We start from the raw sequence: 461,373 nt of genomic DNA on the forward strand, positions 1-461,373 counted from the left end.
GAGGTTTCGACAAGCTCTGCGAGCTTATCGACAACCTCTTGGCGTTCTTCTACAAACTTTTCAATGTCCTCGAAGCTTGTATTAGAAAGCCTAGCTAAAATTTGTTCGGTCAATCCGTCTAGTTCCCTAATTAAATCATCCATGCACGTTCTCATTTTGTGCATTTGGTAGCTTTGAAGCCTGCAGCCAGGTTTCACGAAGCTCTCCTAAATATCCTAGTGCTTCGTGTGCTTTTTCTGGGTTACGGTGAATGTTGGCTTCAATTAATAAATGGTTTGTATATTCATACAAAGAAAACAAACCTTTTGAAACCTCGTAGGAGTGATCCAAAGTACCCATAAGCTCACTAATAATTGACTGGGCTTTTCCGAAATTTAGATTAGATTTCTCATATTCCTGCTTAGACAGCCCGTCTAATGCCATTTTAACAAATCTAATTGCACCATCATAGAGCATAATTACTAGTTGCGCAGGTGTTGAAGTCTGTACTGATGATTGCCGGTATTTATCATATGGAGATGTAATCAAAGGTCTCCCCCCTTATATTAGGACATTCCAAAACTGGATAGAAGATTGGCCGATTGTGAATTCAACTTGTTCATAGCTGTTTCCATTGCACTGAACTGATTATAGTACCGGGTTTCTGCATTTTCCAAATAATCAAGCATAGTGCTGATTCGCTTATTGTACTCTTTAAGCTGCTTACCCATAACGCTTTCTTCTTTGAAGGAGCTGGTTAGCTCCCCGGAGAAGCGGTTTGTTCCCGCCCGGTCAGCAATGCTGCTGAGTGACTTAGAAATTGTATCCGCCAGCTTATCAAACAAACCGGTAGTGGCAGCACTTTGAGGTCCCTGAAGCAAATCAATTGCACCTTGAGGATTATCGGTAAGAGCCTGTTTTAGCTTAGCTTCATCTATATACAACTTTCCGTTTTCTGAATAGGATCCGGTAGTAATTCCCATGGCGCTTAGTGAACCAAGCTTCTCGGTAATTAGTGTACGCATAGATGATAAGGTCGATTTCAGGATATCATCGTTTTTCAGCAGACCACTCATCGCTTTTTCGGTCCAGGCTTCGATATCAGAATCCTTCATTTCTGCTTTCTGTTCATCAGTAAGTGGTGCAAAATCACGATATTTAGCTTCGCCGATTCGCTTGCTCAACGTTAAAATTAGTGCGTTGTAGTCTTCAACGAATCCCTTGATAGTCTCTATTGCTTTGGTCGGGTCTGTAGTTGTTGTAATAAACAATGGGTTATCCAAAACACCTGAATCAGTAGGTTTAACGTTTTCACCTACTGTACTTGTTGTTTCTTTTAACAGTGTTAATGTTACACCGTTAACACTGAATGTATTAGTATCTTTTTCAATTTTCACACCGTTCACATAAGCAAAGGCGTTAACTCCATCAGCGGTATTAAATACACTTTTATCCGCAGCCTTCTGGTTGAACAAACTCAACAATTCGGAATCCTTAGCATCTTCCCCAAGCTTCGCTTCACTATTTTTACCGCTTGATTTCGAGTTAATGATCAATTTTCCTGTTAACTCATCATATTTAGCCGTAACCTTAGCGTCTGTCTTTGAATTGATGGTTGCTACAACAGTTGCAATTGAGGTGTCACTAGTAAAGAGGGTTTTTTTATTGCTGTCTGTAAAACTAACCCCATTAATTGAAAAATTATACGTTTTATCCGCATATGCTTTTTTCTCGTCTTCGGTTAACTTACTGGGATCTTTTCCATCAATAATCATTTGCATCTCGGCCAAGGTCCGGCTGGCCGGCACCATTTTGCCACCACCAGCCGTTTCAACCTTTGCTTTAGTCGCTAGCTGAGTAACACTAACTGCCATATCGATTCCATTTGCAGTAGCTGACGCATCCGCTTGAACTGCAGTTGTATTTCCCGAGGTAACTGCCGTCTGCATGTTCATTGCAGATGACACACCATATTTGGACGTTAATTTATTAGTCCTAAAATCATACAGCTTGCTATTCATCTCACGGTAGCTTTCCCGTTTCCACTCAAGCAGTTGCTTGTCCTGATTCAGCTTATCAAGCGGAACCCGCTTGGCGGTCATCATACTCTTAACCATGCTATCGATATCCATACCGGAAAATCCGTTAATACGTGTAACCAAAACCGCACCTCCTATTGTTAGACTCGCTCATCTATCATGATGCCTGCAAGCTCCATCATCTTAGCTACAAGATCCAATGTTTTTTCTGGAGGTACTTCACGGATTAGCTCGCCAGTTTCCTTGTTCATAACCTTGACCATCAGCTTGTGTGTCTTCTCATGAATACTAATATCAAGCATAGTTTCAGGCCCTTGCAGGGATTTAAAAGCCTTCTCAATTGTCCTGATCAGATGCTCTTCCCCCGCTGATACAGAGACCCCTTGCCGTTCCTTAGCAACAAGCTCTTTAGTATCTCGAATCTGAGTGGCTTCACTAGATAGTGTCTGCATAGTTGCTGCTTCAGGTTTAAAGGGCTCTCCCATCGGTATATTCGTAGACAAGGAAATTTGAACGTTCATAATCCGACCTCCAAAAATAACAATCTCAATGTTACTTATATCGGTTTTCTGAATAAAACTTTTAATGTACTAGAGGGGAAAATAGGAAATTTAATTGTAACTCCCCTTTTATCCTTTGTAGATTAGCCATATCCATCAACAAAAGCTCAACTCTAGCTCTAGTTTAGTTATTTCATCGTTCAATAATCTCTAATATCCAACGATCTTTCGGTAAAGCTTAGCTGCGCCGTATACATCAGATACACCAAATTCAGATGCATCTAAAGCAAGTCCCCCGCCATTCCCATATTGGGGCTTGAAAGGATACAATTCAGGATTATCATAACCTTGGAAGCGCTCATTCTCCACAAACTCTTTCTCAAACCAACTCAATATCTTGGTATCTCCATAGGATCGCAAACAATCGTATAACTCTGCCCTTTTAGCAATAAAATTTTCGCCAGAATATAGCTGCCGTGTACATGCCTTATAGAAGTTTTCACGGTTGACCTCAAATGAATCTCCAAAATATCGTTGTGCAACAGAAGCTACTGATACAACAGCAGATTCTTCAACCGCAAAATAAGGCGCATGGACAGAGTGATATTCCTGGTTTTGACTTTTAACTTTCTTGATTTCAAAAGCTGCATTATCCTCATTCTTGTTTTTTGACGAGTAAACTGAGTTACCGACACTAATACCAACACTTGACTCTGATGATCCCCCCACAGCCATAGGCATATTAATATGAATGTATTTTTTCTGCAGATGAGCGAATACAACCCCTGTATACACATCGGGTGCTGAACACGTAAACAGCCTGCCGGCTACTTTTTTAGCCTCTTCGGCCAATTCCCGCTTTATGATTGAATTGTAGTAGAACATCGGGAGCACACTATATCTAGCCTCAAAATTCAATACAGCGCTTAAATATGATTCATCATAATACGTGCATTTAATAGAGCCTTTTTGTGTTGGATAAGGAATAAATAATCCATTTCGGATTCGGGGAATATCTACCTTAGGCCAACCATAAGCCGCCAAGTCCCAACTTAATGAGAGTGGGTAGTTCAGTTCTTTTATGACCTCAGACAACGTTTCAAGCGCATGTAATAACAAACCGTCATCTGAACCTAATATTATCAAGTACTCTCCGCTGGCTTGTTCATACGCATATTCATAGTTTTCATTCATAGCATAGTTACCGGAAGTCCGGTAATATTTAATTTTCGGACTATTTAATTCATCCACTACCTGCCGGGTATCCTCTATTCCCGGGGAGCTGTTATCACTTACAATAATTTCATAGTTTTCGTAATTTTGCTCGATGCAGGTTTTCAAAGCGTATTTAACTACAGCGGCAGAGTTACGCGTCGGAACTATGAGGCTAATGAACGGATTGCGTTTAGTACTAGCTGGTTCATTCCCCTTATCATCAGCTGTTTTATTTTCCTGTTCCATAGCGTCTAAAGGGGAGGATAGATAGATTGCAGCTGGAGAGTTCCGGATATATTCTTCTGATAATTCCCCTAAATGATCACGGGCAGTACTAGATTCATCATGCAGATAGTAAATTATGGATTCCAACAAAATCCGATCCATATTATTCCTAATCTCACTCTTACAAATCAAGGCTTTCTTATATTGTTTCAAAACATATAACATAAGCACCTTTATAACAAGGGCGTTTCCTTTACTCTGTTTGCTCTGAATGATTCGTCTTTCTAACTCCAATCTTAAGAATTCATCGGAGAAGTCACGGGTCTTTAAAACTTCAACAAAATCTTCCTTAGCATCATTTATAAATAACGCATATAAATATACTCTTGTAATAAATTTGATTGGAGATTGCCGATAGGCCGTTTCTGCCCTGCTCAAAAATTCATTCTTATCTTCCCAAACGTATGTCATTGCCTGTACAATTTTCAAATTAGAATGTTCGTACTGTTTTACTCCATTTTCGATCAGCTCTTTAATCGCTTCATTTCTCGAAGATTGAGCTTCTCGTTGTTCACCGTAAAATGCTTGGCAAATCAATGATGCTCTTAAGTTCCAAGAATTATCAATTAAGAAGCTGCTTTTTTCTTCATTTTCAATTTGATGACTTAAAGCTTTTTCAAGCGACTTCTTAAAGTCTTCCTTGGTATTCGCAAGATATGAATTGTTTTTACCGATAATGGCTTCTGGAAGAAATGTACTGACAACAGGCAAACCGCAGGCCAGATACTCGTATTGCTTAATAGGATCACAGTTCATAATAATATCCAGATCATCTTTAAATGGGATAATTCCTACTTGCATATGCTTTAAATACCGTTTTAATTCCTTATGTTTTTTAGCACCAAGCAAAAATAAATTCTCACATTTATCTGTTAATAGATCCTCTTGACCGAAGCCAATGACCACGAATGATTTATCCGGATTGTCCTTTACCACTGAATAAAACAACTCAACATCAAACCACTTAAAGATTGCGCCTGTGTATACTATTCTAGGCTCGGGAATACCCGCAAGATCTTCAGGCAGTTCATCAGACTCACCCAAGAAAAAATCCGCTTCATTTACTGCATTCCTGGATAAGTATATATTTTCCCGGTTTTCCACAACAGTTCGCTGCAAAAACAAAGATGTAGCTGTTGTAGTAATTATATCTGCCCGATCCATTAATTCCTGTTCCCATGCCGCATCATTTTTATGTCCCCAAAATGCATATTCCAAATCATTATGATCGTCTACACATTCATAGAGCAGTTTATAATCTCCTACTAAACTCTTAACGGTTTCAATATGATGAGGCAAATAAGTAATAACTACGGGCTCCAAATTATTTTGATTAGAATTCAGCAATGACTGGACGAGAGATGTGTAATTGTTAAATAACCTTTTCTTATTATGATGCGCAATTAGCGGCTGGTAGACCTCGACTCCATCAATTATGCGTTTTTCACTATGCACGTACTGTACTGTCGAGTCCAAACTAATACTGCCATCACTGACATCTGCGGAAAGGGACGGGCATACATATTGGACATGATTTCCAAGTTTAACCAGAGATCTTGAAATATGATGCATTCGCTGGAGAATATCCCCCCAGCCACAAGATGAGAGAATGATATAAGTACGTTTTTTATTTGTAGCAGCAACTGATTTTATCAATTCAAATGCCTGATTACTGGAAGTAATCGCATTGATTTCTGCTTTTACATCTTCATTATCCGTATGTTTTAAAGTTTTCCCATACATTAATGCCGACTCGCTGTACATCTCTAAAAGCTCGCAAACATAGGCAATGTTATAATATATATCTGAATTATCAGGCTCAAGCTCTAACGCTTGTTCTAAACAATTATATGCTGTCTGGTATAAACCTGCCTTTACACATAAGGAAGCCTTTAAGGTCCAAAAGGTTGCATCATTTCGATAGAATTCTTCATGCTCAATTACAAGCTCATATGCTCGCTCAATATTATCGTTCGTAATAAACTCGTTAATTTGATCAAGGATGTTCACTTCCATCGCTCCGTCCATTATTAGTATTGAATCTTTTAGAGTAAACATTCCAATACAATGTTAAGTTCAATGGAATGTGAAATTCTCAATTTTAATTTTGTACATAATAGTATGATTATCGGCCGTTTTAAGAAATTTAATGATATTTAGACAAAATCACTCACAATAATGAATTAATGATTTAAACATACTGATAAATTTAAAGGTTACATAGTTCTTTCATTCCGCTGTTACCATCTGGAAAAGCATATTGGCAATCCTACGTTATATCTCCTCATTTCAGCAAGCGAGCCACAAACCCGCTTACTGACCTCAGGATATATCTCATTTTAATTTCCGACTCAGCTGAAACTTATACTCGCTTTGTTTTTATGTGCCCTTCCGTCCAAGTGATGTATTCCTCAACTCGGTTATCATCTATACCTTTTAGCTTTGCTTGATCAAAGGCTTGGAGTGCATGAGTATATAGGCCTTCATTGTAGTAACATATTCCCCTTTGAAACCATGCTTCTCCATCCAGCGGTTGTTGGACACTATTAAAATAATGCAAGGCAAGCTTGTATCTCCGACGCTGTACAAGAATAGCCGCCATCTGCTGTGACAAATCAACTTCTATCATCTGTTCAATCATAAACACTGCCTGTAATTGCTCGTCACTGCATACTCTGGCAATTTCGGAAAATATCGCAATTAAACTGTGAGTATCTTCAGTGAAGAGCTGCTTCGATACACCTGCATACACACCCAATATACGTTGAAATGAGGGGGCTACTCTTCTAAGTGCCATAGCAATAATGTCTTCACTAAGACTCAGCATAGCGTTAACTACCATATAAACTTGAACAACGTCATCAGGAGCCGTGTCCATCGTAGACTTATCTAACATATGATATGCTTCTTCATATTTCCCATTAAGATAAAGAATATAATAGGGAATCTGACCTTCACTCTTATGCCGCTGGATCCATTCACTCCTCTTGGCATAGTATAGAAGCAACTGACCTTCACGAAGCTCGCAAAATCTGTTAATCAGGAAAGTCAGGTCTTCATCAGCATGCCCATAAATGCTATTAAGGAGTGCAATTAGCTCTTCTCTTGGATAAGGTTTAGTTATTGTAAAAAGTCCATCGAATGCATTGACTTCATATTTTTTGATTTTTAGTGACTTCACATAGTATTCCAGTGCAGTAAGATGATCGTGCATTAAAACATAAATTGCAGCAATATTATTATAGATCTCAGCTAACGAAAAGGTTATTCTTACAGACTCAGAACCGTCGTAATTATCCTTCAACTGATCAGCTTCTAATAAATAGCCCAGAGCAGTACTATACCGCTGCTCTCTTAGAAATTGCAACCCTTTTAGCCACACGAAGTCTGGATGTCCAGGAAAACGTTCAATAGCCCTTTCAATCCAGTCTATAATTAGCTCATGCTTTTTCCCCAGGCTTATCAGACAACGGATTACATTAGAGTATGGCTTAGCATTAAACCCATAGACTACTCTCCCTTTATCTATATAACGGATTCCATAATCTAAGGCCTTCTCCAGTTGACCTAAACCCATGTAGCTGTCCGATAGATATAATTGGGTCAATTCATCACCGGTACCATCTTGCTCATCCTTAAGCAGTAACTCTAGGTTTCGCTGTGCCTTATGCTTCATCCATTCCAACGTATATCCTGTATGATAGACAACAGCCTTACTATCAGTTGCATCAAGCAAATGAATCTTCCCAGTCTTTTTAGTTAGTGATTCATGAATAGGCCGCTCATATTCCAGCGTCGACTTCCGAAACGCACGAACAAGCCTGTTCGTCTCAACAACGACACCTCCCCTACCTTCATCTATGCTAATATGCCGCATCATAATGGCATCTGTTAGGTTTCTCTGTGCCCTTAGCCTTCCGATCATTTCAGCAATCAGTTTGGCATGTTCCGGCAGAAAATACTCATCAGCATCCAGAAATATAATCCAGTCATTTTTGGCCTGCTTCAACGCGTAATTTCGAGCATTAGCAAAATTATTGTCCCACTCGTAATAGTAGACCTTAGCACCCAGCTCTCTTGCCATTGCGACTGTATTATCAGTAGAACCTGTATCAACAACAATCATTTCATCAACGGCTTCTCTTACACCTTCAAGGCATCTGGTAATATTATGCTCCTCATTTTTACAAATTACACATAAAGATATAGTCATGGAGGCCCCCAATTCCGAAAAAAAAGACCAGAGGGTTCATCCTCTGGCCCTTCTTCCATCCTGATATTATCTCAGCAGTTGAAGTACGCCCTGCGGCTGCTGGTTAGCCTGAGCCAACATTGCTTGAGCAGCTTGTGCAAGAATATTGTTCTTCGTTTGTTCCATCATTTCCTTAGCCATGTCTACGTCACGAATACGGGATTCGGCCGCAGTCAGGTTCTCGGAAGTAGTACCCAAGTTGTTGATGGTGTGTTCCAGACGGTTTTGAACAGCACCTAGCTTAGCACGTTCGCTGGAAACCTTGCTTGTAGCTTCATCCAGAACTTTAATAGCATTAGCTGCACCTGTAGTGGTCGTAATGTCCAGTGCATTTTCGCTGGCAGTGTTGTTAGTGCCATTTGTTACGTTGGCTGTAGCGGAGAAGCCGTCTCCGCTACCGACGATACCCAAAGCAGAAGCTCTCATGTCACTCACAGCAAGGGACAAGGTCTGGGACTGGTTGGCACCGATTTGGAAGGATGCCGATTGATCCTTAACTACTCTTCCTTCAGTTACTGTTTTTGATTCTGATTTCACTTCTAACTTGAAATTCCCTGTAGTAAGGGCTGTAGCATCGGCTCCGATATCCAATGTGAATTTAATACCGTTGGCATCATAGTTAAGCTCTGATCCTGCAGTTGCGGAGAATGTAGAAGTGGAAATAGCTGTTCCATCCTTATCCAGCAAGGATACTGTTGCCACATTCGAATCCCAAGAAACACTTACATTAGTCACACCTTCTAACAGCTTACTACTTGTTCCATCAACAACGATATCCCCTGAGATTGAAACGGAAGTAGCTGTAGTGGACAGATCCTGAGTTGTAGACTTTGTCTGAATAGTCTTTCCTGCCAGATCTCCGTTAGCAGAAGTGGCTGTACCATCGATACCCGAAGCAACATCAAGATCAATCGTTACAGAAGCACTTGCAGTCCAGCTAGCAGCCTGTTCAGATGTGATAGTAAATTGGATACCATGGTTATCGTATGTGTAACTGCCATCTGTACCTTTAACAAGTTTATCTGCATCAACTGCCAGAGTATTCGTTGCGCCTGATGTTGCATTTGTCAGATCGACTTCGAAGCCAGTAGCTGTCTTAGTGATCTTCAACTCTTGGTTTGTAGTACTTGAAGCAAGAGTTGACCAGTCAAATCCGTTACCTACCGCAGCTGTGCCACCTGTGAATTTAATACCGATATCCACTACGTTGGCGCTAGCACTCCAGCTGATTGGGTTGGTACCTACAGATATTGTTTGGCTGGTAGCCTTAGTAATAGTAGTTGTGGTAGGAGTTCCTGCGTTAGTAACCTTGTTCTCAGACAGGTCACCGTTCAGCAGCTTCTTAGTATTGAATTCAGTAGCATTACCGATACGGTTGATTTCGTTAGTGAGCTGGTTAAGCTCTTTTTGCAGCTCTTCACGGTCTGTAAGAGTGTTAGTATCATTTGCGGATTGAACGGACAGTTCACGCATACGTTGCAGGATACTGTGAGTTTCGCTCAAAGCACCTTCAGCGGTTTGAATCAAGGAGATGCCATCCTGAGCATTGCGGGTTGCCTGATCCAAACCGCGGATCTGACCGCGCATTTTTTCGGAGATTGCCAGACCGGCAGCATCGTCACCTGCACGGTTGATGCGAAGACCGGAAGACAGCTTCTCAATATTTTTGTTAGTGTTAGTAGTGTTGGTAGCCAGTTGACGGTGAGTGTTCAATGCCGCCACGTTGTGATTAATAATCATTGGGTATTTCCTCCCTGAAATTAAGTTAGTTCCACATCCATGTGGTAAACGCCAAACCGTTAAGGTCGGCCGCCCTGCCGGATCAGCGTCTAAATAATATATCGACTGCTGGTCTCCAACTGTTTAGAGTATTTTTATATTTTTTCAAAATTACTTTTTCAAAAACATTAAAATCAACACTGTAGCTTGTCTTAAAAGCATTCCTGCTTAAATCTATAAAAAGTAAAAACCCAAGACTATACACAGCCCCGGGTTCGGTATCTCTTACACATATTCGGTTATTCATGACTCCCCGTTCCGCGCATCCGATGTAGTAGAGCATTCAAATCAGATTGCTGTGGAGCAGCTGACTCTCTGTTGGCTTCTTGAATTGAGAGGTATACCTCTTTACGAAAGATATCAACATGTTTAGGGGCAGAGATGCCTACTTTTACCGTATCCCCGTCCACACTAAGGATTGTAATTTCAATGTGGTCCTGAATGACAATAGTCTCACCTTTTTTACGGGAGAGTACGAGCACATCAACCACCGTCCTTTCCATCTATTTCAGGCTGTTCCTGAAGCAGAATATGTTTGGTATGATAAGGTCCGCTATGGATTACAATCTGCTTACCTGTTCGCTCATTGGGATTAAATACAAGAGGTGCTAACAAATTAATAGTAGATTGCTCAATTTCTCCCTTTAGCGTAATCATGCTGCGAATAATCACTTCTGATTGAATCTGGAGTTCTTCCGCCTCTTCATCCGGTAGTTCGAACTCATAGCCCGGATAGAAATTAAAAGGATCCGCCAACAGAAATGAAAGCTCCTGCTCCTTTAACGACTGCAGAACCCAAAAAGGAGTTTCCTCTAAGCCGATCAATGCAAAATCTGTTTCTTCTTCAAAGCCGGGAATCCCTTTGGGGAAATGATAAAGCTGTTCCTCATTCACTTCAAGTCTTCCCATAGACAATGTCTCTATAATCAAATTACTCAACTCCTACACATTTTATGAAAATTGAGCCGTATAGAAAAATGGCTATAGAGGCGCAATTGTGCACTTCTATAGCTCAAAATCCTATATTTGCATATTTATTTCTGGTGGAGTGAACTCCACAGAGGCATATTGTTGCATATAAATATCCAGCTTACCCCGGGTGTATTCGATCTCTGGCTCGTGTCTGTCAACCTGAATATTCACTTCAGCAGGCCGATAATTCAGCTGTGGTGCGCTTGTGTCAAAACGGATGTCCACATTATCATAGGATGCTGGCCCGCACGGGTTCGGAAATGAATTGGGTTCAGTGTCCGTACCATAGATTTCTGCAATCGTATTCCCTGGCTTAAAAAATTCGGCCATTCGTGTGCCTTGCTCCATTCTTCTCGCAATCCCCTGTAAATATAATTGCTGAATTCCCGAGTAAATGCGCTCATTCATTTCAAGCACAGTTCCTCCATTATAAGCTGCTCGTGCCTGTGATTGATCTATTGTGAGCTTCGGACGTGAAGATTCCACGTCTAATCTCCCTGGAGTAGTTGATATATTTACTTCGGCCTTAGGCTGGGATATTGAATATGTGCCGGGATCAGCATCAATATTAATAACTGCTGGTGTCTGTCGAATTTGCAGAATACCCTGCATCAACGAATATCACCTCCGTTATCTAATAAAGTCTACGAGTGTACTTGAGATGATCTTCGCTCCTACAGACAGCGAAGCATTATAAATATTCTCCTGAATCTTGGAATTCATAATCAACTCTTCATAATTCGCATCCTCAGTCTTTGCCTGCAGTTCTGTCAGGTTAAGATTAAGGTCACTCAGCCGGTCCTGCATCAGCTCAACACGATTTGTTTTGGCGCCGATCTCTGAGCGGGCTGTTAGCATTTTTTCTACACGGGCATCAATATTATCCAATTGATTTGATATTTTACTGACATCCCCTGCTGTCAATGCTGCCGAGATATTATTAATAATTGTGAAAATATTATCAGAATCCTGAAGATTATCCGGGTCAGGCGGATAGCCAAACACCTCATTACCGTTCTGATTAATGGTCATCTGTACACCTTCACCTACAGCATACTTAATCTGTCCATTGTCAGCAGGATCTGGATATATATCTGTGTTATAAGTACCATCAGGATTCTTAGGAAAATCAAACGGTGCCATATCATACTGCTCACCGTTAAAAATATATTTATCGTTAAGCTTACTATTAGAAATATCTATCAGCTGTTCTTTAAGCTGCTGTACTTCCTCATTAATGCTATCCAATGCAGACTGCGGATTACTGCCAGTAGAAGCTTGTACTGTAAGCTCACGCAACCGCTGAACAACATCTCCTGCTTGTCCAAGAATCGTATCATTGAAGTCCAGCCAGGACAATGCACTATCCACATTCTTCGTATACTGCTCATTAGAAGACAGTTCGGCACGATAACGCATGGAGTAAGTAATACCGACCGGATCATCAGAAGGCTTATTAATCTTGCGGCCGCTCGACAGCTGAAGCTGTGTCTCGTTCATAGTGCGCGCATTGCGGTTCAGGTTAAGCAACAGCTGTGAGTTCATCATATTGGAGGTTACCCTCAACATTGGCTATTCCTCCTTATCTGCCGACTGTGCCGGTAGAATTAATCAATTTATCAAGCATTTCGTCGTATGTTGTCATAAAACGCGCTGCTGCACTATACGCATGCTGGAATACCAGCATATTAGACATCTCCTCATCCAGTGAAACTCCACTGACGGATTGGCGTCTTGAATTAACTTGCTCTACCAGATAATCTGAATTGTCTGCTTGACGGGCGGCTTCCTGTGACTGAATCCCCAGTTGTCCAACCATGGAGCTTAAGTAAGAGCCGACTGTACCAGTCTTAGTTCCATCAGGTGAAGTAAAGGTGTTATTGTCCTTCATATTGCTGAACAGGAGAGCCATTGCATTGTTTCCTTTAATGGTTGTTACCTTGCCGTCACTATCTGTAGTAGCACGAAGAGAGGTTGCAAACAAAGTCGGGTCAGCAGCAATTTGAGGATTAAGCCGGAGATTAGCCGCCGTAATGGTCTCCCCCGCTATCGCAGGTGTAAAGAACGCACGGCCTGTGCTGCCATCCATTGCATAGCCAAGCTGGTGAAGTCCATTGAGACCTTGTACAGTAGTTTTTAGGTCACCTACCAGGGGAACCGGCACCTCAGAGCCTGCAAGCAGAGTAGTCGTACTTCCGTCAGAATTAATGATTGTCGAGTCTTTAAGGACCTTTGTTCCTGCAGGAAGAGTGGACCCTGAAGGAATCGTAACCTGAACCTCACCGTTAGCAATCGTATTTGCCATATCGTCAAGCTGCTTCTGATAATCTGTAACATACGTTTTACTGGAAAAAATCATACCGTAGGCTTCGCCTGCTTTGAGATCTCCGGAAGCATATGCATTATTTAAAAATGCACTATCTACTGTCGCAGCCACTGCTGCTCCCTGGACAAGCGGCTGTCCGCCAAGTGAGATCGTGTATCCTGCATCTGTATCCAACACTGTTACATTCATCAACTTAGAAAGCTTGTCCGTCAATAGGTCACGTTGATCACGCAGGTCATTAGCCTGATCACCCATACCTTCGATTTTATAGATGGATTGATTCAGATTAGCAATAGAGCTCAAATAGCTTTGGATCTCTTTCCCTTTAACATCAATATTGCTGTTAAGATCTCTGTCGAGATTGCTAAGTTGGGTACTCATGTAATTGATTGCATCTGTAAGTGACTGAGCAGTCTGCACTACAATCTTACGGGCTGTCGGATCTTCCGGATTCTTGCTCAGGTCAGACCAGGATTTCCAGAAGTTATCGAGTACTGTGCGGATACCTGTGTCTGAAGGCTCGTTTACAATCGCCTCCAGCTTATCCAAAGTATCAGATTGAATAGCCCAGTTGCCGCTTGCAGCATTCTCGCCGCGATACTGGTCATCCAGGAACATCTCCCGGATCCGGTCGATAGAACCAAACTCTACACCGGTTCCCATTTGACCAGGGAGTGTTGAATTATTAAGGCCGAAAGCCTCAATCGGAGTAGAAGCCCTCATATTCACACGCTGGCGCGTGTAGCCTTCTGTATTCGCATTTGCGATATTATGTCCGGTAGTACTGAGTGCAGCCGTCTGGGTGAACAGGCTCCGTCTTGCCGTCTCGATTGAATGAAATGTGGATGTCACTGCTTATTCCTCCCTATGATTGCTCCGGCACAACGGACTGCAGACTTGCTGCACCTATCCGCGTGCGTCAAAAAGACCTGGCCGATTGCTGCTGTATCCTTTATCGGCTGGATGATGATACGTAAAATCCTGGTTCGGTCTTCCGACAAGCAAATCCAGGGAATAGTCTATAAATGTAAGCGACTGCTCGATCAGCTTCTGATTCAATTCATTGGCTTTCTTTAAGCGGTGAAGTGTGTCAGAAAGCTTATGCTGGATCTGCTGCAGACGCGATTTGTCTTCGGGATCAAATACAAGCCGGGACAGCTCAGTCAGATTCAGGTTTAGGTTGGAGCGTATGCCCACCCCCTGCAAAAAAGCAAATGCTGCCTCTCCGCGCTGCTCTTCGAGCTGTCCTATCAGCTTCATCAGCTTGGACTCTCGGTTCATAATATCGATCAGACCTTCAACCTTGTTGTCCATAATCGTCTGTTTCTTGACAGCGGCCAGATCGAGCATCTGCAGATGCGTGTCGTCCAGCCGCTCAAGGAGTTCAAGTAAGTGTGTTAATGCCATGGATGGGTTCACCTAATTCCCGGAGGTTTGCTTGAAATAGGGGGCGAGTGTGTCTGCGAGTTTGGCTGCGTCAACCTGGTAGGTACCTGCGGATACTTGCTGTTTCAGGCTCTCAATCTTGCTGGCACGGTCAGTGTCAACTTTACCGCTGTTCTGTGCCTGCAAAAGCTTAATTGCTTCATCAGAAATGGAAACCTCATCCTTACGTGTGCCCTTCTTGACCTGTTCCTGGCGCTGTGCTTCGGCAGTACGCTGATATGGGTTAATGGGGTTGATTCGTCCGGTCTCGTTAATTTTCATAACTTCCACCTTCCTTTTAAAATAAAAAAGCCGATAATCTTTACTAAGTTTATCGGCCTTTATTGAATCAATCTTTATAGCTGAAAACGTTTTTTCCAAGTTTTTATTAATTCCGGAACTTATCGACGGCCCGGTAAGCGGATTTATTTCCACTTTTAGGCGTTTCATTAGCAGCAGCAGTTTCGGCTGCCGCCCTATTCAGGTCCTTGCTTAAACGGGACCGGCAGCTGTCACACATATGTCCTTCGCGGATCAGGGTTCCGCACACTTCACAAGGCAGCATCATATTAGGTGCATTCGCTATAGAGATCCGGCCTTCACGGATAAACCGGGTGATCTCTTTGATAGAAATTTCAGTAGCATCGGACAGCTCCTGAATATTGGTCCCCCGATTCTTGCGCAGATATTCTACACAGATCTCATACTGGTGCTCAAGCTCTTTAATACAGGGCTGGCAAAGCTCCATAAGATTTTTGACATATAAACGGCCGCATCTCGGACAATTGTCTACATTCATTTCACCCGCGGCTCCTTCCCTTACATTTTGTGCATTGCTTAATCAACTTATGCTAAGATTACATGATTGCAAACGCTTAGTCTATGATTAGTATCGGCGGGAGAAGTAATTTGATTATATTGTAAGATCAAAAAAGTGAAATCACTCTTAAGTGTTATACTATTTATCACATTATCGGATAAACAGAGCTTAAGAAGATTGATTATCATGAACGCGCCCAGGTCAGGCTGTATATATCAGCCTCTATTCCATAACCTGCACACAGAAGCCGCACCGCTCCGGCGCAGGCACGGATGGTACTGCCGGTAGTGTAAATATCATCGATAATGATAATCTGCAGAGGCCGGCCGGAAGCTTTTACTGTAGTCAACCGGCTGCTGAATTGTATGTTAACCTGCTCATCCGGGCTTACGGCAAAAGCATCCTTCATATCCGTAATACGCTCGGCCCTGCTTTTGAAGCTCTGTTTCGCAGTATGCTGGGTACGGATGAGCAGCGGAAGCTGCGGAATCCCTCTTAGCCTGCTCAATATATCTGCCAGACGCTCGGCCTGATTAAACCCCCGCTCTGTAAGACGCGAATCTGAGACAGGTACAGGGACCAGCAGATCAGCCTGCCACTGAATGATTGGATTGGCTGCCTTTCGCCGGAGAAAATGATATTTATTCAGCTTTTCCATTTGCACCTGCGGAGGGTACTGAAGATGTTCTATGTAAGCTTTCAGCTGCAGGTATGCGCTATCCAGCATCAGCCCCAGCAGGGGCGCAAGCCGTTCGTGGCCCCTATACTTATAACGGCCAAGCAATTCCCGCATAACCGGCGTATAGGCGACGGCGCTCCGGTTACAGACAATCGGGGTGGATTGTCCGCTCCGGCTGCAGTCTGGGCAGCCGACGTGCCGGCCGCATTTGTGGCAGCGGAGACGGCTGATCCACGGAATACCGGCTTCACAACCGGTGCAAATACCGGGCAGTCTGGCTGAAGGCCGGCTGTTTTTGCCGCAGATTAAACAATGGATGCCGGCCGGGGCTAACAAAGAGCGGATACCTGCTAACCAGCTGCTTAACGGAGTCACTGATGTCCTGCCCCCTTCAAATAGCCCTGTCTGCGGGCAATGGTATTCATTGTACGAATCTGGGCAATCGCTTTGCGCTGGGAGCGGGTCCATTGCGGGGACAGGAACATCACTGTACCCGCAGGATCCTCCTTGGAGCGGCCTGCACGGCCGGCCATTTGCACGAGTGAAGCCTCATCGAACAGACCGCTGTCGGCATCGAGAATATAAACATCGCTGCGCGGAACCGTCACTCCCCGTTCAAGAATGGTTGTCGTAACCAGTATTCTGATCTCCCGCTCACGGAAGGCTGCTACTTTGGCAGACCGGAACGGATCTTGAGAAGAGGTGCCTTCAATGCAGACTTCAGGAAAAACCTGGCGAAGCAGCACGAGCACCGGCTCAATGTGAGCAATACGCGCCGCAAACAGAAATATCTGCGCGCCCCGTGCCAGTGATCTGTGCAGCGCCTGCAGCAATGCTCCCGGCAGGCTTCCGCGTCTAATACATAAATGTACCGGATTCATAGCCAGGTGCTGCGGCACAGGCAGCGGATGTCCGTGAAAGCGCACCGGCACTCTGGCATGAGGCAGCCTGCCGAAGCTGGCCTGCCGCTGCAGCTTGCGCGGCGGCGTTGCTGACAGAAGGATAAACACTCCGTCCCGCTTGCAGACTTGTCCGGCCGCAAAAGCCAGCATTGGATCGTTGTGATACGGGAACGCATCAAGCTCATCGATAATAACCAGATCAAAGGCCTGGTAGAAGCGCAGCAGCTGGTGTGTTGTTGCAATGGTCAGCTGTCCCGGTATCCACCGGCCGGGACTGCCGCCGTAGAGCACGGCCTGGGCTGCTGCAGGGAAGGCCCGCGCCAGCCGCGGGGCCAGCTCCAGCACGACGTCGCGCCGCGGCGTCGCCACCAGTGCCCGCCCTCCGGCGGATAGCACTGCATCCAGGAGCGGGAAGGTGATCTCCGTCTTCCCCGCTCCCGTCACCGCCCAGAGCAGGAACCGCTCTGGGCCCCGCCCGGCTGCGCGCTTCGCCCGCGCAGCCAGAAATCCCAGCGCAGCCCCGGCGGCCCCCGCCTGGGCCGCACTTAGCCCCCACCGGCGTGCCGCTACGGTGGGGCTGGTCCCGGCCGCTGCGGCACGCACGGCCGGAGAAGCCGCGCTGCGGATCAGCAGCGCGCAAGCCCGGCTGCGCCCGAGTGCGAGGCAGGCCTCGCAATAGGCGCAGCAGGCAAGGCCGCACGCAGCGCAGGGCGTGCGGCCCGTGGGGGCGCTGCCGCAGCGCAGGCAGCGCATATCTGCGCGGCGGCGTGCAGCGCCGCGCCGGAGCAGCTGCGGCAGGCGAAGCGCTGCACGCACCACGCCCAAGCGGGCGCCCGCCCAGCCCTCAGTCCGGCTGCCTAAGCCGGATGCTAATGCCGCCTCAAGCATAAGCCTCCCCTGCAGATAGGCAAGCTGGGCAGCAGCCATCCATTGTTGCACTGTATCTGCCGCCTGTTCTTCCAACAGCGCTTCTACCTCATTCTGCAGGAGTGAACGGCCGGACAACATGGATACCAGAAGATCCGCTGCCCTGCTGAGATTTTCCATGTATACCGGGGTTCCGGCGTTTTCCCCGGTTAAATGCGTCCTCCCAGCCCTCCTTTCGCCGTCCTGCAGATCAGCAAATCCAGGCAGCTCGGCCACCTCCTTAAACCAATCCTCTATCAGCATACCTCCGGCGATCTCCTCTTCCCGCAGCTCCGGGTTAAGTACAGCCTTCATACAAGCATGCCAGCTTCTGGCTGTCCACTTCTCCATAGCAGAGTGACTTTCAACGTGCTCCCGCAGCTTTACAGCCCAGCCAAGCGGCAAAGATTCAGAGAGCATTACCATCCTTTCCGCCGGCATATGAGTCCGCCCGCCCTGAAAGCCTCCGCTCCACCATAAGCGGTCAACTTCCGGACACAGCGATAGGCACAGCTTCCAGCGGCCTCCTGCTTTTACTGTATAGACACCGACCCTCATGATAACGGCCCCTCTTCCCTTTAAATATAACAACACAAAAAAACACACTCCCCCATTGCCGGAGAGTGTGCTTCACCCGTTGCTTGCGTATTCAGTTAATATTCGTCTCGCGTTGATTGTGATCCCCCGCTTCCCTGTATCCGCAAATCGATAACAGTCTGCTGCTGAGGATCAGGACTATCCTGAAAATGATACAGCTGCAGCAGCGGCATGAATTCAATGACAGAGCCGCTCTGGGCTAGTCTGGCAGCTACAGCCACAGTGCCGTCCTGGGATTCATCATCCATCAGAGTCACCTTATACGTTCTGCCGGCCCAGAAAGCCTGCCAGGCAAGCATCCGGACATAACCTTCAATTACCGCCTCATGATTACGGGTAATGAGAATATAATGAAGCCGCTTGCTGAACCGTCCGGCAGGCCGTGTAAGCTCCCGGCGGTGCAGAATGTGAACGAGCGCTGCTGCCGATGCATACACAGCCGCAATCCATATTAACTGGGCTACCATGGAGATGCACCTCCTCTTATACCGACACTATATGCCGGCGCTGCGAGGTCGGTGAATGCCCAAGGCCTGCGGCCTGTAAAGCCCATTAATACTGTGATATCTGATAACAGGGTAGGGTCAGACAGCCTATGTCCGGGTAAATATATAAATCAGCGTTTTGCAAAATTCGAATATAACTGTACTGAAACAATACGCTGGCAGAACGGGTCAGGTGCCTGCCGTTATGTAATGTTGTTCCGGATCATTTGGATTCTCCAAAACGCTCAGTTAACGTTATCCCGTTATAGGGTGACCCAGCCGTATTTAATCGAGTTGATTACAGCCTGTGTACGGTCATCAACTTCCATTTTCTGCAGAATACTGCTGACATGGTTCTTGACGGTCTTTTCACTGATGAAAAGATATTCCCCGATGTTTTTGTTGCTTTTGCCCTCTGCCATCAGCCGCAGCACCTCTGCCTCACGGCGGGTCAACGGATTATTATCGCCTGCAACGAATTTCACACCGGCTTCCTTAACCGGAGTTTCGGCCATTGCGCCGGTCTCATTTAAGTAAGTCATACGGCGCAGCTGGTTAATCAGCTTGCCGGTAACCTTCGGGTGAATGAAGGCATGCCCTTCACAGACCGAACGGATTGCATTAATCAGCGACTCTGCCTCCATATCCTTCAGCAGATAACCGTTGGCACCCTTGCGCAGTGTTTCAAATACATAGCTCTCATCATCATGTATCGACAAAATAATGACCTTAACATCCGGGAACATCTCCCGTACCTTCTGTGTAGCTTCAACACCATTCTCAATAGGCATATTGATATCCATCAGAACAATATCCGGCTTGTTAACATTACAAAATTCAAGCACCTGGATACCGTCTCCGCATTCACCGATGACCTCTATGTCATCCTCCATATTTAAAATCCGTTTAAGTCCTTCGCGAAACAACTGATGATCATCGGCCAAAAGAACTTTTATCGGCAATTTACCTGAGCTTTGGTTCTCCATCACATTACTCCTTCCCCTTCTCCACATTCGTCGGAATGTGAATTACGATTGATGTTCCCTGATTCTCTGCTGACTCTATTTCCATTCTTCCTTCAAGCAATTCAACACGCTCCCGCATACCGACCAGCCCAAAGCTTTCCCGGCTGCCCTGCTCGCTTACCTTCTTTACATTGAAGCCCAGGCCGTTATCCTTCACAACAATTTTGATCAGCTGCGCCTGATAAGTAATTTCCACCAGAACATAGCTGGGATAAGCGTGCTTGGCGGCATTGGTCAGCCCTTCCTGCACAAGACGGTAAACGGCTGCTTCCATGGCGGAAGAAAGCCGGTGCTCCTTGCCTCTTGTTTCAAAGGTGGTACGGATCTTGGTCTTCTCTTCAAAGTCGTGGACATACTTGCGAAGTGTCGGAATCAGTCCAAGATCATCCAGCGCCATCGGCCGCAGATTAAAAATAACCTTGCGCATCTCTTCCAGACTGTAACGGACCTGTCCCTTTAAGTCTATTACTTCGTCCTGTACCAGCCCGAATTCCTGCTTTACCAGCATTCTTTCTACAATTTCCGTCCTTAGTACCAGATTTGCAAGCATCTGAGCAGGACCGTCATGAATTTCCCGGGCAATTCTTTTGCGTTCCTCTTCCTGGGCCAAAATAATCTTTAATCCGATCAGCTGCCTGTTCTTTGCTGTCTCGACAATCCGTGACACTTGTCCCATTTCTCCGGCCAGATAATCAATAACAACACTCATTTGTGAACCGATTGATTCCGCACGCTCGACCGAATTCTCAACACTGCGGACCCGCAGCTGCAGTTCATCCCGCCTGCTGCGCAGATAAATTTCCCGCTCCCTTGTCATCATAAGCTCAAGCTGCAGCTCGGTAGCCTTCTCATAAGCAATCCGGATATCCTTCTCCGAATAGCGGACAAAATCCCGGCTGACCTCGGTCAGCCGGATCCGTGAGCGGTGATATTGAAGCTCCAGCTTATCAACCTTTTGCAGTGTTTCATCCGTTTCTTCCATAACCCTCTGCAGTTCTTTGGTGAGTGCAGCAAGCTCGTCCCGGGCAACATGCATGATTTCAAATATTTGATACTTGCTGCTCTCCATCACGTCGATGGTATTCTTAATGACGCGATCTATCGCATCGGCCTGAAATTCCACGGATGCTTGCCCCATTTCTATCGAATCGTATTAAAGGCTTTCCTTTATACTAACATATCACGATTCGATGGTTACGGTCTTCGTTATCTGTTCCCATTTTACGGTCAGTCCAAGCTGCTCCGATACGAGCCGAAGCGGTACTAAAGTCCTGCCGTCTAGGATCAAAGGAGCTACTTCTGCACTTTGGCGCTTCCCGTTCAGTACATATTCCTTTTTACCTACAGTCAGATCAAGTGCCTTGGAGCCCCGCAATACCATAATTTTTTTTGTACTCTGATCCCAGGCTGCACTTCCGCCAAAGACATCCACTACATATTTAATCGGCACATAGGTGGTGCCATCCTTCACGATCGGAGCAACATCAATTGCTTTTTTGGCCCCGTTAACCGTCAGGGATTTTGAACCGATGATCATTGAGGCCGCTGCTTTCGGAAGTCCGGCTTCACTGGACAGCGATGGCATGACAAAGGAAATATTATCAAAGCCTACAGTACCGGTCTTGGCCCGCTCGTCCTGCCCTTCCTCCACATTGACTACATACACTCTCTTCAGAGACGCAGGGAATTTGATGCCTGAGCCGCTAAGATCAATATTCAGGCTCTTCCAGCCGTTCCAGTCAATCACCTTAGCCAGATCAATGTATGCTGTTGTTCCCGCATTGTCCACAACCTCAGCCCGCAGCCAGTTAAGGCTCATATCCCCCATAACATCAAGTGACATGGAGGTCGCCGCTGCCGGAATGTTTTTTCCGGTGGTTCCGTTGAACTGCGCGTAGGCGTACAATTTCCCGCTGCCGGCAGACATGTCATAGCTGAGTGACAGCACCTTGGAGCCTGTACGTTCCGCAGAGCCGGCTGCAACCGCCGCACTTCCTTTAACACCCGCTGCATTGGTCGTGAAGGCAATCGGATAGCTCACATTCTCAAAATCCTCCCAGGCTGTAGCAGCTGCCGTAGACAAAACGACTGCTGTGCTGAAGCCGTCATACCGGGCAATTGCATAGCCTGTCGTAACACCTGCATTGACCGAATTAACGGTAAGCTTTCCGTCCTGTACACTGCCGTTAAAGCCGACAAACTCCCATTTCAGCGCCGAAGCCGGCACAGTCAGGGTTGCCCCGCTTTTAGAGACTGCTGTTACTGGAACCGATACCGTAGCACCTGCTGTCAGAGGAGCTGTTGCAGTACTCGCAGACAGACTTGCGAGGTCGTCGCCCCCCAGGACCGTTATCTTTGTCGAGGCACTGGCCGTGCCGCTTGTGGCGGTCAATGTTGCTGTTCCTGGCTTGACTGCCGTGGCTGTACCTGCACTAACTGCCACACTGCCGTTGCTCGAGGTCCAGGCCGGGTTAGCCGAGGCCACGTCTATGGGATTATAATAGGTATCATAGCCTTTGAGAGAATAGTTAGCCTTCTGTCCGATCAGGATCACCGGGCTACCGCTGATCTTGATTCCCTTCACCTCGCCCTGCGGGGCTGATGTATACACGCCGAGACCATTGACAATACTGCGCTGTTCTGTGCCGTACTCTGTGTTAAAGGTCAGCTTCGTCGAGGTTTCGGCCAGCGGGCGGTCTACCATGGTCGTAGAGCCCCCTCCGTCCAGATTAAGCCCTTTCCAGACGCCGATGCCCGTCATAAAGGATTGCAGCTCGGTCAGTGACATGCCTGCACTGTTTGCGTTGTCCTCAACTGCAATCATGTAGATATAACGGCCGTCCTGCGAATACCCTACTGCTGTACGGGCCCGGTACCCGCCGATACTGGAAGTTGAACGCGAGAAGGTTGCTGCCTTTCCGCCATTGACCAGAATGGTATGTCCGCCAATCATCATCTGCAGACTGGCCGGATCAACAGATTGCTGGGTCGTCTTGGATTTCAGGGAGTATACGCTGCTAAACTTTTGGCCTACGGCAAGATGGGCTTTGACGAACTGTGCCGCCAAACCGTGTGTCCGCAAAATATAAGCACCCTCCGGTACAGCCATCGGAAGAGCCGCATCCAGGGAGATCTGTGTAATAGTATCATTCTGCACCAGCACCTCGGTCGGCGTTGTAGAGCTGTTCTTAGGCCGGTCCAGTGCCGTCCATGCATCTGTATAAATGTAGGCAGCGTTGGCATGACTGTAGGTGGAGCTGCCGCCCTCAGGACTGTAAGCCCCTTTATTGATGCCGGAGAGCGGGAATTGGGCACCGTCCTCCGCCGTAACTAAGCCTTCAAATGTATATTCATCAATGACAGGCTTACGGTCCTTAGTCACTGCAAAAGCATACATACCATCCAACTGCGATGGCGTAGATACCACTACCCCGCCCGAAACCTGACCGCCAATCGGAGCACCCTCACCGCCGGTATTAAAGTAATCTCCGTTAATAGCCGCTACTGCCCCGGTCTCAGCAGCCATACCACCGGTGCTCTGCCGGGTAGTCAGATTGCCGCCCTTACCAGTCATTACATCGATGGAAACGTAGGGATTATTCAAATCAACACGGATGACATCTGCCAGTCCGGTGGCACTTTTGCCTGAGCGCAGGGTGGTAAATTTATATTTCATCATCATAGCCCCGGACGTGATTACTTCCTCACTCAGCTTAGTAGCGCTAAAAGAACTGGCTGCTGCTTTAGCAACAGGCACGTTTCCTGTCCCCCATACCTGCAGTCCTTCACTTCCGATTACCGGCATAATCCAGAGCACACCGGCTAATGATGCGGCAACCCAGCGTTTGGTCTGCAGCATACCCGGCTTTTTGTCACTCTTCCCCATGAAATCTTTACTCATTTCAGCGTAACTCTCCCATCTCTTTTTTTATAATTGCACTGTCATATATTCGTTTGTTATGAAATCAAAAAAAGGCTCTGCTTCCCCTTTACTATTAAATAGACTGAAATTATTACGAAAAGTTGCGAATATTGCTAGATTCCTCCCTTTCTGTAACTGTTTAAATAACTTCCTTAATCACAAAAAAGCCCCGCATTTCGCGGGGCTTTCTTTTTTAAAACCAAATCATTCTAAAGGTATCCTGCTATATTCAGCATACGCTGCAGCATAACGGCAGCTTGTGCCCGGGTCGCATTACCCTGCGGCTGGAACTCCGTTGTAGTCATACCCAGAATAATTCCCTCCTGCACCGCTTTGGCAACAAACTCGGCGGCAGCATTCTGGATTTTATTCCGGTCCTTAAATGTACTTAGAGCATTAGCAGCGGTTCCCCTAAGGGTAATCGGATTCTTTGTGTACTCCATTGCACGGATAATCATAATCGCCAGCTGTTCACGGGTAATATTATCGTTAGGCCGGAATGTACCGTCTGTATTCCCGGTAATAATACCTGCCTTGGCTGCAGCACCGATATAATCACCGGTCTGAGTGGAAGCCTGCACATCTCTGAAACGCTGCGCTGTTTCCCGGTCACCCAGCAGTCCAAGCCCTCTGCTAAGCATAACTGCGAACTCAGCCCGTGTAATTTTTTGCTCCGGCTTAAAGGCAGTGCCGTAGCTGCTGTCGATAATATTTTTGGCAGTAAGCAGAGCTACAGTCGTATTCGCCCAATGCCTGCTTATGTCAGTAAAGCTTCGGGTGGACAGGAATGTACCGACAACATGATTGCCTTTTGTGCTTGCCCGGATAACGGTATAGCTTCCGGCTGAACTGATCTTGGTCGGCAGATAGGCAGCATCGTAATAGACAAGATCCAGTCTGGCTGCCGAGGTCTGATCACTGTTCAACGTTGCCGTCGTCCGTACAAAATACTCACCTGGGGCACTAATTACGGTACCGCTTGAGTAATTGCCGCTTACTACTGCACTCATTCGTATATCCATCAGGCTTGTTACCGTCTGAAGCCCCTGCGTTTTAAGCTTCTGCTCAAAAGGTGTATACGTGCCTGAAGGAACCTTTTCCAGACGGATGACAAGTGAGATTGTGCTGCTGTCTGCAATCAGGCTTGCAGCAAGACTGTTCATATTCACATCATCGAGCGCCAGGTTGTAGAGGTTATCCCCGTAGCGGATTCCAAACGCTGATTTGCTGTTGCGGTTAACAGCATCCAGGAGCGGCTTCAGCGGAACGGAGACATATGCAGCCTGCTCTGTCGCAGGCACCTCGAACACGAGGGACGGCGTGCCCAGCTTGTGTAAATATTCATAGCTTGCAGTCAGGCGGTCAGCAGTGAGCATATACCGTTTGGCAGGCTGGTTATAAATGGAGCGGTCATCTGATGCAGTTGCAGAATCCGTTTTGAGCAACGGGTACTCCTTGCCGAATTCACCGGCAGCGAGAATGCCCAGATAGGACGGCCGGCTTGCTGTTGACACAGCCGTTGTTCCCGTCATGTTCTGAACAGCAAGGGCTGTAAAGGACGCCAGTGCAGTTCCGCTAAGATCAAGTATGCTGCCTGCCCCTGTCATATAGGATAAATCAACGGTTTGACCTGCTTTGACAACGGTGGACAAAACCAGCCTGAGCGTTGAGCCTGATATGTTGAAAGTTTGCACGCCCACATTGCTGCCGTCCACCCGGACTGCGAATTGACCAGTATACAATGTTGAGCTGGCTTGCATGCTTTTACTAAATGTGACCGTCAGTTCATCTCCTGTAACCGTTGCGGAACTGATATTCGGTACTGTTGTTGAAGTACTGCTCCCGGAGACAGAAACCGGCTGAAGGTTGATATGAGCCGCCCTGTTCCCGTTCAGGTCTGTAATGCCTGCGGTTCCAGGTACATAAGAGACAGTAGTATAGCTGTTTGCAGATAGTGCATTCTCTACAGTAAGCGTTACTTGAGTTCCGCTGACCGACACATTAGTTACGTAGTTCGGCGTACTGCCTACCAGTACCGAATACTGGCTGACCATCGGCAGATTGCCGGAAGAGAGCCCCTCGTTATAATTAAGAATTATTTGTTTGCCTGATCCCGATGCACTCTGGTAGACAGGAGCTGTGGTATCACTGGTATTACGGATATAAAAATCACTAAAATTGGCTATATTCTGGCCATATGAATCCTGAAGCGGATAAGAGCCGGCAATATAGGTCACACGGACACTCTGCCCGCTGGATGCTACATTGTTTAAGCCCAGGGTAACTGAAGCTCCACTGGAGCTAACAGAGTTAACTCCCAGTGAGACACCGTCTGCATATACATAGAACTGGCTGTATCCAGCAGCAACAGCTGCCCTCAAGGAATCGTTAAAGTTCAATACAACCGTTTTTCCGGAAAGCATTCCATCCTTTGGTACTGGCAGTACAGACTGGACGGTATTCGTTACCAGCCTTGATGAAAACGTACTTGCTATGTTACCGCTTAAATCCTGAATGTTTCTGAACCCCGAGCTGTATGAGATTTTAATAATCTGTCCGACTGCTACTCCAGTACTGAGCGTAACATAGACACTGTCTCCCTGAATGTAGGCACTATCTATGTTACGTTTTTCATCATTGACCGTAACCGAGAAGCTGCTCAGCATCAAAGCCACTCCAGAATTGAGTGCTTCATCATACTTCAGACGGATAGTACGGTTATTTTCAAGTACTGCGGAAGAGAGTAGCGGAGCTGTTTTATCCAGAGCAACTGTTTTGAAACTCCAGGCATTGCGGCCATTAATCCCTTCAAATGGATTGTTATTGAAGTCCACAAATGCTCCTTTGGCGATATCAATGTAATACGTTGTATCGTTATCCAGTGCAGCAGAAGGAACAATAGTGAATTCTTTAGAATCCGTACTTCCGGTCACTGTAACTGCAAGCTTGGTTCCGTTGCTCTTATAGAGGGCTACCCCGCTTGCTGTTTCTAAAGTAGTCGGCTGAGTGAATACAATTTTGAATGGCTGAGTGATTCCTACAACCTCACTGCGGTCAGGAGGGCTAAGTGAGGCTACATCATATCCGGTCAGCGTAGTTGTAGTGAAGGTCCATGAATAAGGTCCGGATGCGGGAAATACGTTGCCGTCCTGATCATAAAAAGCGCCCTTCGGAATGGTAACAGTATACTGGGTATTGTTTAGTAGCGGACTCGCCGCTGAAGCTGCAGCCACATTAATAAACCGGGTTCCCCCGCCCGTAACAGCCCCTGAATTCACATTGAAATATCTGGCATCCGCCGTATTACCCGGAGATACCGTTATAACACCTGTGGCAGGCATCATAGGCTGGTCAAATGTGAGCTGGATGCCTGTCGTTACCGAAACCGCACCTGCCCCGTTTACCGGAGATACGGTTATCCCCGGTACAGCTGCTCCTTTTACTGAAAAGCTCCAGACATTCCCCGTAGAGATTCCGGCAAAGGATTTATTATCATCATCTTTGAGCGCATACGGATCAATCAGCACATAGTAGCTGCTGCCGGCTGTGAGCCTGTTCGATAAAGTCAGCGTTACTGTTGTAGTGGATGTAGAAGCATCATTTAGCAGATAGGCATACGGTTCGCCATCCCTGAGTTTAAACTCCTGCACTACTGAATTATCTGCTGAAGCCATCAGCCTGATCGACCCGCCGCCTTTTTGCAGCTTCTTGTTCAGCTTAATGCTCAGCTGCGAAAGGCTGCTATCAACCCGTGAGTAGTTGGCTGGAGCATAATCAGTTGCGGTAATCGATGTATTAATTGAAGGTGCAGTAGTGAATGTTGACACGGCCGCTTGTGATTCCAGCCCCAGGCTATCCTTGAACATTCCTTTGGGCACATTTACGGTATATGTCTTGTTATATTCAAGATCCTTGCCCAATTTGACCTGATACTCCATTGAACTGCTGATTAGACCTGCACTCCCCACAGGAATGGTAACATACGGCTCGCTCGTACCTTGAGCTGTTACCGTAATATTACCGCTTTGCGGACTTACCAGCCTGTCAAAGCTAAGCTTGATGCTAGAGCTGACATTTACATTCACTTCTCCCTGAGCCGGGGAGATTCCGACGTTAAATTCATTCGCGGCATATGCCGTCTGGCTGCCAATTCCGATGGACGGGTACCCGGTGCCAAGCAGCAGGCTGCCAGTCAGAATAAGTGCCGTCCAGATTGAAATTTTTCTTTTCATGCGGTAAATAACTCCTCTCAAGCCATACTTTCTCGTCTGCATACATATCCTTATATTTCGGCTTATACGCTTCCAAAGTTTAGAAGAGCCACTTTATTCCGGGTTCCGGATATTCACTTTATTTCAAAACAACGCAAAAAAGCCCGCAGACGGTAGCCTTCTACGAATAGAGGCACTGTCTGAGGGCTTGTCTGCTTTGTCAAAAAAGTCTAGATTCCGGCCTCTGCTTTGAGCATATCAGCCTTATCTACACGTTCCCAAGGAAGATCTACATCTGTACGTCCAAAATGTCCGTAAGCTGCAGTCTGTCTATAAATCGGCTTACGCAGATCCAGCATGGAAATAATGCCGGCAGGACGAAGATCGAAGTTGCTGCTGATCAGCTCAGCAAGCTTTTCTTCACTGATTTTACCTGTTCCGTATGTATCCACATTAATCGAGACAGGATTTGCTACGCCAATTGCATATGCTAATTGAATTTCACATTTGTCAGCCAATCCGGCAGCCACCAGGTTCTTGGCTACGTAGCGGGCAGCATAAGCAGCTGAACGGTCAACCTTAGTTGGATCTTTACCGGAGAATGCGCCTCCGCCATGACGGGCATAGCCGCCATATGTATCTACAATAATCTTGCGTCCGGTTAAGCCGGCATCCCCTTGAGGCCCGCCAATAACAAACCGTCCTGTCGGATTAATAAAGTACTTCGTATTCTCATCAAGCAGCTCAGCAGGAACAACCGGAAGAATAACATGCTCTTTAATATCTGCCTGAATCTGCTCAAGTGTAATTTCCTCAGCATGCTGAGTCGACACTACGATGGCATCAACACGGACTGGCTTTCCATCCTGATACTCGATGGTAACCTGAGTTTTGCCGTCCGGACGCAAATATTCCAAAGTGCCGTCTTTACGGACTTCCGATAAGCGGCGGGCAATCCGGTGAGACAAAGCGATCGGCAGCGGCATCAGCTCAGGAGTCTCATTGGTTGCAAAGCCGAACATTAATCCCTGGTCACCGGCGCCGATATTAGCAGTCTCCTCAGCAACCTGCGCAGGATCACGGTTCTCAAGTGCAGCATTAACACCCTGTGCGATATCCGCAGACTGCTCATTAAGCGAGCTCAGAACCGCGCAGGTATTATAGTCAAAGCCAAATTTAGCACGTGTATAACCGATTTCTTTGATAGTATTGCGGACAATAGATGGAATATCAACATATTCCGATTTTGTGCTGATCTCACCAATTACAAGCACAAGACCGGTGGCCACGGCTACTTCACAGGCTACACGGGCATTGGGATCATTGGCCAGGAAAGCATCCAAAACCGCGTCAGATATCTGATCACAGATTTTATCCGGATGTCCTTCCGTTACGGACTCAGAAGTAAACAAATGACGTCCTTTAATAGACATGCACATCAACCTCCCATATGATTAGAGTCTGACACTGTATAAGGGGGCTCCTCAGTAAATAACAGGTCAAATCATTATAAAAAATACATAAATAATAGCTGCCGATTCAAAAAATGAACCTTTTCCGAATGGAAAAGGTTTAGAGCTTTCCTCAAAAGTCATATTATCTTATTTGCCGGATGGTGTCAATTAAAGGCAAAATCCGCTGTAACAAGCAGAAACGGTTGCGCCCTACCGTATAAAATGAAACCAAACTTCTTATCTTTTTAGAAAAGAGACTGCTCAGCCTGCTTCACAAGCCTCTTTGTAATTTCTCCGCCTACAGACCCGTTATCTCTGGAGGTCAGATGACCCAGATACGGGGTCCGTCCAACTCCCCCGGAACCTCCGAGCGAACCTAGCTCAGATGCAAATTCAGTATCTGCCCCGCCCCCGTATGAAGCTCCATACAGCCCGAATTCTGCTGCAATTTCATATTGCATTTGTTTCAGCATTGCCCGGCTTTCAGGTACAACTGTGCGGTTAGTACGTGCCATGATACAGCACCTCCTGGATTTTTTTTGAGATTACAGGAAGTATTGTGCGCCCGTATCATAGCTTTAAGTCTGATCAATGATTGTCAGGTATGGGAAAGAGTTCTTGGAGGTATGAAATCGGTCATACCGGGAATCCTTATTATATATTTAGGTAGAACTTTAATTTGTTATTTCAGGGTATATGCTCCGCGTACCATTACAACCAGCCCCAGGGTTTGGCCCTCTTGAACAGTGATGCCTCGTCCGTCACGGGGGAAGGATAATAAATGATTGGAAGGTGCAGCTGTTCCATTTAGAAGATCAGCACCTGCCGTAAGATCTGCAACACCGTTGCTGTCCTGCGAGTAAATAACAGCTTTACCTGCACGTACAATAAATTCAGCTCCAGCCCCGGCGATTAAAGTCTGGCCCGGTTTGACATCCACGATCTCTACAGACTCTCCGCTCTGAACAGGCGCATTTGTCGCCACCGGTGCAGACGTAGCTGCAGGTGTCGCAGTTGCAACTGGTGCTTGAGTCGCTGCTGTACCACCGCCCTGAAGAGCCTTTTGGATCTGTTGGTCGACATAGCTTTTCGTAACGACCGGATCATCCGCGGTGCCCGGCTGTGACCCTACGCTGGCGCCGTCAGCAGTAACATTCAGTAAAGAACCGGCCCATAAGCTGGCTGCAAATACCCCTGTTGCCAAGGTGATTTTCCATACTGTTTTCATTAGGCGTCCTCCTTTTAGTATATAAAAAAAGAATAGCCTCCGAAGAGGCTATTCTATGCTTCGTTGGGGAAGCAGATTACTTAGCTACAGTTACAGTAACGCTGTTGTCGATAACATTGGAAGATCCGTCAGTGATGCCGGAGTTGTCAGCGATCTTAACAGTGATGTTACCAATGTAAGCTGCGCTCAGATCTACAGCGCCTGCGCTAGCAGATGTGTAAGCAAGGATTTCTCCAGCTTGAACGCCTGCAGTACCGTTAGTTTCGAAGTACAGTACATCAGCACCGTTGTAAGTGCCTTTCAGTGCGGAAATGTTCAGGAAGTATCTGCTTCCGGAACCGGAAGATACAGTTACAGCACCCTTCGCTTCAACACCGTTGATTGTTACTACGAAGTTAGCGCCAACTGGAGTGCTTACGTTCTCGGAGAAGTTAACAATCAGTCTCTTAGAATCGTCAACAGATACAGTAGCGGATGCCAGCTTAGGAGCAACGCCATCCACCAGTGCTACACCTTGAGTAAGCTTAGGTGTGATAGTGTTACCTACGGAGTCCTGAATACCAGTGATCAGGAAGTCATAACCCTTGGAATCAGTAATTCCGCTTGTAGGAACGTAAATCTTAACTACCAGGTTTGCACTAGCTGTGCCGCTGTAGTTAGTAGTTACATAAGAACCAGCTGGAAGAGCTTTTGCATCCAGAGTGTAGTTGTTGATGTTAGTTACTGTGCTAAGGTTCAAACCGTTAGCATCCTGAATTGTGTAAGTGATGATTTGGTCGTTAGGGTTTGTTGCTTCAGCAGCACCACGTGTTGGGTTGCTCACGAATACTGGTTGGCTGGAATCTGTAGAAGTTGTAGCAGTAATTGCTACAGCGTGTACAGAAGTAGCATTACCGTTCTTCTGTGCAGAAAGGTCTTTAACCAGTCCGGATGGCAGACGCAGTGTGTAGTTACCTGCGGCAAAACCAGTAACATTAGTGAATGTTACGGAACCGTCGCTGTTTTTGTAAGTAGCCGTAGATACAGTTACTGGAGTGGATACGCCAGTTGCATCATTGATCAGGGTAAAGCCAGTTCCTGTAACATCAACTTTTTCGGAGAACTTAACAACCAGACCAGTAGATCCATAAGTTACACTTGCTACAGTTGGAGCAATAGTGTCCTTAGTGAAAGTAACGGCTTGAGTTGAAGTTGCAGTTGTTACGTTACCCAGAAGGTCTCTGATACCAGCAGCTACAGTAACAGATCCGTTGAATACGCCGTTAGTCCATACTGGAGTAGTAGCTGTAGTCAAAGTAAATGTTTTGTTGTCACTTCCGGCAGTAGGAAGCAGAGCGCCTTGGTTTACACCACTAGCGTTCAACAGAGTGAATACACCATACAGGGAGTTGATGTCAACAGCTTTGCTGAATACAACGCTGACTGTGTTTTCACCAGAAACAGTGAAGCTGGAGATTGTAGGAAGTTCTACATCAGCTAGAACTGTTACTGTTGTTGCAGTTGGGTTAGGCGTGATGTAGTTACCAGCGAAGTCTCTAACGTTCAGGAAAGATACGTTATAAGTTTTGCCAGTAACCAGAGTTGTAGAAGTAGTCAGGATTACTTCACTCAGGGAAGAACCGGTAGTTGCAGGAGCAGCTACGCCGTCAACATAAGCGATAGTACCAGCTTGAACTGGCTCGCTGAACTTAACAACAACTTTGTTAGTAGTTGCTTTAGCTGTTGAAGTTACAGAAGTAATTGTAGGTGCAACAACATCAGCTACAGTGATCAGCTGGGTGTAAGGAGTCAATTCAGCACCAGTGCTAGTCTTTACAGACTTAGTTACTGTAACTGTATATTGGCCTTTGAAGAATTCGCTGCCTGCTGGAGTCAACGTCAACTCAGTTTTGTCAGAAGACAATACTGCGTTAGCACCGTTGATGTTAACTGTTTCAGCACCAGTCAGTGTTGTAACAGCGATATTGTTATCAACCAGAGTCTTGTCGGATGCGATAACGGTATCAGCATCGATAGCACGGTTGAACTTGATAACCAGCTGTTTAGCGTTAGGTGTAGTAACGGATACAACCTTAGGAGCTGCAAGAGTTACCTTAGCAGTGTAGTTGTGACCATTGTTAGCGAAGGTAATTGGAGTTTCAACACCTTCAACCAGAGCAGTAGTCAGCGTTACAGTTGTAGTTGTTTTGTCAGAGAAAGTCACGAATACGCTAGTTGGGCTCAGCGCTTCAGCGGATACTACAGTTGCAACTGCACTCAGGTTGTCAACTGCATAAGCTGCTTCTACTACCAAAGAGCGAGTAGCGTTAGCTTTGAAGTTGGTGCCTTGAGCAACCAGGCCAGCGTTGATAACTGCTTGAGCATAGCCCTTAGCCCATGCGGATGCGGAGTTATCAGTTGTAGTAGGCTGTTCCAGTTTCAGAGCGCGGAACAATACTGCCGCAACTTCTTCAACTGTTACTTTACCGTTGTAATCGAAGATACCTTTAACAGTATCTTTGCCTTGCATCAGGTTAGCTGCAGTAACAGCTTCGATGTAAGGAACTGCCCAGTTAGTAGCTGTGTAACCTTTGTCATTGTAAGACAGTTTACCAGTTACTTCTGTCAGGCCGAACAGTTTAGTAACGATCTTAGCGAACTCAGCGCGAGTAAGATCTTTTTCAAGGTGAGCTTGACCGTCTGGGTAGCCGTTCAGGATACCTTTAGCTGCCAAAGCGTCGAATTTAGCTTGTGGAGTTGTTGCAGTTTCACCAAATGCTACAGAGGCAAACATCGAGAATGCCATTGCTGTAGATAATGCTACGGATAAAATTTTCTTCATAACCTTTTTTTCTCCTCCTTGGACATTCATGAACTGAGATTTTTCTTTAGTTGGGTAGCTCATGTCACTCATTAGCCGATGCACCCCCTTTCCCGAGTTGAGCATATTAAGTATAAATAATGTCTGTGACGGGTATCACAGAAACTTGTAACCAGTTTTAAGGCAGACTAATACTAGATTCCTAATTCTACCTAAGTATTATACAATGTGCCTCTAGTCACGTAAAGCTAATTTTTCCATCTGGCACTGCCTGAACCTTTCAGCTCTTTACCGCAAATGCCCGGTGTAAGTGACTCTACATCTTAAACGCAGAAGTTTTTAAAAAGTTGCGCTTCGTTCAAAAGTTTTTTCTAAAAAATTATTGCTGTGCTCCCTGGATCAATAAAAGATACATTTGTATCTTCTACTAACTATTGTTAATCATGGGCGGCTACGGGAATTAGTATAGCATAGAGACTTTCGCAGCGTCATTAAGCAATATTTGTTAAGTAAATAAACATATTTCTCCTTTTTCAAACCAGTCTCACAGCTGCTCTGCCTAATAAAAATGCACAAAATGGAGAAGGTCCGCTAAAGCTAAACCAAATACATAAAGGTTGCCTAAATTGATAACAAAAAAAGCGCCGTTTCCGGCGCTTTCCTTCTATAAACATATCCTCTAACGGATTTTCATGGATAACTGGATCAATTCCTGACGTTTCTCAGGGCTGGAATTCACATTCTCGTACATCGCATCGATCGCCGCACGGTTTTCGCGGTAGCTCTTTTCATGCTTAATCGTTGTATGGGACCATTCAATCAAAGCATTCTCCGCAATGACAAGTTCATTGTAAGCATCATGGAATCCGGTTGCCTGCACAAGCTCTTCCATTACTTCCTGTGTAATTTCCTGCAGTGCGCGCTTAGCGGCAATTTCCTTTTCCAAAACTTTTGCTCTATTCTCAAACAAGTTCTTTGCTTTCGTGTAATCCAGCTGCGCTTTTGATAAAATCGGTTTCATCGATGGCTTTCACCTTTCAGAAAAAAATTATTTTCTAAGTTATTGTAACGTAAAACAGTGCAGATTACAAAGTTAATGTCGGTTATATGTAATTTCCTTCAAATAAACAGCCGCATATTCATAATCTAAAGTATATCCTTATCTGCACAAATTAACTCCTTATATTATGCAGAGAATAAAGATTTTTACGAATAAAAGAAGCCGGGCCGCGAACGGTTGTCGCAGCCCGGCGGTTCAAACCCTCTATTAGTTGAATGTTTTAGGGAAAATGCTGGTGCTCTTCTGAAGAAGGGCTACGGCAATCTTACCGGCTTCCGCTCTGGTTAGCTTACCCTTCGGATTGAAGTTGTATACCGGCTTGGACTGGCCCGTAACAGTAACTGCACTGCCTTCCATGATCTTCGCCTTGGACACTGCTTCAATAGCCGGGCGTGAGTAGTAATCCATGCTGCCTGAATCCACAAAGGATTTATTTAGAGTGGCTACCAGCTTGGCATCATTCGCTGACATTTTCAGCTTAAGTGCCCGGGCAATCATAACAGCGGCCTGCTCTCTGGTCAGAGCCTGGTCCGGACCAAAGAATCCGTCACTCAGTCCCGTGACAATCCCCGCTCTCGCAGCTGTCTCAATACTCTTGAAGTTCCAGGTCGTCGATACAGCCTCCGGCACGATATCGAAGAAGGTCTGCTTGTTCGTATCAAAATCCAGCGGAATATTAAGGCCGGTAACCAGCAGGGTTGCAAATTCCCCGCGGGTAGTTGTATCATCGGCGCCGAATGCGTCAGAACGCAGGTTGGTCATAATGCCTTTGGAATACAAGCCGTTTAGGATATTACGCGCCCACGGATGGTTTGTTATATCAGTAAAGCCGCGGCGCAGCTTCATAACCGTATAATAGCCGAATTCATCGAAAGGAACCGTGACGGTATGATTCTTGGTGTCCACTTCACCGCCGATGTTCTCCCACTTTCCTGAATCTGTATAACGGAATACAGTAACGGTCGAACCAACCTCATCCACCACGTTCGGACTGAAGCTGAGCTTCAATTCACCGCGCTGGGACGGAACGATTTTGCGTGTCTGGCTGATCTGTGTAAAATTACCCTCGATAGAGTATGGAGCAACTCCGTTTGTTGCAGGCACATAACTGCTGCTTCCCTTGGTGCCAACCTCTCCAAGACCGCCGCTCAGCCAGTAAATATCCGAGACTCTGGAGAAGTTACTGTTTGTCGCCGAAGAAGTGAACCGGAGCACCAGCTCCTGCAGAATAACGAGCTGCTTTTGAACTCCTACAAATCTTTCGTCGAACGGGCTGACGTTAATGATGTTGCCATAATCATTTTTGCGTTCTACAACCCCGTCAGTAGGATCTGCAATCCCGAACAACAGCTTGGTATCAGGATAATACTTCGCCGCACCGGTACTGGTATACCCCTTCATCAGTGTTCCTTTAGGGAAATTCAGCTCAAGCTGTTTATTAAACACGCTGTATTTGGTCGCAACCTTCTCGGCCATGTACTCCGTATCAATCTGAACTGCACTGGCGTAATATACGGTGACCGTATCGTTTAGGGTCGAATCCTCACGTACAATCTGAATTTTTATTGAGGTAGCTTTATCCGGCTTCAGGCCGACAAAATCGTAGGTGAAGCGGTTCGCCAGGTCCGAACGAGGTACAGCCTCGTACTTGTCGATCATAACCTTAGTTGCGCCTTCAGCTTCAATATCAAAACGTACAAAGTTCTTGTTCACTACAATCTGGTCACCCACTGTGGCTACAGGGGCCAAAATGCGGTAAGGCAATACTTCACGTACAATCTCAATTCTCTGTGTTGTTCTGGCTCCGGTCTTATTGATCAGCTCCAGCGTGTAGACATGACTGCCAGGTGCATCAAATTTCAGATCGCGGATCCGCAGCAGGAAATCTTTAGTGGTACCAACATAATCATAAATCAGTGAACCATAGGTGCCTGGTGAAGTATAGTTGTCTACGTTATTTTCTTTGAGCATATCGGTTATACCAACAGAGCTAAAGACCAGGTCAGAGCCCATATAAAGATTAAGAATCGTTGCTCCTCCGCCTTGCAGCACCAGATCATAGTTATCTCTGGTCGTTACATATTTGCCGTCAGTATAAGTGATCTCCGCCGGCAGGGTCAGAATGGCATTGCGTTTGGCATCATTAGAACGTGAATCCGTCTCAAAGACCGGACGGTTTGCGGTCAGGACCGGATGAAACTGCGACAGATTGGATACATTGGTATCAATGATGTAGATACGCAGCTCTTTGGTAATGACACGCTGGTTACCCGAAGAATCCATGGAAATCCCGGTGAACAGCAGGGTGTTTTCACCATATACCAGCGGTCCTGCCTGATCAATCTTTAAAGTGACCTTGAATTTCGGAGCAGTCATGCTGACATCAAACTGCTTGGGACCAGATGTATCGTACGAAGCGCTGTCTTTCCCGTTAATCTGAAATTGGGCGTTCGAGATATTTTCAAAACCAATATATTCGCCTTCTACCGTAATGCTTGTGGTCGTGTTGGAGTTATATTCGATAGTCTGACCATCCTGCAGGTTGCTGACGTAGATATAGTTCTTGGATACATATGAAATATCTACATTGTAGACTGAATTAGAGCTGCCGTATTTAAACTGTACCTTCTGCTGTCCATTAGAGAAGCCTGTGACTCTATAAACCTGCTCAGTACCGTCACTGGCAAGCCCTGTTGCGTTAACTTTTGTAAGCACCAGCCCCTTAGTGCTCAGAGGCAGATACATCCCCGCCAGATCGCCCCTTGGGATTACATTGGTCTTAAGCATAATGTAGAAATTATCTTTTTCCATCTGCTGTCCGTTCAGCGGAAGCTTGGACACATTTGCAATGCTTTTTCCCGTATCATAATCAGGAAGATAGTAGATATTATTAATTACTGTTTCACCAGGAACATAATAATAAGACTTTACAAGTGAAGCAGTAAAATTGCCGAATCTCACTGTAAGTGTAAAATCATTGCTCCCCGTAGCAATCGGAACATCCTCAGAGGTTGAGAATTTCACCAGCTTATATGCCGGTGTAATACCGTCTGGACCAGGGATTGTCATTTCCTGAGTGGTCGTTATTGTTCTAATCTTAACCTCACTCGTGGTACCGGCATTGATAACAAACTCCCCTGTACCTGTAGCTCCCCCGAAAGAGGAAGCATTGTAAGGAAGCAGAATTTCCCCGGACAAGCCGGCGGTAAATTTGTTTTCTACTGATAGTGTTGGTGTATTATCAATCAGCGAATACGGGCTATTGGCATGCATCAGATTTAATGAAGCATAGGGCTGGTCCGTATCAAAAAAGTACACATTACGGTCTATCGTTATTTTATCAGAGGCATTCTGCACAATAATCTGAAGCGAGCTCAATCCAGGCTTCAATGTTAAGGCCGGTGTGAAAAAGGTGCCATCCTCCAGCAATGAGGTCTGAAGGGCTGTACCGCCGTTAAGCGATACCGTAACTTTAGTAGCATTGGCTACTTTTCCCTGCAGTGTAATGGAGGATACCGGTACGACTACCTGTGTACCTTCATTTAAATTAAGCGCAGCCGGTCCGCCCAATACTTGAAGAGAAGTAATATAGGGCACTCTGTCATACAGGACGTAGAAGGACTCTGAACGGGTCAAATTCCCCTGCAGACCTGAAAACGTAATTTTGTTAAAGCCGGAGTAAAGCGTCACTCCGCTGGTTACAAAGCGGTTGCCGGGGCTGTTAGTGTCCGTTGTTACAGTCCCTGTTGTCACCCGGGTGGAATCTGTCACCCATTTACCTGTGCTGTCCTGCGACAGCTGCTCCACAACAACCTTCATTGTGGTGGATGTTACCTGTGAGTAAACACCGGTTATATTAAGCGTCTGATTACTCGTCAAAAAAACTCTATCACGCGTGATAGCATTAGCTGCGGTTCCAAGAGCACTCGGATCCAGCACTACAGTGGATCGCAATGTCTGATCATCCGGAGTAAAATAAGTTGTGACTGCATCGGCCGCGGCCGCCTGAGGCATATATTTGCCTGGGAACATAGAAACGATCAGAGCCGCAAGCAGCACCCAGACAAATGGTCTCTTAAAGCGTTGCATGTGTGTATCTCTCCTTTAAGTTAAAGTTCTCTTCGTGACCTTCACTTTTTTTTATATCGGTTACTTCCGGCTATCTTGTTAGGGAGAAAAGCAAAAACTCATCCTTAAAAAGGATGAGTTTTGTTAATTTAACATTATAAACCTGTATTATTGCGAAATTCTAAGATTTCGAGCTGCGCTGAGGCGCAAGCTTGAGGCGCATTCTCAAGAATAAGTCGATAAGCGGACGTTTGGTTTTGCTGATGACTCCTGTAATTTCCGCGCCGATCTGTAAGAAGAACAGCATGACGCATATGACTACAAAAGTAACCCAGTTCGCTTCATACAGCGATGCAGAGGTCTGAATGACAGCCAGTACACCAAAGAAAGCGGCGATGCCGTAAATGATCAGCACCGTCTGACGGTGGCTGAATCCAAGCTCACGCAGGCAGTGATGCAGATGCCCCTTGTCAGGTGCAAAAATCGGCTTCTTCTGCAGCTTGCGGCGTACGATTGCAAAAAATGTATCGGATAAGGGAACTCCGATAATCAGAAGCGGTGTGATAAAGGATACGACAGCGATCTGCTTGAATCCGAGCAGTGCCAGCAGTGCCAGACAGAACCCGAGAAACAGAGATCCGGTATCCCCCATAAAAATTTTGGCGGGATGAAAGTTAAAGAACAAAAATCCCAAGATACTGCCAAGCAGAAGCAGGCACAGGAGCGCAACCATTGTATTGCCCATCAGAAAGGCCATAACAGCGATAGTTGCAATTGCTATACCAGACACACCGGCAGCGAGCCCGTCCAGGCCGTCGATCAGGTTAACCGCATTGGTGACGCCGACAATCCAGAAAATCGTCAACGGTACGGCAATCCAGCTCTCCAGTGAGGAATACGTATTATTAAATGGAATATTTACGAAATCAACAGTAATGCCAAAACCGAAAACGACGATGCATGCTGCAGCAATCTGGCCCAGCAGCTTCACTTTGGCAGAAAGCTCGAACCGGTCATCAAGACCGCCGATCAGAACAATCAGTCCGCCGCCGCACAGCAGCGCTTTGATAAAATGCGTCTCCCGTGAAGTGAAATCGTACGGAATAATCGGCAACACGGCAAGCAGGCCTAACACAAACGCCAGGAAGATACCTAATCCGCCGAGGCGGGGCATAATTCTTGTATGCACTTTACGGGCATTAGGCACATCCGTGGCACCGATCTTAATAGCGAATTTCTTCACTAGCGGTGTCAAGAGAAGCGCAATTCCCATGCACACAATAAATCCGGCGATGTATACAATTAACATTTGAAAAGTCGACCCCCATTTCTCTACCGCATTGAATTATACGCTGAAAGAAAAACAAATTCCAATTCCGTTTTTGGGCTGTTGTTCGGATATTCCCGGTATATTTGCTCATTTTTCTAGGCTTTTGTCACTTTATCTTTCTCACGCAGCACTTTTACTGCAAATTTCGGCAGCGCAAGCATTCTTTTATAACGTGTAGGCTCTTTTAAAAGACGGTATAACCATTCTGCCCGCAGTTTCTGGAATGCAATCGGCGCCCTTTTGCTTTTGCCGGAGATTACATCAAAGCTGCCGCCCACTCCCATCATCACAGGAATATTCAGCTCGGATTTGAATTTGGCGATCCATGGCTCCTGGCTGTCTGCACCTCTGGCAACAAACAGCAGGTCCGGCCGGGTCTTCACGATATCGGCGACAACAGCCTCATCCGACTCCGGCCCGAAGAACCCGTCGCGGCAGCCGGCAATAACGATACGCGGATATTGAGATTGTAACCTGGAAACAGTCTCCCGAATCACCTCAGGCGTCGAACCCAGCAGGTAAACCCTCCAGCCATAGCTTTCGCCTTGACGCAGCAATTCATGTAAGAGATCAAAACCGGCTACACGTTCAGCCACAGGCTCCTTGCAATAATCTGCGGCCCACACAACACCTGTTCCGTCTGGAACAACCAGTTCTGCGGATTTCATAATCTCCATATAAGAGGGGTTCTCCAGTGCAGCCATAACCATAATGGGATTGGCAGTAATAACCTGATGCGGCTCCCGGTTACGTACTGCATCGGTCAGGTAGCTGACCGTAGCCTGCATATCGACCTTAGAGACGCGTATGCCAAAAATCGGTACAGTAGGTAAAATACTATCTGCTTTCACTTTTAATCATCCTTTACGGCATAAATATTCTACAATCCGGCGGGCCGGCGCCTCCGCTTCATCGACCAGGGCGGCAATAAGCGGTTCCCTCTCCTGCTTCCAGGCTTCCCCTTGCTCAAGCAGCAGCAGCAGCTCTGCAGCAACTTTGCCGCTATCCAGCGCAGCCGTCGACCCAACCGGCTTGCAGCGTATCCGCTCCAGGAAATGATCAATCTTGGGGTCATAAGAGACTCCCATTAGCGGGACGCGCCTGCCCGCGGCATAAATCAGGCTGTGAAGCCGCATGCCGATCAGGGCATCACACGCCGCAACCTCACGCAGCATGTGCTGCGGATGGAGCGCATCCTCACATAGGCTTACGCTCCCTCCCAGTGCAGCTACTTCCTTCTCCAGCTTCTGCATCATATAGCGTGAAGCCTCATTATCCAAGGGATGATGAAACGGCAGAAAGCTCAGATGGAGCGGTGTCTTGGAGCAGGCCTTCAGCAGACCTTCTGCGATGGCATTCAGCTCCTGCCGTGATTCTTCCCAGAAACGGACGGATATACCGACGGTTTTTAGAGAAGGGGCTGCTTCTGCAGCCGGACCTCCTGCGGCGCCCTTTTGCCCGCCTCCATCCGGAAGCTCCAGGCCCATTACAGGATCGGGAACGATTTGCACGTTTTCGCCCAGCCCCATGCTTTGGAGCAGCTGGCGTGACTGGGCATCACGAACGGATACATAGGCACATTTGCGGAATACCGATTTTATCAGCGGGTGGAACAGCTTCCGGTTAACCGGGCCGATGCCCTGGGCATAAATAAAAGTCGGCTTCCCCATCCATTGGGCCAGCTTTATAATCCCCAGGTAGTAGGGGATCGTCTTTGAACTCGTCACATCCTGCAGCAGGCTTCCGCCTCCGCTGATCAGACCGGCACTCTCCGAAATGGCTTGCCGGACTTCGCCCAGTTTCATCCGGTGGACTGCCTTGACCCCGTAGGCGGCAGTTGTCCATTCCGGATCTATCGATAAAACAACAGGCTCAATGGTTATGCCGGCAGCTTGAGACTGCCTGTGCAATGCATTCAGAATGGACTGCAGAACAGCCTCATCTCCGCTATTGCTGAAGCCGTAATATCCGGAAATTATAATTTTTTGAGCAGTGGTGACCATCGTTTCCAACACCCTTCCGCAATCTGCCAGACTCCTACGGCAATCAGGCCGATAATAAGCCCAAGACCCAGACCAAGAATTCCGCGGATTAATGAAATCAGCACCGGAGAATGGATATGGGCAAAGGTATCAACCATCGACAGCTGGCCGATAACCGCGATAATCATGATAAAGGCGGCATTGCGGTATTTGTAGGCCATAAATGCGCCCAAAATGAACAGTGGATGGGCAAGCAGGAATTCCTTGTTACGCGGCCGGACACCGACTGTATTCTCCAGGAAGGTCCGGAAGGTCATTTCAATTGAGCTGACACTGCCGCTGTTGCCGGTGCGGCTTAAATAATACATACCCAATATACCCAAAACTCCAGCCGCAACCACCATAGCTAATGTAATTGGTGTACGAAGCAGCTTACCGGTCTTATTAAAGGCAAACTCCCCGCGGTATAAAAGCACATAGAGCGCAGTCAGCCCTATCGGAGCCAGGTGCAGCAGGCTGACGCCGCGGAACTGGTCAAGAACGAGACTGTAGGTAATATTATTGAGCAATGCAATAACAAAAGGTACGGCACTAAGTGAGATAAGCGCCGTCTTAATATAGAGCACCAGACTATGCGCCAGCCGGCGTCCCGGGCTCATGACAGCATAAGTCAGTTTGTTGCTCCGCAGCGGCGGGCCCTGTTCATTAATCTTGCGGACCGCCAGCACCATGCCAACTGTCGGTGCACTGATGGCAACAGCAAGCGCCAGCGCCTGTTCAAACAGCTCCGGCTTCAGCAGCATCAGGCCCGCACTTCCGATCAGCCCGATAACCCAGGCTGCCAGAGTAAGCCAAGGAACGAAGTAAGACACCAGCAAAGCTACCATGGATACTGCGCCGATAACGGCCCCGAGCTTAAAGTAACGCTGGAAGGAAGAATCCACTACCTTAAATGCTTCAGCCTGTCCCAATGTAAAACCGTTATCTTCAATCTTCTTAACCGCCCCGTCCGGGCCGCTAAGGCTCGTTACCAGATTGTCCAGCGTATCGGTAATCTGTGCTTTAGTAGTATCCCTTGAAGGAATGGTATTAAGATACAGCATCCGGATGTTCCGGTCTTTTGTCGCCAGAGCGAACCGGTCTGAGATAACCTCCGGCGAAAGTCCTGAGTCGCCTTCACTCAGCGAATACAGGCGCGCAACGTTGTAATCAAGCAGGTAAGCCAGCTTGCTGAAGCCCTTTTGCTGGGCTTTAATATTCTCAATAGCAGCAATACCCATCCCGCGTTCCTTGAGGAGCTCTGCAAAAGCGGTCAGGCTGCCTGTGTCAGCATCATCCGAGAAGCCTTTAACGGACTCTCCTTCAAAGAGGATACGCTTTACGCCAAGCTCCTGGTAACGGTCAAGCAGGCCCGTAACGGCTTCCTGGTTGTACACGAGAGAGTCCAACAGACGGGGCACAATGCTGAAGCCCTTCTCATGCAGCAGCTCCAGATTGAACGGGTCCGGCTGAAGCGGCTTAAGAGTTGCATTTTCCAGCGGAGTCTTAATAATCAGGCCCTGCTGCCCGCGGAAGCTCCAGCTTTCAGTGGCGATATCCAAGGCGTTAAATGCCTCCTGAATCAGCGGCGCGAGCACCGAACTATTCTCCGCGCTCGTAAAGAGGACGTATGTATAGTTCTCATTCTCCGGAATCACCGTATCTGTAAGATTGGCAATATCCGTTGCCCCCCAGATCATCAGGCGGCGGGCTTTGCGGTAGTCCTCCAGATTGCTCTCGTAGATAGCCATGCTCTGTACACCGGCTTCCTTCAGCCGGTCAAGCTGCTCCGAAATATAATCCTTAGGATTAACACGGTAGCTGGCCACCTCAACGAGATCACGGTAATCAAATACAAATTCAACCGTCTTGGATGACTTCTCAGTCTGCAGACGGTCATAGACAACCGGGAGAGCGGACAGTACACCTACCACCACGAGTATCCATAACCATTTGCGCGAAGCTATATTCCAATGTTGCCATTTCTGCTGCACCAAAAGTACCTCCTCTTTCACTTCAAAGCCTTCATACCGCAAAATTGCTTTAACTCAAGCAGAAACGGATGGCTGTCCCGTCAGGAGCAGTATCCGTTTCTGTGAGAAAGCTTGATATCAGGCAAAAATAGTATTACCCGTCGACACGGGCCATAACCTGCTCTGTAAGCGCGGCTACCTTGTCTTTCGCATTCTGCAGCGATTCTCCGCGAACCGCAAAGTATACTTTAATTTTCGGCTCTGTACCGGATGGACGCAGGCAGAACCAGGAACCGTCGGACAGAAGATACTTCAGCACGTTTTCCTTCGGCAGTCCGCTGAGTCCAAGCGAATAATCGAGTACTTCAGTAACTGCTGCACCGGCAATTTCCTGCGGCGGGTTATTACGCCAGTCACTCATGATTCCCTGGATCTGCGCTACACCGTCCTTACCCTTAAGCGTACGTGATTCCAGGCTCTCCAGGAAGTAGCCGAACTGCTCATACAGCTCCTGAAGCACATCATACAGTGTCTTGCCCTGGGCCTTGTAATACGCGCCCGCTTCGGCAATCAGCATGGAGGCGAGCACGGCGTCTTTATCACGGGCATAGTTGCCTGCGAGATATCCGTAGCTTTCCTCGTATCCGAACAGGTAGGTATACTCACCGGACTGCTCGAACTGGGTCATTTTTTCACCGATATATTTAAATCCGGTCAGTGTATTGAACACAGTAGCGCCATAATGCGAGGCCACAGCTGCTCCCATCTCACTGGTAACAATCGTTTTGACAACTGCGCCGTTACTTGGCAGCTTGCCCTGCTCCTGCAGGCGGCTCAGGTAGTAATGAATCATCAGTGCACCTGACTGGTTGCCGGACAGGACAACGAATTTGCCTTCATTATCACGGACAACGGCTCCCATACGGTCTGCATCCGGGTCAGTACCAATCAGCAGGTCGGCACCCAGCTCCTCACCCAGTTTAATTGCCAGCGTGAACGCTTCACGTTCTTCGGGATTCGGGGATTTTACGGTAGAGAACTCGGAATCAGGCTGCTCCTGCTCCGGTACCACATGTACTTCAGTGAAGCCGATCTTGTTCAAGACACTGCGGACCGGCAGATTGCCTGTCCCGTGCAGCGGAGTATAGACAATCCGGAAGTCCTTACCGATCGCAGATGTAATTTCCTCGCGGGCAACGCTGACAGCTGCAACTGTATCCGTAAAGGCCTCATCCTCTTGCTCTCCCAGCCAGTGCAGCAAGCCCTGGCTCTCGGCTTCTTCACGGGAAAGACGTTTGACACCATTGAAGGAATCAACCTCCAATATGTATGAAATCACTTTCTCCGCCTCATCCGGTACAAGCTGTCCGCCTTCGGCATTGTACACCTTGTAGCCGTTATACTCGGGAGGGTTATGGCTTGCCGTAATAACTACGCCTCCTGAAGCTTTCAAATGGCGTACGCTGAAGCTCAGCTGCGGCGTAGAGCGCAGGGAAGAGAATAGATGTGCTTCGATTCCGTTGCCGGCCAGAACAAGCGCTGCTTCCAGCGTGAACTCCGGGGAAAACCGGCGTGAATCATGGGCGATTACAACCGAAGGCCTGCCCTCACCCTTATGCTGCTCAAGAATATAGTTAGCAAAGCCCTGGGTAGCTCTGCCCACAGTGTAACGGTTCATCCGGTTGCTGCCGGCGCCGATTACTCCGCGCAGACCGCCTGTACCGAATTCAAGGTCTCTGTAAAAGCGTTCCTCCAGCTCCTGCGGGTCATCTGCCAAAAGATTCAGCTCTTGCTTGGTGTTCTCATCAACAGAAGGGTCCTGCAGCCAGCGTCGGAGTGTTTCTGCGGCTTTCGGGCTTAATTGAGTCATAATGAATCTCTCCTTCTCCATCTTTAATTTAGGGTAATATAACTGGTGCTAGCTAAGTGCAAACATAATTTCGCCGGAAGCCACAACCTTACCGTCTACCTTAGCGGTAGCCTGGCCTTTTCCGATGCTGCCTTTGAGTCTGGTGATTTCTACCTCAAGGGTAAGCGTATCGCCCGGCACAACCTGACCGCGGAAACGGAAGCCGTCCAGCCCTGCCAGAAAACCGATCTTTCCCCGGTTTGCTTCAACCCCGAGAATGGCTACAGCACCAACCTGGGCCAATGCCTCTGTGATCAGTACACCCGGCATAACCGGAAATCCGGGAAAATGCCCCGCAAAAAACGGCTCATTCACGGTTACATTCTTGATGCCTACAGCCCGTTTGCCCATTTCGATTTCGATAATTTTGTCCACCAGCAGAAATGGGGGCCGGTGGGGTATTATTTCCTGGATTTCATTGATATTCAGCATTTAGGCAATACTCCTTTCGGATTAAACCGCATTGTCCGGCAATCTTCTCAGCAGGCTGCAGCTTTATTCTTTGCTGAAGCCTGCATAAAGTTGGACTGCTCCGGTAAAAACTATAATTATCCTTCACCACCTGCAGCAGTGGAGGTTAAGATAAGGGGCTTTCTCCGCCGCACGCGGCAGCACGGCGGAGAGGGCCCTTTTTGCTCGTGTCCGGAAGCCTTTGTCCGGGAGCTTTGATAAAGTTAAGGCTTAGCCTCTATAACGAGGTTCCGTTTGTCCGGCAATCCCCACTCATTATACATTTTCCAGTATAAAAAAGAAAACTCCCCTGTACAACAAGGGAGTTCCAAAAAACACATATATTAAGGTGCAAAGACGAGGTCATAGACATGCTTCCATGTACTCCACTGGAGCACATCGCTGAATTCCCTTTTGCCGATAACGACATATCCTGCAACTAATCCGCCGGCGAGCGCCGCGATCAGCAGGAGAGGAATCAGAAACCACTGGGTAACCGTCCATTTGGATATGCCCCTCCGTTTGACCGGCTTCTGCTTCTGCTTGTCCTCTTCCGGCTTTGGCTTGTTCTGAGCACTCATTCCTTCACCTACCCGCGCATATTATTGGCCAGCCCAAGCATCTGGTCACTGGAGGAAAGCGCACGGGCAGCCAGCTGGTATGTGCGCTGAAGCTGCATAAGCTCCGTCATTTCCTTGCTTAAATCCACATTGGACTGCTCCAGATATCCGGAACGCACGCCAAAAGCCGTCTCTTCACCAGCCTCACGCTGAACAAAAGCCTGCTCTTCCGTCACGCCCTCAGGCAGCACATAAAAGTTACCGTCTACAGCCTGTAAAGCCGTCTTGCTTAGCGGCTCCACAATCATAATGGTGCCCGCAAGCTGTACGGGTTCATTCTCGCCGGTTTTGGTTAGCACCCGGCCTTTCTCATCAATCGCCGCACTTACGTTTGCCGGCACCCTGAGCGGATTACCTTCTGTGTTCAGCACCGGATTATCCTTATTATCAACCAGTATCATCTGCTGTGCATCAGCCGGATCAGGCATGAAATGGAAATCACCCTGGCGTGTATAGGCAGTACTGCCGTTGACCTGTACCCCGAACAGCCCGTTGCCTTGCAGCGCCAGATCTGTCGGATTCCCGGTTTCCTGAAGCGGTCCCTCTTCCCAGTTGCTGGTTACCGAAGCTACACGGACCCCGAACCCCATGTTGAAGCCGAGCGGCATACTGCGGCCGGGCTGATCATAATCCTTGGACTGCTGCTGGACACGGGTCAGCACATCCTCAAAGGACCCTTCCTTGCTTTTGTAGCCGTTCGTATTCATGTTCGCAATATTATCAGCAATGATATCCAGACGCTGCTGCAGACTGGACATAGAGACGGCAGCACCGATCGTCGAATTGTTCAAAGGTTATTCCCTCCTAAAAAGCTTGTGTGCCTTGTTCCGGCTTAAATCCTGCCTATTTCGTTGACCGCCTTCTGCAGACTGCTGTCATAAAATTGGATAACCTTCTGATTGGCCTCGTAAGCCCGGTAAGCAGCATTCATATCGACTGTCACCTGGGTAGCATCCACATTAGAGCCTTCAATATATCCCTGACGCAGCTGCAGATTGTCGCCCGCATCCGCATAGCGGATCTGCGCTGCATTGGCATCATCTGCGTGAAACACACCGTTACCGTCACGGATGAGCTCCTGCGGTCTGGAAACGATGCTGATGCCCAGCTTCGTTCCGGAAGGGAGCCCTGTAGCCGGGTCCAGCAGGTTGCCCAGCCCGTCCACAGCAAGATCATCTGTCGGTTCTTCCAGCACAAGCGGGTTGCCTGCAGCATCAAGCACTCTAAATCCTCCGGAGCTGAGCACTTCGCCCGTTGCATTTACAGTAAAGCTTCCGTTTCTTGTATATAAATTGTTACCTTCATTATCCTGCACAGTAAAAAAAGCCTGCGGCTGGTAAGTAACCTCGCCGTCTTCACTTACATATTTGCCCGAACCGTCAAACAGGATATTCTCCCCGGTTGCCGGATCTCCAACCTGCAGATCACCTGACAGCGCAAAATCAAAGGTTTTGCCGCTTTCAATCAGATCACCCTGCAAATATTGGGAAACAGCCTGTTCAGCAAAAACCCCCGTATTGAGGCGGCCGACCTGCTTCGTTATGCCGCCGCTCATTGCCGAAATCAACACATCGGGAAAGGCATGGGTCACAGTGTTGACCTGCTTGTACCCCGTAGTATTTAAGTTGGCAATGTTCTGCGTCGCCGTATCATGTCTGCGCTGCTGCGTAACCATGCCGGCAGCGGCCGTATATAATCCTCTAATCATGAGGGCAATTCCCCTTCCTGAATCTGCTGTTATCCCTTATATCGGCATGCTAGAATTTTTTCTTAACGGCTTTGTCCAAATTATCCAGCAGTATTCCGGTTCCCTTAACCACACAGTGCATCGGGTCCTCGGCTACCCACACCGGAACATGCAGCTCTTCGGAGAGCAGCTCGTCCAGCCCGTTAAGGAGTGCACCGCCGCCGGTGAGAACAACGCCACGGTCAATAACATCTGCCGAGAGCTCCGGCGGTGTACGCTCCAGTACAGACTTGGCCGCCGCCACAATCATCGAAACCGGGTCCCACAGCGCTTCCTTTACCTCTCCGGACGAAATGGTTAACGTCTGGGGCAGTCCGCTGACCATATCCCGGCCTCTGATGTCCATCTCGGCTTTCATGCCGCCCGGACGGACCGAACCGATAGTAACCTTAATATCCTCGGCAGTACGCTCACCAATGAGCAGCTTGTACTTCTGTTTGATATATTTTAAAATGGCCTCGTCGAACTTGTCTCCGGCAACTTTAATAGAGGAGGCGGTAACGATGTCGTTCATAGACAGGACTGCTACATCCGTCGTTCCGCCGCCAATGTCGACGACCATATTTCCGCTTGGCTGATAAATATCCATGCCCGCCCCGATCGCTGCGGCTTTGGGCTCTTCCTCCAGATATACATCCTTTGCTCCGCTCCGCTCGGCAGCTTCCCGGATTGACTTCTGTTCAACAGAGGTAATATTAGTGGGGGCACAGATCAATATGCGGGGCTTGGAGTACCAGGTACGCCCGCCCACACGGTCAATGAAATATTTCAGCATCATTTCCGTAATGGCAAAATCGGCAATGACACCGTCTCTGAGCGGCCGGATTGTTGTAATATTGCCGGGAGTACGCCCGACCATCCGGCGTGCCTGCTCGCCTACCGCAAGGACCCGTTTCGTATCACTTTCAAGTGTGACCACGGAGGGTTCATCCAGAACGACTCCCCTCCCTTTTACATGAATGAGCACATTGGCAGTGCCGAGATCGATTCCGATATCCTTGCTAAGCATAATGAAAGAGCCCCCAAAGTGTTATTTTAAATGAGATATGGTCCGTTGTAGAACGTGAACTTAATAATGCAAAAAGTCATCATTATTAAGTTCATCTTGTGTAGTACCAAATTTAAAAATACCATACTTTAGGGGAAGTATACAATGCGGTAAAGCTGAATTATTGCTTAAAACCCTGAAAAGTTTATGGCTTTGAGGCTACGGCAACCTCACGTTTTTTGCCCGTCGTTTTTTTGTACTTGATCTTGGTAGCTTCTCCCCCCCGCAGATGCCGGATCGACTTATGATATTCGAGAATGTGCTTTACCTGATCCGCTAAATCCGGATTGATTTCCGGCAAGCGTTCGGTTAAATCCTTATGCACCGTGCTCTTTGAAACGCCAAATTCCTTGGCTATAGTCCGGACTGTATGCCTAGTTTCCACGATGCAGCGTCCGATTTTGATCGTCCGTTCCTTGATGTAATCGTGCACGCTCCCGCCTCCCAACTGTGGATAGTTTGGTACATTATATGAGGGGCGGGCCTATATATTCGCGCTTTCAGGGCGTGACAAGCCTGTGAGTGCCCATTTTATTTCCGGGACAGGCATTTGGGCTCCAGATTTGTAAAAACAGGACTAAAGTTGCGCTTGTGAAAATAAGCATTAAAAGTTGCAGCTCAGTAAACCTTAGGGAAAATAAATATTTTTCCGTAAAAAGAAGCAGGGAGCGCATGCCCCCTGCTTCTTTTTATATCTTTTAACGCTGGGCCAGCAGATCGGAAGGATTTACAACCTTGCCATCCTCATACACTTCAAAGTGTACATGATTGCCGAGATCCTTCTCGATTTCACTGCGTCCCGCTGTTGCCAGCGTGTCGCCCTGCTTCACTTCATCGCCCTGCTTTACTTTGACCTCGCCAAGGCTCTGGTAGACGGTCTTCAGATTGCCCGGATGGGTAATCTCGACCACTTTGCCAAATACGGCAACCTCTTCGACCCGGGTCACTTCACCGCTGAGTGCAGCCTTGACGTCAAAGGTCTGATTGTCCTCACGGGCAATATCAATACCGATATTCGGCACAAAGGTATCATTGTACTGCACCATGGCGGCCACATGATTCTCTTCGGTACCATTCTCATCATAGAACGGCTTAACAACCTGTACTTCGCTTGGACTGGCTACCGGCCAGGCCAGGCTTTCTGCCGATGCGACAACCTCGAGCGCTTCCGGATCAGCCGGGGTGCCGGTTTCATTGCCGGAACCGCTGACATTCTGGGAAACTACAGCGGCGGTGTCAGGATTCAGCGGCTTCTGGCCGGCATCCTGATAGAACCACACCAAGGTTAGGATAAGAGCCGCTGCCGCCGTGTAGACTGCCGGGAATACCCATCGTCTGGATAAAACTCTGTTCCATGAAGAAGGCTTAGCGCCTGAATCTCCCTGCTTGTTTTTGAGAGATTCATCATGGGTTTGCTTGTTTTTGTCTTGTTCATTCATAGTTTATCACCTCAGTAACCAGTGTTACCGGGCGGTTCGCTTTTATACGTATCTTTCAAGTTATTTTTTCAGAAGAGTTGAGACTTTGCTGAACTGGACTCCGCTGTAGTAGTGTTTGAGAATCCCGGTGGCGGTGCCGCCTTCCTTCGCCATCCCGTTTGCCCCCCACTGGCTCATGCCCACCCCGTGTCCGTTGCCGTAGGTCGTAATCAGCACTTCATCCCCCTGCCGCTTCCAGGTGAACTGGCTGGAGCGCAGCCCCAGCTTCTCGCGCACCTCCCGGCCGGTGAAAACCGTTCCGCCGATTGAGATTTCCTTGACACGGTGGCCGTCAGTCAGTGACAGCACTACCGCCGGCAGGGCTGAGGAAGTCGAAGATACAGGCGTCGCTTTGCCGGAAGCAGCAGGCAAGGCTGCGGAAGCGTGCAGCGCTGTGTTGTCCAGCCCCAGCCTGCTGAGCAGATCCTGGATGCTGAAGCTGACCGTAACTGCGAGATTGGGTGTAATCTCAAGCTCCCACGGGCTTGCGACGCTGCGCAGATAAGGAACGGCTACACTCCAGTAATCCTCCGAATTTTCGGTATAGCCTCCGCTGGAGGCGAAGAAGGACGCCGTAATCGGCTGTCCCTTATAGGTCATGATCACTCCGCGCGTCTCAAGGACCGCGCGGCGCAGCTTGGCCAGCTCGGCGCTCCTGCCGCCGAGCGCCCAGTCCCGTTCCAGCACCGCCTGCGAGACGTAAGCCTGATGGCTTACCGTATCGCTAACATCGGCCTCAGGAACGGGCACCCCGCTGTGGTCGCCGGCCAGCAGACGGCGGACGATAAAGGTCCGGGCGGCCACAGCCTGCGCTTTGAGCGCTTCGAGCTCAAAGTCCGCCGGCATCTCGGCCGCCAGCACGCCGCTGACGTAGTCCTCCAGCGGCAGGGTCTCTATTTGTCCGCTCCGCGACAAATAGACGGTCACTTCCGGCTGCGGCGCCTCCGCAGCAGCCGCTGCCGGCGGCGCCGGCGAGGCCGTGGCCTGCGGCACGGCCTCCTGGGCTGGCTCATGTCCCCCGCGCAGCGGGACAAGAGCCAGCGGCAGCAGCAGCCCCGCGAGCAGCGGGGCTGCCAGCCAGGCGGCGGGGGCGAGCCGCCTGATCCGGGGAGCGCGCGGCTGCGCGGCGCGGCGGAACTTCATTCTGCGTTTCAGGTAGCGGAACTCTCTCATCTCTTCTATGGCTCCTTCCGTAGGCACTGGTGATTCTTATAGATATGAATCTCCGGATGCTGCTAGAACGCTAGAGCTGATAATTCTGAGAGTAAGAGAATCCTAAATACCCCGTATAGCGTTTTTTTGAAATTGAGGCTGAATCAGGTGCTTTGCAGGGACACCGTAATCATACAAATTCGTATTTTATAAAAAAAGAAGACTGCCCGCACAAAGCGGAGCAGTCTTCTTTGATAAATAAACAATAATTAGACCCAGGTCGGCTGAACCTGGAAACGCGGCTTCAGCTCTTCACTTTTTGAAGCTTCCGGCTTTACCGTTTCTTCCTTAGCAGCCGGTGCAGCAGATTCCTGCATGGAGATCCGCCAAATGTCCGCACCGAGTCCTGACAGCTTCTCAGCCAGATTCACATAACCCCGGTCAATGTGATGGGTTCCGCTGACTTCTGTTGTGCCTTCGGCAACAAGACCCGCCAAAATGAGCGCAGCCCCTGCACGCAGGTCCGTCGCACATACCTTGGCGCCCACAAGCTGGGCATTGCCGGTTACGATCGCTGAACGGCCTTCAATCTTAATCTCGGCGTTCATGTTGTGGAATTCGTCCACGTGCATGAACCGGTTCTCAAACACAGTCTCGGTAACGACAGAGGTACCCTCCGAGCGGAGCAGCAGCGCCATCATCTGGGATTGCATATCTGTAGGGAAGCCCGGATACGGCAGTGTCTTCAGGTCAACAGCCTTCAGCGGCTTGTCGCTGATCACGCGGATGCCGTTCTCGTCAGGAAGAATGGTCACACCCATTTCCTCCATCTTAGCAATGACAGGACCAAGGTGATCGGCAATAGCGCCCTCGACATAGACATCGCCGCCGGTAATCGCCGCAGCCGCCATATAGGTGCCTGCTTCAATCCGGTCAGGAATGACATGATGTCTTACGCCATGCAGGCGCTCAACACCTTCAATACGGATAACGCCGGTTCCTGCACCGCGGACAATGCCGCCCATGCCGTTCAGATAATTAGCCAGATCGACAATCTCCGGCTCCTTCGCCGCATTCTCAATTACAGTAACACCTTCCGCAAGTGCTGCAGCCATCATTATATTTTCAGTTGCGCCTACGCTGGCCACATCCAAATAGACCTTGGCTCCGCGCAGACGGCCGTTTGATTTGGCTTCAATGTAGCCCTGACCCAGGCTGATTTCTGCTCCCAGAGCTTCGAAGCCTTTGAGATGCTGGTCTATCGGTCTTGTTCCGATCGCGCAGCCGCCGGGCAGTGAAATCCGGGTATGACCCATACGGGACAGCAGCGGGCCCATGACTAAGAAAGATGCACGCATTTTGCGCACCCATTCATAAGGCGCTTCGCAGGAAGCTATGCTTCTTGCATCCACCTCGATGATATCGTTCTGGTATGTAACACCCGCACCCAGAGATTCCAGCACTTTACTGATTGTCATTACATCGTCAAGCGGAGGAGCGTCGACAATAACGCTGACTCCTTCTTCTGCCAATAGAGAGGCGGCTATGATCGGTAGTACGGAATTTTTTGCGCCGCTAACTTTCACGCTCCCGGTCAATCTGTTGCCACCGCGGACGATAAATTTGCTCATTTCGGTTTCCCTCCGCGTCCATTATTTCTGAAATTAATTTTGAAGGTAAGATGCATCTGTTAAAATATCGGATATTCCGTCATTGCGCCCGATGTGCGGGCACGTTCCTTAAACATCAGTGTTGACATAATAAAACCTTATTATTCGACACCTTTTTTACCGCTTGGGTCTATGACAGATATAACCAAACCTCCTGTCATTAAAACATGTTGCGGATCTGCCCGCTCCAGCCCAGATAATCCAGCAGAAAGCCGGCCACGAAGTGACCAAGGACGATTGCCAGCAGCAAATGCAGCAGTCTGCCCTGCGGGCTCTTGGGATATCTTATGACCAAATCAAGCTTAAGGTTCTGAAGTGCCCACCAAGATAAGACTACACAGAGTAAAGAAACGATCATGGATACCAGACCGCTGGTACCGACCGCACTGGACAAATCTTCAACCAACAATTGTTCCATGGAAACCCTCCGTGTAAGTTACTTGGAAATCGACTCTTATATCATACTTGCGCAGGTCAAAAGAATCCAGTACTTTTACAAAGTTTTAAACATTACATGCCCAGATAGCCTGGATTGTTACGAGAATTTCATAATCAGCAGTAATTCTCAATAAAAAAAGCGGACAAGCCTTAGGCTTGACCGCTGATTCACTACTGTTGTCCTTTTCCGGTAGACACTTTAATCCGCGTAACTGCGCGCTGAAGCGCCAGCTCTGCACGGCGGTGATCAATCTCATCCTGTTTGCTGCGGGACTGAAGGCGGCGCTGGGCGCGTTCTTTGGACGCCTCGGCGCGTTCTACATCAATGTCCTTAGGCAGCTCGGCGCTTTCTGCCAGCACGGTCACTTTGTCTTTGTGCACTTCCACAAATCCGCCGTGAACAGCGATAGTGGTTGTAACGCCGTCCGCTTTGACAGTGAGCGGAGCAACCTGAAGCGGTGTCACCAGCGGAATATGTCCCGGCAAAATGCCCAGCTCCCCGTTGGCTCCGCGTACCGTCAGGCTATTCACCTGCTTGGAGAAAACAAGACGCTCCGGTGTGACAATTTCAAGCAGAAAGGTATTCACTTTCATTCCTCCTAAAAGCTTAACTTCGTTAAGCTCGCATCGAAAGCATAGGCTTAAGCTTTACGAAGTAAAGCCCGCTACCCGAAGCATGCTCTTGCCAGAATTACATGGATTTAGATTTTTCAACCGCTTCTTCAATCGTACCGACAAAGAGGAATGCTGCTTCCGGAAGATCATCATGCTTACCGTCCAGAATTTCTTTGAAGCTGCGTACAGTTTCCTTGATCGGCACGTATTTGCCCTTGAAGCCGGTGAATTGCTCAGCTACGTGGAAAGGCTGGGACAGGAAGCGTTCAACTTTACGGGCACGGGCCACGATAACCTTGTCTTCCTCGCTCAGCTCATCCATACCGAGAATTGCGATGATATCCTGAAGCTCAGTATAGCGCTGCAGCAGCTGCTTAACGCCCTGTGCCACGTTGTAATGCTCTTCGCCGACAATTTCCGGAGCAAGGATACGCGAGCTGGATGCCAGCGGATCTACCGCAGGGAAAATCCCCTTCTCGGAAATTTTACGCTCAAGGTTAGTTGTTGCATCCAAGTGGGCAAACGCAGTAGCCGGAGCCGGGTCAGTATAGTCATCCGCCGGTACATAGATCGCCTGGATCGAAGTAACGGAGCCCTTTTTGGTAGAAGTGATACGCTCCTGCAATTGGCCCATTTCTGTAGCCAGTGTAGGCTGGTAACCTACCGCGGAAGGCATACGGCCGAGCAGGGCGGATACTTCGGAACCCGCCTGGGTAAAGCGGAATATGTTATCGATAAAGAGCAGCGTATCGCGGCCTTCCACATCGCGGAAGTATTCCGCCATAGTCAGACCGGTCAGAGCTACACGAAGACGTGCGCCCGGCGGCTCATTCATTTGTCCGAAGACCATTGCCGTTTTCTTGATAACGCCGGAATCCGTCATTTCATGGTACAGGTCATTACCTTCACGGGTACGTTCACCAACACCTGCGAATACGGAGATACCGCCGTGCTCCTGCGCGATGTTGTTAATCAATTCCTGGATCGTTACGGTTTTACCAACGCCGGCACCGCCGAACAGTCCGATCTTACCGCCTTTGGCGTAAGGGGCCAGCAGGTCGATAACCTTGATGCCTGTTTCCAGAATTTCTGCCTGGGTTGACAATTCATCAAACGTCGGAGCCAGACGGTGAATCGGATTGCGCTCTGCAACCACATCAGCACCGTTATCAATAGGATTACCCAGTACGTTAAATACACGGCCAAGCGTGGCCGCGCCGACAGGTACGGAAATCGGTCCGCCGAGGTCAGTAACCTCAAGACCGCGTACCAGGCCGTCTGTGGATGACATAGCAATACAACGTACGAGATTGTCACCCAGGTGATTGGATACCTCTAGGGTCAAATCAATGCTGCGGCCGTTTGCCAAGCTGGTTTCAATCCTGATAGCGTTGAAAATCTCGGGCAGCTGGCCGCGTTCAAATTCAATATCGACAACCGGACCCATAATGCTTACAACGCGTCCTTTGTTCATCTTATTATTTCCCTCCTCGAAAGCTGTTGCATTGAGAAGAAACGGACTGCCTTCACCTGCGGCTTAGGCCCCCGTTTCCTGATCTTTAAGACTGCGCGTTCGCTCCGGCAACAATCTCGGTAATTTCCTGAGTAATTGCTGCCTGACGGGCACGGTTATACGTAAGCCTGAGTTCACCGATCATCTTCGACGCGTTCTTCGTCGCACTGCCCATGGCTGTCATTTTCGCACCCAGCTCACTGGCCTTACCATCCAGAACTGCACTGTAGATCAGTGTTTCTGCATATTTTGGAAGCAATACTTCGAGCACGCCTTCCGGCGAAGGCTCATATTCGTAGTTTGCACTCGGTCCCTGATGTTCCGCGCCGCCTACAGCATCCATAGGAAGCAGACGGTCAACTGTCGGCACCTGGCTGATTGCATTGACGAACTGGTTATAGCAGATGTACAGCTCGTCGTAGACACCTGTTTCAAACTGCTTAACCGCAGAATAGGCAATCGACTTGATGTCAGAGAACTTAGGCGAATCCGACATCTCGGTTACTTCCTCCACAATCGGATATTCACGGCGGCGCAAGAAGTCACGGCCTTTACGGCCAATTACGAACAGGGCGTACTCATCTTTGGATTTATGCTTTTCTGCCAGCAGCATTGTCAGCTTACGCAGAATATTGGCATTGTACCCGCCGGCGAGACCTCTGTCAGAGGTGACAATAAGATACGCTGTCTTTTTCACAGGACGGCTCACCAGCATCGGATGCGTCACATCCTGGGTGCTGGAAGCAATACTCGATACGACCTCTTTCAGCTTCTCCGAGTAAGGACGGGCAGCCTCAGCCTTCTCCTGCGCCTTGCGCAGCTTCGATGCAGCTACCATCTCCATTGCCTTGGTGATCTGTCTGGTGTTTTGAACGCTTTTAATCTGACGTTTAATATCACGCATGCTTCTTGCCATGATTTTCACCACCTTAAAGCTTTGACGAAGTCAAAGCTATCTTCGTAAGCATAAACCAGGCTTTGACGCAGTCAAAGCCATCTTCGTTAGCATAAGCCAAGCTCCGGCGTACACCGGAACCCGGTTCAGACTGTTATTCTATGTGTATTAACGATTAACTGGTCGCAAAGCCTCTTTTGAATTTCTCAATAGCTTCTTTAAGCGCAGCTTCGTTATCAGCAGTTAAATCTTTGGTATCCGTGATCGACTGAACAATCCCAGCCCCATTCGATTCAACGAAAGCCAGGAATTCCTTCTCAAAGCGTCTTACGTCTTTGACCGGAATATCATCGAGATGGCCCTTTACAGCTGTATACAGGCTGATAACCTGATGTTCAACAGACAGCGGCTGGTTAACGCCCTGCTTAAGAATCTCCATCATCCGGGCACCGCGGTTCAGACGGGCCAGCGTGGATTTATCAAGATCGGAGCCGAACTGGGAGAACGCCTGAAGCTCGCGGTATTGGGCAAGATCCAGACGGAGCGAGCCGGCAACCTTCTTCATCGCTTTAATCTGTGCAGATCCGCCTACACGAGATACGGAGATACCTACGTTAATGGCTGGACGCTGACCAGAGTTAAACAGGTCGGATTCAAGGAAGATTTGGCCGTCGGTAATCGAAATTACGTTCGTAGGAATGTAAGCCGATACGTCGGAAGCCTGTGTTTCGATGAATGGCAATGCGGTTAATGAACCGCCACCAAGCTCATCGCTAAGCTTAGCCGCACGTTCAAGCAGACGGGAATGCAGGTAGAATACGTCACCCGGGAAGGCTTCGCGGCCCGGTGGACGGCGGAGCAGCAGGGACAATTCGCGGTAAGCCGAAGCTTGCTTCGAAAGGTCATCATAGATTACGAGAACGTGCTCGCCCTTATACATGAAGTATTCGCCCATTGCACAGCCCGCATATGGAGCGATGTACAGCAGCGGAGACGGCTCGGAAGCAGATGCAGTTACAATGATTGTGTATTCCAGCGCGCCATGACGGCGGAGGGTTTCAACAACCTGTGCTACTGTAGATTGTTTCTGGCCGATGGCAACATAGATACATTTCATACCGTTGCCCTTTTGGTTAATAATTGCATCAATTGCGATCGCAGTTTTACCTGTCTGACGGTCACCGATAATAAGCTCGCGTTGTCCGCGGCCGATCGGCACCATCGCGTCGATGGCTTTAAGACCGGTCTGCATTGGTTCGTGTACCGATTTACGGTCGATAACGCCTGGAGCGTTATTTTCTACAGGACGGAATTCCGTTGTAGCAATCGGCCCCTTGCCGTCCAGCGGCTGGCCCAGTGCATTTACAACGCGGCCCAGCAGAGCTTCGCCTACAGGCACTTGCATAATTTGTCCCGTACGTTTTACTTGGTCGCCTTCACGAATCGCTGTGTACTCACCCAGAATAACAACACCGACGTTGCTTTCTTCCAGATTGAGCGCCATGCCCACTACTCCGTTGGAGAACTCCAGCAGCTCTCCTGCCATAGCGTTTTCCAGACCGTAGACACGGGCGATACCGTCGCCGACTTGAATGACGGTGCCGATTTCGGCCACTTCAATATCGGCTTTATATTGCTCAATTTGACTTTTGATCAAACTGCTGATCTCTTCAGGTCTAATGCTCAATATCCTCACCCCTATCTTCTATGCTTATCATTAAAAGATTTCTCGAGACGTTCAAGCTTGCCGGACAGGCTGCCGTCATACAGCGTATCGCCGATAACAACCTTTAGCCCGCCAAGAAGGCTTGGGTCAACGAGATTCGTAACCCGGATCTTGCGGTTTGTAAGCTCGCTGAACTCCTGCGCCACTTGATTCTGTTCTTCCTGGCTCAGCGCATATGTGGAGTATACCGTTGCATCACCGATCCCCAGAGCTTCACCTTCAATTCTGATGTAGGCTTCAAGCAAGTCGGCAAACATATCGGTTCTGCCCCGCTCCACCAGCAATTCAACTGTGTTGATCACCGTTTCGGAGAGCTTACCCTGAAGTGCGGTGCGCAGCACCTTCAGCTTATCGGACTGTGAAATCCGCGGCGCAAGAATGAACCGTTTGACCTCTTCATCAGAATGAAGCACCGTGACGAGTGTCTTAAGCTGCTCTTCGACTTCAAGCGTATTGCCCTTCTCCACCGCTGCACTGTACAGGGCTTTGGCGTAACGCTTGGCAACTACCGCACTGCCGCTCATGACCGGCCTCCTACCTCTTTGAGGTACTGGTTAACAAGCTGCTCCTGTTCACCGTCAGCCTTAACTTCTTTTTCAAGAAGCTTGGATGCGATGCGGACCGAAGCAGATCCGAGCTCGCTGCGCAGTGCTTCCACTGCCTTGTTCTTTTCGTTAGCAATGTCACGGACAGCCTCGTCTTTCAGACGGGCAGCCTCGCCCTTAGCCTGATCAATCAGCTTGTCAGCCTGGTTAAGGCTGGTAGCCTGCGATTGCTGGATAATCTGCTGAGCCTCTTCGCGCGCTTTTTGCAAAGCCTGCTTCTGCTCTTCTACATAAGCGACCGCCTGCTCCCTGGTCTTAGCTGCTTCATCCATCTGCTGCAGCACAAGCTCACGGCGTTTCTCCATGATTCCGAACAATTTGCTGAAAGCAAATTTGCTGAGCAGGAAATACAGGATTGCAAATGCGACAATTGAAAATACTATGTTGGTCCATACTATAGTCACTGTGGTCACTCCTTTCCGTTACCGCGGTGTGCGGATATATACAAAAGTAAGGCGCGGATGGCACAAGCCCTCCCCGCCAAACCGTAGGAACGGTTTATTATGAAAACATGATCAAGAATGCGATAACCGTTGCCGCCAAAGGAATAACTTCCACGATACCTACACCGATAAACATTGTAGTCTGCAGTGCGTTACGGGCTTCCGGCTGACGGGCGATGGATTCAACCGTTCTGCTGACGATCATACCGTTACCAAGACCTGCGCCGAGTGCGCCCAAACCAACCGCGATTGCTGCTGCCAAAAATTCCATTGAAAATATCCTCCTTTAATTTCGGTTCATTTTTTTGTGTTTTTTAATGATATAAAAATCTCCCGCAGATGCTGTCCGGCATCAGCCGTTCAGCCCGCGTTAGTTCATTAATGCGCTTCTTCTTCGTGAATCGTCATCTGTGCGATGTACACCATCGTCAGAATCGTAAAGATAAAGGCCTGGAGCGCCCCGACGAAAATACTAAAGCCCTGCCAGACTGCCAGGAACGGTATACTCAATATACCCAGCTTGAGAATTACAGTGATCAGAACCTCACCGGCAAAAATGTTTGCGAACAAACGAATCGCCAGAGCGACCGGCTTAGCCAGGTTCTCGATGATGTTCAGCGGCAGGAAAATCGGAAACGGCTCAATGTAGTGCTTGAAATAATGTTTGCCGTTCTGCTTAATGCCCAGATAGTTCATCAGTACGAAAACGATAATCGCGAGTCCGGCCGTAATGTTGATATCTGCTGTCGGTGACTTATACCAGAGCAGCTCAACATGTTCACCGTGCGAGAGATTTTTGGTCGCATCAATAACGTGTCCAAAAATGGTCACCGGCTCATGGGCCTCAGTGATAAAGGAAAAAGGCAGACCCAGGAGATTGGAGACAAAGATAAACAATATCAGCGTCAATCCCAGTGATATGTAAGGCTTGCCCTTCTTCAGGTCCATTGCACTGCTGATAACCCCTTGTACGAACTCGACTACCCACTCCATAAAGTTCTGGAGCCTTGACGGATTATCGACAGACAGGTTGCGGACCGACAGCATCACCAGTACAAAAACGATAACGGAACTGATTAGCAGTGTCAGTACAGCAGATAAATCAATTGGTATGCTGCCAAGATAGATTATTGGCATTTCATGCATGGTATCATCCCCCTTTCCCTTTAATCTTACATCTTGTTCCTTACACTTAAATATATCCCTACCGGAATAGAGAGAAGCTGGGGAATAAAGATTCCAGCAATAGTAGCCTCCAGCGAGAAATGCTCAATCTTGACCGAGAACATAGTAACCAGGATGGCAAAGCTGATCCGTGTGACAAACCCCAGACTGAAAGCCTTCCCCTCATTATTCGCAACCGATTCAGCCACCCGCCGCACCTTTACGGCCAGATAACGGAAATTCACTATACCCGCAACCAAACCGAGTGTCATCCCTAGTGTGACTGCACGGGTTTCATGATGAAGAGCATATCCCATCAGCAATCCTGCCATGAGTACAAATGTGACCCTTGTTACGGCATTGATCATGGGAGTCATATTATCCATTTTGCTCCCCCAGAAATTTTTTGATTAACAGGGCGACGTTGATAATTCCCAGAGCCATACCGGAAATCGCGCCGATCGCAACCCAGAATTCGGGTCCGTCAATCATGCGTTGAAGCCACCTTGCTGCAAATATACCTATAATAATGTAAGCGGCAAGCAAAGTGCCTGCACTTGCAATTACCAGAGCGGTTTTTCCCAGTCCGGCCTCGCGCTTCGGCTCTTTCATAGGCTACAATCCCAACTAATTTTACTGAATATCTCGACTCTTTGTCAATTCACTGAAAATTGCTCAAAATCGCATGAAAACATGAAAATAATCACAGCAAAATTATTCAAAACCATACAAACCGTACAGTTTCACTGTATGCTGAATTTTCATTTTCGTATATTAGTAATTTTAGCCTTTAAGCTCATTTGTGAACATTTTATGAAATTCTTCTGGACGATCGGCATTCACACCGAAATGGTGCTTAATCGCATTGACAATTCTTTCAGAAGCTTTGCCGTCTCCATACGGGTTGGCGGCCCGGCTCATCGACTGGTACAGCGTCTGATCAGTCAGCAGAGCATGTGTCCGTTGATACACCTTCTCCTCGTCCGTCCCCACTAGCTCCAAAGTTCCGGCCTCGATCCCTTCCGGGCGTTCGGTCGTATCACGCAGCACAAGTACAGGAACTCCAAAGGAAGGAGCTTCCTCCTGCAGGCCGCCGGAATCGGTCAAAATAAGGTGGGTATGCGGATAAAAATTATGCAGGTCAACAACATCCAGCGGATCAATCAGCTTGATTCTCGGGTGTCCGCCCAGGATCTCATGTGCCGGCTCCTTAACTGCAGGGCTCGGATGCACAGGATAAACAATGGCCACATCTTCGAACTCATCAGCGATTCTTTTGACTGCACGGAAAATATGACGGTGCGGTTCCCCTTGGGACTCCCTGCGGTGCGCCGTCATCAGAATAAGTCTTTTTCCCGCTGCAAAATCAAGCACAGGATGCCGGTAATCCGGCTGTACGGTATATTGAAACACATCGGTTACGGTGTTGCCTGTGATATAGATACTTGACTCCTTTTTGTTCTCGTGTCTCAAATTTCCTGCTGACCAGTCTGTAGGAGCAAAATGCAAATCAGCCAAAACACCTGTCAGCTGGCGGTTCATTTCCTCCGGATAAGGAGACAGCTTGTTCCATGTCCGAAGTCCCGCCTCCACATGTCCTACCTGTATCTGCTGCAGGAACGAAGCATAGCTGGCCAGGAAGGTCGTCAGTGTATCGCCGTGCACGAGCACCAGATCAGGCTTAGCTTCACGAAGCACCGGCTCAAGACCCTGCAGCACACGGATGGAGATTTCGTTAAGCGTCTGCCGGTCCTTCATAACGTCCAGATCATAATCAGGCACAATCTTGAATACATCCAGCACCTGATCCAACAGCTCACGGTGCTGCGCGGTTACGCAGACCACAGAGTCAATATGCTCAGGATGTTTATTCAGTTCCAGGACAAGCGGTGCCATCTTAATGGCTTCCGGACGTACACCGAAGATCGTCATCACCTTTATCTTTTTAGCCATTTCCCCACCCCTTTCTTCTATATAGATAGCTGTATGCACAGCTATTCCTTAATACTCCGCTGCTTCCTATTTGGTTCCGTATAGACGGTCTCCCGCATCTCCGAGTCCTGGTACAATATACCCGTGATCATTCAGGTGATCATCAAGCGCCGCGACATAGATGTCTACATCAGGATGGGCAGCCTGTACAGCTGCAACACCTTCAGGAGCTGCAATCAGGTTCATCATCTTGATCTGGGTGCAGCCGCGGTTCTTGAGCGAGGTAATCGCCGCAATTGCAGACCCGCCGGTAGCCAGCATCGGATCAATCACGATCAGCTCGCGTTCCTGCACATCTGTAGGCAGCTTAATGTAATATTCAACCGGCTGCAGGGTTTCCGGGTCACGGAACAGGCCTACATGCCCTACCTTTGCAGCAGGCAGCAGCTTGAGGACACCTTCAGTCATACCAAGACCGGCGCGGAGAATAGGGATCAGCCCGAGCATTCTGCCCGAAATGACCTTGCTCTCTGTCTCTGCAACAGGTGTCTGTACAGTGATTGTCTCCAGCGGGATATCCCGCGTAATTTCATAGGCCATAAGCGTAGCCACTTCATCTACATGCTCTCTGAATTCTTTCGTGTTGGTCCGCACATCGCGGATAAATGTCAGTTTGTGCTGAATCAAAGGATGATCGCAAATTACCAATTTTCCCATTTCTGTCCCTCCGGTAAATGTAAGTCTTATAGCCGCAGAAAGCGCTTTTGCCGCTCCGGTGGCTAAATCTTGTCTATTATATCATCACCGGAGGTGTATTTCACCTCCGAAGGGAAAGTAGCTGCGTAAAACTGCAGCACTCCGGTGAAGCACTCCAAGGGCAGCTTTCGTTGTTTCCTGCTCTTTTTTGGATATAAATCGAGCTTTAGTGTTTGCTAATTATCATTTTTAATACCATTCACATTTTTTTCACTGTTTTTATTGAAAATTCCATGAACTTTCATGGATATTTCATGGAATTTATCGACAATTTCTGCGCTATAATTGTGAACATTATGCAACGCCTATCCCCTGATACAGAAAAAGCCTCTGCACAGACCTTCATAAATCAGTCCCTGCAGAGGCTTGGTTCCGCTCCATAGTTATGAAGCAGACTGGATATTAATATTGCAAGTCAGGATAGATCGGGAACTTCTCTGTAAGCTCAGCTACCTCGCGGGCCGCTTCAGTGAGTACCGTTTCGTCCTTCGGATTCTTCAGAACCTTGGCGATAATGCGGCCGATGACGGTCATAGCCTGCTCGTCCATTCCGCGGGAAGTAACCGCAGGAGTACCGATCCGGATACCGCTTGTTACAAACGGGCTGGTCGGGTCAAACGGAATGGCGTTTTTGTTCACGGTAATGCCGATAGAATCAAGCACCTTCTCCGCATCCTTACCGGTAATGTTCAGGTTACGGGTATCGAGCAGCATCAGGTGGTTGTCCGTTCCGCCGGAAACGATGTTAATACCTTCTCCGACCAGTGTTTCTGCCAGCACCTTGGCATTCTTCACCACATTTTGGGCATATGTTTTGAAGGACGGCTGCAGCGCTTCGCCGAAGGATACGGCTTTTGAAGCAATGACATGCATCAGCGGTCCGCCCTGGGAGCCCGGGAATACTGCCTTATCAATTGCAGCAGCCCAAGGCTGTCTGCACAGAATCATCCCTCCGCGCGGTCCGCGAAGTGTTTTGTGGGTTGTAGTTGTAACGAAATGGGCATGCGGTACAGGGCTCGGATGCAGTCCGGCAGCAACCAGACCGGCAATATGAGCCATATCAACCATGAACAGCGCACCGACATCATTCGCAATCGAACCAAGCGCTTCAAAATCAATGGTCCGCGGATAAGCGCTCGCCCCAGCAACGATCAGCTTCGGACGGTGTTTGAATGCGGCTTTGCGCACTTCATCATAATCAATCAGGAATGTATCTTCTTGTACGCCATAGGCTACAAAATTATAGAGCAGGCCGGAGGCATTGACCGGACTTCCGTGCGTCAAATGTCCGCCATGCGCAAGATTCATGCCCAGTACGGTATCACCGGGATTCAGAGCAGCCAGATAAACCGCCATATTCGCTTGGGCACCGGAGTGCGGCTGAACATTGGCATGCTCTGCTCCGAACAGCTGCTTGGCACGGTCACGGGCAAGGTTCTCAACGATGTCAACGTCCTCACAGCCGCCATAGTAGCGCTTGCCCGGATAGCCTTCAGCGTATTTGTTCGTAAGCACAGAACCCATTGCTTCCATAACAGCTTCACTGACGATATTCTCTGAAGCGATAAGCTCAATGTTGGCACGCTGACGGCTCAGCTCCAGCCCCATTGCTTCCAGTACTGCCGGGTCACTCTTGCGCAATTGTTCCATGATTTCTTACTTCCTCCCTAACGCTCATAATTTATTGTGTTAATACAAAACCTCAGACTGACTACTATACGACACTGTAACTTCCATTCCGCCAAGCTCTAATCACACTGCGGCGAACCGCTTGTCTCCGGCGTGCGGTAAACCGCACGCTCTCCGCCGATCAGCGGCGGCCTGGTGAAGGCCGCATTTACTCGGGCTGAGCCGATATAGCGAAGGCTTGGCCGGAAAGGCACCGCCACCCGGCGCAAATGCATGCCGATCAGCGTCTCACCGATATCAATCCCTGCGTGGGCTTCTATCGTTTCCGCAAGCACCGGATCAGTCATCAGGCTGTAGGCTGCAGCGGCCATCGAACCGCCGGCCCCCGGGATTGGCACAGCTGAAACCTCCCTGAGTCCCAGAGCTTCAAGCAGGGACCGTTCCATCACCAGCGCGCGGTTCAAATGCTCACAGCACTGATACACAGCGCTAAAGCCCCGTTCGCCGGCAATCTGGCGTATTCCCTGCAAGAGCTGCTGTGCCACTTCCAGGGCACCGCCGGTACCGATCCGGACGCCTGCAACCTCACTGGTGCTCGCTCCGACTACAAGAATTTTGCCGGGTCCAAGCCTGCCGGCTTCGGCCAGCTCGCCCACTGCAGCAGCAGTTGCCGCCGCCAGGGAAAGCTCCGCACCCGCCGGAGCCTCCAACCGCCCTGATAAAGCACCTGCTGCGCGTTCTTCCGGGGAGCCCTGCTTCATGACCTCATCCATCGCTTACGCCTCCTCAAGCCTCATTCTTGCATTTTAAACAAAAAAGAGCAGTCCGCAGGTGGCTGCGGATGTGCTCTTTTGCCCAGGCGACCGGCCGTTTATTCCAGTGCTCCATCGTGGTTTCATCCACACTTGTCGCCAGTCACACCGGAACCGGGTAATATTTATTACATCTTAAAGGAAAGCGGGTGAAAAATCAACCTTCTTTACAAACGGCGTAAGGACTCCAGTTTGTCCAGCAGATTGTGGAGCGCAGTGCGGATCTCCGCAGCCGCAAGCTCATAATCTTCCCGTGATCCCCCGAACGGATCAGAGATATCAAAGCTCGGAATCCGCTGCCGGATTTCGATAATCCGCTGCAAATCCGCTGATTTCGGCTCACGGCCCAGTGCAATACTGAGCTCCGCCTCCGCATACAGGCTGTCCAGCTCACTGATATCTCCGTTCACGGAGTCTTCGTTATACACATATTCCTTGAGCGTATGTGTTTTGGATACAGCTTCCGGGAAATATTGCAGCAGATGCCGTTTATGGCCGCCGGTCAGCGTAAGCACCAGATCCGCCCAATTCACCGCCTCTGCGTTAAGCTGGGTAGAGCTCATACGGTCATTAATGCCTTCCTCCTGCAGAATCGCCGCGGCGTGTCTGGACACGGAAGTGCCGGAAATGGCTGAAACGCCTGCAGACCGCACTTCCAGCTCGATGCCCCGCTCTTTCGCGAGCTTCCGCAACAGCCCTTCAGCCATAGGACTGCGGCAGGTATTGCCGGTGCAGACGAATAAAATATGCAGCATGCTTTCCACCTCCATGAAGAAATAAAATAAATTTCTGATGCCGTTATTGTATCAAAAGATGAACAGCAAGCCAAACCCCAAAAGAATGGCTCCGCCCAGTGCCTCTCCGTAATCACCAAGCCCCCGGCTGACCCGTCTTCCCAGCAGCAGTCCGGCAATAGCCATGAAGCCTCCGCAGACTCCAAATGCCAATACAGTTAAGACTATGCTATTCACAAACATGCCAAGGGATACACCTACAGAGAAGGAATCAATACTCACGCTGAGCGAAATAAGCAGCATACCCCAGAACGTGCGGTGATCCATCGGCCGGCTGATCTTCTCCTCTGTCCGAAAAGAGTTCCAGACCATGTGCCCGCCCAGTAAAATAAGCAGCCCCCCGGCAGCATAAGTTGTTACTTGTCCCAGTAATTGGCCTACATAGCTGCCGGTGAATAAGCCCAGCAATGGCATCAGTACATGAAAAAAAGCGATCAGCAGGCTGAGCTGCAGCACATGCAGCAGACGGATTCCTTTCATCCCGATCCCTACACCGAGCGAAAAGGCATCCATTCCCAGTGCAATTGCCATAATGGCAACCGTTACAATCTGGCCCCAGCCAGCATAAACCACCGCCATGCCCATACCCCCAAAGTCTGAATGTCTTGTACAACAACAATATGCCGCAAGCAGGACAATCATGACTGGACAGACAGGGGATATGACGGCGGCCAGTCCGCCGGGTATCCTTCAACAGTAAGCCCGCACAAGTAGAAACGGCTATGCCGTCCTTCAGAGAAGGCGGTAACCGTTCCTGCGAGAAATATAAGGATTATTGATAGCGTAAAACATATAAATTCTTATATTTGCACAAAAACGGCCCCGAAAGCCGGAGCCGTATTCCTAAGAATAATTCGTTTAGCGGTTCGTGCAGCCCCGTTGTCCGTTACATGTCCCTTATGCCCACAGCCCGCTGATCCAGTCCCATAAATTCTGCAGCATATCCCAGAGGAAGAACCGTACTTCAGGAGCTTCCCCGTCTGTGCCGGCAGCATTTGTACCTGCTGTGTCTACGGCAGTAGAGACAGTCTGAGCCTTATCCGCTCCACCTGTTTGTACACTGTCCTCTGCTCCTGCCGCTGAAGCAACCGCTGCTCCCTTGGCGGCAGCGTCACCTGTTCCGGCATCAATAAAGCAGAGCGGCGGAAACAGCACACACCACCAGTTCTGTCCTTTACCCGCACCCAGCGTAACCCGCACTGCTTCATATTCCCCGGCCGGATATACTGTTCCCCCATACAGCTTAGTCGGAAACGGCACAACGCCAAGCTCAACCTTATAATCATAACCGATGCCCCGCTTTTCCAGCTCCGAAGCAACCAGCTCATTTAGTTCAGGCAGATGGCTTCTGATCAACGTGCGCGCCTGTTCAAGGCTTTGTGGGTCCTCAAGTCCGGATACCCACTGGTTCATCTGTTCCACAATCGCATCACGGATCTGGCGCTTGACCAGCTGGTCTGCCGTTCCATCAGAGTTAGCCAGTATGCGCAAACGGATCGATTGCTGCGGAATCGCAGATTCCGCCACAGCCGCATCGCTCTTCTGCCCTTCCCAAACCATCATAAGCACCATCAAAAATGAAAATAAAATAGCAGTATGCTTAAAAGTAACCCGCATGGCTTCCTGTCTCTCCGTCGTAAACCATTTCATATCCGGCAGCCCCTCTCCCTAAATCTCTTATACTCCCAGTATGTCCGGAAAAGAGAGGGGGCAAACCTATTAAACTAGTAAAAGTTTATCTTGCAACAGGCGGAGGAAACTAAGAGGCTTATTTTCAAAAATGCAGCGCAGGGACGGGCAGGTCTTCCTCCACATCCTGGCCATACAGATGCACACTCATGGCAATTCCCATACTCGCCATATTAATTAAAATGGAGGTGCCCCCGTAGCTGATGAACGGCAGGGTAATCCCCGTCAGCGGCATTAAGCCGATGTAAGCGCCGATATTCTCGAGAATCTGGTACAAAAGCATCGCTACTATACCAATAATCAGAAAAGGCCCGGCCCGGTCCTTACACTCCAGCGCAAACAGGATCATCCGGTGAATGAGGACAAAAAACAGCAGCAGCAGCACAGCAGCGCCGACAAAACCGAATTCCTCGGCAATTTGTGCAAAAATGGCATCCGAGTACAGCACCGGTATTTTATTCGACTGGACAGAATTGCCCTTCAGATAGCCCTCTCCGAGAAGACCGCCTGAGCCGATAGCGATTCTGGCATTACGCGTCTGGTAGCTGTCATCACTGCTGGCCCGCTCAGGTACCAGCCACGGATCAAAGCGTTTAATAAAATGCTCCCGGCCGACCGTGGCACTCAGAAAATTTGTGGTCTGCTCATGATAGTTAATATAGCTGTATACAAAGCCGCCCAGCAGACCGCCGGCAACCGCCAGCCCAATCAGCGCATGGGAAAGCTTAATCCGCCCAATCCATAACAGGCCGACCAGAATAACCATGAAGCTTAGGGCGTTACCCATATCATTCTGGACAATAACAATGCAAAACGGCAGGAGCGCGACCATACTAAGCGGCACAACCTCTCGCCAGAACCGCAGCTGGCTGCGGTTCAGCCGGACCAGCAGGGCAGCAAGCGCCAGGATCAGGATCAGCTTAAACAGCTCCGCCGGCTGAAAGCTGAAGCCGCCCACCTCCAGCCAGGCTCTGGCGCCATACTTAACGGTGCCGAACAGGCTGACCATTACCAGAACCCCGATTCCTGCAATGTAGATATAGACCGCATACCTGACCAGAAGCCTGTAATCGAATAAGGACAATCCAAAAAATACGATAAAGCCCGCTGCGTAATATTGAATCATCTGCATATGCATTCCCTGCTCTGCACGGCCGTGTGTGACACTGTATATCGCCAGAATGCTGACCGCCATCAGCATGAGCAGTACGATTACTATAACCCCGTCTATTTTTTTGATTCTCTGCAGCATCAGGCAAGCTCCTATCTGACACGGAATGAGCCGCTTCCATATATTCCACAAAAGAATATCTAAAGGAAGAAACTTCTAGTATCCATATTAGATCATGCTGCAGTATAAATTCAAATGTCCACGGATATACGGCAAAAATGAATACTCTCTTATTCATAAAAAAACTGCCGGAAGCCCCATCACATGAGGCCCGGCAGTCTGCTCGCCAGAATCAGTCTTTAGTTATCCCTGCTTCGCTGCAGCGGGATAGGCTGCAGGAGCCGGCAGGTCTTCTTCCACTTCCTGTCCATGCAGGCGGACGCTCATCGCAAGGCCGATGCTTGCCATGTTAATCATAAGCGAGGTACCCCCGAAGCTGATGAACGGCAGGGTGATCCCGGTGAGCGGCATAAGCCCGATGAAGGCTCCGATATTCTCAAAAATCTGGTACAGAATCATCGCCACAATCCCGACAATCAGGAACGGACCGCCGCGGTCCTTAGACTCCAGCGCTATCAGAATCATCCTGTGGATCAGGATGAAATACAGCAGCAGCAGCAGCGCAGAGCCGATAAATCCAAACTCTTCGGCAATCTGCACAAAAATGGAGTCGGAATACGTGTAAGGCACACGGTCGGTCTGCACCGAGCTGCCGTTCATATAGCCCTCCCCGCTCATACCGCCCGAGGCAATCGCCAGCTTGGCATTTTTGGTGTGGTAGCTGGCTTTGGCGGTCGCTTTTTCAGGAACCAGCCAAGGGTCAAACCGCTCTACCCAGTGCGAACGGCCGATATCCGTCATAAACGTCTTCAGCTGATCATGATAGTGGATATAGCTCATAATTCCTGCGACAGCTGCGCCAATTACAATTAGAACCGCTATCAGGGCATGTGAAAATTTGATGTTACCGATCCACAGCAGACCTGCCAGAATCACAATATAGGACAGGGCATTCCCGAGATCGTTCTGGCTGATGACAATGATGAACGGAAGCAGGGTGAGCAGGGTCAGCGGCACAATATCCTTCCAGAACATCAGCTTGTTCTTATTCTTGCGGACCAGCACTGCCGCCAGAAACAGAATCAGAATCAGCTTAAAGAGCTCCGCCGGCTGCAGGCTCAGCCCGCCGATGTTCAGCCAGCCCTGCGCACCGTTCTGCGTTTTGCCGACAAAGCTGACCAGCACCAGAATGCCGATCCCTGTTATATAAATATACAGCGCATATTTGATAATCAGCCGGTAGTCGAGAAAGGTCAGCCCTAAAAAGGCTATAAGGCCCAGCACATAAAACCGGATCATCTTCATATGCATCCCGTCCAGGCCGTCTCTTCCATGGGTCACACTATATATAGAGAAAATACTGATAACCATCAGCATTAATAGAACAACTACGATAACGCCGTCAATCTTCTTGATCTTCTGAAGCATATCCTGTCTCCTTACTCGTCACTTAAGCTTCCGGATTCCTGCTTACACGGCAGTCCGCTGATTATATTGTAAAGGAAGGAGCAGCAAAAATACAATTTCACCGACGGCTGTTCCTCTAACAGCGCGGCGGTGAAATGCATAGGCAGATGAGGGTGAGTCTTGCACGCAGCGGGATGAAGCTTAATGCGCGGTGCCGGGCTCACGTATGGTGACTGCGCTAGCGCGCGATGCCCCGTTTACGGCGGAATGACGCTCAGCTCTCACAGTGACCGGATCGCACACGGGGATGGCGTTAACGCGCGATGCCCAGCACGTGGCGGGGGATACCGGCGAGATCGTCAATAGTGACGATCTCGTTCCAGTGGCCCGCCGCGCGCAGCAGCGCGGCCACTTCGCCGGCCTGTCCCTGGCCGAGCTCAAAGCCGACCAGGCGCGGGGCTGCCGGCAGCAGCGGCAGCAGCTCCATCATGCGGCGGTACGGGTCGAGCCCGTCGCCGCCGCCGTCCAGAGCAGTGCGCGGCTCATGGTCGCGCACCTCGCGCTGCAGCCCGGCGATATCACCGCCGGGGATGTACGGCGGGTTGGAGACGAGGATATCCGTCTCCAGCCCCGCAAACGGCTCGAGCAGATCGCCGAGCCGCAGGTCCACAGCCGCGCCATGCCGCAGGGCATTGCGCGCGGCCACGGCCAGTGCGCCGGGCGAGATATCGCCGGCTGAGACCCGCCACGCCGGCGCTTCGGCCGCCAGCGTGACGGAGATGGCCCCGCTGCCGGCGCCGATGTCGACGGCGGCCAGCGGCCGCGGCTGGTACGCGCCAGCCGCTTCAGCCGACGCAGGTCCGCCCGCAGCGTGCATACCGGTCCGCGCCCCGCCGTCCGGCGCATGCACAAGCCCGTCCGGCCACAGCTCCGCGCCGTACTTTAGAATGGCCTCGACGAGCAGCTCCGTCTCCGGCCGCGGGATCAGCACGTCCGGTGTCACCTCGAACGCCCGGCCGTAAAATTCCTGCTCGCCGGTAATATATTGCACCGGCTCACCGGCCGCCCGCCGGCTGACCGCGGCTTCCCAGGCGTCCTTAAGCGCCGCCGGAAAAGGGTCAGCCAGCGCCATATAATAGGCGGCTCCGCTTGCGCCCAGCACATGCTCCAGCAGCAGCTGGCTGCTGCGCTGCGGCTCGTTGCACCCGCTTTTGTCCAAAAAAGAAGAAGCCTCCGCAAAGGCTTCCCGGATGCTTTGCACATGAGGCATGACATATAAGCCGTGTTTCAAAGCATTATTCTCCTTTTTCCATCAATTCTGCCTGCTCGGCAATCGACAGCGCTGAAATGATGTCTGTAATCTCCCCGTTCATTACCTGCTCCAGACGGTGCAGGGTCAGGCCGATGCGGTGATCCGTTACCCGGCTCTGCGGGAAATTGTAGGTGCGGATCCGCTCACTGCGGTCACCTGTACCCACTTTGCTCTTGCGTTCTCCGGCATACTTCGCTTCCTCTTCCTGACGCTTGAGGTCCGAGATACGCGCACGCAGTACCTGCAGCGCCTTCTCTTTGTTGGAGTTCTGCGATTTGCCGTCCTGACAGGTAGCTACGATACCGGTAGGCACGTGAGTTACGCGAACTGCAGATTTGGTTGTATTAACCGACTGTCCGCCCGCTCCGCTGGAGCAGAATGTATCTACGCGGATGTCTTTATCGTGAATCTCGATTTCGAATTCTTCCGCTTCCGGCATAACCGCTACTGTAGAAGTAGAGGTGTGAATCCGTCCGCCGGATTCGGTGGCCGGAATACGCTGTACGCGGTGTGCGCCGCTCTCGTATTTCATCTTGCTGTACGCACCGCGGCCGTTAATCAGGAAGATAACTTCCTTGAAGCCGCCCAGGTCATTCGTGTTCACATCCATCAGCTCCACACGCCAGCCTTGGGTATCGGCATAACGGGTGTACATCCGGTACAGGTCAGAGGCGAACAAAGCCGCTTCATCTCCGCCGGCTGCGCCGCGGATTTCGACGATTACGTTCTTGTCGTCATTCGGGTCCTTCGGCAGGAGCAGGATACGGATCTTCTCCTCCAGCTCAACCTGGCGCGAGGAAAGGTCATCAATCTCCATCTTGACCATTTCCTTCATTTCATCATCAAGCTTCTCGGCCTGCATCATCTTGGCAGCCTCAAGCTCTTCCATTACATTTTTATATTCAGCATATGCCTCAAAGGCAGGCTGCAGATCAGATTGTTCTTTGGAATAGTCCCTCAGTTTCTTACTGTCGTTTGCAACATCCGGGTCACAAAGCAGTTCACTGAGTTTCTCATAGCGGTCCGCCAATGATTGCAATCGGTCCAACAACAAGGGAATTCACCTCTCCTGGTTCAATATATTCGTCAAAATACTTTAAATTAGTGATTACAACAAGAATAGATATACGACTTTATATTATACCACCGTTTGTGCCAGTTGGCTACAGTTATGCATGCACAGCCAGGGTGCTTTTACAAATAAAATTCCGTCCGGATTCTATAAGTATACAGAATGGGCTGTCATACTATTCCGTCCCTGCTGACAAAAGAAGCCATCCGGCAGCGGATACCCGCCACAGAATGGCCTCTCTATCTCTATAATGTACAGCCGTACTGTTATACGTTGAAACGGAAATGCATAACATCGCCGTCCTGAACCAGATATTCCTTACCTTCCAGGCGGAGCTGTCCGCGTTCCTTGGCACCGTTCATGGAGCCTGCAGCCAGAAGGTCGCTATATGCCACAACCTCGGCACGGATAAAGCCGCGTTCGAAGTCGGTATGGATAACACCGGCAGCGCCAGGTGCCTTGGTGCCCTTACGGATCGTCCAGGCACGGACTTCCTGCACGCCTGCTGTGAAGTAAGTATACAGTCCAAGCAGCTTATAAGCCGCTTTGATCAGGCGGTTCAGACCGGATTCCTGCAGACCCAGCTCTTCGAGGAACATTTCTTTGTCTTCGCCTTCCAGCTCGGCAATTTCAGCCTCAACCTTGGCACTGATCGGCACGACTTCAGCATTCTCAGCAGCTGCAAATTCACGGACCTGCTTAACGTACGGATTCTCCTCAGCCGTTGCCACTTCATCTTCACCCACGTTAGCTGCGTACAGCACCGGCTTCAGGGTCAGCAGGTGCAGATCACGCACGATCAGCCGCTCGTCATCCGACAGCTCCAGGCTGCGCGCTGGTTTGTCTTCGTACAGGGCTTCCTTGACGCGCTCCAGTACTTCAACCTCCTGGGCGTATTTCTTGTCGCCGCCCTTGATGTTTTTGCGGGAACGCTCAATGCGCTTCTCCACGCTCTCAAGGTCAGCCAGAATCAGCTCCAGATTAATGGTCTGGATGTCGCTGATCGGATTAACTTTGCCGTCTACGTGGGTTACATTCTCATCCACAAAGCAGCGTACAACATGCACAATCGCATCCACTTCACGGATATGGGCGAGGAACTTGTTGCCCAGGCCTTCGCCTTTGCTCGCGCCGCGCACGAGTCCGGCAATATCAACGAATTCAAAGGCGGTCGGAACCGTCTTGTTCGGCTGCACCAGCTCAGTCAGCTTGTCGAGACGCTCATCCGGCACTTCCACAACACCAACATTCGGGTCAATGGTGCAAAACGGATAGTTGGCGGATTCCGCACCCGCTTGTGTGATTGCATTAAACAATGTGGATTTACCAACGTTTGGCAGTCCAACGATACCAGCTTTCAAAGCCATTTATATGACAACTCCTATTTTCGGTTGTATTGATCCATCGCATCATTACCGACCTGTGATCTAAACCATTATATATTAGAACAAAACTGCCAGCAACAGCGGATGTCCCGGCGGTGTGTCAGAAAAAAGGCAAGCTGCAGCTATTGAAGAGTACTTAAGAGCGATTCGGTCCGTTAGCACTGCCGGATCTCTGCTTCAGCCCCTGTGCAGCAAAAAAGACCCCGGCGGAGTCTTTCATACTGTTGTGGTATTTAATTTTACTACAGCTTCTTAGACATCGAAATATCGGTAATCCCGTATCCCATTTTTTGATACAGCTTGAGGGCCCGCTCATTATCACCGAACACATGCAGGCCAATCTGCGTGACGCCCATGGAACGTGCCTCGTCATCCAGCAGAGCCAGCGCGCCGCTGCCATACCCGTTGCGCTGATACGGCTCGAAGATGTAGAAATCATAAATAAAGGCTTCCTTACCCTGGCGGCCACGGTTTACATTGAACCAGATATAGCCGGCCTGGGTGCCTGTTTCTTCCTCAACGATGGAATACAGATAAGCCCCTTCCGTATAAAGGCCCTGCGGCAGAAAACGGGTCATTTCCTCCTGCGACAGCTTCATCGCCGTCTCCTGATCCCACGCGCCGATTCTTACTTTATCCTCCGCATAATCGCGGGTTGCCTGCTGCAAAAAAAATTGAAAGGCAGGCTCGTCCATCCGGACCAGCTTAATCATCATTCAGCACTTCCTTTATACTTCTGTTATTGTTGCCGCCGGAGCAGCCGGGAGGTGCCGCGCAGCGCAGACAGATCAGGCGCGCCGATGCCGAACATCGCGATCCGCAGCTCCAGCTCCGCCTGGGCCAGCGCCCGGTCGAGCGCTTCCTCGGATTCCACAGCCGGCCCTAGCAGATTACGGCCGAAGCCGGCGAGGTCGGCACCGAGTGCTATCGCCTTAGCCGCATCGACCCCGTGCCTGAGGCCGCCGCTGCCGATCAGCGCACCATGCGGCGCCGCCGCCCGTACCCCGCGGATGCATTCGGCCGTCGGAATGCCCCAGTCGGCGAAGGCTTCCGCCGCCGCCCGGCGCACCGGATCGGTGCTGCGGAATTTCTCCACCTGGCTCCAGGAGGTGCCGCCGGCACCAGCGACGTCGATAAAGGCAGCGCCGGCATTATACAGCCTGAGCGCCGTCCCCCCGTCAATCCCCCAGCCGACCTCCTTAATGCCCACCGGCACCGGCAGCGCCCGGCAGACCTTCTCGATCGCTGCAAGCAGAGAAGCGAAGCCGGTATTGCCTTCCGGCTGGAAGACCTCCTGCAGCCCGTTCAGATGCAGCACGAGCCAGTCCGCACCTGCGATGTCTACAGCACGCCGGCATTCCTCCACGCCGAAGCCGTAGGACAGCTGGACTGCGCCGATATTGGCGATGACGGGAATTCCCGGAGCCCGCTCCCGCACCCGGAAGGTCTCGGCCAGCTCCGCCCGCTCCACCGCCGCCCGTACCGAGCCGACACCAAGCGCCCAGCCGCGCCGCTCTGCAGCTTCAGCCAGCCGGTCATTAATCGCACCGGTCGCCTTGCTGCCGCCGGTCATCGAGCTGATAAGCAGCGGTGTCCGCAGCTCGCGTCCCAAAAAGGACGTCTGCAGTGAAATATCATCGAAATTCAGCTCAGGCAGCGCATTGTGAAGGAAGCGGTATTCTTCCAGGCCGGTAGTTATGCCGCTGCCTCCCACCGCCTCATTCAGACAGAGCCGCACATGCTCCAGCTTGCGCTCGCCTGTTGTGGAGGAAGGCAGCAGGGACTTCTCCCCTGCGCTGCCCGGCAGAAGCGGGTCCCCGTCCGCTTGAGCCGCTAAGGATGTTGTAGTGTGTATCGGCAATTGCTCCATGCTGTCTCCTCCTCTGCCTTCTCATTTTGTAAATCTGTAACCGCCAAATGCCGGAGCAGCCGGCATCTCTTGCCAAGCACGCTTCATTATAGCACCGCCGCCCCGCAAATAACAGAAAGGCCGGCCTCTCCTAGCTTCCGCCGGCAATATGCTCACCTACAAGCCTCCCCGACAGAGATACGACCGGTGTTCCTCCTCCGGGATGGGTGGTTCCGCCCACATACCATAACCCCTGAATATCCCTGGATCGGTTGGCCGGACGGGAGAAAGTCTGGCGGACGGAATTGGAGGATATACCGTAGATAGCCCCCCGGTGGGCGAGAGTATCATCAGCAAGATTCTGCGGGGTATAGCGCTGAAGCACCTCCGCCCGATCCAGCCCTGCGATTCCGAAGCTCTCCAGCGTGTCCGTCACCCGGCGCCCGTATGCCTCCGCCTCACTGTTCCAGTCGCAGACGCGGTCAAGATAAGGGGCATTGGCCAGAATGAACAGATTGCTGCCGTCCTCAGGAGCCATGCCCGGCTCTGAGCGTCCGGAGTGACAGACATATACTGCCGGATTTTGCGGCGGGCGTCTTTTGGCAAAAATGTCAGTGAACTCAGGCTCATACTGCTCCGGAAAAAACACCGTATGATGCAACAGCTGCTCATATTTCCGCCTCACACCGGCAAGTGTCACCAGACCCGACAATGACGGCTCATAGCGTGCAATTCTGCGGTCGCTCATTGCCCGGCGTGCGGATTCCGGCAGCAGCATGCGGCTGACGCTCAGCACATCTCCGCCGGCGATTACGGTTCTTGCAGGGTAAAAGCCTCGTGAAGTCTCTACTCCTTCCACTTTACCGCGGACAGCAGAGATGCCGGTAACCTCTGTATTGGTAACAATCTCTACGCCGAGCTGCCGGGCCAGCGCCGCCAGCCCTTCTACCAGCTTATATGTACCGCCCTTAACCCCATATACGCCAAGTCTGGCCTCCACATGCCCCAGCATGGCAAATATCGCCGGAGACTGGTAAGGGGACGAGCCGACATAAGTGGCATAACGGCCCAGCATAGCCAGTGTATTAGGATGCCTGAAATAACGCTGAAGCAGCGACTGCAGTGTAAGAAACGGCCTTACCCGCAGCAGATCGCGCACAAGCGGCAAAGACAGCTTATCCTTCCACGAGAGCAGCAGCCGGTTCAGAAACTGCTTTTCGCTTAACCGGTAGAGCAGCTCAGCTTCAGCCATAAATTCCGTATAGCGCCCGGCATCCTGTGACGAATAGGCGGCTATCTGCTCAAGCATAAACGGCGTATCCTTGGACAGATCAACCACATGGCCGTCTGCAAAAACATTCCTTGTCCTCGGCTCCAGCTCATACAGCTCGACATAGTCCTCCATCTCCGCCCCGGCAAGCTCATACAGCGAGCGGAATACATGCGGCATGGTTATCGTACTGGGCCCCCTGTCAAAGGTGTACCCCTGCTCTTTAACCCGCTGCAGCTTGCCGCCGGGCAAAGCCTGCCTTTCCAGTACAGTTATCTTCCAGCCCTTTGCAGCCAGTGTAACTGCACAGGACAGGCTGCCGAAGCCGGCTCCGATTATAACCGCCTGCTTATTCAACGGTAACGCCTCCCTTTCCATACATAACCCTGGCCGGATACACCTCCGCGCCACGAAGCAGCTGCAATAGCAATCAGGCTTACAATTGCCGCCGGCAGCAGCATGCAGTGCCAGAAGGGCTGCCGGCCGGCGGCATCGGCCGTTCTTTTCACAGCGGCTCCGGCCGCGATGGCCGCGGCCGCCCAGAGCAGCGCCGGCGTCAGCCCGGTAACTATAGCCCAAAGCGCAGCAATTACCGGAAAAACGTACAGCAGGCAATAGAACAGCAGGACCCCGAGCAGCAGCAGTGGCTTGCGTCCAAGGCCGGCATATATATTTTTGCGGTAGCCCCTCCAGACCTCTCCGGCATTGTGATACATCCGCATTTCTGTATGTTCTGTAATGTCTGCTAAGGTTACCGGCTCACCGGCAAGCTTGACTGCTCTTGCCAGCGCCATATCATCCACCAGCTGATTGCGGATACCGCTGTGCCCTCCGCAGCGCTGATAGCTGTCCCTGTGAATCAGCATGAATCCGCCGTGGGCGGCCACAAACCGCGGGTCCCTCGAACGGCGGACCAGCGGGACCGGCAGATGGCAGATAATCGTGAACATCATCAGCGGAACAGCGAGGCGCTCCAGCCAGGAGCCGGTCAGCTGCCTGGGAAATCCGGTAATTAGTCCCCTGCCCTGCAGCCCGGCTGCGGCTAATGCCGCGCTTAACGCCTGTGGCTGCAGCCGGATGTCTGCATCCAGGAACAGCAGCCACTCTCCGGCAGCGGCCTCCGCCAGCTGGGCGCAGGCATGGCATTTGCCTGCCCAGCCTTCCGGCAGAACAGCACCTGCAAGCACCTGTGTCCGTGCGCCTCCGGCGGCTGCGGCAAGTGCTGCAGTGCCGTCGGAAGAACGGTCATCCAGCACAATAATCTCGATCGGGCGTCCAGCCGTGCTGCAGGCAAGCACAGAGTTCAGGCAGGCGGTTATATTTGCCGCTTCATCTCGTGCCGGAATCAGTACGGATAAGGCGCGGGCCTGTGGAGCTGCGGACTCTGCGTGCTCCAGCCGGTATTTTGCATCCGCTGCATCTGCCGCTTCCTGCCTTTGCTGTTCACTCTCAGGCCCTGCCGGCTCCTCTCTGTACTGTGCCCCTAGCACCGGAAGCCGTGAAGCATTCCATACGGCAAAAGCCAGCTGCAGCAGGATCACTGCGGTTATGCCTTGCAGAACAGCAATCATCGGCCACCCCTCCGCCAGGCATCATATCTTTCATGAACCGAGCCGCCGGTCTTCATCAGCGGCTCGAAGCCGGCCGGCATATGCCCCTGGTGCTCAAGAATCAGCCGGCGGTGGCCATCCAGCTGCTCCCGCAGGCAGGAGGCCAGCAGCGCCGTAATGCTGTGTCTGTCCATAGCTTTCCATGGATGGATCTGAGGCGGGCCGGCCACAAGCGTCGCCTCCGGCTTGGGATGGAAAAACAGCCCGTGATACAGGGTTACCGGCACAACTGCAGCATCGGGACACAGGCGGAGTACAACGGCTGCCCCTTCCTTGAGCTCCAACGGACGGTGCTCAAGCGGCAGAAGCTCGCCTTCGGGATACATCCACACACTGCCTCCTTCACCCAGGAGCCCTGCGGTATAGCGCAGGGAGGCCCTGACATCGGCAGGCTCGCTGCGGTTGATTGAATAAGCGCCCAAGCGGCGGAAAAACTGAAATTTGCGCAGCTGGGCTTCCTCCATCATGAAATACTGCCGGCGCCGGGTAAGCACTTTCGCCGCATGGTATGCCAGCAATCCGTCCCACCAGGAGCTGTGGTTCATAATGTAGAGTACCGGCCTGTCTCCGGCTGACGCCGGCTGCAGATCACCTGATAATCCGATGGCACGGAAATGCCTGCGCAGCAGATACAAGGAATTGTAACGGTAGAACAGGGCATCAAAGCTTGACGATCTGGCCGCTTCGAGCATAGCGCAGACTCCCTTCCGCGAGTACAGCACCTATACCGGCAATTATTATACAAAGAGGCAATCCCTCACGCAGGCCGACAAGACCGAACATCATTAGAACAGCCTGATAGAGCCGGGTGCCGAGCCGCACAGCCTTAGGTGATAACCGGACTGCAGGCACGAAGAAGGACAGCAGCGAGCCCGCAATCAGCCAGCCGGCAAAATTGCTCCAGGGCACTCCGTAAAAGCCGCCCCCGTCCCCCCAGGTCCAGAACCCCCGTGCATGTGCCACGGGGTCAAGCACCAGATCCAGCAGGACGGTCCAGAAGCCGACCTGTGCCGCCCGCAGCAGCAGAAGCCGCCAGCCTGACTGCCCGAAGTCCCGGCTCAGCAGAACGGCATTGCCGACAACGGCGATCCAGGCAAATCCCAGCGTGACCGGCACACCGTACAGCAGCGGCCCGAGAATATCGGAATAACTGTAGCTGCCGAACAGCTGCCCGGTATGAACGCCGAGCCATTCTACCCCCATTCCGCAGGTCCAGATCAGTGCGGCGGATAGCAGAAGAGGGAGCGGCTTCAGCTGACGCGAAAAAATGACTGACTGGTCGGCCATATAGGTCTGCACCTGTCCCTTGATGATTAGTTCACCAGCATACACTGCATAAAAGACCAGAAATAGACCGTTTGAAAACTGCAGCCCCGGCGGAACACTGAAAAAAATCAGCAGCAGAGCGCCAATACTGTACCAGAGCCAGAATACAGTCCTGATCATCTACAGCACCGCAGCCTTACCGGTTCTGGCACCCAGTCTGGACGCATAACGCGCCGCTGTACGGCCCAGCATCCGCAGCTTGGCTTCATCGCTGACATACGCCCTGTTGCGGAAAACATCGTACCCGGCTTCAGCCACCGATTCAAGAATAGCCGCATAAAATGCTGCCGCCAGTTCAACTGCGAGGCCGCTCTCCGGCGGATAAGTCTCTATATGGGCAAGTCCCTTCTCGAACCAGCCCAGCGCTTCCCGGCGGAGGTCTTCGATGATATTCACGAAACGCTGGTCGACGAGACCCGACTCCAGCTCCTCCTGGCTATAACCGTATTTCTGCATAAGCTCAAGGGGCACATAACGCCTGCCCCGGCGCAGATCCTCTCCGACATCACGGATAATATTGACAATCTGCATACCGATGCCCAGCGCAATGCCGGCCGCCTGTACATCTTCATCTGAATCGTCGCGCAGAACCGGCAGCAGCATCTCACCGACAGTTCCGGCCACAAGGTAACAATAGTCTTCCAGCTCCGCCATCGTCTCATATTGAGTGAACGTCAGATCCCCCAGCTGTCCTTGCATCTGCAGCAGGAACGGTTCCCGCGTAAGGCCCGGGAAGCTGGCGAACAGCCAGCGGAGTGCCGGCCAGATAAAGTGGCCTTCCGCTTCCTCAAGCCGTTTGAAATGCCGGCGCAGCTCATGGATGGTATACGGCGACTTCTCCGGCTCATCCACACTGTCGTCAATAATCCGACAGAAGGCATAAATCACATGTACAGCTTCACGGCGCGGACTCGGCAGTCCGGCAAAAGCCTTATGAAAGGAGGTAGAGCCCTTCTTCATCAATTCCTCACACTCGCGCATAATGCTCTCGTTAATCATCAATTCATCTCCTTCATGAGTTCATGGACAGCCATCCGTGCACCCTGCATAACAATCGGCACACCTCCGCCGGGATGGACAGAGGCGCCTGCGGCATATAGGCCTTTGATCGGATACGGCTTAGGCTGAGGGCGGAAGACACCAAGCTGGCTCAGCACCGGGGCAATACCGAAGCTCCCGCCCCCGTAGAGTCCTTCCTTGTGCGCATCCGCCGGCGTACGGAGCTTTTTCCATACAAGACTGGACTTCAGGCCCGGAAACCCTCTCTGCTCCGCATCCTCCAATACACGTTCGGCCAGAGAACCGGCCAGGGTATCCCAATCCAGCTCCGGATCAGCCGGAACAGGAATCAGGAAGTACAGCACGCTTTCTCCGGGAGGTGCAGCACTGTCATCTACAGCTGCCGGATTAAACACATAATAGGAGGGCAGCTGTGAAATTCTGCCGCGGTCAAACAATTCACGCAGATTATCATTCAGGCTGTCCGGCAGGAAGAACTGATGGGTCTCTGCTTCCGGCCAGCGTCTGTCCGTCCCGGCATAGATCAGCACACAGCCTGAGGAGGGCTGATACCTGCCGCGCTTGAGCGTGCCCTTAACTCCGTTACGCTTCACAGGCGCAGCTCCGGCGAACAGCTCTGCCGGCAGCAGCTGCTCCAGCAGGGGAAATTCGCCATTGTACAGCACGGCATCATACGAATGCCGGACACCACCGGCAATGATACCGGTGCACCGCCCGTCTTCAACATGCAGGCCTTCTACCTCTGTACCGGTATGAATCTCAACTCCGCGGCTGAGCAGCTCACGGGAGAGGATCCGCGGCAGCTGTCCATACCCGCCCTTCAGCATCCAGATGCCGAAGGCGCTCTCCGCATACGGCAGCATCGTGTATATGCCCGGGGTGCGGAACGGGGCGCCGCCGATGTACAGGCTCTGCAGGGAAAAGGCGTCCCGCAGCTCCTCGCTGCGGAAATAGCTGCCGACCGCTGACCGGAGGCTCCGGTAGGCACGCAGGCGGCTCATCAGCCGCAGATTCGCCGGGCTGAAGAATTCACGCCGCCGGTGGAACGGCTGCTCCAGAAAAGAGGCTTTGCCCCGGGGGAACAGTCCGGCCATATCATCCATAAAGCGGCGGAAGCCGCTGCCTTCTCCGGGGAATTCACGTTCAATCTCCGCGGCCTGCTCTTCCAGGCCTGCTACCTTGGTCAGCACACGCCCGCTCCGGAAGTGAATCCGGCAGAGCGGATCGCAGCGCAGCAGCTCAAGGCTGCCGGGCGGGAGCCCGCCTTCCTCGAGAATGCCGTTCAGCATCTCCGGCAGCAGTACAATGGTCGGCCCCTGGTCAATCCGGTACGGCCCCTCCTCTTCAAAAGCGACCCGGCCGCCCACCCGGCCGGCACGCTCATAAATCACGACCTCCTGCCCCTGTCTGCTCAGCAGCAGCGCCGCAGTCAGCCCGCCGATGCCGCCGCCGACAATAGCTACGCGGCTCACAGCGGCACCCCGCTGCCCGCTGCGCCTGCTACGGCAACGGACCGGCTGCGGGCAGCGCGGTCATGCTCCTCAAGCAGGCGCGCACTGATCTTCGCCGACTCAAATATCGTCGGCAGCCCGCTGCCCGGATGCGTACCGCCGCCGACGAGCCAGATGCCGGACACCTCCTGGAACGTATTATGCGGACGGAGGTACATCATCTGGCCGAGATTATGGGCCAGATTAAAGGTCGCACCGTTATATACATCCAGGCTGTCCCGCCAGTCCAGCGGTGAGAAGAACTTACTCTCCTCCACCCGTCCGGACAATCCGGCTAGCTGCGGAATGCGCTCCAGCCGCTCCATCATCTGCTCCCTTACAGCCGGTCCCTCCTGCCGCCAGTCAATACCGGCCTGCAGATTGGGGACAGGCATCAGCACATACAGGGAGGATTTGCCGGCCGGAGCCAGAGTAGAGTCAATAACCGAAGGATTGTGTATATAAATGGACGGGTCAGCCGACAGGACTCCTTGCCGTGTAATTTCGTCTACGTTGCGGCGGTAGTCGCCCGAGAAATGAACGGAATGGTGCCCGAGATCCACTGCACCGTCCACTCCGAGATACAGCATCGCGGTTGAGCAGGAATAGCGCTTGCGGGCCATCTTGACCGGCGTATATTTTTTGAGCAGGCCCGGCTCGAACAGCTGGGTCACTGCCGTCCCGAAATCAGCACCGAGCACAACGTAATCCGCCTGCACCTTTTCCCCGTCCGCCAGCAGCAGACCGGAAGCATGATGGTTATTAACCAATATCCTCTTCACCGCACTTGAAGTATGAATACGGCCGCCGAGCTCACGGATCACATCTGCCATAGCCTGCAGCACCTTATTAATGCCGCCGATAGGATGATACAGGCCATAGCGGTGCTCCAGGTAAGACAGAATCGTAAACGTCCCGGGACATTCCCAGGGCGACATTCCCAGGTATTTGGCCTGAAAGGTAAACGCGTAACGCAGCCGTTCATCGTCAAAATATTTCGACAGCCGGTTATATACCGTATCAGTAGCATGCAGCTTGGGCAGCGCGTGCAGCACATCCCTTTTTAAATAATCTGCAGGTGACTGAAAGGGGCGCTGGAGCAGCGGCATCACTCTGGAGAACTTCTCGTCCTCCTCAGCCATAAACCGGCGGTAGCCGGCACCGTTGCCGGGGAACAGCCGCTCGATCTCCGCCGCCGTCTGCTCCTGATCCGTAGACGGCCGGAACACGGTCTCCCCGAAGTGCAGGGAATACAGCGGGTCCAGCTCCTTCATCGAAACATAACTGTGCAGGGAGCGTCCCGCCATCGTGAACAGCTCCTCCAGCAGATGCGGCATCATCAGAAAAGTAGCCCCGCGGTCAAAACGGTATTCACCCAGCCGCAGCTCTCCAGATCTTCCTCCGACCGTATCCTGCTTTTCATATATCTCAACCTCATAGCCCTTAGCAGCCAGGAGCATAGCAGCAGCAAGCCCTCCCGGACCTGCACCGACCACCGCAACCTTGGCGGCGCTTGTTCCAGCCATCCGTCCCACTCCCTACTCCACATGATTTTCATTTCAGCGCACACAGCATTGCCTGCGCAAACATTATACAAAAACTATACATTGATGATACAAATATCATACATACTTTATTTACCCCTGTAAACAGCTACCCCTAACCCGGTTTACCGGAAAAAACAGGATAAATAAAAATAGCGGTCCTGATTACACCAAAAAACCCTTCCGCTTCACCCGCAGGTGATTGAGAAGGGTTTTTGCAAGCTCTTTTTCAGCGCTGATTGCTTAGTCCGGTAAATGAAAAATCAAACCATTCCTGCCAGCGTCCGGGAGGACCCCATATCACTTCAGCAGCTTCGGGAACAGGCTCCCCCGCCTCTTCATAGGCTTTGCCTCCCAGTATAAACCGCATTTCCGCCCGTACTGCCTTCAAACGTGTAATCAGCTCTTCACAGTAGGGCCGCAGATCCTTATCCGTAACCGACAGGCAGACCGCCCCGATCCGGCTTTGCGTTTCCAGCATGGCTATAATCCCGGCCTCCGGCGTGTTGGCACCCAGATAGACCACCTCAACCCCGTTTTTGCGCAAAAAAAGCGAGAACAGCAGCAGGCCGACCTGATGATGCTCCCCTTCCGGACAAAAGGCCAGCACTTTCGGCAAATGGGCATAAACCGGGAACAGATGAAAGAACTGGTAAAAGCGGTTAGAGACCATATGCGTCATGTAATGCTCCTGCGCCACTGTAGCTGTGCCTTCCTCCCAGGCATCGCCAACCCTGACCAATACCGGTACAAGCACCTGGTGGAACATCGCCTCATACCCGTACATGGAAAAGCCGAAATCAATCAGCGCATTCGCCCGCTCGCCCTGAAATTCGAGCAGCGCTGTATAGATCTGCTGTCTCATCTTCGCAAAGGCTTCCCCGGATGTCCCATCGTTCCCTGCCGGGCCTTCTGCCGCCGGATTCTCCTTACGGGCCTTCAGCAGCCGGACCGCATGTGAAATACTGATCCCCTGCTTCTCTGTCTGCTCCTTCAGCCAGCGCAGGTCTTCAATATTGTCCTGGGTGTACAGCCTGTAGCCAGATTCAGTCCGCTCAGGTGTAACCGCCTGATACCTGTTCTCCCAGGCTCTCAATGTGACAGACGGTATGTCCAGCATTTCGACGACCTGTTTAATTGAGTACACCTTGCACCCCACTCTCTTTCCCATAACCTGGTACATAATATTTAAAAATTCAAACCTTATACAAAACATTTACACTCATTATACAGTCGTACCCGAATTATGTCATCAGATGCGGCTAACAGCCGGAGCTGTGAGCGGGAGCGAATAATCCTGCCATGTTCCGGAAAAAAATATACGTTCAGGCTTTTTGGGTACAGCTGCTTCACTTGTCCTTCCAGGGCGGTAATAGGTAGTTACAATACCCCGAGCAGACTCAGGAGGATCCTTCCATGAATTCAAGCAGACAACCCGGCACACCGGAACGGCTATATCAATTCAGTAATTCCATAAGCGGACCCTCCACTGCCTCCTCCAGGCCCAAATGGACGTTCCGCCGTAAATTATCCGTAGTGATCCTGCTGCTTATTTTATGGCTGGCCGGTATCACGCTCTACCAGACGCAAAAGCCTCTGCCCCCTGGCATTTCCTATGAAAGTCCCGTGTATAAGGTTACTGACGTTCAGTTCTGGCATGATCTTACTTATCAGGACGGCAGCGCAGACGGGGGACGGGAGGAGCAGATTCTGCCGAGAATTCTGCAGATTATCGAGGAATCCAGACAGTTTCTCGTTATTGATCTGTTCCTGTTCAATGATTACACCCACAAAGACCAGCAGTTCCCGGAGGTCAGCCGGGAGCTTACCGATAAGCTCATTGCCCACAAAGCTGCATACCCGGCAATGGACATTGCGTTTATTACCGATGAGGTAAACACCAACTATGGCTCCGCAACGAATCATCTGCTCGAGGAGATGAAAGCCGCCGGCATCCGGGTGGTAGTCACCGATGTGGACAAGCTCCGTGATTCTACTCCTGCCTACTCCGCAGTATGGCGGACCTTCATCCAGTGGTTCGGACAGTCCGGCAACGGCTGGATTCCCAACCTCATGGCCACGGGCGGGCCGGATATTACCGCCCGCTCCTATCTTAAGCTGCTGAATGTCAAAGCCAATCACCGCAAGGTGGTGGTCAGCGAGAACAGTGCGCTCATCTCCTCCGGCAATGTGCATGACCCAAGCGCTTATCACTCCAATATTGCGTTTGAGGTGCATGGTCCGGTTATTGCCGATATTGTGCGCACTGAGCAGGCGGCCGCCGATCTTTCCGGCGCCGGTCCGCTGCTGACACAGGCGCCGGAGCTTACACAGGCTGCAGAAGGTCCGCTGGGCATCCGTTATCTGACTGAAGGTAAAGTCTATAAATACACGCTGGAGGCTATCCGCAGCGCCGGGGCTGGCGATACCCTCTGGCTGGGGATGTTCTATCTGGCCGATGATGCCGTTATCAGCGGGCTGCTTACGGCAGCAGAGCGCGGTGCAGAGGTGCGGCTGCTCCTGGACCCGAATCAGAATGCCTTCGGCCGCGACAAAATCGGTATTCCCAACCGGCCGGTTGCGATGAACCTCAACCAGCGCTCCGGCGGGAAAATTGACATCCGCTGGTATAACACCGGCAAAGAGCAGTATCATTCCAAGCTGCTGTTCATTGCCAAAGCCTCCGGTCCTTCTATCGTGCTGGGCGGCTCAACAAACTTTACAACCCGCAATCTGGATGATTATAATCTGGAAAATAATCTGTGGGTGAGCGTACCTTCGGATCAGCCGCTGTATACGGAGATATCCGGTTACTTCAACCGGCTGTGGAATAACGAGGGGGCTGAGTACAGCCTGCCGCTTGAGGAATATCAGAGCGGGATGACCTGGCTGAAATACATCGTCTACCGGATGCAGACGCGATTGGGGTTTACTACCTTTTAAGCAGGCTCATACAGAGCAAAATAACCGCCGGGAAGCCTGAATCGCTTCTTCCGGCGGTTGCTGTATTTGCTTATTATTCTGGTGCAACAGAAGCCTGCCCGGCACTTAGAGCAGCGGTGACATCAGCCGGGCGGCTGATTCGAGCAGCCGCTCAAGCAGCCGCTTGTTCATGAAGGTCTCATGCACAATCTGGCGCGTTGACAGCAGATCACGCTCAAAATCAGCGACAATACGGGCTACGCTCTCGGTCTGGAGCAGCAGCGCATTGACCTCGAAATTCAGATGGAAGCTGCGCATATCCATATTCGCCGTGCCGATCGTGGCAATCTCCCCGTCGATGATGAGCAGCTTGGAGTGAATGAAGCCCTTTTCATACTCGTAAATCTTCACACCGGACTCCAGCATAGCCGGAAAATAGGAATGTGAGGCCAGAAACGGCAGCCATTTGTCCGGCTTGGCCGGGAACAGGAGGCGGACATCAAGCCCGGACATGGCGGCTACCCGCAGCGCAGTCAGAATATCCTCATCCGGAATAAAGTAGGGACTGGCGATCCACACCGATTTTTCCGCAGAAGTGATCATGGAGAAGAAGATATTCTTCAGTGCACGCCGCTCGTTGTCCGGTCCGCTGGCAATGATCTGCACAGCCCCGTCCCCGTTCGTAAACCGCAGCTGCGGCGAGAGGTAATCCTGCTCCAATATGGATTCCCCGGTTGTATGCATCCAGTCCTGCAGAAAAATGATCTGCATCGTCCGTACCGCCTCGCCCCGCAGCAGCATATGGGTATCGCGCCAGAAGCCGTACGTTTTGCTGCGGCTTAAGTATTCATCCCCGACATTAAGGCCGCCCATAAAGCCTACATCCCCGTCGATAACGACGATTTTGCGGTGATTGCGGTAGTTGACCCGGCTGGAAAAAAATGAAGTGGAATTACCGTATGCCGCAACCCTTACCCCTGCATCCGTTAACGCCTTCAGAAAAGCCTTGGAGAGCTGCATGCTGCCTACGGCATCGTACATGAATCTGACAGCTACACCCGCACGGGCCTTCTCAATCAGAATCTGCTGAATCCGCGTGCCGATATGATCCGCACGGAAAATATAATACTCCATATGGATATGATGCTGTGCCTGCCGCAGCTCCAGCAGCAGCGTGCCGAACGTTTCTTCCCCGTTGGTCAGAATCCGCGTCTCCGAGCTGAAGGATACCGGCGTCCGGGCCAGCCTCTGTGACAGCCCAAGCAGCTTTTGGCGGGCGGGATCAAAGATAGACCAGTCCTGGTATGTATGCAGGGCATCGTTCTCAATCCGCTCATAGGCCATCAGGTCACGCTGCGCTTTTTTGTCATACTTGCGCCGTTTAAATACGTTCTGGCCGAACAGAAAATAAAAGACCAGCCCGAGCCCGGGAATCAGCGCCAGCAGCAGAATCCAGGCCATCGTTGTTGACGGATTGCGGTTCTCCATAAAGATGCCCAGGCCGATCGAAATCACGGTCAGCGTAGAGAAAATACTGATAATCGTACCGGCGGTACTGCCAAAAATACCAAAGCCGAAATAATAAAATGCCAGCAAGGCAGTGATAATAACCAGTGCCTGCAATCCTCTTCTCATAGGCAGCCTACTCTCTTGTTCAACCTTACGAAGCTTGATTTCCCCATCTATATATTACCTGAATAATTGCGATTTGTAATGGTCCGGAATCTATACTATAATCTTTCTGACCAAAGAGTCAATAATAGAACCAACAAGTCAGAAAGGGGCTCATACTGCTTTTGGCTGATAAAAACACAAACAAACAGGAACTGATTATTAAGACCGCCATGCAGCTGTTCGCGGTAAAAGGCTCTTCCTCCACCTCCATGCAGGAAATTGCTGAGCTGTGCGGGATTTCCAAGGGCAGCCTCTACCTGGTATTTAAGTCTAAAGAGGAGCTGGAACGCAGCATCTATATGTATTGCTTCCGGATGATTCATGATCCGCTGCAGCGGGAAGAGCAGCAGAGCCGCAGCAGCCCGAGGGAAAAGCTGCGCAACCAGGTGGAAATTCTGCTCACTCATGTATACGAGCTGCGCGAGTTTTTGCAGCGGCAATTTCAGGAGGTTGCCGGAAGAAGCGGTGACGAGGTGCCGGAATGGATCCGCAAGGTTAATGCGCCGCTGCTGTTATGGTTCCAGAGCAAGCTGAATACCCTCTACGGTCCGGCAGTCCTGCCTTATACAGGCGATTTATTCCTGTTCGCGGACGGCATGATCCACGCCTATATCCGGCTGATCTTCGGCCAGGAATCGCAGGTAGCGATCTCCCACATGGCTGATCACCTCGTCGATCTGCTCGACATCGTTGCAGCCGGCCTGTCTGGCGGCCGGCTTGAGCCGCTTATTACCGAATCCGTGCTGGAGAGCTGGATGAGCGGCCAGGAGGACAGCCGCCGCCGCAGCCCGCTTCAGCTGATTAAAGAGATGCGGGCCACACTCAGCAGCGCTGCCCCTTCCGGTACCCCTGGAGCAGACGATGGTCTGGAATCACTCGCTATTCTGGAAAGTGAATTTTTGATGCCGGAGCCGCGCAAAGCCATGATCCGGGGGATGATTGCCAATCTGCAGGCTTATCCTGCTGTCCACGGGGAGCTTGAAGCATTGCAAAAGCTAGTTTCGCCTTACATTCCCAATCCATGCGGATTTCTACAAGAGAGAGGAGCAGATACGTAACTTATGAAAAGTCTGATAGAATTTTCACTTAAAAACAAATTTGCGGTTTGGCTCCTGACTATCATCATTGTATTCGCCGGCCTCTACAGCGGCCTGACGATGAAGCAGGAGACGCTGCCTAATATCAGTATCCCTTACCTAAGCGTGACCACCATTTATCCCGGTGCAGCGCCTGAGGGTGTAGTAAATGACGTAAGCAAGCCGCTGGAGCAGAAGCTCCGCAATGTGGACGGCGTCAAGACCATTACGTCCTCGTCGCTTGAGAATGCTTCCAGCATTCAGATTGAGTTCGATTATGGGACGAATCTGGATAACGCCACTGCCGCCGTACGGGAAGCCCTTAATGAAGTAACGTTGCCTGAGAACGCCCGGAAGCCGCAGATTTCCCGCTTCAGCCTGAGCTCGCTGCCGGTCATCTCCCTCAGTCTGGCCGGCAACGACTCAGCCGATCTTGAAGAGCTGACCCGTATTGCCGAGAATGACATCCGGCCGGCACTGGAGGATATCGAGGGTGTCGCCTCCGTGTCGATTGCAGGCCAGTATGTAAAGGAAGTCTCCCTCAAGTTTGACCAGGAGAAGCTGAAGCAATACGGCTTGACCGAAGATACTGTTAAAGGTATTGTCCAGGCCTCATCCCTGCGTGTTCCGCTCGGCCTGTTTGAAATGGAGCAGTCACAAAAAGCGGTTGTCGTAGACGGCAATATCAGCACGGTGGAGGATCTTGAGAATCTTGCGGTACCGCTGGTGCCATCCGCGGCGGCCGCAGGCCCAGCCGGGGCAGGTACTGGTGCTGCCGGTACTGGCTTGGCTGGCGCTGGTGCGACTGGTGCCGGTGCTGCCGCCGGGCTTCCGACAGTGAAGCTCGGAGAGCTTGCTTCGATTGAGGTTACCGGCAAGTCCGAGTCGATCTCCCGCACGAACGGCAAGGAATCCATCGGCATCCAGATTGTGAAGGCCAATGACGCCAATACGGTTGAGGTTGTAAACAGTGTAAAGGATAAGACAGAGGAGCTTAAGCAGCAGTACGGTTCACTCGACCTGACGGTATTGCTCGATCAAGGCAAGCCGATTGAGGATTCTGTGCATACGATGCTGTCCAAGGCTGTGTTCGGTGCCCTTTTCGCAGTCCTTATCATTCTGCTGTTCCTGCGGAATATCCGGTCAACTATTATTTCCATCATCTCAATTCCGCTGTCGCTGCTCATTGCAGTCCTCTGTCTGCGCCAGATGGATATCACGCTTAACATGATGACGCTGGGCGCAATGACCGTCGCAATCGGCCGGGTGGTCGATGACTCCATCGTCGTTATCGAGAACATCTACCGGCGTATGTCGCTGTCCGGGGAGAAGCTGCGCGGCAGGGAGCTGATCAGTGCAGCTACGAGCGAAATGTTCGTGCCGATTATGTCCTCGACAATCGTTACGATCGCAGTGTTCCTGCCGCTTGCTTTTGTCAGCGGGATGGTCGGCGAGCTGTTCCTGCCGTTTGCCCTGACCATGGTCTTCTCATTAATCGCTTCACTGGTTGTAGCAATCACCCTGGTGCCTGCACTGGCGCACTCGTTGTTCCGGGGCGGCCTCAAGAAGGGGAAGAAAGTCCACGAAGAGAAACCGGGCAGAATGGCTGCCGGCTACCAGAGAATTCTGGACTGGTGTCTCTCTCATAAATTGATTACGTTTGGAGCTGCAGTACTGCTGCTTGCAGGCAGTCTGTTCCTGATTAAACCGATTGGCGTCAGCTTCATGCCTTCCCAGGAGGACAAGAGTGTAATCATGACCTTCTCGCCGAAAGCCGGACAGACGGCTGAGGATGTGCAGGAGCAGGGACTGAAGGCCGAGAAATATATTCTCGCCCAGGAGCATGTGACGAACCTGCAATATTCCATCGGGGGCGGCGGTTTTATGGGAATGGGCTCCAACAACTCCGGCCTTTTCTATATCACCTATGACAGCGATACCCCTGAATTTGAGACGGTTAAAGAAGCATTGATTGATAACCTGGCGGTTGAAGTGCCGGATGGCGTGTGGGGCGATATGTCCGGCATGGCCGGCGGCGGGCTCGGCGGCAGCACACTGACCGTCAATATATTCGGCGATACGCTGGAGCAATTGAAGCCGGTCGCCGACGAAATTGCCGGTATCGTAAATGCCGACTCCCAAAACTTCAAAGACGGTGATACCAGCCTTTCTGAATCGTATGAGCAGTACACCATCGTTGCCGATCAGGCTAAGCTCAGCTCGCTGGGGCTGACCGCCGGACAGCTTGCCATGAAGCTTAGTCCGGTCAATACCCGGCCGGTGCTGACTGAGGTGGCTGTGGATGGCAAGAACTACAATGTCTACATTGAAGCTGATACAGTAACATACAGCAGCATACAGGAGATGGAAGACGCCCTGCTCACCTCGCCGCTTGGTTTTACGGTGCCGGTTAGCCAGGTCGCAACCATCGAAAAGGGCACCTCGCCGGACTCTATTACCCGTATCGACGGTAAAATGAGCGTCGAGGTCACCGCTGACATTATCGCCAGCGACGTCAACAGCGCCTCCAACAGCCTGAAGGAAAAAGTCGATGCGCTGGATCTGCCGGATGGAGTCACCGTCTCGTTCGGCGGTGTAACCGAGCAGATCAATGAGACCTTTGGCCAGCTCGGAATCGCCATGGCAGCAGCCGTTGCCATTGTATACTTCGTGCTTGTGGTTACCTTCGGCGGCGGACTGGCACCGTTCGCGATCCTGTTCTCCCTGCCGTTCACCGTTATCGGCGCCCTTGTTGCCCTGCTGCTGGCCGGGGAGACACTGAACGTCTCCGCGCTGATGGGCGCGCTGATGCTGATCGGGATCGTCGTAACCAATGCGATTGTATTGATCGACCGGGTTATTCATAAGGAGAATGAGGGAATGACTACCCGTCAGGCACTGCTTGAGGCCGGCGGCACCCGTCTCCGTCCGATTCTAATGACTGCGCTCGCCACCATCGGTGCCCTGCTTCCGCTGGTCACCGGACTTGAGAACAGCGCCGGTATCATCTCTAAGGGACTAGGTGTGACCGTTATCGGCGGCCTGGTCAGCTCCACCCTGCTGACACTTGTTGTCGTGCCGGTAGTCTATGAATTCCTGATGAAATTCCGTAAGAAGCGGATTGAGGAGTAAGCATTCTGCACAAGGGCGGATAGGCACCACGCCGCTTTGTCAGATGAGCAGTCCTGTTGAACCAGAATGAGAAAACCCCTTCTGCTCTGCGATTCATGCTTACTTTCTATTGAATAGATGTATAATGTGCAGCTAAAAGTCACCGTAATCAGTATTTGCGCCATATAAGTGTATTCTGTGCAGCTATATCTGCCCGAATCAGCCTCCCCCCCCCATTATTGGGCGGTTTAGTTGTACGAACTACACTTATTCAGGTGGTACACTGGAAATTGGGCATGTTTAGTTGTATAAAGTGCAGAAGTTGACTATTTAGTTCAGAAATGAACTCTGCAGGGTTTGTTGAACGGGATTGTTAAAAAAACAAAGCAGACTCTCACTTCAACGTCAGCGTGTTCCCTTCATACAACAAAGCCCAAAAGGCGCCTTTCTTAAACAGAAAGGCGCCTTTTCAGCGTTAAGCATATTCAATTCAATATAGCTTGGATAGCGTTCCTGCCAGCCTAAGCCATCGTCGATGCGCTGCTCTCAAGCGAAGCCTTCCAGGCCCGCAGCATCTGCAGATCCTGCGGCAGGAATTCCTCTAGCATATGACAGAGGCCAAGGTATAACGGGCTGGTGGTTGCTTCCTTCAGCAGGCTGCAGAATTGCGGTATCCACTTCAGCAGATGCTCCTCCAGGAAACGTTCCTGAATATCCAGCAGCTCCATTGCGCTGCGCACAGAGAAGCTGTTGAACAGCATCCGTTCATGCATAACGGCCATGAATTCCAGTTCAATCGAGATATGGTCATCCGCTTCCCCGCTGCACTTCTTAAACACAATACCTGCCGAAGCGTACAGCTCGGAGAGCTCATTGCAGAATTCCTGCTCCCGGCCGAGCTGGATAGCTTCGCGTGCGGCAAACGGACTTACCGTACAGTCGTTCAACAGTCGCATATACTCGGTCTTTTCCTTCTCGCAGATCTCCGGAAGACAAGACGGGTCCTGCCCACAAAGATAGCGCTTCAGCTCCCGTCCGCCCTCCGTCATCTCTGCAGCAATGCTCATCATCTGCCGGTTCGCTCTCCACTGGGCGACAAGCGAGAGGGAAGGCTTTCTGCCGTAAAAATCAACCAAGATCTGATATATTAATCCGCGGCTATCCAGCCAGCGGCTAAACACCTCCGGTACAACAAGCGCTGGAACAGTGGGTATCGTCATTTTGCAAAACCTCCCTATTGGTTTTACCGGATGCATATTCTGAGGCAGCAGGCCAGCTGCTGTGCTTCCGGTATCATAGCTGTGTCTTTCGCAAAAGTTCAAATTTTAAGACTTCTGTTTAGGCACCTTTATTATATCGAACATGTTAAGCGCTTTCGGTGAGCATTCTATGACCATTGGGATAAATTGTCGCACTTCTGTCAAATTTAGGCTGTGCCTTTGTGCTAGGCTCACCTATTATTTAGGTTGTCCGTTTATTGACGGGAACAGCCGCAAACTTTAAAATTTAAATTAAAATGCACATAAAGAAGGGAAGAGCCTATGGAACCGCTGACGGACCCTTTTGGACGATTACATGACTATCTCCGCATTTCGGTTACAGACCGCTGCAACCTGCGCTGCATTTATTGTATGCCGGCGGAAGGAATGCAATTCCAGCCGCAGGACGAGATTATGAGCTATGAAGAAATTTCCGCTGTAGTAAAGGCGCTCGCGCCGCTCGGGCTGCGCAAGGTAAGGCTTACCGGCGGTGAACCGCTGGTCCGCAAGGATCTGGAGCAGCTTGTTGCCATGATCGCCGCCATCCCTGGCATTGATGATATATCGCTCACCACCAACGGCCTGATGCTCCCGGCCAAGGCCAGCCTGCTGAAGCAGGCCGGGCTGTCACGGGTGAACATCAGCCTGGATTCGCTGAAGCAGGACCGCTTCTCCATGATTACGCGCGGCGGCGATGTCGCTAAGGTGCTGAGGGGCATTGAAGCCGCCCATGCGGCCGGCCTCTCTCCGATCAAGCTAAATGTCGTGCTGATGAAGGGGATTAATGATGACGAGATCAAGGATTTCATCTCGCTCACCCTAAACAGTCCGCTTAACGTACGGTTCATTGAATATATGCCGATCGGCAGCGCAAGCGATTCCTGGCGGCAGACCTATCTGCCGCTGGAGACGGTCATTGAAGCCTGCACAGCGGCAGGCTGGACAACCGAGGAAGCTGATCTGCCCTCCGGCAACGGCCCCTCACAGAACCGGCGTGTTACCGGGGCGCAGGGAACCTTCGGGCTGATCCATCCGGTCAGCGAGCGTTTCTGCGACAACTGCAACCGGCTAAGGCTGACGGCTGACGGCCACATTAAAGCCTGCCTGTACTGGGCGGACGAATACAATGTGCGCCCGCTGGTGCAGGACCCGGCAGCCGTGCAGGCTTTATTCCGCCGGGCGCTTGGCAACAAGCCGCACAATCATGAAATGGCGCTGGCGCTGGAGAAAAAAGCACAGAGTCACACGCCGACAGCCCGGCGCATGTCACAGATTGGCGGCTAATCTTAACGGGGGTATTCCATAAGCCTGTAACGGCTAACTGGAATACCCCCGTTATTTTTTGCAAGTCTAAACGCTCCTCCACAGCTGAAGCGCCATATAAACAGCCATAGCCCAGATCAGCAATGCCGATCCCTTGTTCAGCAGCCGCACAGCTCTGCCGGAGGTATCAGCGCGTCCCAGTACTCTTCCGGCTGCTGCCAGACCCAGAAACCACAACCAGGATACGGCAGCCGTTGCAGCGGCAAATCCCCAGCGCTCCAGCCCCTCATAGGCCAGCGAGCCCGTACCAATAACACCGACCGTATCGAGCAGGGCATGCGGATTCAGAAGCGATACCGACAGGGCATAACCGATCTGCCCTCTGGCCGGGAGCTGCCTTGTCTCTGCGGAAGCCGGAGCAGACAGCCAGATCTGACGGCCCATGTAGAGCAGGAACAGTGCGCCTGCCCCGTAGATAACCGGCGTCAGCCAATCCAGTGTAAGCAGCAGCAGCGATACTCCGCCAACCGCAGCTGTGATCAGCAGCGTATCACACACAGCTGCCGTTACGACTACCGGAAGGGTATTGCGGAACCGGGGGTGCAGCGCCCCCTGATTGAATACAAATATATTTTGTACCCCTAACGGTAATATAAGCCCAAAAGCCAGAATAATTCCATGTACAATTGCCTCTGTCATAATAGGATGCCTCCCTGCCGCTCATATGCCTGGAAATAAGCTTATGCGCTCCGGCCTTAAGCTGCCGGCAACAGATCTAATCGTACACGCTTCTGCTCTGCAGGTAACCATCCAATCCAATGTTATCCCCCCGGCCAAATGAAGCAAAGCCGCCGGAACATGGTATACTCCGTATAACCGGGCCTAAACGAATGAACGGAATCCATACCGGACAGTAAAGGAGCCTGCCTCTTGCAACCCAGCCATCCCGCAGACAATCAAGCAGTCAAATCTTCTCCTGAGGCCCTTCAGGAGAAGGAGGACTGGAAGCCCGACCCTAACTCGCCGCTGCCGCTCCACATGCAAATAACATCCTATTTCAGCGCCAGAATCAGCAGCGGAGCCTGGCCTCCCGGCATGAGACTGGCCCCGCAGCGTAAGCTGTGCCGGCAGCTCGGTGTGAACCGCAGCACTTTGGCAGCAGCGCTGGGAACACTTGCCGGGCAGGGCCTGATTGAGGGCAGGCGGGGCGGCGGAACCCGTGTTGCCGCTGCTGACGGCAGCAGCAACGCCAGCTGGAATGATTATCTGGAGGAAGGCACGCACTATCCCAATCTGCCTGCCGTACAAGCTATCAACCGGCTGGAATACGAGCCTGGCCTGATCCGCCTGGGCACCGGTGAACCCGCACCCGAGCTGCTGCCCGGCGCCGCAATGACCCGTGTGCTGGCAGAGCTCGCCGCCCGGGCGCTGCCGCCGCTGTCCTATGAGGAGCCGCTCGGCAATGCTCAGCTCCGCACTGCGGTCAGCCGCCAGCTGCTGAAGTATGGTATTCAGGCAGAGCCAGACTCCATCCTGATTACCTCCGGTGCTCTTCAGGGCCTGCAGCTGATTGCTCTGGGCCTGCTGCCGCGCAGCTCGACTATTCTGCTGGAGAAGCCGTCCTACCTGTACTCCATTCATGCCTTTCAATCTGCAGGAATCAAATTCAGCGGCCTGCCGATGGACCAGGGCGGGATGATGGTCAGCCGGCTGGCAGCAGAGGCGTTGCGGACCAAAGCCGCCATGCTCTACACCATTCCCAGCTTCCACAATCCGACCGGTATTGTCATGAGCGAAGAACGCCGGCACGCGTTGACGGCAGTGTCCGGGGAGCTTGGACTGCCCATACTCGAGGACGGCGCTTATCAGGAGCTGTGGCTCGATACCCCGCCCCCGAAGCCGCTGAAGGCACTGGACCGTGAAGGCAGGGTACTGTATCTGGGCACCCTTTCCAAAGCGGCAGCTCCGGGTCTGCGCCTCGGCTGGATTGTCGGCCCGCAGCCGGTCATCCGCCGGCTTGCAGACATCAAGATGCAGACTGATTACGGTGCAAGCTCCCTGTCCCAGCTTGCCGCCGCCCGCTGGCTGGAGGGCGGCTACCATGAAGAGCATCTTACCCTGCTGCGCGGCAGGCTGCGCGAACGGCGTTCACTGATGCTGCAGCTGCTTGATGCTCACTTCAGCGGGCTCGCCTCCTGGAGCGTTCCGGCCGGCGGCTTCTATATCTGGCTGTCGCTGCACCGCCCGCTGCCGCTGCGCCGTTTATTCGAAGCAGCACAGCAAGCCGGACTGCTGCTGAACACCGGCGATCTGTACGACCGCGGCGACAGCCGGCATCTCCGGCTCTCTTACTCCTTTGCTTCGCCTGAGCAGCTGTACAGCGGACTGCCAGAGCTTGCCGAAATAATAAAACAACTATCAAATGACAAATAATATTATTTGTCATTTGATAGTTGTCGTAGTAAACTGATCTACAGAAAGGAGCTTCACCTGTGAACAAAACCGGATCTTTTTTGAGTAAAGCTGAAATACTGGATGCTGCCGAGCAGACCCTGCGCAGATTCGGTCCGGATAAGACCTCGGTCACCGATGTAGCCAAGCTGCTGGGAGTGAGCCACGGCACCCTATACCGGCATTTTCCGAGCAAGACGGCCTTGCGTGAGGCCGTAACTGAGAGATGGCTGGAGGAGCAGATCATTCTTCCATTGGCTGAAATATCGGAGGCTGAAGCTACGGATTCGCTTGAACAGCTGCGGGAGTATATAACAAGACTCTCTGAGCTTAAAGCGCATCATGCCAAGCAGGACGGGGAGCTGTTTAAAATGTATGCTGCGGTCACCGAAGAAGCTTCTGCTCTAATTGAGGCACATATCACCCGGATTATCAGCCAGCTTAGCATTATTATACGCAGAGGGCAGGAAGCTGATCAGCTGTCACAGGCTGAAAGTGCCCCAACACTTGCCCGGGCGCTGTTTTATGCGACTGCCCGGTATCATCATCCGGCACATGCCTACGAATGGCAGAGCAGCCTGATCGGGCAGGACTTCAAGCAGCTCTGGGAGCTGCTTGCCAGAGGACTAACCACAGCTGCCGGTCCGCATATCTAAGGAGGAATTGATTATGATTCAGGATCTTCAAGGAAAAGTCGCTATTATTACAGGCGCTTCACGGGGCATTGGAAGGAATGTTGCGGAGAGGCTTGCTGCCCAAGGGGCTGCGGTCATTATCAATTATTCCAGCAGCCCTGAGCTGGCCGAAGAGGCTGTTCAGCGCATTCAGCAGCAGGGCGGCCGGGCAGCAGCTGTCCAGGCCGACATCAGCAAGCCTGACCAGATTGCCCGGTTGTACCTGGAAGCCAAGGACATCTTCGGCAAAATAGATATTGTGGTTAACAATGCCGGTATTATGATCAACTCTCTAATCGGGGATGCCACAGAGGCACAATTTGATAAGCAGTTTGCAATCAATGTTAAGGGTACTTATTTCTCCTGCCAGCAGGCTTTCCTTCATCTGGAGCAGGGCGGCCGGATTATTAATTTTTCCACCTCGGTCAATGGCCAGATGTTCCCGGCTTACAGCATCTACGCCGGTACCAAAGGCGCAGTCGAGCAGTTTACCCGCCAGCTAGCCAAGGAGTTCGGCGTAAAGGGGATTACGATCAATGCCGTGGCTCCCGGTCCGGTTGCAACCGAACTATTCCTGGAAGGCAAGTCCGAAGCTCAGCTCGAAGGGCTGAAGAAGGCCAATGCCTTCGGCCGTCTAGGAGAGCCTGAGGATATCGCCGGCGCTGTCAGCTTCTTCGCCGGAGAACAATCCGCCTGGATTACCGGACAAACTCTGCGTGTGAACGGCGGCTTTATCTAGGCCGCTGCGGCAGCCGGACCACAAAAGCCGTTCCCTCACCGGGGCGGCTTGTTACCGTTACACTGCCAGCGTGCAGCTCAACTATTTTTTTCACCAGCGGCAGACCCAGGCCGCTTCCTCCTCCATTGGCGCTGCGTGCTTTATCCACCTTGTAGAAGCGTTCAAAAATCCGCGGAAGCTCCTCCTCCGCAATTCCGATCCCGCTGTCACGCAGCTCCACTTCAATCCCCTGCTCCACCGGCCGCAGCCGGACATAGATCCGGCCGCCCGGCGGAGTAAACTTGATGCTGTTATGCAGCAGATTGGTCCATACCTGGCTCATCAGATCTTGGACAGCAACGACCATGCTCTCTCCAAGGTCTGCCTCCACTTCGATATCCTTCTCCAGCCACTGCGGCTCGGCAACCAGGATCATCTCGCGCAGCTGCCTGTCCAGCCGGTAAGGCTGTGCTTCAAACGGAAAGCTTCCCGCCTCCAGCGCTGATAGCTTCAGCAGATTGTCACTGAGCCCCGACAGCCGGCTGCTCTCCGCCTCGATAATATCCAGATAATGCAGTCTCGACTCTGTGCTTAAGCCTTCGCTGCGCAGGGCGCGGGCAAAGCCGCGGATCGAGGTCAGCGGCGACTGGATCTCATGCGACACATTAGAGATAAAATCCTGGCGCATCGTTTCCATCCGGCTGAGCTCACTGGCCATTTCATTGATCCCCTCTACAATACTGCCGAACTGCCCGTAGCGCCGGCTATTTTCAATCTCCACCTTGAAATTCCCCTGGGCAATTTGCCGCATTGCGCTAATAATCGGAATGTAAAAGGTTCGTTCATCGCCTCTCAGCCGGCCGACCAGCGCTGAGATCCCGGCCAGCAGAAACAGAATGAAGAACTGCAGCACCATCGTCAGCAGCTGGGATGTATATGGCGTAAGGGACCAGCCAAAGCGCTTTTCGAGCAGCTTTAACCCAAAGTACCCGCCATTCCAGGATAGATAGAAGCCTGTAATTACCACAATAATTCCCGCAGCCGCTTTTAAAACGTCGCCGGCTCTGCCCCTGTCCATCTAGTGATCCACCTCCAGGCGGTAACCCAGCCCGCGGATTGTGCGGATGTTGAACGCATACTGTTCCCGGGGAAACCGCTCACGCAGCCGCCCTACGTGCACATCCAGTGTCCGCTCGTTCCCCTCATAGTCGTACCCCCAGATCTCCTCGATCAGCCGGTCACGCGTCAATGTCTGTCCGGGATAGCTCGCCAGCTTGAACAGCAGCTCAAATTCCTTGAGCGGCAGGGTCAGCCCGCCGAACTCCGAGGAGACCTCATATGTTTTGCGGTTCATCCGCAGACGGCCGACCGTGACGCTTTGCGCAGCGGAAATCTGGTAGCGTTTCAGCAGTGCTTTTACCCTGGCAATCAGCACCGGCGGCTCAAACGGCTTCACCAGATAATCATCTGTACCGAGCTCGAATCCTTTAACAATCTGCGCAGTTTCTCCCTTGGCCGTCAGCATCAGAATCGGGATATCGTAGCTCCTGCGCAGCTCGCGGCACAGCTCCCAGCCGTCCATCCGGGGCATCATCACATCAATAATCGCCAGATCCGCACCGTTATCCTCCATCAACCGCAGCGCCTCCACCCCATCTGAAGCACTGTACACCTCATCCAGCCCCTCATCCTTCAAAAAGACCTCCACCAATTCGCGGATGTGCGGATCGTCGTCCGCCACCAGAATTTTGGCCATATTCAAAAGGCACCTCCTCTCCCTCTGCCCGGCCGCTCCCCGGCTCCGGTACATTCATTTGCAGCTGCTGCTCGGCAAACTGCCGGTACAGCTCATGATTCTGCAGCAGCTCTTCATGTGAGCCTTTTCCGGTAACCCGGCCTTTTTCCATAAAAACAATCTGATCCGCGTTCACAACCGTCGCCAGCCGGTGCGCAATAACAATCGTCGTCCGCCCCTTCATCAGGTTAGACAGCGCCTTCTGGACGACTGCTTCCGACTGGCTGTCAAGACTTGCGGTCGCTTCATCCAGCATCAGAATCTGCGGATTACGCAGCAGCGCCCGGGCAATGGCAATGCGCTGGCGCTGTCCGCCGGACAGCTTCACACCGCGTTCACCGACATCGGTCTGATACCCGTCCGGCAGCTCTTGAATGAACTTGTCCGCATAGGCCATCTCCGCCGCACGCCGCATTTCCGCTTCAGTGACCTCCCGGTCCAGCCCGTAGCCGAGATTGTCGGCAATGGTCCCCGCAAGCAGCGGACTCTCCTGTGATACGTAGCCGATCAGCCTCCGCCAGGAGCGCAGTGAGAAGGTGGATACCGGCTTAGCACCCAGCTTAATTTCACCCTCATCAGGCTGATAGAAGCGTTCCAGTAACGAGAAAAGAGTCGTTTTGCCGCCGCCGCTCGGACCGACAATTGCGGTTACCTGGCCCGGCTGCATCGTAAAGCTGACGTTGTTCAGCACCGGCCCGCCTGTGTTATATCCAAAGCTCAGATTTTGGAGTGCAATAGGCGCAGCCACCTGAATGGCTTCTTCCGCCCCTTCATATAGCTCCTCTTCTGCAGCCAGTGTTTCAATGATCCGTTCCGAAGCGCCCTTGGCTTTCTGGATCTGGGTGAAGAATTGCGTAAGCTGGGTCAGCGGCATAACAATCTGAATCAGATAGAGGATAAAAGCGACCAGTTCACCCGCAGTCAACGCGCCCGATGATACCTGCATCCCCCCGTAGCCGATAATCACCACCAGCAGCATCATGAATACGAAGGAGACGAGCGGACTGATCATTGCGCTGATTTTACCTTCACGTATGCCAAAAGAGAGCAGATTCATAATGCCGGTCCGTCCGGCCTTATATTCCTTTTCCTCCGCCCCGGAGGCCTTCACCAGCCTGATTTCAGACAGCACCCCGCTTAGCGTAGCGGTAAAAGAAGCGGTTTCGTCCTGTGTTCCCTTGGATATTTTGTACATCTGCCGGCCCAGCGGTACAAGAATAAGCGCAGACAACGGGAGTACTATGAACAGTACCAGTGTCATTTTCCAGTTCAGATACAATAAAACCGAAATCGAGCCGACAATTGAAATGACGCCGGTGAACAGGCTCGCCAGATGCTCTGATATAAGCGTCTTGAGAATCCCGGTATCATTGGTCATCCGGCTGACGCTTTCGCCGGTGCGGTTATCGTTGAAATAAGACACGGGCAGCACCAGGAATTTACGCCACAGCCGGTCACGCAGCGCCGCTACCGTCTTTTGCCCCACGTAATTCAGCAGGTAAATCGAGATGCCGCCGGCAATCGTCTGGGCGATGAACGCGCCGGCAATCCCGGCAATCTGCAGCCTGCTGATGGAGGCGAGGGAGAAGCCGTCAACCAGATTTTTGGTGAACATGGGAATGACAAGCCCTACCAGGGTGGAAACCATGCTCAGCAGAACGGCAACTGTAAGAAGCCCGTAGGAAGGTTTCGTCTGATGCAGCAGCTTCAGGAACGGCTTCATTGCCGCACCCTGCCGCTCCTTCCGGGACTGTTTATTCTTAGTCATGGGAATACCTCTTTTCTTGGCGGATTAATATTCTGGAGCTTAAACCTGGAGCTTAAGCCTTGTGTTTATGTTCTCCGCCTCAGTTCTTATCATATTGCTGCAATTTAAACTGAAATTAAACGGGGCCCGGGAAAAGCTGTCTACAGTACCATTGCTCTTGCCGCGGCGTAGTCTTCCGGTGTGTTCATGTTGAATACAGGGGATGGCGCAGCGGGTGTAGCCAGTGTAAAGCCAGACTCCGGTATGTACAGCACGTCCAGCTTGTTCAGGCAGTCCATGAACCTATAGTTTCCTTCGTGAAGCGCCGCCTCCAGTACCGGAAGAACACGTCTATGGTACAGTCCAAGCAGCGGCTGTACCCGGCCCCCGCCGGATACCGCTACTGCGGCATCTGCACCGTTGCCTTGCTGAGAGCTGCCCGTACGTGTCTGAGCCTCCGCATGAGTGCTCAGGATATAACGCAAAAACGCTGCCGAGGCAAACGGCAGATCACACGCTGTCACCAGATTCCACTCATGCTGCGTGTGTCTAAGCGCTGCATGAAGTCCGGCCAGCGGCCCGCAGCCCGGGTAGACATCCGTCACCTGCAGCAGCCCGAGGCTGCCGTACTCCCGGCGCTGCCGGGGACCGCAGGCAATGACCGTGCTTTCCGCAAGCTGTGACAGCTCGTCCGCCAGCCGGGTGATTACCGGTCTGCCGCCAAGCTCCAGCAGCGCTTTATCTGTGCCCATCCGGCGCGAAGCTCCGCCGGTGAGTATAATTCCTGTATAATGTGCCATATTATCCTCCTGCTGCAGCTGTGCCCTGCTGTCTCTTGATGTCTGCAGCTATCCAATTTATGATAATCGTATCAGACTTTAGAGCGCGGCAACAGCGGACCGGCAGCTCATAATAATCAGTATGGAAGAAACGGAAGCGCAGAGTGCGGCTTCCCGGCCGGCCGATTGTACTCTTTTTACGCTTATGTTCGATAAAACATCGTTTGTATCCCTTTTCAACTAATGTTACAGTGATATACGGGGCCTCAAACTATAGGGCTTTCATGGAAAGGCATGGCATCTGGCGGGAAAGGAGTGCCCAATGTTGCGGGACAATTACAATAAGCAGCCATCTTTTGCCTCTCTGAAATGGTTTAATTTCTTCGTCTACGGTACGGTTGTTCTGTTCACCAGCTTCTTTCCGCTCTATCTGCAGGATGTCGGCATGAACAAGCTGGAGATTGGAAGCCTGATGTCTGTGGGCGCGCTCGTTTCTATAGTAGCTAATCCGTTCTGGGGCATCTGGACCGATAAGGTTCAGAATATCCGGAGGATTGTTCTCGTTATGCTGACCGGGACACTGGTCCTGTCACAGCTTGTCTTCCAGGCCTATACATATGAATTAATTTATATCTCCATCCTATTTTTCTATTTCTTTCAGGGGCCGCTGTTTGCCCAGAGTAATACAATGATCCTCAGCTATATTGAGGATACCGGCCACCGGTTCAGCTCCTTCCGGATGTGGGGCTCGCTCGGCTGGGCGCTGACGGCCATTCTGGCAGGTCCGGTAATTGAGTGGGCCGGCGTCTCGGTGTTGTCCTATCTGTTCGCTCTCCTGCTCGGTCTGGCGATGCTCACCCTGGTTGCCTTGCCGAGGCTGAGTCATTCTATCGGGATTGCGCCGCTGCCGTTCAAGGGCTTCCGGCAGATTTTTTATAACCCGTTTTTTCTTTGCTTCATCTTCTTCGGCATCCTGGTGTCCATCCCGAATACGATGAACAACACCTTCGTGTCGCTGTATATATCCGAGCTTGGCGGCAGCAAAACAATGATCGGCCTCGCCGTCTTCCTCTCCTCCATTCTGGAGATGGGTGTGCTGGTGCTGTGCGACCGCTTCCTGAAACGCAAAATCTCCGTGCTGCTGGCATTACTGGCTGCCGTAAGCGCGCTTTTCCTCATCCGCTGGGGCCTGATGGCCGAAGCCACTACGCCGGTGCAGGTGGCGCTCATTCAGATCCTGCACTGCATCACGTTCGGCGGCTTTTTCTATGTCGGCACACAGCTGACGATGCTGCTCGTTCCTGCTCCGTTCCGTTCCTCGGGACAAGCGCTGTATACGCTGGCCTGGAGCGGTATCGCCGGCATTCTGGGCGGCGTGCTCGGCGGCTGGCTGTATCAGAATCTGGGCGCACAGAGCATGTACCAATCCGGCGCCTTCCTAGCGTTCATCGGAACCTGCGGCTTCGGACTGATGGCACTGTTCGTCTTCCGCGGCGGCTACCGCCCTAACAGGGAAGAGGAGCTGGAGCATTTTGAGAATTAAAGATGTAAGGGGCATTAGGCGCGAATAGTGAGCAGTCCGGGATACTCCAAGACACTTTAAGATACTTTAAGATACTTTAAGATACTTTAAGACACTTTAAGACACTTTAAGAGCTGTGCGAACTCTTCCCGGACACGGGCTTTGAGACGCCGGGCCTGAATCAGCGTGTGTGCTACGGTGGAGTGTCTGATGCGGACCCGGATAACTTTGGGCGCTGAACAGCAGGACAGGGCTGTTAATCAGTTACATTGAACTCCCGCTGGTCCTGCGTGCCAGCATTGTCATTGACGCCGCTAAGCGGTGGATTTTATAATCAGAATACATCGGACGAAGAACGTCCCGTACTCCAAGCTTATTGGGGTGCGGGACGTTTTTTATATTTTTGTATGCAGGGGGAGATTTATAAATGGGATTTGCTGAAGAGCACGAGAAGTGGTTGAACCGCCATAAGCGGAGGAGAACGGGTGAACGTCTGGATCGTCTGGAGCGGGGGCACCGGCATGGGGAGAAATTATTTGCAGAACGGGTATGGTGGCCGTTATTCGGGGATTTCACACATCTTCATCCAGAGTATGAGGTTTCCGACTGGCGCGGCCGTCCTTACTTTGTTGACTATGTCTGGAAGCCGGGACAGGTCAAGTACGCAATTGAAATCAAGGGCTATGGCCCCCATGTACAGAACACCGACCGGACCAGATACCGCCAGGAGCTGAACAGGGAGACTTACCTCCAGATAGCCGGATACCGGGTAGTTACAGTGCCGTTCGATGATCTGGAGTCTGCGCCGGAGCTGACGATTTCTTTGCTAAAGGCTTTATTGCTTCCAAGTCTGCTGACAAATACAGGTGGCGGGGAGGCTCAGTATACACGGATGGAGCGGGAGATCCTGCAGCTGGCAGCACGTTCGGACGGAGTCATCCGGCCTGTTGATTTGGTAAATGGTCTTACGGCTGATCCAAAAACGATCAAAAGGCATATTACTCAATTGTGCGAAAAAGGCAGGCTGAAGCCCGTCCTGAGCTCAAGTGGCAGCCGAATTCGTAAATATGAGTATATTCATAATATGTTGGACAATGATTTATGGTAGTAGTTAGCGGGTTAGGTTGATGGAGCTCATTAGTGGTAGTTTTCCCTCTATTCCTGCGCACAGCGTGGCAAAGCGAGCTCGTTAGTGGGATTTTTCCCTCTATTCCTGCGCTCAGCAGGGTAGATGGAGCTCGTTAATGGGATTTTTCCCTCTATTCCTGCGCTTAGCAGGGTAGATGGAGCTCGTTAGTGGGAATTTCCCCTCTATTCCTGCGATCAGCAGGGTAGATGGAGCTCGTTAGTGGGAATTTCCCCTCTATTCCTGCGATCAGCAGGGTAGATGGAGCTCGTTAATGGGATTTTTCCCTCTATTTCTGCGCTCAGCAGGGTAGATGGAGCTCGTTAATGGGATTTTTCCCTCTATTCCTGCGCTCAGCAGGGTAGAAGGAGCTCGTTAATGGGATTTTTCCCTCTATTCCTGCGCTCAGCAAGGTAGATGGAGCTCGTTAATGGGATTTTTCCCTTTCATTCGTGCCGGCAGCAAGGCCGCCGGCACGCGAGGCTGCTGTCACCAACCGCCAGCAGGAAACAAACAGACTGCGAAAAGGCTGTCCCCGTCATCACAAGACGACAGGGACAGCCTTTTATTATGCAGCCTTATTTGCCAGGCTGGAATGAGCTTTTCAGCGAAACGACCAGGTTGAACACGAGATGTTCAGGGGTCGAATATTTGCTGTCCACGTTAAAGTAACCGTGGCGGAAGAACTGGAACTTGTCCTGCGGCACGCTGTCCTTCAGGCCCGGCTCCACGAAGCCCTGCAGGATCTGCAGCGAGTTCGGGTTCAGCTGATCCAGGAAGGTTGGCTCCGGCTTGCCAGCAGACACCTCAAGGCCTTCAACCTCAGCCTCGGCATCAACCTCTTCAGCCGAGATCAGCGGCTCATATAGGCGGAACTCCGCCGGAACAGCCTGACCGGCATCGACCCAGTGCAGGGTGCCTTTGACTTTACGGCCGGTAAAGCCGCTGCCGCTTCTTGTCTCCGGATCATAGGTGCAATGCAGCTCCACCACTTCGCCGTTCTCATCCTTAATGAAGTCGTTACATTTGATGAAGTAGGCATTCTTCAGGCGCACCTCATTGCCGGGGAAGAGACGGAAGTATTTGTTCGGCGGTACTTCCATGAAGTCATCGCGCTCAATGTAGATTTCACGGGAGAACGGAATCTGGCGGTTGCCCATTTCCGGATTCTCCACATTGTTCTCAATCTCAAAATACTCCGTCTGACCTTCCGGATAGTTCGTAATAACCACCTTCAGCGGCCGCAGCACTGACATGGTCCGCGGTACGGTCAGCTTCAGGTCCTCACGGATAAAATGCTCCAGCATCTGCAGGTCCACGAGCCCCTGGCTTTTGGAAATACCCGTCTCATGTACAAAATTGCGGATCGCTTCCGGCGTATAGCCGCGGCGGCGCAGTCCGGAGATAGTCGGCATGCGCGGATCATCCCAGCCGTCGACATGGCCTTCATCCACCAGCAGCTTAAGCTTACGCTTACTGGTTACCGTCTGGGCCAGGTTAAGCCGGCCGAATTCATACTGATGCGGCGCAGCCGGCATCTCGCATTCGGCGATAACCCAGTCGTAGAACGGGCGCTGATCCTCGAACTCCAGGGAACAGAGGGAGTGGGTCACGGATTCAATTGCATCCTCCAGCGGATGGGCAAAGGTATACATCGGGTAAATACACCAGGCATCGCCTGTATTATGGTGGTGGGTATGCGAAATCCGGTAGATAACCGGGTCGCGCAGATTAATATTTGGTGAGGACATGTCGATTTTGGCGCGCAGCACCTTTTCGCCGTCCTTGAATTCACCTGCACGCATACGGCGGAACAGGTCGAGACTCTCTTCGCTGCTGCGCTCACGGTACGGGCTGTTCTTGCCGGGCTCTGTCAGCGTGCCGCGCAGCTCGCGGATCTGATCGGCAGACAGGTCGTCCACATAGGCCTTGCCTTTTTGGATCAGCAGCTCTGCCCGCTCGTACATTTGGCCGAAATAGTCGGAAGCAAAACGCAGCTCCTCCCACTCATAACCAAGCCACTTTACATCCTCCTTAATGGAGTTCACATATTCGGTGTCCTCTTTTAGCGGATTGGTGTCGTCAAAGCGCAGGTTCGTTTTGCCGCCGAATTCATCAGCCAGTGTAAAGTTAATCCAGATCGCCTTGGCATGTCCGATATGTAAATAACCGTTCGGCTCCGGCGGAAAGCGGGTGACCACTTCCTGCACTTTACCTGAGCTCAAATCTTCGGTAATAATATTTTTGATGAAATTGGAGGGGGTTCCACGGTTCTCCACAGCTATCAACCTCTCGTTCTGTAATGTTACTGCGTCCTTGTATGAACATGTTTCCTATTAATATACCCGTTAACCGGAGAATGATCAATGAAATGGCTAACGGAGCCAATCCCTGCGGGGTACTTTGACTTCCCTCCGGACGATAGAGTAGCATGGGAAGCATAATGCTTTTATATTTTTCTGCCAAGTTGAAACGGCTACACCGTCCTTAACAGGAGGGTATCTGTTTCTTGGAGGAGGATAAGGATAAAGCATACTATGATATATACTTTCTTATCTTTATGAAAAGGGGGACTTATCTCATGAAGCCAATTAAGCTGCCCAAAGAGCAGCGCGATCTGATCACCGAGAACATCCGCAGCTATTTCGAAGCGGAACGCGGCGAGACGATCGGCCATCTCGCAGCGGACAATCTGCTGGAATTCTTCCTGAAGGAGCTCGGGCCGGCCATCTATAACGGGGCGCTCAGCGACTGCCGGACCCTGGCTGTGCAGCGGATGCAGTCACTGGAAGAGGATATTTACGCCCTCGAATGGAAAAAACGTTAAGCAGCATACCGGCCCTGTGCCGTAAGAGGAGGCACCCGCATGTTTAACTATGTCATTGATGATGAGCTTGTGCTGAAGCTGCTGATGCCTGAGCATGCACGTCCGCTGTTCGCCCTGGTCGAGCGCTCACGGCTGCGGCTTCGTCAGTGGCTGCCCTGGGTGGACGGTGTCAGCGAGGAAGCGCATATCGCCGCCTTCATCAAAAATGCCGCCAAGCAGGGCAGCGACAACGGCGGCTTCACAGCAGGACTGTGGGTCCGGGGAGAGCTGGCCGGCGTCATCGGTTATCACGCGATCGACTGGCCGAGCCGTTCAGCCGGCATCGGCTACTGGCTGGGCGAAGGCTACGAGGGCAACGGCTACATGACCAGCGCCTGCCGGGTGTTTGTCGATTACGCCTTGCTGGAAATGGAGCTCAACCGGATCGAGATCCGCTGTGCAACCGGCAACAAAGCTAGCCGGGCCATTCCGGAACGGCTCGGCTTCGTGTTCGAGGGTGTGCTCCGCCAGTCAGAAAAGCTGCCGCACGGCTATGTGAACCACGCCGTCTACGGCCTGCTGCGCAGTGAGTGGAAGCTGCTGGGCTGAAGCTGACGCGGGAGCGGGCAGCACTAGGCGCTCTCCGCCGCATACACACACAAACAGCCTGGGGGCTTAGCCACCCAGGCTTGTTTGCTGCTGCCGGCAGCAGCTTCTTGCAAGCGCAGTCTCTCCCGCACAGTGACTGTCCCGCATCAGGCTTGTTTTGCGGCAGCTTCGCAGGGCGCTGCCGTTCCGCATTCCTCCTGCGGCAGCTTCAGCCAGACGCGGCCTCTCTGCTCAGCGCCTTGCCTGTATCCCTTCTGCGAAGCTTTGCTGCCCATTCCGGCTATGTAAGGGACCCGGCCAGGCCTACTCCCGCTCCAGCCATTTCCGGAAATCATCGCGGATCTCATCGGTAAGCGCGCTTATCTCAGCCAGCTCCTTGAGATCGGTCTTATCCTTCCGCCCAACCTCCATTGCCTTGAGCACCCGTCTTACTGTGTAGTCACCCTTACCGGACTCGACCTTAACAACAGTATCGCCGGTACCAACCGCGCCTTCACGCAGTACGCGGAAATAAAAGCCGCTGTAGCCTGTGGACAGCACCTTGGCCGGCATGTCATTCGCGCCATGCTTCTGCGAAAGCTTGAAGCACGGGAAGCGGGGCTGGCTGACCTGCAGCAGGGCTGTACCAATCTCGTATACGTCGCCGATGCAGACCTCTGTCTCAAGCAGTCCGCTTACCGTAATATTCTCCCCAAAGGCGGAGTACGCCAGCTGTTTGCCGAGGTGCTCCTCCCAAAAGGTATAATGCTCAATCGGGTAGACACAGACTGCCCTGTTTACTCCCCCGTGATTCACAAGATCCGCCTGCCCATCACCGTCGAAGCCTTCAGCGTGAAGCCGTACCGGCCCTTCCGCGGGCAGCTTGTAAATCCCTGTCTCCAGCGGCTTACCGCGGTAATCTACCGTAACCGGCTTGCCTACATTAAGCGAAATGACTTCCATTCTGATTCCCTCCAGTCAGCATACAGCTCATAAAGACTTCATCAACATAATGCCCGTTCAGGTAAAATTCTTCCTTCAGCCGGCCCTCCTCCTGAAATCCGCATTTGCGGTAAAAGGCGAGCGCCGGCTCATTGCTTGACAGCACGCGCAGCCGCAGCTTGCGGATACCGTTCGCCGCGGCATGCTCCCTGATCGCTCCGATCAGCCGTCTGCCGATTCCTTGGCGCTGAAACTGCGGGTACACGGCGATGTTCACCTCGCATACATGCCGGTTGCTCTCCATGCCGCTCGGGCAGCCAAAGCCTACGTAGCCGCACAGCTCTCCGTTTTGCAGTGCGACAAGCTGTGAGCCCGGCGGCGCATGCAGCAGGTAGTCCTCCCGGGAACGCCACATTAACGGTCCCGGTGTCGTATCTTCCGTCCAGATCATATTATCAAGCAGAATAAGCTCACGGACATCCCTGATTTCCGAGGGCCGGATCGTGAGCGAGCCTTCATTGATTTGTTGCATAGCTCCTCCACCCCTTGCCTTACCTTTTTCTCTACATTTCCCGCTGTGCCGGTTGCCGGCTTCATCCATTATACCGCATTTTGCACCGGATTACGGGCTGAGCGGTTAGCGTAAGCGTGGATAATAAAGAAGCCCACGGCCAGCACCGCCATTGCGCAGGCAAGCCAGCCTGTTGGGGCAAGCCCGCCCCGGTCAAACAGGCCGCCCATCAGGGCTGGGCCGATTACTCTGCCGGCCGCTCCGATTCCCCCGCTGAGTCCCATATAGAACGGGGCGTTACGTCCGGCGGTATCCGCAATAAAGGCCGGAGTTGCCGGTGAGATCAGCATCTCACCCAGCGTAGCCAGCGTCATTGCCAGCACCATACCGGTATAGCTCGGCATCAGCAGGATAACCGCGTAGCCGCTTAAATAGAATACGGCGCTAGCTGTCATCTGTGAGGTGGAGGTGCCGGCAAACCAGCGTTTGATCAGACTGACCAGCGGCTGGGCGGCAAAGATCAGAATACCGTTAAGCGTCCAGAGGAAGCTGTAGAGACTTTTGGACCAGCCTTCCGAAATAATAAACGGGGAAACACCCGTATTCCAGACTGAGTTGCCGATTAGCAGAAACATGGTTCCCAGCGACATGTACAGGTAGAGCCGGGTATTGCCGGCCAGCCGCCAGCCTGACTGTTCCCGGGTCCGTGTTCTGTTCGGCATATGCTCTTGCACCGGCGCACTGGTGATTGTCCGCAGATAAATCAAGAAAAATACAGCAAAAATGGCTGAAGTTAACCCGTTCATTACAAAGCTCAGCATATAGGAGATATCCGCCAAAAATCCGCTGAGTATCGTGCCGAGCGCAACTCCGATATTATTCGCGACATAAATAATGTTGAACAGCTCACCGCGCCGCTCCGAGAACCGGAAGCCGACAAAAGCCTGAATGGCAGGCTGTGCCATCGAATTGAACAAACCGACCAGCCCCATAACGACCATGAACAAATACCAGTTGGAGCTGGATACAGGCAGTGCGAACAAGGCAAGTGCATTCATGGCCAGAGCACCGACAATCAGCCGTTTAACCCCCAGCTTATGATACAGCGAGCCGCCCAGCAGCTGTCCGGCAATTCCTCCGAGCGACTGGATCGCGATAACGATTCCCGCCTCCTGCATGCTGCGTCCAAGCTCCTCGAATACATACATCGTTACCAGCGGCCACATGAGTGCACTGCCGGTCGCATTAACGAGGCTTGCGATCAGAAATACTTTTATTTCTCTAGGATAGTCCTGCAAAAACTTCATGGCTTGTCTTTCATCCCCTGTTACTTATATGTGATCAATTCATCCAGTATCTTACCAAAACAGGGTGATGGGCAAGCTCGTGCATCAACGCTTTATCGCGTCATCCAAACACAGAAATATTCATTCATCAGTAGGGTGTAGAACTAAGGTCTAGACAGAATCCGGTACAGCCAAAGCTCTTCCCCGCTTTTTCACTTCCACCGTAGCCGAGAAAAAGGTTGCCCCGCCGTCCATATCGCTCAGCCGGTCCGGTGTAAGCACATTGACACGCTGCTTCTTTCCCTTGCCGCCCCACCACAGCCCCTGGCTGATTACGGTACCCGGCAGCATTTTATCCGTCACCATAGCCGTAATCTCCACAACACCTCTGCCATTGTACACAGTGATCTCATCACCATCCGCAATTTCACGGGCTGCTGCATCTACAGGATGAATCTGCAGGACAGGCGCTTTCTCCATCTTCTGATGCTTCTCCACATTGCCAAAGGTTGAATTGAGGAAATTATGGTTCGGCGGCGAAATGAACATCAGCGGATAATCGGCCCCCTGCTCCGGACGCCGTACTCCGTCGTAGCCTTCCTTCAGCGGTGTATAGACAGGCAGCGGCGGCAGGCCGGCTTCCTCCATGGCTGCAGAGTAAAGCTCGATCCGGCCGGAAGGGGTCGGCAGCGACTCCAGAAAATGCGCCTTCGGCGACATATCCAGCTTGACGAACCGCTCGGCCTTCAGCCGCTCTGGCGTTACCCCGTTCAAATACGGATTGTCCGGATAATTAAGCGCCTCAGCAATCATCTCCTCCTCAGACTGGCCGAAGATCTCAGATTCAAAGCCCATAGCTTGTCCCAGCAGCGAGAAAAGCTCCACATTGCTCTTGCACTCACCCTGCCGCTCCAGCACCGGCTCCTGCAGCTGTATATAATGATGCCAATACGAGCTGTACAAGTCAGTATTTTCAAAGGTTGAAGTTGCCGGCAGCACAATATCGGCATACATCGCCGTATCGGTCATGAACAGATCATGCACGACCGTGAACAGGTCCTCCCGGGCAAAACCCGCCTTTACCTTGTCGGCATTCGGCGCCACAACCAGCGGATTAGTGCCGTAGACGAACAAGCTCTTAACCGGCTGCTCCTGCTGCGCCAGCACCTCTCCGATCCGGTTCATGTTAATGCTGCGTGCCTGCGGGTTACTCCGCAGCTCCGGCCGGGCCAGAGCCTGCGAATTAACAGAGCTGTAGTCGCCGTTGGACTTAATCGCTCCGCCTCCCGGCTTCAGCCAGGCACCGACCAGCGCCGGCAGGCAGGCAATACTGCGGACATTCATCCCGCCGTTGTCATGATGCTGCAGCCCGTTGCCAATGTGGATATACGGCACTTTAGCTTCACCGTACAGCCTCGCCAGCTGCTCGATGTCCGCTGCAGGCACACCGGTTATCTCTGATACCAGCTCCGGCGGATAGCCCAGTGCCTGCTGGCGCAGCTCCTCATGTCCTACAGTAAACTTTTGCAGAAAAGCTTCATCCGTCAGCCCGTCGCGGAACAGAATGTGCATCAGGCCAAGCGCCAGTGCAGCATCCGTCCCTGGATACAGCGGCAGGAACCAGTCGCCCCACTGGGCGGTCCGGTTGCGGTGCACATCAATGACAACAATCTTCGCGCCGCGTTTGCGCGCCTGCTCCGCAAACACAACCTGATGCATGTTGGTGCTCACAATGTTGCCGCCCCAGACGATAATCAGATCGGCGTTCACCGTATCCTCCGGACTGGCCCCTCCGTCCATACCCATTGTATAGACCCAGCCGGCCGTTCCGGCTGCGCTGCAGATTTTAGCGTTCAGCCGGCTTGCGCCAAGCCGGTTAAAGAACCGGCGGTCCATCCCGCCCACGCTGAGCACACCCATATTCCCATAAAAGTAATACGGCAGGATGCTCTCCGGCCCGTATTCGGCAGACAGCTGCTTATAACGTCCGGCAATCTCAGTGATTGCCTCTTCCCAGCTGATCTGTTCAAAGGCACCGCTGCCCTTGGGGCCTGTGCGGCGCAGCGGGTGCATCAGCCGCTCCGGATGATGCACCCGGCCGGCCATGTTCCGCACCTTGTTGCAGATCGCCCCTTTGGTAACGGGATGTGCAGGGTTACCCTCAACCTTTACGATCCGTCCGTCCTGCTTGTGCAGCAGCAGGCCGCAGGTATCAGGGCAGTCCAGCGGACATACCGCCGGAAATATACCGTCTTTGCTATGCTTCAAGGCTGATGTCCTCCTTTACATTTCAGGTGAATTCACATTCTATTTTGATCAGACTGCTCATCTGTCCATTGTATATTGGCTGCACCCCAGCGTAAAGAAAATCACCCGAACCAGCCTGATTCGATCTTAGTATGTCCGGGTAATAGAGCATATGAAACACTCCCTATTTATTCGCCGTGATATCCGGTTTCGTTCCCCCGAGCCGGATCAGCACGGCGAATTTTGTGTTATCTTCTGCTCCAATTTTAAGGTTCAGATACAAAAAGACACTGCCGGCGGTTCCGCTCTCCTGTCTGCGTACTAAGCAGGAGGTGACGGACACGCTAGCAGTGTCTTTATTATATTCTCTTATCTTAATATTGCGGTCTAGGCATGCTTCTTCACGCTGGAGCTTGATACCCCTTCTACCGGGCTAACTGCCGCTGGCGCTTTGCGCAGGTAAGTCATATAATAAGCCGCTGCTACAAAGACCGCCCCCCCGGTAAGATTACCGAGCCATACCGGAACGAAGTTATTGAAATAATCAAGCCAGGTGAAGTGTCCCTCAAATATAGCAGCAGGGATCAGGAACATGTTGGCTACGACGTGCTGGAAGCCAATGGCTACGAACGCCATAGTCGGGAACCAGATACCGAGGATTTTACCGCTGAAATTATCTGCTCCGTAAGAGAGCCATACCGCAAGGGCTACCAGCCAGTTACAGCCGATCCCGGACACAAAGGCCTGTACGAAAGTTACATCAATCTTATGCTCAGCCATGCTGATTAGCTTCTCCAGGTATACACCTTCAGCCGTCAGACCGACCACATGACCGAAGAAATAAGCAACAAACAGGGCGCCTGCCAGGTTGCTGAGCGTAATCAGCACCAGATTCTTAATGACGTCCCAGAACGAAATCTTCTTCGCTATAAAAGCAAGCGGCACAGCCATCATATTACCGGTCAGCAGCTCCCCGCCGGCCAGCAGCACCATTATCAGTCCGACCGGGAAAACAGCAGCCCCGATAAAGTTAGCGATGGAGCCCCATTCTGCCGGAGCATTCGCTATAACGCGAATATCAAGTAAAAATCCGAGTGAAATAAATGCCCCTCCCAGAAAACCGAGAATTAGTACGGCTGCAAGCGGGTTATGGGCCTTCTTGATTCCGTTCTCTACCGTTACCTCGGCAATCTGTTGCGGTTTGTTGTATGCCATGATTCCTATCTCCTTTGAAAATTACTTAAAATTTGTTCCTTTATCTCATTGTAACGTGATCCTAATCACATTAACGTGATAAATATCACCACAAGAAACGCTTCGTGAAAGTTTTCACTGACATGTCAAATTTAGCACAAGCACAAATGAGATGAATGTTAAAAAAAACACAGTAACAGTTCATGCGCCGGTATGTATACAGAGTAAAAAAACCGGAGCCTCAGCGGCTCCGGTCCTGATTATATTTATATTTTTTATACGGTCACTGGCTCTTTGCGTTCTACCGTCTTGGGAAGAGCCTGCAGGCCGGCAGTGTTCAGGAAGTTCCACGGCTTGTTGTAGTGCGGCTGGAAGAAGAAGTCGATAAAGGCCAGCTGGTCTACCGTCATCCGGTTCTGGATGCAGACCGACACCGTATTGATCGACTGGGTCAGGTCCATTTTGGACATAATCTGTGCTCCGAGAATCCGGCGTGTGCCGCGGGCATAGACTACCTTCAGCTGAACCTCCTCCACAGTCGGCATAAATTCCGGACGGTAGTTGTCGGTAATCATAACGCTCTCTACCTCCATACCTTCTGCCTTGGCTGCTTCTTCAGTCAGGCCGGTTCCGGCAATATTATCTTCATAAATTTTGATGCCTGACGTTCCCTGTGTGCCCATATATGGGATAGTGTTTGACACCAGATTGCGGGCAACCAGTGTACCCATACGGACCGCATTGGTCGCAAGAGGAATATAAGCATGCTGTCCGGTCGGATTGTAATGGATCGCGCAGCTGTCTCCGGCAGCAAATACATCCGGCAGGCTGGTCTGCATATAATCATTGACCATAATCGCCCCGTTCGGCAGCATATCCACCTGGCCCTTAAGCAGCTCTGTATTCGGGCGGAAGCCGATGCAGAGAATGACCAGATCCGTTTCGTGCTCGCCTTTGCTCGTAATAACCTTGGTTACTTTACCGTTCTCTCCGGCAAAAGAGCTTACTTTTTCACCAAGCGCCAGCTTAATGCCGTGATCCTCAAGCGATTTTTGGATCGGAGCTGTAAATTCCTCATCCAGATACTTACTCAGAATACGCTCCTCGCCGTCAATCAGGGTCACTTGCTTGCCGTTCATCTGGAAGGCTTCAACAAGCTCTACCCCGATATAACCTGCGCCGACAACAGTAATTCTTTTTACCTGCTCAGCCCGCTCAATAATGGTGTTCGAGTGGTTATAGTTTTTGGAGAGCAGGATACCGTCCAGATCCATTCCCTCAAGCTTAGGGATAATCGGCCAGGAGCCGGTAGTCATAATCAGCTTATCATACGTATCATTAAATTCCTCACCGGTTGCCAGGTTGCGGGCACGCAGTGTTTTGGCGGCGGTATCTACCTTAATGACTTCATGGCGCATCTTGGTGGTAACACCGAGTTCAGCCAGCTTTTCCGGTGACGAATAGAACAGGCCTTGCGGGTCCTTAACTACTCCGCCTACATATAGGGCAATGCCGCACGACAGGAATGAGATGTTATCATTGCGCTCGTACACCGTAATCTCGGCGTCCGGGTAAAGCTGTGCGGTATTAACAATTGCGGCGGTTCCGGCATGGGTACATCCAATGACTGCTACTTTCATGATTTCTTCCTCCTCCAAATTGGCAAGCATATTTATTTAATATTTGTTTGCGTATGTGATTAATTTCACTTTATACGTTGATTATATTGTGATTTTTCTCACATTACAAGTATAATTGTGATTTTTCTCACATTGTTCACAATTTGGATTACCTTCTGGTTTGTTACCTGCAGCAGCATGCTGCTCCGGTTATGTTATTTTCCCCAATCAGGCGGAGTTTATGTCTGCTGGCGGCAGGAATCAGCGGTGTAAGGAATCCGGGTATATGCGATAGGCGCCTATTTATTTTTACCCAAAAAAAATCCCTGATACCATAGCGGCAAGCCGCCTGGCTCAGGGAGAGCATTCATTTTTTTTCATTTAGATGAGCCTATACCAGGCCGTGCAGTACGCCGTCCTCATCGACCAGCAGCCCTTCAGCAGCCGGTTTGGCGGGAAGACCCGGCATGGTAACAATGCTGCCGGTAATGACAACAGCAAATCCGGCACCAAGTGACAGGGTGATATCCCGTACCCCCATCGTGAAGCCTTCCGGCGCACCCAGTAGTCTCGGCTGGTCGGAGAAGGAGTACGGTGTTTTGGCCATACATACCTGGAGCTGCTGCAGACCAAGCTTCTCAATAACAGCCAGGCTGCGTTTGGCCGCCGGGGAGTAGGACACTCCGGTACCGCGGTAAATTTCAGTAACGATTGTGTTAATCTTCGACGGAATATCAAGCTGATCCGCATAAAGCGGAGCAAACGTCCCGGAAGGCTCGCGGTCCAGCAGCTTGGTCAGTTCCGCTGCCAGCTCCAGGCCGCCGGCTCCCCCCTCAGCCCATACCTTTGAGATTGCCGCAGGCACACCCAGGCGGCGGCAGGCTTCCAGCACATCATTCACCTCATCAGGCGCATCGCCCTCAAAGTGGTTCAGCGCTACCAGCACAGGGACACCGAATTTACCCAGATTCTCAATATGGCGCTCCATGTTCGCCAGTCCTGACAGCAGGGCGGCACGATTGCCTTCATACAGCTCCTCTTTACGTACACCGCCGTTGTATTTCAGTGATTTAACAGTAACGACAAGCACCGCTGCATCCGGGGTAAGCCCGGCCTGGCGGCACTTAATATCCATGAACTTTTCTGCACCGAGGTCAGCCCCGAAGCCGGCCTCTGTAACCACCACTTCGCCCAGCTTGAGCGCATAGCGGGTTCCGATTACACTGCTGCAGCCATGGGCAATATTAGCAAAAGGCCCCCCGTGAATAATGACCGGTGTTCCCTCCAGCGTCTGTACAAGATTGGGCTTCACCGCTTCTTTAAGCAGCGCAGTCATCGCCTCGACAGCCCCGATATCCTTGGCTGTAACCGGCTGGCCCAGCACATCATAACCGACCAGCATGCGGCTCAGCCGCTTTTTCAGATCGGCAAGATCATCACACAGGCATAGTACGGCCATAATTTCGGACGCTGTCGTAATCTGGAACCCGCTCTCCCGCACGGTCCCGTTGCCGTCACCCAGCCCGGTCACAATGCTCCGCAGGCTCCGGTCATTCATATCCATAACACGCTTCCAGACAATACGCTGCGGATCAAGCCCGAGGGCATTCCCCTGAAAGATATGATTGTCAATCATCGCTGACAACAGGTTATGCGCAGAAGTTACGGCGTGAATGTCGCCTGTAAAATGAAGATTGATCTCATCGGAAGGAACTATCTGCGCTTTGCCGCCGCCTGTTGCTCCGCCCTTCATGCCCAGGCAGGGGCCGAGTGACGGCTCCCGGAGTGCTGCTACCGCCCGGACTCCCGCTGCATTCAGCGCCTGTGACAGCCCGATTGTCGTCAGTGTCTTGCCCTCTCCGGCCGGGGTAGGATTGACTGCGGTAACCAGCACCAGCTTGCCGTCCGGCTTATGCTTTACCTCTTCCCACAGGGAAGGGGCCAGCTTGCTTTTATATTTGCCGTACAATTCCAGATGCTCCCCGTCTATTCCCGCTGCCGCTGCTACCTCTGTAATTAACCTCATAACTGTATAAAACCCTCCTGCCGTATTATCCTGCTCTGCTTGCCGGTGACTCCATCCTGAAAGATGCTCTGTATGTCTGTATGTAATAACGCCACGTTGATGTTTCCTCTTCAAAGAATACATTTTCCGTGAAAAGCGTCAAGGATTATTTTCATAGCATGCCCGCCGGCCTATACGATTAATAATGTAAAAAGCCCTCCGCCGCCGGCTGCGGCCGGTGCGGAAGGGCTGGCTGAACTAACACAATGGATTGCAGCTGCGCTGCCTGATTAGAGCAGGGACTCGATAAGCCCCTTCATCGTCTCCGGTGACTCCTTCGGCTCAACCCGGGCTGTTACATTACCGCTGCGGTCTACCAGGAATTTAGTGAAGTTCCACTGGATGTCACTGCTGTCCCCTGTTCCCGGCTGCCGGTCCTTCAAATATTCGAACAGCGGGCTTGCTTCCGGGCCGTTAACATCGGTTTTGGCGAATACAGGAAACTTCACTCCGTAGTTAATCTGGCAGAACTCCTCAGCCTCTTCACTTGTTCCCGGCTCCTGGCCGGCAAACTGATTGCAAGGAAAACCAAGCACCACCAGCCCTTTATCCCCGTATTGCTCATACAGCTTCTGAAGGTCCCCGTACTGCGGGGTAAGCCCGCACTTACTGGCCGTATTGGCTATCAGCAGCACCTTGCCTTCATAATCCTTAAGCGGCACTTCCTTACCCGAAGGTGTAACTGCGGCAAAACTGTAGATCGACATTGGCTCATCATCCTTTCAGCTGCTATGGGTCAATGTCATCATACCTTATACCGCTGTGCGAACACAAAAACGGAGGATGCGGGAATCAGATAAGCGGAATCAGCGCCGGGCCAGCTTGACAAGCATATAGGCCAGCCGGTGCCGCTCCTACCAAAAAACGGCCCCGATACCGGGACCGCTGCGTGCTAGTTAGACACCGGAACGGCGTCGTAATATTCCTCCAGGGTAATACCTCTTTCAGCAATATCTCCGGCAATCTCCTGCCCCACATAACGCACATGCCATGGCTCGTATTTATAGCCGGTAATCGCCTGCTTGCCTTCAGGGTAGCGGATAATAAAGCCGTATTCTGCGGCATGGGCAGCCAGCCATTCGGCTTCCTTCGTCCCGCCGAAGCAGCTCTCAGCGGCGCACTTGCCGTCACTGCCTGAAATGTCGATCGCCAGGCCTGTCTGATGCTCGCTGTGTCCGGGAACAGCACTGTAGGTACGGGCCTTGTCCTCGCCGTCTCTTTTTACATAGTTGTTAAACAGCGTGGTCTGGGTCTTTTCGGAGCGGTAGGCGGACACGCCGGCAAGATGGATACCGTCACTCTTTGCGCCTGCAAACATCTTCTCAAGCGCGGCAGCGGCCGTCTTGCGCATCATCCGCTTCTCAATCTTCTCAGAGAAAAGAAACGGCACCTCCGGATACACCAGATCCGCCGGCTTGTATCCGTCCGGCAGCTTGTACTGCTTATTGACCATCACCGTTACGCTATCCGGCTCTGCGGCGGTGAGCTCGGCACCTTCTGACCCGCTGCCCCCGGAAGGCTTGGCTGTTGCAGCCGGTCTGGACGTTGCCGCCGGCTTGTCAGTCGGCTCCGGCTTGGCTGTTGGTGCTGCGGACGGCTCGTCCTCTGTACCAGAGTCTGTCTGCTGCGGTGCAGCAGTGGCCTGCGGGGTAGCAACCGGTACAGCTGATGGCTCAGCGGATGCCTCCGGCTCAGCAACCGGTGGAGCCAGGACCCCGTCGCCGGTACCGGCAGATGCCCCTTCTTCCTGCGAAGCCGAGGGTGACGGTGATGTATATTTGCCGATTCCCCAGCCGACGGCGATAACGGCTATAAATAAAATAATAACTTTGGCGGTTCTGGACATATGCTGCTGCTTCCTCTCAAGTTGGTTTATCAATGCTTAACCTGCTGCTCTGCGGTGAAACGTTATTTACAATTTTCATTATAGACAAGCATTACGTCAAAAATGTTTCAAAAAGTTAAATTTAATGTAATGAGTGCCCTCTGGCAGAAGTGCCTTTGATTCGGCGACCGGGCCTGTTAGGCCGGAATCAATGCCAAAAAAAATGTTACCATAGGACGGCCCCGGTTAAGCAGGCCGTCCTATGGTAACAGGATTTATCTGTACATTAAAGCGCCTTTATCTGGATGAGCCGCGTCCGCCGCGTGAGCCGCCGGAACCGCCATTGCGTCCGCCCCGCGAGCCGCCGCCGCTATTCCGTCCGCCAGCGCCGGAGCCGCCTTTACCGCCTTTTGCGCCGCCGGTACCGTAGCTGCCATAGCTGCCTTTGCCGCCCTGGCCGGTACCCTTGGATGCGCCGCCTGCACTTCTTCCGCCGCGGGAGCTGCCGCCCTTAGCCGGCGGAGATGCGCTCCACGCGCCTGCTTCATTGCTGCGCGCCACATTGGCTCTATGTTTCGGGCTGGCTTTAGCCCCGCCCGGGTTATAACCCTCACCGGAGCCGGCGCCCTTGGATGCGCCGTAGCTGAAGCCCCCGGCTTCCGCACCTCTGGATACATTGGTGCTGTAGCCGCTGCTCGGGCCGCCCTTGGAACCGGCGGCCCCTCTGCCGCCGCGCTTGCCGGCGGCGTTCGCTCCGGCTGCAGAATCTGCAGCCGCCGCATTGCTGCGGGCGTCGAAGCTGCCATAGCCGCCGCCCGGTCTTGGCTTCGCCGCGCTGCGGCCGGCGGAGTCCCCGCCTCTACGCGCAGCTGCGTCATAGGCGCTGCGCTTGCCCGCGGACGCTTCGCTGCGTCCGCGGCCCTCTGCAGGCGCGTCCCAGCCGCCTGCCTCTTTACCGCGTGCGCGCCCGCCCTGGCGCGCACCGGCTTCCGCACGCGGCGCTCCGCCGCTGCGTCCCTGGCTGCGCCCGCCGCGCCCGGCACGGGCGGGCTCCGGCGCACTGCGGCGGCCGCCCCGCGGGGAGCCGCCCTGCACAGAGGTGAATTCGCCGACGCCGAATTCATCCTTCTCGTAGCGGCGGCGGTCCAGCCGCTGGGAGGTGCCGTGCTCGATCAGATCGAGCAGGTTGGCTTCACGCGGTGAGGCGAGGGTAATCGCCAGGCCTTTGCCGCCGGCCCGGCCGGTACGGCCGATCCGGTGGATATAGCTGTCCGCATCCAGCGGCAGGTCATAGTTGAAGATATGGGTAACCCCTTCAACGTCAAGACCGCGGGCGGCAACGTCCGTAGCAACCAGCAGCTGCAGCTTCGCATCGCGGAACCGCTTCATGACGGCTTCACGTTTGGCCTGGGACAGATCGCCGTGCAACTCGTCGCAGTCATAGCCTGCAGCCTGCAGCGCTTCATTCAGCTTCGACACCCGGCGCTTGGTCCGGCAGAATATAATCGCCAGATAAGGGCGGTCCCGCTCGATCAGCGCCTGCAGCGCGTCTTCCTTATTACGGTCCGAGACCTCTACAACCTGCTGGCGGATATTCTCCAGCGGAATCGAAGATCCGCTCTTGATAATGATATCCAGCGGCTCTTTCATATAATTCGCAGCCAGGCGCTTGATCGCGTCCGGCATCGTCGCCGAGAACAGCATCGTCTGGCGGCGGTAAGGAACCGCTGTAATAATGGTCTCTACATCCTCCAGGAAGCCCATATGCAGCATCTGGTCCGCTTCATCCAGCACGAGCATTTTCACGCCGCCGAGGTCCAGTGTTTCACGGCGCAGATGGTCAAGCAGCCGTCCCGGAGTCCCGATAATCAGGTGGCGTCCGCCCTCCAGCTTGCGCAGCTGCTTCTCGACATCCTGTCCGCCGTAGACGGCCAGGATCTTCACGCCGGTATGACGCGCCAGCTTGCGCGCCTCTTCAGTGATCTGCAGCGCCAGCTCACGTGTCGGAGCAAGGATCAGCGCCTGCGGATACGGTGCCTCCACGCGGATCTTGTCCATAATCGGCAGCAGAAAAGCCAGCGTCTTCCCTGTCCCGGTCTTTGCTCTGGCAATAACGTCCAGTCCCTGCACCAGCGGCGGAATGGATTCTTCCTGGACCGGCGTCGGCTTGACGATACCTTGTCCCTTTAACAGATCGGTTAATACTTCTGAAACTCCTAAACCCTTGAAACCTGACAATGGCTCCACCTCACTAAATTCTTAAATTTACAAATATACATAACTTATAGGCATCCATTTACGGAGTAATGTACGATTCAATTCCCTCATTAAGGAGGCATACAAAAGCGGAAGAACCCGTCCACCCGGATTCTTCCGTCCCATTTGCCGCCTCTCACCCTGTAAAAGTGCGGTCAAAGTACGGTTTCTAGGGCAGCAGCGATCCACCGGACATTCATGACGGCACTCCTTTTGCGTTCCATTACACTCTATACAATAGTCTGTCCGGTCTCAGCCTCCGGAAACAGTAAGCCAAGAAGAAGCGGCTTTGCCGTCCTGAACAGGACGGTATCCGTTTCTGCGCAAAATATAAGGATGGTCTATAGCGTAGAACATATACATTCTTATATTCTTAGAAAGTTATCCTTCTTATTGTACTTGATCTTGGGGTCTTTGTGTAAATAGCTTGAAAATAATAATGGTACCGGCTAGAACCGCCCCGACTTAAAGATCGACAGCAGCAGCCAGATCACCATCAGCAGCGCAATGACCGAGCCGATTTCAACGGTCGGAAAATCCCACAGCAGCGACGGAGCGCCGCGCAGGGAGGTGCCGATGATCAGGCCGGCCATAATAATGCTGAAGGCCAGCAGCACAATGCTGAACGACAGGCGGTTGCCCACCCGGCTGAACTTGTGCTCCAGGTTCTTCAGCTCCGGCAGGCCGACCTCAACCTTCAGCTTGCCGCTGCTGATCAGCGCCGATAGCTGGCGGGCCTGCGACGGCAGCTCCACCAGGCTTTCGGCCAGGTCGGCTATTCCGCCGAGCAGCTTGCGCTGCACCCGGCTGCCGCTGAACCGCTGCTTGAGCAGCTGCCTGCCGAACGGCTCAGCCATCTGCACAATACTGAACGACGGGTCCAAATTGGCCACTACACCCTCCAGGGTAAGCATTGTCTTGCCGAGCATAGCCAGATCAGGCGGGATGACCAGCCGGTGCTTGCGCGCGATGCCGAACAGATCATTCAGCGCCTTACCGATGCTGACCTGATTGAACGGAATATCGTAATAAGACTCGCGCAGCCGGTCCATATCATCACGCAGGGCGGCACGGTCGGCATCCTCGGGAATAACCCCCAGACGCAGAATAGCACGTACCATCGAATCGGTATTTCTCCGCATCAGCGCGATAATGAGCGCTGACAGGCTATCCTTCATCTCTTCACTGAGCCGTCCGACCATCCCGAAATCAATCAGCGCCAGCTTGCCGTTCTCCAGCAGCATCACGTTGCCGGGATGCGGGTCGGCATGAAAGAAGCCATGTATAAAAATCTGGTCCAGCATCATCTCGACCAGCTGCTGTGCCACGGTCTTAAGCTTCAGCCCGCGCGCAAGCAGCTCCTCCCGGCGGTTCAGCGTAATACCGCTGACGTATTCCATGGTCAGGACCCGGGCCGAGCTGAAGTCCCAGTAAATAGCTGGAATGGCCACCTTGCCTTTGGCCTGATCCGGCTGCTGAGCGGCGATACGCTCGGCGTTTCGGCCCTCCTGGGCATAGTCCAGCTCGGCCAGCAGGGAGCGCGAGAATTCCTCGGTCATCCTTGCCAGCCCGTACTGCTTCGCCCAGTCCAGCTTTTTCTCAGCCAAAATGCTTAAGTCCTGCAGTATCTCAAGATCCCGGTGCATCGTGCGTGTAACACCCGGACGCTGTATCTTAACCGCCACGCTCACTCCGCCGTGCAGCACAGCCCGGTGTACCTGGCCGATCGAAGCGGCGGCGATGGGCGTATTCTCAAAGGATTCAAAAACATCATGCAGCGGCTGGTCCAATTCCTGCTCTACAATGCTGCGTGCAGTCTCCGCCGGGAACGGCGGTACGCTGTCCTGCAGTTTAACCAGCTCGGCGATAATGGACTCGGGCAGCAGGTCTGAGCGGGTGCTGGCAAGCTGTCCCAGCTTTACAAAGGTCGGCCCCAGATCCTCGAGTACCCGCCGGATACGCTCTCCGAGCGTCAGGGCGGCATGCGTCTCATGGGTCATCATCCGGCGCGGCAGGGACAGCAGATGATTGAGGCCCAGCTCCTCCACCATATAACCGAAGCCATGACGCATAAGCGCCATGGCAATGGTCCGGTACCGTCCGGCATGTCTGATTCTTACTGCCATTTAATCCGTACGCGTATCCGTCAGAATGTCTTCCCGGGCGTCACCGGCAGAGACAGCATCTGAGGCAGGAGCATCAGCGGTGCCGCCTTCCAGCTCGGCTACGCGCCGCTCCAGGACAGCAATCCGGGCCTCAAGCTCGGCAATATCACTCTGCACGGGCACTTTCAGTTCCTTTAACACCTTCTGTACCTGCTCCTGCACGGTGGTTTTGAATGCACCGCGCTCTTCTTCTCCGCGCTCCACAAGCCGGTCTACCAGCGCTTTGGATTCCGAGGGAGCCAGCTCCCCCCGTTTGACTAGCTCATCTACTGCCTTTTCGACCTTTTCTTTGCTGACAATGGTGAGGCCTACTCCTAGTGAGATTGCTTTTTTGAACAGATCGCTCATAGCTTTTTCCTCCCAAAGATTCCAGTTATGGATAAAGTATACCCCTTGACGGCCTATTTCACAAAATCCAGGCGGCAAGGGGCAAATGTTAAACCGAGCAATAAGATTATCTTGGAATACGCGCCGCCCATGTAGCCGCCCGCAGGATCAGCTCGCGGATGGCAGGATGGCGGAAAGTCGGCTCATGATGGCCGGGCATCAGGAATACAACACGTCCCTGCCCGTAGCGGTGGCACCAGGCTGCCGGGTAGGTCTCTCCGTCAGCCTCGTATTCCAGCAGCACTGTTTTTTCCGTGAACGGATCGAATTCAAAGCGGTAAGGCTCCTCATCGAGCTGGAAATCTTCAATGCCCTCTGTAATATCATGCTCACGCACTTTGAAGTTAAGCGGAGCATACGGCGGATGGGTCGTAAACCTTGCTCCGATCAGACCGGCCAGCTCGTACCGTTTCGCCAGCGAAATACCGGTATGCAGCACGATCAGACCGCCTCCTCCGCTCACGTAACTGAGCAAACCCGCAGTCTGCTGGGGGGAGACCGTCTCGTTCCACAGCTCGTTATAAGCTATGCATAAATCGTATCCCGCCAGATGCTCGCCGAGCAGCAGCTTTTTATTCTCTGAACACTGAACGGTCAGCAGATCGTTCAGAATTTCGCCAATTTGTTGGTCCACACCCTGAAGAGGGTGAAAACGGGGATGAGTGTAGTCGCCCAGGAGCAGGCATTTTCTCTTGTCCATAGGATCCTCCTTCATGATTCTTGCAGCAGATTTTGTCATATACGTTGCTATTATTTTAAGGAAAACTGCCTTGGATGTCCATGATCATGGAACGTAAATCTCATATTAAACCGCAGATTAAACGGCCAAGTAGAAACGGCTATGCCGTCCTTCAGAGAAGGCGGTAACCGTTTCTGCGAGAAATATAAGGATTATTGATAGCGTAAAACATATAAATTCTTATATTTCAAAAAACAATTCCCGCTCACAGGGAGCGGGAAAAGGCAGCCGCATCTTGCCCTAGCGGCGGGCAGCCGCATAACGCCCCAGCTCAACGAACATACTGCCCATCCGCTCATGCTCAGGCATTACAATCCGCCCCACGCCTTCCTCCTTCAGCGCCTGGGAGGTAATCTTGCCTACAGAAACGGCCAGCACCTCCTGCTCAAACGCATGCAGCAGCTGCTCAAGCTTCCCGTTCTCCCGTGCATATTCCGACAAGAAGCGGAACTGCGGTGCACTGGTGAAGGCTACAGCATCCACCTTTGCCTCAAGGATCTCACCAAGCAGCAGCGCAAGTGCGCCCGGCTCAGGGGGAGTGTGACGGTAGGGCTGCACTTCCCGGACCGTCGCGCCCGCACCTTCCAGCCAGGCGGTTAGACGGGGCGCAGATTCACCGTGCAGCTGCAGTACGACTTCCTTTCCCTGCAGATTGTGGTCCTGCAGCCCGCGGATCAGACCGCTGGTGCTTCCGTCATCATCACGCACGGCCGGAACCAGCCCGCGCTTCTTAAGGGCATTGACCGTCTTATAGCCCCGTGCCGCAATAGGCGCTGCGCCCAGAATTTCCAGAAAGCGTCCGGCGTTCCCCATGGTCTCCGCCATATTAAACAGCGCATCCAGCCCCATACCGGTAGTAAGAACCGACCAGCCGGGCGGCTGCTTGATCCATGTGTCCAGACCCTGGCGGAGTGCCTCATCATCCAGAAACACCGTCCCCTGGGCAGGCCGGAGCAGCGGGATACCGCCCATATTCGCAACCAGCTTGGCCATTTCTTCCGATTTGCGCGGCCCTGCAAGGGCAACGGTCATTCCTTTTAACTGCTCTGCCATAAACTTCGCTCCCCCTCGTTAACCCTGCATTATTGTCTACCAGTATACTTGCAAAGGGTCTAAAAAGAAAAGCACGAAGCAGCCTCCTGTCCTATCACTGCCTGTTCTCCGCATGCAGCTTGAAGCGGCTGACCAGCTTCTGCAGCTCTTCGGCCAGATGGCTTAAGTTAGCCGTTGAGGATGAAATCTCTTCCACCGCTGCAAGCTGCTCCTGGGCGGCGGCAGAGATCGTCTCTGTATTGGCCGCCGCCTCCCTGGAGATGCCTCCGATTTCGCCGATCGCCCGCTCCATGCTGGCCGCTTCGGCTGATAGGGTGTGCACCGCACCGTTCATCGCTTCAATTTTCTCCGCCGCACCCTTTACAGCCCTGCGGATCCGCGAGAAGGAGCGGCCGGTGGTATCGACTGCCATAATGCCGTCCGACACCCGGCTTCTGGCATCCTCCATGGTTGCTGTAGCCTGCTTCATCTCACCGTTAATCGAAGAGATCTGCTCCGAAATCATCCGCGCTGATTTCTCAGACTCTTCAGCAAGCTTGCGCACCTCTGAGGCAACCACTGCAAAGCCGCGTCCCTGTTCGCCCGCGCGCGCGGCCTCAATGGAGGCGTTCAGCGCCAGCAGATTGGTCTGGCGGGATATGCCGGTAATGACGCCGGCAATTCCCTGAATCTGCTCCATACGCACATTCAGCGAATCAATGACACCGCTCAGCTCCTCTACCGTTTCATGAATGCCGTTGATTTTGTCGACCACGCTGATGACCGATTCATTACCTTCCGCTGCAGACAGCGACGTCTTGTCCATCATCGCCGATACCTGCTCCATGAAGCCGGAAATATGCTGGACCTCATGCGCAGTTGCCGCGGTGCTCTCTGTGCCTTTTTCGATGCTGTCCACCTGGCGCTCGGTCCCTGCGGCAACCTCCTGGATGGCTACAGTCACATGCTCAATCGCCTTAGTCGTCTGATCCGCCCCGGCAGCCAGCTCTTCGGCAGAGGAGGATACATCGTCCGTCATCTCCTGCACACTGATAATCATCCCGCGCAGACTGGCAACCATTACCCCGAAATTATCGGCAAGCATGCCGATCTCATCCCGGCGGAACGCTCCGATATCCTGGGATAAATCACCCTGCGCAATGACTGCCGTAGCCTTACGGAGTCTGCCGAGCGGCCGCAGAATGGATTGTACGTTGAAGTAGATCAGAATAAGGGCCAGTACAACCGAAACTCCGATGACTATAAGGGCTGTCCGGCGGATATCGGCAGTTGCAGCCGATACCTCATTCTTATCAATTGTTCCGCCGATTCTCCAGCCGGTCAGTTCATTTTGCATAAAGGTCATTTTCTTGTCCGAATCCTTATAGGTATAGTCAAAGGAGCCGGACCCTGCCTCAAACATCCTCTTCACAAACGGCTCGGAGGATTCCTGGCCGATTGTCTCTACCGGGTGGACCAGAAATTTTTTGCTGCTGTCCAGAATGAAAATGTAGCCCTGCTTGCCGACTTTAATACCAGTAAGCTCAGCCAGAGCCGACAGATCCAAATCCAGGGCCACCACCCCGTTACCGCTCCCCAGCACAGCCGAAATGGCAATCGCCGTCTCATTATTAACAGTCTGAAATGCAGGGGAAAGCACCGTTCCGCCGCCATTCTTCAGTGCATTTACATAGGAATTCTCTTTGCGGGGATCATAGCCCTCGGGCCGTTCAGCTTCTGAGGCATGCAGTACCGCTGCCCGGCTGGTTCCCACATAAATATCCAGGACATCCGGATGCAGTGCCGCATACTCCCTAAGCCGGGCTGTAATAGACGCCGCAGTCCCGGCAGCCTCCGCATTGACTGCATCTGCGGTCAGCTGAGCCGCGAAATATTCAATATCGTGTATTCTGGACTCTATGTTGGCATTGATAATCGCGTTGGCCGCATCTACACTTTCAGCAGCGCTGGTCACCAGCTGCTCTTCCACTTTGCCGCTGGCTGATTCGTAGGTCTGCCAGCCGATAATCAGGCTTGGTGCCAGAAGGACGAGCAGGTATGTAAGGGTAAGCTTCATACGGATGTTAACGCGGAATTTTTTGCCCAAAGGGGTTCACGCTCTCTTTCGTTTAGGTCTTAAGTATGAGTGACTTGTCCATGTTATATAATTATATACCGCTGCTTAAAACCCTTTTTCCCAGCTTTAATTATTGTTATTGTACTAGAATATCTGATAATTTTTATATAAACGCAGCAAAAAAGACCGCTTTAATGAAAGCGGTCTTTTATTATATTCCTATTAGTCCGTCCTGCTTCTATCCGCCGTAATATACGTGTCCCCGGTCCTAATTCAGCCTTTTATTGCTGCATGCCGGGCACACGCCGCCAAAGACAACATGGGCATGAGAGATCTTATATCCGGTCTCAGCGGCAACGCTGCTCATCCACTCCTGCGGCACATGGGTCATCACTTCGTCCACCGCACCGCAGACCTCGCATAGGATATGCTGGTGATCATCCATCTTGGCATCATATCTGCTGGCAGTCTCCCCCAGCTTCAGCTCACGGATCATCTGTTTATCAGCAAGATAGCGCAGCGAATTGTAGACCGTACCGTAGGCCAGGTTATGCCCCTGTTCTACCAGCCGGTTCATCACTTCTGCAGCAGTCGGATGGTCATGCGAATTACGGACGATATCATAAACGGCTTGCCGCTGTGAGGTTAAATTCAGGTTTCTCATCGTTATCATCCTTTAACTTATTTTTAGATCAAGTATAAATCCTGCTGCCTTCAGCGTCAATCAGTCCGCCCGTCCATTTTACTTGATCAGCCCTGAGTACTTGATCCTGACATTAGCAGCAACTTCTAATTTCAGGTCAGGAAACAGCGCCGCCCAGTCCTCTGCTTCCGTTTCGTTGTTCCAGTGTCTGGTCCCGTAACGCAGCCCCCACCCGAAGGGATCAAGCCGCTTCTCCTTTATTTTTTCAAGCAGCGCTTCTACCGACTGTTCCAGCGCCTCCTCGCCGGCATCCGATATTTTCTCCAGCAGATTATGGGTAATCAGCTCCTGGGTACTGTTCTCCTCCACAATACCGTTAATCTTGATCTTGTAGCGGACAACAGGCGCCCCCGGTTCGGAAGATATAATTTTGTATGCGGACTTGCTGCTTTCTGTATAGTACTGGAACTCACTCTCATCCACCCTTGCCGGAAAATTGGTCCGCAGATCAGGCCGGGTCAGCAGATTAAACAGCCGTGACTCCTCCGGATTCAGAACCAGCTGCACCTTTTGTTTGTCTAAGAGAGCTATTTTGTCTATCCTGAACTGGGTCTCACCTTCAGCTTCAATGACCGGCAATATCGGATCCTTGCCCTGCTCGTAAACATCCCTCATCAGCTGGTAGGAATAGACGCTTGCGATAAAAGGCGACTCCGTTCCCTGTCCGCTCATTGCCATAATCAGCGAGTTGGAGGGAATCCGCTCCGACGGGGGCTTGACCTTAAGCACATCCAGCGCTGCCGGACGCCCGACGGCAAAGTTAAGAATCAGCTGAATATCCCTGCGCCGGACCGCCCAGTCCAGCACATGCCTGATATCGCGGCCGGCCAGCCCCTCACCTATGATGAGCGATTTACAGTGCACATAGTCCAGCTCCTTCTCAACCCTTGATTTCATCAGGCGCAGCGCTTCAGAAATGCTGTGGGATTCTTCCGTAATAATCTGCATCTTCTCATCAATCTTCGTTACTTCCCCCTGTGGGATCGCCAGCTTCAGGCTAACCCTGAAATCCTCCTCTTCCCCGGAGTCAATACCGATAGCAACCACAAAGATCCGCCGGTCTATATCCTTGTATTCGCAGCCTGTTGTAAGGCATAACAGCATAATTCCAACGTACAGCAGCAGCTTCTTCACGAGTTCCGCCTCCTGTAAGCAACAGCATAGCAATAAAACAGCAGCATAATCATAAACAGCTCCCCGCACCAGCGGGTATACAGAAACACAACGCCGAACTCATTGAGCTGGTATTGGTCAAGCCGCATTAAGATCAGGGTTATTCCGCTGAAGATGCCGAGAATAGCCAGCTCCTTCCAGCCCTTACTCCGGTTCTTCGCCTGTTTGCGCGGGAAGAGACCGGTAAGCAGCTCCTTGCCGACATGCCAGTGAATCGTTACGCTGACCAGGGAAAGCGTGAGATAGGCAAAATAAAAAATAAACAGCATCCGTTCTATTAAAAAGGTATCAATCCGGATACTGTCTGCTGTTGAAAACCAGGTATAGACATGCTTCTCCACACCGATCGTCCCAAAATAGCCTATAGGCACATAGAAGGTCAGCAGCAGTACAGCCAGTCCGTTAACGGCGTAGACCCAGCTATGCTTCATTTTCATCTCGGGCAGCACCCGGTTAAAGATAGCCAGATTGAAATAGCCGCTGAATGAGAAGGTTGCGGCAGCAATGCTTTTCAGATCGGGTGCATGAGCAGAATAAGTCATGATCTGCAGCACGGAATCCCAGCTGAAATCCGGATTAACCAGCGCTTTGATAATCGCGTACACAATCAGCGGCAGAATGATTGCCAGCAGCATCTCCATTCCGTACAGCACGGACAGGGAATCCATGCGCGCACAGAAGCATACAAGGATAAGAAAGCTGAGAATCACAAGCCCCGGGCCGGTATCCGGACTGACAAAACGCATTGTTATATCCACAAATGACAGGACCGTGATCAGCCCGGCAACACACCAGAGGGAGGCAAACATAATGATAAGCGGAATAATCAGCCCTTTCGGCAGAGCGGTTTCGAGAATATCCTGAATACTTTTGCCGGGAAACTTTGCAATCAGGATAGTGAAGACGGACAGAAAGGCGGTTCCGAGAACAGCAGCAACCAGGATCGATGTCTGCGCCCCCTTGAAACGGGCATCCAGCAGCTCCCGCGGGACAAAATTCAATATATTCAGCAGGCTGTTCATCAAAAACAGCCAATACACGTAACGGCTCTGATTCATCAGCTTCCGCCGCCCTTCTGCCTGCCGGATGATCCCAGTCTGTCCAAAGCGAACATTTTGAAATATGGCTGGCCGAAGCTGCGCTGGCTGCATAAATACATAGTGAACCCCACCAGGCAGACCACGACACCAACCAGCCCTACTCCTGCGGCGACTATCACAAACAGATATTTAAGAACACGGATCGAAAAACTCATCATATTAAGCGGAATCATAAAATTAGAGATGGCCACAACGGATACGAGAATGATCATAATATTACCGACCAGTCCGGCCGCTGTTGCCGCCTGGCCCAGAATCAGGCCGCCGACTGTCGTTGCCGTCGGCCCGATAGCCCGCGGCAGCCGCAGGCTCGCCTCCGTCAGAAATTCCATCATGACCAGCATGATCAGCACCTCTACAAAGGAGGGATAGGGTACGGTAGCCCGGCTGCCGGCAATCAGCAGCGCAATTTGAACACGCACAATCTCCGGATTGTAAGAGGTGAAGGCCACATACAGCGCCGGCAGCCACAGCGTCATGGCTACGCCCAGAATACGCAGCAGCTTCAAAAACCGGCCGACGAAGGGCAGTTGAATTTTATCGTCCATCGCCACAAAGAAATCATTAAAGATTACCGGCAGAATAATCGCGAAGCCCGTTGTATCCAGCATGACGGCAATTTTACCCTCTGCCAGATTAAAGACCACACGGTCAGGCCGCTCCGTTACAATCGTTTTTGGAAAAATACGCACCTTGTCGCTGTTGATGTATTTTTCCAGCTCCCCAGCAGCCTGCAATATATCTACCCGGAGTGTACTCAGCCTCTCCCGCAGCTCATCAAGCACCTGATGATTCACCCGGCTGTCATCGTACAGAATCGCTGCCTTGGTTCTGGAAATGTTGCCGATCAGCATCGACTCCATCTTCAGCTCTGGCGACTGGTAGCGCCTGCGGATCAGGTTAAGATTCACTGCCAGATTTTCTGTCAGTGCATCTGATGGCCCCTGTGTTACACTTTCCGTCATCGTCTGGCTGACACTGCTGGTCTCCGCCTTCAGAGCATCAAAGAATATAAGCCGCTGCTCCACCTCCACGCAGGCATAGCCGCCGAGCATCAGGTCCAGCACCTGCTTGCTGTCCTTTACTGCCTCGCTGCCCGGGTAATGCGCCAGATATTCCGCATAGGCTGCCGGATCATTCATCTCGTAAAAGGGTGCGATAATGCTGCGGTTCATGATCTGCGGATCAGTGATGCTTTTGACATACAGCAGCTTTCCCGTTCCCGCCGGCGCCGTCAGCTGCCTGTCCTCCAGGTCGGCGAAGTTATCCAACTGTCCCTTGATCCATTGCAGGGATATCTCCTCCGCATTCTGCTGTTCCGCCATCATTCATCCCCCCCAAGCCGGGTTTCTCCGGTAGTAGTACCTTATTTTGACACATGCTGCCTGCTTTCATGCACATGTACCTGCTCAGGTTTCTTTTGGCGGGAGTGTGCTGTGAATGCGAGTGGAACAACGCCGAACGCTCCTGGGACTGTCCTTGTCACGGCTCCCGTTTCTCCTATGAAGGTGATGTGCTGGAGGGGCCGGCTACCGTGCCTCTGGCCAAGCTTGAAGCGGATGCCTGAATAAGGCCGCCTATACAAAGACAGGGATGCCCGCAGGCCGCTATGGCCCGGGCATCCCTGTCTTTAGTTTGGCAGGCAGTCTGCCTGGTTAGGCATCCGCCGGATTATTGTGCGCTGTTTTCGGGCCGCGGCTCTTCATGCTTGCCGGGCCAGAACGCCCAGCGGCCGCAGAGCATCGTGATCGCCGGCACCAGAAACGGCCGGACGATGAAGGTATCGAGCAGCACCCCGATGGCGGTAATGATGCCGAACTGCACCAGCACCTGAATCGGCAGGCTGGCCAGTACGGCGAACGTACCGGCCAGGATCAGGCCGGCGGAGGTAATAACCGCTCCGGTCTCATTGACCCCCTCGGCAATTGCCTGCTTCAGCGGCATCCGTTTACGCTTTTTCCAGATGCTTGAGATCATAAAGATATTATAGTCTTCTCCAAGCGCTACCAGGAATACGAAGGAATACAGCGGAATCGCCCCCTGGATCGCATCTGCACCCAGCACATAATGAATAATAATCCAGCCGAGGCCAAGCGCAGAGAAAAAGGAGAGAATAACGGTTCCCACCAGATAGACGGTTGCCGTCACAGACCGCAGGTAGACCAGCAGGAGTATCGTAATCATGCCGATAACAACCGGAATAATCAGATCTGTATCACGCTCACCCAGCACTTTTGTATCGTATTGGGTAGCAGTCTGCCCGCTGACCCATACGCTGTCCTGTGCCTGAGCCTCTTCAAAGCCCGACTCCACCAAAGCCTGCTCTGCTGTATTCAGCAGTGCCGGAATATGGCTCATCGCCTCCAGGGAATACGGATTGTCCTTGAACTCCAGGTCAAAGCCGATAATCTGCGGATTCACCGCCCCCTGCTGCGCATCTGATACGGTATCCACGTAGGAAAGTCCTCCAAGAATCGTCTTGAAATCCTCTCCGCTGACCTCTCCCTTTGTATCAATGATCAGCTTGGCCGGAGCCAGCTCGCCCGGGGAGAACTGCGTGCCGATCAGATCAAAGCCTTGCCGGGATTCCATGTCCTCAGGGAATGAGGAAAGAATATCATAAGTAAACTTAATGCCGGTGGAGAAGGAGGCCAATACTCCCAGGCCGATAATCGTTACGGCTACTATCGTCCAAGGACGGGAAACCACCAGGCCGCCAATGCCTTTTGAACCGGACTTCTTCGGCTTCGGAGCCGGCTTGCCCTTGGCTCTGGCACGTTCCTCCTCCATTTGCGGCGTACGCGGCACGAACGGAAAGAATGACATCCGCCCGAAGATAGCCAGCAGCGCCGGCACCAGCGTCAGGCTGGCAATGCCCATAATCAGAATGGACACGCTGAACGGAACGGCGAAGCGGTGGTAGGCCCCGTATTTGGCCAGCAGCAGAGCGAACAGCGCCAGCACAACGGTGAAGCCGCTCATGGCAATAGCCCCGGAGGAATGGCTGATTGAGCTCAGCAGAGCCCGCCCTTTATTCTCCTCTACCTTGAGCATCTGGCGGAACCTCGAGATCAGGAACAGGCAGTAATCTGTTCCTGCGCCGAACAGCAGAACGGTCATAATAGAGATCGCCTGTGAATCTACAGTAATCCAGCCCTCTCTGGCCATGAGGCCGAGCAGCGGGCTTGTGACCCCGTAAGCAAAGCCCACGGCCACCAGAGGAATCAGCGCCAGAATCGGTGAGCGGTAGATCAGCAGCAGGAATACAAGCACTAGTACTACTGTTGCAATCAGCAGAGAGACATCGGCATCCTCAAACAAGCCTGTAGCATCAATCGAAATGCCGACTGGCCCGGATACACGCAGACTCAGTTCATTGCTGTCTACGCCTGCCGCAGCCGGATCACTGCCTGTTTCTTCACGGACCAGTGCCTTCAGCTCCGTTATACCCTCCCCCAGCTTATCACTGTCCGCCGACTTGTCGAACAGCACTGGTGTAACCAGTGTGCTGCGGTCCTCAGAAAGAGAAGCCTGCAGCGCCTGCGGCGGCAGCTGGCCCAGCGGAGGAACAAAATTCTGGGAGGGCAGCGGCTGCTGCTCCAGCTTACCGTATACCGCAATAATATGTAATAAGTCCTGCTCTGATAATCCTCCTTCCCTGTGCCATACTAACAAGGCAGGGACGCCGCTGCCGCCAGGAAACTCCTGTTCAGCAACAACCGCCGCACGGACCGACTGTGAGTCATCCGGAAGGTTCTGTGCATTGTTGACTACCTGTGAATTTACGGAAGGCCATAACAGCGTAAGCACTCCCACCAGCACGATCCAGATCAGCAATGTGATCCATTTTGTAATACGGCCAGCCACCCATTTCCCGTAGCCCGACATCCTATTCATCCTCTCTTTGCCCCGGCTCTTCTTAAAAATGAGCCGCGGGTCATTTTCTCTCCATATCATATATACCCTGAAAATTTTAAGCAAATCTTTTTTTTGAAAATGGCGCTTCAAAGCTTAGCTTTGCCACTCTCCGCCAAATAAAAACACCGCCCCTGTAAATACAGGAGCGGTGCCGGTAAAGAGTGATATAAGGCGTAATTTAGCCGGCGTCAGGCAGATCATCGCCGGAGAACTGGCTGTTATAGAGATCGGCATAGAAGCCGTCCTGCTCCAGCAGCTCGACATGGGTACCCTTTTCAATTACACTGCCCTGGTTCATGACCAGAATGAGATCGGCATCGCGGATCGTCGACAGCCGGTGGGCAATCACGAAGCTCGTTCTGCCGGTCATTAGCGTCTTCATCGCCTTCTGGATCTGCACTTCAGTCCGTGTATCGACGCTGCTGGTCGCTTCATCCAGAATCAGGATTGACGGATCGGCCAGAATGGCCCGGGCAATCGTCAGCAGCTGCTTCTGGCCCTGGGAGATATTCGACGCCTCCTCATTCAGGATCGTATCATAGCCGAGCGGCAGCGTACGGATGAAGTGGTCGGCATGAGCAGCCTTAGCTGCGCGTACGACATCGGCTTCCGTAGCACCTTCGCGGCCGTACGCGATATTATCGCGGATCGTGCCGTTGAACAGCCAGGTATCCTGCAGCACCATCCCGAATTTGCTGCGCAGCTCGCTGCGCTTCATCTGGGTGATGTTCACACCGTCAATAACGATCTCGCCGCCGCTGATTTCATAGAAGCGCATCAGCAGGTTAATCAGCGTCGTTTTGCCGGCACCGGTCGGTCCGACAATTGCAATCGTCTGTCCCGGCTTAACATCGATGTTCATGTCTTCAATCAGAATCGCATCCGGCTTGTAGCCGAACTTCACATGACGGAATTCAACAGCACCCTCTTCAGCACCGGCGGCAGGCTTAGACCGGGATACTGAGGTTTCCGGAACTTCCTCCTCTTCGTCGAGCAGTTCAAAAACACGCTCGGCTGAAGCAATCGTCGACTGAATGATGTTGGCGATATTCGCGGTCTGGGTAATCGGCATTGTGAACTGGCGCGAATACTGGATAAAGGCCTGGATATCACCGACTTCGATTACCTTACGGGTTACAAAAATCCCGCCGACTACACAGACAAGCACGTAGCCAAGGTTACCGATGAACATCATCAGCGGCATGATCATCCCGGACATGAACTGCGAACGCCAGCCGGAGTTGTAAAGATCATCGTTGATTTTGTTGAATTCGCTGAGCGACTGCTGCTCACGGCCGAAGGCCTTGACGATCCGGTGTCCGGTATACATCTCCTCAACATGGCCGTTCAGCTGGCCGAGTGATTTCTGCTGGCCGATGAATTGTCCCTGGGAACGCTTCGTAATCGCTATAATAACCACAAAGCTCAGCGGCAGAGTAATGATTGTAATCAGGGTCAGCCACGGGCTGATTGTCAGCATCATGATGATAACCCCGATAATCGTCACGATGGACGTGATCAGCTGCGTCAGGCTCTGCTGCAGCGTTGTGCTGATATTATCCACATCATTGGTTGCACGGCTGAGGATTTCCCCGTGGGTACGCGAATCAAAATATTTCAGCGGCAGGCGCTCAAGCTTGCTGTTAACCTGCTCCCGCATATCAAAGACAACCTTCTGCGCCACTCCGGCCATTACATACTGCTGTACGTAGCTGAATAAAGAGCTGAACAGATACAATCCGCCGAGGATAAGCAGAATATTATTCACATAACCAAAATCAATGGCCGCTCCCTCCACACCCGTCAGCATTCCGTAGGCGCCTTCGAACAGCTTGGTTGTAGCCTTCCCCATTACCTTCGGACTAAAAATGCTGAATACGGTACTGGCTATAGCCGTGATTAAGACGACAAGCAGCTGCACCTGGCGCGGACGCAGGTACGTGATTAGCCGGCGGAGCGTGCCCTTGAAATCCTTGGCCTTCTCCGGAGGCATTCCCATGCCGGGACCGCCGGGTCCAGGGCCGAAGCCGCCGCGCCGTGCCGGAGGCTTCACTTGCTGATTTCTTTCACTCATGCTATTTCCTCCTCTGACAACTGCGAGGATACAATCTCGCGGTACACTTCGCTATTCTCCATCAGCTCGCGGTGATTACCGATGCCTGCTACCCGGCCTTCATCCAGCACAATAATCCGGTCAGCGTCCATAACCGTGCTGACCCGCTGTGCAACGATCAGCACGGTCGATTCCGTGGTCTCCTCCTTCAGGGCAGCGCGCAGCTTGGCATCTGTCTTGAAGTCAAGTGCGGAGAAGCTGTCATCGAACAGGTATACTTCCGGCTTGCGGACCAGAGCCCGGGCAATCGACAATCGCTGCTTCTGGCCGCCGGAGACATTGCTGCCGCCCTGGGCAATCTGCGAACCGAAGCCTTCCTTCATCGCCGATACGAAATCATAAGCCTGGGCCACCTTGGCTGCATGCAGGATCTCCTCATCGGTTGCATCGTCTTTTCCGTAACGGATATTTTCATTAATTGTACCGGTAAACAGTACAGCCTTTTGCGGAATGTAGCCGATCTTGCTGCGCAGATCCTCCTGCGTCATCTCGCGGACATCCACGCCGTCTACACGTACAGCACCTTCTATAACATCATAGAACCGCGGGATCATGCTGAGCAGCGTGGATTTACCTGAGCCGGTACCGCCGATAATCGCGGTAATCTCACCCGGCCGGGCGCTGAAGCTGATGCCGGACAGCGCCGGCTGCTCCGCTCCCGGATAAGAGAAGGAGACGTTGTCGAACTCTACGTAGCCGCGCAGGCCGTCGCGTCCATCCAGCTTGGTGGCATCTGACGTAGCCAGAAGGTCTCCTGCTGTCGGATCAATAATCTCCGGCTTCATATCAAGCACCTCATTGATCCGCAGCGCCGAAGCGGAGGCCCGGGGAATCAATACGAACATCATGGAAACCATAATCAGAGAGAACATAATCTGCATGGCATATTGGATAAAGGCCATCAGTGAGCCGACCTGCAGGTCGCCGTCACCGATCCGGATACCGCCGTAATACAGAATGCCGATCATCGAGAAGTTCATGACCAGCATCATAATCGGCATCAGGCCGGCCATGATTTTATTAACCTTAATCGCTGTATCCGTGAGATCCCTGTTGGCTGCAGTAAAGCGTCTGTTCTCATGCTCAATCCGGTTAAAGGAACGGATAACCCGGATACCGGTCAGATGCTCACGCAGCACCCGGTTCAGGTTGTCCAGCTTCACCTGGATCGCTTTGAACAGCGGCAGGCCCTTCATTCCGATCAGGAAAATCGCTCCAACCAGCACCGGAATGACAACAACAAAGATCAGGGACAGCTTGGCATCCTCAGATACCGCCATAATAATCCCCCCGATCATCATCATCGGAGCGCCGACCATCATACGCAGCATCATAGTCAATACAGTCTGAACCTGTGTAATATCGTTAGTAGTGCGGGTAATCAGCGAGGCAGTGCCCAGCTTATCAAATTCATGCAGTGTGAAATTCTCTACATGCTCAAACATCCGTGAACGGGTATTTCTGCCGAAGCCGGCAGCCACCTTGGCTGAAAGATAACTGGCAATTACCGAACACAGCGCACCGCCGCCGGCCACCAGCAGCATGTAACCGCCAATTCTCCAGATGTAGGAACGGTCTCCCTCAACAATCCCTTTATCCACAATGTCAGACATCAGGGTTGGGAGGTACAGATCTCCCATGGATTGCAAAAAGACCAGAATCAGTACCGCTGCTACGCCCAACCGAAAGGGTCTCAGCCCTTTTAACAATTTAATCATTCTTCTCATCTCCGTTCCTTTGTAACAGGTCTAAATCCGGCCGCGGATTCTCTTCGATGAATGTCTGCACCTTCATCAGCAGGTCTGCTAGAAGGTTGCTCTCTTCTTCACCCAAATATTCCACCAGCTTACCCAGTGAAGCATCCATATGATTCCGCGCTTTTCTGGTCACAATCCTGCCCTGCTCCGTCAGCCGGATCCGCACCACTCTGCGGTCAGAAGGATCCGGCTGGCGCTCTACCATGTCTTTGGCCTCAAGACTGTTAATCAGCTGGGTAACTGTAGGAGGTGTGATTTCCAGCAGCCGGCTGATTTCGGAAACCTTGAGCCCCTCCTCAGGTGAGCGTGATTTCCTGGCGAGGCATATCAATAAAGTCAGTTCACTCGGCTTATGGCCGTCTACCGTCTGATGCACATGTGCTTTGCGCAGCTGGCGCAGGGCCATAAACAGCCGTTGTGCGACTGGATTTTCGCTCTCTATCCCAATGAATCCCGCCTCCTCACTTTTAGTTAGGTCTACTAATAATTAAATACAATATTAATTAGGCTACCTAATTATATTTTCAGGCCATTCCTTTGTCAATTCTTAAAACCGCTTACAAGTTTTACAGAACGGAGAACAGCTTTTTGCCGCCGTCCGCACGCAAAAACTCCTCCGCCCTGAAGGCGGAGGAGTCTGTATAATCGAGCTATACTGTTCAGAAGGACCGCACGGCAATGCCGGAGAGCGGGCGCTCCTCCTCAGCCGGGCCCTGCTTTTTTGCCAGACCTGTAATAAGCTCACTGTACTTGATCAGCTGCTGTCCGGATGCTTCCCCGCGGTTTGCCTCAAACAAGGCTACACAATCAATCATATCCCTGGCGCTGTTCAGCTGAACGGCTGTCTTGAGGCATTGCAGAATGTACGTTACACCCAGCCGGATCTGCCCGCGTTCTAAATAATAGGCAGCCAGCTGATAGCCGAGCCGGTAAATGCGGTCAATATTAATATAATCCTTGAATTGGTCGAAGCCGGCCATCTCCCTGGAAAACCGCTCCAGCACATGATCGGCAGAGAAGCCAAAGCGGTTGGCAGCCTCCAGAATGCTGACCAGACCGGCCAGCACCTCAGAGGGATGCTCAGCCAGATAAGCAGTATACTCCGGCAAGACATCAATATTCCCCTTGAGAAGCTCCAGTGTATACCGGTTGCCGGTTGCAAATGATTTGAAGGCATCCACCAGGCGCAGCCCCTCATCATCGAGCATTTCAAACCAGCTGAGGTCGGCATACAGATCCGTGAAAGCTAAAGCTTCCTCGTACTTTCCCTGTTTGGTGAGCGCGGTAGCCTTCAGAAGATGCCCCTGGGCATAATACAGCACCAGCGGCCGCAGCAGCTGAAGCTCTTCAGCGCGCCTGCCGGTCTTTTTCCATAGCTGCTCCCGGTAGATTCCGGTTGCCAGGCTTCTGAGTTCATCGCTGTACTTCCCCATATCACTCCATCTGTGCAGGGAAAAGCAGACATTGGATAGCTTCAGCAGCCCTTCAAGCTGCAGATGCTCCGGCAGACGCCCGCGGAACGGCTCAAAGGCGATGACCGCCCGCAGCATTTCTTCCATATCCGCAATCACGCCAAGCGCCTTAAAGATCCGGTATTGGCTGACAGCCAGTCTTTCAGAGTAGCTGTCCGGTTCTTGCTCCACAATGATTTTATAAAGAGCCCTGGATTCCTGAATCAGCCCGGAGGTGAACAATTTCTCTGCTACCGAGTAGATGACATCCAGCGGCTTCGGATATTCCATGATCCGGTTTATAACTTCGTCTACACACTGCTGGCGGCCGGCGGCAGCACAGCGTATCAGAAAGGGTTCTACCCTGCGACGTGAGACTCTCTCTTCGTTGAAGCATTCATCTATATACAGCGGATAGAACCAGCCTTCCGGATAGCCAAAGGCCTCTGTTAACGCATCCAGCTGCCCCAGAGACACCGGCTTAGGGGGATTACCGTGGAGAATAGCGCTTAGACTGCCGCGGTTGAGGCCGGAAACTTTAGCAAACGAAGCGAGGCTGTGCCCGGAGCGGGACAGATTCCCCTCAATTTCAGAACGTAATGTTGTCAGTTTGTTCTCCATGCGGCATCCTCCTCCGCAAACCAATATTTAGACTTCTTATTAATTCCATTATAGGTAATGGCTATTGAAAGCACAACAAAAGGGCCCCGCTATATGCGGGACCTCAGGAGATAAGCCAGGTTAAAGGAACGCCGGATGGGCCTTATTATTGCTGCAGTGCTGACTTGCGTCTTACCCGTTTGCTTTTGGTCAGGGTTCCGTAGGGGGCCGGCTCATTCTGGCGGCTCCTCAGGCTCTCCATCATTTTGTTCTGGGCCAGAACAATATATCCGTCCAGACGCTGACTCAGCTCTACCACCATATGATCGCTAAGGCTGCGTTCCTGTGCGACCTCCAGCAGCTCACTTCTAAGGCTCTCTATAGTTAAAAACAACTCATCTTCTCGGTAATCGTTTCGATCTTCATGGGAACTGTGGTAATACTTCATCATTCAGTCACCTGCCCTCTATCAACTTCTTTCCTATCATAAGGCATGATGCCAAAAAACATATTTTGAAAAAAAAGAAAAAAATGTCGGATATATCATAGAAAGTTTTACATTTATTTCATTTTATCACTTTTTTGCGGCGGAAGATAGAGCTCCCCGAGAACCTTCATGGCAAAAGCGATCCATTCCCGCGCAGCAAACGACAAATAACGGTCTCTGCGCCAAATCATGCCCAGCTGCCAGGGAATCACCGGGTCTGACAGAGGGATAACCGCTATCCGTGTACGGTCGATATCACGGCAGATGGTCTCCGGCAGCAGTGCGATGCCCATCCCGGCCTCGACCATCCTGCTGATCAGGTCCCACTGAGAGCTCTCATAAACAACATTTGGCTGAAACCCGGCTTTTACACATTCGGTAATAATCCGGTCATGCAGGGCAAAATCCTCACGGAACAGCACGAACTCCTCTGCTTCCAGATCCCTGAGCGCAACACTTTCTTCAGCCGCCAGACGGTGGCCTGCCGGTACGAGCAGCTCCAGCTTCTCTTCAACAAAGGTAAAGCAGTGAAATTTCGCCGTATCCGCCGGAAGCACAACCGCTCCGATGTCCAGCAGTCCCGTCTCCACATCATCAGCTACCTTCTTGGCTCCGTCTTCATGCAGCCGGATGGTCACATCAGGATACCGCCGGTGGAACTCCCCGATCACTGCCGGGAAAAAGCTCGCCCCCACCATCGGCGGCAGGCCGATCCGGATATGTCCGCGCTGCAGCTTGCGCAGCCCGTCCAGCTCGCTGGACAGATTAGCGAAGGACTCAACGATGTTCTGCGCCTTGGCCAGCAGGATCTCGCCCGCATCGGTCAGCCTGATGCTTTTGCCTTCGCGGTAAAACAGTTCGGCACCCAGCTCCTCTTCAAGATTACGGATCATCTTGCTGATCGTGGGCTGGGTAATGAACAGCGATTCCGCCGCTCTGGTAAAGCTGTTCAGCCTTGCTGCCTGCACAAAATATTGCAATTGTCTGATATCCAAACGCTCCACCTCATCTATAGACAAAAGGAATGTCACTTATTCAATCTATTCATTTTACCTATGAAAATAATTGTTGTAAACTTTCAGTATATTGAAAGGGGCGAAGCCTTATGAAAAAACTGACTACAGGCTTGCTGCAGGTTGCCGGACTTACGATCTTCTCCATGCTGATTAATACACTGACTCCGCTGCTGCATCTGCCCATCCCGGGAAGCATCATCGGCATGCTTATATTATTTCTGCTACTAGAGGCCGGAGCGGTCCGCCTGAGCTGGGTGGAGGTCGGTGCCTCGTGGCTGCTGGCTGAGCTGCTGCTGTTCTTTATTCCCTCCGCTGTCGGAGTGATGAAATATACCAGTCTGCTTGAGGTGAACGGCCTGCAGGTGCTGGCTGTTGTACTGGTCGGCACCTTTGCCGTCATGGCCGGTTCTGGCCTGCTGACAGGCGCTATCTATAAAGTAAAGGAGCGTAGAGGCTCATGATTACCGGAATGGTTCTGCTTGGACTCACGCTTCTAATCTACCTGCTGGCCAAACGGGTATACGCCTCCAGCGGCAAAATGTATTTTTCACCGCTCATTCTTACTCCGCTGATTATTATCGGCGTACTGCTGGTGACAGGTATTCCATATGAATCCTACAATGCGGGAGGCAAATGGCTGACAGATCTGCTGCAGCCGGCAACCATCGCCTTTGCAATCCCACTCCATAAGAACTTCAAGGTGCTCAAAAAGCACGCCGCCGAAATTGCGGCAGGCGTGCTGTCAGGAACGGTTATTGCGGTGCTCTCCTCGATGCTGCTGGCTAAATGGCTGCATTTAAGCGGCGAACTGGCTACCAGTCTCGTGCCCCGCTCAGTAACTACCCCGATTGCCATGAGCATCTCCCAAAGCATTGGGGGCGTTCCCAGCATCACGGCCGTTTTTGTAATCTTGACCGGTGTGCTGGGAACAATGATGGGACCTTCTGTCCTGCGCCTCTTCCGCATTGACAACGAAATTGCGCGCGGTGTATCGCTGGGAACCGCGGCGCACGGTACCGGCACCTCCAAGGCTTTTGAGCTTAGCTCGCTGACCGGCACCATCTCAAGTATTTCTATGATACTGGCTGCGCTGTTCTCCATCGGCCTCGCGCCCGCGCTGCTCACTGTTTTCCTCCACTAGGCCGACCCTGCTTGGGCCAAAGGCCGTCAGCTCCTTACTCAGGAGCTGACGGCCTTTTTCTTGTCTGCTTACAGCTTGACCGGCAAGCCGCTCTGCGCCGATTCAAAGGCTGCACAGGTTACCTTAAGCGTCTTGTAGCCATCCTCGTAGTCACTGAGAATCCGCGAGCGGTCCCCTGTACGCACGGCATGCAGGAATGCTTCACTCTCTCTGAGATAAGGATTGCCTGTATTGACATATTCCTCGCTGCTTCCTCCCCGTGATTCCAGGAGACGCTCCGGATTCCAGTCCAGCAGCCCGTTGTCATTATAGAAGCTGATCCCGCTGCGGCCTACGCCATCCGGCAGCACGCAGGTGTTCGATATATTAGCAATAACGCCGCTGGCAAGCTTCAGTGAGACGGTTCCCACGTCAGCCACGGTTACCCCGTCATGCTTCTCATGCATAATCCGGTTGCCGAACAGCCCGTACACCTCGGTCACTTCCCCTGAGAGATAACGCAGCAGGTCAACAATATGGGTGGTCTGCTCGGTGAACTGTCCGCCGGACTGCTCCTGATTGCGCCACCAGGCCACGCCCGGCATGCCGCCCATCCACTGGCCGACAATCATCCCTACCTTATCACCCGCAAGTGCCGCCTTCAGCCGCTGAATATTCTCCTGATACCGGAAATGGTAGCCGACCGAGGTCAGCAGGTTCTTTTCTTTAATCTCCTGCAGCAGGCTCGCCGGGATTTCCGTGCTTGATCCGAGCGGCTTCTCGATGAAGAACGGAATCTCCCGCTTGATCAGCGCCCGTTCAATCGCCCCGTGCGATTGCGGCGGCACACAGATATAGACCGCATCAAGCTTATGGGCATCCAGCATGTCCGTTATTTCGCCATAGCCCTCAGCGCCATACGGCCGGGCCATCTCTTCCCCTTTGGCTTTACTGCTGCCGCAGACGGCTGCCAGGTTCACATCCTCCATCCCCGCCAGCAAATCCGCATGAACCTTGGAGAACCAGCCGGTGCCTACAATCCCTATGTTTAGTGTCATCTTTTTCCTCCCGTGGGTGCTATATAAAATGAGTTCAAGCATTCCAATCTGGCGCAGGGCGACTACAGGGAATGTTTGGACTTCCGGCCGCTGTTGTCTGCAGATTTCTTTAATTTAAACCGCTGCTCGCGGTGGAAATCCGCAGACAGCATATGCTTCCGTAGCTAGCTTTTCTTCGAAAAGCTTTCAGGCGGACGCTGACGCTCCTACAGTTCCAAACTTCCCCTCCGCCGCTTCCCGCCTTATTGTAGTCTTAAAAATCATTTCAGATAGCTGATTTTTATTCCGCCTAAAAGGAACAGCCTATTATAGGTGTGTTTCTATAATTATTAGTTATTATAAGCGCTTACGTGATGAGAAGGTAGTCCTGCCATTCATCCGGGAGCAGCTGGCGGTAAGGATACTGGAGAAAACGGTCGTCGGCAAGGATAATAACTCCGTTGTCGCTCTCGCTTCGGATCAGCCGGCCTCCCGCCTGCAGCACCTTGCACATACCCGGATAGACATAGGCGTAGTCGAAGCCATTCTTGCCGGCGGACTGGAAATAGCTGCGCAGCAAATTACGCTCAAGCCCCACCTGCGGCAGGCCGACGCCTACCACCATTACGCCGTTCAGCCGGTCGCCCGGAAGATCCACTCCCTCCGAGAATATCCCGCCCAGCACGGCAAAGCCGAGCAGTGTCTGCGGATTATCCGGACGGAACGAGGCGAGGAAGCCCTCCCGCTCCGGCTCGCTCATTCCGGTGCTCTGCACCAAAGTAGGCACCTCAGGATACTTTTCGGCGAACAGCTCATAGACACTCTGCAAATACGCATACGAAGGGAAGAAGACCAGATAGTTGCCCTTACGGGCTGTCATTCCCTTCAGAGCATCACAAAGCGGGCCCAGCGAGGCTTCCCGTTCCCGGTATCTGGTGGAAACCGGAAGCACTGATACCTCCCACTGCTCTTTATGGAACGGCGAAGGCACAGTAAGGCTGTAGTCCTCCTCTTTGGCTCCGGTCATATCCCGGTAATAAGAGAGCGGCGTGAGGGTTGCCGAGAAAAGAATCTGGCTGCGGAAGCTCTTAGCCATCTGCTGCAGCAGATGGGAAGGGTCCAGATTGAACAGCTTCAGGCAGACATCGCCGCGCCGCACCTCCGCGTAGGTAATATAGCGTTCATCATAGGTTTTGAACGTACGCAGCATATTCTGCACGGCAAAGAAGACATCCAGGAGCCCCTCCCCCTCTTCCTCCGCATCTCCGGATGCAGGAAGCAGGGCAGAAGGCGACAGCAGCTCGGCCTCTGCCTCCAGAGAAAAGGCTTCAAGCAGTTCCGGCAGCTCCTCGGGATAGGCGCTCCATTGTCCCTCTCCGTCTTCACTGCAGGTTTTGCGCAGAGCTATGAAAAAGGCATTGACTGCCTTAGCCGCAGCACTGAGCGCCTTGTTTACACCCTTATACTGACGCTGTAGGGCAAGAAAAGGAGCTTTTGTCAGCTCAGCCGAATACATGGACCTCCCGCGGTCAACCAGATTATGCGCCTCATCAACCAGCAGCACCGTCCGCCGCTTCCGCTCCTCGGGCAGGCGTTTGAGGCTGATCCGCGGGTCATATATATAGTTATAGTCGCAGATCACTGCATCGCAGGCATACGCTGTATCCAGCGAAAATTCGAACGGACAGACCTCATGCCTCCTCGCATAGCGGGAGATAACCTCCTGTGTCATCAGCTTCTCATGCTCAAGCATGTCCAGGACTGCCCCGTTGATCCGGTCATAATAGCCCTCTCTGTAGGGGCAGCTCTCTTTGCTGCATACCCCCTCCTCCTTAAAGCAGGCCTTGTCTTTGGCGGTAATCGTAATGACATGCAGCTGAAGCCCCTGGTCAAGCAGCATCCCGATGGCATCCTGGGCTGCCAGCCGGTTGACGGTCTTGGCCGTCAGATAGAACAGCCCCGCCGCCCTGCCTTCCCCCATTGCCTTGAGTGCCGGAAAGAGGGTAGACATCGTTTTTCCAATTCCCGTCGGCGCCTGTGCGAACAGATTAACACCTTCTATAACCGACTTATAAACCGCCGCCGCAAAATGCCGCTGTCCGCTCCGGTAAGCCGGAAAAGGAAACCCCAGCGCCCGGATACTGCTGTCCCGCTCCTCTGCGTGACGGACCTGCAGCTGTGCATAAGGAGCGTACCCGGCAACTGTCTCAGCGGCAAACACCTGCAGCTCGGCAAGTGTTACGTTCCTGTACAGGCTCTGCTGCGTTTCGCCGCCGCGCCTGACATAGGTCAGCTTTACTCTGATATCCGTAAGCTCATGGTCCAGACAGATGATATAGGCATACATGAGCGCCTGTGCCCAGTGCACCTCCTTACCTGCAAAATCCGGCTCCGGCAGCTCACCCGTAGATTTGATCTCCTCTACGGTTACAGCTCCATCTTCCCCGGTCAGCAGGCCGTCACAGCGCCCGTCAACAATAAACAGCAGCCCCTCATGCGGGATCTCTGTCTTCAAATAGACCTCTTTGCGGTCACCTTCCTTATATTGCTTCTGTATATGCTGATGAATACGTGTCCCCTCGGCCATCGCCGCACTGCTGTGAAAGCCCGGCATAAGGCTGCCGCTGCTGAATACATATTCCACCAATGACCTTACTGATATGGAAATTTCCGCAAAATGCATTTGTAGAGCCCGCCTCCATCCATTCCCTCGCCTTTTTTTGGCGCGAACCGCTGTTTTCATGCTTTTCAGCCCGTATATGCGCATCTGAGTACGATAATATCCGGTTCACGGCAACCCATCATTTATTACGCAGTCCACATCGGTTATACGGCATTTCTGTTTTTTGACATTCACCATCCAGCGCGGCATAATAAGGTCTATTAATATAGGAATTCTCTTGCCCAAGCGCTGCATCCTTCCAGCCGGGAAGCGGCGGCTTATCACTTAGAAAGAAGGCGAAGCTGTGTCATCCCTTACTATTAAACGGTGGTTAGTCAAACCATTCGTGTTTTTTACGCTGATTTTCATACTCAAAAGCTTCCTGGCCTGGGGCGTTATCTTCGGGGATCTGCTGTCCTGGAAATCGCTGATTACCGAAATCCCCTTTATCTGGGCGTTGTTTTGCCTGATTGAGGCCTTTGCCTCAAAACGGAAGCTCGGACTGTATATGCTGGTCAATCTCCTTGTGACGGCCATCTTTTTTGCAGCCATTATGTACTTTAAATATTACGGGGTTATTGTCACCTACCAGGCGGCAGAGCAGGTTAACCAGGTTACCGCAGTACGCAACAGCGTCTTTTCACTGATGGACCCTTATTATCTGCTGATCTTTTCCGATATTATCATCTTTGGCATTTATTTCTTCTTCAACAAGAAGGGCCGCAGCTACAAAAAAGAAAACATCAACCGCCGCAGCGGCAATTCCAGATTCTCCTACAGCCTGCTGTTCGCGGTATCGCTTGGTCTCTGCCTGTTCAATGTCCTGCCTAATAAGGCCAGCATGAACGAAATCAAGAAAGCCCAGGAGATGGGACTCCTTAATTATGAGGTCTATGCGATTTTTGCTCAAGACAAACCGGAGCTCGTTCAGGCCAGCGAAATTACGCAGGATGTCATCAATGAGGTAAAAGGCATTGATCCTGCGGCAGTCTCTCCGTTCGAGGGAGCAGCCAAGGGCAAAAACCTGATTATCATCCAGCTTGAATCATTCCAGAACTTTCTGCTGGGGCTTACCCTCGACGGCAAGGAAATTACGCCTAACCTGAACAGTCTGATGAAAGACAGCCTGTATTTCCCCAACTTCTACCAGATGGTCGGCCAGGGAAATACCTCAGATGCGGAATTCGTAGTCAACTCCTCCTTCTACATTCCGCCGAAGGGTGCGGCAACGATGTCTTATGTTGATAAGAAGCTTCCGAGTCTTCCGCGCCTCCTGCAGGACAGCGGCTACCAGACGGCGACCTTCCACACCAATGACGTGGAGTTCTGGAACCGCGGAGAGCTGTACAAGGCGCTCGGCTTCGAGAACTATTATGACCATAAGTTTTTCGGGGATGAGGATACCTTCTTCTTCGGCCCGTCCGATGAAGTGCTCTACCGTAAAACCGCTGATAAGCTGAAGGAAATGGATGCTGACGGCAAACCGTTCTACGCTCAGGTCATTTCGATGTCTGCCCATCACCCGTTCACGATTCCGGAAGAGAAATACCAGATGAAGCTGCCGGAGCGTTATGAGGGCACCTTTGTCGGCGACTATGTCCGTTCCCAGAACTACGCAGACTATGCCTTTGGACAGTTTGTTAATGAGCTCAAAGCCAGCGGCGTCTGGGATGACAGCCTGATTATGGTATACGGAGACCACATGGGCCTGCCGATCTATTCCCTTGATCATGACGACAAGCAGCTGATGGAAGAAATCTACGGGCACGAGTACGAGTATGCGAATATGCTGAACATTCCGCTTATTATTCACGAGGAAGGCAGCCTTGAGCCGCAGACGCTGGAGCAGGTTGGCGGAGAAGTGGATATTATGCCTACTGCAGCAAGCCTGTTGGGGGTATCAATGGACGGCAACATTCACTTCGGCCAGGATCTGACCGCACAGACCTACAATCTGCTGCCTCAGCGTTACTATCTGCCGACCGGCTCATTCATTTCCAGCTCCGCGCTGCTTATTCCCGGCAACAGCTTCGAGGATAACACGCAGTACCGGCTGGCCGCCGGCGGACAGAATCCTGCCGGAACGGAAGACGAATATAACCGTGCGCTCCGGTTACGCCAGCTGTCAGACAGCTATGTGACCCAGCTGCCGGATAAAGCACCTGCAGCGGAATAGTTCGCCAGGAATAACAACAAACAGCCAGACTCCGTTACCGGGGCCTGGCTGTTTTGTATTTCAATAACAAGCCCGCAGAATATCAATACTTAACGCTCCTGCTTCTCCAGCAGCGCATAGTATTCAGCGAACTTCTCCAGTTCCTCCGGCTTCAGAATTGCCAAATGCTCGGTCAGCAGAACCAGCGAACGGTTTTGCGCTTCCTTGAGCAGCTCTTCACCTTTTTCGGTAAGTGTTACGGTTACGGCTCTGCGGTCATTCTCATCAGGCACGCGGGTCGTAAGGTCCAGCAGCTCCAGACGGTCCAGCATAACGGTTACAGCACTCGACTTCACATCGAGCTGGTCTGCCAGCTGAATGACCCGCGCCTTTTGTTCACGGGCAATGATATGCAGCAGGTGAAATTGCGGCACGGTAAGGCCAATTTCTTTATGCAGAGACATCTGCGACGTTATTTTACGCTGTACTCTCCACATGGATAATCCGAGGGCTTCTATCAACGGATCGATTTTCTGTGCCATCTCTTCACTCCACTCCGTTTGTCCTGCTTCAAGACTACCATTTTCAGCAGCAATGATTCAATGTTTTTGTCGTTTGGACATGATTATAGTCATTGCATTATCAGATTTAAATCCTCTATTTCGAAATTCCTGCCTGTGGAATCCTCAATGTCTGTTATTTCACCAAACAACGAAAAAAACCGCGATTATCCGACACAAAAATACTATATTCTTACTAATGCTCCTTGAACATTGATGCGCTATAATCGTAGCAGTGATAGCAAATATCACTTAACTTTATAGAGTCAGGGCTGGTGGTGCAAACAATGAAATTGGCAACAAAATTAACTTGGATGATGCTCATCGTATTACTTCTCGTCGGATCATCCATCGGGTTCTTCGGATACCGCGCCGCGTACAAGCAATTGGATGAAGCAGCGGGTATCGAACTGGTAGGCTGCGCCAATATAACAACCGGACTCGTCGATCCGGCCGATATCTCGGCTCTGGCTGCAGGAGATACCAGCAAACTGGCCGCTATCGAGGACCGCATCGGCTGGATCAATGACCATAAACCGATTTTTAAAGAATCATTTATTCTCTCCCTGGACGGCACCATTCTTGCGGCTGATGCCAATCTCAAAGAAAGAGGATATAAGGCCGGGGACCCGTTCTATTTTGCAGAGGAAGACAAGGATATGATCAATACCATGAAGCATTCCGCATACTCCAAGGTTTATACCTATCAAGGCACCTCGCTCAAGACAGGCTACGGCCCCATTTATCAGGATCACGATCCCACTAAACCTATTATTGCCCTTATGGCTATCAATTTTGACGGTACCCTCGTTCAGGAACGGACACAGGATATTATCCTCCAGCCCTTCATTATCGGGGCATCTATTCTGGTAATCGCTATTCTGGCCGCATACCTATTCATCCGCCGCACAACAAGACCGCTGACCAGGCTCTCCAGCTCAGTTAACACGGTTGCCAAGGGTGATCTTACCCAGGAGACGATCCTGATTAAAAGCAAGGATGAGATCGGTACGCTGGCCCGGGATTTCAATGAAATGACAACCAGCCTGCGCAATCTCATTACCCAGGTCAATGATACCTCGATGCTGGTCGCCTCTTCTTCACAGGAGCTGTCCGCCAGTGCGCAGGAGACGAACCGTGCGGGAGAACACAGCGTCAATGTAACCATCGATCTTGCTGACGGGGCTAATACCCAGCTGCGCAATCTCGAAGGCAGCTACCGGTCTGTGCAGGAAATGTCTCGATTTATCACCGAGATCGCCGGCAATGCCGACAGTGCCATGAACACAGCCTCCAGCAATGCCCTCAAGGCACGCAGCGGACGTGAATCAATGGACTCCACTACCTCTCAGATGCAGATTGTCAGCGACAGCATCAGCGATTTATCAGGAATTATCGAGACGCTGGGCAGCCATTCCAAGGAAATTGAAAATATCGTCGGCACCATTGCCAGCATTGCTGAAGAGACCAACCTCCTGTCCCTTAATGCCGCAATTGAAGCAGCCCGTGCAGGAGAAGAAGGACGGGGCTTTGCCGTGGTAGCCGGCTCCGTACGCAAGCTGGCCGAGCGTTCGGCCAAATCAGCCGCCCAGATTGGCGGGCTGGTCAGCCTTATTGTTAATCAGATGGACAAGGCCGGAGAGACGATGCAGCGCTCCACTGATGAAATGGTCGAGGGCAAAGCCATGATTATGTCTGCCGGCAAATCATTCTCCGAGATCGAAACCTCTGTATCGGATATGTCCTCCCAGAGCCAGCAGATCTCCGAGACCGTCCGTGATCTGGCCCTGATCTCTGAGGATCTTGTAGCCGCCATCCAGAGCATTGTTGCCGTCTCCAACCAGACCGCGGAAGGCGCAGAGATGCTCTCCGCCTCCTCCGAGGAGCAGCTGGCTGCCATGCAGGAAGTTGAAGCTTCCGCTGCTTTCCTGTCTTCACTTGCGGAGAAGCTGCAGGTACTTGTTGAGAACTTTAAAATATAGGATTTGATAAAGGGAATTTCAGTGCCGGCGGGAGGGGAGTTGAGGTAAGGCCGCGGCTGCGGGGAATGTTTGGACTTCCGGACGCTGTTGTCTGCAGATTTCTTGATTTAACTGCTGATCGCAGTGGAAATCCGCAGACAGCCTATGCTACCGATGCTAGCTTTTCTGCGAAAAGCTTTCAGGCGGACGCTACGCTCCTACAGTTCCAAACTTCCCCTCCGCCGCTTCCGCCTCAACGTTCATCTCAATACCCTTTAAAGAATCGCCCTTAAAGAGGGGGATAGAAAAAAAAGCAGCAAGTCCTGATAACGGACTTGCTGCTTTTTTGGGGTTACTTACAGATGATGCGAGAGGAGGTCCGGCAGATGTCGACGCGCTTTGATACGCAGCACTCTCGCCTTCCATCACTCTTCCATTTTGCAAACTTGAGGCTTTAATTCATTTAGTTGGATTTTTGTTACTTAAATCCGGTCATTTTTCGCTTTTACAGCGATTAGGTGGAAAAAGGGCATCTATTCGGGTCATTTCCCGCTCCAGAGGCAATATCGGGCAGATTAAGTGGCGTTTTTCCAGCTAGTTCACCAGCAGCAGGAATAACAGGAGAATTAACTGACGAAAATCCAACTAAATTTGGATGGGTCGCAGTACCGGCGATATCATCAGCACGCTTTCCGCTAACGCTGGAATAAAAGCAGACTATGTATCTAGCAAGCGGGGTGTGTACTTAAACATACTCTTCAGCTAATAAAAAATCACTTGGCAACCTGCTCTTCAAGCAGATCGCCACGTAGCTACAAACGGTCTAAGCCGTAGCCGTATTCTCGATAAACCACTGGCCAAGCTCATTTACCGGCATCGGACGGCCGTAGTAGAAGCCCTGCATTACCCGGCAGCCTAATGACTGCAGCAGCTCAATCTGCTCCGGGGTTTCGACGCCCTCGGCGACTACCTCCATGTTAAGGTTGCTGGCGATAGCGATGATATTGCTGATAATGGCCTTTTTAGAATGCATTTTGCTCTTGCGGATAAATACCTGGTCGATCTTCAGCGTATTTACCGGGATTTCATCCAGGTTACCCAGTGAGGAGAAACCGGTTCCGAAGTCATCCAGCGATACGCGCACTCCGATATCACGGAGCTTGGAGAGCTGGGCTACCGTCTCCTCCATATTGTTCATTGCAATCGATTCGGTAATTTCCAGCTCCAGAAAATGCGGCTCCAGCCCTGAGCTTGTAAGCGCCTCTTCCACTACCTCATACAGACTGCCGTTCTCAAACATCCGGGCCGACATGTTAATGGATACAGGTACATTTGCCACCTGGTCCTTATGCCAGCTCATATTCTGGGCGCAGACATCATGCAGCATCCAGTAGGTGATCGGCACAATCAGTCCGGTCTCCTCGGCAATCGGGATGAACTCCGCCGGAGAGATAACTCCGTGCTCAGGATGCTTCCAGCGCAGCAGTGCCTCAAGGCCAACCGTGACATTCATCAGCGAATCCCACTTCGGCTGATAGACAACCATGAATTCAGACTGGGCCAGCGCTTTGCGCAGATCCTTCTCCAGCGACATCCGCCGCAGCTGATACCGGTTCATCTCCTGGTCAAACACACTGAATTTGTTCTTGCCGGAGTCTTTTGAGGTATACAGCGCCGTATCCGCCGCCTTCATCAGTGCAGACCGGTCCGTGCCGTGTGCCGGGCTCATACTAATGCCTACACTGGCAGTCACATACAGCTCATTGCCTTCAATGCTGTATGATTTCTTAAGCTCCTGAAGAATGTGCTGAGCCTGTGTCTGGGCATTCTCTATACTGGAATCCGGCAGGGCAATCAGGAATTCATCGCCGCCCAGCCGGAACACTCTGCCTTGGGAGCCTACGCATGTTCTCAGCCGGTCTGCAACCTCCTGCAGCAGCAGATCACCGATATCATGTCCGAGTGTATCATTGATTGATTTGAAACGGTCCAGATCGACGAAGAAAACAGCACCGGAATTCACCCCGAAGAACTCTTCCTTGAAATAACGCTCCAGGCCATGGCGGTTTGGCAGCTCTGTCAACGGATCATGATAAGCCATACGTTCCAGCACATGCCGGTCCAGGAGCACTGCCCCGCCGGAAATCACCAGCATGAATAGTGTTACAAGCGATACTCCGGTAAGCAGAATGACATCCGTCTCCATTACGACAGGCTTAGTGCCGAGCCAGCTGTCATATTGAATGTGGCTTGTTCTGAGACTTACATAATGCATACCCGTAACTGCAAAGCCGATGAACACCGCCGAACCAAGCTTCCAGCGCTTATCTAAGTACTCCTGCTCCCGGAATCTATGGAACAGGAAGATGCCGATATATGAGGATAGCAGGGCAATCAGAATGGAGATGCCCTGGGCAAAGGGTTCAAACTGAATTGTTCCTTCCATTTCCATAGAGGAGATGCCGATATAGTGCATGACAGATATTCCTGTACCGAGTACCCCCCCGCTCAGAATCAGCCGCCGCATCCGTTGGCGCGGGACAGTAGCTATCCACAGGGCTGCGAGACTGGACAGCATAATGATCAAAAGGGACAACACCGCTCTGCCCGGCCGGTAGCTGACTTCAAAGGGAAAATGGCTGGCCATCATGCCGACGAAGTGCATGGCCCACATTCCGCTGCCGAGGACACAGGCAGCGGACATAAGCCAGAGCCGGCGGATTCTTCCAGTGGACTGGGTAACCTGTGAGATCAGATTTAGCGCCGAGTAAGCTGCTGTTACAGCAAGTGCAAAAGATAGTAAAACAATCCAAGTATTATAGTGGGTTCCCATTTGATCCATAGTTGACCTCTTCACCGGTTAAATTATCATTATCGCTGCAGCTCATTCTCTAGTACAAAAAATCTATTTACGAATATCAGATAAATGGAAGAGTGTATAAAGATTATAGAATGCTATGAGAAGTAACTTTAGCTGTATTCTACCTTGTATTTGCTGTACTGTCTAAGTAAATACTGGAACTTGAACCCTTTTTTCAGCACCGGCAAAAAATGTCCATATTTGTCCGCCGGCACCCGTGCAGACAGCTGGTATTTACATGTTCTACAGCTCCGTCCGGGGAAACGATATCCGCCAAACCCACCAGTTGACCGTTACCAGAACTGGAGCATAGATGTAAATTCCATAAGGGATAAGACTGATTACATAATGAAGCCCGCCCAGTCCCATCAGGATGAACATCTGAACGAAGGCGGTTCCCGTGAATTCCTTCTGCCTGGCAGCACTGTATTGCTCCGAGAAGGGCAGTGATTTGGGTAAAAGACGGAAGCATATTACCGAATACAGCAGCAGAGCCGGCAGTACGGCAAGCAAATGCGGGAAAAGCCGCGAACCAAACAGCCACAGGAAAATCACACTTTCTATTATAAAAAGCGGCAGCAGCAGACGGAGTATCACTGCCTTAAGCATTCCGCTATAGACCGGAGACATTCCCGGCAGGGGAATCGCCTTATAGATCCAGGCGGCCTTATAGCTAGTGGAATAGCGCAGCATCTGCACGGCCGTCATCATGAGCAGCCCGCAGAAATAGATGAACAAAAAACCGCTGGAGCTGCGGAAGCTCTCCAGGCCGCCGCCGCTCCACAGGATGTTAAAGATGAAGATGAACGGCAGCACCATTGAGAGTCCAAAGGTTGGATAGACCTTCAGCTTGAAATCCCGTTCATTGCGCATCATTGACCACGTAAACCGGAAGAACAGCTTCTCCTCCCGGCTTCCGCAGACAAGCTCCGACAGCCTGCGGGCCAGCCGCCCGCTGTCTCTTCCGCCGGCATTCTCCTCCGACAGCTTCTGCAGGCTCCGCTCAAACAGCGGCATCAGCCTGATATACACTGCAAGCAGCAGCAGCGGAATGATCAGAACCATCACGGACATGACAACCAGACCGGCAGACCGGTTCCCGCCCAGCAGCAGCTCAAACGGTGAGGCGAACCAGACCGGCGCAATCAGATACTGCCACCAGGCAGGCTCATAGGAAAGCGTAAGATCCGCCACATTAAAGAGGCGGGCAATCAGCTGATAACCGACCGCAATACCGATGGACAGAATGATCTGTACATAATTAATTAGGTCCTTCAGCTTTTCCCCGTCAAAAATCCGCAAAATCAGCAAATAGACCAGCGCTGTAAACACAAGAATCAGACAATCCATGAGGATAACAGCTGCTGCATAGATAAAAAAGAACGTAGGCCCCTGTTTGAATAAGGAGACGATCAGCGATGGTCCTGTCACGGTCAACGTTAAAGTAAGCAGATAGATGAATATATGAAGACTTTTAGCCATATTCAGCGTCCTGCGGTCTACCGGTTTGGAGAAGAGAATATTTTTATCCCTCAAATCCAGCATGACCGAGGAAAAATCAGAGATTAGCGTCGTGCTGATCATAAACATCAGGATTCCGAAGGTGATGCTCATTGAATACATATAGTTGCCGTCCTGCACCACAAAAAGTATCAGCATCAGGCCAAGCAGCAGGTAAATCCACTGTATCCGCAAAGGTGACCCCTCAGCAGTCTCCTTGGCATCCTTTTGTCCTGCAAGCACCGTCGGTGTCCGCCTGCTGTCCATGGTCAGCTTGACCTGTAGAATACTCCGCAGCACCGGATAATTAACCCCGGCTCTCCGGAAAATACCCTGCAGCCTGTCCAGCAGCTTCAGCACATAGAACTCAGTCACCGGAATCACCTTCTCCGATAACCTCAACGAATTCTCCGGCAATGTCACGGTAACGGTCAAAGCCGGTCAGCTCATTAAAGATCGCCTCAAGCGAGCCTTCCCGGCTTCGCTCCCTGAGCTCGGCAAAGCTTCCGTCCGCCACAATATCTCCGCCGTTAATCAGAATGATCCGGCTGCTGATCTTCTCAACCACATCCATAATATGCGAGGAATAGAAAATCGTCTTGCCGCGTGCTGCCAGCGAGGCAAAAATCTCCTTAACCACCATCACACTGTTGGCATCCAGCCCGCTCAGCGGCTCATCAAGAAACAGGATATCCGGATTGTGCAGCATACTGGAGATTAGCAGCACCTTCTGCTTCATCCCCTTGGAGTACGAGGAGATCCGCATGTCGTAAGCCTGCTCCAGATTAAGCAGCCCCATCAGCCGCTTCGCCTTGGCCTCCGCCTCTGTATGCTTCATGCCGTAGAGTTCACCGATGAAGCCGAGGTATTCTCTGGCCGTCAGGCTGTCGTACAGCTCAGCAACCTCCGGGACATAACCGATTCTTTTTTTATAGTCAGTATTGCCGTCCGAAATATCCCGTCCAAAAATCTGTACCGTGCCTGTATAGCCTTCCACCAGCCCTAGCATAATCTTGACCGTGGTACTCTTGCCCGCCCCGTTCGGGCCGATGTAGCCGATAATCTGACCGGGATAAACCTCCAGGTCGATGCCTCTCAGAACCATTTTGTCGCTATACTTCATCCATAACCCGGAAATTGAGATAACCGGCTCTTTCACCAGACTCATAAGTATAGAAGCTCCTTTCAGTAGCTGTAATAGGATAAACAATCAGCAGCCTTCCAGCATTGTCCCTATTCTACCAAAATTGGGCATATCGAATCTATTATAAATATCTGCATTAAAAAAGACGGCCCCGAAGGCCGCCTTACTCCTATATCATTGTCTTACAGCTTATTGCGCCAGCAGATTATAGATAACCTGAGCCGCCTGGGCTCTTGTCGATAATCCCTGCGGATCAAGCTTACCGCCGTTCCCTGACACAATTCCGCTTGCAGTAAGAGCCTGCAAAGCCTCCTGGGCATAGCCTGCAACCAGCGAAGCATCGCTGTAACCGGACAAACCGGCAGCCGCAGCACCTTCAGGCAGCTCATTCAGGATCTTCAGCGAGCGGTACAGCAGGGTGAACAGCTCCTGACGCGTGATCTGATCATCCGGTTTAAACTGGTTATCCCCGGAGCCTGTTGCTACACCCAGCTCTTTGGCCGCAGACAGATAACCGGTGTAGTAGGTATTGCCGGCATCCGTAAAGTTAGCCGCGCCTGCAGCCTGCGGTGCAATTCCGTAAGCTTTTAGCAGCAGGACCACGAACTGGCCCCTTGTAAGTGCAGCATTCGGGCTGTAATTATTGGCGTCGGTACCGGAAGTAATGCTCCGGGCTGCCAGATAACCAATGGCCTCGCTGTACCAGGAGGATGCTGCTACATCGGTGAAGCTGACCTGATTATAGCCGATAATATACTGGGAGAAGTGGGTTGTTACAAATTCCACACTGCCTGAAGCTGCCTGATAATTCCCGCGTACGGTCTCCAGGCTTCCGGCAGGAGTAATGTAGTAGACAACAACAGCATGGGGTTCTTCACCTGTCTGCAGGGCGTAGGACACGTTAACCGTTACCTTGCCTCCGCCGAATTCGGCTACGCTGCTGTCTCCGGCCTTTACTTCCAGATCATACACCGGTCTGTCTCCAAGCACCGCCTTGCCTTCTTCATTCAGGGACACCTTGCCGATCGTAATCGTGATATCGCCTGTCTCCGCCGCTCCGCTGATAGCCTGTGCAGACCGTGCATCAAAGGTAATGATGCCCACATTGGCATAATTAATTTTAATTACTGCATTAGTGCCTGAGGCAATCGCATTAAAGGCATCTCTCGGCAAAGTGAGCTCTGCCGTCTGGGTCTGGGCCGGCGATGCCACTTCAATTTCGACAACCGCCTGCTTGCCCTCAGCTTCTGCCTGCTTGGCACTGTCAGCCAGCTGCTGAACCTCAGCCGCCGTTAACGTTGCCGTAGTAACGCCCGTGGACTCATCCGTGGACACTGCAGCCTTAGCTGCTGCTGTTACCGTATTGCCGGCAGTGGTCGTAGTCGGAGCCGGAGCCGGGGTTGCCGCTGGTGTCACCGTTCCTCCCCCGGGATTGCTGTTCCCGCTGGAAGGAGCCGTATATACCGGAACAACAACATCGGTAATCCTGCCCGCCTTGTATCCCTCTTTGGCTGCATATCTTACATTATATGTGCCCGGAGCCAGGCCGGTAATTTCCTGGCCGGCAGCATAGACATAGCTTGTAGCGGTAGCCGGCTTGTATTCCTGGGCTGTGGTCGTTCCGGTAATCCGGCCGTCCTTGTTCTCTGCGGTCGTCGGGGCAATACCGGTCAGGCCCGCAGGCGCTTCCTGGTCTGCAGCATAGGCCGGTACAACTACCTCTGTAATCCGGCTGGCGCTATAGCCCTCTTTGGCAGCATATCTTACTTCATAGGTTCCCGGAACGAGACCCGTAATTTCTGCATCTGTTGCATATACATATTCAGTTACCGTAGACAGCTTATATTCCTGGGCTGCTGTCGTCCCTGTAATACGTCCGTCCTTGTTCTCCTGCGTAGTAGGAGCAATGCCGGCAAGACCGGCCGGTGCAGCCTGCTCTCCATAGCCCGGCACCTCAACACTGACGGATTGGCCTGCGTTATAGGCAATCGCCGTTGCGCCGTCTACAGTAGTAGGACCCTGATACCCGGCTGCCGCTGCATATCTCACCAGATAGGTTCCCGGCGCAAGACCGGTGACCGCTTCACCCGTCACAGCCGTATACACCGCATCGGTTACACTTCTGTACTCCAGCGATTTGTTCAGAGTACCGGTAATCCGGCCGTCCACAGCTGCAGCTGAGCTAGGTGCTGCTCCGCTCAGACCGGACGGTACTGCTTCAAGTCTGGAGAAAATGCTGTTCAGTGCTTTAACCGTATTATTGTATCTGTGCCCCACCGGGTAGGTAATGTTTCTGGTATCGGTAAAGGCAGGCTGGATGTTCTCCCAGCTGTACATCAGCTCCACATGTCCGAGGATTGGGGCGCTGTTGCCGTCTGTATCCTTATTATCCTTGTTATACGTGAACAGATACGGGACCTGCAGCCTGTCACCGGTAACGGTATTACCGTTCCCATCGACATAGCTGATAACCGAAGGCTTTGCAGCCGTATTGTTTTCTGTCTTGATGTTAGTCAGATACGTTTTTACCAGATCCACATACAGCTTGGCATAGGCATGATTCGTGGCGCGGATCTGCAGCTCATTGTTATTGTGCGGATTGGCACTGCCTTTTGTACCGCTGTTATTGCCGGTTTCGGCAACCGTCACACCGGCGTCCAGCTTCGTATCGAAGAAATAGATTGTATCGATATTGTGCTGTTTGGCATATTCATTGATGTATTTAATAATTGCCTGCGTGTTCGGGCACCAGGAGCCGCCCAGCAGAATCGCATAATTGCCTTCACTCGCCAGAATCTGCTTCAGCTGGTGATAGGTCACATGCTCAAACACAAGCTCACCGTCAGCATCATTAAAAATAGTCGGCTTGCCTTCGTTCTCTCCCTCATAGTTCAAATTGAAGGCTGCCTTAATATAGGCGGATTCATTAATCACACTGTAAGTCGCGGCAGCACTGAAGACTTTACCCGCCTGCGCTTTATACGCAGCGGCCTTGGCCTGATCCAGCGAACCGCCGGTCTGGAAATCAGACCACGACTTGCTTTCATTCAGATAGGCCACAATCGGCGCTTTATTACCGTTTGCATCCACATTATTTTTGTTGTAGATGAACAGGAAAGGTGATTCGATCTTGTTCACGGTAACCGTCTCGCCCGCCTTATTAACGTAGCTCACATTGTGCTCCGGGTCCTTTTTATCATAAAGATTCAGGTTCTTCAGATACTTATTGACCAGATCCACATATTTGTAGGCGAACTTATTCGAGCTGTCTGCGATATTAAGGCTGTCACCGTCCAGCCGGGTATCAAAATTATAGACAGTGGATACGCCGTACTCCTTGGCCGCCTCATTGATGAGCCCGATTTGAGCCTGAGTCTGCTCGCTCCATGCTCCGCCTACCAGCACAGCATAGTTACCCTCACTTTCAAACAGATGGACGATATCCTCGTAGGTTGCTGTTTTAAAAACATGATTAGCATCATTCAGGTGCTCATACACGTTATCAAAATAGTTATAATGGCTGACTTGCCCTGCAGCTCCGCTATTCAGCAGCGCTTCCGCCTGGGCAGCAGGCTCTGCCTTGACGGCCTGTAACGGCAGAACAAACAGGGCGGCTGCCAGAAGCAGCGACAGTATTTTCTTGGATTTCACTGGTTGTATCATGTATGCACCTCATCATTTGGGATTGGATTGCGGCGGCTAATCTGCAGCCGGAGTTAAGATTCAGGACGTAAGCAGCAAGGTCTGCTTACGGGCAAATCTCTTCCTCTACTGCAGGAGCCGGCGCCGGTTCAGCGGCAGGCGCACTCACCGGTGCGGCCGGTGCATTCACCGTGCTGGACTGTACCGGAGCGGCTGCAGGCGCAGCTGTTGCCTTCGCCTTCACGACTTCCGTGGCGGAGAATGTAACAACCTTTGCCGGAGCGACTGTTGCTGCAGGTGCTGCAGGCGCAGCCGTCGCCACCGGTGCAGCTGTTGCTGCAGGCTGGGCAGCTTGCGCCGTTACCTGCTTGGCAGGCGCTGCGGTTGCCTCCGGCGCCTTAGCTGTTTGCGGCTTCGCGGCTTCGGCAGCAGCCGCTGCCGGAGCCGGCGTTGCAGCTGCCAGAGCGGTCTGCGGCGCTGTAGTTGCCGCAGCCTGCTTCACTGAAGCGGCTGCCGGAGCTGGCGTAGCGGACACCGCTGCCGGAGCGGCTGCAACTGCTTCGGCTGCTGCCGGGGCTGCCGTTGCTTCCGGCGCAGCAGCGGAAGCGGCTGCTGTTACCGGCTGCGCGCTCTCTGCCGGAGCCGCTTCGGCAGCAGCCAGCGGCTCAGCAGCCGGGGCTGCCGCCGCTTCAGGTTCGCTTGCTGCAGGAGCAGCAGCAACAGGGGCAGCCGTTCCGGCAGTAGCGGCGGAGGTCTCGTCTTTAGCCGAAACCGCTACAAAGGTAAGTGCCGAGAACACTACGGCTCCCGCAACAATAGCAATCGTAAGTTTTTTCATAAGTTAACCTTCCTTTTCTCCTCGCCCGGGCTTTCAGCGGCAATGCGCATCTGCTCAGGCTGTTTTTGTTGGATTAGATCATGCTGAATACAAAATAAGATCCGGAAGAATAGACGCTTGCGTCTTACTTCCGAATCTCCGGCGGTCCAGTCGATTCGTTCTCTATAAATGATTCAATTTGTCCTTACTGCAGCCTCCCCCCTTACTCCGCAATAAAAAAAGATCCAACATTACAGACGCATAGCTGCGTCTCATGCTGAATCTCCGGCGGTCCAGTCGATTCCTATTCACTTGCAATTAAGTTCCATAATATTCATGCTATCATCTCTTGTCAATTAAAACTTTATTTTTCACACTGGTATTATCGGAATTAAAATATTTTTACATATTATTACATTGACATTCATAAAATTCCTATATACATTTAATCACATCAAAAAAGTCGGTTTAGGAGGTCTTTGTTTACAATGAAAGATATTGACAACAATCTGCTGTCTGCACTTGAGACGAACTGGTACGGTCTGGTCGTCTCCCTTGCCGTGTTCGCAGTGCTTTTCCTTTTGGCACGCAAACGCGTCGGCTTCGGTACCCGGGTCATCATTGGCCTGGTTATCGGCCTGGTTACCGGTATTTTCTTTCAATACCTGGAATTCGAAACAAATGCAATCACAACATTCGGCAGTATTTACGTCAGCCTCATCCGCATGCTCGTTGTCCCTTTGGTCTTTGTCCTTGTACTCAACAGCATTGCTTCCTTAACAAACCTGGAGGCTCTGCGCAAAATCGGGATCAAAACCTTTGCCTGGTTCCTCGGCACAACCGGCATCGCCTCTATCATCGGGCTGCTTATCGCTCTGCTCTTCAATCCCGGAAAAGGCATCCAGCAGGCTGTGCCTGAAGGCTTCACAGCCCGGGAAATCCCGACCTTCTCCCAGGTTATTCTGGATCTTGTGCCGTCGAACCCGGTCAATGAAGCTGCCACTGGCAAGGTTGTGCCCTTGCTGATCTTTGCGATTTTTGTAGCGGTTGCCATCATTAAGGTAGGCTCGAAGAAGCCGGAAGCCGTCAAGCCGGTGCGTGATCTGATTGAATCACTAACCGCAGTGCTGCATCAGGTTGTTAAATTCGTAATCCGGCTGACCCCTTACGGCGTGTTCGCCCTGATTGCCGGAATTACAGCCCGCTACGGCTGGGAGACGCTGCAGGAGCTCGGAAGTGTCATTGTCGCTTCCTATGTGGCGCTAATTCTGCACTTTGTGCTCGTATTCGGCGGTCTGGTGCTGCTGGTCGTTAAGGTCAACCCGCTGCGCTTCTTCCGCAAGGTGTACCCGACCATTACCGTCGCCTTCACAACCCGGAGCAGCTACGCTACGCTTCCGGTTAATCTAGAGGTCATCACCAAGCGCCTGCACGTTTCGCCGCGGATTGCCAGCTTTGTGGCCCCGCTCGGCGCATCTGTCAATTTTAACGGCTGTGGCGGCGTATGGCCTGCGATTGTAACCGTGTTTACCGCTCAAGTGTACGGCATTCATCTCTCTCTAACGGATTACATAACCTTGGTATTGGTCAGCATAATCTCCTCCATCGGTGTAGCAGGTGTTCCCGGTCCGGCCGTTATCTCCACCACCGTCGTGCTGACTGCACTCGGTCTTCCGCTGGAAGGCCTGGCTATCGTTGCCGGTGTAGAAGCGCTCATTGATATGGGCCGCACTGCAGTTAACGCTACAGGAACCTCCGTTACCGCGCTGCTGGTGGCGAATTCGGAAGGCGAATTCGACCGCGAGGCGTTTGGCCGCGATGACGACGGGGATGACGTTCTGCTTAGTCCCGTGTAAACGAACGCTTTCCCTGTTTAACCCGCAGCAGTAAAAAGCCAAAAAACCTCCGTATCCGCTGTTACAGCAGAGATACGGAGGTTTTTCAACGTACAATTAAGACTACAGCAGGCTGACCCGCTCGCGCCGCCGGGCGGAGTCAAGACAGGCTTCAATCAGCCTCATGCTGAGCACCGGATCATTCCCGGCAGCAAGCGGCTTGCCTCCACGGACTGCGTCAGCGAAATGATCCGCCTGCGCCACATACGGGTTAGCTCCGGTTGCCGCAAACCTGCTGACTTCGGCGCCTTTATAGACCAGAAAATCAGCATCCTCAAATCTGGCATTGAACGGTATCGGCACCTCAATCATCCCCTCGGTACCGAGCACCTCCAGCAGCTGGCGGTTGTAGGCCCACATGCCGCAGTCGAAGGTCAGGCTTACGCCGCCGGGAAACTCCACCAGTCCGGAAGCCATCATGTCCACATTGTCATGCTCCGGCGAGAATATCGCCTGAACCGTCACAGCTTCAGGCTCGGCGTCAAACAGCAGCCGCGCCGCACTGAGCGGGTAGCAGCCGACGTCATACAGCGAGCCGCCGCCCCAGGCAGATTTGAAGCGGATATTCGTGGTATCCCCGGCATCATTATAGGTAAAGGCACCGCGAATTGCGCGCAGCTCACCGATATCTCCCCGGGCGATAATCTCCCGCAGCTGCGCAATCCGCGGATGATGGCGGTACATGTAGGCCTCGGCCAGATGCACCCCTGCCTTGCGGCAGGCTGCTACCATCTCCTCCGCCTCGGCGCTGCTGAGTGCAATCGGCTTCTCGCACAGCACATGCTTGCCTGCTTCCGCTGCACGGATAACCCATTCACGGTGCAGGTGATTGGGCAGCGGAATGTATACAGCATCAATCCCCGGATCAGCCAGCAGCTTCTCGTAGCTGCCATAGGCTTTACTGATGCCGAACTCTGCTGCCACCCTGCTGCTTTTTTCCAGACCCCGGCTCGCCACAGCCTCAATCACACCTGACTGTGATTCCTGAATAGCCGGCATAACAGAGCCTGTAGCTATCTGGGCGCAGCCGAGTATCCCCCATCTGAGCTTCTGCGTCATAGATGTACACCCTCCTTATAAATGAATAAGAATGTAAATATATCTACTGACACTCTATCACAGAATAGGAGGCATAACTAATTACGCAGCCGTCAGATATTCAGCATGCCCAGCAATACTGCAGCAGCCAGTACAAAGATCCGTGCCGTACTCATCAGCACAAAATTTTTGACCGAAAGAATAAACGTTGATGCCTTCTCCTGCTTCTCATGGAACACAGCCATGTTGCGGCGCAGAGGAATCAGCGTTATCAGCAGCAGCGCCACCAATACCGGATGGACACCGAGAATCAGCAGAACCGCCATATCCAAGTAAGAAACATAATAGAGCAGCTTGAACAGCAGCAGCGCATTGGAACGTCCGATATAGACCGGCAGGGTATACCGGCGGTTCTCCAGATCATCCTCGATATCGCAGATGTTATTAGCGAGCATAATCCCGGCAATCCCGAGAATCGCCGGCACCGAGAACCAGAAAATATACAGTACCTCAAGGAGGTTAACGTGCAGGTCAACCCAGCCGCCTTGCAGCAGCAATGTAACTACACTCTGTTCTGAGTGAATGTAAGCCGAGATAAAGATAATGACAAAGCCCATAAACAGCCCGGAAAACAGCTCACCCAGCGGCATCCGCGAGATCGGAATCGGCCCGAATGAATACAGAATGCCGATCAGGAAGGACAGCCCGCCCAGCAGAAAAATCAGCAGCCCCGTCTGGAAGACGAGAGCAATCCCGCCGCCCACGGCCAACAGGAGCAGTACCGCGATGGTAGTGACTACCGTGCTTTCTTTTAGCTTATAGTGAACGATGGCATTATGGGTCTCATAGCCGTAGCCGTGCGTCTTGGCCGCTTTTTTGAAATCATAATAGTTGTTGATGGCCGTTGTCGCCATATCAAAGCTCAGCAGGGACACCAGCATCAGGAGAAAGCGCAGAACAGAGAAATCCTCAAACCGGTACAGCGCATACAGCGTTCCCATCAGGAACGGAAGCATACTGGCCACCTTCGTCGGCAGCTCGACAAACCGCAAAAAGCTCCTTACATTCACTGCAAACCACCCTTATTCTTCAAAAATACGCCTAGCGCGCAATTGTAGTAACAGTCACCGGGGACCCTTCGGCGATAACGGCATTTTCTTTATTTTCGTCCATAACGAATCCCACTTTTTGTATTTAAATAGGGTAATTGATTATATAAAGCCCTGAAACAGCAGCGCCAGCGCCATAATTAACCCGCAACGTACGGAAGCCTGCTGCGATGCACCCATAAGGGGCAGGTAGGCCAGAGAGGCATTTTGCGGCTCCAGACCCCGGTACACCCGCAGAGGTGCAAACACAGTCAGCAGCGCCAGCAGCGCATAAACCGGCAGGACGCCGGCCAGTACGCAGACGATCAGCGAACCATAGGACAGAAAGAGCAGAATACGGGAGAATACAAGCGCTTTGCGCTCTCCCCAGACCACAACCAGCGAACGTTTGCCAGCCTGCTCGTCCGCTCTCCAGTGCAGGAAATGATGGTTGAACAAGAGCAGGGTTGTCAGCAGCCCCACCGGAACGGACAGCAGCACCGGCTTCAGGCTGAACTCACCTGTCTGTACGAAATAGGAGCCCAGTACGGGCATTACCCCAAAGGCGATGAATATCGCAAACTCACTATAGCCCTTACCCCGGTACCCGAAGCGCAGCGGCGGCGCCACATAGAAATAGGCAATCAGCGCCCCGGCGGCTACGAACCACAGGGTCTCCCAGCCGCTGGAAATACTGAGAATCAGACCGCAGGCTACTGCCAGCGCCAGAAGACCCCAGGTCATCAGGGCAAACCGCGATTCCTTCATCAGTCCGCCTGACAAAAAACCGGAGTTCGTCGAGACCATTCCCGGTGTATTCTTTGCTTCTGTATCCGCTCCATTGCGAAAGTCCCACAAATCATTCACCATGTTGGAGAACAAGTGGGCAGCAACAGCACCGATAAGCGTTATAACAAATAAAAACGGATGGAAGCTTCCATCCCATACGTATGCTCCTGCCGTTCCGAGAACAACGGGAATAAGCATCACGGGAATCGTTCCAAACCGTGTGATCTTCTTAAATAATATCCATTTATCCATGCCCAAAGCGATCTCCCTCTATTAATTTATGTGATTATTATTATTGCAAGATTATTATACATCAAATTTCGACACTTGGGCTATAAATACGCTGCAAAATATTCCCTATTCATGGTACACTGGGTAAGGTGGTACTTATTTCCTATAAAAGTCTATACTAATAAAGGGGAGCAACATGAAGCTGAGCAGAAAAATAATAATCTTCATCGTTGCTGTGGCCTTGTTCGGACTAGGTGTTACTTATCTGCTCCTGCACTTTATTCTGCTGAACCGCTTCGAGGAGCTGGATGAAGCAGCTCTGCGGAGCAAGCTGGATAACGTGGTTTCATCCTATCAGAGCGAGCTGCAGACGTTGAAGACAGGACTGTTGAAATATTCAACCCGGGACGATACCTACCGGTTTATGCAGGAAGCATCGCCGGCAGAAGGGCCTGAGGCAGACAAGCAAGCCTATCTGGACAGCAATTTCAGCCCGGCAGCCTATGCGGTTAATCAATTTGATATGATGGCACTGCTCGACATTACCGGTCAGCCCCGGTATGGGGGTATCTATGATCCGGGTACCGGCGCAGTCGCCGGTCTGACCCCGGAATATCTTACGTTATTTGAACTTATACACAGCCGGCTTGCCGGACTTTTGGAGGGCAGCGACAGCCGCTCCGGTATTGTGCTGCTTAAGAGCGGCCCGATGCTGATCACGCTGTCCCCGATCATCAATAACAGCGGGGACAGACCTGTAATCGGCACAGCCGTAGCCGGAAGAATGCTGCAGCAGGAAGAGATCACCCGGATCTGGGACGAAACAAGATCCTCCCTCCGGATGACGGTTGTTCATTCTGCCTCGCTGGCAGAAAGCCAAGGTGAACCGGTATGGATCAGCTCGGATTCAGACAAAACGATATCCATCCACTCCGTAGTCAGCGATCTCTTCGGCAATCCGGCACTGGAGATCACGCTGCAGCAGCCGCGTGAGATTTATGAGAACGGCCTTCAATCTGTGATCAGCTTCCGGAAATTTTTCCTGATCTGGACCCTGCTGATGTGCATCGCCAGTCTGCTTTTCGTCAGACATTTTATTCTTCGCAGAATGTCTATACTCGTTAGAAACATCCGGGCCATCGGCAGCAGCAAGGATCTCAGCATCCGGGTGAAGAGCTCGGGAGACGATGAATTCAGCGAGGTCGAGCATGAATTTAACCGGATGATTGACTCCCTGCAGCAGGCGCAGGAGGAGCTGCAGCTGCAGTCCATGCTTGATCCGCTGACGCAGCTCCCTAACCGTTCGCTGTTTTTTTCCCGGCTCAATGAAGCCATTGCCTCAGCCAGGGACACCGGCAGACAGATCGGACTTGTCTTCATTGATCTGGATCATTTCAAGACGGTTAATGATACGCTGGGCCATGATTTCGGTGATGCAATGCTAAAAGAGATTGCCTTCCGGATTTCCAGGGTCATCGGCAAGCATGATGTTGTGTCCCGGCTCGGCGGGGATGAGTTCACCATACTGCTTGCCGACGCTCCTGACTCAGACAGTCTGAAAGCCCAGCTGTCCCGCATACAGGAGGCACTCTCTATCCCGCACCGCATACAAGGGCACCTGCTCTATAACACGGCCAGCATCGGGGTCAGTATTTATCCTCAGAATGGTGAAGATGCTGATTATCTGGTCAAACAGGCTGACCTGGCGATGTTTCATGTCAAGGAATCCGGGCGTAATAACATCCTTCAATACTCCGAGGAGCTGGAGGAAAGCATCCGCCGCCGTAAGGTACTCTCCCAGCTGCTGCTGTCCGCAGCAGTAAATGATGAATTTGAAGTGCATTACCAGCCGATTCTGGGTGCAGACAGCCTGAAGGTCGCCAAGCTGGAAGCCCTGCTGCGCTGGACAAACCCCACCTATGGGCCGGTGTCTCCCGCCGAGTTCATTCCGCTCGCCGAAACGAGCGGCTCAATCATCAGCATCGGCAGCTGGGTGCTGCGCCAGGTCTGCTCGGACCTGCGCCGCTTCCGCCAGGACGGGCTTGAGCTGACGGCAGCCGTCAACATTTCTGCGGTACAGCTGATACAGCCCGGCTTGTCCGAACTGCTGCTTGCACTGCTTGAAGAGTTTGAACTGCCCAGCTCCAGCCTGGAGCTGGAGATTACAGAGAGCGTGCTCGTATCAGGGGATCATATCCTCTCCTCGCTCCAGGAGCTCAGAAGCTACGGCTTCCGCATCTCGCTGGACGATTTCGGCACCGGCTTCTCCTCGCTGAGCTATCTGCGGCGCTTCCCGGTGGATATCATCAAGATTGACCGTTCCTTTGTATCCGAGATGACACTTGAGCCTCAAGGAGATGTACTCGTCAAGACTATTATTGAGCTAAGCCACAATCTGGGGCTGAAGGTAGTTGCTGAGGGGATAGAGCTTAAAGAGCAGTTCGATCTGCTGCGCCGGCTCGGCAGCGACGAGCTTCAAGGCTACTATATCAGCAAGCCGCTGCAAGCTGTGAATATTTATGCATTTTTATCCTGATTATTGAAATTACCGCCAAAAAATGAACACTTCTTTTATAGGCAAGTTCATGGCGATATGATATGATAGGCAAGCTGATAACAGCACCCGATACGGGTGCTGTTATACTATGCGAACACTTTTGAAAATTGGAGGCTTTAATTGCTATGTCAGCGCAATCCCAATCCACGCAATCCGTCAAAATTGTCACCGCCGATCCCAGCGCCATCGGCTTGTTCGGACTTGCTATCGTCACCCTGGTCGCTTCTTCACAAAAGCTCGAAATTACAACAGGACTCAGCTACGCTATTCCGTGGGCAATCTTCCTCGGAGCCTTCGCCCAGCTGTTCGCCTCCATTCAGGATGCCAAGCACAACAACACCTTCGGCATGACTGCATTCGGCGCATATGCCTTCTTCTGGTTCGGCATGGGCGCAAGCTGGCTGATCAAGCTCGGCGTATTCGGCGCTACACTCGCTGAAGGCGTAGACCCGAAGCAGCTCGGTTTCGTATTCCTTGGATATCTGATCTTCACCCTGTTCATGACCATCGGCGCAGTTGAAGCCAACCGTGTCCTGCTGATCATCTTTATCCTGATTGACTTCCTGTTCCTTGGACTTTCCATGGATGCTTTCGGCGTAGCTGCGGAATTCTTTCACAAGCTGGCTGCAGTATCGGAAATGGCGATTGCTGCGGTATCCCTTTACGGCTGCGGAGCTTCTGTGCTCAACGCCCATTTCGGACGCACCTTCCTGCCGGTCGGCGCACCTCTGCGTATCTTCAAGAAATAAGCTGACGCTGCCTTTACTGAAATTCATATAGCAATACCTGCAAGAGCAACGGATAAAGACAGCTGCCCTTAGGCGAACTGTATTTATCCGTTTTTGTTATTTTACCGCCAGGCTATAAGGTTTTTCCTTGCACAAAAACACAAAAAATGACATGCTATAGAGACACCTACGACATATCTCGACATTTGACGATGGTGCAGGAACCATTTTCGCCCAAATTGCTATAGAATGTTGAATTTTCTTATATCGGAGGCACTCCATGGCTTTCATTAATAAAAAGCCTTTAACGATCATTCTCGGCTTCCTAGCCGTGCTGCAGCTTTCTCTCTTCTATTACTATTCCATATCGGTAGAACGGGAATACCGGGCTGAAAAAGCCGATCTATCCTCACAAGCCGTCACCCTAACCTCAAATCTCGAAGAGAAAGTATCGGTTGTCAAAGGAATAAGCTCCTTCATCCAAACGGTAGGCTTTGATGCAGAGCCCGCTCTGATCAATCAATACCTGTATACCGCCTATAACAACTCAAACACGAACGTTATGAATATTGTGATTGCCCCGTACGGGGTTATCCGCTATCTCTATCCGCTTTCCGGCAACACCTCCATCCTGAATAAAGACCTCCTGCTCGATCCAGTCCTTTCATCATCAGGCATGGTACAGGAGACCATCCGCTCACGCGGTATCACCATTGACGGGCCCCGCATGCTTGCCCAAGGCCAGTATGGAATGGTAATCAGACAGGCTATTTACAGCGGCAACACCTTTACCGGCATCGTTTCTGCTACCGTAACGGTAGAGGACATAGCCGATCATCTCCAGTCGCTGGATTCCTCTATTTATGTTACGAGCACGGATTATACTCTGCTGTTCGGCCGGCAGGATGGAGCTGCCGGGGAAGCAGTAACCACTCCTATTGATATCTATAACCAGCACTGGCTGATGGGCACTCTTTTTTCGGCACAGAAAAAATGGGCAGTATTCCGCAGCGTCCTCTGGATTGATGTCGTCTGCCTGCTCATCGTCGCCTTTATCCTGTATTTCTACTGGCATCAGAACCGGTTTAATCATGAGCTTGAGCGGGTAGTTAAGCTCCGTACCCGTGACCTCAGCGTTTCCCAGAAGCTGTACGAAAAGCTCGCCCATTATGATAGCCTGACCGATATTCCAAACCGGCGTTATTTTATGGATGAGTTCGAACGTCTGCTGCAATGCTCGGAGCCGACACAGACCTACACCCTATTCTTTTTTGACTTGAACCGCTTCAAGGAAATCAATGATACATTAGGCCATTCTATCGGCGACCAGGTAATCAAGACGCTGGCCGGCCGGCTGAAAGGCGCCGGTCTGCCCTTTCAACTGTTTGCACGAACCGGGGGCGACGAATTCGTCATGATCTTCTCCGATCTTCCGCAGGAGCGGATTCCGGAAATTTCCGGCCAGATCAGCACACTGATCTCACAGACCCTGCTGATTGCCGGTGCCCACCTGAGCCTGTCTACAAGCATCGGGATTTCCCTTTATCCGGAGCATTCCAGCCATACAGACGATTTGCTGAAATTTGCAGATATGTCGATGTATCAGGCCAAGTCGCTGGAGGACCGCAATTACTTTATCTTCGACTGGGAGCTGCGGGAGAAGCTGGAGCAGCGGACCATGATTGCCAAATACCTGCACTCTGCGCTGGAGCGCGAGGAATTCGTGCTGTATTACCAGCCGCAGATCAACGCTGTTACCGGCAAGACAATCGGCCTTGAGGCACTGATCCGCTGGAATCATCCTGAGAAGGGGCTGATCGGGCCGGGCACGTTCATCTCCGCGGTCGAGGAGGCCGGCCTGATGATTCAGCTGACAGACTGGGTAATCCGTGAGGTATGCCGTCAGCTCTGCGAATGGCGTAAGCTGGGTATGCCGCTGCTGCGCACTTCCATTAATATTTCGAACAGCTGGTTCTATAACCGCAACCTGATTGAGAATCTGCTGTCTGTGCTGGATTATTACGGCCTGGATACAGAAGTGCTGGAATTTGAAATTACAGAGAGCACCGCTCTCCTCGAGGAGCATTATCCGCTGCTACAGCAGATGCGTGACCATGGCATTATCGTCTCTATTGATGACTTCGGCACCAAGTACTCCTCACTGAATTATTTGAAGCATTTTCCGGTTAACAAAATCAAAATCGACCGCACCTTCATCACCGGAATCGGCATCAGCTCGATTGACGAGACCATCATCAAATCTATTGTCTATGTCGCTTCACAGCTGGGCTATGACCTGATTGCTGAAGGTGTGGAAACGGTAGAACAGCTGGAATTTCTGATCAGCCATAACTGCCCGCATATTCAGGGCTTCTATTTCTCTCCTCCGCTGCCGGCGGAGGAAATCATCAGCAGGCTGGCTTCATAGCCGGCCTGCCTTTTTATATTCAACCCATCTAAGCTTCCCTGCCCTCTTGGTAAAATAACCGCTTGCCGCTATAATAAGCTTGTGCTGCGCGACGCAGCAGGAAGTTAACCCGAAAGGATTTCGAGAAAATGAATGCGTTTACTAACTCAGAGCTGATTGGCACAATCATCTTTGCGCTAATTCTGGCGATACTCGCCTACCGGATTATCCGCGGCATGCCTGCCATGGAAGGAAATATAACTGCTTTCCGCAAAAGAACACTGGTCTGGACACAGGTTGCTCTGGTCTTGACCGTCCTGCAGCTGAATTTCAAGGCCGGCGACTGGCGGTTCGCAATTATCCTCGGACTGATTGTACTGTTTACCGGCAGCATCTGGTGGGCTGCCCGCCACTACGATATGCGCCGTCCGGCTGAACGCGAACCGTCTGATCAGGACAGCCCGCAAGATTAATAACTGAACGTAGAGATCCAGCTCCCCTCCGGGAGCTTTTTTTGTTGTTCCCGGAGGGGAGCCTGTCCGCAGGTACATCTTTGTGACGGCGGGCATATGCCGCGGCCGCTGCAAGCATACTAGTATCATTCTAAGAATTGCGGAGGTACACAAAGATGACCAAAAAATTAAATCTGCTGATGTTCAGCGGCGAATATGACAAGGCGATGGCCGGGCTGATTCTGGCCAATGCAGCAAGGGATATTGAAGTTGAAGTAACGATGTTCTTTGCATTCTGGGGGTTATTTCTCGTCAGGGACCCGGAAAAAATGACACTGGAGGATAAGAGCCTGTACGAGAAGCTAATGGACGTGATGACACCGAAGGGACCGCAGCAGCTCCCGCTCTCGCACATGAATTTCAGCGGTCTGGGCCGTGTAATGCTGGAGGAGATGATGGAGGACAATGGAGCACCTAAGCTGATCCACTTCCTGAAGGGTGCCCGCAAAAAGAAGATCAAATTCTACGCCTGCAAGCTTTCGTTGGATATTATGGGGTTTAAGCCGGAGGAGCTGCTTCCGGAGGTTGAAGTGATGGATGCTTCTGCTTATTTGAAGGATGCGCTGGAAAGTGACATGCAGCTGTTTATCTAGCTTGACGCATGGGCTTTAACCCATCTGCTCTGCCGGGCATATACTGAGCCGTGATGACACAGCCGGAAGCCTGTCAAGGTCACCGGCGCCGGTGTCAGGGAACTAACCGGCTTTAGATGGAGGGATTGTCCATGCCAAGCATCAACCATGCCTTCCCCGAGGAGGCATCGGCTTACCCTGCGGCGCATTTCGCCGCATTCCGTGAGCATACCATCGGCATTTGCCATCAGATTACGACCCCTTTTGGACGGAAGCCGCTGCTATACGCAGACTGGACCGCCAGCGGGCGTCTATACGAACCGATCGAGCGCCGGATTCAGGAGGCTTTCGGACCTTATGTCAGCAATCCGCATACCGATTCCAACACCACCGGCCTGACAATGACGCTGGCCTATAATGAAGCACGGCGGATCATCAGGCAGCATGTCCACGCAGGGCCGGATGACTGCCTGATCTTCTGCGGCAACGGAACTACCGGTGCAGTTAACAAGCTGCAGCGGCTGATGGGCCTGAAGCTGCCTGAATGGCAGCGCCCGGGCTTCCGTTGCCCGCCGGAGGAGCGCCCGGTTATCTTCGTCAGCCACATGGAGCATCACTCCAATCTCCTGCCCTGGCAGGAAGGCATCGGCGATGTCGTTACTGTGCCTGCCGGGGTAGACGGCAATATCAGCCCGGAGGCCCTTGAAGTGCTGCTCAGCCGCTACCGGGGCCGCCGGCTCAAGATAGGCTCTTTCACCGCTTGTTCAAATGTCACAGGTATTGAGACGCCTTACCCCAAGCTCGCTGCCGTAATGCACCGCCACGGAGGGGTATGCTTTGTTGATTTTGCCGCCAGTGCACCGTATGCAGTGATTGATATGCATCCCGCTTCACCGCTGGAGAAGCTTGATGCCGTCTTCTTCTCTCCGCACAAATTTCTTGGCGGCCCTGGAACAGGCGGAGTGCTGCTGTTAGACGCCGGTCTCTGCAGCGGCAGGCTCCCGGATGAGCCCGGCGGCGGCACCGTTGTCTGGGTTAATCCCTGGGGCGGACGCCGCTACATAAACGACGTAGAGGTCCGCGAGGACGGCGGAACACCCGGCTTCATGCAGGCCATCCGCACAGCGCTCTGCATACAGCTGAAGGAGCGGATGAACGGCAGCGGAGAATGGATGAGGCTCCGCGAGCAGGAGCTGTGCCGGCGGCTGTTAGCCGGACTCACCCGCATACCCGGCTGCTCCATTCTGGCCGGCGGACAGACAGAGCGTCATGGCATCGTGTCGTTCACCCTGCAGAATCTCCATTACAATCTTGCCGTCAGGCTGCTGAATGACCGCTACGGCATTCAGGCCCGCGGCGGCTGCTCCTGTGCCGGTCCTTATGGACATTATCTGCTGGGGCTTGACCGCAAGCAGTCGGAGCAGATCGTTCAGGATCTGCATGCCGGGGACCAGTCCTCCAAGCCCGGCTGGGTCCGCCTCTCCCTCCACCCCATAATGACAGATGCCGAAATTGACAGAATGGTAGCAGCAGTGCAGAGCCTGACTGAATCCGGAATGGAATGGAGCAGCGATTACAGCTATACCGCCGCAACGAACAGCTGGGTCCATCGTTCAGGCCAGACAGAGACAGAGGCTGCGGTCCGGAGCCTATTCTCGGTGTAACCGGTCTGCCGCGGCCCGGGCAAACCGGGCTTCGATAGCCTTTACACACCAGAGGGAGCCCGCAATAAACAGCACCACATAGATGATCTCCCACGGGTTACGGATAAACCGCTGCACATCATTGCCGATATAAGAAACAGCGAACACCATAATCGCCTTCCCCGCACATATCGCCAGCAGATAGGAGCGCAGGCGCATCCCGGCAAGCCCGGCGGCCATATTAATCACCACGAACGGGCCGACCGGGAACAGGCTGAGCAGAAAAACATAACTGAAGCCGCTCTGGCGCACCCAGGTCATGCTTTTGGCTACCTTTGGCCTGCGCGACCATTTCTGCAGGTAGGGATGAGAGGCGATCTTGCGGATAATGAGAAAGGTTACCGTACAGCCTGCCACCAGCCCCAGCCACGAATATAAAAAACCGAGCCATAAACCGTATACTGCACCGTTCAGGCCAACGATTGCGATTGTCGGAAGCGGCGGAACGAAGGATTTCATAAACGTCAGCCCGATTCCGGGCAGCGGCCCAAGTGTCCGGTACTGCTCGAGCAGAATCCGCAGCCTCTCCTCCGTCAGCCATGACGATATATCCAGTAAATACATCAATTGCCCTCTCCTCATCAAACACTGAATTTCTCAAGTCGTGAGCCTCAATTATACAACACTTTTCTGGGTACTAGTGACTGGACAAGCAGAAGCCGGCAAGGCTATGATGAAATTATTGACGAATGATGCGGAAGTTTGACAGAAGTTATATTCCAAAGTGAGGTTCCTTATGAAACTGCTTGATTACAGACTGCTGGCTACAAGAGCTCTGGGTCTGCTATGCATCTGCCTGCTTGCAGCCTCAGCAGTATATCCCCTGCTGAATAGAAGCAGCGGTGCATGTGTTCAGCCGCAACCCGGTGTTATCGATTTATCCGGCTGCACCTTCGATAATGATACAACCTATAAACTGGACGGCAAGTGGGAGTTCTACTGGAATCAGCTGCTCGAGCCCGCGAACACCATACAAGCGGATGATGTCAGCTATCTTTCTGTTCCCGGAAGCTGGAGAACATGGAATCAGAAGGAGTACAACCGATATGGATTTGCAACCTACCGTCTGCAGCTGCTGCTGCCCGAGAACAGCACGTCCTTTGCCTTAAAGGTGAATAACATCCGTACTTCCAGCCAGCTATTCATAGACGGAGAGCCGCTTGGAGGCAGCGGGCTTACAGGGCAATCACTCCAGGAAACAGTGCCCCGCAACCAGCCTTACACCGCTACATTTAACAGTGATACCGGCCAGGTGGACATTATCATTCATGCTTCCAACTTCATGTACAACAGCGGCGCAATCGCAGAGTCCATCCGTATCGGAACTCCTGAAGCCATAGAAGCCCTTGATAAGCGGAATAACGTGTATGACATCGTGCTGATAGCAGGCTTCGCTTTTATCGGAGTCTATTTCATGGGTCAGGGCCTGCAGCGCAAAGAAGATTATCCCTCACTGCAGCTGGGGATGTATTGCTTAACCATTACCTTCTATTTGCTTACTCACAGTGAAAAGCTGCTATTCGATCTCTCCCCCTCAATCCCCTATGAGTGGTTTAGCAAAATACAGCTGATAACTGGTGTGATCGGCTTTTCATTTGTAGCCAGCTATACCTATTCTTTGTTTCCGGCACTCTATTCCCGGCTGTTCCGCAGAATCACCTTCACCTATTCCATCGGCTTCTGCCTTCTGACTCTGGTGAGCTCTGAGCGGATCTACTCCAGGGCCTCCGATATATTAACTATCTTTAGTATAATCTCTATTATCTACACCTTTTATGTCATGGCTAAAGCGGCAATGCTACGGGAGACCGGCTCCTTTTATCTGCTGATCGGCGTTGTTGCCGCCATTATGTTCGTACTCACCGTATCCAAGAACCTTATGATGGGTACCGAATTTTACTCCATACCGCCAGTATCGGGGCCCATATTTGTCCTCGCCGAAGGCCTCTTCCTGTCTGCACGGCAGGCTCATGCCTATGAGACTATTAAGCAGCTGTCGCATCAGCTTGAGCGCAAGGACAGAGACAAGGATGAATTCCTGCTGAAAACCTCGAACGAGCTGCGGACACCACTGAATGCCATTATTAACATCTCATTGTCGCTCTATGAGGGCAGCGGCGGCCCGCTCAGCTCCTCACAGCGTGAGGATATGCGTCTGATACTGGGAACGGGAAGACGCCTGGCATTCATGGTCAGGGATATCCTTGATTATGAGCAGATCAAGCAGCAGCGGATTACCCTTCACTGGAAGCAGGTAGATATACAGGGAGTCGCAAACATCGTCATTGAGGTCTTCCAGTTCCTGAATATAAAAACGAATATCCACATCAAAAATCACATTCCGCCCGGGGCCTATCTCATTGAAGCCGATGAGCACAGGCTGATGCAGATTCTGTACAACCTGCTGGATAATGCCCTCAAATTCACTGACCGCGGCAGCGTAGTATTTGAGGCAGAGCGGAGCGGGGATGTCATCTCCATCACTGTTACCGATACAGGCAAAGGAATTCCTCCTGAGCGTCTGGAAAGCATATTCCGTGATTATGAACAGGTCAATGAAGCGGATTCAATGGAGAGCGGCGGGCTCGGGCTCGGGCTGGCAATTACCCGCAAGCTCGTCGAGCTGCACGGAGGCAGCATCAGGGTACAGTCGGTATCCGGCAGGGGGAGCAGCTTCACCTTCTCTATCCCGGTCAGTCAGCCCGCATCTGCATCCGCAGCCGCAGAGCCCGAAAACCGGGAGCTGCTGCTTACACCGGTCAAGCCTTCTCCGGAAGCCCTTGACGACGACTGGAAATATCCGCTCATCCCGGTAACCCAGCCCGGCCGGAGCGCAGACGCAGGACCGGACACTCCGCGCATACTGGTTGTTGACGATGATTACGCAAATCTCAAGGCGCTGACCAACCTGCTGGCACTGGAGAATTATATGATTACAAGTATCCGCAGCGGCAAAGAAGCCTTGGCGCTCCTTGCCGGGGACCGTAATTTCGACCTTTGTATCATCGATGTGATGATGCCTGAGATGTCGGGACTTGAGCTGTGCAGAATTATCCGCCAGACCTTCAGCCCGCTGGATCTGCCTGTGCTAATGGCCACGGCCGGGCAGCAGCTCCATTTCAATGAATCGGCCTTCCGGGCCGGAGCAAATGACTTTATCCATAAGCCCTATGCCTGGAGCGATTTGAAGGGCCGTGTTAAAACGCTCGTTGAACTCAAAAGGTCAGTGGCGGAGCGGCTCAGCTCGGAAATTGCTATGCTTCGTGCGCAAATCAAGCCCCATTTCCTTTACAACTCTATCAACACAATCATCTGGATGAGCACACGGGATAACGAGAAGACCAGGCATCTGCTCTACGATCTCAGTCATTTTCTGCGGGGAAGCTTTGATTTCAGCAACCAGGAAACAGCCATTCCCTTCGAGAAGGAGCTGGAGCTGACTGAAGCTTATCTGTCGCTGGAGCAGGCCCGGTTCGGCAAACGCCTGAGTGTTCAGTACAATATTGAGGTCTCCGAATTCACACTGCCGCCGCTGATTGTACAGCCGATTGTCGAGAATGCCGTCCGGCACGGCCTGATGGAAAAGATCGGCGGAGGCACCCTTGTCCTCAGCACCAGCCTGCAGGACGGATATATAGTCATTACCGTCTCCGACAACGGCAAGGGGATGAGCGATGAGCAGCTGGCCTCCTGGATGCTGGACGATTACCGCTCCTCCTCTCGTCAAGGTACAGGGATCGGCCTGAAAAATATTAACCGCCGCCTGCTGAAGCAATTCGGCCATCCGCTACTGCTTACCCGCGGCGAAGACAGCGGAATTGAAGTACGAATAAGAATACCATGGAAGGGTGAGGTCTCCTGAATTATTCTGTAATGGTTGTAGATGATGAATGGCCGGCGCTGGAACAGATGCGCGAGCTGCTGCAGCAATGTGAGAACATTGCGTCAATCCATGTCTTTGATAACCCCCGGGAGGCCCTCACGGCCGCCGCCGAGCTGAAGCCTGATCTGATCTTTCTTGATATTCAAATGCCGGAGCTGTCCGGGCTTGCCTTTGCCGAGAACCTGCAGCCGTTCTCGCCGGATACGGAGGTCGTGTTCGTAAGCGCCTACCGCAGCTATGCTGTCGAGGCCTTCGACCTCTCAGCGGCAGATTATCTGCTGAAGCCGGTAGACCCGCCCCGGCTGCTTAAAACCTGGTCCAAATTCCTGTCCAAGCGAATGCAGTCCGGACAGTCCGGGCAATCCAGCCCAATTGCACGTTTCCAGTCCCTTGGCGGCCACATCCTGACCGGGCCCCTCGGCAGCGTTAAGTGGAGCACGCATAAGGCAGAGGAGCTGTTTGCTTATTTATGGATACACCGGCAAGGCAGTGTCAGCGTTATTCTGAACGATGTCTTTCCGCAATGGAACTACGAGAAGGGGAAGCAGTATCTGCATACCACCGTCTATCAGATCCGTAAAACCTTAAAGAATGCCGCCCTCGGCGACAATATCGAGCTGACCTCTGACCGGGAAAATTACCGTCTGGAAGCCAAGGACATCGAGGGGGATGCGGAACAGTTTCAGGAAGCCGCACTTGCAGCGCTGCAGAGCAACAATCTGGATAGCCTGCGTGATGCTTCCTCCTTGTACACAGGGGAGCTGCTGCAGTCTCTGGACAGCCTCTGGATCTATTCGGTCCGCGATAAATACCGCCAGCTCTACCTGAAGCTGCTGGAGCAGCTTACACTGGGGCTGATTCAGTCAGGCCGCCAGTATGAAGCCGAGGAATATGCCCTCCGGCTGGCCGAGCTCGAACCGCTTGAGGAGAGCTATGCTTTGCAGATCATCGCGCTTTATTATGAGACTGGTAAGCCCCTGCGCGCCCAGCGGCGCTTCACCCAGTTCTGTGAATCCTACAGGAATGAGATGGACGGGGAGCTTCCGGAGTGGTTCCTCGATGCTTACAAACGCCTTGGTACATAGACTTTACGCAGTCAGCCAGCTTATCCGCAGTTAGGCCTCATATTTTTTTGCAAAACAGCCCGGCAGACGTCTGCCGGGCTGTTTTTTCGCTATTTTTTCGTATAAAGCGGTATCATTTCGATTATTTCTGCCAAGCTTCGACTTTTTATCAGTGTTTTATCAGTGACAAATAGTACCATTGATTTACACAGCAATGTCTACACATCGGATAGTACTACACGAGTATATGGAGGTTGTTACATTGAACAGATGGCAGGGCTTCAAAAAAGCTTTTAAAGGCTCGAATTTTCTTACTCTTATGTTCTCCATGGTGCGTGAGGTTACCATAGACAATACGCCGCCCGCTATGTCTGTTGAGGTCACAACCGACCAGACTGCCTATGCGCCGGGAGACGAAGTGACTGTGCTAGTGAACCTGCGCAATTTCGCCCCGAATGACCGCGGCTACAGCTATATGAATTTTATAGTGCAGTATGACAGTGAGGTTTTTGATAATGCCGAGTATCTTGTACAGTCAGCTTACAGCGATTCTGCCTTTACACCCGGTAACGAGGTCGGAAACATTTTTCAGTACAATTTTATGAATCCGGTCGACGGCGGCATTTACTTCGGAATGAACACCACCATGCGCGGAATTGATATCCAGGTGGAAACCCACTCGAAGCAGGCCCACATCCCGGCTGTTGATCAGACTCTGGTTGCCTTTAAACTCCGTGTAAAAGAGCATACACTTGCCGGATCTTCAACAATCAGCTTAGCCAACGAGTTCACCCGGATCAGAACGTCTGAAGCCAGCAACGGCTTTTATCTCTATTCTCCAGACATTACCGTACTCGCTTCAGAGCCCGTAGCTATCGTCCCCACCCCACAAGTCTCCGTGTACTCAAAGGGTTCCAGCGTGAAGACTAACCTCTTGGCCTAATACAGCAAATGAATTTATGTATCATTATCCGATATCATATTTATTATATATAACCAGATCGTTTCATGGTTAATCAGGCTTTTCTCCGTTCTGTATACCGGGATGCGGAAAAAGCCTTTTTTTGTTGGCATCTCCCTCAAACTCAGGTACTGTATTCTTATATTCCGGGTTCAGATAAAAAAGGGGGGTAAAAGAATACTTATCACTTCACAACATGTTGATCTCCGGCCGGCTGCCCGGCAGGATCTTGATTTCGTACTGGCTGCTGAACAGAATGAGCTTAACTGCCGCTATATCGGACAATGGAGCAGGGAAAAGCATACTGCAGCCATAACCGATGAAGATATGTTACATCTGATTGTTCAGGATAAAACCGGGCAGCCGGCCGGCTACATCATTATCACCGGACTCAAGGACCCTAATCAGTCTGTAAACCTCCTGCGGATCGTCATTAACATGAAAGGACTCGGCTATGGCACTGCTGCGCTCTCTCTGCTCAAGGATTGGATCTTCACTAACACGGGGACGCACCGTTTATGGCTGGATGTTAAAGAATTCAATTCCACAGCGCGGCATGTGTATGAGGCTGCAGGCTTTACAACAGAGGGTATCCTGCGCGAAGCAGTCAAACACGGGGATTCCTTCGATTCCATGGTAATTATGTCTATCCTGCGGCAAGAGTATAAGGAGCATGCACACGAGCCCACACAGCATCTTAATACATAATTGCATACCAAAACTGCCGGTTCCATCCGTACCAGGTTACGGATGGAACCGGCAGTCTGCCAGCTTCCTAATTCTTCGTTTCAAATAGGAGCTTCCACCGGAGCTCCCGGCTTTTGCCCGGCAAAAACGGCTGTAGCCACATGCTTGCGCGCATCTGCAGTCAGCAGCAGCAGCTTCACCGGATCATCATCCGAACCGCTGCGGATAAACGTTACCTCGGCACCGTCCAGATCTTCTGTAATATTTACAATTCCATAACCCTGCTGCAGCAGCGCATCAACGGCCTGCCGTTCCTTGTCGAATTCCGCAAAAGCTGACATATCAGACCACTCCTCCGCTGATTTCCGCTTTGGCCGGAAATGCCGCTTCCGCCTCAAACCGTTTACGGTGCAGGTATTTGCCCGCCCCTGCCTCCCCGACGAACTGCTTGTCACGGATGACAAATTCTCCGCGGCTCAGGACAGAAACCGGCTCGCCCTTGACCTCAAAGCCTTCAAACGCATTGTAATCAACCTTCATGTGGTGGGTTGCAGCTGAGAGGGTTCTCTCCACCGACGGATCAAAAATGACAATGTCAGCATCACTGCCGATCGCAATCGTCCCCTTCTGCGGGAACAAGCCAAACAGCTTGGCGCTGGAGGTAGAGATGATATCGACGAACTTGTTCAGTGAGATACGGCCTTTCTGCACCCCCTCGGAGTACAGCAGACTGAAGCGGTCTTCAATGGTAGGTCCGCCGTTTGGAATTTTGGAGAAGTCACCGCGTCCAAGCTCCTTCTGCCCTTTAAAATCAAACGAGCACTGGTCTGAGCCGATCGTCTGCAGCGAGCCGTTCCACAGCGCATCCCACAGCACATCCTGATTCCACTGCTCACGCAGCGGCGGAGACCAGACGTATTTGGCACCCTCAAAGTCCGGCTTCTCAAGCGCCGTCTGATCCAACACCAGATACTGCGGGCAGGTCTCGCCGTACACCCGCAGCCCCTTCTTCCGGGCCTCGGCAATCTTCCACGCCGCTTCGGCGCAGGTCACATGCACAACGTACAGCTGTGAATCCGTCAGCTCTGTTAAATAAGCAGCACGCCCGGTTGCTTCACCTTCCAGCTCAGGCGGCCGGGTCAGTGCATGATAGATCGGGTCCGTATTTCCTGCGGCCAGCGCCTGCTCTACCAGATATTCAATGACATCGCCGTTCTCGGCATGAACCATTACAAGCGCACCTTCACGCTTGGCAGCCTGCAGTGTCTTATACAACACGCCGTCATCAGCCTGAAAGGTATTCTTATAGGCCATAAACACCTTCAGCGAGGTAATGCCCTCCTGTTCGATAATCTGCGGCAGCTCGTCAAGCACCCGGTCATTCAGCTCCGACACCATGAGATGGAAGCTGTAATCAATCACCGCTTTGTCCTGAGATTTGTTATGCCACGTATCTACGGCCCTCTGCAGCGGCTGGCCTTTGGTGGTCAGGCAGAAATCAATGACCGTTGTCGTACCGCCGTATGCAGCGGCAACCGTTCCGCTCTCGAAGTCATCAGCGGTGACGGTTCCGCCAAAAGGCATATCCAGATGGGTATGCGGATCAATCCCTCCCGGGAACACAAAGCAGCCGGAGGCATCCACTATTTCAGCGCCCGGCAACTCCAGATTCAGGCCGATCCCGGTTACTATCCCATTCTCAATCAGGACGTCCGCAGTATACGTGTCTGCAGCCGTGACGATCGTGCCATTCTTGATTATTTTGGCCATCTAGACCACCTCCGCTTCTGAATGTGAGCCGTTCAGGGTGCTGATTACCTGCTGCCGCTGGTTCCAGGTCATCGGCGCCGCGCCGCTGTCCAGCGCTATCATATCTATCGCACCGTCAGCCGGACAGACAATGGAGCACAGGTTACAGCCCACACAATCCTCCTCACGCACCTGAAGAACCGCTTTTCCGTCAGCATTGGTCAGCATATCAATACACTGGTGCGAAGCGTCCTCGCAGGCAATATGGCATTTATTGCAGTTAATGCAGTTGTCTTCATTGATCCGCGCAACGACTTTGTAATTAAGATCCAAGTCACCCCAGTTGGAGTATTTCGGCACAGATTTACCGATCAGCTCCGTTACGGAAGCAAGCCCCTTGTCATCCAGATAGTTATTTAAGCCGTCAATCATCTCTTCAACAATCCGGAAGCCGTGATGCATCACCGCCGTGCAGACCTGGATGCCGGTTGCCCCCATGAGCATGAACTCAACTACATCCTGCCAGGTAGAAATGCCGCCGATTCCTGAGATCGGTATACCGACACCGCGGTCACGGGCACATTCAGCTACCATACTCAGGGCAATCGGCTTGACTGCCGGACCGCAATAACCGCCGTGCGCACCCTGCCCGCCGACATGCGGAATGGTATTCCAGCTGTGAATATCCACTCCGGCCAGGCTGTTGATTGTATTAATCATGCTGACCGCATCTGCGCCGCCTTTGACTGCATGACGGGCAACGACAGTAATGTCGGTAATGTTGGGCGTTAGCTTCACAATTACCGGCGTAGTCGCTACCTCCTTCACCCAGGTTGTCTGTGCCTGCACCAGATCAGGCTGCTGCCCGGAGGCAGCACCCATACCGCGCTCGGCCATGCCGTGCGGACAGCCGAAGTTAAGCTCCAGCCCGTCAACCCCCACATCCTCCACCCTTTTGACAATCTCATGCCACTTCTCCCGTTTCGGCTCCACCATCAGGGAGGCAATCACCGCATGATCAGGGAATCTTTTTTTCGTTTCGTATATTTCCTTGAGGTTCACTTCCAGCGGACGGTCCGTAATCAGCTCAATATTATTGAAGCCTGCTACGCGCTGTCCGTTGAAGTGCACCGCCGCAAACCGCGAAGAGGTGTTGATAATCGGATCGCCCAGCGTTTTCCACACCGCACCTCCCCAACCGGCCTCGAAAGCCCGCTGGACCTGATATCCCGTATTGGTAGGCGGCGCAGAGGCCAGCCAGAACGGATTGGGTGATTTAATTCCTGCTAGATCAATTCGCAGATCTGCCATAGTTGTTCCCTCCCTGTCATATGTAGTCCGGGGATAGCCGCCGGGCCTGCTACTCATGTTCCTTGAGATAACGGTTATACCGCAGAACCGATCACACTGTCCTGCAGACCTGATAATTGCTTCACTATCGCATAGGCCGCATCCTTACCCTGCTGGGCTGCCGACACAACCATCGCCTCACCGTTGCCTGAGCCGAAGACAATATCACCGGCAGCATAGATCATCGGATCTGAGGTCCGGCCCGTCTTCGGATCAATTCTGACGACGCCAGAGTCATGTTCCAGCCCCAGGGACTCAATCAGCCCAGTCCGGCGCTTTTGCCCGATAGCGATAACTACCGCATCAACAGGCATTACGAATTCTGAACCTTCAACCGGCATCGGCTTCAGGCGTCCGTCCTTGCCTGTCTCCCCGGTCAGCTTCATCTGCACGCATTCAAGCCCTGTCACATTGCCCAGCTCATCGCCGACAATCCGCTTAGGCAGTGTCAGCCAGTTAAATTCCACGCCTTCCTGCTTGGCGAATTCATATTCAAAGTCGTACGCAGTCATCTCGCTGCGGGTACGGCGGTAGATCATTTTGACATTAGCCGCACCAAGCCGTACCGAGCAGGTGGCTGCATCAATAGCGGTATTGCCTGCACCAATGACCGCAACGCGCTGGCCCATCAGCTCCAGCGTAGGGATACCTGTCTTGGTCGTCTCCACCAGCTCGATGGCATCATAGACGCCGGACAGCTTCTCGCCCTCAATTCCGAGCGGCGGCACATAACCCATCCCGGCAGCAAGCACAATCGCGTCATATTCTCCTCTGAGCTCCTCCACCGTAACGTCAACACCGATTTTAATCCCGGTACGGATCTCCACACCCAGCTTCTCCACCTGCTCTACCTCCCACAGCGAAATGGACTGCGGAAGCCGGAAGGAGACGATGCCGTGTGTGTTCAGCCCGCCGGCAAGCTGCTTGGCCTCATACACCACTACGGCAAAGCCTTCCCGCGCCAGCTCTCTGGCAGCAGATAAGCCGGCCGGTCCGCCGCCGATAACAGCAACCTTTTTGCCGTTCGGGATACCGGCTTTGAACAGCTGGACTCCGCTATTAACAGCCCAGTCCGTGGCATAACGCTGCAGCAGCCCGATCTGAATCGGCGCAGAAGCATCGTTCAGCACACAAGCCCCCTCACAAAGCTCTTCAGTCGGGCAGACCCTTGCGCAGCTGGCTCCGACCGGGTTGGACTCCATGATCGTCATGGCCGAGCCCTTCAGATTGTCAGTAGCAATCCGCTTAATAAAGGAAGGAATATTAATGCCGGTAGGGCAGGCTTTAATGCAAGGCGCATCATAACAATAGAGACAGCGGTTGGATTCCTCAACCGCACCCTTGCGGCTGAGGCCGGGCTCCGCCTCGGCAAAATTGCGCATGAACATATCAGGTGTAAATGCAGTTAACGGAGAAGTGTGCTCCATCAGTTATCCCTCCCTTTAAATAATGGATTAATAAGTATTAATGTTATATATGCTCACATTATTACGATAATCTCCTTAATAATTTGCTTACACCCCGGCCTTAATGTAGTAAAATATACTTTAAACCTGATAAAACCGTTTATAACTCTTTTATTGAGTCACATTTCCTAACATATTATATTCACACTATATCCATTTCGTTTTTTTGTTACATTAGACACATTGTCTAATTTCAAAAGTGTATTTTTTACGCCGGAGTCAATAGCAGGAATATAAGCGAGGGGGAGAGCCTATGGATTGGGAACTTGTTTTTACTGTCCGTGATGCGCTGAGAAGACCGCTGTTCGCAGAAGCCGAGGTTATCGGCGGAAGAAACGGGCTGAACCGGGCGGTACGCTGGGTTCATGTGCTGGAGAGCGCCAGCTTCGAGAGTCTGATCCATGGCGAGGAGATGATTCTGACCACAGGGATGGGAGCCAGCGCGGATATCGGCGCCTCCTTGGCCTTCATGCAGAATCTGATTCACAAAAACGCAGCCTGCCTGTGTATCGAGCTGGGCGTTTACTTCAGCACCATTCCGCAGGAGATGATCGACCTTGCAGCCCGGCATGATTTTCCGCTGATTGTATTCACCCGTACTGTACGCTTCGTAGACATCACACTTGATCTGCATTCCCTCATCATTAACCGTCACCACAGGATGCTTCAGGAGCTCGAAAGCATCTCCCGTGAATTCCACCGGCTTACCCTGACCTCCCAAGGCACCCTGAAGGTGCTGCAGCTGTTATGTAAAAGCACCCGCACCCAGATCGTCTATATGCAGCTGCAGGGCAAACCGCTGTTCTTCCCCGCACTTCCGCCGGATGAGCAGCTCCCGCTGCTAGGGTTCTTTGAATCCCTGGGAGATGAGCTTGAGGGCGTACAGCCCGACGCTGCACCGTATACCCGTGAGTTCGGAAACCGGATAATTGCCTTGAAGCCCGTAGGCGCGCTTGATCAGACCTGGGCATATATCATGATGGTGTGCAATCACAAGCCCCAGGAATTCGACTGCCTTCTGCTTGATTCCGCCTCCCTCTCGATCGCCCAGGAGCTACTGCGCACCCGTTATATGGAGGAGCGCAAGCTATTCTCCGAGAACCTCTGGGTCGATGAGCTGATCAGCGGACGCATAGAAGATGACAACCGGCTCAAAAGCCTGGTCGGTCCCGACTTCAATACCGTGAACGAGCTGAGCTACCGGGTCTGTCTGATTGAAATCGAGAATCCGCGCGACGTGAAATGGAACAGCTCGGAGAATGAATGGGAATCCATCACCTTCCACCTTTCGCTTATCATCAGATCCCTTTTCGAGAAATACTCTCTGCGGCCGCTAATCACGCTCAAGAACAACCGTCTTACTGTAATAGCGCTCGACATCCAGTCCAAGCTCCCCGGCAAGCTGCGGCTGCAGCAGGCACTGGATGCACTGCAGCATATCCGGGCCGATGAGAAGCTGAAGGACCTGCAGCTCGTCACCGGAGTCAGCAAGTCCCACAAAGGCCTGAAGCAGGCATACGCCGGTTATCAGGAGGCTGTACAATCCCTGTCTCTTTATTCTTGTTATCAGAAGCCGGTGCTGTTCTATGAAGAATTAGGCGTATTCCAGCTGCTGCTTAACCTGAATGACGGCAAGACACTGGAGAACTTCATCCGCAGCTATCTCGGGCCGCTAATCGACCATGACCAGACCAAGGGCAGCGAGCTTCTGCTGACACTGCGTGTATTCCTCGACCACGACGGGTCCAAGCAGATTGCCGCCCGTAATCTGTTCATTGTCAGACAATCGTTATACTACCGGCTGGACAAAATCACCGAGCTGCTGGGCGAGGACTTTATGCTCCCCGAGAACCGCATCTCCATACAGGTTGCCCTGCGCGCCTACCAGCTGCTGTATCCGGAGAAGCTTACGCTCCCCAGCCCCCGTTCAGCACAGCTGTGACTGTATCAATAATGAATTGTATATCCTCATCCGTGGAGGAGAGCGGGGGCGCAAGGGTAAGCACATTGTTGAAGCCGGCTACGGTATCCCCGTTTTTACCTATAATAAGGCCCTTGGCTTTGCATTCGGCAATAATACCTTTGACAATATCCAGATCGGCAGGCTGTTTGCTTACCTTGTCAGCCACCAGCTCAATGCCGGCAATCAGCCCGAAGCTGCGGATATCACCGACCAGCTTGTGCCCGAGCAGCCCCGACAATCCGCTGTGCAGCCTCTGTCCCAGAACAGCAGCCCGCTCCACCAGCTGCTCCTGCTCCAGAACCTCCAGATTACGGAGGGCCAGCGCACAGGCTGCCGGATTGCCGCCAAAAGTATTCACATGGCGGAAATGGCCGTAGCCGTCACTATTATCCTTAAAGGCCTCATAGATATCCTTACGCACTGCGGTTGCCGACAATGGCAGGTAGGCGCTGGTCAGCCCTTTGGCCATAGTGACGATATCCGGCTTAATTCCGAAATTCTGATGGCCGAATTTACGCCCGGAACGCCCGAAGCCGCAGATGACCTCATCCATAATCAGCAGCACGCCGTGCTTCCGGCAGATTTCCTGCACCCGGTCCAGATAAACCTGCTCAGGCACAATAACACCGCCGCCGGTAATGACCGGCTCCATAATAACAGCCGCAACCGTCTCTGCCCCTTCCCAGATAATCGTGTCCTCAACCGCTTGTGCACACTGCAGATTGAACGCCTCCACAGTCATGCCTTCCGGGCGGCGGTAGCTGTCCGGCGGAGCTACATGCAGGAAGCCGGCGGCGAGCGGCTCATATTTGTATTTGCGCTGCGCCTGCCCTGTCGCTGACAATGCACCGAGCGAGCTGCCGTGATAGCCCCGGTAACGGGCAATGAATTTGCTCCGGTAATGCTGTCCGGTCTGCTGATGGTATTGGCGGACGATTTTGAAAGCTGCTTCATTCGCCTCCGATCCGCTGTTGGAGAAGAAGATCACATACTCGCCTTCCAGCCATTCATTCAGCTTCTCGGCAAGCGCTATAGCCGGCATATGGCTCTGGGTAAGCGGAAAGTACGGCAGGCTAAGCAGCTGATTGTAGGCAGCCTCAGCCAATTCCTTCCTGCCATAACCAACATTTACACACCATAGCCCGGACATGCCGTCCAGATATTTATTCCCGTCTATATCGGTAACCCACGAACCGCTGGCCGAAGCCGCAATCATCGGGGGACTCTGTTCACTGTAAGGTGTAATGTTATGCCATAAATAACGCTGATCCTTCTTGATGATTGCTTCACTCTCTTTACCCAGGCTCTGCATGACAGGCACTCCTCTCCAAATCCCTTTTTTATTGAAAGCTAATAACGGGCAGTAATCATTTTTTTGCGGGTATAGAACTCCACGCCGTCACGGCCGTTGGCATGCAGGTCGCCGTAGAAAGACTTCTTATAGCCGGAAAAAGGGAAAAAGGCCATCGGTGCCGGCACTCCGAGGTTCACACCCAGCATCCCCGCATCAATCTCTTCCCGGAACTCACGGACCGCCCTGGCGCTGTCCGTATAGAGACAGGCACCGTTGGCGAATGGCGAGCGGTTCGTAATCTCTATCGCTTCCGCGAGATCCTTAACGCGCACAATAGACAGCAGCGGAGCAAAAATCTCCTCCCTCCAGATCGTCATCCCCGGCTGTACACGGTCAAAGATAGTCGGACCCAGGAAATAGCCTGCACCTGCTGCCGCGCTATCCTTCCTCCCGTCGCGCACCAGCTCAGCCTGCTCGCTGATTCCGGTTTCGATATAGCGGATCGTCCGCTCCTTATTCGCCTCCCGGATGACTGGACCAAGGAACACGCCTTCTTCCCTGCCGTCCCCGATTTTCAGGCTGTCAGCAGCCTGAAGCAGGCGGCTGACCAGTTCATCTGCGACAGCTTCATGCACAACTACAACAGAGCAAGCCATACAGCGTTCACCCGCCGAGCCAAAAGCAGCCGCGGTAATATTCTTTACGGCATTGTCCAGGTCAGCATCCGGAAGCACAATGGAATGATTCTTGGCACCGGCAAGCGCCTGCACACGTTTACCGTGAGCCGTTCCCTGCTTATACACATATTCCGCCACCGGCTGTGAGCCGACAAAGGAAACTGCCTTTACGTCCTCATGCGCAAGCAGGCCGTTCACCACCTCATGCGCCCCGTGAACCACATTTAGCACCCCCGGCGGAAACCCTGCTTCAGCGAACAGCTCCGCCAGCCGGTTGACCAGCAGCGGCGTCCGTTCCGACGGCTTCAGAACAAAGCTGTTGCCGCAGGCAATTGCCAGCGGGAACATCCAGCAGGGCACCATCATCGGGAAGTTGAACGGGGCAATACCGCCAACTACCCCTAAGGGATAGCGGTACATACCGGATTCGATTCCGGCTGCGATATCCGGCAGCTGGCTGCCCATCATAAGCGTAGGAATACCTGAAGCAAATTCCACGCATTCAATACCGCGCTGCACCTCACCAAGCGCCTCATCCCTGCTTTTCCCGTTCTCCAGCGTGATCAGGTCCGCCAGCTCATCCCGGTGCTGCACCAGCAGCTGCTGATACTGGAAGAAATAGCGGGCCCGCCGGGGAACGGCTATCCTCTTCCATGCTTTATAGGCCTCTGCTGCCGCCTGCACTGCAGCATCTACCTCTTCCTTACTTGAAATCGGAACATACGCGATGATCTCACCGGTAGCAGGATTAAATACCTCCTCCTCCTTGCCGGAGGCTGATTCCACCCATACCCCGTTCACATAATTCCTGACCTTTTCCGCCTGCCCTACTTCCAGAGACATCGCTGCTCACCTCTCTTTTGATTTAAGCGCTGATGATAGCAGATGACCGCCGTACCGGCGGTCATCTATTAGCTGTATATGATTGGAAGCCTTACTGCGCTGCCATTTCAACAATTTCATTCGTGAAGGCTGTATTTACATCGGCAGCCTCTTTGATCACTCCGAACTTGAGGGCAATATCCGCCGTCTGCTGGAAAGCTGCAGCATCGGTGTAGCCCAGCTTGGCAATATCAAAGCCTTCGGGCTGAATCAGCTTGGCGACCTCCGTCATCATCGTCAGCTGATGCTCACGGGTTGTACTGCCTTCCTCAGCCAGCTTCATAACACTGTCCACAGCTGCCTCCGGATCAGCAATTGCATCCTTCCAGCCCTTGAGGGAAGCACGGACGAACTTGGCTGCCGTCTCCTTGTTATCCTCCAGCCATTCCTTATTGGCAAAGAGGTTGTCTTCAAGCATAGCCACCCCCTCATCGTTCATGTCGATGACATTCAGCTCCTCAGCCTTAATTCCCGATTCCAGCACTACCTGGTATTCGTTATAGGTCATGGCCGAAGCCGCATCAATCTCACCGCCGAGGAACTGGTCCATCGTGAAGCCCTGCTTCGTGAAGTTCAGATCCTTGTTGGAATCCAGCTGATATTTATCGAACAGCGCCAGCAGCTCAAACTCATTTCCGCCCATCCAGTTTCCGACCTTTTTACCCTTCAGGTCTGCCGGACTGTTAATCCCCGCATCCTTCTTGGACACCAGCACAAGGCCGCTCTTCTGGAAGATCTGTGCGATCTGCACCAGCGGCATTTCCTGCTCCTGGCTGGTCAGCAGACTCGCAACCCAGTCCACCCCGATGTCCGCCGATCCTCCGGCCACCTGCTGCTCAGGCACAATGTCCGGTCCGCCCGGCAGAATCTCAACCTTCAGCCCCTCCTCGGCATAATACCCCTTATCCTGGGCCAGAAAATACCCGGCAAACTGAGCCTGCGGCACCCATTTCAGCTGAAGCTTGACCGTTACCGGCTCAGCTGCCGGCTCGGCTGTCGCCGCTGCTTCCGGTGATGCAGAGGCCTCTGCCCCCGCTGCAGGCGTATTCGCATTGTTGTTGCCTCCGCAGCCCGCCAGCAGAGAGAGGATCATAATCATTGCCGCCGGCAGCAGCCCGGCGCGAAACTTACCCTTTTTCCCGTTCTTCACACGCAACTCCCCCTACCCATTTGAGTTTGTAGTACCGCACAGCACAGCACAGCATGGTTACCCTCTTGGTGCTTATATGCATACGGTCCGCGGGCGGATTCTCTGTCTCCCTCACGCGGATTCCGGATGTAACGGATTGAAGGAAGCTACGAACGCTGGGAGGAATGCCATTTGATAAACACCTTTTCCAGCCGTTCCACAACCAGATAGAAGATAACACCGGCAACTGCCGCCAGTACAATACAGGACCAACCTAGCGGCATCTTGGCCACCTTGATGGAATTGGAGAGCAGATAACCCAGCCCCCGCGAGGAAAAGAAAAACTCTCCGACAATAGCGCCGATCATACTGGCTGTAGCATTGATCTTGAGTGCCGTGAATACATAAGGGAGACTGTTCTGAATCCGCAGATACCGGAATACTGCCGGCTTGCCGGCCGCATAGGAATGCATCAGATCCAGCGCCAGCGGGTCTACCGCTGACATCCCCTTATAGGCATTAATCGCCATCGCCGCCATTGTGGTTGCGGTAACGATAGCCGCCCGCGAACCGATGCCGTCACCGAACCACAGGTTCATGATCGGCGCCAGCGCCACTATCGGCACTGCATTAAGCGCCGCCACCAGGGTCAGGCTGCCTCCGCCCCAGCGCGGCCAGGCAGTTGCCGCAAGGGCAATCAGAAAGCCGCAGGCCGAGCCGATCAGCATTCCCAGCACAGCTTCGCTCAGGGTATAGCCGGTATAGGATAACAGGAGACTGTAATTCTCACGCATCGCCTCCCAGATCGCTGAAGGAAGCGGGAGCTGGTATTTCTTCAGATCAAACAGCTTGTGAAACATCTCTAGCTCCCAGAGGAGCAGGAAGATCACACCTGCTGCCAGCGGCAAAAGCACACCCGGATTAAGCCACTTGGTCAACCGCCGCCTTCCTTTTCGCTTCTTGGGATCTGAATATATATTTTCTTTCGTTGTTATAAGAGATGATGATGTGCCTTCCCCTCCTGCAGCAGCCATATACGAGGGCTCCTGCACTGAACTGCTGCTCATCAGCGGTCTCCTCCCTTCGGCCGGAATTCAGGCTGCCACGGCGCTGCCAGACGTTCGGCAAGCGTCATGATCCAGTAGCTGGCAATACCAAGCAATGCCCCGACCAGCACGGTTGACCAGAACATATAGGTGTGGGATGGCCCGTAATACAGATTGCGCAGCATAATGACGCCGATCCCGTGCTGCGCGCCCATCAGCTCAACCAGAATCGCTCCGGTCACCGCAAGCGGGGCAGCGATTTTGAGTCCGCTGAACAGTCCGGGCAGAGCAGCCGGAAGCTTCAGCTTCCAGTACACAGCCCATGGCCGGGCAGCGTAGGAATGCATCAGCTCCACCGCCGACAGATCGACACTGCGCAGCCCGCGCAGCATATTTAACGCAACCGGAAAGAAGGTAATATACCCGGAGATAATAACCCGCGACACCTGCTCATCCCGGACAATCCCGTAGATAATCGGGGCCAGGCCCAGGATCGGGATCATCTGGGAAGCAACAGCATACGGAAAGGCCAGCCGTTCAATCATTCTGGACATACTCATCAGCACAGCGAGCAGCACGCCGGCAGCAGCACCGATCAGGAAGCCGATGCCGGCATTTCCGAAGGTTGCTCCACCCTCCTTCAGCAGGGTACCGCTGTATTTCCATAAAGTCGCAGCCACTTCATGCACATAAGGAAGCTTCGACTGGGCCAGCGGCGTCTGCACCACATGAAGCAGCATCCATGAGACTCCCTCCCAGACTGCCAGCAAGCCGCAGATCCATACCAGCAGCGGCAGGTAGCGGCTGCGCAACAAGCTGTTCCCTTTCATGTCTACACCCCTTCAAAGCTGTCGCGGATACGGGCGATTAGCTCAAAAAACTGCGGGCTGTTTCTCATCTCTGCCGTTCGGGGGCGCGGCAGCGGGATATCAACGACAGCGGACAGCCGGCCCGGATGCGGTGAAAGCACGAATACTCTATCTGATAAAAAAATAGATTCCGGAATACTGTGGGTTACAAAGACGATGGTGCTCTGCACTTTGCTCCAGACAGAGAGCAGCTCCTCATTCAGGCGCTCGCGTGTAAATTCATCCAGTGCAGAGAACGGTTCATCCATCAGCAGAATCTCCGGCTCCATAGAGAGGGCACGGGCAATCGCCACACGCTGCTGCATGCCTCCGCTCAGCTGCCACGGATATTTGTCAGCGAAGCCCTGCAGGCCGACAAGTTCAAGCAGCTCATGCGCTTTGTCCTCACGGACCGTTTTTTTGACTCCCATCAGTTCAAGCGGCAGAGTGATATTGTGCTTCACCTTACGCCAGTCATAGAGCACCGGGCTCTGAAACACAATTCCGTATTTCTGCGCCAGCCTGGCTTCCTTTGCGCTTTTTCCCGCTACTATAACATTCCCGGCCGTCGGCGTCAGCAGATCTGCCATCAGCCTGAGCAGTGTTGTTTTTCCGCAGCCCGAAGGACCAAGCAAAGAAACAAATTCACCCTTGGCAATATCAAGGCTTACCTGGTGCAGTGCCAGCACATCTGCCGTCTCTGTCTGATAACGCATTTCAACGTCTTCCAGCTGTATTTCAGGAATCTTCGCCGCTACAAGTGACATTTCCAGCTCCCCCTTCATTCCTGAATCGAATTAGTGATGTTAATTAACATAACATATTTTTGGTGTTTGCGAAGTTATTTTTACTTTCATGTTCGATTAACTAACATCTTACACTCTGCTCTGCGGACACTCACTAGACAGAAAGTAAAATAGCACCTGCAAAATTCCGTCACTTTGTCTAGGCACCAAGCCAGTATTATCAAAGACTATGGTTGGTGCCGATATATATAGGAAGGTTTTTGTCACCGGAGTGCCGAATGTTATCCGGCAAAAACTGTGATACTATTTATTTATATCCTTTCAAAACAGGAGATTATATGCCGATGCTCAATGCTTATTTAAACGGCCCGCGGCTTGCCTTGGCAGATCAGGCAGTTGACAACTGCTCTGTGTGGAGGCGTAACGCATGGGGACTTTAATTTCAAGTTATATTGTTGTTGTATCTATTTCAGGGGTGCTGAATGCGCTCCTTGCGCTATTTGCTTACTATAAGAAGACGGATTTTGCCGGAATCAGGGCTTTTATCTGCAGCTCGTTTTTTTCGGCGGTGTACACGTTCGGCTTCGCACTGGAGCTATCGGGAAACACCATGCAGGAGATCGGCTTCTGGATCAAGGTGGAGTATCTGGGGATGCCCTTTATTGCCCCCTGCAGCCTGATCATGATTATGCATTTTGTCGGACTGGAGCGTCTGGTTAAAAAACCGCTGCTGGCCCTGCTCTATTCCGTCCCCGCTATTTCCGCGCTGCTGGTGTGGACCAATGAGTATCATCATTTGTTCTACAAATCAATGGTATTCCGCGAAAATGCACCCACGCCGCTGATTGACATTGTAATGGGCCCCTGGTATATCGTTCAGGGCAGTATGACCTTCGGCTGTATGCTTGCCGGAATGCTGCTGATCCTCTGGCAATGGAACCGGATGAAGCGGGTCTACAGGCGGCAGATGATCACCATCTTTATCGGGCAGTTTCTTCCTGCCCTGGGGGCCTTCCTCTATCTGATAGACAGAACCCCTTACGGCATGGACCCTGTACCCGTTATTATGAGCGTGACCTCAACCCTGTACTTCTGGGCTATCCTGTCCAGAGGTATGCTGACTGCGGCTCCCATTGCCCGTGAGAATCTGTTTGAGAGCATGCGCGACGGGGTGCTGGTCACTGACCGCTCCGATATGCTGGTTGACTATAACCGTGCTGCCGCCGGGATGCTGGAGGGCCTTGATTCCTCCGCCATCGGGCGTCCATTAGCCCAGCTCTTTCTGCCGGCAGGCAAAGAGGCAGTCGATTACGTCATGAATGCCGATCCGCTCTTGAGCGGAGAACGGGAGCTGGCCTGGAACATAAGCGGAAGCACCTGGTATTATCAGGTCCGCTCTTCTCCGGTACTCAAAAAAGACGGCAGTGTGGCCGGGCGGATGATTATGCTGATTGACGTGACCGAAAGGACCCTGCTTCAGGAAAAGCTGCAGCAGCTCGCCACAGTCGACAGCCTGACCGGAATCTACAACCGAACTCACTTTATGGAACTGAGCCGGGAGCTGCTGGATGAGGCACTGAACAGCCTGACTCCGCTCTCCATCATTTTGCTTGATATCGACTTCTTCAAAAGCATCAATGACCGTTACGGCCACCAGTACGGGGATATGGCGCTCCAGCATGTTGTCGGCGTATGCGCAAAGCATGTCCGCGAGGGGGATGTATTCGGGCGTTACGGGGGCGAAGAATTCGTAATGTGCCTGCCCCATACTCCGCTGGAGCAGGCTGCAGCGATGTCCGAGCAGATCCGCAGCGATGTGGAACGCAGCCCGATGTATACCGTATCCGGGCCGGTTAACGTAACAGCCAGCTTCGGTGTAGTAGAAGCCTTCCGGCTGAATGTATCCCTGGAGGAGCTGCTCTCCGAGGCCGATCATGCCCTGTATACCTCCAAGCGCAACGGGCGCAACGCTGTTCACATGTCCAGCGGGACTGCCATTACCCACTTTACCCCTTAACCATATCGTCCTGCTTCATGACGCGAAGAGCCCCGTTCCAGCTGGAACGGGGCTCTTCGCGTCATCTATACCGCACCTGCAGGCTGAACAATGATCCGGCGGCAAAGTATATCCCTGCATACTTTTGGCGATAACAGCTCCCATAGCGATATACCGGGCGCCGGCAGGCTGCAACCGCTTTATGCTTGCATGCTGTCTTCATTACAGCCGTTAATTAACTCTGCTTGTTTGCAGCGGGAGGGTTTACGTTTAATAAGAAATAGTTAATTCCCTTAACCCTCTCTATATAACCGCCACAAGGAGGTAATGCGATGATTAAGATCGGGCTAACCGGCTTCGGTGACCATGATGAGCTGTACGGCAAAATCAAACCGGCCGAACGGCTGCCGGCCTATTGCGCCCATTTTCCCATCGTGGAAATTGACAGCTCCTTTTACGCGGTACAGCCGGTCCGGAATTATGTGAAATGGGCCTCACAGACTCCTGATAACTTTCAATTTATCGTTAAGGCTTACCAGGGAATGACCAGACATCTGCGCGGCAAAAAAAATTATTATGATACCACCGGTGAAATGTATGACGCGTTCCATCATTCTATCGCACCTGTGCGGGAGGCTGGCAAGCTGGCTATGGCACTGTTCCAGTTCCCGCCCTGGTTTGACTGCACCAAGGCAAATGTGGATTTTTTGCGCGAGGCCAAAGAACGGATGCTGGATGTTCCGTCAGCGGTTGAGTTCCGTAATGAATCCTGGTACAGCCCGGTAATGCGCGATAGAACGCTTAGCTTTCTGGAGCGTGAAGGCTGGATTCATACTGTAGCCGACGAGCCTCAGGCAGGCTCAGGCTCTATCCCGGTCGTACCTGTGGCTACAAGTCCGGATATCACGTATGTCCGGCTGCACGGCCGTAACGTACAGGGCTGGAACCAGAGCAGCCATCCCGATTGGCGCAAGCTGCGTTATCTGTACCGCTACAGCACAGAGGAGCTGCAGGAATGGCGCGAACGCCTGCTGGAGCTCGAAAAAAGCTGCCGTGAGCTGTATGTGGTCTTCAACAACAATTCCGCCGGTGACGCTACCCCGAACGCCAAAGAGCTGCAGGCCATGCTGGGCATTGAAGGCGGTCACGCCCCGCTTCAGCTGGACCTGTTTAACTGAATACCCGGTCCTACATATATAGGAGGTTATTAGAGATGAAAAGAAACCATACGATGATGCAGTTTTTTGAATGGCATGTTGAAGCAGACGGACAGCACTGGAAGCGGCTTGCTGAAATGGCGCCTGAGATCAAGTCGGCCTATATTGACTCCGTCTGGGTACCGCCTGTAACCAAGGCCGTCTCCGGCGAGGATACCGGATATGGGGTATACGATCTCTATGATCTGGGCGAATTTGACCAGAAGGGGACCGTACGCACCAAATACGGCACGAAGCAGGAGCTGGTGGAGGCCATTGCGGAGTGCCTTAAGAACGGTATCGCGGTCTACGTCGATCTTGTTATGAACCACAAGGCCGGTGCAGATGAAACGGAAGTATTTGAGGTCATTGAGGTAGATCCGAATGACCGCAACAAGGATATCTCCGAGCCTTTTGAAATCGAAGGCTGGACAAAATTCACTTTTCCGGGACGCGGTGAGAAATATTCAGCCTTCAAATGGGATCATACCCATTTCAACGGCACAGACTTTGATGCCAGGGAAGGCCGGACCGGCGTATTCCGGATCAACGGGGACAATAAAGCCTGGAATCAGAATGTTGATGATGAATTCGGTAACTATGATTATCTGATGTTCGCAAACATTGACTATAGCCATGAGGATGTAAAACAGGAGATGCTGGACTGGGGTAAATGGCTGGTCGATACCCTGCAATGCAGCGGCTACCGGCTGGATGCCATCAAGCATATCAATCATGAATTTATTAAGGAATTCGCCCAGGAAATGACCAAAAAGCGCGGCGAAGACTTTTATATTGTCGGCGAGTTCTGGAATTCGAATCTCGATGCCTGCCGCGAGTTCCTCAATACAGTTGACTATCAGATCGACCTGTTTGATGTGTCCCTGCATTATAAGCTGTATTCCGCCGCGCTTGCGGGTCGTGACTTTGATCTGACGAAGATTTTTGAGGATACGCTGGTGCAGACTCATCCGGCCAATGCCGTAACATTCGTAGATAATCATGATTCACAGCCCCACGAGGCGCTGGAATCCTGGGTCGGCGACTGGTTCAAGCAAAGCGCGTATGCTCTCATCCTGCTCCGCCGTGACGGTTATCCGGCCGTATTCTACGGGGATTATTACGGAATAGGAGGCCCTGTTCCTGTTGAAGGAAAGAAGGAGGCTATCGATCCCCTTTTGTATACCCGTTACCATAAGGCTTACGGGGATCAGGATGATTATTTCGATCATCCCAACACGATCGGCTGGGTACGCAGGGGCGTTGAGGAGCTGCCGGGATCAGGATGTGCAGTAGTGATCTCTAACGGCGATAACGGGGAAAAGCGGATGTTTCTCGGCGAAGAACGGGCCGGAGAGGTGTGGGAGGATTTCACCCGCAACCGCGAGGAGACTGTAACAATTGGTGAAGACGGCTGGGCTGTATTTCCGGTAAACGGCGGCAGCGTATCTGTCTGGGCGCTGCCGGATCAGGAGGATACGGGACAGGAAGACGGGGACGCACAGAACAGCCATTGAAAGAATGTATACTGAAAAGGCAGCCGTCCGGGGGACGGCTGCCTTATTTTTTTGCAGGAAAGAACAAAGCGCTCTGTTGCTGGCCGGCTCAGCGGCTGACCGGCGGATGATCGCTTTCAGCCCAGGCGCCGCTATCACTGTTCAGAATACGTTCAACGGGGTAAACCTGCCGTACGGCAGTCACAACACCCGCGCAGAGAACTGCTTTGACGAGATCGCCGGGAATAAACGGCCACATGCCTGCGGTCAATGCTTTGGACAGGGAATCCATTCCCGTGGAATGGGCCAGCCACCAGACACCTCCGGGATAGACCAGCAGTGCGCCGAACAGGGTATTAGCGATTAGCAGCTTAGGAAACGTATATTTATTCTGCTGCATGCGCTGGGAGCATAGACCAATAAGAAAGGCTGCAACCGGCCAGGAGAAAATATAGCCTGCCGTCGGTCCCACCAGCACTGCTATGCCGCCGCTGCCGCCCATGACGGGGAACCCGGCAGCAGCCAGGCCGATTACGATAAGTACAGCCAGTGTCCCGTAGCGCGCTCCGAGCACTGCTCCGGCCAGCATTACCGCGAGTGTCTGCAGGGTAATCGGCACGGCCGAGAAAGGCAGATAGATCTTGATGAAGCTGAGCGCAATCATGACTCCGGCGAATAACGCGCTGAAGATCAGACCGCGGGTCGTCCATTTATTCACTTGTAACAGCACCCCCATTTTTTAAGAAAAACTATAACATTCGGGTCCTAATACATCAATCTTTATATTTTTGTTATAATCAAGAGCAATTACGGGCTAATGGTTGCCCGGGAAGCAGGTTGAACGATGATTAAAGCGCATAATATCACCTTTTCATACCGGGACGGCCTGCGCAGGCTGCCGGTATTACAGGGTATTTCCATACATATCAGGCGCGGCGAATGGGTTGCCCTCACCGGGGCGAACGGCTGCGGCAAATCCTCGCTTGTGCGGCTGCTGAACGGCCTGAACCGCCCGTCGGCAGGCAGCCTGCATGTGGCCGGACTCGATCTCCGTTCTCAGGAGAACCGCACCGCAGTCAAGCAGCATGTTCAGCTGGTATTCCAGAATCCCGAAGCTCAAACGATCGGCTCCACACCTTACGAGGATGTCGCCTTCGGCTTGGAAAACCGGGGGCTGTGCAGGGATGAGATGGATGTACAGATCCGCCGGGTACTGCAGCAGACAGGGCTGGCCCATAAGGCAGACGAAGATACCGCTACACTCTCAGGCGGAGAACGGCAGCGGCTTGCCGTCGCCTGCTGCCTTGCCCTGCAGGCGGAGATGATTATCTTTGATGAAGCGACGTCGATGCTGGACCCTGCCGGCCGAAGCCATATTTTGGCGCTGGCCCGGGAGCTGTGGCAGCAGGGAACAACGATTCTGTGGGTTACCCAGCGGCCGGAGGAGCTTGCAGAAAGCCCGAGGGTTGCCGTAATGGAGCAGGGCTCCGTTCGTTTTGACGGGGACCCCCGTACCCTGTTCTACAGCTCAGGGCTTCCGGAGCAGCTGGGCTGGGAGCCTCCGCCGGTGATCCGGATCGGACAGCTGCTGCTGTCACGGGGCTGGCCCCTCAGCGGGCTTCCGCTGTCCGAGCAGGACCTGGAGGCAGTGCTATGAGCGTGAGGGCAGAAAATGTATCGTTCCTGTACGATGCTGCATCAGCTCTTCAGAATGTTGACCTGGAGATTCCCGGCGGCACGCTGACCGTCCTGTGCGGTGTTACCGGCAGCGGCAAGTCGACGCTGCTGCGGCTGCTGGCCGGACTGGCCGAGCCTGCTGCGGGCAGGATTATTTATGCCGGAGATTCAGGCTCAGCCGCCAGAGCCGCTATAGTATTCCAGCAGCCGGAAACCCAGCTGTTCGCCGGCAGCGTGTATAAAGAAATAGAATACGGCCTGGAGCAGCATGGCGTGCCGAAGGCACAGCAGGCCGAACGGGTCCGCAGCGCCTTATCTACAGTCGGCCTGCCCTACGAGACTTTCGCCGGGCGGTCACCCTTTCTGCTCAGCGGCGGGGAGAAACGGCGCCTCTGCATCGCTGCCGCCCTGGCTGTCCGGCCGCAGCTGCTGATTCTCGACGAGCCGACAGCCGGACTTGATCCGCAGGCAGCGCAGTCGCTGCTGCAGCTGGTACAGCAATTGAGGGCCGAAGGCATCACCCTGATTATCGGCACCCATGATCTGGACAGCCTGCTGCCGCTGGCCGATAAAGCCGTCGTGATGCGCAGCGGGTCCGTCTATTATGACGGACCGCCGGCTCCGCTTGCAGCAGATCACATGCTGCTCCGCTCTGCCGGGCTGGAACCCCCCGCCTATTCGCGAATCGGTAACAGGCTTCGCCTGCAGGGGCTGCTGTCCGGGCAGCCGGACAGCCTTGATGCGCTGCTGGCAGAGCTGGCGCTGCTGCCTTTGGCCGCTCCTTCGGGAGACGGCCTTCCCCGGGCTCCGCGCAAGGCTTCTTGCAGCGCTTCCCAAGCGGAGTCTGGCCAATTGCAGATGCTTCCGGATACAGCCCATGAGGGGACTCCTACTTCTAACCCGGCCATACCCCGCCGGGGAGTGTACTGGAAGAAGCTGGACCCCCGTGTTAAATGGCTAGGAATGCTGCTCGGTTCCCTCGTTGTCCTGGGCATGAGCAGCCCGCTGCCGCTGCTTCTGGCATCCGCCCTGACTGCTGTACTGGCCGGTTCGGCGGCGGTTCCCTGGAGCCGGACCGTACGGTTCTTCCGTCCTTTTCTGCTGATGTTCCTCTTCCTATGGCTGCTGTCCGCCTTGGACTGGAGCTCACCGGACCTCACACTTGGACCGTTCGGCTTCAGCTCAGAGGGAATAGTCCGCGGCGGGCTGAACGTGCTGCGCTTTCTGCTGCTGATCGCCCTCGGCTTTCTGTTCACGGAGACAACCACCGGCGCGCCGCTGCGTGAGGCGCTGGAGTGGTCGCTTGCTCCGCTGAAGCGGCTGGGCATCCGCACCCGCGGCTGGTCCCTTGCCGTATCAGTCACACTGCAGTTCGTGCCGTGGATTCTCGGCAAGCTCAGCCAGCTGCAGCTGGCGCTGAAATCACGCGGAAAGCCGCAGCGCGGTCTTACACGCTGGACTCCGCGCCAGATCAGCATGCTGGTTGTACCGCTCTTGATCCTGGTCATCGGTATGGGGGATGAGCTGGCTACCGCTGTTGATTCCCGGGGCTACGACCCGAAAAAAGCCAGAACACCTTCCTATCCGCTGAACTGGCGTTCCGCAGATACTCTGGCGCTGGCTTGTGTTGTTCTTACAGCAGCTGTGCTGTGGTGGATCTCCCAGATCAGCTGAGCTTGTAGCTTAGCATATATTCAGTATGCTGGTCGATGGCACCCAGCTGCGGATCATACACCGTCCATGTTCCCGGAATGCCCAGCTCCCGGCAGGCCAGCTCGAAATTGCAGGCGGCAATGCCCATATCGATCCGCTGCATTTCAAATCCCAGCTTGTTTCCGCTGTAATTGGGCGTATGCTGCAGGTAGAAATGTACCTGCAGCCGGTTCTCAGACAGCACAATCCGCCACGGCTGCTTATTGGAGGCCGAAGGGCCCAGCCGGACCATCTCCAGCGCAGCAGCCAGCCTGCCGGCGGCTTCCGGCACCAGCTGGTTGCCGAAGCCGGAATCGTAGAATAAATCCCGCCACGGCTTTTTCTGGTCGGCTTTGACCACATAACGCATAGTCGCATCCAGCAGCCGCTGCTTCTCGCGCGGGTAGCCGAGCGGCGTAATGCAGGGAATAATCTCCCCCGGACGGGGTGACAGCTCGCGTGCGAACGACTTACGGTTGAACGTCCCGCCGATCCAGCACGTCCCTAGACCAAGCCCGGTAGCATACAGGATCAGCTTATGAAAAATATAACCGAACTCCAGCAGCGCCTTCTGATCATTCCTTACTACTCCTGCCAGATAGGCCTGCGGATTCTGGATGACGCCATAGGCACCCAGCTTGACAGCCTTCCCGTCTTCGCCTCCCCCCTTGGCCCAAATCCATTCAATGCCGGCTGTCCCGCCAAAGGGACCGCGTATATTTTCTTCCTGCCGCAGATATTCCATAATGGATGCATGTACGTCTTCCCCGATTGGAGTTGTCTCATAGGTACGTACCGACTTGCGTTTCTCGATAATATCCATAACTGCCATATCCATAGATTCAGCCCCTCTTCCCTATATCATTCCGATGCGAAAAATGCATTGAAGTTAGATGTGACACCGGGCCCCGCGGCATACCCGGCTAGGCGCTAAGGTTCCTTGTGTAATGCGCACAAATATAATAGATATATTGATTTCTAAATCCTTATATCGTAACTTTTTTCACATCCTAATTTTAACATTTATATAGGGTGATGCATAGCTGAGGACAAAATTGTATTTTACTGTTAGACAAAAAAGGCAAAGCCCGGATATACTCCCCGTAACTTCGCCTTTTTTCCTTATTTCCTTTGGAGTTCCTCATCAATCTGCTCCGGTTCCTGCGGATGCCGGGAGACCAGTCTGACCAGATCCAGCGTCAACACCGGCAGGATTAGGGGCGCCGGATAGGCCAGATACCTCGGCTCCCACTGCGGGCCGAACTTCTCCTTATACCTGCGCAGTCCCGCGAAGCCGTACCAGTGTCCGCCCCGTATAAAAACAAGCCGGGCAAGCTTCTCCTCCCGCAGCGCCCCGGGATTCGTGCCGACGCTGGACAGCGGGGCATTGCCGAGGTTGAACCGGGCATAGCCCTGTGCCTTAGCCCATTCCAGCAGCTGGACGAATAAATAGTCCATCGTACCGTTCGGAGTCTCCTTGCGGTGGCGCATCAGATCGATGGAGATGGTGCGGCCCCCGTCATACCCCGGGGCAACACTGGCAAAGGCGGCAATCCTGCCCTCTGCCGTGCGCAGCACAGCCACCGGAGCAAGCTGCAGATAGGAACGCTTGAACCAGCCGAGCGAGAACCCCTTCTCGTTCCGCCCGTCCAGCCACTCCTGTGATACAGAGCGGAGCTCACGCAGCAGTTCCCCGCTGAGCGGCGCTTCAATAACAGCGAAGCTGTAGCCCTCGCGTCCGAAACGGTTGCAGACACTGCGCAGGCCGGTGTTTTTGGACCCGCTTAGTGTAAAATCCGCCAGCTGAACCGTCGCCTCTTCACCCAGCTTGAAAAAACGGTATCCCTGCTCATGATAGACCGGCAGAAACTCAGGTGTCGCCTGGTAGAATACAACAGATAACCCGTAGAGGTCCGCCTCCCTCCGGAATTCGCTGATTGCCCCGTTCAGCAGCTTCCTTGGACCAAGCGGATCACCAAGCACCACAAGCTTATCCCTTGAACGGGCAAAGGGAAGCAGGACTTTGCCGTCAGCAGCCCAGTAAAAGCGCTTGTCACCCAGAAACAGCATATGGGTCAAAGCATTGCCTTTAGTGCCTGCCAGGAATTGCGTAAGACGTTCCATGTCCCCGTCACCCAGTATCTCCTCCGCTCTCCGCTGCGGCCGCAGCAAGAACAGCATGGTTACCGCCAGCCAGGATAGAACAAGGCCTCCGGCAGCCGCAATGGCCGCGTTGCCATGCTGCTGCAGCCATTCGGGCTGCATACCGGCCGGCAGAACCTTCATGAACCCGCGGTGGACATAGCTCCCCAGCAAGGAATAGCCGAGCGCAATCAGGGAAGTCATTAACAGCCACAGCAGCGTGCTCTGATTGTTGACCGGTACGCCGATTCTGTAGAATCTTGATCTGGAGATCCACAGGATCAAGGCCACCAGCAGCAGAAATACAGCCTCCTCATAATCGAGACCCTTGGTAAATGCGAACACAGCCCCGCCGCACAGCAGTACGCTTGTCCAGATATAAGCTCTTCTGACCCGCAGAGAGATACCTCTCGACAGCAGAATCAGCATAAAGCCAATCACCACGGACAAATGATGGGAGATACGCATAACGGGCAGCGACAGCAGCTCTTCCGTCACCTTCAGCCGGTACAGCAGCTCGGGAGTCGCCGCAGACAGCAGCAGCAGAAGCCCGCTGGCCAGCACCAGCTTGCCGAGCGCCCAGACGCCAAGATCACTCAGAAATGTGTATTGACCGGGCCAGCCCCAGATTTTTTGCCAAATATTAAGGACCGGTTCAACAAACTCCCCTTCCCGTCCGGCACTCCGCCTACCCTGCAGCCCGAGCTCGAGTGCAGCCAGCACAAGGCCGATCAGCCAGGGCACGATGTAATACAACAGCCTGTAGATCACCAGCACCGCCATCGCCTGGTCACTGCTGTGCCCGAGCTGGGTAAGTCCAAGCAGCGCAATCAGATCGAACGCCCCGATGCCGCCCGGAGCCATGCTTAGAATCCCCGCTACCGCAGCAACTACATAAATACTGAACAGCACGCTGAACGCTGCACCGCCAAGCATCTGGCTGCCGATTACCCAGAAGGTGATGCCGGCTGTCAGCCATTCAAGCAGCGATGCCCCCACCGAGAATGATACCGTCACCCACGGGGTTCTGCCCCCTCCCCGGTTAATCCACTTCGCAAACAGCGAGGAACGCTGAACCATCACAAAAAAAGGCAGGTAAAGCGCCATCCCCCATACCGCAAAAACCAGCCACTCATGCTCGCGGAGCAGCCCTCCGGCAGGCAGCAGACCGGTAAGAGTTCCCCAGGACAGCAGGGACAGGCCGGTTATCATCAGCGGAGAGAGAAAGACAAGCGCCGGGGTAAGGGAGGCAGCCGGTACTCCGCTTTTTTTATAGAGCAGTGTGCGCAGCCCGATGCCGGCGATGCCGGCGAAGCCAATCAGATTATTAAAGGTATTGGCAATCCACGCATAGCGGAAGGTGCTCCACGCCCCCACCTGAAAGCGGAAATGACGGCGGATCAAGTAATCGTAAGCGCTCATGACAGCCACCGACAGCAGCGCGGCAGCAATCATTGCTGCAACTGCGCCTGCCGACATATGCCGGAGCTCGCGGATTGTAAGTCCAAGATGCACCTGCTTCAGCTCATGCTGTCCCTCCCAATAGACCAGCCCGATGATCGCCAGCGGAAAAAGCGCCCTTACCGCTCTGATGCGGTAAATATATAGAAGCAGCCGTACAATACGGAAACGTTCCAGTGTCTGTTTTATTGAATGCATGAGTTCCTCCTGCCTTACTAAGGGCGCATGTGTCCGGATTCAGGCCCTCTTCGGCCTATTCTTGCCTCCATTATACCAATTACAGGAACGTTAGGCTCGTGTACGGCCGCACAAAAAAGAGGACTTCCCTCACGGCAAAGGATGTCCTCTTTCTGGAATAGCTATTGTGGTGCAGATGCAGGATCAGACCCGGATATCGAATCTGCCTTCGCTGTCGGTTGTCGCAGTTGCAATCTGTGCTGCGCTGGCAGCCTTCAACAGATTGGTATCTGCAGGTTTGTCAGACTGTGTGCTTTGAGCCGCCGAAGAAGAACCGCTGCTATTGGACTTTTGGGCGATCTGCGTTTCAATCTGCTTAATCTGCTGCTCGAGCTGCTTTGTTTTGGTTTCCTTGGTCTTCTCATCGTCCTTGCTGGCTTCGACCTTTTCAAGTTCGGCCTCCAGCTTCGCTTTTTGCTTCTCAAGTGCGCTGGTATCAGTAGCGCTGGATGAGGTGTAGGAAGTTGAAGCTGTGGATGTTGCGGATGAAATATTCAATCCTGTTCCCCCTTTCACTTTTCAATATATACCCATTAGCAAAATGTAACGTTAAAATGGGCTGAAAGTTTGCTGAAAGTAAGGGATGACAGAGCAGCCTGCTACACCTGTTTTTCTACACCCGGAGCTGCCGCCGGCCGGGGTCTACGGTTAATCAGTAACACACCCAGCAGAATAATCACAAGTCCTGCCAGTGTATTCACATAGATAGGCTCATTCAGAAAAAGCGCGCCCCACATCAGCCCGAATACCGGCACCAGAAAAGTGACGCTGACGGTCTTTACCGCACCTACACTCTGGATCAGGTAAAAATACAGGAGATAGGCTACAGCTGTGCAGATTAGGGAAAGCCCGAGGACAGAGTATACGGCTGCGGCAGAAGGCAGCTGCTTCGGAGCAAAAATGACTGCCAGCGGAAGCAGTACAATAGCGGCTCCAAGCTGCTGGCCGGCTGCCAGCGTCAGCGGTGCCAGCCCGCGGCCCGCGCGCGCGGCGTACAAGCCGCCGAAGCCGTAAGCCAGCGCAGCGCCGAGTGAATAGAGAACGGACAGCAGCGTTGTTCCGGTAAGCGGAACAGGACTCCAGCCGACCAGAACCGCTACGCCGGCCAGGCCTATAATCAGCCCGATGGTTTTGGACAGTCCGGGTCTCTCATTCTTGATGCCCCAGGCGGCAAGCGCCGCAAACATGGGGGTAGTGGCATTAAGAATGGCTGCCAGCGAAGCATTCAGCTCCAGCTCGGCCATACAGATCAGCGTGAACGGCAATGCGGCATTCAAGGCGCCGAGCAGCAGGAACGGCTTCCAGTGCCGGAGCAGCGCCAGCTGCTTGCGGGTTATCTTGGCATACAGCAGCAGCGCCGCAGCTGCCAGCGCTACACGGAGCTCGGTTGTAAACACCGGTCCCAGCTCAGGCGAGGCAATCCGCATAAACAGGAACGATGCGCCCCAGGCAAAGGCCAGCAGCAGCAGTACGGTAAAATCCTTACGGCTCATCTGCGTCCCCCTTCCCTGCCTCTGCAGAGCAGCAGGTAGGACAAAACAGACAGAAGACCGGCTGCCGAAATCACAACAGCCATCGGAACCGCCGTTCCCTCGCCGCCAAGTCCGACCAGCGGTGCGACACAGCCGCCCAGCAGCAGCGGCAGCAGTCCAAGCAGGGCTGATGCACTGCCAGCCGTCTCCGCCTGATCCTGCATAGCCAGCGAGAAGGTTGTCGTACTGATCATCCCGACGCTTGCGACAACGGCCAGCAGACAAAACAGAATCGGCCACAGGCCGGAGCCGGCGAGAACAGCGGCCAGCAGCAGCACTCCGCCCAGCGCACAGAGCAGCAGTCCGACGGCAAGCAGCCTACGCTCACCGTATCTTCCGGATAATCTGCCGGCAATCTGGCCGGTAACAATAATGCCGAGACCGTTCACGGCAAAAATCAGGCTGTACAGCTGCGGAGAAACCCCGAACATATTTTGCAGCACAAAGGAGGAGCCGGAAATATAGGCAAACATCGCCGCCATTACAAAGCTCTGTGACAGCGCATAGCCCATAAACCGCTTGTTGCGGAGCAAGCTGCGGAAGGTCAGGAGCGTGCCCTTCAGGCCGCTTTTTACGCGCCGTTCCTTAGGCAGCGTCTCCGGCAGGCGCAGTACAATCATTGCGCAAAAAAGCAGGCCCGCTACAAACAGCACAATAAACACGCCCTGCCAGTTCGTTACTCTCAGCAGCTGTCCGCCGATAATCGGGGCGAGAATCGGCCCCAGCCCGTTTACAATCATCAGGAGCGAGAAAAACTTGGTTAATTCTGAGCCGCTATACAGATCGCGGACCGCAGCGCGGGAGATAACCACGCCCACAGAGCCCGCCAGCCCCTGGACAAAGCGAAGCACAATCAGCACCCCGATGGACGGGCTGAAGGCACATAGCAGGGAGGCTATCGTATAAATCAGCATCCCGATCAGCAGCGGACCCCGGCGTCCGTGCATATCGCTAAGCGGTCCGGCTGCCAGCTGGCCGGAGGCCAGTCCCAGCAGAAAGAAGGTCAGACTAAGCTGCACCAGTGCAGCGCTGGTGCCAAAATGCCGGGCAAGCTCCGGCAGCGCCGGCAGGTACATATCGATCGACAACGGGCCGATTGTAGCAATTGCACCCAGAATAACAGCCAGCTGCAGCCGCTGGCTGCGGGAGGGGCCTTCTGCCGCAAGTATGCGGCTATCCATTTTTTCTCTAATCATGTTACTGTGACGCCAACCTTTCTGCAGCAGGCCTTTACGGCCTGTTTTTAGTAATCTTCATACTAACTGATGAGGGCCGGAGTATTCAATGCTATTTTCCCGGAACTGCACCAGCCCCGCCCTGCTTCCGCATCAATATCAAGCAGAAACATAAGGATTATTGATTGATACCGTAGAGCTTATACATTCATATATTCAGAAGAAAAGACCCCGAGGGGGCCTTTGCCTGCACCCTGACGGAGTCTCCTCTACATTCACTTCATTCTGACCAGATTGTATTCACCGAATGCTTCACGAATCAGACCGGAATCCAGCACAGTATCCGCTATAATGGCCTTACGTCTGGCCTTCAGCACAATCTGCTCGATATCGGCAAAGCTGCAGCCGGCCATTAGGTCCGCTGTCTCCTCAACCAGGCCGGCTGATTCACCGTCACCGCCGACCAGTAGTCCGGTATATTCCAGCCTGCCCGCCTCATCCGGCGGCGAATACGTCATTCTGGTGTCAAAACGCCGCCAGACCGCCGGGTCCAGCTCCTCCTCCAGATTGGTTGCGGCAATAAATACACTCTCACCTGCGAACTCGTCAAGGCATTGCAGCAGGGTATTGACGACACGCGCCATCTCCTTCACCTCATCTCCGGAGTCACGCATCCGTCCCAGCACATCGAATTCATCGAGAAACAGCACACACGGCACCCCGGCAGCATAGTCAAAAACCTTCCGTACATTGCTGGCCGTCTCCCCCAAATGGCTGTGAATCACCGTATCCAGACGAACCAGGACAAGCGGCAGGTCCAGCTGGCGGGCCAGATGGAAAGCAGTCAGCGTCTTGCCCGTGCCGGGCGGGCCGAACATCACCAGCTTATTGGGCAGAGGCACATCTGCCGCTGCGAACCGCTCCCTCATGCCGAGGATCGTAATGAATTCATCCACAATCGTACGGTTCTGCCTGCTCAGCACAATGTGCTTTGCCTTACGCGCGCATTCCTTTGGCGTATATACACTCGCCATATCAAGCCCCTTAGCCCGGGGCAGCCGGGCTTGGCTGTTGTTTTTTTTGCTGCTGTTCACGTTAGGCCGTGCTCCTTATGCTTATAGTCGGGTATGATTACACCTAAATAGTAATCTTTACGATTAAAATCATAGCAGAGTCTTTGGCAAAATGCTACCCGGGGATTGCGCCACAGCAGCTGAGTAAAGCCGGGTACGGTTAAGCAGAGGGACTTCGTGGATGGGCTGAGGTTTGGCTGGTGTGCCCGGTTAGTGGGATAAATCCCCTTATTGGAAGCGGCCGTGGGCTATATGTGCTCTGTTAGTGGGATAAATCCCTTTATTGGCAGCGGCCGTGGGCTATATGTGCTCCGTTAGTGGGATAAATCCCTTTATTGGCAGCGGCCGTGGGCTAATTGTGCTCCGTTAGTGGGATAAATCCCCTTATGGGCAGCGGCCGTGGGCTATATGTGCTCTGTTAGTGGGATAAATCCCCTTATGGGCAGCGGCCGTGGACTATATGTGCTCCGTTAGTGGGATAAATCCCCTTATGGGCAGCGGCCGTGGACTATATGTGCTCCGTTAGTGGGATAAATCCCCTTATGGGTAGCGGCCGTGGACTATATGTGCTCCGTTAGTGGGATAAATCCCCTTATTGGCAGCGGCCGTGGGCTGAATGTGCTACGTTAGGGGAAAAATCCCCTTATGGGCAGCGGCCGTGGGCTATATGTGCTCTGTTAGTGGGATAAATCCCCTTATGGGCAGCGGCCGTGGACTATATGTGCTCCGTTAGTGGGATAAATCCCCTTATGGGCAGCGGCCGTGGGCTAATTGTGCTCCGTTAGTGGGATAAATCCTCTTATGGGCAGCGGCCGTGGGCTGAATGTGCTACGTTAGGGGAAAAATCCCCTTATTGGCAGCGACCGTGGGCTATATGTGCTCTGTTAGTGGGATAAATCCCTTTGGTGGCTTCGATAGCGGGGTTACTCAGGCTTTCATTTAAAGATACGATATGCAAAAACCGCCCGCAGGAGCTCCCATGAGTTTCAAACCCCTCATGTCGGCGGCCCCGCAGACAGTTGTGTCATAAGCAATATGTTACTGGTGTTACTGGTGTTACTGGTGTTACTGGTGTTACTGGTGTTACTGGTGTTACTGGTGTTACTGGAACTACTGGTGCTGCACCGTCGCATTCTACGCAAGCCCACTTCGCACCCAAGCTTACTTGCCCTGCTGCCCAAGCCAGCTTCTGGCTGCTTCGACCTCTGATGTGCTCAGGCGGTGTCCCTGATTGCCCCAATGGGTAACAACCTCAGCTCCGGCGGTCTGCAGCAGCTGCTCCAGCTCCTGTGTCTCCTCAGCCCGGATCAGCGGGTCATTCGTGCCGGCACCGATGAAGACCGCAGTGTCTGCAAGAGAAGGCAGGTCAAGCCCACGCAGCGGAACCATCGGATGCAGCAGCACCGCAGAGCGGAAAACCGGCCCGTAGTGGAACAGCAGGCTGCCTGCGATATTGGCTCCGTTGGAGTAGCCGACGGCAACAAGATTGCTGCTGTCGAAGCCGTACTGCTCCGCTGCACTGTCCAGGAACTGCTTCACCTCATGAGTGCGGAAGATGAGGTCCTCCTCATCGAACAGGCCTTCGGCGAGCCGGCGGAAGTAACGCGGCATGCCATTCTCCAGTACATTTCCCCGGATTCCCAGGACGGAAGAACCGGGAGACAGCATCTCCGCCAGCGGAAGCAGATCGTGCTCATTGCCTCCCGTACCATGGAATAATATTAGAGTTGGCTGGCTGGCATCTGTACCCTTTTTAAAAATATGAATCATACCCGGTTCACCTCCACTTCACGAATCTCGAATGGACTCAGCTTCGCTTCAATTACCGCACGGTTTGGTTCAAACCACGCCGGCAGCATCAGCTTCTCACCCAGCTTATCAGCTTCCTCGTCCCGGGCAAAGCCCGGAGGATCGGTAGCAATCTCGAACAGAATGCCGCCCTCCTCACGGAAGTAAATCGCGTTAAAATACTGGCGGTCCTGCACCGGAGTCGGCTGATAGCCGTGGCGCTGCACGACATTTCCCCACTGAAGCTGCTCGGCATCATCCTTGGCACGCCAGGCGATATGATGCACGGTGCCTGTACCGCCGCCGCCTTGCGGCACCGGGGTACTTTTCAGGTCAATAATGTTGCCGATGTCTGCGGAGGAACGGTAACGGATATAACCATCGCCCTCGGCAATCTGCTCAAGGCCAAGCGTGCGGGTCAGCGTATCTGCTGTCCGGCCAGGATCTGTGCTGTAGAGAACAGCTCCGCCAAAGCCCTTAATCGCATGCTCGGCAGGAACTCCACCGAATGACCAGGTGCTGAGCGCACCAGCCTCCCGTTCCACCAGCTCGATCCGCAGGCCGTCATAATCCGCGAACGACAGGTACGATTCCGCAATCCGCGTTACTTTGGTTACTGGAATCCGGTAGTCAGCCAGCCGCTGCTCCCAGAAGCCCAGTGAGCCTGCCGGCACAGCATAGGTAGTTACTCCAACCTGGCCGCCGCCGATTCTGCCTTTGCGTCCGGTTGCCCAAGGAAAGAAGGTGATGATGGTACCCGGAGAGCCCTGCTCATCCCCGAAATAGAGATGGTAGACCTCCGGGACATCAAAGTTAATCGTCTTTTTTACAAGTCTGAGCCCAAGAATGCCGGCATAGAAATCAGCATTTTGCTGCGCATCTCTGACAAAAGCGGTAATATGGTGAATCCCTGCAGTTTGAAGTGTCATTATATCCATCTCCTTATAGATTAGTTGAAAAAGAGGGCATCCAGCGAAATCGACCCTGGTCCGGTCAAGGCAACAGCTACTGCGACAACCAGAACAGTCAGCGGAAACTCAATTCCGTTAGCAGTTGACCAGAATCCGTTCGGAGCATGAACCTTGATAATTGCCCCGAGCATTGTAGCAGCAATCAGTACCGCCGCCACCGGTGTCAGCAGTCCTGCTGCGAATAGCACCCCGCCAGCCAGCTCCATGATTCCAGCCGTGACTGCCATCGCAACCCCCGGTTTAATACCGATAGATTCCATCCAGCCTCCCGTACCTTTAGGTCCGTAACCGCCAAACCAGCCGAACAGCTTTTGCGCGCCATGTCCGATAAAAGCAACCCCAATTACCAATCTAAGTAACAATAATCCTACACTAACCATATTAAACACTCTCCATTCTCTTCTTTTTAATTATCTTAATATTAAGACATAGCTCAAAATTTTTTGGCCTTCTTAGACTATGTTTATCTCTATCTTATAACTAAATGCCCGGTGGATCAGGCAAAGCCCAGCAAGCTCCAAGTCCGGATTGTCCTGCCAGGGATAAGGCGGCAGCCGGCGCGTTGCACCGTATACTTTGTTAAAAGATGCTACACGCCCTTACCCAGCTTCTTAAGCAAATCGATCGTCTGCCCCTTCTCATCCTCATTAAGCCCGCCCATCAGCCCGTGGATCGAAGCAACATGCTTAGGAAAAATGTTGTCGAACAGCTCGCGGCCCGCCTCCGTAATCTCAGCGTAGGTCACACGGCGGTCTTCATCACAAGGCACACGCTTCAGCAGTCCCCGCTTTTCCAGCTTGTCGATATTATAGGTAATGCTGCCGCTGGTTACGAGGATCTTCTCGCCGATCTGCTGCAGCGGAATCCGCGTCCGGTGGTACAGTACCTCCAGCACCATGAATTCAGCCGAGGCCAGGCCGTGACTCTTCATATCCTTAACTGCATGATCCATCAGGCTCTTATATGCTTTGGACAACACAACGAACAGCTTCAATGATGCCGCCTGATCCAGATCCGGACTGCCGGTTGTTCGGCTTATAAGTTCATTATAGTCACTCATCTTACACACCTCCGCTCTCTGTACTGTCCGGTCACTCCGGTGAATGAACCGTCCCTCTGATATGTCTTTAAGTTAATTATCTTTAAGTTGAGATAAATATACTCTTTATATTCTATATTGTCAACAGCCTGCGGCAAAATAAAACCTGCCGGTTTGACCTCCCTTTCAAAACGGCGTATCCTTTGGGTTACGGTACGGGGAAACCCGCCCTTACTGTGTCTGATTCATCCGGATTATTACACACTACATATAGAAAGCAAATATATCCTATTCTCTTCTATGGAAGGAGACCTCTCTTGTGGAAAATAATACGCAACCCCAGTCCCTAACTGCCGCAGGCCGGGCAGCGGCGGGACAAGCCCCGGCTCCGCGCGTGCTGATCGTAACGGCAGTCGAGGCTGAGCGCGAAGCGGTCCTGCGCGGCCTGGGTGGCAGCGCCAGGTTCGAGGTGATTGCGGCGGGCGCCGGTACCGCCGCGGCGGCGGCCGGAACGGCCGCTGCCCTGGCAGCCGGGGTCTACGGCTGCGTCCTCAGCGCCGGGATCGGCGGCGGGTTTCCGGGGCTGGCACCCGTAGGCTCGCTGGCCGTCGCCAGCGAGATGATTGCCGCCGACCTCGGGGCCGAGACGCCGGAGGGCTTCCGCAGCGCTGCCGAGCTCGGCTTCGGCAGCAACACCGTGCCGGCGGCGCACGGCACGGCCTTGGCTCTTGCGGCCGCGCTTGCAGCGGCCGGCCTTCCGGTCAGCACAGGTCCTGTGCTGACCGTATCGACGGCGACCGGCACCGCCGGGACGGCCGCCGCTCTCGCCGCGCGGCATCCCGGTGCCGTCGCGGAAGCGATGGAAGGCCACGGGGTCGCCGTGGCCGCCCAGCGGTTCGGGATCGCAGCGCTTGAGCTGCGTGCGATCTCGAACCCGGTCGGCCCGCGTGACCGGGCCGCGTGGCAAATCCCTGCAGCGCTGGACGCGCTAGCGGCAGCCGCCGCTATACTATTGGAGGTGCTGTAATGCCAGCAACAACAGATCAGTTGAACATTGCTTTTTCCCCATGCCCGAACGACACCTTTGTTTTCTACGCTCTGGCACACGGGCTGGTGCCGGGTGCACCCAAGCTCAACGTGACCTTTGCGGATATCGATATTACCAACGGGCTGGCTGCTGACGGCGCCGGACCCGAAGTGCTCAAAATCTCCTACGCCGCCCTCCCCTGGGTGCTCGACCGCTACAAGCTGCTGCCTTGCGGCGGCGCGCTTGGCCGCGGCTGCGGCCCGCTTGTGCTGACCGCCGGCGGCCAGGGTAAGATCCGCCGTCCGGCGGATCTGTCCGGCCGCCGCATAGCCGTACCGAGCGAACGCTCCACGGCTTATCTCCTGTTCCGTCTGTGGGCCGCACAGCAGGTGCCGGGCGGTCCCGGCGAGATTGTCGTCATGCCGTTCGATGAGATCATGCCGGCAGTCCGGGACGGGCGGATTGATGCCGGACTGGTCATTCATGAAGCGCGCTTCACCTACAGCTCCTACGGCCTGAACATGCTGACTGATCTCGGCAGCTGGTGGGAGGGGGATACCGGCCTGCCGATCCCGCTGGGAGCAATCATTGCCCGCCGTGATCTTGATGATGAGGCCATTACCGGCTGGATCAGAAGCTCGCTTCAGTTCGCCTGGGACCACCCTGCTGACAGCGGCTGCCGCGACTTTGTACTCAGCCATGCCCAGGAGCTGTCCCCTGAGGTAGCCAAGTCACATATTGACCTGTATGTGAACGGGTTCTCCATGGATCTAGGCGAGGAGGGTTACGCCGCGATCTCGGCGCTCCTAAACCGCGCAGCTGCTGAAGGGCTTGTACCGGCGGTTGATCCGGAGCTGCTGCGCTGACCTGTATCTACATTAACGGTCAGTCCCACAGTCAGTCCGGGGTTTTATCCTGCCTGAACCGCCTTTATCCAAACGTTTCCGGGACCCTTTTGCTTAACCAGCTCATGTGCACTGCCTGATACTATAGTCTGCAATCAATCTAGCATTACAGATGGGAGAGGATTTGATGATTCCTGCCGGCAACAGCAAGCAGAATATTGACCGCTTCTCAGGCTTTCAAAATGAATATGACCGTTTCCGCCCGGAGGCTCCGCCGATCATAGTAAGCTTATTGAGCAATTATCTGGGCGGAAAGCCTTCAACCGTCGCTGACATCGGCTGCGGAACCGGATTATCCACATTCCTCTGGAAGGATGCCGCAGATTCTGTAGTCGGAATTGAGCCCAATCCCGATATGCTCAGTAAAGCAACAGAGAAGCTGGGGCAAGACAGCAGCATCCAGTCTGTGTCTTTTCAGCAAGGCTACTCCACTCAGCTGCCGTTCGATTCCGGCAGTGTCGACATTATTACCTGCTCCCAGTCCTTTCACTGGATGGAGCCGGCCGGCACTCTGCAGGAGATTGCCCGCTGTCTGCGCCCCGGCGGCGTTTTTGCCGCTTACGACTGTGACTGGCCGCTGGTGCTGCAGGCGGATATTGAGAACAGATACAACCGGCTCATCACCTCTGCCGACAGCTTGCTGGCTGAGCTTCAGCCTGAGGGCGAACGTGCTCATAAATGGGATAAGGAAGGGCATCTGGCACGGATTCAGGGCAGCGGCCACTTTACTTTCGCCCGGGAGATTGTATTCCATAATACCGAGACCTGCGACGCTGCGCGCTACGTTGGTCTGATGCTGAGCCAGGGCGGGCTGCAGAGTGTGCTTAAGCTGGGGTCCACCCTGCTCAACGAAGGTATCGCCGAATTCACCGCTGCGGTGGAAGATTATTTCGAAGGCCGCACTCTGCCGGTCATGATCAGCTACCGGATGAGGCTTGGCATCAAATAATACCTGCTTTTATCAGCTTATCCTTTCCAAAAGCTGCAAATTAGCTTATACTGACTGCAACGAGACGAAGAACGTCCCGGCTTAACCTCTTAGGGGAAGCCGGGACGTTTTCTATTTTTACGGGGAGAGTGAGCTTATTGCTATTTGAAGACGCACACCGGCAATTTATCGGGGACCATCTGGTCAAAAGGACTTCCGGAGAACGGCGGGGACGGCTGGAACGGGGACATCAGCATGCGGAAATATTATTTCTGCGCAAGGTGTGGTGGCCGCTGAGGGGGGATTTCTCCAAGCTGCATCCTGAATATGAGGTTACGGACTGGCGCGGCAGATCTTATTTTGCCGACTTCGCCTGGCTTCCCGGCTACATCAGGCTGCTCATCGAGATCAAGGGCTATAGTTCGCATGTGCGTGACATGGACCGCAATAAATACTGTAATGAGCTCAACCGTGAAACCTTTTTGCAGGCGATGGGGTACCGCATCATCTCCTTTGCCTATGATGATGTCGAACAACGTCCCGAGTTATGTATGACTTTGCTCCAGATGATCCTGGGCAGATACCAGGCCGCCGATGCTCCCGCCTCACGTCTGCAGCTTATGGAGCAGGAGACCATCCGCCTGGCTATCTGCTTGACCGGAAGTGTCCGCCCCCGGGACGTTGAGCAGCATTTCGATGTTGATTACAAAACCGCAGTCCGGACGCTGCGCAGTCTTTGCAGTAAAGGCTGGCTGCTCCCCTCCAGCAGGGACAATCAGGAAAGAGTAGTCCGTTATGAGCTGGCACACGGTGTTCTGGATTACTTTAACTAGCCGATGGTTAACTGGTTTATGATCGTTGATCAGCTAGCTGGTCGTTGTGTGGATGGCCATCGGTGAATAGTCGATTGTGGATTGTTTGGTGATTGGCTGGCCGGTTGGTTGGTGGATTATAGTTAGTCGTTGGTCGTTGTGGATGTTTGGCGGATGATGGTTTGGTAGTTAGTGTCTTGGCAGTGATTGACTGGTTGGTTGATCATTGGCGGATGATGGTTAGTCGTTGATTGATGGTTGACTGAGGGGCGGCGGCTGGCGCGCGTAATTCTAACTTTGAGGTATTGCATTACACTGGCGCTATGCAGCAAAAATAATAACTACCCGGCTCACGTAAGGCATCCGCCTCTAAAACACACTATCTCTTGCACCGGTTACCTTCACGAGGAAACATTAAGTGGAAAAAGGCAACCTATTCATCGCGATGTAACGATTCTCGGGCATTTAGTTCGATAAAAGCAGCCTATTTGGGCTATTACTTCTCTTTTTCCCTATATATGGACGGATTAGGTGGACTTTTTCCAACTATTCCCTTTACTAAGCTGATTGCTAGCAATTTAGATGGTGTTTTTCCACCTAAAAAGCAAGACCGCGGGGGGAAAGGGTTACGGGTTACGGGTTACGGGTTACGGGTTACGGGTTACGGGTTACGGGTTACGGGTTACGGGTTACGGGTTACGGGTTACGGGTTACGGGTTACACTCTTTATCTTCCGCCCTTCACCGCCCACCCTTCGCCCTTCCCCCTTCGCCCTTCTACCCTTCGCCCTTCTACCCTTCACCCCTCTACCCTTCACTCCTCTACCCTTCACCCCTCTACCCTTCACCCCTCACCCTTCCCCCTACCCTCCACCCCTCGCCCAGCCCGCAACACCCACAGCCTACAAACCAAAACAGGCGCCTGGCTGCGGTTATACCGCAGCCAGGCGCCTGTTAATCCAGCTATACTATACATTCCTTATTTCTTGTTCATCTTAAACTTCAGGAACAGCTCGTTGTAATGGGCGAGCATCCGCTTGCCGAGGTTGTCGTAGACCTCCAGGCGGTCGGTGATTTCGGCGGGCGGGTAGAAGCGTTCGTCGCCGGAGATATCCTCCGGCAGCAGCGCCAGTCCGGGAACGTTCGGAGTGGAGTATCCCACGTATTCGGCGTTCTGGGCTGCGACTTCAGGGCGGAGCATGAAGTCGATGAACTGGTGCGCCCCCTCTACATTGGCAGCTGTCTTCGGAATGACCATGTTGTCGAACCATTTGTTCGACCCTTCCTCAGGTACTACATAGTCAAGCTTGTCGTTCTCGTCCATAATCTCGGATGCATCACCGGACCAGACGATCCCGACCGCCGCCTCTTCATTAGCCAGCAGCATCTTGATCTCGTCACCGACGATAGCCTTGACGTTAGGTGAGAGCTTGTTCAGCTTGGACAACGCCTCCTGCAGATGATCTTCATTCGTGTCGTTGACCGAATAATGCAGGCTGTTCAGCGCCATGCCCATTACCTCGCGGGCCCCGTCCACCAGGAAGATGTCATTGTTCAGCCTGCTGTCCCACAGGGAGTTCCAGCTGCTGAAATCAATATCTCCTGTCATCTCCGGGTTATAAATAATGCCCACTGTTCCCCAGAAATAAGGCACTGAGTACATATTGCCCGGATCGAAGGACAGATCCATGAATCTGGAATCCACATTTGCCAGGTTCGGAATCTTGCTGTGATCCAGCGGCAGCAGCAGGTTCTCCTCACGCATCTTGGCGATGGCATAGTCGGATGGAACAACAACGTCAAAGACTGTTCCGCCCTGCTCTACCTTGGTCAGCATCGCTTCATTGGAATCAAAGGTCTGGTAGATGACCGTGATTCCGGTCTCCTCCTGGAACTGCTCCAGCAGATCAGGATCGACATAATCGCCCCAGTTGTAGATCGTCAGCGTATTGCCGCCGGTATATCCTTCGGCCGAGTTCAGGCGCATTGCAAGGAACATCAGACCGAAGGCAACCAGCAGAATGGCCAGAAAAGCATTTGCCAGCTGTTTCATCTCGGCACCCCCGCTTCCGCTACAGGCTCCGCTACAGCAGCGGACGGCTTGCTCTTGCGCTGATTCAGGAAGTAGTAGCCGACGACCAGCAGAATGGTAAAGAGGAAGATCAGGGTAGACAGCGCATTGATCGACAGCGATACCCCTTGCCGGGCCCGTGAATAGATTTCGACGGGGAGTGTGGCGTAGCCATTGCCCGTTACGAAGAACGTTACTGCAAAATCATCCAGGGAATAAGTCAGCGCCATAAAGAATCCGCTAAAGATCCCCGGCTTGATGATCGGCAGAATAACCTTGGTCAGTACACTCATCCGGCTTGCCCCGAGGTCGCGGGCGGCATCAGTCAGTGTCGGGCTCATCTCCTGCAGATGCGGCAAAATCATCAGCACGGCAATCGGAATGCTGAACGCCACATGGGAGAGCAGTACTGAGGTGAAGCCGAGCTGGATACCGGCAATCGTGAACAGGATCAGGAACGATGCACCGATGATGACGTCCGGGCTTACGATCAGGACGTTATTCAGCGACAGCAAGGCGTTCTTTGAACGCCGTCTGCGGCTGCGGTGAATCGCCAGTGCCCCTATAACGGCAATCAAGGTGGCAATCGACGAAGAGAGCAGCGCAATAACGAGCGTGTTGATCACGATAATAATCAGACGTGTATCCTGCAGCACCTCACGGTAATAATCGAGCGTGAAGCCCTCGAACTTATGCATCGTGCCGCCGCTGTTGAATGAATAGTACATCAGATAGAAAATGGGTGCATACAGGACAACAAAAACCAGCACCAGGTACATATTAGCGATTCCGTTTTTATTTTTCATGCCGCACCCCTTTCCGTGAGCTTCCGGTCAGAAGCATGAACAGCACCATAATCACGATCAGGAACACGGCAACCGTCGAGCCCATGCCCCAGTCCTGTGTAACGAGAAAGTGCTGTTCTATGGCGGTGCCCAGCGTAATGACCCGGTTGCCGGCAATCAGGCGTGTAATCATAAACAGCGACAGCGCCGGAATAAATACCGCCATACAGCCGGAGCGTACCCCGGAGATCGTCAGCGGAAAAATAACCCGGCGGAACGTCGTCCACCCGGAAGCGCCGAGATCACGGGCAGCGTCTACAAGGGACAGGTTCAGCTCCTCGAGGGCACTGTAGATCGGCAAAATCATAAACGGAATGAAGATATACACCGATACAAACACAAAGCTGAACCCGGTGAACAAAATCTGCTGCTCCCCGATCCCCAGGACATCAAACAGGCTGTTAACCGGTCCGAAGGTGCCAAAAATCCCGATGAACGCATACGTCTTCAGCAGCAGGTTGATCCAGGTTGGCAGGATGATCAGCAGCAGCCACAGCTGTTTGTGCTTCGTGCGGGTCAGCAGATAGGCTGCTGGATACGCAACAAGCAGCGAAAATGCTGTAATCAGGAACGCATACCAGAAGGAGTTCAGCATCATTTTCATATATACCGGTGTAAAGAAGTTCACGTAGTTATCCAGTGTAAGCTTCCCGTCCAGATCAAACAGCGAATAGTAAATAATCAGCAGCACCGGCGCGATGACGAACAAGGCAATCCACAGGTAATAAGGGATGAGATAATACGACCGGCCCTTATTGGTCATGGCTCTCTACCTCGCCGTAAGCTTCCAGACGTCTGTCGAATTCTTCCTCCGTTTCGCCGAAGCGCATAACATGAATCGCTTCCGGGTCAAAATAAAGCCCGATCTCGCTGCCTACCTCCGCCTTACGAGTAGAGTGAACCAGCCATTCATGGCCGGATTCATCGTAGCAGCTGATTTCATAGTGCACCCCGCGGAACAGCTGGGAATCTACGCGCACCTTCAGCTTGCCCTGCTCAAGCGGGGAGATTTCCAGATCCTCCGGACGGATAACAATCTCCACTGCTTCATTCGGACGCAGACCGGCATCCAGACATTCAAACCGGTGGCCGCCCCATTCCACTAGATTATCCTCGATCATCACACCCGGTACAATATTCGACTCCCCGATGAAGTCGGCAACGAAGCGGTTAATCGGCTCATCGTATATATCATTTGGCGTACCGCTCTGCTCGATCTTCCCTTTGTTCATGACAAAGATCCAGTCCGACATCGCCAGCGCTTCCTCCTGGTCATGCGTGACGAAGATAAAGGTAATTCCCAGCCGCTGCTGCATTTCCCGCAAAATATACTGCATCTCGGTGCGCAGCTTCAGATCAAGCGCAGACAGCGGCTCGTCCAGCAGCAGTACCTGCGGCTCATTAACGATCGCCCGCGCAATCGCCACACGCTGTCTCTGGCCGCCGGACATTTCATTAATTGCACGCTGATCATAGCCTACAAGGTTGACGAAACGCAGCGCTTCCTGCACCTTTTGTGTGATGACATCCTTTTTAAGCTTCTTGATGCGCAGTCCGAAGGCCACATTCTCGAACACGTCCAGATGCGGAAACAGGGCATAATCCTGAAATACCGTATTGACCTGCCGCTCGTTGGCGGGAATGTGGTTGATCATTTTTCCGTTCAGATAAATAGAACCTTCCGTCGGCTCTGCAAAGCCGGCAATCAGACGCAGAATGGTCGTCTTGCCGCAGCCGGAGGGGCCAAGCAGTGTATAGAACTTGCCGCGTTCAATTTCAAAGCTGACGCCTTTTAACACGGCCTCCTCATCATCATACTGCTTAGTAACCTGGTCAAAAGAAATAATAGTGCCTTCCGGGGTAGCTATAGCTAACAACCTCCCTTACCTTATGTAATACAACCTATTTTACCCTCATCTCGCAGAGCGCAATCGGCGCCTTCCGGCGAAGAAACGCCGCACCGACAATTCCGCCCCTGCTTCGACAACATTTCATATTATATAGCATATCGGATCAATCCCCTATATGCGATAACGTACAATGTAAAAACTCCGGCGGATTCTTAACAAGTTCGTAAAATATGGCCCCTGCACGCCCGTTTTGAAGTGCTATAATGAAAACGGCTGAAAACAGCCTGTAAATTCCTCCTTTTACGAAAGAAGATGACAAACATGAACGAGGGGTTACAAGACCGCCTTGAGAAATTTGGATTATCCCTTTATATGATACGGATTACGCTGGCCGCTTCACTGTCCTGGCTGGCTGTACACGGCCTTTACGGCGACCAGTATTTATACTTTGCACCGCTTGCGGCCATTCTCATTACACAGGGCACCGTTAAAGCCTCACTTGAAAAGGGCTGCTACCGGCTGCTCGGCATTGTGCTTGGCGGAGCGGTCAGCCTGATCGTAGGCCGCTTCCTGGACATAGGCATCGTCTCGCTTCTGCTGATCCTGCTGATCGGCATCGGAGTTGCCACCGCCTGCCGGATTAATGTTCAGGCCGTTTCCCAGGTCGGGGTAACGTCGGTGCTCGCGCTTACCTTTTACCATGATCATTATGTTGTATGGAGACTCGCAGAGACGCTGATCGGCGTACTGATTGCCCTCTTGATTAATATGATTATTGTTCCGCCGAAGGGCTTCGATAAGGTGAAGGGTCTGGCTCTTGAAGGGAGCCTGCTGCTGGCTGATTCCCTAAGCGGACTTGCCGCAGGCGGCAAAGCCGGGGAACCGGCCCGCAGCACCCTGAAGCGCTCCTCCGCTCTGCTGGCGAAGAGCAGCAGCCTGCAGAAGGAGCTGCTGTACACGCTGTCACATTATCCTTGCCGTAAAGAAATGCACGGACTGGCTCAGGCTACGGCGCATCTGCAGAAGGTTCACTTCTATGTCCAGGAGATCGCGGAGGAGCTATCCCTGCTGCCTGCGCACTATGCCGCCTCTGACCGGATGAATGAGGTCATGGCAGCAACCGCTGACTGTATTGCCCTTTACGGTGCCAGGACGCTGTCGAAAGCAGAAGCCGGACGTCCGCTTACGGAGTCTGCGCGTCACGCCCGCGAGCTGCAGCTCTCCTGGTTCGCTGAGCTGCAGGGGCACTGTCCGCTCACAGCCATCCGCGATCTCGGCGCCGTGTTCTCCCATCTGAACCGTGTGCTTGATGTTATCGAGCAAGCCGGTTACGCAGCAGTTTCTGCTGCAGCCCTGCCGGCAAGAAGCGAAGCTGCCCGCAGTATCCCTCTTGTTAACAAAGGACTCTCCCACAAGCTGTAAGCTTGGGAGAGTCTTTTTTTGTAGTCCCGGTGTGCGAGTTGGAGATTAAGCCCCACTGCCGGCTATCGCACCCTACTACGGCTGCGATTTTTTAGATAAAATCACAGTTGAAAACTTGCTGCACAAGTATTAAAATAAGGATTATTTGCAGCAACCACTAAAATCCAGTACTATAGTACCAGTTAAGAATTCTTTATTGTCGATCACGGTCGAATAAATGACCTCATGCTGAATGTTTATCTTCGTCTCATGTATAAAGGCAAACTGTCCGAAAGGGCAGGACGCAAAGCAATGGGCCTAATCATGCGCATTCGGCATTTATGGCTGCCAGGCTGCCGGTTTCTGATAATCGAAAAAAGCGAGGTTATAAACAATGCCGCATCACACTCTTGATCAGCCACGGCATGCGTTCAGCGCCATGCCTGTCTTCAGTGCCGTTCATTCTCTTTCTTCTACTCTCCCCTTCATACCGCCAATCGGATCTGCCGGGCATGAGGAGAAGAATGGAATGATTATCGTGCAGAATGACCAGATCTTTATTACTCCCCCTTTACCCGGCGGCAAAGCTGCCGTCATCTCTGCCATTCACCCCGTCGTCCTCAGAATTAACCGGACCAGAGCAACAGAGCCCGCCGCCATTACTTCATCTGACCAGCTGAGCTGGGAAATCAGCGAGAAGCCGCAGTACCAGATTACCGTTTCCGAAGACGGGCTCAGCGCCTATTTTACGCTCTACCGTGTAGAGAAGTATGCCTGGAAGCTGGTCAATTGTCCCGCTTCGGCCAAGGTATGTGTCCGGGCAGAGCCGAACTATGATCTGCTGCTCTCGAAGCTGACTGTGAACCAGATTGTAGCCGACCTGTCTAAGAGCTCCTTCATCCCGAATCTAAACATTCCGGCCCTGTACGCAGAGCTGAATAATCCGACCTATCAGCCGGTCTGTATTGCTGTAGGCAAGGCTCCGCTCCCGGGCAAAAAAGGGCGGCTTGAGCCGGAGGCAAGGCTGTCTTTAACAGAAGCGTTCAGCACAAGCGGAGCATCCGGTCCACAGTCTGCAGCGGACTCTTCCGGAATGAGACCTTTCCGGGTCCGGACAGGGGAGATATTGGCCCGCAAGCTGCCCCCGGAAGAGGGATTGCCCGGGTACGATGTGTTCGGCGGCATTTTGCCGGCTCCGCGGCCGGAGGATATATCTCTTACATACTCCGGCTGCTGCCGGCTGCTGCCGAACGGGGAGATTGTCGCACAGCGTGAAGGCCGGCCGCGGTTTACGGGCTGGGATACCCCGGCTATGCGTATTGATTTTCCGGAAGCCTGCGTCTTGCCGGATCATATGGCTGCTGCCGAAGGTACTCTTATTTTCGCAGGGGATATCATAGCACCTCAGGGAATCGGGGAGTATTACACTATAGAAGCAATAGGGAACGTATACATCTCCGGTGACGTCCGCCATGCTGTGATTGCAGCCACCGGCAGTGTAGTCATCCGCGGCAGGGCTACAGACAGCCACATTTACAGCGGTGAATGCGGGGCAAGACAGCACCGGCTGTATAAGTGCCCCGGACAGCTGATAGAGGAACTGAGCCTGCTACGGAATGCCGCCCGGCTGCTGGAGAGCAATCTTCGCTCCCGCCAACAGCCGGTGAAATACGGGCTGGTCGTGCTGCACCTGCTCGAAGGTAAATTCATCCACATCCCCGGCATGCTGCGCGGACTGCAGGAGCTACTTGCCGGAGACGATCCGGCTGCACCTATGGATACAAGGCAGCTGAAGCATATGCTGGAGATTTTTCTGCACCCCGGACAGTTCACGGAATTCATTAACGATGATGTAGTCGGCACATTCCTGGATCTGCTGGAGGAGCTCAGGGACGGAGTATTTCATATGCACGAGGGAAATGTGCGGATTGATATTGCCGGGGCAGAGGACAGCCTGCTCCAGTCGGGAGGCGACCTGCATATTCACGGGGAAGGCACTGTTAACACCACCCTGCGGGCAGCGGGTAATATCCGCTTTATTCCTGCAGATTCGGTATGCAGCGGCTCCACGGCCGAGGCGGGGCAATCCATTGTATTACAGCAGGCCGGACCGGCAACAGGACAAAGAACGCTGCTGACAGCAGGGCATAAAATCTCCGTCCGGCAAATCTCAGGCACCAGCATCCATATCGGCGGCTACAGCGCTGAGATTGATACTCCGGCGGGGGAGACCGTATTTACCGCCCAGAGCCTGCGGTTAAGAAATCAGGCTTAATGAACAGACAAGAGCCTGCAGACTGCTCCGGGAGCAGACTGCAGGCTCTTGTCTATCAGGTCATCCCGCGCTCCGGCGCAGCTTTCCTCCGCCGCCCGGATGCTCCCTCCTGCTTCGCCCCAGCTTCACATTCACCAGGATAATGCTGCTGACGATAAGCAGCAGACCCGCAATCAGGTTGAGCGTAACATGCTCATGCAGGATCAGCACGCTTGAGCCGATTGATATCAGCGGAATCAGAAAAGTATACGAGCCTACCTTTCCCGCCTCTCCTTCATTAATGAGTTTAAAGTACACCATCCAGCCGAGTGCGATAACGAATACAGCGATAAACAGTGTATTCACAATAAAGGCTCTGCTCCAGGTAATTGCCGCCCAGCTCTCTGTAACCGATCCGGCAGCCAGCAGGATCAGGCCCCCGATCATAATCTGCATGGCAGTCAGCCACAGCATATCCACCCGCGCCGCATTCCGCTTCATATACACGGTGCCGAGGGCCCAGCACAGTGCGCTGGCCAGTGCCAGCAGTACTCCGGCTGCCGAGATGCTGCCGGTAAATCCGCCGATGCTAAGCGCTGCTACCCCGGAGAAGCCAAGCAGCAGGCCGAATATTTTCAGCCCGTACATGCTCTCACCCAGCCAGATCCAGGCGAAGATGCCCAGCAGCACAGGCTGCAGAAAGACTATGGCCGAGAACAGGCCGGAGGGAACATATTGCAGGCCAATGGTCTGGAATCCGTAATAAAAGACAATGCTGAGCACAGCTGAAGCCAGATAGACGGGCCACAGCCGCCGGAAATCAAGCTGCCTCCATCTTGGCAGTGCGGCTATAATCAGGATGATCCCGGCAATTACGGTACGGATACCGGCGAACAGCAGCGGGGGCGCGTAGGTTAAGGCGATTTTGGACAGCGGCCAGTTGATGCCCCAGACGATCACCAGGAAAGTAAGCAGTATGACCGTTTTATTGCGTTGCGACATTGTGTTCACCTCTTGTTTCTTATTCAATCCAAATGATACAATATCCGTATTCATAATTGAAATGCATTATAATCATGAGGGGCATACCATATTTGTTATGAACAATAATCAGATTCTTTTATTTGTCAAAATTGCTGAGACTGGCAGCTTCACCAAAGCCGGACTGGAGCTGAACATGACCCAGCCGGCGGTCAGCCGGGCCATTTCCGCCCTGGAGGCCGAGCTTGACGTCAAGCTGCTGCTGCGTGACCGCCGCAGCGGGCTAATGCTTACCGAGGTGGGCAAGCGTGTACTGATTATTTTCCGGGAAATTCTTGGCGGGTTCAACAAAGTAGAGCAGGAGGTCTCAGCAGAAAAGGGGCTGGAGAAGGGCCTTATCAGGATCGGCGCCTTTCCGGTTGCTGCTGCTTACTTTGTACCAAAGATCATCCGTTCCATTACGGACAGGTATCCCGGTATAGACATTTCTGTCCATGAAGGCTCGGTAGCCGAGGTGAAGGAGTGGCTGGAGACCCGCCAGATTGATGCCGGACTGATTATTCCGCCACTGGAGGAGCTTGAGACGATTCCGCTGTTCCGGGAGAAGCTCTATGCCGTGCTGCCTGAAGGCCATCCCCTGGGTCACAGCAGCATTGTCCATGTAAAGGATCTGGAGCAGGAGCCGATGATGATCTGCCGGGCCGGCTATGAGCCCCCGGTGATTGATTTGTTCAGGCGTGCCGACAGCGAGCTCAACGTAAAGTACGTGGTGAACAGCTACAGTACGGCGCTGAACATGATCAAGGAGGGGCTGGCTGTCGGTGTGCTCTCGGAGCTGTCACTGCTTGCACCACCCGGAAATGTGATCATCCGTGAGCTCTCTCCGGATGCCCACCGCGATGTGCACATTGCCGTCCATTCACTGGAGGAGGCTTCGATTGCCGTCAGGCTGCTGATTGATACTGCCTTGAAGCTGTTTGCGGAAGACGGCGGGCTGAATCCGTTAATAAACCATTCAGAGGAGTGACTGTCATGAAATTCAACCGTTTGGGCGACAGCGGGCTGCAGGTATCCGCCCTCGGCCTTGGAACCAATGCATTCGGCAAGCGGGCCGATGAAAAAACTTCAATCGGGATTATCCATACTGCCCTGGATCAGGGCATCAGCTTCATAGACACTGCCAATATTTATGCCGGGACCGAGTCAGAGCGGATTATCGGACTGGCCCTGGAAGGCAGACGGCAGGATGCGGTGCTGGCCACCAAGGCAGGATTGCCGCGGGCTGACGGAAGCCGCGGCTCCTCGCGCCGGCATCTGATGACGGAGCTGGAAGGCAGCCTTCGCCGCTTGAAGACGGATCATGTGGATCTGTACCAGATTCACACCTTCGATCCTTATACTCCGCTTGATGAGACACTGCGCACGCTTGATGATATGGTCTCCTCAGGTAAGGTCCGCTATATCGGCGCTTCCAACTATGCTGCCTGGGAGCTGATGAAGGCGCTCGGAATCAGCGAGGCGCGGGGCTATATGAAGTACACCTCGATCCAGTGCAGCTATTCGCTGGCTGACCGCACACCGGAGAACGAGCTGCTGCCGCTCTGTCTGGACCAGGGACTGGGCATCATCCCGTATTTCCCGCTTGCCGGCGGAATTCTGACCGGTAAATACAGCGGCGGGGCTCCGGCCGGTTCGCGCGCAGAGACCGATCCGAACTTCAGCCGTTTCCTCACTCCCGAGCGGATCGGGCTGGGCAATGAGATTAGCCGGATAGCTGACGAGCTCGGCACCTCCCCTACTGCCCTGTCCCTAGCCTGGATGATGCACCAGCCGGCTGTATCCACAGTCATTGTAGGCGCCACGCGGCCGGAGCAGGTTGAGCAGAATTTGCACAGCGCCGCTTTGGGGCTGGACAAGCAGATACTGGAGCGTCTGGACGAAGCCAGCCGTCCGTTCCGCAGCGGCGAGCCATTTGCATTCTACCGTCTGCCGTAAGAGCAGACACCAAAAAAGCCTATAGCTCCGCTCCGCCGGATTCCGGCCGGGGCTGCTATAGGCTTTTATATATAATTACACTATGAATTATACAACGGCCATGAACCGCTCCATATCCTCCTGAACCGTTGTAATACCGCCGATACCGAAGTTGTCGACCAGCACCTTAGCCACGTTAGGCGACAGGAAGGCCGGCAGTGTAGGTCCGAGATGGATGTTCTTCACACCCAGATGCAGCAGGGCCAGCAGCACGATTACCGCCTTTTGCTCATACCAGGCAATGTTGTAGGCAATCGGCAGGTCGTTGATATCATCCAGGCCGAATACTTCCTTCAGCTTGAGGGCGATAACCACAAGGGAATAGGAGTCATTGCACTGGCCGGCGTCGAGCACACGCGGAATTCCGCCGATCGCGCCGAGATCAAGCTTGTTATATTTATACTTCGCACAGCCTGCAGTAAGAATAACGGTATCTCGCGGCAGCTCGGAAGCAAAGTCTGTGTAGTAATTACGGCTCTTCATCCGCCCGTCACAGCCTGCCATGACGAAGAACTGCTTGATCGCCCCGGTCTGCACCGCTTCAACCACCTGATCCGCCACATTCATCACCGCAGCATGAGCAAAGCCGCCGACAATCTCGCCGGTTTCAATCTCTGTCGGAGCAGTACAGCCCTTGGCCTGGGCGATAATCGCCGAGAAGTCCTTCTTGCCGTCTTCACCGGAAGGTACATGCTGTACACCCGGGAAGCCGGTATTGCCTGTCGTATACAGACGGTCTTTATAGCTGTCCTTAGGCGGTACGATGCAGTTCGTAGTCATCAGAATCGGACCATTGAAGCTGGCGAATTCCTCGTTCTGCTTCCACCAGGCGTTGCCGTAGTTGCCGACAAAATGGCTGTACTTCTTGAAAGCCGGATAATAGTGGGCCGGCAGCATTTCGCTGTGTGTATACACGTCCACCCCGGTGCCTTCTGTCTGCTTCAGCAGCTCCTCCATATCCTTCAGGTCATGCCCGCTGATCAGGATTCCCGGATTACGGCCTACGCCAATGTTAACCTTGGTAATTTCAGGATTGCCGTATGTGGTTGTATTGGCCTGATCAAGCAGAGCCATGACATCCACACCGAATTTGCCGCATTCCAGAACCAGGGCTGTAAGCTCACCTGCACTCAGACTGTCATCCAGTGTCGCGGCCAGGCCTTTTTCCATAAAAGCATGCGAGCCGGCATCACCGAAGCCCAGCACTGCTGCATGCTCCATATAAGCCGCCATCCCCTTCAGCCCGTAAGTCAGCAGCTCCCGCAGGGATCGTACATCTTCATTTTCCGTTGCCAAAACACCTACCGTCTCCGACTTGGCAATCAGCTCTTCATCGGTTTCAGCGTTCCATACTGCCGCATCATGATCAGCAAACTCCGCTGCCGCCCCGGCCTGCTTCAGCCGGCTGCTCCACTGGTCACGCAATTGAAGCCCCGTCCGTACTCTGGATGTAAAGGCTTCGGGTACAAAATTCGCATTCGTTATTGTTGCAAACAGGCTCTCTATAATGAATTTATCGGTAACGGAGTCGGTCATGCCAAGCTCCCGGCCTTTGCGTGCGAAGATGGAGATTCCTTTAAGCGTATAAATCAGCAGGTCCTGAAGATTGGCTACCTCACTGGTCTTGCCGCACACCCCCTGAATGGTACAACCTGTTCCTTTCGCCGCTTCCTGACATTGAAAACAAAACATGCTGCTCACTTGGCGTTCACTCCTCAATATTAGTATTGTCTCGCTGGCAGGGCACCGTTCGTCCCGCCTTTACAGTTACTGAATATTGTAGTAGACTTTCGCCATACAATCGGTAACGGATGTTACCGATTAAATTTAAATGTGGAGGAAGCCAATGACACCTGATACTGCCGTCCTGCAGTCCTGTCTGCTGTTCCGGGGCAAGTCCGCGGAAGAATTGGAGCTCCTCCTGCACAAAATGATCTATACGGTAGCTTCCTACCAGAAAAATATGCTGATCTTCTCTGAAGGGGATACTGCAGACCGGATCGGCATTATCCTCTCGGGGAGGGTGGAGGTACAGAAAACCCATCCAACCGGCAGCGGTGTGACCATTGCACATCTGAGTGCGGGACAGACCATTGGTGAAGCCGTGCTGTTCCGCAAGGAGAATCTCGTTCCGGCCACCGTCACGGCTACCGGCCCCTGCCTGGTCATGTTTATCAGCAAGCAGGAGCTGCTGAGGCTCTTCTCTGCCGATACGGACATCCTAACCCGTTTTATTGAAAATCTGTCCGAACGGCTGGTGCTCGTTAACCGCAAAATCGAAATGCTGTCCGCAGGTCCCTTGCGGCGGCGGATGATTCATTTTCTGCTGGAGCAGGCGGTGCAGCAGGGCTCGGACCTGATCCGCCTGCCGTTCAGCCGCAAGGAGTGGGCCGAGCATCTGAACACAGCCCGGCCGTCGCTCTCCCGCGAAATGGGGTATCTGCGCGATACAGGCTGGATACAGTTCAAAGGCAGCCGCATTACACTGCTGGACCGCAAGGCGATGCATGACTATATCCGTACTGACAGCCAGGCTGCCGGCCAGGATAAATAACCGTTTGATATGCGTATAGAGGGATACACCATGCCTGAAGGACGCTATCCGCAGGCATGAGCCGCGAATGATTGAAGCGCTGCGCAAGGATCTCCACAAGAGCGAATGTGAACAAGAAAGCGGGGGAAGTAGAGGAATGGAACGCAAGCAGGTATTTACAGGCTCACCCTGGGAATCATCCGTCGGCTACTGCCGGGCGCTAAGAATCGGGGACCGGATTGAGGTAGCCGGCACAACCGCTATGCAGAACGGGGAGGTTGTCTTTGCAGGCAATCCGTATGAACAGGCCAAATTCATTCTGCAGACGATTGAACAGGCGCTGAAAGATCTTGGCTCCGGCATGAATCACGTAGTCCGGACAAGAATGTATGTTACAGACATCTCACAATGGGAGGAATACGGCAGGGCACACGGCGAATTTTTCCGTGATATTCAGCCGGTTGCCACCATGGTTGAGGTTAAGGCGCTGATTGATCCGCAGCTGCTGATCGAGATTGAAGCAGAGGCGGTTATCCCGCAATCCCTGTAGAGCCGTCTCCTTAAGCAGCGCTCTGAACTATATGTAAGCACACAAGGCTGCCGTCTCTGTACAAGAGCCGGCAGCCTTGCTGTCTAATCTAATGAAGTTAGCCCGCCCGTCTCTCCTTCACCCATTCTGCCACATCCTGCTGCGGGATCGGCTTGCTGATGAAGTAGCCCTGGATCTTGTCACAGCGGGTCCGCTCCAGAAAAGCGAGCTGTTCCGGCGTCTCCACCCCTTCAGCGGTGACGCCCAGCCCCATATCGTGCCCGATAGTGACAATCGAACGGGCCAGCGACATGTTGTTAGGGGTATCAATGCTGTCGATGAACGATTTGTCGATTTTGAGTGTTGTAATCGGCAGCTGCTTCAGATAGCTGAGGGAGGAATAGCCTGTCCCGAAATCATCCAAGGCGATGCCGATTCCCTTTGCCTTCAATGCCTCCAGCTTCGAGCTGATCTTCTCGAAAGACTCCATGAAAATCGACTCCGTAATCTCCAGCTCCAGGTATTCCGGCGGCAGTCCGGTCTCCTGCAGAATATCCAGCACCATATCCGTGAAATCCTCCAGCATCAGCTGAATTACAGAAATATTTACGGAGATATGATAGCTTCCGCGACTCTTTGCATTCAAGTCTTTAATGAACCGGCAGGCCGTCCGGAGCACCCATTCACCGATCGGGACAATCAGCCGGCAGTCCTCGGCAATTTTGATGAATGACAGCGGTGATACAAAGCCAAGCACCGGACTGTTCCAGCGGATCAGCGCCTCAAAACCCCAGATCTCGCCGGAAGCCGTGTCTACCAGCGGCTGATAATGCAGCGACAGCTCCTGATTGGAGATCGCGCTGCGCAGATGTGTTTCGATGACCATCCGCTCGTCGAAATGCTGCTGCATATCCCGCCCGTAGACGACATAGGTTCCTTTTCCCGCTTCCTTTGCCTTATACATCGCTATATCGGCGTTCTTCAGCAGCTCTTCCGCATTCCCCCCGTTCTCGGGATATTGGGCGATCCCGATACTGGTAGAGATATGGACGATGCTGGCCTGCAGCTCGAACGGTTCCTTGAAGCCCTGTACCAGGGATTCAGCATAGGCAATAACTTCACTGAAGCCTCTGTTATCCCGGAACAGGATAACGAATTCATCTCCGCCGAACCGGAAATGCCTGCTGCGGCCATCCCCCAGCTTCAGCAGCCGTTCGCCTACTTTTACAAGCAGCTCGTCGCCAAAGGTATGCCCCAGTGTATCATTAATGTATTTAAAATTATCTATATCGAGAAAAAACAGGGCCGCGTGCCCGCCCGCATGCTCTTTAATGAACTGCTCCAGTGCTTCTGCCAGCGACAGGCGGTTCGGGAGACCGCTAAGCACATCATTATAGGCCAGCAGCCGGTACTTCTCCTCACTGTTCTGCAGCAGCGACTGGTTCTCCACCACCTTGTTATACTGCTCCAGCAGCTCATCCTGCAGCGCAGTAAGCTCCTCATAGGTGGATTCCAGCTCCTGATAACTCATCTGCAGCTTGCTCTCATAGCCCTTGCGGTCCGTCACATCAACCATGGAGCCGGCAAACCGGACAAAGCCGCCGCCGGAACTCCGCAGAACCTTGCCCCGGGCCTGGAACCATTTGTACTCCCCTGATTTGCTCCGAATCCTGAATTCACTATAGTAATAGGAGGTGCGGCCTTCCAGATGATTAGCGCGCTGGCGGCTCTCCTCACCGGCATCCTCAGGGTGGATCAGCTCCATCCATCCGCCTTGGGCCTCGTTCACTTCATCCCGTTCGTATCCAAGCAGCTCATACCAGCTGTCCGAGAAGTAATAGGTCATACTCGACATATCGACATCCCAGATTACCGCATCTGAGCCGTAGGTCGCCACCGCGAAGCGCTCATTGCTTTTCTCCAGATTGCTGCGGATCTTCTTCACAAGCTGTACATAGAACAGCAGGATCAGAATAAAGGACACCAGCACAGCAAATGCCGAAATAATACTCAGCACAAGCACCTTATACGTTTCGTAAAAAGAAAACGGCGTATTAATAACCTCGCTGCCCTCCGGCAGTTTTTTGACAGAGACTCCGAATCTTTGCAGTTCATTGTAATCAAAAACATCGCGGACACTGCTGTTATCAACAACCGGAATATCATCCGCCTTTTCACCTTCCAGAATTCTTACAGCCAGTCCGGCTGCTGTCTGCCCCTGGATCATGCCGCTGATCAGGCTTCCGCCGAAGGCGCCGTGATTCAGGCCGAAATCATAGATATGGTATACCGGGACACTGCTGCTCTCACCCAGCTCGCCGGAAAAACGGTCAAACTCAACTGTACGCCCTGTCGAATCGCTGTAGTATGTAGTCATAAGCACAATACTGTCAGATGAAAGATCCGACACCTGATCGAGAATTTCCTGTTTGGAGAGGCGGTTCATAGGATGCAGCTGCAGCGCGGGGTTCAGTGCCGAAAGCTGATCCTTGACCATTGTTCCGGTGGACAGGCCGCTTTCCGTATTATCATATAAGATGTAGACATTTTTAATAAAAGGATTAATCTCCTGCGCCATCTGGATCGTTTTGAGGGGATTGATTTTTTCAATGACACCGGTAATATTGCCGGGATCGCCCAGACTCTCCACCCCCAGCTCATTAATGCCGCTGAAGATGATCGGCGCATTGTCCAGAATCTCCCCGCGGTACTTCAGCGCGAAGCTCAGCGCAGCATCATCCGTAGTCATAACCGCATCAATATGAACGGACTGATACTTCAGCTTGATGGTCTGATAGAAGTGCTTGAGATTGTCTTCGCCGGGGTAACGCTTCCAGTCCATATACTCACTGTAGATCAGCGGTTGTCCGGGTGCACTCTTAAGCGTCTGCTCAATCCCGGCTCCCTGCTCGTCCGTCCAGGCGAACCCTTTGTGATAGGAATGCAGCACCAGCACATTGGGCGGCGGCAGCTCTTCTGCACTTGCCGGTGCAGGCTGGCTGAACACTCCGCAGAGCAAAAACAGCAGCACGAGCCATTTAAATACCTTGAGATTGATATGTCTTACGTCCATGTTTACACTCCCATTCATCCATCTCAAAGTTAAAAAACGGAAGGCTTCGACAATAACTCATTCGGGTAAACCCCTTCCCCCATCCTCTTTCATTCGGGAAAATGTTAAATGCCGCTCAGTTCGGGACATGCTGCTTATGTATAGGCTTATGGGAGTGAATCAATTGTGCGGTAACGGTGAGTTTCTTGTATTTAATTATAGGGTGAAACACTAATTTTTGAAATAAAGAATAGCGTAAATAGCCAGATATATATAACCAGAATACATCCAATAAACGGGATGATCGGCAGACTGCCAATAATAGGAATAAACAGTGCAGTAAAGCGCCCCGTAAATAGACACCAGCCCCGGCAGCACGATAAAATGAAGCTGCTAAGAACCGCTCAGACAGGAGGCTTACCATGCCGACAATTAAAGACGTTGCACTAAAAGCAGGCGTCTCGGTCACCACCGTCTCCCGGGTGCTGAACAACAGGGGATATTTAAGCGAGGAACTGAAGAAAAAGGTACTTCAGGCCATGGACGAGCTGAATTACCGCCCCAATGAGCTGGCCCGCTCACTCAGCCGTTCCAGGTCCAATATTATCGGACTGATTATCCCCAGCGTGGCACACCCTTTTTTCGGGGAGCTTACCGGCTATATTGAGGAGCATGCCTATCATAGCGGCTGCAAGCTGCTGCTATGCAACTCACAGCAGGATAAGCAGAAGGAGCTGGAGTATATCGATATGCTGCGCGCCAGCCGGGTGGACGGGATCATTATGGGCAGCCACACGCTGGAGGTAGAGGCCTATCAGCAGATGAATCTGCCTCTGGTCAGCTTTGACCGGCAGATTTCGCCCGCTATCCCTTACGTCTGCTCCGATAACTATCAGGGCGGCGTGCTGGCAACCCGGCTCTTGATTGAAAAGGGCTGCCGGCAGCTGGCCCATATCGGCGGACATCCCGGACTGAACATTTTGTCCGGTCTCCGCTTTGAGGCGTTTGCCGCTACGGCGCAGGCGCAGCATATCCCGTATGCCCTGCTGCATACGGATGACAACAGCTTCGATGTCGAGGCCTACGAGCGGCTGCTCGCGCAGCTGTTCCGCGAGCAGCCCGGCACGGACGGCATCTTTGCCGGCAGCGATATCATCGCCGCCTATGCGCTCAAGGCCTGCCGGGAGCATGGCCGGCGGGTGCCGGAGGATGTGCGGATAGTCGGCTATGACGGCATCGCCCTGCGCAGCATGCTCGGGCCTGCGCTCAGCACCATCCGCCAGCCGATCGAAGCTATGGGCAAGCTGGCCGTCGATCTGATCCTCCGCCAGGTGCACGGCGCTCCGGTCTCGGCACAATACGTGCTTCCGGTCGAGCTGGAGACAGGAGAGACGACCTGAGGGACAAGTGGAGCCCGGGTTAGGTGTTGTTGGCGGCGGGGCGGTGGCGACGGGCTTGATGGCCGCGGGACGTGATGGCGGCGGGCGTGATGGACGCTGGACGTGTTGGCAGCGGACGTGTTGGCGGCGGGCGTGTTGGCGGCGGACGTGTTGGCGGCGGGCGTGTTGGACGCGGGACGTGATGGATGCGGGCGTGATGGCGGCGGGCGTGATGGACGCGGGACGTGATGGCGGCGGACGTGTTGGCGGCGGGCGTGTTGGACGCGGGACGTGATGGATGCGGGCGTGATGGCGGCGGGCGTGTTGGACGCGGGACGTGTTGGCGGCGGACGTGTTGGCGGCGGGCGTGTTGGCGGCGGGCGTGATGGCGGCGGACGTGTTGGCGGCGGACGTGTTGGCGGCGGGCGTGTTGGCGGCGGGCGTGTTGGCCGCGGGACGTTGGTAACTGAGGGGTGTTGGTGGTGGCGGGGCTTCGATGATGGCAGGGCAGATATGTTGCTGATAATGCCCGTTATCGATCAAATGCTATGCTTGAATGGGCCGCGTATCCGTTCCAGCAGCTCACGGGAACGGCACTTTAGAGCAGAAGTAACCGAGTATTAGACACGTTGCTATTTATTTCGACAGCATACGATCTTTAGTCGTACACCAGGCAACCACTCCTAATAATTAGGAGTGGTTGCCTTAATAGCTGTGCTTTTAAATTTCTCCGCGATATGTCCACCGACGCCTACACTTTAGTTAAAATGATAATCTCGCCGGGCAATTAAGTGGATTTTCGCAACCTAATTGTCCAGACTTCCCCAAGATTTAACGATTAAATGGAAAATGTCCAACTAATACCTAACATCCCCTTATCAAAAGGGAATTGGCGTCAAAATAAATGGCGAAAATCCAACTAAACCTGATATACGCCCGGAAATGCCGGTTTTAGGTGGCGAATTTCCATCTAAATTCCGGACGGGCGGGGCGTTGGCGGTGCTTCCGCAGTATTACAGAAGAATAGAGCCAGCCGTTCCCATTATAAATCCCTACCAATCAGACTCCGGCACTGGCAGCTATTTCAAGGTCCAACACTCGTATAATTAATCCGGCAGAAAACAAGAAATCCCTCTGCACCCACTCTAGCAGGTAAAAAGGGATTCTTAGCTATACACTATATAAGCTGGACTTTATAGATATGGGATTGCCCGCGACACCAGCGCAGACCGGGGCTTTCGGTACCACTTTCTGCAGATTTCCCTGCTTGCGACTACAGTTAGCAGTTAAAATCTGCGGACAGCCCATGCTTCCGCAGCGAGGTTGTCGGCAAAAAGCTTGCAGGCGGATGCTACTGTTCCCGGAGTCCCCATAAAGCTACACCTCGCTTCTCTTGCTCTCTTGCTCTTGCTCTCTTACCTTCTTACTCTCTTGCTATCCTGCTCCCTTACTCTATTACTCCTTTAATCATCCCTTACTTCCTTACTTCCTTACTTCCTTGCTTTCTTACTCTTACTCTTGCTCTCTTACTCTCTTACTCTCTTACTCTCTTACTCTCTTACTCTCTTACTCTCTTACTCTCTTACTCTCTTACTCTCTTACTCTCTTACTCTCTTACTCTCTTACTCTCTTGCTCTCTTACCTTCTTACCTTCTTACCTTCTTACCTTCTTACCTTCTTACCTTCTTACCTTCTTACCTTCTTACCTTCTCAATCCCTTACGCACTCACTCACTCACTCACTCACTCTCTTTTCCTCCACTCTCCCTCTAAGCTTTACCCGTTCAACTTAAACAGGGTGTACTATTACTATTACTATTACTATTACTATTACTGTCACTGTTACTGTTACTGTTACTGTTACTGTTACTGTTACTGTTACTGTTACTGTTACTGCTGCTGCTGCACTCTTTCTCTTTCTCTTTCTCTTTCTCTTTCTCTTTCTCTTTCTCTTTCTCTTTCTCTTTCTATCACTGTCACTGTTTCTGTTACCGCTACTCAATACCGTACTGCAATGAGTTCCACCTGCTATTTCCTCCTGGCCTTCCCTCCGAACAGCTCCAGCAGCTTCTCTGCTGTCAGCTCTGCGGTGGAAGGCAGCAGCAGATCAGCTGCGGCAAGCTGCTCCCGGCAGCCGATGCCGACGGCCAGCATGCCGGCGGATTTGATGGAGGCGATGCCTGCCGCCGCAGCCTCTATGCCGATGCAGCCCTGCGGCGGGACTCCAAGCAGCTCTGCTGCGGTGAGGAAAATCTCCGCATCGGGCTTGCCCTTCTGCAGCGCCGCCGGATCGGCGATGGCCTGGAACCGCCGGCCGATACCAAGCCGCTGCAGCAGCAGCGGCGCATTCAGGCTGGCCGAAGCCAGCCCGCAGGCGATGCCCTGCTGCGCAAGGGAATCCAGCAGCTCCGGGATTCCCGGCAGAAGCTCTGCCGGTGTCAGCTGCTCAAGCAATTGCCTGTAGCCGGCATCTTTTTTCTCCGCCAGCGCCAGCCGCTCAGTATGAGTCAGCCTGAGCGGGCTGTCCTCCAGTATAATATCCAGCGCATCCATATGGCTGAGGTCCTTCAGCCGTTCGTTCACCGCCCGGCTGAACGGGATGCCCAGCTCACCGGCCAGCGCCTGCCAGGCCTGATAATGAAGCCCGGCGGTATCTGTGATAACGCCGTCCAGATCGAAGATCACAGCCTCCAGCTGCCGGGCCAGCGCCAGGCTTACCGGCTGCTGCGGATGCAGCAGCACAGGCTGGCCGCGGTGCCTGATCTGCAGTCCGGTTCCTTCCAGCAGCGTATAAACCGCCGCTTCGCTGCTGATGCAGACGTCGAGCAGTTGGCCGCGGGCGGTAACCTTGAAGCGAAAGCTCTGCCACTGCTCCGGCAGTGCCGGATCAAAGCACAGCATACCGTGAGCCTGACGCAAGCCGCCGAACCCGTTCACAATCGACATCCAGGACCCGGCCATTGCAGCCATATGCAGCCCGTCCTTGGCGTTGCGGTTAATATCATCCAGATCCATCCGCACCGTACGGTCGAAGTAGCCGTAAGCCCCAGCCAGGTCGCCGATCTCAGCCGAAATTATACTGTGTATGCAGGGCGATAAGGAAGAATCGTGAGTTGTGAGCGGCTCATAGTACTGATAGTTGCGGATTTTATCGACCTGACGGAACTTGTCTCCAAGCAGGAACATGGCCATGACGAGATCCGCCTGCTTCAGTACCTGATGGCGGTAGATCACCAGCGGATGAAAATGCAGCAGCAGCGGGTATTTATCTGCTGGTGTATGCTCAAAATCCCATTTCCGCTTACTCAGGAAGGTATCATCCTGAGCATAGATGCCCAGCTCCTCATCAAACGGGATGAACATCCGGTCGGCGGCTTTCTTCCACAATTCCGCCTCTCCGTCAGTCAGACCGATAGCCAGGCGGAGCCGCTCGTAATCCGCCGGATACTCCTGCTGGAGCAGAAGGACTGTCTCATAAGCATAACTGAGCTGATCCTGGACCAGCAGATTTGTATAGGTATTATTGTTAACAATCGCCGTATACTCATCCGGTCCCGTGATTCCGTTAATACAAAAGGCTCCGCCGCGTGCCGGATTAAAGTACCCCAGGTCTGCCCAGAAGCGCGAGGTTTCGAACAGGATTTCTGCCCCCTGGCTGACCAGGAACTCCAGATCCCCTGTTGCCTGTACATACTGCTTAATTCCGTAGGCAATATCGGCATTTATATGCGCCTGGGCCGTACCCGCCGGGAAATAAGCCGAGTTCTCGCTTCCGTCAATGGTGCGCCATGGATACAGCGCTCCTTTCTGAGACAGCAGCCCGGCCTGCTCCCGGGCCTTATCCAGCGTGGCATAGCGGAATTCCAGCAGCTTCCGGGCAATCTCCGGCTGGGTGTAGGTGAAGAACGGCAGCATGTACATTTCCGTATCCCAGAAATAATGCCCCTCGTACCCCTCGCCGGTTAGCCCTTTGGCAGCAATGTTGGTAACCCCGTCCCGGCCGGTGGACTGCAGCAGCTGAAACAGATTGAAGCGGATACCCTGCTGGAGTGCCGGATCATCCTTGATCTCTACATCGGTATGTGCCCAGAACCGGTCAAGATACGCGCGCTGCTCATCCGCAAGTCCGTTGAATCCGCAGCCTTCTGCCATCTTCAGCACATCGGCACTCCGGTCCCGCAGCTCCGCTTCATCATAATCCTTCGAGGTGTGATACGTTATATATTTGGTCAATATAACGGTTTCCCTGCACTGCACCTCGGCCGCATAGCCGGCCGAGATGCGCTGGCCGCCCAGCTGCAGCTGCAGCCCGCGGCCAGACGCCGCCTGCAGCCTGTGGCTTGCAGCCGTCATCAGCGCAAACCGCGTGTGCCGCGTCCGTTGCCGCAGCCACAACATCCCAGCGGCCTCATCATAGCCGCTGTCCTCCAGCAGCAGGCTCGGCTCGGCGCCGCCGGAGCCGAGCCGAGGATCAGCGCTGGCCAGAGGCCGGCGGATCTCCCCGTCCAGCGCCGAGACAAACTGCAGCGTGCCGGCGAAGTTCAGCGCCGTCACGGCGTAATCAACCGCGGCCAGATGCTTGTGCCGCAGCGAGACCATCCGCCGGATCGCGAGCTTCACCCGCTGCCCGGCGGGCGACTCCCATTCCACCTCGCGGTACAGCAGGCCGGTCTGCATATCCAGCCACCGCCGGAAGCGGTGCACCCTCCCGCTGTCCAGCCGGAAGGCATGCCCTTCAATCTCCAGACCTATAATCCGTGCGTCGGTCACATTCAGCATCGACTGGTTCACTTCAGGCAGCCCGTAGGCGCCCTCCGGATATACAATCGGCTCCGAGTCGTAGAATCCGTTCAGATAATTGCCGGCCACTGTGGTGCCGGCCGTTCCGTGATAGCCCTCCTCGAAGTTGCCGCGCATCCCGATATAGCCGTTGCCGAGCGCGAACACGCTCTCGCTGCGCTGATTAAACTCCTCCTCATAAGAATCCTCGCCCAGGCTCCATTCCCGGTACGGGTACAGTGCAGGCGGATGCTCATACGGCTTCATCTTCATGACAGTCCTTCTCCTCCATTCGCTGTTAGCCTTTCACGGAGCCGCCCATCAGCCCTCTGACAAAATACTTCTGCAGCAGGAAGAAAATCGCCAGCGGCATCAGCATTGAGATAAAGGCGGCCGAAGTCAGCAGATGCCAGTCGTTGCCGCGCGAGCCGACCAGATCGGCGATTTTCATCGACATGACCTGCACCGACGGCTGGTTGCCGATAAAGATCAGCGACACCAGATAATCGTTCCACACCCAGAGGAACTGGAAAATACCGATAGAAGCCAGTGCCGGCACGGACAGCGGCAGAATCAGCCTGCTGAAGATGGTAAAATGGCTGGCACCGTCAATAAACGCCGACTCGAACAGATCCTTGGGCAGCTGGCTGATAAAGTTGTACATGAAATACGTAACCAGCGGCAGGCCGAAGGCGGTATGCGCCAGCCAGATTCCGAGATAGCTGCCGTTCAGCCCCAGCGCCGTGTAATCCTTCAGTACGGGAATCAGGGCGACCTGGATCGGAATGACCAGCATCGCAATAATGATGACGAACAGCGTTTTGCGGCCCGGAAACCGCAGCCAGGCGAATGCATATGCGGCAAAAGAGGCAATCAGCACCGGAATAACGGTAGCCGGCACAGCAATCGTCAGCGTATTCCAGAAAGCCTGGGATAAGCCTGTACCCTTTTGCGTTGTCTCACTGCCGTCGGCTTCCTTGAGCTTATACTCCTTGCCGGACAGGACATTATTGTAATTATCAAGGGTCAGCTCAGGGGTCGTCTTCCAGCCCTGCTCCTGCACGTTCACCGTGCGTGCTCTGCGGTTCTCCCAGATCAGGCGGCTGTCATCTGCCTTCACGCCCGCTTTTAGCTCATCATCGCTGTAGGTCTTGCCGTTTACCTCAATGGGAGCGCGCAGGTCTACATCCTTGGACAGCTGCAGCGTCTCGCCGGCAGTCCATTCCTGATGGGGAAATACCTTCCACCAGCCGGTCTGCAGAATATCCGCCGCCGGGCGGAAGGAAGAGATAAACAGCCCCAGTGTCGGAAGCAGCCAGAGGAAGCAGATCACGCCAAGGACGATATTAACGAGCGTTTTACCGCCTTTTCTTTTCTTTTTGCCGACCATTTAGAATCCCCCCTGCTTTCGGAACTGGCGTAAATTAATCAGAATAACAGGCAGTACTGCGATCAGGAGCACAATGGCCAGCGTCGAGCCGTACCCGAAATTCCGGTACATAAAGAACTGCCGGTAGAACTGTGTCGCAACAACCTCTGTATCGTATTGACCTCCCGTCATCACCATGACGACGTCAAATATTTTCAAGGTAAAGACAATAATGGTAGTGGTAACTGTAAGAATCGTTGCAGATATGAACGGTATCATAATGCCGAAGAAAATCTTGATCTCACCGGCACCGTCAACGCGTGCGGCCTCCAGAATATCATCGGGAACCCCCTTGATCGCCGCCGAGAAAATAACCATCGCAAACCCCGTCTGCATCCAGATCAGGATGAGAATGAGGAAAAAGTTGTTCCAGGGCTGCAGCATACTCGTCCACGCCTGCGGTTCGCCGCCAAAAAAGGTGACCATCGCATTCAGCAGTCCAATCTGCTCATCGCCCGGCTGATAATAATAGACAAACTTCCAGATAACGCCTGCGGCCACGAAGGAAATAGCCATAGGCATAAAAATGATGGATTTGGCGATTTTTTCGTAGCTGCTGCGGTCGGCCAGAATGGCAATAAGCAGCCCCAGGCACACACAGGCCAGCGTTCCGACGAATACCCACAGCAGGTTATTGCGCAGCGCGGTAGCCATCAGCCGGTCACTGAAGATGGCAGCGTAATTGCCAAAGCCGACAAACTTTTCCGAGGAGGCATTAAAAAAGCTCAGGTACAGCGTCCGCAGCGCAGGCAGAATCAGCAGCCAGCCAAGAATCAGCACCGCCGGTCCGACGAAAATAAACGGCAGCACCCTCCTGCGGATGTGATCCGGATATTGCTCAGCCGCCCAGGTCAGGGTGTAATAGATCAGATAAACGCCAAGCACGCCCCACAGCACAGCCAGCACAGCAGTAAACAGCGGGTTAAGCGTGGAATCCCGGAAAAAGAGGAAGATCAGCCCGTTCACCACAATGTTAGCCAGCAGCACACCCAGTGATAACAACACTGCCCTGACACTGATTTTTTGCTTGGCCTGCGTACTTGTAACGCCTGGCTTTGCTTTTAATTGTGCATCCATATTAGCTCCTCCTAATAAGAAGAAAAAGAGGCAGGCTGCAATGCGCTGCTGTCTGCCTCTTCATCGTTCATAACATTTCTGCTGTACCTGCCCTAGTTATTCCAGCCCGACTGAATCTGCTCCAGTGCCTGATCCAGTGTAGCTGTGCCGCTCACATAATCCGTCATGCCTTTCCAGAACGTACCTGCACCGACCTTGCCCGGCATGAGGTCGGAGCCGTCAAACCGCAGGGTTGAGGCTTCCTGCACCAGCTGCGCCATCCGGCGGTCAGATTCTGATTGATACCAGTCAAGCGATGCATCATTCATAGGAGCAACCACCCCGCCTGACTGCACCCAGGACTTAATGGATTCACCGGTAGTGAAGAATTCCATAACAGCGCGCACTTCCGGACGGTCGTTGAACATGGCATAGATATCACCTGCTACAAGTACAGGCTTGCCGTACTGCTCATCAATCGGCGGCAGGTAGAACCAGTCATAATCCTCATCCACCTTGGCCGTTTCCGGGAAGAAGCTGGTGATAAAGTTGCCGATCAGGTTGAACCAGGCTTTTGGCGGGTTATCGAACATCGGCTTCGGCGCATCACCAAATGCGGTTGTTACAATGGATTTAGTCCCGCCGTAGACATAGTCCTCGTTAAGCCAAATCTTGGACATGACCTCAATAGCATTTTTTACTTCAGGAGAGGTAAAAGGCAGCTCACCGCTGACCCATTTGTCATAGTTCTCAGGCGATGTTGTACGCAGCATAATATTTTCTACCCAGTCCGTTGCCGGCCAGCCTGTTGCTGCACCACTCTCAATCCCGATAGCCCAGGCGGGATCTCCGTCCTTGGCAATCTGCTCAGTGAGGGCCATCAGCTCATCCCATGTCTGCGGAATTATATAGCCTGCATCGTCAAACTGCTTTTTCGGATACCAGACGAGACTCTTCACATTACTCCGGTTCCAGATACCAGCCATAATTTTGCCGTCTTTGCCATCCATTGTGGACATATCCAGCCAGCTCTGATTGTAATTGCCCTTGAGCTTCTCCTGATCCAGTACACCAGTCAGGTCAACGACCTTACCGGTCTTGGCAATAGAAGCAAGCAGGCCCGGCTGCGGGAAGTCCGCAATATCCGGCGCATTGCCGCCGTCAACACGGATATTTATGGTCGCTTCGAATTCCTTAGAGCCCTCATACTGGATATCAATTCCGGTTTTCTCTTCAAACTCTTTGATGCTGCTCTCAAATTTCACCTGGTCGGCATCCACGAACGGTCCAAACATGGTGACCTTGGTTCCTTTGTATTCGCCCTTCATCGCTAGCTCAAGCGGAGATCCGGGTGCTGCAGAATCTGTATTATTTGTCGTATCTTTGTTGTTATCAGCAGCCGGCGCTTCCGTTGCAGCGGGACTTTTAGTCGGCGCCGCATTATTGCTGTTATTTCCGCCGCAGCCGCTCAGCATCATCGTGAACGATAAACACAGCACCATCGCAAGCGACAGCTTACGTCCTGGAGTTTTCTTCATTTGTACATACATCCCCTTATAATCATATTTAGAGATTGCATTATGCTCCAACTTCCCCGGAATCTTCGTCGTCCGGCTGCTGATCCACCTCCTTGCAAAGGTTTTCAGAACTGTTTGAACTGGTTTAAGGCTTTCTTAAATGAAGTCCGTGCCGGCTGTTCTATTCGCTGCTCTTTGCCCTTTGCAGGGCACCGTATATTCCAGCCATCCAATTGTAACGCTTACATTTCTAGATTAACACAAAATGTATGCGTTTCCAATTATATTCTTTTAGTTCTCGTGTCCTTTTTTTTGTTTTGAAGCAAAAGTATACGCGGTTTGGAGGAAATAAGGAGAAGCTCTCCTTGTGTAACAAGCTCAGAGTCAGGCCAAAGTTTGGGATAAGTTAGGTGAAACCGGGGATCAGCTTTCTTTTAACAGCTATAACGGTAATAACAGGCCAGGCTTTTGAAAAGCTTTTCATACTATTGTGGAGATAGGCAGGTCAACGTGTACATATTAATTGCAGCGCTGTTACTTTAACCTGTGCAGGCTAAGCTTACCTTTCCCTGGAGGATTCTCTCACAATCAGCTTATGCTCCATTTTCTCTTTCATTACAGCAACATTGCCCGTAGTCAGCAGTTCATGCAGCTTCTCGGCAGCCCGGTAGCCCAGCTGGTAGATCGGCTGTGCAATTGTCGTCAGCTTCGGAATGAACATCCCGGACATCCGCAGGTTGTCAAACCCGACAACGGATACCTGCCCCGGTACAAGAATATTGCGGTCTTTCAGGTACGAGATTGTACCCATCGCAAATTCATCTGCTACACAGAATACGGCGCTAAGCTCAGGATAATCGCTGAACAGCTCATGTGCCGCCTGATATGCCTGCTCAAAACGGTGATTGGCATACTTAATCTTTCCGGCATTCCGCTCCAGCCCGAATTCTGTCAGCGCTCTGACGAACCCGGCGGCACGCGGCGGCCCTGACACCGAATTATCATGATTGAAACCAATCATGCCGATCTCTTTGTGACCCAGTTCAATCAGGAACTTTACTGCATCATAGGCAGCCAGCTCATCATCCACCTCAAGGGAAGGCACTTCGAACTCATCGGAGTGGGAGGATACCAGGACAAACGGAATGCGGCAATCCGTAAGCTTCTCATAATACTCCGGATACAGCATATCACTTGCGAACACAATTCCGTCCACCTGCTTCTCATGAAACGTATCCATGTAGGACAGGGTACGCTCCAGCTCACGGTCTGTATTGCAGATCATCAGACTGTACCCGAGCTTAATACAGGCGTCCTGCATTCCGCGGATCATCCCGGCGAAATACAGATTCTCAATATCCGGTATCAGCAGCCCCAGTGTAAAAGACTTTTTGTAAATCAACCCGCGTGCGAACGCATTGGGCTGATACTTCAGCTCCTTGATAGCTTCAATAACCCTGCTGCGTTTACCCGGCACGACGGTCTCCGGCGCATTCATGACCCGGGATACGGTACTGATCGACACCTCTGCCATTCTGGCGACATCTCTTATCGTTGGCTTCATAGACTAACTTCCTTTTTTTAGAAAAGCTTTTCAAGGCGATTATAGCAGGGCTTCCGGAAATTGACAAGAGAATAAATTAAGCGTTTACATTTAAATTATGATCATGATGTTGGCTGCACTGAATTATGGCGGCTGGACCATGCTGCGGCTTTGAAAAGCTTCCCAAAATCATCTCCGCCCTACGGGATGCCTGCGATTCACTCCCGCCGCCCTCCCTGGTCTAAACTGCTGCCTGAATGGCAGATCTCCTGCTCTGACGTCACTGATTCCCTGTTCACCCACTTCCCTGGCGCCACAAACTTACTTAAAGTGTGTAAATAATATTATTTCATGTTATACTTTTCGGGTAGATTTATTTACAGCTGCAAATACTGCTGAAAGCTTATAAATCGTTTAATTCTCATACCTGGAGGGATTATTGTGAAGCAACTGCGGGATATTCCGATTTCTGTGCTGGACCTTGCTCCGATTGTAGAGGGCGGAACAGCAGCGGATTCACTGCACAATACACTGGATTTGGCACGCCATGCTGAAGAGTGGGGTTATCACCGCTACTGGCTGGCGGAGCATCATAATATGACCGGCATTGCGAGCTCAGCAACCTCTGTTGTTATCGGGCATGTAGCTGCCGGAACCAAGAGCATCCGCGTCGGCTCAGGCGGAATCATGCTCAGCAACCACGCTCCGCTGATGATTGCAGAGCAGTTCGGAACCCTGGAATCGCTGTTTCCCGGACGTATCGACCTCGGCCTCGGCAGAGCGCCAGGCTCCGATCAGGCAGCAGCAAGAGCGCTGCGGCGCGGCCTCGGCAGCGACGGCAGTGAATTCCCTGAGCAGCTTAGTGAGCTCAGAGCCTACTTCGATCCGGACGGTGCCGGATCACGCCCGCTCGGGGTACGTGCTACACCGGGCGAAGGCCTGAATGTGCCGATCTGGCTGCTTGGCTCCAGCGGTTTCAGCGCCCAGTTAGCCGGACAGTTGGGATTGCCGTTCGCTTTTGCCAGCCACTTCGCCCCTGATTATCTGCTGCCTGCGTTACATCTGTACCGCACCAGCTTCAAACCGTCGGCTGCACTCGACAAGCCGCATGTGATGGTCGGACTCGGGATCACCGCTGCCGATACTGCTCCGGCTGCACGCTGGCTGGCTACTTCGCAGCAGCAGCAATTCCTGAATATTATCCGAGGCCGCACAGGCAAGCTTCAGCCTCCGGTGGACGATATGGAGCAGCTGTGGTCGCCGCAGGAAAGAGCCCTTCTTCTGGACAAGCAGAAATACTCCATTGCCGGGGATAGAGCCTCTATCAAGGAACGGCTTCTGCAAATACTCGAAGAAACGGATGCTGATGAATTCATCATTGCTTCCCAGATTTTCGATCATACCGCACGCCTGCGTTCCTATGAGCTGGTATCGGAGCTTTTTAAAGAAAATTAACCAAATCAGCAGATTTTTTGATCATTCAGCAAGACAGTCACACGGAGACCGGCAATTATGCCGCTCCCGGACAGGCTGTCTTGTTTTTTTTATATTCACCAGACCTGAACGTTCTCAATAAAATACATCCATAAACATGATATCTAAAGAAATAATGAACATTTCGAAGTTATCCGGCGTAAATAATGCCTAATATGCATTTTTTTCGCTATTTTAAAGAAATATTCATAATTTAAGTGTTTTTATTTGTTAACTTTATTGATTATACTGTAGTTATTCGTTATAACGAACATACATAAAAATGATATAAGCCACCAAGTAGCCTCTTATTAAATTCGCATTCAGATCATCAATAAAAATAGTAGTTCTCAAAAATACTACTTCTTTCGACAACGTAGTGGAGAAATTACGGGGTATCAGCGTTATTGTGTCGAGCTATGGAATACGGCAGGGTGTTCGAGAAGAAAGGGGCGGCGGCGGATGAAGAAAATAGGGCAGATCGCCCTGATTGGCACGTATATGATGTTGCTCATAACTGGTGTAGTCTGGCATGCCGGAGGAGTAAGTGCAGAGGATACCATCAAGCTCACTGTTCATTCGAATTCAAAGAGTACAGCGGTGATGAACAATATGCAGCCCGGAGACGAAAGCTTGTCAGAGTACACGATGATTAATGAAGGATCACAGGCACTTGATTATTTTGTAGACTTCAAATTCCTTTCAGGAGATGCAGAGCTATACAAAATTCTGGAGATGACGCTGCAAAAAGAGGGAGTAACGCTCTATTCAGGAGTAATGAGCCAGGCTGAAGGCAGGGTTGCCGTCGGCTCATTGGCTGGAGGATCAGAGGAAGCCATTCAAATGGATGTCACTTTTCCTCTGGAGGCAGGCAATGAGTTTCAGGGGAAGACGGTCAGTGTTACTTTTAACTTTACTGCTTCTGCCGTCCCGCAGCCGACAACGGAGCCCAGCCCTCAACCTTCAGCAACACCTGCGCCTTCCGCTGAAGCCACTCCGACACCAGCTGCCTCCGCTTCTCCAGAGCCGACCGGAGGTCCGGGCACTACACCTGAAGCTTCAGCTACACCAGCTCCAACACCTGAAGTAACACCAACGCCTGCAGCCACAGCGTATCCTGGCGGCACTAACACGCAGGCGCCTTCGGCAACACCATCCGCCGCTGCCACGGCGGTGCCTGACAATGGTGAGGTGACTGTAACGGATCCTCCAGTTCCGCTGGGCGGAGATGAAGGGGATAACAGCGAGGCAGGACCAACTCCGGATGCAGGCAGCGTAGATAACGGCAGCACTGCTGCCCCGTCACCTGACCAGGAGCTTGCAATCGATGATGAAGAGCTTCCGCTCTCCGGGCCGGACGCCGGCAACGAACTGCCGGATACAGCTGAGCCTTGGTATAACCTGATCCTGATCAGCACGGCAGCAGCCATCTTTAGCATCATCCTGCTGCGCAGACTGAAGTCTAAGAAGTAAATGAGGGGGAAGAGAGTATGAGGAAGCCGCGTCCGGGGATACTTATCGCCGCCGTCCGCCTAATCCTCATACTCTCTTTGTCTGTTTTGCTCTACTCAGCCTTTCAGATCTTCAAAGCTCCTGCAGAGGCACGCCAGGCACTGCAAGACTGGGACAAAAAGAGGGAGGAAGCCCAAGTTCCCTCTGTTCAAGTCGAGAAAGAGATACCCTTGCCTCCGGGGATGGTAACACTGCCTGTGCAAACAAAGAATGCACAGGCGGTATATGCGGATGGCGAGATTATCGGTGAGATTTATTTTCCCGCACTGGACCGCAGGGTTGCTATTCTCGAAGGGACGCAGCGCGCACAGCTGAAGAAAGGCGCCGGACATTATTCGGGGAGCGCAGCGATCGGCACGGACGGCAACAGTGTGCTGGCCGGACACCGGGATACAGTGTTCCGCGGACTCGGCACACTTGCGGAGCATGATCTGATCGAGGTAGAAACGCTCGATGGAACATTCATTTACGAGGTGACCGGCAGCACCATTGTAGACGGAGAGGAGCGGGGAGCTATTCAGCCGAGCAGCACCCCTGTGCTTACACTGATTACCTGCTATCCTTTTAGCTATGCAGGAACGGCGCCGGAACGGTATCTGCTGTCTGCCGTGCTGATCAAGAGCGAGCCGCAGCCGCAGAAGCAAGAGTAAGTAAGCCGGCAGACGTCCAATCCGCCGAAATATCCAGCCAAAAGATGAGTCCGCGCACGGAACATGATAATATAGTACTGCGAGTAATGTGGCAGGCAACACCGGCTGTACCGGCATACCCGGGCAGCCTGTTTTTGCGGCAGTTATCAGACTTATGTATAGGGCATCCTGTAATTAAACATATTTTAGATGAAGAGGAGCTGACTTACCTGTGAAAGATGAACTGATTAAACGGTTTGTATCCTATGCACAGATGGATACCCAGTCCAATGAAGAAAGTGATACCTGTCCTTCTACCCCGGGGCAAATGGAGCTGGCCCGCAAGCTGGCGGACGAGCTGCAGGAGCTGGGACTAACGGAAGTTACCGTGGACGAGCATGCCTATGTGATGGCTACTCTGGCTGCGAACACCGATAAGGAAGTGCCGGCGATCGGATTCCTGGCCCATCTGGATACGGCTACGGATTTTACTGGTGCCAACGTGAAGCCACAGATCATCGAAAATTATGATGGCGGCGATATCGTGCTGAACCGGGAGCAGAATATTATCCTGTCCACGGCCAGCTTCCCGGAGCTGCCTGAATACAAAGGGCATACCCTGATTACAACAGACGGCACCACCCTGCTGGGTGCAGATAACAAGGCCGGAATTGCCGAGATCATGACTGCTATGGCTTATCTGATCACCCATCCCGAAATCAAACACGGCAAAATCCGTGTAGCCTTCACTCCCGATGAGGAGATTGGACGCGGACCGCACAAGTTCGATGTCGCCGCCTTCGGCGCCTCCTATGCATATACGGTTGACGGGGGGCCGCTCGGCGAGCTGGAGTACGAGAGTTTCAATGCCGCTTCCGCCAAAATCACCTTTAAAGGCGTCAACGTCCATCCCGGAACCGCCAAGGGTAAAATGGTCCACTCCTCCAAAATCGCAATGGCCTTCCATCTCAGACTGCCTGCCGGCGAATCGCCTGAATTTACAGACGGTTATGAGGGCTTCTATCACCTGATCTCCATGCAGGGAACGGCGGAGCACAGCAAGCTGGCCTATATTATCCGCGACTTTGACCGTGCGAGCTTCGAGAACCGCAAAGCGAACATCTCCGCTATCGTGGACGAGTTCAAATCCACCTATGGGGATGAGAATGTACTGCTGGAGATGAACGACCAGTACTACAATATGCGCGAAAAAATCGAGCCGGTCCGCCACATCGTCGATATCGCCCACGAAGCAATGGAGAATCTCGGCATTGCACCGGTAATCCGCCCTATCCGCGGCGGCACCGACGGCTCGCAGCTGTCGTATATGGGACTGCCTACGCCGAATATTTTCACGGGCGGGGAGAACTTCCACGGCAAATTTGAGTATGCTTCAGTCGATGTTATGCTCAAGGCCGTGAATGTAATCGTAGAAATCTCCAGGCTGTTTGAGGAAAAAGCTTAACCTCCGCTTGGGATCGGCAGATGGCAGTGGCGGTTACACGTTACGTTAGCCTCTATTGCAGTTTCAGCATTTTCCATTGAACAATAGATACAAAACAGCCCCCGGCAAAGCGGATGCTTTTAGCCGGGGGCTGTTTGTATCTATTTATGCTTCCCTTGAGGGGTTCCATCACTTACGCCAGTTGCGTAGCTGGCACCAAGTCTCCGGCAACCCTGAACCAGGAGACTGGCTGGTTGAGCGGCGCGGCCGTGTCAGACCCTGAGCAGCGGCTCCGGCGGGCTAATGGGCTGCTGCTGTGCCATTAAAGGGATTTCTCCCTTTAATCAGTCACTTTCAGGCCGCCAACAGCCCATTAATGGGATTTTTCCCTTTAATCAGTCGCTTTCAGGCCGTCAACAGCCCATTAAAGGGATTTTTCCCTTTAATCAGTCACTTTCAGGCCGTCACCAGCACCATTAATGGGATTTTTCCCTTTAATCAGTCACTTTCAGGCCGCCAACAGCCCATTAATGGGATTTCTCCCTTTAATCAGTCACTTTCAGGCCGCCAACAGCCCATTAATGGGATTTTCCCCTTTAATCAGTCGCTTTCAGGCCGTCACCAGCCCATTAAAGGGATTTTTCCCTTTAATCAGTCACTTTCAGGCCGCCAACAGCCCATTAATGGGATTTTTCCCTTTAATCTCACACTTTCGGGCCGTCAACAGCCCATTAAAGGAATTTTTCCCTTTAATCAGTCGCTTTCAGGCCGTCAACAGCCCATTAATGGGATTTTTCCCTTTAATCAGTCACTTTCAGGCCGCCAACAGCCCATTAATGGGATTTTTCCCTTTAATCAGTCGCTTTCAGGCCGTCAACAGCCCATTAAAGGGATTTTTCCCTTTAATCTCACACTTTCAGGCCATCACCAGTGCCATTAAAGGGATTTTCCCCTTTAATGGTGCACTCCCAGGCCGCCATCGGACCGTCCCAGGCCCAGCCGGCCCGCCAACGTTGCCATAACACCAAAGGCAGCGGCGCACGGAACGCCTCCAGAGCACTCTATCCCTTAAGCGGCAGCCAGCCCGTCGGGCGGGAGATTGCGCCCCACAACGGGTCAGGTATGACCAGCTCGGCCTGGGCTGAGGTGTCCAGCTCTGTCATGATGTCGCCGGCGCGGCCTTCCGCAAGCTTCTGCACATAGTCCGGATCAATCAGCAGCGGACGGCCGAGCGCCACCAGTTCAATGCCGGTGTGTAGGCTCTTCAGCGCATCCTCCGGCTTGTACAGCGAGCCGACACCGATGACCGGCACGGCACCGCCCACGCGGTCGACGATCTGCTCGATTCTCGGCCGCCCGTCTTCCGTGCCGCGGCGCGGCAGCGACCACAGCTCCATCAGCGAGGCATGCAGGTAGTCGAGTCCTTCTTCCTTAAGCGCATCAATCAGCGCGAACGTCTCAGCCATTGTAATTCCCGGTGTTTCCGGCTCTTCCGGAGAGAAACGGTAGCCGACAATGAACGGAGTGGATGCATATTCGCCCGCCACGCGCTTCACCTCACGCAGAACAGCGAGCGGGAAGCTCAGGCGCTTCTCCAGGCTTCCGCCCCAGCGGTCCTCGCGGCGGTTGGAATGCGGCGAGAAGAACTGCTGTAGCAGATAGCCGTTAGCACCATGGATTTCAACGCCGTCGAAGCCGGCCTCAATGGCCCGGCGGGTCGCTGCACCGAAATCAGCGATAATCACTTGAATCTCCTCATCAGTCAGCGTGCGCGGTGCAGGCCCGTGCCCGCCGCCCGGCAGCTCGGACGGAACATCGCTGGCGCTGACGGTCTGGCCGTCAGGCAGCAGCTCCGGCGGACACTGGCGTCCCCCGTGAAAAATCTGCAGCACGGCCTTGGCACCCTCACCCTTAATCGCTGCAGCCAGCTGGCGCAGGCTCGGAATCAGCTCATCGCGGTCAGCGCCGAACTCCCCGGGGAAGCCCTTGCCGCCCCGGCTTACATAGACACATGCTGTAACAACCATACCGGCGCCTTTGGAGCGGCGGATATAATATTCAAGCTCAGGTCCGGAGACCGTACCATCCTCATTGGAAGAGAAATTCGTCATAGGTGCCATAACCACGCGGTTACGCAGGGTAATTCCATTACTAAATGCATACGAGTCCAATAGCGGACGATAATCAGTGTGCGGCATCTCGAACAATCCCTCCATTATTGTATCTGTATCCTTTATACTACACCCGCATCTTGCACGCGTCACCGGATAACAGTGCTATTCTCCAGTCTGGCTGTTGTTTTTCCAGACTACATTATTCCCGTAATCCTTACCCCAGTCATACATCATCCGAAGCACCGGCAGCAGGCTTTGCCCGTAATCCGTCAAAGAGTATTCTACTCTCGGCGGGACCTCGGCATACACTTTTCTTAATACAAGCCGATCCTCCTCCAGCTCACGGAGCTGGTTGGTCAGCATTTTTTGCGTAATATGGGGAATGAGCTTCTTCAGCTCGCTGAAGCGCTTGGTGCCTTCAAGGCCCAGATGCCACAGGATGATCAGCTTCCATTTGCCGCCGATAACAGCAAGCGTAAGCTCCTTCTCGCAGTTAATTTCCTGCAGATTGATACGGTCTTTAATTTCCGTTGCCAAGATATGCGCCCCCCTTTCATTCTTACCTATCATACTACAAAACACCCGGCTCCCGCACATCACCGCCATCCATACGGACATCCGCACAGACATCCGGCCCGCCGCTGCCAAACACACTCATGAAACAACAAAGACCGCAGGCTCAAGGCCCGCGGTCTAATTAACTGAATTTACTCGATAACCAGGCTTCCCTGCAGATCAGCTGCACTGAAGTCCGGCTGTGCTTCAACTGTAGTATCTCCTGCAGCGACTGCTTTTTCCAGTGCCGCATTATAACGGGTGTTCAGATCCTGAATTTCTTTATCAAGGTCTCCGCCGGTAAAGATGTATCTGTTGAACACGTCCATCTTCTTGGTTCCTTCCAGACGTCCTTCAGTTGCACCGAATGGAGTAGCCGGATAGATTCCGTCGAACTTGGTTGGCAGGAAGTACTCGATGCCCGGGATATCCGGAGCTTTGGCAGCAGCAGCTACAGAAGGGATAACGGACACGCCGTATCCGCCTTCCTGGTAAGCAGTCTGCACATCATCACTGTACATCCATTCGATGAACTTCCAGGCTGCTTCCTTGTTGGCCGAATCCTTGCTCATTGCCAGATAGCTGCCGGAGATAACCTGGCTTGCACCGTTCTGCTGGCCGTCAATGGTCGGCGGCAGTGCTGCAGCCCAGCGGATTTCAGTCGGGAACTGGGTTTTGTATACACTTGGCTCTACAGAGTGGTTAAAGTACATTCCGATTTTGCCCTGGGCGAATTGTGCACGCAGCGGGTCAATATCAAGTGATTCCGAGCCCGGCATCATGCTGCCGTCCTCAACGATCTGCCGCAGCGCCTCAAGTGTCTCTTTGTACATGCCAAAATCAAATTGTCCGGTCTGGAAGTTGAAGCCTTCCTGTCCTTCGGTCTTGCTCAGCGTTGTAATCGGATGGGCGATACGCTCAAAGCCGCTGCCGCTCTTGAAGTTGCCGGCAAGTCCGTATGCGCCGCTGGCTTTGCCAACCTCGGTAATCTTCTTGGCATCCTCGACCATCTCAGCCAGTGTAGTCGGCGGCTCGGTAATGCCGGCCTGCTCGAACAGATCAACGTTGTAGATCAGGCGCCAGAACTGGCCGATATTCGGCAGGGTGTAGATTTTACCGTCAACGGTATTCTTTTCATTAATCAGAATGCTCTCGAACCGGCTCTTCATCTCCGGCGTAATGTATTCGTCAAAGGATTCCAGATAGCCCTTCTTCACCCAAGTCGGCACGTTGCCGGTATCCACACGCAGAATGTCCGGCGCCTGTTTACTGGAGAAGGCAATATCCACGGACTGTGCATAGTTATCAGCCATCACCTTGAATTCGATATCCACATCAGGGTTAAGCCCCTCGTATTCACTGATCTTCTGTTCAATAAAATCGGAATCATGACGGTCTATCGACCAGTAGACCAGCTTGGTTTGTCCGGCAGCGGCACTACCCTCTTCCGCCTCGGCATTTGTATTATTGGAAGATGCACAACCGGCCAGCGAACCCGCCAGCAGCAGCGAAGCCCCCGCCAGCATCCATTGATTTCTTTTCATCTAATAAAACCTCCCTTTATGTTTGTAATCGCATTCATTTCATATAAAAAGTATAGAATGACTGCCCTGTTGTGAGTGAAGGGGAAAACAACTATTCAGGGGAGACGAAATCACTGTTTCCTCGCTGTACGGCGGAACTGTACTTCGAACGGAAGTCGGTGGGGGTCATCCCGGTGTATTTTTTGAATAACTCTGTAAAATAAGGCCGGTCCTCATAACCGAGCGAGACAGCGATATCCTGCACCTGCATGCCCTCAAGCACCAGCTCCTTAGCCTTCTCCATTCTGCGGCTGATAATATACTGGGCCAGCGTCATGCCCATCTCCTTCTTGAACAGGTTGGAAAAATAGCTCGGGCTGAGATGCACCTCACGAGCACAATCAGCAACGGACAGGTTGCGGTGCAGATTGCCGTTGATGTGGGCGATCGCCCGCTCCACCAGCACACGGGCATCGCTGGTCTGGCGGATTTGCACATAGGCACAGCCCTGGCTGCAAAAATCGCGGATCTGCCTGCGCAGCTCCTCAAAGGAAGCGGCTCCATTCATCTCGGCCAGCTTCTTCTCCAGCGTCTTGACCTCAGCGTCCGAGGCCTTGTCGGAGAAGACCCGGTGAATGGAATGGGCCAGCTCCAGGCACATGGTCTTGACGATGGCCGGATCGGGCAGAACAGGAGAGCTTACCCATTCGCTCCAAATCCCGTCCAGCTGCTCCTCCGCCTTGGCCAGATTAGCCGAGCGCAGACAATAGAGCAGCTCCTTCTCTTTATCATAAGAGTATCTGGGCAGGGCGGCATCCGCCTCCGGCGATTCCACATAGCGGTAGACACTGTTGCCTCCGGTCAAAAAAGTGTTCGTCAGCGCGGACATAGCCTGGGCATAGGATACCGACAGCTGCCCGGCCTCCTCAACGCCGCTGCCAAGGCCAATCGACACCGTCTGGTAGGTATGCCTGCAGACATTCTCACGGCATTTCTCAGCCAGCTGCTCGGCATCAAGCGCAGACGGCGGATTCATGACAATTACGAACTGATTGACATGCTCGCGGAACACAATCCCGTCGGTGTAGGCGGCAATTGTCTCCTGCAGAATGTTCTGCACCGCAAAGCGGATCAGCTCTACCTCAGATACAGCCATCGATGCCGTCCGGTCAGCAAAAAAGTCAATCTCCGCCACCATCACGAAAAAGCCGCTGCGCTTCATCTGAATCGCATAGAAATCCCACTGCTGGCTCAGATGCTGCTGCCGGCTGCCATAACGGATCAGGAGCCGCATATATTCCTGGCGCAGATAAGGCATGCTCTCGCGCAGCTTCTGCTCCATTCCCCGCATCTGCTCGGCCTGCGAGCGTTCGCGTTCCAGCACCTCTTTGGCCTTCAGGACCGATTCCAGCACCTGCGGCCGGGTAAACGGCTTGACGATCAGGTCGAATGCACCGAGCTTTACCGCCTCCTGGGCGTAAGAGAAATCAGAATACCCGGTCAGAAAAATCAGCTTGATCTCCGGCTGCTCAGCCAGAATCGTCCGCATCATCGTCAGCCCGTCGGTGAAGGGCATACGGATATCAGTCAGGACAATATCCGGGCGGTGCTTACGGATCTGCACCAGGCCCTCCTCTCCGTTGGCTGCTGTGGCGGCTACTATAATACCGTGCTCCTCCCAGGGAATCCGCTGCGACAGACCCCGGACAACGGCCGGAATATCATCAACTATGCATAATTTAATGGGTTCAGCGTGCTTCAGGATAAACTCCACCTTCCAATGGGAATGAGAGAACCGCTTCGGTCTCGGTATTCGGGCTGCTGCGGAACAAGAGTCCGCCCTCCCTGCCGTAATAGATCTGCAGACGGCTGCAGATATTGGTCAGGGCATAACCACCGCTGCTGACAGGCTCCTTCAGCCGGGCGTTCAGCTTGTCCGCGTCCATGCCCGTCCCGTTGTCGGTGACCCGGATTACAAGCTGCCCGTCCTCTTTGGTCACGGCAACTGTTATCAGCCCTCCGCCCCTCAGCTCCTTCAGCCCGTGCAGAATGGAATTCTCCACCAGCGGCTGGATAATGATCTTCAGTACAGGCAGGTCGAGCAGCTCCGGAGCGGCGGTTATTGTGTAATCGAACAGCCCTTCATAGCATTGCTGCTGGAGATTCAGATACTGGCGGACATGCTCCAGCTCCCGGCCCAGCGTGGTTAGCTCCTGCCCGTTGTTAAGGCCTAGCCGGAAGAGGGCAGACAGCGAGATCACCATCTGCTTCACGTCCTCATATTCATCCATTTCACATTTCCAGAAAATTGTATTAAGCGTGTTATATAAAAAGTGCGGCTCAATCTGCGCCTGCAGCGTCTTGATCTCCGCCTTGCGCTTTTCCTTCTCCGTATCCTTTACCTCGGTGATCAGCTCGCCGATCCGGTCCAGCATCTGGTTGAATTTGCGGCCGGCATCGCCGATCTCATCCTGGAACGGACTTTCGAAGCGGGCGCCTAAGTCCTCCTGCTCCACCCGGGACATCGTCTTTTGCAGCTTCAGCAGCGGCCCGAGCAAGAGGGCCGACAGGTACCGGGACAACAGCAGGGCAATTACCACACAGGCAGCCATGACCATCAGCACCAGCCACTGGATGCTGCGCACAGGCTGCAGCAGCTCCTTTTTGGACAGGTAGCTGACCAGCAGCCAGTCATCGGCATAGCCCGACTCGGCATAGCTGACCAGCATGGTGCCGCCTGCCGCCGGATACTCGAAGTTGCCGCTGTCCGCTTCCAGCATGCGGTCCATAAAGTCTGCCGAACGCGACCAGTCCGGCCGCTCCTTGTCTCCAAAGACACTGTCTCCCGCCCTGTTCACCAGCATGAACTTGGCACTGCCGAGGCTGGCGCCTCCGCTGACCGTATCCTCGAGAATATCCTCCTTCACATTGACCGCGAGGAATACATCGGGTACATAATTCTCCGTCAGCGGCTGCAGCAGCAGAGAGATAACCTGATGCTTGCCGGCAAACAGCTCGTCGGGATGGCTCTCCACCCAGTTCGATTCCGGATTCTCCCTTATCCGCTGATACAGCAAAGACTCCATAAATGGAGTCGCTGTTCTACGCAGATTACCGGCGGAATAGAAATCTCCGCCGGGCGTACTGATCAGGATCGATTCAATGGAATTCTCCGTCAGCTCCGCCTGGGTAAAGGGGTTCTGCAGCACGGAGAAATTCGCAAAGTACCGATCCGTATTATTCGCTTGTATATCTCTTATGGTCTGCTTATAGGCATCACTCAGCATAATAGTCGAGGAGGCCACAATAATCTGCTTCAGCTTCTGGTCCAGCACATTGACCGACTGGTTGAGCACATTGCGGTTCAGGTCGGTGGAGTTGCGCTCCATCGCCCGCGAAGCAATCGAGTAGGCCCCCAGCCCGGTTATTGAGATGCAAAAGACGGTCAGCAGGGTGAATGACAGCCATATTCTTTTTTTGAGTGAGGTCCGGTACAGCCAGGCCTTCAGCATAATTCCACATCCTTCACCGGCTGGCTGCCCGGACAATCGCCGTGTCAGCCTTAGCCCTTAACAGAGCCAGCCGTCATCTGCATAAATGATTTGTTGGCAAAAATATAAACGATAATCATCGGCAGCATGGACAAGCATGCACCGGCAAGCATTAACTGCGGCTGGGCCGCATCCCCGACGCCGTATTTCAGTCCGGCCAGACCTACAGTCAGTGTCTGAAGCGCCGGCTGGGTCATCGTGAAGACCAGCGGCAGGATGTATTCGTTCCATGCGCCGCGGAAGGTCCAGAGTGCGGTTACACCCAGGGCCGGCGTCAGGAGCGGCAGGATAACCCGAAAGTATACGCTATAGAAGTTACAGCCGTCAATAAACGCTGCTTCGTCGAGTTCCTTCGGAATAGCCCGTACAAAGCCGATCAGCATGAAGAAGGCCGTCGCATGGGCGCTGATCAGGATGATGATGACGCCCCAGAGCGATTTTTGCAGATTAAGCGCAACCATGAGATCGAACTGCGGGCGGAGCACAACAGCACCGATCGAAATGAACAGGGTGCAGGACTGAATAACCACATACACCCGTTTTCCGTAAAAATCCACTCTCGCTACCGCATAGGCCGCCATTGTTCCGATCAGCAAAGTGCCTATTGTAGTAAAGGTACTGATGAACATACTGTTCCAGGTGAACCTTGCAAAATTAGCCGAGGTCCAGGCCTGGGTGAAGTTTTCAAATTTCCAGTCTTTCGGCAGCAGTGTCGTGCCCGTGGTCAGCTCCAGATTGGATTTCAGCGACCCGAAGAAGGCGAGGATGATCGGAAAGAGGGCGAAGCCCGCAACCAGCAGCAGGAAAATCCACAGCAGTACCCGCGACAACAGCGCTTTAGACTTGATTGTACTGGCAGGAGATGAAGTTATTTTTGTATCCGCTTGTAATGTGCTCACTGTTCATTCTCCTCTCTTTTAATAGATATCATTCAGTTTCTTGGAAACGTAGAAGTAGATCAGGGTAATCAGCCCGACGATAACCGCAGTTGTGAAGCCGACCGCACTACCGTAGCCGAACTGCTGGATGCTTGAGCCTCCGCTCGATACCGGGAAGAACAGCTTATACAGATAGAGGTACATGACTTCCGTTTTGCCGTAAGGTCCGCCCTCGGTCAGCACCATAATGCTCTCGTAGCCCTTCAGCGATACGGTGATCGCCAGCATGATAATCATCTGCAGCACGGGTCCCAGCATAGGTACGGTGATGCTCCACATTTTGCGCAGCGGGCCCGCCCCGTCGATGGAAGCCGCTTCATACAGATCCTCAGGAATATTCTGCAGGCCTGCGATAAAGAGCAGCATATAGTTCCCGATCGCTCCCCAGATGGCAATGATGATTGCAGTCAGCAAAGCATATTTGGCACCCAGCCAGTCAATTGGAGAGGATATAATGCCTGCCCCCAGCAGCAGCTGGTTCACCATACCGTTGTACGAGTTGAAAATAACATAGAAGACAATCGCCATTACCGAAGCACTGATTACGGTAGGCATGAAATAAATCGCCCGCAGCAGCTGCCGGCCCTTGAGTGCCCGGTTAAGAACCACTGCCAGTATGAACGACAGCGGGATCGTAATGATCAGCTTGCCGCCTGCGTAGATAAAGGTGTTGACTACCGAATGCCAGAAATCTTTATCGCGGAACAGACGTTCAAAATTGTCCAGACCGATGAAGAGCGGCGTGCCGAAGCCCTGATAATCATAGAACATGTACTTTAAAGCCCAGAAAACGGGATATACCCCAAATATCAGTGTCAGTATCAGGCTGGGCGCAACAAAGGTCCAGGCGTTTATTTGACGTTTCGTTCCATTCATTGATTGTTCCTCCTGTCTATTCGGCTTGCGCTTATATCCTAATGATACGTCCCTGTGCAGAGAGACCGTTAGGGAGAAAGCAACTGCGCCAAGGGGGAGAAATTCACTTTTCTTTATCTTGTAAAATAAGTCGGATTGTCCCCTCCCCTGTGCCTGTTTATCCATCCCTGATGAACCCGCAGTACAGCTATACTTATGGAAGAAAGCAGATTGGGAATACAATCGGATGAACAAGGGAGGCTTACATTTAACGATGAGCTCAGCATATAAAAGCACTACTGAAGCGCGCCCCTTCGGCTGCTATAATCACGGACAGCTGGACGGGATCCGCAGCAGAATAGACCAGCTGCCGGCAGCGGCGCAGGAATACGCCAGACAGCGGGAGCTGTCGGGACAGTTTGCCGCGCGCGAGGCTGCGGCCCCGCTTTACCGGCTCGGCGTGTTCCGGGTCGAGCCGTTCGTCTTCAAGGCCCCGGCAGGGGCAGCCATGCTGAAGCTGTCCGTGCATATCCGGGGCCGGGGCGTTGCCCGGATCGGCGGCGTACGGCTGACGCATTCCCAGCTCGGCCTGCCGGTCACGCTTCAGAACGGCAGCCTCCGGCAGGGGCTTGACGGCTGGACGCAGGAGCCGGGAATCGGCAGCAATATCCGGCTGGAGCAGCTGCCCGGCGGCGGGAGCGGCCTGCAGCCCTCCGGCGTAACGCCGGCGGACGGCGCAGCGGAGGAAGAGGTCCGGTGCGTACGCATCCGGAACGAAGCGGAGGACAGCCTGGCGGTGCTGCGTTATGAGGAGCTGCTGCCGGTATCAGCCGGCGGGCATTACGGCATCCAGACCGAGCTGAGTCTGGAATCGCCGCTGGTTAACGGCGGGATTGCTGCCGGCGTTATGTTTATAGATGCTGCGGGGCAGCCGCTGGGCGCAGAGCTTCTCTCGCCGCTCTTTAACCGGCACACGCTGACCAACTGGGCCTATCTGCTTGAGGCGGCCGGTGCAGATGCCAACCTCTATATGGCAACAGGCGAAGACCAGTATGCGGGGCTTGCCAAGCGCAAGCTGCAGTATATGCTGGCTGATATGCGGCAGGGTATGGATATTTTCCGCCGGGACGGCTGGCATGACGATGACACCTACGGTGCGGTTCATATCGGCCGGGGATTAGCTGCCGTCTCGGTTATCTATGACCAGATTGCCGCAAGTGAGGCGGTCTCGGCGGAGGAGTCAGAATCACTGCTGGCCAATCTCCGCTACATCGCAGCGATGATGATGGATACGGCCTACTACCGGTTCGATCTCCCTACCTTCCCGGATGAGAAGGGCGGCATGCGCAGCAACTGGAATGCCGACCGGGCAACAGGGCTAGGCATCTATGCCCTGCTCTTCCCGCAGGAGCCGGAGAGTGCCGCTTATCTGGAGCATGCCTGCTCCGTAGTGGACTGGCAGCTGGCGGAGGTGGTTGACGGGGACGGGGCATGGCCGGAGAATGTCCGGTACCACGGCGCGGTGCTGCACCGTTATTTCCTGTTCTTCGTGCTGCTGAAGCGTCTGAAGGGCACCGATTATTTCCGCCGCGGCAAGGTCAAGGCGATGTACCGCTTCCTGCTCGGCATCGTGACGGCAGAGGACGTGATCCAGGGCGGTGCGGACGGTGCACCCGTTCTGCTGACCCCGGCCGTCGGTGATGCCAACGTGCAGGAGAAATGGTTCCGCCTGCTCGGCTACGCCGCCCCGTTCTACACGGAGGAGGACCCGCAGCTGGCGGCGGAGATGGTCTGGACCTGGAAGCGCGGAGGCGCACCGGTCCAGGATACCGGCGCGTTCCCGCTGCCGCTGGTCGCGCTGCTCTATCCGCAGCCGGAGCTGCCGGAGCAGATGCCGGAGCTCGGCTCCGTGCATTATCCCGGCATCGGCTATGTCATCTTCCGCAGCGGGGAGCAGAACCTGCAGCATTATGCCATCTACGAGGCATCCCCGCTGACCTATCACGCCCATCATGATGAGGGCCACTTCTCCATCTGGGCGAATGGGGTGCCGCTGACCCTCGATGCCGGGACCGGCGGCTATTACAACGGGGACCGGCACTGGTATGTATCCGGTGCTGCGCACAACATCGTCCAGTTCGCTGACGGCTCCGGCGGCTACGCGGACGGCCCGCTGAAAAGCGTCTGCCGGGAGGTCAGCTTCACGGAGGAGCTGGATTACGCAAGAAGCCTCATCCCCGATGTGCATGCCGATGAGTATGAGCGGCATTTCCTGTACATCAAGGCAGGCTTCGATGCTTACCTGGTCTGGGACCGGATTGAAGCCACGGCGGAGAGCGTCTGGAATCTGCATACGCTGAGCAGCAGTGCAGAGATTACGGAGCAGGCCATTGACGCCGCCGGCCTCGGCGGCATGCGGCTCCATGCGCAGATCGCCGAGCCGCTGCGCCCGGCCGTCACTGCCGGTGAGGGCGCTGTCGGCGGAGCTTACCCGCTGGCTGCGCAGCAGCACTTCCGCGTGCACGGCCGCGCCGGCGAGGACTTCGTCGTGCTGCTGCATCCGCACGCCGAAGGGACGCCAGCGCTCCGGCTGGAGCCGCTGGCGCTGGAGCCCGCGGACGCCGCTGACGGCGTGCGGCTGTATAAGCTCAGCCGCGCGGACGGCGGCTGGTGCGTCGCCGCCATTAACGGCTCCGGCGTGACCCGACGGGTCAGTGTTCCCGGCGGCGCAGCGCTTCGCGTGCTTGGCGCCGAGCAGGCCGCCGAAGGCACGGCTGCTGAAGCGTTAGAGCATGCAAAAGAGGCTGCTGCTGCCGGAACCTTGATTCTTGAACCGGGGGCAATCCGGATCGCTATTCCGCAATCAAGCTGACCAGGGCAAAGCTCTATTGCAGTTCGTGCAATAGAGCCGGCTCAAACTGGCCTCAATAACGGAACTGCTGCACTACGTACAATTGATCTGGCTGACAAGCGCTCATACGAGCACTATTCCTCAATTCAGCTGTACAAATTACAATAGAATCAAACCTTAAAGGAGGCAATTTATTATGAGTAACCTTGGAGTATGGGAACCGGCGGAGCCGGGAGTTAAGCGCTGTATTCTGAACGCGGCGGCAAGCCTGATGATGATGGAGGTTCATTTCGAGAAAGGTGCCGAGGGCTATGAGCACAGCCACCCGCATGAGCAGATGAGCTACTGCCTGCGCGGAAGCTTCATCTTCCGCATCGACGGCACAGAGCATACCGTATCGGCCGGCCAGAGTATCGCCATCCCGTCAGGCGCCAAGCACGGCGTTACTGCGCTTGAAGCTGACTCAGCGCTGCTGGATGCATTCACACCGATCCGCGAGGATCTGCTGAAGCGTTAAGCTGAGGCAAAGGTAGAAGTAAGGTTAGCAATGGGGGCGGAACGAGCGGATTTTAGGCGCTGTTCCGCACAGAATCCGGGGAGCGAATATATAGTTGGATTATCGTTCACCAACATTGGCGAACCTCCACTCAGGTTGCTCAGCAAGCTCCCGTAGAGCGATACGGTAACGCGGCTGTCAGCATGTCTGCTCTTAACTGCTCTTAGCTACACTTAGCTGCTCTTAACTGCTCTTAACTGCTCTTAACTGCTCTTAGCTGCACTTAGCTGCTCTTAACTGCTCTTAACTGCTCTTAACTGCTCTTAACTGCTCTTAACTGCTCTTAACTGCTCTTAACTGCTCTTAACTGCTCTTAACTGCTCTTAACTGCTCTTAGCTATACTTAGCTGCTCTTAGCTACACTTAGCTGCTCTTAGCTGCACTTTGTACAACTATTCTTAGCTTATTTACCCGCACCAGCCGCATAACTGCATTCCGTACAACTAAATCTGCCTAAAATGCTTTAAAATCAGCCTGCCACGCCATTTTAGCTGCACAAAGTGCAGCTAAAATGGCAAAGAGCCAAATAACAGGCGTTTTAATTGTACAAAGTGCAATTAAGTTGAAAAGTGCGGCATCCGCCCTGAACACCCGGCGCCTGCCAAACAAAGCAAATAACGCCTGTCCGGATATACCGGACAGGCGTTATTTCTATTCCAGGTTCGCATGCTTACCGAACATCTGGGTGGTTGTCTGGCCGGTCCATTCCATCAGGCGCAGAATGACGGCATCGTAGAACACCAGCAGCGTCTGCTCAAAGAGCGAAGCCATCGGCTGGATGGTGGCCCGCTCACCGCTGGCCTCCTTTGTTGCACCGGGCAGCTGCACGGTGTAATCGGCCAGCCTGCCAAGCGTGGATTCCGGCGCGATTGTGACCAGCGCGACTGCCGCGCCGATGGCCTTGGCCTTCTCAGCCATGGCCACCAGGCCCTTCGTCTCGCCGGAGCCGGAGCCGAGCACCAGCACATCGCCGGCTTCGATTCCGGGAGTCACGGTCTCGCCGACGACATAGGCTGCCCGGCCGGCGTGCATCAGCCGCATGGCGAACGCCCGGCCCATCAGGCCGGAGCGGCCGGCGCCGGCCACAAAAATCTTGCCCGAACGCTGCAGCAGCTCAGCGAACGGCTCCGCTCCGCCGCCATCCAGCTCCGCCGCCGAACGCTGCAGCTCTCCTACAATCTCCTGTGCGTAGCCCGCAGTATCCATAGAGGATTAGGCCTGGCTAACGAGGCGCTTCATTTCAGCAGCTGCTGCTTTCTGATCGCTCTCCCCGGTGATTCCCCCGCCTACAATGACAAGATCAGGTCCGGCTGCGATGACTTCCGGCAGAGTGCTCAGCTTGATGCCGCCGGCAATCGCTGTTTTAGCCTGCTTAACCACACCTTTGATCGCCTGCAGGTCGGCAAAGGAGTTCTTACCTTCAGCCTGATGGTCATAACCGGAGTGAACACAGACATAGTCAACGCCAAGCGCATCTACTTCGGCAGCACGGCCGGCAATATCCTTAACGTTGATCAGGTCAACCAGGATCTCGCGTCCGGTTTTTTTAGCTTCCTCTACAGCGCCTTTAATGGTGGAATCGTCAGATACGCCAAGCACCGTTACGATATCAGCACCTGCTTCTGCCGCCTTCATTACCTCATAGCCGCCAGCGTCCATAATTTTCAGGTCAGCAAGCACAGTCAGCGCCGGAAAAGCTTCCTTGATCGCTTTTACCGCATGCAGCCCTTCGTTAATGACGATTGGAGTACCGATTTCAACCACATCAATAAATTCAGCAACCTCCGAGACGATTTCCTTGGCTCCGGCGATATCAACAAGATCAAGCGCTAATTGCAATTTCATATATAGTAGCTCCTTTTTCGGTATAGTTTTGTAAGTTCTGGACTTAGTGTAAGTTCATACAGTCGAAAAAGGAAGTAGGCACTTTCCCGTGATGTAGTTACCCGGAGGATACTATTGGACCGGATACGGCTTCATTCAACGGTAATGTTGAAAGAAACCCCGCCATCCTTTTCATTATTTTCGTGAAAAATACTGCAATTTCATAAAAGCTGTGCTAACATACATTAGGTTTGGAAATAAACTTGTGTGACAGTAATGATCCGAAGAGGTGTACCGATGAAAACGAAAGATTCACAGTTCAATCTTGTTAAGCTAACCTGGCCGATTTTCCTGGAATTATTCCTGTTCATGCTTATGGGCAGTGTAGATACCTTTATGATCAGCTCTGTGTCGGATGATGCGGTATCAGGCGTCGGAGCGGCGAATCAGATTATTACCATGGCCATTTTGATCCTCAGTGTTATCGGCAATGGTGCGGCTATTGTCGTCTCGCAGTATCTAGGCTCCCGTAAGCCGCTGGAAGCAGCCAACGTAACCGGCAATGCCATAACGCTGAACCTGCTCGTAGGTATTGTTCTCAGTGCAGTGCTGCTTTTATTCGGCGGCCATCTGCTGACTGCCCTGAACGTGCAGGGGGATATTCTTGTCCATGCCAAGGTGTACATAAATATTGTCGGCGGCGGGATTTTTCTGCAGGCACTGCTAAATGCGCTGGCTACCACCATCCGTACCTACGGCTTCACCAAGCAGACCATGATGGTTTCGCTGCTGATGAATGTGATTCACGTAATAGGCAACTATATTCTCATTTACGGACATTTTGGACTCCCGGCACTAGGCGTGCAGGGCGCTGCCATCTCTACGGTAGCCAGCCGGCTGATTTGTCTTGTCCTGTTCTTCCTGCTGCTCTATCAGATCATGGAAGTAAAGGTCAAGTGGAGCTACTATATCTCCCTGTCCAAAAAATACGTGATGCAAATTCTTAAAATCGGCATCCCGGCCGCTTTTGAATCGATTACTTACCAGTCCTGCCAGCTTGTGTTCACCTTGTACATCACTTACCTCGGCGCTGAAGCCATGGCTACCCGCCAGTACGCACTGAATATATCCAATTACATCTACCTGTTCAGTGTAGCTGTATCGATGGGAACCTCCATTATCGTCGGCCACCTGGTAGGGGCCAGGCAGACGAAGGCAGCCTACAGCCGGGTATTTGCCAGTGTAAAATGGGCCCTGCTCGTCACTGTCGTAATCGATGTGATTGTCATCGCGTTCCGCGTTCCGCTGTTCGGGCTGTTTACCGATAATGAGACTATTATTATGATGGGTGCGCAGGTCATTCTGCTCAGCTTCTTCCTGGAGACAGGCCGCACCTGCAATCTGGTTATCATCAACTCCCTGCGCGCCTCCGGCGACGCCAAGTTCCCGGTATACATGGGCCTGATCTCCATGGTCTGCATGAGCCTGCCGCTCGGCTACGTGCTCGTGTTCCAGATGAACATGGGACTGGCCGGAGTCTGGATTGCCACTGCTTTTGACGAATGGGTCAGAGCCGTCATTATGTACTTCCGCTGGAAGAGCAGAGCCTGGGAGAAGCACGGCCTGATCCAGCATGATACTGATGTGCAGCCTGCGGCCCCTTCCCCTGCCCCGGCTCACTGATCTATACACAAAAGGCGGCCCGCCAAGGTATATGTACCTGACGGGCCGCCTTTTTGCGTATATAATAAATCCCATATTTCCACATAAAACGGTTCCCTTCCCGATTCGATGTAAAAGAGTGCGCGTACGCAGGTACGGCATTTTTCCAATCACAAAAAGCCTGCTCCTCTGAAGGAACAGGCCCGTCCGTCTGCAGCTTATCTGATTGAGATGCCCTTTTTGATTGCTTTCATCTCGTGATTTGTGTTCACAAGCATAGGCAAAATTTTCATACTGCGGGTCATCGGGGAATTACACTGCCAGCAGGTCGGGACATATTGAAACGCAAAATTGTCACGCATCCAGCCGGTGCAGCCCTCTTTTGTACATGACCAGATCGCTGTAGACTCCTGCGGCAAATCTTCCTGAGCTTTTTTGCGAAAATACATAAATAAACCCTCCCCAAGTATAATCTCATCTTTCGTGTAATCTACACAGAAACCTAAGGCAAGGGCTCATAATAAAATACCCCCGCAAAGTGCAGCCTTCTCATGAAGCTGACTCAGGTACTTTGCAGGGACCCCAAAACAAATATGTTCTATTCTTCAAAAAAAAGCTGCCCTCAACAGATGTTAAGGACAGCTTCTTCGCTTGTTAGCGTATTACAGTTTTACAACGTTTTCTGCTTGTGGTCCACGAGCGCCCTGAGTTACGTTGAACTCAACGCGTTGGCCTTCGTCCAAAGACTTGAAGCCTTCACCAGTGATTGCGGAGAAGTGAACGAATACGTCGCTTCCACCTTCAACCTCGATAAAACCGAAACCTTTGTCTGCGTTGAACCATTTAACTGTACCTGTTTGCATTTGTATTACCTCCAATAGTTTATTTAACACATGTCCTTTTATTCTTACGTAGTGTACGAACAAATAAAAATTCACACATTGGAAAAGGATCATACGCACAAATGATAACCTTTTACAATATGTGAATTAAGGGTTAAATTTATGATTAACAACATCATATCACGTAACGTTACCAAAAGCAAATTAAACTTTATAATTAATTCCAAAGAGCTAAATATGCCGTACAAAACGGCCCAGGAAAGCTGCTGTGACTCAGGAATTCACGGCCCTGCAGCAGCCCTCCGGCCCGGTAGTGCCTTCTAATCAATATAGCCGGCAAGGCCCTTATCCATCAGATAATCCATTTCGGCATCAAGGATGGTTTCAACGGTCAGCTCGTCCAGCTTTACATCGCGCTGGCCCGTTACATAATCGACCAGATCATCATTATCAATATCAATCTCGCCCTTGCTGTCGGCTTTGGCATTATTGATAAAGGTCTGCTCATGCTTCAGAACCAGCTTGATCAGCTTAGGGTCCACCTTCGTCTTGGCGGCCAGCACCTCCAGCAGCTCTTGTTCATTTACTTTATCGCTCATTATATTCAGTCACTCCTTAGTATTACATCATCTGCAATGGCGCGGGAATGCGCCATGAATATCTATTGTAGCATACCGCTGTACCCGGTGCTCCTGCCTCATCTCCACCAGCGGATGGAAGGGTAGAGGTCAGCTCCTACTTGCACCGGCTCACCAATTCTCGGCGTGGCCAGCCGCAGCCCCTGCTGCTGCGCCGCACGCAGCACCCGCTCTACAGGATCGGTCCAGTCGTGCATGGCGAGGGTGAAGGCTCCCCAGTGAATCGGGATCATCAGCCTGCCCCGCAGATCAAGCTGCGCCTGGACGGTCTGCTCCGGCATCATGTGAATATCTGCCCACCGCCGGTCATATTGCCCGCATTCCATCAGCGTCAGGTCGAACGGGCCGTACCGCTGCCCGATTTCGGCGAAATGCGGGCCATAGCCGCTGTCTCCGCTGAAGAAGACCTTTTCCTGCCCGCCCTGAATAATCCAGGAGCACCACAGAGTAGTATTGCGGTCCAGCAGACTCCGCCCGGAGAAATGCCTTGCAGGTGCACTGGTGAGCGTCAGACCCGCAAAAGATATGTCCTCCCACCAGTCCAGCTCGCGGATACGTTCTGCGCTTATCCCCCACCTTCTCAGATGTGCGCCTACGCCAAGCGGGACGATGAACAGGGAGGCTTTCTGCTTCAGCTGCCGGATTGTCCCGTAATCCAGATGGTCATAATGATCATGGGATAATACAACCGCGTCAAGCTGCGGCAAATCCGCCAGTTCAATGGGCAGCTGCCTGCTGTAGCGCTTACCGCCGATGAAGGGAAACGGGGATGGTGCACGGCCCAGCATCGGGTCAAGGAAAACGGCAGCTCCTGCGATCTCCAGCAGAACCGCTGAATGCCCGAACCAGGTAGCTCTGGTGTCCTTGTCCTGCCGGATGGAGCCGGTCAGCAGCGGCTGGGGCTGAAGCGGCTGCTTCGGCCTGGAATTGGGATTGCCTTTGATGAAGTCCCTGAGGATCGACAAGCCTCCCTCCGGGGCAGCTTCAGGTGCAGGCGTCTCAAAGGGATAGATGAACTTGCCCTGGCGGTATTGCAGCGAACGGCTCCTTAGTTCACGCTCGGCCCTCGAGCCCCGGCCGCCAAAGGCCGGATACAGGCTCATGACGATATAAGCAGCGGCAACCAGCGCCAGGATGGACGCTGCAATAATGATGATAACGGTCATTCGGTTGTCCTTCTCTCTTACTGAATTAAGATTATGGACATATTATACGGCGCTGTACCCGCCCGGGCAAATGTAGCACTTAGCAGGTCTTATCCGTTCCAGCCGGGGATTTGCCGCAAGTCACCGCTCAGGATCTCCACTGTGCTGTTAGCCGGAATACCGCGCGGAGAAGAGGCTGTCTCTATATAACAGGAATCAATGCCTACAGCATTAGCTCCGGCAATGTCGGTCCGCGGATCATTTCCGATCATGACTGCCGAGCTCAGATCAGCGACGTAATTCTCCGCCAGATAACGGTAAAATAAAGGATCAGGCTTGCTCACACCTGCTTCCGAGGAAATGGCGATTCCGTCGAACAGGTGCAGGATGCCCAGCATCGTCAGCTCCGCTTCAATAAAGGTTTTCTGGCCGTTAGAGAGCAGGAAGACCTTTTTGCCCCGGCTTCTCAGCCGCCCGAGAATCTCCGCCACTCCGTCATACAGAGAGATATGAATCATGGATAAGGTCCGCATCCAGCGCACGGTTTCATGGAGCCATGCCTGCCCGGGCTCCCCGCCCAGATCACGGGCTACAGTCCGGAACACCTCTTCCATTACGAAATCCGGATATTCACAGCGCTCTGCTGCTGCAGCAAGCTGCCGGTCCCGCTCTGCCACATACTTCTCCTTCAGCTCTGCACCGGTAATATTCATACCTTGATAGCTGAAATGCAGGGACAGCCGTTCCCACACCTCCGGGTGCTCTTCATCCGTCTCAATATCAATCAGGGTGCCATACAAATCGAAAATATACGTATCGTACATATCTGCTTTCCCCTTTCTGTATCCCTTTTTCTCACACCAAGTGTACTACAAATGAACAGTCAAACTGAATAACGATGCAACAAAAGCGGCTCCGCTGCCGTTTAGTACATGACAAACAACTGACAAACTCAACCAAAGGAGCTTACAACTATGAGTACATCCCTAAAAACAAGTGCAGTCCTGCTAACCCTATCCCTGGCCCTGTCTACCGGAGCTGTTTCTGCCGCTCCTGTTATTACTTCCCTCAGCACAGGCACAACGCCGCAGGCGGCCGGCACTGCTGCCGTTAAGACATTCGCAATCGAACTGAACGGTTCCGCCATCGCAGAGCAGGCCTTCCAGCCGTCCGGCGCTGTTGAGCCGCTTGTCCCCCTGCGCGCAGTTGCGGAAGCCCTGGGCTTCACCCTTACCTGGAACCAGGCCGGTAAAACAGCAGAGCTGAACAAAGGCAATATTGTCACCACTGTTAAGAGCGGCGAAGACCGTTATACCGTTAATAAAATGAACACTACACTCGGAACAGCACCGCTGACGAAGGAGAACAAGCTGTATGTTCCCGCCTCCTTTGTGAGCAGTGTACTGCAGCAGACCCTTTCCGTGGAGGGACAAACGATCGTGATCGCCTCAGCAGCAGAGCATATGACGGGGACTGGCGTTATTACAGCCATCAATGCAGACGCAAAGTATCCGTCCGTTCAGATTAGAGGCACCGGAACATCAGGCCTCGTGCTTAATGTAAGCAAGGATACCGCCTTTCAGAAGGCTGACGGCACCAAGCTGACCTTTGATGAATTGCAAATCGGCATGACCATTGAAGCGGAGCATGCCTTATTCTCCACAAGAAGCCTGCCGCCGCAGAGCCCGGTTTATCAGATTACTGTGCTTGATTCTGCGCAGCCGGCAGATTTGCTGGGAACAGAAGGTACTGTAGAGGAAATAAAGACCTCGCAAGACGGGACCTCCATGATCCGCATTAACGGGTCCGGCCTGACTGAAACGTCCCAGAGTGAAATTATACTCAACCTGTCCAAAGATACTGTTATTGTCAATGAAAGCGGCGAGCCTGTAGAGGCCGGAGCAGTTGTACAGGGCACACAGGTCATCGGCTTCTATGGCCCGATGCTGACCAGAAGCCTGCCGGCTATCGGGACAGCCTGGAAGATTGTTGTAATAACCGCAGCGCAGGAATAATACGCACACAAAAAGAACCGCCGGTCCCGTCAGAATGACGGTCCGGCGGTTCTTTTGTTCGCTTCCGGCGTATGCCGGAGGCATTCATAAGGCTACAGCTTGCGGGCCTCCAGCAGGGCAGGCTGCCGCCCGAGTGTAACCCTGTTTTTGCCTCCGGTCTTGGATATGTACAATGCCTCGTCCGCCTCACGGTACAATGCCTCAAAAGTCGCACCGCTCTCCTCTGTAAAGGCAATGCCGACACTGACAGTCAGCCTGATCCGGTGCCCGCCGTCCAGCCTCACAGTGTGCCGGGACATTTCACTGCGGAACTTCTCCGCCTCCTTCAGTGCGGCTCCCTCACTGTCTGCAAAGAAGCAGACTGCAAATTCTTCGCCTCCGACGCGCCCGGCAATTCCCCTGTTCTCGTACAGCCGGAGTATTTTATGCGAGAAATCAACCAGCGCCTGATCCCCGGCCACATGCCCGTATGTATCATTAATCAGCTTGAAATCATCGATATCGAACAGCAGCAGGGCAATTCCCGCCTCATCCTGCAAGGCATAGTTCTCAATCAGTCGCATGAAGTGCCTGCGGTTATAGAGGCCGGTCAGATCATCCACTGTGGCCTGGTAGAGCAGCTCACGCTCATACCGTTTCTTCTCGCTGAGGTCACTGAACACGATCAGCATGCCTGCAGCCGCCCCGTGCCCGGATTCCGTCTCAATCAGGGAAAGCCCGTAGCAGGCCCCGTCTGTACCGGGAACATCCATTTCGAACTTATGCTCCATGCGCCGGTAATAATACACCGCCACTTCACCGTACCGTTCCAGCAGCAGGAATATATTTTTGCCCAGCCAGGATTTCTCCGTCCGTTCTGCCAGTGCCGACAGCATGCGTTCCCCGGCTTCATTGATATCGATTATAATGTTGTGGCCGTCGGTCAGCACAATGCCGTCCTTCATATTCTCAATGATCTGCTTCTTCGCCCGGGGATACAGGGATAGCTCCGAATTACGGAAGATAGAAAAGTAACCGACGATTACAGGAGGAAGATAGGTAAAGGCGATAAAGCCGGGAAGCGTAATTTTGAGCAGCGGGAGCAGGAAAATAGATCCGATGGGAACCAGCAGACTGAGCAGCATCAGCACATTCCACTTAAAATAATGTTTGGACGCGTTCAGCAGGGAAACCGTAAGCAAAAAAACAGCGTATACGCCAAACAGCTGGTCATACGCAATAAGCGTCATATTCAGCACGGTCGGATGCACCTCAATCCCGCTCACGCCCGCTACTGTATTCATGCCCACTCCGGTACGCATAAGATGATGCCAGGAGTCTGTAAAGATCAGCAGCACATACACAGCTACCGGAATGCAAAAAAAAGCCAGCCGTCTGTTCAGCCCGTCCGATGATCGTGTTATGTATTCTTTAACAAAAGCATAGATAAAAATGGTGCTCAAAAAGAGCGGAGCCTGCTGGAGGTTTCTCCACCACAGCTTAGCCTGAAAGGACTGGGAGAGAATTTCTCCGGCCGTAGCCGCAAAAATCACGCTGACCAGCAGCATTAAGATCCATAAGTAGCGCCTTCCTGGTGTGTTGCGGTGCCGGTAAGAGTTGACGCCCATGTAGAGACTTAGAACACTGCCCATAATTAAATAATAGGGATAACCCTGCATCCATGGCATGTCATATTTCTCCTATTTTTATGATAGCTTTGCCTTATTATATCCTACTCCTCTACACAATTGAACCTTCTTCCCAAAATACGCAAAGACCCCGCGGGCAGCCCGCAGGGTCATATTAAAGGTGAGAAGCGAATATTCAGTTATGCCAGTTTCTCTTTCAGATAGTACATGGGTAATCAATTACCTTTCGGAAATACACATCACATGCCGTTCCATCCGTTAATTGATGCCTTCCACTTCCCACCTGCTTATTATTACCCGCATAGGGCGCCGGTCAAACAGCGGCCGTTCAGAGCGATTTCATTGCGCCGCCGTCAATCAGCAGCGCCTGTCCGGTAATATAGGTATTGGCAAAAGAGCCGAGAAAGACCGCCGCCTTCCCGAATTCCTCCGGCGTCCCAGCCCGGCCAAGCGGAATATTCTTCACCGAAGCCTGCTGAACCTCTTCAAGCACCAGCCCCTGCGCTTCTGCCCGCCGGCTGTCCAGTTCGGTCAAGCGGTCTGTGCCGATGCGCCCCGGTGCAAGCGTATTAATCAGAATACCGTCAGGCGCAAGCTCCGCGGCCAGGCTTTTGTTCAGCGCCTGGACTCCGGCCCGGAACACACTGGAAAGAATCAGCCCGTCAATCGGCTGCTTAATGGATGAGGAGCTGATCGTGACAATCCGTCCGCCGCCGGCTGCACGCAGGAAGGGCAGCGCCTCCCGGATCAGCCGAACGCTGCTCATCAGCGTGAGCTCGAAGCCGCCGGCCCAGTCGCTGTCTGCCATATCGGCGAAGCCGCCGCCCGGGGGACCCCCGGCATTGGTGACCAGCACATCAATGCCTCCCGCCCAGCCGGCTGCTGCAGCAACGGCCTCGCGGACTGCTTCCGGGCTCATTACATCCATCTCCACCAGCGCAACCTCCGCGCCGGTCTCCGCTTCAATCTTCTTCGCAGCTGCTTCCAGCTGCGCCTGGCTGCGGCTGGCAATCGTCACCCTCGCGCCTTCCCGCGCGAATTCAAGCGCAGTCGCCAGTCCCAGCCCCTTGCTTGCAGCTGCCACAAATACCGATTTATCCTTAAGACCCAGATCCATTCTCCTTCTGCCTCCTTGTTCAAGGTAGCCCCTGCCGCCGCCGGCGGGATAGATCAATTGTAAAACGGGGCTTCAAGGATATCCAGTCAGGCTTTGCTTTACACATCATACTCCAGCTGCTTCTTCGCCTGCACGATGAAGTCCAGCGGGTTCTCAATTGTGGCTGCCTCGTACTGCACAGCCCCGATTTTGAGTCCCAGATTTACTTTGTATTTGCCGGAGAATTCATTTTCATTCAGCTGCTGGAGCTTGAGCTTGATCCGCTCGATGACAATTTTAGCCCCTTCATGATCCGTGAAGAGCAGCAGCCCCCAGGTTGCATCGTCCTTGTCCAGCAGATACAGTGCATCATTGGTACGGATGCTGGACTGGCTGAGCTGGGAGACATCATAGATTGCCTCGGACAGCTGCTCCTCCGGGATTAGCCGGCGGATTTCGCTCCAGTATTTGACCTTAACGACAAGCAGGGTCAGGGGAATGCTGTAGCGGGTGGAGATACCCGTAAACAGGCTGGCATCCTTCTGAAAAGCGACGCTGTTGCGCAGATCGGTATTCTCATCGACCGTAGCGAGATTGGCGGTCGCCTTCTTCAGCCGTTCATTCTCCGCCTGCAGCTCCCGTGAGCTTGAGGTGAAAATCCACATCATGACCGTGATCAGCGGCACCATAATCAGCCAGAAGTAGGTGCTGACCCCGATCGTCTCTCCCCGGGATACCGTCTGGTATACCACAAAAAGCCCGTAGATAAAGATGAACGCAAGGTTCAGGGTCAGTCCCGCTGTTACCGTAGTGAAATACGTGACCAGAGCAAGCAGAAAAGCAATATTCAGAATAATGATATTCTGCACATACCCGCTGCCTGAACCGGCGATAAACACAACACAGATGAACATCAGCACCAGAAATCCAATAAAGCCAAGGTCTGAAGCCAGGCTGCTGCGGTTACGTCTCACGTCTATCACCACGTTTCTTCATATGTTTGCGGACCAGCAGAAGAAGCGCTACGAGCACCATGGCTATGGTAAGGACTACCGCAGCAACGAAGCCGAGCACATCACTGCGCTCTACAATCTGCTCCAGCGCCGAATCCTGCTGTGCCCCGGTGTCCGTTTTGAACCGGTATGCACTAACATTTCCGTCCTTGTCGGTTACGACGCCGTCACCGTATACCTTCCACTTGTCCTTTTCGCTGGCAATCAGCCGGGAAGCGAGATAATAATTCTCCGCATTCACCGCTGTAACCGCCATAAAGCCGCGTCCGCTTCCATATGGCGATTCCACCAGCTGCAGCGTTCCCATCTCTGTTCCATACTGCTCTTCAATGCTCATCTTTTCATTGGATACGAGGGTTGTACCGTCCTTGCTGTACTGGAAGTACAGCTTGTCGTTATTATCCCGGATGATCTTGTTGTTCTTGTAGGAGCCGACAGCCAGAATATTGTTGTTCTTCAGGTTATCCGCACTTACATCATCAGTGTAAAAGTGAATATCGCCGGTATTGCCGTCCGTATACTGTCCCAGCAGATTGAACACATTTGCAAGGCTCATGTAGGCATAGTCATCCATCTCCTGAGGCAGCACAACAGCTACATGATTGTAGATTCCGTCCCGCAGGAACGGATACGGATAGTTGTTGAACAACAGGTCTGTCCGGTCCTTCGTATTGAGCTGCAGCAGCGATTCCTTGCCGATATACGCCCAGGGCATCTGATCTGTATTCGGCGTGCAGACTGCGCTTTCCATCTCCAGATCAAAGGCTACGGTTACCGAGAAGTTTCCCGAGATATTAAGGTTCTTGGGCACTGTCAGGGTAAGCGTATCCCCGTTAGCCAGCTCCCTGGTCAGCTTCTTGCTGCCGATTGGCGTGCCGTTGATGCTGACCGTTAACAGAGAGCGCGTGAAATCCAGATTTCCGGCATACCGGAAATCAAGACTGATTTTGCCGGAATCAGCGATGGAGCGGTTCGACGGCAGGGCGATGAAATAGGATTGCTCCCGGTGATTCGGACCGGTTAATTTATCGCCGGCTTCAGTCAGCCTTACATCCGAGCTGATGCTGCCGGCCGGCTCATCCGCCTGTGTAGAGCCGTCGACCACCTTCAGATCACTTGAAATCTGGCTCATCAGCTCCGTGCTCGCCGCCAGCCTGCCCGCCTTGATCAGCAGGCTCTCATCCTTCGAGGTAATGACGAGCGTCGGCCGGGTATCCTTGTTCAGCAGCTGGATCAGCGCATGTGTGCCGAGATCCTCTTCCGTGCTGAGCTGCTGCTTCAGTTCCGCCGGAACACGGTCATACAGCGCTACCAGCACTACCGCGTTTCTGTCCTTCACACTATCCTCCCGGTAAGGGAGCATAGCTATTGTTTTGTCCGTCAGTGCATTCTCTTTGGCAAAGCCCGACAAGGCATAAGTGGCCGACTCCAGCTCAGCTCCGGTAGCCTGCTCCGGTACTGTAATCAGGCTTTTGCCGCTCTTCACGGTATCCATACCGGAGAACCGCCCGCTGAAATCGCTGATCCCGCCGGTGAGCGCCTTGGTGCTGTAAGTAACAGCTATACTGGAGGTATTGAAGAAATGCAGCCAGTTGTCAGGCGAATTGTCCACATAGCAGACCTGATTATTGTTAACAGCCGTCTTCAGATCCCCCTGCAGGGTCAGCGTATTGCTGTCCTTCTTCAGAAAGCCCTTCGGCGCATTAATGCTGATGATCTGTTCCCCGTTGTTCTCAAGTGACGGCCGGAACGAGTGGAACGGAATACCGTTCAGCGAGAGCGTAATGCTTGACTCCTGATCCTTCGTAATCTGTGAAATCTGGAAATGCAGATTAATCTTCACACTGTCCACATTCCAATAGTCCATTATTGTAAAAAGCTGCTGTGACGATGCACCGCCGGACAGTGCAGTATCACTGCCGGTAAAGGAGGTCTCATACGTCAGCCTGCCGGCTCCCGGAAGCACTGCGGCGGCAGAGGCTGCCGGAAGCAGAGACAGGAAAAGGGAGAGGCAGAGCGCCCACAACAACATCTGTTTTTTTATCATCTTCTGTATCTCCTGTTCACCTTATTTCTCTTCCTCCGGCGCCTAATAACGCTCGGTCTTGTACCATTTGGCTTCCCGTTTGAAAATAACATCCTTGAGGTAGTTATACATGCCGTATGCGGCGACAGCCATCCAGAGCTGGCAGTACGAGACATACATCAGCAGAATAATGCCCAGATTCGACAGGCTCATCTCGCCCTTCTCCGTGGTCAGCGTGACAAAGATGCCTACTACGAACAGCACAATGGCCAGTATCCACAGAAAGCTGCTGAGGCCGGCAATGGTGGTGTGCACATAGCCCATTGCGTGCAGCACCAGCAAAATGTCCGAGGTAATCAATGAGATCAGCAGCAGGAAATAGATCGAGACATAGTACAGGATATCGAAACGGATTTTGGCCGCGGAGCGGTCGAACAGCAGCGGCAGATTTTTGACAATGACATAGACATTCCCTTTAGCCCAGCGCGTACGCTGCTTGAACCACACCTTTACCGTCTGCGGCTCCTGCTCCCAGGTGACCGATTTGGGCTGGAATTTGATCCGGTAGCCCATCATGTAGATGCGGAAGCTGATCTCGGTATCTTCGGCAATTGCCTTGACGTCCCAGCCGCCGATCGCTTCGACAATGGACCTGCGCATAATAAAGTTAGTGCCGGGAATCGTGCACAGCTTGAACAGCTTCCACCGCCCGGCCTGGGCCATCCATTGAAACGAAAGCGTCTCTATATTAATAAACCTTGTGAGCAGACTGGCATCACGGTTACGGGTTCTGAACTTGCCGATAACAGCGCCGAGACGCGGATCAGCAGCAATTTCGGCTACCAGATACCGCAGCGCCGTACGCTCCGGTGTGTTGTCAGCGTCATAAATGGCGATTAGCTCGCCCTTGCTGCGGGTAAAGCCGATGTTCAGCGCATTGGACTTTCCTTTGCCTCCGGTAACCGAATCCGTATTAATAATCAGCAGATTGCGCTCCGGGTACCTGTCCTGTATATTTCCCAGCAGCACAGCACTGTTATCCGAGGAGTTGTCGTTAATGACAATGATCTCATAGCGGTCATGCGGATAATCCAGCGCCAGCAGCGATTCCACGGTTTTGCTGATGACTACCCCCTCATTATGTGCAGGAACCATAATCGTTACAAAGGGATATTCACCCTTGATCTCAGGAATCTCTTCCCGCTCCGTTTGAATGTAATATAGATATCCGGCAATAATCAGGGCAACATTGACCAGCAGCAGCGACCAGATACAGATCACCGCAATTACCATCAGTACGTCCGAGACCGTCATGTTATCCTCCTTACCCGCGGGCTTTCTTTCTAATATTTCTTCCGGTACAGCCTGTAGCCGACCGTTAGCAGTACCCCGAACAAGAGCAGCGCTATGGCAATGACAGCAATGAAGAATTTATTCTGCACGCTGAACAGCGCCTTGAAGCTCTGATACTGCTCTTCCTGGTATTCAAAATCGCTGCTCACCGCCTCCGGCATATAGTCGACATTTATCGAACTGCCGTTTACTCTGACTACACCGCCTGCGGAGTCCACAGTGTAGTTGTCGGTAACCACTTTATGCCCCGTCTGTTTATAGTCGGCAAAAGTGATCCAGTAGCCGTTAACCGTCTGCAGCAGCGCCTCCAGCCCAGCTTTATCCTCCGGCAGATTCACCGTCACAGCCGTATCTGCCGGCAGCTGCGGCACAGCTTTGCCTTCATGCTTAAGCCCGCTCAGAAATTCCGGCGTTACACTGTAAAGCGAGGAGGCAAACGCTGTGGAAACATTGGTCTCCTCCCGGTGGATCACATCCTCATCCTGAAACAGCACCACTGAGTCAAAAAAGCTCATGCCTGCCGCCGCATACTCCTTATCATAGGTCCAGCTGATATCTGCACCCATGCCCAGCGGGGCAATGCCGTTCTCCGCCAGCAGATTGATGAAGCTGTTCATCTTCACATTTAATGTAAGGTCGCTGCTGTTGATGGAGGGCATCACCACAGGCGCATTGACCAGAATACTGCCGTTCTTCGACTGTACCGCCTTAAGGGCTTCCAGATACCGCTGCATGGCCGGAAAGTCTGTATTGCTGAATACTGGGCGCACGCTGGCGATAAACGGCACACCGGCTTCATACAGCCGGCCGGCCAGCTCCTCCAGCAGTGCCAGATCAGAGAACGGGTAGATCTCTTTAATTACCAGATACGTCTGTGCAGGAGCACCGGCTCCGAGCCAATCCTTCAGCACCTCTAACATCGCCAGCTTTCCGGCATTACCTGCTTCCAGATAGGGGACGTAGGTGAACCTGCCGGAGCTTACCGCGTAGGGCACTTCCGTTCCGCTGCCTGTTAGCGACAGGCTCCCGTATGCCCGCTCCGCGCTGCTTGCCGCAATATAAGGAACCTGGCGCAGCATGAGGCTCTCCTCCCGGAACAATCCAAAAGTCAGCTTAGCGCTCTCCTCTGCGATCATGCCGGTATTCAGCTTCAATGCCTGCTTCATTACGTCCGGCGGATTATAGCCGACATGCAGATACTGCCCCTTATAGCCGGCAATATCCTCTTCAGCTGCTTTACTGACAGGCAGCTCCCGGTCGTTAATGACAGTAATGACGTTAGAGAATCCCTTCATCGTACCCTGCTCATAATGATTAAGGGATATCAGGGTAACCTGCATATGGTACGCAGCAAGCTGACGCTGCAGTTCGAGGATATTTCCCCCGCGCGGCGTGCCTGAAGCCAGGCTGTCATAGAGCAGCAATACCTTCGGCTGCTCCGCAGATGTCTGCCCTGTGGCTCCTGCAGGTGCCGCAGGCAGCAGCAGGAGCGCCATCAGCAGCAGTTGCAGCAGTAAGTTCCACCTGCGGCTGCTCATACGCTGACACCCTTCTGCACCTTCTGCATACGCGGCGCCATCCCGGCTGCCGGCTCACGGCTGCCGGAAACTCTGCGCCCGATCACACCGGTTACCGCCAGAACGGAGACAAGATCAAAGACCAGGGTGAACAGAAATTCATGCTTGGAGATATCCGCATCACCCGCACCGATAATGGAGACCATAATACCCGACAAGCCTACCGCCATACTCGCAACTATCAGCGCCATCCGCTGCATCCCCCGGGGATCGCGTGCCTTGAGCGCCTGGATGAAGGAGGGCATGTACAGCCCGATTACCAGCGCCATCCAGAGCAGGATAAACCCGAAGGTTTTGGGGGCCAGAATACCCTTAAGCAGGCTGTAAAGTGCAAAAAAGTGACTCTGCGCCCGGAAATCCTTGCCCGCCGACTGCTCATAATTCCCCATTGCCGCAGGCTTGATCGTAAAAGCGCTTTGTGCAGCCACATCAAGGATAGAGCTGAACTGGTCAGGATTTGTAAGATAATATTTCAGAATCGAGACAAAGCCGTATTTGCTGTAGAACTCCTTTTCCAGAACCGGAGAGTTCACATCAACAGTCCCGTACTGCTCATAGTAGATATTATTTTTGAGAATAGCGTACTGCTCATCAATCCCGAACGATTTCAGCGACGTTTCCGGATTGGCCGAATCCTTCAGCACCCCGCGGGTCATCGCATGATATTGGTTGATATTTACGAATTCTTTTGAAATATTGAGATAGGTAAGCACTCCCGAGGTCATTAGAAGGATCAGCGAGATCACCGTCAGTCCGCGGAATATACGGTCCCTTCTTACCCAGAACAGCATGATGCCGAGCACCGCCAGAATAATGCCTACAGGGGCGTTCTGCTGTTTGGAGGTGGTCAGGAGAAGCCCGCTGATGAGAAACAGGGCCAGCAATAAATAATCATTGTACCGTTTGCGGTACAGCAGCAGCCACGCCGCAAAAACGTACAGCATCATAATCAGCACAATGCTCTCACTGTAGAAGGAATTGAAATAAGCCGTATATCCGGTATCGCCAAATACAAAAACGGCAACAAGCGCGCACAGCATCCCCTGCTTCCGCGTCATACGGCACGTAATAGCTTCTACCAGCAGATAAACGGCAAGCACATAGAGCAGAGTGTAAATGGCTGCCTGAAAACGGATGTCGAACACGGTGCTGCTGAACAGCAGCTTATTTAGGCCGATAGCCAGCTTAATGAATATGGACTGGGACGAGTCGAGCGTCGCCCCGTTCTCATTAAAGTATTGATAGATTCCAAAATGCTTCACAAAATAACCAAAGTACTGGCTGTCATAATCCGGCTGGCTGAAGTAAAGCCCGTTGCTGTAGATATTGCGGAAATAATCGCCGTTATCCGCCATCCCGATATAAGGAGCCGTAAACAGCGCAATTACCGTAATAAGCAATACCCCGAAGGCCGCAAGAAAGGCCGGGGACGTCCGGAGGCCGGCAAGCCTAATGCTCTGCCGCAGGGTTGTTTTCACAGTGTTGTAGATCATGCGGATTCACCTTCGTTATTGTTCGTTATTGTTCGTTACCTGAGGGAATAGGAATAAGCAAGTAAAGCCATCAGATTGTCGAAGGAATACGCCTGACCGGTACCCGTGTCCCCAAACCCGCCGTACAGCGGGCTGGCCGGATCAGTAATCCTGAACTCATTCATCCGTTCTATGCCTGCGGCATAGAGCGGCGCATCTCCCGCTGCTGCCCCGATCATCGCAGTCAGCGCATAAATAGCCGTAGAGCGTATATCATTTGCCGGCTGCCCTTCGCGCGTATATTGCCCGTAGAGCGTACCTGCCTCAACCTGCTCCCTGATATAGCGGAGACTCTCCGGGTTCTGCCGGCCAGTCTCAGTCAGATTCAGAATGCTCAGCAGCGCTTCTACTGTATTGATATTCTCCGAGCTGTACGTCCCCGTTGTATAATTAAATCTCGTCTCATAGAAGGGAAAATCATCTGACAAATAACCGCCCTCCAGAATTTCACTCATATTATGCATCAAAATACCCTTAGATTCGCTATCAATCGACAAATTTCGCAAAACACTCAGCTTAATATAACATAAAGTTATAAACTCGTTGTTGTTTTGGTAATAATTGTCGTATATGTCAAACATATAATTATCTTTAACGTTATTATTGTAAAACTGCCTGGAATAATAGGCTTCCTCATCCTTGTACTTAGACTCCGCAAACCGTTCTCCCGCCTCATATAAGGCTTCGATCATCCGCAGATCATCCACGGCGGCATTAACTGTATACCGTTTATCCAGCTTGGGGCTATACCGGTAGCTGAAGCCGCCCTCCATGCCGAATACCTGCTTGCCCAGCTCCCATTGTCTGGAGAATTGCTCTGCCTCGCCATTGCGTACTGCGCTCAGCATCATCAGTGAGGCCGATTCACTCAGGACTTCATGGCCGGTGGAGACCTCTGCCGTCTGGTCCGTATCAATCAAATTCGTATAAACCCCGTAAGGGCCTGTAAGCTTATCCGTTATAAACGTATTCAGCTGCCGCTCTTCCTCGGCAACCCCCTTCGCCGGCTGGGCCGGAGCCGGTGACGGCGGGGATGTGACTGCTGCAGTTGCCGGAGGCGCAGGCTCTGCCTTATTGCTGCAGCCGGCCAGAAGGGCCAGAACCGTCAGGCAGGCAACTAATATGCTGCGTCCTTTATCCAAATCACCACTCCTCTACAAAAGGGATTTTTTGCCGATAATTATATTACGGTAAAATAAGTCACAAAGTTGAATCTATTTCACATCATTTTGTGCCAAAATGATAAAATGATTCCTTTTTCCTAGTTACACTCCGATTTTTTTTATTTTCACCATATAAAAAAAGGGCTGCCCGGGGTTTGTAACCCGGGCAGCCCTGCTGACAGCAGCCTATTTCCCTGTAATTCTGCGGTAAGTTTCTTCATCAGACACAATATATAATCTGGCATCCGCCGGAACCGGCAGGTCAAGCTTGCGGTTGATACCGAGATCTCCGCGGTCGGACAGCAGGGTGGCACCCTGCAGCAGCAGCGCCTGAAAGGCATCACCGTAAGTCTTCCAGCTTGTATTCAGCGGCACCTCATAGATGTCATCCCCATGCTGGCGGCTGAGCAGCTGGCTGATGACCTCGGAATTGCCTTCCTGCAGCGCCGATCTTACGGCCAGCCTGGAGACTGCATCATGTGACACCACGAACTCATTCACCTGGACATGCCGGAAATTCTGGATATTCTTTTCCTGCATTATCTCTACTGTTGTATGTACCTGCGGAGCGATCCGCTCTATGCTGGAGACAATCAACAGCGATTTGCCGTCAATCAGGGAAGACTCATCAATGCGGATATCACCGAATACAATGGCTGCCCTGGCACTTCCAATTGAAGCCTTCAGCAGAATCTCATCACTTGAGGCATCACCGCTGATAAAGTGCACCTGCTCCATCTGCTCCAGCGGATGCCGGCCGGTCTCGTCAATGATGACAATCCGGCATTTCGGCGCGTAGCACAGGATCTCATCCACAGCGGCCTGTGTTTTCCGGCTCCAGTTGATCAGCACCACATGGTCCGATCCATGAAAGCTCAAGGTCCCAGCTCCTCTCCTTCTCTGCATCTCCCCAAAAGCCTCAACAACCTTGCCGATAACAAGGCTTAAGAGGCCGATACCAAAAATGTATAAGAAAATCGTAAATACCTTTCCCGGAAGCGAAGCCGCGTAAAAATCACCGTAGCCGACGGTAGACATCGTTGTCATAACCCAATAGAAGGCATTAAACCAGCTGCTGAAGGTACCCGGTTCAAGCATATAGGCAAGGGTCGCACTCAGCACAACGAAACAAAGGATCATGATGGCAATGGTTCTTCTTTTCAGTGCAATCAGCTTGCCGGATATTTTGAGGAGAAAATGCACCTGCCTCCCCCTCTTCCTTAAGGTAGTAGGCTGCCGTCCCGCTTCCGGCGGGCAGACAGCCGCAGACACGCACAACTGTTAAATAATCAGGCTGCTTACCGCAAACGAGGTTCCGATGAACACCAGACAGAGCATAGTGCCCACAGCTGTATTGCCTTTTTCCAGCTCCTTGGAGATTCTGAACCCCGGAGTAAACAGCTCAAATATCCAGTAGGCAGCAATCAGACATACATATCCAACCGCAAACCACAGCATCATGTGCCAGATCGACGTGTTTGTATATGCCGCTACACCCAGGACAATCGCCGTAGCCAGGAACTTGCCGCCCAGCGCAAGCGCCACAGCGACGTTCCCTTTTTTGATTTCATCCATGTCCTTAAACGGAGTCATCAGGGCAAAGACAACCATGCCCAGCACCTGCAGCAGAATAATGGTCAAGACACTGACTGCCAAATTAATAACTATCGTCAATTCGCCCACCCCCGAAATTTCGCATAAGCCGAATCATAATCGGCAAAATCATGCACTTCCTCCAGCACTACTGAGGCTGTTTTTGCTTTTTCCAGTGCCGTGTAGCGCGCATCGTCTATCGGCTGCTTGATCCGGTTGCCCGAGGGCAGCTCAAGCACAGCGAAATTCCTTGTCTTATCCTGATATTTGGTCTTGTAGACCCCTACAAGATCAACATCAGTTGTGATTGACACCTTCAGGTTCTTCAGATCCTCCGCAGCAGTGTTCTGGTCCGGATAGGATTTAAGCGTTGTCCATTCGGACAGCCGTACCTCATTCTTCTGATCCGCAGAGGTAATCATCTCGGCATCCATATACTGCAGCGTCCAGATTGTGTCGCCCGTAGCGTAGTTACCGTCATTAGGGAGCAGCTCGTTATCCGGCAGCACCGTCATATCGCTGCCGATCAGATCACCCACTGTGCTCTCTACCACCCGGTAATCCCAGGGCACGCGCGACACACTGTCAGTGGTCTCCGCAGTCCCGGTGTGAAATACGCTTCCCTCATTGCTGGAGCAGGCGCCAAGCAGCAGCACCGCAAACAGCAGCATACCAAGCATTGCCGCCAGCCGGACCCTTGCTGCAGCCGCCAGCCGCTTTGAATTCCTTTTATTCCTGTCCAAGCTCCCTCACTCCTAACGCAATAAAATGACTCGCATTGCCTGTAATCGGTCCGCCTGCCCGCCCGAGCAGCCCGCAGGGCTGTCCGTTAATCATGAACATGCCGGTAAGCAGGTGAAGCTCTCCCTCTGCAGACTGAATACGGGCCAGCTCAGCCCGCTTCTGGTATACAGTCGGGAACAGTGTACTGCTGTCGAAGCCCTCTTCGTCTTCCAGCTCCAGCTCGCCGCTGTCGTCGAACAGCCGGACAGAGCCGCCTTCGCGGCCGAACACGGATTTGGATACAAAGCTTCCGGAGAATACCGGCTTATTATAGGTAGGCAGAATATAACGGGATATCGCCTCACGTTCCTCCTCATTGTATAGCAGCCCCAGTTCATACATACCCCATACGGCGGCAACCAGGCCCTTGGACTGCAGTAAAATGCTATGAGGCCCGTTGAACAGCCGGAGGCTCCCCGTCTCAATAGCATAGGCCAGCGCATCTCCAGCTTCATCTACTGCCATCCATTCCTTCGGATACAAGGCGAACATCCGCTCAATTCTGCGGTTCTGCCCGTCGTACACGCGTCCCTGATCTAGCCATAGATCCAGGCAGTCTATACATGTAACATCCAGGCCGCTGTGCCGCACCAGTGCCTCAATCGTTCCTGAATCCTCCTGGTGGGAGCCGTAGGCAACGCAGGCAGCGGTGTCAGGACGCTCAGTTCCCCATGCTGCAGCCAGCAGCTCCTTCATCGCCCCGTTCGGGCTGCCGATTCCGGCCTGCTCACAGATCCACGGTGTAGCAATAGAAGCTTCCACATAGCCCGTGGGCGTATCCGCATTCAGCTCCAGAAGCTTAATGGCCCCCTCATCTGACACGGCAAAATCAAATCGGGCGTAACGGCTGATCAGCCCCGGCTCAGGCAGCGGCGTATCATCCAGCATCTGCCACAGAACAGGCGGAATACCCAGCAGCTCATACAGATCCTGCCGGCGGTGGACATAACGCACCGCTTTGTCAAGAATACTCCACAGCTTCTCCGAGGCGGCAGCCAATTCCCTGTATGTCCCGGCTGACATTACCGCAATCGCGTCCAGCCAGTATTCCTCCTCCTCCAGATCAGCCCAGGTAAAGCCAAGCTCCCGAAGCTGCTCTACGCGGGGCGCACGTTCCAGCCCCGACTGGTCAAGCAGCTCAAAAACGCTCTTCTGCGGGCTCATCCGCCGAAACCGCTGCTTCTGCCTGAGCTCTTGGAGGATGAACTCTTGGAGCTTCCTGATTTAACAGAGGAGCTTGACTTGCTGCCCGAGCTTGATGAGCCTAGTCCGCTTGAGGTTCCGCCGACGCCGCCGGCCGAGGACGAGCCTCTGCGGGTAATCGAGCCGGTCGATGAGGTTGAAGTTTTAGGCTTCACTACAGATCCGGCAACCTGCTTGTTCTGAAAGCTTCCGCTGTTGTACGCCGGCGGCTTATAGGAGGTCCGTGTCCCTCCGTAATAGGTTGGCCGGTCATTATACCAGCCCCTGGAGGAATAGTTAGACCCGCTGTTGAACAGCATGTGATAGAGCAGCACATCATCCCAGCCGAAGCCGTTGCTGTAGCCGCCGTAATTATTGATTACCGTTGTATCGCCGGAAGTGACGACTCCGCCTCCTTCCTGTACAGTCTCCTCCGTATTTTCCTCCGGATAAGGAATGTTCCAGTCTACATTCGCATCGAAATAGGCTTTGACCTCTTCGGATGACCAGGATACCAGCTGCGGCTCCCCGCCTGAGCTGTTTGCCGCATGGACGCCTCCCGGAATGAACATGGCATTCGCCAGCAGGGCAATGCCAAGTGACGTTGACAGCACACGCAGCGGCTTTCCTTCCGCGCTCAGCAATCTGGGCCCGCTGCTGTCTCTGGCGGGTTCCTTGGCTTGTTTCTCTTCCTTCTCCACAATCGTTACCTCCTTTCCCTGCAGTTGCTTTACTCCGCGGTGCGCATCGGGACCAGCAGGAGCTCAAGCTTACCCTGATCCACATTCAGCCTGCCCTCAACCGTCTCATATTCCCGGCTGCCGACCACAATGTAATTGACATGCTCCAGGGCCGTGATCATATTCATGCTCCACATCCGCTCCTCAATCACCCGCAGGTCACCTTCTGGCAGCTTTTCAAACAGAACGACACTAAGTCCATTGTCCACTAAAATTACACTTCCTTCCTGTTAACTATTACGCTTTTGATACGCAACTTTCCTCTTTTCGTTTCATCCTCCGGAGATCTGCAATCCCAGCCCTCCCGGTATGAAAAAAATAGCCGGACAGCAGCGCATATGACTATGCGGGCAACTCAGCTATGTAAAGCTCAGACCATGAAATTGTGCTAAAAAGCGTTCTGTACCCAGCTGTCCATTATACTGCCCGGACCGATGCCCAAATCATTCTGTAAAAGGGCTTTATAGTTCTCATAGTGTTTCCGGAAGCCCGGGAAATCACTCAGAGCCGCGTAGCTTCGCAGAACCAGCCGGCAGATATCCTCCGAGTAGGGGTCTATCTCCTGCAATGCGGCCAGACGGACAAATGCCTGCCGCGGCCGCTCGGTATCCAGCTCATACTCAGCGGACCGCAGGGACATCTGAATATAATGAACCTGCAGCTCCTTGCGCTTCGTCTCTGCCCAGTCATAATGATGCTCACCCAGATAGTCGCCCCGGTACAATGACAGAACCGCCTCCCGGCGCTGCCAGTCCGGTTCGTCCGCTACGGCGCCGCCCTGCCAGCCCTGGATGAACCGCTCGGCATCGAGTGCAACATTCCCGGTGACCAGGCGGTAACGCTCCTGTGAAAATTCTACGGTTACCTCCATCCCCCAGGCCTTGAGCAGCTTGCGGATGTGGTACACGGTCGTATGCAGATTGGTTACCGCCTTTTCCGGCTTAAAATCCGGCCAGACGAGGTCTACAATCATATCCTTCAGCACCCACTGCCCGCGGTGGTGCAGCATCAGCGCGAACACCTCCTGCGCCTTGCTTGTTCTCCACTGCGTTTTTCTGCCGGCATCACTGCGGTCCTGAAATTCCAGCCGCTTAAAGCAGAGTATCCACGGATTATCCTGCGCTGCCCCGTCAGCTGGCTGCTCTTTAGGCCCGGCTGCCGGCTCTTCACGTGCCACCAGCCGTTCCAGTGTCTTGTTCAGCCGCTGCGCGGTAACCGGCTTCAGCAGGTAATCGGCTGCATTCAGCTCAAAGGCATCAATGGCATAATCACTGTATGCCGTAATATAGACTATGCGGATGCTGCGGTCTGCCTGCATAATATGCTCGGCTGCCTCCAGACCGTTCATTTCCGGCATTCCGATATCCAGGAAAACGATATCGGCCCGTTCCTGCTGCAGATGCTGCAGCCCCAGTCTGGCTGAGGTATATTTACCGGTAATCTGCAGCCTGCCGTCCTTCAGGAGCAATCGTTCAAGATGCTGCAGTGCCGGTTTTTCGTCATCTATTAATATAGCCTTCATAAGCCGGGTTCACCTCTTGTCAGGTCATTCTAGTACCGGGTCTGTCCGCGGTATCGCATAGGAAATCCGGGTTCCGGATCCTGGAACGCTTTCGATGATCAGGCCCGTTCCGTAAATTTTAAGCAGCCTCCGCTGAATATTTCTCAGTCCAATGCCGCCCTCGGTCCGTTCTTCGGACAGAACCTCGGCGATCCGCTCCTGCGACATGCCGATTCCGTCGTCAGTTACGGCAACGACCAGCTGTCTCGCCAGCAGGCGGATGGACAGCGTAACGGTTCCGCCGGCTTCCTTCTGCATCAGCCCGTGATTCACTGCGTTCTCCACAATCGGCTGAATGCTGAGCGGTGGAATCAGCTCCCTGATCCGCTCCGGCAGGTCAAATTCAATATTCAGCCGGTCATCAAACCGGGCCTTCTCCAGAGCCAGATAAGACCGGACCAGCTCCAGCTCCTTCTCAACCGGCACGGTCTGTCCGCGGTTCTGAAAGTCAAAGCTGCTGCGCAGATACATGCTGAGATCCAGCAGCAGGTCTGTCGCCTTATCCGGATCATCCGGACATACTGAAATGATGGCATTAAGCGCGTTATACAAAAAATGAGGCTTGATCTGGGCCTGCAGGAAGGCGATTTCCGTCTCTACAGACTTACGGATCAGCTTGCGCATATCGAGCAGCGTCTGCACACGGGCCCTGAATTCGCGCAGCTCCACCGGCTGGATCAAATAATCGTTAGCCCCGGCCTCAAAGATGGCCTGTATATTCTCCGGCCGGTTTCCGGAAGTCAGCACAAGGAGCGGCAGCTCGGATAAGATGAACCGTTCACGGATAGCCTGGCACAGCACCAGCCCGGGCATCCCGGGCATTGCCCAGTCCATAATCACGAGATCGATATCCGGCTGCTCCTGCATCATCATAAGCGCTTCCGGACCGCTGGCGGCCGTCACCACCAGGTGACGCTCCAGCCGCAGAGCGTTAGAGAGGACCAGCAGGGAAACCGGGTCATTATCAACAACCAGGATTGTACAGCAATCCTCGCTGAGCTGCAGCTCCAGTTCGCCAGATACCGGCTCAGCGGAAGCAGCAGTTTCCCAGCCTGTAATCTCCAGATAATCCTGACCCAGGAAAGCTGTCTGCTCATTCAGCACCGGGAGCGTAAAGCGAAATACGGTTCCCCGCCCCGGTGTTGACTCCCCTTCTATCCTTCCGCCGTTCAGCTCCACGAGCTTCTGGGTAATGCTCAGGCCAAGCCCGTTCTCACGGTACAGCTTCTGTGCAGAAGCCCCCTGCGGATCGTAGGCATCGAATATCGTCCGCAGCCGCTCCGGCGGCAATCCTGATCCGGTATCAGCGACCTGGATAACCACATAATCTTCTTTAACCTCAGCCGATACGGTTATCACACCCTGCTGGGTATAATTAACTGCATTTGCCAGCAAATTGAACAAAATCTGCTCCAGCCGCTGCTCATCCGTTTCAAGGGGCGGCAGGAAATCCGGCAGCTCTAGCCTGAAGCTCAGCTTCGGATTCCCTGTAACATGGCGGGTAACCTCAATGACAGAGGAAGCGACACTGCGCAGATCAACAGCCTGTCTCTGCAGGAACAGATCCCCGTGATTCAGCTTGGCAAAATCAGCCATATCATTAATTAGAGCAGACAGCCTCTTTCCGGTGGACATAACCATGGACAGCTGTCCCCTCTGCTGGGCGTTCAATGTCCCCGCTGCCCCTTCTGACAGGGTCTGGGCAATATTGACGATCCCCTGCAGCGGACTGCGCAGCTCACGGGAGGTGGCGGCCATGAAGTCATCCTTCAGTCCGTCCAGCGTCAGCAGCCGGCGTGACAGCTGCTCTACTTCAAGAAAAGATGCCGCATATTGGCGGGTCATGAGAATAGCCTGAAAGAATCCGAACAGAATAATTTCATAGGACAGAACATAATAATGCAACGGCATATCGCTGAAGCTGACCAGGTAAAAGAGGATAACTACGCTCAGGCTCTCTATACTGACCATCATTAAAAACATATTTTTGCGGTTCTGCAGTGTGCCCGCAATCATGGAGTAGAGTACAAAGCTAATGGCGACAACGCCCCACGTTAACAGCAGTCCTTCCAGATAGCTGAAATACTGCGCCGGAATAAACACCGCAGTCAGCAGCAGCACTGCCGTAATGGCTCTGGAGGCGCTCATCACTGCCTGCGGTACCGGATAGTTAACCGAATTCGCCACATATCGGAGCAGATAATAATAGACCAGTGTTGAAGAGGCGAGCTGAAGCTTAAGCACGATCTCGTAAGGCAGACCAGGCAATACGGCAGCAATCAGCTTTTCACCGTGTGTCAGGATATATATAAGAGCCGCGATACTGAACAATCCCAGATAAAGAGTGATTCCCCGGCTTGCCTTAACCTTGGAGAACATAAGCAGAAATAACGCCAGTGCAAAAAATCCGAAGATGGTTGCCCCGTCTACAAATAAGGCGAACTCCCGGTGCTCCATTATGGATTTCTGATCCCCGATAATAATCGGCTGGACGATACCGCCGGAAGAATAATTGTAATTAGCCACCTGCACGATAATCTCAAGCCTGCCGCCGTCAACAGCGGCGAAACCCATGTAAGGAATATTGTTGGCTGTACTCTCAGAGGGCTCGGATGCGGGAAGGCCGCTATGTCCAATCTCCTGGCCGTTCAGATAGATCTTGCTTGCCATGCGTATGTTAAGTGCCCGCAGGCCGTATACGACTGCATCCCCTTCAGGAATAACAGCCTGAAGACGGTAAGTCGCATAGCCCTTGGCTTGGCTTGTACCATTATCCGACAGGTATGTATTCCATTTCTCCGGCACCTGGATCATTGCAGACACTGCCGGAGCAGCCCCGCCGTTAAGAGTTGAAAGGAAGTCATCCGGTTCCAGCAGCCTGTCACGGTAAAACTCCCATTCCCCGTCCAGCGCAAGCTCACCGTCCCGCTGAAAATCCCATTGCCGCAGATCAATTATGCCTTGCCTGGAGACCGGCTTATCCTGTGTGACCATCACATTCTGAAGGATGGAGAACAGCGGCACACTGCAGACCAGCAGCAGGCTGGCCAGCACGCTAAGCCAATATTTCCTCATATCCCAGGCTCCCTTCTGGCTCGGTATCGTTCCTATTATAAAATTATACCTTGAAATTCTTTCCGTGATAAAGAAAAAAACCGATTCCTATATTTCGGAATCGGCGGCCTTACTTGTTATACCTTTGAACTGGTAAGTTTTATTTCATTTCCGGCGCCGGCGCTGCAGCAGCACCATCCTGTGATTTGGAGAGGAGGATGTTCAGGACAATTGCCGTCAGGGAACCGGAGACAATACCGTTCTGCAGCAGCATTCTGGCGAATTCCGGCAGCTGGTCGAACATGGAAGGCAGAACGGCCGAGCCGAGGCCCACGGCAATACTGCAGGCCGCAATCAGCAGATTGCCGTCCTTGCGCAGATCAACCTCGGACAGAATAGACATTCCGGATGCCGCTACAGAACCAAACATAACAATCATCGCACCGCCCAGTACCGCATTAGGTACAACAGTAGTCAGGGAAGCAAGCTTGGGCAGAAGTCCCAGCACCACCATGATCCCTCCTGCTGCAAAGATGACATTGCGCGTCTTCACGCGGGTCAGTGAGAGCAGCCCCACGTTCTGGGAGAACGCCGTATAAGGAAAGGCATTAAACAGGCCGCCCAGCATAATCGCGAGCCCTTCAGAGCGCAGCCCGTTCACAACCTGCCGGTTTTCTACTTTCTGGTCGGTGGCCTTGCCGACCGCAAAATATACACCGGTCGATTCGACCATGGATACGATATTGACAATGATCATCGTGAAGATTGCCGTTACACTGAACTGCGGCCAGCCGAAGTAGAATGGCTGGGCGATGCTTACGTAAGATGCGGTACCGACAGCAGAGAAATCAACAATTCCCATAAAGTAGCCGATTGCGGTTCCGGCCACAAGACCGACCAGAACAGAAACGGAGCGCAGGAAGCCGGTCGCAAGCCGGTTCACTGCAAGGATAACCAGAAGTGTAATCAGGGCCAGCAGCAGATTGCGCGGCTGTCCGAAATCCGCGCTGCCCTGCCCGCCGGCCACATTGTTCATGGCTACAGGAATAAGCGACAGGCCGATTATCGTTACTACCGAACCGGTAACCACCGTGGGGAAGAACTTCAGAAGCCTGCCGTATACAGGTGCTGCCAGCACCACGAACAAGCCGGCAATAATGATCGCCCCATATGCGGTTGCGAGGTTCGAGCCTGAAGCGATGGCGATAATCGGGCTGACAGCAGTGAACGTACAGCCTAGTACTACCGGCAGGCCGCTGCCGAAATATTTGCTGCCCATAACCTGAAGCAGCGTTGCCAGTCCGCAGGTGAACAGATCTGCCGCAATGAGATAGGCCATCTGCTCTGCGCTTAAATTCAACGCGCCTCCGACAACCAGCGGTACAATAACTGCTCCGGCATACATGGCCAGCACATGCTGCAGCCCCAGAGCGAATATTTTCTGCTTGCTTAACATCCCGCACTCTCCTTAATCAGCTCTTCATTTGCAATAAAGTGAACTTCTCCGGGGGCCATGGATGAGATTCTTGCCAGCGCATGCACGGCAATGCCTCTCTTCTCCAGCAGGCTCCGGCCTTCCTGAAAGCTCTTCTCGATTACGCAGCCTACGCCAAGCAGCTGCGCGCCGGACTGCTCCACAATATCCGCCAGCCCGACCAGCGCGGCACCGGTGGCCAGAAAATCATCAACGATCAGCACCTTGTCCTCAGGCCCTAAATATTTTTGCGAAATACTGATTTGGTAGTCCTCCCCGCGGGTAAAGGAATGCACAGGGGCCGAATAGACATCTTCGGATAAGGTTACGGCCTTCTTTTTCTTTGCGTAAATAAAAGGAACCGAGAACGCAATTCCCGCTGCCATAGCGAATTGGATTCCGCTCGCCTCAACCGTGAGGATTTTGGTAACCGGCAAATGGCCGAATACTTCCTTGAACTCCCGTCCGGTCTGCAGGGCAAGCCCGGTATCAACCTGATGATTCAGGAAGGAATCCACCTTTAACACGGTATCTGACAGAATCAGGCCTTCTTTTCTAATACGTTCTTCTAATACTTTCATAACAGCAGCCTCTCTCCTTCAATGGTTGTTGCAGCTGGGTGAACGGCTGAAACAAAAAAAAAGGACAGCTTCACTTGAACGTTTCTCTCAAGTGAAGCTGTCCTTCTGGGTTTTTGTCCCTAAGCGGTGTAACACATCAGCAGTGTCCGCATCGCTTGGACCAGCCTTCAGACAGCCATGCAGCTGATGAAGCGGAACCCTAGATGCGCTATTTCACTCATAGTCGGATATTTGCAGTGGTTATCCGGTAGAAACTTATGGGCCATATTCCCAAGATTATATGAGTTGTTATATGAATATCCGTATTTAAACCTTTGTATATCTTACACGCTCTGTACGATCCTTACAAGTCCCCTTTACAGAAAAAAACCGATGAATTTTGACAACTTTTCATGTAATTCATCCACTTTCATCCAGCAGTAAAGCATCGGTGCCGGAGGGGACGCCAGAAACAAGGATATCAGAGGTGCGAAAGGAAGCAGGCCCCGCAGCCGTTCACTTCCGCTGTATAGCAAAGGCAGGGAAATCATCATTGTAGTTAACAGCCTGGCAGACAAGAAGCTGTCATAATCAAACCAGATAATTAGGCTAATTTATGGTTAAACTGGTGTTTTGCCTGTGTTTCCTCTATCATCGCCCCTCTATTAAAAGTATAATTATTAAAACTAGCTAGATAAAGGCGGGCGAGCATGAAAATAAAGCAACAGATTGGGTTGGCAACTATAACTTCTATACTGCTGCTCAGCAGTATGATCACTATAGCAATAGTCTCTCTTGAAGGATTACCTTTATATCTGTCCCTTGGCGCAGGTGCAGCAGGCATTCTGCTCTGCTTCTGCATGATGACACTGATACACCGCAATGTTACGCGGGGTATTGAACAGATCCGGTCTATATCACAAAATATTGCCGGAGACACGCTGGATGCCTCAGGAATAACTACGGGCAGGGATGAATTCGGGCAGCTGGCCCAGTCCTTTTACCGTCTGGGTGTTGATCTGCATCATAAGACCGCCGAAGAGCGTATTCTGCGCCTGAAGGCAGAGGAGCAGGCCTGGATTAATACAGAGGTTTCAGAGATGGCGCTGCGCCTGCAGGGCTCTGTGCATCTGCAGACTGCTGCTCGAATCTTCATCTCGCGGCTGTCAACTGCTGTCGGCGGAAGCTATGGCGCCATATACATGCTGCAGCATAACCGGCTGCAGTTCACAGCGGGCTATGCTTTTGACGAAGCCGCCGTAAGCCGCGAACCGTTTGCGCTCGGCAGCGGGCTGGTTGGCCAATGTGCAGTTGACAAGCAGATGCTTATCCTGAACGATTTGCCTGATAATTATATAAGAGTTCATTCCGGGCTGGGGGAGACACTCCCCTCTACACTGATTGTGTTTCCGCTTGTGTATGAGGCCGAGGTTGTCGCTGTAATTGAGCTGGCCACCCTGAAGGCGCTTGGCGACAAAGAGCGGCAATTAATCGAACGGACCAGCCAGAACATGGGCGTGCTGATCAACACTCTGGCCGATGTCGCCCGGATTGAGGAGCTGCTTAATCATACACAGCTGCAGAAGGAAGAGCTTGAAGCGCAGACAGAAGAGCTGCAGGCACAGACCCAGGAGCTGGAGGCGCAGACGGAGGAGCTTCGGGCGCAGACAGATGAACTGGCTACGTTCAATAGCAGTCTGCAGCACCAGATGGAGCTGACAGCACAGCAGAAGCTGGAGATTGAGGCTCAGGCTGATGAACTGTTGGCACAAACGGAGGAGCTTTCGGCTTCCAACCAGGATCTGCTGGTACAGATGAAGCTTACTGCACAGCAGAAAGAGGAAATCCAGGAGCAGGCGGACGAGCTGCTCGCACAAACCGAAGAGCTGCAGGACCAGAAGGAACAGCTTCAGGCTCAGGCCCAGGAGCTGCTTGCACAGACCGAGGAGCTCTCGGTCTCTAATGAGAATTTGCAGCTCCAGATGGAGCTGACTTCACGGCAAAAGTCGGAGATCGAGGCTCAGGCCGATGAACTGCTGGCACAGACGGAGGAGCTGGCAGCCTCCAACCAGGATCTGCTGGTACAGATGAAGCTTACTGCACAGCAGAAAGAGGAAATCCAGGAGCAGGCAGACGAGCTGCTCGCACAGACGGAAGAGCTGCTGAACCAGAAAGAACAGCTCCAGGCACAGGCTCAGGAGCTGGAAGAGCAGACGGAAGAACTGCTCACGCAAACGGAGGAGCTTGCTACCTCCAACAGCAATCTGCAGGATCAGATGAAGCTCACCTACCTGCAAAAAGAAGAGATCCAGAACCAGGCCGACGAGCTGCTTGCGCAGACAAGCGAGCTGCAGGACCAGAAGGAGCAGCTGGAGGCCCAGGCCCAGGAGCTGTTGGCCCAGACCGAGGAGCTGGCTGTGTCCAACAAGAGCCTGCTCACCCAAATGGAGCTGACAGAGCAGCAGAAGGAAGAGATCAGGGTTCAGGCGGAAGAGATCTTTATGGCTGCCCAGTACAAATCAGAATTCCTGGCCAATGTATCCCACGAGCTGCGGACACCGCTGAACAGCCTGCTGATCCTGTCACAGATTCTGGCTGAGAACAAAGAAGGTAATCTTGGGGCCAAGCAGTTGGAATATGTGCATACTATATTCTCAGCAGGCAAAGACCTGCTTCAGCTGATTGATGAAATTCTTGACCTGGCCAAGCTGGAGGTCGGTAAAATGACGGCTGTTATGGAGCCGGTGCCGGTTCATGATATCAGCAGCCATATCTACCGCCGGTTTGAGCAGCAGGCGAAAGCCAAGAATCTGCGCTTTGACGTACATTGTGACAGCCGGCTTCCTGAGCATCTGCTGACTGACGGGCACAGGCTTCAGCAGATTCTGAACAATCTGCTCTCCAACGCCCTGAAATTTACGCCTGAGCAGGGCTCCATCTCCCTGTCGATCCGGACAAGCGGCAATGAGATCATCTTCGCTGTCAGCGATACCGGGATTGGGATCGCCGCCTCCAAACTGGAGAGCATCTTCGAGGCGTTCCAGCAGGCTGACGGCACAACCAGCCGCAAATACGGGGGTACAGGCCTCGGCCTGACTATCTGCCGTGAGCTGGCCGGCATGCTGGGCGGAAGAATCGAGGTGGATTCAGTTGAAGGCAAGGGAAGCACCTTCTCCCTGATCCTGCCTGCTGAGCTCCCGGATGAGCTTGCCTTATCTCAGGCTGCTTCCGTCTTTGCTGCAGCCGCGAACCAGGACTATGCACCTGTTACGAATACTGAAGTTAAAGAGCATCCTTCATTCCGCGAATCCTTCGTTCCCGATATTTCGATTTCCAATCCGAAGCTGCTGCAGTTTGCAGAGATGGATGATGACCGGAATAACCTCGGGAACGGGGATACGCTGCTTCTGATCATTGAGGAGGATGCCGAGTTTGCGGCAATCCTGCTTAATCTTGCCCGCAGCAGAGGCTTCAAGGCCATCGTGGCCTTCCAGGGAGATCAGGGCCTTGCCCTCGCCCATGCCTACAAGCCGGATGCCATCCTGCTCGACCTGCATCTCCCGGTGCTTGACGGCTGGGCGATCATCAGCCGGCTGAAGAGCCGGCCGGAGCTGCGCCACATTCCGGTCCATGTTATATCTACTGCCGAAGAGAACCAGCAGAGTCTGGCGATGGGCGCCCTCTCCTTCTGGAAGAAGCCGAGCGACGAATCGGAGCTGGAAACAGCCTTCCTGCAGATCGAGACCTACATCCGCCGTCCGGTGAAGAGCCTGCTGATCGTGGAAGACAATCAGCTGCTGCGCAGCAGTCTGGTCGAATTCATTGCCCATCCGGATGTACGCGTCGTTGCCGTCGGCACAGGGCGTGAAGCCCTCGAGCAGCTAAGCAGCCATCACTTTGATTGCATGGTGCTTGACCTCGGGTTGTCGGATATCAGCGGCTTCGACCTAATGGAGCAGATCAAGACCAACCGCAAGCTGCAGACACTGCCGGTTATCATCTATACTGGCAAGGACCTCAGCAAAACTGACGAGCAGCGCCTGAAGCATTATGCCGAGAGCATCGTAATCAAGAATGTTCGCTCCATGGAACGGCTCTATGATGAAACTGCACTGTACCTGCACCGCAAGCATGCCGATCTGCCTCCGGACAAGCAGCAGCTGATAGAGAAGCTGCATAACCCGGAAGCTGCCTTTGCCGGTAAGCAGATTCTGCTGGTCGATGATGATATGCGTAATATTTTTGCTTTATCGAGTGTACTTGAGGGTTATAATATGGATATCAGCTTTGCCCAGAACGGGCTGGAAGCACTGGCGCATCTGGAGAAGCATCCGGAGACACAGCTTGTATTCATGGACATCATGATGCCGGAAATGGACGGATATGAGACAATGAAGCGGATACGGCAGAATCCGGAATATGATCATATCGTCATCATCGCCCTGACCGCCCGTGCACTGGAAGAGGACCGTACCAAATGCCTTCAGGCAGGGGCATCCGATTATATCTCGAAGCCGATTAATACAACGCAGCTTGTCACCGTTTTGAAGGTATGGTTAATCCAATAGCTTTTCATTATCACCATTTGTCACTTTCTATTTTATTGTGCCCCGGGAGGAACTATGGATTATCCTGTTAATATTTTGGTTGTAGATGATCGTCCCGATGAATTCCTCTCTGTTCAAGCCCTGCTTACGGATAAACCATACCGGCTGGTTCATGCCATGTCAGGAATGGATGCCTTAAAGTATCTGCTGGAGCAAGAGTTTGCCCTGATTATTATGGATGTCCTGATGCCGGATATGAACGGCTTTGAAACAGCCAAACGGATCAAGATGCGCAAAAAATCCAAGGATATTCCGATTATCTTTCTGACCTCGCTCACATCGGAGCTGGAGAATTATATGATGGCCTATACAGCCGGAGCGATTGATTTCCTGACCAAGCCGTTTCATCCCTTAGTGCTAAAGAGCAAAATTGACGGATTTGTCCGCATGTTTCAGAACCGCAAGGAGCTGCAGCTTAAGACGCAGGAGCTGGAGTCAGCCAATGCGGTGCTTACCGAGCTGAAGGAAACCGCCGAGGTCGCACTCCGGATCAAAAGCGGCTTTCTCGCCATGATGAGCCACGAAATCCGGACGCCGCTGAACGGGATTATCGCGATGTCTGATGTACTGCGAACCTCGGACCTGTCCTCCGGCGATCTGGAAATGGCCGATATCATCCATACCAGCGGCCACGCGCTGCTGTCGGTGATCAATCATATTCTGGACTTCACCAAAATTGAATCCGGCAAAATGGAGCTTGACTACGAGCTGTTTAATCTGCAATCCTGCCTCAAAGAAACGCTCGACCTGTTCAGAGCACTAGCCATGGAGCGCAGACTGGAGCTGGAAATGGTCATCGACCCCAATATTCCTGCCTTGCTGGTCGGAGATTCGAACCGCCTAAGACAGGTGCTTAACAACCTGATCGGCAATGCGGTCAAATTCACAGCCAGCGGCAGCATTAAAGTGACCGTCCGGCTCAGACAAGCGATGGACGGCGTGCTGCAGCTGGAGTTCCTAGTCGAAGATACCGGCATAGGCATTCCAGACGATAAAATGAAGTATTTATTCCAGCCCTTTACCCAGATCGATGCAACCATTACCCGGAACTTCGGCGGGACCGGGCTCGGCCTGTCCATCTGCAAAATGCTTGTTGAGCTGATGGGCGGCACCATCTATGCCAGAACAGGCATGGAGCAGGGGGCAGCTTTTGTGTTTACCATCCAGGTCACGGAGGGCACACCGGACTAGGATTGTTTAACTCCTCCCCAAATAAAACCGCAAGTTCTCCATGAAGGGGAGCTTGCGGTTTTATTTGGATCCGGGCTGCCCGGATTCTAGATGGGTCAGCTGCCCACCGCCGTAATCAGCACCGGCAGTACCAGGAAGGAAGCCAGCGTGGTCCAGACAATACAGCGCGATACCAGCGAAGGCGAGCTGCCGAACCGTTCGGCCAGTACAACCGAGTTAACGGCAACCGGCATGGAGGCCAGGACGAGCAGCACCGAGAACAAGGTGCCGGAGATATTAAGCAGTAGCAGAACCAGCAGGGCAATCAGCGGTGACAGCAGCATACGGACCGACAGGCCTGTCCAGAAGGCCAGCTGCACATTGCGCTCGGTATGTCCGGACCTCACCCTGACCATCTGGGCACCGAGAATCGCCAGCACCACCGGTGAATACGCTCCTGCTACCATAGATACCCCTGCGGCCAGCTCCTGCGGCAGCTGCAGACCCAGCCCCCGTAGCAGCAGAGCTAGCAGCGCCGCATAGACAGCCGGCAGGGCGAAGACCGACTTCACTGCACTTTTCACATTGAACTGTGACCGGGCTGCGAAATAGACGCCGATTGTATTCACAATAACCATCTGGACGATAACATAGACCGAAGCCTTATCAAGCCCCAGCTGGCCGAAGGCCAGCAGGACAAGCGGCAGCCCGTAGTTGACGCTATTCGTGAAGGTGGAGATCAGGGTCAGCCCGGCTGCCTCCGGCGGAGCCAGCTTCAGCAGCTTGCCGAGCACAACCGATACAAGCCACAGGAGCAGCAGATTTAGCAGCGCGAAGGCAATTGTCTGATATACATCGCCAAAGGAAATCTCGGCATTAGCGAGCGTATCAAGTATGATCGCCGGGGTCAGAAAGTACAGATAAAGCGTCAGCAAAGGCTTTGTATCCAGATTTTTATAGCGGGCCAGAAGCGCCCCTGCGGTAACGGGGATGGCCAGCGGCACAATAACCTCCAGTAAAGTCGATAATACCTGCTGTATCAAGGGACAGGACTCCTCTATTCAATAGTTAATCCCTACTATACCCCCGGATGCAGGCAGCGTCTAAGATTTGGAAGCAATATGCTTAATAGACACTGCCTATGGAGAGACTTCATATTATAGGCGGGCGGACCAGAAAAAATCCCTGTCCCCGGAAACCGGGAAACAGGGATTTCTAGTCATTAGTCTGCTTTGATCTCCAGGAGCTCATATTTGATGACGCCCATTGGAGCATTAACACTGATAATGTCGCCTACCTTTTTGCCGAGCAGCTCTTTGCCCAGGGGGCTTTCATACGAAATCTTGTTTTCCAGCACATCAGCCTCGGCTGGACCAACTACTCTGTATTCAATCTTTTCGGCGAATTCCATATCATTAAGAATAACAATAGTGCCCACGCTCACTGTGCTGAGATCCATGCTGCTGGCATCGACAACCTGTGCCTTTATCAGCATTTTCTCCAGGATCATAATGCGGGTTTCCATGAAGGACTGGTCTTCCTTGGCCGAGTGATACTCACTGTTCTCCTTAAGGTCACCATAGCTGATTGCCAGCTTAAGGCGGGCTGCAAGCTCTTTACGTCCTGGTCCCTTGAGCTCTCTGAGCTCTTCTTCAAGCTTGGCCAAACCTTCCTTGGTCAAGAATACTTCTTCATTAGACATGATCACAACTCCTATTTTTGCCTGCTTTATTGTATTCTACCCTATATTTCAGTTCTGTAAAAGGATTGACGAAAAGCGGCGCAGCTGGTAGATTAGATTAAATTAATCACACGAATTGACTCGGAATTACATTTTAGCCAAAGGGGCTGGTCACCATTAACTTTATTTTCTTTTCCCCGCATTTCCCTAAGAACAGTGCTGATTTCTGTATTCAGCTGCAGCGCCGGGGGGTATTCGTGCTCGGAATCGGCGATGCCGAATATGACCATTTGGAGGACAGGCTGCAGCTCGCGCTAACGGAATACTATAAGGTATCGGACCTCGAGGATTACGAAGAAATTCTGCGGGCCGTCGGCTATTTCACCCACAAATACGGCAAGATCGACCGGTTTGAGTCGCTGAATGAATACTGGCTGGAGCAGGATGCCGCGATCCGGACTGATTTTAACATCTACGGCACCAAAAATGATTTCGTCCAGAACCTGAAGCAGAAGTCCAGAATGAAGGAATTTTTCCGCAAAAGCGGGGTAAGCACCGTCCAGTTCTCGACCGGAACCACCCGGGAAAGCGTGGATGCTTTCATCCGAAGCGCCGGATTCCCGCTGGTGGTCAAGCCCGACCTCGGCTCCGGGGCCAGCAATACCTACAAGATTAATAATGAAGCTGAGCTGCAGCACTTTTTTGATAACAAGCCGGCGGATGTCCCGTTCATTATTGAAGAATTTATCGACGGGGTGATTCTCACCTATGACGGTCTGGTTGACAGTAACGGAGAAGTCCGGTTTGCCGTCAGCCATCTGTTCGAGAACAGTGTTATGGAGGTCGTCAACACAGACAACCACCTGTATTATTTCTGCCTGAAGGATATCAGTCCTGAGGTTGAAGAGGCCGGGCGGAGCATTCTGCATGCTTTTGATATTAGGGAGCGGTTCTTCCATATCGAGCTGTTCAAATCGAACAAGGATGGCCGGATCATTGCGCTCGAAGTCAATATGCGGCCGCCCGGTGCCTGGATGACGGATGCCATTAACTACTCCTATGATGTTGACGTGTACAAAGAATGGGCCGGAATGGTAGCTAGTAATGAGGTCGGCGGCCCGTATGAAGGCAAGTATTACACCGGCTATGCCAGCCGCAAGCACCACAAGCATTACACCCATAGCCATGAAGACATTTACCGTACTTACGGGGACAACATTGTCAATTACGCCGAGATTGAGGAAGTGTTCAGCAGAGCGATGGGCAACAGCGCTTATCAGTTCCGCTCCCCGGACCTTGAGACCGTCAGAGAAATCGTGAAATATATACAACAAGAAGAAGGATAGGATGTGTAACGGATGAGGACAAGCTACCGCAAGGAATACAGCCGTCACCTGAACAGGGACATGGAGTATAAAGTATACGGCCACGCCGGCAAACCGATGCTTGTCTTCCCCACCTCGCTCGGCCGGTTCTACCAGTATGAGGACTCCGGGATGATCGCGACACTCTCCGGGTTCATTGAAGCCGGCAAGCTGCAGATCTGGGCCTGCGACAGTATCGATGAGGAGACGTTTTTCTCCTCCCACTGGAATCATGAAGATAAGGCAATCCGGCATGAGCAGTATGACAAATACATCACGCAGGAGCTCATACCAAGCATTCTTCAGGAGAGCAAATGGAATAACGGCGGCGATGACCAGAAAATCCTGATTTCAGGCTGCTCGATGGGCGCCTATTACAGCGGCAGCTTCTTTTTCCGATATCCGCACTACTTCGATACCCTGATTGCCCTGAGCGGCGTCTATTCCACTTATTATTTCTTCGGCGATTATATGAGCGAGAACGTCTATCTCAATTCTCCGCTCCACTATCTGCCGAATCTGGCGGATGAGCACTACCTGAATGAGTACCGCAGCAGCAGGATCATCCTCTGTGTCGGCCAGGGTGCTTATGAAGATGAGATGCTGCATGAAACCCGGCTGATTCAGGAGCTTCTTCAGAATAAAGGCATTCCGGCGCAGGTCGATTACTGGGGGCATGATGTGAATCATGACTGGGACTGGTGGAATAAGCAGATTCATTATTATATGAGCGGTGTTTTGTAAAAAAGAACGACGAAAAGCCCCGGGGCACTTAGCTCCGGGGCTTTAAGACTTAATACGGTATGCCGTTACTCCGGCAGATGCTCTTTGCAGAACTGTGTCAGCTCGGCTTCCTCTTCATCCTCCAGGTCGAACTCCAGCAGCCTGCCGGTTGTTGTCTCCAGCAGATCGTAAGTGACCAGCACCGCTTCACCCGCTTCTGCTTTGACTACTGCCCGTACCGATACTCCGTTCTCTTCGTACAGTTCATCCTCTTCCGGAATATCCAGATTAATGACGAACTCATACCGCATCCCGCTCAGAATACCGAATGGATCTTTGATATTCTCGACTGTGTAGCTTGTAAATGTCAGCACAAACGAACCTTCTTTCTTTAGATAGCTTCTTGGGTTTTCTTGATCTGCTTGCTGCGCAGCTGCCCGCAGGCGGCGTCGATATCCACTCCATGCTCCAGCCGGGTGCTGACGCTGACTCCCTGCTTCTTGAGGGTGTCAAAGAAGGCGCGCACCACTTCCCGGTCAGTCCGCTGGTACTGGCTATGCTCATCGACCGGATTATACGGGATCAGATTGACATTGACCAGCTGACGGCGGTGTTCGCCGATCAGCTCAGCCAGCTCCAGCGCATGCTCATGCTGGTCGTTGATATCCTTCAGCAGAATATATTCCAGCGTAATCCGCCGGTTCGTCTTCTCCAGATAATAATCAATAGCAGGCATCAGCTTCTCAAGCGGAATGGCGCGGTTGATCTTCATAATCGAGGTCCGCAGCTCGTTATTCGGCGCATGGAGCGAAATCGCCAGATTCACCTGGGTATTCGCATCAGCAAATTCTCTAATTTTGCCGGCGAGGCCGCTTGTCGATACCGTGATGCCCTTCCCGGCGATTGCCAGCCCCTTATGATCCTTAACTGTAGTCAGGAAGTTCAGAAGGTGCGTAAAGTTATCAAACGGCTCGCCGATTCCCATCACCACCACATGGCTGACCCGCTGGCCCAGGCCGGCCTGATCCAGGTGCAGCTGAACCTTCATAATCTGCTCAACAATCTCACCGCTCGACAGGTCACGGCTCTTCGCCAGCAGCCCGCTCGCACAGAAGCTGCAGCCGATGTTGCAGCCGACCTGAGTGGTCACGCATACAGACAGTCCGTATTTCTGGCGCATCAGTACAGTTTCAATCAGGTTGCCGTCATTCAGGCGGAACAGGAACTTAATCGTTCCGTCAGCTGACTCCTGCTTCACATGCTCTTCCATGGTCTGAAACACAAAGTGCTCGGACAGCAGCTTGACACACTCCTTGTTCGCCTCAGTCATATCAGCAAAATCCGTAACCCGCTTGCGGTATACATATTCCCAAACCTTGGCTGCGCGGGATTTCTTGTGCCCGTGCTCCAGCAGCCAGGAAGACAACGCTTCTAAAGTTAATCCATAAATGGATTGTTTGTTCATGGTTTACCTCTTTTCAAAGCATTAAAGTGCAATCTGTTCTAACTTTCAATTCTAACTTTCACAGCCCATTATGCCAACAACAAATATCTTCTCATTCTCTCAAATTTTACGTATTAAAACAAGAGGAATCCGCAGTTCAGCAGCTTCAGTTGCAATATTACACAAAGCTTTCACAACCAGGACTGTAGAGCCCGGCCTCCGCTGTCATGCAGCTATATGACAAACCAAACAGCGCCCCCTTCCGGTACTGCGGGGACGCTGTTAAGGCAGATTATTCAGTTGTGAATCCGCTGCTATTTAAAGACGGCAAATTTCAGTCCCCGTCCCTTCAGAAAGTCAATAATTTCTGGAAGCGCCTGAACGGTAATCTGCTTCTCATGCAGCAGATAGATACCTCCCGAAGGATCAGTCCTGTAAAAATAATCAAGAATGGCTTCCTTGCTCCCGGCCTTCCAGTCCTCCGGGTCACGGTTCCAGAGCAGCACCTTGAGCTGCTGCCTGCCAGCCTCCTCGGCCAGCGCCCGGTTCACCGCTCCATAAGGCGGCCGGAAAATGGTGACTGGCGCAGTGACAAGCTGCTCCAGTGACCGGTTCGCCTGCTCCAGATTACTCCGGTTCTCCTCCGGCGAATTAGCCGTCATATCACTGTGATCCCAGGAATGGTTCCCCACCGGCATTCCATGCTCCCCGGCATAGCGGACCGCACCGGGATAACGGCTGACATTCCGGCCGATGAACAGAAAATTCGCCGCGACTCCTTCCTTCGCCAGGATATCTACCAGCTGTTCGGTATATGGGGAAGGGCCGTCATCAAAGGAGAGGGCAACATAGCCCTCCGGCAGGCTGTATTCGTAGCTGTCCCCGGACAGCTCGACCGTCTCATACAGCGGCTGCGGCTGAGCGGCCAGCTCCACTGGTGCCGGAGCAGGCCGGGCCGGCTGGCTCTGATTCGCGGGCAGCTGTAATCCGGCTGAGTCCGTTGGATTAGGTATTCCTGCTAGCCTGTGCATGGAATCTGAATCTGTATTTAGAGCCGCAGCAGCGCTGCCAGTACCCGCCGCCCTCCTTGTGTCCCCCGCAGGTACACTGGCTGAAGCCCTGTCTGTCTTCGCGCTATCCTCTTTGGCTTCAGCACTGTTTGCAAACAGCCACGTCTCCCCTCCGTCCATACGCAGCAGGAGCAGAGCCAGCACAAAGCCGAACAGCAGGCCGCGCAGCAGCACAGTCTGTTTATATTTAAGTCCCGATAATGCTGCCCGCTTATGTACTGAGGGTACAGAGATGTTGCGGACATTCTCCCCGGCCTCCTGCCGTGCTGCCTGCCGGGAGGGGGAATCTTCTTGTTCCATCAGCGCACGCAGCTGCTCCCCGTAGCTCTCTGAGCAGTTAAAGTACAGGGTTTCGCTGAAGGTGTCCCGCATCCGGACCAGACTGCTGAAGTATGTATGGCGGAAAGGGTCCCATTTCATATATAAGGACAGGCGCACCTTATGCCCGCTTAGGGGGACGAGCGCAGCGATTTGCAGATATGTATGTTCATCAATGCTGAGTATATGTCTTGTGCAGCCGTCCCGGCGGGTTATTCCCACCTCCAATTGACAGTCTCCGTCCCGGCTGCCGAGCGCCAGCAGTTCGACCAGCAGACCAGAATGATTATTATGTACAGCCATACCGTCTATGTATCCCCGTATTCTTCATTACGTTCTGCGTCGGGGCTGCCGCTGCTGAAGGGAGCGGTCATCCGGCTCGTAAAATCGCTGATCATTCCGGAGAGATACGCCTTCTCCTGCCGTGCTGTTTCGTATTTCTGCTGCAGATGCCCGTTCTCCGTCTCCAGCCGGCTGATCTTCTCCTCCAGCTCAATAATCCGCTTGTGCTTATCCACATGGGCTTCATGATGCTTCTGCATCAGCTTCGCGTACTTTTGCTGCTCCAGATCGAGCGTGCTTTTGAGCTCATCCACCTTCGCTGACATTGTATCCTGGAGCTCACGGTGATCCTCTAATACCTGATCGATCTTCAGATTCTTCTCGGACATCCGCTGCTCCAGCTCCAGAATATCCTTCTCCCGGTCTTCAATGACCTTGTTCAGATTCCGCAGCTCCTTGCCAAGCCGCTCAATATGGCTGCCCGAGTGATTCAGGCGGTCCAAGAGCTCATCATTGCTTGCTTCGGCGTGTGCTCTGGCCTGAATCATCTGCTCTACCGCAAAAATCAGATCCAGCGCCTTCTTATCCGGCTGTGTCTTGCCAGCAGCGATCAGGCCGGACTGTCTGTCACTCCGGCCGCTGCTGCCCGGCTCAGCGGCAGATGCTTCCTCCTGCGGCGCCGGCGCTATCCCGGGATTCGGTACCCGTTCTGCCGCCTCTTTTTTCCTGAAAAAAGGACCTGCCATCTATCCATCACCTCGAGATAAAATGTCAAAAAATGTCGAGCATTCACGAGATTATTATAGATGATTTATCCGGTCCGGAAGTGAGTCGAATTGTCTAACTTTCCGTTATATATCCAAAGGACTATTTTAACTGGCAAGGGATAATTATCCAAGCCTTTAGTCTGATCTCCCTTTAACGGAAAAGCAAAAAACGCAGCCCGAAAGGACTACGCTGTCTGCAACTGAGCGGTTTATTTGTAGAGTACCTTCTCCACATTGTATTTAGCTCTGAGCTTATTCACAATGTACGTTTCGTAAATCTCCCGGTCCACCGGATCTTCAACGATGCAGACTTCAATCTTCGTCACTTCGTCGCGGTGCGGCTTCATTACGGAGACACTATCCTCGAAATGCTTCTTGATTCGCGGTCTAAGCTTTCTGGCCTTGCCCACGAACAGCAGTTCATCCTTATCGTTGTAGAACATAAAGATGCCGCCCGCTTCCCGCGTAATCAGGTGAAAGTCGGTGAAGCCGTAAATATGGCTCAGCACCGGGTTCTCTTGCTTGAATATCGTGACTTCCGGTGCAGGAATGGTAATACTGATCATTTGAGCTCACTTCCCTCTTACATAGGCTAAGATTAAATAGTATCACAGATCAAACAGCCTGACTATTGATGAAAAGGACATTTCATGGAGGGTTCATCATCGGCAGGGTTCCTGTCCAGTCCCGCATAAGCCGGCTTCTGATAAATCAGGCGCGGGCTGAGGTTAAGCTCCTTAAGCTTGTTATCCTCCCAGATTGGTGTCGAGGAGGGTGACATCGGCGGGATCAGCCAATGCCATTTGCCGGACACCTCCCGGCCCCTCTGCTTCTCCTGCTCCTGAAACCGGACAAACTGGTCAGCGGCTGTATGATGATCCACAATGCTGACCCCCGCCTGCTTAAATGAATGCAGTACAGCTCGGTTCAGCTCCAGCAGTGCCCGGTCCTTCCAGAGCGAGGTATTGGTTGAACGGTCCAGCCCCAGCAGCTCAGCCACCGCCGGAAGGCGGTTATACCGTCCGGTATCCCCCAGATTGCGGGAGCCGATCTCCGTCTCCATATACCAGCCGTTAAACGGCGCAGCCGGGTAAAAGACCCCGCCGATCTCCAGCAGCATGTCGGACACGACCGGAACAGCATACCAGCGCAGGCCCAGCTCGCTGAACCGCCCAATCTCCGGATGGCTGAGCGGCACCTCCTGGACCAGCGCCTCAGGGATTGTGAACCAGCGCGGCGGCTCCTCCCCGATGCTGATAACCAGCGGCAGCACGTCAAAATCGCCCCCGCTGCCCTGCCAGCCGAGCTTGCGGCAGACTGCCGTAAAGGCATCCGAGGCCGGATCGCCGCGGCGGGGCTGTCCGTCTTCCTCCGGGTATCCGGCATACCGGATCAGCTGATGGTTCCAGATCCGGATGTCTGTCTCCGGTTCCCGGCCGCTGCGGAGCACGGTCATTACCGGACGGATACGGCCGCCGTTGCCGGCCCGCTCCAGATGCCGGAACAGAGCTTCAGCCACCTGAAGGGCCGTCTCAGCCTGGCGGGCATCTATGACCTCCAGGGTATGCCAGAACAGCCGGCCGATACAGCGGCTGTTATTCCGCCAGGCCATTTTGGCACCGTGCGCGAGCTCTTCCGCTGTATGATGATAGGTTCCCGTCTGTCTGATTTCATTATGTACTGCTTCTATGCGCTGCTTCAGCTCAGCAGGTGACTTCTCTAATTCACTGTAGCACTGCCGGAGGAAGGATTCAGCCTGTTCCAACTGTGCTTGCATGCTTAATTCGCTGCAGGTCTGTATTTCCATAGAGTCCTCTTTCTATAAATAGTGTAAATTATTCCTGCAATCTTATATGATTATTTACAGGTACTAATTGAATAAAAAGACTGGAGGAGCTAAGATATGCTCGGAATCAAATTGAACCGTGAGGGTGAAAACCTCATCATCCGCTGGCAGCTGACTAAGATCGAAATACCCGTTACCGAAATAACAGAGATCACGCTGGATAACACCTATGGAGGCTCTGACAAGGATGCCATTCGTATAGGAACACCCTATGGGACCACCGGCAGAGTTCTTATCCGGACAAAGCAGCGCGCTTATCTATTATTTACCTCAGACGCTGAGGTTATCAAGGGCAAAACAGAGCGGCTGTTAAATACGGGCAGCTGACAGTGAATAAAACGCAAATGATTGGAGGCTAACTCATGAGCAAATACGGCATGTATGCCAAATTTACCGCGAAGCCAGGCGACCGCGATGCGCTCGCAGCCATACTGCTGGAAAGTGCCGCTGCGGCTGAATCGGCAGCAGATTGTGAGCTGTATATCATCAATCATTCTGAGACAGAGCCTGATGTCCTTTGGGTAACAGAGGTATGGTCCAGCCAGGAGGCTCATGCAGCCTCGCTTACTCTTGAAGCTACAAGAGCAGCGATCCAGCGGGCGATGCCGCTGATTGCAGCTGTGGAGTCAACCAGGCTCCGGCCGGTAGGCGGGAAAGGCCTGAGCTTTAGCAATGGCGGGTAGAGCAGTATTCCTTGGCGGAGCCTGATCATTCCTGCGTCAAGCTGACTGCTGCGCCGGCTGCCCCCTGCACCAAAAGGCAGAGGGCAGCACTCCCTTAATCGTTATCCAGCTCCGCCAGCCTCGCTATAATTCTCCGTTTGCGGTAGAGCATCTGCGCCGCCTCCGCAACATCCTCAAGTGCCTTGCGGTTGGTAAACGCGCCGAAGAACATTCCGGCAACCGGAACCGTCTGCAGCAGCTTCTTCCAGCCCCAGTTATCCCGGTATACCGTGATAACTTCCTTCCAGCCCTGAATTTTGGAGACCGCCGCATTGGTCCCTGCTGTAATATCCCCGTTACCTCCGGCCTGCAGGTTCAGCTCCTGAAGAATGGTCCGCTTGCCGACAATATCGGAAGAGGCGAATTGCATTACTTTTACGGTAAATATCCGTTCTGCCTTATCGGTAGGATCATAGCCGTAGCATAGACCGATCTCCTGAATGACCTTCAGTGACAGCCCCATTATCGCCGGGATATCTGCCGCCAGCGTGAACACACCGCCGAAGCCCGTTGTCGCCCCCTGCACTGTAGCGACATTCCGGCTGCTCCCGCTAAGCTTCTCTGCGGCTGCATCCATAACGGCCAGCGGATAAGGACCCTGCTCCGGGGCGCCTGCTGACCGGCTGGCAGCCTCCATCAGCTGGCCCACCTTACGCCCGGCTACAAGGTAATTTCCCCCGTTCTGAATATAGCTGCCCAGCTCGTCCAGCAGCTTGCCTATCTTTTCATGGATAACCTTCGGAGTAACCTTGTCGAGCAGCTTGAACGGCAGGCGGGTGATCCGGTCCCAGATCATCAGCTTATTCTGCTCCTTCTCCCATGCAGTGATTCCGGCAAGGGCAGCCAGTAATTCTTCCCGTGTCTCCAGTATTGCCGTAAGCTCCACATTATCCGGCATACAATCCCCTCCTTATTGTTAACCTTTTGCCCGCTGCGGCAGGCTGCGCTGCTTTTGAGGTTCTACGCATGGCCTGTACCGGCGGTTTCGCATCTCTTAGATGATTAACCGGAATAAGCAGGCTTGAATGCCGGACTGCAGAAACCATCCGGGCTTTCAGAGCCGTTCACAGACAAAAAAGACATTCCCGGACAATGCCGGGAATGCCGGAACCCTGCTGCGGATGCAGCCTCAATCCTCAAACTGTCCAAGCTGCTTCAGTCCGGCCAGCCGTTCCTTCTCATCAGCCAGCCTTTCTTCACTCAGCTCCACACCATGTCCGTCAACCGAACCTTCCGGTGCATGGCGGACGGCTTCCTCGGCGTGCTCCAGACTGTTCTCCGCCTGTGCCAGCGTCTGCTCATTCGGGTGGCTCAGCGCCTGGGACACTGCATTATGCAGCTTGGTTACCGAATCCTGCGCCTGATCAACCGTGCTGTTACTCCGCAGGCTGGACTCATAATGTTTCATTCTTGATATTCCCCCTTCTCTCACGCTGTCGTTCCTCTTTAGGATGGATAGGGGGAGGCGTTCTTATGCACCGGGCAAGGCCGTGCAGCTTAGATTAGAAAGATGGCGGTGACCGTCATCGCCGCCAGACCCAGCAGGACCGGCTTCAGATTGCGCCGGGCCAGCTCGAACGGGCTGACGCCGCAGATGGCGGCAGCGGGAATGAGCGCCCACGGGATCAGGGTGCCGCCGCCGACCCAGATGGCGGCTACCTGCCCAAGGGCGGTCAGTGTGGCGGCGCCGGAATGGATCGCCGCCGCGAACATCTGGGCAATCGAGCCGGCCAGCGAGATGCCGGAGAAGCCGGAGCCGTCGAGACCGGTGATCGCGCCGATCACCGTCAGCGTTACGGCTCCCACTGCGCCGTTAAGCGGCACATGCTCCGCCAGGGCGACGCCGAGGTCGTTGACGATGCCGTGCGAGCCGTCCGGCAGCACGTTGCCGTACAGCGCGGTGAATGCGGAGTCACCAAGATAGAAGAACGCGGCGATCGGGATAACCGGGCCAAATACCTTAAAGCCGAAGACGAAGCCTTCAATAAGGTAGGAGGTCGTCTTCTCCAGACCCTGATTATGGTGTGCCAGCAGCGTGGTCACAATCAGAATGAGTACAGCCGTGCCGCCGACAAGCGCTGTCGCATCGCCTCCCTGCAGGTTCAGGACGAACATGCAGATGACATCGAGCAGGAACAGCAGCGGGATGGCGACAGCCAGCCCTTTGCGCAGCCCTGCACTCATATAGACCGGAGCCGACTCATCCGGTCCGGATGCCGCGAGGTCTGAGGACCCTTTTCCCGTAACAAGTCCGTCTCTCCAGATTCCGTTCTTCTGGTCCCTGCGCATCATCCAGAAGGCGGTAACCGTAGTTACCAGCCCCATGACAATGACCAGCGGTACACTCGCCTGCATCACACTGGATACCGGAAGGCCGGCCGCATCAGCAGTGAGCTTCGGAGCGCCCTGAATAATGTAATCGCCTGATAAAGCGATGCCGTGCCCGAACAGGTTCATCGCCATCGCCGCCCCGAGTGCCGGCAGACCGACCCGGACCGCCACCGGGAGCAGCACAGCACCGACCAGCGCAACAGCGGGTGAAGGCCAGAAGAAAAAAGAGGTTACCATCATAATCAGCCCGATGCCCCAGTAAGCCATCGCCGGCGTCCGCAGGAAGCGGGTGAGCGGAGCGACCATCGTTTCGTTGATGCCCGTAATGATCAGAATCCGGCTCATCGCCACAATAATGGAGATAATCATAATGGTGCCCATCAGTTCCTTGGTCGCGTAAATGAACGAATTGAATATTCCCGATACGGAGCCGGTTACGGTCGATGTAGCCAGCAGCCCCAAGGCGAAAATCCCGGCCACACAGATCATTGTCGTATCACGGCGCCGGATCAGCAGCGCCAGAATGAATACGATAAAAACCAGATATACATAGTGGATTGCACTTAAATGGATGCCCATTGTGAAGCGCGCCCCCTTTCTTCTATAGCAGAATGGTGCTATATGCTATGCAGAAGGATGGGCTTATGTTCGCAGGCTCCGTGCCGGTACGACAAATTTCGAGGGAGTGTGTTTTCTGGTCCGGCGTAAATACGGCAGGCCAGGGCGGTACAGAACAAGGCCGCCCTGGAGCCGGGCGGCCTGAAATGCTCTATCTTTTTACGGCAGTAATCATAAAGCGGTGTTCCATGCTTTCGACATAGCCGTTCCGCTCAAGCTGCTGCTGCAGCAGAACAAGACGGTCATAGCACCTCTCTACCGAGAAGCCGGGGAATTCCCACTCAATAATCTTCGCAAAATACACCAGCGCCCCCACATCCCTGAACCGCAGCAGCGGGAAATTCTCGGAGGCCTCTATGACCGTGAACCCGCAGCTCCGCAGCTCACTGCAGACCGGCTCCAGGCAAAAAGCATCGTCCTCAGGCGCTGCACCGTCACCCAGCAGGAACGCTGACAACCCGCGGTTATTCTTTCCTCCGACCTGCTGGGTTATGAACACTCCGCCCGGCTTCAGAATCCGTTGCACCTCACAGGCCGAAAAGGCTTCATGCCGGTTCATAACCAGCTCAAACGAATCGTCTGCAAACGGCAGCTCCTCATCCGAAAACACCTGTCTAAGCTCAATCCCGTGCTTCGGAAGAAGCTTCCTGCACAGCTCCACATTAGGCGGGTAGGCCTCGGTAGCATAAGTACGCCCCTTGGGAGGGGACAGAGAGAGCAGGAATTCTCCGCCGCCTGTGCCCATGTCCAGCAGGTTGCCTGTTGTGCCTCTTATATATGCTCTGACTGCTGCTTCATAATTCCAGGGCAATTGCTCCTCTTCCATCCGTCCGGACAGTGCGGAGAAATCCCATCCCCGGAAGGAGCTCTGCTCCTCCTGCAGCCAGCTTTGCTTCCACTTATTCATGTCCATTTTGTCAGTTCCCATCGATAATGCCCCTCTCGCATGTGTATGTTGTACGTTCTGCGGATGAGGTGCAGCCGGGGACCGGCCCTGATAACATTTCTGATTCTTCAAAAGCCCGGCGCGATCCTGTTATCAGATCAGTACGGCTGCACCGGGCAGTTACCTCGTTTAATCACCATCATGACGGCCTCACTTTCGCTAGGTAAGCTGATGCTGCATCTTCATAGTAGCATGGAGGCGCAGCAAGGGGGAAGCCTGACGGCTCCCCCCGGATGTTATAAGCTATTATTGCCCCAGCGCAGCCGCAGCGGCATCCTCACCGCCGAGACGTCCGGAGGTGAACGAGTAGCCGAGTCCGACACCATTGCCGACGTAGGTATCATTGTACATTACGCCTTCGGACTCAAGGCCCACTGCATACAGCCCCTTGACCGGCACCCGCTTGTCATTCAGTACCTGGAACTTCGTGTTGACGATTAAGCCGCCTACAGATCCAAGGTTGTTGATCTCCGCAATTACTGCATAGTAAGGCCCGCTTTCGCCCATCGGCAGCAGATATTCCTTGGCTTTGCCAAATTCACTGTCCACACCGCTTTTCGCTGCCGCTTCATATTTCGTAAAAGCATCCTTGAACACAGCCGCATCCATACCGGCGTTAGCAGCCAGCTCTTCAATGGTGCTGCCTTTATATCCGTCCCCGTTTGCAGCCATGGAATCAAATACCTTCTCCGCATTCTGCCACGGATTCTCCAGGGTGAACTTGTCCGCGAAGGCAGCATAGAACTCCGGCGGCATTCCCGGCAGACCCGGTGCTTTTACCCCGTTCATCCCCTTGGCCGCAAGTGCATCCAGCTGTGATTTGGAGACGATAACCAGATGATAGGCCCCGTTAAAAGCACTCGTATTCGCCGCAGCTACAGCCGTAAGCGTCGCCGCTTCATCCCTGAATCTGGCTCCCGACGGGCCGACATTCATAAAGGTAGGCAGATAGGTCGTCATCAGCGGATAGCTGGCCTGGAACGGCTCATATTCCGCCTTCAGCTTCTCTGTTGCTCTGGCCAAGGTCTGGTGCAGCATTTGTCCGCCGAAATTATCCGGCACCTTGGCTCCGGCTTCCCAGGCCATTTTCAGGCCTTCCCCGATATTCTGGCCGAGTCCGCCGTTAACACCTTCAAATCCAAAGGCTTCCTTTACCATTTCCGCGTTGGCGGCGTAACCGCCGGTTGCCATAACAATGCTTTTACCCGTAATTTCCAGGGTCGTGCCGTCAGCCTTCTCAGCTATTACTCCGGTTACTTCACCGCCTGCACCTGTAATCAGCTTCTTGGCTGTGGTCTCCGTAAGGATCTGGCCGCCGCCCTTTTCTACTGATTCAGCCAGCATAGCCCGCAGCAGCTCCTGGCGTGTCTCATAAGCCGGAAGCATATGCAGCTGTTCACCGCCGAAGTTGATAAAGGTTGTAGAATAGCCTTTTCCGGTCAGCCAGTCGTAGGTTTCCCCTGACTTGGTTACATATTGGCGGATCGCCGCCGCATCCACCCGCCAGTGATTGTTGACAATCCAGTCGGAGATCTCCTTCTCCACGTTCACCTTAAGCCCGCTGCTGACTGCGGCTGAGGAATTGTAGAATTTCCCCGCCCACGACAGGTTACTCGCTCCGCCGATGGTCGCTGTTTTCTCGATAAGAATGACTTTGGCGCCTGTATCCGCCGCTGATACCGCCGCTGATACACCAGATGCCCCTGCACCTACCACTACTACATCTGCCGACAGCTGCTCTGTTTTGCCTGCGCCTGCCTTGGCTACTTCTCTGGATTTGAAGGCTGCAACGTCGCCGCCGGCCTGGTTAAGAGCATTCTCTACAGCTGCCAGAATGGCATTGCTGGACTCGGAAGCACCGCTGACCGCATCTACCTTCAGCGTCTGGCCCGTGATGATCTGCTCCCTGATCTTGTCGATGGCCTCTACGCCGATTCCGGCGGTTTCGGTCTGGCTGAGAACCTTAATGTCCGTAATAGTCTGTTTGTCGTCCAGTGTGACTTCGACCTGGATTGTGCCGTCTTTGCCGTCTGCCTCCGCTTTGTAGGTTCCCGCTTTAAAGGAAGCCGGGACCCCGCTGTCGTCTGCCGCCTGCTGCGTAGCCTCGGGTGAGGCCGCCGGCTGCTCTGTTGCCTCCGGGTCCGCGGAGTTACTGCTGCACCCGCCAATGACGGCAAGGAGCATAATCAGACTAATGGATACCCTAAACATTCTGGTTAAGCCTCTCTTACGCACTTTCTTGTTCCCCCTGTCGGTTAATGGCAGTCCGTCTCCTCTCTGCTGAGCTGCGGCTGCCTGATATTGATGCCCTGAGTCTAAACCTTGGTGCAGCACCAAGGTCAATGAATTCGTTGTGAATTTTTTCTCAAACTATAGGGATATTGATTTCCAGATACGTCCTGTTCTCATCCCGCAGCCGCTCTGTGAATAATATCTTGCCGAATATATCGCCGCTCACGGTGTAGCCCTGCTCATCTGCATAGTCCAGCATGAACTGGAACGTTTTATGTTCAAGGTAATCTTCATATGAGGTTAGGATTACAGACGAGATGCAGGTATACGGCGGAATGTACTGCATGCTGCCGTTGATGCTTACACCGAGCTTTTGCTGATCCTCTTCAAGCAGTGCCAGCCCCCAGCTGTAATCAAGCTCCCCGCTCCAGCTGATGCTCTGTGCGTCTCCTGTGCGGAAGGAGTAGAAGGTGAACGGCAGCAGGTCCATCCAGGCCTGGACCGTCTGTTTCAGATCTTCCTTTTGCAGCAGCTGGTTCTTGTCCGTCTGCTCTATCCGGTACATGCCCGGCATCTGCCGGATCCGGCAGGTGTAGAGTGCAGCCTCCAGCCCTGTGAGCCCGTTATGGATGGCATTGATCTTGTCCAGCAGCATCGTGCTCCGCCGGATCTCTTCCTCCAGCTGCAGCTGCGCGGCGTAGATGGAATCCACCACCCGCTCCGCCGGCGCCCCGTTAATCAGCTCAGCCACATTGTGCAGCGGAATCTGCATGCTCCGGTACCAGCGGCTCGACAGCAGATTCCGGGCATCCAGATCATTGAAATAACGGTAATTGTTACGGCAGTCCTTCTCCGGCCTGACAATATCATGCTTCTCATATAAACGCAGCGTATCCGCCGTTATGCCCAGTATGGATGCGAACTCTCCGATCGAATATTTCATAAAAAGCCCCCCAGCTTTGCCGAAATTCTTTTATATTCATATCATTAATGATAATTGGTTAGACTGGGAGGTTTTGTGGTATTTGTCACAATGCTGAAGCACAGCCGGCTGAACGCAAAGAAGCAGCCCTGCCCGGGCCGCTTCTTATCAATGATTTATTGTTATGGCGATTCCTTTACTGGGTACGTCCCTCACTTAGCGTCTGAACAGCCTTCGTGATGCGCCGCTGCCGGGTTTCCGCAGTCTTGGCATCCTCAATGGACAGTACAAACCGCCGCTTGCCGCTGTAAGATAACCCGTCAAAAAACCTCCGGGCCGCAGGCTCAAGGTCAAGCGCTTCAGCAAAATCTTGTGGTACACTCACCTCTCTCGGCTCGTTGTCGTGCACAAGCTCAACCTCAATTTCATCACCGGCGCTGACACCAGCCCCCTTCCGGTTCTCTGCACTGAGCGGGAGCATAAACTGTCCGCCCATTACTGCTACCGTACTGGCATACGTGTAACCGTTAACCGTTACTTTGACTGCCGGCTTCTTGCCTTGCCCCAAGCTCTCAATGACTTCATCCGGCACGGGAATTCCCGTAGCCGTCTTGCCTCCCAGTATCACAGTTGTCCGGAACTTCATCTGAATCCCCCAGTCCGATTGTAATTATGAAGATTACTCCCATTGTAGAGCTGCGGCATGTACTTTTCCAGTCGCCCGTTACTACAAATCTCGTATATACTTAAAGCTACCAATCCATGCTATAAGCAGAGGTGACTCCTCTATGAATCTCACTGAAAAAGTACACAGCCTCCCCTTATCGCCCGGCGTCTACCTGATGAAGGACAGCCTCGGCCACATTATCTATGTCGGTAAGGCCAAACGGCTGCGCAAACGGGTGCAGTCCTATTTTTACAATAATAAAGGCCACTCCCCCAAGGTCGTTCAGCTCGTCCGCCAAATCAGGGATCTGGAGTACCGGCTGACTGATACAGAATTTGAGGCCTTTATGCTGGAATGCCAGCTCATCAAAGAAATCAAGCCGATGTATAACCGCAAAATGAAAAATCCGCTCGCTTACAGCTATATTTCTGTCCGTGAAGATAAGGGACGCCGTCAGTTTGAAGTCAGCTACGATCCCGGTCCGCCCGGCAGCAAGCTGTTTTTTGGCCCTTACACGAGCAGAAGCACAGTAGAGCGTGCCCTGCAGGGCATTAAGGAGAGCCAGCGGATTCTTTGCAGCAGCCCGAATGCCCGGGGCTCCCTCTGCCTCAACCATTCTCTAGGGCTCTGTATCGGCATGTGCGGCGGCGGTGCTGCGCTTGAAGACTATAATGTTATTATGGACCGGATTATCGCCCTTTTAGACGGCAGCGACACCGGTATTCTCAGTGATCTGGAGCAGCGCATGGCGGAGGCGGCAGAACGGTTTGACTTTGAAGCAGCAGCCAAATACCGCGATTATGCCGGAGCCGTCCAGGCGCTGCTGCAAAAGGAGAAGGTCTCGCGGTTCACCGGCGAGAACAACAATATCGCTGTGCTGGAGCCGATGGACGGGGACAGCATTAAGCTAATTCTGATCAAGGGCGCACAGATTATATACCGTGATACGCTACATTCACAGCAACTGGACCGAACGCAGCTGCAGGCTGCGGTATATGGGGCGATTCTGGAACAGTTCGCTGCTGCGGGTTCGGGTGTGGGTGCAGGTGCAGCAAGTGCAGGTGCAGCAAGTGCAGGTGCGGGTGCGGCAAGTGCAGGTGCAAGTGCGATCAACCGCCACACGATTGATGAGGCGCAAATTATCTACAGCTACCTCAAAAGCAGCTCCGGCAGCTACCTGATTATCCCGCCGGAATGGCTGGGATCTCCGCCGGCTCCCCTGCTGGAAAACGCAGTGGACAAGCTGCTGGCCGGCTGTCTTGAGCTGCAGGAGGACGCGGAACTGCGGGAGGACGCGGAGCTGCAGGAGGATGCTGAGACGCAGGAGGACGTAGAGACGCAGGAGGACGTAGAGACTCAGGAGGACGTAGAGACTCAGGAGGATGCAGAGACGCAGGAGGACGTAGAGCTGCAAGAGGATGCAGAGCTGCAGGAGGATGTGGAGTAACCAGCTAGTTTCTTCATGCTGCTATGCACTGGGAGCTGGCGCAGGCACATAATAGCTGGCTATTAGGTGGATTTTCGCCACTTAAATCCTTGCAAAGTTCTGCAACTGGGCGATTAGATGGAAAATCACCACCTAAATATCCCCTTTTTCCCGCACATGTAGGATATCGGCTGAAATAGGTGGCGAAAATCCACTTAATGCTTATAAAACCGGAAAAATGAACAAATTAGGTGGCGTTTATCCCACTAATCGTGCTAACCAAGCCTTTGCCCTGGGGGCACAGGCTTTTTCCTATACACCTGCGGCCATAATGGCTGATTCAGCCGCTTAGTGGGATTTCTCCCCTTACTTCCGCGTCCAACATGGCTGATTCAACTGCTTAATGGGATTTCTCCCCTTACTCCTGCGTCCAACGTGGCTGATTCAGCTGCTTAGTGGGATTTCTCCCCTTACTTCCGCGTCCAACGTGGCTGATTCAACTGCTTAATGGGATTTCTCCCCTTACTTCCGCGTCCAACGTGGCTGATTCAACTGCTTAATGGGATTTCTCCCCTTACTTCCGCGTCCAACGTGGCTGATTCAACTGCTTAGTGGGATTTCTGCCCTTACTTCCGCGTCCAACGTGGCTGATTCAACTGCTTAATGGGATTTCTCCCCTTACTTCCGCGTCCAACGTGGCTGATTCAACTGCGCAGCTGGATTTATCGCCTTATCCTCTGCGGTCATAGTAACTGGTTATGCTACATGGCTCAAATCCCCCACTACCTGTCTGCAGTCAGAGTGCCCGGTTTACACCCGCTTAATAGGATTTCTCCCTCTCCCCTGCGGCTCCATCTCCTCCCAACTAATACACAACAAAAAAAGGCTGCCCCGGTTCATTAACCGGAGGGCAGCCTTTTGGCTATATGGCTTTATATTCATGCTTCAATTCTCAGCATCTTGGCTATGCTGAGCCGGCGCAGGCTGCCTCGGGCAGCTTCCGCCCCTTTATGCCTGTGCGCCGCTTAGCAGCGCGCTAACACCCTCGCTGAGCGGAGTCTGCGGACGCTGCAGCAGCTTCTCCAGGTCGCCGCTCTCAATATCAAGCGCGCCTTCACGGATCGCCGCCTGGATGGCCACTACAATCGGCAGTGCTGCTTCCGGAACGCCTGCGCCGGCCATAACGCTTGAGTAAGTGGCATCATCCACCTGCTGCACCGGCACTTCCTTGCCAAGTGCGCCGCTGACAACTGCGGCCAGCTCCGATTGGGTAAGCGGCTTGCCGGATAGTTCATAGACCGCATTCTCATGGCCTTCACCGGTCAGGACAGCAGCAGCAGCCTCGGCATAATCGCGGCGGGTTGCCCAGCCCACTTTGCCTTCGCCGGCAGAAGTCAGCCAAGGCGCACCGGCCACTGCAGCCTGAATGGAGCCTGCTTCGTTCTCAAGATACCAGTTGTTGCGCAGGAAGGCATACGGAATACCGGATTCACGGATGAACTCCTCAGTTGCCCGGTGCACCGGTGCGAGGAAGAGGGAGCTTGCGTCTGCATGTCCCACGCTGGTGTAAGCAATGAAGCCCACTCCTGCACGCACTGCCGCATCTACCGCCGCCTTATGCTGGCGGATACGTGTATCATTGTCACCGTCTGCCGAGACAATCAGCAGCCGGTCCACACCGGCAAATGCCGCGTCGAGTGTCTCCGGCTGATCGAAATCACCATGGCGGACGTCAACGCCTAGCCCCCGCAGACTCTCTGCCTTCTCCGGATTTCTTACGCTGGCCACCAGGCTGTCTGCCGGTACCTTCTTCAGCAATGCCTCTGCTACAATAGATCCAAATTGTCCGGTTGCTCCTGTGAATCCGATCTTCATTTTACATTCCTCCGCAATCAAAATTTTATTAGAAATACCGTGTATATAGCTTTACTAACTGTTAAATTTTCCGTTCTTGTAACTATTGTAGTTACATGTCGGCCAATTGTCAAACGTTTAGTTTTCCTCCAACCCAAAAAACGGACTGCCCGCAGTCCGGAGACGCGCCGCAGCCCGAATGTTTGTTAGCCTTCCCGCAGGGTGCTATTCTTACAACATGTACTTATACCGAACAAGAAAGGTTCTGCCCTCATGTCTAAACCTGAAGCATCCATCTATACACGTTACCTTCCGTCTGTTACGCCTGATCCGCAATACACCGGCTCTGCGTACTGGCTGATTACGCATTCCGGTAAGCTGCTAGTAACAGAATCGTCTGAACAGACAGCCCTTCCGCTGCTGCCTTCTCTTGACGCGCTTGATGCTGTGCCTGCCCGGACCCTTTATCTCGGCTCCTTTGCCGGCATGCCCTGCTTCGCAGCCGAAGTACCGGCTGATACGCCTGAGCCTGCCGGCATGGCCTTCCGCCCTCTGCGCACCTTGTACGATGTGCTCGACGAGGATACATTCCACCTTGCCGGAAGAGCGCTGCAGCTGCTGGCCTGGGATGAGACGCATCAGTTCTGCGGCAAATGCGGGACCGCGACTGTTCTGTCAGGAACAGAGCATGCGCGCAGCTGCCCTGCGTGCGGTCAGCTCTTTTATCCGCGGCTGGCTCCGGCAGTTATAACGGCCATCCTGAAGGACGGCCGGATTCTGCTCGCCCACGCGCCCCATTTCCCGAATAATATGTATGGCCTGATTGCCGGCTTCGTTGAGCCGGGTGAGACGCTGGAGGACTGTGTGGCGCGCGAGATCAGGGAAGAGGTCGGCATTACGGTCAAGAACATTACTTATTTCGGCAGCCAGCAATGGCCCTTCCCGAATTCGCTGATGATGGGCTTCCTCGCTGAATACGAGAGCGGAGAAATCCGCGTAGACGGGATCGAGCTTGATCATGCCGCCTGGTTCTCCCCGGACAGCCTGCCGAACATCCCGCCGCGGGTCAGCATCGCACGTAAAATCATCGATTGGTATGTGCAGCAGCACAGCTAAGCCCTCTACAGCCTTTATGGCCGGACAAGCCGCCCAGGGGGATAGTGCTCCCGCCCGCAGCGCCGCGTCTTCAGCCTGTTCCTACCGGACTGCCGTTTTGAAGTAGCGGTACACTCTATCGAGCTTGCCAGCATGCCTGCCGCGCGGACTCTCCATGCCGCCGAACTCAAAAAACTTCACCTTACGGATGCCGACATAGCTGAACAACGCCCGCTTCATCAGGATCTTGTGCGCATTGCCCAGCCACAGCAGCGGGTAATGCGCCGGTCCTTTCATCACCGAAATGCAGACAACCGATTTCCCCTTCAGGAGCCCTTCCGGCAGCATACCGCCCTTATCCTTATAAGCGAAGCCCGAAGCAAACATCTGGTCAATATAACCCATAAGCATCGCCGGAGGCCGCCCCCACCAGATCGGATAGACCAGCACAATCCGGTCAGCCCACAGCAGCTGCTCACGGTATACCGCCAGCTTCGGATCGGTATGCATATCACGCCGGCGTTTATGCTCATTAAAAACCAGCACCGGATCAAAGCCCTCCGCATATAAATCGAGCACTTTTATTTCCTTCACTGCTGCATTATCCCGGCTTCCCCGCAGTACCTCCTGCAAAAAAGCATAGCTCAGACTCTGATGATTCGGATGTGTGTAGATAACCAGTGTGTTCATTACAGCACCTCTTTACTTATCATTTGATAACAAAATCCTAGCACAGTCGCAAAATAGTTGTCAAATGATAATTGTTTTGTGATAATCTTTTTGCTATGGTCAATTAGAGGTGATCTCATGAAAATGGACAACAACAGCGACAGCCCCCTGTTCGGGCAAATCGTAGCTTTTACAGCAGCTGTGCATCAAGTGGCGAGTGACATAACCAAAGACGTGAAATCCGGCACGCTTACCCCGGTTCAATATAAAATCCTTGAATATATAGCGGTCAGCCAGCCAGTCACACTCAGCGAGATCAGCGAGTGTATGCATATGTCCATGCCCAATACGAGCCGTGAGCTAAAAAAGCTGACCGAAAAGCAGCTCTGCGCCAAAGTTACCGATCCCGCCGACCGCCGCAAACAGGGCATTACCCTCTCCCCCGCCGGTGAACAGATGATGGGCGAGGCTTTCCTGACCATCGGCCGGCGTTTTGAAGAGCGCATTGTGCATCTTTCAGATGAAGAACGCAGGGAGATCGGGCTTGCGCTGGAGCTTCTGCAGCGGAAGGTTTTTTACTGATTCATCTCTTGCAGAGCAGCAGGAGCGGCCCACTATTTACCACAAAACCATTCTCTTCCTCCAGCGTCCAACTATAGACCATAAATCTATAGGCAAGGTGATACACACATGATCAAACGCAATACTGCGCTCCTCTCCCTGTTGATCCTATCCCTATGCAGCGGAGGTGCCGCCCATGCAGCCGCCCCGCCGCTGAAGCAGCCGGTCTCCCAGACCAAGCCTGCCGCCCAGCCCGTTCTCATCTATGAAACGGCGGTCCTTCAGGAGGTTACACTGCGCAGCCAGCCCGATGCCGCAAGTGACCCGGTTAAAGAGAAGATGCTCCCTGCCGGGACCAAAGTGCATGTAATCAGCGTAACGGATGCACTCTGGCTGAAGGTACAGACCGAGGATAATCTGACCGGCTACCTCTCAGCCAAGCCGAAATTCACGGACTATACCAGTGCCTCCCTTGTCCAAAAGCAGGCTGATGCGCTGCTCGCCTACGGCAGGACTTTTAACGGTACTCCCTATGAATTCGGTGCCTCTCCTGGACAGACCGGCACATTTGACTGCTCATCCTTCGTGAAACGCCTGTTTGCGGATATTCTATCCATTGAGCTGCCGCGCGTATCGTATGTTCAGGCTATGCAGGGCACCGAGGTCGGGCTGGATGAGCTGCGTCCGGGCGATCTGCTGTTCTTTACGTCGCGCGGCCTTCCTATCGGGCATGTCGCTATTTATGCTGGAAATAACAAGATGCTGCACACGTACTCCCCCAAGGAGGGCGTTCATACAGAAGCTTTTGACGGCCAGTGGAAAACACGTTTTGTGACCGCACGCAGATTGTTCTAGACGCACCCCGGCAGCATAAAAAGCCCTCAGCAGAGTCAGACCGGAGACGGCTGCTCTGTTGCGGGCTTTTTGGCTACTCGCAGTGACGCTATATTGTATGATTAGAGCTTCGGGACAAATCAAGGCTGTGCATTACCCGGTTTCTTCCGCCTTCTTTTGAAGCATAAAGCGCCTTGTCGGCCCTGTGAAGCAGGGTTTCCCCCGTATCTCCGTCTGCACAGGTCGCAATCCCGGCGCTGACCGTAAGACTTCCGGTATCCCAGACGGCAAGCTGAGTCTCCAGCCGCAGGTTCTCCGCCACCAGCCTGGCTTCATCAGCAGCCATATCAGGCAGGATCAGCACGAACTCCTCACCGCCGTATCTGGCAGCCGTATCCTTTTCACGGGAATGAAATCTCAGCAGGCTCCCCAGCTTCTCCAGTACATGATCACCGGTCTGATGCCCGAAGGTATCGTTAATGCGCTTGAAATGGTCTATATCAATAATCAGCAGCGAAAACGGCTCCCCGGTCTCCCGGAACAGCTTCAGCTGCTCACTCAGCATTTCTTCAAAATACCGCCTGTTCTTAAGTCCTGTAAGCTTGTCTGTCGTAGACAGCTCTACCAGGACAGCATTCAGCTCCATCAGCTCCTGCTGCTTCTGCTGAATTTCGGCATGAATCTGGTTCAGCCCGGCCAGCGCCTGATCTTTAGCCCAGTAAGCCTCTTCAATCTGCTTCTTAGCCGAACGCAGCTCCTGCTCGTAATCAATGCGCTTGCTCATCTGCACCAGTATACAGTCAATGACAGCTACCCCGTCCACTATAAGGCTCCGGCCGTTCATGATGTAGGGAACCGACCCGCCGCTCCCGTCCTTCAGGCTGATAAACAGCTCCTCCACATGGCCGTGCAGATTGATATTTGGGTAAAAATAGGAATGGAAAATCAGCTGGTTAGCCTTAGACATAATAGATTCGATATGCTTGTGCAGCAGCGCCTCCCGTGTGTATCCCATCAGATACAGGAAAGTGTGGTTCATATCCGTAATGATTCCCTGATGTGTTATTGACAGATAGCCGCACGGGGCGAACTCCAGCCGTTCATCCATTTTCTCTATAACCTCACAATACTGCAAAATATTCTTGGTCTGCTTACAGGAAGCCGCGGATCAGCGATATTGTCTCCTCCGGGTGGCTGATATGCGGATAATGCCCCTTGGCCTGCATCAGCCGAAGCTCGCTGTTCTTCAAATGCTTGTGCAGATATTCACCTACCTCAATAGGCACAATACTGTCATCCGAGCATTGCAGTATCAGCGTGGGTACTGCCGCATCAGCCAGCGACTTGCGGTGATCCGACAGGAAGGTAACCTCGGCGAACTCCCGGGTAATGACCGGGTCAGCAGAAATAAAGCTGCGCTCCAGATCCTGTGTAAGCTCAGGCAGATGCGGATTGTTCATGGCAAGCGGCGCCATAAAGCTGGCCCAGCCGCTGAAATTCATCTCCATCATATCCAGGAGCTCGGTAATATCGCTTTTCTCGAATCCGCCGAAATAGCCGTCAGCATCATTGAGATACCGCGGGGAGGGCCCGATCATGACCATTTTGGCGAACAGCTCCGGCCGTTCAATAGAAGCCAGCATACCTATCATGGAGCTGACAGAATGTCCTATAAAAATAATATCGGTCAGCTGCAGCAGTTCGATAACATCCAGCAAGTCCTGTACATACCCGCGGAAGTTACCGTAACGCTCCGTGCTGTACGCGCTTAAGTCGGAGTTCCCCGAGCCTACATAATCAAACAGCACCAGCCGGTACTCCCGCTCAAAGGCCGGTGTAATAAACTGCCACATGCTCTGATCGCAGCCGAAGCCGTGGGCCAGCACAAGGGTCTGCGCGCCCTCCCCGATTACTTTAACTTTATTCCGAACCCAAACCTCTTTCATTTACCATTGCTCCTCATCCTGATTCTATCCACTAATTGTGGAGGCGGGCGCCTTAAATGACAAGGAAATCGTTATGCCAATCCCCCTGATCATTCCAGCTAAAATGTGGCATTCAGGCAAATATTTGTTTCGCTCAGCCTATCCGGGGCGGCAGTGTCCGCTCAAAGGTCACCGGGCCGCTGCTTACAGCTTCCGGGCAAATTCATTCAGCTTCTCGGACATCTGCTGAATCTCTTCGATGAAGGCCGCAATCTGCTCCGAGGTTGCGGCCTGCTCCTGTACAATTAAAGCGATCTGCTGAATGGAGACACCCATCTGTGAAGTTGCTGTCTTGAAGGCCCCGAGTGTATCCTGAATGGTCCTGGTCGAGCTGACAGTCTCATTGGACAGCTTGCGGATCTCCTGGGCCACCACTCCGAAGCCTCTGCCCTTATCTCCGGCATGGGCCGCCTCAATTGCCGCATTAATGCCCAGCAGATGAGTCTGGCTGGCAACATTGTTTATAAGCGCCACTACCTTATCCGTCTCATTCACCTGCTCGCCGCTTCTCTGTGCAAGCGCAAGCAGCTGCTGGGTGAAGGCTGCCAGCTCACTTGCGCCGTCAGCTACCTGCAGCAGCCGGCTGCTTGCCTGCGAGAGAGAGCCGGCCAGCTGATCTGATATCGTCCGCAGCTCACGCTGGCGGCGCAGCTGCACTGCAATTCCGCCGATGACCCGGCCTTCCCGGTCATGGACAGGCGTAGCCGTTCCGGTGAATTCGAACCCGTAGAATTCGGCCGGCACCTCTGCTCTAAGCGGCGTATTGCTGCGGATTGCGGCCGTCAGCGGCTCCTCGGCATGCAGGAGCTGCCCCTCCCGGATATGCAGATCTATATTTTCTCCCGGCCAGTAGGCGAGGAACTTCTCCAGATCACAGACTGCGATTGATAAATCGGCGGGAACCGCCGCCTTGATTACAGGGATTGCTGCCATAAGCTGCTCAAGCGAATCAACGTTATACATTGTGTAGCCACCTTTTCCGGTAAATCTGAAGCAATACCTCAAATAACGAATGTCTAAATTTTATATAACCAATCTTGATTTATATCGGCTCGCGCCGGATTATATTCAAGCGTTGCGCAGTGTTTTTTGCTGCAGGCTGCGGAGCAGCTTCCGGCTGGTTTTGCGGGTTTGTTTTGATCTCGCCAGTCCGGCCGTAGGGACGGCAGCAGCCTAACGGCAAGCCGCCGGGCATACAAAAAGCGCCCCATAAAGGGCGCCGGGATAAGGACGAGTGTATTTGTTCTTCATTTGTTCTTCATTTGTTCTTCATTTGTTCCACTAATATCCTTCGCCAACTAAAAGGAATACCCCGCGTACTTCTCCGCATTGCTGATACTGGTCCAGATATCCGGGCTCTCCCCGCCGATATGCCAGTAGGCGATGCCGGCAAGCTTTTGCTCTGCAGCCAGATTAAACTTGGCGGTCAGCGAACGGCCATCCTCGATCCAAATCGTATGCTTCAGTGACTGCCGGGTATAGCTGGCTACATACTGTCCGAGCGTGCTGTTCCAGACCGGACGCAGGCCATAGCTGCTGATGAGCTGATTCTGCCCGGTAAGGGAGAGCTCGACCGAAGAGGGCTTCACGGAGCCCTGCTTAAGCGTCCAGTCCCGGGTATAGAGCGGCATGGCCAAAATGGCTTTTGAAGCCGGCACAGCCTGCAGCAGCCTGGTCACCGCCTGGCGGACATAGGGCAGCGATGCATTTGAGCCGGGGCTCATGCTCCCGCTGTAGTGCTCATCATAGCCCATCATCACCATGTAATCGGCCTGCTTGCCAAGCGCCGCATAGTCAAAGGCCTCTGTCCAGTCAGTCCCGAGATCCGGCGACACATCCACCGACAGTACAGCACCCAGCGTATGCAGCTTACCGGCCAGCTGTGTGACGAAGGTGGTCAACCCCGCCTTGTCAGCTGCGGCCACATTCTCGAAATCCAGATTCAGCCCGTCAAGGCCATGCTTGCTGACAAGCGCTCCCAGCTGATTAACAGCTGCCGTTCTCGCTGCCGGGCTGGACAGCAGCTGATGCGTCGCAGCCTGATCAAAGCGGTTACCGACCAGCGGCCATATGCGCTTGCCGTTGTTCTTGGCCCAGGTAACCATTGAGGCAACTGTCGAGTCCGAGACGGTTCCGGTGCCCCCTACAAAGTACCAGCGGGGAGATAAGACATTCACATTGGACTGCAAAACGCTTGCCTGATACTCCGCCACTGTCTGGCCATACTGCCAGCCTATAACAATCCGCTCGTCCTTGTCCCCCTCCAGCTCTGCTGCCCACTTCTGCTGCTGGAGCACCCGGTAGATCAGCACTGCCGTCTCCTGCCTTGTGATAGGAGACAAAGGCCGGAACGCTCCCGCGTCATCTCCCTTCATTAAGCCCAGGCGGTTAACAGCGGCTACAGCACTGCCGGCCCAGGCAGCAATACTGCCGCTATCCCTGAAAGCAGCCTGCAGTCCGGCGGTATTCCCCGTCTGCTTAAACGCCCTGGCCAGCCAGACGGCAGCCTCCTGCCGGGTCACCGGCTGTGCCGGGGCGAAGGCCGCAGCCGAGGTGCCGCCCGCCAGCTCCAGCTGAACTGCCGCCTGAACCCAGCCGTAGTACCAGGCGTTCCGTGCCACATCCTTAAAGGGTGAGACGGGACTCCCTACCGGCTCAAGCCTCAGCAGGCGGCCCAGCATCGTAATGAGCTCCGCCCGGGTCACTGTCCCCTGCGGGGAGAAGCTGTTCTCCGAAGTACCGGTTACTATTTGCCGGTTATATAAGTCTATGATTTCTTCTCTCGCATAGCTGGCTCCTATATCATCAAAAGGCTGCTTAGCTCCGGCAGATACAGCTGCCGCCGACGAGTAAGGTATGTACATAACAGCCGCGCACAAGACGGCTGCTGCTCCGGCCGCTACTCTTCCCCATATTCTGTTCACGTGTTAAAAGACGCTCCCTCCAGTATCATTTTGCCGAAGTATACCAGAGACAGAGTCTATTAGCACCGCTAAAATAATGGTAGAACACAAAAATGTAACAGTTTTCCAAGTCTTAAAACCCGGCAGGAGTTTAATTAGAAACGTGCGTGGTTATGAATGGAATATAGCATCTAAAGACCGTAATGATCACCCTTAGGAGGGACACGTACATGAAAGAGTCTGATTCACCCGCCCGCATAGCCGCAGCAGGCGATTCCGATCTGGCCGCAGAGGCGGTTGATGCCATTGAAGGCTTGTCCGGCGTTCATCCCGGCTACCGCCGCGCCCACGCCAGGGGCATCTGCTGCCGGGCGGTCTTCCGGCCCAACGGACTGGCTGCTGCCTTTACCTCCGCACCGCATCTGCAGCAGCAGGAGACAGCGGCGGTTGTCCGCTTCTCCGGCAGCTCCACCGACCCGGTGCTGGCCGATCTTTTATCTCCGGCTAAAGGCATGGCCGTACAGTTTTGTCTTCCCGGCGGCGGCACTGCAAGTCTGGTAGGGGCAACACTGCCGGTCTTTTTCGCCCGTACTCCCGAGTCATTCATCGATATCATCCGCACCGCACATAAGGCGCGTGAAGGAAATCTTGGCCCTCTTGAGCTCATCAAAGAGATCACAACGCACTTCAGCGAGAGTAGGGAGAGCTTTCTCAGCCTTAACAGGCTGAAGCCGCCCGCCAGCTATGCCGAGACCCGTTACTACTGCATTCACGCCTATTATTTTATTGATCCCGAAGGGATCAAGCGGCCGGTGAAATTTGAATGGACCCCTGACGCAGGTGTCCGTACTCTTTCTCTCACAGAGGCCAGACAGCAGCCGGACCGCTATCTGGAGGATGAGCTGGAGCTGCGGCTGAAGGCGGAGCCGGCGGTCTTCCAGCTCCATGTTATTTTTGGTGAAAAGGATGATCCCACCGATGACCCGACCCAAGCGTGGCCGGAGGACCGGCGGCGGATCGAGATCGGACGCTTGTATCTGACAGAAACTATATCAGAACCGGCTGGTCTGCTCATGGACCCGGCTGCCGTTACAGAGGGCATTGCCCTGTCGGATGATCCTATTCTTCAATTTCGCCATACGGCCTATAGAGAGTCTTTTTACAGGCGCAGTGCAGAACTATAACCCACGCAAGGAAGGACGAGGTTACTGATGGAGCAGGCTATGATTATTGTAAATCCCACCTCAGGTAAGGAAGAGGGTACGGGCTATGTTCGGATGGCGCAGGAGATACTGGAGGGTCAGGGATATGTAATTACGGTAAAGGAGACACAGCAGGAAGGCGATGCTGCCCGCTTCAGCACTGCGGCATGCGAGGAAGGCTACGGAATGGTTGTATCTATCGGCGGCGACGGCACACTGCACGAGGTAATTAACGGGCTGACCGGGCGGCAGCAATGCCCGAAGCTGGGTATTATTCCGCTTGGAACGGTGAATGACTTTGCCCGGGCCATCGGGCTTTCACTGATTCCCGAGGAAGCCATCCGTACACTGGCCTCCCCGGCCACCCGTTCAGTCGATGTTGGCCAGATGAATGAACGGCTGTTCATTAATGTCGTAGCGGCCGGTGCCCTTGCTGAATCGGTCTCCTCGGTAACCTCAGAGGACAAATCAAAATTCGGCTCGCTGGCTTATTTCAAAGAGGGGCTGAAGGAGCTTACAGGCAATACACCCAATCACCTGCTGATCAACCATGATGGTGAGGTATGGGAGGGGGATTCGCCGCTGTTTATTGCCGCCCTGACGAATTCAGTCGGCGGCTTTGAGCGGCTGGCTCCGGGAGCAGCAGTAGATGACGGCCTGATCCATTGCTTTATTATTAAGGATCTTACGATTCTAAGCACACTGACCGCCAGCATCTCCCTGCTGCTCGGCAACTTGAAGGACCATAAGGGAGTCGAGTACTTTGCCGCCCGCAGCGTAACGGTACAGTCTGCGGCCCCAATGCGGATCAATGTGGACGGCGAGGAAGGACCCGCTCTGCCGGTACGGCTCAGCGTGCTGCCCCGCCATGTCCGGGTCGTCGTACCGGAGGGGGAAAGCCGCTAGACAGCAGGTGTTTCATTACTGCCGCAAGCGACTCGGCACCTGCCGGCCTCTTAGCCGGCAAACTGGCTCTATGCCTGCTGCTGCAGCCTGCGGGCGTAGACGATCTGGCCGATGTGATAGGCATTATGCGTGGCGGCATTACTGATAATCTCCCACCACAGCGCAGGTTCCGGGAATCCGGCGACCTGCGCTTCCAGTCTGTCCCCGGTAAGCAGCGTCTGCCAGCGCAGCAGGACATCAAGCAGCTCGCTCTTCAGCTCACCGAACGGCACATTCTCCGGCAGGATGAAGCTGTTGTTGTTATCGCCTATAGGCGGCACGGCATTCATACGTCCCGCCTCATAGCGGCTCTGCCAGGTCCTGTTCCAGTAGAGCAGATGCTGGGTCAGTTCGGCAATACTGTGCATGCCTTCGCCCGGCTTCCAGAACGCCTCTTCCTCTGTCATTCCTTCCACTGCATGCATGAACGGCAGATACCAGCTTGGATCATTGGCACCGGCCAGCAATTGATTGACTAATACTTCTCTTGCATGAACCATTCTATTCACTCCCCGGCTTATATTGGTTTAATTTACCTTGATAGATCAACCCCAGCCGCTCACTCTGCCGGAAATCATCCGGCGTCACGAGCGCCGGTAGCTTGTTCCACAGCTTGATGCCGGAACGGTCCAGAATCTCGGCAACGAACTGGGAGCAGAAATAAGAGTTGCTAAATTCCACAGGCTCCTTCAATGCAATACCGATGACGCCCAGAATGTTATACAGGTATTTCTGACGGCTGCGGATAAAAATATGCAGCACCCGCTGCATTTTCTCCGCCTCCCGGACTGTAACCTTAAGTTCATAGATAACACAGGTCGTATTCGGATATTTACTGAACGTCCCCGTGTGCAGATCCTCCTTCACGAACCCCCCGTTCAGAGGATTGCTGGGATGCTTCCTGCCGAAGCTGTACATCTCCGACAGGTCACGGGTAAAAGAGATGGATGCATGGTTATACGGGGCCTTAGTATAACCTTGAATAAGCCTGGTGAACAGCGTTCCGGTATTCGTAAGCAATATAAAGACCGATTGGTTACCTTCCATTTACAAATTTTCCCCTTATCAATTTCGGACGTTTCCTTCATAATAACATATGATTCCTTTAATGGAATCTATCCCGGGACAGGCTGGTGATCGGCTTTTGAACAGCTCTTTATTCACGCTACTCCTTATTACAGGCGGCCTTTCCGCCATTCACGTGATCTACCTTGCCGTCAGCAGGCTTCAAAAGGACAAGGATTATACCGGTATCGGCTTCCGCATCAAAACCTGGTGGGGCATGCTGTTTATATTTTGCCTGGCAACCCTGTTTAATGCAGTGGTATCGCTGTTGTCGCTGATGGTGCTGTGCTTCTTCTCGCTCAAAGAATACTTCTCCATGATCCGCACGCGCAAGGCGGACCGCAGGCTGTTCCTGTGGGCCTACCTGGCGATTCCGCTGCAGTTCTACTGGATCTATATTGAGTGGTACGGGATGTTCATCGTCTTTATTCCGGTCTATGTCTTCCTGCTGCTGCCGCTCCCCCGGCTGCTGAACAAGGGCACACTCGGCTTTCTGCGCAGTGTAAGCTCTACCCAGTGGGGCATGATGCTGATGGTATTCGGGCTTAGCCATCTGGCTTACTTCCAGTTTGCCACCCCGGAATACGGCGCTGGGCTGGTGCTTTTTCTCGTGGTGCTTACTCAGCTTAATGATGTAGTGCACTATGTGGCCTCACTCTATTTCGGCAAGCATAAGGTGGTTCCGACTGCCAACCCGCATCTGACCTGGGAGGGCTTTGTCTGCGGTTTTGTGGTGACAACTGCCGTGTCTACTCTTATTTATTCCTATCTGACACCACTCACCCCGCTGTTTGGATTGCTGTCAGGGGTACTGATTAGCTTAAGCGGATATTTCGGCAGCCTGACTGTCTCTGTACTGAAGCGCGACCTGCTGATCGGGGACGATGACAAGTTCGCCGCCCTGCAAAAAAGCTATCTGAGCCGGGTCGACAGCCTGGCGTATACCTCGCCGATCTTTTTCCATGTGATCCGTTATTTCTTTGATTTTATGTGAAACCGGCAGGTCAGGCATCCCTTACTCCAGGGGGTGTCTATTTTTTTATTTCTTGCAGCCGAAAAACACGCAGGGTTTCATAAAAGGCCTTCGTCTATTACACGGGAAGGAGGAGAGCGTTATTGATGAGGAAATCTTGATCAGGCAAATATTGCAGGGCGACCATGCTAAATTCCGCAGCATTATCGACAGCTATGGAAGGCATATCTATCAGGTCACCTATTCCGTGCTGCAGCAGTCCCAGGATGCGGAGGATGCTGCACAGGAGGCTTTTATCCAAATTTATAAATCTCTCCCCCTGTACCGTTCAGAAGGCTTCAAGACCTGGATTACCCGGATCGCCCTGCACAAAGCCATCGATATTAAGCGGAAGCTGAACCGCCGGAAGGCAGAAGTAAGCGTCCCTGAGGATGGAGCCGTTCAGCTTGCCGACCACCGCTCAGACGTCGTCCGCCAGCTGCTGAAGAAGGAGCAGAAGGAGCTTCTGCGGCACAAGATTTCGTCACTCCCCGACCAGCACCGCGGAATTATTGTTGATTTCTATCTCAACGAAGAGAATTATGAGCAGATTGCCCTCAAATCACAAATTTCGGTAAGGACCGTGGAGTCCAGGCTGTATAGAGCGCGGCAATGGATCAGAACCCACTGGAAGGAGACCTCATGGGATGAATAGAGACAATATACAGCACGAATGGAAGCGGTACGTACAGGGAGAGCTGACAGCGCCGGAGCGGGAACAGATGGATAGAATGCTGCTGGAGGATCCTGAAGCGCTTGGCAGCTACCTGCTGGCTCTGGAGAATTTACCGGTACCGCTGCTGTCTGGTGGGGACGCCTTTGCTGATCAGATCATGGTCCGGATTGCTCCTCTTTCAGCTTCAGCAGTACCGGAGACCGGCACCGGGCGTTCCCGGCTTGGGCGGCTGCTGGGTAATCAGTGGCTGCATTATATTGCAGCGGCCTGCATCACGATGCTGTTCATCTCCGCGGGCATATTCGACAAGCTGGCTCCCGGAAATATCGGTGTCACTGCCCAGACCAAGCAGCCTTACAGCGAGATTATGGTAAAAAAAGCAACCGGCTGGCTTGCAGAAATGAAGCCGGCTCCCTATAAACAATAACAAGTGAAAGGACTGAACAACAATGCAGCAGCACCGCAGCAAGATGCTGGCATTCCTGCTTAATATGATTCCTGGCCTGGGGCACTATTATTACGGCAGCCGGCTGAAGGGTTTTATTTACGGCTTTATCTTTTTTGGCAGCCTGGGCGTTGCCTTTCTTGCACTCGTCGCAGGGAATAATGAGGGCTTCGCCGCCCTGTGTCTTTTAGCGGCAGCCGTTATCTGGTTCATCAGCATGTTCGGTATGGTAATCAGGCTGATCCGGGAACCGGATTATCCGCCATACTATCCTTCCTATCCCCAGCAGCATGCCCACATGCCGGGTGGTCCGGAGGGGCCGTTTGAGCAGCAGCCGTACGGATTCCAGCCTCCTGAGGGTTATACCCATCCGGATCAGGGCAGGGAGCCGCGGCGGGAGAGTGAGCGCTTCTACACGATTCTCCTCTCCTTTGTCCCCGGCCTCGGCCATCTGCATCTAGGCCTGCTGCAGCGCGGGCTGTCGTTCCTGATCGGGTTCTTCGGGCTTGGCATCATGCTGGTGTTTGTGGCTGGCATAACCGGACAGGAGACCGTCCTGGTCTTCCTGCTCCTGCTGCCGGTGCTGTGGCTGTACTGCATGTTCGATGCAGCCCAGCATGTGAACCGCAAGCAGGCCGGAGAGCTGCTTGAAGACAAGACGATCTTCGAGCAGCTTGAGCATGGCAGAGGCACAGGCAAAAAAAGCAAGGTTCTCGCAACCCTGCTGGCAGCCTTCCCCGGAGCCGGACATATGTACCTTGGACTGCAAAAAAGAGGGCTCCAGCTGATGCTCATCTTCCTCGGAAGCATCTATATTCTGGATCTGCTTAATCTTTCGCTGTTCCTGTTCTTTATCCCGATTGCCTGGTTTTACAGCTTTTTTGACGGAATGCAGCAGGCCGCTAAATACGGCAGGGAGCCTCTCTATGACAAACCGGTCATTGAAGGCTGGACCCGGTATCAGGGCTGGATCGGCGGCGCACTTCTGTTCCTTGGTGTCTATTATCTGTTCATCCGGATTGTTGTACCGGAGCTCAACTTGAATTACGGCTTTTACATTGCCCGGATTCAGTCGTATATGAACACCGTCGTTGTTGCTCTGCTGATGATCGGCGGAGGCATCCGGCTGCTGTCCAGCTCACGGAAAAAGAACACCGAAGCGGAGCGGTTCCTCAGGGCACTGGAGCGCGAAAACAAGTAGAAACAGCAAAACAGCACGTTCCCCCGGTAAAGGGGACCGTGCTGTTTGCTGTTCAGTGAACGATTGTCCGGCATTCATTCCTGCTCTTACATCTGAGTCTCGCCGTCCGTTCCGGCTGGTGCGGTAGTGCCAGCGTCCGCTGGTGCAGTAGTGCCGGCATCAGCAGGAGCAGTGCTGCCTGCGGTTCCGCGATCAGGTCTTGTACCACCGCCCATGCCGCCTTGGCCGCGTCCGCCGCCCATGCCGCCCATACCCTGGGTTGCTTCGGTGACACCCGATTCATTCAGCCAGGTTACGCTGCTGGAGAGGTCAAAGCTTACAACTTCTGTGCCGCCGCTGTAAGTGCCGTCAGTGTATACGCCGTCCACTGCGGTGCCTGTAGAGCTTCCGCCGGTAGAGAGCGTGTAGGAGCCGCCTTCTTTCAGGTCAGGTGAGCTGATTACAACCGAACGGTAGCTCTTCGCTGGAGCGAAGGTAGCAACGGTGTTGCCGTCACTGTCTTTCAGATTCACCAGCTGCCCGGCTTCCTGCGAATCTGTGAATGTCATGGCAATGGAGTATTGGCTGGAAGAATCGCCAGGTGCCTGAAGCATACCTGCGCTTCCTGCTACGATCAGATATCCGCCGGTGACTTCAAAGGTTCCGTCAAAGTCCAGCCCGCCGTTGCCGTCATTGGTCGGTCCGTAGACGGTAACGGTGCCGCCGCTCATTGTGATCGAGCCGTTGGAGTCCAGACCGTCGCCTGAAGCATCTACAGTCAGCGTTCCGCCGGTAATCGTGAGCATATTGCTTCCGGAGCTTGCAAATTGATCTTGTCCGCCTGCAGCCTGACCGCTGTTAGTATCGTTGCCGCCGGCTACATTAACGCCGTCATCGGAGGCTACCACATCGATGTCACCGCCGGAGATGGTGATATTGGCACCTTCAATTCCTTCATAGCTCTTGATGATATTCACGGTGCCGCCGGAGATGGCTGTCAGACTGTCAGCGTGAATACCGTCATCGCCTGTCTCAATCTGGAACTCCCCGTCTGTAATCGAGACGCTGCTGTTGCTGTGCACCGCATCATCCGCGGAGTCGATCTTGAAGCTGCCGCCGTTAACGGTAAGATCGCCGCCGGCCTTCAAGCCTTTCATACTGGCTGACTCTGTTGCGGCTGCGGCTGTTGTATCCGTGGACGCTGCTGCATTGGTATCTGCCGGCGCAGTAGTCCCGCCTGCCGTCCCGGCTGCCGCATCACCTGCCGGCATTTCCGGCGGTGTCCCCTGACCGGCTGCATCTCCCGCCGGCATCTCAGGCGGTGCCGCCTGGCCGGTTGTGCCGTCCGCTGAAGGAGCCTGGCCGCGCATTCCGCCGCCCATACCGCCTCCGCCAAAGCCTCCGCCACCGAAGCCGCCTTGATCACCTGTCTTCACTTCAGCGTTGGCACTGCCGCCGCCGGTCACCAGATCGAATGTGCCGCCGTCGATGACAAGGGAGGTTTCACCCTGAATACCATCATTGGCTGCTGTAATGTCAAAGCTTCCTCCGAAGATCGCAATGAAGCCCTTCTCTGTATCCTCGTCATTGGTCGACTTGATGCCGTCGCCTTCTGCTGTAATGGTAATGCTGCCTTCCTGCACAGCTACCAGGTCTTTACCGACCAGACCATCATCCGCTGCTGTTACCTCGATAATACCGGAGACAATTTTCAGATCATCTTTGCTCGTAATGCCGTCGTTGTAGTTGCCGTTAACCTTCAGCGTACCGGTTCCGTTAATGGTCAGATCGGCCTTGCTAAAAATCGCTGCACTAGGCTCATCTGTAGCTGCATCCGGGTATACATATTCTGCCGCGTCGGTTACCGTGTTCACCGTGCCGTCTTCCAGCGTCATGATGACCTTGCCCGCTTCCTTGATGTAGACCGGTGCGCTGCTGCTGTTCGCAAGCGTAACCCCGTTCAGCACCAGATGCACGCTGCTCTTATCCTGTACATCGATAATAATCTGGCCGTCACTCAGGGTGCCGCTCAGCACATAGGTTCCGCCGGCTGAGATTGTGACTGTGCTGCCGGAAGCGGTTGCTCCCGAGCCGGTTACAGTACTACTTGTTCCACTTAGCACAATCGCGGTGGCGCTGTCAGCGCTCCAGGCTGTAGCCACATCTTCTTCATCAAAGCTGACGAGATCCGCCGCCTTCACACTTGCCAATTGTACATTTGCTGTTGTTGCGCCAGTTGCAGCTGCTGTAGTCACTGCAGCCGTAGTTGCCGAAGAGGAGGAGGTGGAGGCATTGCCGGTTGTGCCGCAGGCTGACATGACAGCTGCGAGCAGCAGGATCAGCCCCGCTTTACTTGCCATTATAAATTTACTCATATCTGATCAATCCTTTCAGTCTGTGTTAGTATTCCGTAGTTGTAGGGCACATTGTCAGTGACAGATCCAGGTTACCGTTTCGGGTACGGATAGCATCAAGGAACTCCTTCTGGCTGGTCTGCTCATCAAGGGTAACGTTATACACCAGCTCATACAGGCTGCCGAGCTCGGTGGTTCTGATCTTTTTCAGCTCATAAGCAACATTAAATTTGTTGAATACTTCAGCAAAGGCTTCTTCATAGCCCAGATTCTCAGGAATCGTAACCTTCAGCGTTTTTTGCACGGACTTTCTTACACCAAAGCCGGTGCGGTTCAGGATAACCATGATGATGCAGAGAATAACGGTGAACAGGACCGCATAACCGTAAGCGCCGACGCCGCAGGCGAGGCCTGAGGCCATCGTGAACAGGACAAAGGTGATGTCTTTAGGATCGCCGGGCGCGCTGCGGAAGCGGATGATGGAGAACGCTCCGGCGAGGCTGAACGCTCTGGCTACGTTGCTGCCGATTAAGAGAATGATGATGGCTACAATGACCGGCAGCAGCACCATAGTGAGCGTGAAGCTTTGCGAATAGCCGGCAGGGCTTGTTCTCATATAAGTGAAGCTGATTAGCGCACCCAGCGCCAGGGAGATCAGGATCGTAAGTACCGCGTTACCAAAAGTTAATGCCGTACTGTCAGACACGGCGGTAAAAATGGAATCAAGCATACAATACACTCTCGCTTTCTACTTTGCTGTTTCTCAGCATTTTTTTATATTCGTTGCCGTATTTGGAGAAGCTGGTGCGGTACATCTGGTGCTCGGAGAGCATTTTGGACAGCCAGACCGGAATCGTCTTCTCTGCTTTGACTTCCATCAGCCACTGCCCCGGTTCCATCAGCTGCTCGCCGTGTGTGCCGTGCTCCATCTTCAGGTCATACCGCCGGCTTCTGATATTCGTATCAAAGGTAATGCGCAGATCCCGGTTATTTTTGCAGAACAGCGCTTTGCGGTCATACGACAGATACACCATCGGCTTCAGATCATAGCAGCTCAGGAAGTATTTGATTTCCTCAACCACCTGCTTGTTCATGTAATCCTTGTACTCTGGCGCAATGCCTGTGCGGACAAATTCGTAAGCTTCGTCCAGCTTGAGCGAGGTTCTTCTTTTATTGACGAGGCCGAAGACCTTCTTCTTAATCTCCAGGTACACCCTGGAATCGCCATTCGGGACACCGTACGCCCGGAGGCGCAGCTTCTCTTTGTATTTCGGCTTGGACAGGCTGTTGCGGATCAGCGTATTGCTCGGTGTGTCGTAGTACAGATTAGTAATGGAATAAAACTCATGCTGTTTGTTGTAATCATCCGGTTCCATATATTCGAGCAGTTCGTTATAGAGCTTCAGGTAGGCTGCATGATCGAACAGGTATTTGTTTTCGTAGCGGTTAAAAACCTCGATAGCCATCTGGGATCAAATCCTTTCTCAAGTTAGAGTGTTTCGTGTGTCTCGCTTGCCTATGAATGTATCTTAGCTGGCAAACCTTTAATGAATCTTAAATGGATTTTACATTGCGTTAATTTTTTCACACCGGCTTTACAAAGGGCTTCTGCGGCACAAGATCAACCCCGCTATATAGTAGAAGCTAGGAATTCTGTCTCCGCAGTTAAGGTTGATTAAAGGTAATCTTGCTATAATGACGTAAGTTACAAGACAGACATTAAGCTAAACTGGGGATGATGACTGGGTGAGAATTTTAATAGTGGAGGATGAGGTGCATCTGGCCGAGGCCGTGACCCAAATTCTGAAAAAGCATAACTATTCAGCGGACGCCGTACATGACGGCAGAACGGGGCTAGATTACGCGCTCAGCGGGATTTATGATCTGCTGCTGCTCGACATCATGATGCCGGAGATGGATGGAATCAGCCTGCTGCGGGCCCTGCGTAAAAAGAGTATCCCGACCCCCGTCATTTTCCTTACGGCCAAAGGGGACACCACCGATATGGTAACGGGGCTCGATTACGGTGCAGATGACTATATTGCCAAGCCTTTCTCCTCGGAGGAGCTGCTGGCCAGAATCCGGGCGGTGCTGCGCCGCAAGGGCGAGGTGCTGCCGGATGATGCGCTGAAATTCGGGGATCTGGAGCTGAATACGGCTAACCTGAAGCTCACTGTGGGCGGCAAGGAAATGAAGCTGAACCTGAAGGAAAGCGAGCTGCTGGAGCTGCTGATGGTGCGCAAGCAATCGGTGACTTCCAAGGAGCAGATTATTGAGAAGCTGTGGGGCTTTGATTCGGAGGCCGAGCATAACAATGTGGAGGTCTATATTTCTTTTCTCCGCAAAAAGCTTACGTTTCTCGGCGCTTCTGCGCGGATCAGTACGCTTCGGGGTGTAGGTTATGTACTAGAGGTGGATGCCTGATGTTCAAAAAGCTCAGAAACCGCTTCCTGATCGTCAATCTGGTGACCATCTCCGTGATGATGCTGGTCGCCTTCGCTACCATCTATACAATCAACTATTTGAATGTGCAAAATGACATCAGCTTTGATCTTCAGCGGATTACAGAGGCTTTCCAGAAGCCGGGCAGCGGGGAGCACCGCGGCGGGGGAATGAACGGCGGAGCTGCCGGAGGGATCGAGGGTGCGCCGGCCGGCACTATAGACAGCGGAACACAGCGCCCGGAGGGCGGCGGCAGCTTCGGAAGGATGGGCGACAGTCCGCCGCCGGAGCGTTCGATCTCCTTTATGATTGAGACCGATAACGATTGGAAGCAGACAGGTACGCCAACCTCACAGCTCAGCATGGATGATGAATTCTATGCCCAGGCGCTGCAGACCGCTGTTGATATGAATAAAACAACCGGAAGATTTGAGCTGGACGGGAGTCTCTGGGCTTTTGAAACCAAGCCGACCGCCGACGGGCATATGCTTGTTTTCCTGGACATCACCTCCCAGCAGAAGATTCTCACGAACATGGTCTATATCTTCTCGGTTGTCGGTATCGCGATGCTGATCATTCTCTATTTCACCAGCCGCTACTTTGCGAACCGCTCCATCAAGCCGGTGCAGGAAGCCTTTGATAAGCAGAAGCAGTTCATTGCAGATGCTTCGCATGAGCTGAAGACGCCGCTGGCCATTATTAATACGAATACCGATGTGCTGCTGTCAAATCCCGAGGATACGATTCTGGAGCAGTCCAAATGGCTGCATTATATTAAATCCGAGACCGAGCGGATGGCTAAGCTGACGAGTGACCTGCTCTATCTGACCGAAATGGATGATTCCCGCACCGGGATGGTTCATGCCCCCTTCAACATCAGCGAAGCGGTCGAAAATATTATCCTGACGATGGAGGCCGTCATCTTTGAGAAGAATGTCGCGCTTGAATATGACATCGAGCCTAATCTAACCGTGCACGGCAACAGCGAGCAGATCAAGCAGGTTGTCATGATCCTGCTGGACAATGCCGTCAAGTACACCGGGCCGAAGGGTGAAGTCACCCTGTCTCTGCACAAGCAGCATAACGACGTGCTGCTGTCCGTCACCAATACCGGCGAAGGGATTGCCGCGGAGCATCTGACCCGGATCTTTGACCGGTTCTACCGCACTGATACCTCCCGGGCCCGCAAGCAGGGCGGCTACGGCCTTGGCCTCGCCATCGCCAAGTCCATTGTTGAGCAGCAGCATAAGGGCAAGCTGTATGCGAAAAGTACGGTCGGGGAATCGGCTACGTTTTATGTGCAGCTGTCTTAATAGGCCTACAGCAAAGAGGCTGGTCACGGGACCAGCCTCTTTGTCTATGATATGGCCCCGAATCTCAGCGCACAGATAGTCCCCATCCGGAAACAGCGTGCTGCCGGTAGTAAAGACCCTCCCTACAGCATCACCCTGTGCTCCATTATATTTTTCATGCTGATATGGGATTTGGACGGCCCGAGCCTGACCAGCGAGTCCTGAAATTCAGCCAGCTCGGCAATGGATGCTGTGCGCACCTGGAGCAGATAATTATATTCTCCGCTGATACGGTATAGATCAGTTACCTCCTTCGCTCCTCTGCAGAACTCAACAAGCTCCTGGCAAAATTCCGTTTTCAGCAAAATAAAAGTGGTTGTCCCCCGGTCCATCGCCTGCAGGTTAAATACAGCTGTATACCCTGAAATAATGTTCCGTTCCTCCAGCTTCAGCATCCGTTCTTTAACGGACGGCTGTGACATTGATACTTCTCTGCTGATCTGCGATATCGGCATCCGGGAATTTTGCTGCAGCAGCCGCATAATTTTGAGATCAATCTCATCGAATAATAGCTCCATAGAAACCTCCGTTAAGCAAAATATAAATAGTAAGGCAAACCGGCTTAATACCCTTATTTTATATTAGCACAACACGTTAAAATCCTCGTTTTCCTCATATAACTCTCTATTGATGATCTCTATAATAAAGGCAATTAAGAAAGGAGATGTTCCCTATGGGCGTAAAAGGACTGTCCCATGTAGCTATCCAGGCCAACAATTATCAGGCAACGATTGCCTTCTACACCGAAGTGCTCGGCTTTAAGGTCGGACATCACTGGAGTCTGCCGGCCTTTATGATTGAAGATGCTTCCATGCTGGTATCCCCCGACCGGAGAACCTGTATTGAGGTCTTTGATAATAATGCCGCAATCCCCGCCCAAGGCAAAAAAGCAGCCTCTGATGAGGAGGTCGCACACGGAGCTATCCTCCACCTCGCCTTTTACGTGGATGATGTCGAAGAAATCTACCAAAAAGCCCTTGCTCATGGAGCAAAGACCTTTGTCGAACCCGGCACGTTAGCACTCGGAGAACCGCCGCTGACCGTAAAAAACGCAGTCATTCACAGCCCCAACGGCGAGGTGATCGAGTTTATAGAGGAAGTGGATTTTGATGTGTCTGCAGAGCACTTATAATTTTTGGAGCTGCACCTGAAACCAGGCAGAGGATCCCTCCGTATCAGAGTTATTACCGATAAGGAGGAGATTCACAGCATGTCCATGTTCAAAAGAATGCTCGCAAGCGCCGGAATCGGCGCCGCTGAAGTAAATCTCATGCTTCATCAGGATGTAGTAAAAGCCGGGGATACACTCAGCGGTATTGTCCGCATCCAGGGCGGACGTGTGGATCAGAAGGTGGATGATGTGTATGCCTTCGTCAAGACCCGTTACGTGAAGGAGCATAACGATTCCAAGAGCCATGTAGAGGCTACCATTGCCAAGTTCCTGCTGGCCTCCGGCTTCACCGTGGAAGCGGAGCAGGTCTATGAGTTCCCGGTATCCTTCCAGCTTCCGCCCGTAACACCTGTGACCATGGGCAAAACTCCGGTATGGATTCATACCGGACTTGATATCAAAGAAGCTGTCGACCCGAAGGACGAGGATTATCTCCAGGTGCTGCCTCATCCGCATTCGGCACTTGTCCTGGATGCTGCAGCCCAGCTCGGCTTCCGGCTCCGCGAGGTCAGCTGTGAACACGCTCCTTATTACGGCAAAAGAAACGGACTCCCCTTCGTCCAGGAATTTGAATTCCAGCCTTCCAGCCAGTTCCGCGGCCGGCTGGATGAGCTGGAAATCATGTTCTATCCGGATGAGCAGGGCGTTGAGCTGCTCCTGCAGATCGACCGCAAGGCGCGCGGCTTATCCGGGCTGTTGGCTGAAGCGCTTGATGCCGATGAGAAATTCGTGCGGCTGCGCCTGGACCGTGCTCACCTGGCAGCAGGCACCGGCCATGTTGCCGATCAGCTGCTCGCGACGATCAACAAATACGCATAACGGCATTAGTACAGAAAAGCGGCTGGACGGATCATTAATCCGCCCAGCCGCTTTTCTATGCACGCACCCTCAATATCCAGGGCGCAGAATATTTTGCAGATAACCGCTTAACGCCTGAGCCGCGTGCTCGTGGGCTAATCTCCCCGGATGGCTTCGTGCGCCGGCGCTTTCCGGGGTCATATCAGGCAGTTGAAAGACAGACGCTCTCTTGTCTCCTGATCTGCTTACATAGCTGTCCACTGCACGGCAGATTGCCGGCATCATCGGAGTCCCTAGCATGCCGTACGCCCAAACCAGCTGAGCCTGCGGATTGTAGTATCTGAGCTTCACAAGAAAGGCTTCTGCCGCCCTCTCGAAAGCCTCCAGATCATGCTCATTAAAGGAGCCATCTTCGTTAAGCCGCTGCTTATAGGCCTTGCCGCTGAGCGGATCATTCCATTCCGGTGAATAGAAGGCGCCCCCGTCATTGGTGCCCAGATTGATGACCACTGCATCCGGCTGCCAGGCCTCAAAATCATTGATCTGCAGCGCGCCAAGCGCCTCATTGCGCTCTCCGCCCAGCAGACCGCATACCTGGCTGTAATACTGGGGAATATTACGGCTTGGATTGTTATCCCAGCTGGTCAGCACACCCCAGCCGCTCTGTGAAATAACGCGATAGTCTGCATCCAGCGCCTCAGCTGTCATTGCTGTATAGTTGACAGTTGCGCTGAACCACACCGGAATCCAGTCCTCCTCCGGCTTGGCGCCGACAACCCCTTCACCTGAGGTAATGCTGTCCCCGATGAATTCAAGCTTCAGCGCTTTATCCGCGACCGGCAGAAATTCCCCGCCGGACTTAACAGCATGTATCTGCAGCAGACATCCCGGATCATCGCTCATGGCCTGCAGCTCCCTGACGATCCGGACATTTTTCACAGCATTCCCGTTCATTCCCCGGAATACACAGATCCAGCGTCTGCCTGCAGTAATCATCTGTCTGCTGACAGGAACGTTGTTGATCAGCATGCTGATCCAAGGCTCGTGCTGATTATAATCAGCCTCGACCTCAATCCACAGCTCTGATCCCCTGATGTTAAATTCAACTGCGCTGCCAGTCCAGAACAGCGTCAGGGGGGACAGGCTCCCTGTTGTTCTGCCGTGAACCTTGAGATGTGCAACCTCAGACAAGGCTGCGGCTTGCAGCTTTCCGTTCTCTTCCATTCTTACGTTCCTCCCGGCTTTCTCCCAAGCTTAACTAGCCTTGCTTGATTGGTGCCGCCAGTACAATCTGTCCTCTTGGTGTTTCTCCGCCTGCATCCGGCTCCAGTGTGATGGCAACCGTATCGTATTGCTGCGGCTCAAAGGTATAGTACAGTGCGCCGTTGCCTCCCTGGGCTACGAAGGTGCCCGCGTTCTGTGGAACATCCCCTTTAATCAGCCATACCTGGTAGACTTCGGTTCCTGTAAGCTCCGGCAGACCCTCCGCTTGTACGACAAGATGCGTACCGCCGGTGTCAGCAATAATGGTTGCCAGTCCTTTGGAAGCAGCTTCCACTGCCGACGGACTGAGCACAACCGCTTCATTCACCTTGGTTTCCTGAAGCGGCCCAGCGCTGACATCTGCCTGGCGCTGCAGCTGACCGATATCCTGGCGCAGCTGGCCTGTATAGATGAGCAGTCCGACAACCGCTGCTGCAAGCCCTGCGCTCAGATAACGCTGGAGCGGCTTCTTGCGGGGTACAGGTACAGTCTTCACTGTAGTTTCCCGCTCTGTCCGGACAGGTTCCGGCATCACGCTTACAGGATTCGGAGCCTTCTGCACCGTAGCCTCCGCTTCGGTTACCCGGGACAAAATACGTTTCTTCATGCCTGAAGGCGGTAGAGCAGGCTCAGAAGCAAGAGGAAGCAGCTCAATTACCTGGCGGTATTCTTTTACCAGTTTCTCACATTCAGGGCATTCCTGTAAATGAACCTCGAACCGCTCCATTTCATCATCCTGAAGTGCGCCCAGCGCATACAATTCAGCCCATTCACACAAATCTGTATTCTCCTCAGTCATGAGCCTGATCCCTCCTTCCCCAATGGATTAACCGCTTCTGCAGCTGCCTCATAGCCAGCCTTACCCTGCTCTTAACTGTACCCAGCGGAACAGCCACATGATAAGCTGCCTCTTGCTGCGTAAGGCCCTGATAATAAATAAGATCCACCACCTGCTGCTGATCCCTGCTCAGCTCCAGCAAGGCTTCTCTTACCTGTTCCCCCGCCAGCAGCATTTCCACCATATCCTCAGTCATTGCCCCGGTGTCACGGAGCTGCTGTACTTCCTCCGAATCTGCGGACTGCTGCGCAGGCCGTGTATTTGTCTTGCGCAGCAGGTCAATCGCAATATTGCGTGTAACCGTAAACATCCAGGTCGGCAGCTTGCCCTTAGTAGAGTCATACTGCTCCGCATTTTTCCAGATTCGCATAAATAATTCCTGCATGACTTCCTCGGCGGCCATTGAGTCCTTCACAATCCGGTAGGCAAAGCTGTAAATCATCTGCTCGTACCGGTCATAGAGCTTTTCGAGGGCATCCGGGTCCTTTTGCCTGATCAGCTGCATTAATTGTACGTCGTCAGCGACTTCGTTCAATTGTTCCCCCCCATTTCCCCAGCGTAGTTGGATATATAGTATTTTAAAATTTATATTCTAAAAAGTGATCCAACTTCAGATTACTTACGTTCCACTGAGTATAACCGCTTTTGATTAGCGGCTCAACTTTGAATGAAGGAGTGAACACAAATGAAAAAGCTGCACAGTAAGCTGGCCATCTTAATGCTTTGCCTGAGTTTATTTATACCCGCACTTGCAAATGCCCACGAGGTGGATACGAATGGTGCTGCACCGGAATTGCAGACGGCTCTTGGTGAGCTGCTGGGTGAGCATGCCCTGCTGGCCGTAATTGCGATGCAAAAGGGCTACGACGGTGCTGCAGATTTCAATGATGCCGCAGCCGCACTCGGCAAGAACACAGATGACCTGTCCGCCGCGATTGCTTCGGTATACGGCAGTGCCGCCGGCGAGGCATTTAAGCCAATCTGGTCCTCCCATATCGGATATTTTGTAGACTATGTGAAAGCGACCGCTGCCAGAGATGAGACCGGACGGCAGAAGGCGGTTGCCGAACTAGAGGGCTACCGGATGAAGCAGGCGGAATTCTTCCACAATGCCAACCCGGGCTATTTTGAAACGGCTGCCCTTGCAGACGGGCTGAAAATGCATATCACCCATCTGCTGGACGCCTTCAACAGCTATGTTAATAAAGATTATACGGCTGCCTACGAGGATACACGGACTGCCTATGCACATATGTTCATGACAGCCAAATCACTGGCTGCCGGCATTCAGGCCCAGTTCCCTGCCAAGTTCCCTGCAGGCACCACAACATCACCGGGTATTGACCTGCGCGCAGGACTGGGACAATTGCTGGGTGAGCATGCCACACTGGCTGCACTCGCCATGCAAAAAGGAATCGACGGTGCTCCGGACTTTACCGCAGCAGCGGCTGCCCTGAACAGCAATACGAATGACCTGTCTGCAGCGATTGCCTCCGTATACGGCACAGCAGCCGGTGACGCCTTCAAGCCGATCTGGTCTTCCCATATCGGATATTTTGTAGACTATGTAAAAGCTACAGCCGCTAAAGACGAAGCCGGACGCGGACAGGCTGTTGCCGCACTGGAGGATTACCGGATGAAGCAGGCCGTATTTTTCAATACAGCAAATCCGGCCTATTTCGAAACAGCAGCCATTGCTGAAGGCCTGAAAATGCATATCGGCCACCTGCTTGATACCTTTAATAGCTATGTAAATAAAGATTATGCCAATGCTTACAGCCTTGAGCGTACTGCCTATTCCCATATGTTCATGACCGCAAGCGAGCTGACTGGCGGCATTGTTGCCCAATTCCCGGACAAGTTCCACGGAGTGACTTCAGCTGCCGCCGGAGAAATGACAACTATTTCAATGAAAAAAGGCAGCAAAGCCGTAACGGTTAACGGTACGACCAGCCAGATGGATGTTACTCCGGTTATGAAAAACGGCAGTCTCTTCATTCCGCTGCGTTACCTTGGTGAAGCCATCGGCGTCAAGGTTACCTGGGATAATGCCAAGAAAACACTCTGGATCATGGACGGTGACAATACCGCGGTGTTCTGGGCCGGACAGTCCTACATGGAGCTGAACGGAGAGCGTAAGAACATCGGAGCCCCGGTCTTCCTGGACAGCGGCCGCGTGCAGGTTCCGGTCCGGTTCATCGCCGAGCTGCTCGGCTGGAAGGTGAATTATACTCCGGCTGATGGAACGGTTACGCTGACAAAAGCAATGGCCGCAACAACAGCGGCGACGGAGCACAGCCATTAATGAATTAGATTTAGCTAAAAGAAGGGCCATCCCGTGTCGGGATGGCCTTTTACTGCTTATAAGCTTCCTTATTCCACCGAGTATTCAATCAGATTGCCCGACACACCCAGCATTTTCTCACTGGACAGATGCAGACGCTCAATCACCTGGGTAAAAGCTTCAACCAGGGAAGCCTGTTCTGCCGCCGATGCGGATATCTGGCTGATTTCGTACTCCATTTTGCCGATAGACTCCTGGACTTCCTTCAGAGCCGCCTCGATGCCTGATGTCGCCTCTCTGGAATGAACAGAAAGCTTACGCACCTCAGTTGCTACTACTCCGAAGCCGGCTCCCGCCTCACCTACACGCGCCGCTTCAATTGCGGCATTCAGACCCAGCAGGTTGGTCTGTTCGGAGATTTCGCGGATCAGGCCGGATACCTTGGTAACCTTACCCGCATTTTCAACCGCCAGCCTGCTGTTCTGCAGAATCTGCTCGCTGGTCGCCTGAAGCTCCTCGGCATGTGCAGCTACGTGCTGTACCATATCGGTAAGCTCGTTCGAGATATGCTGATTATCGTCTACAACAGCGTTAAGCTGGTGCTGGTTACTCTGGTCATAGGTAGCACAGAGCACCGCCACCACTTCGTTGCTGTCATCGACAATCGGAATGTTGATGACATCTATAGGAAAGCCGTATAATTCAGCGCTAATATGTACGAGGCTCGGCTCTCGCCCGTTCGTCAAGGCTCCAAAATTCTGGAACTGCGGAATCAGCGGATCACCGACCTTTTGCTCCAGCTCAAAGCCCCGGGTCTGTACAAAATAAAGAACCTTGGTCCGGTCATACACGACAAGGTTCACTTTTTCACGTAAGGTCTGGGTAAAAAACGGCAATGCCTTCAATACGCTTTCTAAGATATTCATGATGCTTGCAGCTCCCTATCCATTTGAGGTCTGTATTTGATGTAAGGATAGTTATATCGGCAAAAGAATAGTCATTGATTATATATTTTAAATATTAATATTATAATTTAAAGAAAGTGTATAAAAGTAAGTACTTCAACTTGATTTACTAGGAAATTAAGGATTTTTAATAGTTCTCTCCGCGGTAATAACGCTCCAGCTTATGCTCCAGATGAACGAGCTGCTCCTTCTTTTTCTCGATATCATCCAGCAGCACCTGCTTCTGCTCCTCAATCATCCGGGTCCTCTCCGGCAGGGTTGATGTTCCGGTCTTAACCATATCGTAGTACCGCTTAATCTCCTCCACACTCATCCCCGTTTCCCGCAGACATTTCAGGAACTCCAGCCAGCCGATATCCTCTTCACTATACAGCCGGTTATTCTGTTCATTGCGTACCGCCGGCTCCAATAGCCCCTTACGTTCATAAAAGCGGATCGCCCCGATGTTCAGCCCTACCCTTTTAGCAATCTGTCCTATTGTAAACATGCTGCCTGCCTCCCGAAAATTCATTGTTGACCTACACTTAGTGTAGCATATTAAGCTTCAAATTATAGATAGATACCCCTTAACAGAAAGAAGGATAATAATGACGAAAACAGCTTTGGTAACAGGTGCGAACAAAGGAATCGGATTCGAAACCGCCAGACAGCTTGGCGCAACGGGATGGAAGGTAGTGCTCGGATCACGCAGTACGGAACGGGGAGAGGCGGCAGTTGCCGAATTAACCGGCCAGGGGCTGGATGTGGAGCTGTTGCAGCTGGATATGACGAATCCAGACAGTATCGCACAGGCTGCCGCTACGATTCAATCGGCTTACGCTGATCTGACGCTCCTGATTAACAATGCCGGTATGCCGGGGGCCTTCTCCAGCTCCTTTAGCACTACCCGTGAGGAGGATCTGCGGCAGGCCTTTGAGGTGAACTTCTTCGGTACCTTCCGCTTAAACCTGCTGCTGCTGCCGCTAATTAAACAGAATGAAGGAACGATCATTAACGTATCGACCGACATGGCTTCCCTGCAGTTCATGCAGCATACGGAATATCCGCTGAACTGCTTCGACTATAATGCCTCCAAAACAGCCAGCAACGCAATGACCACCGCCATGGCTATAGAGCTAAGAGACACCAGCGCTCAGGTATTCGCCGTCACCCCCGGATTTACGAAGACCGACCTGAATCACAACGCCGAGGGCGGCAAGTCCAAGGAAGCAGGGGCAGCCATTATTGCCGGCTACGCCACCGACGGCAAGCGGCATAACGGGGAGTTTCTGGATGTGAACGGAATTTACGCCTGGTAAAATCATATAAATGGCTGAAAGACCGGGGAAGCTTTTGCTTTTCCGGTCTTTGTACTGCCGTTTTCAGCAGTGTGGCTGAATTGGTGGAGCTGCTGGAGCGGATCGCCTGTAATGCTGCTCTGGTGAAGATCGAGGACTGATTATATTAAGAAAAAAGCAAAATCCGGCCGCTTTATGTAGAATCATAAGGCGCCGCTAATCTCGGCTTTGCTCGCAATACCACTTTGTTTAGCGAACCGGCACCACCTTTGTCACCCGTGCAGGGAGTCGCTTATGGGGAGCGAATAGGTATATCACCAAATACCGAAGCGGAGGAATGGAAAATGGAAATGTTTAAAACAAAGGAAGCTGCAGAGCAATTGTCCGTCAGCCAGACCACGATCAAACGCTGGGCCGCGATGTTCCCTGCCAGCTTTCCCAAGGACCGGTTCGGTCATTATATATTCACCACGCAGGAAGTCAGCCTGCTTAGATCCATTAAAGAACGGCTTGAGCAGGGGGAATCGCTGGATAGCATTACGCTGGCCGAGAATCAACTGCAGGCGGAAAGCCAGTCACAGGCAGAGCCGGGGCCTATTATCCGGCCATTACCCGTAACGGAGCCCCCTATGCAGGAGGTCTGGTCCAGGCTCGTCCGTATTGAGCGCTCGCTAGACCAGAAGGCCGACGAGGTCGTCTCCGTGCAGCTGCTTCAGCAGCGCCAGGAGCTTGAGGAGCTGCGCCGGCTGATTCAGCAGCTCGCTGTATCGATTGAAAGCATGCAGCAGCCGCGGCTTCAGGCAGCCGCGGCCTATGAGGAGCTGCATCCCCTTGCCGCCATGAAGCTCAAAACCCCGCCCAAGAAGCGCGGGCTGCTGCGCACTTTTTTCTCGCTGTAGGCGTACGGGTCTGGGTCCGACGGCATTGCCGGGCTCAGGCTTTTATTTTACTCCAGTAGTACGTTTCCCTAACTGTGGCTGATCTGCCACCTATCAGAGCCCGCGACGCAGACGTTCCTGCCAATCCAGCCAACGGCGTTCTTCCCAGCCCGGCCAGATCTTTTTTATCCCGTCTAACAGCCACTCACCCGCTATCGTGATCGAATTTTCATGCGAAGCGTAGATGACCCAGTCCATGTCAGCAGAAAACCAGTAGCCCTCGCCGTTGATTGTGTAGGCCGGGTTAAATCCTTCTATACCAAGCTGATACTCCGGTGAATGATCGAACTCTCGCAGCTCGAAAATCCGCCTTATCCCTTGGGCACTTAATATTGCCTTTAGTGCCTCAATCCCCACCTCTGCCGCAAAATAGTCTTCCATAAAAGCTTCTATGTCCGCCGTCTTGGCATCAGAGAGCGGGTACCACAAATCACTGATACCCCACTTTTCCCTCAGGTCCTCCCACAGTAAGGTCCGCTCTACCTCTGACAAGGTGCGCCGGTAAGGCAGCCTAGATACGTGGACTATCCCCGCTGCAGCTTTTTTATCCAAATAATCCGCTAATGCTTGCCGCTCAGCCGCCGCAGTCTGCTGAAATATCCCCTCTTTATTCTCGGTAAACAAGCTCTGGGCGTTCCAGACAGCCGATAGGATGTTCTTATGCGCTTCTTCCTCAGCGGCAAATTCTGTTCCGTCAGACTCTTCAAGCTCAGCAAGGATTGCATCCAGCACTAAATAACGGGGGAACAGCGTTTCCGCCTCTAACGTGTAGCCCCCTTCTTCTGTCCTGTCCTTGCCGGCATTCATCAGCCGTGAATAGGTTCTCCCCCAATACCGGGACATAATCATGCAGTAACGCCTTGCAAGGGTATGAAGCTGCTCTGCCTGATTCATAATGCACATCCTTTTTATATGAATTTGGTTGTATTAAATTAAAAAAAGAGCCTGAACCCCATCATTGGGGTCCAAGCTTTCATTATATTACTTCTGCACTAAACTCTCAGCTGCCTCAATCAGCTGCTCTTTCGTCACCGCTGCAGAATCAGTCTGTACATGATAGGCAATCCCCTGATCCCCGGCTTCGCTAATCCAGGTCACATCCTGGTGGATACTGCTCTGCCCGAACAGCGACTGGTCATTCTTGAGATAATGTGCAGTCAGTCCGCCGATCGCGGCATCTTCAGCGGTTATCCCGGGCGGGCTTAGCTGGAGGATAGCAGGACTCACATCTTCCCCGGCGATTTGCCAGGTAACGTAGATCGTATCATGGGATGCATTCCGGTAGACTGAAGTGTAGGTATCCATAAAATCATTGGCTGTGTCAGTGAGGCGCCACAGCATCTCACTTCCTGAAGCTGTACCTTCAGTCTTCAGCTCATCGAAAATGGAGCTGGCGCCAATCCCTAAAGCGACTTGAAAAGGGGATGCCTCCATGCCTTCTTCCAGGCTGTAGGCTCCAAGCAGGGTATCAGGCAGCTTTTCCTGTACTCCCTGCTGCTGAAGCAGCGTTCTCCATTCCTCTACCGGTACCTTCACCGGGTTATTGATACCATAAATAATCGATGTCTCGCCAATAGTAAGATCAAAATCACGAAGATATACGACCGCCGATTCCCCGGGTACTAGCTGTGCTTTTACCTTTTCCAGCTCACCGCGGATTTTCACCACATCCTCCTGCTTGAACTGCAGCTGCTGCTCCGTCCGGTTACTGACGGACAGCTTGCCTTCATAGGAATACAGCAGTCTGCTGCCGGCATAACCAAAGCCGCACAGCATTACTACAATAAGAGCAGTTAAGAGGTATACAGACTTTTTTCTTTTCCTGGACATAAATGAGACTCCCCTTTGCTGCATCACCTGCTGCCTGTATTCCGCCGTGATCCGGTTATCCAGGCCGGAAGGACTTCTCCGGGAATCGTGCTTGAATTCCTCTGTCAGCTGCTGCTCAATAGACAAAGCCATCACCCTCCTTTTCCATACCCTGCTCAGCGAACCGGCGGCGTAACTGCTTAAGCGCATGATGATGCCTCGATTTTACGGTGCCTAACGGAACCTCCAGCAGCACGGCAATTTCCGTCAGCGGACAATCCTGATAATAGCGGAGCACGATAACCTCCCTGAGCTTAAGCGGCAGCGTCTGGAGCAGCGGAAGCAGTTCCAGCTGGTCGTCCAAAGCAGTGAACTGGCGTTCAGCCGCCGGGTCTGCAGACCTGCCGGTGCTGAGCTTCAGCTTTTCCGTGATCCGGAACAGACGCCACTCCCTCCGCTTCCAGTTCCGCACCTGCCTGATCATCAGGCCGCTGAACCATGCGCCAAAGTTCTGCTGCGGATCATACGTATGCACGCTTCTGTACAGCTCAAGATATACCTCGCTCATAATATCTCCCGCATCCTGCTGGCGGGGCGCAAGGTAGCTGATGAAGCGGTACGCATGATCCCTTGTAGCTTCATACACAACCTGAAACGCTTCTTCCTCGCCCTGGCTCATCCGGATAAGCCATGGGTGTAAATCTAAATCCTTCATAGGACCGGCCTCCATTCAGGCGTTACAACGGATATTGGCCCGCTGGGGTTAAAAAGGTTCAAAGGGGGAGGATATTTATTGCTGCTCATGCGGACTCAGCGAACTGGACGTCGGGTATTCAACTCCGCATATGTTATCTTATAATGGAGTAAGTTCTAAACGGCTGGACGTCCATAGCCATTATCATAAGTCTGCTTGCTGCAATCAAGCCCGAAGGGAGCCCCTATGCCTGTTATCGAAATCATTCCCTGGATAATCACATTTGTCCTCCTGCTATCCGTACTTTGGATTGTACTCATAAGCTGGAAGAACGGGATCTCGCCGATGCCCGCCTCAGGGCTTGTCCGGCTGGCGGTGATTGCAGAGGTGCAGCGGATTCGGGGCTACAGCAATATTGTTGAAGCCGGTTCCGGCTGGGGAACGCTGGGGCTGGAGGTTATCCGCCATTGTCCCGGGAAGCGGCTGACCGGAATTGAAAATTCCGGGATTCCCCTAGGGTTCTCCAGGCTGTTCACCTTACTCTATGCCCGCTTGCTGCCGGAAAAGGGTGCCGGGGAGGGGCTTCGCAAACGGGTTATTTTTAAGCGAGGGGATATTTATAACTACTCTTACAGGAATGCCGACATCGTGCTCTGTTACCTGTTTCCGGGAGCAATGGTGCGTCTGGCAGAGAAGTTCAGGCAGCAGCTGCCGCAAGGCGCGACGGTGATTAGCGTCTGTTTTGCCTTGCCGGACAGGCAGCCTGTGCGTGTTATTACCTGTAAGGACCGCCTGCGGACTAAGGTGTATGTGTACCGGTATTAGGGAAGGGTTACAAATCGAATGACATCTGCCGCAAACCGGTCAGGCGCTTCAAAATGCGGCAGATGTCCACATTCCTCATATATTTTCAAAGTTCCATTCCGTGTATATTCAACAAAAGTCCGGGTCTGTTCTTCACAGGTAATCGGATCATGCCTGCCTTTGATCAGAAGAACGGCAACCGTGAGCTCTTTAAGCATGGGAAGCACCGGATCGAACATCCGGCCCTCTTCCATTAGCTTGGACAAATGTATATAACTGCGCCTTCCAAACTCCTCTGTCTCACTGTCTGAATACTGCATCTCTGTATAATTGTTGCCGTCATTCGGCGTGTATACCTTCATTCTCAGTTCACCCAAACCTTGGCCTAACTCGAAAAAAGAGTGTAACAGCTCAAGCGGCGGCCGATTATCTCCTGCTGCTGCGAGACAGGCTTGTGCCTGCTCTGATTTACCGAGTGACTCGTACAAGCCTGCTGCCTTGCGCAGCCAGCTCTGAAGTGATTTTGGCAAATCTAAAGAAGGACCCTCCAGAATCAGGCTCTCTACCGAGTCTGGATACTTGCCGGCATACCGGACCCCCAATAATCCGCCAAAAGAATGGCCCAGAACAGACCATTTTGCAATCCCCAGCTCTTTACGCAGCTGCTCACAGTCCTCTACCAAATCCTCCAGCGCTAACGGCTCACTCTCTCCGATCTCCTCAGAACGCCATACTCCCCGCTGGTCAATGCCAATTAGGCGGAGTTGGCCTGATAGGCGCTGAGACTGATGCAGCATGAATTCATAACATCCTTCTCCCGGTCCCCCATGCAGATACAACAATGGCGGAGCCGCTGCGTCACCGTGAATCTCTACATACAGGCGTTTACCGCGGATTTTGAATGTAGTTTCCATAACAAACCTCCCTTCCAATGCCTTTATCAAATAAAGTTCATATCCCTGCTTAACCTTCCCACAGAGATTATCCGCTTAAAATTCTCAACCAAATCCATATTGTACTCCTTGTCAAACATGAACCTGCCGGACAGGGTTATGTCAGGCAAGCCTAAGCTATATTGGTACTTGGTAAGTGAATGCAGGATCGCAACGTCACCCTTTTTATTCGTACGCTTAACCGAGATCTTCAACTCCTCCGGCGACATTGCATTTAGGTCTGCTTGCTCTAACGTATCCAAGTGTTCCAGCTCATGAACAAAACGCTGAAGCTGCTCCAGCTCGAACCAGACATTAAGACTACAACCAGTAAACTTGTTATTTACAACCTCAATACTACAAGCCAAACTGGGTAACCGTTCATGCATGTACTGTTTAAGATAAAAGGTGATGTATGATGCTCTATCGGATGAATATATTCTAAAATCATAATCGGTCTGTCGGTTAAACATGGCTTTCCCCCCAGCGAACAAAATAAATTGAACTCCTAAAATATTACAAACTTTCTGGATTCATTGTAATCGCAATCTACCTCCCCGCCAAGACATCCTAACGGACTCAGCAGACCTTATTCTTGCCATTTCAGTCCACCGGCGGGTTTAACGGACTCCAGCGGCGTTATTAGCTCCGAACTCATCCGCACCAGCGCATTTTCGACTAAATAGCGTCATCTGAGTCCGTTAGAATCTCCAAACGCCGGAAAATCGGCAAATAACGCCTCCTGGGTCCGTTAGAGCGTCCAGTGTGCTGCAGCTGCTATAAATGCTCCGTTTACGGTGAGCGGGACGTTTGCTACGTTTGCTACACCTGCTCCATCCTCCCTCCGCACAAAAAAGAAGAGCAGCGTCCCCCAATAAAGGGAGAACGCTGCCCTGCTCTTTTACAAACACTCTATTACTTGTTCGCCAGGAATGCATCAATCTGTGCCTGCAGCTCGGTCTGGATCTTCTCAAGACCCGCGGATTGCAGCTGCTTGTTCAGTTCAGCCAGACCTTTGTCGATGTCTTCGATTACGCCGTATTCCAGCGGAATGGCGTAGCGCAGCATCACGTTGCCGACGTTGGCGATTTCTGTCTTCACTTTGCTGTTGTCAAACACGAAGGTTTCCAGATCATAGTGGTACACACTGGATTCCCAGCTGTTAACCAGATCGGAAGCTTCCTGCGGGAATGCTTCATTGTCGCGGTTCAGCGGCGAGTTGAAGTTCCAGTTGGAGAAGCCGGTATAGTTCGGGTTCTTCTCAAGTGCTTTGTATTTGTTGTCGCCTACCGGCTCGTAGTGCACGCCGTTGATTCCGTACATGATCAGGTCGTGAAGCTGTTTATCATTTTGCATCAGGTCGATCATCATCAAGGAGCGCTCCACATTTTTGGAGGTCGCATGGATGGATGTACCGTTCTGTGTCGAGATAGCGATCGATTTTTTCTTGCCTTGGTTGATGTCGGCCAGTGCTACTTCGTAAGGTGAATTTTCCTGGCGCATCAGGGCCATCAGGGCACCCAGCGTACCGTTGTTGTGCGTAATCGAAGCCGTTTTTCCTGCTTTGAAGTCAGCCTGATGATCGTTTTTGCTGTTCAGCACGTTCTTGGACCAGGCGTTATTGTCGGCGAGATCCTTGTAGTACACCAGCAGATCCTTGAATTCAGGTGTTTCATAGACGTTAAATACTTTACCTGTCGGATCATCCAGCTTGAAGGCGAAAGGCAGGTCGAGATCGAACATGTTCCATTCATTCTGCTGCTTCAGCAGAACGCGGTCCAGGTTATGATATTTCCAGTCTCCGGTTTCCGGAGTGAACGGGGCAACGCCCTTTTCGTTCTGGGCAATAGTTTTCAGGTAAGTCGCATAGGCCTCAGGGCTGTTGATCTCAGGCAGATTGTACTTTTTGCGCAGATCTTCGCGGTAAAGAATCAGCTTTTCAACAGACTCTCCTCTGTTCTGCGGAACCATGTACAGCTTGCCGTTCACCTTGGCCTGATCCCAGCTTACCTGCGGCATAACCTTCATTGTCTCCGGCATGTACTTGTTCAGCAGCTCGTCGGTCAGCTCCAGGAAGCCGCCCTTCAGAGACTGGTCATTGTAGCCGGCCCAGTTCGCCGAATAGATCAGGTCGAAATCCTCGTTCGCCGCCAGCTTCAGCGGATATTTCTGTGCCCAGTCAGACCAGTCCAGGAACTCGCCATCGATTGTGGCATTAATTTTTTCCTTCAGCACTTTATTGATTTCTGCGAACACGCTGTCATAATCGACCGGCTTAGGGCCGACAAAAATCATTTTCAGCTTCACTTCTTTAGAAGTGTCGATAGTACCCGAAGCTGCAGGATCTGTTGCAGTCCCTGTATCCGTGCTGCCGCCTGCCTCTGATGCATTATTAGTAGGCTCAGCCGGTGCATTGGCATTGTTATTGCCTCCGCCGCACGCACTTAGAATTGTAACGAAGGTTAAAACGAGCGCCAGCAGCATCATTCTATTTCTTTTCAGCATCTCAAGCCTTCCCCCTTGTAATTAAGTATACAATCTATTGATAAACCGGAGCATTCCGGGTTCATCCTTTGACAGCACCAATCGTTAGACCTTGAACGAAATACCGCTGCACGAACGGATAAGCCAGCAAAATCGGGCCTGTAGCCACAACCGTCATCGCCATTTTGAGACTTTCGGTCGGAATGGACGTGGTCACAACAGCACCCGCACCCATCATTGCCTTGCGCATACCGTCCATGTTGCCCAGCATTTTGTATAAATAGTACTGGAGCGGCATCAGATTCTCATTGGAGATGAACAGCAGCGCATTGTACCAGTCATTCCAGTAAGCCAGGGCGAGAAACAAACCAATCGTAGCAAGTGCAGGCTTAGACAGCGGCAGAATCAGGCGGACATAAATCTTGAAGTCGCCGGCGCCGTCAATTTTGGCCGATTCCACAATGGCTTCCGGGATACTGCTCATAAAAGACTTCATGACGATAATATAGAACACATTCAGCATCATCGGCACAATCAGGGCCATCGGTGTATCCTTCATATCGAGATAGTTAACGATCAGCAGGTACCAAGGAACGAGTCCGCCGCTGAACAGGGTAGTGAAGAAGAAGAAGAACGAAAACTTATTGCGCCATTTGAAATCCCTGCGGGACAGCGCGTAAGCGGTCATCGAGGTCAGGAACAGCCCCAGCAGAGTGCCGGTCACCGTAACCCCGATAGTCACCAGATAAGCATTAATCATTTCCTGCGGGTATTTGAAAAGAATGCTGTAAGCCTCAGTGGAGAAGGCCGTCGGTATAAACTGATAGCCGTCCGTTACGATTTTGGTCTCTTCGGTCAGGGATGAGGAGACGACCAGAATGAACGGGAAGATACATAGCACGGCGAGAAGGATTAGTGAAACATAACCTATGGCTGAGAAAATTTTACGGTCAAGCTGTTTCATATCGTTACCTCCATTTCCTGTTTGTCCCTAGAACAGGGCACGGTCTTTGTCGTATTTGCGGACAGCGTAGTTCACCGTCATGATGGTTGCGAATCCAAGCACCGACTGGAACACGCCTGCTGCAGCCGACATTCCGATGTCATTGGAAGTAATCAGTGACCGGAAGACAAAGGTATCGATAACATCCGTTGCGGAGAACAGCAGCCCGTTATTACCGACCATATTGTAGAACATCCCGAAATCACCGCGGAATATGTTCCCGACCGCCAGCAGCACCAGAATAATGACCGTAGGATACAGGTTAGGCAGGGTTACTTTCATAATCCGCTGGAAAATATTAGCGCCGTCAATTTCGGCCGCTTCGTACATTTCTGTATCGATACCCGAAATCGCCGCCAGATACATTACCGTTCCGTACCCGAGACTCTTCCAGGCTGCTACAATAACCAGGATGTAAGGCCAGTAGGCCGGCGTATTATAAATATCTACAGGCTCAAGGCCAAGTCCTCTAAGCAGCGCATTCACTGTACCGATATCATAATTGAGCAGGTTATAGGCAATCGCACCAACTACGACCCAGGAGATAAAGTAAGGCAGGAACAGCGCCGATTGTGTAATTTTGCGGAACCATTTGCCTCCGACCTCAAACAGCATAATGGCAGCGAAGATCTGCAGGGCATTGTTTACCGTAATAAAAGCGATGTTATAAAGCGCTGTATTCCGCGTAACCCGCCAGGCGTCGCCTGATTCGAAGAAAAAGCGGAAGTTGTCCAGCCCGTTCCACGCACTGCCGAAGATGCCGCCGGCGTAATCGTATTTTTTAAAAGCAATGATGATACCCGCCATCGGGATGTACGCGAACAGGAGGAAGAAGGCAACCGCCGGTAACAGCATCAGCAGGATAACCTTATAGTTTTTCAAATCACTCCAGAATGTATGCCCTTTCATTTCTGCACCCCTCTCTCTTCTATATCTCACATTATAAGCAGGACGGGCCTTTGGCATAATTCAGCGAAACAACTAAACTTAATACTAATTCAACGATTTAGTATTAATTGAACTTTTGTTTTATTAAGGTTGGCTGCGGCTCCAGAGAATGTTTGGACCTCCGGCCGCTGTTGTCTGCAGATTTCTTGATTTATACCGCTGTTCGCGGTGGAAATCCGCAGACAAAGGCGGACACTCCCGCTCCTCCAGTTCCAAAATTCCCCTCCGCCACTTCTCTCTTAATGTTTATTTAAGTTTAATTAATACGATCAAAAAAAAGCCCCCGTCCTGTTAGGATAGAGGCTGCAACATTATATTTTATTCTGCTTCCGGTATTCGCCCGGGGACATGCCCATATACTGCTTAAATTGCCGGTTGAAATAGATGATATTTTTGTAGCCGGCCTGCTCGGCAATTTCATAGACCTTTTTGGTCGGGTCCTCCAGCAGCTCACAGACCCGCTTCATCCGCAGCTCGCCGACATAGTCGCTGAACAGGCTATTCGTCTCCACCTTGAACAGGTGGCCCAGGTAGTTAGGCGAGAAATCGAAGTGGGCCGCTACCTCGTTCAGTGTAATCTTCTGGTCCAGCCTTGCCTTCACATAGTCTGTAATTTCATCAATCAGCTTGCGCTTCTGCCGCTGGCGCTTCAGATACAGCCGCTCCGAGAGCTCGAAGAACCGCCGCCGCAGCCAGGAGAGGATATCATGCACCGTCTCGAACTGGAACAGCACGAACGGCTGATGGGCATCCCAGTTCAGAATCTCGTACAGATGCTCATTCATCTGCCGCAGGTCGGCATGCAGCTTGGAGGTGATCCGGATGATGATATCGTAGATATCATTTTTCTGCGAAATCGGGCTGTCTCCCGCAAACAGCTGCAGCAGGCAGTCATCGACGGTCGTAAGATCATATTCAAGCATCGCCTTCAGCATCCGGTCCACAATCTCCTCCAGATCAGAGGCGATTTTCTCCTTCGGATGCCACTCCGAGGCGTCTTGAATAAGCCTGTTTTTGCCGACAATCCATTTAATGCTCAGTGCAGCCTGGGCCTGCCGGTAGGAGTCATGCAGCTTATCCGGCTCAGCCGCGTGCATCCCTTTGCCTATGGTAACAGAGCTGGAGAATTTCTGATAAAAGGACCGGATCAGCTCCTCCAGCAGGGCAGTGAAATGCTGCTCCTGAACCGCAGCCAGAATAATAAAGTGATAGTCATAGCCGGTAATGACCATACCCAGATTATGCTCCCGGGCAAACCCGCGGATAAAGTCTCCGGCGCTGGCACTCCAGGCATACCGCTCTTCCTCGCTCCAGCCGCGTATCTTCCAGGCGATATCATCCAGCTCAACAATAGCAACAGCCGACATTACCTGCAGGTACGGTGTAAGCACACCGAGAATATGGGCCTGCGCCGGACCCGGGGCAGCTTCACTGAACCAGCGCAGCAGCAGCTCCTGATTAACCAGTGACAGCGTCTCCGTCAGGGAGGTATGCTGCCTGCGCTCCTGCTCAATCTTGGCGCAGAGCCGGACCAGCATACCGTCCAGCTCCTCGTCATCCACAGGCTTCAGCAGATAGTCGGAGGCATTTAGCTGAATGGCCTCCTTGGCATAGTTGAAGTCCTGATGGCCGCTGATGAACACAATCTCAACCTCCGGGTTCATTTGCTTAGCCTTACGGGCGAACTCCACCCCTGTCATAATCGGCATCCGGATGTCAGAGAGAATAATATCTATAGGGTGCTGCTCCATTACTTTAAGGGCGGCAAAGCCGCTGGCAGCCGTTCTGACGCTATGCAGCGGCAGATGGCTGCTTCCGGCCACGCGCCGTCTCAGCCACTCCAGATCAACCGCCTCATCATCCACCAATAGTACATTTATCTCCACTGCCATATTCCTCTACTCCCTCACTTCACGGATTTCCGCATTTTCTACAGGCAGAACAATCTGCACCGCCGTTCCGGCGCCGTAATGGCTGCCGATCTGAATTCCGTAATCATTGCCGTATCTCAGCTTGATCCGTTCCTCTACATTCCTCAGGCCGTAGCTGCCCGGCTGGAAGGAGCCTGAACGCATATTCCGCAGCGTATCCGGCCGCATGCCAATTCCGTTATCAATAACCTTCAGCTCAATACGGTCGCCCAGCTTCCTGCCCGTAATCCGGATGGCAATGCTCTCGCCGAACCAGGCATGCTTGAAGATATTTTCCACGAACGGCTGCAGGATCAGCTTAATGACCGGAACCTGCAGAATCTCAGGATCAATATCATAATAGACCTCAAAAGCATCGGCATACTTAACCCGCTGGATTTCCAGATACATCCGTACCTGCTCCAGCTCATTTTCAATGGAGATATAGACCTTTCCTTCGTTCAGGGTAAGCCGGTAAAATTTAGACAGTCCCCGCACCATCTTGGTAACCTTCTCAACCTCCCCGAGATTAGCCAGGCTCACGATTGCCGACAGGGTATTATACAGGAAGTGCGGGCTGATCTGGGCCTGCAGCACATCGAGCTCGGCCTGTTTTTTCTGGAGACCCTGGACATAGACATTACGGATCAGCTCCTGGATGCTGGCCGCCATCTGATTGAAGCTGTTGGCAATATACACAAATTCATCGTTCCCGGGAAACCCGATCCGTTTATAGAAGTTGCCCTCCTGAAAAGAGCGGGCCAGGTAGACGATGCGCTTGATCTTCTTGCCGGATATACGGGCCACCAGGAAACCAATCGCCGCCATGACCACGAAGCTGATTGTGCAGACTGCACCGATTGCCCTTTGCATTCGGCTTGCATCCTTGTTGAGATAGCTGTGGGGCACGCGCGCTTCGATCACATAACCCGGTATCGGAATATCCTCGCTGATAATCAGATATTCGTCCGGCTTAGCCGGCTTGTCCGGGGTGCCCTGCTCATAAATGGTAATGCCCTGAACCCTGTCCACCAGCCGCAGCTCCAGTCCCTGGTCCACAGGAAAGGTGTCGAAGTTGCCGAACAACTCGTCTATTCTGGCCGTAACCCGGATATAGCCGATCACCGACGGGGCAGCGTTGGAAGCAACGAGCTTGCGGAAGTACGAAATGTTGCCCAGCCTGCTGTCACTGTCCGCCTGCATCCACAGGCTGTCCTGGTTATTCATAAGGATGGACCGGAACCATTCCTTGTTCTCAATGACCCGCTCAGACATCACATAATAATCGCTTCTGCCGATCGGCTCAGACATATCATCTCCGGTAATCTCCAGCATAGCCTCATTAGCGGTATACAGCACAAGCCGCAGCTTGTTCCCGTACAGTTGCAGAGGCGCTTTCATATATGGCACGATGTCATCGCGCATCTTAAGCATATTCTCCAGCGTATTGCCCCTGAACTGCAGCGCATTCTGAAAGTTAGTATTAAGAAACAGCGAATTGCTCATCCGTTTGATCTCATCGGTCTGGTATTCAATATTGCTCCTTGTCTGCTTCAAGGCTGTCCGTACATTCGTCTCCGCCATCTCGGTCCTTGACTCAACAAGCATTGTATAGGCTATATAGCCGACCAGAAGATCGGTCAGGAGAACCAGGATCAGATAGGGGATCATCATTTTGTAGGTGAACGGAATGTACTTTTTATCCGGCGAGAATTTCTCCATACCTGGTGCTCCCTTGCAAAGGTGTAACAGCAGCTGGCCGCTGTTTGCATCCATTCTACAACGAAGTGAAAACGGTTACTACTGTTTATGTGCAAAAAAAGAGGCAGGAAGCTGCCTCTCGCCGGTATCACCTTAGAAGAATGTTGTATATATCCTTTTGTGGAGTGCCGCTTTGCCTCGTGATCTGATAGAATTATTATTGATGGCCTGTTGTATCCAGTCTTCCGGTTGATAACGCTTCAGCGCTTACGGCTGCATCCCGTCCTCAATCCGTTTCATAAATTCTTCAACAGCGCTGTAGCCGAGCTGCTTCAGATACCAGTTGTTGGCGGCAGCCTCGATTAAGCCGGCCACATCGCGTCCCGGCTGAAGCTGAACCTCAATATGCGGGATCTTCACGCCGAGATATTCGGTGAACTGGGGCACCAGCTCCAGCTCATTGTTAAGTGCGTTCTCACGCCAAGGGCACAGCTCAATATCAAGCACAATGCGGGTCTCATCCTGGAAGGCCTTGCGCCCGTACTGGCGGACCACATTAATCAGGCCGATGCTGCGCAGCGCCAGGAACTCGCGTGTGGTCTCGTTGTGGGTGCCAAGCAGTGTAGCCGGACCCAGCTTTTTGAGCACGACAATGTCGTCGGCTACGAAGCGGTGGCCTCTGCGGATCAGGGTGTGTGCCGTTTCGCTTTTGCCGATGCCCGATTTGCCCCGCAGCAGAATGCCGATACCGGACACGTTCACACAGACACCGTGTATGGACAGCTCGGGCGCCAGCGCCTTAACCAGATAGCTGTCCAGCTTGGCGATGAACTCGTTGGTCGTTTCTGCTGTCCGCAGCAGGGGAATCCCCTCCTGGTTACAGAAATGCGTAAGATAAGGAATTTCCTGCTGTCCTGTCGTGACAATAAAGCACGGGGGATGATATTTGACGATATTGCCGATATGATGCACGCGGTCCTCTACACTCAGCGTAAGGAGATAATTAATCTCCTTGCGGCCGAGCACCTGCACCCGCTCCATCGGAAAGAAATCAAAATAACCGACAAATTCCAGACCGGGCCGGTGTGTCCGCGGCCGCGTAACCTGGCGGTCCATCCTGCTCGCTCCCGCAAGCACCTCCAGGTGGAATTTATCAGTTAGGCTCTGAACGGTGATTGACTTCATAGGGCTCTCCTCCTGCAGCTAGGGCGTATCCCGGATACGCCTGACATTTATTAGATTAGTTGTCGGTAATATTCAACGGCCGGGGCAGCTCTACCTTCTCTTTGTTATAGATTCCTCTAAAAATCTTGTAATCTTCATAACCTGATTATATATTAAAAATATTACCTAAGTCTTAAGACCCACAGAAATTCATAATATACCAATAAATGCAAGAGGGTGCGGCGTATTGGATTTGGGATCGTGGATTGATCTGATCATGTGCTTTATTCTGTTCCTGCTGTTCATATACATTTTTGTCTCTGTCACTATAACCAGACTGCACAAGGTATACCTGGGCTTTCATTTCTCGATGATGCTGTGGCCGTACTGCCAGTTCGCGATCAAAACGGTCGATGATCCGGTATATCAGCTGTTCTATGTGAAGCTAGCCTTTGTCGATGCGTCCATGCTGGTTGCCGGCTGGATCTTTTTCACCATCCTGATCTCCGGTCAGACACAGTTCCTTAAGCGCAAAATATTAATCCTGCTGTTCCTGCCTGCGGTCTTCTCCTCGCTCGGAGTAATACTAAATCCGTACGGCTGGTTCGTTACTCCGGTTAACGGAGGGTACGTCGAGCGGATTTACGGGCCTATTTTCTGGATTAATATCATTATTCTAATTATTCACGCTCTCGTTTCCCTGTACATTATTTATGTTGCGCTTGTCTCTGACCAGGCATCCCGGATTAAAAACCAGATTATGTATATGCTCAGAGGCATAATCGCAGTAACGGTGTTTCTGCTGCTGGATATCCTGCTGAATGTTGTGCTCGACGACTATCTGCCGGTCATACCGGGATTTACTTCGCTCGGTATTGTTATCTCTGCCGTTTTCTTTGTCATTACCATTCATCAGGACAAGGTATTCGATATTGTGACCATTGCCCACCAGGATATTATTGATACGATGGAGTACGGTATTCTCGTGCTGGATGATCAGGAGCGGGTGATGGAGATGAATCAGGCTCTGCACCCTTACTCCCGGCTCAAGGCCGGTGAACGCTTTAACATGGAGGCTTTTCTGCCGGACAAGACAGATGCCATTGCACAATTTCTGAGACAATACCGGGAACGGCCGGATGAGATTGCCGAAATTGAATGCCTGCATCCGGACGGCCAGCTCTATATTAACATTCATGCTGCGCCGATCCTGGTAAGCTCAATCCGGGTAGGGCGGACTATCACCTTCCAGGATATCACCGAGCTCCGCCGGCTTATTGATGAAACGAATCATCAGAATGCCATTTTGCAGGAAAAAAACGAATCCCTGATCAAGGTTCAGGAGGAGCTGTCCCGGACGAACCGCAAGCTGACAAAGATGGCCATTACCGACAGCCTCACTGCCTGCTATAACCGGCACTATCTGACACAGCAGCTGGAGCGTGAAGTGACCGAGAAGCGCGGACTGCATGCTCAGGCAGCCGTGATCCTCATCGATATCGATTTCTTCAAAGCGGTGAACGACCGTTACGGCCATCTGGCCGGTGACCTGGTCATCTGCAGTACTGTAGAGGTGCTGCAGCGCGCACTGCGTGAGCATGATATTCTGGCCCGCTATGGCGGCGAGGAATTCATTATTTATTTGCCTGATACCGGAGAAGCAGAAGCGCTTGCCATTGCCAAGCAGCTGAAGGCCGCCGTCGCCTCCAATAAAGTAAGCATCGATAATGTCGCCCATCCGGTATGGGTGACCATCAGCATGGGAGTGCTCAGCATCAATGAGTTCAGCCCCAGACAGACGGGGGATGCTTCAGCTTACCTGAATGACCTGCTCAAAACCGTAGACAAGGCACTCTATGCCGCCAAGCACCAGGGCCGCAACCGGATCGTCTCGGTACGGCGCTAAGCCGGGCGCACAACAAAAGACCGTTACCGGACAAGCATTCCCGGTAACGGTCTTTTGTATTGCATTCCTCAGCTGCTTCTTCTTATTGCATGGCTTCCGACAGCCCGGTAAAAATAACCCCCAGCGCATAAGCACCTGCATCGGGATAACCGAGACTCCGCTCGCCGACGGTGCCGGCCCGGCCCATACGGGCTACGATATCGCCGGTCTGCCGTGCTCCCTCAACTGCAGCCGCTGCCGCCTTCGCCGAGGCGGTGCTGAAGTCGTCGCCCTGTGCGGCGCTGTCCTTCCATGACTGCGCGTATGGAACCAGCGCGTCGATCAGCGTTTTGTCGCCGACAACCGCACCTCTTCCGAAGGCCCGCTCACCTGTATCCTGGATACCCTTAACCACAGCCTCCAGCATTTCAGCCAGCTCTGCCATGCTCAGGCCGCTCCGGTCACCGGCATATTTGCCGGCCGCCCGGAAGGCAGAGCCCCAGATCGGGCCGGATGCCCCGCCGCAGTGCTCCATAATAATCAGGGAGCAGGCATCCAGGAAGCTGCCAGTGTCAGCTGCATGATTCTGCGTAATATCCTTCCATTCGGTTTTGAGCTGCTTGAATCCCTTGGCCACGCTCATACCGAAGTCACCGTCCCCCGCATGGGCATCCAGCTCACAGAACGGAACCTCATTCTCGATGATGATTTCGCTCATTTTATCAATGGCATAGATGAGATTATTCAGAGTAAAGGCATCTCCTGTAACCTTGGCATACGCTGCATCTGTATCACACTTAAACGAAACCTCCTGCTCCGCCTCAGGCTGGTGGATAACCTCGGTGTACTGCACCGGCTCGAACGGACCTTGAAGAACTAGGGCAGGGGTATGGCACTCGTCGGCAAGCAGCGACTTCAGCTCATCATCCAGCTTCATCAGCGACAGGGAGGCTCCGGCCATATCAATGCTCGTCATGAAATTTCCGACCAGTACGTTATGCACGGTAACCTGTTTCGCATCCAGCTCACGGATAACCGAGTTGCCTAGCAGATACAGCTCCTGAAGCGGGGTTGCCCCGAAGCCGTTGACCAGCACCGTTACCTCGCGTGCAGCAGTACCGTCTGCGCCCAGGCTTTCCAGCAGGGCGGCTACCATTCTCGCTGCCAGCTCATCCGCGGTTACAACCGGCTCCCTGCGGATACCGGGCTCACCGTGAATGCCTACCCCGTACTCCATTTCGTTATCCTCAAGCTGGAAGGTTGGTGTTCCCTTTGCAGGTACTGTACAGGAAGTGAAGGCGAACCCGATGCTGCGGATATTGGCAATGGCCTTTTCCGCTGCTTTCTTCACCTCTGCCAGAGGCAGACCGCGCTCGGCCGCCGCGCCGGCAATCTTATGCACCAGCACTGTTCCGGCCACCCCTCTTTTCCCTACGGTATAGAGGCTGTCTTCAACGGCAATGTCATCGTCCACCTTGACATAATCGACCTCAATACCGTCTTCTCCGGCGAGGAACGCGGCATTCTTGAAGTTCATCATATCGCCGCTGTAATTCTTGATAACCAGCAGCGTTCCCTTTTGGCCCGCAGTTGAGCGGATTGCCTGGTAGATTTGAATCTGCGAAGGCGAAGCAAAAATATCCCCGCAGACCGCCGCATCCAGCATCCCTTTGCCGACAAAGCCGGCATGGGCAGGCTCATGCCCGCTGCCGCCGCCGCTGATCAAAGTCACCTTATCGGGGTTCAGCTGCTTTTTCTGGATCACCTTATGCTTGCTGTTGAACTCCAGGGACGGATGGGCCAGCACCAGCCCGCTGCACATTTCCCTTACCAGCGTCTCCGGTGCATTAATAATCTTCTTCATCTTATGCCCCCTTGCTCTGCTTGAAGTTGCGTCCGAGCTGATCCGCTACCCGGATTGCCGCTGCTACAGCTTCCGGCGATACAGGGAATGGCATCGAATGAATCGATTCCTCCGGAATGCAGGCCTTGACTGCCACTTCCAGCAGCTCTTCCTGTGAGATACTGTCGACGCCGATGTCCTCCAGACAGATCGGCAGACCGATGGACAGGCAGAAGCCGAACACCTCGTTCAGCTCGCTGGACGGGGCATTTTCAAGCACCAGCTGGGCAATCGTGCTGAAGGCCACCTTTTCCCCGTGATAGTAGTGATGCGTGCCCTCAAGCGAGGTTAGGCCGTTATGAATCGCATGGGCCGCAGCCAGACCGCCGCTCTCAAAGCCGAGTCCGGACAGCAGAATGTTGGCCTCGATGATATTTTCCAGCGCAGGCGTTACCTGGTTACAATCGCTGGCTACCTTCGCATGCAATCCGTCCTTAAGCAGTGTCTCATAGCAGAACTTAGCCATCATCAGTGCCGTATTCGTTCCCCTGGCAGGTCCGCATACGCCTTCACGTACACCGCTCGGCAGGCCGGCGTTGACATTGGAGTAGGAGCTTGAGGTCGCTCTCGCTTCAAAATAAGTCGAAAGCGCATCCCCCATCCCGGACACCAGAAACCGGGTGGGCGCATTGGCAATTACTGTTGTATCGATCATAACCACACTAGGACTTTGTTTAAAATAAGCATAATCATCAAACTGACCGTCCGGAGTATAGAGAACCGCCGAGTGGCTTGTCGGTGCGTCAGTCGCTGCAATTGTCGGCACAATAATCAGGGCTTCGCCTTCAGCCACACACTTGGCTGTATCAATCGCTTTACCTCCGCCGAGTCCGATGGTACAGGAGCAGGAATGCTCACGGGCCAGCTCCTTCAGGCGGGCAACCTCTTCACGCGAGCATTCGCCGCGGAAATTGCTTTCGACGAGAGTGATTTTAAACTTTTCAATGGTGGAATCCAGCTTAGCCTGCACACGCTTCACATCATCCGGGTGGGCGATAAGCAGCGCAGACTGGCCGAAGGTCTGTACAAAGTAACCCAGATTGAGCAGTTCGTCCTCACCCTGCACATATTTGGTCGGGCTGATAAAGGCTTTTCTCATCTTAATTCCTCCTAAAAATGTCGTGAGCTTCTTACGTCAAGTATAGTCTGCCCATTCTTTTTAAGCATTGTACTCTGCCTGCTACATTAAGCGTTTTCAGATTGTGTTTTCTTGTTGTATACTTATTGAATAGTATTATCTTGCACTTTATTGCCCGGATAGGAGGATCTTACACCCATGAGTAATCCGCTGTTTAAGCTGGAGAACATTATAGACCTCGAGAAGTGGGATAAGCTCCAGGACTCTCTCGCACTGGTCACCAAGATGGCGATTATCACCGTCAACTACAAAGGGGTCCCCGTCAGCAAACACAGCTACTGCCAGCCTTTCTGCCAGGGCGTGAGGAAGGACGACATGCTGTCCCCGTTCTGCCAGAAATGTGATGCCCGGGGCGGTCTTGAGGCCGTCCGTCTGAATACGCCCTACATCTACAAATGCCACTTCAATATTATTGATATTGCGGTTCCGATCATTATAGACAATCAATACATAGGCGCGGTCATGGCTGGACAGATCCGGCTCCGCGACTCCGACCAGCAGCAGCTGGAGCAGCTCGTCTCCCGGCCGCCCAATGCCGATACCGAGCTTAAATTCCAGGCCCTTGAAGCTGAATATGCCTCGCTGCCGACGCTGTCCTATGACGAGGTTTCAACCATTGCCGACATGCTGTATCATCTCTGCAACTATATAGTGGAAGAAGCAATCACCAAGAATGCCACCATCCAGCTGTACAAAAAAACACTGCTCCCCGAAACGCCGCAAGGCCCGGCTGATGATTATGCCGCCTCTCCCGTGCCGGCTGTCGGCAGCCTCCAGGCCATTCAGAACGAGCTTTCTAGCGCGCTGGTCGAGCATTCCATCAAAGAGCTGAGCTCCATGCAGTACCGCGCCGCTAATCCGCTGCTGCAGCCTGCCTTTGATTATCTCTACCGGCATAAGAACAAAAATTTCACCCTGGCTGACCTGGCCAGACAATGTCACATCAGCCCCAGCTATTTCAGCCGGATCTTCACCAGGGAGACCGGGGAGAACTTCTCCACCTTCGCTCCGCGCCTGAAGATTGAATGGGCCAAGCAGCTCCTTGAGGCCACGGACCAGCCTGTCAACCTGATCAGCGATGTGCTGGGCTTCTGCGATGCCGGCTACTTCATCAAGACCTTTAAGAAGTTTGAGCATCTTACCCCCGCCGTATACAGAAGCAGGCTGCGGGAGGCGCATTAGTGCGCTTCTTGCAGATGGCTGGGGTGTCTGGATGAACCGCACATTGTAAATTTAACTGCAGGTACTGGTAGTCAGCTATAGGTACTCGCAGTCACTCGCAGTCACTCGCAGTCACTCACGCCCATCAGATTAAGTGGAAATCCGCCACCTAATTCCCACCAGAACCGCGAACTGAAGACATTAGTGGGAAAACGTCCATCTAATTCCCTGATTCCACCTCCAAAGAGGAAAAACACCCGGATTAAGTGACGTTTTTCCAACTAAATCTCATAAATGCCTGATTAGCTGAGAATTAAGTGATCAAAATCAAACTAATTTCCAAATCTCCCTTTCCGCGCCATATCCGGCTGAGTTAGGACTCTGACGTTGCCCGCTTCTGCCGAAATCAAAGATATTTATTCCTTCAATCTACCCATTCTTCCGCTTCCACCCCGATCAAAGGCATTTTTACCCTTCATCCCGCTCGTCCGCCCGCTTCCGCTCGAACCAAAGGCACTTTTGCCCTTCATTCCGCTTATTCGCCCACTTTCGCCGAAATCAAAGGCACTTTTGCCCTTCATTCCGCTCATTCGCCCACTTTCGCCGAAATCAAAGGTACTTTTGCCCTTCATTCCGTGTTCGCCTGTTTCCCCCTGTTCGCCGGGAAGCCATTGCAAAGGGGATTCCTGACCTTCCCTGACCTTCACCAACTCCCAGAACTCCCGAAACTCCAGAACACCCCCTACTTACTCGAACATTCCTCAACTTACCTCAACCTTCCCGAACATCCCCAGACTTTCCCTGTCTTTTCCTGCATCCCCTATCATGCAACAAAGGCAGGCCCCCGCCGGACGGGGACCTGCCTTCTGATGTATTAACGGATGTTAGCCTGCTTCTGCGGCTTTTCTTCACTAAGTCCCAGCGTCTTGGTGTCCGACGCCAGAACCTCCTTCAGCAGCTCCGGCCGGGAAGCCAGCGGCGCGCCGTAGGAAGGGATCATCTCCTTAATCTTCGGCTCCCAGGCCTTGAAGTGCTGCGGGAAGCACTTTTCCAGCACCTCCAGCATGACATGCACGGCCGTAGATGCACCTGGAGACGCACCAAGCAGGGCGGCTACCGAACCGTCAGAGGCGCTGACCACCTCGGTCCCGAACTGGAGCGTGCCTCTGCCATCCGGCGTATCCTTAATGACCTGAACACGCTGGCCGGCTACGACGATCTTCCAGTCAGCGGTTTTGGCGTTCGGAATGAACTCACGCAGCTCATTCATCCGCTGCTCGTTCGAGAGCATCAGCTGCTGGATCAGATATTTGGTCAGGGCCATTTCCTTCGCACCCGCGGCCAGCATCGTGAACAGATTGTTCGGCTTCACCGAACCGATCAGGTCAAGGTTTGAGCCGGTTTTGAGAAACTTCGGCGAGAAGCCGGCAAACGGCCCGAACAGCAGCGCCTTTTTGTTGTTGATATAACGGGTATCCAGATGCGGAACCGACATCGGCGGGGCACCAAGCTTAGCTTTGCCGTATACCTTGGCATGGTGCCGCTCCACAATCTCGGGGTTATCGCAGACCATGAACAGCCCGCTTACCGGGAAGCCGCCGATATGCCTTGACTCGGGAATCCCTGTCTTCTGCAGCAGCGCCAGACTGCCGCCGCCCGCCCCGATAAACACGAACTTGGCAGCGTGTGATTCCATCTGTCCGCTGCTCAGATTATGCACCCGAACTCGCCACTCACCGTCTGCCGCGCGACGGATATCTTTTATCGCATGCCTGTAATGGACCTCGACCTTGCGGCTCTGCAGATGGTCGAACAGCAGCCGGGTCAGCGAGCCGAAGTTAACATCCGTACCTGAAGTAATCCGGGTTGCGGCAACCGGCTCACTGGAGCTGCGGCCCTCCATCATCAGCGGAAGCCATTCCTTCAGCTTCTTGGGATCATCCGAGAACTCCATGCCCTGGAACAGCGGATTCTGTGAGAGCGCTTTAAATCGCTTATTCAGAAAAGCGACATTCTTCTCTCCCTCAACCCAGCTCATATGGGGAATCGGCATAATGAAATCCTGCGGGCGGCGGATCAGCTGATGCCTGACAAGATAGGACCAGAACTGCCGGGACAGCTGAAACTGCTCATTAATTTTGACTGCCTTGCTGATATCGACTGACCCGTCCGGCTTCTCCGACGTATAATTCAGCTCACACAGCGCCGCATGTCCGGTTCCGGCGTTATTCCACTCGTTGGAGCTCTCTTCTCCCGCGCCTGCAAGCTTCTCAAACACTTTAATGTTCCAGTCCGGCGCCAGCTCTTTCAGCAGGGCTCCCAAAGTCGCACTCATGACTCCTGCACCAATCAAGATAACGTCTGTTTTTTTGTGTACGCTGCTCATAAAAAACCTTCCTTATCTTTTTGAATTTGCCAAAAGAGCCGGGCCGCTGTACAAGCTGCTCGAAGCCAGGCTCTCCTAAGGAATACTATTAAAATGTTAATTAGCTGTTATCAGATAATTATATACAATTTGAAGGAAATAAAAAATCAAAAGTTCACGTGAAATGAAGGGAATTTGGACCTCCTTTAATCCAGCTCCGCCCGTGAGAACAGATCATGGATCAGCTGCTCATCCTCACAGGCCTGCTTGAAGCCAAGAATGAAGGCCTGCAGCGCCGCCCGGTCAGAGGAATAGGCACAGAACATATCGGCTTCCGGGTCAAAATGCACAAGCTCCAGCAGCTGCGGCATCCGCTCTTCAAGAAATACTGACGCAAGCGAAGCCCAATCGTACCCGTTACCCTCAAAGCCCTCATCTGCCCGTGCAGCAAACAGCTCATGCTTGTAGCTCCCGACAACCAGAATGACGGACATTCCGCCGTTAGCCTGCTCAACCAGCTTGAATGGCGCTACATCTGCTTCTGTTATTGCAGGCTTTTCAGTCCCTGTCCCTGTCTCTGCTATCCCTGCCCCTGCCCCTGTCCCTGCCCCAGCTTCTGCTGCCTCCGCTGCAGTTTCTGCTTCCGCCAACTCCACAGTCTCTTCCGGCTCATCCGCCACGAGAGAAGCAGCCTCCAGCTGCTGCAGTACACGGCTAGACGCCTCGGCTGTAAAAGCCAGCTTCCCGTGGGACTTCACAATCTGCCCCTCCCTGATCCGCCGGTCCAGCCAGTCGGTGATGAAGCCGGGAGCATAGCCGCCCTGTCCAAACGCTCCGCCGAAAGCGATCATCTTGGGATACGCTTCAAGATAATCCTCCCGGCTTGGCTGCGGATAAGCACTCGTATACAGCGCGAACTGTACATCGTACATCAGCAGAGACAGCTCGTCGGCATGGAACGAGAAATAGCCTTTCTCGCGGACAACACGGCGGCATACAGCCCTGATCTGATCCTCCAGCTGCTCTGCTTCAGGCATCCGGCTGCACAGCTCAGCGAGCAGAGGCGAGAATTCGCCCTCCTGCACCTTGCGCAAATCCTCCTCCCTGTCCTCTGCAGAGGTATCATATAACTCCTCATGCACAAGGCCGCGGATAAAGGTCTCAAAATCCGGTGCCAGGTACGTAATTTCATAATCTGCCTCCTGATCCACATGGATTACCTCAGGCTCTCCATCCTTGCCGCAGTGCCGGTAATCCAGCATGATCACATCATGACCGGCTGACGGACAGTCGCAGATGACCACTCCGATATCCGGGTAACCCCATTCCTCAATCATGAACGGGCTGCCAAGGTCGCCGCATAGCGAATAGGATTTATCCCTTCCAATCCCCAGAATTCCCGTTATTGCGGCATGGTCATCCGCCCAGGAGGTCGGCACATTTGTAGGGAAGCAGGTGTTGTGCGGGACACCGCCGTTATGCTGCTTCATCAGCATAATATAAGAAGCGGGCAGCTTGTAGCCAAGCTCCTGCTCAACAGATGCGATCAATTCATCATCCGGCGGATCGCTGACATAGGACTCCAAGGCATAATCGCTGTCATCCCAAAAGGCCTCAAGGTCCATTCCTTCAAAAGGAATCCCTGTACGCACCTGTGTCCTGCTGCGTTCGCGGTTAGCCGCGATTACCCGCTCCTGCTCCAGCTTCCTCCGGCTCCAGTCCAGCAGCATCGCCGATTGCTCGTCGCCCGGATCAAGGGCAAGCGCAGCACTGAAGGCCTGCACAGCCTCCTCGTGCCGGTCCAGATAATAATAGGAGTACCCGGTACGGAAATGCCACAGCGGATCCTTCTCTCCTTCTTCCGCTATCAAATGAAACTGCTCCAGACCTTCCTCATACAGGTCCAGGTTGTTGTATGCTCTGCCCAGGCTGCTAATCATCCCGTAATCACGTTCGGACGCAGGAACTTCCAGTATCACATCCACAATCCTCTGATGCTCGTCATTCTCATGCCACTGTGCCAATTGTGAGGTTAGATTCATATTCATAGTCTGCGGACTTCCTCTCTGTAAATATAGGATTCTCTTATTTTACCAGAGAGGGGGCAGTGAATGAAAACGGGAGGCCGCTCCGCCTAGAGGATATTGGGCTTTTTTGTCGAATAGATAGGCCTTGAACGGAGAATTGGCAATACGCACTACCTACACTGTTAACATGACGGGAGGAAGGACTCACTATGGCTTTTACCATTAATAATCTCAAAGATAACAGCAACGTTATTATCAAGGAACAGCTTGGCGGATTCACGGTAATTGAATATAAAGAGGATCTGAGCAGCACCACCATGATGGAGGCGCAATTAAACTACTTCATGAGCAGAAGCAATATGCGCAACAAGCAGCTGATGATTGAGCTGAATAACAGCGAGGTTGTGCTTAGCGCAGGCGCTATGCAGTATATGGTCGGGAATATTGAAATGACCTCAGGTGTTAAGGGTGTCGGCGGGCTGATGCGTAATATTATGTCCAGTGCGGTAACCGGAACTACAGCCATCAGGCCGCAGTACAAAGGAACCGGAACGATTCTGCTGGAGACCACTTACAAATATCTATGGCTGATTGATGTCGACAACGATCATATTGTTATTGATGACGGCATGTTCCTGGCCTGTGAGAGCTCACTGGAGCTGTCTGTTTCTGCCCGCAAAAACCTGTCTTCTGCCGCACTCGGCGGAGAAGGCCTGTTTAACTTAAGTGCCCGCGGCAAAGGAGTTCTCGCGCTCGAAGCACCGATTCCTTCCGAAGAAGCAGTTGTGGTCGAGCTTAACAATGATGTACTGAAGGTGGACGGCAATTTCGCGCTGATGTGGTCGAGTACCTTGGACTTCACGGTCGAGAAATCCGGCAAAACCAAGCTTGGCTCCGCCGTCTCCGGCGAAGGCCTGGTCAACGTCTACCGCGGAACCGGGATGGTCTGGCTGGCGCCGCTGATGCAATACAAGAACAGCATATTCACACCTAACGCCTAAAGTACGCAGCCCCCTGCTTAGTCTGATAAGTATTTTATATAGGAGGGAGGTTCCCTGAATGCCGCGGACCTATGAAGAGCTTGCGCAATATTTTGCTGCTACGCCCGTCCGGATGTTCGGTGTGTACCAGACCTGGCTGGAGGGCAGCCGGATTTATGGCGGGCATGTCCACAAGCCGACTACAAAATGTGCGGTGATCATTGCGCTTAAGGGAGAAGCCCTGTTTGCCTTCGATGGCGGGGAGCATTACCAGCTGAAGCCCGGCCATATTCTGATCGGAGGTGCTCACAGGCATCTCGAAATCACTACGGGTACAGATGGCTTTCAGTATTTCCTGGCCCATTTCCTGCCTGATGAACCGGCTGATGCAGAGGGACAACGCCGCAGGGAGGATATCTCCTGTCTGGAGACGGCACTGAACCCGGAGCTGCTGCCTCTGATGGAGCAGCTGCTGGATTCAGCCTCTGCCCCGGATACGCTCGGCCGGCTGAATCAGCGTTCACTGTTCTACCAGCTGATTACGCGGGCATTGCAAGCCGAGCGCCATCACCAGAATAAGGACAGCTATCTCATCATTGAGGATGCAATGAAATATATTCAGGCCCATTACACGGAGCCGCTGACGCTGTCCAAGCTTGCCGGGCTGTATCAGCTGAAGCCCAAATACTTCTCCTATTTATTCACCAAATATACAGGCACCGGGCCGATTGACTATCTGATTCATTACCGGATGAACAAAGCTCATGAATGGCTGCTAACCAAGCAGTTCTCCGTAGCTGCGGTCGCCAAAAGCATCGGATACTCCGACCCGTATTATTTCAGCCGGCTGTTCAAAAAATATAAAGGGATTGCGCCCAGCCAGGTCGACTTGGACAGCAAGGAAGGCTGAGGCGAAATTGTCCATCATTCTATCAGGAATCTCTTCATTCTCATTTACGCAGGATGGTGGTACTATTGGAAATGCAATTGATAATCATTTTCAATAGAGGAGCCATCTAACCTATGAAAGCACAACGAGCCACATCGTGGTCTGCCCTTCTTGCAGGACTGTTCAGCCTGCTTCTGCTGCTGAGCGCCTGCTCAAGCAATGCCGATTCCGGTAATAACGGGGCGGCGGCCAGCCCGTCACCGGCTGCGCCCCAGCAGGAAGCTGCTGCTACTGAAGCACCTGCCTTCCCGCGGACAATCGAAGCGGCTAACGGAAGCATTACTATTGACGCGAAGCCGGAACGGGTTGCTGTAGTCCACTGGGGTTACGTCGATTCCCTCCTGCTGTTCGATCTGCCGTCTGCCGGCCTCGCGCTGCCGTTCACGGAAGACACCTCGTCGCTGGGAACGGATACGTACAAGCCCTATGTAGACCGGATCGGCGAGCTGGTGATTGTCGGCGAGAATACCACCGTTAATCTGGAGGCGCTGCTGGCTTACGGGCCGGATCTGATCATCGCAGGCAGCACCGTGAACGCAGAGGTAACGGAACAGCTGGAGAAGATTGCAGCCACCGTTGTGATCGATGAAGCAACAACCGATGTATGGAGTAACTGGCCGGCCCTGGTTACAGCGTTCGGCCAAATCCTGGGCCAGGAAGAGACTGCGGAGCAGTTCATCAGCGGCTATCAGGCTAAGGTGGCGGAGGCCAAAGAGAAGCTGGCAGACGTGGAAGGCAATGTAGCCTTCCTGCAGGTGCGCAACAACGTTGCCTATCTGGGCGGCACCAAGTATCTGACTCCTTACTATGATCAGGGAATCGGCCTGACTCCGCCGGATGATCCTGCCATGGCGGACGGTGCCGAGATGTCGCTGGAGACGCTGGCTGCACTCGATCCCGATCATCTGATTCTCGGCTACTTCAACTACGACAGCCCGGAAACAGCTTCCATTACTGATGAATGGGAGCAGACGGAGGTCTGGAAGAAGCTGAAAGCCGTAGAGAGCGGACAGACTTACGCGGTTAACGGTGCGCTCGCCATGGGTTACGGCCCGCTGGCCAACACTTACGGTGTTGAAGCGTTACTTGAAGCTTTGGATAAATAAGCGCTTCAAGTGTTTATACAAAGGGCAGCCCCGCAGGCCGGAAACGGCTTGACGGGGCTGCCCTCTTTTTAGATAAAACCTGCTTCAAATATACTTGTCCTTCAGCTGATCGCTCCCGACTCCGCCGCCTACCATCAGAACCAGCGGCAAAAAGTTGGTAACTGCCTTCGGCAGGCCCCCCGAGAATCTGAATGTCAGCATTTGTGAAATGGTTCAGCCCGATAATCACGATTTTGACAACCAGCAGAAGTACCCCCAGCAAAAACACACTGTCAAACAGCGCCTTCCACTTCGGGTACGCCAGCTGCCTGCTGTCCTGGATAACCTTCTCCTTCAACCCGTCATCTCCCCTCAATAGCTCATCTATCGTAATACCGAACAGATCGCTCAGATCTATAATGACCTCGATACTCGGATAGTTTTTGCCTGTCTCCCACTTGGATACGGACTGGCGGCTAACATGCAGCTTTTCAGCAAGCTCTGCCTGGGACCAGCCCAGCTTTTCCCGTTCGCGTTTTAATTGTTCACTGAAAATCACCGGTTGCACGCCCTCTCCTGACAGTTAGATTATTGGGGGTTCTTCAGATTAAAGTAAAGCTAGTTGTAGGCGCATCAAGGGGCAACCTTAGGTTGCAGCCTCATTTCAGGCCTTACCCTGGCGGCTATCCAGTACGTGTTCAGAAAAGCTGTCCTGAATCCGGCCCGCTCCATATTGGCATGGCTGGCTGAGCCGAATTCCACATCGGTATACACTCTCTTAATGCCAAGTCCGGCGGCCTCAGCCAGCCGCTTGTTAATCAGTGAGGTCTGGCAGCCCCTGCCCCGGTACTCCGGAAAAGTATAGTCATTGGCCAGATAGCCCTCTTCCCCGCTCAGGAACATCGAACCCATCGAGGCAGGCTTTCCGTCGATACTTAACATATAATTCAGGAAATCTTCCCTGTAAAAATACTCCCTGGACCGCGCAATCATCTCCCCGGTGACCCTAAGCCCGCCCGCTGATTTCCTGATCCACTCGATGAACGTTTCAGCCGTCTGCTCCGTTACCCGCTCAATCTGAAACTCCGCAGGCGTTACCGCAGAACGCTCATCCAAGTGCACATACAGAAAAGCGAGCTGTTCAGCAGGCAGGTAGCCTTTGCCGCTTAACGCCCGGGCTACCTCTTCTGTCATATGATCCGGGGACAGATCGAAGCACGGGGCAGCATCCGGATAATGGCTCAGCAAGGTATCAAGCTGGTTCAGATCATCCGGGCCAAAGCCTTTGATGCGGTTATAGTAAGCCGATGCCGAATCCGTGTGGTCACGCAGCAGGGTAGTCCGGCCTGAAGACGTAATCTCCAGCCGCCGCGGTACATTAACCAGAGAACGTGCGGCATTCAGCCGGGTAAGCTCAATTTCAATTTTTTCGATATGGTTCACATAATCCATCGGTTTCACAGGTTCAGCATCCCCTCTCTGCTACATTATATAGCCCATACTTGCAGATTTACATACAAGAAAGCAGCACCGCCCCTGTAAAAAGAGGAAGTGCTGCTCTCTGCCGCGCGCGTTATTATCCGGTACTATACCTGTTACAAATTCGCAATCAGCGCCTTGATCGAGCTGTCAGTCTCCAGCGCACGGATAATGAGCGTTACCGCTTCGGCACGTGTGGCATTGTTGGCCGGTGCGAAGGATGAAGCTGATACGCCTTGAACCAGCTTGGCTGAGGCTGCCTGCTTAATTGCCGCTGCTGCCCAATAATTACTGCTTACGTCTGTAAAATCAGCTGAGCCGCCGCTTTCCAGCACGCCGAAATTCAGCACACGGGAGAGAATGGTCACCATCTCGGCGCGGGTGATGGTAGCTCCAGGCTTAAAGCTGCCGTCCGCATAGCCGGTTACAATCCCCTTATCCGCCAGGGCGCCGATGTAGCCAGCCGCCCAGCTTGAGCCCGTATCCGTGAAATCAGCTGCTGCCGGACTTGCAGCCAATCCGAAGGCGCGGGCAATCATAGCTGAGAACTCGGCTCTGGTAACCTGGGCATTCGGACGGAAGGAGCCGTTCTCATATCCGCTGATAACCTGCAGCTTCACTGCAGCCGTAATGGCGCTGCTGCCCCAATGCCCGGAAGTATCACTAAATGCTGTATTCACATTCTTCGAAGCAGCGATGGCATCGTTCACCGTCTTCAGAACAGCCTCCTGGGTGATTACAGACGACTGGAACGGATTCACGGCTGCTACCGGATTGGCAGTGCCCGGCTGTTCAACTGGAGTTACAGGATTAGTTACTCCTGCATTCCCTCCTGTAGTACCGCCTGTGTTATTGTTCGTGCCGCCGGGAGCAGTGCCTCCGTTACCCGGATTGCTGGCTGTTGTGTCGGTAACAATCAGGGCGATGCTGTTGTTCTGGTATATAAGCTGTGCGCTGCGTGTGCTTGGCAGCCCGTTAATCTCAACCGAGGCGAACTGGCCGGTCCGCTGGCTGTCTGCATAGGTGATCAGCGGAAGTACACCGCCGGCAGGCACATAGCTGTTCTCAAAATCCACCTGCAGCTTTCCGTCTGCTGCTACTTTTCCCTTAACCTCAAGAACATCGCCGGAGCCCGTAACATTCAGTTCCAGTGTACCGCCGGCAGCCTGCGTGAAATCTCCGCCGATGGTCAGTTTACCGTATACGTTCTCCACTACGGTACCGTGGGTATTCACGACATCGCCGCTGCCGAAGGCTGTAGCTGAATCCCCTTCCAGCGTACCGCCGTTAACCTCAGTACCGCCGGTATAGGAGTTGCTGCCGGCCAGCGTCAACGTACCGCTGCCTTCCTTAGTCAGCGCGCCGGAGCCGGAAATGTCATTCCGCCAGCGGTCTGCTGCATGGAAGCCGCCTTTGCCGGCATCCAGAGACACCGTCACATCAGAGTTGAATGCGCCGTAGCCGTCAGCTGCGGCGAACAGGTTCAGACGGCCCCAGCCCTCGGGATCATCCAGCAGCGGGTAGCCGGACTGAATCGCGGTTGTTGCCAATACCCCGCGGCGCTGCTCTGCGCTCAGATAAGGCAGGCGGGTCTCCAGCAGTACTTCTGCGCCCTTGGGAACCACTGCAGGCTCAGCGGCAGAACCGATCTGCTGGAAGCTGTACGTCAATCTCTGGTTGAACTCCGCTTTATTCTTGGCATAATCACTGAACCGGTCCTCTGCTGTTCCGGTTTCCTTCAGCAGAACCTCATGGGCCTGATCGTAAGCCTTCTGCTTAAGCTCGGCATTCTCAGGATCGGCAAGCGTTGCTGCTGCCAGTGCCGTCGCCATTACCCGGCCGCCCATCACATCGAACGGCGAGTGCATCCCGGCCACAATCCGGTTGTTGCCCATTTCCGAAGCGCGTGTCAGCAGCTCCTGGAACCGCTCCGGAACAGCATAGGCCAGCGACAGGGCAGCGAGATAAGAGGCATTAGTATGGCCGCTCGGGAAGCCGCCGTCCGTAGCAGGCGTACTGCTCATCGCCGGAACCAGCGTCGGCACAATTACCGAGGTATCGAGCCAGCGGAACGGGCGCATGTAATTATAGAACGCTTTTGACGGATTACTTGAAGCATAATTGCCGCGGAGCTTCCCGATCAGATCAACCATTGCACCCAACTCGGAGTCGGAGTTTCCGCCTTTATTCGATCCTTTTTCATCGTTGTATTTCACTTTGGTGGCGTCAGCCGGAATCTCAGTAATCGAGGTGTATGTTTCCGATATCGTGCGGTAGACTTCGGACAAAGAACCAAGCCCGTCTACGGCACCGTAGGTCTGGCCTCTCCGGTCATCGAAGTAAGCCATATCTTCCTCTGCTTTGGTCCGCTTGGCTGCAACATTTGCTACATATTGAATGTTGGCATTCAACACGCTGCTGTTCAGCTTGGTGCCGTTATCCCAGGAGGTGCCCGGTGTCCACAGCTTCAGGAAGCCGGACAGAACACCGATAACGGGGTTGGAGTAAACCGCCATATTAACGGAAGTGCTGTTCTTGTAGTTGTCAACGAAATGTCCCCACTCCGGGGCAGCCGGGACCGGGACTGAAGAATCCGCGGGGGCAGCCGATGCAGGCGGCAAGGCAACAGAGCTGGAGAGGATGGCGAAACCGGCGGCAACAGATAATAGCTTTTTGGCAGTCTTTGTGTTCAAGTGGTTAGCTCCTATCATCATTTGTAGTCGATTCGAATCGGTCTCAATGTAGCATCAGGCCGCACAAACCGGCAATAAGACGATTTCTCCTTTCTATCACTTTAGGAGCATTACAGGCGATTCGGCTGATTTAATATTCTGTTAACACAAATCGTGAATAAGCTTGTCAGAGGGTAGTGTATAATCCGCCTGGGAGGAGAATACACCGTGAAAAAATGGAACTCAGCATTTACCAGTCTGGCCGTGTCCTATCTGTTTGTCGTTCTGGTTATTGTTCTTTTGCTCTGTTCAGTGTTCTCGATTTATTTCTCCGGCCGCTATAAAGAGGAGCTGCGCAACAGCAGCCGGCTGATTCTGGAGAACACCGCAGGCACAGTTGAGGCCTCGGTGCTTCAGCGCGTGCAGCAGATCTACCTTGAGCTGTCCCTGGACCGGACATCTGCCCTTCGTCTGTTCAGCGATGCTTCTTTTCAGCATAACCTCAGTAAGGTAAGCGAGCTGCAAAATCTGCTGAAAGCCGAGGTAGCCGGCAACTCCGATATTGTGCAGGCCGTGCATCTGTACGCACCCAAGCAGCAGGTGATGCTCTCATCGCTTCATGGCCTGACATACGATGCGGATCAGGGGGAGAGCGCCGCCTATTTTGCCGGCTGGATCGGCGGTATGCGCAATAATCCGCACAGCAGCCTGTGGACTCCTGCCCGCGAGGTGCCAGAGGATATTTACTCCAGCGTGCCGGGCGGCAAGCACAGCACCCTGATTACCTATGCCCGCAGCTATCCCTTCCAGTCTTCAGGCGCTGACAGTGATCTGATTCTGGCTATAGATATCAAACAAAGCGCAATCAGCGCTATTATCGGAAATATGATGCCTATACAATATGAAGATACTTATATCATTGACCCTTCCGGCGCCATCATTGCCGGAGAGGTCCTGGCGCAGGCTGGCAGCCCCGGCTTCAGTGCAAACGGGCTGCCAGCAGCTGCGGGGGAAGCCGGGAGCTTCAGCAGCAAGATCGGGGACACCTCCTATGTCATCTCCCATCAGCCCCTGCCCTCTGCCGGCTGGACGATCGTCAGCGCTGTGCCTGCGAGCTTCTTCTATGCACCGTCTAACGTTATGCAGCAGCTGATCCTCGGCCTGTGCCTGCTTGCCCTCCTGCTGGGCTTCTTATTGTCAGGCGTTCTGGCCAAAGTTAACTACAAGCCGGTTAAGCGTCTCACCGCCAAGATCAGGGATCTGTCCGGCCCTGTTCCGGAGCCGGCGGCCAATGAGTACAGGCTGATTGACACGGCCTTCACCCGGCTAAGCCAGCAGGTCAGCAGCCTGGAGGAGAGCCTGCAGGCGAGCGCTCCGGCCGTCAAGCGCAATGCCGTTCTGAGCCTTCTGGACGGCGGCTTGAACCGCGGGGAAACCGCTGAAGCGCTGCAGCTCCTGGGCATTACCCCGCAGTACAGCCGGTACTGCTGCCTGCTCATCCGTCCGCAGGAGGCATGGGCGCACATGAGCTCCGCCCATATACAGTCCATGGTAGGCGGAATCATTGAGCACCTTGAAGACTTAGGGCTGCCCGGCTGCCGGATTATCGCCGAGGAGCTGCCGGACAGGCAGGTTGCGGCCATTGTATGTGCTGCCGGTCCGCCCGGCCCGCTGCAGGAGCAGCTCTCGCAGCTTTTGTCTGCAGAGGGAGGACAGCAGCTTCAGGCAGATATACAGCAGGCCTGGGGTAGCTGGGTTGCGGAGATTCCGCAGCTTCACAGCAGCTTTTCCGAAGCGCAGACACTGATGAAGTATGCTTATTTTCTGCCAGAGCAGTCGCTTCTTAATGCTTCCGGTCTGCTGGAGCGTGAGAACAGCCTGGATGAGATTCCGCAGGCCCTGCTTGTGAAATTTAAGGATAAGCTGCACTCCCGGCAGCTGGATGAGCTTATTTCGACAACCGGACAGCTTATTACTGCAATGCGGGAAGGCCCCTATCCGGCTGATTACTGCCACTTCATTCTGGGCAATACCGTATTCATCTACTCGGATTATCTGAAGAGTATCCGCTATAAGCCCGAAGACGGCGGGTATCCGGATCTGTACGGCCAATACATCGGAATGTCTAATATACTCCGTTTTCAGGATTGGCTTACCCGTTCACTGGCCGCCTTCATTACAGAGACGGATAAACGCAACAGCGGCAGGGCTTTATCCACAGTTGAAACCGCCAAGGAATATATCGCGCAGCATCTGTCTGACGATCTGTCGCTGGATGCCGTATCTTCCAAGGTGTTTATCAGCCCTAAATATTTAAGCAGGCTGTTCAAGGAAGAACTCGGAATGAACTATACGGACTATGTCACCGGACAGCGGATGGAGCACGCCAGAACGCTGCTGGAGAGCAGCAGTATGACTGTCGAGCAGATTGCCGGCACTGTCGGCTACGGGACGGCGGCTTATTTTATCAAACGGTTCAAAGAGAGGTATGGCTGCACTCCGGGGAATTATTTGCGCACGGTTAAAGAAGGCTAGTCTTCAGCCTAAGGTCTGCAGCTGATAAGGAGGATAATGGAATGAGTGTGAGTTGCCGGCGGTATGCCGCCCTGATTGCAGCACCGGTAATTGTCGCAGGCCTGGCTCTGCTCAGCGGCTGCAGCCTGAAACCCGGCAATTTGTCCGCTGAGACGGCTGAGCAGCCGGCTCAGGCTTCTCCCGCTCCCGGATACACCATCTCCTGGACGATGCACCAGAACCTCCCGGTTCCTGAGGATGCAGCAGTCGTCCGTGAAATCGAGCAGAAATTTGGCGTCGATCTTGATATCTGGAATCTGGAGAACAATAAATATGAACCGCTGCTTGATCTGAAGCTTGTACAGGGGAATATTCCCGACCTGTTCCGGATCAGGCAGACCCAGGATCTGCTGAAATATCAGCAGCAGGGCGTGCTGGCGGAAATTCCGCAGGAGCTGCTTAACACCTATGCGCCTAATATTATGAAGGCAATCCGGGAGAACGCCCCTGCTTATCAGAATCATGGCGTCATTGACGGCGCTTACTATGGTATCCCCGTTGTTAATCCTACCAATATCTATCGTATCCCGGTTGTGTACCGCCAAGACTGGCTGGATACACTCGGCCTGACTGTACCTGATACGCTGGCTGATTTTGAGAAGGTAATGTATGCCTTCGCGAATGGCGATCCGGACGGAAATGGCGTGAAGGATACCTACGGCCTGTCGCTCGAAGGGATGAATGTGGTTTTTGGAGCATTCGGGCAGATTATTTTTGCCGATCAGCTCTATTTCAGCAGGCAGGAGCAGCAGCTGGTCATCGGTGCCCTGCAACCGGAAATGAAGGAAGCGCTGCGTTATCTGCGCAAGTGGTATCAGGATGGGGTTATTGATCCGGAGTTTGTTACCGGGGAGAATAAGGGCGGTTATAAGCACTTGTCCCATGCCGTTACAGGCGGCCGGATCGGCATGACCTCCATGGGCAATTACTACCACTGGATTCAGGACGGCGATTATTCCACATGGACGACAGATGAGCTGGGAAAAACCGTGGAAATGCCGGTTGCAGCCACCTTCAACGCGAAGGAGCTGACGGCCAAAAACCCGGACGCCCGGATCGTATTCGGGCGTCCGGTAAGCGGACCGGAGGGCAAGCGCGGCTCCAAGGCCTACGATATGCTGATGAGCTTCACCGCAATCGGGGCAGATGCCGTGAAGGAGCCGGGCAAGCTGGAGACCATCCTGCAGATTCTCGACTACGTCAGTGCCAACCCCGACCGGCAGGAGGATACAGCGATGAAGTTCGGCATTCAGGGTGAGCACTGGGATTGGGCGGATAGCCTGAACAAGGAAGTGGTAGTGCTGCCGCCGTATGACCGGACCTTCAGCTATCAGAACACCATCGGCGCCAGCCTTGGCATGACGGTACCTGTGATGCCGGATGACCGCAGGGAGCAATGGGCGGCTACACTTGGACTGGAGCAGGACGGTATCTACAATGCGCTGGAGATTGCAACGCCAGCTCTAGTTAAGAACGGGCCGGAGCTGATCCAGCTGCGGAACGAGGCTTATATCGCCTTCATCACCGGTGAAAGACCGCTTGAGGAGTTCGACAGCTTTGTTAAGGAATTTATGGCAGCGGGCGGGGCTGAGGTGCTGCGGGAGGCGAACGGACTACCAGAATCCTAATGGATAGCCAAGACCCCATACATGCAGTAACGGTAATACGGCCAGCGAAGTTGTAATGTGCATATTCAGCTTTTGTTCCGTTGAGAAATTGGTAACACCTCTCCACTGCACTAATCTTGTCATGAGAATATGAAGTAAAAGAAAGAAAAGATTAAGGATTACCAAAAAATAACTTCTGAAAAATCCCTTACTGTCATGTACACCAAAAGCATAAAAATCAAAAGCTTTATCAATATGGTAGTCCCCATATAAGCTTATAGGCAGACTGATTATTAACAGCGTCGTTGTCATACGCAGACACCATGTTAATAGCCTCAAATGATCATTGTCCCCCGCTTTATTAATGATAGCCCCGGCAACGACAAAGAGGATTAGGCTTACAGCAATAATTAATATTTCTTTAAGATCCATCAGAACGCTCCAAGTAGTCAGTTATGCTGATTATTATACCGCGACTGCTGTTTCTAGTCTCCACTCACACAACATACTCAGCCATAATCTGCTCGATATGGAAAGGAGTCAGCCCCTGCTCTACCGAAAATACAGTATCCGCATGGCGCGGAGATTCGGCAAGCTGTCCCCGGGCCTTGACGTGGAGCATGAACAGATCGTACAGATCCGGTTTTTTGAGCTGGGTCATCGCTTTGCCGGTCAGCACCATCCCCTTTTGGTTACCCTCCACATTGTTATAATAATTAGGATCTCTTGTCAGCGACAGGTCCGTCCAGATCACCGTCCGTTCCACCAGATCCAGTATGACAGGGATGGCAATCCGTGTATCGGCTGTGACGTCTATTTTATTTACTACGGCTGAAGGCTCATAAATCTCGCCGGAGCCGGGCTTCTTCCGCATCATCCAGCCGGTAAAGCATTCCGGCAGATTGCAATACGGCTGCTCCGTGAAGGAATTCAGCGACGCCACCACATATCTTCCGCCATACTCAATAATAGAAGGGATATGCAGATCAATGAACTCACTGGCCCCGAGAGGCGCCGACACAATATCCCCGCTGTGATGTGCCAGATACTTGGACGAGCGCAGATTCGTGTACGAGATATGCTCTACATAGTTCCAGTTATGATCATACATGACCGCAGACAGGTCAATATCCACCCGGCCTGTAGACACCCCGTTCACCTTCCCCTCCTTCCACCAGCTGAAAAAGCGGATCGTATCCCCTTCTCCCATCGGCAGCCGGCTTCCACGGACTAAGGTATGCAGCACTTTGCTGGCTGATCTTTGGGAGAACGGTACATGGTAATTTTTGAGCCGCTCATCCACGTACGCACTGCCCAGAGGCGGCAGCTCTGCAAAACGTCCGATTAAAGCCTGTTCGCATATGTTTACGATGTCCTGACAGACTCCGGCCTCAATCACAGGCAGCGTATCAGGGACAGCAAAGACCTTGGCTACATTCCCTTTCGGGAAAAAGACCCGCAGCTCCCGTTCCTCCAGACGGCTGGAGAAATGGTTCTTTACCTGCAACAGCACCGGAGTCGATACCTGCTCTACCGCCTCGCCAAAGGCCAGCACAACGTAATCCGTGTGTTCCGTCCCGCGCAGCAGATGATCCAGTCTCCGCGCGAATTCACCTGGACGCTTAATCAGCAGATCCAGTGCATTCCACACCTGCTTATATTTCAAAGCCAGCTCCACGCTGCTGTTAAAGGATGTAAAAGGCTTGTTGTTCCGCAGAATATCCCAGGCTTCCTCACAGCGCGCATACCGCTGCTTGTACTCGGACGGATGCAGAATCTCGCCCAGCCGGATCCAGCGGTCCTTATGTCTCAGCATATCCTCTGTCAGCGGCTGGCATTGCTCCAGCAGGCCAAGCAGCAGACGGCGTCCGCTGCGCTTGAATTTGCGGAAACGCACCGGGGCCGCCAGGCTGACATCACCATCCGACCAGGCTACGGCCAGGCGCAGCACATCGGTCGCTGTTTTAAAGTACCGCCCCAGCCGCGCAAGGTTAGCCTTGTTATGCTTCAGCAGCGATGATATCACGAAAGCGGTATTTTCCTTGAACGGAATGTCCGGCGGCAGAATCTCCTCCAGCTCCTCCGGTTCAAGCGCCGCTATTACGGCATCAATATCCTCTTTATCGGCTGCAGAGATTGAGCCTTTGGCCTGAATAAGCCGGCGGATCATTAAGCAGAAATCCTCACTGTCCCCAAGCCCGATCACCTTTAATTTCACCTGCTCCTGAAGCGGCTCTCGCTCTGCAGACCCTTTGTATACCGGAAGGTCCCAGGTATAGTAATGGTATATCGCATTCAAGTACAGGATGGCATCCTGCTGCAGCATAACCTGCTCCGGAAAGCCGGGATACATCGGTACATACTCTACGTGCGCACCAACCATAACCTTCAAATCTGCAACCAGCTGCTCGTACAGCACCTCAAAATCTTCCTTCGGCAGCTCGCGTACCGCGCGGAACAAAGCCGGAGACAAGGCAAAGCCCAGTGCTTCCAAATTACGGGCTGCCGCCCCCAAATATCCGTCCGCCAGCCGCCCGTTTCCGGTGTGCTGATTCACAGTAATTTTATGTGCTCTTCGTAAATAAATCGTGTTCATATTCATATTAAAGTGTCCAGGAAAGCCGTATCCCTATTTAGAATAATCCTCATGGTTTAGAAGGAAGGAATATGATAGCCTGGACGCCTCCTCTCTAGGGTAAGCATCCTTCAGGAAAGCTGCGGCCCTATGTCATTTACAGTGAGTTAGAAGGAAGGACCGCAATAGCCTGAAGGCTCAAGCATCCCGGATTCTGATGATCCCGGCCGTTTGATGTCCTTATCATCGCATACCATACTACGGGCAAACAGGGCGGAAGTATTACGACAATGGAAAAAACGGGAAGGTTTTGTTCTTTACAGTATTTTTATAACTCCAAGGGCTGCTTCAGGAAACTGCCAGAATGAGGCCCAGCGGGGGGACAACGGATATATCCGGCAAGCATCACGGGATGGGCCTGTACATTGCCGAATCTGCCGCTCAGCAGCATGGGGGGACGCTGACACTGGAGAATGTGGCGCCTTCCGGCGGAGGGAGAGTGACGGTGAGGATCAAGGCAGGTAGCAACACGGGTTCTAATAATTGACCATAGATGGATAGGTCCAGATGAACTAAGTGGAAATCCTCCACTAGACATGCGGCAAAGCTAACATGAAAATTCATTTGAAATAGTTAGCTAATTATGGATAAAAAAGATGAGTTTACTCTGGTGAAAAATGAAAAAAGCCCTAATGTAGAGAGAGTAGGCAGGTTACCCACATCTCTCCACAAAAGGAGCTAATCCATGGGTAACATATCGCAAAATTCAGTTTTACGCAAGTACTTACAGCATTTAATGTTACATTCTTTTCGTTGTCCATTCGCAGATCATTATTCTAAAAAACTTACCGTTGGGGCCGCGATTACCCTTTTTGTAGAAGCTCAGTTGCAGCAGAGGCGGACTCTTTCCGACATTGTGCTCCATTTGGAAACGAATGCAGAGCTTCAGGACATTACCGGACTCACGACCATTCACGAATCGACCTTGAACCGCAAGCTTGACGCTATCCCTCTTGCTTATCTCGAGTGGTTGTTTACCGATCTTGTTCAGGAAATAAAATTGCGAAAAGCAGAAGCCAAGGGCATCAAGCATCTTGGAAAGTTAGCACCCGTCGATTCAACGAGCCTTTCGCTACCCAAAATACTCGGCGATTGGGCGTTTTATCAAAATAAGACCAAGGGTGTCAAAATCCATACGCGGTTGCTTTCGCTGGAAGCAGGGTGTCATTTTCCGGATGAGATTGTCCTTTCCACTATCGGCGTGTCGGATCAAAAAGCGGTCAAATATCTGGTTGCCCCTGGAGAATTCACCTATATTTTCGACCGTGGCTATGTGCATTACGGAAACTTCAGAGAATGGTCGGAAGGGACGGTGCTTTTTGTAGCCCGGATTCGTGCAAAAACAAAGTACACCGTGCTGACCGAACATCCCATTTCGGGTAGCAGCAATATTACTCGGGACGCTGACGTTGAGATTCTGGATAAAAATTCGGGCCAAACGTTTTGCGTTCGCCTTGTACAATTCAAAGATAAGCATGGAAAAATCTACGAGGTCATCACAAATCGTCAGGATCTTTCAGCCGAAGACGTTGGTGAAATTTATCGCTGTCGCTGGCAAATTGAGCTGTTTTTTAAATGGATCAAGCAGCATCTGGCCACCGTAACGTTCCACAATCACCACCCCCATGCAGTGTGGGTCCAATGTTACATCGGAATCATTACGGCGCTACTTTGTCAGCTCATCCATTTAGAAGTGCAGTCCACCCTAAGTGTATGGAGCATGCTGCGAAAGATGAGGTATTATGCCATGAAAGACTGGGATGTATTTATTGAAGCGCTGAATCGTGAACCGACTCGTCGTTCTAAAGGTCGGCAAAAGATCCCTAAGCCCGCAGAAACGCCAGAACAAACGAAAGAGAAACGAGCGACGGTAAAGATAATTCTTAGATAGCAAACAAAATATACCATTATATGGTAACCAAGCCTACGACTTAAGGCGCCACTGTTCTTTTTTCGTTGGGTCTATAAAACAAAATGTAAAATTATTACTTTTATCTCGAATTAGCTCACATGTAAGTTTGTATGCATGTCTAGTGGAAATCCTCCGCCTATTTTCTGGGAAACCACCGGAATAAGGTTGATAGGTGGAAAAAGGCTAATTAATTCTGCTGAATTTAGGTATACGGAGCGTTTGCTGCCCGAATAAATGGCGATTTTCCAGCTAATGTCTATAAATCTTGAGAAACCACGGATTTAAGTAGCGAAAATCCAACTAAATTGCTAAGGTCCTCCGATTTACCTTATTAAAAGAATCAAATAGTAACCCGCCGCTAATCCGGCACAGTATATTAACCGCCTAATGCCCTCCCGTCAAGAAATATTCCGAAAATAGACGACAGCACAGGTAACTCCCTATCAGAGCTCCTCAAAAAGAAGTTATACCGCAACATGTGCGGCCAGGCTGCTTTTTTCAACTCCCGCCATCTTCCTGTACAATGGATTCCAGAATGCTGATACATGACAGGAAAGGAGAACCCTGATGCACAGTGTGGACAAAATCAGATTTACGCTCTTTTATGGTGAACCTCCCCAAACAGACAGCCACGGCTATATGGAACTCAACCGGGAGGGAAATATGATTGCGCTATACACCAAGGATGGGGAGGAAATGGATATCTATGGCGGGCATGAGTTCGTCAGAGTGGGTACGCTCGGCAAATTTGATGAGAAAGACCGTGATCATTTCTACACCTTACTAGAAAGGGACGGGGTAGGCTGAGCTATCCGGCAGGCTGGTAACCGGCAGCTGAAAGAGGCCACCCCTCCCGGGATGGCCTCTTATATCAATTATTCTCTGATCAGAACGGATTCGTAGCAATAAAGCTCGCTGTCTTCACATATACACGCGGGTTCAATTTCAGCTGGTCGATAATGAACTCTGCAATATCCTCAGGCTGAACGAACTTCGCGTCATTGTTCTCCTTGATCAGGTTCAGATCCAGTGCCAGATCTGTTGCAATGGTGCTCGGAGTCAGCGCCGATACACGGATGTTGTTGCGGCGGACCTCCTGGGCCAGGGATTCGGTCAGGCCGATCATGGCGAACTTCGATGCACTGTAAGCACTCGATGTAGCTGCGCCGTTAAGTCCGTTAGTCGAGGAGATGTTAATGATATCTCCGGCATTCTTGCCGATGAGCTGCGGCAGCACAGCCCGGGTTACATAGTAGGTTCCCATCAGGTTGACGTCAATCATACCCTTCCATTCTTCCGGGTCCATTTCCAGCAGTGTTCCGAACGTAGCGATCCCTGCGTTGTTAATCAGAATATCCGCAGCTCCCAGCTCATTCTTGAGTGCTTCAACTGCCGTATCTACCTGCTCTTTCGAGGAGATATCTGCAGCTGCATAAGCAGCCTTAACCCCGTAAGTCTCGATTTCAGCCGCCAGTTCCTTCAGCAGGGATTCTGTTCTGGCCAGCAGGCCTACGTTTACGCCTTCCTTGGCAAGCGCAATAGCCGTTGCCTTTCCGATTCCTCTTGCAGCTCCGGTTACGATTGCTGTTTTTCCTTGCAGTGATTGTGCCATGTAAGCAGGCTCCTCTCCATTTTTTTGACAATATCCTCATTTATTATACTATGCCCGGACAGCCAGAGCTAAATGCTGTACGTGATATTGACAATCTAAATAGGCCAAAAGCCGAGTCAGTCCAAATTTTATTTACCATTTTTTTATTGACACCAGTCCCGATTGCATATATATTGTTCGATAATGAGAATCGTTATCAAGTATTGTTAAATACACAATATAAAGGATGGGGTCACACAAATGAAACACATGAATACAACACGAAAGTATACTTTCAGAACGCTGCTTGCTCCGCTTGCGCTTACCCTTGCGCTGGTAGGCTGCGGTAACAACACCGCATCTAACAATGCGGCTTCACCGACAAATGCTGCGGCTACTACTGCACCGGCGGCTACCGAAGCCCCTGCTGCTACAGATGCCGTTCAATATCCGATCACAATCAAAACTGCGCTGGGTGAAGCTGTAATCGAAAGCAAGCCTGAACGTGTCGTTACTATTCAATGGGGTAATCAGGACGTTGCCCTCGCGCTGGGTGTTGTTCCAGTGGGCTTCTCGGCAGCAAACTTCGGCGTTCAGGACGACAGCGGACTACTCCCTTGGACCAAGCAAAAGCTGGACGAGCTGGGCGTAACCGATCCAAACGTATTCCAGGATACAGACGGCCTTGATTTCGAAGCGATCTCCGATGCTGATCCGGACGTCATTCTTGCCGCTTACTCCGGCATCACCCAGGAAGACTACGACACACTGAGCCAGATCGCTCCGGTGGTCGCTTACCCGGTTTCCCCTTGGACCACCACATGGCGTGAGCAGGTTAACCTGATTGCTGAAGGCATGGGCATGAAGGCCGAAGGCGAGCAGTTGATCAAGGACACCGAGGACTTGGTAAAAGAAAAGCTGACTGCCTATCCGCAAATTGCCGGCAAAAAAGTCGTATGGGTTAACTTCTCCGCTGACGACCTGTCCAAGCTGCATATCTATGCGCCAATTGATTCCCGCGTCTCCTTCCTGTATGAGCTGGGAATGGAATATCCGGAAAGCATCACCAGCCAGATTACAGATCCGACAAGCTACTCTCTGAGCCTGAGCGCCGAGAACGTAGAAGCACTCAACGATGCAGATTTGATTATCGGATATGGCAATGACGAACTACTGAAGGCTCTCCAGGCAGATTCCCTGCTGGGCAAAATCCCTGCGATTGAGCGCGGTTCAGTTGCTTTCATCGACAGCGATACACCGCTTGTTGCTGCCGGAACGCCTAACCCGCTGCCTATTGCCTACACTATCGATGAATATCTCAAGCTGATCGGCGGAGCTATCGACAAGATAAATGAATAGTTCTGAGACTTCTGAATATAAAAAGCCAGCCCTGCATACCCCGCGGAATTTCACGCTGGTCCTGATCATCTGCTTCATCCTGCTTGGCTTATGCATTGTCGCCTCGCTGGCCTTGGGCTCGCGGGTGACCAGCTTAAGAGAGCTGCTCGACGGTTTATTTCATCCGGACGTGCAGTCCTTCGGAGCCAACGTAGTCCGCAAGCGGATATCCCGGACAGTATTCAGCATAATGTGCGGTGCAGCGCTCGGCGTATCCGGGGCGCTTATGCAATCGGTCACCCGCAATCCTATTGCGGACCCGAGTATACTGGGAGTCAATACCGGCGCTGCCTTATTCGTAGTGTGCGGAATTGCCTTTCTAAACATAAGCTCAGCCAGCCAATTCATTTGGCTGGCTTTGGCCGGAGCTGCGCTTACCGCAGTATTCGTATTCGGAATAGGTTCAATGGGGCGTGGCGGAGCCACCCCCATTAAGCTCGTTCTGGCGGGTGCTGCGACGAGTGCAGCCCTTTCTTCTCTCGTCACTGCCATCATGATTCCGCGTTCCTATGTCATGGATAAATTCAGGTTCTGGCAGGTAGGCAGCGTCGGTTCGGGAAGCTGGGATAACATCTCCACCTTCATCCCTTTTCTGATCGCCGGCATGCTGATTGCCATACTGACAGCGCCTGCGCTGAACGCGCTGGCCCTGGGCGATGATGTCGCCACCGGACTCGGTGTCAAGACAGGCTTTCTGCGGTTTACCGCCGCTCTCGCCGGGGTTCTCCTCTGCGGTGCAACAACGGCACTTGCAGGCCCGATCGGTTTCATCGGACTCTTATCCACTCATGTTATCAGGCTTATTCTAGGCCCCGATCTGCGTTTTGTCATTCCCATGTCCGCTATAGCCGGAGCTATTATTCTAACTGTGGCTGATATTGGCGGCAGGCTGCTGGGCAGCCCGGGAGAGCTTGAAGTCGGTGTTGTAACAGCGTTCATCGGAGCACCGATATTAATCATATTAGCTATGAGATCGAAAGTGCGGTCCTTATGACAAATCATCTTCCTTCAACCCAATTTATCATGGCCGGAAGGCGGCAAAGACGCCGACGCTGGGTACTGGTTACCGGCCTCTTGGCCTTCCTTGCCTGTGCGCTCTGTATAGCTATGCTGCTGCTCGGCAATACCATCTATCCGCTTTCGGAGGTAATCCGGGCTCTTTCGGGAGAGCAGATCAAGGGAGTCTCCTTTGCTGTGAGTACAATCCGTCTGCCGCGGATGCTGGCCGGCCTGTTTGCCGGGTTTGCTTTTGGCGTTGCCGGCTACACCTTCCAGACCATGCTCCGTAACCCCTTGGCTAACCCGAATGTTATCGGGATTACCTCCGGCTCCAGCGCGGCGGCTGTGTTCTGTATTGTTATCCTTCATGCCGGCGGAGCTGTCGTCTCTCTGGCTGCAGTCCTTGCCGGTCTGGCTACTGTCATTCTGATCTATATCCTGTCCAGAGGTAGAACCTTTTCTATCGGGCGTCTGATCCTTGTTGGTATTGGTGTGCAGGCGATGCTGGATGCCATAATCTCCTATCTGCTGCTGATCAGCTCGGAAAAGGATGTTCCGACCGCCATCCGCTGGCTTACCGGCAGCCTTAACGGCTCGCAGATGAGCGAGCTGCCGCCGCTGGTAATTACAGTAATAATCTGTGCGCCTGTCCTCATTCTGCTGGGCAAGCATCTTGATATCCTGGAGCTCGGGGAGCAATCTGCATCTTCACTGGGTGTACATACGGACAAAACCCGGATTCTGCTGATTGTCGGCTCTGTCTGCATGATTGCTATCGCCACCGCAACAACAGGTCCGATTGCCTTTGTGTCCTTCCTTTCAGGACCGATCGCCAAAAGACTAACCGGAGCAGGCTTCTCCGGTATTATCCCTTCAGGACTGGTTGGCGTTGTTCTGGTTCTGGCGGCAGATCTGATCGGCCAATTCGCCTTCGTGACCCGTTTCCCGGTAGGCGTAATCACCGGGCTGCTCGGAGCGCCGTATCTGATATACCTGCTGATCCAGATGAACCGGAAGGGAGAATTATAATGAATCAGGCGCATACTTTTCAAGTCGAACGCCTCGTAGCAGGCTATGAGAATAAAACGGTTATCCAGGATGTCAGCCTTGTGCTGCCAAGCAGCAAGATCAGCGTCATTATCGGCTCGAACGGCTGCGGCAAGTCCACGCTCCTGAAAACGATGGCCCGGCTGATCAAGCCTTCCTCCGGCACCATAACGATCGACGGAAAGCCTCTTGCCAAAATCGCCTCGAAGCCCCTTGCCCGCACGGTCGGAATGCTGCCGCAGTCGCCGATTGTTCCGGAGGGGATTTCCGTAGCTGATCTGGTCGGCCGGGGCAGATTTCCGCACCAGTCGCTTTTCGGCAGCTGGAGCAAAAAGGACTATGAAGCCGTTGCCGAAGCGATGGAGATTATGAAAATTACCGAGTTCGCCAATCATCATATTGATGAGCTGTCCGGCGGCCAGCGCCAGCGCGTCTGGATTGCCATGGCACTGGCGCAGCAGACCGATATCCTGTTCCTTGATGAACCGACAACGTTCCTCGACATCACCTACCAGGTAGAGATTCTGGACCTGCTAACCGATCTGAATCGCAAGCACGGCACTACCATCGTCATGGTGCTGCATGATATTAACCTGTCGGCCCGGTATGCCGACCATATCTTTGCCCTTCATTCAGGCAAGCTGGTCGCTGAAGGCACGCCGGATACAGTGATTACGAGCACCCTGGTTAAGGACATCTTCGGACTGGACTGTGCAGTAATCAAGGACCCGGTTGCCGGCTCCCCGATGATCGTACCCAAGGGCCGCTATCATGCCGGTTATGTACCTGTTTCTTAACAGACAGGCTTTAGCGGATACACAGGACTCACTACAAATAAAAGCACCCCGGTTAGGGAGTGCTTTTATTTGTGTTCCGATTTATAGCTAGAGCTGATGCCCCGCCTCCGTATTAATTCCGGTCTCCCCGCGGCTCTTCTGCTTCCTGCTTCTCACCGAATACAGGACGAATAGCAAAATGAACCAGACCGGAGTGAACAGCAGCGCCGGACGGGTCTCCTCGGCAATCAGCATAATGATCAGGATCGCCGCGAACAGCGCCAGAACAATGTAGTTAACGGCCGGAGTAAACGGTGCCTTAAACTTGGAGGCAGCCTGCAGGTCCGGCCGGTTCCGCTTGTATTTGATGTGGCATACCAGTACGACGCCCCAGACCCAAATGAAGCAAATGGCGCTGACCGTGGTTACAATGCCGAAGGCCTGCTCCGGAACCAGCTTGCTCAGCAGCGCACCGGCTGAAACAACCAGTGTAGAAATGAACAGCGAATGGGCCGGCACATGATTTTTGTTCAGCTTGCCGAACCGGGCAGAGGCCTGATCCTTGCGGCTCAGATTGTAGAGAATCCGGCTGGTCGAGAACATCCCGCTGTTGCAGGCCGATGCGGCTGAGGTCAGCACGACAAAATTGATAATCCCGGCAGCAATCGGAATACCCACGAGGCTAAAGGTTCTTACAAACGGACTCTCCGCCGGGCTGAGCTGGGTCCACGGGTTAACGCACAGCAGAACGAACAGCGCGCCAACGTAGAAGAACAGAATCCGCAGCGGGATTTTGTTAATTGCTGACGGGATATTTTTCTCAGGATCAGCGGTTTCTGCCGCCGACACCCCTACGAGCTCTACACCGACATAAGCAAATACGACCATCTGGAAGGAGAACAGGAAGCCTGTGATGCCGTTCGGGAATACCCCGCCGTGCTGCCACAGGTTGCGGACCGTTACCGTTCCTGCATCTGTTTTGAAGCCCATGACGAGCAGGACAATCCCAAGCCCGATCAGGGCAAGGATCGTAACTACCTTGATCAGTGCGAACCAGAATTCCAGCTCGCCGAAGCTTTTGACGGTCAGCAGATTAAGTCCCAGCAGAATAATTAAGCAGATAACGGCAGGTATCCACTGCGGGATATCAAACCAGTATTGTACATAGACACCGACCGCAATGACATCGGCCATCGCCGTCATAATCCAGCAGAACCAGTACGTCCAGCCTGTAACAAAAGCAGCCTTCGGCCCCAAATAATCCTCAGCTATATCCGTAAAGGACTGGTATCCCGCCTTGGACAGCAGCAGCTCCCCCAGTGCCCTCATCACAAAAAATACAGCGATCCCCACAATCAGGTAAGTGAACATAATCGACGGACCTGCTTTTTCAATAGCCCGTCCTGATCCCAGGAATAATCCTGTGCCAATGGTTCCTCCAATTGCGATTAACTGAACGTGCCGGTTAGCCAGCTCTCTCTTTAACTCTGCCATGCCTGTTTCCCCCTTATGATTACAGCCTGCTGCTGCCAATAAAAAAAGAGACTGGATATGATCATCCAATCTCCCGGCTCATAAGAATATCAAACACTATCCGCCCTGCAGGCAGCAGCCCGCAAGGCAGATAAATATTCAGTACTCTTCTGTCCTTTTGCCTGAGATTGTGAACCCTTCGGCGCTGCGGTAGCCCGCAGTCTCTCCAGAAGCTGCTCCTGCTATAGTGTGATCCATAGCATTCATAGCCTGTAGTGTATTAAGTTGGTGAAGCGTTAATGCATTCTGATATTCTAACATATTACTCGCGGTGTGAGTATTAGAGCTGTGAAAAAAGTCTCATTTCCAATTTTATACTTACGTGCGCCTAACCCTGTACCTGCTCCTCCTCAGCCTTTCCGTAAAACTTAAGAAAAACAATGATACCGATCAGCGCTACAACGATGCCCGACCAGAAAAACCATACCTGCACCCCGTACCGCTCAGCAACCGGTCCGGCCAGGGCCAGCCCGATTGGAGAAGACAGCATCCCGATGCTGGAAACGAGCGAAATGACCCGCCCTAACGTTTCCGGCTCATAAGCCTTCTGAATCATCGCCATATAGGGGCCGTTGAACAGCGGCGCAGCAGCGCCCATGAGGAAGGACAGCACAGCAAAGGCTACGAAGGCCCCGCTGCCGACTACTCCGCTAAGCAGGCAGGTCAGGCCGATAATAACAAGGCTTACGCTCATATAGGTGGAGTCACGCCACTTGGAGGACAATACCGACAGCAGTACGCCACCCAGGATCATGCCAATGCCGAATACCGCCTCTATAACACTCGCGCTGTATCCGCCCCGGCCAAAGTGCTCCAGCGTCATCAGCGGGAACAGCATGGCCAGCGGCATAAAGACAACACTGAAGCCGGCCATGGCGATTGTAATGAACACGATCGGCTTTACGGAAACAAAGGTCCGCCAGCCGAGAATGAACTCCTGCCGGAAGGATGGTGCCTGCACCGCCTCCGGTTTCGGCTGATGGATCTTTACCATCAGCAGCATGACGTTGGCAATCAGCGCACCTGCCACATCAAGCAGGAGCACTGTTCCCAGCGATGTAGCCGAGTATACGGCAATCCCCAGCGCCGGTCCCAGGATGCTGGAAGCGGAGAAGACCATCTGCTGCCAGCCTGCTACCCGGGTTAACTGGTCCTCCGGGGCGATCAGCGGGACGGCCGCCTGGAACGACGGCGCATGGAATGAGGAGGCCACGGAGCGGATGAACAGGACGACATACACGACCCACAGGCCCGGATCACCCCACAGGTAATAAGCGCCCAGGGCCAGGCTGGTTACAGCAATCAGACTGTCTGAGATGATCATGGTCAGCTTGCGGTTCCAGCGGTCCAGCAGCACACCGATAAACGGCCCCAGGATGGCCTGCGGCAGGAAGCCGACAAGTCCGGCAACCATCAGTACAGAGGCTGATCCTGTCGTTTCGGTTAAATGCCAGATAATCGAGAACTGCACCATCGATGAAGTCAGAATCGAGAAGATCTGACCGCTGAAGATGAAGGCAAATGTCCTCTTCCAGTGCATATGATTCATAAATTGCAGCCTCCCAAAAATAAAATAATTTCTCTTGTCAATTTGCCGATAATCAAAAAAACAGACCCAAGTCCAGTGGGCTTGAGTCTGCTTGCTTTACGTATCAGAACAGGGCATAGCCAAATAAGGCTCTGCCATATAACCGTGCGGTTCGCGGTCTATGTCCCATACGTAATAAAACAAGCAACTCAAAAAAGCCCACCTTACCGGTGAAACAAGCTCTTCCGGGTACTCATCTTAAACGTATGAAATAGATCATAGTCCGCAAGCCTCCTTATCGTTAATTAGCCGTATCTTATCACCGGGAATAGAAGGTGTCAAACCTAAAACCGCAAAAAAAAAGCAGGTAAGCCACCGCTTACCCGCTCCCCGCTACTATACCTTTATTTGATGATTACATATTCCAAGCCTACAAGCTTAGCGTAGCTGACGATCTGGTCTGTAGTCAGGTTCAGGGAAACCACGGTGTGGTGACCGCCGCCGTTCTCGATCCAGGCCTTCACTCCGTCCTGGAAGTTAGGCTTAACCTTCCACAGCACACGGGCTACCGGAAGGTTAGGAGCCGCAACCTCAGGCTCGAAGGCTTCCACTTCATTGATCAGCAGCTTGTAGTGTGTGCCGAAGTCTGCCATCGAGACAACAACGCCTTCGCCTGCTTTGCCGTCAAATACAAGGCGGGCCGGATCTTCACGGTCGCCGATACCCAGCGGCGATACCAGCACCTTAGGCTTGCTGCTTGCCAGGCTTGGATCAACCTCAAGCATGTGGGACTGCAGAATGGCTTCCTTGCCTTCTGCCATCTCATACGTGTAGTCTTCCATAAAGCCGGTGTTCACGTTGTGGGCCATAACCTTCAGCAGGCGGTCAAGGGCAGCGGTCTTCCAGTCGCCTTCGCCGGCGAAGCCGTAGCCTTGAGCCATCAGGCGTTGCACCGCCAGACCCGGAAGCTGCTTCATGCCGTGCAGGTCTTCAAAGTTAGATGTGAACGCATTGTAGCCGCCGTTATCCAGGAAACGCTTCAGGGCAATTTCGTAGCTGGCCTGAACCTTAACGCTCGCTTCCCATGCTTCCTTGCTGTAGTTGCCGTAATCGAAATCGTACTGCTCTGCATATTCAGCGAACAGGGCGTTGATCTCTTCTTCCGTTACTTCGTTTACATAAGCAACCAGATCGCCGATACCGAAGTAGTCAACAGTCCAGCCGAACTGGATCTGAGCTTCTACTTTATCGCCTTCAGTAACCCCCACATTGCGCATGTTGTCGCCGAAACGGGCAACCTTGATGTTGAAGCTTTCGTTGTAAGCAACCGCTACGTCCATCCACTCGGCAATCTGCTTCTGGACATTAGGGCGCTGCCAGTAGCCTACAACCACTTTGTTCTGTTTGTTCAGGCGGGCATTGATGAAGCCGTACTCACGGTCACCATGGGCAGCCTGGTTCAGGTTCATGAAATCCATGTCGATGGTTGCCCAAGGAATGCTCTCATTGTACTGGGTAGCCAGGTGAAGAAGAGGCTTCTGCAGCAGATTGGTGCCGCGGATCCACATTTTGGCCGGGGAGAAGGTATGCATCCAGGTGATTACACCGGCAACCTCGTCACGGTAGTTGACTTCCTTCATGATGGTGGTGATTTTGTCCGCGCTGACTGCCAGATCCTGCAATACAAGCGGGTAAGGCAGAACGCCGCTGTTATTCAGTGCATCTACCATTTCCTGGGCGTGGGCTTTAACTTCTCCCAGAGCCACTTCTCCATACAGATGCTGCGATCCAACAACGAACCAGAACTGCTTGTCACTAACTGTTGTCATTTATATTCATCCTCTTCTCTTAAATTGTAATAGTAGGCTAATCTGTACCCAATATTACTTCTGGCCGTAGTAAGCGTCCTTGCCGTGCTTGCGCAGATAGTGCTTATCCAGAATCCGCTGCGGCAGCTCCTCGGCGAAATGATTCAGCTCACGGGCAAAATGGTTCATCTTAGCCACTTCCTCCAGCACCACACTGTTCATAACAGCGGAATGGGCATCCTTGCCCCAGGTGAATGGTCCATGACCCTTCAGCAGTACGCCGGGAACCGCCATAATATCAATGCCCCGCTGCTCAAACGTCTCGATGATCACATGTCCTGTCTCTGCTTCATACCCGCGGTCAATCTCCTCCTGTGTGAGGAACCGGGTACAAGGTACAGCGCCGTAGAAGGTGTCAGCATGCGTAGTTCCCATAACCGGAACATCAAGTCCCGCCTGCGCCCAGACGGTTGCCCACATGGAATGCGTATGCACAATGCCGCCAATTTCCTTGTAATGCTTATACAGCACAGCATGGGTTGGTGTATCCGAGGAAGGTCTCAGCTCGCCCTCAACAACGTTACCGTCAAAATCGACAACGACCATATCGCTGGCTTTCATTTTTTCATAGCTGACTCCGCTTGGTTTAATGACGAACAGGTTACGCTCACGGTCAACCGCGCTCACATTACCCCAGGTGTACTTGATGAGTCCTTGCTTAGGCAGATCCAGATTGGCCTGGAATACCTCTTCCTTCAATTGCTCTAACACATTAACCCCTCCCGTTCTCTACCAGATGATCTACCGCAGCCTGCTCAATCGCCAGTCCTTCCACATACCGCTCCATGAAGAGCTCAAAGCCCTTAACGTCAGCTGCATCCGGATGAATGATCTGTCCTTCCGTATCCTTAAATACCTTGTTATCGAGAAAATCGTCCAGACGCTCCTGCTGCTCCCTGTTCTGCATGAACGCGGCCAGAATCGCCATCCCCCAGGCACCGCCCTCGCTGGCTGTTGCCATTACGGAGACAGGTACGTTCATCGAGGCTGCCACGATCCTTTGACCGACAACCGGCGTTTTGAACAAGCCGCCGTGCGCCAGAATGCTGTCGATTGCGACATTTTCCTTCTTGGTGAGGATATCCATCCCGATCTTCAGCGCGGCAAAAGCGGTAAACAGGTGCGTACGCATAAAGTTAGCCAGATTGAAGCGGCTCTCAGGCGAGCGGACGAACAGCGGGCGTCCCTTCTCGATGCCTGTAATATTCTCCCCGGAAAAATAACCGTAGCTCAGCAGGCCGCCGCCGTCGGCATCCGCCTCAAGCGCTTTGTTAAACAGCACGCTGAACAGCTTGCCGGAATCCGTCTGGAAGCCCATAGCCTCCGCAAACTCACGGAACAGGCCGACCCATGCGTTGATGTCACTGGAGCAGTTATTCGCATGCACCATCCCTACCGGACTGCCGTCCGGCGTAGTAACCATATCAATCTCCGGATACACAGCGGACAGATCGTTCTCTAGCACGATCATCGCGAACACGGAGGTACCTACAGAGATGTTACCGGTGCGTTTTCTTACACTGTTGGTAGCAACCATGCCTGTTCCGGCATCACCCTCAGGAGGGCACAGCGGAATACCTGGCTGCAAGTCCCCGGACACGTCCAGAATCGCCGCACCCGCTTCGGTTAGTACGCCTGCCTGCTCGCCTGCATGATACACCTTTGGCAAAAGCTCTCCAAGCTTCAAAGAATAGCCCTTGGCTGCTGTCAGCTCGTCGAACTGCTTGACCATTGCCGGATTGTAATCCTGCGCAGCTTCATCAATCGGGAAAATCCCTGAAGCATCGCCGATTCCGATTGCTTTCGTTCCGGTCAGCAGCCAGTGGATGTACCCGGCCAGTGTGGTTACAAAATCAACGTTCGGCACATGTTCTTCCTTGTTAAGAATCGCCTGATACAGATGGGCAATGCTCCACCGCTCAGGGATGTTGAACTGGAACTGTTCAGTCAGCTCCTTGGCCGCAGCTCCGGTTGTCGCATTACGCCAGGTCCGGAACGGAACCAGCAGCTCTCCCCTGCTGTCAAAAGCCATATATCCGTGCATCATGGCCGAGAATCCGATTGACCCCACCTTACTCAGGGTGACTTCGTATTTCTGCTGTACTTCCTGCTTCAATTCACTGTAGGCAGTCTGCAGGCCCTTGATAATATCATTCAAATCGTACGTCCAATATCCGTCAACCAGCTGGTTCTCCCACTCGTAGCTGCCGGAGGCAACCGTCTCAAACGTCTGGTCAATCAGTACCGCCTTGATACGTGTGGACCCAAATTCGATACCCAGCGAGGTTCCTCCCTCAAGTATCGCTTGCCTGATGTTCTGATCCATGCCCACGTTACTCCTCCCTAGCCAACCTGTTATAATTGCAATAATAAAAAGAAGGCGCTTCCCTTTAACAGCTCCAGTATAATTTTTTGTTCGTACATTTGTCAATACAACTTGTAAGATATACATACAAATTTGCTTTGTATTTATACATATGCGCCAGCAGATTATAATAAGCTAATATCTGTGTTACAATATGTACGTACAACTTTAACATAAGCTTTACATTCCGTTCTGAACTACCTCGAAAGAAGTGAGTCCGATGAAGACGAAATACCAGATTATTTTTGATGATATAAAAAGCAATATTCTATCCGGGGCCTACAGTGTGGGGGAGCAGATTCCTACCGAGCTGGCCTTGCAGGAGACGTACAATGTCAGCCGGCAGACGGTGCGCAAGGCGATCCTTGAGCTGTCTAATGAAGGTTTTTTGCGCAGCGAAAAAGGCTCCGGCACCTATGTCAGCAGCCAGTTCCGCTCCAAAGCGGCAGGCGGCTCCAGCAAGCGGACGATCGGCGTTATTACCACCTACCTCTCGGACTATATCTTTCCTTCTATTATCCGCGGGATTGAGGGGCGGCTGAATGAGGATAATTATTCACTGCTGCTAGCCAGCACCAATAATGATGTAGCCCAGGAGAAGAAGGCGCTGGAGATGATGCTCTCCTTCGGGGTAGACGGCCTGATTGTGGAACCTACGAAAAGTAACCTGTACAACCCTAACATCGCCTACTACCTGTCCTTCAAGGAGCAGGACGTGCCGTTCATCATGATCAATGCTTATTATGAGGAGCTGGAGGTGCCGTTCTTTTGCCTCGATGATGTGCAGTCCAGTTACCTTGCGACCAAGGAGCTGATCTCCAAGGGCCATACCCAGATCGGCATCATCGCCAAGATGGATGACCTGCAGGGCAAATACCGGATGAAGGGCTATATCAAGGCGCTCGGCGAAGCGAAGCTGCGGTTCCACCCGGAGCAGGTATTGTCCTTCGATACCGAGACTAAGCAGGTGCTGTCAGATAGCCTCAAGACATTCCTAAGCGAAAATAGAGAGATGCTGACAGCTATCGTCTGCTACAACGACGAGGTCGGCCTGGAAGCCGTCAATGTGTGCCGCCAGCTGGACATCTCCGTCCCTGAGGACCTGTCGATCATCGGCCAGGACAACTCCTACATTGCCAAGAACGCCAACATCAGGCTGACCACCCTGACCCACCCGCAGGAGCAGATGGGCCGCGACGCCGCCGAATGGGTGATCAAGAAGCTGCAGGGCAAAAAGGACCTGCGGAACAGCACCTACTATCAGCCTGTGCTGGTGGAGGGGGAGACGGTGCGGGAGCTGCATCTGCCTTAGCAGCAATGTATACAGAGTTTACTGGCTTATACACGAAAGGGAGTGCCCTATCAATTGGGGCACTCCCTTTTTTCATTCATTCTTATGACTTCGCTCGTTTAATTAGCTTTTGCATAATGAATCCGATTAGTGCAACTCCAGCGAAAGAGAACATTACTCCCTTATAATCGTACCAAAATAATCGTACCGCCAAAAAACCTAATAACCCTCCGTAAAGCATTATGCTTGATATTTTACTCATACTGTCTCCTCCCTTAGCAATCAGATTATTTATGCCGTAACCCTAACCAGGAGTAAAGCGGCTTGCAGCTACTGGAATGCAAATATTTAATCCGGTATTTTTTCTTAAATGCCGAGGTTCTTAATGTTATTACAATATCCCTTAATTTTCTGGACGCTTGCAGCGGTGTTTGAACATAATCAATTTGCTGAATACTGCTCCTGTTAACCAATACGGTAGTCCGGCTGATAAATCTTTTTGAAATGGATAACTGTTTGGCATGATTAAGAATGAAGAAATGGTCTTTATACTGCTGAAAGCTCCATAGAATGCTCAAAACAATAGAAGCAGCAACCAGTATCCAAAATAATGAAACCATCGAAGGCATAAACAGGACATAAGTACATAGGGCTATTCCCCCCACTGCGAGCAATTTAACAATAATAAAGCTCAAGAGTCCTTTATAGGGAGCACGGTAAATCCGTTGCCTAAAAGAAGAGTTGTGTTGCTTGTACAATATAGACAAGTCCCATTGTGGAAATATGCTGCTCAGAATACCGGAAATATCTTTGCGTCTGATCCACGGCATCAGTAAAGTGCTGCTATTCTCTTCAGCGCTGCTGCTGATACAGTCTAAATATACCGTACTTGTTCCCATGGCCTGCCGTAGAGGATTGTCTTCTATACGTATACCAGTAATATTCTTCAGTTTCACCTCAGCCAAGTGGGTATTTACGAGTCCTCTCATCACTTGAAGCTTATCGCCGTCCAAAGAAATACGAAACCGATGAAACCGGAAAATCGCGAGGAATACCGATACAATCAAAGTCGCTGCCAAGGTGAGGGCTGAGATCACTACGATTCTCCAAGCAACATGTAAATGCATGATATAAGCCTCAAGAGAAATAACATACTTGCTGTCACGTACGAAATCCATTTGAAAATAAACAAATAGTAGAATTGAAGCTATCGATCCAAGCTGCATACTGGATAGACCATACTTTACAGTTGACCATAAAGGTTGCTGCCACAAGCAGTGCTGATTATCACCTGCATAGTTTAGTATTTTTTTTATGCGTGCAGCTTCCCGCTCCGTGACTGCATAGAACTTAATTAGTGCTTTGCTGTCCCCGCCCTCTGTTTTTATTCTCATCTCTACAACATTAAAGAGACGTTGCCACAGTGATATACGTATGTCGATATTACGTATTTGCGGAAGAGAGACTGAGCGGGTGCTTTTCACCCAAATACCGCTATGAATGACTAGATGCCCGTTATCGAAGGCGTAACGAAAATGCTTCCAGTGTAAAAAAGATTTTATCAATCCGAAGATGAAGCTGACTATAATAATCCCTTTTACATTAAAGGACAACCTTGAGAAGTAATTCTCTTGCAACAGCATGTACACCACAGCGATTACAAGCGTGCTGAATATCTTTTTGAATGAACTTGCAAAAATAATGCTGGGATGAAGTCTGCGGGTGGCGTTATTCTGTACATCACTCATATTCATCACTCAGCAAAGCATGTCTTTTAATCTCCTCGCAAACCTTCTCAGCATGATCAGAAGAGAGATACTCTATTTCAATTGTGGACGCCGCTGTAACAATTTCTATGACAGACAGCTGGTATTTTCGGGCAACGGGCCCTTGCTTAACTGTAATATGCTGTATTCTGTTCATAGGAATTTGAGTCATCTGTCGAAAAAACACCCCTTCTGCAATAAACACCTCATGAGGTGAAACTTCGTAGCTCCATCCTTCATATTTCTTACGCATTAAAACAGTCGCACGCAGGACAGATAATACTATGTAAGATATAACTAGCATCAGCCATATTGGAAAAACAATGTTACTAGCATCCGTACGTGAAACTATTATATGTATGACGAAAAATAAAATCAGCACAATCGCCGTTTCGATGTAAACCTGTATACGCCAGCAATCCATGCTTTTCAAATCCAACTTGTGCTTTGCCTGTTTCATAATATCTCCTTTCTTAGCTATGCACCTTTTGGCTTCGTATAACTTTAATGTATTGGAGAGGGGCATCACTAGAATCATAGGGACAATATAGACTACAGAAAATATTAGACATTGCTTTTGATATATCGTGAATTTCCCGGTTATTGATATTATTCTCCAAAACTTTGGCTCTAAGTTTATAAAAATCAGACATATACATCATGTAATGCATATTAACAGAATGCTGAATCCCCATGTTAATCGTTTCTAATGTATTCTTGTACTTGTTTTCCCGATAAAACGCATCCGCCTGGTCGTAATAAACCTTTGACTTAAAGGCATTAAATTCAAGACATTCCTTTTGCTCTGCAAGTATTTCTTCAAATTGGGATTGGGCAGTAAAATATGAACCCTGGTCAACATAGATGTTTGCAATATCGTTATGGAGAACATCCTCCATATAGTGATGGTAAAAGATATTAGATTCTATCATCTCGGATAGCTTTTTAAGCGTTTCTTCCGCAGTTAACTTTTTTAAATAGTACTGGGCCAGCGTATAAAAACGGCAAAAGTTTTGCCTTATTTTAGGTAACATTTTTCTATTTAGCTCTGACTTACAAATGGTTATAATTTCATCATAGCTTTTGTTATACAAAAGAAGATCCAAGTCATAAAAAAGTAGGTCATAATAATCCTGCCGCTCATAAATCAGCTTTTTTATTAACGATGTAAGCGGCACTTTTAGTCTGATAGATAATTCGTATAAGATGTCGATACCCGGCAACACCTGACCCTGCTCAATTTTACTAATTAAGGCTTGAGTACATAGCTTATTTGCAAGCATATTCTGAGTAAGCCCTCTCTTTTTGCGCAAATAACTAATCTCATTCCCAAATCGAACCTGATCTAACATTTAAGACATCCCACCTTAACTTTTGGTATGTAACAACTACGCCCCTAAATAAATAAGATTCTAGGCTAGTATACGCAACAATTTACATATTTTTCATATGGTGTTAAACATATCATTAAATATAACAATATTCAATACGAACATATTTGTACTTTTTTAAATATATATGAATATTAATATACTTATATCAGCATTAAACATTTTATATTTTTTGATAAAAACAGCATATTAATAGTCGTTTCGTTGATAAATATGATATATTTTGAATCAAAATGAAGAAAACCCTTTTATTTCCTGCGTGCTATATTTCTCTCCGGGGCCACCAACAATTTGATTTTTAGGAGATGAAATGTATGTGGGGTTGGGTTAGACGAGTTGTCAGAGAAGTTGTTAGACGTAAAGAACAGATCTGGAACGGGATTAAAAAAGTATGGGAATGGATTTGGGTGGATGTTGTAATCGAAACGGTTACCTGGGTTTGGGAATGGATTTCTAACATCCTATAATATGCGGATCTTAAAGGCCAATAAGAATGAATCTACAGATTCATTCTTATTGGCTATTGATTTATTATGGAAAATTTATTATATACAGGATATAATTTCTTTATTTAATCAGCACTCTTACCCGGGAGGATCACAACTTGTCTTATTTTATAGGTTCCTTTAAGAATGAATGGATGAAAAAAAGAAAGCGAATTAGCTTGTTCATCCTGATCCTTTTCGCCTTTTTCTCAGGAATATTCATTCTCTCTTTCTTCAACGGCAATAGTGCAAACACAGCAGAACCTGCCGTACAAACGGCTCTGCAGCGTCTAAGCGGCTCCATGTCGGGGGTATATCTTTCATTTCTATACCCCATCATCATGATTGGGATTGGAGCCGATCTTTTTTCGTCTGAGCTAAGCTCCGGGACGATCAAAACGATGCTGCTTCGTCCCGTCGGTAGGCTGACTATTCTGCATGCCAAACTGGCTCTGCTCTTCAGTTCATCCCTATTGCTCTTATTTTTCTCCTATCTTCTGATCTATTTGTTCAATCTGCAGCATGGCACAGGTGATTGGGGAGCAGCTATAAGCATCTGGGCGGGTAAGGAGTATACCGTTCCGATGTGGTTCTGTATCCTGTTTGCTCTGCTATTAAATGCACTGACGCTGGCAGCAGTATCTTCCATAATCATATGCATTTCATATTTCATCCGGAATGCCGGCTTGGCTGTTACTCTGACCATGCTTGCCATCGTATTGCCGAAGCTATGGCTTGCGCCCCTTCAAGGGAATCTGCCGGTCAGCCGCTATTACTTCAGCCAGCACTTGGACCTGGTATCGATTCTTACAGGCAATTCCCCGATCGATACAACACTGAGAATGTCGGCTGTCGTTCTGTCGGTATCCGGATGCCTTGCATACCTGTTAGTTGCATGGCGCATCAAGAGGGAAGATCTCCCTTGCTAAACTTTGAATGAGGTGAGTAAACGAACAATGGAACATACGCGAGTGCTGGAGGTTCGTTCCGTATCCAAACGGCTCGGAAAACGGGATATCATTAAGAATTTATCTTTTGAAGTAAACAGAGGAGAAATTGTCGGTTTTCTGGGGCCGAACGGCTCGGGAAAAACAACATCCATCCGGTTAATAACCGGGATGATTAAACCTGACAAGGGCGAGATTAAGGTGTGCGGCTTTAATATTCACACGGAATTTACTGAGGCCATGAAGAGAATCGGAGCCATAGTTGAGCAGCCTGCCCTCTACGGGTATCTGTCAGGAATGGAAAATTTGCTTCAAGCAGCCCGCATTAGCGGTGAACGGGTCTCTATGGAACAAGTGAACTGGTGCGTCCAGACGGTTCAGCTTCAGGAACGGATATCTGAAAAGGTACAGCGGTACTCGCTGGGTATGAAGCAGCGGCTTGCAATTGCCCAGGCGTTGCTTGCCTCGCCAAGCTTAATTATTTTGGATGAGCCCACTAACGGTCTTGACCCGGCTGGCATTATTGATATGAGATTGCTTATACGCGAATTACGGGATAAGACTGGAGTATCCTTTTTTATTTCCTCCCATTTATTAAGTGAGATGGAGCATTTATGTGACCGGGTTATCGTTATTGATAACGGAGAAACGCTGGCCATGCAGGATTTAGCTCATTTGCAGCCGGCGGCTATTGCTTTGTCCGTTGATCCCGAACAGCTTGATGAAGGCGTCCTGCTGTTGAAAAATGCGGGGTTCCAGCCTGTTATCCAGGATTCCAAAATTATTCTTGAGATGGAAAAAAATCAAATCCCGGAATCAGTTAACTTATTGTACCAGCAGAGGATTTATGTATATAGTATCGAGCACAGTAAGCAGTCTCTGGAGGATTTCTTTCTTAACACAACCCAAAGCAGGGAGCGGTCTACGTGAGTTACTGGAGAGGGATTCTTATAAATGAATGGATCAAGCGAAAAAAACGGGTTGTTGTCATTCTTATTACTTATACAGTTTTCGTATTTGCCCTGCTTATAACCGAGTGGAATATGAGAGATGCTTCAGCGCCGGCGGTCCATAATGACGACTGGCGTCCGCAGCTCGAATTAAAAATTAAACAGCTTGAAACCCAAATACAGCTGTTGGACAGCGAAGATACGGTCCGGAAACAATTAAACGGCCAGCTGGCTATAGCCGGTTATCAGTTACAGGCAAACATCCCGCCAGAGCCTAAAGGGGCTGTTCATTGGATCAACAGTGACACCGGCGGAATGCTTATTAAGTACATAATTCCCTTGATTATCATCATCATCGGCGCTGACTTATTTACAGCCGAAGGCTCTGCCGGCACGATTAAGCATCTGTTGTTAAGCCCGATGGGAAGGACCCGTTTATTCTGGGGCAAGCTACTATTTCTAATCGTGCTCTCATCCTCAGTGCTGCTGTTTATTCACACGCTTTCGTTCACCATCGGTCTGCTGAAGGATGGAAGACTGGGCTTTATGGATCCTTATGCAGTGCTGAATCAGGCCGGCATTCCTGTTACCATGCAGAGCTGGAAGCTCGCGATAGCAGGCATCGGACTCAACCTTTTATCGGTGGCGACCGTTTCAAGTATTGTTCTCGGGGTATCCTTGCTGCTGAGCGCCTCCTCTTCTTTTGCCGTATTGATGTCGTTTATCATAGTAATGATATTGGATTCATTCCTGACGATGCTGCGCAGCTACACTGCGATAATCGATTATTACCCGATCCTGCATCTGGATCTGGTCTCGCACCTCTACGGCGCCTTTACGGGAAGTATAAATCTGGCCGGCTCCTGCCAGATCCTGATTGCAACCATCCTGCTCTGTACTGCCGGAGGATGGCTGCAGATGAAGCACAAGGATTTCATTAGCTAATTACAGACTATTCATACAGCCAAATCCCCGCCACCGTCATCACCCCCGGCAGGCTGTACTCATCCACCGCTGCATTGTTGTCGTACCATCCGCCCAAGGCCAGGTTGAGGATCAGATAAAATGGCTGGTCAAACGGCATGCCGGGCTCCAGCCGGCGCTCGGCGAAGCAGTGGCCGTCCACCAGCCAGCGGATGGAGTCCGCCCTCCACTCCAGGCCGTAATCACGGAATTGATTAACCGTGCCGTCTTCAAGCTCGTAGGTAAACTCCTCGACTACCTTGCTGTCCAGATCCTTGCCATAGTGCAGTGTACCGGCAATCTCCCGGGGCAGGCGGCCCTTGGCCTCCAGAATATCCAGCTCACCGGACGCCGGCCACAGGCCGTAGGCATATTCCTGCGGCATCAGCCAGATTGCCGGCCACAGGCCCTGGCCCACGGGCAGCTTGGCACGGATTACGAGCCTGCCGTAGCAGAAGGAGAAGTGGTTCCTTGTATCAAGACGGGCTGAGGTGTAGCCGAAGCTCCGCCCGTCCTGCTCTATTTTTTCACGGCATGCCCGCAGGTTCAGCCCTTGCTCATCAAAGTAAAGATTATTGGCACGGCCTGTATAAAACTGCTGCTCATTATTGCCCCAGCCCGGATAGACGGGCTTATCATTCAGGTCGAGCAGATCATTGCCCGTCCGGATGTTCCAGAGGCTGAGATCGCCCCCGTTCTTTACAAAATCCTGCTCCCACACCAGCTTGCTCATCGCTTGGCACACTCCTCTCATGTAAACACAGCATACTGCATTTCGGATCACGCATATCGGAATCCAAAAAATTGGGATGGCGGCAAAAACGGTGGCCTTTTTTTCCTGCGCCTTTTTTCTTACGATGAAGAGGAAGGGAGGGACAAAAGACATGTTTCGATTCCGGGGGGAACAAATGAAAGCGTTTTTTAGACAGTGGCAGCTGCAAAGCATGGTTATTCCGGGCATTGTCTGGATGGTTATTTTTTGTTATCTTCCGATGTTCTGGCTCGTTATCGCCTTTATGGACTACAGTATCGCGAAGCCCATGCTTGAATCGCCGTTTGTCGGGCTGAAGCATTTTGAAGCCTTCGTGAGTGATGACCGCTTCTGGCGTTCGATCCGCAATACACTGGGGATGAGCAGCATCAAGCTGATCTTAGGCTTTCCGATTCCGATTCTGTTCGCGCTGCTGCTTAATGAAATCCGCAGCCTGCGCTTCAAGCGTACGGTGCAGACCATATCGTACCTGCCGCATTTTATCGCGTGGACGATCTTCGGCGGGATTGCGCTCAACTGGCTGGGCGAAGGCGGTGTTATCAATCAGCTGATGATGGCGATCGGGCTGCAGGACCGCGAGATTCTTTTTAACAGTGATGCCAAATACTTCTGGTGGATTACCTTTTTTACCGATACGCTGAAGGAAACAGGCTGGAGTGCCATTATCTACATTGCGGCTATTTCGGGCATTGATCCCGGATTATATGAAGCTGCGGAGCTTGATGGTGCAGGACGCTGGCAGCGGATGTGGCATATTACCGTGCAGAGCATCCGTCCAACAATCGCTATCCTGTTCATTCTCGCGGTGAGCGGTATTCTGGGCAGTAATTTTGAACAGATTTTTATGCTGAAGAACAATATGAACATGAAAATGGCGGAAAGCCTCGACCTGTACATTTACAACATGGGGCTTGTGTCAGGACGGCATTCCTTCTCCACAGCGGTGCTGTTTGCCCGATCCATTGTGGCGCTGGGGCTGCTGTTCATGGCGAATCAGACATCCAAAAAACTGACCGGGGACAGTATCTTCTAGAAAGGGGGCAGACCGTTGAAAAGTCGCACAGGCTTACGGAGCATCGGCGTATTTGAAGTCTTCAACACCCTGCTGATGCTGGGCGTATGCTTTCTCACGCTGTATCCGATGTGGTTCGTACTGATTAACTCGCTTAACGCGCCGGAGCAGGCGCTGCTGGGCACCGTCAACTGGTTCCCGGAGCAGCTGTCGCTGGCGAGCTACAGTGTTGTTTTTAATGACAAAACGATGATGAACGGGTTCCTGATCACCACTCTGCGTACTATAATCGGCTCGGCGGCACATGTGCTGTTCACCGCCATTATCGCCTATGGCCTGAGTAAGACGACGCTGATCGGACGCAAGGTGTACATGAAGGTGGCCCTGGTGACCATGCTTTTCTCTGGCGGACTCATTCCTACGTTTATTCTGATGACGAAGCTGGGGCTTTATGATAACTTCTGGGTGTTCGTCATTCCCGGCATGTACAGCTTTTTCAATATGGTGATCTTTATGAGCTTCTTCCGCACCATTCCTGACAGTCTGGAGGAGTCGGCCAAGGTGGACGGGGCATCGGACTATGGTGTGCTGTTCCGGATCGTACTGCCCAACAGTATGGCTGTAATCGCTACCATCTCGCTGTTCTCAGCCGTCTATCACTGGAATGACTATTATCAGGGCGTTATTTATATCCGTTCGCAGGACATCCTGCCGCTGCAGACGATCCTGTACAAAATCATCGCCGAAAACTCCATGTCGTTCATGCAGCAGCAGGCCATGGCCCAGTTCGGGGCAAGGCTGCCCGGCAACTCGATCAAGTTCGCCTCCATGATGGTAGCCACACTGCCGATTCTGCTGTTCTACCCCTTCATTCAGCGTTATCTGGTCAAAGGGGTTATGATCGGCGCAATTAAGGGATAACCAAACTGAAAGGATGATCTTCTAATGAAGCGTAAATCCGTTAAAAGAAGTCTGACCCTGCTGCTGACTGCAATGCTCTCGCTGTCCCTGGCTGCCTGCAGCGGCAACGCCAATAACGAAAGCGCGCCGACAGCCGCACCTCCGGCTGACGCTACAGCCGCACCGCAGGAAGAAGCCACACTGAATCCCGATGAGCCGGCCTGGAAGCTGGACACAAGCCCCATTGACCTGACCTGGTTCGTCGGAGCCAACTGGTACGCCCATTCCTGGGGGGAGAGTCTGACCTCGAAATACGTTACGGAGAAAACCGGCGTCAACGTCAAGCTTGAAGTGCCTTCCGGTGAAGCGAATGAGCATATCACCCTGATGATGACCTCCGGCCAGCTGCCTGACCTCATCTCCATGGGCTCCTGGGAAACCGCTGTCAAAAAGCTCTGGGAAGGCGATCACGTCTTCGCTCTGAATGAGCTGGCCGACCAGTATGATCCTTACTTCTACAAAGTAGCCGGCGACGGCACGCTGAAATGGTACCGCCAGGAGAACGGCAACACCTACGGGGTTCCGAATGATTCCTACAGCCCGAATCTGATGCATGAGACCGGCATGACAGCGGCCAATCAGACCTTCCTGGTGCGGAAGGATCTGTATGAGGAGATGGGCAGCCCGGACCTCAGCACACCGGAAGGCTTCCTGGGCGCATTACAGCTGCTGAAGGATAAGTATCCTGAATATAAGGGCCAGCCAATGAGCCCGTTTTTTGCCCAGGGGAATGTGCCTTACGGGATGACTGAATATCTGCAGAATCTGCTCGCTGTCCCGCATGAAAAAGACGGCAAGGTGTATGACCGCGTAACCGATCCCGAATACCTCACCTGGCTGAAAACCTTCCGCACCGCTTATGAGCGCGGACTGATCAACGTCGACTTCCTCGTGGATTCGGATACACAGGTGGAGGAGAAAACAAACAACGCCCGCTATTTCATGATGATCCGTGAATGGACCGGCATGACAGCGGTGAATCCGCTGCTTGCTGCAAGCGCCAACCCGGATTCCTACTATATTGCTGTAGACGGCCCGCAGAACAGCAAAGGCGACAGCGCTAAGCTGTTCCCCGGCAACATGGACGGCTGGATGGTCACGATGATCAGCAAATCGAACAAAAACCCGGAACGGGCAATCCGCTTCCTCAGCTATCTCGCCAGTGAAGAGGGGCAGCAGGATCTGTTCCTCGGCAAGGAAGGCGAAACGTGGGAGACTGTGGACGGCAAGCCTCAGCTGAAGGCTGATATGGTGAACCTGATTGCAAGTGATATCGAAACATTGGAGAAGCAATATGGCGTGCTTGATACGTACTGGATGATGCGTAACCCGGTTATCGTGAACCAGTGGAGACCGGAGAAGGCACCGGTAATCAAACAGATGGAGGACTTTGCTAATGCCCAGGCTGATATTGACAGCGGCATTTATAAAGGCCTTGACCCGCTGGGCGATTCCGAGGTTGCGGTAGCATGGTCACGGATCTCGCAGAACTGGGAGGAAGTGCTGCCGGAGCTGATTACAGCCAAGGACGAGGCTGCTTTTGACAAGGTGTTTGCAAGCTTCCTGGAGCGCCGTGACGAATACGGCTTCCAGCAGGTAACAGAATTCCGCCAGGCCGGGCTGGATGCGCGGAAAACCAAAATGGCAAATTAGTTAATAGAGATGCCGGCTGCCTGAGGGTGGCCGGTATTGCCTGCTTATACAGAGTCCTTTGCAGCACCTGCTGTGGAGTCTCCTGTGAATAGTTAGATTTTGCTGATTACCTGCCTGTATTTTTGTAATACATGGTATATTACAAATATGGGGAGGTATGGGAATGAAGGCCGTACAGACAACAATAAGGAAGCTTTACCGCAATTCACGGATCTCGCAGAAGCTGTTTCTGGCCTTCAGCCTGATGATTGCCATCCCGGCTATCGTCATATCCTTTTTGTTCATCCGCACGCAGGAAGCCCAGCTGTACAAGGATGCCATGGCCGAGGGCAGCAGTCATGTGTCCCGCCTGGAGGGGCAGCTGCGCAGCCGGCTGACGATGCTTGAGAACGCTTCCTCAACTGCGCTGACGCAGAAAGGCTTCGTGGATTTCATCCACTCTGACATGCAGGCTGACGGTCTGCAGCTGGTAAAGTTCCGGCAGAACCAGTATGAGCAAATGCATAATATCATTCAAAGCTACGATCTGGTCAGCCAGCTCAGCTTCTATGTCGATAACCCCGGCCTGCACGAAATATGGCCCGAAATCTACCGTTATGACCGGTTTTGGCCGCAAGATTACTGGATGACGCTGCGCGAGGAGAACGGGGCGGCGTTCCGCTTATTCTCCTTGCAGGAAGGCGAACACACTTTATCTTACTATAGGCTGGTCCGGCTTCAGGGCAAGCAGAATGAACGGCCGACCATTATGGAGATCCGGGCCCGGCACAGCGCGATTTTCAGCGATTTACTGGAGGAGAGGGACGGCAGCTTTTTCTCCGTCGTTATGGATGGAAGCCAGCCATCCCGCAATGTGTATAATGCCGCGCATGCGTCTGCTCTCGTTGCAGAAGGGCAACTGGACGATATCCTTACCCGCGTCCACAGCCGGCTGGATGTGCTGCAGCATGATGAACCCGTTCAGGTCACTTCTGGCGATCAGACTTACTATGCATTGTACCGGTACATCGCACCGCTGAATGCCTATATTGTCGACATCACCTCCCATCAGGAGCTGATGAAGGGGCCGCGGAGCTGGTATTTTGTTGTGGTGGCTATTACCCTGTGCGTCCTGCTGATGATGATGGTCATGATCTCCTATATGACGCGGCGGATCTTCCGCCGGCTGGAGATGGTGCTGGCCTCCATGCGCAAGGTGCGTCAGGGACAGCTGGATGCCAAGATTCATACAGGGCTTAGCGATAGTGATTCCGGTGATGAGATTGATTATGTCGCTGTCAGCTATAACAGCATGCTGGACGAGATCCAGCGGCTGATGACTCAGGTGGTTGATAAGCAGCTGATCGCCAAGAATGCGCAGCTCCATTCGCTGCACTCGCAGATCAACTCCCACTTCCTGTACAACGCGCTGGAATCGATCCGGATGCGCGCGGAGGTAGAACGGCAGCCTGCGATCGCCGGAGCACTGGTATCGCTGGGCTCACTGCTGCGCTACAGCATGCAATGGCGCGGGGACACTGTCAGCCTTGGCGATGAGCTCGCCAATATCCACAGCTATATCCGCTTCATTAACTTTATGGAGGGAAGCAGCTTCGAGCTGCGGGCCGAGCTTCTGCCTGAGGTGCTGCGCTACCCGATCCCCAAAATGTGCATGCAGCCCATTGTCGAGAACGCCGTGCATCATGCGGCACCGCCGGGAGGGAGCGTAGCCATCGAAATGAACGTGAGCGTGGAGAACAGCTTCATGCTGCTGATTGAAATCCGTGACAACGGTACTGGCATTGATCCGCAGACGCTCAGCCGCCTGCAGGAGGAGATGGCCGATGAGTCCGACCGGCCGATTGTCGCCAGCCGCAACGGGCTGGGACTGGCGAATGTGCATAAACGGCTGCAGCTGCATTACGGCAAAGGCAGCGGGCTTTCGATTGAGAGTGTACAGGGTGCTTACACCAGTGTCACCATATGTTTACCTTGGGAGCAAGTCAATCTGGGAGGATGGTAGAAGTTGATGAACCTGCTGATTGTGGACGACCAGAAGCATATCCGCGACGGGCTGCAGGCGATGGTGAGCCAGTTCCCGCAGCAGCCGGACAGTATCTATAGCGCCGCTAACGGTATTGAAGCGCTGCAGCTGCTCCGCCGGCACAGCATCCAGCTTGTCATTACCGATATCCGCATGCCCGATATGGACGGCCTTGAGCTGATGGCCCGGACCCGGGAGGAGCAGCTGACCGTCGATTATCTGATCATCAGCGGCTATGGCGATTTTGCTTATGCCCAGAAGGCAATCGGCCTGGGAGCAAAGGGTTATCTTCTCAAGCCTGTAAACCGCGAGGATCTGCAGGCCTCGGTGGAGCATGTGTGGCAGGAGGTCATAACCCGGCAGGCGTTGTCGCGCGACATGGAGCAGCTGTCCCGGATGGCCCGGGAGACGGACCGCAAGGAGCTGAGCCTGTACATGCAGGGCTCGGCCTACGACGAGGCGTGGACTTTCGGGACGGAGCAGCAGCATCCGGAGCTGTGGGGCAGCTACCGGCTGTGCCTGCTGAGCGAGGAACGGCGGATCAACCAGCCGGGCGCGAGCAGCGCCCACAGCATGGAGTCCCTCGCCTACAGCGTGTACGGCAGCGAAGGCTGCATCTGCCTGCAGCGCCGCCCGCATCTGATTCTGGCGGTAGACGCCGCCGCAGATACGGGGAAGCTGCCTGAGGCGCTTAAGGCTGCGCAGATCGCTGCAACGGCAGCCATAACCGGGCCGCAGCGGGGCTTAAAAGCGCTGCCCGCCGCCTATACGGAGGTGCAGGAGCTGCATAAGCACAGCTATCTGTTCCCTGAGCTGCGCTGCATTCTGCCGGAGAAAACGGTCGGGCTGGTGCAGCAGTGGCAGCTCCCTCATGAGGAGCTGTACGCCCTGTTCCGGTTCATCGGAGCGGATAGCGGCAGCCGGATTGCGGAAGGCATCTCTATGCTTTTTCATAAAAATGTACTGCAGCGCTATCACATCGGCTATACGGAACGGCTGTGCCGGGCGGTGGTGCAGATGCTGGAGGAGTACGAGTGGGTGATCCGCCCTTACATGGGCGAGGATGCGCTGGATATTGATCCGCTGCGCAACCTCTATGATCATCCGGGCATCCGCGAATATATTCAGGCGCTCCAGCAGCAGATGCTGCGGCTGAGCCAGTTCTATCACGAATTCAAGTGCAGCTACCGCAACTCGCAGGACCTGAACGAGGCGATCCGCTTCATCCACGAGAATTACCACAAGCCGCTCGACCTTGCGATGGTGTCCAACCATGTGTCGCTGAACTACGCTTATTTCTCTAACCTGTTCAAGAAAAATGTCGGCAAGGGCTTCGCCGAATACCTGCGCGATGTCAGGCTGGATAAGGCGCGCCGTCTCCTGGCCGAAACGGAGTACAAGATCGTCGAGATCACGCCGCTGGTCGGCTATGAAAGCTACAAAAGCTTCACCCGCGCCTTCCGCGAGGTCATGGGCATGCAGCCCACGGAATACCGGCAGATGGTGCGGCGCAAGCAGGGGTAGCGGATGGTTTTCACAGAAAAAAAGGCCTTACTCCAACGAAACGCTGGGTTAAGGCCGTTCTTTTCATAACCTATACAGACTGGGTCTGCCAATATTGCTTGGCGATCCGCTGCCCTTGATTGATTTTTGCCCATTGCTCGTCTTCCGTCAGCTCATTACCGCCGTCACAGGAGGCAAATCCGCACTGATGGGAGAGATACAGCCGGTCTTTATCAATAATGGTCGCTGCCTCATTGAGCAGTCTGACTACACGCTCTTCATCGTCCAGTGTGTTGGTCTTGGAGGACAGCAGGCCGAGTACGATCTCGGTATCCGGGCGATCCTTGAAGACAGCGAGAGCTTCAAGCGAGCCTGCACGCTCATCATCCCACTCCAGGAAAAAGCGGTCATACTTCAGCTGCTTCAGGAACAGGTTGGCAATCTTAACGTACGAGCCCCCGCCCATGTTACGGGAATCATAATTGCCGCGGCAGTTGTGCGTCCACACCTTCAGCCCCAGGCTATGGCCGTAATCAATCACGGTGTTGTTAATATCAATGAATTCAGTGGCAAGCGCCTGTACTTCCTCCTGATTGATGTTTTCGCCGGTATACGGGGAGTTCGGGTTATCGTCTGCAAAAAGCTCCCATAGGCAGTCGTCGAACTGAATGATTTTGCCGCCAAGCGCAGCGAATTCACCTACGAATTCCTTATAGGCCTTAACGAGGCCATCCTTAAGCTCCTGTCTGTTCTTGTAAACAGCATCCTTGCCGCCAATGTTGTCAGACCAGGACAGCTCTCCAAAAATATGCGACGGGGAAGGGACACATAGCTTCGTTTCACGGTCACCGGCATGCTCCTGGAACTCTTTAAATATTTTGATAAAATGATGGTTCTTCCCGCTCAGCTCGCCTGTAATCCGCAGGCCGATATCCTTGCGTGTCTCATATTTCGAAGTTCCATCATTATCCCGGAAAAAGTACCCGTGATCCGCGATGTAACGCTCAACCCCTTCAAAGCCCCACACAAAATCCAGATGCCACATCGATTTCGAATACTCACCGTCCGTGATTACCGACAGGCCGTGCTCGATTTCCTTGTTCACTACATCCTTAATTGCCTCAGCCTCGCAGCTCTCATAGCCCGCAAAATCCTGATAAAACGGATAGCTGATATCATCGCGGTGCTCGATCTGCGTTTTATATTTTAACAGTTCCGACGGCCGTAACAGGCTGCCTACAATTTGAAATTTATTACACATGATAAAATCCTCCTCTGTTATGCTCGCATCAGGTTCTTCGTGCTGTGATTGTAGCATGCGGCTGAGGCCGGCCGATAACACCTAAATGTCATATCTGGTTATAGGGAGGGGCTATAGCTCCCCAAAACCAAAATATTGGGCCTGTATATAAAATTCTGTACCTTTTACCAGTCCAGCCCATTCGCTAGAATGAAGATGTACTATATTGTAAGCGGTTTCCATAATACCAGACTAATTCTAAAGGAGGGCAAGTATGAAACGAATGTATAAGGCTGAGCCCCGGTTCACGCGTAAGGTATGGAGTCTGTTTCTCGCGCTCGTAATGTTATCGGGCATAGGGCTGCTACCGGCTTCTAAGGTTCAGGCAGCAGCGACTACGGTATCGTCCATGGCTTATTTCTCGGCGGCAGACGGGCCGGTCATCTCCAAATCGGGTGTAGGACAAGCCAGCTACGGGTTTGTAATGCCAATATTCAATGGCGGCGGGGCAACCTGGAACGATGTATCCGGCGATGTCGGCGTCAAAGTGAAGAAAAATGGCAACTGGGTAGACATCGACAGCGCAGGCGGCTTCGTCTATAACCAGAACTGGGGGCACTGGAGCGACGGCGGTGCGAACGGCTACTGGTTCACCCTCGGTGCTACCACTGAGATTCAGCTCTACTCCAAAGCCAACAGCAGCGTTACATTGAATTACACACTGGCGTTCCAGAACGTCAACACGGCGACCATTACATCAATGGCTGCCACACAGGGGCCGGCGCTTACTGCAGGCTTTACCGGAAGTGCGGGCTTTACGTATCCGGTCTTCAACAACGACCCGAATCTTATCTATGCTGCAGTAGCCCAGGATCTGAAGCTGTCCGTCAAGCCGGTCAGCAGCAGCCAGTGGGTTAACATCGACAACAATGCGGCCAGCGGCTGGATCTATGACAGCAATTTCGGCCAGTTCACCGAAGGGGGCGGCGGCTACTGGTTCACAGTAACCGAATCCATTAACGTGAAGCTGGAATCCAAAACCTCGGGGGCCAGCCTGGTCTACACCATTACCTTCAATCAGCCGGTCCGTAATTCCTATGTACTGTCCGCCTACGACAGTAATACGACTTACACCGCTGATAACAGCGGCTCCATCGGCTTCCCGCTCCCGAAAATTGACGGAGGCGCGCCGATCGGCAGCGAGCTGGGCAAGTTCGTCTATCAGATTAAAAAAGCCGGTGTATGGGTTGATCTCAGCAGCTCCGGCCAGAGCGGCTTTGTCTATGCAGGCAACGGATACAATAACATGTCCGCCGCCAACCAGTGGGGATACTGGGCTGACTATATCTACGGCCTGTGGTTCCAGCCTATCCAGGAGAACATGGAAATCCGCATCGGCTATCCGCTGAACGGACAGACCGGCGGAAATGTCGGCAGCAACTATGTCTATTACAACTTTATCGGCAATCCTAATGCTCCCCGCCCGGATGAATCTGACCAGGAGGACATCGCTATCGGTACGCCAAGCGACCCGGCCATCGCCGGCATGAACCTCATCTGGCAGGATGAATTCAGCGGCACCGCGCTTGATACAAGCAAATGGAATTATGAGACCGGCTATTACATCAGCAACGACGTGAACAGCTGGGGCTGGGGTAACGCCGAGCTGCAGCATTATACCAACAGCACGCAGAACGTGTTCGTCTCCGGCGGACAGCTGAACATCCGCGCCCTGAACGACCACCGTTCTTTCCCGCAGGACCCTACCCGGTACGCGGAATATTCCTCCGGTAAAATCAACACCAAAGATAACCTGTCCCTCCAGTACGGCCGGGTAGATATCCGTGCCAAGCTGCCTACCGGGGACGGCATCTGGCCGGCGCTCTGGATGCTGCCTGAAGATGCCGCCTACGGCGCCTGGGCTGCTTCCGGCGAGATCGACATTATGGAAGCCAAGGGACGGCTGCCGGGCACAACCAGCGGCGCGATCCACTTCGGCGGACAGTGGCCGGTGAACCGCTACATCGCCGGCGAGTATCAGTTCCCGCAGGGGCAGACGTTCGCGAACGATTACCACGTCTATACAATGGTATGGGAAGAGGACAACATGAAATGGTATGTAGACGGCCAGTTCTTCTTCAAGGTCACCCGCGAGCAGTGGTATTCGGTAGCCGCACCGAATAATCCGAATGCACCGTTTGACCAGCCGTTCTACCTGATCATGAATCTGGCAGTCGGCGGCCATTTTGACGGCGGCCGGGTACCGGCAGCCTCTGACATCCCGGCCACTATGCTAGTCGATTATGTACGCGTGTATAAGGAAGGCACCGGCGGCGGTAATCCGGGTAATCCCGGCAACGTTGCGGTCAGCGGAGTCACGGTGACACCGGCCTCCCCGCAGATTGAAGTCGGGCAGAGCGTTCAGCTGGCTGCTAATGTCGCACCTGCAAATGCTACCAACAAGGCAGTCAGCTGGTCCGTTTCCAACCCGGCGGTTGCTTCCGTTAATGCCAGCGGCAGCATAACCGGACTTGCGGCGGGCACCGTCACAGTAACCGCCACAACCGCTGACGGCGGCAAAACTTCCTCCAGCACCATCACCGTCGTACCTCCGCCGCCCGTCACCGTCATCATCGGCGACAGTGTACGCGGCCTTAAAAAGACCGGCAACAACCTGCAATTCTACGTGAACGGCGCAACCTTCGCCGACCTGCACTACAAAATCAACGGCGGCGGCCAGCTCAATGTAGCCATGACCTCCACCGGCAACGGCAACTTCACCTACCCTGTGCTGAACCTGCAGCAGGGCGACACGGTGGAGTACTTCTTCACCTACAACCCGGGCCAGGGAGCACTCGACTCCCCTTGGCAGACTTATGTGCATGGGGTGACGCAAGGGGTGCCACAGTAAGGTCAGCAGCCGTGGTATGAAAAAAGACCTCAATTCCGCTCAGCAGAGCGTGTTGAGGTCTCTTTTTTAGGCAGGTTTAAGGTCTAACACTCATGATTTTTAACCGCCCGTTTTTGACAGCCGCCCAATAAACAGCTCCATCATAATATACCGGACGCTCAAATGAGTTAAGCGGTTGTCCGCCTAGTGAGGTTGCAGGGGTGATCACTGCTCCATCTTCAGATAACACCATGTAGAAGGTATCCTTATTGGTAGACCATAATATAACAATGCGGTCATTAGCCGATACAACCTGCGGGGCAATAACATCTGTATCGTTATAATTAGTAAGCCAGTGCACACCGTAGTCCGTCACACTTTCGAGCGGTGAATTGTCCCTGTCATTAATATCTGTTGAAAGAGCACCACTACGAACTTCTCCACCTATGAACATAGATGCAGAGACCTGGTCTGCTTGCGGGTCAAATAGTTGTACAAATAAATTTTGTTTCTCACTCTTTGCCTTTTCGCTTATTGACTTAGCAGATGCGCCAACCAAAGCGACACCCTTACTTGTTTCTGCAAGCCCTCCAAGCTGGGCAAACGTTGTATTCACTATATACATATCATAGTTTGAATTTGCTTCAAGATAGAAATGGAACAGTATTTCTGAGTCATCGCCATATTTTCCGGAGCTATTATTAACTCTGAACCCGCGGGCGTACGCATCACCATGACTGGCAAACAGAAAACCTGATGATTTCTTGCTGTAAATCAGGCTTTGGTTAAACGAATGTCCGCTATAGGTATCATTAGGCAAGGCATATGCCGACATATCGGATATTTTTACAGCAATGACATTATCGCTCTGATGGCCATCGTATCTCCGTTTGGAATGATAATTGACCAATATGCCATCTGATATAACAGATACGGAGTTGCCGCTAGCAAAAGGAACCTTAGTTTTTGCTGAATCAGCATCACGCCATGGCGTGGATTTTCCTACAAACCCGGTTGTTTTCAGCTCTTGTCCTTCTGGCGAGTATTTTGAAATAAAGACCGTTTCAATTGCAGCATTTTGTGTATCATTTTCTTTTCCCCAAACGACATAAAAGTTACCGTCGTCATCTGAAATGACATCCCCAAGAATAGGATACTTCACTTCTAAGATTAACGTTTTGCCGGGAGTTGTTATCTTAAGCTGATTACGATCGGCATAGGCGTATGCAAGGCCTTCATTCTTATAAGAGAACTGATGAACCGGGGAGATTTGTGCCCAATTATCTACTCCATACGCTTGTGTATTCTCCAGATCATCCACGATAATAGCGCCCTCTTGTTCAATAGAAAGGATCTGCTTAGCTGCGTTCCAGGTTACTTCATACCCCAGGTTCTCAACTACTGCACGTATAGGCAATAATGTACGTCCGTTATAAATCTGTGGCGGAACATCCAATTGAACCGGAGCTCCTCCGCTCACTTGCATTAGCTGGCTGTCGATTTGTAAGCTTAGCGTTGTATTTCCTTTACTTACAGTCGTAGTCTGGGTACTTACATCCCACTTGATGGTTGCGCCGATCTTCTCACAAACAGCACGAATGGGAACCAGGGTCCGGCCTTCAAAAATAACGGGGGGCTGATCAAACACGACTGCTTCCCCTTCAACGTTGACCTTTATATCCTTACTGTCCGCAAATGCGGTTGTACTTATCGCCGGCAGACATAACGATAATCCTAATAATAACGCCAGATACTTTTTCAAATCCTTCAGCCTCCAAGAAAAAATATACACATATGTAGAATTTACACTATCTCCCAACCGGTGTACACACTAAAAGTCACATAATACAGTAATGTTTACCGTGCTATTCTATGTCAAAAGATAACCTTCGCCTGTCTGCAATATATAACTAACGGCGGGTTCAGCTTAAAAAAGAACCTCAAATCCTCTCTGCAGAGGGAATTGAGGTTCTTTTTTCAATTCTCGATAACCCATTCGCCTTCACCCTTTGGCTCTTCAAAGCCGCTAAGAAAGGTATTTAACATTTCCTCTGTAATCGCAAAAGCAGCATTCGCATCAAAGCGCTCACTCCGCACCTTCAGCCGCCTCCGCAGCTCATCCGGGTGCACCTTCAGGTAGATCAGCTTCCACCGGCCCCCTGCCTCTTCGATCAGCCGCTTATACTTATCCCGTTCCGCCTTGTTCCAGAAGCTGGAGTCTACCACAGCCGGTTTGCGCTCGTTAATGCAATTTACAATCTGGTTATGCAGACTGAGATGCGCCTCATTCAGATACTCCCGGTACTTTTCCACAGGATAATCAATCCCGTACCGTCCACGAACCGACCAGACCTCTTCATCAATAGACAGGCGCGTGAAGCCGTACGGCTCTATCTGCTGCGAAAAGGTCGTTTTGCCAGCGCCCGCAATCCCGCACATCAGCACAACCAGCGGCACTGCAGAGTCGTTATCTGGGCCGAGCAGCTGCTCCAGGTCTGCTTTTTGTAGCATTGTATATCCCTCCTATCTGACAGTAAGCTTATGAACCAGGTCTCGTATCTCCGTACTTAGTCTTGGATTGGCAGGATACACCTCTTCAATAAACTCTAAAATGCATAGCGCCGATTCCGGTACATAATCGTATCCCTGCAGCATACCGCCAAGCTTGTCGGCAAAACCGGGGTATCGCTTCTCTAAACGGCGCTCATTCCCAAAGGGATCTGGAAAATAATCCACCTCCGGCTCCAGCAGATGAAGCACCGACAGAATCCGGTCGATCGCATGCCCCTGAATAAACCGGACAGCCGACAGACGCTCTCCCCTGGCATACCGCCCCAGACCCACATACAGGTTGGTTAATGCTTCGTTCAGCGGAAAGTCCAGGGAATCACACTTTTGACTCGGCAGCGGTCTGCGCGGTTTGGCTATGGCCGTGTTGTTGTAGAGCGGATTCTTCCAAACCACCCGGCCCTCCGTATAAGCGGCATCTGTCAGCTCCCGCTCCTCAAATATCGCATATTCCCCGTAAATCCCGTCCTCGAACAGGATTTTGCAGCCCACATCAGAGTTTTTAAAAGCATACGCAAGCGGATACGTCTCCTCCAGCCAATCCAGCCGGTCAATATACCTGTCCTTCTGCCCTGCTTCCACAATAACAAAAAAATCCAAATCCGAATACTCATCCATCCGCTCCAGCTCCACCCCCACCGACCCCACACCCAGCAGCAAAAACGCCCCACCCTTACGTCCGAGCGTCTCCCCAATCTCATCCAGCCTTTGTAAAAGTAATTCTGTCCGCTTCATCCTATATCCTCCCCAATGCCGGAATGCAAAAAGGGCCCAACCCACACTTCTCAGCGAGGTTGAACCCTAAGGTTACATTGCCTTTAATATTCTCATTAAAATTAGCATTGGTTAGGGGTGGATGTCAATTGGCGAGACAATTCCCCATCTTCCATGCAGTGATCTTTATACAAACAGACAACAGATTTACAAAAAAGAATTGATATTTATGCTTATCTATCTTATACTTGCAAAAAACATACCGATTGAATGTTTTTAGGAGGGCAACTTGAAAAAGAAATATACCGCAAAGGAAGTCAGAAACTTAATACTCGATACGGCCTCTGTTTTATTTATTGAGAAAGGGTATGAGCAGACTTCTATCAGTGATGTTGTTACTGGATTGGACGGTCTCACCCGGGGAGCTATTTATCATCATTTTGAATCCAAACATCACATTATAGTCGGAATCGCAAAAAGGTTTATACCCGAACAGGCTTTATTAGATTCTATTGATGAACGGGATGATCTAAACGGCTTAGAAAAAATCCAAACGCTTCTACTGGAATCGATGTTTAATGAGGATATTACACAATCGACAGTAATCTCATTGTCCTTGCTCAAGGACCCTACCTTTATTTCGATTTATAACACTCAAATGTGCGAAGTTTTTGTTCCAATAATTGAAAAGTATATTCATGCCGGCAATGCGGATGGCTCTATCCAAGTACCACAGCCGGCACAAATGGCGGAAATTGTTATTTTATTAACAAGCACCTGGTTCATTCAAGCATTATTTCCAAATACGGTTGAATTGTTTTTTGAAAAATTAAAAGCTGCCCAGTATGTATTAAAAGAAAGTGGAGTACATGTTATAAGTGATGCGGTCCTTACAACAATCGTCCAAAAACTTACAGAAGCTACTATGTAATAAAAGAAGGAGCACATCATGAAAAAAACGTTTACAATTGTCGGGGTCATTTTACTATCGGTACTAATCCTTATTGCATTGTTTTTTGCAGGAATTTTTATTAACAATAAGATCCAGCTGGGACGCGAAGAGAAAAAGATCGTTTCTTACGGTGAGTCCGTTGTTATAGACGGAAAAAAAATGAATTTTCAGATCTTCGGGAACGGCAGCAAGACTATCGTTTTGTTACCTGGCTATATGACAGCCGCGCCCATAATTGATTTCAAGCAACTGATTGATGAGTTAGAACAACAGTACCGCGTTATTGCGATAGAACCATTCGGGTATGGTTTAAGTGATGATACAGATAAGGAAAGATCCGTTGAAAATCTAACGGAGGAAATCCATGAGGTTTTGGTTGAGCAGGGAATTAATAAATACACCATTATGGCGCATTCCATTTCAGGGGTATATTCTCTTGAGTATATTAACAAATACCCGCTTGAAGTTGAAGCCTTTATAGGAATTGACAGCAGTCTTCCTTCACAAGGAGATGCTGCTGATAATGGCGAGGAGACCATTGAATTGCTAAGCAAGTCGGGACTGTTCCGCCTACTCTCAAATATAAACGCCGACATATTGAACATTCCGGATGTGGGAGCTGAGCTAGGCGAGCAGTATAAATATATATCACTTAAAAATATCGGGTCAAAAGCAACCATGAATGAAGGCAAAGCAATGCTGGAGAATTTCAATAAAACGGCTGACATACAGTATCCCAAGAATCTGCCCGTACTATATTTTTTGGCTGCTGAAAGTACGGAACCTGATGATAACTGGCTGAAGATTCATCAAGACATGGTTAAGAATAGTGAACGGTCAGCTATTGAAATAATAGAGGGCGGGCATTATTTACACCATACTCAAGCAAAACAACTGGCTGAGCTTACTGCATCCTTTTTAAAATGATTGTTTTCATTTCCTTTGATAGGAAGAATATAATGTGTCCGTAAAATAATTGCATGTTATGTGAGGTTAGCCGGCTTAATCCGGTTAACCTCATTTTCATCTAGAGTAGCTGGAGTGTCTCAACCAATTTCTGAATCTTTGAACGGGAGATTAAATATACAGGACCCATTATTTCTACTCTGCCGTCCTTTACACGTATAGCACTCTCCTGCTCTGCCGCATAAACATCCATTTCTTCAGACAAAGGGAACAGGTAGCCCTGAACAAACGTAGCGTAGTCGCGTTTAGAGTGAGATTCATAAGCAAAAGGATCAAAGCCAATACCATCATATCTTTTACCTGTTTCAGTGTCATCGTCTGCGTTATCCAATTCCATCCATTTTGCAGCCATGTTTAGCGCACCGGCGCTGGCACCCAATATAACGGCATTGCTGTTCTTAATAAGATCCGATAATTCATATTCCGCCAATAAACCGTTCTGCAAGCTAGGATCTCCACCGCATAAAAAAATGACAGACGCGTTTTGAATGACCCGCCGGGCCTCTTCCTTCTGCATGCGGTAATCAATAAAGTGATATTCATCAAAAATAAGGTTAGCCTGATGCAGCCATGTCCATTCAGAAATATCATCAAAGTTAATTTGCTCCCCTTCATAACCAGACGGCCCAGCGCTAATCATAACAAGTGATCTACGGTCTTGGATATCCTCATGCAAACAGTTAACAAGCCTCTCTGGGAAAAAATCATTAAACCAGCTGAAATAGTAGTGTGTATTCAAATTCACTTACCTCCATATGTATTATTTAGCCTAGTTGTAGCGGGCGTTATGTATTCCTCCCGTCGATATCCCTACTATAAAACACAATGACTGACACCAGGGCGTCAGTCATTGTAGGGTAAAAGCATATTTCGTATATATTGCTGCAGCTCTGCCCGTAATTCACGGGGCTCCAGCAGCTCGCACTCCTTGCCGAAGCTTAGAATGAATTTCAGCAGGCCCTCCTCATAAGGAAACGTATCCGACACGAGATAGAAGCCATCTTCACTCCGGCTAATCTTCTCTTTCTGAAAATATTCGGTAAGCTGCGCGCCAATCCGTGAAGTAAATCTTAACACAACCTGTATTTCCCGCTGCGAGTAGCTCTGCTCAATGACCTCGGCAATCCGGTCTGCTGCCAGCTCTCTTTTTTCAAAAGCCGGCCCCTGCTCCAATTGCCTGATCCGCACAAGCTTGAATCTGCGGTAGTCCCTTCTGATCCGGCAAAAGCCCGTCACATACCAATGGCCGTAGCGAAAGTCAATTGAGCTTGGCTCTACCGTACGCTCCAGATATTCCATATCCCTGTTGATATATTTGAACACGAGCAGCCTGTTATCCGTAATGGCCCTGCTTATGATCCCAAGGTACTCTTTAATTTCCTGCTCCATGCTGAAATGGGACATATCCAAAGTCAGTTTGTCCTTATCGGGCTCCGCCTTATAGGTATGTTCAACCTTCAGCATAATGTCATTAAAGGCTTCATTCCTGCCAAACAAGCCGTGTAAATTCTTCATTACCGTTACAAACGTATGAGCTTCATCCCGGTTTAAAAAGAGGCTGCTTATATTATAGCTGTCCATAATATAGTATCCTCCGCCCTTGCCGCTGGACGCTGCAACCGGTATGCCGGCTTCGCTTATTTTTTCGATATCCCGGTAGATCGTCCGCAAGGATACCTCAAAATGCTCGGCAAGCGCCTTGCCCGTTACCGTGCCTTTACCGGAGATGATCAGCAGCATGGAGAGTAGTCGATCGACCCGCATGATTGTGTGCGACGCTAAAGTAACGTCTCCTCCTCTGGGTGAAGTAAGTGAATCATATATTCTCTTGCTTTAATGCGTCAATAATATTCCCCTTTTTTACTTTAGCTCCGGAATAAACCACCGCAGAGCTGACAATGACAAATACACACACAATGACAGACAGAATGCTCATCCAGGGCAGGGTGAACCCATAGCTGAATTTGTTCGAAAATGCTTTATAGATCAGAACCATCACGGCGAAACTGACAGGAAGCCCATACAAGAGCGACTTGACCCCATAAAAAACACTCTCATAGTTCAGCATTTTTGCAAACCCCTTTGGCGTCGCGCCTACGGATTTCAGCATCGCGAATTCCCGTTTGCGAAGAGCCAGCCCTGTTGAGATCGTATTAAAGATGTTCGCAACGGAAATCGCAGAGATTAATACGATAAAACCGTAAGAAAAGACGTTCATCAGCAGAATCTGTTGTTCTTCGCTTATTCTGGATTGATATACATTGTAGACATTCAAATTGGTCTCATTCATCGCTTCAATTTCCTGCTGCGTTTTCACCGGTTCCGTGCTTTTTAAATAGAGGTACATCGAAGCGTTAGGCAGCTCCTCACCGTCTGCCAGCCGGTTCATGACGCGTTCCGACACGATCATATTTAACCCGCCTACGCCTACCGGGCTCATCCCCATCGGTGCCTTATCCGTCAATGCGGCAAATATCACTTTATTTGCCTTCGTTTCTTCCCCGCTCTTTTTATAAAAACTCGTTAGCTCGATATGTTGACCGATACTCGCATATATGGACTTCGTCTGAATATATTTCCCCGTATCTATATCTTTGTAATGAATCGTATCCATCACGATTGCAGCGGGATGATCCAGATCCGTAAGCTGTTCGTAATCTGCGTGAGCCGCTCTGGCATAGGCTTGCAGGCTCGAATCATTCAGTGCATAGAGTTTAATATCGTAAGGGTATTTCCCGTCTTGCAGCATGCTCTTATCCTGCTTAACCTTCTCTTGCAACTCGTCGGCGATGCTTGCTGCATCGACCCAAGCGTTCCCGATTAGCTCATGAATCACGTTGTATTCCGTGACGCCATCCAGAGATACGAGCGATTGCATCAACCGGTCATCTATTGTTGATCCATTACTGGACGACACTTCAATATCGTAATTGATGCCTTCCAGCGACAATGCCAGAGATTGTGTCAGGCCAGTCGTGAAAAACGATATCGTCAAAAACAAAACGATGCTGATGACAAGCGAAAAAAGAATAACATGATGTCTTCGTTTGTTCCTTTTTAAGTTTTTCAGCCCGATCTCTGCTTCGATTCCGAAGAGCTTACGAATGATCTTCGACGTCTTCACTGCTTTGGCCGTAAGCTTTACGTCAGTGGTTTGGCGAATCGCGTCCATGGGAGATACCCTGGATGCTTTAACCGCCGGGAGATACGCCGATACGAAAATCGTCAGCATCGAAACAAGACAAGTAATCAAGAGCAATAACGGCGTGACGATAAGCCTCAGCTTTTCACTGGTCCATAATGCCCCTTCAATCATTGTGTTCATGAATGAAAAGGTGATTCCGATTCCGGCAAGACCGCATAAGATGCCAATGGGAATGCTGATCAAACCAATGACGATACCTTCAAAAAATACGGAATTTCGCTTCTGCCTTTTCGTCGCCCCTACGCTCGCGAGCATCCCTAAATGGCGGGAACGTTCCGAGACGGATATCGCAAAAGCGTTATAGATGAGCCCAACCGAGCCAATTATAATGGCCCCCATAATGATTGCCGATAATGAGAACATCGTGCTGGATGAGGCTCCGCTGCTGGACAAGCCATAATAATGAAGCAAATCGTTATTATATTGGACAGTGTCAATTTGGTTTTTCTCAGCCAGCTTCTCCGCATGTGCGAACAAGAACGGATTGACCTGCTGCAAGACCACCGACGCATCGACCCGATCGTCCCCCCCGATGATATGATCATCGGCATAGCTAATGATCGCATAACCCGGGGCCCAAGCCGTTTCCCACACCGGACGTTTAATGAAGCCTACCACCGTATAATCCCTAATTATGCTATGCTGTAATGTCTCGGTCAATGTGCCGTCTTTCCTGCGCAGCGGTTCCGTCTGATCCAGGGGATGATCGCCCCCTTGTTCGAATCGGTCGCCGACGCGAAGCGTTAGACGGTCACCGATTTCGTACTTCACTTTGCCATTTGTTGCAACAGACTCGGAGATCACAACCTCCTTGTCCGTGTGCGGAAGACGTCCCTTGCTTATTTCAATCTGAAATTGTGTGAACCCTTGCACATCATATTCCTTAATGAACAAGTACGGCTTATTGGAATTTTGTCCCCCTTCTAATGGGGCATACCCAAGGTCTCTTGTGATTGCAACCGTTTTGGTTGCATCATCGCCCTGTATCGCCGCAAGCTGTTCTTTGGTTATATCTTGATACTTAATATGCCACTCCCCTGTATCTGCGATGGTTTGTCTGATCATTAAATCCGCAAAGGAAAAAATGAGCGTAATGACAGCGGTCATCATGGATACCGAAATAATTACGCCAAAAATAGTCACAAGTGTTCGTCTCTTGTTCTGCTTCAGATGCCGGATGGTTAATGTATTGACAATATTCATCGCCTTATCACCTCGTCCTTGGCAATCCTCCCATCTTCAATCGAAATGATTCTGTCGGCTTGCAGGGCGATCCGTTCGTCATGCGTGATTACGATCAGTGTCTGATGATAGGTCTTATTCAGCATTTTCAATAAATCGACGATCTCGCTGCTATTCCTGCTGTCCAGATTCCCGGTGGGTTCGTCGGCCAGCAGGATCGCAGGATTCCCGATGATCGCCCTGCCAATCGAGACACGCTGCTGCTGTCCGCCGGATAGCTGATTCGGCAGATGGTTTAATCGATGCTGCAAATTCAACGTATTCACAAGATCAGCCAATTGCTTTTGATCTACCTTTTGTTGATCCAGCAAGAGCGGCAGCGTAATATTCTCTTCCACCGTCAGGACGGGAATCAGATTGAAAAACTGGTAGATCAGCCCGATTTGCCTGCGTCTGAAGATGGCCAGCTGCGTTTCGTCCAAGGTATACATATCCGTATCCTGAACATACACTTTCCCGCCAGTCGGTCGATCCACACCGCCCAGCATATGGAGGAGTGTCGATTTTCCCGATCCGGAAGGTCCGATAATTGCGACGAATTCACCTTTTTGGACCGAAAAGGAAACATCATCAAGCGCCTTCACCGCCGATTCGCCTGTGCCGTATATTTTGGACAAATTTTCAATTGTTAAAATCTCCATTGTCATCCCCCCTTCCCTAGAGGCTCAATTCCAGGTATATACCATCTCTCTATATCCAACATCCCAAAGGGTTTCATTCCCCTCAATAGTTATCTTAAGCTCATTAGCCCGGGTGAGATAAAGGATCCTATTATCCGGCTCATGGAGCTGATCTTCTGCAGATACAGACAGGAGCTCATGCCCGTCAACGGTAACCTTAAGGCTGCCCTGAAAATCCTTATGATCAGGAATTCCATAATTCAAGCTAAGATACAGCTCTCCCTTATTGCCTAGCGAATACGTATATGTTTCCTTCTTTTTACCTTCGATGCCATACACATTATACTTAGGTGTCACGTCTTGACCGCCAATCTTAAGACGGTCCTGTTTGGTTCCCGTTAATTGATTTCCGGTACTATCTTCCCGTTCGTTGATCGCTACAAAAGGGGCCAACTCTTTGGTGAACACTTGATCAACTACTCCTAAGACCCCCCACACGCCGAGCATTAAGACAGCACCGGCAATTCCTGTAGCAGTGATATTTCTCCAGTAGTTTTTTGTACGGAAGCCAATCTGGTACGCCCCGAATCCAATAGCAGCGCCCAATGAGTTCTTTATGACGTCGTTCGTGTCAAAGCTGCCGAGGAATGTTAGTGCCTGAATGGTCTCCACCACAAAAATGGACAGGATAAACCCTGTCATGAAGCGAACAAAGCTGGTGCGGTATAGCAGCGCAAACAGTATACCAAAAGGTATGAAGGCTGCAATATTTCCAATACCCACCAAGTCCATCAGTGTCGGATGTAGAAGGTCGGATAGACCCGGCACCCTAAAAAAATTGTCCGGCAAAAAAATAAAGGTGTATTGACTGGTTAGATCTACCTTATCCGCTCTGCCGAAAGCAAAAAACATAAAATAAAGAATAATCAGGGTGTAGCCTATCGTGATCATAAAAGTAATCTTGCGCTGCTGTTTCATTTGCATGGTTGTACCTCCATCGTTCATCTGATAAATATCATTTTATCTGTCCAAAATGACTTTACAGTGACGTTGGAGGTGACAATTCAGTCACTTACGGAGTGCTGTTAAATCACATGCTTATAAAATTTGATCCGAAACTGTGTACCCGTCCTGCTGTCGCTCGTTACATCAATCACGCCTTTCTGGCTTGCAATGATGCTGTGAGCCATCGCAAGCCCTATACCGATGCTTCCTTCATTAGCATTCTTTCCTTTATAAAAGCGTTTAAAAATATAAGGCAGATCCTCTTTCGGAATGCCCTCTCCGTTGTCAGCAATAACGATTTCCGTAAATAGCACGTTGTCGGAAAATGTGATGGTAATCGCACCGCCCTCAGGTGTATGCTCCACTCCATTTTTCAAAATATTGATAACTGCTTCAGCAGTCCAATGGAAATCGCCGGCAAAAGAGACGTTGTCATCCCCCGTAATGGAAACGGTCTGTCCCTTAATATCCATCGGAATCATAACCGGATCCAGTGCCTTATTAATAAGGGTTTTCATGTGTATTCGATCTTTTTTGAACGGGATCGTTCCCGCTTCCATTTTCGCTAGCTTTAATAAGGATGAAACAAGCCAATCGATCCGTTCAAGCTGAATACGAATATGATGGGTGAACTCCGTTCTTTTGAGTGGAGGCAGGCCAGGGTCGCTTAACAGATCTGCCATGACTGTCATAGAGGTGATCGGTGTTTTGAGCTGATGTGAAATATCGGAGATGGCATCGGTTAGTTGAAGTTTGTCCCGCTGCAATAGCGACCGGTGCTCGGAGAGCATGCGTGTCACCTTGTAAATATCATTCTTTAAGATGCTAAGCTCGCCTTCCTGATTATCGCGAGGGTCAAGGGAGTCCTGGCCGCTGCTAATCTCCCGCAAATAAACGGACAGCTTCTCTAGCTCGTAATATCTCCGTTTCGTGAATAATAAAGCTGTGCCGGTAAGCAGCATGGATACAATAATAACGAGGGCTGCGGCGATTGTCGAAATGAAAGCAGCAATAACGAACGCCGATAAGCTGATCGAGCCCATGACGAGTAATAATATTTGATTTTCCCGATTACGCAGCATCATCTAATCACCAACCTTATAGCCTAAACCGCGTACCGTTTTGATCAGAGCCGGCTGCTCTGGATTATCCTCCAGCTTTTCCCTTAGCCTTTTGATATAGACCGTTAGCGTATTGTCATTCACGAAGTCGCCGGCCACGTCCCAGATTTGCTCCAAGAGCTGATTTCTGGTGAGGACCTGTCCAACGTGGTTCCCAAAGATTAGCAATAAGCGGTATTCCAAGGCTGTTAGCGAAATTTCGGTACCATTTTTATATACTTTGCCTTCCAGCGTATGGATGCGCACATTGTCAATGTCGATGACCGCTCCGGTGTGGGACAGCTTCTGGTATCTCCGCAAGACGGACTTGATCCGGGAGAGAAGCTCGCGAACCCGAAAAGGTTTGGTAATGTAATCATCCGCTCCCATATCGAGTCCCATCACGACATTGACCTCATCATCAATCACCGTTAAGAAAATGACCGGAATATCCCGCCGTTCCTTCACCAGCTTGCATAATTCATAGCCAGTTCCGTCTGGAAGCTGTAAATCGAACAGGCATAAAGTGAACTGATCGATGTCTTCGGCGAGCACCTTTCGGGCTGAAGCGGCATCATGGCAGAGAACGGTCCAATACCCCTCTTGCTGCAGCGAATATTCCAGTCCCGACGCGATCGTCTTATCATCTTCAACTAATAATATTTTCATCTGAAAATCATCCTTATGATTGGATTGGACTGAATTGGATTAGAAAATTACAATTTCTCCACCATAAAGCATATACCATGATCTTGCAACACACAAAGACCCCTTTCGTGAGGGGTCTTCAATTTTTCACTACCTATACAATCTCTTTATTAAAATGTCCTCTTGTGTCTGTTTCCTGATTAAAGACAGCATTATTCATTGAGCCATTTAATTTGCCTGAGGCCATATTAATCACTTTCTCAACCTGCTCTTTAGATTCAACTGTGAAGTTTAATCTGAGCGCCTCGATTCCTCTGATGTTTGGCAGCTCATCTAAAAGATTAAGCGTCTTCCCGTTAAGAATAGTCGTTGTGCAATCATCATGGGAAATGATAGGGAATGTTCCGTGCCCATCTTTTAACTCATAGCTCTTCGTTTTGCAAATTCTGCATTGATTCATTTTTTTCATCGGACAATATTTTGTAAACATCAAAGGAGCCTTGCCATATATAATCATTTCCAGCGCAGGATAGCCGTCATTTTCTTCATAATAGGCATTCATTAAGTCTTCAATCTGGCTCATATTCAATTCATAAGATAAAGTGACGCGTTTTGCGCCTAATTTATATAATTCATAGCAACTGGTAGCATTAATAACATTTAGAGAATAGTCCGTGACAAACGGATTGCTCTCTCTGTAGTGATAAATGCCGCCATATCCTCCGATTAGCAGCTGCCCTTCTTTGTCCTTATAATCATTCTGATTTCTTCTAACCACATTTTCAAAATAGATTTCCTTAATTCCACAGCTCACGCAAGCATCATACTGCTCCTTAGTTGTTACAGAGGCCGTAAGGTATGGTTTGACAGGGGCAAAGCTTATTTTTTCTTTTGCTTCCACAGCCTTGGTTCTTTTCTCTTGGCTGTTAAGCTTTAAGTCATATAAGCCTTGTACAATCTCTCTTCTTGCTGTATTTAACAGTTTAGCTGGAATAAATGCATTGCATTCCTCATAATTGACATGATTAAGTTCGAATATCGTATCATTTAATCTTGAGAATTGCTTGATTACCTGGTCTTTTGATGTTGGATTATTAATGGCTTCGCCCAGTATTTCCTCGCTTTCATATGAATAATTAAAGCCTAAGCCTTCCGCATTTATGAAAAGCTTTGAACCCGGACTTGCATATACTCTAATATCCAGGTTAAACCGCTTAAACTCTTTTTCCAGTGATGCTTCTAATTCTTTGTGGTAGTAATAATCCTTCGTTTTATATACTACATCTCCCGTAGACATCTTTTCTGTTACTTTGATATAGCATACATCATCTGCTTTGTTGATCAATTCGCCAGCTTTATCGTACAGCTTGGCAACCGTTAAATTAACATCTTCATTGTTATGGCTTATTCGGATTGTATCGTTTTGATTCAAAGTACGTGTAAGGGTTATTTCATACCTGTCTTTTTCAATCTTGCTGATTGTTCCAATTTCATAACCAAAGTTATTAGGTCTTGAGATGTTTGTAATATTTCTCCTGTCTTCGTGAAACAAATAGCCTTTAGTAAATGTTCTATTGAATGTTTTTTTCAGATTTTCTTTATCTTCTCCGGTTATTTTATGATCTAAAGCCCTGCGATATTTGGATACAACATTAGCAACATACGTAGGCGCCTTCATTCTGCCTTCTATTTTTAAAGAATCGATTTCTTTTAAATCATGTATGTAATCGATGGTGTTTAAGTCCTTAGTAGATAGAATATAGCTATTCCCTAAAGATGTATCTGTTGTCTTATCGATTAGCTCATACGCCTTACGGCATGAACCCACACATCTTCCGCGATTTGCGCATCGATTGCCGAGTAGTCCTGACATTAGACAATTTCCGGAATAAGACACACATAAAGCACCGTGAACAAAAATTTCTAAAGGTATTTCAGCTTTTCTTTTGATCTCTTTTACTTTTTCAATCTCAACCTCACGGGACAGAACAACTCTTTTAGCACCTAGTTCTTTAAATAATAAAGTTCCGTCTACATCGTCGATTCCCATTTGAGTTGAACAATGAGCTTCCATATCAACAAAGTTTTTAACGATATAATCGAAAGCTGTCAGGTCCTGGACGATAATGCCATCAACACCGATTTCATTTAATTCGCGTATCTGCTCCTTCATCTCTTCAACTTCGTTTTCGAAAACGATGGTATTCATGGCAACATAGATTTTAACGTCCCTCAGATGCGCATAGGTAACAGCCTCTCTTAACAATTCTAAATCAAAATTAGTGGAGTATGCGCGTGCACCAAATTTTTGCATTCCTAAGTATATTGCATCACAACCATTAGAAATTGCAGCTTTTAAAGCTTCCATACTTCCTGCTGGAGCCAATAATTCAGTCATTTTTATTCTCCTTATGACCCATAAATGATAAAAAATTGTAGTACTTGTGATACGTTCTCCGTAACATGGAACTGCTGGAGGAGATTATCCAGAAGAGCTTTAAGACGCTTGGACTGATGGAAGTGATCAAGGTGCATGAGGCAGCGCGCGAACAGGCCATCACCATAGCTATCCTTGAGTTTATCCCGATGGAGCAGCATGATGCTGTGACCCAGCGCATGGAGGATGTGACGCGCGGCGTATTACCAAATCAATCGGCTCAGGCAAAGCCTATGCACAGCAAGTAGCAAGAGAAGCAATAGAATATCATGTGTAATGAAAAAGAGAACACCTGCGATGGGCATTCTCCTTTATGTGGCTTGCAGTTGCTAGACTTTGATTTCAAAGGTTGTATTTTTTTTCATATCCAACCAATTTACAATTTTTTCGCCGCTACTTGTGGTACGGCTCTCCCTATCACAAACAACCCACGAACCCACTCAGGGGTATGCGGGTTACTTGTGTCTGTACTAATTAGGTATCGAGCTCAAGTGAGAAAATTTCTGCAATGCCTGTAATTCCCTTGGCAGTGATCTGGATTGCCCGGGTCTCAGGGAGACGCCGCAGCCAATCCAGCTCTAACAGCCGCTCCAGCAACGCATTCCCTAAGGCTCCGGCCAGATGATGGCGTCTCTCACTCCAATCCAGACATTTATGAGAGAAGGACCGCCGTTGTTGCTTAATACGGTCTACGTCAATGTCAAAATCAGCAAAGAACTGATGACCCTGTTCAGTAATAGCAAAATTGTCCTGATCTTCATGAAGAATGCCTGCTCCAAGCAGCGCTTCGGTTAACTGCACACCTAAACTCCCGGCGAGATGATCGTAGCAGGTTCTTGCATAGCGCAGCGCTTTATCTTCTGTAGATTGTCTTAACGACCTGATCTCTACGGGCGGGGCAATGGATAATAATGATTCCATAACCTGAGCAACTTCTTGATTCTGAATCCCATAGTATCGGTGCCTCCCCTGCTTCTCAACAGTAACTATATTGGCATCGACCAGCTTGGATAAGTGGAAGCTTGCCGTCTGAGGCTTGATTCTTGCTATATAAGCTAACTCACTCGCTGCATGGAACCTCCCGTCAAGCAGAACCGTCAGTATGGCTGCTCTCGAAGGCTCACTCAGGAGTGAAGCGATCAATGCTACATTTGAATTACCTTTCATATTTACCCCCGCTTTGTAATCCATACTTCGATGAATACTGAATTATTAACATTATATACTTGGAGAGGATAAACGAATAGGAGGCTACAAGCCATGGGCAATGATACACATATTCCAGATATACTAACGATTAAACCTAAAATCCTCTATTACGGGACGCCAGTAATTCTGCTGAATACATTAAATGAAGACGGGACGGTAAATATTAGTCCGATCTCATCCTCATGGGCACTAGGAGACTGTATAGTAATGGGGATTGGTCTTGGGGGAAAGGCGCTTGAGAATGTAGAACGGACTCATGAGTGTGTGGTTAATATCCCCGGACCCTCTCTTTGGAGAAATGTCGAACTGCTGGCCCCCTACACAGGGAAGTCTCCTGTTCCTGAACACAAGCAACAGCATGGTTTCTCTTACCACAAGGACAAATATGCGATCAGTGAATTAACACCTCTGGAGTCGGAGACGGTACAGCCTACACGAATACTGGAATGCCCGTTACAGATTGAGGCAGTAGTCAAAAATATTCGGATTCCAGAACATTCCCCAGCCTTCGCCATCCTTGAGGTGCAGGCGGTAAGGGTCCATGCCCACAAAGAAATGATTGTTGACGGAGAATATATTGATCCGCAGAAATGGAGCCCTCTGATCTATAACTTCCGGCATTACTTCGGACTGGGACATCCGCTCGGTAAAACCTTTCGGGCTGAGCTGTAGCTCATCGGATACGGCACATCAACGGGGCAATTACACATTGCCCACAATTGAAATAAGGACCGGCAGCACTACGAATGAGGCCAGTATCGTCCATACAATGCAGCGGGAGACTAGTGAAGGAGAGCTGGCGAAGCGCTCAGCGGGCGCTACCGAATTGACAGCGACAGACATGGATGCCAGAATGAGCAGCACTGAAAATAAGGGTCCCGTTATTTTCCAATGAGGTATTGTATGTACTTTTTTTTTCTAATATAGAACATTCCTCTATTATGGTAAGGTTCTCCGCGCTGTCTGTAACGGCAAGCCTTCATACAAAAACAGAATGATGTTATTTTAAAATGTTTTTCTCCAAGTGTAATTGTCGAAGAAACAAAAACAAGGGAAGAGCCAGTGAAGGACCTACCAGTAGCGTACCTGCAATCGGCAGCCATAAATATTTCATTCTCTTTCTGGTACCTTCTAATAGAATGAATCCTATAAGCACGATCGCGGTAACTAAAACATCCATCCATGCAAAAGCTCCGATACGCGTACTGGTTATGGCTTCAAATAGGAGAGTCAAATCGAGGCCGTTGCTCACGACCCAAGGGATGAATTGCGAATAGGGCAAGACGAGTCCCAAAAAAGATAATACTCCGTAAAAGTACTTCATTTATAACCCTCCATTATTTTGTAATTCCAAAAAGTCCGCAGCGCGATTTTTCAAAAAACTTGCCCCTACGTATGGTACGGTTCAGCTTAACGGGTCTATCGGCGAAAAATCAGGGCCATGGCTTATCCGTTCCTCCGCTAGATGCACTTCAATTTAGATCGAAGCAAGGTTGCGTTGAATTTAATTCAAAGCAACCTTGTCTATGTGTCCTTTACTTTTTCTTTTGCACTAACATTTTTAACAATATTATTACAACATCTGCGCCTGTAGCTTTATTTTCTGGAGCAAACTGTTTCGCACCTTTGCCTTCGATAATGCCCAGCTTGTTCATGGCCGTAACTGCCCATGCCGGAATATCCTTGTCATCCGCGAAGCTGGTTGTAACAGTCGCTTGAATGGACAGTCCTAGTGCGTTAGAAATTATACCGCGATTCAATCAGTGCATGCTCAGCAGTTCCATCTGAATAAGCGGTGAACTATCAGCCCTATTGGGCTTGCGAGTCATTTGTACAAGCAAGTGAACCGGCAAGAAGATGTCCATGCTGCTTATAGCCACGCCATTGGACTAAGCTCGGACGTTCTCGTCCGACAATTTCTAAGCCGCAAAATTTCTGAGATCGAGATTCGGCATCGATAAGGATTTTTGAGGGTTCCTGTTGAGAATGCCCAAATACCCTTAAAGTCGCCAGCTGCTAAATAACCCCGGGTGTAGATTGTTTTCCTCAAAAATCTACTTAAAATTGAATTAAATGCCGATATAAGCCTTACGTCAGATTTACACTTAAAAAAAATAAATTAAGGAGCGTTGTTCTATGAAAAGGAAAGTTTCAAAATGGATTCTTCTATCGTTAGTAGCTTGCTTACTCATTCCAAGTGTGGTTTCTGCAGCAGAAGATACTTCGTTACCTACAAAGACTTCTAAAGATTTCACAGATTTAGCAGGTCAGGACGCGGCTCTTCTTGCCAAAATTGATGCATTGCTAGCCAAGGGATACATGGAAGGTAATGGCACCGACAAATTTGATATTACGGGAAACATGACGCGTGCGGAATCTGCTAAACTTGTAGCTAAAATTTTTGACTTACCCGTCCAGTCAGGAGCCAATTCGTCCTTTAAAGATGTGGATGATACGGATGCTTCTTCGGCTTGGGCAATTCCGTTTATTGAAGCGGCAAAAAAAGCTGGAATCATTAATGGCATGACGGACACCACATTTGCACCAAAGGATAACGTAACTACTGGGCAGCTGGCTACAATGCTAGTTAAGGGGTTTGGTAAAAATTCCGAGGTGCAAACGACGACTCCATGGTACCAGGGTTACTTAGATGTTGCCAAGGTGAGCGGGATTGATCTAGGCGACAATGGAGCCAAGCTTGCTACTCGCGCCGATCTTGTAGTCGGATCCTATGCAGCAACAGAAGCTATAGACAAAGCTAAAGCTGAAGCATCAGGAACAACAGCAACGCCAACACCAGTACCAACAGCAACGCCAACACCAGTACCAACAGCAACACCAGTACCAGCAGCAGCAGCAACACCAGTACCAACACCAACACCAACACCAACACCAACACCAACACCAACACCAACACCAACACCAACACCAACACCAACACCAACACCAACACCAACACCAACACCAACACCAACACCAACACCAACACCAACGCCAACACCAACACCAACACCAACACCAACACCGACGCCAACGCCAACACCAACACCAACACCAACACCGACGCCAACACCAACACCAACACCAACACCGACGCCAACGCCAACACCAACACCAACACCGACGCCAACACCAACACCAACACCAACACCAACACCAACACCAACACCGACGCCAACACCAACACCAACACCGACGCCAACACCAACACCAACACCAACACCGACGCCAACGCCAACACCAATGACTCCACAAGCCGCGTTGGAAGCGATTAATGCTTACTATGGCCAGCCAGAGCCAAATGTCGATGCGCCTGACGAATCCATATTTGACATTGCTGGAGTAACAGGTGTCACTCAGTCGAACTTAATCTATATTGATTATGCATTGAGCACGGACGCGAAATCTCCATGGACCGTAACTGAAATTCAAGCGATAGTTAATGAAGTTCGTGCTGGACTAGCGTTGACAGAGATCAGTAATTACTTTTGGGATCCTGGATATGCCCCTAAGCCTGACGCAACAACATTTGCCGTTGCAGGGATAACGGGAGTGACCGCTAACAACTTAGACCAAGTCTTGGAAGCCATTGGGTATGCCCATGATCACAGATATGAATATAACCCGCCGTTTTCTTTAACTAACAGCAATCAGCTCCAAGCTGTCGTTAACGATTTGTTGGAATACAATGAATTAAACTAGAATAATAGCGGCGTAAGGGAGGTGATCCCTACGCCGCTATTTTCTTAATAAATTTGATCTTTAGGTTTGATTGGGATGGCGGTACCTGGGGACAGCGCCTGCCACGGATTTATTTCGCCATACTTATGATACGGTTCACCGCGTATTACTAGATGGTAAAAGAGGTACATCAGAAAACCAAAACACAATTTCTTTTATGTCTTTTCTATCCGGTTCGACTTCTATCATACTTCTAGTAGATCTCGACAATCTTACTTTACCAAACGAAGCGGTGTTTTTCTATGTCGGCAAGATCCTTACTTAAACCGACTCCACCTTAAACCCCAGCTTGGGGTCAACGTGGCTCAGTAACATAATTACGCAACCTTCGCAGCTCAAATCTTTACACAAACCCTTGATGTAGCTAGGAAATTAGAGAGTGTAACTTTTCGATTTCACGTGCATACGCATCCCTAACATAGAATTACTATTCCCATTAAGACAATATAATGACCGTCTAGCACTTGTCTCAGAACATAGAAATAAAAAGGTTAGAGCGCCTCTCAAAACAACCGAAGCTCTCATTTTTCGCCCTACTTATGATAAGGTTCCCCCCGATGTCTGTAACGGCAAGTTTCAAGTCCATCCCCTGCACTGGATGAATCTAAATCACAGCACTTTTCTGCTTCTTAACCGCTCTCGGTAAGTTCATATTTGACATGCAGCGGTACGTTTGGATAAAGGGGTACAAGTGACGATCCCCTTCTCCTCTAATAAACGCAAGCGGTCTGTCAAAGTTTTCGGACTGATGAGCTTCAGCTTGCGGTGCAGTTCCCCAACTCAGGTTAGATTGTCTTCAAGTAATCAGACAGTGGCTGTTGGTTCCAGATTTGAGCTTCAATATATTCAATATAGGGGCCCATGCCTTCCCAAAGCGCAGTCCTCCCCTTATCTTCCGGAGCACCGTAAATACGCTCCAGACTATCCAAGTCAGAGAGGGTAAAGATTTTACCGTGATACTGGGATTGATAATGAGCAGATTCCTTGTCCATTCCAAGCCAGGAGGTGACCATACTATCCGGATACGTGAAGCTAATATCTCCGTGCGAAAAAATGGTAAGCGGAACACGCAGGCTGCTTAATTCAAGGAAGGACAAGTGTTCTTCCAACCAATGAGAGTAGCCGAGTACTGCATAGAGTGGATAGTTTTCCTTGGGTTCTCCTCCCTTTGCTATAAATTCATTCTTCACCCAATGTTCAACCTGTCTTCTGTTATTCATATATTGAGCCGGCTCCTTGAATCTATCAGCTAATGGGTTATCCTCATACAGCGACTCCATAACGGCAATCGCTTCTGCATCGCATAATGCGGATAAGCTGCGGAACGGCGGGTCACCTAGTCTGTAATAATGCGTCAGATATGTAATCATGATTGTTCCTCCTTAATGACTACCCCAGCCTTGTGCACTACGCTTCAGTACATGATACATTTCCTCCAGCATGACTATCGCCTCGTCAATGGTCAGTTCGTGCGAATTCATATGGATCATGACCCCAATTCCTAGCCAATACGCCGAAAGCTTCTTAAATAGTTCCCTAGCCTTGGTTATGTTCATCGTACATAGCTGTGGGTCGAGCTGTAAGAACGCATTATAGATCTCCTCCGTAATGATGTCATTATTGTTCCTGGTGTATTCACTGCTGTAATCGGACAAAAACAATAAACGAAAAAGCTGCTTCTCGGATTGAGCAAAAAGCAAACAACCAACCGCCAAGTTCATAGCAGACTCATTTTTTTTATTGTTGTAGCTTTTGATCTCTACTAAAGCGTAATCGACAGCACGTCTGAAAACATCCTCTTTGACCTCTTCCATGCTCCTGTACAATCGGTATACCGGTTGAGTAGAGCATTTCAGTTTTAGAGCGATATTTCTGGCTGTCAGTATCTCGAATCCCTCTTGTCTGGTCAACTCAAACGCCGCATTAGAAACCTGCTCTTTAGTGACCTCTGCTTTTGGAGGCATTTTTCCAACTCCCCATACAATAAGTATATAAAATAACAAACGTTATATAACGTACGTTATTATTGTTTCAGCAAAAAGTCAATATGATTTTTTTGTTTTCTTATTCCGGTTAATACAGCAGCAGAGCAGCGCTTCTTACGGTAAGATACAGAAGTTCTGGTATCTTATTGTTTCGTACAACAAACAAACTCGCAAAAGCCTGTTTACGCAACCTTTTACATGGAACGTGATCCAATCTCAGTCCATGGTTGGCATGCTGTAGATACAGGCTCCTGCGAGTTTTTCTTCAAAAAACTTGCCTCATTTATGATACGGTTCTCCGCGATTTATCTTCACCGCGCGATAAATCTGCTCCACCAGCACCAGCCGCATGAGCTGATGGGGCAGCGTCATGCGGCCGAAGCTCATGCGCTGCTGGGCGCGGCGCATCACGTCATCGGAGAGGCCATGGCTGCCTCCGATGATGAATACGACATGGCTCGTCCCGTAGGTGCCGAGCCGGTCGATTTCCGCGGCAAGCTCCTCGGAGCTCCAGAGCTTGCCGTCAATCGCGAGCGCAATGACATGCGCATCGCTCTTAATGTGCGCGAGGATCCGCTCGCCCTCGCGCGTTTTGACCTGGACAACCTCAGCATCGCTGAGATTGTCCGGTGCCTTTTCATCCGCCACCTCAATCACCTGGAACTTGAGATATGGCGTCAGCCGCTTGGCATACTCTGCGATGCCGCTGACTAAATATTTTTCCTTCAATTTGCCTACGCCAATAATTTGAATGAACATGATATCCTCCATATTGCCCGCCTGAAAGCCGGCTGCTGCTCGTTAATTTGAATTTATAATATAAGAGGGCAGCTTTGAACGGCCTGCTCCGCTTTAGTTCGTCCGGTAATAAGTACATAAATACAGCAATAACCACTACGGCCAAGACTGCAAAAGCAATCACGCCGGTCATCAACGACCCGCCGGATGACTCTTGTGCCTGTTCTTGTGCTCTTCGTTTGTCTGCCTCTTTCCCGGGAGCATTCATGCTGCAAAGGTTGCATAGACACATTACACCGGCTCCTCTATGACCAAGCTTACCATATCCCAACGCAGCTGTTTAATAGTACGAACACTTTATATGTATGAATTGCTAAACGGTGCTCAGCTGATCTGTGCCTGGCTGCCGCTTAAGTGAGGGGTCTGCAGCATTTAGTTGGATTTTCGCCATGTAATTCCACCTTTTTCTAAAATTTATACTCATTAGGTGGACAATCGCCACTTATTTTAGCCAAAATCACCGACCGGAGCAAAATATGAGAAATTAAGTTTCGTTTTTCCACCTAATATCTTCTCAACTACAGTCAGACTAGTAAATAGTTTGCCTTTTTCCACTTAGATTAGTCATGGGTAGCCTGTAAGGTTACTTTCATTCACTCATTAAGCAGATGGTCACCCCAACTGCACACTCTCAGCTCCCCTTCTGCCCCAAAGCCCCAATGCCCCGTATCCTCCAATCACATTGTGCAGCTCATCCCGCCCCCCCCCGCCAAACATCCAAATACAAAAAGACCCTGCTGCCGCAGAGTCCTGTATCCTATATTACTCCAGACACAAAGCCCGGCAGCCGGTATCCCTTTACATTACAGCAACTATTACTAATCTTACTTTTTACTCTCTACTCTTCACTCATTAATCTGTCCTGCTTACTCTTTACTCTTCACCCTTCACTCTTCCATCTTCTCCACAAACGCTGCTGCCTCACCGGCCTCATACGCCTCTAGTATCGAATCCAGCACCCCCGGAAACCGTACATTCAAGTCCTCTTCCCGCAGTGACAAAATGCGCTGGGTGCCCTGTGCCCGTGTGTGCACAACACCTGATTCGCGCAGGGTGCGGGCGTGATGGGACAAGGTGGACTTGGCGATCGGTACCTTAAAGCTGTTGCAGGCCTGCTCGCCGTGCTTGCGGATTTCCGACACAACATATAAACGGATCGGATCGCTAAGCGCATACAAAACAGAAGCAAGCTGTATGTCCTTACGGTCCGGATGATGGAGCAGCTTCATATATAAGACCCCTTCATAAATAGAGATGATTATTTTGCATCTTCCTAATTGCATTTTACATCTTTGCATGCTATATTTCAATTGTTCGTAAGTAATCGAACTATTAAACAATAGAAACAAAGGAGTGACACCCCCTTGGACTCATTACATACATCTAACGGTACTGCGGACAAAGGCAGCAGTACTTATAAGCCTGGCCCTAATCCTAGCTCTAATTTTGGCTCTAACCCTGCCACCCCAGAACCCTCCCTCCCCCGAGAAGGCCTGCTGACCCTGCTGTTCAGCGTCGCCGTCGTACTGGTCATCATGAATACAGCGATGTTCAATCTGGCGCTGCCGGATGTAACTGAGACGTTCGGCATTACAGCGGCATCCGCATCCTGGATTGTAACCGGGTATTCCATTATGTTCTCAATTGCATCCATCACGTACAGCCGGCTGTCTGATTTCCTGCCGATCCGCCGGCTGCTGATTATCGGCCTGCTGACGCTGGGGCTATCCGCAGTGGCCGGCTTCTTCAGCACTAACTTTATCTTCCTGCTGATCGTACGGATTCTGCAGGCATCCGGTGCAGGAGCCGTTATGTCGCTGTCACTCGTCCTGTTCACCCGCTATGTTCCGCAGGCCCGCCGCGGCAAAGCCATGGCAACCATTATGTCCGCCGTTTCGCTCGGGCTGGGGCTTGGTCCGGTAGCGGGCGGCTCGATCGTTGAGTATCTGGGCTGGCACTGGCTGTTCGCGGTTACGGCAGCAATCCTGCTGCTGGTGCCGCTGTTTATGGTGCTGCTTCCTAAGGAAGTGCCTGCCCGCGGCTCGTTCGACATCCTGGGCGGAGTGTTCCTCGGGATCGGCACCACCGGGCTGCTGCTGTTCCTGACCAGCGGCTTATGGATTGCCCTGATCGCCGGAATCGCCGCAATTGCCCTGTTCGTTGGCCGTATCCGCAGCACACCTGATCCGTTCGTGATGCCCGCGCTGTTCGCTAACCGCTCATATCTTGTGCTTGCCCTGGTCGGAGTCGCCTCCTACCTGTGCAGCTTCGCTACCCTGTTCCTGCTGCCGCAGATTTTGACCCACCGCTTCGGGTTCACTGCCAGTCATGCCGGGCTGGTGATTTTCCCGGGCTCACTGCTGGCGATCTTCGTCTCCCGTGCCGTCGGGCGGGTCATTGACCGCTACGGCAACGCCGGAATCCTGCGTTATGCACCGCTGCTGGTACTGCTGGCTACCGTGCTCTTTGCCCTCCTGGCCGGTCAGTCCTGGGTTGCTGTTATGCTCGTTTACATGATTATGAGCCTATCCTTCACCGTACTGTCGAGCAGCGTATCCAATGAAATCTCGCGCATCCTGCCATCCTCGCAGATCGGCTCAGGCATGGGACTGTTCCAGCTGCTGCAGTTCTTCAGCGGGGCATTTAGTGTAGCTATGGCTGCCAGTGCCTTGGAGTGGCAAAAAGGCCTGCCGCTCTCTACAGCCTACTCCAACATCTACTGGGGACTGTCTGTTGCTGCGATCATTGCAATTGCCTCAGCGTTCGTCTACCACCGCAGCAGCCGGGGCAGCCGGCTTACCCAAATAGCAGACGCGGCAGACGCCTAAAGGCCTGCTGCCCTTCCAATGATATGCCGATAGCTTTGTCCTAAAACCCAGCACACCAAAACACCCTACAGTCCGCTTTCACGGCTGCAGGGTGTTCTTTTGAATACATGACAGCAGTCCTCAGACCACCAGATATTCCGCATTTTTCTCACATTCCGCACATTTCGCCGGCGGGTCCCAGTCCGAGAACTCAGTCTCCTTCAGATCCACCACATCCGGTGCATCCTCGTACTCGTCCACAAATCTGTCGATGGCCAGCTCAACATGTTCTTTACATACTACATACATTCAATCAAGCATCCCTTTCTGTGCCGCTGCGGTGTATACTTCTACTATTGTTCTACCACACTTCCACGTAAAAAGGAACCTTCCGCCGCGCAAAAACCTGTCTTACTCGGCTTCCATAAATTTCTCAACATCTCCGGCAATCACCTGGATCGCATCCTGCCAAAAGGCCAAAGAATGTACGTCAATATCCATCAGCCTGGCAGCCCCGGCAATATTCCGTGTGCTGGAGGCTGAGAGAAACTGCTCATACCGGCTGACGAACGCCTGACCCTGCTTTTTATACTGCGCATATAGCCCCTTGGAGAACAGCAGGCCGAACGAGTACGGGAAGTTAAGAAATTCATTGCCTGCCATATAATATCCGGCCTTGCTGATCCATTGGTAGGGATGGATTGACTCCGGCAATATACTTTCGCCATAAGCAGCCTCCATCGACTCCAGCATCAGCCCGTTTAGCTCATCTACCGAAAGATTACCCGATTGTCTGCGCTCATACAGTCTGCTCTCAAAGCAGTAACGTGCATAGAAATCGATAATATAATACCCGGCATCCGCCAGGTTCCGCTCCAGAATGGCCTCTGCTTCAGCAGCAGGAGCGCTCTGCAGCAGCTCACCGCTGATTAGGCTCTCGCAAAAAATCGACGCCGTCTCGGCAACCGGCACCGGATAATCTGTATTGACCATACTCTGCCCGGCAAGCCGGCTGCTGTGGTAAGCATGTCCAATCTCATGCGCAAGCACGCTCACATCGATATAATTGCCGTGGAAGCTGGTAATCATCCGGCTCTCCCCGACCGGGAAGATATCAACGCACATCCCGAAGCTGCCTTTACCGCTGCGCGGCTCGGCATCGATCCATCGCTGGGCGAACACCTTTTGTGCAAAAGCGCCCAGCTCCGGGCTGAAGCTGCTGAAGCCGGAGACAATCATCGCCTGCGCCTGCTCATAGGTGATCACACCTGACGATTCCCTGCCGGCAGGCGCGAATACATCATAGAACGGGAGCGCACCGGAGTATCCCAGCAGCTCTGCCTTCTTTTTATAATAGCGGTGGAACACCGGCAGACTCTCCCGGATAGCCTGCAGCATCACTTCAAGCGTAGCTTCATCCATCCGCGAAGCTTCCAGCACCTTATGCAGCGGTGATGTATATCCCCGCAGCTCATAGACTGCCGCCGCTTCACCGGACACGGCATTAATACAGGCGGCACTCAGCGCAGCTACACTCCGGCAGGCTTCACCCTCGGCTGCTGCCGCTGCTTTGCGTACGGCTGCGTCCGCATCATAGGCCAGATTCCGCAGCTCAGCCAGCGACACACTTCGGCTCTTTTCGTCCAGCTCGAGCTCTGTCCGCAGCGTAGACAGCGTCCGCATATACAGCCGCTCCCACGCCTTCGAGCCGTTAGCCTGCATCCGGGCAATGACTGCCTCGCCTTCTGCACTCAGCAGATGCTGCGATTTCGCCTGCAGCTCACGCAGATAAAAGCTATGCTCCGCAAGGTAAGCATTACCTCCCAGGCTGGCCTCCAGATCCTCCGAGCTGACCCGGGCCAGCCACTTACTGAAGCTCACCCGGGCTTCCTCCGCCCCGATGCTGAGCTCCTCAAGCTCATCCATCAGATTGATGGCCTCCGCATTGCCGCTGTCTGCGCTGAAGATCAGCTCTGCATAGCTGAACAAGCGGAGGTAAATGCTTTTATAAGCGTTATATTGTTTAAGGAACTGCTCCATTACTTCAGAGGCAACCTGTCTATCCAGTAGCTGTGAGGCTGCCCAAGCTGCAAGCTTCCCGGCCATTGTCTCTACAAGCCTGCGGTCCTGCCGGAAAGACTCCGACTGAAAGCCGGGATAGATGCTGCTCAAATCCCATGTTAACTGCATTTTTTAACATCTCCTTATATTAGCTGCAGTAACCGCTGCTTCTCACATGCTTCCACCTCATTCATTCTATTTTCACGGGTTAAGTTGCTTTAAGTATATCACGCTTGCCAAATTGCTAGTCTATGGAAATAATAGATTTAGTTATATTAGCCCGAAAGGAGCATCACCATGGTTAACCAGACGATTACCGAAGGGGTTATCCGCACACGCACCAAGCTGCGCAAAGACCTGCTGATTTCCATTTTAGATGAATTTGACGGCAGTATTATGGCCTTAAGCCACGTTGACCGGGCAGAGAAATACAGCAAAATGGCGCAGAGCGCCTTTTCCTTTTACCGCGGCAGCGCCTATCTGTTTTATTTTGATACGACCAGGCAGTATTTCCCGTACCACAGCGCACCGGAGCGTCCAACCTGGATTCAGGGGGATTTGCATTTTGAGAATTTTGGCGCTTTCCGCAGCGAGGACGGGGATATTGTCTATGATGTGAATGATTTTGACGAGGGATATGTTGGCTCTTATCTCTATGATCTGCTGCGTATGGCAGTTAGTATTGCCCTTGTCGGCAGGCAGTTAGGTTATAGCGGGGCAGAGCAGCAGAGCTTCGTTTCTGATTATGCAAAAGCCTATGCGCGGCAGATCCGCCGCTTCTGTCAGGGTAAGGATGATCCTGCTGATTATGCTGTAGACGAGAATAACGCTAAGGGCCCGGTCAAAAAGCTGCTGCGCAAGCTGGAAAAACGCCGGCAGAGCCACTTTCTGGAGAAGGTTACCGCCCATATGCAGAGCAGCAGAGTATTCCTTGAGAACGCTGAGCTGCTGATTCCGGAGGCTGAAGAGCAGGCGCAGCTGGAGCAGTCCTGGAGCTTTTATACACAGACGGTGGCAGCGCGTAAGCTGCAGGACGGGCATTTCCGGATCAAGGATATTGCCGTCAAACATGGTTCAGGGACAGCATCAATCGGTCTCGACCGCTATTATATTCTGATTGAGGGCGGCATGGAGCAGGAAGGTGCAGATGATCCCGTTCTGGAGGTAAAAGAGGTCCGCGCCCCCGTCCCGGCTTACTTCATGCCGTATTCGGAATCCTTCTGGCAGGCCTTCGCCCATCAGGGCAAACGGGTGACCGCTACCCAGCAGGCGATGCATCACAAGGCTGACCCTTATCTCGGATTCCTGACTATAAACGGCCGGGAATTCTACGTCAGAGAACGTTCTCCCTACAAAAAAAGACTGAAGCTGGAGGACATCACGGATGCCGGTGAACTGACCAAGGTACTTGAGCTAATGGGCAGCCTGACCGCCAAAATGCACGCCCGCGCCGATGCGGATGTCGACAAGGGAATCCTCGACTATCATAGCGAGCATGAGATTTCCAGAGCCATGGGGCCTGATCAGGAAGGCTTCGCCCGTTATATTGCCGAATGGGCCTTCGGCTATGCCAATCAGGTGGAGAAGGACTATACCATGTTCAAGGATTGGGTAACCGCAGAATTCGGTCTGTAGATTCATGCACAAAAAGAAGCTCGCCTCCCCAATCCGGGAAGGATGAGCTTCTTTTTGTATCATGCTATGCCTGTTCCGGGGCGTCTGCATCCATGAACTGAACCGGCCGGTCCAGCTCGTACAGCTTGCGGTAACGCGGCTCACGCTCCATTAGCTCGGCGTGAGTGCCGCGCATCTCTACCCGGCCGTCTTCCATAAAGATAACCTCATCCATCTGCTCTGCACCGACCAGATGATGTGTAACCCAGATCAGCGTTTTGCCGGCCATCGCCTCGAACATGGTCGCCAGCAGCTCGCGCTCTGTCCGCGGATCAAGACCTACCGTCGGCTCATCAAGCACGACAACCGGCGTATTCTGCAGCAGAATCCGGGCGAGGGCCATCCGCTGGCGCTCGCCGCCGGAGAAGCGCTGCCCGGCTTCGCGTACCGGAGTGTTGTATCCTTCCGGCAGCGAAGAGATCAGCGTATCCAGCTTCGCCAGCGCTGCGGCCTTACGGATACTCTCCTCAGATGCCTCAGGATCACCGAGCCGGATATTATTCGCTACCGTAGTGTCGAACAGGTGCGGGCTCTGGTTCAGCACGGCAATCAGCTGCGGAATCTGCTCACCGTAGGCCGAAGCATCCACTCCGTTAATGGTCACTGAACCGGCGGCAGGAGCAATAACACCCTGAACCATCTTCAGCAGCGTCGATTTACCTGCCCCGCTGCGGCCGATAACCGCAATTTTCCGGCCCTGCGGAAGGTCAAGGCTCAGATTCTGCACCGACCAGGCAGCATCTGCAGTGTAGCGGTAGCCGGCAGACTTTAATTCAATACGAGCCTGTCCGGCAGCCAGAATTCCCCGGGCCTGTGCTGCGGCCTTGGCATTTACAGCCTCATAAGCTGCCGGGGTTATTACAGCTCCTTTCGCCTCTTCTACACCATTCAGGCGCTCCAAAGAATTTCGGTACTGCGGGATTTTCTCGACAGCTTCAGACACCGGCAGAAAGGCGTCGGCAACCGGAAAGACTACCAGCACGAACGCAGCAATCAATGTACCGGCGATGGCGCCGTCTGCAAATTCTCCAGCCGACCAGTACAGCATCGACAGTACGGCAACGCCCACTACAGCCTGCCCGATGAACATCCGCAGGCGTGCCCAGCTGCGCAGCGCCCCGTCCGTGCGTGCAACCTCCCGCTCATCTGCCTCATAGGTGGCCACGAACTGGGCCTGCCGTCCGCTGATCATCCAGTCGCCCATGCCGAGCACGGCATCGGTCAGCTTCTGGTAGAGCCGGTTGCGTTCCTGCTTGACCTGCCGCTGGCGTCTTTGCGTGAACAGCAGCGAGATCAGCGGCAGGACAACTACCAGTACCAGCATATACAATCCCATCAGTAGGGCAAACACCAAATCGAAGGTACCCAGGGTAATGATTGCTGCTGCATAAATCAGCAGAGCAATAATACTCGGGAACACGGTGCGCAGATACACGTTCTGCAGGTATTCAATATCATCAGCCAGCATACCGAGAATATCACCTGTCCGGAAGCGCGAGGACAGAAATAACGCCTGCGGCTCCAGGATGTTGTACAGCCTGATACGCATCTTGGACAGAATGCGCAGAATTGTATCATGTCCGACCAGACGCTCCACATAGTGAATGACTGCACGGCTTGTCCCGAAGGTACGTACACCGACAATCGGCACGTAGACCATCAGAATATTTTCGGGCGGGATGGATGACTTGGAGATCAGGAATCCCGAGGTGTACATCAGAGACGAAGCTGAGAAGATCGTCAGCGCCCCCAGAATGATAATCAGCAGAAACCGCCAAAAGTAGCTGGAAGCATAGGGAGCAAACCATCCTTCACGTTTCAATGGATTCCCTCCAGTTGGCTTTGAATAAGCCCGTAATAAGCACCCCGGCGCTGAATCAGCTCACGGTGTGTGCCGGCTTCAGCCACCTTGCCCTGCTGCATAACGATAATTAGATCCATATCCATCATCCAGTGCAGCCGGTGGGTCGCCAGGAATACCAGCTTCCCCTCAAACAGCGGAAGCATCGTTTCT

General features: G+C 52.4%; 381 protein-coding genes, 3 pseudogenes and 4 riboswitches (2 of these 388 running past the window's edge). Of the genes and pseudogenes, 110 read left to right on the forward strand and 274 right to left on the reverse strand.

The features are described from left to right. From R70331_RS28065 to R70331_RS30790, 16 genes are all read right to left on the reverse strand, one after another. A protein-coding gene (locus R70331_RS28065; protein ID WP_042181255.1) for a flagellar protein FliT crosses the window boundary here: on the reverse strand, positions 1 to 143 show its 5' portion. 193 nt of this gene lie to the left of the window's left edge; only the first 143 of its 336 coding nucleotides appear in the window; its start codon is at positions 141 to 143; the stop codon falls past the left edge of the window. Further along, the gene (gene fliS, locus R70331_RS28070; protein ID WP_042181257.1) at positions 136 to 528 is read right to left on the reverse strand and encodes a flagellar export chaperone FliS; all 393 of its coding nucleotides are present in this window, start codon (positions 526 to 528) and stop codon (positions 136 to 138) included. The genes R70331_RS28065 and fliS overlap by 8 nt, the downstream gene beginning before the upstream one ends. 17 nt (positions 529 to 545) lie before the next feature. Further along, complete coding sequence (gene fliD, locus R70331_RS28075; protein WP_052419245.1) at positions 546 to 2,141, reverse strand: flagellar filament capping protein FliD; 1,596 nt, start codon at positions 2,139 to 2,141, stop codon at positions 546 to 548. Positions 2,142 to 2,158: 17 nt separating this feature from the next. Further along, a complete protein-coding gene (locus R70331_RS28080) occupies positions 2,159 to 2,539 on the reverse strand; it encodes a flagellar protein FlaG (RefSeq protein ID WP_042181259.1) in 381 nt (126 codons plus the stop codon). Positions 2,540 to 2,728: 189 nt separating this feature from the next. Further along, positions 2,729 to 6,028: a glycosyltransferase gene (locus R70331_RS28085; RefSeq protein WP_197071374.1), complete on the reverse strand. Its 3,300-nt coding sequence runs from the start codon at positions 6,026 to 6,028 to the stop codon at positions 2,729 to 2,731. A 352-nt stretch (positions 6,029 to 6,380) separates the two neighbouring features. Beyond that, positions 6,381 to 8,231, reverse strand: a complete 1,851-nt coding sequence (locus tag R70331_RS28090) for a glycosyltransferase (RefSeq protein ID WP_042181263.1) — start codon at positions 8,229 to 8,231, stop codon at positions 6,381 to 6,383. 66 nt (positions 8,232 to 8,297) lie between these two features. Then, positions 8,298 to 10,010 carry a flagellin N-terminal helical domain-containing protein gene (locus R70331_RS28095; RefSeq protein ID WP_042181265.1) on the reverse strand — a complete coding sequence of 571 codons (1,713 nt, stop codon included), beginning with the start codon at positions 10,008 to 10,010 and terminating at the stop codon, positions 8,298 to 8,300. 278 nt (positions 10,011 to 10,288) lie between these two features. Next, positions 10,289 to 10,531, reverse strand: coding sequence for a carbon storage regulator CsrA (csrA, locus tag R70331_RS28100; protein WP_042183372.1), 243 nt, complete (start codon positions 10,529 to 10,531; stop codon positions 10,289 to 10,291). A 1-nt stretch (position 10,532) separates the two neighbouring features. Next, a complete protein-coding gene (fliW, locus tag R70331_RS28105) occupies positions 10,533 to 10,979 on the reverse strand; it encodes a flagellar assembly protein FliW (RefSeq protein WP_042181266.1) in 447 nt (148 codons plus the stop codon). Positions 10,980 to 11,069: 90 nt separating this feature from the next. After that, the gene (locus R70331_RS28110) at positions 11,070 to 11,633 is read right to left on the reverse strand and encodes a DUF6470 family protein (protein WP_042181268.1); all 564 of its coding nucleotides are present in this window, start codon (positions 11,631 to 11,633) and stop codon (positions 11,070 to 11,072) included. 18 nt (positions 11,634 to 11,651) lie between these two features. After that, on the reverse strand, positions 11,652 to 12,590 hold the full coding sequence (flgL, locus tag R70331_RS28115; RefSeq protein ID WP_042181270.1) for a flagellar hook-associated protein FlgL: 939 nt from the start codon (positions 12,588 to 12,590) through the stop codon (positions 11,652 to 11,654). Between the two features lie 13 nt (positions 12,591 to 12,603). Continuing rightward, positions 12,604 to 14,199 (reverse strand): flagellar hook-associated protein FlgK, encoded by a 1,596-nt coding sequence (gene flgK / locus R70331_RS28120; protein WP_042181272.1) that lies wholly within the window; start codon positions 14,197 to 14,199, stop codon positions 12,604 to 12,606. A gap of 54 nt (positions 14,200 to 14,253) precedes the next feature. Continuing rightward, complete coding sequence (locus tag R70331_RS28125) at positions 14,254 to 14,754, reverse strand: flagellar protein FlgN (protein WP_042181274.1); 501 nt, start codon at positions 14,752 to 14,754, stop codon at positions 14,254 to 14,256. Between the two features lie 12 nt (positions 14,755 to 14,766). After that, entirely contained in the window at positions 14,767 to 15,054 is a 288-nt protein-coding gene (flgM, locus tag R70331_RS28130; protein WP_042181276.1) for a flagellar biosynthesis anti-sigma factor FlgM, read from the reverse strand. A 106-nt stretch (positions 15,055 to 15,160) separates the two neighbouring features. Next, positions 15,161 to 15,571: a TIGR03826 family flagellar region protein gene (locus R70331_RS28135; protein ID WP_042181277.1), complete on the reverse strand. Its 411-nt coding sequence runs from the start codon at positions 15,569 to 15,571 to the stop codon at positions 15,161 to 15,163. A 205-nt stretch (positions 15,572 to 15,776) separates the two neighbouring features. Then, the gene (locus tag R70331_RS30790) at positions 15,777 to 16,250 is read right to left on the reverse strand and encodes a ComF family protein (RefSeq protein WP_052419246.1); all 474 of its coding nucleotides are present in this window, start codon (positions 16,248 to 16,250) and stop codon (positions 15,777 to 15,779) included. Between the two features lie 24 nt (positions 16,251 to 16,274). Between R70331_RS30790 and R70331_RS30795 the strand changes: the two genes are divergently transcribed. Next, positions 16,275 to 16,553, forward strand: a complete 279-nt coding sequence (locus R70331_RS30795) for a hypothetical protein (RefSeq protein WP_052419247.1) — start codon at positions 16,275 to 16,277, stop codon at positions 16,551 to 16,553. Between the two features lie 89 nt (positions 16,554 to 16,642). Here the strand turns inward: R70331_RS30795 and R70331_RS28145 are convergent, their stop codons facing one another. The 59 genes from R70331_RS28145 to R70331_RS28435 all read right to left on the reverse strand — a co-directional run bounded on the left by R70331_RS28145 (position 16,643) and on the right by R70331_RS28435 (position 87,001). Then, positions 16,643 to 18,637 carry a helicase-related protein gene (locus R70331_RS28145; protein ID WP_042181279.1) on the reverse strand — a complete coding sequence of 665 codons (1,995 nt, stop codon included), beginning with the start codon at positions 18,635 to 18,637 and terminating at the stop codon, positions 16,643 to 16,645. 95 nt (positions 18,638 to 18,732) lie between these two features. Then, on the reverse strand, positions 18,733 to 19,143 hold the full coding sequence (locus R70331_RS28150; RefSeq protein WP_052419248.1) for a glycosyltransferase family 2 protein: 411 nt from the start codon (positions 19,141 to 19,143) through the stop codon (positions 18,733 to 18,735). 281 nt (positions 19,144 to 19,424) lie between these two features. Then, on the reverse strand, positions 19,425 to 20,147 hold the full coding sequence (locus tag R70331_RS28155; RefSeq protein WP_042181281.1) for a response regulator transcription factor: 723 nt from the start codon (positions 20,145 to 20,147) through the stop codon (positions 19,425 to 19,427). A gap of 4 nt (positions 20,148 to 20,151) precedes the next feature. Continuing rightward, positions 20,152 to 21,309, reverse strand: a complete 1,158-nt coding sequence (locus R70331_RS28160) for a sensor histidine kinase (protein ID WP_042181283.1) — start codon at positions 21,307 to 21,309, stop codon at positions 20,152 to 20,154. Between the two features lie 57 nt (positions 21,310 to 21,366). Continuing rightward, on the reverse strand, positions 21,367 to 24,087 hold the full coding sequence (locus R70331_RS28165) for a stalk domain-containing protein (RefSeq protein WP_081947780.1): 2,721 nt from the start codon (positions 24,085 to 24,087) through the stop codon (positions 21,367 to 21,369). 230 nt (positions 24,088 to 24,317) lie between these two features. Then, positions 24,318 to 28,340 (reverse strand): Ig-like domain-containing protein, encoded by a 4,023-nt coding sequence (locus R70331_RS30800; RefSeq protein WP_052419249.1) that lies wholly within the window; start codon positions 28,338 to 28,340, stop codon positions 24,318 to 24,320. Positions 28,341 to 28,549: 209 nt separating this feature from the next. Continuing rightward, on the reverse strand, positions 28,550 to 29,752 hold the full coding sequence (metK, locus tag R70331_RS28175; RefSeq protein ID WP_042181285.1) for a methionine adenosyltransferase: 1,203 nt from the start codon (positions 29,750 to 29,752) through the stop codon (positions 28,550 to 28,552). 266 nt (positions 29,753 to 30,018) lie between these two features. Next, positions 30,019 to 30,288, reverse strand: coding sequence for an alpha/beta-type small acid-soluble spore protein (locus R70331_RS28180; RefSeq protein WP_042181287.1), 270 nt, complete (start codon positions 30,286 to 30,288; stop codon positions 30,019 to 30,021). Positions 30,289 to 30,455: 167 nt separating this feature from the next. Next, positions 30,456 to 31,001 carry a hypothetical protein gene (locus tag R70331_RS28185; RefSeq protein ID WP_042181289.1) on the reverse strand — a complete coding sequence of 182 codons (546 nt, stop codon included), beginning with the start codon at positions 30,999 to 31,001 and terminating at the stop codon, positions 30,456 to 30,458. A gap of 76 nt (positions 31,002 to 31,077) precedes the next feature. Continuing rightward, on the reverse strand, positions 31,078 to 33,894 hold the full coding sequence (locus R70331_RS30805; protein ID WP_197071376.1) for a beta strand repeat-containing protein: 2,817 nt from the start codon (positions 33,892 to 33,894) through the stop codon (positions 31,078 to 31,080). 586 nt (positions 33,895 to 34,480) lie between these two features. Next, positions 34,481 to 34,822, reverse strand: a complete 342-nt coding sequence (locus R70331_RS28195; protein WP_042181291.1) for a hypothetical protein — start codon at positions 34,820 to 34,822, stop codon at positions 34,481 to 34,483. Between the two features lie 246 nt (positions 34,823 to 35,068). Further along, complete coding sequence (locus tag R70331_RS28200; RefSeq protein WP_042181293.1) at positions 35,069 to 38,950, reverse strand: S-layer homology domain-containing protein; 3,882 nt, start codon at positions 38,948 to 38,950, stop codon at positions 35,069 to 35,071. A gap of 160 nt (positions 38,951 to 39,110) precedes the next feature. Next, positions 39,111 to 40,238, reverse strand: coding sequence for a glycosyltransferase family 4 protein (locus tag R70331_RS28205; protein WP_042181295.1), 1,128 nt, complete (start codon positions 40,236 to 40,238; stop codon positions 39,111 to 39,113). A gap of 116 nt (positions 40,239 to 40,354) precedes the next feature. After that, entirely contained in the window at positions 40,355 to 41,110 is a 756-nt protein-coding gene (locus R70331_RS28210) for a WecB/TagA/CpsF family glycosyltransferase (protein WP_042181297.1), read from the reverse strand. Positions 41,111 to 41,116: 6 nt separating this feature from the next. Further along, entirely contained in the window at positions 41,117 to 42,262 is a 1,146-nt protein-coding gene (csaB, locus tag R70331_RS28215; RefSeq protein WP_042181298.1) for a polysaccharide pyruvyl transferase CsaB, read from the reverse strand. Then, positions 42,235 to 44,274, reverse strand: a complete 2,040-nt coding sequence (locus tag R70331_RS28220; RefSeq protein ID WP_042181300.1) for a DUF5693 family protein — start codon at positions 44,272 to 44,274, stop codon at positions 42,235 to 42,237. Before R70331_RS28220 ends, csaB begins: the two co-directional genes overlap by 28 nt. 133 nt (positions 44,275 to 44,407) lie before the next feature. After that, the gene (locus tag R70331_RS28225; protein WP_042181302.1) at positions 44,408 to 46,123 is read right to left on the reverse strand and encodes a phospho-sugar mutase; all 1,716 of its coding nucleotides are present in this window, start codon (positions 46,121 to 46,123) and stop codon (positions 44,408 to 44,410) included. 48 nt (positions 46,124 to 46,171) lie between these two features. Continuing rightward, positions 46,172 to 46,594: a 3-hydroxyacyl-ACP dehydratase FabZ gene (gene fabZ, locus R70331_RS28230; protein WP_042181304.1), complete on the reverse strand. Its 423-nt coding sequence runs from the start codon at positions 46,592 to 46,594 to the stop codon at positions 46,172 to 46,174. Positions 46,595 to 46,956: 362 nt separating this feature from the next. Further along, positions 46,957 to 47,193, reverse strand: coding sequence for a DNA-directed RNA polymerase subunit beta (locus R70331_RS28235; RefSeq protein ID WP_042181306.1), 237 nt, complete (start codon positions 47,191 to 47,193; stop codon positions 46,957 to 46,959). An 8-nt stretch (positions 47,194 to 47,201) separates the two neighbouring features. Next, positions 47,202 to 48,023 carry a flagellar hook-basal body protein gene (locus R70331_RS28240; RefSeq protein ID WP_042181308.1) on the reverse strand — a complete coding sequence of 274 codons (822 nt, stop codon included), beginning with the start codon at positions 48,021 to 48,023 and terminating at the stop codon, positions 47,202 to 47,204. A gap of 41 nt (positions 48,024 to 48,064) precedes the next feature. Continuing rightward, on the reverse strand, positions 48,065 to 48,940 hold the full coding sequence (locus tag R70331_RS28245) for a flagellar hook-basal body protein (RefSeq protein ID WP_042181310.1): 876 nt from the start codon (positions 48,938 to 48,940) through the stop codon (positions 48,065 to 48,067). A gap of 49 nt (positions 48,941 to 48,989) precedes the next feature. Next, positions 48,990 to 49,988: a rod shape-determining protein gene (locus R70331_RS28250; RefSeq protein ID WP_042181312.1), complete on the reverse strand. Its 999-nt coding sequence runs from the start codon at positions 49,986 to 49,988 to the stop codon at positions 48,990 to 48,992. 184 nt (positions 49,989 to 50,172) lie between these two features. Next, on the reverse strand, positions 50,173 to 50,460 hold the full coding sequence (gene spoIIID, locus R70331_RS28255; protein ID WP_019915029.1) for a sporulation transcriptional regulator SpoIIID: 288 nt from the start codon (positions 50,458 to 50,460) through the stop codon (positions 50,173 to 50,175). 265 nt (positions 50,461 to 50,725) lie between these two features. Further along, positions 50,726 to 51,466 (reverse strand): stage II sporulation protein SpoIIQ, encoded by a 741-nt coding sequence (locus R70331_RS28260; RefSeq protein WP_042181314.1) that lies wholly within the window; start codon positions 51,464 to 51,466, stop codon positions 50,726 to 50,728. Between the two features lie 60 nt (positions 51,467 to 51,526). Next, entirely contained in the window at positions 51,527 to 52,678 is a 1,152-nt protein-coding gene (spoIID, locus tag R70331_RS28265; protein WP_052419251.1) for a stage II sporulation protein D, read from the reverse strand. Between the two features lie 248 nt (positions 52,679 to 52,926). Beyond that, positions 52,927 to 54,288, reverse strand: a complete 1,362-nt coding sequence (gene murA, locus R70331_RS28270) for a UDP-N-acetylglucosamine 1-carboxyvinyltransferase (protein WP_042181316.1) — start codon at positions 54,286 to 54,288, stop codon at positions 52,927 to 52,929. A gap of 199 nt (positions 54,289 to 54,487) precedes the next feature. Next, positions 54,488 to 54,745: a DUF1146 family protein gene (locus R70331_RS28275; protein ID WP_197071377.1), complete on the reverse strand. Its 258-nt coding sequence runs from the start codon at positions 54,743 to 54,745 to the stop codon at positions 54,488 to 54,490. A gap of 191 nt (positions 54,746 to 54,936) precedes the next feature. Further along, positions 54,937 to 55,353, reverse strand: coding sequence for a F0F1 ATP synthase subunit epsilon (locus tag R70331_RS28280; RefSeq protein ID WP_042181318.1), 417 nt, complete (start codon positions 55,351 to 55,353; stop codon positions 54,937 to 54,939). A gap of 103 nt (positions 55,354 to 55,456) precedes the next feature. Beyond that, the gene (gene atpD / locus R70331_RS28285; protein WP_042181320.1) at positions 55,457 to 56,854 is read right to left on the reverse strand and encodes a F0F1 ATP synthase subunit beta; all 1,398 of its coding nucleotides are present in this window, start codon (positions 56,852 to 56,854) and stop codon (positions 55,457 to 55,459) included. An 85-nt stretch (positions 56,855 to 56,939) separates the two neighbouring features. Next, positions 56,940 to 57,809, reverse strand: coding sequence for an ATP synthase F1 subunit gamma (atpG, locus tag R70331_RS28290; RefSeq protein WP_042181322.1), 870 nt, complete (start codon positions 57,807 to 57,809; stop codon positions 56,940 to 56,942). Between the two features lie 154 nt (positions 57,810 to 57,963). Continuing rightward, complete coding sequence (gene atpA / locus R70331_RS28295) at positions 57,964 to 59,475, reverse strand: F0F1 ATP synthase subunit alpha (protein WP_042181324.1); 1,512 nt, start codon at positions 59,473 to 59,475, stop codon at positions 57,964 to 57,966. Positions 59,476 to 59,486: 11 nt separating this feature from the next. After that, complete coding sequence (locus tag R70331_RS28300) at positions 59,487 to 60,038, reverse strand: F0F1 ATP synthase subunit delta (RefSeq protein WP_042181326.1); 552 nt, start codon at positions 60,036 to 60,038, stop codon at positions 59,487 to 59,489. After that, a complete protein-coding gene (gene atpF / locus R70331_RS28305; RefSeq protein ID WP_042181328.1) occupies positions 60,035 to 60,523 on the reverse strand; it encodes a F0F1 ATP synthase subunit B in 489 nt (162 codons plus the stop codon). Before atpF ends, R70331_RS28300 begins: the two co-directional genes overlap by 4 nt. 97 nt (positions 60,524 to 60,620) lie before the next feature. Beyond that, positions 60,621 to 60,833, reverse strand: coding sequence for a F0F1 ATP synthase subunit C (gene atpE / locus R70331_RS28310; protein WP_039877624.1), 213 nt, complete (start codon positions 60,831 to 60,833; stop codon positions 60,621 to 60,623). A 107-nt stretch (positions 60,834 to 60,940) separates the two neighbouring features. Continuing rightward, entirely contained in the window at positions 60,941 to 61,708 is a 768-nt protein-coding gene (atpB, locus tag R70331_RS28315; RefSeq protein WP_042181329.1) for a F0F1 ATP synthase subunit A, read from the reverse strand. A 26-nt stretch (positions 61,709 to 61,734) separates the two neighbouring features. Beyond that, positions 61,735 to 62,112: an ATP synthase subunit I gene (locus tag R70331_RS28320; RefSeq protein WP_042181331.1), complete on the reverse strand. Its 378-nt coding sequence runs from the start codon at positions 62,110 to 62,112 to the stop codon at positions 61,735 to 61,737. After that, on the reverse strand, positions 62,105 to 62,338 hold the full coding sequence (locus tag R70331_RS28325) for an ATPase F0F1 (protein ID WP_042181333.1): 234 nt from the start codon (positions 62,336 to 62,338) through the stop codon (positions 62,105 to 62,107). The genes R70331_RS28320 and R70331_RS28325 overlap by 8 nt, the downstream gene beginning before the upstream one ends. A gap of 171 nt (positions 62,339 to 62,509) precedes the next feature. Next, a complete protein-coding gene (gene wecB, locus R70331_RS28330) occupies positions 62,510 to 63,679 on the reverse strand; it encodes a non-hydrolyzing UDP-N-acetylglucosamine 2-epimerase (RefSeq protein WP_042181335.1) in 1,170 nt (389 codons plus the stop codon). A 66-nt stretch (positions 63,680 to 63,745) separates the two neighbouring features. After that, on the reverse strand, positions 63,746 to 64,375 hold the full coding sequence (gene upp / locus R70331_RS28335) for a uracil phosphoribosyltransferase (RefSeq protein ID WP_039877631.1): 630 nt from the start codon (positions 64,373 to 64,375) through the stop codon (positions 63,746 to 63,748). 441 nt (positions 64,376 to 64,816) lie between these two features. Next, positions 64,817 to 66,064, reverse strand: coding sequence for a serine hydroxymethyltransferase (glyA, locus tag R70331_RS28340; RefSeq protein ID WP_156131207.1), 1,248 nt, complete (start codon positions 66,062 to 66,064; stop codon positions 64,817 to 64,819). 98 nt (positions 66,065 to 66,162) lie between these two features. Then, positions 66,163 to 66,816, reverse strand: a complete 654-nt coding sequence (locus R70331_RS28345) for a TIGR01440 family protein (protein ID WP_081947782.1) — start codon at positions 66,814 to 66,816, stop codon at positions 66,163 to 66,165. 73 nt (positions 66,817 to 66,889) lie between these two features. Then, positions 66,890 to 66,972, reverse strand: a riboswitch (ZMP/ZTP riboswitch). Between the two features lie 50 nt (positions 66,973 to 67,022). After that, the gene (locus tag R70331_RS28350; protein WP_042181338.1) at positions 67,023 to 67,610 is read right to left on the reverse strand and encodes a low molecular weight protein arginine phosphatase; all 588 of its coding nucleotides are present in this window, start codon (positions 67,608 to 67,610) and stop codon (positions 67,023 to 67,025) included. A 51-nt stretch (positions 67,611 to 67,661) separates the two neighbouring features. Further along, positions 67,662 to 68,228, reverse strand: coding sequence for a manganese efflux pump MntP (locus R70331_RS28355; RefSeq protein WP_042181340.1), 567 nt, complete (start codon positions 68,226 to 68,228; stop codon positions 67,662 to 67,664). A gap of 318 nt (positions 68,229 to 68,546) precedes the next feature. After that, positions 68,547 to 69,266, reverse strand: a complete 720-nt coding sequence (gene spoIIR / locus R70331_RS28360; protein ID WP_042183388.1) for a stage II sporulation protein R — start codon at positions 69,264 to 69,266, stop codon at positions 68,547 to 68,549. 157 nt (positions 69,267 to 69,423) lie between these two features. Beyond that, positions 69,424 to 70,590 (reverse strand): FtsW/RodA/SpoVE family cell cycle protein, encoded by a 1,167-nt coding sequence (locus tag R70331_RS28365; RefSeq protein WP_042181342.1) that lies wholly within the window; start codon positions 70,588 to 70,590, stop codon positions 69,424 to 69,426. Between the two features lie 222 nt (positions 70,591 to 70,812). Continuing rightward, positions 70,813 to 71,997, reverse strand: a complete 1,185-nt coding sequence (locus R70331_RS28370; protein ID WP_042181344.1) for an FtsW/RodA/SpoVE family cell cycle protein — start codon at positions 71,995 to 71,997, stop codon at positions 70,813 to 70,815. A gap of 292 nt (positions 71,998 to 72,289) precedes the next feature. Beyond that, positions 72,290 to 73,267, reverse strand: a complete 978-nt coding sequence (gene prmC, locus R70331_RS28375) for a peptide chain release factor N(5)-glutamine methyltransferase (protein WP_042181346.1) — start codon at positions 73,265 to 73,267, stop codon at positions 72,290 to 72,292. 4 nt (positions 73,268 to 73,271) lie between these two features. Next, positions 73,272 to 74,339 carry a peptide chain release factor 1 gene (gene prfA / locus R70331_RS28380; RefSeq protein WP_042183389.1) on the reverse strand — a complete coding sequence of 356 codons (1,068 nt, stop codon included), beginning with the start codon at positions 74,337 to 74,339 and terminating at the stop codon, positions 73,272 to 73,274. A 287-nt stretch (positions 74,340 to 74,626) separates the two neighbouring features. Then, complete coding sequence (ychF, locus tag R70331_RS28385) at positions 74,627 to 75,727, reverse strand: redox-regulated ATPase YchF (RefSeq protein ID WP_039877652.1); 1,101 nt, start codon at positions 75,725 to 75,727, stop codon at positions 74,627 to 74,629. A gap of 260 nt (positions 75,728 to 75,987) precedes the next feature. After that, a complete protein-coding gene (locus R70331_RS28390) occupies positions 75,988 to 76,461 on the reverse strand; it encodes a GNAT family N-acetyltransferase (protein ID WP_042181348.1) in 474 nt (157 codons plus the stop codon). 23 nt (positions 76,462 to 76,484) lie between these two features. Next, entirely contained in the window at positions 76,485 to 77,615 is a 1,131-nt protein-coding gene (gene fni / locus R70331_RS28395) for a type 2 isopentenyl-diphosphate Delta-isomerase (protein WP_081947783.1), read from the reverse strand. Between the two features lie 130 nt (positions 77,616 to 77,745). Further along, positions 77,746 to 79,242 carry a phytoene desaturase family protein gene (locus R70331_RS28400; protein ID WP_042181350.1) on the reverse strand — a complete coding sequence of 499 codons (1,497 nt, stop codon included), beginning with the start codon at positions 79,240 to 79,242 and terminating at the stop codon, positions 77,746 to 77,748. After that, on the reverse strand, positions 79,218 to 80,435 hold the full coding sequence (locus tag R70331_RS28405) for a glycosyltransferase family 2 protein (RefSeq protein WP_042181351.1): 1,218 nt from the start codon (positions 80,433 to 80,435) through the stop codon (positions 79,218 to 79,220). Before R70331_RS28405 ends, R70331_RS28400 begins: the two co-directional genes overlap by 25 nt. Beyond that, a complete protein-coding gene (locus R70331_RS28410; protein ID WP_042181353.1) occupies positions 80,432 to 81,166 on the reverse strand; it encodes a lysophospholipid acyltransferase family protein in 735 nt (244 codons plus the stop codon). The genes R70331_RS28405 and R70331_RS28410 overlap by 4 nt, the downstream gene beginning before the upstream one ends. Then, on the reverse strand, positions 81,135 to 81,920 hold the full coding sequence (locus R70331_RS28415; protein ID WP_042181355.1) for a carotenoid biosynthesis protein: 786 nt from the start codon (positions 81,918 to 81,920) through the stop codon (positions 81,135 to 81,137). The genes R70331_RS28410 and R70331_RS28415 overlap by 32 nt, the downstream gene beginning before the upstream one ends. Next, complete coding sequence (locus tag R70331_RS28420) at positions 81,921 to 82,799, reverse strand: phytoene/squalene synthase family protein (protein ID WP_042181357.1); 879 nt, start codon at positions 82,797 to 82,799, stop codon at positions 81,921 to 81,923. After that, a complete protein-coding gene (locus tag R70331_RS28425; RefSeq protein ID WP_042181359.1) occupies positions 82,799 to 84,292 on the reverse strand; it encodes a phytoene desaturase family protein in 1,494 nt (497 codons plus the stop codon). Before R70331_RS28425 ends, R70331_RS28420 begins: the two co-directional genes overlap by 1 nt. Further along, the gene (locus R70331_RS28430; protein WP_042181361.1) at positions 84,289 to 85,836 is read right to left on the reverse strand and encodes a phytoene desaturase family protein; all 1,548 of its coding nucleotides are present in this window, start codon (positions 85,834 to 85,836) and stop codon (positions 84,289 to 84,291) included. Before R70331_RS28430 ends, R70331_RS28425 begins: the two co-directional genes overlap by 4 nt. 247 nt (positions 85,837 to 86,083) lie before the next feature. Then, positions 86,084 to 87,001: a MerR family transcriptional regulator gene (locus R70331_RS28435; protein WP_081947784.1), complete on the reverse strand. Its 918-nt coding sequence runs from the start codon at positions 86,999 to 87,001 to the stop codon at positions 86,084 to 86,086. A 269-nt stretch (positions 87,002 to 87,270) separates the two neighbouring features. Between R70331_RS28435 and R70331_RS28440 the strand changes: the two genes are divergently transcribed. Next, the gene (locus R70331_RS28440) at positions 87,271 to 88,797 is read left to right on the forward strand and encodes a phospholipase D family protein (protein WP_081947785.1); all 1,527 of its coding nucleotides are present in this window, start codon (positions 87,271 to 87,273) and stop codon (positions 88,795 to 88,797) included. 105 nt (positions 88,798 to 88,902) lie between these two features. Here R70331_RS28440 and cls read toward each other — a convergent pair whose 3' ends face one another. Next, positions 88,903 to 90,411 carry a cardiolipin synthase gene (cls, locus tag R70331_RS28445; RefSeq protein ID WP_042181363.1) on the reverse strand — a complete coding sequence of 503 codons (1,509 nt, stop codon included), beginning with the start codon at positions 90,409 to 90,411 and terminating at the stop codon, positions 88,903 to 88,905. Positions 90,412 to 90,572: 161 nt separating this feature from the next. Here cls and R70331_RS28450 point away from each other — a divergent pair, with 161 nt between their 5' ends. After that, a complete protein-coding gene (locus R70331_RS28450) occupies positions 90,573 to 91,508 on the forward strand; it encodes a TetR/AcrR family transcriptional regulator (RefSeq protein WP_052419252.1) in 936 nt (311 codons plus the stop codon). Positions 91,509 to 91,511: 3 nt separating this feature from the next. Continuing rightward, positions 91,512 to 94,658 carry an efflux RND transporter permease subunit gene (locus R70331_RS28455; protein ID WP_042181365.1) on the forward strand — a complete coding sequence of 1,049 codons (3,147 nt, stop codon included), beginning with the start codon at positions 91,512 to 91,514 and terminating at the stop codon, positions 94,656 to 94,658. A 500-nt stretch (positions 94,659 to 95,158) separates the two neighbouring features. Here the strand turns inward: R70331_RS28455 and R70331_RS28460 are convergent, their stop codons facing one another. Continuing rightward, complete coding sequence (locus R70331_RS28460) at positions 95,159 to 95,857, reverse strand: TorD/DmsD family molecular chaperone (protein ID WP_042181367.1); 699 nt, start codon at positions 95,855 to 95,857, stop codon at positions 95,159 to 95,161. 321 nt (positions 95,858 to 96,178) lie between these two features. On the opposite strand from R70331_RS28460, the gene moaA reads away from it, so the two are divergent. Further along, complete coding sequence (gene moaA / locus R70331_RS28465; RefSeq protein WP_042181369.1) at positions 96,179 to 97,180, forward strand: GTP 3',8-cyclase MoaA; 1,002 nt, start codon at positions 96,179 to 96,181, stop codon at positions 97,178 to 97,180. A 66-nt stretch (positions 97,181 to 97,246) separates the two neighbouring features. On the opposite strand, the gene R70331_RS28470 is transcribed toward moaA, so the two are convergent. Then, on the reverse strand, positions 97,247 to 97,858 hold the full coding sequence (locus R70331_RS28470) for a LysE/ArgO family amino acid transporter (RefSeq protein WP_042181371.1): 612 nt from the start codon (positions 97,856 to 97,858) through the stop codon (positions 97,247 to 97,249). A 231-nt stretch (positions 97,859 to 98,089) separates the two neighbouring features. Here R70331_RS28470 and R70331_RS28475 point away from each other — a divergent pair, with 231 nt between their 5' ends. From R70331_RS28475 to R70331_RS28485, 3 genes are read left to right on the forward strand one after another with little or no spacing between them, the layout of a single operon-like run. Continuing rightward, positions 98,090 to 99,592 (forward strand): aminotransferase-like domain-containing protein, encoded by a 1,503-nt coding sequence (locus R70331_RS28475; RefSeq protein WP_331281492.1) that lies wholly within the window; start codon positions 98,090 to 98,092, stop codon positions 99,590 to 99,592. Between the two features lie 59 nt (positions 99,593 to 99,651). Then, the gene (locus R70331_RS28480; protein WP_042181373.1) at positions 99,652 to 100,266 is read left to right on the forward strand and encodes a TetR/AcrR family transcriptional regulator; all 615 of its coding nucleotides are present in this window, start codon (positions 99,652 to 99,654) and stop codon (positions 100,264 to 100,266) included. Between the two features lie 16 nt (positions 100,267 to 100,282). Continuing rightward, on the forward strand, positions 100,283 to 101,023 hold the full coding sequence (locus tag R70331_RS28485; protein WP_042183402.1) for an SDR family oxidoreductase: 741 nt from the start codon (positions 100,283 to 100,285) through the stop codon (positions 101,021 to 101,023). Here the strand turns inward: R70331_RS28485 and R70331_RS28490 are convergent. The 4 genes from R70331_RS28490 to mobA all read right to left on the reverse strand — a co-directional run bounded on the left by R70331_RS28490 (position 101,016) and on the right by mobA (position 105,344). Next, the gene (locus R70331_RS28490) at positions 101,016 to 102,080 is read right to left on the reverse strand and encodes a sensor histidine kinase (protein WP_042181375.1); all 1,065 of its coding nucleotides are present in this window, start codon (positions 102,078 to 102,080) and stop codon (positions 101,016 to 101,018) included. The genes R70331_RS28485 and R70331_RS28490 overlap by 8 nt on opposite strands. After that, complete coding sequence (locus R70331_RS28495) at positions 102,081 to 102,758, reverse strand: response regulator transcription factor (protein ID WP_042181377.1); 678 nt, start codon at positions 102,756 to 102,758, stop codon at positions 102,081 to 102,083. Beyond that, positions 102,688 to 104,565 carry an ABC transporter ATP-binding protein gene (locus tag R70331_RS28500; protein ID WP_042181379.1) on the reverse strand — a complete coding sequence of 626 codons (1,878 nt, stop codon included), beginning with the start codon at positions 104,563 to 104,565 and terminating at the stop codon, positions 102,688 to 102,690. The genes R70331_RS28495 and R70331_RS28500 overlap by 71 nt, the downstream gene beginning before the upstream one ends. Before the next feature lie 140 nt (positions 104,566 to 104,705). Beyond that, on the reverse strand, positions 104,706 to 105,344 hold the full coding sequence (mobA, locus tag R70331_RS28505; RefSeq protein ID WP_042181381.1) for a molybdenum cofactor guanylyltransferase: 639 nt from the start codon (positions 105,342 to 105,344) through the stop codon (positions 104,706 to 104,708). A 301-nt stretch (positions 105,345 to 105,645) separates the two neighbouring features. On the opposite strand from mobA, the gene R70331_RS28510 reads away from it, so the two are divergent. Then, positions 105,646 to 106,866 (forward strand): MFS transporter, encoded by a 1,221-nt coding sequence (locus R70331_RS28510; protein WP_042181383.1) that lies wholly within the window; start codon positions 105,646 to 105,648, stop codon positions 106,864 to 106,866. 406 nt (positions 106,867 to 107,272) lie between these two features. Then, the gene (locus tag R70331_RS28515) at positions 107,273 to 107,953 is read left to right on the forward strand and encodes a hypothetical protein (protein ID WP_042181385.1); all 681 of its coding nucleotides are present in this window, start codon (positions 107,273 to 107,275) and stop codon (positions 107,951 to 107,953) included. Between the two features lie 596 nt (positions 107,954 to 108,549). Here R70331_RS28515 and R70331_RS28520 read toward each other — a convergent pair. Further along, positions 108,550 to 110,250, reverse strand: coding sequence for a glutamine--tRNA ligase/YqeY domain fusion protein (locus R70331_RS28520; RefSeq protein WP_042181387.1), 1,701 nt, complete (start codon positions 110,248 to 110,250; stop codon positions 108,550 to 108,552). A gap of 302 nt (positions 110,251 to 110,552) precedes the next feature. Here R70331_RS28520 and R70331_RS28525 point away from each other — a divergent pair, with 302 nt between their 5' ends. Both R70331_RS28525 and R70331_RS28530 read left to right on the forward strand, forming a co-directional pair. Next, on the forward strand, positions 110,553 to 110,798 hold the full coding sequence (locus R70331_RS28525; RefSeq protein ID WP_039877681.1) for a DUF2164 domain-containing protein: 246 nt from the start codon (positions 110,553 to 110,555) through the stop codon (positions 110,796 to 110,798). A gap of 39 nt (positions 110,799 to 110,837) precedes the next feature. Next, on the forward strand, positions 110,838 to 111,386 hold the full coding sequence (locus R70331_RS28530; protein ID WP_042181389.1) for a GNAT family N-acetyltransferase: 549 nt from the start codon (positions 110,838 to 110,840) through the stop codon (positions 111,384 to 111,386). A 303-nt stretch (positions 111,387 to 111,689) separates the two neighbouring features. Here R70331_RS28530 and R70331_RS28535 read toward each other — a convergent pair whose 3' ends face one another. From R70331_RS28535 to R70331_RS28625, 19 genes and pseudogenes are all read right to left on the reverse strand, one after another. Then, entirely contained in the window at positions 111,690 to 112,328 is a 639-nt protein-coding gene (locus R70331_RS28535; RefSeq protein WP_081947787.1) for an MOSC domain-containing protein, read from the reverse strand. Continuing rightward, a complete protein-coding gene (locus R70331_RS28540) occupies positions 112,309 to 112,839 on the reverse strand; it encodes a GNAT family N-acetyltransferase (RefSeq protein ID WP_042181394.1) in 531 nt (176 codons plus the stop codon). Before R70331_RS28540 ends, R70331_RS28535 begins: the two co-directional genes overlap by 20 nt. Before the next feature lie 68 nt (positions 112,840 to 112,907). Continuing rightward, positions 112,908 to 114,125, reverse strand: a complete 1,218-nt coding sequence (locus R70331_RS28545; RefSeq protein WP_042181396.1) for an MFS transporter — start codon at positions 114,123 to 114,125, stop codon at positions 112,908 to 112,910. 150 nt (positions 114,126 to 114,275) lie between these two features. Further along, complete coding sequence (locus R70331_RS28550) at positions 114,276 to 116,372, reverse strand: molybdopterin-containing oxidoreductase family protein (protein WP_042181398.1); 2,097 nt, start codon at positions 116,370 to 116,372, stop codon at positions 114,276 to 114,278. Between the two features lie 366 nt (positions 116,373 to 116,738). Continuing rightward, complete coding sequence (locus tag R70331_RS28555; protein WP_042181400.1) at positions 116,739 to 117,566, reverse strand: formate/nitrite transporter family protein; 828 nt, start codon at positions 117,564 to 117,566, stop codon at positions 116,739 to 116,741. 254 nt (positions 117,567 to 117,820) lie between these two features. Further along, entirely contained in the window at positions 117,821 to 119,185 is a 1,365-nt protein-coding gene (locus R70331_RS28560) for an FAD-dependent oxidoreductase (RefSeq protein WP_042181402.1), read from the reverse strand. A 370-nt stretch (positions 119,186 to 119,555) separates the two neighbouring features. Continuing rightward, positions 119,556 to 121,190 (reverse strand): formate--tetrahydrofolate ligase, encoded by a 1,635-nt coding sequence (locus R70331_RS28565; protein WP_042181404.1) that lies wholly within the window; start codon positions 121,188 to 121,190, stop codon positions 119,556 to 119,558. Between the two features lie 269 nt (positions 121,191 to 121,459). Next, positions 121,460 to 121,936, reverse strand: coding sequence for a glutathione peroxidase (locus R70331_RS28570; RefSeq protein WP_042181406.1), 477 nt, complete (start codon positions 121,934 to 121,936; stop codon positions 121,460 to 121,462). 185 nt (positions 121,937 to 122,121) lie between these two features. Beyond that, positions 122,122 to 123,075: a M15 family metallopeptidase gene (locus R70331_RS28575; RefSeq protein WP_042181408.1), complete on the reverse strand. Its 954-nt coding sequence runs from the start codon at positions 123,073 to 123,075 to the stop codon at positions 122,122 to 122,124. A 675-nt stretch (positions 123,076 to 123,750) separates the two neighbouring features. Next, positions 123,751 to 125,292, reverse strand: a pseudogene (locus tag R70331_RS28580) (DEAD/DEAH box helicase); the annotation flags it as partial. A 467-nt stretch (positions 125,293 to 125,759) separates the two neighbouring features. Further along, complete coding sequence (locus R70331_RS28585) at positions 125,760 to 127,436, reverse strand: ABC1 kinase family protein (protein ID WP_042181412.1); 1,677 nt, start codon at positions 127,434 to 127,436, stop codon at positions 125,760 to 125,762. Then, positions 127,437 to 127,823: a phasin family protein gene (locus R70331_RS28590; protein WP_042181414.1), complete on the reverse strand. Its 387-nt coding sequence runs from the start codon at positions 127,821 to 127,823 to the stop codon at positions 127,437 to 127,439. Positions 127,824 to 127,929: 106 nt separating this feature from the next. Then, a complete protein-coding gene (locus R70331_RS28595) occupies positions 127,930 to 128,562 on the reverse strand; it encodes a ThuA domain-containing protein (protein WP_042181417.1) in 633 nt (210 codons plus the stop codon). A gap of 279 nt (positions 128,563 to 128,841) precedes the next feature. After that, positions 128,842 to 129,654: a uroporphyrinogen-III synthase gene (locus R70331_RS28600; RefSeq protein WP_042181419.1), complete on the reverse strand. Its 813-nt coding sequence runs from the start codon at positions 129,652 to 129,654 to the stop codon at positions 128,842 to 128,844. A 94-nt stretch (positions 129,655 to 129,748) separates the two neighbouring features. Next, a complete protein-coding gene (locus R70331_RS28605) occupies positions 129,749 to 131,740 on the reverse strand; it encodes a methyl-accepting chemotaxis protein (RefSeq protein ID WP_042181421.1) in 1,992 nt (663 codons plus the stop codon). Positions 131,741 to 131,978: 238 nt separating this feature from the next. Then, on the reverse strand, positions 131,979 to 132,374 hold the full coding sequence (locus R70331_RS28610) for a Fur family transcriptional regulator (protein WP_042181424.1): 396 nt from the start codon (positions 132,372 to 132,374) through the stop codon (positions 131,979 to 131,981). 78 nt (positions 132,375 to 132,452) lie between these two features. After that, positions 132,453 to 133,547 (reverse strand): Ger(x)C family spore germination protein, encoded by a 1,095-nt coding sequence (locus tag R70331_RS28615; protein WP_052419254.1) that lies wholly within the window; start codon positions 133,545 to 133,547, stop codon positions 132,453 to 132,455. Then, the gene (locus tag R70331_RS28620; protein ID WP_042181426.1) at positions 133,544 to 134,644 is read right to left on the reverse strand and encodes a GerAB/ArcD/ProY family transporter; all 1,101 of its coding nucleotides are present in this window, start codon (positions 134,642 to 134,644) and stop codon (positions 133,544 to 133,546) included. Before R70331_RS28620 ends, R70331_RS28615 begins: the two co-directional genes overlap by 4 nt. Beyond that, the gene (locus R70331_RS28625; RefSeq protein WP_156131209.1) at positions 134,644 to 136,014 is read right to left on the reverse strand and encodes a spore germination protein; all 1,371 of its coding nucleotides are present in this window, start codon (positions 136,012 to 136,014) and stop codon (positions 134,644 to 134,646) included. Before R70331_RS28625 ends, R70331_RS28620 begins: the two co-directional genes overlap by 1 nt. A 107-nt stretch (positions 136,015 to 136,121) precedes the next feature. Here R70331_RS28625 and R70331_RS31335 point away from each other — a divergent pair. After that, positions 136,122 to 136,253 (forward strand): annotated as a pseudogene (locus R70331_RS31335) (Rieske 2Fe-2S domain-containing protein); the annotation flags it as partial. A 104-nt stretch (positions 136,254 to 136,357) separates the two neighbouring features. On the opposite strand, the gene R70331_RS28630 reads toward R70331_RS31335, so the two are convergent. From R70331_RS28630 to cidR, 7 genes are all read right to left on the reverse strand, one after another. Next, positions 136,358 to 138,583 (reverse strand): MMPL family transporter, encoded by a 2,226-nt coding sequence (locus R70331_RS28630; RefSeq protein WP_156131210.1) that lies wholly within the window; start codon positions 138,581 to 138,583, stop codon positions 136,358 to 136,360. A gap of 199 nt (positions 138,584 to 138,782) precedes the next feature. Then, positions 138,783 to 140,678 (reverse strand): ABC transporter ATP-binding protein, encoded by a 1,896-nt coding sequence (locus tag R70331_RS28635; RefSeq protein WP_042181432.1) that lies wholly within the window; start codon positions 140,676 to 140,678, stop codon positions 138,783 to 138,785. Beyond that, entirely contained in the window at positions 140,675 to 142,435 is a 1,761-nt protein-coding gene (locus tag R70331_RS28640) for an ABC transporter ATP-binding protein (RefSeq protein WP_042181434.1), read from the reverse strand. Before R70331_RS28640 ends, R70331_RS28635 begins: the two co-directional genes overlap by 4 nt. Next, positions 142,428 to 142,880, reverse strand: a complete 453-nt coding sequence (locus R70331_RS28645) for a MarR family winged helix-turn-helix transcriptional regulator (protein ID WP_042181435.1) — start codon at positions 142,878 to 142,880, stop codon at positions 142,428 to 142,430. The genes R70331_RS28640 and R70331_RS28645 overlap by 8 nt, the downstream gene beginning before the upstream one ends. Positions 142,881 to 143,133: 253 nt before the next feature. Next, a complete protein-coding gene (locus R70331_RS28650) occupies positions 143,134 to 144,546 on the reverse strand; it encodes a hypothetical protein (RefSeq protein ID WP_042181437.1) in 1,413 nt (470 codons plus the stop codon). A 145-nt stretch (positions 144,547 to 144,691) separates the two neighbouring features. Next, complete coding sequence (locus R70331_RS31340; RefSeq protein WP_081947790.1) at positions 144,692 to 144,976, reverse strand: aspartyl-phosphate phosphatase Spo0E family protein; 285 nt, start codon at positions 144,974 to 144,976, stop codon at positions 144,692 to 144,694. A 110-nt stretch (positions 144,977 to 145,086) separates the two neighbouring features. Continuing rightward, entirely contained in the window at positions 145,087 to 146,007 is a 921-nt protein-coding gene (gene cidR, locus R70331_RS28655) for a cidABC operon transcriptional activator CidR (RefSeq protein WP_197071378.1), read from the reverse strand. Between the two features lie 110 nt (positions 146,008 to 146,117). Between cidR and R70331_RS28660 the strand changes: the two genes are divergently transcribed. Both R70331_RS28660 and R70331_RS28665 read left to right on the forward strand, forming a co-directional pair. Continuing rightward, positions 146,118 to 146,489: a CidA/LrgA family protein gene (locus R70331_RS28660; RefSeq protein WP_042181441.1), complete on the forward strand. Its 372-nt coding sequence runs from the start codon at positions 146,118 to 146,120 to the stop codon at positions 146,487 to 146,489. Continuing rightward, positions 146,486 to 147,169: a CidB/LrgB family autolysis modulator gene (locus R70331_RS28665; RefSeq protein WP_081947791.1), complete on the forward strand. Its 684-nt coding sequence runs from the start codon at positions 146,486 to 146,488 to the stop codon at positions 147,167 to 147,169. The genes R70331_RS28660 and R70331_RS28665 overlap by 4 nt, the downstream gene beginning before the upstream one ends. Positions 147,170 to 147,237: 68 nt before the next feature. Here the strand turns inward: R70331_RS28665 and R70331_RS28670 are convergent, their stop codons facing one another. Continuing rightward, positions 147,238 to 148,206 carry a Gfo/Idh/MocA family protein gene (locus R70331_RS28670; protein ID WP_042181443.1) on the reverse strand — a complete coding sequence of 323 codons (969 nt, stop codon included), beginning with the start codon at positions 148,204 to 148,206 and terminating at the stop codon, positions 147,238 to 147,240. Positions 148,207 to 148,552: 346 nt separating this feature from the next. Next, positions 148,553 to 150,868 carry an ATP-dependent DNA helicase gene (locus R70331_RS28675; RefSeq protein ID WP_042181445.1) on the reverse strand — a complete coding sequence of 772 codons (2,316 nt, stop codon included), beginning with the start codon at positions 150,866 to 150,868 and terminating at the stop codon, positions 148,553 to 148,555. Between the two features lie 283 nt (positions 150,869 to 151,151). On the opposite strand from R70331_RS28675, the gene R70331_RS28680 reads away from it, so the two are divergent. After that, complete coding sequence (locus tag R70331_RS28680; protein ID WP_042181447.1) at positions 151,152 to 153,023, forward strand: LTA synthase family protein; 1,872 nt, start codon at positions 151,152 to 151,154, stop codon at positions 153,021 to 153,023. A gap of 89 nt (positions 153,024 to 153,112) precedes the next feature. Here the strand turns inward: R70331_RS28680 and R70331_RS28685 are convergent, their stop codons facing one another. Beyond that, positions 153,113 to 153,544, reverse strand: a complete 432-nt coding sequence (locus R70331_RS28685) for a MarR family winged helix-turn-helix transcriptional regulator (RefSeq protein WP_052419255.1) — start codon at positions 153,542 to 153,544, stop codon at positions 153,113 to 153,115. Between the two features lie 305 nt (positions 153,545 to 153,849). On the opposite strand from R70331_RS28685, the gene R70331_RS28690 reads away from it, so the two are divergent. After that, entirely contained in the window at positions 153,850 to 155,544 is a 1,695-nt protein-coding gene (locus R70331_RS28690; RefSeq protein WP_042181449.1) for a methyl-accepting chemotaxis protein, read from the forward strand. Between the two features lie 802 nt (positions 155,545 to 156,346). Here R70331_RS28690 and R70331_RS28700 read toward each other — a convergent pair. From R70331_RS28700 to R70331_RS28720, 5 genes are all read right to left on the reverse strand, one after another. Further along, positions 156,347 to 158,365 carry a putative bifunctional diguanylate cyclase/phosphodiesterase gene (locus R70331_RS28700; RefSeq protein WP_042181453.1) on the reverse strand — a complete coding sequence of 673 codons (2,019 nt, stop codon included), beginning with the start codon at positions 158,363 to 158,365 and terminating at the stop codon, positions 156,347 to 156,349. A gap of 261 nt (positions 158,366 to 158,626) precedes the next feature. Further along, positions 158,627 to 160,258: a hypothetical protein gene (locus R70331_RS28705; protein ID WP_042181455.1), complete on the reverse strand. Its 1,632-nt coding sequence runs from the start codon at positions 160,256 to 160,258 to the stop codon at positions 158,627 to 158,629. Then, positions 160,251 to 161,051, reverse strand: a complete 801-nt coding sequence (locus R70331_RS28710) for an ABC transporter ATP-binding protein (RefSeq protein WP_042181457.1) — start codon at positions 161,049 to 161,051, stop codon at positions 160,251 to 160,253. Before R70331_RS28710 ends, R70331_RS28705 begins: the two co-directional genes overlap by 8 nt. Positions 161,052 to 161,216: 165 nt before the next feature. Beyond that, entirely contained in the window at positions 161,217 to 164,690 is a 3,474-nt protein-coding gene (locus R70331_RS28715; protein ID WP_042181459.1) for an S-layer homology domain-containing protein, read from the reverse strand. An 85-nt stretch (positions 164,691 to 164,775) separates the two neighbouring features. Then, positions 164,776 to 165,507 carry a hypothetical protein gene (locus tag R70331_RS28720; RefSeq protein WP_052419256.1) on the reverse strand — a complete coding sequence of 244 codons (732 nt, stop codon included), beginning with the start codon at positions 165,505 to 165,507 and terminating at the stop codon, positions 164,776 to 164,778. A gap of 467 nt (positions 165,508 to 165,974) precedes the next feature. Between R70331_RS28720 and R70331_RS28725 the strand changes: the two genes are divergently transcribed. Beyond that, positions 165,975 to 167,342 (forward strand): dicarboxylate/amino acid:cation symporter, encoded by a 1,368-nt coding sequence (locus R70331_RS28725; protein ID WP_197071379.1) that lies wholly within the window; start codon positions 165,975 to 165,977, stop codon positions 167,340 to 167,342. A gap of 102 nt (positions 167,343 to 167,444) precedes the next feature. Here the strand turns inward: R70331_RS28725 and R70331_RS28730 are convergent, their stop codons facing one another. From R70331_RS28730 to R70331_RS28740, 3 genes are all read right to left on the reverse strand, one after another. After that, positions 167,445 to 168,440: a Gfo/Idh/MocA family protein gene (locus R70331_RS28730; protein WP_042181461.1), complete on the reverse strand. Its 996-nt coding sequence runs from the start codon at positions 168,438 to 168,440 to the stop codon at positions 167,445 to 167,447. 92 nt (positions 168,441 to 168,532) lie between these two features. Next, positions 168,533 to 169,489: a 1,4-dihydroxy-2-naphthoate polyprenyltransferase gene (locus R70331_RS28735; protein WP_042181463.1), complete on the reverse strand. Its 957-nt coding sequence runs from the start codon at positions 169,487 to 169,489 to the stop codon at positions 168,533 to 168,535. A 141-nt stretch (positions 169,490 to 169,630) separates the two neighbouring features. Then, positions 169,631 to 170,548 (reverse strand): prenyltransferase, encoded by a 918-nt coding sequence (locus R70331_RS28740; protein WP_042181465.1) that lies wholly within the window; start codon positions 170,546 to 170,548, stop codon positions 169,631 to 169,633. A gap of 175 nt (positions 170,549 to 170,723) precedes the next feature. Here R70331_RS28740 and R70331_RS30810 point away from each other — a divergent pair, with 175 nt between their 5' ends. The 6 genes from R70331_RS30810 (at position 170,724) to R70331_RS28770 (ending at position 178,967) form a co-directional block, all read left to right on the forward strand. Next, on the forward strand, positions 170,724 to 173,063 hold the full coding sequence (locus R70331_RS30810; protein WP_052419257.1) for a putative bifunctional diguanylate cyclase/phosphodiesterase: 2,340 nt from the start codon (positions 170,724 to 170,726) through the stop codon (positions 173,061 to 173,063). A gap of 146 nt (positions 173,064 to 173,209) precedes the next feature. Beyond that, entirely contained in the window at positions 173,210 to 173,833 is a 624-nt protein-coding gene (locus R70331_RS28750; RefSeq protein ID WP_042181467.1) for an acetate uptake transporter, read from the forward strand. A 259-nt stretch (positions 173,834 to 174,092) separates the two neighbouring features. Beyond that, the gene (locus R70331_RS30815) at positions 174,093 to 176,240 is read left to right on the forward strand and encodes a bifunctional diguanylate cyclase/phosphodiesterase (protein ID WP_052419258.1); all 2,148 of its coding nucleotides are present in this window, start codon (positions 174,093 to 174,095) and stop codon (positions 176,238 to 176,240) included. Between the two features lie 128 nt (positions 176,241 to 176,368). Beyond that, positions 176,369 to 176,692, forward strand: a complete 324-nt coding sequence (locus R70331_RS28760; RefSeq protein ID WP_042181469.1) for a hypothetical protein — start codon at positions 176,369 to 176,371, stop codon at positions 176,690 to 176,692. Between the two features lie 155 nt (positions 176,693 to 176,847). Next, entirely contained in the window at positions 176,848 to 177,324 is a 477-nt protein-coding gene (locus tag R70331_RS28765) for a DsrE/DsrF/DrsH-like family protein (RefSeq protein ID WP_042181471.1), read from the forward strand. A gap of 131 nt (positions 177,325 to 177,455) precedes the next feature. Then, on the forward strand, positions 177,456 to 178,967 hold the full coding sequence (locus tag R70331_RS28770; RefSeq protein WP_042181473.1) for an aminotransferase class V-fold PLP-dependent enzyme: 1,512 nt from the start codon (positions 177,456 to 177,458) through the stop codon (positions 178,965 to 178,967). Here R70331_RS28770 and R70331_RS28775 read toward each other — a convergent pair. Then, the gene (locus R70331_RS28775) at positions 178,953 to 179,570 is read right to left on the reverse strand and encodes a TVP38/TMEM64 family protein (protein ID WP_042181475.1); all 618 of its coding nucleotides are present in this window, start codon (positions 179,568 to 179,570) and stop codon (positions 178,953 to 178,955) included. The two genes, R70331_RS28770 and R70331_RS28775, sit on opposite strands and share 15 nt — an antisense overlap. Before the next feature lie 172 nt (positions 179,571 to 179,742). Here R70331_RS28775 and R70331_RS28780 point away from each other — a divergent pair, with 172 nt between their 5' ends. From R70331_RS28780 to R70331_RS28795, 4 genes are all read left to right on the forward strand, one after another. After that, positions 179,743 to 182,868 (forward strand): ATP-binding protein, encoded by a 3,126-nt coding sequence (locus R70331_RS28780; protein ID WP_042181477.1) that lies wholly within the window; start codon positions 179,743 to 179,745, stop codon positions 182,866 to 182,868. Between the two features lie 11 nt (positions 182,869 to 182,879). Further along, positions 182,880 to 183,974, forward strand: coding sequence for a response regulator (locus R70331_RS30820; protein ID WP_052419259.1), 1,095 nt, complete (start codon positions 182,880 to 182,882; stop codon positions 183,972 to 183,974). 241 nt (positions 183,975 to 184,215) lie between these two features. Further along, entirely contained in the window at positions 184,216 to 184,896 is a 681-nt protein-coding gene (locus tag R70331_RS28790; protein ID WP_042181479.1) for a cohesin domain-containing protein, read from the forward strand. A 102-nt stretch (positions 184,897 to 184,998) separates the two neighbouring features. After that, positions 184,999 to 185,622 carry a GNAT family N-acetyltransferase gene (locus tag R70331_RS28795; RefSeq protein WP_231576371.1) on the forward strand — a complete coding sequence of 208 codons (624 nt, stop codon included), beginning with the start codon at positions 184,999 to 185,001 and terminating at the stop codon, positions 185,620 to 185,622. Between the two features lie 80 nt (positions 185,623 to 185,702). Here the strand turns inward: R70331_RS28795 and R70331_RS28800 are convergent, their stop codons facing one another. The 4 genes from R70331_RS28800 to R70331_RS28815 form a co-directional block, all read right to left on the reverse strand. Further along, a complete protein-coding gene (locus tag R70331_RS28800) occupies positions 185,703 to 185,942 on the reverse strand; it encodes a hypothetical protein (protein WP_042181481.1) in 240 nt (79 codons plus the stop codon). Between the two features lies 1 nt (position 185,943). Next, the gene (hydA, locus tag R70331_RS28805; RefSeq protein ID WP_042181483.1) at positions 185,944 to 187,371 is read right to left on the reverse strand and encodes a dihydropyrimidinase; all 1,428 of its coding nucleotides are present in this window, start codon (positions 187,369 to 187,371) and stop codon (positions 185,944 to 185,946) included. Beyond that, positions 187,372 to 188,661 (reverse strand): NAD-dependent dihydropyrimidine dehydrogenase subunit PreA, encoded by a 1,290-nt coding sequence (preA, locus tag R70331_RS28810; protein ID WP_042181485.1) that lies wholly within the window; start codon positions 188,659 to 188,661, stop codon positions 187,372 to 187,374. It abuts the gene before it with no gap. Positions 188,662 to 188,735: 74 nt separating this feature from the next. Next, the gene (locus R70331_RS28815; protein ID WP_042181487.1) at positions 188,736 to 190,127 is read right to left on the reverse strand and encodes an NAD(P)-dependent oxidoreductase; all 1,392 of its coding nucleotides are present in this window, start codon (positions 190,125 to 190,127) and stop codon (positions 188,736 to 188,738) included. A gap of 292 nt (positions 190,128 to 190,419) precedes the next feature. Between R70331_RS28815 and R70331_RS28820 the strand changes: the two genes are divergently transcribed. Next, positions 190,420 to 192,108 (forward strand): PucR family transcriptional regulator, encoded by a 1,689-nt coding sequence (locus R70331_RS28820; RefSeq protein WP_042181489.1) that lies wholly within the window; start codon positions 190,420 to 190,422, stop codon positions 192,106 to 192,108. On the opposite strand, the gene R70331_RS28825 is transcribed toward R70331_RS28820, so the two are convergent. From R70331_RS28825 to R70331_RS28850, 6 genes are all read right to left on the reverse strand, one after another. Next, complete coding sequence (locus R70331_RS28825; RefSeq protein WP_042181491.1) at positions 192,074 to 193,441, reverse strand: aspartate aminotransferase family protein; 1,368 nt, start codon at positions 193,439 to 193,441, stop codon at positions 192,074 to 192,076. The genes R70331_RS28820 and R70331_RS28825 overlap by 35 nt on opposite strands. A gap of 38 nt (positions 193,442 to 193,479) precedes the next feature. Then, on the reverse strand, positions 193,480 to 194,943 hold the full coding sequence (locus R70331_RS28830) for a CoA-acylating methylmalonate-semialdehyde dehydrogenase (RefSeq protein ID WP_042181493.1): 1,464 nt from the start codon (positions 194,941 to 194,943) through the stop codon (positions 193,480 to 193,482). A gap of 91 nt (positions 194,944 to 195,034) precedes the next feature. Next, entirely contained in the window at positions 195,035 to 196,132 is a 1,098-nt protein-coding gene (locus R70331_RS28835; protein ID WP_231576372.1) for an ABC transporter substrate-binding protein, read from the reverse strand. Positions 196,133 to 196,278: 146 nt separating this feature from the next. Beyond that, positions 196,279 to 197,178: an ABC transporter permease gene (locus R70331_RS28840; protein ID WP_052419260.1), complete on the reverse strand. Its 900-nt coding sequence runs from the start codon at positions 197,176 to 197,178 to the stop codon at positions 196,279 to 196,281. After that, the gene (locus R70331_RS28845) at positions 197,178 to 197,987 is read right to left on the reverse strand and encodes an ABC transporter permease (RefSeq protein ID WP_042181496.1); all 810 of its coding nucleotides are present in this window, start codon (positions 197,985 to 197,987) and stop codon (positions 197,178 to 197,180) included. Before R70331_RS28845 ends, R70331_RS28840 begins: the two co-directional genes overlap by 1 nt. A 2-nt stretch (positions 197,988 to 197,989) precedes the next feature. Continuing rightward, on the reverse strand, positions 197,990 to 198,772 hold the full coding sequence (locus R70331_RS28850; protein ID WP_042181498.1) for an ABC transporter ATP-binding protein: 783 nt from the start codon (positions 198,770 to 198,772) through the stop codon (positions 197,990 to 197,992). Between the two features lie 406 nt (positions 198,773 to 199,178). Here R70331_RS28850 and R70331_RS28855 point away from each other — a divergent pair, with 406 nt between their 5' ends. The 3 genes from R70331_RS28855 to R70331_RS28865 all read left to right on the forward strand — a co-directional run bounded on the left by R70331_RS28855 (position 199,179) and on the right by R70331_RS28865 (position 203,460). Then, the gene (locus tag R70331_RS28855; protein WP_042181500.1) at positions 199,179 to 200,768 is read left to right on the forward strand and encodes a histidine kinase N-terminal 7TM domain-containing diguanylate cyclase; all 1,590 of its coding nucleotides are present in this window, start codon (positions 199,179 to 199,181) and stop codon (positions 200,766 to 200,768) included. Between the two features lie 311 nt (positions 200,769 to 201,079). Beyond that, on the forward strand, positions 201,080 to 201,925 hold the full coding sequence (locus R70331_RS28860) for a DUF72 domain-containing protein (RefSeq protein WP_042181502.1): 846 nt from the start codon (positions 201,080 to 201,082) through the stop codon (positions 201,923 to 201,925). Between the two features lie 35 nt (positions 201,926 to 201,960). Continuing rightward, a complete protein-coding gene (locus tag R70331_RS28865) occupies positions 201,961 to 203,460 on the forward strand; it encodes an alpha-amylase (protein WP_042181504.1) in 1,500 nt (499 codons plus the stop codon). Between the two features lie 88 nt (positions 203,461 to 203,548). Here R70331_RS28865 and R70331_RS28870 read toward each other — a convergent pair whose 3' ends face one another. Next, complete coding sequence (locus tag R70331_RS28870) at positions 203,549 to 204,157, reverse strand: biotin transporter BioY (protein WP_052419261.1); 609 nt, start codon at positions 204,155 to 204,157, stop codon at positions 203,549 to 203,551. A 126-nt stretch (positions 204,158 to 204,283) separates the two neighbouring features. Here R70331_RS28870 and R70331_RS28875 point away from each other — a divergent pair, with 126 nt between their 5' ends. Together R70331_RS28875 and R70331_RS30825 are read left to right on the forward strand one after the other, a co-directional pair. Beyond that, positions 204,284 to 205,096, forward strand: a complete 813-nt coding sequence (locus R70331_RS28875) for an ATP-binding cassette domain-containing protein (RefSeq protein WP_042181508.1) — start codon at positions 204,284 to 204,286, stop codon at positions 205,094 to 205,096. Beyond that, complete coding sequence (locus R70331_RS30825) at positions 205,093 to 206,790, forward strand: ATP-binding cassette domain-containing protein (protein WP_052419262.1); 1,698 nt, start codon at positions 205,093 to 205,095, stop codon at positions 206,788 to 206,790. Before R70331_RS28875 ends, R70331_RS30825 begins: the two co-directional genes overlap by 4 nt. Here the strand turns inward: R70331_RS30825 and R70331_RS28885 are convergent. The 10 genes from R70331_RS28885 to R70331_RS28930 all read right to left on the reverse strand — a co-directional run bounded on the left by R70331_RS28885 (position 206,783) and on the right by R70331_RS28930 (position 218,247). Next, positions 206,783 to 207,646 (reverse strand): nitroreductase family protein, encoded by an 864-nt coding sequence (locus R70331_RS28885; RefSeq protein ID WP_042181510.1) that lies wholly within the window; start codon positions 207,644 to 207,646, stop codon positions 206,783 to 206,785. The two genes, R70331_RS30825 and R70331_RS28885, sit on opposite strands and share 8 nt — an antisense overlap. A 284-nt stretch (positions 207,647 to 207,930) precedes the next feature. Beyond that, on the reverse strand, positions 207,931 to 210,609 hold the full coding sequence (gene mprF / locus R70331_RS28890; protein ID WP_042181512.1) for a bifunctional lysylphosphatidylglycerol flippase/synthetase MprF: 2,679 nt from the start codon (positions 210,607 to 210,609) through the stop codon (positions 207,931 to 207,933). A gap of 183 nt (positions 210,610 to 210,792) precedes the next feature. Next, positions 210,793 to 211,146, reverse strand: coding sequence for a FlxA-like family protein (locus R70331_RS28895; protein WP_042181514.1), 354 nt, complete (start codon positions 211,144 to 211,146; stop codon positions 210,793 to 210,795). Positions 211,147 to 211,247: 101 nt separating this feature from the next. Continuing rightward, positions 211,248 to 212,141, reverse strand: coding sequence for a DMT family transporter (locus R70331_RS28900; protein WP_042181516.1), 894 nt, complete (start codon positions 212,139 to 212,141; stop codon positions 211,248 to 211,250). Continuing rightward, the gene (locus tag R70331_RS28905) at positions 212,138 to 213,376 is read right to left on the reverse strand and encodes a Bcr/CflA family multidrug efflux MFS transporter (RefSeq protein ID WP_231576373.1); all 1,239 of its coding nucleotides are present in this window, start codon (positions 213,374 to 213,376) and stop codon (positions 212,138 to 212,140) included. Before R70331_RS28905 ends, R70331_RS28900 begins: the two co-directional genes overlap by 4 nt. A 254-nt stretch (positions 213,377 to 213,630) precedes the next feature. After that, positions 213,631 to 214,449, reverse strand: a complete 819-nt coding sequence (locus R70331_RS28910) for an AAA family ATPase (RefSeq protein WP_042181521.1) — start codon at positions 214,447 to 214,449, stop codon at positions 213,631 to 213,633. A gap of 1,140 nt (positions 214,450 to 215,589) precedes the next feature. Continuing rightward, positions 215,590 to 216,198 carry an alpha/beta hydrolase gene (locus R70331_RS28915; protein WP_042181523.1) on the reverse strand — a complete coding sequence of 203 codons (609 nt, stop codon included), beginning with the start codon at positions 216,196 to 216,198 and terminating at the stop codon, positions 215,590 to 215,592. Next, complete coding sequence (locus tag R70331_RS28920) at positions 216,195 to 217,145, reverse strand: ring-cleaving dioxygenase (protein ID WP_042181525.1); 951 nt, start codon at positions 217,143 to 217,145, stop codon at positions 216,195 to 216,197. The genes R70331_RS28915 and R70331_RS28920 overlap by 4 nt, the downstream gene beginning before the upstream one ends. A gap of 20 nt (positions 217,146 to 217,165) precedes the next feature. Further along, positions 217,166 to 217,567, reverse strand: coding sequence for a DoxX family protein (locus R70331_RS28925; RefSeq protein WP_042181527.1), 402 nt, complete (start codon positions 217,565 to 217,567; stop codon positions 217,166 to 217,168). 209 nt (positions 217,568 to 217,776) lie between these two features. After that, positions 217,777 to 218,247 (reverse strand): MarR family winged helix-turn-helix transcriptional regulator, encoded by a 471-nt coding sequence (locus R70331_RS28930; protein WP_042181529.1) that lies wholly within the window; start codon positions 218,245 to 218,247, stop codon positions 217,777 to 217,779. A gap of 298 nt (positions 218,248 to 218,545) precedes the next feature. Between R70331_RS28930 and R70331_RS28935 the strand changes: the two genes are divergently transcribed. The 4 genes from R70331_RS28935 (at position 218,546) to R70331_RS28950 (ending at position 221,919) form a co-directional block, all read left to right on the forward strand. Next, a complete protein-coding gene (locus tag R70331_RS28935; RefSeq protein ID WP_042181531.1) occupies positions 218,546 to 219,253 on the forward strand; it encodes a futalosine hydrolase in 708 nt (235 codons plus the stop codon). 20 nt (positions 219,254 to 219,273) lie between these two features. Then, a complete protein-coding gene (locus R70331_RS28940; protein WP_042183430.1) occupies positions 219,274 to 220,119 on the forward strand; it encodes a 1,4-dihydroxy-6-naphtoate synthase in 846 nt (281 codons plus the stop codon). A gap of 166 nt (positions 220,120 to 220,285) precedes the next feature. After that, positions 220,286 to 221,107, forward strand: coding sequence for a class I SAM-dependent methyltransferase (locus tag R70331_RS28945; protein WP_042181533.1), 822 nt, complete (start codon positions 220,286 to 220,288; stop codon positions 221,105 to 221,107). Between the two features lie 128 nt (positions 221,108 to 221,235). Further along, the gene (locus R70331_RS28950; protein ID WP_331281493.1) at positions 221,236 to 221,919 is read left to right on the forward strand and encodes a PDDEXK family nuclease; all 684 of its coding nucleotides are present in this window, start codon (positions 221,236 to 221,238) and stop codon (positions 221,917 to 221,919) included. A 957-nt stretch (positions 221,920 to 222,876) separates the two neighbouring features. On the opposite strand, the gene R70331_RS28955 is transcribed toward R70331_RS28950, so the two are convergent. Genes R70331_RS28955 through R70331_RS28970 form a run of 4 tightly spaced genes read right to left on the reverse strand, consistent with a single transcriptional unit; the run spans position 222,877 to position 226,690 of the window. Next, positions 222,877 to 223,950: an ABC transporter substrate-binding protein gene (locus tag R70331_RS28955; protein WP_042181537.1), complete on the reverse strand. Its 1,074-nt coding sequence runs from the start codon at positions 223,948 to 223,950 to the stop codon at positions 222,877 to 222,879. Beyond that, on the reverse strand, positions 223,947 to 224,774 hold the full coding sequence (locus R70331_RS28960; protein ID WP_042181539.1) for an ABC transporter permease: 828 nt from the start codon (positions 224,772 to 224,774) through the stop codon (positions 223,947 to 223,949). Before R70331_RS28960 ends, R70331_RS28955 begins: the two co-directional genes overlap by 4 nt. Beyond that, positions 224,764 to 225,576 carry an ABC transporter permease gene (locus R70331_RS28965; RefSeq protein ID WP_042181541.1) on the reverse strand — a complete coding sequence of 271 codons (813 nt, stop codon included), beginning with the start codon at positions 225,574 to 225,576 and terminating at the stop codon, positions 224,764 to 224,766. The genes R70331_RS28960 and R70331_RS28965 overlap by 11 nt, the downstream gene beginning before the upstream one ends. Next, on the reverse strand, positions 225,566 to 226,690 hold the full coding sequence (locus R70331_RS28970) for an ABC transporter ATP-binding protein (protein WP_197071380.1): 1,125 nt from the start codon (positions 226,688 to 226,690) through the stop codon (positions 225,566 to 225,568). The genes R70331_RS28965 and R70331_RS28970 overlap by 11 nt, the downstream gene beginning before the upstream one ends. A gap of 294 nt (positions 226,691 to 226,984) precedes the next feature. On the opposite strand from R70331_RS28970, the gene R70331_RS30830 reads away from it, so the two are divergent. Continuing rightward, positions 226,985 to 228,085 (forward strand): FUSC family protein, encoded by a 1,101-nt coding sequence (locus R70331_RS30830; RefSeq protein ID WP_052419263.1) that lies wholly within the window; start codon positions 226,985 to 226,987, stop codon positions 228,083 to 228,085. Between the two features lie 248 nt (positions 228,086 to 228,333). Further along, positions 228,334 to 228,425, forward strand: a riboswitch (cyclic di-GMP riboswitch). A gap of 168 nt (positions 228,426 to 228,593) precedes the next feature. Next, the gene (locus R70331_RS28980; protein WP_042181543.1) at positions 228,594 to 230,339 is read left to right on the forward strand and encodes a flagellar assembly protein A; all 1,746 of its coding nucleotides are present in this window, start codon (positions 228,594 to 228,596) and stop codon (positions 230,337 to 230,339) included. A 60-nt stretch (positions 230,340 to 230,399) separates the two neighbouring features. On the opposite strand, the gene R70331_RS28985 is transcribed toward R70331_RS28980, so the two are convergent. Next, a complete protein-coding gene (locus tag R70331_RS28985; protein WP_042181545.1) occupies positions 230,400 to 231,320 on the reverse strand; it encodes a DMT family transporter in 921 nt (306 codons plus the stop codon). Between the two features lie 97 nt (positions 231,321 to 231,417). Between R70331_RS28985 and R70331_RS28990 the strand changes: the two genes are divergently transcribed. Next, on the forward strand, positions 231,418 to 232,326 hold the full coding sequence (locus tag R70331_RS28990; protein ID WP_042181548.1) for a LysR family transcriptional regulator: 909 nt from the start codon (positions 231,418 to 231,420) through the stop codon (positions 232,324 to 232,326). Positions 232,327 to 232,331: 5 nt separating this feature from the next. Continuing rightward, positions 232,332 to 233,294, forward strand: coding sequence for an aldo/keto reductase (locus R70331_RS28995; RefSeq protein WP_042181550.1), 963 nt, complete (start codon positions 232,332 to 232,334; stop codon positions 233,292 to 233,294). Between the two features lie 87 nt (positions 233,295 to 233,381). On the opposite strand, the gene hcp is transcribed toward R70331_RS28995, so the two are convergent. After that, positions 233,382 to 235,025: a hydroxylamine reductase gene (gene hcp, locus R70331_RS29000; protein WP_042183436.1), complete on the reverse strand. Its 1,644-nt coding sequence runs from the start codon at positions 235,023 to 235,025 to the stop codon at positions 233,382 to 233,384. A gap of 154 nt (positions 235,026 to 235,179) precedes the next feature. On the opposite strand from hcp, the gene R70331_RS29005 reads away from it, so the two are divergent. Together R70331_RS29005 and R70331_RS29010 are read left to right on the forward strand one after the other, a co-directional pair. Further along, positions 235,180 to 235,887 (forward strand): Crp/Fnr family transcriptional regulator, encoded by a 708-nt coding sequence (locus R70331_RS29005; protein WP_042181552.1) that lies wholly within the window; start codon positions 235,180 to 235,182, stop codon positions 235,885 to 235,887. Positions 235,888 to 236,023: 136 nt separating this feature from the next. Continuing rightward, entirely contained in the window at positions 236,024 to 236,416 is a 393-nt protein-coding gene (locus R70331_RS29010; RefSeq protein WP_042181554.1) for a RidA family protein, read from the forward strand. 97 nt (positions 236,417 to 236,513) lie between these two features. On the opposite strand, the gene R70331_RS30835 is transcribed toward R70331_RS29010, so the two are convergent. After that, complete coding sequence (locus R70331_RS30835) at positions 236,514 to 239,468, reverse strand: ABC transporter substrate binding protein (protein WP_052419264.1); 2,955 nt, start codon at positions 239,466 to 239,468, stop codon at positions 236,514 to 236,516. Positions 239,469 to 239,869: 401 nt separating this feature from the next. On the opposite strand from R70331_RS30835, the gene R70331_RS29025 reads away from it, so the two are divergent. Both R70331_RS29025 and R70331_RS31760 read left to right on the forward strand, forming a co-directional pair. Beyond that, entirely contained in the window at positions 239,870 to 240,847 is a 978-nt protein-coding gene (locus R70331_RS29025) for a LacI family DNA-binding transcriptional regulator (RefSeq protein ID WP_042181556.1), read from the forward strand. A 288-nt stretch (positions 240,848 to 241,135) separates the two neighbouring features. Continuing rightward, a complete protein-coding gene (locus tag R70331_RS31760) occupies positions 241,136 to 241,450 on the forward strand; it encodes a hypothetical protein (protein ID WP_052419265.1) in 315 nt (104 codons plus the stop codon). A gap of 1,164 nt (positions 241,451 to 242,614) precedes the next feature. Here the strand turns inward: R70331_RS31760 and R70331_RS31765 are convergent. The 6 genes from R70331_RS31765 to R70331_RS29055 all read right to left on the reverse strand — a co-directional run bounded on the left by R70331_RS31765 (position 242,615) and on the right by R70331_RS29055 (position 251,170). After that, positions 242,615 to 242,827: a hypothetical protein gene (locus R70331_RS31765; RefSeq protein ID WP_156131213.1), complete on the reverse strand. Its 213-nt coding sequence runs from the start codon at positions 242,825 to 242,827 to the stop codon at positions 242,615 to 242,617. Positions 242,828 to 242,853: 26 nt separating this feature from the next. Then, positions 242,854 to 245,877, reverse strand: a complete 3,024-nt coding sequence (gene pgmB / locus R70331_RS29035; RefSeq protein ID WP_156131214.1) for a beta-phosphoglucomutase — start codon at positions 245,875 to 245,877, stop codon at positions 242,854 to 242,856. 25 nt (positions 245,878 to 245,902) lie between these two features. Next, on the reverse strand, positions 245,903 to 246,994 hold the full coding sequence (locus R70331_RS29040) for a carbohydrate ABC transporter permease (protein WP_042181560.1): 1,092 nt from the start codon (positions 246,992 to 246,994) through the stop codon (positions 245,903 to 245,905). Then, positions 246,995 to 248,110 carry a carbohydrate ABC transporter permease gene (locus R70331_RS29045; protein ID WP_042181561.1) on the reverse strand — a complete coding sequence of 372 codons (1,116 nt, stop codon included), beginning with the start codon at positions 248,108 to 248,110 and terminating at the stop codon, positions 246,995 to 246,997. A 92-nt stretch (positions 248,111 to 248,202) separates the two neighbouring features. Next, positions 248,203 to 249,627 carry an ABC transporter substrate-binding protein gene (locus tag R70331_RS29050; RefSeq protein WP_042183445.1) on the reverse strand — a complete coding sequence of 475 codons (1,425 nt, stop codon included), beginning with the start codon at positions 249,625 to 249,627 and terminating at the stop codon, positions 248,203 to 248,205. A 538-nt stretch (positions 249,628 to 250,165) separates the two neighbouring features. Further along, positions 250,166 to 251,170, reverse strand: a complete 1,005-nt coding sequence (locus R70331_RS29055; RefSeq protein WP_042181562.1) for a LacI family DNA-binding transcriptional regulator — start codon at positions 251,168 to 251,170, stop codon at positions 250,166 to 250,168. A gap of 417 nt (positions 251,171 to 251,587) precedes the next feature. Between R70331_RS29055 and R70331_RS29060 the strand changes: the two genes are divergently transcribed. The 5 genes from R70331_RS29060 to R70331_RS31770 all read left to right on the forward strand — a co-directional run bounded on the left by R70331_RS29060 (position 251,588) and on the right by R70331_RS31770 (position 257,147). Beyond that, positions 251,588 to 252,604, forward strand: coding sequence for an LLM class flavin-dependent oxidoreductase (locus tag R70331_RS29060; protein WP_042181564.1), 1,017 nt, complete (start codon positions 251,588 to 251,590; stop codon positions 252,602 to 252,604). 480 nt (positions 252,605 to 253,084) lie between these two features. Beyond that, positions 253,085 to 254,095: a hypothetical protein gene (locus tag R70331_RS29065; RefSeq protein ID WP_042181566.1), complete on the forward strand. Its 1,011-nt coding sequence runs from the start codon at positions 253,085 to 253,087 to the stop codon at positions 254,093 to 254,095. 17 nt (positions 254,096 to 254,112) lie between these two features. Then, positions 254,113 to 254,784: a sortase gene (locus R70331_RS30840; RefSeq protein WP_052419266.1), complete on the forward strand. Its 672-nt coding sequence runs from the start codon at positions 254,113 to 254,115 to the stop codon at positions 254,782 to 254,784. A 211-nt stretch (positions 254,785 to 254,995) separates the two neighbouring features. Then, positions 254,996 to 256,228, forward strand: coding sequence for a peptidase T (gene pepT, locus R70331_RS29075; protein ID WP_042181567.1), 1,233 nt, complete (start codon positions 254,996 to 254,998; stop codon positions 256,226 to 256,228). A gap of 295 nt (positions 256,229 to 256,523) precedes the next feature. Beyond that, positions 256,524 to 257,147 carry a hypothetical protein gene (locus tag R70331_RS31770; protein ID WP_156131215.1) on the forward strand — a complete coding sequence of 208 codons (624 nt, stop codon included), beginning with the start codon at positions 256,524 to 256,526 and terminating at the stop codon, positions 257,145 to 257,147. A gap of 121 nt (positions 257,148 to 257,268) precedes the next feature. Here the strand turns inward: R70331_RS31770 and R70331_RS29080 are convergent, their stop codons facing one another. The 7 genes from R70331_RS29080 to R70331_RS29110 all read right to left on the reverse strand — a co-directional run bounded on the left by R70331_RS29080 (position 257,269) and on the right by R70331_RS29110 (position 265,764). After that, positions 257,269 to 258,405 carry an NADH-dependent flavin oxidoreductase gene (locus tag R70331_RS29080; RefSeq protein ID WP_042181569.1) on the reverse strand — a complete coding sequence of 379 codons (1,137 nt, stop codon included), beginning with the start codon at positions 258,403 to 258,405 and terminating at the stop codon, positions 257,269 to 257,271. A gap of 78 nt (positions 258,406 to 258,483) precedes the next feature. Continuing rightward, a complete protein-coding gene (locus tag R70331_RS29085; protein ID WP_042181571.1) occupies positions 258,484 to 258,858 on the reverse strand; it encodes a winged helix-turn-helix transcriptional regulator in 375 nt (124 codons plus the stop codon). 170 nt (positions 258,859 to 259,028) lie between these two features. Continuing rightward, positions 259,029 to 260,420 carry an ABC transporter substrate-binding protein gene (locus tag R70331_RS29090; protein ID WP_042181573.1) on the reverse strand — a complete coding sequence of 464 codons (1,392 nt, stop codon included), beginning with the start codon at positions 260,418 to 260,420 and terminating at the stop codon, positions 259,029 to 259,031. Positions 260,421 to 260,511: 91 nt separating this feature from the next. Continuing rightward, entirely contained in the window at positions 260,512 to 262,173 is a 1,662-nt protein-coding gene (locus tag R70331_RS29095; protein WP_052419267.1) for a response regulator, read from the reverse strand. Continuing rightward, positions 262,148 to 263,911, reverse strand: a complete 1,764-nt coding sequence (locus tag R70331_RS29100; RefSeq protein ID WP_042181574.1) for a sensor histidine kinase — start codon at positions 263,909 to 263,911, stop codon at positions 262,148 to 262,150. Before R70331_RS29100 ends, R70331_RS29095 begins: the two co-directional genes overlap by 26 nt. A gap of 50 nt (positions 263,912 to 263,961) precedes the next feature. Beyond that, positions 263,962 to 264,780 (reverse strand): carbohydrate ABC transporter permease, encoded by an 819-nt coding sequence (locus R70331_RS29105; protein WP_197071549.1) that lies wholly within the window; start codon positions 264,778 to 264,780, stop codon positions 263,962 to 263,964. Between the two features lie 87 nt (positions 264,781 to 264,867). Continuing rightward, a complete protein-coding gene (locus R70331_RS29110; RefSeq protein ID WP_042181576.1) occupies positions 264,868 to 265,764 on the reverse strand; it encodes a carbohydrate ABC transporter permease in 897 nt (298 codons plus the stop codon). A 253-nt stretch (positions 265,765 to 266,017) separates the two neighbouring features. On the opposite strand from R70331_RS29110, the gene R70331_RS29115 reads away from it, so the two are divergent. Both R70331_RS29115 and R70331_RS29120 read left to right on the forward strand, forming a co-directional pair. Continuing rightward, positions 266,018 to 268,615, forward strand: a complete 2,598-nt coding sequence (locus R70331_RS29115) for a heparinase II/III domain-containing protein (protein ID WP_042181578.1) — start codon at positions 266,018 to 266,020, stop codon at positions 268,613 to 268,615. Positions 268,616 to 268,790: 175 nt separating this feature from the next. Next, positions 268,791 to 269,111 carry a cupin domain-containing protein gene (locus R70331_RS29120; protein WP_042181580.1) on the forward strand — a complete coding sequence of 107 codons (321 nt, stop codon included), beginning with the start codon at positions 268,791 to 268,793 and terminating at the stop codon, positions 269,109 to 269,111. A 690-nt stretch (positions 269,112 to 269,801) separates the two neighbouring features. Here the strand turns inward: R70331_RS29120 and hxlB are convergent. Beyond that, positions 269,802 to 270,356, reverse strand: coding sequence for a 6-phospho-3-hexuloisomerase (gene hxlB / locus R70331_RS29125; protein WP_042181582.1), 555 nt, complete (start codon positions 270,354 to 270,356; stop codon positions 269,802 to 269,804). Between the two features lie 6 nt (positions 270,357 to 270,362). Further along, positions 270,363 to 270,995 (reverse strand): 3-hexulose-6-phosphate synthase, encoded by a 633-nt coding sequence (gene hxlA / locus R70331_RS29130; RefSeq protein WP_042181584.1) that lies wholly within the window; start codon positions 270,993 to 270,995, stop codon positions 270,363 to 270,365. 276 nt (positions 270,996 to 271,271) lie between these two features. On the opposite strand from hxlA, the gene R70331_RS29135 reads away from it, so the two are divergent. Then, entirely contained in the window at positions 271,272 to 272,657 is a 1,386-nt protein-coding gene (locus tag R70331_RS29135; RefSeq protein WP_231576374.1) for an MATE family efflux transporter, read from the forward strand. Positions 272,658 to 272,854: 197 nt separating this feature from the next. On the opposite strand, the gene R70331_RS29140 is transcribed toward R70331_RS29135, so the two are convergent. The 5 genes from R70331_RS29140 to R70331_RS29160 form a co-directional block, all read right to left on the reverse strand. Continuing rightward, the gene (locus R70331_RS29140) at positions 272,855 to 273,085 is read right to left on the reverse strand and encodes a cold-shock protein (RefSeq protein ID WP_042181586.1); all 231 of its coding nucleotides are present in this window, start codon (positions 273,083 to 273,085) and stop codon (positions 272,855 to 272,857) included. A gap of 213 nt (positions 273,086 to 273,298) precedes the next feature. Beyond that, complete coding sequence (locus R70331_RS29145) at positions 273,299 to 273,499, reverse strand: cold-shock protein (protein ID WP_036722718.1); 201 nt, start codon at positions 273,497 to 273,499, stop codon at positions 273,299 to 273,301. 299 nt (positions 273,500 to 273,798) lie between these two features. After that, complete coding sequence (locus tag R70331_RS29150) at positions 273,799 to 274,077, reverse strand: hypothetical protein (RefSeq protein WP_042181589.1); 279 nt, start codon at positions 274,075 to 274,077, stop codon at positions 273,799 to 273,801. Between the two features lie 98 nt (positions 274,078 to 274,175). Further along, complete coding sequence (locus R70331_RS29155; protein ID WP_042181591.1) at positions 274,176 to 275,282, reverse strand: MBL fold metallo-hydrolase; 1,107 nt, start codon at positions 275,280 to 275,282, stop codon at positions 274,176 to 274,178. A gap of 89 nt (positions 275,283 to 275,371) precedes the next feature. Further along, positions 275,372 to 276,085, reverse strand: a complete 714-nt coding sequence (locus R70331_RS29160; protein ID WP_042181593.1) for an HAD family hydrolase — start codon at positions 276,083 to 276,085, stop codon at positions 275,372 to 275,374. 150 nt (positions 276,086 to 276,235) lie between these two features. Here R70331_RS29160 and R70331_RS29165 point away from each other — a divergent pair, with 150 nt between their 5' ends. Beyond that, positions 276,236 to 277,276, forward strand: coding sequence for a copper amine oxidase N-terminal domain-containing protein (locus R70331_RS29165; RefSeq protein ID WP_042181595.1), 1,041 nt, complete (start codon positions 276,236 to 276,238; stop codon positions 277,274 to 277,276). Positions 277,277 to 277,368: 92 nt separating this feature from the next. Here R70331_RS29165 and R70331_RS29170 read toward each other — a convergent pair whose 3' ends face one another. From R70331_RS29170 to R70331_RS29255, 18 genes are all read right to left on the reverse strand, one after another. Beyond that, on the reverse strand, positions 277,369 to 278,943 hold the full coding sequence (locus tag R70331_RS29170; RefSeq protein ID WP_042181597.1) for a histidine kinase N-terminal 7TM domain-containing diguanylate cyclase: 1,575 nt from the start codon (positions 278,941 to 278,943) through the stop codon (positions 277,369 to 277,371). A gap of 289 nt (positions 278,944 to 279,232) precedes the next feature. Further along, on the reverse strand, positions 279,233 to 280,021 hold the full coding sequence (locus tag R70331_RS29175) for an SDR family oxidoreductase (RefSeq protein WP_042181599.1): 789 nt from the start codon (positions 280,019 to 280,021) through the stop codon (positions 279,233 to 279,235). A gap of 98 nt (positions 280,022 to 280,119) precedes the next feature. Further along, positions 280,120 to 280,974 (reverse strand): diguanylate cyclase domain-containing protein, encoded by an 855-nt coding sequence (locus R70331_RS29180; RefSeq protein ID WP_042181601.1) that lies wholly within the window; start codon positions 280,972 to 280,974, stop codon positions 280,120 to 280,122. After that, positions 280,964 to 283,060 (reverse strand): cellulose biosynthesis cyclic di-GMP-binding regulatory protein BcsB, encoded by a 2,097-nt coding sequence (locus R70331_RS29185; protein WP_052419268.1) that lies wholly within the window; start codon positions 283,058 to 283,060, stop codon positions 280,964 to 280,966. The genes R70331_RS29180 and R70331_RS29185 overlap by 11 nt, the downstream gene beginning before the upstream one ends. 42 nt (positions 283,061 to 283,102) lie before the next feature. After that, the gene (locus tag R70331_RS29190; protein WP_042181604.1) at positions 283,103 to 284,353 is read right to left on the reverse strand and encodes a glycosyltransferase family 2 protein; all 1,251 of its coding nucleotides are present in this window, start codon (positions 284,351 to 284,353) and stop codon (positions 283,103 to 283,105) included. Positions 284,354 to 284,382: 29 nt separating this feature from the next. Beyond that, positions 284,383 to 285,930 carry a hypothetical protein gene (locus R70331_RS29195; RefSeq protein WP_042181606.1) on the reverse strand — a complete coding sequence of 516 codons (1,548 nt, stop codon included), beginning with the start codon at positions 285,928 to 285,930 and terminating at the stop codon, positions 284,383 to 284,385. Continuing rightward, positions 285,927 to 287,462: a glycan biosynthesis hexose transferase WsfD gene (wsfD, locus tag R70331_RS29200; RefSeq protein ID WP_042181608.1), complete on the reverse strand. Its 1,536-nt coding sequence runs from the start codon at positions 287,460 to 287,462 to the stop codon at positions 285,927 to 285,929. Before wsfD ends, R70331_RS29195 begins: the two co-directional genes overlap by 4 nt. Before the next feature lie 35 nt (positions 287,463 to 287,497). Next, entirely contained in the window at positions 287,498 to 288,643 is a 1,146-nt protein-coding gene (locus tag R70331_RS29205) for a glycosyl hydrolase family 8 (protein WP_042181610.1), read from the reverse strand. 207 nt (positions 288,644 to 288,850) lie between these two features. Next, entirely contained in the window at positions 288,851 to 289,867 is a 1,017-nt protein-coding gene (locus R70331_RS29210) for a potassium channel family protein (RefSeq protein ID WP_042181612.1), read from the reverse strand. 78 nt (positions 289,868 to 289,945) lie between these two features. Next, complete coding sequence (locus tag R70331_RS29215) at positions 289,946 to 290,338, reverse strand: DUF350 domain-containing protein (RefSeq protein ID WP_042181614.1); 393 nt, start codon at positions 290,336 to 290,338, stop codon at positions 289,946 to 289,948. Next, positions 290,335 to 290,937: a hypothetical protein gene (locus tag R70331_RS29220; protein WP_156131277.1), complete on the reverse strand. Its 603-nt coding sequence runs from the start codon at positions 290,935 to 290,937 to the stop codon at positions 290,335 to 290,337. Before R70331_RS29220 ends, R70331_RS29215 begins: the two co-directional genes overlap by 4 nt. Before the next feature lie 49 nt (positions 290,938 to 290,986). Continuing rightward, a complete protein-coding gene (locus tag R70331_RS29225) occupies positions 290,987 to 292,204 on the reverse strand; it encodes a glutathionylspermidine synthase family protein (RefSeq protein ID WP_042181618.1) in 1,218 nt (405 codons plus the stop codon). Next, entirely contained in the window at positions 292,201 to 292,923 is a 723-nt protein-coding gene (locus tag R70331_RS29230) for a hypothetical protein (RefSeq protein ID WP_042181620.1), read from the reverse strand. Before R70331_RS29230 ends, R70331_RS29225 begins: the two co-directional genes overlap by 4 nt. A 29-nt stretch (positions 292,924 to 292,952) precedes the next feature. Beyond that, entirely contained in the window at positions 292,953 to 293,171 is a 219-nt protein-coding gene (locus R70331_RS29235; protein WP_042181622.1) for a hypothetical protein, read from the reverse strand. A gap of 179 nt (positions 293,172 to 293,350) precedes the next feature. Next, a complete protein-coding gene (locus R70331_RS29240) occupies positions 293,351 to 294,484 on the reverse strand; it encodes a response regulator (RefSeq protein WP_042181624.1) in 1,134 nt (377 codons plus the stop codon). Between the two features lie 24 nt (positions 294,485 to 294,508). Next, positions 294,509 to 297,598 (reverse strand): hybrid sensor histidine kinase/response regulator, encoded by a 3,090-nt coding sequence (locus R70331_RS29245; protein WP_042181626.1) that lies wholly within the window; start codon positions 297,596 to 297,598, stop codon positions 294,509 to 294,511. A gap of 139 nt (positions 297,599 to 297,737) precedes the next feature. Next, entirely contained in the window at positions 297,738 to 299,033 is a 1,296-nt protein-coding gene (locus R70331_RS29250) for a nucleobase:cation symporter-2 family protein (protein WP_042181628.1), read from the reverse strand. Beyond that, the gene (locus R70331_RS29255; RefSeq protein ID WP_042181630.1) at positions 299,027 to 299,632 is read right to left on the reverse strand and encodes a xanthine phosphoribosyltransferase; all 606 of its coding nucleotides are present in this window, start codon (positions 299,630 to 299,632) and stop codon (positions 299,027 to 299,029) included. Before R70331_RS29255 ends, R70331_RS29250 begins: the two co-directional genes overlap by 7 nt. Positions 299,633 to 299,832: 200 nt before the next feature. Next, positions 299,833 to 299,936, reverse strand: a riboswitch (purine riboswitch). Positions 299,937 to 300,321: 385 nt separating this feature from the next. Here R70331_RS29255 and R70331_RS31355 point away from each other — a divergent pair. Beyond that, on the forward strand, positions 300,322 to 304,179 hold the full coding sequence (locus R70331_RS31355) for a response regulator (protein ID WP_081947798.1): 3,858 nt from the start codon (positions 300,322 to 300,324) through the stop codon (positions 304,177 to 304,179). A 54-nt stretch (positions 304,180 to 304,233) separates the two neighbouring features. Next, entirely contained in the window at positions 304,234 to 305,409 is a 1,176-nt protein-coding gene (locus R70331_RS29265; protein ID WP_042181632.1) for an ATP-binding response regulator, read from the forward strand. 95 nt (positions 305,410 to 305,504) lie between these two features. On the opposite strand, the gene R70331_RS29270 is transcribed toward R70331_RS29265, so the two are convergent. Together R70331_RS29270 and greA are read right to left on the reverse strand one after the other, a co-directional pair. After that, positions 305,505 to 306,431 carry an AEC family transporter gene (locus R70331_RS29270; RefSeq protein WP_042181634.1) on the reverse strand — a complete coding sequence of 309 codons (927 nt, stop codon included), beginning with the start codon at positions 306,429 to 306,431 and terminating at the stop codon, positions 305,505 to 305,507. Between the two features lie 179 nt (positions 306,432 to 306,610). Continuing rightward, complete coding sequence (gene greA, locus R70331_RS29275; protein ID WP_042181636.1) at positions 306,611 to 307,090, reverse strand: transcription elongation factor GreA; 480 nt, start codon at positions 307,088 to 307,090, stop codon at positions 306,611 to 306,613. Between the two features lie 236 nt (positions 307,091 to 307,326). Between greA and R70331_RS29280 the strand changes: the two genes are divergently transcribed. Both R70331_RS29280 and R70331_RS29285 read left to right on the forward strand, forming a co-directional pair. Beyond that, positions 307,327 to 308,415: an ATP-grasp domain-containing protein gene (locus R70331_RS29280; RefSeq protein WP_231576375.1), complete on the forward strand. Its 1,089-nt coding sequence runs from the start codon at positions 307,327 to 307,329 to the stop codon at positions 308,413 to 308,415. 12 nt (positions 308,416 to 308,427) lie between these two features. Beyond that, positions 308,428 to 309,177: an esterase family protein gene (locus R70331_RS29285; protein WP_042181639.1), complete on the forward strand. Its 750-nt coding sequence runs from the start codon at positions 308,428 to 308,430 to the stop codon at positions 309,175 to 309,177. Positions 309,178 to 309,242: 65 nt separating this feature from the next. Here the strand turns inward: R70331_RS29285 and R70331_RS29290 are convergent, their stop codons facing one another. The 6 genes from R70331_RS29290 to R70331_RS29315 form a co-directional block, all read right to left on the reverse strand. After that, on the reverse strand, positions 309,243 to 309,530 hold the full coding sequence (locus R70331_RS29290) for a DUF6509 family protein (RefSeq protein WP_042181641.1): 288 nt from the start codon (positions 309,528 to 309,530) through the stop codon (positions 309,243 to 309,245). 17 nt (positions 309,531 to 309,547) lie between these two features. Then, positions 309,548 to 310,621 carry a dual-specificity RNA methyltransferase RlmN gene (rlmN, locus tag R70331_RS29295; RefSeq protein WP_042181643.1) on the reverse strand — a complete coding sequence of 358 codons (1,074 nt, stop codon included), beginning with the start codon at positions 310,619 to 310,621 and terminating at the stop codon, positions 309,548 to 309,550. Between the two features lie 293 nt (positions 310,622 to 310,914). Beyond that, positions 310,915 to 312,291: a polysaccharide deacetylase family protein gene (locus R70331_RS30845; RefSeq protein ID WP_052419269.1), complete on the reverse strand. Its 1,377-nt coding sequence runs from the start codon at positions 312,289 to 312,291 to the stop codon at positions 310,915 to 310,917. Positions 312,292 to 312,296: 5 nt separating this feature from the next. Beyond that, positions 312,297 to 313,016, reverse strand: a complete 720-nt coding sequence (locus R70331_RS29305; protein WP_042181645.1) for a hypothetical protein — start codon at positions 313,014 to 313,016, stop codon at positions 312,297 to 312,299. A gap of 230 nt (positions 313,017 to 313,246) precedes the next feature. Further along, positions 313,247 to 313,603 carry a nucleotide excision repair endonuclease gene (locus tag R70331_RS29310; RefSeq protein ID WP_042181647.1) on the reverse strand — a complete coding sequence of 119 codons (357 nt, stop codon included), beginning with the start codon at positions 313,601 to 313,603 and terminating at the stop codon, positions 313,247 to 313,249. A gap of 62 nt (positions 313,604 to 313,665) precedes the next feature. Continuing rightward, complete coding sequence (locus R70331_RS29315; RefSeq protein WP_042181649.1) at positions 313,666 to 314,844, reverse strand: nitric oxide synthase oxygenase; 1,179 nt, start codon at positions 314,842 to 314,844, stop codon at positions 313,666 to 313,668. 96 nt (positions 314,845 to 314,940) lie between these two features. On the opposite strand from R70331_RS29315, the gene R70331_RS29320 reads away from it, so the two are divergent. Beyond that, positions 314,941 to 315,210 carry a SunI/YnzG family protein gene (locus R70331_RS29320; protein ID WP_042181651.1) on the forward strand — a complete coding sequence of 90 codons (270 nt, stop codon included), beginning with the start codon at positions 314,941 to 314,943 and terminating at the stop codon, positions 315,208 to 315,210. Positions 315,211 to 315,245: 35 nt separating this feature from the next. After that, a complete protein-coding gene (locus R70331_RS29325) occupies positions 315,246 to 315,566 on the forward strand; it encodes a putative quinol monooxygenase (protein WP_042181653.1) in 321 nt (106 codons plus the stop codon). Between the two features lie 94 nt (positions 315,567 to 315,660). Here the strand turns inward: R70331_RS29325 and R70331_RS29330 are convergent, their stop codons facing one another. From R70331_RS29330 to R70331_RS29360, 7 genes are all read right to left on the reverse strand, one after another. Further along, positions 315,661 to 316,503 (reverse strand): EcsC family protein, encoded by an 843-nt coding sequence (locus R70331_RS29330; protein ID WP_042181655.1) that lies wholly within the window; start codon positions 316,501 to 316,503, stop codon positions 315,661 to 315,663. 231 nt (positions 316,504 to 316,734) lie between these two features. Then, a complete protein-coding gene (locus R70331_RS29335) occupies positions 316,735 to 317,013 on the reverse strand; it encodes a hypothetical protein (protein ID WP_042181657.1) in 279 nt (92 codons plus the stop codon). An 89-nt stretch (positions 317,014 to 317,102) separates the two neighbouring features. Continuing rightward, positions 317,103 to 318,515, reverse strand: coding sequence for a hypothetical protein (locus tag R70331_RS29340; protein ID WP_042181659.1), 1,413 nt, complete (start codon positions 318,513 to 318,515; stop codon positions 317,103 to 317,105). A gap of 190 nt (positions 318,516 to 318,705) precedes the next feature. Further along, positions 318,706 to 319,482, reverse strand: a complete 777-nt coding sequence (locus R70331_RS29345; protein ID WP_231576376.1) for a class I SAM-dependent methyltransferase — start codon at positions 319,480 to 319,482, stop codon at positions 318,706 to 318,708. Positions 319,483 to 319,746: 264 nt separating this feature from the next. Next, a complete protein-coding gene (locus R70331_RS29350; protein WP_081947799.1) occupies positions 319,747 to 321,711 on the reverse strand; it encodes an FAD-binding protein in 1,965 nt (654 codons plus the stop codon). A 154-nt stretch (positions 321,712 to 321,865) separates the two neighbouring features. Continuing rightward, the gene (locus R70331_RS29355; protein WP_042181663.1) at positions 321,866 to 322,675 is read right to left on the reverse strand and encodes a MerR family transcriptional regulator; all 810 of its coding nucleotides are present in this window, start codon (positions 322,673 to 322,675) and stop codon (positions 321,866 to 321,868) included. A 175-nt stretch (positions 322,676 to 322,850) separates the two neighbouring features. Further along, the gene (locus R70331_RS29360; RefSeq protein WP_042181665.1) at positions 322,851 to 323,300 is read right to left on the reverse strand and encodes a YdeI/OmpD-associated family protein; all 450 of its coding nucleotides are present in this window, start codon (positions 323,298 to 323,300) and stop codon (positions 322,851 to 322,853) included. A gap of 142 nt (positions 323,301 to 323,442) precedes the next feature. Here R70331_RS29360 and R70331_RS29365 point away from each other — a divergent pair, with 142 nt between their 5' ends. Then, positions 323,443 to 324,768, forward strand: a complete 1,326-nt coding sequence (locus R70331_RS29365; protein ID WP_081947800.1) for a UvrB/UvrC motif-containing protein — start codon at positions 323,443 to 323,445, stop codon at positions 324,766 to 324,768. A gap of 987 nt (positions 324,769 to 325,755) precedes the next feature. On the opposite strand, the gene R70331_RS29370 is transcribed toward R70331_RS29365, so the two are convergent. Continuing rightward, a complete protein-coding gene (locus tag R70331_RS29370) occupies positions 325,756 to 326,622 on the reverse strand; it encodes an SDR family oxidoreductase (RefSeq protein ID WP_042181667.1) in 867 nt (288 codons plus the stop codon). 252 nt (positions 326,623 to 326,874) lie between these two features. Here R70331_RS29370 and nudC point away from each other — a divergent pair, with 252 nt between their 5' ends. Next, a complete protein-coding gene (gene nudC / locus R70331_RS29375; RefSeq protein WP_042181668.1) occupies positions 326,875 to 327,717 on the forward strand; it encodes an NAD(+) diphosphatase in 843 nt (280 codons plus the stop codon). A gap of 81 nt (positions 327,718 to 327,798) precedes the next feature. Here the strand turns inward: nudC and R70331_RS29380 are convergent, their stop codons facing one another. Continuing rightward, the gene (locus R70331_RS29380) at positions 327,799 to 328,386 is read right to left on the reverse strand and encodes an NAD(P)H-dependent oxidoreductase (protein ID WP_042181670.1); all 588 of its coding nucleotides are present in this window, start codon (positions 328,384 to 328,386) and stop codon (positions 327,799 to 327,801) included. A 123-nt stretch (positions 328,387 to 328,509) separates the two neighbouring features. On the opposite strand from R70331_RS29380, the gene R70331_RS29385 reads away from it, so the two are divergent. Together R70331_RS29385 and R70331_RS29390 are read left to right on the forward strand one after the other, a co-directional pair. Beyond that, positions 328,510 to 328,947 carry a MarR family winged helix-turn-helix transcriptional regulator gene (locus tag R70331_RS29385; RefSeq protein WP_042183467.1) on the forward strand — a complete coding sequence of 146 codons (438 nt, stop codon included), beginning with the start codon at positions 328,510 to 328,512 and terminating at the stop codon, positions 328,945 to 328,947. Between the two features lie 108 nt (positions 328,948 to 329,055). After that, the gene (locus R70331_RS29390) at positions 329,056 to 329,781 is read left to right on the forward strand and encodes a C40 family peptidase (protein WP_081947801.1); all 726 of its coding nucleotides are present in this window, start codon (positions 329,056 to 329,058) and stop codon (positions 329,779 to 329,781) included. 88 nt (positions 329,782 to 329,869) lie between these two features. Here the strand turns inward: R70331_RS29390 and R70331_RS29395 are convergent, their stop codons facing one another. The 4 genes from R70331_RS29395 to R70331_RS29410 all read right to left on the reverse strand — a co-directional run bounded on the left by R70331_RS29395 (position 329,870) and on the right by R70331_RS29410 (position 334,669). Continuing rightward, the gene (locus R70331_RS29395) at positions 329,870 to 330,868 is read right to left on the reverse strand and encodes a sensor domain-containing diguanylate cyclase (protein WP_042181672.1); all 999 of its coding nucleotides are present in this window, start codon (positions 330,866 to 330,868) and stop codon (positions 329,870 to 329,872) included. A gap of 43 nt (positions 330,869 to 330,911) precedes the next feature. Then, complete coding sequence (locus R70331_RS29400; protein WP_042181674.1) at positions 330,912 to 331,706, reverse strand: alpha/beta fold hydrolase; 795 nt, start codon at positions 331,704 to 331,706, stop codon at positions 330,912 to 330,914. A 183-nt stretch (positions 331,707 to 331,889) separates the two neighbouring features. Beyond that, positions 331,890 to 332,708: a methyl-accepting chemotaxis protein gene (locus R70331_RS29405; RefSeq protein WP_042181676.1), complete on the reverse strand. Its 819-nt coding sequence runs from the start codon at positions 332,706 to 332,708 to the stop codon at positions 331,890 to 331,892. Positions 332,709 to 333,043: 335 nt separating this feature from the next. Further along, positions 333,044 to 334,669, reverse strand: coding sequence for an S-layer homology domain-containing protein (locus tag R70331_RS29410; protein WP_156131216.1), 1,626 nt, complete (start codon positions 334,667 to 334,669; stop codon positions 333,044 to 333,046). Between the two features lie 209 nt (positions 334,670 to 334,878). Between R70331_RS29410 and R70331_RS29415 the strand changes: the two genes are divergently transcribed. Together R70331_RS29415 and R70331_RS29420 are read left to right on the forward strand one after the other, a co-directional pair. Further along, entirely contained in the window at positions 334,879 to 335,832 is a 954-nt protein-coding gene (locus tag R70331_RS29415; protein ID WP_042181678.1) for a catalase family peroxidase, read from the forward strand. Positions 335,833 to 335,859: 27 nt separating this feature from the next. After that, a complete protein-coding gene (locus R70331_RS29420; protein WP_042181680.1) occupies positions 335,860 to 336,756 on the forward strand; it encodes a diacylglycerol/lipid kinase family protein in 897 nt (298 codons plus the stop codon). 68 nt (positions 336,757 to 336,824) lie between these two features. Here the strand turns inward: R70331_RS29420 and R70331_RS29425 are convergent, their stop codons facing one another. Continuing rightward, positions 336,825 to 337,295 (reverse strand): DinB family protein, encoded by a 471-nt coding sequence (locus tag R70331_RS29425; protein ID WP_042181682.1) that lies wholly within the window; start codon positions 337,293 to 337,295, stop codon positions 336,825 to 336,827. A 1-nt stretch (position 337,296) separates the two neighbouring features. Next, positions 337,297 to 337,842 carry a hypothetical protein gene (locus tag R70331_RS29430; RefSeq protein ID WP_042181684.1) on the reverse strand — a complete coding sequence of 182 codons (546 nt, stop codon included), beginning with the start codon at positions 337,840 to 337,842 and terminating at the stop codon, positions 337,297 to 337,299. A 97-nt stretch (positions 337,843 to 337,939) separates the two neighbouring features. Between R70331_RS29430 and R70331_RS29435 the strand changes: the two genes are divergently transcribed. The 4 genes from R70331_RS29435 (at position 337,940) to R70331_RS29450 (ending at position 341,194) form a co-directional block, all read left to right on the forward strand. Further along, positions 337,940 to 338,854, forward strand: coding sequence for a phosphatidate cytidylyltransferase (locus tag R70331_RS29435; protein ID WP_042181686.1), 915 nt, complete (start codon positions 337,940 to 337,942; stop codon positions 338,852 to 338,854). Positions 338,855 to 338,990: 136 nt separating this feature from the next. Further along, entirely contained in the window at positions 338,991 to 339,527 is a 537-nt protein-coding gene (locus R70331_RS29440; protein ID WP_231576377.1) for an RNA polymerase sigma factor, read from the forward strand. After that, positions 339,520 to 339,975 carry a hypothetical protein gene (locus tag R70331_RS30850; protein ID WP_052419270.1) on the forward strand — a complete coding sequence of 152 codons (456 nt, stop codon included), beginning with the start codon at positions 339,520 to 339,522 and terminating at the stop codon, positions 339,973 to 339,975. Before R70331_RS29440 ends, R70331_RS30850 begins: the two co-directional genes overlap by 8 nt. Positions 339,976 to 339,997: 22 nt before the next feature. After that, positions 339,998 to 341,194, forward strand: a complete 1,197-nt coding sequence (locus tag R70331_RS29450; RefSeq protein WP_042181688.1) for a hypothetical protein — start codon at positions 339,998 to 340,000, stop codon at positions 341,192 to 341,194. 86 nt (positions 341,195 to 341,280) lie between these two features. Here R70331_RS29450 and R70331_RS29455 read toward each other — a convergent pair whose 3' ends face one another. Genes R70331_RS29455 through R70331_RS29465 form a run of 3 tightly spaced genes read right to left on the reverse strand, consistent with a single transcriptional unit; the run spans position 341,281 to position 344,993 of the window. Continuing rightward, complete coding sequence (locus R70331_RS29455; protein ID WP_042181690.1) at positions 341,281 to 343,548, reverse strand: carbohydrate-binding domain-containing protein; 2,268 nt, start codon at positions 343,546 to 343,548, stop codon at positions 341,281 to 341,283. A gap of 25 nt (positions 343,549 to 343,573) precedes the next feature. Continuing rightward, complete coding sequence (locus R70331_RS29460) at positions 343,574 to 344,257, reverse strand: DUF4956 domain-containing protein (RefSeq protein WP_042181692.1); 684 nt, start codon at positions 344,255 to 344,257, stop codon at positions 343,574 to 343,576. Next, positions 344,250 to 344,993, reverse strand: a complete 744-nt coding sequence (locus R70331_RS29465) for a polyphosphate polymerase domain-containing protein (RefSeq protein ID WP_042181694.1) — start codon at positions 344,991 to 344,993, stop codon at positions 344,250 to 344,252. The genes R70331_RS29460 and R70331_RS29465 overlap by 8 nt, the downstream gene beginning before the upstream one ends. A gap of 280 nt (positions 344,994 to 345,273) precedes the next feature. On the opposite strand from R70331_RS29465, the gene R70331_RS29470 reads away from it, so the two are divergent. Both R70331_RS29470 and R70331_RS29475 read left to right on the forward strand, forming a co-directional pair. Continuing rightward, positions 345,274 to 345,951: a response regulator transcription factor gene (locus R70331_RS29470; protein WP_042181696.1), complete on the forward strand. Its 678-nt coding sequence runs from the start codon at positions 345,274 to 345,276 to the stop codon at positions 345,949 to 345,951. Beyond that, the gene (locus R70331_RS29475) at positions 345,951 to 347,282 is read left to right on the forward strand and encodes a sensor histidine kinase (RefSeq protein WP_042181698.1); all 1,332 of its coding nucleotides are present in this window, start codon (positions 345,951 to 345,953) and stop codon (positions 347,280 to 347,282) included. The genes R70331_RS29470 and R70331_RS29475 overlap by 1 nt, the downstream gene beginning before the upstream one ends. 122 nt (positions 347,283 to 347,404) lie before the next feature. On the opposite strand, the gene R70331_RS29480 is transcribed toward R70331_RS29475, so the two are convergent. Further along, positions 347,405 to 347,839, reverse strand: coding sequence for an Lrp/AsnC family transcriptional regulator (locus R70331_RS29480; protein ID WP_042181700.1), 435 nt, complete (start codon positions 347,837 to 347,839; stop codon positions 347,405 to 347,407). A 155-nt stretch (positions 347,840 to 347,994) separates the two neighbouring features. On the opposite strand from R70331_RS29480, the gene R70331_RS29485 reads away from it, so the two are divergent. Beyond that, positions 347,995 to 348,453: a VOC family protein gene (locus tag R70331_RS29485; protein WP_042181702.1), complete on the forward strand. Its 459-nt coding sequence runs from the start codon at positions 347,995 to 347,997 to the stop codon at positions 348,451 to 348,453. A gap of 78 nt (positions 348,454 to 348,531) precedes the next feature. Then, positions 348,532 to 349,311 (forward strand): sporulation protein, encoded by a 780-nt coding sequence (locus R70331_RS29490; RefSeq protein WP_042181704.1) that lies wholly within the window; start codon positions 348,532 to 348,534, stop codon positions 349,309 to 349,311. 69 nt (positions 349,312 to 349,380) lie between these two features. Here the strand turns inward: R70331_RS29490 and R70331_RS29495 are convergent, their stop codons facing one another. Genes R70331_RS29495 through R70331_RS29505 form a run of 3 tightly spaced genes read right to left on the reverse strand, consistent with a single transcriptional unit; the run spans position 349,381 to position 351,926 of the window. Next, on the reverse strand, positions 349,381 to 350,514 hold the full coding sequence (locus tag R70331_RS29495; RefSeq protein WP_042181706.1) for a GDSL-type esterase/lipase family protein: 1,134 nt from the start codon (positions 350,512 to 350,514) through the stop codon (positions 349,381 to 349,383). Positions 350,515 to 350,548: 34 nt separating this feature from the next. After that, positions 350,549 to 351,352, reverse strand: a complete 804-nt coding sequence (locus R70331_RS29500) for an anti-sigma factor (protein ID WP_042181708.1) — start codon at positions 351,350 to 351,352, stop codon at positions 350,549 to 350,551. Next, complete coding sequence (locus R70331_RS29505) at positions 351,345 to 351,926, reverse strand: RNA polymerase sigma factor (protein WP_042181710.1); 582 nt, start codon at positions 351,924 to 351,926, stop codon at positions 351,345 to 351,347. The genes R70331_RS29500 and R70331_RS29505 overlap by 8 nt, the downstream gene beginning before the upstream one ends. A 150-nt stretch (positions 351,927 to 352,076) precedes the next feature. On the opposite strand from R70331_RS29505, the gene R70331_RS29510 reads away from it, so the two are divergent. After that, on the forward strand, positions 352,077 to 353,696 hold the full coding sequence (locus R70331_RS29510; protein ID WP_042181712.1) for a copper amine oxidase N-terminal domain-containing protein: 1,620 nt from the start codon (positions 352,077 to 352,079) through the stop codon (positions 353,694 to 353,696). Between the two features lie 68 nt (positions 353,697 to 353,764). On the opposite strand, the gene R70331_RS29515 is transcribed toward R70331_RS29510, so the two are convergent. Both R70331_RS29515 and R70331_RS29520 read right to left on the reverse strand, forming a co-directional pair. Beyond that, the gene (locus R70331_RS29515) at positions 353,765 to 354,601 is read right to left on the reverse strand and encodes a methyl-accepting chemotaxis protein (protein ID WP_042181714.1); all 837 of its coding nucleotides are present in this window, start codon (positions 354,599 to 354,601) and stop codon (positions 353,765 to 353,767) included. A gap of 166 nt (positions 354,602 to 354,767) precedes the next feature. Beyond that, positions 354,768 to 355,127 (reverse strand): MerR family transcriptional regulator, encoded by a 360-nt coding sequence (locus R70331_RS29520; RefSeq protein ID WP_042181716.1) that lies wholly within the window; start codon positions 355,125 to 355,127, stop codon positions 354,768 to 354,770. A 100-nt stretch (positions 355,128 to 355,227) separates the two neighbouring features. Here R70331_RS29520 and R70331_RS29525 point away from each other — a divergent pair, with 100 nt between their 5' ends. Continuing rightward, positions 355,228 to 355,938, forward strand: coding sequence for an SDR family NAD(P)-dependent oxidoreductase (locus R70331_RS29525; protein ID WP_042181718.1), 711 nt, complete (start codon positions 355,228 to 355,230; stop codon positions 355,936 to 355,938). A 323-nt stretch (positions 355,939 to 356,261) separates the two neighbouring features. Next, positions 356,262 to 356,816, forward strand: coding sequence for a MerR family transcriptional regulator (locus R70331_RS29530; RefSeq protein ID WP_052419271.1), 555 nt, complete (start codon positions 356,262 to 356,264; stop codon positions 356,814 to 356,816). A 93-nt stretch (positions 356,817 to 356,909) separates the two neighbouring features. Here the strand turns inward: R70331_RS29530 and R70331_RS29535 are convergent, their stop codons facing one another. The 3 genes from R70331_RS29535 to R70331_RS29545 all read right to left on the reverse strand — a co-directional run bounded on the left by R70331_RS29535 (position 356,910) and on the right by R70331_RS29545 (position 359,379). Next, complete coding sequence (locus tag R70331_RS29535; RefSeq protein WP_042181720.1) at positions 356,910 to 357,749, reverse strand: hypothetical protein; 840 nt, start codon at positions 357,747 to 357,749, stop codon at positions 356,910 to 356,912. Positions 357,750 to 357,836: 87 nt separating this feature from the next. Then, positions 357,837 to 358,811 (reverse strand): hypothetical protein, encoded by a 975-nt coding sequence (locus R70331_RS29540; protein WP_042181722.1) that lies wholly within the window; start codon positions 358,809 to 358,811, stop codon positions 357,837 to 357,839. Continuing rightward, positions 358,801 to 359,379 carry a sigma-70 family RNA polymerase sigma factor gene (locus R70331_RS29545; protein ID WP_042181724.1) on the reverse strand — a complete coding sequence of 193 codons (579 nt, stop codon included), beginning with the start codon at positions 359,377 to 359,379 and terminating at the stop codon, positions 358,801 to 358,803. Before R70331_RS29545 ends, R70331_RS29540 begins: the two co-directional genes overlap by 11 nt. Before the next feature lie 225 nt (positions 359,380 to 359,604). Here R70331_RS29545 and R70331_RS29550 point away from each other — a divergent pair, with 225 nt between their 5' ends. Continuing rightward, positions 359,605 to 360,183: a class I SAM-dependent methyltransferase gene (locus R70331_RS29550; RefSeq protein ID WP_042181726.1), complete on the forward strand. Its 579-nt coding sequence runs from the start codon at positions 359,605 to 359,607 to the stop codon at positions 360,181 to 360,183. On the opposite strand, the gene R70331_RS29555 is transcribed toward R70331_RS29550, so the two are convergent. From R70331_RS29555 to hprK, 8 genes are all read right to left on the reverse strand, one after another. Then, the gene (locus tag R70331_RS29555) at positions 360,180 to 361,076 is read right to left on the reverse strand and encodes an alpha/beta fold hydrolase (protein ID WP_042181728.1); all 897 of its coding nucleotides are present in this window, start codon (positions 361,074 to 361,076) and stop codon (positions 360,180 to 360,182) included. The two genes, R70331_RS29550 and R70331_RS29555, sit on opposite strands and share 4 nt — an antisense overlap. A gap of 26 nt (positions 361,077 to 361,102) precedes the next feature. After that, entirely contained in the window at positions 361,103 to 361,567 is a 465-nt protein-coding gene (locus R70331_RS29560; RefSeq protein WP_156131217.1) for a hypothetical protein, read from the reverse strand. A gap of 442 nt (positions 361,568 to 362,009) precedes the next feature. Continuing rightward, positions 362,010 to 363,599, reverse strand: a complete 1,590-nt coding sequence (locus R70331_RS29565) for an ABC transporter substrate-binding protein (RefSeq protein WP_042181731.1) — start codon at positions 363,597 to 363,599, stop codon at positions 362,010 to 362,012. Positions 363,600 to 363,660: 61 nt separating this feature from the next. Beyond that, positions 363,661 to 364,542 carry a carbohydrate ABC transporter permease gene (locus R70331_RS29570; RefSeq protein ID WP_042181733.1) on the reverse strand — a complete coding sequence of 294 codons (882 nt, stop codon included), beginning with the start codon at positions 364,540 to 364,542 and terminating at the stop codon, positions 363,661 to 363,663. 27 nt (positions 364,543 to 364,569) lie between these two features. Further along, positions 364,570 to 365,490: an ABC transporter permease gene (locus tag R70331_RS29575; protein WP_042181735.1), complete on the reverse strand. Its 921-nt coding sequence runs from the start codon at positions 365,488 to 365,490 to the stop codon at positions 364,570 to 364,572. A gap of 350 nt (positions 365,491 to 365,840) precedes the next feature. After that, positions 365,841 to 367,421: a response regulator gene (locus R70331_RS29580; protein ID WP_231576378.1), complete on the reverse strand. Its 1,581-nt coding sequence runs from the start codon at positions 367,419 to 367,421 to the stop codon at positions 365,841 to 365,843. Between the two features lie 6 nt (positions 367,422 to 367,427). Continuing rightward, on the reverse strand, positions 367,428 to 369,161 hold the full coding sequence (locus R70331_RS29585; protein WP_042181737.1) for a sensor histidine kinase: 1,734 nt from the start codon (positions 369,159 to 369,161) through the stop codon (positions 367,428 to 367,430). Between the two features lie 246 nt (positions 369,162 to 369,407). Beyond that, complete coding sequence (hprK, locus tag R70331_RS29590; protein WP_042181739.1) at positions 369,408 to 370,325, reverse strand: HPr(Ser) kinase/phosphatase; 918 nt, start codon at positions 370,323 to 370,325, stop codon at positions 369,408 to 369,410. A 226-nt stretch (positions 370,326 to 370,551) separates the two neighbouring features. Here hprK and R70331_RS29595 point away from each other — a divergent pair, with 226 nt between their 5' ends. Then, positions 370,552 to 372,210, forward strand: a complete 1,659-nt coding sequence (locus R70331_RS29595; RefSeq protein WP_042181741.1) for a histidine kinase N-terminal 7TM domain-containing diguanylate cyclase — start codon at positions 370,552 to 370,554, stop codon at positions 372,208 to 372,210. An 82-nt stretch (positions 372,211 to 372,292) separates the two neighbouring features. Here the strand turns inward: R70331_RS29595 and dhaK are convergent, their stop codons facing one another. Continuing rightward, entirely contained in the window at positions 372,293 to 374,053 is a 1,761-nt protein-coding gene (gene dhaK, locus R70331_RS31360) for a dihydroxyacetone kinase subunit DhaK (RefSeq protein ID WP_042181743.1), read from the reverse strand. Position 374,054: 1 nt separating this feature from the next. Continuing rightward, positions 374,055 to 375,191, reverse strand: coding sequence for a glycerol dehydrogenase (locus R70331_RS29605; RefSeq protein ID WP_042181745.1), 1,137 nt, complete (start codon positions 375,189 to 375,191; stop codon positions 374,055 to 374,057). A gap of 177 nt (positions 375,192 to 375,368) precedes the next feature. Between R70331_RS29605 and R70331_RS29610 the strand changes: the two genes are divergently transcribed. After that, on the forward strand, positions 375,369 to 376,412 hold the full coding sequence (locus R70331_RS29610) for a PocR ligand-binding domain-containing protein (RefSeq protein WP_042181747.1): 1,044 nt from the start codon (positions 375,369 to 375,371) through the stop codon (positions 376,410 to 376,412). Positions 376,413 to 376,807: 395 nt separating this feature from the next. Here the strand turns inward: R70331_RS29610 and R70331_RS29615 are convergent, their stop codons facing one another. The 3 genes from R70331_RS29615 to R70331_RS29625 form a co-directional block, all read right to left on the reverse strand. Then, positions 376,808 to 377,023 (reverse strand): hypothetical protein, encoded by a 216-nt coding sequence (locus R70331_RS29615; protein ID WP_156131218.1) that lies wholly within the window; start codon positions 377,021 to 377,023, stop codon positions 376,808 to 376,810. Between the two features lie 242 nt (positions 377,024 to 377,265). After that, positions 377,266 to 378,777, reverse strand: coding sequence for a malate dehydrogenase (quinone) (gene mqo, locus R70331_RS29620; protein ID WP_042181750.1), 1,512 nt, complete (start codon positions 378,775 to 378,777; stop codon positions 377,266 to 377,268). Positions 378,778 to 378,962: 185 nt separating this feature from the next. Beyond that, on the reverse strand, positions 378,963 to 380,804 hold the full coding sequence (locus tag R70331_RS29625) for an Imm51 family immunity protein (protein ID WP_042181752.1): 1,842 nt from the start codon (positions 380,802 to 380,804) through the stop codon (positions 378,963 to 378,965). A 188-nt stretch (positions 380,805 to 380,992) separates the two neighbouring features. On the opposite strand from R70331_RS29625, the gene R70331_RS29630 reads away from it, so the two are divergent. The 3 genes from R70331_RS29630 to R70331_RS29640 all read left to right on the forward strand — a co-directional run bounded on the left by R70331_RS29630 (position 380,993) and on the right by R70331_RS29640 (position 383,818). Next, complete coding sequence (locus R70331_RS29630) at positions 380,993 to 381,784, forward strand: AIM24 family protein (protein ID WP_042181755.1); 792 nt, start codon at positions 380,993 to 380,995, stop codon at positions 381,782 to 381,784. A gap of 58 nt (positions 381,785 to 381,842) precedes the next feature. Further along, entirely contained in the window at positions 381,843 to 382,673 is an 831-nt protein-coding gene (locus R70331_RS29635; protein ID WP_081947802.1) for a helix-turn-helix transcriptional regulator, read from the forward strand. A gap of 113 nt (positions 382,674 to 382,786) precedes the next feature. After that, positions 382,787 to 383,818, forward strand: coding sequence for an ABC transporter substrate-binding protein (locus tag R70331_RS29640; RefSeq protein ID WP_042181757.1), 1,032 nt, complete (start codon positions 382,787 to 382,789; stop codon positions 383,816 to 383,818). Between the two features lie 84 nt (positions 383,819 to 383,902). On the opposite strand, the pseudogene R70331_RS30860 reads toward R70331_RS29640, so the two are convergent. The 3 genes and pseudogenes from R70331_RS30860 to R70331_RS29655 form a co-directional block, all read right to left on the reverse strand. Beyond that, positions 383,903 to 384,356: pseudogene (locus R70331_RS30860) on the reverse strand (helix-turn-helix domain-containing protein). Positions 384,357 to 384,430: 74 nt separating this feature from the next. Continuing rightward, a complete protein-coding gene (locus R70331_RS29650) occupies positions 384,431 to 385,249 on the reverse strand; it encodes a GNAT family N-acetyltransferase (RefSeq protein WP_231576535.1) in 819 nt (272 codons plus the stop codon). Between the two features lie 143 nt (positions 385,250 to 385,392). Continuing rightward, on the reverse strand, positions 385,393 to 387,987 hold the full coding sequence (locus tag R70331_RS29655) for an S-layer homology domain-containing protein (protein ID WP_042183482.1): 2,595 nt from the start codon (positions 387,985 to 387,987) through the stop codon (positions 385,393 to 385,395). Between the two features lie 189 nt (positions 387,988 to 388,176). On the opposite strand from R70331_RS29655, the gene R70331_RS29660 reads away from it, so the two are divergent. Then, a complete protein-coding gene (locus tag R70331_RS29660; RefSeq protein ID WP_042181761.1) occupies positions 388,177 to 390,483 on the forward strand; it encodes an AraC family transcriptional regulator in 2,307 nt (768 codons plus the stop codon). A gap of 41 nt (positions 390,484 to 390,524) precedes the next feature. Further along, the gene (locus R70331_RS29665; RefSeq protein ID WP_042181763.1) at positions 390,525 to 392,150 is read left to right on the forward strand and encodes an extracellular solute-binding protein; all 1,626 of its coding nucleotides are present in this window, start codon (positions 390,525 to 390,527) and stop codon (positions 392,148 to 392,150) included. Here R70331_RS29665 and R70331_RS29670 read toward each other — a convergent pair. Together R70331_RS29670 and R70331_RS29675 are read right to left on the reverse strand one after the other, a co-directional pair. After that, positions 392,136 to 392,561, reverse strand: coding sequence for a hypothetical protein (locus R70331_RS29670; protein ID WP_042181764.1), 426 nt, complete (start codon positions 392,559 to 392,561; stop codon positions 392,136 to 392,138). The two genes, R70331_RS29665 and R70331_RS29670, sit on opposite strands and share 15 nt — an antisense overlap. Before the next feature lie 64 nt (positions 392,562 to 392,625). Continuing rightward, the gene (locus R70331_RS29675) at positions 392,626 to 394,731 is read right to left on the reverse strand and encodes a TerD family protein (RefSeq protein ID WP_042181767.1); all 2,106 of its coding nucleotides are present in this window, start codon (positions 394,729 to 394,731) and stop codon (positions 392,626 to 392,628) included. Positions 394,732 to 395,068: 337 nt separating this feature from the next. Between R70331_RS29675 and R70331_RS29680 the strand changes: the two genes are divergently transcribed. The 3 genes from R70331_RS29680 (at position 395,069) to R70331_RS29690 (ending at position 397,483) form a co-directional block, all read left to right on the forward strand. Further along, on the forward strand, positions 395,069 to 395,251 hold the full coding sequence (locus tag R70331_RS29680) for an ATP-binding protein (RefSeq protein ID WP_042181768.1): 183 nt from the start codon (positions 395,069 to 395,071) through the stop codon (positions 395,249 to 395,251). A gap of 198 nt (positions 395,252 to 395,449) precedes the next feature. Beyond that, positions 395,450 to 396,655 carry an IS4 family transposase gene (locus R70331_RS29685; RefSeq protein WP_042178813.1) on the forward strand — a complete coding sequence of 402 codons (1,206 nt, stop codon included), beginning with the start codon at positions 395,450 to 395,452 and terminating at the stop codon, positions 396,653 to 396,655. 588 nt (positions 396,656 to 397,243) lie between these two features. Beyond that, entirely contained in the window at positions 397,244 to 397,483 is a 240-nt protein-coding gene (locus tag R70331_RS29690) for a hypothetical protein (RefSeq protein WP_042181770.1), read from the forward strand. 79 nt (positions 397,484 to 397,562) lie between these two features. Here the strand turns inward: R70331_RS29690 and R70331_RS29695 are convergent, their stop codons facing one another. Then, positions 397,563 to 398,288: a 3-ketoacyl-ACP reductase gene (locus tag R70331_RS29695; protein ID WP_042181773.1), complete on the reverse strand. Its 726-nt coding sequence runs from the start codon at positions 398,286 to 398,288 to the stop codon at positions 397,563 to 397,565. Between the two features lie 240 nt (positions 398,289 to 398,528). Between R70331_RS29695 and R70331_RS29700 the strand changes: the two genes are divergently transcribed. Genes R70331_RS29700 through R70331_RS29715 form a run of 4 tightly spaced genes read left to right on the forward strand, consistent with a single transcriptional unit; the run spans position 398,529 to position 402,508 of the window. Beyond that, on the forward strand, positions 398,529 to 399,626 hold the full coding sequence (locus tag R70331_RS29700; protein WP_442950561.1) for an iron-siderophore ABC transporter substrate-binding protein: 1,098 nt from the start codon (positions 398,529 to 398,531) through the stop codon (positions 399,624 to 399,626). After that, the gene (locus R70331_RS29705; RefSeq protein WP_042181776.1) at positions 399,619 to 400,659 is read left to right on the forward strand and encodes a FecCD family ABC transporter permease; all 1,041 of its coding nucleotides are present in this window, start codon (positions 399,619 to 399,621) and stop codon (positions 400,657 to 400,659) included. Before R70331_RS29700 ends, R70331_RS29705 begins: the two co-directional genes overlap by 8 nt. Further along, positions 400,656 to 401,693, forward strand: coding sequence for a FecCD family ABC transporter permease (locus R70331_RS29710; RefSeq protein WP_042181778.1), 1,038 nt, complete (start codon positions 400,656 to 400,658; stop codon positions 401,691 to 401,693). The genes R70331_RS29705 and R70331_RS29710 overlap by 4 nt, the downstream gene beginning before the upstream one ends. Then, a complete protein-coding gene (locus R70331_RS29715; RefSeq protein ID WP_042181782.1) occupies positions 401,693 to 402,508 on the forward strand; it encodes an ABC transporter ATP-binding protein in 816 nt (271 codons plus the stop codon). The genes R70331_RS29710 and R70331_RS29715 overlap by 1 nt, the downstream gene beginning before the upstream one ends. Before the next feature lie 87 nt (positions 402,509 to 402,595). Here R70331_RS29715 and R70331_RS29720 read toward each other — a convergent pair whose 3' ends face one another. The 5 genes from R70331_RS29720 to R70331_RS29740 form a co-directional block, all read right to left on the reverse strand. Then, complete coding sequence (locus tag R70331_RS29720; RefSeq protein WP_042181785.1) at positions 402,596 to 403,981, reverse strand: amino acid permease; 1,386 nt, start codon at positions 403,979 to 403,981, stop codon at positions 402,596 to 402,598. A 139-nt stretch (positions 403,982 to 404,120) separates the two neighbouring features. After that, positions 404,121 to 404,200: riboswitch (glycine riboswitch) on the reverse strand. A gap of 148 nt (positions 404,201 to 404,348) precedes the next feature. Beyond that, positions 404,349 to 405,569: an MFS transporter gene (locus R70331_RS29725; RefSeq protein WP_042181786.1), complete on the reverse strand. Its 1,221-nt coding sequence runs from the start codon at positions 405,567 to 405,569 to the stop codon at positions 404,349 to 404,351. 383 nt (positions 405,570 to 405,952) lie between these two features. Further along, positions 405,953 to 407,377: an L-arabinose isomerase gene (gene araA / locus R70331_RS29730; protein WP_042181787.1), complete on the reverse strand. Its 1,425-nt coding sequence runs from the start codon at positions 407,375 to 407,377 to the stop codon at positions 405,953 to 405,955. A gap of 54 nt (positions 407,378 to 407,431) precedes the next feature. Beyond that, positions 407,432 to 408,127, reverse strand: a complete 696-nt coding sequence (locus tag R70331_RS29735; protein ID WP_042181788.1) for an L-ribulose-5-phosphate 4-epimerase — start codon at positions 408,125 to 408,127, stop codon at positions 407,432 to 407,434. A 1-nt stretch (position 408,128) separates the two neighbouring features. Continuing rightward, entirely contained in the window at positions 408,129 to 409,742 is a 1,614-nt protein-coding gene (locus R70331_RS29740; protein WP_042181789.1) for a xylulokinase, read from the reverse strand. A gap of 259 nt (positions 409,743 to 410,001) precedes the next feature. On the opposite strand from R70331_RS29740, the gene R70331_RS29745 reads away from it, so the two are divergent. Continuing rightward, complete coding sequence (locus R70331_RS29745) at positions 410,002 to 411,093, forward strand: GntR family transcriptional regulator (protein ID WP_042181790.1); 1,092 nt, start codon at positions 410,002 to 410,004, stop codon at positions 411,091 to 411,093. Positions 411,094 to 411,359: 266 nt separating this feature from the next. On the opposite strand, the gene R70331_RS29750 is transcribed toward R70331_RS29745, so the two are convergent. From R70331_RS29750 to R70331_RS29760, 3 genes are read right to left on the reverse strand one after another with little or no spacing between them, the layout of a single operon-like run. Then, positions 411,360 to 412,820: a PH domain-containing protein gene (locus tag R70331_RS29750; RefSeq protein WP_042181791.1), complete on the reverse strand. Its 1,461-nt coding sequence runs from the start codon at positions 412,818 to 412,820 to the stop codon at positions 411,360 to 411,362. Beyond that, entirely contained in the window at positions 412,813 to 413,298 is a 486-nt protein-coding gene (locus tag R70331_RS29755) for a PH domain-containing protein (protein ID WP_052419272.1), read from the reverse strand. The genes R70331_RS29750 and R70331_RS29755 overlap by 8 nt, the downstream gene beginning before the upstream one ends. Positions 413,299 to 413,311: 13 nt before the next feature. Beyond that, positions 413,312 to 414,190, reverse strand: coding sequence for a helix-turn-helix domain-containing protein (locus tag R70331_RS29760; protein WP_042181792.1), 879 nt, complete (start codon positions 414,188 to 414,190; stop codon positions 413,312 to 413,314). Between the two features lie 643 nt (positions 414,191 to 414,833). Here R70331_RS29760 and R70331_RS29765 point away from each other — a divergent pair. The 3 genes from R70331_RS29765 to R70331_RS29775 are packed head-to-tail and all read left to right on the forward strand — an operon-like array spanning position 414,834 to position 417,556. Continuing rightward, positions 414,834 to 415,643: a DUF2705 family protein gene (locus tag R70331_RS29765; RefSeq protein WP_042181793.1), complete on the forward strand. Its 810-nt coding sequence runs from the start codon at positions 414,834 to 414,836 to the stop codon at positions 415,641 to 415,643. Positions 415,644 to 415,670: 27 nt separating this feature from the next. Then, positions 415,671 to 416,591 carry an ABC transporter ATP-binding protein gene (locus R70331_RS29770; RefSeq protein ID WP_042181794.1) on the forward strand — a complete coding sequence of 307 codons (921 nt, stop codon included), beginning with the start codon at positions 415,671 to 415,673 and terminating at the stop codon, positions 416,589 to 416,591. Continuing rightward, the gene (locus R70331_RS29775) at positions 416,588 to 417,556 is read left to right on the forward strand and encodes a DUF2705 family protein (RefSeq protein WP_042181795.1); all 969 of its coding nucleotides are present in this window, start codon (positions 416,588 to 416,590) and stop codon (positions 417,554 to 417,556) included. Before R70331_RS29770 ends, R70331_RS29775 begins: the two co-directional genes overlap by 4 nt. A 7-nt stretch (positions 417,557 to 417,563) precedes the next feature. On the opposite strand, the gene R70331_RS29780 is transcribed toward R70331_RS29775, so the two are convergent. After that, positions 417,564 to 418,307 carry a glycoside hydrolase family 16 protein gene (locus R70331_RS29780; protein ID WP_042181796.1) on the reverse strand — a complete coding sequence of 248 codons (744 nt, stop codon included), beginning with the start codon at positions 418,305 to 418,307 and terminating at the stop codon, positions 417,564 to 417,566. 175 nt (positions 418,308 to 418,482) lie between these two features. Here R70331_RS29780 and R70331_RS29785 point away from each other — a divergent pair, with 175 nt between their 5' ends. The 5 genes from R70331_RS29785 (at position 418,483) to R70331_RS29805 (ending at position 425,518) form a co-directional block, all read left to right on the forward strand. Further along, the gene (locus R70331_RS29785) at positions 418,483 to 419,379 is read left to right on the forward strand and encodes an ABC transporter permease (protein ID WP_231576380.1); all 897 of its coding nucleotides are present in this window, start codon (positions 418,483 to 418,485) and stop codon (positions 419,377 to 419,379) included. A 15-nt stretch (positions 419,380 to 419,394) separates the two neighbouring features. Beyond that, complete coding sequence (locus R70331_RS29790; protein ID WP_042181799.1) at positions 419,395 to 420,279, forward strand: carbohydrate ABC transporter permease; 885 nt, start codon at positions 419,395 to 419,397, stop codon at positions 420,277 to 420,279. Between the two features lie 24 nt (positions 420,280 to 420,303). Then, positions 420,304 to 421,971: an extracellular solute-binding protein gene (locus R70331_RS29795; RefSeq protein ID WP_042181801.1), complete on the forward strand. Its 1,668-nt coding sequence runs from the start codon at positions 420,304 to 420,306 to the stop codon at positions 421,969 to 421,971. A gap of 163 nt (positions 421,972 to 422,134) precedes the next feature. Next, complete coding sequence (locus R70331_RS29800) at positions 422,135 to 423,973, forward strand: sensor histidine kinase (RefSeq protein WP_042181803.1); 1,839 nt, start codon at positions 422,135 to 422,137, stop codon at positions 423,971 to 423,973. Between the two features lie 6 nt (positions 423,974 to 423,979). Further along, complete coding sequence (locus tag R70331_RS29805; RefSeq protein WP_042181805.1) at positions 423,980 to 425,518, forward strand: response regulator; 1,539 nt, start codon at positions 423,980 to 423,982, stop codon at positions 425,516 to 425,518. Positions 425,519 to 425,588: 70 nt separating this feature from the next. Here R70331_RS29805 and R70331_RS29810 read toward each other — a convergent pair whose 3' ends face one another. Beyond that, positions 425,589 to 426,758 (reverse strand): cobalamin-independent methionine synthase II family protein, encoded by a 1,170-nt coding sequence (locus R70331_RS29810; protein WP_042181807.1) that lies wholly within the window; start codon positions 426,756 to 426,758, stop codon positions 425,589 to 425,591. A 253-nt stretch (positions 426,759 to 427,011) separates the two neighbouring features. On the opposite strand from R70331_RS29810, the gene R70331_RS29815 reads away from it, so the two are divergent. After that, positions 427,012 to 429,648 carry a family 16 glycosylhydrolase gene (locus R70331_RS29815; protein WP_042181809.1) on the forward strand — a complete coding sequence of 879 codons (2,637 nt, stop codon included), beginning with the start codon at positions 427,012 to 427,014 and terminating at the stop codon, positions 429,646 to 429,648. 76 nt (positions 429,649 to 429,724) lie between these two features. Here R70331_RS29815 and R70331_RS30865 read toward each other — a convergent pair whose 3' ends face one another. The 3 genes from R70331_RS30865 to R70331_RS29830 form a co-directional block, all read right to left on the reverse strand. Then, on the reverse strand, positions 429,725 to 431,389 hold the full coding sequence (locus R70331_RS30865; RefSeq protein WP_052419273.1) for a copper amine oxidase N-terminal domain-containing protein: 1,665 nt from the start codon (positions 431,387 to 431,389) through the stop codon (positions 429,725 to 429,727). A 215-nt stretch (positions 431,390 to 431,604) separates the two neighbouring features. Next, positions 431,605 to 432,138 (reverse strand): P-loop nucleotide/nucleoside kinase family protein, encoded by a 534-nt coding sequence (locus tag R70331_RS29825; protein ID WP_042181811.1) that lies wholly within the window; start codon positions 432,136 to 432,138, stop codon positions 431,605 to 431,607. A gap of 12 nt (positions 432,139 to 432,150) precedes the next feature. Then, complete coding sequence (locus R70331_RS29830; RefSeq protein ID WP_042181812.1) at positions 432,151 to 432,930, reverse strand: hypothetical protein; 780 nt, start codon at positions 432,928 to 432,930, stop codon at positions 432,151 to 432,153. 268 nt (positions 432,931 to 433,198) lie between these two features. Here R70331_RS29830 and R70331_RS29835 point away from each other — a divergent pair, with 268 nt between their 5' ends. Then, entirely contained in the window at positions 433,199 to 433,840 is a 642-nt protein-coding gene (locus tag R70331_RS29835) for a TetR/AcrR family transcriptional regulator (protein WP_042181815.1), read from the forward strand. 18 nt (positions 433,841 to 433,858) lie between these two features. Further along, complete coding sequence (locus R70331_RS29840) at positions 433,859 to 434,788, forward strand: alpha/beta fold hydrolase (protein ID WP_042181817.1); 930 nt, start codon at positions 433,859 to 433,861, stop codon at positions 434,786 to 434,788. A 100-nt stretch (positions 434,789 to 434,888) separates the two neighbouring features. Here R70331_RS29840 and R70331_RS29845 read toward each other — a convergent pair whose 3' ends face one another. From R70331_RS29845 to R70331_RS29880, 8 genes are all read right to left on the reverse strand, one after another. Further along, positions 434,889 to 435,566, reverse strand: a complete 678-nt coding sequence (locus R70331_RS29845) for a Type 1 glutamine amidotransferase-like domain-containing protein (RefSeq protein ID WP_042181819.1) — start codon at positions 435,564 to 435,566, stop codon at positions 434,889 to 434,891. Between the two features lie 104 nt (positions 435,567 to 435,670). After that, positions 435,671 to 436,591, reverse strand: a complete 921-nt coding sequence (locus R70331_RS29850) for a helix-turn-helix transcriptional regulator (protein ID WP_042181821.1) — start codon at positions 436,589 to 436,591, stop codon at positions 435,671 to 435,673. A gap of 52 nt (positions 436,592 to 436,643) precedes the next feature. Beyond that, positions 436,644 to 439,235: an ABC transporter permease gene (locus tag R70331_RS29855; protein WP_042181823.1), complete on the reverse strand. Its 2,592-nt coding sequence runs from the start codon at positions 439,233 to 439,235 to the stop codon at positions 436,644 to 436,646. Beyond that, positions 439,232 to 439,915, reverse strand: coding sequence for an ABC transporter ATP-binding protein (locus tag R70331_RS29860; protein WP_042181825.1), 684 nt, complete (start codon positions 439,913 to 439,915; stop codon positions 439,232 to 439,234). The genes R70331_RS29855 and R70331_RS29860 overlap by 4 nt, the downstream gene beginning before the upstream one ends. A gap of 24 nt (positions 439,916 to 439,939) precedes the next feature. After that, positions 439,940 to 440,878: a VanZ family protein gene (locus tag R70331_RS29865; RefSeq protein ID WP_042181827.1), complete on the reverse strand. Its 939-nt coding sequence runs from the start codon at positions 440,876 to 440,878 to the stop codon at positions 439,940 to 439,942. Between the two features lie 101 nt (positions 440,879 to 440,979). After that, positions 440,980 to 441,981, reverse strand: a complete 1,002-nt coding sequence (locus R70331_RS29870; protein WP_042183490.1) for a sensor histidine kinase — start codon at positions 441,979 to 441,981, stop codon at positions 440,980 to 440,982. Between the two features lie 3 nt (positions 441,982 to 441,984). Beyond that, a complete protein-coding gene (locus R70331_RS29875) occupies positions 441,985 to 442,668 on the reverse strand; it encodes a response regulator transcription factor (RefSeq protein ID WP_042181831.1) in 684 nt (227 codons plus the stop codon). 133 nt (positions 442,669 to 442,801) lie between these two features. Continuing rightward, positions 442,802 to 445,045 carry a U32 family peptidase gene (locus R70331_RS29880; protein WP_042181833.1) on the reverse strand — a complete coding sequence of 748 codons (2,244 nt, stop codon included), beginning with the start codon at positions 445,043 to 445,045 and terminating at the stop codon, positions 442,802 to 442,804. 65 nt (positions 445,046 to 445,110) lie between these two features. Between R70331_RS29880 and R70331_RS29885 the strand changes: the two genes are divergently transcribed. Then, positions 445,111 to 445,332, forward strand: a complete 222-nt coding sequence (locus R70331_RS29885) for a hypothetical protein (protein WP_042181834.1) — start codon at positions 445,111 to 445,113, stop codon at positions 445,330 to 445,332. 226 nt (positions 445,333 to 445,558) lie between these two features. On the opposite strand, the gene R70331_RS29890 is transcribed toward R70331_RS29885, so the two are convergent. Continuing rightward, the gene (locus R70331_RS29890) at positions 445,559 to 446,251 is read right to left on the reverse strand and encodes an ArsR/SmtB family transcription factor (RefSeq protein ID WP_042181836.1); all 693 of its coding nucleotides are present in this window, start codon (positions 446,249 to 446,251) and stop codon (positions 445,559 to 445,561) included. 93 nt (positions 446,252 to 446,344) lie between these two features. On the opposite strand from R70331_RS29890, the gene R70331_RS29895 reads away from it, so the two are divergent. Then, complete coding sequence (locus tag R70331_RS29895; RefSeq protein WP_042181839.1) at positions 446,345 to 446,965, forward strand: flavin reductase family protein; 621 nt, start codon at positions 446,345 to 446,347, stop codon at positions 446,963 to 446,965. Positions 446,966 to 447,293: 328 nt separating this feature from the next. Here the strand turns inward: R70331_RS29895 and R70331_RS29905 are convergent, their stop codons facing one another. Both R70331_RS29905 and R70331_RS29910 read right to left on the reverse strand, forming a co-directional pair. Beyond that, positions 447,294 to 447,617, reverse strand: coding sequence for a DUF2834 domain-containing protein (locus R70331_RS29905; RefSeq protein WP_042181843.1), 324 nt, complete (start codon positions 447,615 to 447,617; stop codon positions 447,294 to 447,296). Between the two features lie 211 nt (positions 447,618 to 447,828). Beyond that, positions 447,829 to 448,053: an S-layer homology domain-containing protein gene (locus tag R70331_RS29910; protein ID WP_042181845.1), complete on the reverse strand. Its 225-nt coding sequence runs from the start codon at positions 448,051 to 448,053 to the stop codon at positions 447,829 to 447,831. A 376-nt stretch (positions 448,054 to 448,429) separates the two neighbouring features. Between R70331_RS29910 and R70331_RS31365 the strand changes: the two genes are divergently transcribed. Further along, a complete protein-coding gene (locus tag R70331_RS31365) occupies positions 448,430 to 449,995 on the forward strand; it encodes an S-layer homology domain-containing protein (protein WP_081947808.1) in 1,566 nt (521 codons plus the stop codon). Positions 449,996 to 450,682: 687 nt separating this feature from the next. Here R70331_RS31365 and R70331_RS32255 read toward each other — a convergent pair. From R70331_RS32255 to R70331_RS29945, 5 genes are all read right to left on the reverse strand, one after another. Next, a complete protein-coding gene (locus R70331_RS32255) occupies positions 450,683 to 450,769 on the reverse strand; it encodes a hypothetical protein (protein ID WP_231576536.1) in 87 nt (28 codons plus the stop codon). Positions 450,770 to 450,819: 50 nt separating this feature from the next. Beyond that, positions 450,820 to 451,404 carry a hypothetical protein gene (locus R70331_RS29930; RefSeq protein ID WP_042181849.1) on the reverse strand — a complete coding sequence of 195 codons (585 nt, stop codon included), beginning with the start codon at positions 451,402 to 451,404 and terminating at the stop codon, positions 450,820 to 450,822. Between the two features lie 12 nt (positions 451,405 to 451,416). Continuing rightward, positions 451,417 to 451,998 (reverse strand): TetR/AcrR family transcriptional regulator, encoded by a 582-nt coding sequence (locus R70331_RS29935; protein WP_042181851.1) that lies wholly within the window; start codon positions 451,996 to 451,998, stop codon positions 451,417 to 451,419. Positions 451,999 to 452,298: 300 nt separating this feature from the next. Then, positions 452,299 to 452,778 carry a 23S rRNA (pseudouridine(1915)-N(3))-methyltransferase RlmH gene (gene rlmH, locus R70331_RS29940; protein ID WP_042183497.1) on the reverse strand — a complete coding sequence of 160 codons (480 nt, stop codon included), beginning with the start codon at positions 452,776 to 452,778 and terminating at the stop codon, positions 452,299 to 452,301. 926 nt (positions 452,779 to 453,704) lie between these two features. Further along, positions 453,705 to 454,046 (reverse strand): ArsR/SmtB family transcription factor, encoded by a 342-nt coding sequence (locus R70331_RS29945; RefSeq protein ID WP_042181853.1) that lies wholly within the window; start codon positions 454,044 to 454,046, stop codon positions 453,705 to 453,707. Between the two features lie 135 nt (positions 454,047 to 454,181). On the opposite strand from R70331_RS29945, the gene R70331_RS29950 reads away from it, so the two are divergent. Continuing rightward, positions 454,182 to 455,645, forward strand: coding sequence for an MFS transporter (locus R70331_RS29950; RefSeq protein ID WP_081947809.1), 1,464 nt, complete (start codon positions 454,182 to 454,184; stop codon positions 455,643 to 455,645). Positions 455,646 to 455,765: 120 nt separating this feature from the next. On the opposite strand, the gene R70331_RS31375 is transcribed toward R70331_RS29950, so the two are convergent. Together R70331_RS31375 and R70331_RS29955 are read right to left on the reverse strand one after the other, a co-directional pair. Beyond that, positions 455,766 to 455,933, reverse strand: coding sequence for a CxxH/CxxC protein (locus tag R70331_RS31375; protein ID WP_066377900.1), 168 nt, complete (start codon positions 455,931 to 455,933; stop codon positions 455,766 to 455,768). A gap of 102 nt (positions 455,934 to 456,035) precedes the next feature. Next, complete coding sequence (locus R70331_RS29955) at positions 456,036 to 457,814, reverse strand: M3 family oligoendopeptidase (protein ID WP_042181858.1); 1,779 nt, start codon at positions 457,812 to 457,814, stop codon at positions 456,036 to 456,038. A 168-nt stretch (positions 457,815 to 457,982) separates the two neighbouring features. On the opposite strand from R70331_RS29955, the gene R70331_RS29960 reads away from it, so the two are divergent. Continuing rightward, positions 457,983 to 459,320: a DUF2252 domain-containing protein gene (locus R70331_RS29960; protein ID WP_042181860.1), complete on the forward strand. Its 1,338-nt coding sequence runs from the start codon at positions 457,983 to 457,985 to the stop codon at positions 459,318 to 459,320. Between the two features lie 64 nt (positions 459,321 to 459,384). Here the strand turns inward: R70331_RS29960 and cydC are convergent, their stop codons facing one another. Further along, positions 459,385 to 461,181 carry a thiol reductant ABC exporter subunit CydC gene (cydC, locus tag R70331_RS29965; protein ID WP_042181862.1) on the reverse strand — a complete coding sequence of 599 codons (1,797 nt, stop codon included), beginning with the start codon at positions 461,179 to 461,181 and terminating at the stop codon, positions 459,385 to 459,387. Next, positions 461,178 to 461,373, reverse strand: the end of a protein-coding gene (gene cydD / locus R70331_RS29970) for a thiol reductant ABC exporter subunit CydD (RefSeq protein WP_042181864.1). Its footprint extends 1,562 nt past the window's final position; the window shows 196 of its 1,758 coding nt (coding positions 1,563-1,758); its start codon lies off the right edge, out of view; the stop codon is at positions 461,178 to 461,180. Before cydD ends, cydC begins: the two co-directional genes overlap by 4 nt.

The organism is Paenibacillus sp. FSL R7-0331 (genome assembly GCF_000758645.1).
GTDB classification, from domain to species: Bacteria; Bacillota; Bacilli; order Paenibacillales; family Paenibacillaceae; genus Paenibacillus_AQ; species Paenibacillus_AQ camerounensis.

Excerpts from the sequence above, each read along its gene's own strand:
- R70331_RS28080 (WP_042181259.1), bottom strand. The coding sequence starts at position 2,539 with ATGAACGTTCAAATTTCCTTGTCTACGAATATACCGATGGGAGAGCCC.
- R70331_RS28090 (WP_042181263.1), bottom strand. The coding sequence starts at position 8,231 with ATGACTATATCTTTATGTGTAATTTGTAAAAATGAGGAGCATAATATT.
- R70331_RS28095 (WP_042181265.1), bottom strand. The coding sequence starts at position 10,010 with ATGATTATTAATCACAACGTGGCGGCATTGAACACTCACCGTCAACTG.
- R70331_RS28110 (WP_042181268.1), bottom strand. The coding sequence starts at position 11,633 with ATGCAGGGTATTCTGCAAATTCGACAGACACCAGCAGTTATTAATATT.
- flgL (WP_042181270.1), bottom strand. The coding sequence starts at position 12,590 with ATGTTGAGGGTAACCTCCAATATGATGAACTCACAGCTGTTGCTTAAC.
- R70331_RS28125 (WP_042181274.1), bottom strand. The coding sequence starts at position 14,754 with ATGGCATTAACACACTTACTTGAACTCCTTGAGCGGCTGGACGACACG.
- flgM (WP_042181276.1), bottom strand. The coding sequence starts at position 15,054 with ATGAAAATTAACGAGACCGGACGAATCAACCCCATTAACCCATATCAG.
- R70331_RS28135 (WP_042181277.1), bottom strand. The coding sequence starts at position 15,571 with ATGAATGTAGACAATTGTCCGAGATGCGGCCGTTTATATGTCAAAAAT.
- R70331_RS30790 (WP_052419246.1), bottom strand. The coding sequence starts at position 16,250 with ATGGAAAAGCTGAATAAATATCATTTTCTCCGGCGAAAGGCAGCCAAT.
- R70331_RS30795 (WP_052419247.1), top strand. The coding sequence starts at position 16,275 with ATGTTCTATGTAAGCTTTCAGCTGCAGGTATGCGCTATCCAGCATCAG.
- R70331_RS28145 (WP_042181279.1), bottom strand. The coding sequence starts at position 18,637 with ATGAGGGTCGGTGTCTATACAGTAAAAGCAGGAGGCCGCTGGAAGCTG.
- R70331_RS28150 (WP_052419248.1), bottom strand. The coding sequence starts at position 19,143 with ATGGTAGCCCAGTTAATATGGATTGCGGCTGTGTATGCATCGGCAGCA.
- R70331_RS28155 (WP_042181281.1), bottom strand. The coding sequence starts at position 20,147 with ATGGAGAACCAAAGCTCAGGTAAATTGCCGATAAAAGTTCTTTTGGCC.
- R70331_RS28165 (WP_081947780.1), bottom strand. The coding sequence starts at position 24,087 with ATGAGTAAAGATTTCATGGGGAAGAGTGACAAAAAGCCGGGTATGCTG.
- R70331_RS30800 (WP_052419249.1), bottom strand. The coding sequence starts at position 28,340 with ATGAAAAGAAAAATTTCAATCTGGACGGCACTTATTCTGACTGGCAGC.
- metK (WP_042181285.1), bottom strand. The coding sequence starts at position 29,752 with ATGTCTATTAAAGGACGTCATTTGTTTACTTCTGAGTCCGTAACGGAA.
- R70331_RS28180 (WP_042181287.1), bottom strand. The coding sequence starts at position 30,288 with ATGGCACGTACTAACCGCACAGTTGTACCTGAAAGCCGGGCAATGCTG.
- R70331_RS28185 (WP_042181289.1), bottom strand. The coding sequence starts at position 31,001 with ATGAAAACAGTATGGAAAATCACCTTGGCAACAGGGGTATTTGCAGCC.
- R70331_RS30805 (WP_197071376.1), bottom strand. The coding sequence starts at position 33,894 with ATGAGTGACATGAGCTACCCAACTAAAGAAAAATCTCAGTTCATGAAT.
- R70331_RS28195 (WP_042181291.1), bottom strand. The coding sequence starts at position 34,822 with ATGAAACCGATTTTATCAAAAGCGCAGCTGGATTACACGAAAGCAAAG.
- R70331_RS28200 (WP_042181293.1), bottom strand. The coding sequence starts at position 38,950 with ATGCAACGCTTTAAGAGACCATTTGTCTGGGTGCTGCTTGCGGCTCTG.
- R70331_RS28205 (WP_042181295.1), bottom strand. The coding sequence starts at position 40,238 with ATGTTAATTGTATACATCGCCGGATTTATTGTGTGCATGGGAATTGCG.
- csaB (WP_042181298.1), bottom strand. The coding sequence starts at position 42,262 with ATGGTCACCACTGCTCAAAAAATTATAATTTCCGGATATTACGGCTTC.
- R70331_RS28225 (WP_042181302.1), bottom strand. The coding sequence starts at position 46,123 with ATGACTCAATTAAGCCCGAAAGCCGCAGAAACACTCCGACGCTGGCTG.
- fabZ (WP_042181304.1), bottom strand. The coding sequence starts at position 46,594 with ATGCTGAATATCAATGAAATCCAGGAAATAATACCCCACCGGCCCCCA.
- R70331_RS28235 (WP_042181306.1), bottom strand. The coding sequence starts at position 47,193 with ATGAGTGCTCAGAACAAGCCAAAGCCGGAAGAGGACAAGCAGAAGCAG.
- R70331_RS28245 (WP_042181310.1), bottom strand. The coding sequence starts at position 48,940 with ATGATTAGAGGATTATATACGGCCGCTGCCGGCATGGTTACGCAGCAG.
- R70331_RS28250 (WP_042181312.1), bottom strand. The coding sequence starts at position 49,988 with ATGCTTAGCAAGGATATCGGAATCGATCTCGGCACTGCCAATGTGCTC.
- R70331_RS28260 (WP_042181314.1), bottom strand. The coding sequence starts at position 51,466 with ATGAATGAACAAGACAAAAACAAGCAAACCCATGATGAATCTCTCAAA.
- spoIID (WP_052419251.1), bottom strand. The coding sequence starts at position 52,678 with ATGAGAGAGTTCCGCTACCTGAAACGCAGAATGAAGTTCCGCCGCGCC.
- murA (WP_042181316.1), bottom strand. The coding sequence starts at position 54,288 with ATGAGCAAATTTATCGTCCGCGGTGGCAACAGATTGACCGGGAGCGTG.
- R70331_RS28275 (WP_197071377.1), bottom strand. The coding sequence starts at position 54,745 with ATGGAACAATTGTTGGTTGAAGATTTGTCCAGTGCGGTCGGTACCAGC.
- atpD (WP_042181320.1), bottom strand. The coding sequence starts at position 56,854 with ATGAACAAAGGACGCGTTGTAAGCATTATGGGTCCGGTTGTCGATATT.
- atpG (WP_042181322.1), bottom strand. The coding sequence starts at position 57,809 with ATGGCAAGAAGCATGCGTGATATTAAACGTCAGATTAAAAGCGTTCAA.
- R70331_RS28300 (WP_042181326.1), bottom strand. The coding sequence starts at position 60,038 with ATGAGCGGCAGTGCGGTAGTTGCCAAGCGTTACGCCAAAGCCCTGTAC.
- atpE (WP_039877624.1), bottom strand. The coding sequence starts at position 60,833 with ATGGAATTTTTGGCAGCAGCAATCGCGGTTGGTTTGGGCGCACTCGGC.
- atpB (WP_042181329.1), bottom strand. The coding sequence starts at position 61,708 with ATGCATGAAATGCCAATAATCTATCTTGGCAGCATACCAATTGATTTA.
- R70331_RS28320 (WP_042181331.1), bottom strand. The coding sequence starts at position 62,112 with ATGGATAATATGACTCCCATGATCAATGCCGTAACAAGGGTCACATTT.
- R70331_RS28325 (WP_042181333.1), bottom strand. The coding sequence starts at position 62,338 with ATGAAAGAGCCGAAGCGCGAGGCCGGACTGGGAAAAACCGCTCTGGTA.
- wecB (WP_042181335.1), bottom strand. The coding sequence starts at position 63,679 with ATGGCTAAAAAGATAAAGGTGATGACGATCTTCGGTGTACGTCCGGAA.
- upp (WP_039877631.1), bottom strand. The coding sequence starts at position 64,375 with ATGGGAAAATTGGTAATTTGCGATCATCCTTTGATTCAGCACAAACTG.
- glyA (WP_156131207.1), bottom strand. The coding sequence starts at position 66,064 with ATGGAACAATTGCGCAAGAGTGACCCGGCAGTACTGGAAGCAATGGGG.
- R70331_RS28345 (WP_081947782.1), bottom strand. The coding sequence starts at position 66,816 with ATGGATGAGGTCATGAAGCAGGGCTCCCCGGAAGAACGCGCAGCAGGT.
- R70331_RS28350 (WP_042181338.1), bottom strand. The coding sequence starts at position 67,610 with ATGCTGCATATTTTATTCGTCTGCACCGGCAATACCTGCCGCAGTCCT.
- R70331_RS28355 (WP_042181340.1), bottom strand. The coding sequence starts at position 68,228 with ATGGCGGTGGTTTATGCTGGCTGGGGCCAGATTGTAACGGTTGCCATT.
- spoIIR (WP_042183388.1), bottom strand. The coding sequence starts at position 69,266 with ATGCGGGTTACTTTTAAGCATACTGCTATTTTATTTTCATTTTTGATG.
- R70331_RS28365 (WP_042181342.1), bottom strand. The coding sequence starts at position 70,590 with ATGCTGCAGAGAATCAAAAAAATAGACGGGGTTATAGTAATCGTACTG.
- R70331_RS28370 (WP_042181344.1), bottom strand. The coding sequence starts at position 71,997 with ATGCTTCAGAAGATCAAGAAGATTGACGGCGTTATCGTAGTTGTTCTA.
- ychF (WP_039877652.1), bottom strand. The coding sequence starts at position 75,727 with ATGGCTTTGAAAGCTGGTATCGTTGGACTGCCAAACGTTGGTAAATCC.
- R70331_RS28390 (WP_042181348.1), bottom strand. The coding sequence starts at position 76,461 with ATGATGATTAAGCTGGTCCGGATGGACGAGCCTGCCTTTCAATTTTTT.
- fni (WP_081947783.1), bottom strand. The coding sequence starts at position 77,615 with ATGGAGCAATTGCCGATACACACTACAACATCCTTAGCGGCTCAAGCG.
- R70331_RS28400 (WP_042181350.1), bottom strand. The coding sequence starts at position 79,242 with ATGGAAAGGGAGGCGTTACCGTTGAATAAGCAGGCGGTTATAATCGGA.
- R70331_RS28405 (WP_042181351.1), bottom strand. The coding sequence starts at position 80,435 with ATGATTGCTGTTCTGCAAGGCATAACCGCAGTGATCCTGCTGCAGCTG.
- R70331_RS28410 (WP_042181353.1), bottom strand. The coding sequence starts at position 81,166 with ATGCTCGAAGCGGCCAGATCGTCAAGCTTTGATGCCCTGTTCTACCGT.
- R70331_RS28415 (WP_042181355.1), bottom strand. The coding sequence starts at position 81,920 with ATGATCAGGACTGTATTCTGGCTCTGGTACAGTATTGGCGCTCTGCTG.
- R70331_RS28420 (WP_042181357.1), bottom strand. The coding sequence starts at position 82,799 with ATGATTAACGAGAGCATTATGCGCGAGTGTGAGGAATTGATGAAGAAG.
- R70331_RS28430 (WP_042181361.1), bottom strand. The coding sequence starts at position 85,836 with ATGGCTGGAACAAGCGCCGCCAAGGTTGCGGTGGTCGGTGCAGGTCCG.
- R70331_RS28440 (WP_081947785.1), top strand. The coding sequence starts at position 87,271 with ATGAATTCAAGCAGACAACCCGGCACACCGGAACGGCTATATCAATTC.
- cls (WP_042181363.1), bottom strand. The coding sequence starts at position 90,411 with ATGAGAAGAGGATTGCAGGCACTGGTTATTATCACTGCCTTGCTGGCA.
- R70331_RS28455 (WP_042181365.1), top strand. The coding sequence starts at position 91,512 with ATGAAAAGTCTGATAGAATTTTCACTTAAAAACAAATTTGCGGTTTGG.
- R70331_RS28460 (WP_042181367.1), bottom strand. The coding sequence starts at position 95,857 with ATGACGATACCCACTGTTCCAGCGCTTGTTGTACCGGAGGTGTTTAGC.
- moaA (WP_042181369.1), top strand. The coding sequence starts at position 96,179 with ATGGAACCGCTGACGGACCCTTTTGGACGATTACATGACTATCTCCGC.
- R70331_RS28470 (WP_042181371.1), bottom strand. The coding sequence starts at position 97,858 with ATGACAGAGGCAATTGTACATGGAATTATTCTGGCTTTTGGGCTTATA.
- R70331_RS28490 (WP_042181375.1), bottom strand. The coding sequence starts at position 102,080 with ATGGACAGGGGCAGAGCCGGCGACGTTTTAAAAGCGGCTGCGGGAATT.
- R70331_RS28495 (WP_042181377.1), bottom strand. The coding sequence starts at position 102,758 with ATGGCCAAAATTCTGGTGGCGGACGACGATCCGCACATCCGCGAATTG.
- R70331_RS28500 (WP_042181379.1), bottom strand. The coding sequence starts at position 104,565 with ATGACTAAGAATAAACAGTCCCGGAAGGAGCGGCAGGGTGCGGCAATG.
- mobA (WP_042181381.1), bottom strand. The coding sequence starts at position 105,344 with ATGGCACATTATACAGGAATTATACTCACCGGCGGAGCTTCGCGCCGG.
- R70331_RS28510 (WP_042181383.1), top strand. The coding sequence starts at position 105,646 with ATGTTGCGGGACAATTACAATAAGCAGCCATCTTTTGCCTCTCTGAAA.
- R70331_RS28515 (WP_042181385.1), top strand. The coding sequence starts at position 107,273 with ATGGGATTTGCTGAAGAGCACGAGAAGTGGTTGAACCGCCATAAGCGG.
- R70331_RS28525 (WP_039877681.1), top strand. The coding sequence starts at position 110,553 with ATGAAGCCAATTAAGCTGCCCAAAGAGCAGCGCGATCTGATCACCGAG.
- R70331_RS28530 (WP_042181389.1), top strand. The coding sequence starts at position 110,838 with ATGTTTAACTATGTCATTGATGATGAGCTTGTGCTGAAGCTGCTGATG.
- R70331_RS28535 (WP_081947787.1), bottom strand. The coding sequence starts at position 112,328 with ATGGAAGTCATTTCGCTTAATGTAGGCAAGCCGGTTACGGTAGATTAC.
- R70331_RS28540 (WP_042181394.1), bottom strand. The coding sequence starts at position 112,839 with ATGCAACAAATCAATGAAGGCTCGCTCACGATCCGGCCCTCGGAAATC.
- R70331_RS28545 (WP_042181396.1), bottom strand. The coding sequence starts at position 114,125 with ATGAAGTTTTTGCAGGACTATCCTAGAGAAATAAAAGTATTTCTGATC.
- R70331_RS28555 (WP_042181400.1), bottom strand. The coding sequence starts at position 117,566 with ATGGCATACAACAAACCGCAACAGATTGCCGAGGTAACGGTAGAGAAC.
- R70331_RS28560 (WP_042181402.1), bottom strand. The coding sequence starts at position 119,185 with ATGAAAGTAGCAGTCATTGGATGTACCCATGCCGGAACCGCCGCAATT.
- R70331_RS28565 (WP_042181404.1), bottom strand. The coding sequence starts at position 121,190 with ATGAGGTTAATTACAGAGGTAGCAGCGGCAGCGGGAATAGACGGGGAG.
- R70331_RS28570 (WP_042181406.1), bottom strand. The coding sequence starts at position 121,936 with ATGTCGATCTACAGTTTTGCCGCAGTTACACCTTCGGGTAAGGAAGTG.
- R70331_RS28575 (WP_042181408.1), bottom strand. The coding sequence starts at position 123,075 with ATGTCCAGAACCGCCAAAGTTATTATTTTATTTATAGCCGTTATCGCC.
- R70331_RS28585 (WP_042181412.1), bottom strand. The coding sequence starts at position 127,436 with ATGGCAGTAAGAATCAGACATGCCGGACGGTACCGGACCATTGCCATG.
- R70331_RS28590 (WP_042181414.1), bottom strand. The coding sequence starts at position 127,823 with ATGAGCGATCTGTTCAAAAAAGCAATCTCACTAGGAGTAGGCCTCACC.
- R70331_RS28595 (WP_042181417.1), bottom strand. The coding sequence starts at position 128,562 with ATGGACAAGAGAAAATGCCTGCTCCTGGGCGACTACACTCATCCCCGT.
- R70331_RS28600 (WP_042181419.1), bottom strand. The coding sequence starts at position 129,654 with ATGGCAGAGCAGTTAAAAGGAATGACCGTTGCCCTTGCAGGGCCGCGC.
- R70331_RS28610 (WP_042181424.1), bottom strand. The coding sequence starts at position 132,374 with ATGAGAAACCTGAATTTAACCTCACAGCGGCAAGCCGTTTATGATATC.
- R70331_RS28620 (WP_042181426.1), bottom strand. The coding sequence starts at position 134,644 with ATGAATCAGAGCCGTTACGTGTATTGGCTGTTTTTGATGAACAGCCTG.
- R70331_RS28625 (WP_156131209.1), bottom strand. The coding sequence starts at position 136,014 with ATGATGGCGGAACAGCAGAATGCGGAGGAGATATCCCTGCAATGGATC.
- R70331_RS28630 (WP_156131210.1), bottom strand. The coding sequence starts at position 138,583 with ATGAATAGGATGTCGGGCTACGGGAAATGGGTGGCTGGCCGTATTACA.
- R70331_RS28635 (WP_042181432.1), bottom strand. The coding sequence starts at position 140,678 with ATGAGTGAAAGAAATCAGCAAGTGAAGCCTCCGGCACGGCGCGGCGGC.
- R70331_RS28640 (WP_042181434.1), bottom strand. The coding sequence starts at position 142,435 with ATGATTAAATTGTTAAAAGGGCTGAGACCCTTTCGGTTGGGCGTAGCA.
- R70331_RS28645 (WP_042181435.1), bottom strand. The coding sequence starts at position 142,880 with ATGGCCCTGCGCCAGCTGCGCAAAGCACATGTGCATCAGACGGTAGAC.
- R70331_RS28650 (WP_042181437.1), bottom strand. The coding sequence starts at position 144,546 with ATGGAGAACAAACTGACAACATTACGTTCTGAAATTGAGGGGAATCTG.
- R70331_RS31340 (WP_081947790.1), bottom strand. The coding sequence starts at position 144,976 with ATGATGAAGTATTACCACAGTTCCCATGAAGATCGAAACGATTACCGA.
- R70331_RS28660 (WP_042181441.1), top strand. The coding sequence starts at position 146,118 with ATGAAAAAACTGACTACAGGCTTGCTGCAGGTTGCCGGACTTACGATC.
- R70331_RS28665 (WP_081947791.1), top strand. The coding sequence starts at position 146,486 with ATGATTACCGGAATGGTTCTGCTTGGACTCACGCTTCTAATCTACCTG.
- R70331_RS28670 (WP_042181443.1), bottom strand. The coding sequence starts at position 148,206 with ATGACACTAAACATAGGGATTGTAGGCACCGGCTGGTTCTCCAAGGTT.
- R70331_RS28675 (WP_042181445.1), bottom strand. The coding sequence starts at position 150,868 with ATGCATTTTGCGGAAATTTCCATATCAGTAAGGTCATTGGTGGAATAT.
- R70331_RS28685 (WP_052419255.1), bottom strand. The coding sequence starts at position 153,544 with ATGGCACAGAAAATCGATCCGTTGATAGAAGCCCTCGGATTATCCATG.
- R70331_RS28690 (WP_042181449.1), top strand. The coding sequence starts at position 153,850 with ATGAAATTGGCAACAAAATTAACTTGGATGATGCTCATCGTATTACTT.
- R70331_RS28700 (WP_042181453.1), bottom strand. The coding sequence starts at position 158,365 with ATGGATCAAATGGGAACCCACTATAATACTTGGATTGTTTTACTATCT.
- R70331_RS28710 (WP_042181457.1), bottom strand. The coding sequence starts at position 161,051 with ATGAGTCTGGTGAAAGAGCCGGTTATCTCAATTTCCGGGTTATGGATG.
- R70331_RS28715 (WP_042181459.1), bottom strand. The coding sequence starts at position 164,690 with ATGATACAACCAGTGAAATCCAAGAAAATACTGTCGCTGCTTCTGGCA.
- R70331_RS28720 (WP_052419256.1), bottom strand. The coding sequence starts at position 165,507 with ATGAAAAAACTTACGATTGCTATTGTTGCGGGAGCCGTAGTGTTCTCG.
- R70331_RS28725 (WP_197071379.1), top strand. The coding sequence starts at position 165,975 with ATGAAAGATATTGACAACAATCTGCTGTCTGCACTTGAGACGAACTGG.
- R70331_RS28730 (WP_042181461.1), bottom strand. The coding sequence starts at position 168,440 with ATGACGCAGAAGCTCAGATGGGGGATACTCGGCTGCGCCCAGATAGCT.
- R70331_RS28740 (WP_042181465.1), bottom strand. The coding sequence starts at position 170,548 with ATGGATAAATGGATATTATTTAAGAAGATCACACGGTTTGGAACGATT.
- R70331_RS30810 (WP_052419257.1), top strand. The coding sequence starts at position 170,724 with ATGAAGCTGAGCAGAAAAATAATAATCTTCATCGTTGCTGTGGCCTTG.
- R70331_RS28750 (WP_042181467.1), top strand. The coding sequence starts at position 173,210 with ATGTCAGCGCAATCCCAATCCACGCAATCCGTCAAAATTGTCACCGCC.
- R70331_RS30815 (WP_052419258.1), top strand. The coding sequence starts at position 174,093 with ATGGCTTTCATTAATAAAAAGCCTTTAACGATCATTCTCGGCTTCCTA.
- R70331_RS28760 (WP_042181469.1), top strand. The coding sequence starts at position 176,369 with ATGAATGCGTTTACTAACTCAGAGCTGATTGGCACAATCATCTTTGCG.
- R70331_RS28765 (WP_042181471.1), top strand. The coding sequence starts at position 176,848 with ATGACCAAAAAATTAAATCTGCTGATGTTCAGCGGCGAATATGACAAG.
- R70331_RS28770 (WP_042181473.1), top strand. The coding sequence starts at position 177,456 with ATGCCAAGCATCAACCATGCCTTCCCCGAGGAGGCATCGGCTTACCCT.
- R70331_RS28775 (WP_042181475.1), bottom strand. The coding sequence starts at position 179,570 with ATGTATTTACTGGATATATCGTCATGGCTGACGGAGGAGAGGCTGCGG.
- R70331_RS28780 (WP_042181477.1), top strand. The coding sequence starts at position 179,743 with ATGAAACTGCTTGATTACAGACTGCTGGCTACAAGAGCTCTGGGTCTG.
- R70331_RS30820 (WP_052419259.1), top strand. The coding sequence starts at position 182,880 with ATGGTTGTAGATGATGAATGGCCGGCGCTGGAACAGATGCGCGAGCTG.
- R70331_RS28795 (WP_231576371.1), top strand. The coding sequence starts at position 184,999 with ATGCGGAAAAAGCCTTTTTTTGTTGGCATCTCCCTCAAACTCAGGTAC.
- R70331_RS28800 (WP_042181481.1), bottom strand. The coding sequence starts at position 185,942 with ATGTCAGCTTTTGCGGAATTCGACAAGGAACGGCAGGCCGTTGATGCG.
- hydA (WP_042181483.1), bottom strand. The coding sequence starts at position 187,371 with ATGGCCAAAATAATCAAGAATGGCACGATCGTCACGGCTGCAGACACG.
- preA (WP_042181485.1), bottom strand. The coding sequence starts at position 188,661 with ATGGCAGATCTGCGAATTGATCTAGCAGGAATTAAATCACCCAATCCG.
- R70331_RS28815 (WP_042181487.1), bottom strand. The coding sequence starts at position 190,127 with ATGGAGCACACTTCTCCGTTAACTGCATTTACACCTGATATGTTCATG.
- R70331_RS28820 (WP_042181489.1), top strand. The coding sequence starts at position 190,420 with ATGGATTGGGAACTTGTTTTTACTGTCCGTGATGCGCTGAGAAGACCG.
- R70331_RS28825 (WP_042181491.1), bottom strand. The coding sequence starts at position 193,441 with ATGCAGAGCCTGGGTAAAGAGAGTGAAGCAATCATCAAGAAGGATCAG.
- R70331_RS28830 (WP_042181493.1), bottom strand. The coding sequence starts at position 194,943 with ATGTCTCTGGAAGTAGGGCAGGCGGAAAAGGTCAGGAATTATGTGAAC.
- R70331_RS28840 (WP_052419260.1), bottom strand. The coding sequence starts at position 197,178 with ATGAGCAGCAGTTCAGTGCAGGAGCCCTCGTATATGGCTGCTGCAGGA.
- R70331_RS28845 (WP_042181496.1), bottom strand. The coding sequence starts at position 197,987 with ATGAAAGGGAACAGCTTGTTGCGCAGCCGCTACCTGCCGCTGCTGGTA.
- R70331_RS28850 (WP_042181498.1), bottom strand. The coding sequence starts at position 198,772 with ATGTCACTTGTAGCGGCGAAGATTCCTGAAATACAGCTGGAAGACGTT.
- R70331_RS28855 (WP_042181500.1), top strand. The coding sequence starts at position 199,179 with ATGGGGACTTTAATTTCAAGTTATATTGTTGTTGTATCTATTTCAGGG.
- R70331_RS28860 (WP_042181502.1), top strand. The coding sequence starts at position 201,080 with ATGATTAAGATCGGGCTAACCGGCTTCGGTGACCATGATGAGCTGTAC.
- R70331_RS28865 (WP_042181504.1), top strand. The coding sequence starts at position 201,961 with ATGAAAAGAAACCATACGATGATGCAGTTTTTTGAATGGCATGTTGAA.
- R70331_RS28875 (WP_042181508.1), top strand. The coding sequence starts at position 204,284 with ATGATTAAAGCGCATAATATCACCTTTTCATACCGGGACGGCCTGCGC.
- R70331_RS30825 (WP_052419262.1), top strand. The coding sequence starts at position 205,093 with ATGAGCGTGAGGGCAGAAAATGTATCGTTCCTGTACGATGCTGCATCA.
- R70331_RS28885 (WP_042181510.1), bottom strand. The coding sequence starts at position 207,646 with ATGGATATGGCAGTTATGGATATTATCGAGAAACGCAAGTCGGTACGT.
- mprF (WP_042181512.1), bottom strand. The coding sequence starts at position 210,609 with ATGCATTCAATAAAACAGACACTGGAACGTTTCCGTATTGTACGGCTG.
- R70331_RS28900 (WP_042181516.1), bottom strand. The coding sequence starts at position 212,141 with ATGAGCCGTAAGGATTTTACCGTACTGCTGCTGCTGGCCTTTGCCTGG.
- R70331_RS28905 (WP_231576373.1), bottom strand. The coding sequence starts at position 213,376 with ATGATTAGAGAAAAAATGGATAGCCGCATACTTGCGGCAGAAGGCCCC.
- R70331_RS28915 (WP_042181523.1), bottom strand. The coding sequence starts at position 216,198 with ATGATTCATATTTTTAAAAAGGGTACAGATGCCAGCCAGCCAACTCTA.
- R70331_RS28920 (WP_042181525.1), bottom strand. The coding sequence starts at position 217,145 with ATGACACTTCAAACTGCAGGGATTCACCATATTACCGCTTTTGTCAGA.
- R70331_RS28925 (WP_042181527.1), bottom strand. The coding sequence starts at position 217,567 with ATGGTTAGTGTAGGATTATTGTTACTTAGATTGGTAATTGGGGTTGCT.
- R70331_RS28930 (WP_042181529.1), bottom strand. The coding sequence starts at position 218,247 with ATGAGTGACTATAATGAACTTATAAGCCGAACAACCGGCAGTCCGGAT.
- R70331_RS28945 (WP_042181533.1), top strand. The coding sequence starts at position 220,286 with ATGATTCCTGCCGGCAACAGCAAGCAGAATATTGACCGCTTCTCAGGC.
- R70331_RS28955 (WP_042181537.1), bottom strand. The coding sequence starts at position 223,950 with ATGAAACAGCTGGCAAATGCTTTTCTGGCCATTCTGCTGGTTGCCTTC.
- R70331_RS28960 (WP_042181539.1), bottom strand. The coding sequence starts at position 224,774 with ATGAAAAATAAAAACGGAATCGCTAATATGTACCTGGTGCTGGTTTTT.
- R70331_RS28965 (WP_042181541.1), bottom strand. The coding sequence starts at position 225,576 with ATGACCAATAAGGGCCGGTCGTATTATCTCATCCCTTATTACCTGTGG.
- R70331_RS30830 (WP_052419263.1), top strand. The coding sequence starts at position 226,985 with ATGAACGAGGGGTTACAAGACCGCCTTGAGAAATTTGGATTATCCCTT.
- R70331_RS28980 (WP_042181543.1), top strand. The coding sequence starts at position 228,594 with ATGATTATCGTGCAGAATGACCAGATCTTTATTACTCCCCCTTTACCC.
- R70331_RS28985 (WP_042181545.1), bottom strand. The coding sequence starts at position 231,320 with ATGTCGCAACGCAATAAAACGGTCATACTGCTTACTTTCCTGGTGATC.
- R70331_RS28990 (WP_042181548.1), top strand. The coding sequence starts at position 231,418 with ATGAACAATAATCAGATTCTTTTATTTGTCAAAATTGCTGAGACTGGC.
- R70331_RS28995 (WP_042181550.1), top strand. The coding sequence starts at position 232,332 with ATGAAATTCAACCGTTTGGGCGACAGCGGGCTGCAGGTATCCGCCCTC.
- hcp (WP_042183436.1), bottom strand. The coding sequence starts at position 235,025 with ATGTTTTGTTTTCAATGTCAGGAAGCGGCGAAAGGAACAGGTTGTACC.
- R70331_RS29005 (WP_042181552.1), top strand. The coding sequence starts at position 235,180 with ATGACACCTGATACTGCCGTCCTGCAGTCCTGTCTGCTGTTCCGGGGC.
- R70331_RS29010 (WP_042181554.1), top strand. The coding sequence starts at position 236,024 with ATGGAACGCAAGCAGGTATTTACAGGCTCACCCTGGGAATCATCCGTC.
- R70331_RS30835 (WP_052419264.1), bottom strand. The coding sequence starts at position 239,468 with ATGGACGTAAGACATATCAATCTCAAGGTATTTAAATGGCTCGTGCTG.
- R70331_RS29025 (WP_042181556.1), top strand. The coding sequence starts at position 239,870 with ATGCCGACAATTAAAGACGTTGCACTAAAAGCAGGCGTCTCGGTCACC.
- R70331_RS31760 (WP_052419265.1), top strand. The coding sequence starts at position 241,136 with ATGGCGGCGGGCGTGTTGGACGCGGGACGTGTTGGCGGCGGACGTGTT.
- pgmB (WP_156131214.1), bottom strand. The coding sequence starts at position 245,877 with ATGAAGATGAAGCCGTATGAGCATCCGCCTGCACTGTACCCGTACCGG.
- R70331_RS29040 (WP_042181560.1), bottom strand. The coding sequence starts at position 246,994 with ATGGTCGGCAAAAAGAAAAGAAAAGGCGGTAAAACGCTCGTTAATATC.
- R70331_RS29045 (WP_042181561.1), bottom strand. The coding sequence starts at position 248,110 with ATGGATGCACAATTAAAAGCAAAGCCAGGCGTTACAAGTACGCAGGCC.
- R70331_RS29050 (WP_042183445.1), bottom strand. The coding sequence starts at position 249,627 with ATGAAGAAAACTCCAGGACGTAAGCTGTCGCTTGCGATGGTGCTGTGT.
- R70331_RS29055 (WP_042181562.1), bottom strand. The coding sequence starts at position 251,170 with ATGAAGCCAACGATAAGAGATGTCGCCAGAATGGCAGAGGTGTCGATC.
- R70331_RS29065 (WP_042181566.1), top strand. The coding sequence starts at position 253,085 with ATGAAGAAAATAGGGCAGATCGCCCTGATTGGCACGTATATGATGTTG.
- R70331_RS30840 (WP_052419266.1), top strand. The coding sequence starts at position 254,113 with ATGAGGAAGCCGCGTCCGGGGATACTTATCGCCGCCGTCCGCCTAATC.
- R70331_RS29080 (WP_042181569.1), bottom strand. The coding sequence starts at position 258,405 with ATGCCGCACACTGATTATCGTCCGCTATTGGACTCGTATGCATTTAGT.
- R70331_RS29090 (WP_042181573.1), bottom strand. The coding sequence starts at position 260,420 with ATGAAAAGAAATCAATGGATGCTGGCGGGGGCTTCGCTGCTGCTGGCG.
- R70331_RS29100 (WP_042181574.1), bottom strand. The coding sequence starts at position 263,911 with ATGCTGAAGGCCTGGCTGTACCGGACCTCACTCAAAAAAAGAATATGG.
- R70331_RS29110 (WP_042181576.1), bottom strand. The coding sequence starts at position 265,764 with ATGAATGGAACGAAACGTCAAATAAACGCCTGGACCTTTGTTGCGCCC.
- R70331_RS29115 (WP_042181578.1), top strand. The coding sequence starts at position 266,018 with ATGAGCTCAGCATATAAAAGCACTACTGAAGCGCGCCCCTTCGGCTGC.
- R70331_RS29120 (WP_042181580.1), top strand. The coding sequence starts at position 268,791 with ATGAGTAACCTTGGAGTATGGGAACCGGCGGAGCCGGGAGTTAAGCGC.
- hxlB (WP_042181582.1), bottom strand. The coding sequence starts at position 270,356 with ATGGATACTGCGGGCTACGCACAGGAGATTGTAGGAGAGCTGCAGCGT.
- hxlA (WP_042181584.1), bottom strand. The coding sequence starts at position 270,995 with ATGAAATTGCAATTAGCGCTTGATCTTGTTGATATCGCCGGAGCCAAG.
- R70331_RS29135 (WP_231576374.1), top strand. The coding sequence starts at position 271,272 with ATGAAAACGAAAGATTCACAGTTCAATCTTGTTAAGCTAACCTGGCCG.
- R70331_RS29140 (WP_042181586.1), bottom strand. The coding sequence starts at position 273,085 with ATGTATTTTCGCAAAAAAGCTCAGGAAGATTTGCCGCAGGAGTCTACA.
- R70331_RS29145 (WP_036722718.1), bottom strand. The coding sequence starts at position 273,499 with ATGCAAACAGGTACAGTTAAATGGTTCAACGCAGACAAAGGTTTCGGT.
- R70331_RS29150 (WP_042181589.1), bottom strand. The coding sequence starts at position 274,077 with ATGAGCGATAAAGTAAATGAACAAGAGCTGCTGGAGGTGCTGGCCGCC.
- R70331_RS29155 (WP_042181591.1), bottom strand. The coding sequence starts at position 275,282 with ATGACCGTTATCATCATTATTGCAGCGTCCATCCTGGCGCTGGTTGCC.
- R70331_RS29160 (WP_042181593.1), bottom strand. The coding sequence starts at position 276,085 with ATGTACGATACGTATATTTTCGATTTGTATGGCACCCTGATTGATATT.
- R70331_RS29165 (WP_042181595.1), top strand. The coding sequence starts at position 276,236 with ATGAGTACATCCCTAAAAACAAGTGCAGTCCTGCTAACCCTATCCCTG.
- R70331_RS29170 (WP_042181597.1), bottom strand. The coding sequence starts at position 278,943 with ATGCCATGGATGCAGGGTTATCCCTATTATTTAATTATGGGCAGTGTT.
- R70331_RS29175 (WP_042181599.1), bottom strand. The coding sequence starts at position 280,021 with ATGGATCTGGGTCTTAAGGATAAATCGGTATTTGTGGCAGCTGCAAGC.
- R70331_RS29185 (WP_052419268.1), bottom strand. The coding sequence starts at position 283,060 with ATGATAAAAAAACAGATGTTGTTGTGGGCGCTCTGCCTCTCCCTTTTC.
- R70331_RS29190 (WP_042181604.1), bottom strand. The coding sequence starts at position 284,353 with ATGACGGTCTCGGACGTACTGATGGTAATTGCGGTGATCTGTATCTGG.
- R70331_RS29195 (WP_042181606.1), bottom strand. The coding sequence starts at position 285,930 with ATGAGCAGCCGCAGGTGGAACTTACTGCTGCAACTGCTGCTGATGGCG.
- wsfD (WP_042181608.1), bottom strand. The coding sequence starts at position 287,462 with ATGATCTACAACACTGTGAAAACAACCCTGCGGCAGAGCATTAGGCTT.
- R70331_RS29220 (WP_156131277.1), bottom strand. The coding sequence starts at position 290,937 with ATGCTTGGTATGCTGCTGTTTGCGGTGCTGCTGCTTGGCGCCTGCTCC.
- R70331_RS29225 (WP_042181618.1), bottom strand. The coding sequence starts at position 292,204 with ATGAGCCCGCAGAAGAGCGTTTTTGAGCTGCTTGACCAGTCGGGGCTG.
- R70331_RS29240 (WP_042181624.1), bottom strand. The coding sequence starts at position 294,484 with ATGAAGGCTATATTAATAGATGACGAAAAACCGGCACTGCAGCATCTT.
- R70331_RS29245 (WP_042181626.1), bottom strand. The coding sequence starts at position 297,598 with ATGAGGAAATATTGGCTTAGCGTGCTGGCCAGCCTGCTGCTGGTCTGC.
- R70331_RS29250 (WP_042181628.1), bottom strand. The coding sequence starts at position 299,033 with ATGTTAAGCAAGCAGAAAATATTCGCTCTGGGGCTGCAGCATGTGCTG.
- R70331_RS29255 (WP_042181630.1), bottom strand. The coding sequence starts at position 299,632 with ATGAAAGTATTAGAAGAACGTATTAGAAAAGAAGGCCTGATTCTGTCA.
- R70331_RS31355 (WP_081947798.1), top strand. The coding sequence starts at position 300,322 with ATGAAAATAAAGCAACAGATTGGGTTGGCAACTATAACTTCTATACTG.
- R70331_RS29265 (WP_042181632.1), top strand. The coding sequence starts at position 304,234 with ATGGATTATCCTGTTAATATTTTGGTTGTAGATGATCGTCCCGATGAA.
- greA (WP_042181636.1), bottom strand. The coding sequence starts at position 307,090 with ATGTCTAATGAAGAAGTATTCTTGACCAAGGAAGGTTTGGCCAAGCTT.
- R70331_RS29285 (WP_042181639.1), top strand. The coding sequence starts at position 308,428 with ATGAGGACAAGCTACCGCAAGGAATACAGCCGTCACCTGAACAGGGAC.
- rlmN (WP_042181643.1), bottom strand. The coding sequence starts at position 310,621 with ATGAACAAACAATCCATTTATGGATTAACTTTAGAAGCGTTGTCTTCC.
- R70331_RS30845 (WP_052419269.1), bottom strand. The coding sequence starts at position 312,291 with ATGGCTGTACATAATAATCATTCTGGTCTGCTGGTCGAACTGCTGGCG.
- R70331_RS29305 (WP_042181645.1), bottom strand. The coding sequence starts at position 313,016 with ATGGCAGGTCCTTTTTTCAGGAAAAAAGAGGCGGCAGAACGGGTACCG.
- R70331_RS29310 (WP_042181647.1), bottom strand. The coding sequence starts at position 313,603 with ATGATCAGTATTACCATTCCTGCACCGGAAGTCACGATATTCAAGCAA.
- R70331_RS29315 (WP_042181649.1), bottom strand. The coding sequence starts at position 314,844 with ATGGAAATACAGACCTGCAGCGAATTAAGCATGCAAGCACAGTTGGAA.
- R70331_RS29320 (WP_042181651.1), top strand. The coding sequence starts at position 314,941 with ATGCTCGGAATCAAATTGAACCGTGAGGGTGAAAACCTCATCATCCGC.
- R70331_RS29325 (WP_042181653.1), top strand. The coding sequence starts at position 315,246 with ATGAGCAAATACGGCATGTATGCCAAATTTACCGCGAAGCCAGGCGAC.
- R70331_RS29330 (WP_042181655.1), bottom strand. The coding sequence starts at position 316,503 with ATGCCGGATAATGTGGAGCTTACGGCAATACTGGAGACACGGGAAGAA.
- R70331_RS29335 (WP_042181657.1), bottom strand. The coding sequence starts at position 317,013 with ATGAAACATTATGAGTCCAGCCTGCGGAGTAACAGCACGGTTGATCAG.
- R70331_RS29340 (WP_042181659.1), bottom strand. The coding sequence starts at position 318,515 with ATGGGCATCCATTTAAGTGCAATCCACTATGTATATCTGGTTTTTATC.
- R70331_RS29345 (WP_231576376.1), bottom strand. The coding sequence starts at position 319,482 with ATGGGAACTGACAAAATGGACATGAATAAGTGGAAGCAAAGCTGGCTG.
- R70331_RS29350 (WP_081947799.1), bottom strand. The coding sequence starts at position 321,711 with ATGTTTAGGGTATCCATTAGTCTGATTATGCTCCTTGCCGTCATTGGC.
- R70331_RS29355 (WP_042181663.1), bottom strand. The coding sequence starts at position 322,675 with ATGAAATATTCGATCGGAGAGTTCGCATCCATACTGGGCATAACGGCG.
- R70331_RS29360 (WP_042181665.1), bottom strand. The coding sequence starts at position 323,300 with ATGAAGTTCCGGACAACTGTGATACTGGGAGGCAAGACGGCTACGGGA.
- R70331_RS29365 (WP_081947800.1), top strand. The coding sequence starts at position 323,443 with ATGAATCTCACTGAAAAAGTACACAGCCTCCCCTTATCGCCCGGCGTC.
- R70331_RS29370 (WP_042181667.1), bottom strand. The coding sequence starts at position 326,622 with ATGAAGATCGGATTCACAGGAGCAACCGGACAATTTGGATCTATTGTA.
- nudC (WP_042181668.1), top strand. The coding sequence starts at position 326,875 with ATGTCTAAACCTGAAGCATCCATCTATACACGTTACCTTCCGTCTGTT.
- R70331_RS29380 (WP_042181670.1), bottom strand. The coding sequence starts at position 328,386 with ATGAACACACTGGTTATCTACACACATCCGAATCATCAGAGTCTGAGC.
- R70331_RS29385 (WP_042183467.1), top strand. The coding sequence starts at position 328,510 with ATGGACAACAACAGCGACAGCCCCCTGTTCGGGCAAATCGTAGCTTTT.
- R70331_RS29390 (WP_081947801.1), top strand. The coding sequence starts at position 329,056 with ATGATCAAACGCAATACTGCGCTCCTCTCCCTGTTGATCCTATCCCTA.
- R70331_RS29395 (WP_042181672.1), bottom strand. The coding sequence starts at position 330,868 with ATGGATGAACGGCTGGAGTTCGCCCCGTGCGGCTATCTGTCAATAACA.
- R70331_RS29400 (WP_042181674.1), bottom strand. The coding sequence starts at position 331,706 with ATGAAAGAGGTTTGGGTTCGGAATAAAGTTAAAGTAATCGGGGAGGGC.
- R70331_RS29405 (WP_042181676.1), bottom strand. The coding sequence starts at position 332,708 with ATGTATAACGTTGATTCGCTTGAGCAGCTTATGGCAGCAATCCCTGTA.
- R70331_RS29415 (WP_042181678.1), top strand. The coding sequence starts at position 334,879 with ATGAAAGAGTCTGATTCACCCGCCCGCATAGCCGCAGCAGGCGATTCC.
- R70331_RS29420 (WP_042181680.1), top strand. The coding sequence starts at position 335,860 with ATGGAGCAGGCTATGATTATTGTAAATCCCACCTCAGGTAAGGAAGAG.
- R70331_RS29425 (WP_042181682.1), bottom strand. The coding sequence starts at position 337,295 with ATGGTTCATGCAAGAGAAGTATTAGTCAATCAATTGCTGGCCGGTGCC.
- R70331_RS29430 (WP_042181684.1), bottom strand. The coding sequence starts at position 337,842 with ATGGAAGGTAACCAATCGGTCTTTATATTGCTTACGAATACCGGAACG.
- R70331_RS30850 (WP_052419270.1), top strand. The coding sequence starts at position 339,520 with ATGAATAGAGACAATATACAGCACGAATGGAAGCGGTACGTACAGGGA.
- R70331_RS29450 (WP_042181688.1), top strand. The coding sequence starts at position 339,998 with ATGCAGCAGCACCGCAGCAAGATGCTGGCATTCCTGCTTAATATGATT.
- R70331_RS29455 (WP_042181690.1), bottom strand. The coding sequence starts at position 343,548 with ATGAGTAAATTTATAATGGCAAGTAAAGCGGGGCTGATCCTGCTGCTC.
- R70331_RS29460 (WP_042181692.1), bottom strand. The coding sequence starts at position 344,257 with ATGCTTGATTCCATTTTTACCGCCGTGTCTGACAGTACGGCATTAACT.
- R70331_RS29465 (WP_042181694.1), bottom strand. The coding sequence starts at position 344,993 with ATGGCTATCGAGGTTTTTAACCGCTACGAAAACAAATACCTGTTCGAT.
- R70331_RS29475 (WP_042181698.1), top strand. The coding sequence starts at position 345,951 with ATGTTCAAAAAGCTCAGAAACCGCTTCCTGATCGTCAATCTGGTGACC.
- R70331_RS29480 (WP_042181700.1), bottom strand. The coding sequence starts at position 347,839 with ATGGAGCTATTATTCGATGAGATTGATCTCAAAATTATGCGGCTGCTG.
- R70331_RS29485 (WP_042181702.1), top strand. The coding sequence starts at position 347,995 with ATGGGCGTAAAAGGACTGTCCCATGTAGCTATCCAGGCCAACAATTAT.
- R70331_RS29490 (WP_042181704.1), top strand. The coding sequence starts at position 348,532 with ATGTCCATGTTCAAAAGAATGCTCGCAAGCGCCGGAATCGGCGCCGCT.
- R70331_RS29495 (WP_042181706.1), bottom strand. The coding sequence starts at position 350,514 with ATGGAAGAGAACGGAAAGCTGCAAGCCGCAGCCTTGTCTGAGGTTGCA.
- R70331_RS29500 (WP_042181708.1), bottom strand. The coding sequence starts at position 351,352 with ATGACTGAGGAGAATACAGATTTGTGTGAATGGGCTGAATTGTATGCG.
- R70331_RS29510 (WP_042181712.1), top strand. The coding sequence starts at position 352,077 with ATGAAAAAGCTGCACAGTAAGCTGGCCATCTTAATGCTTTGCCTGAGT.
- R70331_RS29515 (WP_042181714.1), bottom strand. The coding sequence starts at position 354,601 with ATGAATATCTTAGAAAGCGTATTGAAGGCATTGCCGTTTTTTACCCAG.
- R70331_RS29520 (WP_042181716.1), bottom strand. The coding sequence starts at position 355,127 with ATGTTTACAATAGGACAGATTGCTAAAAGGGTAGGGCTGAACATCGGG.
- R70331_RS29525 (WP_042181718.1), top strand. The coding sequence starts at position 355,228 with ATGACGAAAACAGCTTTGGTAACAGGTGCGAACAAAGGAATCGGATTC.
- R70331_RS29530 (WP_052419271.1), top strand. The coding sequence starts at position 356,262 with ATGGAAATGTTTAAAACAAAGGAAGCTGCAGAGCAATTGTCCGTCAGC.
- R70331_RS29535 (WP_042181720.1), bottom strand. The coding sequence starts at position 357,749 with ATGAATCAGGCAGAGCAGCTTCATACCCTTGCAAGGCGTTACTGCATG.
- R70331_RS29545 (WP_042181724.1), bottom strand. The coding sequence starts at position 359,379 with ATGAAGGATTTAGATTTACACCCATGGCTTATCCGGATGAGCCAGGGC.
- R70331_RS29550 (WP_042181726.1), top strand. The coding sequence starts at position 359,605 with ATGCCTGTTATCGAAATCATTCCCTGGATAATCACATTTGTCCTCCTG.
- R70331_RS29555 (WP_042181728.1), bottom strand. The coding sequence starts at position 361,076 with ATGGAAACTACATTCAAAATCCGCGGTAAACGCCTGTATGTAGAGATT.
- R70331_RS29560 (WP_156131217.1), bottom strand. The coding sequence starts at position 361,567 with ATGTTTAACCGACAGACCGATTATGATTTTAGAATATATTCATCCGAT.
- R70331_RS29565 (WP_042181731.1), bottom strand. The coding sequence starts at position 363,599 with ATGCTGAAAAGAAATAGAATGATGCTGCTGGCGCTCGTTTTAACCTTC.
- R70331_RS29570 (WP_042181733.1), bottom strand. The coding sequence starts at position 364,542 with ATGAAACAGCTTGACCGTAAAATTTTCTCAGCCATAGGTTATGTTTCA.
- R70331_RS29575 (WP_042181735.1), bottom strand. The coding sequence starts at position 365,490 with ATGAAAGGGCATACATTCTGGAGTGATTTGAAAAACTATAAGGTTATC.
- R70331_RS29580 (WP_231576378.1), bottom strand. The coding sequence starts at position 367,421 with ATGGCAGTGGAGATAAATGTACTATTGGTGGATGATGAGGCGGTTGAT.
- R70331_RS29585 (WP_042181737.1), bottom strand. The coding sequence starts at position 369,161 with ATGGAGAAATTCTCGCCGGATAAAAAGTACATTCCGTTCACCTACAAA.
- hprK (WP_042181739.1), bottom strand. The coding sequence starts at position 370,325 with ATGAAGTCAATCACCGTTCAGAGCCTAACTGATAAATTCCACCTGGAG.
- dhaK (WP_042181743.1), bottom strand. The coding sequence starts at position 374,053 with ATGAAGAAGATTATTAATGCACCGGAGACGCTGGTAAGGGAAATGTGC.
- R70331_RS29605 (WP_042181745.1), bottom strand. The coding sequence starts at position 375,191 with ATGAGAAAAGCCTTTATCAGCCCGACCAAATATGTGCAGGGTGAGGAC.
- R70331_RS29610 (WP_042181747.1), top strand. The coding sequence starts at position 375,369 with ATGAGTAATCCGCTGTTTAAGCTGGAGAACATTATAGACCTCGAGAAG.
- R70331_RS29615 (WP_156131218.1), bottom strand. The coding sequence starts at position 377,023 with ATGAAGGGCAAAAGTACCTTTGATTTCGGCGAAAGTGGGCGAATGAGC.
- mqo (WP_042181750.1), bottom strand. The coding sequence starts at position 378,777 with ATGAGCAGCGTACACAAAAAAACAGACGTTATCTTGATTGGTGCAGGA.
- R70331_RS29625 (WP_042181752.1), bottom strand. The coding sequence starts at position 380,804 with ATGAATATGAATCTAACCTCACAATTGGCACAGTGGCATGAGAATGAC.
- R70331_RS29630 (WP_042181755.1), top strand. The coding sequence starts at position 380,993 with ATGGCTTTTACCATTAATAATCTCAAAGATAACAGCAACGTTATTATC.
- R70331_RS29635 (WP_081947802.1), top strand. The coding sequence starts at position 381,843 with ATGCCGCGGACCTATGAAGAGCTTGCGCAATATTTTGCTGCTACGCCC.
- R70331_RS29640 (WP_042181757.1), top strand. The coding sequence starts at position 382,787 with ATGAAAGCACAACGAGCCACATCGTGGTCTGCCCTTCTTGCAGGACTG.
- R70331_RS29650 (WP_231576535.1), bottom strand. The coding sequence starts at position 385,249 with ATGGATTATGTGAACCATATCGAAAAAATTGAAATTGAGCTTACCCGG.
- R70331_RS29655 (WP_042183482.1), bottom strand. The coding sequence starts at position 387,987 with ATGATAGGAGCTAACCACTTGAACACAAAGACTGCCAAAAAGCTATTA.
- R70331_RS29665 (WP_042181763.1), top strand. The coding sequence starts at position 390,525 with ATGAGTGTGAGTTGCCGGCGGTATGCCGCCCTGATTGCAGCACCGGTA.
- R70331_RS29670 (WP_042181764.1), bottom strand. The coding sequence starts at position 392,561 with ATGGATCTTAAAGAAATATTAATTATTGCTGTAAGCCTAATCCTCTTT.
- R70331_RS29675 (WP_042181767.1), bottom strand. The coding sequence starts at position 394,731 with ATGAATATGAACACGATTTATTTACGAAGAGCACATAAAATTACTGTG.
- R70331_RS29680 (WP_042181768.1), top strand. The coding sequence starts at position 395,069 with ATGAGGCCCAGCGGGGGGACAACGGATATATCCGGCAAGCATCACGGG.
- R70331_RS29685 (WP_042178813.1), top strand. The coding sequence starts at position 395,450 with ATGGGTAACATATCGCAAAATTCAGTTTTACGCAAGTACTTACAGCAT.
- R70331_RS29690 (WP_042181770.1), top strand. The coding sequence starts at position 397,244 with ATGCACAGTGTGGACAAAATCAGATTTACGCTCTTTTATGGTGAACCT.
- R70331_RS29695 (WP_042181773.1), bottom strand. The coding sequence starts at position 398,288 with ATGGCACAATCACTGCAAGGAAAAACAGCAATCGTAACCGGAGCTGCA.
- R70331_RS29700 (WP_442950561.1), top strand. The coding sequence starts at position 398,529 with ATGAAACACATGAATACAACACGAAAGTATACTTTCAGAACGCTGCTT.
- R70331_RS29705 (WP_042181776.1), top strand. The coding sequence starts at position 399,619 with ATGAATAGTTCTGAGACTTCTGAATATAAAAAGCCAGCCCTGCATACC.
- R70331_RS29710 (WP_042181778.1), top strand. The coding sequence starts at position 400,656 with ATGACAAATCATCTTCCTTCAACCCAATTTATCATGGCCGGAAGGCGG.
- R70331_RS29715 (WP_042181782.1), top strand. The coding sequence starts at position 401,693 with ATGAATCAGGCGCATACTTTTCAAGTCGAACGCCTCGTAGCAGGCTAT.
- R70331_RS29720 (WP_042181785.1), bottom strand. The coding sequence starts at position 403,981 with ATGGCAGAGTTAAAGAGAGAGCTGGCTAACCGGCACGTTCAGTTAATC.
- R70331_RS29725 (WP_042181786.1), bottom strand. The coding sequence starts at position 405,569 with ATGAATCATATGCACTGGAAGAGGACATTTGCCTTCATCTTCAGCGGT.
- araA (WP_042181787.1), bottom strand. The coding sequence starts at position 407,377 with ATGACAACAGTTAGTGACAAGCAGTTCTGGTTCGTTGTTGGATCGCAG.
- R70331_RS29740 (WP_042181789.1), bottom strand. The coding sequence starts at position 409,742 with ATGGATCAGAACATCAGGCAAGCGATACTTGAGGGAGGAACCTCGCTG.
- R70331_RS29745 (WP_042181790.1), top strand. The coding sequence starts at position 410,002 with ATGAAGACGAAATACCAGATTATTTTTGATGATATAAAAAGCAATATT.
- R70331_RS29750 (WP_042181791.1), bottom strand. The coding sequence starts at position 412,820 with ATGAGTGATGTACAGAATAACGCCACCCGCAGACTTCATCCCAGCATT.
- R70331_RS29755 (WP_052419272.1), bottom strand. The coding sequence starts at position 413,298 with ATGAAACAGGCAAAGCACAAGTTGGATTTGAAAAGCATGGATTGCTGG.
- R70331_RS29760 (WP_042181792.1), bottom strand. The coding sequence starts at position 414,190 with ATGTTAGATCAGGTTCGATTTGGGAATGAGATTAGTTATTTGCGCAAA.
- R70331_RS29770 (WP_042181794.1), top strand. The coding sequence starts at position 415,671 with ATGGAACATACGCGAGTGCTGGAGGTTCGTTCCGTATCCAAACGGCTC.
- R70331_RS29780 (WP_042181796.1), bottom strand. The coding sequence starts at position 418,307 with ATGAGCAAGCTGGTGTGGGAGCAGGATTTTGTAAAGAACGGGGGCGAT.
- R70331_RS29785 (WP_231576380.1), top strand. The coding sequence starts at position 418,483 with ATGAAAGCGTTTTTTAGACAGTGGCAGCTGCAAAGCATGGTTATTCCG.
- R70331_RS29795 (WP_042181801.1), top strand. The coding sequence starts at position 420,304 with ATGAAGCGTAAATCCGTTAAAAGAAGTCTGACCCTGCTGCTGACTGCA.
- R70331_RS29800 (WP_042181803.1), top strand. The coding sequence starts at position 422,135 with ATGAAGGCCGTACAGACAACAATAAGGAAGCTTTACCGCAATTCACGG.
- R70331_RS29805 (WP_042181805.1), top strand. The coding sequence starts at position 423,980 with ATGAACCTGCTGATTGTGGACGACCAGAAGCATATCCGCGACGGGCTG.
- R70331_RS29810 (WP_042181807.1), bottom strand. The coding sequence starts at position 426,758 with ATGTGTAATAAATTTCAAATTGTAGGCAGCCTGTTACGGCCGTCGGAA.
- R70331_RS29815 (WP_042181809.1), top strand. The coding sequence starts at position 427,012 with ATGAAACGAATGTATAAGGCTGAGCCCCGGTTCACGCGTAAGGTATGG.
- R70331_RS29825 (WP_042181811.1), bottom strand. The coding sequence starts at position 432,138 with ATGCTACAAAAAGCAGACCTGGAGCAGCTGCTCGGCCCAGATAACGAC.
- R70331_RS29830 (WP_042181812.1), bottom strand. The coding sequence starts at position 432,930 with ATGAAGCGGACAGAATTACTTTTACAAAGGCTGGATGAGATTGGGGAG.
- R70331_RS29840 (WP_042181817.1), top strand. The coding sequence starts at position 433,859 with ATGAAAAAAACGTTTACAATTGTCGGGGTCATTTTACTATCGGTACTA.
- R70331_RS29850 (WP_042181821.1), bottom strand. The coding sequence starts at position 436,591 with ATGCGGGTCGATCGACTACTCTCCATGCTGCTGATCATCTCCGGTAAA.
- R70331_RS29855 (WP_042181823.1), bottom strand. The coding sequence starts at position 439,235 with ATGAATATTGTCAATACATTAACCATCCGGCATCTGAAGCAGAACAAG.
- R70331_RS29860 (WP_042181825.1), bottom strand. The coding sequence starts at position 439,915 with ATGGAGATTTTAACAATTGAAAATTTGTCCAAAATATACGGCACAGGC.
- R70331_RS29865 (WP_042181827.1), bottom strand. The coding sequence starts at position 440,878 with ATGCAAATGAAACAGCAGCGCAAGATTACTTTTATGATCACGATAGGC.
- R70331_RS29870 (WP_042183490.1), bottom strand. The coding sequence starts at position 441,981 with ATGCTGCGTAATCGGGAAAATCAAATATTATTACTCGTCATGGGCTCG.
- R70331_RS29875 (WP_042181831.1), bottom strand. The coding sequence starts at position 442,668 with ATGAAAATATTATTAGTTGAAGATGATAAGACGATCGCGTCGGGACTG.
- R70331_RS29880 (WP_042181833.1), bottom strand. The coding sequence starts at position 445,045 with ATGACTGAATTATTGGCTCCAGCAGGAAGTATGGAAGCTTTAAAAGCT.
- R70331_RS29885 (WP_042181834.1), top strand. The coding sequence starts at position 445,111 with ATGGAACTGCTGGAGGAGATTATCCAGAAGAGCTTTAAGACGCTTGGA.
- R70331_RS29890 (WP_042181836.1), bottom strand. The coding sequence starts at position 446,251 with ATGAAAGGTAATTCAAATGTAGCATTGATCGCTTCACTCCTGAGTGAG.
- R70331_RS29895 (WP_042181839.1), top strand. The coding sequence starts at position 446,345 with ATGGGCAATGATACACATATTCCAGATATACTAACGATTAAACCTAAA.
- R70331_RS29905 (WP_042181843.1), bottom strand. The coding sequence starts at position 447,617 with ATGAAGTACTTTTACGGAGTATTATCTTTTTTGGGACTCGTCTTGCCC.
- R70331_RS31365 (WP_081947808.1), top strand. The coding sequence starts at position 448,430 with ATGAAAAGGAAAGTTTCAAAATGGATTCTTCTATCGTTAGTAGCTTGC.
- R70331_RS29930 (WP_042181849.1), bottom strand. The coding sequence starts at position 451,404 with ATGATTACATATCTGACGCATTATTACAGACTAGGTGACCCGCCGTTC.
- R70331_RS29935 (WP_042181851.1), bottom strand. The coding sequence starts at position 451,998 with ATGCCTCCAAAAGCAGAGGTCACTAAAGAGCAGGTTTCTAATGCGGCG.
- rlmH (WP_042183497.1), bottom strand. The coding sequence starts at position 452,778 with ATGTTCATTCAAATTATTGGCGTAGGCAAATTGAAGGAAAAATATTTA.
- R70331_RS29945 (WP_042181853.1), bottom strand. The coding sequence starts at position 454,046 with ATGAAGCTGCTCCATCATCCGGACCGTAAGGACATACAGCTTGCTTCT.
- R70331_RS31375 (WP_066377900.1), bottom strand. The coding sequence starts at position 455,933 with ATGTATGTAGTATGTAAAGAACATGTTGAGCTGGCCATCGACAGATTT.
- R70331_RS29955 (WP_042181858.1), bottom strand. The coding sequence starts at position 457,814 with ATGCAGTTAACATGGGATTTGAGCAGCATCTATCCCGGCTTTCAGTCG.
- R70331_RS29960 (WP_042181860.1), top strand. The coding sequence starts at position 457,983 with ATGGTTAACCAGACGATTACCGAAGGGGTTATCCGCACACGCACCAAG.